The sequence below is a fragment of the Nonomuraea sp. NPDC005650 genome (genome assembly GCF_040605375.1).
In the GTDB taxonomy this organism is placed as follows: domain Bacteria; phylum Actinomycetota; class Actinomycetes; order Streptosporangiales; family Streptosporangiaceae; genus Nonomuraea.
Genome location: NZ_JBEXCR010000004.1, coordinates 56,521 through 430,899 on the forward strand (window position 1 = coordinate 56,521; position 374,379 = coordinate 430,899).

General features: G+C 72.5%; 310 protein-coding genes and 3 pseudogenes (1 of these 313 only partly in view). 148 read left to right on the top strand and 165 right to left on the bottom strand.

The window, feature by feature from the left end:
• Nucleotides 1–807 carry the 5' portion of an aldehyde dehydrogenase family protein gene (locus tag ABZS69_RS08180; protein ID WP_355368497.1) on the bottom strand. The gene continues 648 nt to the left of window position 1, outside the view, so only the first 807 of its 1,455 coding nucleotides appear in the window; its start codon is at nt 805–807; the stop codon falls past the left edge of the window.
• A gap of 171 nt (nt 808–978) precedes the next feature.
• On the opposite strand from ABZS69_RS08180, the gene ABZS69_RS08185 reads away from it, so the two are divergent.
• The 3 genes from ABZS69_RS08185 to ABZS69_RS08195 all read left to right on the top strand — a co-directional run bounded on the left by ABZS69_RS08185 (nt 979) and on the right by ABZS69_RS08195 (nt 3,773).
• Complete coding sequence (locus ABZS69_RS08185) at nt 979–1,437, top strand: MarR family transcriptional regulator (protein ID WP_355368500.1); 459 nt, start codon at nt 979–981, stop codon at nt 1,435–1,437.
• 261 nt (nt 1,438–1,698) lie between these two features.
• Complete coding sequence (locus ABZS69_RS08190; RefSeq protein ID WP_355368503.1) at nt 1,699–3,222, top strand: hypothetical protein; 1,524 nt, start codon at nt 1,699–1,701, stop codon at nt 3,220–3,222.
• Nucleotides 3,219–3,773, top strand: a complete 555-nt coding sequence (locus tag ABZS69_RS08195) for a hypothetical protein (protein ID WP_355368506.1) — start codon at nt 3,219–3,221, stop codon at nt 3,771–3,773. Before ABZS69_RS08190 ends, ABZS69_RS08195 begins: the two co-directional genes overlap by 4 nt.
• 109 nt (nt 3,774–3,882) lie before the next feature.
• On the opposite strand, the gene ABZS69_RS08200 is transcribed toward ABZS69_RS08195, so the two are convergent.
• Nucleotides 3,883–4,311, bottom strand: a complete 429-nt coding sequence (locus ABZS69_RS08200) for a S26 family signal peptidase (protein WP_355368509.1) — start codon at nt 4,309–4,311, stop codon at nt 3,883–3,885.
• Between the two features lie 4 nt (nt 4,312–4,315).
• Complete coding sequence (locus ABZS69_RS08205; protein WP_355368512.1) at nt 4,316–4,522, bottom strand: hypothetical protein; 207 nt, start codon at nt 4,520–4,522, stop codon at nt 4,316–4,318.
• A gap of 168 nt (nt 4,523–4,690) precedes the next feature.
• Between ABZS69_RS08205 and ABZS69_RS08210 the strand changes: the two genes are divergently transcribed.
• Together ABZS69_RS08210 and ABZS69_RS08215 are read left to right on the top strand one after the other, a co-directional pair.
• The gene (locus ABZS69_RS08210; RefSeq protein ID WP_355368515.1) at nt 4,691–5,236 is read left to right on the top strand and encodes a hypothetical protein; all 546 of its coding nucleotides are present in this window, start codon (nt 4,691–4,693) and stop codon (nt 5,234–5,236) included.
• Between the two features lie 137 nt (nt 5,237–5,373).
• The gene (locus tag ABZS69_RS08215; RefSeq protein ID WP_355369117.1) at nt 5,374–7,149 is read left to right on the top strand and encodes an ABC transporter ATP-binding protein; all 1,776 of its coding nucleotides are present in this window, start codon (nt 5,374–5,376) and stop codon (nt 7,147–7,149) included.
• A gap of 153 nt (nt 7,150–7,302) precedes the next feature.
• Here the strand turns inward: ABZS69_RS08215 and ABZS69_RS08220 are convergent, their stop codons facing one another.
• Complete coding sequence (locus ABZS69_RS08220; protein WP_355368518.1) at nt 7,303–8,688, bottom strand: glutamine synthetase family protein; 1,386 nt, start codon at nt 8,686–8,688, stop codon at nt 7,303–7,305.
• Nucleotides 8,689–9,082: 394 nt separating this feature from the next.
• A complete protein-coding gene (locus tag ABZS69_RS08225) occupies nt 9,083–10,573 on the bottom strand; it encodes a GMC family oxidoreductase (RefSeq protein WP_355368521.1) in 1,491 nt (496 codons plus the stop codon).
• A 54-nt stretch (nt 10,574–10,627) separates the two neighbouring features.
• Here ABZS69_RS08225 and ABZS69_RS08230 point away from each other — a divergent pair, with 54 nt between their 5' ends.
• Complete coding sequence (locus tag ABZS69_RS08230; protein ID WP_355368523.1) at nt 10,628–11,293, top strand: DJ-1/PfpI family protein; 666 nt, start codon at nt 10,628–10,630, stop codon at nt 11,291–11,293.
• Here the strand turns inward: ABZS69_RS08230 and ABZS69_RS08235 are convergent.
• The 17 genes from ABZS69_RS08235 to ABZS69_RS08315 all read right to left on the bottom strand — a co-directional run bounded on the left by ABZS69_RS08235 (nt 11,281) and on the right by ABZS69_RS08315 (nt 31,809).
• Nucleotides 11,281–12,216: an ABC transporter ATP-binding protein gene (locus ABZS69_RS08235; RefSeq protein WP_355368525.1), complete on the bottom strand. Its 936-nt coding sequence runs from the start codon at nt 12,214–12,216 to the stop codon at nt 11,281–11,283. The genes ABZS69_RS08230 and ABZS69_RS08235 overlap by 13 nt on opposite strands.
• Nucleotides 12,213–13,127: an ABC transporter ATP-binding protein gene (locus ABZS69_RS08240; protein ID WP_355368528.1), complete on the bottom strand. Its 915-nt coding sequence runs from the start codon at nt 13,125–13,127 to the stop codon at nt 12,213–12,215. Before ABZS69_RS08240 ends, ABZS69_RS08235 begins: the two co-directional genes overlap by 4 nt.
• Complete coding sequence (locus ABZS69_RS08245; RefSeq protein WP_355368531.1) at nt 13,124–13,951, bottom strand: ABC transporter permease; 828 nt, start codon at nt 13,949–13,951, stop codon at nt 13,124–13,126. The genes ABZS69_RS08240 and ABZS69_RS08245 overlap by 4 nt, the downstream gene beginning before the upstream one ends.
• The gene (locus ABZS69_RS08250) at nt 13,948–14,892 is read right to left on the bottom strand and encodes an ABC transporter permease (RefSeq protein ID WP_355368534.1); all 945 of its coding nucleotides are present in this window, start codon (nt 14,890–14,892) and stop codon (nt 13,948–13,950) included. The genes ABZS69_RS08245 and ABZS69_RS08250 overlap by 4 nt, the downstream gene beginning before the upstream one ends.
• 2 nt (nt 14,893–14,894) lie before the next feature.
• Nucleotides 14,895–16,415, bottom strand: coding sequence for an ABC transporter substrate-binding protein (locus ABZS69_RS08255; protein WP_355368537.1), 1,521 nt, complete (start codon nt 16,413–16,415; stop codon nt 14,895–14,897).
• Between the two features lie 77 nt (nt 16,416–16,492).
• Nucleotides 16,493–17,926: a gamma-aminobutyraldehyde dehydrogenase gene (locus ABZS69_RS08260; protein ID WP_355368540.1), complete on the bottom strand. Its 1,434-nt coding sequence runs from the start codon at nt 17,924–17,926 to the stop codon at nt 16,493–16,495.
• Nucleotides 17,927–17,942: 16 nt separating this feature from the next.
• Complete coding sequence (locus ABZS69_RS08265; protein ID WP_355368543.1) at nt 17,943–19,451, bottom strand: class I adenylate-forming enzyme family protein; 1,509 nt, start codon at nt 19,449–19,451, stop codon at nt 17,943–17,945.
• A complete protein-coding gene (locus ABZS69_RS08270) occupies nt 19,448–20,320 on the bottom strand; it encodes an amidohydrolase family protein (RefSeq protein ID WP_355368546.1) in 873 nt (290 codons plus the stop codon). Before ABZS69_RS08270 ends, ABZS69_RS08265 begins: the two co-directional genes overlap by 4 nt.
• 17 nt (nt 20,321–20,337) lie before the next feature.
• Nucleotides 20,338–21,771: an amidase gene (locus tag ABZS69_RS08275; RefSeq protein WP_355368549.1), complete on the bottom strand. Its 1,434-nt coding sequence runs from the start codon at nt 21,769–21,771 to the stop codon at nt 20,338–20,340.
• Complete coding sequence (locus tag ABZS69_RS08280; protein WP_355368551.1) at nt 21,768–22,577, bottom strand: ATP-binding cassette domain-containing protein; 810 nt, start codon at nt 22,575–22,577, stop codon at nt 21,768–21,770. The genes ABZS69_RS08275 and ABZS69_RS08280 overlap by 4 nt, the downstream gene beginning before the upstream one ends.
• Nucleotides 22,570–23,544 (bottom strand): ABC transporter ATP-binding protein, encoded by a 975-nt coding sequence (locus ABZS69_RS08285; RefSeq protein ID WP_355368553.1) that lies wholly within the window; start codon nt 23,542–23,544, stop codon nt 22,570–22,572. Before ABZS69_RS08285 ends, ABZS69_RS08280 begins: the two co-directional genes overlap by 8 nt.
• Nucleotides 23,541–24,413 (bottom strand): ABC transporter permease, encoded by an 873-nt coding sequence (locus ABZS69_RS08290; protein ID WP_355368555.1) that lies wholly within the window; start codon nt 24,411–24,413, stop codon nt 23,541–23,543. Before ABZS69_RS08290 ends, ABZS69_RS08285 begins: the two co-directional genes overlap by 4 nt.
• Entirely contained in the window at nt 24,410–25,354 is a 945-nt protein-coding gene (locus tag ABZS69_RS08295) for an ABC transporter permease (protein WP_355368557.1), read from the bottom strand. Before ABZS69_RS08295 ends, ABZS69_RS08290 begins: the two co-directional genes overlap by 4 nt.
• Before the next feature lie 4 nt (nt 25,355–25,358).
• A complete protein-coding gene (locus tag ABZS69_RS08300; RefSeq protein ID WP_355368562.1) occupies nt 25,359–26,993 on the bottom strand; it encodes an ABC transporter substrate-binding protein in 1,635 nt (544 codons plus the stop codon).
• A gap of 111 nt (nt 26,994–27,104) precedes the next feature.
• On the bottom strand, nt 27,105–29,873 hold the full coding sequence (locus tag ABZS69_RS08305) for an aminotransferase class III-fold pyridoxal phosphate-dependent enzyme (RefSeq protein ID WP_355368564.1): 2,769 nt from the start codon (nt 29,871–29,873) through the stop codon (nt 27,105–27,107).
• Between the two features lie 76 nt (nt 29,874–29,949).
• Nucleotides 29,950–30,702, bottom strand: a complete 753-nt coding sequence (locus tag ABZS69_RS08310; protein WP_355368566.1) for a TetR/AcrR family transcriptional regulator — start codon at nt 30,700–30,702, stop codon at nt 29,950–29,952.
• Between the two features lie 9 nt (nt 30,703–30,711).
• The gene (locus tag ABZS69_RS08315) at nt 30,712–31,809 is read right to left on the bottom strand and encodes a hypothetical protein (RefSeq protein ID WP_355369119.1); all 1,098 of its coding nucleotides are present in this window, start codon (nt 31,807–31,809) and stop codon (nt 30,712–30,714) included.
• Between the two features lie 86 nt (nt 31,810–31,895).
• On the opposite strand from ABZS69_RS08315, the gene ABZS69_RS08320 reads away from it, so the two are divergent.
• From ABZS69_RS08320 to ABZS69_RS08330, 3 genes are all read left to right on the top strand, one after another.
• Nucleotides 31,896–32,495 carry a hypothetical protein gene (locus tag ABZS69_RS08320; RefSeq protein WP_355368568.1) on the top strand — a complete coding sequence of 200 codons (600 nt, stop codon included), beginning with the start codon at nt 31,896–31,898 and terminating at the stop codon, nt 32,493–32,495.
• An 89-nt stretch (nt 32,496–32,584) separates the two neighbouring features.
• Nucleotides 32,585–33,193: a copper resistance CopC family protein gene (locus ABZS69_RS08325; protein WP_355368570.1), complete on the top strand. Its 609-nt coding sequence runs from the start codon at nt 32,585–32,587 to the stop codon at nt 33,191–33,193.
• Nucleotides 33,194–33,243: 50 nt separating this feature from the next.
• Nucleotides 33,244–34,527, top strand: coding sequence for an MFS transporter (locus tag ABZS69_RS08330; protein ID WP_355368572.1), 1,284 nt, complete (start codon nt 33,244–33,246; stop codon nt 34,525–34,527).
• Here the strand turns inward: ABZS69_RS08330 and ABZS69_RS08335 are convergent.
• Both ABZS69_RS08335 and ABZS69_RS08340 read right to left on the bottom strand, forming a co-directional pair.
• On the bottom strand, nt 34,518–35,900 hold the full coding sequence (locus tag ABZS69_RS08335; RefSeq protein WP_355368574.1) for a PepSY-associated TM helix domain-containing protein: 1,383 nt from the start codon (nt 35,898–35,900) through the stop codon (nt 34,518–34,520). The genes ABZS69_RS08330 and ABZS69_RS08335 overlap by 10 nt on opposite strands.
• Nucleotides 35,901–35,994: 94 nt before the next feature.
• Complete coding sequence (locus ABZS69_RS08340; protein ID WP_355368576.1) at nt 35,995–36,555, bottom strand: hypothetical protein; 561 nt, start codon at nt 36,553–36,555, stop codon at nt 35,995–35,997.
• 156 nt (nt 36,556–36,711) lie between these two features.
• On the opposite strand from ABZS69_RS08340, the gene ABZS69_RS08345 reads away from it, so the two are divergent.
• The 5 genes from ABZS69_RS08345 to ABZS69_RS08365 all read left to right on the top strand — a co-directional run bounded on the left by ABZS69_RS08345 (nt 36,712) and on the right by ABZS69_RS08365 (nt 40,637).
• Nucleotides 36,712–36,915 carry a heavy metal-associated domain-containing protein gene (locus ABZS69_RS08345; RefSeq protein WP_355368578.1) on the top strand — a complete coding sequence of 68 codons (204 nt, stop codon included), beginning with the start codon at nt 36,712–36,714 and terminating at the stop codon, nt 36,913–36,915.
• 65 nt (nt 36,916–36,980) lie between these two features.
• Nucleotides 36,981–37,571, top strand: coding sequence for a hypothetical protein (locus ABZS69_RS08350; RefSeq protein ID WP_355368580.1), 591 nt, complete (start codon nt 36,981–36,983; stop codon nt 37,569–37,571).
• A gap of 145 nt (nt 37,572–37,716) precedes the next feature.
• Nucleotides 37,717–38,799, top strand: coding sequence for an ABC transporter substrate-binding protein (locus ABZS69_RS08355; RefSeq protein WP_355368582.1), 1,083 nt, complete (start codon nt 37,717–37,719; stop codon nt 38,797–38,799).
• A complete protein-coding gene (locus tag ABZS69_RS08360) occupies nt 38,792–39,877 on the top strand; it encodes an iron ABC transporter permease (protein WP_355368584.1) in 1,086 nt (361 codons plus the stop codon). The genes ABZS69_RS08355 and ABZS69_RS08360 overlap by 8 nt, the downstream gene beginning before the upstream one ends.
• On the top strand, nt 39,867–40,637 hold the full coding sequence (locus ABZS69_RS08365; protein ID WP_355368586.1) for an ABC transporter ATP-binding protein: 771 nt from the start codon (nt 39,867–39,869) through the stop codon (nt 40,635–40,637). The genes ABZS69_RS08360 and ABZS69_RS08365 overlap by 11 nt, the downstream gene beginning before the upstream one ends.
• Before the next feature lie 50 nt (nt 40,638–40,687).
• Here the strand turns inward: ABZS69_RS08365 and ABZS69_RS08370 are convergent, their stop codons facing one another.
• Nucleotides 40,688–40,906, bottom strand: a complete 219-nt coding sequence (locus tag ABZS69_RS08370) for a hypothetical protein (RefSeq protein ID WP_355368588.1) — start codon at nt 40,904–40,906, stop codon at nt 40,688–40,690.
• Nucleotides 40,907–41,075: 169 nt separating this feature from the next.
• On the opposite strand from ABZS69_RS08370, the gene ABZS69_RS08375 reads away from it, so the two are divergent.
• Both ABZS69_RS08375 and ABZS69_RS08380 read left to right on the top strand, forming a co-directional pair.
• Nucleotides 41,076–42,605 (top strand): alpha-L-arabinofuranosidase C-terminal domain-containing protein, encoded by a 1,530-nt coding sequence (locus tag ABZS69_RS08375; RefSeq protein WP_355368590.1) that lies wholly within the window; start codon nt 41,076–41,078, stop codon nt 42,603–42,605.
• A gap of 101 nt (nt 42,606–42,706) precedes the next feature.
• Nucleotides 42,707–43,702: a LacI family DNA-binding transcriptional regulator gene (locus ABZS69_RS08380; protein ID WP_355368592.1), complete on the top strand. Its 996-nt coding sequence runs from the start codon at nt 42,707–42,709 to the stop codon at nt 43,700–43,702.
• Nucleotides 43,703–43,715: 13 nt separating this feature from the next.
• Here ABZS69_RS08380 and ABZS69_RS08385 read toward each other — a convergent pair whose 3' ends face one another.
• The gene (locus ABZS69_RS08385) at nt 43,716–44,666 is read right to left on the bottom strand and encodes a LysR family transcriptional regulator (protein WP_355368594.1); all 951 of its coding nucleotides are present in this window, start codon (nt 44,664–44,666) and stop codon (nt 43,716–43,718) included.
• A 189-nt stretch (nt 44,667–44,855) separates the two neighbouring features.
• Between ABZS69_RS08385 and ABZS69_RS08390 the strand changes: the two genes are divergently transcribed.
• Complete coding sequence (locus tag ABZS69_RS08390; protein WP_355368596.1) at nt 44,856–45,512, top strand: NAD(P)H-binding protein; 657 nt, start codon at nt 44,856–44,858, stop codon at nt 45,510–45,512.
• A 31-nt stretch (nt 45,513–45,543) separates the two neighbouring features.
• Here the strand turns inward: ABZS69_RS08390 and ABZS69_RS08395 are convergent, their stop codons facing one another.
• Both ABZS69_RS08395 and ABZS69_RS08400 read right to left on the bottom strand, forming a co-directional pair.
• On the bottom strand, nt 45,544–45,816 hold the full coding sequence (locus ABZS69_RS08395) for a hypothetical protein (protein ID WP_355368598.1): 273 nt from the start codon (nt 45,814–45,816) through the stop codon (nt 45,544–45,546).
• 30 nt (nt 45,817–45,846) lie between these two features.
• Nucleotides 45,847–46,515, bottom strand: coding sequence for a GntR family transcriptional regulator (locus ABZS69_RS08400; RefSeq protein WP_355368600.1), 669 nt, complete (start codon nt 46,513–46,515; stop codon nt 45,847–45,849).
• A 91-nt stretch (nt 46,516–46,606) separates the two neighbouring features.
• Here ABZS69_RS08400 and ABZS69_RS08405 point away from each other — a divergent pair, with 91 nt between their 5' ends.
• Complete coding sequence (locus tag ABZS69_RS08405) at nt 46,607–47,038, top strand: VOC family protein (RefSeq protein WP_355368602.1); 432 nt, start codon at nt 46,607–46,609, stop codon at nt 47,036–47,038.
• Between the two features lie 187 nt (nt 47,039–47,225).
• A complete protein-coding gene (locus ABZS69_RS08410) occupies nt 47,226–48,107 on the top strand; it encodes a zinc-binding dehydrogenase (RefSeq protein ID WP_355368604.1) in 882 nt (293 codons plus the stop codon).
• 144 nt (nt 48,108–48,251) lie between these two features.
• Here ABZS69_RS08410 and ABZS69_RS08415 read toward each other — a convergent pair whose 3' ends face one another.
• The gene (locus ABZS69_RS08415) at nt 48,252–48,848 is read right to left on the bottom strand and encodes a TetR/AcrR family transcriptional regulator (protein ID WP_355368606.1); all 597 of its coding nucleotides are present in this window, start codon (nt 48,846–48,848) and stop codon (nt 48,252–48,254) included.
• Nucleotides 48,849–48,934: 86 nt separating this feature from the next.
• Here ABZS69_RS08415 and ABZS69_RS08420 point away from each other — a divergent pair, with 86 nt between their 5' ends.
• Entirely contained in the window at nt 48,935–49,690 is a 756-nt protein-coding gene (locus tag ABZS69_RS08420) for a glucose 1-dehydrogenase (RefSeq protein ID WP_355368608.1), read from the top strand.
• A gap of 202 nt (nt 49,691–49,892) precedes the next feature.
• Here ABZS69_RS08420 and ABZS69_RS08425 read toward each other — a convergent pair whose 3' ends face one another.
• Entirely contained in the window at nt 49,893–50,603 is a 711-nt protein-coding gene (locus ABZS69_RS08425; protein WP_355368610.1) for a helix-turn-helix domain-containing protein, read from the bottom strand.
• A 253-nt stretch (nt 50,604–50,856) separates the two neighbouring features.
• Here ABZS69_RS08425 and ABZS69_RS08430 point away from each other — a divergent pair, with 253 nt between their 5' ends.
• The 3 genes from ABZS69_RS08430 to ABZS69_RS08440 all read left to right on the top strand — a co-directional run bounded on the left by ABZS69_RS08430 (nt 50,857) and on the right by ABZS69_RS08440 (nt 54,271).
• Complete coding sequence (locus ABZS69_RS08430) at nt 50,857–51,684, top strand: oxidoreductase (protein ID WP_355368612.1); 828 nt, start codon at nt 50,857–50,859, stop codon at nt 51,682–51,684.
• Between the two features lie 68 nt (nt 51,685–51,752).
• On the top strand, nt 51,753–52,646 hold the full coding sequence (locus ABZS69_RS08435) for an ABC transporter ATP-binding protein (protein WP_355368614.1): 894 nt from the start codon (nt 51,753–51,755) through the stop codon (nt 52,644–52,646).
• Nucleotides 52,643–54,271, top strand: coding sequence for a hypothetical protein (locus ABZS69_RS08440; RefSeq protein ID WP_355368616.1), 1,629 nt, complete (start codon nt 52,643–52,645; stop codon nt 54,269–54,271). The genes ABZS69_RS08435 and ABZS69_RS08440 overlap by 4 nt, the downstream gene beginning before the upstream one ends.
• A 70-nt stretch (nt 54,272–54,341) precedes the next feature.
• Here ABZS69_RS08440 and ABZS69_RS08445 read toward each other — a convergent pair whose 3' ends face one another.
• Together ABZS69_RS08445 and ABZS69_RS08450 are read right to left on the bottom strand one after the other, a co-directional pair.
• Nucleotides 54,342–54,794 carry a DUF1801 domain-containing protein gene (locus tag ABZS69_RS08445; RefSeq protein ID WP_355368618.1) on the bottom strand — a complete coding sequence of 151 codons (453 nt, stop codon included), beginning with the start codon at nt 54,792–54,794 and terminating at the stop codon, nt 54,342–54,344.
• A 79-nt stretch (nt 54,795–54,873) separates the two neighbouring features.
• The gene (locus ABZS69_RS08450; protein ID WP_355368619.1) at nt 54,874–55,812 is read right to left on the bottom strand and encodes a zinc-binding dehydrogenase; all 939 of its coding nucleotides are present in this window, start codon (nt 55,810–55,812) and stop codon (nt 54,874–54,876) included.
• A gap of 96 nt (nt 55,813–55,908) precedes the next feature.
• On the opposite strand from ABZS69_RS08450, the gene ABZS69_RS08455 reads away from it, so the two are divergent.
• Both ABZS69_RS08455 and ABZS69_RS08460 read left to right on the top strand, forming a co-directional pair.
• Nucleotides 55,909–56,781 carry a LysR family transcriptional regulator gene (locus tag ABZS69_RS08455; protein WP_355368621.1) on the top strand — a complete coding sequence of 291 codons (873 nt, stop codon included), beginning with the start codon at nt 55,909–55,911 and terminating at the stop codon, nt 56,779–56,781.
• Between the two features lie 66 nt (nt 56,782–56,847).
• Nucleotides 56,848–58,107: a ferritin-like protein gene (locus tag ABZS69_RS08460; protein ID WP_355368623.1), complete on the top strand. Its 1,260-nt coding sequence runs from the start codon at nt 56,848–56,850 to the stop codon at nt 58,105–58,107.
• Nucleotides 58,108–58,185: 78 nt separating this feature from the next.
• Here the strand turns inward: ABZS69_RS08460 and ABZS69_RS08465 are convergent, their stop codons facing one another.
• Genes ABZS69_RS08465 through ABZS69_RS08475 form a run of 3 tightly spaced genes read right to left on the bottom strand, consistent with a single transcriptional unit; the run spans nt 58,186 to nt 62,116 of the window.
• Nucleotides 58,186–60,036 carry a beta-L-arabinofuranosidase domain-containing protein gene (locus ABZS69_RS08465; RefSeq protein WP_355368625.1) on the bottom strand — a complete coding sequence of 617 codons (1,851 nt, stop codon included), beginning with the start codon at nt 60,034–60,036 and terminating at the stop codon, nt 58,186–58,188.
• Between the two features lie 19 nt (nt 60,037–60,055).
• On the bottom strand, nt 60,056–61,057 hold the full coding sequence (locus ABZS69_RS08470) for a LacI family DNA-binding transcriptional regulator (RefSeq protein WP_355368627.1): 1,002 nt from the start codon (nt 61,055–61,057) through the stop codon (nt 60,056–60,058).
• A 48-nt stretch (nt 61,058–61,105) separates the two neighbouring features.
• On the bottom strand, nt 61,106–62,116 hold the full coding sequence (locus ABZS69_RS08475; RefSeq protein ID WP_355368629.1) for a LacI family DNA-binding transcriptional regulator: 1,011 nt from the start codon (nt 62,114–62,116) through the stop codon (nt 61,106–61,108).
• Nucleotides 62,117–62,390: 274 nt separating this feature from the next.
• On the opposite strand from ABZS69_RS08475, the gene ABZS69_RS08480 reads away from it, so the two are divergent.
• The 6 genes and pseudogenes from ABZS69_RS08480 to ABZS69_RS08505 all read left to right on the top strand — a co-directional run bounded on the left by ABZS69_RS08480 (nt 62,391) and on the right by ABZS69_RS08505 (nt 68,201).
• Nucleotides 62,391–63,596: a sugar ABC transporter substrate-binding protein gene (locus tag ABZS69_RS08480; protein WP_355368631.1), complete on the top strand. Its 1,206-nt coding sequence runs from the start codon at nt 62,391–62,393 to the stop codon at nt 63,594–63,596.
• A gap of 174 nt (nt 63,597–63,770) precedes the next feature.
• A pseudogene (locus ABZS69_RS08485) lies at nt 63,771–64,376 on the top strand (sugar ABC transporter permease); the annotation flags it as partial.
• A 175-nt stretch (nt 64,377–64,551) separates the two neighbouring features.
• A complete protein-coding gene (locus tag ABZS69_RS08490) occupies nt 64,552–65,370 on the top strand; it encodes a carbohydrate ABC transporter permease (RefSeq protein WP_355368633.1) in 819 nt (272 codons plus the stop codon).
• Nucleotides 65,371–65,383: 13 nt separating this feature from the next.
• Complete coding sequence (locus ABZS69_RS08495) at nt 65,384–66,163, top strand: ThuA domain-containing protein (protein ID WP_355368635.1); 780 nt, start codon at nt 65,384–65,386, stop codon at nt 66,161–66,163.
• Nucleotides 66,160–67,272 carry a Gfo/Idh/MocA family oxidoreductase gene (locus ABZS69_RS08500; protein ID WP_355368637.1) on the top strand — a complete coding sequence of 371 codons (1,113 nt, stop codon included), beginning with the start codon at nt 66,160–66,162 and terminating at the stop codon, nt 67,270–67,272. Before ABZS69_RS08495 ends, ABZS69_RS08500 begins: the two co-directional genes overlap by 4 nt.
• A gap of 173 nt (nt 67,273–67,445) precedes the next feature.
• Nucleotides 67,446–68,201, top strand: coding sequence for a ZIP family zinc transporter (locus tag ABZS69_RS08505; protein WP_355368639.1), 756 nt, complete (start codon nt 67,446–67,448; stop codon nt 68,199–68,201).
• Between the two features lie 4 nt (nt 68,202–68,205).
• On the opposite strand, the gene ABZS69_RS08510 is transcribed toward ABZS69_RS08505, so the two are convergent.
• The 6 genes from ABZS69_RS08510 to ABZS69_RS08535 form a co-directional block, all read right to left on the bottom strand.
• Nucleotides 68,206–68,754, bottom strand: coding sequence for a DUF1707 domain-containing protein (locus tag ABZS69_RS08510; protein ID WP_355368641.1), 549 nt, complete (start codon nt 68,752–68,754; stop codon nt 68,206–68,208).
• Nucleotides 68,755–68,785: 31 nt separating this feature from the next.
• Entirely contained in the window at nt 68,786–69,304 is a 519-nt protein-coding gene (locus ABZS69_RS08515; RefSeq protein ID WP_355368643.1) for an EXLDI protein, read from the bottom strand.
• A 66-nt stretch (nt 69,305–69,370) separates the two neighbouring features.
• Nucleotides 69,371–70,039 carry a 3'-5' exonuclease gene (locus tag ABZS69_RS08520; RefSeq protein ID WP_355368645.1) on the bottom strand — a complete coding sequence of 223 codons (669 nt, stop codon included), beginning with the start codon at nt 70,037–70,039 and terminating at the stop codon, nt 69,371–69,373.
• A gap of 91 nt (nt 70,040–70,130) precedes the next feature.
• On the bottom strand, nt 70,131–70,607 hold the full coding sequence (locus tag ABZS69_RS08525; RefSeq protein ID WP_355368647.1) for a hypothetical protein: 477 nt from the start codon (nt 70,605–70,607) through the stop codon (nt 70,131–70,133).
• A 47-nt stretch (nt 70,608–70,654) separates the two neighbouring features.
• Nucleotides 70,655–71,602 (bottom strand): M56 family metallopeptidase, encoded by a 948-nt coding sequence (locus ABZS69_RS08530; RefSeq protein WP_355368649.1) that lies wholly within the window; start codon nt 71,600–71,602, stop codon nt 70,655–70,657.
• Nucleotides 71,599–71,973, bottom strand: a complete 375-nt coding sequence (locus tag ABZS69_RS08535; protein WP_355368651.1) for a BlaI/MecI/CopY family transcriptional regulator — start codon at nt 71,971–71,973, stop codon at nt 71,599–71,601. Before ABZS69_RS08535 ends, ABZS69_RS08530 begins: the two co-directional genes overlap by 4 nt.
• Before the next feature lie 144 nt (nt 71,974–72,117).
• Here ABZS69_RS08535 and ABZS69_RS08540 point away from each other — a divergent pair, with 144 nt between their 5' ends.
• Entirely contained in the window at nt 72,118–73,035 is a 918-nt protein-coding gene (locus tag ABZS69_RS08540; RefSeq protein WP_355368653.1) for a hypothetical protein, read from the top strand.
• A gap of 18 nt (nt 73,036–73,053) precedes the next feature.
• On the opposite strand, the gene ABZS69_RS08545 is transcribed toward ABZS69_RS08540, so the two are convergent.
• Nucleotides 73,054–73,533: a hypothetical protein gene (locus ABZS69_RS08545; RefSeq protein ID WP_355368655.1), complete on the bottom strand. Its 480-nt coding sequence runs from the start codon at nt 73,531–73,533 to the stop codon at nt 73,054–73,056.
• A gap of 208 nt (nt 73,534–73,741) precedes the next feature.
• On the opposite strand from ABZS69_RS08545, the gene ABZS69_RS08550 reads away from it, so the two are divergent.
• The 4 genes from ABZS69_RS08550 (at nt 73,742) to boxB (ending at nt 78,976) form a co-directional block, all read left to right on the top strand.
• Nucleotides 73,742–74,935 (top strand): alginate lyase family protein, encoded by a 1,194-nt coding sequence (locus tag ABZS69_RS08550; protein ID WP_355368657.1) that lies wholly within the window; start codon nt 73,742–73,744, stop codon nt 74,933–74,935.
• Between the two features lie 139 nt (nt 74,936–75,074).
• Nucleotides 75,075–75,932 carry a 3-hydroxyacyl-CoA dehydrogenase family protein gene (locus ABZS69_RS08555; RefSeq protein WP_355368659.1) on the top strand — a complete coding sequence of 286 codons (858 nt, stop codon included), beginning with the start codon at nt 75,075–75,077 and terminating at the stop codon, nt 75,930–75,932.
• Nucleotides 75,929–77,470 carry a phenylacetic acid degradation bifunctional protein PaaZ gene (paaZ, locus tag ABZS69_RS08560; protein ID WP_355368661.1) on the top strand — a complete coding sequence of 514 codons (1,542 nt, stop codon included), beginning with the start codon at nt 75,929–75,931 and terminating at the stop codon, nt 77,468–77,470. The genes ABZS69_RS08555 and paaZ overlap by 4 nt, the downstream gene beginning before the upstream one ends.
• A 27-nt stretch (nt 77,471–77,497) precedes the next feature.
• On the top strand, nt 77,498–78,976 hold the full coding sequence (gene boxB / locus ABZS69_RS08565) for a benzoyl-CoA 2,3-epoxidase subunit BoxB (RefSeq protein WP_355368663.1): 1,479 nt from the start codon (nt 77,498–77,500) through the stop codon (nt 78,974–78,976).
• A 3-nt stretch (nt 78,977–78,979) separates the two neighbouring features.
• On the opposite strand, the gene ABZS69_RS08570 is transcribed toward boxB, so the two are convergent.
• Nucleotides 78,980–79,828 (bottom strand): PaaX family transcriptional regulator C-terminal domain-containing protein, encoded by an 849-nt coding sequence (locus ABZS69_RS08570; RefSeq protein ID WP_355368664.1) that lies wholly within the window; start codon nt 79,826–79,828, stop codon nt 78,980–78,982.
• 162 nt (nt 79,829–79,990) lie between these two features.
• Here ABZS69_RS08570 and boxC point away from each other — a divergent pair, with 162 nt between their 5' ends.
• From boxC to ABZS69_RS08595, 5 genes are read left to right on the top strand one after another with little or no spacing between them, the layout of a single operon-like run.
• Complete coding sequence (gene boxC, locus ABZS69_RS08575) at nt 79,991–81,637, top strand: 2,3-epoxybenzoyl-CoA dihydrolase (RefSeq protein ID WP_355368666.1); 1,647 nt, start codon at nt 79,991–79,993, stop codon at nt 81,635–81,637.
• 2 nt (nt 81,638–81,639) lie between these two features.
• Nucleotides 81,640–83,178 (top strand): benzoate-CoA ligase family protein, encoded by a 1,539-nt coding sequence (locus ABZS69_RS08580; protein ID WP_355368668.1) that lies wholly within the window; start codon nt 81,640–81,642, stop codon nt 83,176–83,178.
• Nucleotides 83,175–84,146, top strand: a complete 972-nt coding sequence (locus ABZS69_RS08585; protein WP_355368670.1) for an NAD(P)/FAD-dependent oxidoreductase — start codon at nt 83,175–83,177, stop codon at nt 84,144–84,146. The genes ABZS69_RS08580 and ABZS69_RS08585 overlap by 4 nt, the downstream gene beginning before the upstream one ends.
• A 14-nt stretch (nt 84,147–84,160) precedes the next feature.
• Entirely contained in the window at nt 84,161–84,490 is a 330-nt protein-coding gene (fdxA, locus tag ABZS69_RS08590) for a ferredoxin (RefSeq protein ID WP_355368672.1), read from the top strand.
• Between the two features lie 5 nt (nt 84,491–84,495).
• The gene (locus ABZS69_RS08595) at nt 84,496–85,356 is read left to right on the top strand and encodes an amidohydrolase family protein (protein ID WP_355368674.1); all 861 of its coding nucleotides are present in this window, start codon (nt 84,496–84,498) and stop codon (nt 85,354–85,356) included.
• A 91-nt stretch (nt 85,357–85,447) separates the two neighbouring features.
• On the opposite strand, the gene ABZS69_RS08600 is transcribed toward ABZS69_RS08595, so the two are convergent.
• From ABZS69_RS08600 to ABZS69_RS08610, 3 genes are all read right to left on the bottom strand, one after another.
• A complete protein-coding gene (locus ABZS69_RS08600; RefSeq protein WP_355368676.1) occupies nt 85,448–86,191 on the bottom strand; it encodes an enoyl-CoA hydratase/isomerase family protein in 744 nt (247 codons plus the stop codon).
• A gap of 27 nt (nt 86,192–86,218) precedes the next feature.
• On the bottom strand, nt 86,219–87,961 hold the full coding sequence (locus tag ABZS69_RS08605) for a CocE/NonD family hydrolase (protein WP_355368678.1): 1,743 nt from the start codon (nt 87,959–87,961) through the stop codon (nt 86,219–86,221).
• Between the two features lie 113 nt (nt 87,962–88,074).
• Complete coding sequence (locus ABZS69_RS08610; protein WP_355368680.1) at nt 88,075–88,395, bottom strand: hypothetical protein; 321 nt, start codon at nt 88,393–88,395, stop codon at nt 88,075–88,077.
• Between the two features lie 152 nt (nt 88,396–88,547).
• Between ABZS69_RS08610 and ABZS69_RS08615 the strand changes: the two genes are divergently transcribed.
• Nucleotides 88,548–88,820: a DUF397 domain-containing protein gene (locus ABZS69_RS08615; protein ID WP_355368682.1), complete on the top strand. Its 273-nt coding sequence runs from the start codon at nt 88,548–88,550 to the stop codon at nt 88,818–88,820.
• Nucleotides 88,821–88,874: 54 nt separating this feature from the next.
• A complete protein-coding gene (locus tag ABZS69_RS08620) occupies nt 88,875–89,780 on the top strand; it encodes a helix-turn-helix transcriptional regulator (protein WP_355369121.1) in 906 nt (301 codons plus the stop codon).
• Between the two features lie 59 nt (nt 89,781–89,839).
• On the opposite strand, the gene ABZS69_RS08625 is transcribed toward ABZS69_RS08620, so the two are convergent.
• From ABZS69_RS08625 to ABZS69_RS08635, 3 genes are read right to left on the bottom strand one after another with little or no spacing between them, the layout of a single operon-like run.
• Nucleotides 89,840–90,637, bottom strand: a complete 798-nt coding sequence (locus ABZS69_RS08625; RefSeq protein WP_355368684.1) for an ABC transporter permease subunit — start codon at nt 90,635–90,637, stop codon at nt 89,840–89,842.
• 16 nt (nt 90,638–90,653) lie between these two features.
• Nucleotides 90,654–91,403, bottom strand: a complete 750-nt coding sequence (locus ABZS69_RS08630) for an ABC transporter ATP-binding protein (RefSeq protein ID WP_355368686.1) — start codon at nt 91,401–91,403, stop codon at nt 90,654–90,656.
• Nucleotides 91,404–91,451: 48 nt separating this feature from the next.
• Nucleotides 91,452–92,597, bottom strand: a complete 1,146-nt coding sequence (locus ABZS69_RS08635; protein ID WP_355368688.1) for a nitrate ABC transporter substrate-binding protein — start codon at nt 92,595–92,597, stop codon at nt 91,452–91,454.
• 361 nt (nt 92,598–92,958) lie between these two features.
• On the opposite strand from ABZS69_RS08635, the gene ABZS69_RS08640 reads away from it, so the two are divergent.
• Together ABZS69_RS08640 and ABZS69_RS08645 are read left to right on the top strand one after the other, a co-directional pair.
• Nucleotides 92,959–93,768 carry an SAM-dependent methyltransferase gene (locus ABZS69_RS08640; protein WP_355368690.1) on the top strand — a complete coding sequence of 270 codons (810 nt, stop codon included), beginning with the start codon at nt 92,959–92,961 and terminating at the stop codon, nt 93,766–93,768.
• Between the two features lie 312 nt (nt 93,769–94,080).
• Entirely contained in the window at nt 94,081–94,566 is a 486-nt protein-coding gene (locus ABZS69_RS08645) for a hypothetical protein (protein ID WP_355368692.1), read from the top strand.
• Here the strand turns inward: ABZS69_RS08645 and ABZS69_RS08650 are convergent.
• The 3 genes from ABZS69_RS08650 to ABZS69_RS08660 are packed head-to-tail and all read right to left on the bottom strand — an operon-like array spanning nt 94,559 to nt 98,609.
• A complete protein-coding gene (locus tag ABZS69_RS08650) occupies nt 94,559–95,671 on the bottom strand; it encodes a LacI family DNA-binding transcriptional regulator (RefSeq protein ID WP_355368694.1) in 1,113 nt (370 codons plus the stop codon). The two genes, ABZS69_RS08645 and ABZS69_RS08650, sit on opposite strands and share 8 nt — an antisense overlap.
• Nucleotides 95,656–97,611, bottom strand: coding sequence for a glycoside hydrolase family 36 protein (locus ABZS69_RS08655; RefSeq protein ID WP_355368696.1), 1,956 nt, complete (start codon nt 97,609–97,611; stop codon nt 95,656–95,658). Before ABZS69_RS08655 ends, ABZS69_RS08650 begins: the two co-directional genes overlap by 16 nt.
• An 11-nt stretch (nt 97,612–97,622) precedes the next feature.
• Nucleotides 97,623–98,609: a hydroxyacid dehydrogenase gene (locus tag ABZS69_RS08660; RefSeq protein WP_355368698.1), complete on the bottom strand. Its 987-nt coding sequence runs from the start codon at nt 98,607–98,609 to the stop codon at nt 97,623–97,625.
• 332 nt (nt 98,610–98,941) lie between these two features.
• Here ABZS69_RS08660 and ABZS69_RS08665 point away from each other — a divergent pair, with 332 nt between their 5' ends.
• The 10 genes from ABZS69_RS08665 to ABZS69_RS08710 all read left to right on the top strand — a co-directional run bounded on the left by ABZS69_RS08665 (nt 98,942) and on the right by ABZS69_RS08710 (nt 115,201).
• A complete protein-coding gene (locus tag ABZS69_RS08665) occupies nt 98,942–99,838 on the top strand; it encodes an ABC transporter permease subunit (RefSeq protein ID WP_355368700.1) in 897 nt (298 codons plus the stop codon).
• Nucleotides 99,835–100,704, top strand: a complete 870-nt coding sequence (locus ABZS69_RS08670) for a carbohydrate ABC transporter permease (RefSeq protein WP_355368702.1) — start codon at nt 99,835–99,837, stop codon at nt 100,702–100,704. The genes ABZS69_RS08665 and ABZS69_RS08670 overlap by 4 nt, the downstream gene beginning before the upstream one ends.
• Before the next feature lie 28 nt (nt 100,705–100,732).
• Nucleotides 100,733–102,304 carry a DUF3502 domain-containing protein gene (locus tag ABZS69_RS08675; RefSeq protein WP_355368704.1) on the top strand — a complete coding sequence of 524 codons (1,572 nt, stop codon included), beginning with the start codon at nt 100,733–100,735 and terminating at the stop codon, nt 102,302–102,304.
• A 2-nt stretch (nt 102,305–102,306) separates the two neighbouring features.
• Complete coding sequence (locus ABZS69_RS08680) at nt 102,307–105,189, top strand: hypothetical protein (protein WP_355368706.1); 2,883 nt, start codon at nt 102,307–102,309, stop codon at nt 105,187–105,189.
• Nucleotides 105,189–105,410 carry a hypothetical protein gene (locus ABZS69_RS08685; protein ID WP_355368708.1) on the top strand — a complete coding sequence of 74 codons (222 nt, stop codon included), beginning with the start codon at nt 105,189–105,191 and terminating at the stop codon, nt 105,408–105,410. Before ABZS69_RS08680 ends, ABZS69_RS08685 begins: the two co-directional genes overlap by 1 nt.
• Nucleotides 105,407–106,897 (top strand): glycoside hydrolase family 43 protein, encoded by a 1,491-nt coding sequence (locus tag ABZS69_RS08690; RefSeq protein WP_355368710.1) that lies wholly within the window; start codon nt 105,407–105,409, stop codon nt 106,895–106,897. Before ABZS69_RS08685 ends, ABZS69_RS08690 begins: the two co-directional genes overlap by 4 nt.
• A gap of 40 nt (nt 106,898–106,937) precedes the next feature.
• A complete protein-coding gene (locus ABZS69_RS08695; protein WP_355368712.1) occupies nt 106,938–107,651 on the top strand; it encodes an alpha/beta hydrolase in 714 nt (237 codons plus the stop codon).
• A gap of 201 nt (nt 107,652–107,852) precedes the next feature.
• Nucleotides 107,853–108,779, top strand: coding sequence for a substrate-binding domain-containing protein (locus tag ABZS69_RS08700; RefSeq protein ID WP_355368714.1), 927 nt, complete (start codon nt 107,853–107,855; stop codon nt 108,777–108,779).
• A gap of 240 nt (nt 108,780–109,019) precedes the next feature.
• Nucleotides 109,020–113,513, top strand: a complete 4,494-nt coding sequence (locus ABZS69_RS08705; RefSeq protein ID WP_355368716.1) for a hypothetical protein — start codon at nt 109,020–109,022, stop codon at nt 113,511–113,513.
• A gap of 26 nt (nt 113,514–113,539) precedes the next feature.
• A complete protein-coding gene (locus ABZS69_RS08710; RefSeq protein WP_355368718.1) occupies nt 113,540–115,201 on the top strand; it encodes an AbfB domain-containing protein in 1,662 nt (553 codons plus the stop codon).
• On the opposite strand, the gene ABZS69_RS08715 is transcribed toward ABZS69_RS08710, so the two are convergent.
• The 4 genes from ABZS69_RS08715 to ABZS69_RS08730 are packed head-to-tail and all read right to left on the bottom strand — an operon-like array spanning nt 115,185 to nt 119,406.
• Nucleotides 115,185–116,273, bottom strand: coding sequence for a LacI family DNA-binding transcriptional regulator (locus tag ABZS69_RS08715; RefSeq protein ID WP_355368720.1), 1,089 nt, complete (start codon nt 116,271–116,273; stop codon nt 115,185–115,187). The two genes, ABZS69_RS08710 and ABZS69_RS08715, sit on opposite strands and share 17 nt — an antisense overlap.
• A gap of 40 nt (nt 116,274–116,313) precedes the next feature.
• Nucleotides 116,314–117,165: a carbohydrate ABC transporter permease gene (locus tag ABZS69_RS08720; protein ID WP_355368722.1), complete on the bottom strand. Its 852-nt coding sequence runs from the start codon at nt 117,163–117,165 to the stop codon at nt 116,314–116,316.
• Entirely contained in the window at nt 117,162–118,091 is a 930-nt protein-coding gene (locus ABZS69_RS08725) for a sugar ABC transporter permease (RefSeq protein WP_355368724.1), read from the bottom strand. The genes ABZS69_RS08720 and ABZS69_RS08725 overlap by 4 nt, the downstream gene beginning before the upstream one ends.
• Nucleotides 118,078–119,406, bottom strand: coding sequence for an extracellular solute-binding protein (locus ABZS69_RS08730; protein WP_355368726.1), 1,329 nt, complete (start codon nt 119,404–119,406; stop codon nt 118,078–118,080). The genes ABZS69_RS08725 and ABZS69_RS08730 overlap by 14 nt, the downstream gene beginning before the upstream one ends.
• A 292-nt stretch (nt 119,407–119,698) precedes the next feature.
• On the opposite strand from ABZS69_RS08730, the gene ABZS69_RS08735 reads away from it, so the two are divergent.
• On the top strand, nt 119,699–120,598 hold the full coding sequence (locus ABZS69_RS08735; RefSeq protein ID WP_355368728.1) for a hypothetical protein: 900 nt from the start codon (nt 119,699–119,701) through the stop codon (nt 120,596–120,598).
• Here the strand turns inward: ABZS69_RS08735 and ABZS69_RS08740 are convergent.
• The gene (locus tag ABZS69_RS08740) at nt 120,584–122,197 is read right to left on the bottom strand and encodes an SMI1/KNR4 family protein (protein WP_355368730.1); all 1,614 of its coding nucleotides are present in this window, start codon (nt 122,195–122,197) and stop codon (nt 120,584–120,586) included. The two genes, ABZS69_RS08735 and ABZS69_RS08740, sit on opposite strands and share 15 nt — an antisense overlap.
• Before the next feature lie 480 nt (nt 122,198–122,677).
• On the opposite strand from ABZS69_RS08740, the gene ABZS69_RS08745 reads away from it, so the two are divergent.
• A complete protein-coding gene (locus ABZS69_RS08745; RefSeq protein ID WP_355368732.1) occupies nt 122,678–123,496 on the top strand; it encodes an MOSC N-terminal beta barrel domain-containing protein in 819 nt (272 codons plus the stop codon).
• A 416-nt stretch (nt 123,497–123,912) separates the two neighbouring features.
• On the opposite strand, the gene ABZS69_RS08750 is transcribed toward ABZS69_RS08745, so the two are convergent.
• Complete coding sequence (locus ABZS69_RS08750) at nt 123,913–125,136, bottom strand: serine hydrolase domain-containing protein (protein ID WP_355368734.1); 1,224 nt, start codon at nt 125,134–125,136, stop codon at nt 123,913–123,915.
• A 417-nt stretch (nt 125,137–125,553) separates the two neighbouring features.
• Between ABZS69_RS08750 and ABZS69_RS08755 the strand changes: the two genes are divergently transcribed.
• Nucleotides 125,554–125,697, top strand: coding sequence for a hypothetical protein (locus tag ABZS69_RS08755; protein ID WP_355368736.1), 144 nt, complete (start codon nt 125,554–125,556; stop codon nt 125,695–125,697).
• A gap of 85 nt (nt 125,698–125,782) precedes the next feature.
• On the opposite strand, the gene ABZS69_RS08760 is transcribed toward ABZS69_RS08755, so the two are convergent.
• Entirely contained in the window at nt 125,783–127,000 is a 1,218-nt protein-coding gene (locus ABZS69_RS08760) for a T3SS effector HopA1 family protein (RefSeq protein ID WP_355368738.1), read from the bottom strand.
• A gap of 278 nt (nt 127,001–127,278) precedes the next feature.
• Here ABZS69_RS08760 and ABZS69_RS08765 point away from each other — a divergent pair, with 278 nt between their 5' ends.
• On the top strand, nt 127,279–140,268 hold the full coding sequence (locus ABZS69_RS08765; protein WP_355368740.1) for a hemopexin repeat-containing protein: 12,990 nt from the start codon (nt 127,279–127,281) through the stop codon (nt 140,266–140,268).
• Between the two features lie 3 nt (nt 140,269–140,271).
• Here ABZS69_RS08765 and ABZS69_RS08770 read toward each other — a convergent pair whose 3' ends face one another.
• The 3 genes from ABZS69_RS08770 to ABZS69_RS08780 form a co-directional block, all read right to left on the bottom strand.
• Nucleotides 140,272–141,771, bottom strand: a complete 1,500-nt coding sequence (locus ABZS69_RS08770) for a multicopper oxidase family protein (protein WP_355368742.1) — start codon at nt 141,769–141,771, stop codon at nt 140,272–140,274.
• Between the two features lie 11 nt (nt 141,772–141,782).
• The gene (locus tag ABZS69_RS08775) at nt 141,783–142,247 is read right to left on the bottom strand and encodes a hypothetical protein (protein ID WP_355368744.1); all 465 of its coding nucleotides are present in this window, start codon (nt 142,245–142,247) and stop codon (nt 141,783–141,785) included.
• 95 nt (nt 142,248–142,342) lie between these two features.
• Nucleotides 142,343–143,176, bottom strand: a complete 834-nt coding sequence (locus tag ABZS69_RS08780; protein WP_355368746.1) for an AraC family transcriptional regulator — start codon at nt 143,174–143,176, stop codon at nt 142,343–142,345.
• 134 nt (nt 143,177–143,310) lie between these two features.
• Between ABZS69_RS08780 and ABZS69_RS08785 the strand changes: the two genes are divergently transcribed.
• Nucleotides 143,311–144,270: a DMT family transporter gene (locus tag ABZS69_RS08785; protein WP_355368748.1), complete on the top strand. Its 960-nt coding sequence runs from the start codon at nt 143,311–143,313 to the stop codon at nt 144,268–144,270.
• A gap of 61 nt (nt 144,271–144,331) precedes the next feature.
• Nucleotides 144,332–145,348 carry a class I mannose-6-phosphate isomerase gene (locus ABZS69_RS08790; protein WP_355368750.1) on the top strand — a complete coding sequence of 339 codons (1,017 nt, stop codon included), beginning with the start codon at nt 144,332–144,334 and terminating at the stop codon, nt 145,346–145,348.
• 24 nt (nt 145,349–145,372) lie between these two features.
• Here the strand turns inward: ABZS69_RS08790 and ABZS69_RS08795 are convergent, their stop codons facing one another.
• Genes ABZS69_RS08795 through ABZS69_RS08805 form a run of 3 tightly spaced genes read right to left on the bottom strand, consistent with a single transcriptional unit; the run spans nt 145,373 to nt 149,257 of the window.
• Entirely contained in the window at nt 145,373–146,368 is a 996-nt protein-coding gene (locus ABZS69_RS08795; RefSeq protein ID WP_355368752.1) for a hydroxyacid dehydrogenase, read from the bottom strand.
• Entirely contained in the window at nt 146,365–147,414 is a 1,050-nt protein-coding gene (locus ABZS69_RS08800) for a LacI family DNA-binding transcriptional regulator (protein WP_355368754.1), read from the bottom strand. Before ABZS69_RS08800 ends, ABZS69_RS08795 begins: the two co-directional genes overlap by 4 nt.
• Nucleotides 147,398–149,257: a DUF2264 domain-containing protein gene (locus ABZS69_RS08805; RefSeq protein ID WP_355368756.1), complete on the bottom strand. Its 1,860-nt coding sequence runs from the start codon at nt 149,255–149,257 to the stop codon at nt 147,398–147,400. Before ABZS69_RS08805 ends, ABZS69_RS08800 begins: the two co-directional genes overlap by 17 nt.
• Before the next feature lie 272 nt (nt 149,258–149,529).
• Here ABZS69_RS08805 and ABZS69_RS08810 point away from each other — a divergent pair, with 272 nt between their 5' ends.
• The 4 genes from ABZS69_RS08810 to ABZS69_RS08825 are packed head-to-tail and all read left to right on the top strand — an operon-like array spanning nt 149,530 to nt 155,739.
• Nucleotides 149,530–151,527, top strand: a complete 1,998-nt coding sequence (locus tag ABZS69_RS08810) for an ABC transporter substrate-binding protein (protein WP_355368759.1) — start codon at nt 149,530–149,532, stop codon at nt 151,525–151,527.
• 4 nt (nt 151,528–151,531) lie between these two features.
• Nucleotides 151,532–152,521, top strand: coding sequence for an ABC transporter permease (locus ABZS69_RS08815; RefSeq protein ID WP_355368761.1), 990 nt, complete (start codon nt 151,532–151,534; stop codon nt 152,519–152,521).
• Nucleotides 152,522–152,533: 12 nt separating this feature from the next.
• Nucleotides 152,534–153,613, top strand: coding sequence for an ABC transporter permease (locus ABZS69_RS08820; protein WP_355368763.1), 1,080 nt, complete (start codon nt 152,534–152,536; stop codon nt 153,611–153,613).
• A gap of 17 nt (nt 153,614–153,630) precedes the next feature.
• Complete coding sequence (locus ABZS69_RS08825; protein WP_355368765.1) at nt 153,631–155,739, top strand: ABC transporter ATP-binding protein; 2,109 nt, start codon at nt 153,631–153,633, stop codon at nt 155,737–155,739.
• Here ABZS69_RS08825 and ABZS69_RS08830 read toward each other — a convergent pair.
• The 4 genes from ABZS69_RS08830 to ABZS69_RS08845 form a co-directional block, all read right to left on the bottom strand.
• Nucleotides 155,686–157,212 carry a heparinase II/III family protein gene (locus ABZS69_RS08830; protein ID WP_355368767.1) on the bottom strand — a complete coding sequence of 509 codons (1,527 nt, stop codon included), beginning with the start codon at nt 157,210–157,212 and terminating at the stop codon, nt 155,686–155,688. The two genes, ABZS69_RS08825 and ABZS69_RS08830, sit on opposite strands and share 54 nt — an antisense overlap.
• A gap of 62 nt (nt 157,213–157,274) precedes the next feature.
• Nucleotides 157,275–158,630, bottom strand: coding sequence for a sugar ABC transporter substrate-binding protein (locus ABZS69_RS08835; protein ID WP_355368769.1), 1,356 nt, complete (start codon nt 158,628–158,630; stop codon nt 157,275–157,277).
• A gap of 21 nt (nt 158,631–158,651) precedes the next feature.
• On the bottom strand, nt 158,652–159,557 hold the full coding sequence (locus ABZS69_RS08840; protein WP_355368771.1) for a carbohydrate ABC transporter permease: 906 nt from the start codon (nt 159,555–159,557) through the stop codon (nt 158,652–158,654).
• The gene (locus tag ABZS69_RS08845) at nt 159,554–160,459 is read right to left on the bottom strand and encodes a sugar ABC transporter permease (RefSeq protein WP_355368773.1); all 906 of its coding nucleotides are present in this window, start codon (nt 160,457–160,459) and stop codon (nt 159,554–159,556) included. Before ABZS69_RS08845 ends, ABZS69_RS08840 begins: the two co-directional genes overlap by 4 nt.
• Before the next feature lie 327 nt (nt 160,460–160,786).
• Between ABZS69_RS08845 and ABZS69_RS08850 the strand changes: the two genes are divergently transcribed.
• Together ABZS69_RS08850 and ABZS69_RS08855 are read left to right on the top strand one after the other, a co-directional pair.
• Entirely contained in the window at nt 160,787–161,830 is a 1,044-nt protein-coding gene (locus tag ABZS69_RS08850; protein WP_355368775.1) for a LacI family DNA-binding transcriptional regulator, read from the top strand.
• A 54-nt stretch (nt 161,831–161,884) separates the two neighbouring features.
• Nucleotides 161,885–163,966 carry a beta-galactosidase gene (locus ABZS69_RS08855; protein WP_355368777.1) on the top strand — a complete coding sequence of 694 codons (2,082 nt, stop codon included), beginning with the start codon at nt 161,885–161,887 and terminating at the stop codon, nt 163,964–163,966.
• Between the two features lie 6 nt (nt 163,967–163,972).
• Here ABZS69_RS08855 and ABZS69_RS08860 read toward each other — a convergent pair whose 3' ends face one another.
• The 3 genes from ABZS69_RS08860 to ABZS69_RS08870 all read right to left on the bottom strand — a co-directional run bounded on the left by ABZS69_RS08860 (nt 163,973) and on the right by ABZS69_RS08870 (nt 166,264).
• Nucleotides 163,973–164,953 (bottom strand): arabinan endo-1,5-alpha-L-arabinosidase, encoded by a 981-nt coding sequence (locus ABZS69_RS08860; RefSeq protein ID WP_355368779.1) that lies wholly within the window; start codon nt 164,951–164,953, stop codon nt 163,973–163,975.
• 277 nt (nt 164,954–165,230) lie between these two features.
• Nucleotides 165,231–165,725, bottom strand: coding sequence for a hypothetical protein (locus tag ABZS69_RS08865; protein WP_355368781.1), 495 nt, complete (start codon nt 165,723–165,725; stop codon nt 165,231–165,233).
• Entirely contained in the window at nt 165,722–166,264 is a 543-nt protein-coding gene (locus tag ABZS69_RS08870; RefSeq protein WP_355368783.1) for a sigma-70 family RNA polymerase sigma factor, read from the bottom strand. Before ABZS69_RS08870 ends, ABZS69_RS08865 begins: the two co-directional genes overlap by 4 nt.
• Before the next feature lie 170 nt (nt 166,265–166,434).
• Between ABZS69_RS08870 and ABZS69_RS08875 the strand changes: the two genes are divergently transcribed.
• From ABZS69_RS08875 to ABZS69_RS08895, 5 genes are all read left to right on the top strand, one after another.
• On the top strand, nt 166,435–167,133 hold the full coding sequence (locus ABZS69_RS08875) for a DUF2306 domain-containing protein (protein WP_355368785.1): 699 nt from the start codon (nt 166,435–166,437) through the stop codon (nt 167,131–167,133).
• Between the two features lie 70 nt (nt 167,134–167,203).
• Nucleotides 167,204–168,907, top strand: a complete 1,704-nt coding sequence (locus ABZS69_RS08880) for an FAD-binding protein (protein ID WP_355368787.1) — start codon at nt 167,204–167,206, stop codon at nt 168,905–168,907.
• A gap of 56 nt (nt 168,908–168,963) precedes the next feature.
• A complete protein-coding gene (locus ABZS69_RS08885) occupies nt 168,964–170,295 on the top strand; it encodes a sensor histidine kinase (protein WP_355368788.1) in 1,332 nt (443 codons plus the stop codon).
• Nucleotides 170,292–170,951, top strand: a complete 660-nt coding sequence (locus ABZS69_RS08890) for a response regulator transcription factor (RefSeq protein ID WP_355368790.1) — start codon at nt 170,292–170,294, stop codon at nt 170,949–170,951. Before ABZS69_RS08885 ends, ABZS69_RS08890 begins: the two co-directional genes overlap by 4 nt.
• Nucleotides 170,952–171,004: 53 nt before the next feature.
• Complete coding sequence (locus tag ABZS69_RS08895; RefSeq protein ID WP_355368792.1) at nt 171,005–171,793, top strand: N-acetylmuramoyl-L-alanine amidase; 789 nt, start codon at nt 171,005–171,007, stop codon at nt 171,791–171,793.
• 32 nt (nt 171,794–171,825) lie between these two features.
• Here the strand turns inward: ABZS69_RS08895 and ABZS69_RS08900 are convergent, their stop codons facing one another.
• The 3 genes from ABZS69_RS08900 to ABZS69_RS08910 form a co-directional block, all read right to left on the bottom strand.
• On the bottom strand, nt 171,826–174,384 hold the full coding sequence (locus ABZS69_RS08900) for a sugar-binding domain-containing protein (protein WP_355368794.1): 2,559 nt from the start codon (nt 174,382–174,384) through the stop codon (nt 171,826–171,828).
• Nucleotides 174,385–174,400: 16 nt separating this feature from the next.
• Nucleotides 174,401–175,441: a glycosyl hydrolase 53 family protein gene (locus ABZS69_RS08905; RefSeq protein ID WP_355368796.1), complete on the bottom strand. Its 1,041-nt coding sequence runs from the start codon at nt 175,439–175,441 to the stop codon at nt 174,401–174,403.
• Between the two features lie 186 nt (nt 175,442–175,627).
• Nucleotides 175,628–176,602: a hypothetical protein gene (locus ABZS69_RS08910; RefSeq protein ID WP_355368798.1), complete on the bottom strand. Its 975-nt coding sequence runs from the start codon at nt 176,600–176,602 to the stop codon at nt 175,628–175,630.
• A gap of 179 nt (nt 176,603–176,781) precedes the next feature.
• Between ABZS69_RS08910 and ABZS69_RS08915 the strand changes: the two genes are divergently transcribed.
• Nucleotides 176,782–177,939, top strand: coding sequence for an alkaline phosphatase PhoX (locus ABZS69_RS08915; RefSeq protein ID WP_355368800.1), 1,158 nt, complete (start codon nt 176,782–176,784; stop codon nt 177,937–177,939).
• 71 nt (nt 177,940–178,010) lie between these two features.
• Here the strand turns inward: ABZS69_RS08915 and ABZS69_RS08920 are convergent, their stop codons facing one another.
• Both ABZS69_RS08920 and ABZS69_RS08925 read right to left on the bottom strand, forming a co-directional pair.
• Nucleotides 178,011–179,336 carry a phytase gene (locus tag ABZS69_RS08920; RefSeq protein WP_355368802.1) on the bottom strand — a complete coding sequence of 442 codons (1,326 nt, stop codon included), beginning with the start codon at nt 179,334–179,336 and terminating at the stop codon, nt 178,011–178,013.
• A 109-nt stretch (nt 179,337–179,445) separates the two neighbouring features.
• Nucleotides 179,446–180,096: a TetR family transcriptional regulator gene (locus ABZS69_RS08925; RefSeq protein WP_355368804.1), complete on the bottom strand. Its 651-nt coding sequence runs from the start codon at nt 180,094–180,096 to the stop codon at nt 179,446–179,448.
• Between the two features lie 160 nt (nt 180,097–180,256).
• On the opposite strand from ABZS69_RS08925, the pseudogene ABZS69_RS08930 reads away from it, so the two are divergent.
• From ABZS69_RS08930 to ABZS69_RS08940, 3 genes and pseudogenes are all read left to right on the top strand, one after another.
• A pseudogene (locus ABZS69_RS08930) lies at nt 180,257–181,672 on the top strand (MFS transporter); the annotation flags it as partial.
• Between the two features lie 297 nt (nt 181,673–181,969).
• Nucleotides 181,970–182,578, top strand: coding sequence for a carboxypeptidase-like regulatory domain-containing protein (locus tag ABZS69_RS08935; protein ID WP_355369123.1), 609 nt, complete (start codon nt 181,970–181,972; stop codon nt 182,576–182,578).
• A 43-nt stretch (nt 182,579–182,621) separates the two neighbouring features.
• Nucleotides 182,622–183,590, top strand: a complete 969-nt coding sequence (locus ABZS69_RS08940; RefSeq protein WP_355368806.1) for a YceI family protein — start codon at nt 182,622–182,624, stop codon at nt 183,588–183,590.
• On the opposite strand, the gene ABZS69_RS08945 is transcribed toward ABZS69_RS08940, so the two are convergent.
• The 7 genes from ABZS69_RS08945 to ABZS69_RS08975 form a co-directional block, all read right to left on the bottom strand.
• A complete protein-coding gene (locus ABZS69_RS08945) occupies nt 183,587–184,195 on the bottom strand; it encodes a hypothetical protein (RefSeq protein WP_355368808.1) in 609 nt (202 codons plus the stop codon). The two genes, ABZS69_RS08940 and ABZS69_RS08945, sit on opposite strands and share 4 nt — an antisense overlap.
• 12 nt (nt 184,196–184,207) lie before the next feature.
• Nucleotides 184,208–185,668 (bottom strand): multicopper oxidase family protein, encoded by a 1,461-nt coding sequence (locus tag ABZS69_RS08950; RefSeq protein ID WP_355368810.1) that lies wholly within the window; start codon nt 185,666–185,668, stop codon nt 184,208–184,210.
• Between the two features lie 5 nt (nt 185,669–185,673).
• Nucleotides 185,674–186,126 (bottom strand): hypothetical protein, encoded by a 453-nt coding sequence (locus ABZS69_RS08955; RefSeq protein ID WP_355368812.1) that lies wholly within the window; start codon nt 186,124–186,126, stop codon nt 185,674–185,676.
• Nucleotides 186,123–186,647, bottom strand: coding sequence for a hypothetical protein (locus ABZS69_RS08960; RefSeq protein ID WP_355368814.1), 525 nt, complete (start codon nt 186,645–186,647; stop codon nt 186,123–186,125). Before ABZS69_RS08960 ends, ABZS69_RS08955 begins: the two co-directional genes overlap by 4 nt.
• A gap of 156 nt (nt 186,648–186,803) precedes the next feature.
• On the bottom strand, nt 186,804–187,445 hold the full coding sequence (locus ABZS69_RS08965; protein ID WP_355368816.1) for a response regulator transcription factor: 642 nt from the start codon (nt 187,443–187,445) through the stop codon (nt 186,804–186,806).
• Nucleotides 187,420–189,741 carry a histidine kinase gene (locus tag ABZS69_RS08970; protein WP_355369125.1) on the bottom strand — a complete coding sequence of 774 codons (2,322 nt, stop codon included), beginning with the start codon at nt 189,739–189,741 and terminating at the stop codon, nt 187,420–187,422. The genes ABZS69_RS08965 and ABZS69_RS08970 overlap by 26 nt, the downstream gene beginning before the upstream one ends.
• An 88-nt stretch (nt 189,742–189,829) precedes the next feature.
• Nucleotides 189,830–190,312, bottom strand: a complete 483-nt coding sequence (locus ABZS69_RS08975; RefSeq protein WP_355369127.1) for an anthrone oxygenase family protein — start codon at nt 190,310–190,312, stop codon at nt 189,830–189,832.
• 283 nt (nt 190,313–190,595) lie between these two features.
• Here ABZS69_RS08975 and ABZS69_RS08980 point away from each other — a divergent pair, with 283 nt between their 5' ends.
• The 3 genes from ABZS69_RS08980 (at nt 190,596) to ABZS69_RS08990 (ending at nt 199,563) form a co-directional block, all read left to right on the top strand.
• Nucleotides 190,596–193,481 carry a BTAD domain-containing putative transcriptional regulator gene (locus ABZS69_RS08980; RefSeq protein WP_355368818.1) on the top strand — a complete coding sequence of 962 codons (2,886 nt, stop codon included), beginning with the start codon at nt 190,596–190,598 and terminating at the stop codon, nt 193,479–193,481.
• A 36-nt stretch (nt 193,482–193,517) separates the two neighbouring features.
• A complete protein-coding gene (locus ABZS69_RS08985; RefSeq protein WP_355368820.1) occupies nt 193,518–196,343 on the top strand; it encodes a BTAD domain-containing putative transcriptional regulator in 2,826 nt (941 codons plus the stop codon).
• 118 nt (nt 196,344–196,461) lie between these two features.
• The gene (locus ABZS69_RS08990) at nt 196,462–199,563 is read left to right on the top strand and encodes a BTAD domain-containing putative transcriptional regulator (protein ID WP_355368822.1); all 3,102 of its coding nucleotides are present in this window, start codon (nt 196,462–196,464) and stop codon (nt 199,561–199,563) included.
• Here the strand turns inward: ABZS69_RS08990 and sulP are convergent.
• Nucleotides 199,560–201,227 (bottom strand): sulfate permease, encoded by a 1,668-nt coding sequence (sulP, locus tag ABZS69_RS08995; protein WP_355368824.1) that lies wholly within the window; start codon nt 201,225–201,227, stop codon nt 199,560–199,562. The genes ABZS69_RS08990 and sulP overlap by 4 nt on opposite strands.
• A gap of 73 nt (nt 201,228–201,300) precedes the next feature.
• On the opposite strand from sulP, the gene ppk2 reads away from it, so the two are divergent.
• Complete coding sequence (ppk2, locus tag ABZS69_RS09000; RefSeq protein WP_355368826.1) at nt 201,301–202,095, top strand: polyphosphate kinase 2; 795 nt, start codon at nt 201,301–201,303, stop codon at nt 202,093–202,095.
• A gap of 87 nt (nt 202,096–202,182) precedes the next feature.
• On the opposite strand, the gene ABZS69_RS09005 is transcribed toward ppk2, so the two are convergent.
• Nucleotides 202,183–203,151, bottom strand: a complete 969-nt coding sequence (locus ABZS69_RS09005; protein ID WP_355368828.1) for a helix-turn-helix domain-containing protein — start codon at nt 203,149–203,151, stop codon at nt 202,183–202,185.
• 111 nt (nt 203,152–203,262) lie between these two features.
• Between ABZS69_RS09005 and ABZS69_RS09010 the strand changes: the two genes are divergently transcribed.
• Nucleotides 203,263–204,069 (top strand): ion transporter, encoded by an 807-nt coding sequence (locus ABZS69_RS09010; RefSeq protein ID WP_355368830.1) that lies wholly within the window; start codon nt 203,263–203,265, stop codon nt 204,067–204,069.
• A gap of 16 nt (nt 204,070–204,085) precedes the next feature.
• On the opposite strand, the gene ABZS69_RS09015 is transcribed toward ABZS69_RS09010, so the two are convergent.
• Entirely contained in the window at nt 204,086–204,370 is a 285-nt protein-coding gene (locus tag ABZS69_RS09015; protein ID WP_355368832.1) for a GlsB/YeaQ/YmgE family stress response membrane protein, read from the bottom strand.
• A gap of 276 nt (nt 204,371–204,646) precedes the next feature.
• Between ABZS69_RS09015 and ABZS69_RS09020 the strand changes: the two genes are divergently transcribed.
• Complete coding sequence (locus ABZS69_RS09020; RefSeq protein ID WP_355368834.1) at nt 204,647–205,300, top strand: DUF305 domain-containing protein; 654 nt, start codon at nt 204,647–204,649, stop codon at nt 205,298–205,300.
• Between the two features lie 131 nt (nt 205,301–205,431).
• Nucleotides 205,432–206,238 carry an isocitrate lyase/phosphoenolpyruvate mutase family protein gene (locus tag ABZS69_RS09025; RefSeq protein WP_355368836.1) on the top strand — a complete coding sequence of 269 codons (807 nt, stop codon included), beginning with the start codon at nt 205,432–205,434 and terminating at the stop codon, nt 206,236–206,238.
• Nucleotides 206,239–206,250: 12 nt separating this feature from the next.
• Here ABZS69_RS09025 and ABZS69_RS09030 read toward each other — a convergent pair whose 3' ends face one another.
• Nucleotides 206,251–207,915: a VanW family protein gene (locus tag ABZS69_RS09030; protein WP_355368838.1), complete on the bottom strand. Its 1,665-nt coding sequence runs from the start codon at nt 207,913–207,915 to the stop codon at nt 206,251–206,253.
• Between the two features lie 278 nt (nt 207,916–208,193).
• Nucleotides 208,194–209,309 (bottom strand): glycosyl hydrolase 53 family protein, encoded by a 1,116-nt coding sequence (locus tag ABZS69_RS09035; protein WP_355368840.1) that lies wholly within the window; start codon nt 209,307–209,309, stop codon nt 208,194–208,196.
• Nucleotides 209,310–209,604: 295 nt separating this feature from the next.
• Between ABZS69_RS09035 and ABZS69_RS09040 the strand changes: the two genes are divergently transcribed.
• The 4 genes from ABZS69_RS09040 to ABZS69_RS09055 are packed head-to-tail and all read left to right on the top strand — an operon-like array spanning nt 209,605 to nt 212,685.
• Nucleotides 209,605–210,657 (top strand): aromatic ring-hydroxylating dioxygenase subunit alpha, encoded by a 1,053-nt coding sequence (locus ABZS69_RS09040; protein ID WP_355368842.1) that lies wholly within the window; start codon nt 209,605–209,607, stop codon nt 210,655–210,657.
• A 5-nt stretch (nt 210,658–210,662) separates the two neighbouring features.
• Nucleotides 210,663–210,902: a hypothetical protein gene (locus ABZS69_RS09045; RefSeq protein WP_355368844.1), complete on the top strand. Its 240-nt coding sequence runs from the start codon at nt 210,663–210,665 to the stop codon at nt 210,900–210,902.
• Nucleotides 210,899–211,888, top strand: a complete 990-nt coding sequence (locus ABZS69_RS09050) for a PDR/VanB family oxidoreductase (protein ID WP_355368845.1) — start codon at nt 210,899–210,901, stop codon at nt 211,886–211,888. The genes ABZS69_RS09045 and ABZS69_RS09050 overlap by 4 nt, the downstream gene beginning before the upstream one ends.
• 14 nt (nt 211,889–211,902) lie before the next feature.
• The gene (locus ABZS69_RS09055; RefSeq protein WP_355368847.1) at nt 211,903–212,685 is read left to right on the top strand and encodes an IclR family transcriptional regulator; all 783 of its coding nucleotides are present in this window, start codon (nt 211,903–211,905) and stop codon (nt 212,683–212,685) included.
• Nucleotides 212,686–212,695: 10 nt separating this feature from the next.
• Here ABZS69_RS09055 and ABZS69_RS09060 read toward each other — a convergent pair whose 3' ends face one another.
• The 4 genes from ABZS69_RS09060 to ABZS69_RS09075 form a co-directional block, all read right to left on the bottom strand.
• The gene (locus ABZS69_RS09060) at nt 212,696–213,550 is read right to left on the bottom strand and encodes an aldo/keto reductase (RefSeq protein ID WP_355368849.1); all 855 of its coding nucleotides are present in this window, start codon (nt 213,548–213,550) and stop codon (nt 212,696–212,698) included.
• Between the two features lie 45 nt (nt 213,551–213,595).
• Nucleotides 213,596–214,192, bottom strand: coding sequence for a TetR/AcrR family transcriptional regulator (locus ABZS69_RS09065; RefSeq protein ID WP_355368851.1), 597 nt, complete (start codon nt 214,190–214,192; stop codon nt 213,596–213,598).
• A gap of 32 nt (nt 214,193–214,224) precedes the next feature.
• Nucleotides 214,225–215,475 (bottom strand): cytochrome P450, encoded by a 1,251-nt coding sequence (locus ABZS69_RS09070; protein ID WP_355368853.1) that lies wholly within the window; start codon nt 215,473–215,475, stop codon nt 214,225–214,227.
• Nucleotides 215,476–215,568: 93 nt separating this feature from the next.
• Nucleotides 215,569–216,399, bottom strand: a complete 831-nt coding sequence (locus ABZS69_RS09075) for a PP2C family protein-serine/threonine phosphatase (protein ID WP_355368855.1) — start codon at nt 216,397–216,399, stop codon at nt 215,569–215,571.
• A 138-nt stretch (nt 216,400–216,537) separates the two neighbouring features.
• Here ABZS69_RS09075 and ABZS69_RS09080 point away from each other — a divergent pair, with 138 nt between their 5' ends.
• The gene (locus ABZS69_RS09080) at nt 216,538–217,083 is read left to right on the top strand and encodes a hypothetical protein (RefSeq protein WP_355368857.1); all 546 of its coding nucleotides are present in this window, start codon (nt 216,538–216,540) and stop codon (nt 217,081–217,083) included.
• A gap of 52 nt (nt 217,084–217,135) precedes the next feature.
• Here ABZS69_RS09080 and ABZS69_RS09085 read toward each other — a convergent pair whose 3' ends face one another.
• The gene (locus ABZS69_RS09085) at nt 217,136–221,095 is read right to left on the bottom strand and encodes a S8 family serine peptidase (protein WP_355368859.1); all 3,960 of its coding nucleotides are present in this window, start codon (nt 221,093–221,095) and stop codon (nt 217,136–217,138) included.
• A 177-nt stretch (nt 221,096–221,272) separates the two neighbouring features.
• Here ABZS69_RS09085 and ABZS69_RS09090 point away from each other — a divergent pair, with 177 nt between their 5' ends.
• Complete coding sequence (locus ABZS69_RS09090) at nt 221,273–222,247, top strand: helix-turn-helix domain-containing protein (protein WP_355368861.1); 975 nt, start codon at nt 221,273–221,275, stop codon at nt 222,245–222,247.
• A 33-nt stretch (nt 222,248–222,280) separates the two neighbouring features.
• Here the strand turns inward: ABZS69_RS09090 and ABZS69_RS09095 are convergent, their stop codons facing one another.
• Nucleotides 222,281–225,769 carry a WD40 repeat domain-containing serine/threonine protein kinase gene (locus ABZS69_RS09095; protein ID WP_355368863.1) on the bottom strand — a complete coding sequence of 1,163 codons (3,489 nt, stop codon included), beginning with the start codon at nt 225,767–225,769 and terminating at the stop codon, nt 222,281–222,283.
• Nucleotides 225,770–225,843: 74 nt separating this feature from the next.
• Here ABZS69_RS09095 and ABZS69_RS09100 point away from each other — a divergent pair, with 74 nt between their 5' ends.
• Together ABZS69_RS09100 and ABZS69_RS09105 are read left to right on the top strand one after the other, a co-directional pair.
• Entirely contained in the window at nt 225,844–226,974 is a 1,131-nt protein-coding gene (locus ABZS69_RS09100; protein ID WP_355368865.1) for a histidine kinase, read from the top strand.
• Nucleotides 226,890–227,519, top strand: coding sequence for a response regulator transcription factor (locus tag ABZS69_RS09105; RefSeq protein ID WP_355368867.1), 630 nt, complete (start codon nt 226,890–226,892; stop codon nt 227,517–227,519). The genes ABZS69_RS09100 and ABZS69_RS09105 overlap by 85 nt, the downstream gene beginning before the upstream one ends.
• Nucleotides 227,520–227,534: 15 nt before the next feature.
• Here ABZS69_RS09105 and ABZS69_RS09110 read toward each other — a convergent pair whose 3' ends face one another.
• The 5 genes from ABZS69_RS09110 to ABZS69_RS09130 form a co-directional block, all read right to left on the bottom strand.
• Nucleotides 227,535–228,512 (bottom strand): FkbM family methyltransferase, encoded by a 978-nt coding sequence (locus ABZS69_RS09110; protein ID WP_355368869.1) that lies wholly within the window; start codon nt 228,510–228,512, stop codon nt 227,535–227,537.
• Between the two features lie 32 nt (nt 228,513–228,544).
• Nucleotides 228,545–229,312 (bottom strand): DUF2267 domain-containing protein, encoded by a 768-nt coding sequence (locus ABZS69_RS09115; RefSeq protein WP_355368871.1) that lies wholly within the window; start codon nt 229,310–229,312, stop codon nt 228,545–228,547.
• 68 nt (nt 229,313–229,380) lie between these two features.
• Complete coding sequence (locus tag ABZS69_RS09120) at nt 229,381–229,506, bottom strand: hypothetical protein (protein WP_355368873.1); 126 nt, start codon at nt 229,504–229,506, stop codon at nt 229,381–229,383.
• 80 nt (nt 229,507–229,586) lie between these two features.
• On the bottom strand, nt 229,587–229,817 hold the full coding sequence (locus ABZS69_RS09125; RefSeq protein WP_355368875.1) for a three-helix bundle dimerization domain-containing protein: 231 nt from the start codon (nt 229,815–229,817) through the stop codon (nt 229,587–229,589).
• A gap of 90 nt (nt 229,818–229,907) precedes the next feature.
• The gene (locus ABZS69_RS09130; protein WP_355368877.1) at nt 229,908–230,264 is read right to left on the bottom strand and encodes a luciferase family protein; all 357 of its coding nucleotides are present in this window, start codon (nt 230,262–230,264) and stop codon (nt 229,908–229,910) included.
• Nucleotides 230,265–230,488: 224 nt separating this feature from the next.
• On the opposite strand from ABZS69_RS09130, the gene ABZS69_RS09135 reads away from it, so the two are divergent.
• From ABZS69_RS09135 to ABZS69_RS09145, 3 genes are all read left to right on the top strand, one after another.
• Nucleotides 230,489–231,907 (top strand): alkaline phosphatase PhoX, encoded by a 1,419-nt coding sequence (locus ABZS69_RS09135; RefSeq protein ID WP_355368879.1) that lies wholly within the window; start codon nt 230,489–230,491, stop codon nt 231,905–231,907.
• Nucleotides 231,908–232,143: 236 nt separating this feature from the next.
• Nucleotides 232,144–233,562 carry an amidase gene (locus ABZS69_RS09140; protein ID WP_355368881.1) on the top strand — a complete coding sequence of 473 codons (1,419 nt, stop codon included), beginning with the start codon at nt 232,144–232,146 and terminating at the stop codon, nt 233,560–233,562.
• Between the two features lie 84 nt (nt 233,563–233,646).
• Nucleotides 233,647–234,606 carry a hypothetical protein gene (locus ABZS69_RS09145; RefSeq protein WP_355368883.1) on the top strand — a complete coding sequence of 320 codons (960 nt, stop codon included), beginning with the start codon at nt 233,647–233,649 and terminating at the stop codon, nt 234,604–234,606.
• Between the two features lie 19 nt (nt 234,607–234,625).
• Here the strand turns inward: ABZS69_RS09145 and ABZS69_RS09150 are convergent, their stop codons facing one another.
• On the bottom strand, nt 234,626–235,567 hold the full coding sequence (locus tag ABZS69_RS09150) for a LysR family transcriptional regulator (protein ID WP_355368885.1): 942 nt from the start codon (nt 235,565–235,567) through the stop codon (nt 234,626–234,628).
• Nucleotides 235,568–235,639: 72 nt separating this feature from the next.
• On the opposite strand from ABZS69_RS09150, the gene ABZS69_RS09155 reads away from it, so the two are divergent.
• Nucleotides 235,640–237,004: an MFS transporter gene (locus ABZS69_RS09155; RefSeq protein ID WP_355368887.1), complete on the top strand. Its 1,365-nt coding sequence runs from the start codon at nt 235,640–235,642 to the stop codon at nt 237,002–237,004.
• Entirely contained in the window at nt 237,001–239,223 is a 2,223-nt protein-coding gene (locus ABZS69_RS09160) for an arylsulfatase (RefSeq protein WP_355368889.1), read from the top strand. The genes ABZS69_RS09155 and ABZS69_RS09160 overlap by 4 nt, the downstream gene beginning before the upstream one ends.
• Nucleotides 239,224–239,426: 203 nt before the next feature.
• Here the strand turns inward: ABZS69_RS09160 and ABZS69_RS09165 are convergent, their stop codons facing one another.
• Entirely contained in the window at nt 239,427–240,287 is an 861-nt protein-coding gene (locus ABZS69_RS09165) for a trypsin-like serine protease (RefSeq protein ID WP_355368891.1), read from the bottom strand.
• A 132-nt stretch (nt 240,288–240,419) separates the two neighbouring features.
• Between ABZS69_RS09165 and ABZS69_RS09170 the strand changes: the two genes are divergently transcribed.
• Genes ABZS69_RS09170 through ABZS69_RS09180 form a run of 3 tightly spaced genes read left to right on the top strand, consistent with a single transcriptional unit; the run spans nt 240,420 to nt 243,448 of the window.
• Entirely contained in the window at nt 240,420–241,562 is a 1,143-nt protein-coding gene (locus ABZS69_RS09170) for an acyl-CoA dehydrogenase family protein (protein ID WP_355368893.1), read from the top strand.
• Nucleotides 241,563–241,602: 40 nt separating this feature from the next.
• Entirely contained in the window at nt 241,603–242,649 is a 1,047-nt protein-coding gene (locus tag ABZS69_RS09175) for an acyl-CoA dehydrogenase (RefSeq protein WP_355368895.1), read from the top strand.
• A 16-nt stretch (nt 242,650–242,665) separates the two neighbouring features.
• Entirely contained in the window at nt 242,666–243,448 is a 783-nt protein-coding gene (locus ABZS69_RS09180) for an enoyl-CoA hydratase-related protein (protein WP_355368897.1), read from the top strand.
• Between the two features lie 16 nt (nt 243,449–243,464).
• On the opposite strand, the gene ABZS69_RS09185 is transcribed toward ABZS69_RS09180, so the two are convergent.
• Nucleotides 243,465–243,968: a cupin domain-containing protein gene (locus ABZS69_RS09185; RefSeq protein ID WP_355368899.1), complete on the bottom strand. Its 504-nt coding sequence runs from the start codon at nt 243,966–243,968 to the stop codon at nt 243,465–243,467.
• 22 nt (nt 243,969–243,990) lie between these two features.
• Nucleotides 243,991–244,590, bottom strand: coding sequence for a TetR/AcrR family transcriptional regulator (locus tag ABZS69_RS09190; protein WP_355368901.1), 600 nt, complete (start codon nt 244,588–244,590; stop codon nt 243,991–243,993).
• Between the two features lie 129 nt (nt 244,591–244,719).
• Between ABZS69_RS09190 and ABZS69_RS09195 the strand changes: the two genes are divergently transcribed.
• Nucleotides 244,720–245,568, top strand: coding sequence for an alpha/beta hydrolase (locus ABZS69_RS09195; protein ID WP_355368903.1), 849 nt, complete (start codon nt 244,720–244,722; stop codon nt 245,566–245,568).
• Nucleotides 245,569–245,644: 76 nt separating this feature from the next.
• Here the strand turns inward: ABZS69_RS09195 and ABZS69_RS09200 are convergent, their stop codons facing one another.
• From ABZS69_RS09200 to ABZS69_RS09215, 4 genes are all read right to left on the bottom strand, one after another.
• Complete coding sequence (locus ABZS69_RS09200; RefSeq protein ID WP_355368905.1) at nt 245,645–247,177, bottom strand: aldehyde dehydrogenase family protein; 1,533 nt, start codon at nt 247,175–247,177, stop codon at nt 245,645–245,647.
• Nucleotides 247,178–247,190: 13 nt separating this feature from the next.
• On the bottom strand, nt 247,191–248,345 hold the full coding sequence (locus ABZS69_RS09205; protein WP_355368907.1) for an FAD-binding oxidoreductase: 1,155 nt from the start codon (nt 248,343–248,345) through the stop codon (nt 247,191–247,193).
• A gap of 66 nt (nt 248,346–248,411) precedes the next feature.
• Nucleotides 248,412–249,368 carry a LysR family transcriptional regulator gene (locus ABZS69_RS09210; RefSeq protein ID WP_355368909.1) on the bottom strand — a complete coding sequence of 319 codons (957 nt, stop codon included), beginning with the start codon at nt 249,366–249,368 and terminating at the stop codon, nt 248,412–248,414.
• Between the two features lie 9 nt (nt 249,369–249,377).
• A complete protein-coding gene (locus tag ABZS69_RS09215) occupies nt 249,378–252,197 on the bottom strand; it encodes an FAD-linked oxidase C-terminal domain-containing protein (protein ID WP_355368911.1) in 2,820 nt (939 codons plus the stop codon).
• Nucleotides 252,198–252,265: 68 nt separating this feature from the next.
• On the opposite strand from ABZS69_RS09215, the gene ABZS69_RS09220 reads away from it, so the two are divergent.
• A complete protein-coding gene (locus ABZS69_RS09220) occupies nt 252,266–253,717 on the top strand; it encodes a DUF1338 family protein (protein WP_355368913.1) in 1,452 nt (483 codons plus the stop codon).
• A 163-nt stretch (nt 253,718–253,880) separates the two neighbouring features.
• On the opposite strand, the gene ABZS69_RS09225 is transcribed toward ABZS69_RS09220, so the two are convergent.
• The gene (locus ABZS69_RS09225) at nt 253,881–254,636 is read right to left on the bottom strand and encodes a GntR family transcriptional regulator (RefSeq protein WP_355368915.1); all 756 of its coding nucleotides are present in this window, start codon (nt 254,634–254,636) and stop codon (nt 253,881–253,883) included.
• Between the two features lie 311 nt (nt 254,637–254,947).
• Between ABZS69_RS09225 and ABZS69_RS09230 the strand changes: the two genes are divergently transcribed.
• On the top strand, nt 254,948–255,868 hold the full coding sequence (locus ABZS69_RS09230; RefSeq protein ID WP_355368917.1) for a helix-turn-helix domain-containing protein: 921 nt from the start codon (nt 254,948–254,950) through the stop codon (nt 255,866–255,868).
• A gap of 113 nt (nt 255,869–255,981) precedes the next feature.
• Here ABZS69_RS09230 and ABZS69_RS09235 read toward each other — a convergent pair whose 3' ends face one another.
• Both ABZS69_RS09235 and ABZS69_RS09240 read right to left on the bottom strand, forming a co-directional pair.
• Nucleotides 255,982–256,929, bottom strand: a complete 948-nt coding sequence (locus ABZS69_RS09235; RefSeq protein ID WP_355368919.1) for a citryl-CoA lyase — start codon at nt 256,927–256,929, stop codon at nt 255,982–255,984.
• Nucleotides 256,926–258,143 (bottom strand): CaiB/BaiF CoA-transferase family protein, encoded by a 1,218-nt coding sequence (locus ABZS69_RS09240; RefSeq protein WP_355368921.1) that lies wholly within the window; start codon nt 258,141–258,143, stop codon nt 256,926–256,928. The genes ABZS69_RS09235 and ABZS69_RS09240 overlap by 4 nt, the downstream gene beginning before the upstream one ends.
• A gap of 169 nt (nt 258,144–258,312) precedes the next feature.
• On the opposite strand from ABZS69_RS09240, the gene ABZS69_RS09245 reads away from it, so the two are divergent.
• Genes ABZS69_RS09245 through ABZS69_RS09255 form a run of 3 tightly spaced genes read left to right on the top strand, consistent with a single transcriptional unit; the run spans nt 258,313 to nt 262,030 of the window.
• Complete coding sequence (locus tag ABZS69_RS09245; protein ID WP_355368923.1) at nt 258,313–259,386, top strand: NAD(P)-dependent alcohol dehydrogenase; 1,074 nt, start codon at nt 258,313–258,315, stop codon at nt 259,384–259,386.
• The gene (locus tag ABZS69_RS09250; RefSeq protein ID WP_355368925.1) at nt 259,383–260,783 is read left to right on the top strand and encodes an aldehyde dehydrogenase family protein; all 1,401 of its coding nucleotides are present in this window, start codon (nt 259,383–259,385) and stop codon (nt 260,781–260,783) included. Before ABZS69_RS09245 ends, ABZS69_RS09250 begins: the two co-directional genes overlap by 4 nt.
• Nucleotides 260,780–262,030 (top strand): cytochrome P450, encoded by a 1,251-nt coding sequence (locus tag ABZS69_RS09255; RefSeq protein WP_355368927.1) that lies wholly within the window; start codon nt 260,780–260,782, stop codon nt 262,028–262,030. Before ABZS69_RS09250 ends, ABZS69_RS09255 begins: the two co-directional genes overlap by 4 nt.
• Here the strand turns inward: ABZS69_RS09255 and ABZS69_RS09260 are convergent, their stop codons facing one another.
• The gene (locus ABZS69_RS09260) at nt 262,031–262,522 is read right to left on the bottom strand and encodes a hemerythrin domain-containing protein (RefSeq protein ID WP_355368929.1); all 492 of its coding nucleotides are present in this window, start codon (nt 262,520–262,522) and stop codon (nt 262,031–262,033) included.
• Between the two features lie 115 nt (nt 262,523–262,637).
• On the opposite strand from ABZS69_RS09260, the gene ABZS69_RS09265 reads away from it, so the two are divergent.
• Together ABZS69_RS09265 and ABZS69_RS09270 are read left to right on the top strand one after the other, a co-directional pair.
• A complete protein-coding gene (locus ABZS69_RS09265; RefSeq protein WP_355368931.1) occupies nt 262,638–264,347 on the top strand; it encodes an ABC transporter ATP-binding protein in 1,710 nt (569 codons plus the stop codon).
• 34 nt (nt 264,348–264,381) lie between these two features.
• Complete coding sequence (locus ABZS69_RS09270) at nt 264,382–266,160, top strand: ABC transporter ATP-binding protein (RefSeq protein ID WP_355368933.1); 1,779 nt, start codon at nt 264,382–264,384, stop codon at nt 266,158–266,160.
• A 4-nt stretch (nt 266,161–266,164) separates the two neighbouring features.
• Here ABZS69_RS09270 and ABZS69_RS09275 read toward each other — a convergent pair whose 3' ends face one another.
• Nucleotides 266,165–266,647: a DUF4396 domain-containing protein gene (locus ABZS69_RS09275; RefSeq protein WP_355368935.1), complete on the bottom strand. Its 483-nt coding sequence runs from the start codon at nt 266,645–266,647 to the stop codon at nt 266,165–266,167.
• 204 nt (nt 266,648–266,851) lie between these two features.
• On the opposite strand from ABZS69_RS09275, the gene ABZS69_RS09280 reads away from it, so the two are divergent.
• The gene (locus tag ABZS69_RS09280; RefSeq protein WP_355368937.1) at nt 266,852–267,499 is read left to right on the top strand and encodes a nucleoside/nucleotide kinase family protein; all 648 of its coding nucleotides are present in this window, start codon (nt 266,852–266,854) and stop codon (nt 267,497–267,499) included.
• Between the two features lie 136 nt (nt 267,500–267,635).
• On the opposite strand, the gene ABZS69_RS09285 is transcribed toward ABZS69_RS09280, so the two are convergent.
• The 4 genes from ABZS69_RS09285 to ABZS69_RS09300 all read right to left on the bottom strand — a co-directional run bounded on the left by ABZS69_RS09285 (nt 267,636) and on the right by ABZS69_RS09300 (nt 270,200).
• A complete protein-coding gene (locus ABZS69_RS09285; protein ID WP_355368939.1) occupies nt 267,636–268,058 on the bottom strand; it encodes a thioesterase family protein in 423 nt (140 codons plus the stop codon).
• Nucleotides 268,059–268,122: 64 nt separating this feature from the next.
• A complete protein-coding gene (locus ABZS69_RS09290) occupies nt 268,123–269,286 on the bottom strand; it encodes a sigma-70 family RNA polymerase sigma factor (RefSeq protein ID WP_355368941.1) in 1,164 nt (387 codons plus the stop codon).
• Nucleotides 269,287–269,289: 3 nt separating this feature from the next.
• Nucleotides 269,290–269,628 (bottom strand): YciI family protein, encoded by a 339-nt coding sequence (locus ABZS69_RS09295; RefSeq protein WP_355368943.1) that lies wholly within the window; start codon nt 269,626–269,628, stop codon nt 269,290–269,292.
• A gap of 11 nt (nt 269,629–269,639) precedes the next feature.
• Entirely contained in the window at nt 269,640–270,200 is a 561-nt protein-coding gene (locus tag ABZS69_RS09300; RefSeq protein WP_355368945.1) for a dihydrofolate reductase family protein, read from the bottom strand.
• Nucleotides 270,201–270,508: 308 nt separating this feature from the next.
• On the opposite strand from ABZS69_RS09300, the gene ABZS69_RS09305 reads away from it, so the two are divergent.
• Both ABZS69_RS09305 and ABZS69_RS09310 read left to right on the top strand, forming a co-directional pair.
• Nucleotides 270,509–271,165 carry a DivIVA domain-containing protein gene (locus ABZS69_RS09305; protein WP_355368947.1) on the top strand — a complete coding sequence of 219 codons (657 nt, stop codon included), beginning with the start codon at nt 270,509–270,511 and terminating at the stop codon, nt 271,163–271,165.
• 73 nt (nt 271,166–271,238) lie between these two features.
• On the top strand, nt 271,239–272,405 hold the full coding sequence (locus tag ABZS69_RS09310; protein WP_355368949.1) for a hypothetical protein: 1,167 nt from the start codon (nt 271,239–271,241) through the stop codon (nt 272,403–272,405).
• A gap of 78 nt (nt 272,406–272,483) precedes the next feature.
• Here ABZS69_RS09310 and ABZS69_RS09315 read toward each other — a convergent pair whose 3' ends face one another.
• Both ABZS69_RS09315 and tnpA read right to left on the bottom strand, forming a co-directional pair.
• Nucleotides 272,484–273,083 carry a TetR family transcriptional regulator gene (locus ABZS69_RS09315; protein WP_355368951.1) on the bottom strand — a complete coding sequence of 200 codons (600 nt, stop codon included), beginning with the start codon at nt 273,081–273,083 and terminating at the stop codon, nt 272,484–272,486.
• Between the two features lie 177 nt (nt 273,084–273,260).
• Complete coding sequence (gene tnpA, locus ABZS69_RS09320) at nt 273,261–273,677, bottom strand: IS200/IS605 family transposase (RefSeq protein WP_355368953.1); 417 nt, start codon at nt 273,675–273,677, stop codon at nt 273,261–273,263.
• A gap of 22 nt (nt 273,678–273,699) precedes the next feature.
• On the opposite strand from tnpA, the gene ABZS69_RS09325 reads away from it, so the two are divergent.
• From ABZS69_RS09325 to ABZS69_RS09335, 3 genes are all read left to right on the top strand, one after another.
• Nucleotides 273,700–274,899, top strand: coding sequence for a transposase (locus tag ABZS69_RS09325; RefSeq protein ID WP_355368955.1), 1,200 nt, complete (start codon nt 273,700–273,702; stop codon nt 274,897–274,899).
• An 82-nt stretch (nt 274,900–274,981) separates the two neighbouring features.
• Nucleotides 274,982–275,539 carry a GNAT family N-acetyltransferase gene (locus ABZS69_RS09330; protein ID WP_355368957.1) on the top strand — a complete coding sequence of 186 codons (558 nt, stop codon included), beginning with the start codon at nt 274,982–274,984 and terminating at the stop codon, nt 275,537–275,539.
• A 66-nt stretch (nt 275,540–275,605) separates the two neighbouring features.
• The gene (locus ABZS69_RS09335) at nt 275,606–276,124 is read left to right on the top strand and encodes a nitroreductase family deazaflavin-dependent oxidoreductase (RefSeq protein ID WP_355368959.1); all 519 of its coding nucleotides are present in this window, start codon (nt 275,606–275,608) and stop codon (nt 276,122–276,124) included.
• A gap of 12 nt (nt 276,125–276,136) precedes the next feature.
• On the opposite strand, the gene ABZS69_RS09340 is transcribed toward ABZS69_RS09335, so the two are convergent.
• Nucleotides 276,137–277,228 carry a pyridoxal-phosphate dependent enzyme gene (locus ABZS69_RS09340; RefSeq protein WP_355368961.1) on the bottom strand — a complete coding sequence of 364 codons (1,092 nt, stop codon included), beginning with the start codon at nt 277,226–277,228 and terminating at the stop codon, nt 276,137–276,139.
• 103 nt (nt 277,229–277,331) lie between these two features.
• Here ABZS69_RS09340 and ABZS69_RS09345 point away from each other — a divergent pair, with 103 nt between their 5' ends.
• On the top strand, nt 277,332–278,249 hold the full coding sequence (locus tag ABZS69_RS09345) for a LysR family transcriptional regulator (RefSeq protein WP_355368963.1): 918 nt from the start codon (nt 277,332–277,334) through the stop codon (nt 278,247–278,249).
• On the opposite strand, the gene ABZS69_RS09350 is transcribed toward ABZS69_RS09345, so the two are convergent.
• Nucleotides 278,191–280,335: an AAA family ATPase gene (locus tag ABZS69_RS09350; protein WP_355368965.1), complete on the bottom strand. Its 2,145-nt coding sequence runs from the start codon at nt 280,333–280,335 to the stop codon at nt 278,191–278,193. The two genes, ABZS69_RS09345 and ABZS69_RS09350, sit on opposite strands and share 59 nt — an antisense overlap.
• Nucleotides 280,332–282,722, bottom strand: coding sequence for a LuxR C-terminal-related transcriptional regulator (locus ABZS69_RS09355; protein ID WP_355368967.1), 2,391 nt, complete (start codon nt 282,720–282,722; stop codon nt 280,332–280,334). The genes ABZS69_RS09350 and ABZS69_RS09355 overlap by 4 nt, the downstream gene beginning before the upstream one ends.
• Nucleotides 282,723–283,011: 289 nt before the next feature.
• Here ABZS69_RS09355 and ABZS69_RS09360 point away from each other — a divergent pair, with 289 nt between their 5' ends.
• Together ABZS69_RS09360 and ABZS69_RS09365 are read left to right on the top strand one after the other, a co-directional pair.
• Nucleotides 283,012–283,431, top strand: a complete 420-nt coding sequence (locus tag ABZS69_RS09360; protein ID WP_355368969.1) for a hypothetical protein — start codon at nt 283,012–283,014, stop codon at nt 283,429–283,431.
• 149 nt (nt 283,432–283,580) lie between these two features.
• Nucleotides 283,581–283,781, top strand: coding sequence for a DUF5708 family protein (locus ABZS69_RS09365; RefSeq protein ID WP_355368971.1), 201 nt, complete (start codon nt 283,581–283,583; stop codon nt 283,779–283,781).
• A gap of 36 nt (nt 283,782–283,817) precedes the next feature.
• Here ABZS69_RS09365 and ABZS69_RS09370 read toward each other — a convergent pair whose 3' ends face one another.
• Nucleotides 283,818–285,302: an IclR family transcriptional regulator C-terminal domain-containing protein gene (locus tag ABZS69_RS09370; protein ID WP_355368973.1), complete on the bottom strand. Its 1,485-nt coding sequence runs from the start codon at nt 285,300–285,302 to the stop codon at nt 283,818–283,820.
• A 119-nt stretch (nt 285,303–285,421) separates the two neighbouring features.
• Here ABZS69_RS09370 and ABZS69_RS09375 point away from each other — a divergent pair, with 119 nt between their 5' ends.
• Genes ABZS69_RS09375 through pcaG form a run of 5 tightly spaced genes read left to right on the top strand, consistent with a single transcriptional unit; the run spans nt 285,422 to nt 289,252 of the window.
• On the top strand, nt 285,422–286,204 hold the full coding sequence (locus tag ABZS69_RS09375) for a CoA transferase subunit A (RefSeq protein WP_355368975.1): 783 nt from the start codon (nt 285,422–285,424) through the stop codon (nt 286,202–286,204).
• Complete coding sequence (locus ABZS69_RS09380; protein ID WP_355368977.1) at nt 286,201–286,830, top strand: CoA transferase subunit B; 630 nt, start codon at nt 286,201–286,203, stop codon at nt 286,828–286,830. The genes ABZS69_RS09375 and ABZS69_RS09380 overlap by 4 nt, the downstream gene beginning before the upstream one ends.
• Nucleotides 286,827–287,972, top strand: a complete 1,146-nt coding sequence (locus tag ABZS69_RS09385) for a thiolase family protein (protein ID WP_355368979.1) — start codon at nt 286,827–286,829, stop codon at nt 287,970–287,972. The genes ABZS69_RS09380 and ABZS69_RS09385 overlap by 4 nt, the downstream gene beginning before the upstream one ends.
• A 6-nt stretch (nt 287,973–287,978) precedes the next feature.
• A complete protein-coding gene (gene pcaH, locus ABZS69_RS09390) occupies nt 287,979–288,731 on the top strand; it encodes a protocatechuate 3,4-dioxygenase subunit beta (RefSeq protein WP_355368981.1) in 753 nt (250 codons plus the stop codon).
• Nucleotides 288,728–289,252 carry a protocatechuate 3,4-dioxygenase subunit alpha gene (gene pcaG / locus ABZS69_RS09395; protein WP_355368983.1) on the top strand — a complete coding sequence of 175 codons (525 nt, stop codon included), beginning with the start codon at nt 288,728–288,730 and terminating at the stop codon, nt 289,250–289,252. Before pcaH ends, pcaG begins: the two co-directional genes overlap by 4 nt.
• Before the next feature lie 5 nt (nt 289,253–289,257).
• On the opposite strand, the gene ABZS69_RS09400 is transcribed toward pcaG, so the two are convergent.
• The 4 genes from ABZS69_RS09400 to ABZS69_RS09415 form a co-directional block, all read right to left on the bottom strand.
• On the bottom strand, nt 289,258–289,917 hold the full coding sequence (locus ABZS69_RS09400) for a hypothetical protein (protein ID WP_355368985.1): 660 nt from the start codon (nt 289,915–289,917) through the stop codon (nt 289,258–289,260).
• 68 nt (nt 289,918–289,985) lie between these two features.
• Entirely contained in the window at nt 289,986–290,417 is a 432-nt protein-coding gene (locus tag ABZS69_RS09405) for a hypothetical protein (protein WP_355368987.1), read from the bottom strand.
• A 76-nt stretch (nt 290,418–290,493) separates the two neighbouring features.
• A complete protein-coding gene (locus tag ABZS69_RS09410; protein WP_355368989.1) occupies nt 290,494–292,326 on the bottom strand; it encodes a histidine kinase in 1,833 nt (610 codons plus the stop codon).
• Nucleotides 292,327–292,404: 78 nt separating this feature from the next.
• On the bottom strand, nt 292,405–294,252 hold the full coding sequence (locus ABZS69_RS09415) for a serine hydrolase (protein ID WP_355368991.1): 1,848 nt from the start codon (nt 294,250–294,252) through the stop codon (nt 292,405–292,407).
• 123 nt (nt 294,253–294,375) lie between these two features.
• Between ABZS69_RS09415 and ABZS69_RS09420 the strand changes: the two genes are divergently transcribed.
• Together ABZS69_RS09420 and ABZS69_RS09425 are read left to right on the top strand one after the other, a co-directional pair.
• Nucleotides 294,376–294,981 (top strand): response regulator transcription factor, encoded by a 606-nt coding sequence (locus ABZS69_RS09420; RefSeq protein WP_355368993.1) that lies wholly within the window; start codon nt 294,376–294,378, stop codon nt 294,979–294,981.
• A 133-nt stretch (nt 294,982–295,114) separates the two neighbouring features.
• Nucleotides 295,115–296,179 carry a ThiF family adenylyltransferase gene (locus ABZS69_RS09425; protein ID WP_355368995.1) on the top strand — a complete coding sequence of 355 codons (1,065 nt, stop codon included), beginning with the start codon at nt 295,115–295,117 and terminating at the stop codon, nt 296,177–296,179.
• A gap of 62 nt (nt 296,180–296,241) precedes the next feature.
• On the opposite strand, the gene ABZS69_RS09430 is transcribed toward ABZS69_RS09425, so the two are convergent.
• The 3 genes from ABZS69_RS09430 to ABZS69_RS09440 all read right to left on the bottom strand — a co-directional run bounded on the left by ABZS69_RS09430 (nt 296,242) and on the right by ABZS69_RS09440 (nt 299,593).
• On the bottom strand, nt 296,242–297,138 hold the full coding sequence (locus tag ABZS69_RS09430) for a discoidin domain-containing protein (RefSeq protein WP_355368997.1): 897 nt from the start codon (nt 297,136–297,138) through the stop codon (nt 296,242–296,244).
• A 20-nt stretch (nt 297,139–297,158) separates the two neighbouring features.
• Nucleotides 297,159–298,715, bottom strand: coding sequence for an alkaline phosphatase D family protein (locus tag ABZS69_RS09435; protein ID WP_355368999.1), 1,557 nt, complete (start codon nt 298,713–298,715; stop codon nt 297,159–297,161).
• A gap of 92 nt (nt 298,716–298,807) precedes the next feature.
• The gene (locus ABZS69_RS09440) at nt 298,808–299,593 is read right to left on the bottom strand and encodes a DeoR/GlpR family DNA-binding transcription regulator (RefSeq protein WP_355369000.1); all 786 of its coding nucleotides are present in this window, start codon (nt 299,591–299,593) and stop codon (nt 298,808–298,810) included.
• Nucleotides 299,594–299,765: 172 nt separating this feature from the next.
• Here ABZS69_RS09440 and ABZS69_RS09445 point away from each other — a divergent pair, with 172 nt between their 5' ends.
• Genes ABZS69_RS09445 through ABZS69_RS09460 form a run of 4 tightly spaced genes read left to right on the top strand, consistent with a single transcriptional unit; the run spans nt 299,766 to nt 306,137 of the window.
• On the top strand, nt 299,766–301,070 hold the full coding sequence (locus ABZS69_RS09445) for an extracellular solute-binding protein (protein ID WP_355369002.1): 1,305 nt from the start codon (nt 299,766–299,768) through the stop codon (nt 301,068–301,070).
• A complete protein-coding gene (locus ABZS69_RS09450) occupies nt 301,067–301,978 on the top strand; it encodes a sugar ABC transporter permease (RefSeq protein WP_355369004.1) in 912 nt (303 codons plus the stop codon). Before ABZS69_RS09445 ends, ABZS69_RS09450 begins: the two co-directional genes overlap by 4 nt.
• Nucleotides 301,975–302,787 (top strand): carbohydrate ABC transporter permease, encoded by an 813-nt coding sequence (locus ABZS69_RS09455; protein ID WP_313045676.1) that lies wholly within the window; start codon nt 301,975–301,977, stop codon nt 302,785–302,787. The genes ABZS69_RS09450 and ABZS69_RS09455 overlap by 4 nt, the downstream gene beginning before the upstream one ends.
• Nucleotides 302,784–306,137, top strand: a complete 3,354-nt coding sequence (locus ABZS69_RS09460) for a hypothetical protein (protein WP_355369006.1) — start codon at nt 302,784–302,786, stop codon at nt 306,135–306,137. The genes ABZS69_RS09455 and ABZS69_RS09460 overlap by 4 nt, the downstream gene beginning before the upstream one ends.
• A gap of 42 nt (nt 306,138–306,179) precedes the next feature.
• Here ABZS69_RS09460 and ABZS69_RS09465 read toward each other — a convergent pair whose 3' ends face one another.
• The 8 genes from ABZS69_RS09465 to ABZS69_RS09500 all read right to left on the bottom strand — a co-directional run bounded on the left by ABZS69_RS09465 (nt 306,180) and on the right by ABZS69_RS09500 (nt 313,725).
• Nucleotides 306,180–306,428, bottom strand: a complete 249-nt coding sequence (locus tag ABZS69_RS09465) for a hypothetical protein (protein WP_355369008.1) — start codon at nt 306,426–306,428, stop codon at nt 306,180–306,182.
• Between the two features lie 124 nt (nt 306,429–306,552).
• Entirely contained in the window at nt 306,553–307,590 is a 1,038-nt protein-coding gene (locus ABZS69_RS09470; RefSeq protein WP_355369010.1) for an aldo/keto reductase, read from the bottom strand.
• 66 nt (nt 307,591–307,656) lie between these two features.
• A complete protein-coding gene (locus ABZS69_RS09475; RefSeq protein WP_355369012.1) occupies nt 307,657–308,091 on the bottom strand; it encodes a hypothetical protein in 435 nt (144 codons plus the stop codon).
• An 82-nt stretch (nt 308,092–308,173) separates the two neighbouring features.
• The gene (locus tag ABZS69_RS09480; protein ID WP_355369014.1) at nt 308,174–309,163 is read right to left on the bottom strand and encodes an aldo/keto reductase; all 990 of its coding nucleotides are present in this window, start codon (nt 309,161–309,163) and stop codon (nt 308,174–308,176) included.
• Between the two features lie 3 nt (nt 309,164–309,166).
• Nucleotides 309,167–310,075, bottom strand: a complete 909-nt coding sequence (locus ABZS69_RS09485; protein WP_355369016.1) for a carbohydrate ABC transporter permease — start codon at nt 310,073–310,075, stop codon at nt 309,167–309,169.
• A gap of 8 nt (nt 310,076–310,083) precedes the next feature.
• The gene (locus ABZS69_RS09490; RefSeq protein ID WP_355369018.1) at nt 310,084–310,983 is read right to left on the bottom strand and encodes a sugar ABC transporter permease; all 900 of its coding nucleotides are present in this window, start codon (nt 310,981–310,983) and stop codon (nt 310,084–310,086) included.
• Nucleotides 310,980–312,407 (bottom strand): sugar ABC transporter substrate-binding protein, encoded by a 1,428-nt coding sequence (locus ABZS69_RS09495; RefSeq protein WP_355369020.1) that lies wholly within the window; start codon nt 312,405–312,407, stop codon nt 310,980–310,982. Before ABZS69_RS09495 ends, ABZS69_RS09490 begins: the two co-directional genes overlap by 4 nt.
• Nucleotides 312,408–312,417: 10 nt before the next feature.
• Nucleotides 312,418–313,725 carry an alpha-L-fucosidase gene (locus ABZS69_RS09500; protein ID WP_355369022.1) on the bottom strand — a complete coding sequence of 436 codons (1,308 nt, stop codon included), beginning with the start codon at nt 313,723–313,725 and terminating at the stop codon, nt 312,418–312,420.
• 180 nt (nt 313,726–313,905) lie between these two features.
• On the opposite strand from ABZS69_RS09500, the gene ABZS69_RS09505 reads away from it, so the two are divergent.
• Genes ABZS69_RS09505 through ABZS69_RS09520 form a run of 4 tightly spaced genes read left to right on the top strand, consistent with a single transcriptional unit; the run spans nt 313,906 to nt 319,616 of the window.
• The gene (locus ABZS69_RS09505) at nt 313,906–315,654 is read left to right on the top strand and encodes a glycoside hydrolase family 97 catalytic domain-containing protein (protein WP_355369024.1); all 1,749 of its coding nucleotides are present in this window, start codon (nt 313,906–313,908) and stop codon (nt 315,652–315,654) included.
• Nucleotides 315,651–316,811: a CBM35 domain-containing protein gene (locus ABZS69_RS09510; protein ID WP_355369026.1), complete on the top strand. Its 1,161-nt coding sequence runs from the start codon at nt 315,651–315,653 to the stop codon at nt 316,809–316,811. Before ABZS69_RS09505 ends, ABZS69_RS09510 begins: the two co-directional genes overlap by 4 nt.
• Entirely contained in the window at nt 316,808–318,031 is a 1,224-nt protein-coding gene (locus ABZS69_RS09515) for a hypothetical protein (protein ID WP_355369028.1), read from the top strand. Before ABZS69_RS09510 ends, ABZS69_RS09515 begins: the two co-directional genes overlap by 4 nt.
• 7 nt (nt 318,032–318,038) lie before the next feature.
• Nucleotides 318,039–319,616, top strand: a complete 1,578-nt coding sequence (locus ABZS69_RS09520) for a hypothetical protein (RefSeq protein WP_355369030.1) — start codon at nt 318,039–318,041, stop codon at nt 319,614–319,616.
• A gap of 116 nt (nt 319,617–319,732) precedes the next feature.
• Here the strand turns inward: ABZS69_RS09520 and ABZS69_RS09525 are convergent, their stop codons facing one another.
• Together ABZS69_RS09525 and ABZS69_RS09530 are read right to left on the bottom strand one after the other, a co-directional pair.
• Nucleotides 319,733–321,481, bottom strand: a complete 1,749-nt coding sequence (locus ABZS69_RS09525; protein ID WP_355369031.1) for a glycoside hydrolase family 36 protein — start codon at nt 321,479–321,481, stop codon at nt 319,733–319,735.
• Complete coding sequence (locus ABZS69_RS09530) at nt 321,482–322,648, bottom strand: ROK family protein (RefSeq protein ID WP_355369033.1); 1,167 nt, start codon at nt 322,646–322,648, stop codon at nt 321,482–321,484.
• A 72-nt stretch (nt 322,649–322,720) separates the two neighbouring features.
• Here ABZS69_RS09530 and ABZS69_RS09535 point away from each other — a divergent pair, with 72 nt between their 5' ends.
• A complete protein-coding gene (locus tag ABZS69_RS09535) occupies nt 322,721–324,799 on the top strand; it encodes an alpha-galactosidase (protein ID WP_355369035.1) in 2,079 nt (692 codons plus the stop codon).
• A gap of 7 nt (nt 324,800–324,806) precedes the next feature.
• On the opposite strand, the gene ABZS69_RS09540 is transcribed toward ABZS69_RS09535, so the two are convergent.
• The 4 genes from ABZS69_RS09540 to ABZS69_RS09555 all read right to left on the bottom strand — a co-directional run bounded on the left by ABZS69_RS09540 (nt 324,807) and on the right by ABZS69_RS09555 (nt 331,042).
• On the bottom strand, nt 324,807–326,015 hold the full coding sequence (locus ABZS69_RS09540) for a wax ester/triacylglycerol synthase domain-containing protein (RefSeq protein WP_355369037.1): 1,209 nt from the start codon (nt 326,013–326,015) through the stop codon (nt 324,807–324,809).
• 6 nt (nt 326,016–326,021) lie between these two features.
• Nucleotides 326,022–326,279 carry an acyl carrier protein gene (locus ABZS69_RS09545; RefSeq protein WP_355369039.1) on the bottom strand — a complete coding sequence of 86 codons (258 nt, stop codon included), beginning with the start codon at nt 326,277–326,279 and terminating at the stop codon, nt 326,022–326,024.
• 97 nt (nt 326,280–326,376) lie between these two features.
• Complete coding sequence (locus tag ABZS69_RS09550; protein WP_355369041.1) at nt 326,377–329,721, bottom strand: SDR family NAD(P)-dependent oxidoreductase; 3,345 nt, start codon at nt 329,719–329,721, stop codon at nt 326,377–326,379.
• The gene (locus tag ABZS69_RS09555; protein WP_355369043.1) at nt 329,714–331,042 is read right to left on the bottom strand and encodes a cytochrome P450; all 1,329 of its coding nucleotides are present in this window, start codon (nt 331,040–331,042) and stop codon (nt 329,714–329,716) included. The genes ABZS69_RS09550 and ABZS69_RS09555 overlap by 8 nt, the downstream gene beginning before the upstream one ends.
• A gap of 68 nt (nt 331,043–331,110) precedes the next feature.
• Between ABZS69_RS09555 and ABZS69_RS09560 the strand changes: the two genes are divergently transcribed.
• From ABZS69_RS09560 to ABZS69_RS09575, 4 genes are all read left to right on the top strand, one after another.
• A complete protein-coding gene (locus tag ABZS69_RS09560) occupies nt 331,111–331,641 on the top strand; it encodes a hypothetical protein (protein WP_355369045.1) in 531 nt (176 codons plus the stop codon).
• Between the two features lie 42 nt (nt 331,642–331,683).
• A complete protein-coding gene (locus ABZS69_RS09565) occupies nt 331,684–332,055 on the top strand; it encodes a hypothetical protein (protein ID WP_355369047.1) in 372 nt (123 codons plus the stop codon).
• Nucleotides 332,056–332,104: 49 nt separating this feature from the next.
• Complete coding sequence (locus tag ABZS69_RS09570) at nt 332,105–332,683, top strand: TetR/AcrR family transcriptional regulator (RefSeq protein ID WP_355369049.1); 579 nt, start codon at nt 332,105–332,107, stop codon at nt 332,681–332,683.
• Between the two features lie 85 nt (nt 332,684–332,768).
• Nucleotides 332,769–333,920 carry an MFS transporter gene (locus ABZS69_RS09575; protein WP_355369051.1) on the top strand — a complete coding sequence of 384 codons (1,152 nt, stop codon included), beginning with the start codon at nt 332,769–332,771 and terminating at the stop codon, nt 333,918–333,920.
• Here ABZS69_RS09575 and ABZS69_RS09580 read toward each other — a convergent pair.
• Nucleotides 333,880–334,356, bottom strand: coding sequence for a MarR family winged helix-turn-helix transcriptional regulator (locus ABZS69_RS09580; RefSeq protein ID WP_355369129.1), 477 nt, complete (start codon nt 334,354–334,356; stop codon nt 333,880–333,882). The two genes, ABZS69_RS09575 and ABZS69_RS09580, sit on opposite strands and share 41 nt — an antisense overlap.
• Nucleotides 334,357–334,466: 110 nt before the next feature.
• On the opposite strand from ABZS69_RS09580, the gene ABZS69_RS09585 reads away from it, so the two are divergent.
• Nucleotides 334,467–335,204: a phytanoyl-CoA dioxygenase family protein gene (locus ABZS69_RS09585; protein WP_355369053.1), complete on the top strand. Its 738-nt coding sequence runs from the start codon at nt 334,467–334,469 to the stop codon at nt 335,202–335,204.
• A gap of 49 nt (nt 335,205–335,253) precedes the next feature.
• Here ABZS69_RS09585 and ABZS69_RS09590 read toward each other — a convergent pair whose 3' ends face one another.
• Both ABZS69_RS09590 and ABZS69_RS09595 read right to left on the bottom strand, forming a co-directional pair.
• On the bottom strand, nt 335,254–335,604 hold the full coding sequence (locus ABZS69_RS09590) for an STAS domain-containing protein (RefSeq protein WP_355369055.1): 351 nt from the start codon (nt 335,602–335,604) through the stop codon (nt 335,254–335,256).
• A gap of 122 nt (nt 335,605–335,726) precedes the next feature.
• Nucleotides 335,727–336,809: an aldo/keto reductase gene (locus tag ABZS69_RS09595; RefSeq protein ID WP_355369057.1), complete on the bottom strand. Its 1,083-nt coding sequence runs from the start codon at nt 336,807–336,809 to the stop codon at nt 335,727–335,729.
• A gap of 153 nt (nt 336,810–336,962) precedes the next feature.
• Between ABZS69_RS09595 and ABZS69_RS09600 the strand changes: the two genes are divergently transcribed.
• Nucleotides 336,963–337,928, top strand: coding sequence for an AraC family transcriptional regulator (locus ABZS69_RS09600; RefSeq protein ID WP_355369059.1), 966 nt, complete (start codon nt 336,963–336,965; stop codon nt 337,926–337,928).
• Nucleotides 337,929–337,965: 37 nt separating this feature from the next.
• On the opposite strand, the gene ABZS69_RS09605 is transcribed toward ABZS69_RS09600, so the two are convergent.
• The 3 genes from ABZS69_RS09605 to ABZS69_RS09615 all read right to left on the bottom strand — a co-directional run bounded on the left by ABZS69_RS09605 (nt 337,966) and on the right by ABZS69_RS09615 (nt 340,587).
• A complete protein-coding gene (locus ABZS69_RS09605; RefSeq protein ID WP_355369061.1) occupies nt 337,966–339,381 on the bottom strand; it encodes an MFS transporter in 1,416 nt (471 codons plus the stop codon).
• A 108-nt stretch (nt 339,382–339,489) separates the two neighbouring features.
• Entirely contained in the window at nt 339,490–340,089 is a 600-nt protein-coding gene (locus tag ABZS69_RS09610; protein ID WP_355369063.1) for a TetR/AcrR family transcriptional regulator, read from the bottom strand.
• 54 nt (nt 340,090–340,143) lie between these two features.
• Complete coding sequence (locus ABZS69_RS09615; RefSeq protein WP_355369065.1) at nt 340,144–340,587, bottom strand: CBS domain-containing protein; 444 nt, start codon at nt 340,585–340,587, stop codon at nt 340,144–340,146.
• A 247-nt stretch (nt 340,588–340,834) separates the two neighbouring features.
• Here ABZS69_RS09615 and ABZS69_RS09620 point away from each other — a divergent pair, with 247 nt between their 5' ends.
• Complete coding sequence (locus ABZS69_RS09620; RefSeq protein ID WP_355369067.1) at nt 340,835–342,178, top strand: potassium transporter TrkG; 1,344 nt, start codon at nt 340,835–340,837, stop codon at nt 342,176–342,178.
• Nucleotides 342,171–342,827, top strand: a complete 657-nt coding sequence (locus ABZS69_RS09625; RefSeq protein ID WP_355369069.1) for a TrkA family potassium uptake protein — start codon at nt 342,171–342,173, stop codon at nt 342,825–342,827. Before ABZS69_RS09620 ends, ABZS69_RS09625 begins: the two co-directional genes overlap by 8 nt.
• On the opposite strand, the gene ABZS69_RS09630 is transcribed toward ABZS69_RS09625, so the two are convergent.
• Nucleotides 342,824–343,972 carry an epoxide hydrolase family protein gene (locus ABZS69_RS09630; protein ID WP_355369071.1) on the bottom strand — a complete coding sequence of 383 codons (1,149 nt, stop codon included), beginning with the start codon at nt 343,970–343,972 and terminating at the stop codon, nt 342,824–342,826. The two genes, ABZS69_RS09625 and ABZS69_RS09630, sit on opposite strands and share 4 nt — an antisense overlap.
• A gap of 63 nt (nt 343,973–344,035) precedes the next feature.
• Here ABZS69_RS09630 and ABZS69_RS09635 point away from each other — a divergent pair, with 63 nt between their 5' ends.
• Both ABZS69_RS09635 and ABZS69_RS09640 read left to right on the top strand, forming a co-directional pair.
• The gene (locus tag ABZS69_RS09635; protein WP_355369073.1) at nt 344,036–344,998 is read left to right on the top strand and encodes a WYL domain-containing protein; all 963 of its coding nucleotides are present in this window, start codon (nt 344,036–344,038) and stop codon (nt 344,996–344,998) included.
• 11 nt (nt 344,999–345,009) lie between these two features.
• Nucleotides 345,010–345,594: an NADAR family protein gene (locus ABZS69_RS09640; RefSeq protein WP_355369075.1), complete on the top strand. Its 585-nt coding sequence runs from the start codon at nt 345,010–345,012 to the stop codon at nt 345,592–345,594.
• On the opposite strand, the gene ABZS69_RS09645 is transcribed toward ABZS69_RS09640, so the two are convergent.
• Nucleotides 345,573–346,115 (bottom strand): RNA 2'-phosphotransferase, encoded by a 543-nt coding sequence (locus tag ABZS69_RS09645; protein WP_355369077.1) that lies wholly within the window; start codon nt 346,113–346,115, stop codon nt 345,573–345,575. The genes ABZS69_RS09640 and ABZS69_RS09645 overlap by 22 nt on opposite strands.
• Before the next feature lie 204 nt (nt 346,116–346,319).
• Between ABZS69_RS09645 and ABZS69_RS09650 the strand changes: the two genes are divergently transcribed.
• Nucleotides 346,320–349,262, top strand: a complete 2,943-nt coding sequence (locus tag ABZS69_RS09650; RefSeq protein ID WP_355369079.1) for an FAD-linked oxidase C-terminal domain-containing protein — start codon at nt 346,320–346,322, stop codon at nt 349,260–349,262.
• A 27-nt stretch (nt 349,263–349,289) separates the two neighbouring features.
• On the opposite strand, the gene ABZS69_RS09655 is transcribed toward ABZS69_RS09650, so the two are convergent.
• Complete coding sequence (locus ABZS69_RS09655; RefSeq protein ID WP_355369081.1) at nt 349,290–351,422, bottom strand: ATP-dependent RecD-like DNA helicase; 2,133 nt, start codon at nt 351,420–351,422, stop codon at nt 349,290–349,292.
• A gap of 51 nt (nt 351,423–351,473) precedes the next feature.
• Entirely contained in the window at nt 351,474–352,619 is a 1,146-nt protein-coding gene (locus ABZS69_RS09660) for an acetate/propionate family kinase (protein ID WP_355369083.1), read from the bottom strand.
• Nucleotides 352,620–352,727: 108 nt separating this feature from the next.
• On the opposite strand from ABZS69_RS09660, the gene ABZS69_RS09665 reads away from it, so the two are divergent.
• The 3 genes from ABZS69_RS09665 to ABZS69_RS09675 are packed head-to-tail and all read left to right on the top strand — an operon-like array spanning nt 352,728 to nt 356,208.
• A complete protein-coding gene (locus ABZS69_RS09665) occupies nt 352,728–353,216 on the top strand; it encodes a 2Fe-2S iron-sulfur cluster-binding protein (protein ID WP_355369085.1) in 489 nt (162 codons plus the stop codon).
• Nucleotides 353,213–354,181 carry a xanthine dehydrogenase family protein subunit M gene (locus tag ABZS69_RS09670; protein ID WP_355369087.1) on the top strand — a complete coding sequence of 323 codons (969 nt, stop codon included), beginning with the start codon at nt 353,213–353,215 and terminating at the stop codon, nt 354,179–354,181. The genes ABZS69_RS09665 and ABZS69_RS09670 overlap by 4 nt, the downstream gene beginning before the upstream one ends.
• Nucleotides 354,178–356,208 (top strand): xanthine dehydrogenase family protein molybdopterin-binding subunit, encoded by a 2,031-nt coding sequence (locus tag ABZS69_RS09675; protein ID WP_355369089.1) that lies wholly within the window; start codon nt 354,178–354,180, stop codon nt 356,206–356,208. The genes ABZS69_RS09670 and ABZS69_RS09675 overlap by 4 nt, the downstream gene beginning before the upstream one ends.
• A gap of 98 nt (nt 356,209–356,306) precedes the next feature.
• Here the strand turns inward: ABZS69_RS09675 and ABZS69_RS09680 are convergent, their stop codons facing one another.
• The 10 genes from ABZS69_RS09680 to ABZS69_RS09725 form a co-directional block, all read right to left on the bottom strand.
• Nucleotides 356,307–356,624, bottom strand: a complete 318-nt coding sequence (locus ABZS69_RS09680; RefSeq protein ID WP_355369091.1) for a monovalent cation/H(+) antiporter subunit G — start codon at nt 356,622–356,624, stop codon at nt 356,307–356,309.
• Nucleotides 356,621–356,881, bottom strand: a complete 261-nt coding sequence (locus ABZS69_RS09685; RefSeq protein WP_355369093.1) for a monovalent cation/H+ antiporter complex subunit F — start codon at nt 356,879–356,881, stop codon at nt 356,621–356,623. Before ABZS69_RS09685 ends, ABZS69_RS09680 begins: the two co-directional genes overlap by 4 nt.
• Nucleotides 356,878–357,381: a Na+/H+ antiporter subunit E gene (locus ABZS69_RS09690; protein WP_355369095.1), complete on the bottom strand. Its 504-nt coding sequence runs from the start codon at nt 357,379–357,381 to the stop codon at nt 356,878–356,880. Before ABZS69_RS09690 ends, ABZS69_RS09685 begins: the two co-directional genes overlap by 4 nt.
• The gene (locus tag ABZS69_RS09695; protein ID WP_355369097.1) at nt 357,378–358,928 is read right to left on the bottom strand and encodes a Na+/H+ antiporter subunit D; all 1,551 of its coding nucleotides are present in this window, start codon (nt 358,926–358,928) and stop codon (nt 357,378–357,380) included. The genes ABZS69_RS09690 and ABZS69_RS09695 overlap by 4 nt, the downstream gene beginning before the upstream one ends.
• Before the next feature lie 94 nt (nt 358,929–359,022).
• On the bottom strand, nt 359,023–359,850 hold the full coding sequence (locus ABZS69_RS09700) for a Na(+)/H(+) antiporter subunit C (protein WP_355369099.1): 828 nt from the start codon (nt 359,848–359,850) through the stop codon (nt 359,023–359,025).
• Nucleotides 359,847–362,573, bottom strand: coding sequence for a Na+/H+ antiporter subunit A (locus ABZS69_RS09705; RefSeq protein ID WP_355369101.1), 2,727 nt, complete (start codon nt 362,571–362,573; stop codon nt 359,847–359,849). Before ABZS69_RS09705 ends, ABZS69_RS09700 begins: the two co-directional genes overlap by 4 nt.
• Nucleotides 362,574–362,709: 136 nt before the next feature.
• A complete protein-coding gene (locus ABZS69_RS09710) occupies nt 362,710–364,116 on the bottom strand; it encodes an alpha/beta hydrolase (RefSeq protein WP_355369103.1) in 1,407 nt (468 codons plus the stop codon).
• Nucleotides 364,117–364,196: 80 nt separating this feature from the next.
• Nucleotides 364,197–364,715, bottom strand: a complete 519-nt coding sequence (locus ABZS69_RS09715; protein ID WP_355369105.1) for a hypothetical protein — start codon at nt 364,713–364,715, stop codon at nt 364,197–364,199.
• A 1-nt stretch (nt 364,716) separates the two neighbouring features.
• Nucleotides 364,717–369,519: a CHAT domain-containing protein gene (locus ABZS69_RS09720; RefSeq protein WP_355369107.1), complete on the bottom strand. Its 4,803-nt coding sequence runs from the start codon at nt 369,517–369,519 to the stop codon at nt 364,717–364,719.
• A complete protein-coding gene (locus ABZS69_RS09725; RefSeq protein WP_355369109.1) occupies nt 369,509–370,798 on the bottom strand; it encodes a hypothetical protein in 1,290 nt (429 codons plus the stop codon). The genes ABZS69_RS09720 and ABZS69_RS09725 overlap by 11 nt, the downstream gene beginning before the upstream one ends.
• Nucleotides 370,799–371,020: 222 nt before the next feature.
• On the opposite strand from ABZS69_RS09725, the gene ABZS69_RS09730 reads away from it, so the two are divergent.
• Both ABZS69_RS09730 and ABZS69_RS09735 read left to right on the top strand, forming a co-directional pair.
• Entirely contained in the window at nt 371,021–372,631 is a 1,611-nt protein-coding gene (locus tag ABZS69_RS09730) for a TIGR02677 family protein (RefSeq protein ID WP_355369111.1), read from the top strand.
• The gene (locus tag ABZS69_RS09735; protein ID WP_355369113.1) at nt 372,628–373,836 is read left to right on the top strand and encodes a TIGR02678 family protein; all 1,209 of its coding nucleotides are present in this window, start codon (nt 372,628–372,630) and stop codon (nt 373,834–373,836) included. Before ABZS69_RS09730 ends, ABZS69_RS09735 begins: the two co-directional genes overlap by 4 nt.
• Before the next feature lie 34 nt (nt 373,837–373,870).
• Here the strand turns inward: ABZS69_RS09735 and ABZS69_RS09740 are convergent.
• A pseudogene (locus ABZS69_RS09740) lies at nt 373,871–374,265 on the bottom strand (RNA-guided endonuclease TnpB family protein); the annotation flags it as partial.
• Between the last annotated feature and the right edge of the window lie 114 nt (nt 374,266–374,379).

Sequence of the window (374,379 nt, forward strand, 5' to 3'; positions counted from 1 at the left end):
GTCGGCGTCCTCGAACACGATGTGCGCGGCGTTGCCGCCGAGCTCCATCGTGACCGGCTTGAGCGCCTCGCCCGCCACGGCGGCGGCGTGCCGGCCGACGGCGGTCGACCCGGTGAAGGCGACCTTGTCGATGCCCGGGTGCCTGAGCAGCGCCTCGCCGGTCACCGGCCCGGTGCCGGTGACGACGTTGACCACGCCGTCCGGGACGCCCGCGGCCTGGCACAGCTTCGCCATGAACAGGGCGCTCAGCGGCGTGTCGTCGGCGGGCTTGTGCACCACCGCGTTCCCGGCGGCCAGCGCGGGGGCGAGCTTCGTGCTGGACAGGATCAGCGGGAAGTTGAACGGGGTGATCGCCGCGACCACGCCCACGGGCTCGCGGCGGGTGTAGGCGAAGGCGTTCAGGGGCGTGGCGCGGGTGGCGCCGTCGAGGGTCTGCGCCAGCCCGGCGTAGTACTCATAGTGCTCGATCGCGGTCTGCACGTCGACGGGGCGGCACAGGGCGACGGGCTTGCCGACGTCCAGGCTCTCCAGGCGGGCGAGCTCGTCGGCGTTCTCCCGCATGAGGCCGGCGATCCTGTTGAGCACGCGGGACCGTTCGCGCGCGCTCGTCGTGCCCCAGGGGCCGTGGTCGAACGCCTCGCGGGCGGCGGTGACGGCCGCGTCGACGTCGGTCTCGTCCGCCGCGGCCACGGTGCCGGCGACCTGGCCGGTGGACGGGTCGATCACGTCGGTCCGGCCGCCGCCGGCCGCCTCGCGCCACCGGCCGCCGATGAACAGCCGGCCTTCCTCGAACTCGGGATCGCTCATGGTCGCGCTTCTCTCTCACGGATTCCGCCCATGGCGGAGCCTCGGAGCGGCCTCAGCCACACGGCTCCACGATTGACAGGAAACCTGTCGATGGGGAGTCTTGTTGCCGACAGGTTTCCTGTCAATGGCCTAGCCTGGATCTTCCTCGGATGACGACTCAGGAGCACGCGGATGACCGCACCGGCGGACCAGCAGGCGGGAGCGGCCGCGGACAAGGCGCCGCCGTCGCTGCTCTACATGGTCAAACAGGTGGAGCTCGTCGTCCGGTCACGCCTCGACGAGCTGGTGAGGCCGGCCGGCATCACCGTGACGCAGTACACCGCGCTCACCGTGCTGGAGCGGCACGACGGGCTGTCGGCCGCCCAGTTGGCCCGCGACTCGTTCGTCACCGCCCAGTCGGTGGCCGACCTGGTGCGCGCCCTGGAGGAACGCGGGCTCATCCGGCGCGAGCGCAACCCGGCCAACCGTCGTGAGCTGCACATCCTCCTCACGGACGCGGGGCGCGAGCTGCTGGCCCGCCTCGCCGGGCCCGTACGTGAGCTGGAGGAGCTCATGATCGCCGACCTGTCCGCGCGACAGGTGGGCCAGCTCCGCCATGCCCTCTCCAAGGCGTGGCGGGCCCTTCTGTGAGCCTCGGCGACCAGCCGCAGGACCTGAGTCTCGCGGTTGTCGTGGGGTGAGAAGAACTCCGTCGTCTCCTCCTCGCTGAGTCTCCTGCCTGCGGCGAGCTCGGCGCGGCGCCCTCCGGCAACTCATATGTCGTCGGTGGTCGAAGCCCTCGCGCCGGGCTCGTCAACCGCAGGTCTGACGTGGATGCGCGACCTGAGGTGGACCTGAATGACAGACCCCAGGTGGACGCGGCGGGAGATGTGTTTCGTCAACAATGGCCGGGTGACGTTGCCGGAAATCGTTGTGGTGCTCGGCGCCATGCTGCTGGTGGTCGCCCGTCTGCTTCCGCGCCATGCCCGCGGTCCGGCCACGGTCGGCTCGGCGGCGGTGGTGCTGGTGTCCGCCGCGGTGCTGGTCGTGGCCGGGGTGCGCTGGCAGTTCGTGCCGGTTCTCGCGGGTGCCGCCATCATGGTGGCGCTCAGCATCCCCGCGCTGTTGCACCGCCCTGCGCTGTTGCACCACCCCATGTTGTCGAGCCGGCCTGCCCGGCGGGCTCCGTGGTGGCTGACGTTTCCTGGCTGGGCGGTGTGCGTCGGCCTCGTTGTCGCGGGTCCGGTGGCGGCGTGGGCGTTTCCGGTGCCCGTCTTCCCCGAGCCGTCGGGCCGCTTCCCGGTCGGCACCCTCGTGCAACAGTGGACCGACCCGGACCGCCCAGAGTCCGGCACTCCCGCCTCGGAGCGTTCGGGGTCCGGGGCCCCTGCCTCGGATCGGTCGGAGTCCGGCGTCCCTGCATCGGATGGCCGGCGCACGGTCGTGGTTCAGTTCTGGTACCCGGCGCAGGGGAGCGCCGCGGGTGCCGCGCGGTCGCTGTACCTGGGGCGCACCGAGCGGGAGGCGGGCATCGTCTCCGCTGCCGCGGCGGACTATCTCGGGGTGCCCGGCTTCCTGCTCGACGGCGCCTCGGTCGCCCGCACCCGTTCGGTGCCGGGCGCCGCCGTGGCCGACGTGGGAGGGCGGTTCCCCGTGGTGCTGTTCTCCCCGGGGCTCGGGGGAATCCGCACCCAGAACACGGCCTGGGCGGAAGAGCTGGCCAGCCTCGGCTACGTCGTGGTGGCCCTCGACCATCCGTACGACTCCGCCGCCGTCGTCCTCGCCGACGGCCGGACGATCCGTTCCCGGGTCGCCGCGACCGGCGACGAGCAAGAGGACGAGCGGCGGGCGGCCGGCTGGACGGAGGTGCGCGCCGGTGACCTCAGCTTCGTCCTGACCCAGTTGGGCCGTCTCGACCGAGGCGAGATCGCGGGGCCGCTGACCGGTCGCCTCGACACCACCCGGGCCGCCGTGACCGGCCACTCGCTCGGCGGGGCTGCCGCGTTGTGGGCGGCCCGCCAGGACTCCCGGTTCGCGGCGGTCATCGACCTGGACGGTGCTCCCCACGACCCCGACCCGAGGCCCTTCCACCAACCGGCGCTCGCGCTCACCCATCCGGTGGACCCTGCGGACAACCCGACCTACATCCCCCGCCTCACGCAGGTGCTCGACCTCAGCACCGCGACGAGCTACCGGCTCACCGTCCCCGGCACGGCGCATCTGACGTTCACGGACGCGCCGCTCTACCTCCCGCCCGTGCCCGCGCTGGCCGGGTCGCTCGGCCGCACCGACGGGCTGCGCATCACGGCCGCCACCAGCGTCGCGTTCCTGGATGCGACATTACGCGGCAAGCCGGGTGATCTGGCCGCGCAACTGTCACCGTACGGGGACCTCACGGTCCACCATGCGGACGGCGAGGTACGATCCGGCGGGTGAACGGGAAGCGCTGGACCGACTACCTCTACGAGCGTCACCCGCCGGCCCGGTTGCACGCGTGGGCGCGCGAGCTGGCCTACTTCCGCTTCTGCCGCGCGTACGGCGGGCACGCCAACGACGGCGACCAGCTGCTGGTCGGGCTGCGCGTCGAGACGCAGGCCGACCTCGTGCGGACGCTGTCGGCGCTCGACGTGCCCGTGAAGTGGCTCCCGCCCGGCCACCCGCGGCCGGTCCCCGGCGTCGCCTACACCGCGGCCGAGTACGCCGGCTTCCCGGCCGCCATGCCGCGCTTCCCCGAGATCGGCCAGCCGGGGCACGTGGAGATCGCCGGGCGACGCGCCCACGTTTGGTCGCACGGCGACCGGCTGGACATCAGCGTGGCCGACACCGTCGACCACTATGACGTCACCGACGCCGCGGTCGCCGCCGCCAGGTCGATCGAGGCGCTGCTGGCCCCGCTCGCAGGCCAGGTCGTGGACCCGCCACAGGACGACAGGAACTGCGTATGCCCGCGCTACTACCCCGAACTCTGGCCCGAGGTGCGGGGATGACGTGCGGTGAGATGGGTGTGCGCCGCCGGGCGGGTTGTGGTTCGAAAGGCGCGAGAAATTGGCGCGCCGCGAAATCATGCCCTGGCTGAGAATGTGGAGCAGTGGAGCCCTAATGAGGGCGGCGCGGTAATTGTCGGACTACGACGCCGACGAATCTTCCCATCGGCACGTATCCGTGGTGACGTGAATCGTAAGAACGTGCGAGATTGTCGCCCACGACCAGCAGGCTTCCGGGTGGTACGGCGGTTTCCGCAAGCTCGGGAAATTCGATGTGCGGCACCGGGTCGCCGGGCACCGCCACCGCCCGTTTGATGATGAAGTCCGGTTCTTTCAGGTGATCGCGGGCCGGTGCCCGGTCTCGCTTGATGAGCACCACCTGGCCCCGCCGGACCCGGGCGAACGGGACGCGCCGGACCAGCACCCGGTCGCCGGACTCGTACGCCGGTTCCATGCTCGGACCGCTCACGGTCACGAGCAGGTGCCGCCTGCGTACCCACAGCAGGCAGGCACCTCCGAGCAGGACAAGGACGGCGATCACGACGTCACGGGCAATCGGTCCCGAAGCTCGCGCACCCGCAGCGGTGCCCGCTGATGCAGTCGTAGCAGAGCTTGCCCCGGTAGTTACGGTTGCCGATCCAGATACAGCACGGGATGCATTCGCAGTTGCACCGGTCGATGGCGGACGCCGTCGCCTGCGGGACGAGATTCTGGAGAAGCCGATCGCTCAATTGCTCCAGCAGTGCTTTCACGGTCACCTCCGATATGGGGTCGTCTCGGATATCGTCCCCGCTTCTCCTTTCCGGAGGCTGTCGCGGTGCTGTCGGTCGGCGACAGATTCGCGACAGGCCCGGGAAAGCGCCGGAGGTCATGATTCAGCGGGAAACTTCATGCGGGCGGCACGAAGGGAATATCCGAACATGGTGTTCATCTCGGTGGCAGTCATCCTCGTCGGAGCGCTGTGCCTGCTCGACCTGCTGCTGACGTTCGGCGTCATTCGCCGGCTCCGTGCGCACACGGCCGAGTTGGAGCGGCTCGGCAGGAACGGGGCCTGGACGGGGGACCTCATGCCTTCCCCTGGCCATGAGGTCGGCGACCTCGCCGTGTCGACGGTCGACGGCGAGCCGGTTTCGTCCGAGACGTTCGCGGAGGAGACGTTGGTGGCGTTCTTCGCCCAGGGGTGCTCGGCCTGCGAGGACAAGCTCCCGGATTTCGTGAGCCACGCCGGGGCCGTGCTCGGCGGCCGGGACCGGGTGCTCGCCGTCGTCTCCGGAGAGCCCGCCCAGATGGTCGAGACGATCGACGCCCTGGCCTCGGTGGCGCGCGTGGTCGCCGGTCAGCAGGCGGCTCCTGTGATCGATGCCTTCGCGGTGCGGGCGTTCCCTGCTTTCAGCCTGGTCAAAGCCGGTACGGTGCTCGCCGTCGACAACGACTTCGCCCGCCTTTCTGCGCCGTCCAGGGCATGAGCCCAGGCACGGACCCCGAGCGGGGGATGTCGTCTGGTCGAGTTCAGGGGGACTGCGAGCGGGGGATGTCGTCTGGTCTAGTTCAGGGGGACTGCGAGCGGCGGGTGCAGTCCGGGCTCGCTCAGGTGGTGTCCTTGGTGTGGCGGTCGGCGCCCGGCCACCTGCTGGGCCATCTCGCGCTGACGGCCGTCGGCGTCGCGATCCCGATCGCGACCGTGTGGCTGACCAAGACGATCGTGGACGAGCTGGTGGCCCGGGCGACCTGGGACCGGCTGTGGCTGCCGGCGGCGGCACTGGCCGTGGTCGGCCTGGTGGGCGCGGGCATCCCGGAGTCCGGCCGCTACCTCATGGCCGAGGCGAACCGCAGGACGGCGCTCAGAGCGCAGGACGAGCTGTTCGCCGCTCTCGACCGCATGACAGGGCTGACCCGGTTCGAGGACCCGCCCTTCCTGGACCGGCTGCGGCTCGCCCAGCAGAGCGCCGCCTCCCCGGCGCGCATCGTGGAGTCCGTTCTCGGCCTGGGCCGCAACGTCCTGACGGGGCTGGGCATGCTCGGCTCGGTGACCGTGATCAGCCCACTCGTCACGGCCGTCGTCCTGGCGTCGGGCCTGCCCATGCTCCTCGTGGAGCTGCGCCTGGCCAGGCAGCGGGCCTCGATGATGCGGGACATCAGCCCGGCCCAGCGGCGGGAGATGTTCTACGGGGAACTGCTCGGGAGCGGGAACGCGGCCAAGGAGGTCCGGCTGCTCGGCCTCGGCGGGTTCCTGCGCGGGCGGATGCGCGCCGAACTGGAGCTGTCCAACACCGCCCAGCGGACCATGGACCGGCGCGAGTTCGCCATGCAAAGCGCCCTGGTGTCGCTGTCGGCGCTGGTCTCCGGGTTCGGCCTGATCTGGGTGATCGTCATGGTGACCGGCGGCCGGGGCACGGCCGGCGACGTGGCCCTGCTCATCGGCGCGCTGGCCGGCGTGCAAGGGGCCCTCGCGGGCGCGGTGGCCGCCACGGCCGACGCGCACCATCAGCTCCTGACGTTCGGCCACTACCTGGCCGTGATCCACGCCGGACCGGACATGCCCCGGCCCGCCACCCCACGGAGCCTGCCAGGGCTGCGCCGTGGCATCGAGCTGCGCGACGTGTGGTTCCGCTACAGCGACGAGCACCCGTGGATCCTGCGGGGCGTGAACCTGACGATTCCCCACGGCGCGTCCGTGGCCCTGGTCGGGCTCAACGGATCCGGCAAAAGCACCCTGGTCAAGCTGCTGTGCCGCTTCTACGACCCCGTACGGGGCACGATCTCGTGGGACGGCGCCGACATCCGCGACGTGCCGCCGGAAGAGCTCCGGGCCCGGATCGGCGCGGTGTTCCAGGACTTCATGAACTACGACTTCAGCGCCGCCGACAACATCGCCGTCGGCGACCTCACGGCACGCGGCGACCTGCCCCGCATCGAGTCCGCCGGGCGCCGGGCAGGCGTCCACGACACGCTGCGGAACCTGCCCCTCGGCTACGACACCCTGCTGACCAGGATCTATTTCGGCCTGGCCGACCGCGACGACGACAGCACCGGGGTGGTGCTGTCCGGCGGCCAGTGGCAGCGGATCGCCCTGGCTCGGGCGTTCCTGCGGGCCGATCGGGATCTGATGATCCTGGACGAGCCGAGCGCGGGGCTGGACGCCGAGGCCGAGCACGATGTGCACTCCAGGCTGCGGGAGATCCGGGCCGGCCGGACGAGCCTGCTCATCTCCCACCGGCTCGGCGCCGTACGGGACGCCGACCTCATCGCGGTCCTTTCCGACGGCGTGATCATCGAACGCGGGAAGCACCCGGACCTCATGGCGGCCGACGGCACCTACCGCCGCCTGTTCACCCTCCAGGCGTCCGGCTACGCGGCAGCACATTACAGCCGGCGGTAGGAGCGGGGTCGGGCCACGGGGCGGGTCAGTACGGCCGGGGTGGTAGGGGTGGGCCAGGTCGGTCGGGTCGTGGTCGGGCTATGTGGCAGGTCCGTACGGCCGGTGGTAGGGGTGGGCCAGGTCGGTCGGGTCGTGGTCGGGCTATGCGGCGGGTCAGTACAGCCAGCGGTAGGAGCGGACCACGTCCGCCGCGTCGCGGTCGGCCGCCCAGGCGGCGTCGGACATGCGTACGGCCCGGAAGGCGTCCGCCAGCTCCTCGCCCAGCGCGGACCGGACACGCTCGTTGGTCAGCAGCGCGCCGAGCTGCTCTTCGACGGTGGTGGGCAGCCGGTGGATGCCGCGTTCGGCCCGCCGTTCGTCGGTCCAGGTGCCGGGGTCCTCCTGCACCGGGTCGGGGGGTGTGAGGCCGTCCTCGATGCCGGCGAGGCCCGCGGCGATCACGGTGGCGAGCGCGAGGTAGGGGTTGGCCGAGGCGTCCGACGGCTTGAGCTCGACGTTGGCGTGCGCGGCGCCGAGCAGGGGAGTGGCCGGTACGAGACGCAGCGCCGCCTCCCGGTTCTCCACGCCCCAGAACGTGTACGCGCCGGACCAGTAGCCGGGCCGCAGCCGCTGCAACGAGGACAGGCTGGGCGCGGTGACGGCCACGACGGCGGGCAGGTCGCGCAGCAGGCCGGCCAGGTAGGCGCCGCCCTCGGCGGTCATGCCCGCGGGGCCGTCCCCGCCGGACAGCAGGTTCGTCCCGGCACGGTACAGCGAGGTGTGCAGATGCCAGCCGTTGCCCACCTGACCGAGCGTGACCAACGGGGCGAAGCTCGCCCGCAGGCCATGCGCGCGGGCGGCCGCGTGTACGGTCTGCCGGGCCAGCAGCTGCCGGTCGGCGGCGGTGACCGGGTCGGCAGGGGCGATGTTGAACTCGAACTGCCCCGGGCCGTACTCGCCGTGGAACTGGCCGACGGGCACGCCGTTGCGGTCGAGGTCGCGCAGCAGTTGTGCGGCGAAGGCGTCGACGGCCAGCATCTTGGCCGGTCCGTAGGAGGGCCCCTCGTAGACGGGGCGTACGTCGTCGCCGTCGCTTTCGTCCGCCCGGCTGAGGTGGAACTCCATCTCGTAGCCGGCCAGGAAGTCCAGCCCGAGATCGGCGGCCCGGGAGAGCTGGCGTTCCAGCACGCCTCGCTGGTCGTACGGCCACGCCGAACCGTCGGCCGCCACCTGCCGTCCCGGCACCCACGCGAACCCGGGCTGACCGGCGAGCCGGACCAGCCGGTCGGGGACCGGCATCAGCCGGATGTCTCCCGAGGGAGTGCCCAGAGGGGGATGCCCGAAGGTGATGCCATCCTGCGAGTCGAACACCGCGAACAGCGGCGTGACCCCCACCCCACGCTCGACCGCCGCGCCGAACTGGCCGACGGGCACCGTGCGCGACCGGGGGATGCCGTTGTTGTCGGCCCAGACGATCGTGACTCCGACGACGCCCGCCTCGGCCAGATCGAGATCGTCCGCGCCGGCCTGCGACGTGCCGGCGGTTACCTGGTCGAGCATCGACATCCCCTCACGATCAGCCCATCACCTTGCGATCGCAGGACATATCCCGTTTCGGGGCATAATGCCTGGTCGCAGCATCGAAACGCCGCGCCGTTCGATGCGCGGGTCACTTTATAGGCCGCGCGCCCGCAGCCGACGGCGCCACGCCCAAGGCGCGCTCGCGTCCGGCGGTGTCATGCCCGAGGGCGCTCTCGCATCCGATGGCGCCACGCCCGAGGGCGCGCTCGCATCGCGCGAGGTGGTCCCGGCGTCAAGGTCCTGGCGTTTAGGTCCCGGTGTCAAAGCCCCGGCGAGTTGCCGACTCCGGCCGCCGCTCGGGCGAATGCGTCGGTGGGCGGTCGTGCCGGCGTACGACGGCCTTGGCCTGGGGTCATCCGGGCTGGGCCGGTCCTCAGCCCAGAGTGCCGACGAGGTGTTCGGCGAGTGCGACGACCGGCAGGTTCGTGGTGGCTCGCGGGATCACCGGCATGATCGACGCGTCGACGACCCACAGGTTGTCGCTGCCGTGCACGCGTCCGGTGCCGTCCACCACGGCGCCCGCCGCCGGATCGGCGCCGATCGCGCAGGTGCCCACCGGGTGCCAGTAGTGGGCGGCGGACAAGCGCATCGCCGCGTCACCGGCTCGCGGGTCGGCCGTGAACTCGTCCAGCGGGGCCCCGAGCAGGGGCGCCAGCGCCGGGGAGGCGGCCAGGCTCCGGCACAGCTCGATGCCGTCGCGCAGCACCGCCAGGTCATCGCCGTCCGTCAGGTAGGCGTGCTCGATGACGGGCCTGGAGCCGGGGTCGGGAGAGGAGAGCCGGAGCGCGCCCCGGGAGCGCGGGGTGAGGCAGGCGGCGGGCAGCACGCAGGTCCAGCCCTCGGCGGTGCGGGCGGTCCACGGGAGGAGGTGCAGGTCGTACGGTTCATGGCCGCCGGTCGAGAGGGCCTTGCCGATGACCTGCTCGTCCGGCACCGGCCGCAGCCGTTCGTACGCGGTGAGCCGGCGCGCCAGCTCCTCGCTCGCCGCGAAGCGGAGCTCCAGGGTCGGGTGGTCGTGCAGGTTGCGGCCGACGCCGGGGAGGTCGAGGCGGGGGCGCACGCCGAGGGCGCGCAGCTCGCCGGCCGGGCCGACCCCGCTGCGCAGCAGCACCTCGGGGCTGCCGTACGCGCCGCCGCAGAGCACGAACCTGTCGGCCTCGACGACGAGCCGCTCCCGTCCCCGCAGGACGTGGGCGCGGCGGACGGCCGAGCCGCGGAACTCCAGCCGGTCCACCAGCGCCCGATCGACGACGCGCAGCCGGCGGTCGCCGCGCACCGGGTCGAGATACGCGAAGCCGCTGTTCCAGCGCACGCCGCCGGGGTTGTTCACGGGGGAGGGGCCGCAGCCGGCGCCGCCGGAGAGGTCGTCCAGATCGTCCGTACGCGGGATCCCGCACCCGACCATGGCGTCCATCGCCGCAGCCTGGAAGGGGGTGAGCTCCTCGTCGGCGTAGTGCCGGACGCGCAGCCTGGACGCGCCCTGCTTCATCAGCACGGCGAGCGACTCGTCCGTCCAGGAGAGCCCCCATCGCCGGTAGTCGGCCGCGTGACCGACGGTCTGGGAGCAGCCGTTGTGCGCGGAGCAGCCGCCGATGACCCGTGCCCGCTCGAAGGCCAGCTCCCGGGCCGGAACGGCACCCGGGCCGCGGTACCCCCAGTCGTGCGTGTCCGGCAGCGTCGTGCTGTCGAGGAGCTCGCGGGGCCAGCGGGCGGCGTCGAAGGCCCCGTAGTCGGGTCCGGCCTCGACGACCACCACGGACAGGGACGTGTCCTGGAGCAGGCGCCCGGCGACGACCGCGCCGGACGTGCCGCCGCCGAGAACCGCGACGTCCGCGCGCACCCGCTGGTCTGAGTCGTTTACCATGGACGAAGTTTAATCGATCGAACGATAAAAGAACTAGAGAGGCGGGTACGGAGCATGGACGTCGCGATCCTCATCTACGAAGGGTTCACCGCCCTGGACGTCACCGGGCCGTTCGAGGTGCTGAGCCGCCTGCCGGAGGCCAGGGTGCGGTTCGTGGCCGCCACACCGGGGATGTGCGCCGCCGACCAGCCGGGCTTCGGCCTCGTGGCCGAGCCGCTGGAGAGCATGGAGCGGCCGGACGTGGTCGTGGTCTCCGGCGGCAGCACCACCACGCGGTTCCTCGACGACGAATCCGTCCTGTCGTGGCTGCGCCGGGCGCACGGGACCAGCGTCTGGACGACGTCGGTGTGCACGGGCGCGCTCCTGCTCGGCGCCGCGGGGCTCCTGGAGGGGTGCCGGGCCACGACGTTCTGGTACGAGCTGGAGAGCCTGCGCTGTTTCGGCGCCGAGCCGGTGTCCGAGCGCGTGGTCGAGGACGGGAAGATCATCACGGCGGCCGGCGTCTCGTCCGGCATCGACATGGCGCTGCTGGTCTGCGACCGGCTCCAGGGCGCCGCCTACGCGCAGGCGGTGCAGCTGGGGATCGAGTACGACCCCCAGCCGCCGCACGACGCCGGCTCGGTGGCGAAGGCTCCTGCGGAGGTGGTGCGGTTCATGCGGGACAACCTGGAGCGCTCGTACGGCCCGTCGTGGGCGCGCAGGACCGCTCAGACCTCCTGAGCCTGCCAGGCGAGGTGGCAGGAGACCCGATGCCCGTCCCGCCGAGCCTCCTCGGGCTCGGCGGCGGCGCACCCGGCCACCGCGGCCGGGCAGCGCGGATGGAAACGACAGCCGGGCGGCAGACGCAGCGGGCTGGGCGGCTCGCCCACGGTCACGACGGGACGGCGCCGGCCGGCGGAGGGGACCGCGTCGAGGAGCACGCGGGTGTACGGGTGCCCGGGACGCGCGAAGACCTCCGCGGCCGGCCCTTCCTCCACGACGCGCCCCAGGTACATCACCGCGACCCGGTCGCAGAGCCCCCGCACCACGGCCAGGTCGTGGGAGATGAACAGCACGGCCAGCCCGAGCCGTTCGCGGAGCTCGCCCAGCAGGTTGAGCACGGCGCCCGCCACGGACGCGTCCAGCGCGGCCACGGCCTCGTCGGCGACCAGCACGTCGGGCTCCGCGGCCAGCGCGCGGGCGATCGCGACGCGCTGCCGCTGACCCCCCGACAGCTCGCGGGGGCGGGCACGCAGGTGCTCCGCGCCCAGCCCGACCATCTCCAGCAACTCGCGAGTACGGCGTGCGACCTGATCGGCGGGCCGCCGTCGCAGCGGCTCGGCCAGCGTCTGCGCGACCGTGCGGAGCGGGTCGAGGGAGGCGCCCGGATCCTGGTAGATCATCTGGACGCGACGGCGCATGCCCGGCGGCCGCCGCCGCGGGACGGGGGCGCCGTCCAGCAGCACGCTGCCCGCGGACGGCCGGGCGAGGCCGACGATCGCCCGCCCGAGAGTCGACTTGCCGCAACCGCTCTCGCCCACCAGGCCCAGGATCTCGCCCCGGGCGAGTTCGAGGTCGACCCCGTCCACGGCGTGCACCCGCCTGCGGAACAGCCCGTCCCGTACGGGATAGGTGACTGTCAGCCGCTCGACTCGTACGCTCATATGCCCTCCTCATGGACGCAAGCCGACCGGTGCCGGCCGCCGAGCGCGTGGATCCCGGGGACGGCCTCCTGGCAGACCGGCGCCCGGTGGGCGCAGCGCGCCAGGAAACGGCAGGCGGGGGAGTAGGCCGCAGGGTCGGGCGGCGCGCCGGGGATCGGCCTGAAGGGCCCCGGCGGCCCGTCGAGCGTGGGCACCGCGTCGATCAGTGCCCGGGTGTACGGGTGCCGCGGCCGGTCGAGCACCTCGGACGCCGGGCCGGCTTCGACGATCTGCCCGGCGTACATGACGGCAACCACGTCGGCCACCTGCCGGACCACCGCCACATCGTGGCTGACGAGGACCACGCCGAGCCCCCGCTCCTCCCGCGCCGCGTCGAGGAGTCTCAGGATCTCGGCCTGCAGCGTGACGTCCAGCGCCGTGGTCGGCTCGTCGCACAGCAGCACACCCGGATCCGTGGCCAGGGCCAGCGCGATCGCGACCCGCTGGCGCATGCCGCCGCTGAGCTCGTGCGGATAGGCGCGGGAGCGCAGGCCGGGATCCGGGACGCCGACGGCGGCCAGCAGCTCGACGGCCTGCCGCCGGGCGGCGGCCCGCGAGGCTCCCTGCCGGCGGCGTACGACGTCGGCGAGGAAGGACCCGATCCGCATCGTGGGATCGAGGGAGGCGTGGGAGTCCTGGAACACCATCGCGAGCCCACTCGCGGCCCGGACCTCACCGGCGGTGCGGACGGCGCCCGGAGGCAGCAGGCCCATCGCGGCGCGCAGGGTGAGCGACTTCCCGCAGCCCGACTCGCCGACGATGCCCAGGCACTGCCCCGCCCCGACCGAGAACGAGACGTCGTCGAGCACCGTCAGCGTCTTCCCCCGCCGGCGGACCGCCACCCGCAGCCCGTCGACTTCGAGCGGCGTCATCCCGCCTCACCCCGCTCGCTCCACCGGTCGCCGAGGGCGGCGACGCTCGATCCGAGGATCACGATGGTCAGCCCCGGGAACGCCGCCAGCCACCAATGGCTGCGCAGGAACAGCTGGGCCTCCGACACCATGGCGCCGAGCTCGGGGGTGCCCGCCGCCACGCCCAGCCCGAAGAACGACAGGACCGCGATGCCCTGCAGCGCCATGCCCATGTCGGTGGCCAGGTAGACCAGCGACTGCCGCAGCGAGTTCGGCAGCACGTGCCTGACCAGGACCGCGACGTGCGACAGGCCGAGCAGGTAGCTGGCGGAGACGAACTCGCGCTCGCGGACGCGGCGCACCTCGGTCCGGATGAGCCGCGCGTACACGACCCAGCCCAGCACGCCGAACGCGACGAGCAGGGACGGGGTGCCCGGGCCGAGCACGAACACGAACGCGATCAGCAGCACGTACACGGGCAGCGCCTGGAAGATGTCGGCCACCCACCGCACCGCCGCGTCCAGCAGGCCGCCGTAGTAGCCGGCCACGGCGCCGATCAGCGTTCCGAGCAGCATCGGCAGCCCGGCGGCGAACAGCATCAGCAGCAGGTCGGTACGCAGCGCGAACAGCAGCCGGGACAGCACGTCCCGGCCGAGCGCGTCCGTGCCGAGCGGGTGGGCGGCGCTCGGCGGCCGGAGCTGGTCGAGCGTCTGCAGATCCGGATCGGCCGGGGCCAGCAGCGGCGCGAGGACGGCGGCGAGGATCACCAGCGCCAGCAGCCCGGCGGCGGACAAGCGCGCCCAGGCGAACCCGCGCCGGGGATCCGCCGCGACCGCGGCCGTCACCAGGTCGTCCTCGGGTCGAGCAGCGCGACCACCAGGTCGGCGAGCAGGTTGATCGCGATGATGGCCGTGCCGAAGATCAGGGTGAGAGCCTGGACCACGGGGAAGTCCCGCTGGCTCGCCGCGTTCACCATCTCGGCGCCCAGGCCGGGCAGGCCGAAGGTCTGCTCGACGACGACCGCGCCGAACAGCAGCGCGGCGGTCTGGACGGCCAGCAGCGTGACGGCGGGCGGCAGGGAGTTGCGCAGCAGGTGCCGCCGGACGAGCGGCCACCCGGACAGCCCCAGGGACCGCGCGGTCGTCACGTGGTCGGCGGCCAGCACCTGGCGCAGGCTCGCGGCGCCGCTGCGGGCCAGGAGCGGCATCGCGGCCAGGCCGATGGTGAGCGACGGCAGGACCATCGAGCGGAGCCGCTCGCCGAAGCTCTCGCCGAAGCCGCCCACGGGGAGCCAGCCCGTCCGCAGCGCCAGCAACGAGGCCAGCATCAGGCCGATCCAGAACGGCGGGCAGTTGATGAGGATCGTGAGCAAGCGCGCGCACAGCCTGGCGGCCGTCGACCGCGGGCGGAGCGCCATGAGCAGCGCGGCGGGCGCCGCCAGCGCCGTGCTGACGAGAAGGCCGCCGGCCAGCAGCCAGGCCGTCGCACCGGCGCGATCGGCGACGATGGTGGCGATCGGGGTTCCCGTCCGGTTGGACCGGCCGAGATCGCCGTTGGCGAGGTTCGTCACGTATCTCCAGAACTGCACGAACATAGGCTGATCGAGGCCCGAGTCCCGGCGGACCTGCGCCACCTGCTCGGCGCTCGCCCGCGGCCCCGCGACGACCCGCGCCGGATCCCCGGGCATCAACTGCTGGAGCAGGACGACGATGAGCAGGAGCGCCGCCAGCACCGGGACCACCTGGAGCAGCCTGCCGGCCACGAAACGAAGTCGTCCGGCGGACATGCTCAGCCCACCCACAGCAGGTCGGCGGGATAGAACAGGAAAGGCGTGACCTGCAGGCCCTTGACCTTCTGCGACACGGCGAAGAGCCGGTCGGGGAAGGCCGTCGGGATGTACGGCAGGTTCTCGTGGATCCACGTTTCGGCGGTCCGCACCGCGGCCGCCCGTTCCTCGTCGGTCCGCGCGACCTCCAGGCGGTCGAAGGCGTCGGAGATGGTCTTCATCGGCAGGCCGGAATAGAGCCCGCCGGTGGCGACGATCAGGCCGAAGATGTCACCCACGGTCGGCGACACGCTCCCGACCTCGCCCAGGGAGAGGTCGTAGGCGCCCTTCGCCTGCCGGTCGACGAGCACCTGGACCTCCAGTTTCTGCAGGTCGACGGCCACGCCGACGGCGCGCAGCTGCGCGGCCGCGGTCTCTCCGGCGCGGGTGGAGGACGGCGTCGTCGCGTCGACCACCAGCTCGACCTTCGTCCCCGGCCGATAGGACGACTTCGCCAGCTCGGCCTTCGCCTTCTCGATCCCGGTCTCGTACGTGCAGCCGCAGCCGACGGACCCTTGGACGCCCGGGGGCAGCCCGCCGGTCGCCGGCGTGGCCAGGCCGCCGAAGACCGCCTGGGCGTACCGGCCGCGGTCGATCGCCAGGCTCACGGCGCGCCGGAAGTGGAGGTCGTTCCCCGGTTGCCTGGCGGCGTTGACGAAGATGCCGTGGATCGTCGCCGAGGGGTGCACGAGCACCCGTTCGCCTTCGGGGATCTGGCCGGCCAGATCGAGCGGGACGGCCTCGATGGCGTCGGCCTGGCGGCTCTGGTAGCGGAGCAGCTGCTGGTTGGGGTCGGAGACCACCTCGTAGACGAGGCGGTCCAGCCTGGGCCGCGCGGGGTCGTAGTAGTGGCGGTTGCGTTCGAGTACGAGCCGCTGTCCGGGCTGGTACGCGGCCACGACGAACGGCCCGGCGCCGACAGGCTTGGTGAAGAAGTCCTTGCGGCTCATCCCGCCGAAGTCCTTCGGCACGATGACGGCCGAGCCGTTGCTGAGCCAGGTGAGCGTGAAGGTGCTCGCCTTCTTCATCTTGATGACCAGGGTCCGGTCGTCCGGGGTGGCGGTGCCGGTGATGGCGGCGTAGAGCGAGCCCATGGACAGCTCCTTGCGCCACAGCTCGACGGAGAACGCGGCGTCCCGGGACGTCAGGGGCCGCCCGTCGCTGAAGGCGAGCCCGGGACGCAGCGTGAAGGTGATGGTCTTCGCCTTGGCGTCGAGCTTCCACTTCTCGGCCAGTCCCGGCTGGATGGAGGCGCCGTCCGCCGAGGGCCGCACCAGCCCTTCCATCACCTGCGGCAGGGTCTGGAAGGTCGCGAGCTGGATCGCCTTGTCGGGGTCCCAGCCGTCGATGTCGGCGGCGCGCAGGATGGTGAGGCTGCCACCGCTCCTCGCCGGGCCGTCGGTGCGAGAGTCGCTCGCCGTGCCGCCCCCGCAGCCCGTGACCAGCAATGCCACCGCGAGCAGGAGGCATGCCGTGGTTCTCATCCGCATCGTGTTCATCACCAGATTTCGAACGTTTGATAAACTTTCTGAACATGCCGCTCCGGGGGCGGTCACAGGGGTCAGCGCAGGCTGGCCATCACGTGCTTGACGTGCGTGTAGTCCTCGAGGGCGTACATCGACAGGTCCTTGCCGTACCCCGACTGCTTGTAGCCGCCGTGCGGCATCTCCGACGCCAGCGGCACGTGGTCGTTGATCCAGACGCAGCCGAACCGCAGCGCCTTCGACAGGCGCAGGGCGCGGCCGACGTCGCGGGTCCAGACGGAGGAGGCCAGCCCGTACGGTGTGCCGTTGGCCAGCGCGACGGCCTGCTCCTCGGTGTCGAAGGGCTGGACCGTGACGACCGGGCCGAAGATCTCCTTCTGGACCAGCTCGTCGTCCTGACGCAGGCCCGCGACGACCGTGGGCTCGTAGAAGAAGCCCGGCCGGTCGGCGGCGCGGCCCCCGGCGACGACCTCGGCGTGCGCGGGGCGGCGGTCGAGGAAGCCCGCCACCCGCTCGCGCTGGCGCAGGCTGTTGAGCGGGCCCAGGGTGGTGCCGGGGTCGCGGGTGTCGCCCAGCACCAGCTTGCCCGCCTTGTCCGCCAGCCCGGCCACGACGTCGTCGTACAGGCGGGCGGAGGCGAGCACGCGGGTCGCCGCCGTGCAGTCCTGGCCCGCGTTGTAGTAGCCGGCGCCGGCGACCACCTCCAGGGCCGTTTCCAGATCGGCGTCGTCGAAGATCACGACCGGGGCCTTGCCGCCGAGCTCCAGGTGGACGCGCTTGAGCGTGCGGGCGGCGTGCTCGGCCACCCACCTGCCCGTCTCCACGGATCCGGTGAGCGAGACCAGCTCGACGTCCGGGTGCTCGACCAGCGCGGCGCCCGGCTCGTTCCCGCCGACGACGACGTTGAGCACCCCCGGCGGCAGGAGGCCGGCGGCCAGCTCGGCGAGCCTGACCGTGGTCATCGGCGTCGTCGGCGCGGGCTTGAGCACGGTCGTGCACCCGGCGGCGAGCGCCGGGCCGATCTTCCACACCGCCATCATCATCGGGTAGTTCCACGGCGTGATCTGCCCGACCACGCCCACGGGCTCGCGGCGGATCATGGAGGTGTAGCCCGCCACGTACTCTCCCGCCGACCTGCCCTCCAGGCAGCGGGCCGCGCCGGCGAAGAAGCGCAGGTTGTCGGCCATCGTGCCGATCTCGTCGCTCCTGACCACGTGCAGCGGCTTGCCGGCGTCGGCCGACTCCAGCTCGGCCAGCTCGTCGCCGTGCTCCTCGATCGCGTCCGCCAGCCGCAGCAGCGCGTGCGCCCGCTCGCCCGGAGTCGTGGCCGACCAGCGGGGGAAGGCCGCCGTGGCGGCGGCCACCGCCAGCTCGACGTCCTCGGGGCCGGAGCGCGGCGCGGTGGCGATGGTCTCGCCGGTCGACGGGTCCAGCACGGGCGCCGAGCGCCCCTCCAGCGGGTCCGTCGACTCGCCGTTGATGAAGTTCCGCAGCACGCGGAGGTCGGGCATGTCTGTCTCCCACATGTCAGGACGCCGCCAGCAGGCGCAGTCTCACCTTGTCGACCTTGCCGACGGCCAGCTTGGGCAGCTCGCCCTCCAGCCGGAACACCTTCGGCACCTTGTAGTTGGCCAGCCGGGACCGGGCGTGCTCGCGCAGCTCGGCCTCGGTCACCGGCGCTCTCGGCACCACGAACGCGTGGCCCACCTCGCCCCAGCGCTCGTCGGGCACGCCCACCACGGCCGCGAGCGCCACCGCCGGATGCTCCTCCAGCGCGGCCTCGATCTCCCGGGGGTAGACGTTGTAGCCGCCGGACTTGAACATCTCCTTGAGCCGCCCGACGAGCCGGATGTGCCCGCCGGGCTCCTCCACCGCCAGGTCGCCGGTGTGCAGCCAGCCGTCGGCGTCGATGGCGGCGCGCGTCGCCTCCGGGTCGCGGAAGTAGCCGCGGGTGATGAAGTCGCCCCTGACGAGCAGCTCACCGGCCTTTCCCGGAGTGCCGTCCTGGGCGCGCAGCGCCACCTCGTAGTGCGGGTCCACCCGGCCCACGCTCCAGGACAGCACGTCGAGGGAGTCGCCGGGATCGGTGTAGGTCACCGAGCCGGTCGACTCGGTGAGGCTGTAGCTGGTGGCCAGCCGGGCCCCGGTCCGCGACAGCGTCTCCAGCAGGCTGCGTGGCGCGGCGGCCCCGCCCCAGAGGATGTACTCCAGCGAGCCGAGGTCGCAGTCCCGCCATTCCGGCGTGGCCACCATTGCCAGCAACTGCGTGGGGATGCAGTAGAGGTGGGTCAGGCGTTCGCGCTCCACCGTGCGCAGGGCTTCCGCCGGGTCGAAGCGCGGCATGTAGACCACCGTGCCGCCCGCGACCAGGATCGAGGTGCTGATGTCGCCGAGCCCGCCGATGTGGTTGAGCGGCAGGTCGCAGAGCTTGCGGGGCGCGTCGCCGTACCAGCGGCCCGCCTGTACGACCCCGCAGTGGGCCAGCCCCCAGTGGGGGACGAGCGCGCCCTTCGGCCTGCCCGTGCTGCCCGAGGTGTAGATCATCGCGGCCGGGTCCAGCGGCCGCACCTCTCGCCGGGCGGCCAGGAGGCGATCATCGGGCCGGGCCGCCTCGATGAACTCCTCGTAGGAGGAGGACCGGTGGATCACCACGCGCGCCCGGCCCGGTGACAGCGCGCGCTGCGTGGGGTCGTCCGGGCCGAGCATGCCGAACAGCAGCGCCGGCTCGCTGTCGGCGACCACGTGCGCCAGCTCGGCGTCGGTGTACTTCGGGTTCAGGCCGACCCAGACGGCGCCGATGCCCGCCGTCGCCAGGAAGAGCACGAAGCACTCCGGCTGCGGATGGCCGAGCACCGCGACCCGGTCGCCGCGCCCGACGCCGGCGGCCAGCAGCGCCGCCGCGCAGCGGTCGACGTCGTCACGCAGCCGTTCGTACGTCCAGCGCCCGTTCTCTCCAACGAGGGCCTCCCCGGCGGGACGGTGCGCGGCCCAATGCTCCACATAGTCGGTGATGCGCGGCAGCCGGGGCGGGCTCATACCAGCACCGCCTGCTCGCGGGCCGACAACAACCGGGCGGCGTTGCCGTGCAGCAGTGCGTCCAGGGTCTCCGCCCGCAGGCCGAGGCCGTGCCACTCCTCCAGCGCCCGCCGGTGCGGGAAGACCGGCCAGTCCGTGGCGAACAGCACCTGGTGGCGCAGCAGCCGGTCCATGAAACGCAGCATCATCTCCCAGCCCGAGCCCGGCACGCCCAGGTACTTGGGGGCCAGGCCGCCGAAGTCGATGAGCACGTTGGGGTGCCGCCGCGCGACCGCGACGATCTCCGGCACCCACGGCCAGGCCGCGTGGCAGGCGATGAGCGTGGCCTCGGGGAAGTCGCAGGCCACCTGGTCCAGGCGGACGGGGCGTTCGGCCTCGATGGGGTGGCGGCGCGAGTAGTTGACCCCCGTGTGGATGGCGACGGCCAGGCCCAGCTCGGTGGCCTTGGCGTAGATCGGGTAGAGCAGGCGGTCGTCGATCGCGTGGCCGAAGAACGACGGCTGCACGTTGATCCCCTTCAGCCCCAGCGCCGCCACCCGCTCGACCTGGCGCACCGCGCGCATGACGGACAGGGGCTCCAGCGTCACCGTCCCGAAGCCGGAGAACCGCTCGGGCCGCAGCCGGACCTGCTCGGCGACCTCCTCGTTGAGCGCGTCGGCGTAGTCGCCGTGCTCGTACTCGGCGTGCAGCACGGCGTGCCCGATGCCGGACTCGTCCATCTCGGCCAGCAGCTCGTCCATGTCCTTGTGCCAGCCGTCGCCGATGTCGAGCACCGCTTCGTACTGCGTGTAGACCTCGCCTCCCGCGGAGATCGGGGGACGGACGGCGCTGGGCACCCGTACGCGGAAGTCGATGATCGTGGAATTCATGGGGATGTTCCTCCGGGTCACAGGGGGAGAGCGGCCGGCCGGCGGTGCCGCCAGGGGTGGGCGCGTTCGAGCTGGCCGGCCAGGGCGAGGACCGTGCCGTCCCGCCATCTGCCGCCGATGAGCTGGACGCCGAGGGGCAGGTCACCGGCCTGCTCCACGAGCGGGACGGAGATCGCCGGCAGGCCGAGCAGGTTGGCCAGCACGGTGAGCGAGGCGGTCTCCTCCGCGCGCCGCAGCGGCGCCCACGGATCCGCCTCCTGCCCCTCCCACAGCGAGCCCACGCGGGGCGCGAGGACGGGGTTGGTCGGGGTGAGCAGGACGTCCACGGCGTCCCAGGCCTGGTACATCTCGGCCGAGCGTAGCTGGAACTCCAGAATGGTGGTCACATACGTCAGCGAGTCGGTGTCGCGGGCGGCCTGGCGGAGCGTCCGGTTGAGCGGCTCGACGGCGGACTCGTCGATCACCGCGCAGTCGGCCGAGCCGGTGGCGTACAGGATGTCGAACCGAGGGGTGAACCAGTTGGGGTCGAGGCCGGGGACGTCCTGCTCGACCACCTCGTGCCCGAGGTCGGCGAGCAGGTCGGCGGCGCGGCGGGCCACGGCGACGGCCGTGGGGTGCACCCGCGCGGGGAAGGCCGGCTGGAGGTTGAGCCCGATGCGCAGCCGGCCCGGGTCGCGCTCGGCCCGCTGCCGGAACGGGACGTCGGGGCGCGGAGGGGCGTACCAGGTGGGCCGGGGGGCGGCGGCGAACACGTCCAGGATCGCCGCGGTGTCGAGCACGGTGCGGGTGAGCACGCCTTCCGTCGCGAAGCCCTCCATGTAGTGGGCGTCGGAGGGGACGAGGCCGCGGCTCGGCTTCATGCCCACCAGCCCGCAGTAGCTGGCCGGCTCCCGGATGGATCCGGCCCCGTCGGAGGCGTGCCCGACGGGCAGCAGGCCCGCCGCCACGGCCGCCGCCGAGCCGCCGCTGGATCCCCCGGGGCTGTGCTTCAGGTCCCAGGGGTTGCGGGTGGCGCCGTGGCGGGCCGACTCGGTGACCGAGACCGTGCCGAACTCCGGCGAGGTCGTCGCGCCGACGAAGACGAAACCCGCCTCGCGCAGGGCCCGCACCGCCGGGGCGTCGTGCTCCATGACGTCGTGGCCGACGCCGTTGGACGCGCTGCACAGCGGCCAGCCGCGTACGGGGTGCAGGTCCTTGATCGCGATGGGGACGCCCAGGAACGGCGGCAGCGGCCCGCCCTGCCGCGCGAGCTCGTCGGCGGCGTCGGCGGCCCGGCGGGCCTCGTCCGGGGCCACGTGGCAGAAGGCGTTCAACGCGGGATCGATCGCGTCGATGCGGGCGAGGTAGCCCTCCACGATCTCCCGGGAGCTCGCCTTGCCGGTCGCGATCTGCTCGGCGAGCTCGGTGGCGGCGGGCCAGCCCTCGGGGCCGGTGCCGACGGGGTCTGTCATCGTTCCTCCAGTTCCTGTGGGGTCGCCCGGCGGGCGGGACGCCAGCCGGGGCCTGGGACGCTCGCGCGCAGCAGGCGGGTGTAGGGGTGCCGGGGCTCGTCGAGCACCTGGGCGGCGGGTCCGCGTTCGACGATCGAGCCGTGCCGCATGACGACGATCTCGTCGGCGACCTGGCGGACCACGGCGAGATCGTGGCTGATGAACAGGTACGCGACCCCCGTACGCGCGCGGACGTCGGCCAGCACGTTCAGCACCTGGGCCTGGATGGACACGTCGAGCGCGGCGACGGACTCGTCGAGGATGAGGACGCGCGGTTCGGCGGCCAGCGCCCTGGCGATGGCGACCCGCTGGCGCTGCCCGCCGGACAGTGCCGCCGGCAGCGCGCTCATCTGGCGTTCGTCGAGGCCCACCAGTCCGGCGAGCTCGGCTGCCCTGCGGCGCCGACCGGCCGTGTCGAGGGAGGTGTGCAGGCGCAGGATCTCCGCCACGGCGGCCGCCGGGCTCTGCCGGGGGTCGAGGCTGGCGTAGGGATCCTGGAAGACGATCTGGACCTCGCCGCCGCGCCTGCGCCGCTCCCGCGCCGAGCGGGCCGGCTGGGAGCGGTCGTGCCCGCAGGCGGTGATGCGGCCCGACGTCGGCCGTTCGAGACCGACGATCATGCGGGCCACGGTGGTCTTGCCCGACCCCGACTCCCCGACGACGGCCAGCGCCCCCGCCGGGGGCAGGGAGAAGCTCACGTCCGACACGGCGACGGCCGTACCGAAGGACTTGCGCAGCCCGTCCACCTCAAGGATCGCCTCAGTCATGCGACACCGCCCGCAACTCCTCGGCGCGGACGCACGCCACCTGGCCGCCCGCCACGGTTCGCAGCTCCGGCCGCTCGCGGCAGCGCTCGTGCGCGTGCGCGCAGCGCGGGCCGAACGCGCAGCCGTCCGGCGCCTCGAACGCCGACAGCGGGCGCCCGGGAACGGTGGCCAGCCGGTCGGATCGCCGTTCCAGGGAGGGCCGGGCGGCGGCGAGCGCGGCCGTGTACGGGTGGAGCGGGCGCTCGTGCAGCGACGCCGACGTCTGCACCTCCATGACCCGGCCCGCGTACATCACCGCGGTGCGGTCGCAGACGGCCGCCGCCAGCTCCAGGTCGTGGGTGATGAACAGCATGGCCAGCCCCCGCTCGCGGCGCAGCTCGTCGAGGACCGCCATCACCTCGGCCTGCGTGGTGACGTCGAGCGCGGTGGTGGGTTCGTCGGCCAGCAGCAGCCGGGGCTCGGCGAGCAGCGCGGCCGCGATCATGGCGCGTTGCAGCAGCCCGCCCGACAGCTCGTGGGGGTACTGGCGCAGCCGCCGCCGCGCGTCCGCCACGCCCACCTCGTCGAGCACGCGGACGGCGCGCCCCTCGGCCGCCCGCCGGCCCAGCCGCCGGTGCGTACGCAGCGCCTCGGTGAGGAAGTCGCCCACCGTGCGCACCGGATTGATGTGGGCACGCGGATCCTGGAAGATCACGGGCACGCTCGCGCGCAACTCGCGCAGCGCCGCCCCGCGCAGCGCCCCGGTGTCCACGCCCCGGACCCGGATGCCGCCCTCCACCCGTGCTCCGCGCGGCAGCAGCCGGACGATCGCGCGGACCGTCATCGACTTGCCCGATCCGGACTCGCCCACCAGGCCGACCGCCTCGCCCTCGGCGATGGAGAGCGACACGCCGCTGAGCACCGGTTTGGGGCGGTCCTCGCCCGGCAGCGTCACGGTCAGGCGGTCGATGTCGAGGATGCCGGTCACGCGGTGCCTCCCCGCCGGAAGAGCCGGAAGAGCCGGGACGGGCGCGGGCGGCCGTCGGACAGCCGCTCGCCGAGCACGTTGAAGGCCACGACCAGCAGCACGATGCAGCCGCCCGCCAGCAGCGACTCGGCGGGATAGCCCTGCAGCACGCCGGACTGCCCGCTCGCCACCATGACGCCCCAGTCGGCGTCGGGCGGCTGGACGCCCAGCCCGAAGAACGACACGATCGCCAGATCCACCATGGCGTAGCCGAAGAAGAGCGTCGCCTGCGCGGCGATGAGCGGCAGCAGGTTGGGCACGAGATGCCGCACGCAGATCGCCAGGGCCCCGGCCCCCTGGACCTCCAGGGCCTGGATGTAGGGTTTGCGGCGCTCGGCGAGGGCGGCGCCGCGCACCAGCCGGGCGATGTACGGGACGTAGGCCACGGCCAGCGCGAGGACCGCCGAGGTCGGCCCGGGGCCGAAGACCGCGGCGACGAGCATCGCGAGCAGCACCCCGGGGAAGGCGAAGACCACCTCGAGCACGGCCGACACCACGGAGTCCAGCCACCCGCCGAGCCACGCGGCGGCGATCGCGACGGCGGTGCCCGCCGTCACGCTCAGCGCGACGACCCAGAGCGGGCCGAGCAGCGAGGTCCGCGCACCCGTGAGCAGGCGGGCGAGCAGGTCGCGGCCCTGGCCGTCGTACCCGAGCGGGTGTCCCGGCCCGGGAGCGCCGTACGCCTGGGCGAAGTCGCCGGCGTTCGGGTCGGCGGGGGAGAGCGCCGGGCCGACCACCGCGAGGAGCACCGCCACGACGATCACGGCCCCGGCCACCGTGCCCAGCCGGCCGGTCCGCGGCGTCCGGTACGTCGCGGTGACCGCCGTCATGACCGCCTCCCCAGCTTGATCCGCGGGTCGAGAACCGACGCCCCGACGTCGACCAGGGTGTTGACCAGCACGAACGACGTGACGAGCACGAGCGAGACGCCCTGCACGACGGCGAAGTCCTTCGACAGCGCGGCGCTCACCAGGTACGCCCCCAGCCCGTTCAGGCCGAAGGCCCGCTCGACCACGGCCGCCAGCGCGATCATGGAGGCCACGGTCATGCCCGCCAGGGTGCTGATCGGGATGGCGGCGTTGCGCAGGGCGTGCCGGCGCACGACGGTCGCGTGGGGGAGGCCGCGGCTGATGGCCGTCTGCACGTGCTCGCGCTCCAGCTGCTCGCGTACCGAGGTCCGAGTGACGCGGGCGACGGCGGCGGTGGCGGACGCCGCGAGGGCGAAGGCCGGCAGCGTGAGGTGGCGGATGCCGTCCCACAGCCCCGAGCCGCCGCCGAGCGCGGGCAGCCACCGCAGGCCGACCGCGAAGACCCCGATGAGGACGATCGCGGCGACGAAGGGCGGGATGGCGACCACCACCGCCGTCGAGACCACCACCAGCGAGTCCACGACTCCCGGCCGGAGGGCCGCCAGCAGCCCGAACGCCACTCCGGCGACCAGCACGATCACGGCGGCGTAGAGGATCAGGGCGACGGTCGTCCCGGCGCGCGCGGCGATGAGGCCGGACACGTCCTGCCGCAGGACGATCGACATGCCCAGGTCGCCGCGCACCGCGTTGCCCAGCCAGCTCATGTACTGCACGAGGAACGGCTCGTCCAGGTGGTAGCGCTCCACCAGGACCCGGACGCTCTCGGGCGGCAGCGACCGGCCGCCGGCGAGCGTCGCCAGGGGGTTCCCCGGGGCGGCCGAGAGCCCGGCGAACACCACGAAACTGGACACCAGCAGCGTCGCCACCAGCATGATCGCCCGTCGGATGAGGTAGGCGGCCATGCGGTCAGCCCACCGCTCCGAGGCGGTCCGCCCAGGGGGCGAACAGGTGCTGCGAGGAGACCGTGGCCCCGGTGAGCCTGGCGTTGAGCACCAGGACGGTGTCCGGGGCGACGATGGGGATCCAGGGCAGGTCCTCGGTCACGGCCTGCTGCGCCTGGACGGTGTACTCGGCCCGCCGGCGCGCGTCCTCGGCGCCTCGGGCGCGTTCGAGCAGGGCGGCCACGTCCGGATTGCGGTAGCGGCCGTAGTCCTGCGGGCCGCCGGGCACGGAGAGCGTCGCGTACAGGGCTCCGGGGTCCGCCCAGTTGGGGTAGTTGGTGGTGAAGAAGCCGTCCACGTCGGCGCGGGCCTTCGGGTCCAGGAAGAACCCGCTGTAGGCGTCGGCGGAGACGGCTTTCAGCTCGGCCTTCAGCCCGATCCTCTCGGCCGCGGTCTTGAACAGGTTGGCCTCGGTGGCGAGCTTGTTCAGCTCGTTGCTCATGCCGAACCGCACGGTCTTCCCCGCGGCGCCGGCCTCCTGGACGAGCCGGCGCGCGGTCTCCAGGTCGACCTCGGGCGCGGGCAGGGCGTCCCACGCCGCCTTGAACGTCTCCCGCTCGTATCCCCAGGTGCCGGGGGTGCCGAGGGCGCGGGCGGGCTGGGCGCTGCCCTTGTAGAGGGTGCGGATGTAGGCCTCGCGGTCCACGGCCAGCGACAGCGCGCGCCGTACGCGGGCGTCGGAGAGCGGCCCCCGGCCCATGTCCGCGACGATCAGCGCGTCGATGAGGTACGACGGGCCGCGGTGGACCTTCACGGCGTCACTGGCGCGGACCTGGTCCATGGTGGACAGCGGCAGTTCGAGGTAGGCGCCGTCCACCTCGCCGGTGAGCAGCGCGGCGGTCAGCGTGGCCTCGTCGGGGATGCCCTTGAAGTCGATCTGCCGCACCAGCGGCGCCGCCTCGCGGTTCCAGTAGGCGTCGTTGCGGACCACCGACAGGACGTCACCGGTGCGCCATCGGCCGAGCTTGAAGGAGCCGGTGCACATCGCGCCGCCCTTGACGGTGCCGTAGTCCTTGCCCTTCGCCTCGGCGTAGCGCTTGGAGATCACCATGCCCGGCATGTACGACAGGACGTCGCGCAGCCAGTGGTCCGGCTGCCTGAGCTTCAGGGTGACCCGCAGCGGGCCGGTGGCCTCGACGGAGGCCACCCGGTTCAGCGTGGGTACCCAGTAGCCGCCGCCCTTCGGGTCGCGGTTGCGCTCGATGCTGAAGGCGACGTCGTCGGCCGTCATGGGGGATCCGTCCCAGAACGTGACGCCCGCGCGGAGCGTCAGGACCGCAGTCTTCGGATCGGGGTAGTCCAGCGCCGTCGCGAGGCCCGGTCCCGGCGATCCGTCCGGGGCCTGCCGGAACAGCGACTCGCACATGAGGCTCGTCACGGTGATCTCGGGGTAGTCGCCCGCGGTGATCGGGTCGACGGAGGTGGTGCCGCGGTAGAGCGCCCAGGTGATCCGGTCCACCTTCCCGGATCCCGGCGGGGTGGTCGTGACGAGCTCCCCCTGCGGCGCCGCCGTGCCGGCGGCGCCACCCGTGTCCCGGTAGCAGCCGGCGGTGATCAACGTCAGTGCGGCCGCTGTGGTGGCGATGGTCCTTTTTCGCACGCCTTGCATCTGTAACCGCCATGTGTGCCAGGGGTCGCGATGGCCCCTCAGATGAAGATAAGTAGTCGAACGATCGCTCAAATAAATGCCTACGTCAAGGGGAAATCCGGATTAAAAGGATGTATCCGCCGAGATCAAGGCATCATCGAGGACGTCCAGGAACAGGTCACAGTCGGCCTCCGTCAGCACGAGCGGAGGCTTGATCTTGAGGACGTTGTCGTCCGGTCCGTCCGTGGAGATCAGGACGCCGCGCGCCTTCACCGCCTCCTTGACGGCCGCGGCGCGCGCGGTGGCGGGCTCGCGGCCGTCCAGGCTCAGCTCCACGCCGATGAACAGCCCCTCCCCGCGCACGTCCCCGATCAGGGGATGGCGCTCCTGGAGGCGGCGCAGGCCGCGCAGCAGCCGGTCGCCGCGCTCGCGCGCGCGGGCCTGGAGGCGCTCGTCGCGGATGACGTCGAGCACGGCCAGCCCGGTCTCGGCGGACACCGGATTGCCGCCGAAGGTGTTGAAGTACTCCATCCCGGTCTCGAAGGAGCGCGCCACCTCCGGGGTCGTCACCACGGCGGCCAGCGGATGGCCGTTGCCCAGCGGCTTGCCCAGGGTGACGACGTCCGGCACGACGCCCTGGAGCTCGAAGCCCCAGACGTGCCGTCCCACCCGGCCCAGACCCACCTGCACCTCGTCGGCGACGCAGACCCCGCCCGCGCGGCGTACCTGCTCGAAGGCCGCGCGCAGGTAGCCGTCCGGGTAGACGATCTGGCCGCCGCAGCTCTGCAGCGACTCGGCGAAGTAGGCCGCGGGTCTTCGTCCGCGGGCCGCCAGGGCGGCGATCCGCTCCGTGACCGAGGCGGCGTACCGCCTGCCGAGGTCGTCGTCGCGCCCGGCCCTGAGCCGGCCCCGGTAGGGGTCGGGGAGCTCGCAGACGTGCGTGGTGCGCGGCCTGCCGCGCCCGCCCCGCCGGTCGAACTTGTACGGGCTCAGCGCGATCTGCGAGGTCAGATGGCCGTGATAGGCGTGGTCGAGGACCAGCACGTCCTCGGCGCCCGTGTGGGCCGCGGCCAGCCTGAGCGCGAGGTCGTTGGCCTCGGAGCCGGAGTTGACGAAGAAGCAGACCCGCAGCGGGTCGGGCAGCAGCTCGACCAGCCGGCGGGCGTACTCGACGACGGACCCGTGCAGGTACCGGGTGTTGGTGTTGAGCCGGGCCGCCTGCCGGTGCGCCGCCTCGACCACCCGGGGGTGGGCGTGGCCCACGTGGCAGACGTTGTTGACCAGGTCCAGGTAGGGGCGGCCGGAGGTGTCGTACAGGTAGGCGCCCTCGCCGCGGACGATGTGCAGGGGCTCGCGGTAGGCCAGGCCCAGCGCGCCGCTGAAGGTGGTGCGGCGGAGGGCGCGCAGGGCGGGCGCGGCTCTGCGCGGCCGGGCCGCGCCGCCGTCCGGCCGTCCGAGCAGCAGGTTGGGGTCGATGCTCACGCTGGTCCACAGGTCGGCCTCGGCGTGGGGGGCGAGGCCGACGTCCGCCCCGGCGGGATGGGTCAGCAGCCGGAGGTGCAGGCGCGAGCCGGCGACCGTTCCCAGCCGATCGCCGGGCGCCAGCTCGTCGCCCGGATCGATCGGGCCCGCCTCCACGTGCCGGTAGAGCGTCCAGAACGGCACGCCGCCGTCCGTCCGGTGCTCCAGCAGCACGTACGGCCCCCGCCCCGCGGCGCGCACGACCGCGGGCAGCGGGCAGCGCACGGTGGCCGTCTCATCGGTGTCCAGATCGCAGCCCAGGCGAACGCCCTGGTCCGACTCCTCGCCGTGGCGGGTCGCCATGACGGCGGAGTGCGGCTCCAGCACGGGCGCGGGGCGGGCGGCGCCCGACTCGAAGTACTGGCGCACGGCCCGCGCCGACGGGTTGGCCTCGAACCCGACCGCGTCGCGCAGCAGGAAGTGCGCCAGGTCGGGGCTCGTCCCCGCCAGCAGGCGCAGTGCCCGCGCCACCCCGCGCCGGCTGACGAGCAGGTAGTCGTTGCCGGGATCCCTGCGGTGCTGGTACGCCGACAGGCAGCTGCTCATCGCCAGCCGGGTCCGCATCAGGTCGAACAGCACCTCCAGCTCGGCCGGGAGCAGCGGGGCCACCTCGTCGTAGCCGCTCACCAGCGGCAGCACCGCCCGCAGGGGGTCGTCGTGCCCCTGCATCGCGTAGGCCCCGGCCACGGCCGCCCCGCACACGCGCGGGCTCCACACCACGTCGCCGAAGTCGATGAGCCCGGCGACGCCGCCGCCGTCCACCAGGATGTTGAGCTCGTTCGCGTCGTTGTGGACGACCTGGTGGGGGAGCGCGGCAAGACGCGGGGCGACGTGCTCGTCGTAGCGGTCGAACACCTCGCGCACCAGCGGCCGGAGGTCGTCGTCGACGAGAGGCGCCAGCTCCGCCACCCGCGGCGCGCTGGTCAGGTTCCACAGCAGCTCGCGCCGCATCGCGGGGTGGGTGAAGTCCCGCAGGGCCAGGTCGACGCCCGCGACCCGGCGGCCGAGGTCGCGCAGCAGCTCCCCGGTCGGCTCGACCTCCGCCCAGGGGCGGCCGTCCATCCAGGTGAGGACCCTGGCGATGCGCGGGCCGTCCGGCCAGGAGACGGTGACCGAGCGCCGCCCGTCCACGGCCGGCACCACGCGTGGGGCGGGCGGCGGATCCGGCCGTCCGGCCAGGTGCAGCAGCGCCGCGTCCTGCAGGTCCAGCTCGCCGGGGTCGGTGCCGGGCGCGTGCAGCTTGACGACGTACTCTCCGGCGGCCGTGCTCAGCCGGAAGTTGCGGTCGCTCTCCCCGGGGAGCGGCCGTACGCGGCCCTCCAGCCCGTAAAGCCGGTGGGCGATCCCGGCGGCGCGGTCCAGCTCTGTCACGGCGTCTCTCCTCCTGAATGTGATCGAACGATCGCTCAAAAAACTCGGCGTGTCAAGGCGGGGACCCGCTCGGGGCTCAGTCGGCAGAGGGCTCCTCGCGCGGCTCGATGGCCAGCTCGACCCGCTCCAGCAGGAGGGCCGGGTCGGGCAGGGCGAGGTCCTGGACCCGCAGCAGGCGGCCCTCGCGCTGGGCGCCCATCAGCGACAGCGCCATGTCGGCGAAACGCTCGCACAACTGAGGGATGCCGAGTTCGCCGTCCGGCCGGTACCAGTGCGCGATCCCGGTGGCCATCTGCAGCAGCGCCAGGCGCGCGACGGTGCCGCGGTCCTGGAAGACGCCGTCGCGCACGCCGGCCCGCAACGTGTCGGCCCACACCGCCTCGTAGGCGTCCCGCAGCCGCAGGATGTCCTCGCGGGCCTCGCCGGTCAGTGCCTGGAACTCGTGGTCGGCGACCTTGGCGGCGCGGGGGTTGCGCGCGTGGAAGGCGGCGTGCACGGCCATCAGCGCCGCCAGGCGCTCGGCCGGGTCGTCGATGTCGCGCAGCGTCTCCTCGCTGCTGGAGACCAGCACGTCCATGACGCGGCGGGTGACCGCCTCCAGCATCTCGTCCTTGGAGGAGGCGTAGTAGTACATCCCGGAGACGGCGACTCCCGCGGTCTCCGCGATGTCGCGGATGCCCGTGCCGTGGAACCCCCGCTCGGAGAAGAGCCAGCAGGCGGCGCGGAGCAGCTGGAACTCCGTGCGCACCGAGCGCGCGCGCCGGGAGGACTTCGCCTTCATCCGGCCACCGCTGGTCCGCTGGCCTCCGGGCTGGTTGGTCGTCGACATGCTGCTGAACTATTCCATAGCCAGGGCGGTGGCCGGGTTCGTCACCGTCAGCGTCGTGATCTCCGCCTCGGTCAGGCCCATGCGGCGCATCAGCGGGACGACGTTCTCCAGGATGTGCGTGTAGCCCGGGCCGCCGTAGCGGCGCAGGTACACCTTCTGGCAGATGTCCTGGGCGATCAGCAGCCGGTCCGCGAAGCCCGCCTCGATCAGCAGCTGGAGCCACTCGACACGGGTGCGGTCGTTGGGCCGGCGGGCGTCGGGGTTGAAGGCGTAGTAGCTGGACTCCTGCCCGAACAGGTCCAGCTCCAGGTAGCAGCCCGTACGGGCGAGCTCCAGCAGGTCCTCGGCGCGCCAGAGGGTGCGGTCGAGATGGGACATGATCACCCGGGTGGGGTCGCCGCCCGCGTCGACGACCGTGCGCACGGCCGCCAGGGGCGCCTCCGGGTGACGTCCGGGGTGGATCTGCAGGGGCGCGCCCGTCTCCCGTTGCGCTCGGCAGGCGGCGCGCAGCACCTTGTCCTCGGCGGGATGCACAGGCCGGCTCAGCCCGATCTCGCCGATGAGCCCCGCCCGTACGCCGGTGTCGCCGACGCCGTCCCGCACGTCCGCGACGATCTCCTCGCAGATGGCTTCGACCGGCGCGTCGGCGAGCCCGGCCGGATGGTAGTCGCGGCAGTAGTAGCCGCTGCCCATCACGATGTGCACGCCGCTGCCACGCGAGACGCGGGCGAGCCCGAGCGGGTCCCGGCCCAGCCCGACCGAGGTGGAATCCACCACCGTGCCGCCGCCCGCCATGCGGTAGAGGACCAGCTCGTCGGTGGCGTCCTGCTCGGACAGCAGCCGCAGGTTGTCGAGGTTCAGGACCGCGCGCCTGATCCAGTCGTAGTTGTCCAGGCGGACGGGCTCGGCGATCCGGGCGCGGACCGACGCGGGGAACTCCTGCCGGACGGACGCCGGCGGCGACGCGTCGCCTGCCACCGGCTCCAGGCCCCATGGCCGCACGATGGTCGACATGTCGGACAGCACGTGCTCGTGCGGCTGTGTGTGGCCGAGTTCGGACGGTTCGACGTCACCGAGGACGGTACGCACGCGGCGACCCGGGAGCATTGTCACGGAGTTATTCTATCGATCGTTTGCACAAAAAACGATCGTCATTTGGTGGGCGATGCACCGAATGTCCTGACGGTGGCGGTGTGCTCTGGCAGCATGGCGGCGTGCATGTCGGTCACCCCGCGATCCGCGCGCTGCGCGCGGCGGTGTTCACGGCCGTCTGCGTGCTGGCCTCCGCCGCCCTGCACGTGCTGGTGGGCGGCGGCGAGATGCGGCCGGGCGGGCTCGTGGCGGCGATGCCGGTCGTCTGGGCCGGCGCCTACCTGCTGGCCGGTCGCCGGCGTGCGTGGCCGGAGTTGCTGGCCCTGTGCGCGGTGTCCCAGTACGGCCTGCACCAGATCTTCTCCGGCGCCTCCACGACGGGACCCGTCTTCTCCTCCGGCCACGAGCACGGCCCCGGGCTCGCCATGCCGATGATCCATCTGGCCGTGGCGACGGGTTCGAGCTGGTGGCTGGCGCGTGGTGAGCTGGCCCTGGCGACGCTGCTGCACCTGAACGCCGTGGGCGTGGCAGGCGTGCGCGCCCTGCTCGCCGCCGCGATCACCGTCCTGGCGCCCTTCGCGGTCGTCGAGCGTCCCCGTCCCGCACCCGTGCGGCGGGAGCCGGTCCCGCGCGTCCCTGCCCTGCTCGCCGTGGTCGTGCCCCGCCGCGGACCGCCTGCCGTCCCGGCGGCCCGCGGCTGACCCGCGGGCCCGCGAACGCCCGATCCGGCGCGCCAGGCGCCACGACCTCCTCCGGCCTGCCGCCGGACCCCATGACTTCGGAGTTCCCCATGACCTTTGTTCGGCGCGCCCTCGTCCCGGCCGTCGGCGCCGTCCTCGTACTGCTCCTGACCGCGCCCGCCGCCCTGGCCCACGACCGTCTCAAGGCCAGCAACCCGGCCGACCGCGCCAAGGTGAAGAGCCTGGAGACGATCGAGCTCGAATTCACCTCGCACATGCAACTGCCCACCATCGTGCTCGACGGCCCCGGCGGCAAGCCGGTCCCGCTCGACAAGCCACGGGTTCAGGGCAGCAAGGTCTCCACCCGGCCCACCGGCACGTTGGCGGAGGGTCGCTACCGGATCGCCTGGCGGGTGGTCTCCTCCGACGGCCACCCGATCCAGGGCGAGATCGCCTTCACCGTCACCGCCCCGGACCCCTCGCCCAGCCCTTCGGAAACGCCTGCCCCGGAGAGTTCTCCCGCGCCGCAACCCGCCTCCGCTCCGGCGGCCTCGGCGGACTCGGAGGCTCCGGCGGCTCCGGTGGCTCCGGCGGCCACGCGGGCCGAGGACACGTCGGGGCTGCCCGGATGGCTGTGGGCGGTGCTGGCGGTGGTCCTGGCGGGCGGCGCCGCCGTCGTCTTCGCCACGCGCCGCAAGCCCGGCGCCGACCGCGGCTGATCGCCGGGGACGCGTGCCGTCACGGTTGGCGGCACGCGGGGCCTTCGGGGATGATGATCGCTCCGGAGTACGGCAGGGGAGGCATTCTGCAGGGCGATCCAGAGCTGACCCGGCCCGACGGAGACTCCGCCGGCGAAAGAGATTTCCGGCTCCTGTGGGCGGGCACGACCGTGAGCCAGCTGGGTTCGGCGGTGAGCATGGTCGCCCTGCCCGTGGTCGCCATCACCGTGCTGGACGCCTCGGCATTTCAGGTCGCCTTATTGTCGGTGATTCAAGCGGTCACCATCGTTCTCGTCGCATTTCCCATGGGCCGGCATGTCGAATTCCGGGCCAAACGCCCGGTCATGATCTGGGCCGATCTCGCCAGATGTATTTTGCTGCTCAGCATTCCGGTCGCGGCGTTCTCCGGCCTGCTGACATTCGCGCACCTTTGTGTCGCCGCCCTGGGCAACGCCGCCGGCCAGATCGCCGCGTCCGGGGCGGCGCAGGCGCATGTGAAGGCCCTCGTGCCCGCCGAGCGGCTCATGAGCGCCAACAGCCGGCTGGAGTCGACCCGCTGGTTGAGCGTGCTGGTCGGCCCGTCCCTGGCCGGACCGCTCATCGGCGTCCTGTCGGCGGTCGGCGCGCTGCTGGTCGACGCGGTGTCCTTCGTCGTGAGCGCCTGGTCGATCCGGTCGCTGCGCACGCCCGAGCCGCCGCCGCCCGCGCGCGAGCCCGGCCCCTCCCGGCGAGAGGAGCTGTTCGCCGGGTGGAGCTTCGTGCGGGGGCATCCGATTCTGCGGCGGATGTTCGCGAGCTGGCTGATCTTCGCCGGCGCGAGCGCGATGGCGACGCCGCTGAGCTCGCTGTTCTACCTGCGCGACCTGGGGTTCACCCCCTGGCAGTACGGCCTGCTCATGGGCCTGCCTTCGCTCGGCGGCTTCCTCGGCGCGCGGCTCGCGCCGAGACTGGGCAGGCGATTCGGCCTGGTCCGCGGCCTATGGTGGGTCAGCCTCTGGCGCGGCCCCTGGTACGCGCTCATCCCGCTGGGCTTCCCCGGCACCGCGGGCCTGCTCCTTTGCGGGTTCGGCTTCGCGGGCGTGCTGTTCTTCTCCGGCCTGGCGAACTCCACCATGACGACCTACCGCCAGCTGGGCACCCCGGACCACCTGCTGGCCAGGGTGTCGACGCTCTGGATCTTCGCCACCAACGTCACGCAGCCGTTGTTCATCGCCGTCGGCGGCCTGGTCGCGAGCACGCTCGGCACGCGGGCGGGGCTGTTCCTCGTCGCGGCCTTCATGTTCGGCTCCGCGCTGCTCCTGCCCCGGCGCGAACGTACGGAGGATCACGGCTGAGACGCCGGCCGGGCGCGGAGCCCGAGCAGGACGTCGACCACCAGGAACGCGGCCAGCGAGATGCCCATCAGCGGCAGGAAGATCCCGACGGCGATGGCGACCAGGCCGAGCGGCACCAGCAGGGCCCAGTGCACCCGCCGCCAGCCGCCCCGCGGGTACGGCTTGCCGAAGCCGCGGGTGGGCCGCCGGTGCCACCACATGCGGTAGCCGAGCACGATCAGCGTGATCAGGCCGATGGCCAGCGCCGCCAGCAGGATCTGGTTGGCCAGGCCGAACAGCAGCCCCATGTGCCCGTCGATGCCCCACCGGGCGAGCTTGGCGGCCAGCGAGTAGTCGGCGAAGCGCAGCTCGGCGGTCACCTGACCACTGGCGGCGTCGACGGCGACCTGGTCCAGACGGGTGGGCGCGGTCTTGTCGATCTCCTTCACCAGGTAGGGCTGGCCGGGCTTGGCGGGCCAGACGATCTCCAGCGGGCCGGAAAGCCTCTTGCCGGCGGCGGCCTGGGCGACGCGGTCCACCCCGACGTCGGCCCCGCCCGCTTGGTGGCCCGCGCCGGTCGCGGTGTGCGCGGCGTGGTCGCCGCCCGAGATGTCGATCGACGGCGTGGTCCAGTTCAGCGCGGCGCGCAGCTCGTCGACGTTGGCTCCGGCGTACTTCGACCAGGTCAGGCCGGTGGCGGACAGGAACAGCAGGCCGAGCACCGCCCACACGCCGACCGAGCCGTGCCAGGACAGCCTGCGGCGCGCCGCGTTGGCGGCGCGGTCGGGCACGAGCAGGTGGCGCCGGGCGCGGCGGCGCCGGGCGACCCAGAGGATCAGGCCGCCGAGCGCGACCACCCACAGCCAGCTGGCGGCCAGCTCGCTGTAGATCCGGCCGGGCTCGCCCAGGTGGAGCTGGCGGTGGAGGGTGGAGATCCAGGCGCGTACGGGCAGCGCTCCCGAGCTGCCGTAGCTCTCCAGCGCGCCGCGCACCTGGCCGGTGTGGGGATCGACGAACACGGCCAGCTGGGTGCTCTCGGGGAGTCCTGGCCGGTCGATCAGCACGCGGGTGGTCTGGCCCGGCTCGGCGCCGGGCCGTACCGCGGTGACGGTGCCTTGGGGGTGTGCCGCTCGCGCCGCCGCGACCTGCGCGCTGAGGCGCAGGCTCGTCTTACCGGCGGGAGCGGTGAGTTCGTGCTGGTAGACGACCTGCTCGATCTGGTACGAGGCGGCGTACAGCAGGCCGGTGCACGCGGCGACGAGCAGGAAGGGGGCGATGAGGACGCCCGCGTAGAAGTGCAGCCGCAGCACCAGCGGGCGCAGCGCGGCCCAGGCCGAGCGCTCGCGGGACGGCGCGGGGGCAGGGCTGGTGTGGACGTCGGCGGTAGAGGTCATCAGGCGTTTCTCCACTCAGTGCTCTCGAAAGAGGGTCCGCCGTGCCGCTTTCCGGGCGTGGCGGAACACGGGCCGGCAGCGGCCCGAAGGGGTGTCAGACGAGGGAGAAACGCGCCGGCGGGCCCCGCCGGAAGATCGCCGCCGCGAACAGGCGCTGAAGGAAGGCGTCGTGGCCGTCGCGCGCCGCGGGCCGGCTGCCGGACGGGCTCGCCTCGACCGGACCGCCCGTCAGGAGCGACAGCACGCTCCACCAGCGGCCGATGGAGGCGACGGCGAGATGGAGCAGCACGGCGAGCGCGGACTCGCCCCGCGCCAGCCACCACGCGGAAAGGACCGCCGTCACGGCGTGCACCAGGAACATGCCCACGCCCGTGACGTGCTCATGAGGCGGCGGCGGCGCGGCCGCACCCGCGCTGAACAGGTGGTGCATGCCGTACTGGGCGGCGAAGCAGGCCGCGAGCAGCACCTCCATGCCGCGCTGGCGGCCGCCGACCAGGAACGCGCCCGCCCAGGTCAGCGCGAGCGCGCCGAGCAACGTGCCCAGGTGCACCGGATCGCCGCCGACCAGCCCGTGCAGGGCAGCCGAGACCAGCACGCACACCGCCGCGAAGACCGCGGCCCGCATTGCGCGCAGGAAGGGCTGACCGATATGCACCCGGTCATAGTGCCACGTGATCGAGAATTCGTGAACGAAAAAATATGGATCCAAAAAAATCATCAGTCGCTTGAACCGGGGGGCGGGAAACCGCGTATCCCCCCCTAAAGGCGAGCCGTTAGCGCGCCTGGCGGTTTACGGGAAAGGGTCGCGCCGATGACCATGTCCGTTGCGGTTACGGGAATGAGCTGTGGCTGCAGTGCCTCGACCATCCGGGCACAGGTCCTGCCACTGCGGGGCGTCGAACGGGTGGAGGTGGACGTGCTGGGCGGCCGGGTCACCGTGAGCGGCGGCCCGCTGCTCCAGGAGTCGCAGGTGCGCGCGGCGATCGTCGAGGCGGGATACAAGCTGGCCTCCTGATCCGGCGGCGGCGAGAGACTCCTGATCTGAAGACGGCGGCAGCGGTGTGCGAAGATCTGTCCGCGATGGGTCCGTTGTCGGTGGTGCGGTGGGTGCGCGCGGCGAGTTTCGCCGCCACGTGCGCCACACTGGCCATGCTCGGGCACCTGGCCGGCGGGGGCTTCTTCGACCCGGTGTCCACACTGGGCGGCTTCGTGCTCCTGCTGCCGGCCGCGCTGGCCTTGACCGGCCGTGAGCGCACCCTGGGCGCCATCCTGCCCGCGACGGCCCTGTCGCAGGTCATCCTGCATGTGCTGCTGAGCCAGGGGGCCGCCCACCACGCGATGGCCTCCCTCGGGGCCGTTCCGGGCGCGGCGCAGCTGCATCACGGGGGCTCCACGACGTTCGGGATGCTGGTCATGCACGCGCTGGGCGTGCTGGTGACCTCCGCGTGGCTGCGGTGGGTCGAGTCGGGCCTGTGCGCCCTGGTCCGGCAGGTGGCCGGACGGGTGCTGCGCCCGCTGCTGGTCCTGGTTTTCACGGTGGCCGGGTGCACGGCCACCGGGCCGAGGGCGATCGCGTACGCGGGTGAGGACGAGACCCCGCCTATTCGCGCTTTCCTGCGACATGCCCTGGTGGGGCGGGCACCTCCTGGAGCGCGCGTAAGAACCGCCTGATCCTTGGCTGTTTCCGAACGAACGTGACACCGGGCGTGCCGTAGAGCCGCCGGGGCGGTCACGCGTTCCCGCGACGCGCCGGTCGCCGCTGCGACCCGCGCCCGTCTCGCGTGCCTTCAGACTCGACCTCGAAAGAGCATCATCGATGAACCTTTGTCATGCCCGCCGCCCCCTGGCCGCCGCGCTGTGCGCGCTGCTCACCCTGACCGCGGCCGGCTGCGGCGACCTCAGCGGCTCGGAAAGCGGCGCCGCCCCCACTGCCGCCGCTCCCACCGCGTCCGGCTATCCCCTGGCCTTCGACAACTGCGGCATGCGCGTCACCTTCCAGCGCCCGCCGCAGCGCGTGCTGATCCTCAACGGCACCAGCGTGGCCGAGGTGGAGAGCTTCATCATGCTCGGCCTGGACAAGAGCGTCCTGGCCAACGCCCAGAGCTACGGCGTCTCCGACGACCCCTCGATGATCGAGAAGATCAAGGCGCTGCCGACCGGCGGGGTGACGGCGAACAAGAACTTCGACGTCCCCGCCGAGCAGGTGCTCAAGCTCAAGCCGGACCTGGTGGTGTCCACCTGGTCCGGCGGGTTCGACGCCAAGAAGGGCTTCGCCACCCGTGAGCAGCTCGCCGCCGCCGGGATCACCTCGCTGGTCAACCCGGTCAACTGCGCGATGGGCAAGCCCGAGGCCACCGAGGCGGAGAAGGTCGCCTACCGCAACCAGTCGATCAACTCCTCGCTGGAGTTCATCGCCCTGCTGGGGCGCGTCTTCGACGTCCAGGACCGCGCCCTCGACCTGATCGGCAAGCTGCGCGCCCGCGTCGAGGCCGTACGGGCGCGGGTCGCGGGCCGGCCCGCCAGGAAGGTCCTCATCGCCTATCCCGGCATGGCCATGATGAACGCCAACGGGCTGCCCGCCGTGATGACCGGCGGCATCTACGACGACGTGATCAAGGCGGCCGGCGGCGTCAACGCCTTCTCCGGCCAGACCTCGGACATGACCCGCACCCTCAACACCGAGCAGCTCGCCACGGCCCAGGTGGACGTGCTCGTGGTCGGGCGGTTCACGCCGGACGAGAAGCCGGAGGAGGAGGCGGCCAAGCTGTTCGCCGCCTACCCGCACTGGGCCGCGTCCAAGTCCAGGACGTACGCGGTGGTCTCCGACGGGGTGTATCTCGGCCCGCTCAACGCCTGGGCCGTGGAGCAGCTCTCCAAGGTGGTCCACCCCGGTGACTGACACCCTGACCCGCGCACCGGTACGTCCCCACCGGCCGCACCTGGTCTCCGGGCCCGCCACCGGGCTGCTGCTGGCCGCCCTGGCCGTCGCGCTGGTCGCGGCCCTGGCCGCCGGCATCTCCGCCGGCTCGGTCACCCTTCCCCTCGGCCAGGTCTGGGGCGTGCTCTGGGCGCACCTGACCGGGCGCGGCGCCCAGGCGGACCCGCTGCTCAGCCAGGTCGTCTGGGACCTGCGCACCCCACGGGTGCTGCTGGCCGCGCTCGCCGGGGCCGGCCTGTCGGTGGCCGGGGTCGCGCTGCAGTCCCTGGTGCGCAACCCGCTGGCCGACCCGTACGTGCTCGGCGTCTCCTCGGCCGCCTCCCTCGGAGCCGTGCTGGTCCCCGCGCTGGGCAGCGCCGCGCTCGCCGGGACGCTCGGCGTCACCGGCGCCGCCTTCGTCGCGGCCATGGGCTCGGCGCTGCTGGTGTACGTGCTGGCCCAGCGCGCCGGGCGGCTGCTGGACTCCTGGCTGGTGCTGACCGGGGTCGCGGTCGGCTATCTCTGCACGGCGGCGACCACGTTCGTGCAGCTCCAGCTCAACCCGACCGAGCTGCAGGGCATGATGTTCTGGCTCATGGGCAGCGTCGCGGGCGCCTCCTGGGCCGACCTGGGCGTGCCCGCCCTGATCATCGCCTGCTGCCTGGCCTGGCTGTTCCTGCAGGCCCGCGCGCTCAACGCGCTGCTGGCCGGCGAGGAGGCGGCCATCGCCGTCGGCGTGCCGGTGGCCGCGCTGCGGATCGGGCTGCTCGTGGCCGGCTCGCTGCTGACGGCCACCGTGGTCAGCGTGGTCGGCGGCATCGGCTTCATCGGGCTGATGATCCCGCACATGGCCAGGTTCGTCGTCGGGGCCGACCACCGCCGGGTGCTGCCCGTGTCGCTGCTGGCCGGGGCGCTGTTCCTGGTGCTGGTGGACCTGGCGGCCCGCGTCGCCGACCGGCCCGACGAGCTGCCGGTGGGCGTCTTCACCACGGGGCTCGGCGTGCCGTTCTTCCTGTGGCTGCTGCGCCGCCGATCGAGTGGAGGCATCGATGCGACTTGACCTGGCCGGCGTGAGCGCCTGCATCGACGCCCGCCCCATCGTCAGCGACGTCCGGCTGTCCGCCGGGCCGGGCGAGTTCGTCGCCCTCATAGGCCCGAACGGCAGCGGCAAGTCCACCCTGCTGCGGACCGTCTACCGGTCGCTGCGCCCGTCCGGCGGCGTGGTCCGGCTCGACGGGCAGGACCTGTGGCGGATGCGGCCCCGCCAGGCCGCCCGCCACCGCGCCGTGCTGCCGCAGCACAGTCAGGTCGCCGACGGGCTGTCCGCCGCCGACGTCGTCGCCACCGGCCGGCACAGCCACCGGCGGCTGCTCGACCGGGAGAACGCCGCCGACCGGGCGGCGGTCGCCACCGCGCTGGAACGGGTCGGCATGGCCTGGGCGGCCGACCGGTTGATGACGACCCTGTCGGGCGGGGAGCGGCAACGCGTCCTGCTCGCCCGCGCGCTGGCCCAGGAGGCGCCGCTGCTGGTGCTCGACGAACCCACCAACCATCTGGACGTCGGCTCCCAGCTCCTGCTGCTGGACCTGATCCGCTCCCTCGGCCTGACCCTGCTGGCCGCCCTGCACGACCTCGACCAGGCCGCCGCCTACGCCGACCAGGTCGTCGTCCTGCGCGACGGCCGGGTCGCCGGGCACGGCCCGCCCCTGGAGGTGCTGACCCCGGCGTTCATCGAGGAGGTCTTCGGCGTGCGCGCGCACATCAGCCCGCATCCCATAACCGGCCGCCCGCACATCGCCGTGGCCTCACCCGCGCAGTAAACGGTTCGCCGACGGCCCCGGCAGCTCCGCCGGGGCCGGTCGGTGCCGGGTCAGTGGCCCGCGTGCTGCTGAGGTTTGGCGGCCACCCACTCCCTGGCCGCCTCGGCGCGGTCGCGCAGCGTGGCGAGGAGCGCGGCCAGGCTCTCGTGATCCATGTACGACGTCTTCCCGATGTCGTCGATGTGCGTGGTGACCTGGCCGGACAGGCCGGTCACCTCGCTGAGTGACGCGATGATCTCACGTGTCTCCGTGCCGTTCAGATCGCACATGGCCTCACCGTACGGATCGCGCGGCCGGCCGCATATGGGCGGGCGGGCGAGAATTCCCGAGCCAACAGGGCAAGAAAGGGGAACTTTCCCAGCGACCCCGAGACCTCTTGACAGGCCCTACTTTATCGATAAAGTAGCCGCCGTTGTTTATCGAGAAAAGGTGTGATCCATGAGCGACGCTGCCGTGTCCGCCGTCATCAATGTGGACGTCAAGGGCCCCGTGATCAACAAGCACGTGTACGGCCACTTCGCCGAGCACCTGGGCCGGTGCATCTACGGCGGGTTCTACGTCGGCGAGGACAGCGACCTCCCGAACGCCGGCGGGATCCGGCTGGACGTCGTCGAAGCGCTGCGTGCCTTGAACATCCCGAACCTCCGCTGGCCCGGAGGCTGCTTCGCCGACGAGTACCACTGGATGGACGGCATCGGCCCCAAAGAGCAGCGCCCGGCGATGGTGAACACCCACTGGGGCAACGTCGAGGAGAACAACCACTTCGGCACCCACGAGTTCATGGCCCTGTGCGAGCTGCTCGGCGCCGAGCCGTACATCAACGGCAACGTGGGCTCCGGCACGGTCAAGGAGATGAGCGACTGGGTCGAGTACCTCACCCGCGACGGCGACTCCCCGATGGTCCGCCTGCGCAAGGCCAACGGCCGCGACGAGCCCTGGCAGGTGCGCTTCTGGGGCCTCGGCAACGAGGCCTGGGGCTGCGGCGGCAACATGACCGCCCAGCACTACGCCGACGAGGCGCGCCGGTACGCCACGTTCTGCCGCGACCATGGCGACAACAAGCTGTACCGCATCGCCGCCGGCGCGAACTCCGACGACTACACCTGGACCGAGACGCTCATGAAGGCGCTCGGCCACCTCGGCTGTGCGCGCCGGCCCGCCGGGTTCTTCCAGGCCCTGTCGCTGCACTACTACACGGTCGCGGGCACCTGGCAGGACAAGGGGGCCGCCACGGTGTTCGACGACGACGAGTACTACCTGACCATGGTCAAGGCCGCCCACACCGACGAGCTCCTCACCGGCCACTCCAACGTGATGGACTGCTACGACCCGCACAAGACCGTCGGCCTGATCATGGACGAGTGGGGCACCTGGTGGAACGTCGAGCCGGGCACCAACCCCGGCTTCCTCTACCAGCAGAACACGCTCCGGGACGCGCTGGTCGCGAGCCTGCACTTCGACATCTTCCACCGCCACGCCGACCGGCTCGTGATGGCCAACATCGCCCAGACCGTGAACGTGCTCCAGGCCATGATCCTGACCGACCCCGACTCGGGGGCGCTCGTGCTCACGCCCACGTACCACGTGTTCGAGATGAACAAGGGACACCAGGACGCCGCGTCGCTGCGGGTCGACCTCCTGTCGGACCTGCCCTCCCGCGAGGTCGGGCCGGACACGCTGGCGACCGTCTCGCTGTCGGCGAGCCGCAAGGACGACAAGGTGCTCGTCTCCCTGTCCAACCTGGACGCGGCCGACGCGTCCGACGTCGAGCTGGACCTGCGCGGGGGCCGCGTCGGCGAGGTCCGCTCGCGGATCCTCACCGCCGGGTCGCTGCAGACCCACAACACCCCCGACGCGCCGGCCGCCGTCGCCCCCCGCTCCCACGATCAGGTCACGGTCACCGGTACGGGTCTGCGGGTGCACCTGCCCGCCCACTCCTTCGTCACCGTGGAGGTCGACGTCGCATAACCGGTGCCTTCGTGGGCCGCAGTAAGCTCGAACGAGCGGCCGCCACAAGTCGGAAGCGGCCGGATCGGATCCGGCCGAAAGGGCAGGACCTGAGGAGCGGCATGGTCACCATGGGCGACGTCGCCAAGCTGTCCGGGGTGTCGAAGATGACGGTCTCCAACGTCATCAACGACCGCGCCGGGGTCAGCGACGAGGTCCGCCGCCGCGTGCTCGAAGCGATCCGCCAGTCGGGCTACCGCGTCAACGTCTCCGCCCGGACCCTCAGGTCCGGGCGGACCGGCGTCATCGGGCTGGCCGTCCCCGAGATCGACCGGCCCTACTTCGGCCAGCTCGCCGCCCACGTGATCGACTGCGCGCGGGAGCACGGCTTCCACGTCGCGATCGAGCAGACCGGCGCGGCGGCGGCCGGGGAGATCGACGCGATCTCCCATTCGTACGCGCTGCACTTCGACGGGCTGATCCTCAGCGCGGTCGGGATCGACCCCCAGGACTCACTGCTGAGCGGCGACCACCCGATCGTGATGCTCGGCGAGCGGGACTTCGCCGCGCGGTTCGACCATGTCGCCATGCCCAACGAGGAGGGCGCGAAGGCGGCGACCACGCATCTGATCGACCGCGGATGCCGCCGGATCGCGATGGTCACCGGCGACTCCCTCGACGGCGTGAACGTGGTCACGCGCCGCCACCAGGGCTATCTCGCCGGGCTCGCGGAACGGGGACTCGACGCCGATCCGGCGCTGCTGTTCGCCGTCAGCGCGATGACGCTGGAGTCGGGCCGCGAGGCGGCCCACCGCCTGGTTGACTCCGGTCACGAGGTCGACGGCGTGGTCGCGGTGACCGACACCGTCGCCCAGGGAGTCTTCCGCGGTCTCGCCGACCGCGGCCTGCGGGTCCCTGACGACGTCCGCCTCGTCGGGTACGACGACATCCCCGAGGCGGCGTACATGGTGCCCTCGTTGTCCACCGTGGCCCCCGACCACCGGTGGATGGCCGCGAAGGCGGTCGAGCTGGTGACCGCCCGCATCCAGGACCCGTCACGACCGGCCGGCGAGTACACCGCGCCCTTCGAGCTGAGGGTCCGCGAGTCCACCCGCTGACGGTCCCCGGGCCTCAGCCGACGCCCTCACGGTGTGGCGCCGGCGCCCAGGACGGGAGCCAGACCGGCTCAGGGAGCCTGGGCAGGCTTGCGAGGTGGGTGATGAATCCACGGAGTCCTGGGTGCGGATTCGTTCTGGGGAGGATGAGCGAGAGCGGGTACGCGAGGGTCGGATTGACGACGGGGATGCGGCGCAGGTCGTAGTGCGTCGGCCAGATGTAGCGGTCGCGTGCCCCGATGAGGGTGGCCACGTTCGCGGAGTCCGCGAGGGTGTCCAGGAGCACTTCGTCTCCGAAGTGCGGGCCTGCCGCGTCGATGCGCAGGTCGAAGTCGGTGGCGAGCTGGTCGTAGAACTCCGCCCATTCGCTTCGGGGCGCGATGCCCGGCATCCAGATCCGGTGTTTACGCAGCTGCGGCGGCGTCAGTCTCCGCGCGGAGGCGAGCGGATGTCTCGGGCCGACGAGAAGCTCCAGCGGGGAGTCGAACGCGTGGATCATGTGCACGTCGGGCGGCAGCGTGGCCGGGTCGGTGACGGACCGGAACGAGGCGTCGACATCGCCCGCCCGGACGGCGGCGACCGCCACGCGCGGGTCGTTGACCCTGAGGGTCACCACGTCGAGGTCGGTCTCGGGATGCGCCCGCCAATAGTCGTGCAGGACAACGGCCTGCGCGCTTCGCAGGCCGAGAACGTCGATCCGAAGGGCCCGGAAGCCCGGCCTGACCGCGGTGACGGCGCGGTCGACACCCGTGACGATGCCCCGCGCGTGGGGGAGAAACGCCTGACCGTCGAGCGTCAGCTCAACCCCTCGGGGGGTACGGGTGAACAGGCGGACCTCCAGCTCGCGCTCCAGGGCGGCGATCCGCTTGGAGACTGCCTGCTGCGTCACCCCCAACTCGTCGGCCGCATGCTGCAACTGCCCGAGCTCGGCGGCCCGGACGAACGATCGCAATGCCTCGGTGTCCACCGGCCCCACCCTAGGTGCGCACAACCGATCGTTGTCGCTCGTGGGGGATCGGTTGTTCGATCACGCTCTGGCCTGGCTGATGTCCAACCGTTGGTTGTCCGGCTCGGGCCGTGGGTCGAGGGCCACGCCGTCCTCCTTGATGTCCTAATGTTAACATTCAGGCGAATTTCAGCATGGAGGGTGATCCGCGTGAAGGTGTTCCAGATCGGTGCCGCCGGAGGTGTCGGGCGCCGGCTTGCCCGCCTGCTCGCCGACCGCGGTGACGAGGTGACCGGCATGTACCGCGATCCCGCCCAGGCCGAGACCGTACGGGCGTCGGGCGCGACGCCGGTGGCCGGGGACCTGATCCACGACCCGGTGGAGGCGCTGGCGGAGAAGCTCGCCGGGCACGACGCCGTGGTGTTCTCGGCCGGGGCGCACGGCACCGGCCTGGACAAGACCACCCTGATCGACGGCAAGGGGCTGGAGAAGGCCGCCGACGCCGCCGCCCGCGCCGGGGTGTCACGTTTCGTGCTCGTGTCGGTGTTCCCGGACGCCCTGCGTGCCGGCGGCGCCGGTGCGGGCTTCGAGCACTACATCAAGGTCAAGAAGACCGCCGACGTGTATCTGACCCGTACCGGCCTCGACTGGCTCATCGTCCGCCCGGGGACGCTCCGCGACGAGCCCGGCACCGGTCGCGTCACCGCGGGGCCCGCCGTGGAGTATGGCGACGTCCACCGCGACGACGTCGCCGCGTTCATCGCCGCCGCCCTGCGCGAGCCGGCACTGAACCGCGTGATCGTCGAGCTCACCGCCGGCGACACGCCCGTCGGCGACGCGGTCGCCCGGCTCGTCCCGTCCCGCTAGGAGAACCGTCCTGCCCGGCGTGACTGTCCGATCAGCCGGTGAGGCCGGGGGCCGCGGTCTCCTGGGCGAAGGTGATCACGATGTACCGGCCGTTGGCGTAGCTGACCACCGGCCGCTGGAGCAGGTCACCGACCCTGCGGGCGACCCGCTGGAACAGGTCCACCATCTCCGGCGTGTCGGCGCTCACCCTGAACCTCCCGTGGGTGGCGAGGTTCTCGGCGACCAAGGAGGCGAAGTTCGCCTCGGCGCGGGCGTCCTCCTCCGGCGTCAAGGGGGTGCGGCGGTAGGCGGGCTGCTGGGTCATCGCTGATCTCCTCACGATCGGCGTACGCGGTCAGGGGGTGGGGTTCGGGCTGGTGAGCACGTCGAAGGCGTGCAGCCGGTGGGCGGCGAACAGCTCCAGGGCGCGCTCGGCGTCACGGGCGCGCAGGGCGGCGGCCAGCCCCCGGTGCTCCTCGGGGATGTGGGACAGGTAGTCCGCGGAGTCGAGGCCGATCCGGGTCAGCAGGAACAGGTGGACCTGGGAGCGGATGGCCTGCCAGGCCTCCTCCAGGCGCCGGTGCCGGGCGGCGGCGTAGACGGCGTCGTGGAAGGCGATGTCGCAGCGCACCATGTCGTGCTCGTCCTCGACCCGCTCCATGCGCGCGGCCGCCTGCTCGACGGCGGCGATGTCGTCGTCCGAGGCGTGCGCCACCACCTGGCGGACGGCGAGCTGTTCCAGCGCGGCGCGCAGGGTGTCGAGCTCGGTGACGTCGGCGGCGGAGAGCGTGGTGACGGTGGCGCCGCGGTGCCACGCGCTGCGGACCAGGCCCTCGCGCTCCAGCCGGAGTAACGCCTCGCGCACCGGGCCGCGGCTGACGTCCAGCGCGCCGGACAGCTCCACCTCCCGCAGCTGAGCTCCGGGAGCGTAGGTCCCGGCGAAGATGGCCTCGCGGATGCGGTCCGCGACCTCGTCGGCGAGGCCCCGCCGGCGGGCCGGGGCGACCCTGCCCTGTTCGCTCATGGCTCCAGCCTCTCATGGGTGCTCATGGAGCGACTCCTTGTCGTAATGTTAACATTCGTACATTGAATCGTCAGGAAGGAAGGTCCCCCTCATGACCGTTCTCGACTCCCCGATCCCGCGCTTCCACCTGGCCGTGCCGGTCGACGACCTGGCCGCCGCGCGCCGCTTCTACGGCGAGGTGCTGGGCCTTGAGCAGGGCCGCAGCTCGGACACCTGGGTGGACTGGAGCCTGCGCGGCCACCAGTTCGTGACGCATCTGGCGCCGGCCCGTGCGCGGCGGATCCACAACCCGGTCGACGGCCATGACGTCCCCGTGCCGCACTTCGGCCTGATCCTGACGATCTCCGAGTTCCACCGGCTCGCCGACCGGCTGCGCGCGGCGGACGTCGAGTTCGTCATCGAGCCCTATGTCCGTTTCGAGGGGCAGGCGGGGGAGCAGTGGACGATGTTCCTGCTCGACCCCGCGGGGAACGCGCTGGAGTTCAAGGCGTTCGCCGACGACTCCCAGGTCTTCGCCGTCTGATCGCTTCGGCGGGCCGGGCGGCTTTCGCCCGGCCCGCCGGTTGACCTCAACTTCGATTGAGGTTGCACCCTATGGAGGTCAGGTCGGTAAGAAGGCAGGAGCGAGCGGTAATGCGCGTGGTTCGGGTGATCGAGTTCGGTGCGCCTGAGGTGCTGGTGCCAGGGGAGGCGCCGGGCCCGGGCAGGTCGTGGTCGATGTGGCGGTCGCGGGGATGACGTTCGTCGAGACGCAGATCCGGCGCGGCGCCGACCGGTGGCATGCCAGGCCCGAGCTGCCGTACGTGCCGGGTGGCCTGGTGGCCGGGCGGGTGAGCTCGGTCGGAGCGGGGGTGGATCCGGCGTGGGTGGACCGGCGGGTCATCGCCGGGACGGGGGAGACCGGCGGTTTCGCCGAGCGGGCCGTGGCCGCGGTCGAGGAGCTGTTCCCGGTGCCGGGCGAGCTGGAGCTGCCGGAGGCCGTCGCCCTGCACAGCGACGGCAGCACCGCGCAGGGGCTGGCCGAGGGGGCCAAGATCCGTCCCGGCGAGTGGGTGCTGGTCGAGGCGGCGGCCGGCGGCGTCGGCAGCCTGCTGGTGCAACTGGCCCGTACGGCGGGCGCGCGGGTCGTCGGGGCCGCCCGCGGATCGCGCAAGCTCGACCTGGCCCGGGAGCTGGGTGCCGAGGCCGTGGTCGACTACTCCGAACCGGCCTGGACCGAGCGGGTGCTGGAGGCGACCGGCGGCGCGGGGCCGGACGTGGTGTTCGACGGGGTCGGCGGGGAGATCGGGCGGGCCGCGTTCGAGGCGACGGCCCGTGGCGGCCGGTTCTCGGTGCACGGCGCCTCCAGCGGCGAGGTGACGGCCATCGACCCCGAGCAGGCGCGTCACAAGGGGGTGGAAGTGATCGGCATCGAGCAGCTCTTCGGGTTCGGGCCGCACGTGGTGCGGTGGGCGGAGCAGATGATGGCGCAGGCGGCGGCGGGGCTCGTCCGGCCGGTCATCGGGCAGACCTTCCCCTTGGAGCGCGCCGCCGACGCGCACGCCGCGATCGAATACCGCACCGCCCTGGGCAAGACCCTCCTGCTGATCTGACGGAGGCTCGCGTCCTTGAGCGCCCCGCCCGACCACTGCCGATAGGCGGCCCCGTCGTGCGGCGGCCCCTTCACAGGGTGGGCCGTTTGCGCGAGGAGGCCGTCGGCGCTCCCTCGGTGGGCGGCGCGTCTCAGCCCCGTCCGGTTACGGGCGGCTGGCGCGGAGGTGGGCGATGCCCAGGTCCAGGGCGGCCTCCAGGTGGGTGACCTCGCCGGTGGACATCTGGATCAGGACCCCGCCCTGGATGCCGGCGAGCAGGGCGGCCGCCGCGCGCTCGGGGTCGAGGCCCGGGTCGACCTCGCCGGCGTCCTGCATGTGCCGTACCCCGGCGGCGATCTCGGCCTGCCAGCGGCGCACCAGCTCGGCGACCACGGCCTGGGCGGCGGGCGTGCGGTTGCCCAGCTGCGAGGTGACCGAGTTGAGCGGGCACAGACGGCCCTGGCTCCGGTAATGGTCGACGACCGTGTCGCGCCACCGCTGCCAGGCGGGCCACGAGGTCAGCTCGCCGAGCGCCGGCTGCTGGTTGTCCAGCACGCGGCCGGCCTCGAAGCGGGCCACCGCCAGCAGCAGCTCCTCGCGCCCGCCCGGGAAGTAGTGGAAGAGCTGGCTCTTGCTCGTGGCGGTCCTGGCCAGCACGTCGTCGAGGGCCGTGTCGGCCACGCCGTACTCGCGGATGTGCGCGGCGGCGCCCTCGAGAATGCGCTGCCGCGTCGCGGCCCCCTTGCGGGTCAGCGTGGGCATGGTGACCTCCCGGATTGGACTTGCTAGTCCATTTTAGCCTCGGCATCCTGGGTCGCGAATCCACACCTTCGCAAGGGAGAGTCATCGTGTCCGCACGTCTTCAGGGGCGCACCGCCCTGGTCACGGGCTCCACCGACGGCATCGGCGCGGCCATCGCCCGCGCGCTCGCCGCCGAGGGCGCCCACGTCATCGTCAGCGGCCGGGACACCGCCCGGGGCGAGAAGGTCGTCGCGTCCATCGCCGAGCAGGGCGGGCAGGCTTGGTTCGTCCGCGCCGACCTCGCCGGCGGGCTGCCCGCCGTCCGCGAGCTCGCCGACGTCGCGCACCGGCTGGCCGGCGGCCCGCTGGACATCCTGGTCAACAACGCGGCGCTGCTGATCCACCCCGCCCCGACGGCCGAGGTGGAGGAGGCTCTCATCGATCAGGCCCTGGCCGTCAACGTCAAGGCCGCCTTCCTCCTCACCGGCCTGATCGCCCCCGCCATGGCGGCCCGCGGCAGCGGCGCGATCATCAACCTCGGCTCCATCTCCGGGTTGTTCGGGACGAGCGGTTCCGCGCTCTACAGCACCACGAAGGCCGCCGTCCACTCGCTGACCAAGTCGTGGGCGGACGAGTACGGCCCCTCCGGCGTGCGGGTCAACACCGTGGCGCCGGGCCCCACGTTCACCGACAAGGTCGCCGCGATGGCGGACTTCCTGGCGCCGATGATCGCGACCATCCCCTCGCGCAGGCCCAGCACTCCGGAGGAGGTGGCCAAGGCGGTGGTGTTCCTGGCGGGGGACGACGCGGCCAACGTCCACGGAGCCACCCTCTCGGTGGACGGCGGGCGCGCGGCGGTCTGAGCCTTGCCCGCGCCTGGAGCCCCGCGGCATCGGCCCGCCCCCTTCGCGGCAACGGATCCGCCCTCGAACACCCCGAGCGTCGCGGACCCGCCGCCCTCAGACGGTCCGGGTGCCACGGACCCGCCCTTGGACGGCCCGGAAGCCGCGGGCGTTTGGACGGTCGGGGCGTTGCGGACCCGGCGCGCCTGGAGGGTCGCGGTGGTCAGCGCGGGAGTTCTCCGGTGCCGGCGAAGGTCTGGCGGTAGTGCTCGGCGGCCTGAGCCATGTCCGAGCTGATGAGCTCGAAGAACCGGCTAGCGGTCGCGAGCCGCCGCCCGGCCGGGGTGTCGGCGCCGAGGATGTCGACCCCGTCCCGGACCGTCTCGGTCCACATCGTCATCGACCGGGTGCCCACCTGCCACGCCCGGTACCAGACCTCGGCGTCGATGATGTACCGCTCGCGCCGGTTGTCGCGCTCGCGCCTGACGAGCCCCACCTGCTCCAGCCAGCCCACGCCCTTGGAGATCGACGCGGGGCTGACCCGCAGCCGCTCGGTCAGCTCGGCGACGGTCAGGTTGCCGGTGTCGCTGGTGAACAGGCAGGCCATCACCCTGGCCGCCATCGTCGGCACACCCCCGAACCTCGCGGTGAGCCTCTCCTCGAACTCCCGCACCGCCTCGGGGTCACGCCGGCCGGCGTCCCCATCGGCCGACGTGCTCGCCGGTGCGGCGGGCCGGCGGCGGGCGCGCCAGCCGGTCGCCTGCTGCGCCCGGCCCGCGTGGTAGCCGTGCGGGCCGCCGTTGCGCGCGATCTCGCGGCCGACGGTCGACCTCGGCCGCCCCAGGCGCCGGGCGATCTCCGCGTAGGAGAGCCCTCCCGCCAGCCCCTCCGAGATCCTGCGGCGCTCGTCGTACGTGAGGTGGCCTCCTGGCATGCGCCCTCCCGGCACGTCGTCGTCACGGGCAAGTATGGCTTCCGGGCACACCTGAGTGCGACAGGCCGACAGAGATTGTTGCATTTGCCGACATCGTCGTTGCGCCAACTGCTCCGCTCTGACCTGCGAAAACGACGTTCGCAACTTGCTGAATCCGCAAACGCATCCGTAACTTTCCCCCTGGGTGAACGATCGCCGGTCACGCGTCGCGTAGCCGGCCTCGATCACCGCCGAACCCGAGGGGGACCCTGGCATGGTTGCCAAAGTATGCCTCGTGACCGGTGCCTCATCCGGCATCGGCCACGCCACCGCGCTCCAGCTCCTGCACGCCGGCCACTTCGTCTACGGGGCGGCGCGGCGGGTGCACAGGATGGCGGAACTGCGCGACGCGGGGGGCCGCACGCTGCCGGTGGACGTGACCAGAGAAGAAGACCTCAAACAGGCCGTCGACACCGTCCTGGACGAGTGCGGGCGCATCGACGTCCTGGTGAACAACGCCGGAGCCGTCGTCCATGGCGCCGTCGAGGACACGCCGCTGGCCATGGCGCGAGACCTGTTCGAGGTCAACGTGTTCGCCGCGGCCCGGCTGGCCCAGCTGGTGCTGCCGGGGATGCGGCAGCGGGGATCGGGCACGATCGTCAACGTGTCGTCGATCGGCGGGGAGGTCGCCCTCCCGCTCGGCGCCTGGTACTACGCCTCCAAGCACGCCCTGGAAGCCTTCTCCGACACGCTCCGCATGGAGACCGCGCAGTTCGGCATCGACGTCGTCGTCATCCAGCCCGGCATCATCAGGACCGACTTCGAGGCCGGGACGGCGCGGCAGCTTCGGGAGATCTCCGGAGGCGGGGCCTACCGGAAGATGGCCGAGGCCATGGCAGGCGCCGCCGAGGCGCCGGCGGGCCACCGCGGCGACCAGGCCACCGACCCCGGCGTCGTCGCGGCGACGATCTGGGAGGCCGTCGAGTCGGACCGGCCGGAGACCCGCTACGTCGTCGGCTGGCAGGCCGAAGCGCTCCTGCAGCTCAACAGGTCCCTCTCGGACCGCGAATTCGACGCGCGCATCACTGGCCCCCTCACCTGACCGGGCCGCCGCCCCGCACGCAGCTGGGGCGGGCCGGTCCCACCAGCGGCACAATTCGGAGAAACCCCATGACCCCTGCCATCGCCATTTCCGGGCTCGTCAAGGCCTACGGGCCGGCGCGCGCCCTCGACGGCCTCGACCTCACCGTGAACGTAGGAGAGGTGCACGGCTTCCTCGGCCCGAACGGGGCCGGCAAGAGCACCACCATCCGCATCCTGCTGGGCCTGATCCGGGCCACCTCCGGCAGCGCCAGGTTGCTGGGCGGCGACCCCTGGGCCGACGCCGTCGCGTTGCACCGGCGGCTGGCGTACGTGCCGGGCGACGTCGAGCTGTGGCCCAACCTCACCGGAGGCGAGGCCGTCGACGTGCTCGGCCGGCTGCGCGGCGGGCTCGACGAGCAGCGCAGGAACGAGCTGATCGAGCGGTTCGAGCTCGACCCCAAGAAGAAGGCACGGACCTACTCCAAGGGCAACCGCCAGAAGGTCGCCCTCGTCGCCGCCCTGTCCGCCGACGTGGAGCTGCTGATCCTCGACGAGCCCACGAGCGGGCTGGACCCGCTGATGGAGGCGGTCTTCCAGCAGGTGGTCGCCGAGGCCGCCGCCGGCGGCCGCACCGTCCTGCTGTCCAGCCACATCCTCGCCCAGGTCGAGACGCTCGCCGACCGGATCACCATCATCCGGGACGGCAAGGCCGTGGAGTCGGGGACGCTGGCGCAGCTGCGGCACCTGACCCGGACGACGGTCGCGGCCGAGACCGCCGCCCCGGTCACCGGCCTCGACCGGCTGCCGGGCATCCACGACGCGAAGATCGACGGCCGGAGCGTGCGGTTCGGCGTCGACGCCCAGCACCTCGACGCCGCGATCCGGCACCTGACCACGTTCGGCCTGACCTCGCTGGTCAGCCACCCGCCGACGCTGGAGGAGCTCATGCTCCGGCACTACGCGCGCAAGGAGGCGGCGTGACCACCACGGTTTCCCCGGTGCGCGGCCGTACCGGATCGATATCGGCGAGCAGCCACCTGACCGGCACCGGCGCGATGGTACGGCTGGCGCTGCGCCGCGACCGGATCAAGCTCACCCTCTGGCTGGTCGCCATCACGGCCCTCGTCCCGCGCTTCTACTACGCCGCCGTGAACGCGGTCGTCCCGACGCCCGAGGCCCTGGCCGAAGCCTCGCAGATGATCCGCGTCTCCTTCATGAGGGTGCTCGGCGGCCCCCTGTTCGGCGAGGTCACCACGCAGAGCTACTTCCTCGCGGCCTACTGGGTGGAGTTCCTGCTGGCCGCCGCGATCATGAACTTGATGCTCGTGACCCGGCACACCCGGGCCGAAGAGCAGACCGGCCGGGCCGAACTCGTCCGGGCGGCCGTCGTCGGCCGGCACGCTCAGCTCACCGGGGCGCTGATCGTGGCCGTGATCGGCAACGCCGCGCTCGCGGTCCTCACCACCGCCGCGACGATCAGCATCGGGTTCCCCGCCGGCAGCGCCCTGCTGTTCGGCGCCTCACTCGCCGCGGTCGGGCTGCTGTTCGCGGGGGTCGCCGCGGTCACCGTCCAGGTCACCGAGCACCCCAGGGGCGCCAACGGGCTCGCGGGCATCGTGCTCTTCGTCGTCTGGTTGCTGCGGGGCGCGGGGGCGCTGCAGAGCCAGGAGGGCGGCCCGCTGTTCTGGCTGTCGCCGATCGGCTGGTCGCAGCAGACCCGGGTGCTGGCCGACGAGCGCTGGTGGCCGCTCGGCCTTTCCGTCCTGCTCGCCGGGCTGCTGGTCGCGGGCGCCTACTCCCTGGCGAGCCGCCGGGATCTCGGCGCCTCCTTGGTGGCCCCGCGCCCCGGCCGCGCCTCGGCGCCCTCGTGGCTGCGCTCGTCGTTCACGCTCGCGCTGAGGCTCCAGCAGGGGGTCATCCTCGGATGGGGCGCCGCGTTCCTCGCCGTCGGCCTCGTCCTGGGCGGCATGACCGGGGGGATGGAGCAGACCGATCTCCCCATCTTCTCCGCCGACGCGGACTTCGGGCGGGCCTGGGTCAGCCTCATGGTGTTCACCGGGTCCCTCTACACCGGCGTCTTCGCGGTCCTGTCGGTCATCCGGCTCAGGGCCGAGGAGGTGCGCGGCCTGATCGGCCCCGTGCTGGCCGGGCCGACCGGCAGATCCACGTGGTATTGGTCGTCCCTGCTGGTCACCGCGCTCGCCGTGGTCGTCCTGCCGGTGGTGTACGGCGCCGCGCTCGGCGTCGGCGCCGCCCTGTCGACCGGCGAACCCGGCCTCGTGGGAGAGGTCACCTGGTCGAGCCTGGTCCGCGCCCCAGAAGTGCTGGTGCTGCTCGCCGTCCCCGCCGCGCTGCTCGGGCTCGCCCCGCGGGCCATGGGCGCGGTGGCCTGGGCCGTGCTCGTGTACAGCGGGTTCATGCAGATCCTGGGGTCCTACATGAACCTGCCGGGGTGGCTGGTGAACACGTCGGTGCTGTCCCACCTCCCGTGGCACCCGCTGGGGTCCTTCGCCCCGGTGGCTACGGTGGTGCTGACCGCACTCGCCGCGGTGCTGGCGATCCTCGGCCTGTACGGCCTGCGCCGCCGCGACCTCGACGCGGGCTGAGGCGCCGGAGCCGATGAGCTGCCGGAGCACGGCCGGCAGCTCGCGGAAGGGCTCAGCCCGGAGTCATGGGCTACCGCTGCTGCCCGCGGTCGGTGGCCCGGTCGACGCCCTTGTGCACCCGCACCGTGCGGTCGATGAGCTCGCGCAGCGCGCTCTCGTCGACGTCGTCGAGCCGTTTCAGGTAGAGGCATCCCTTACCGGCCCTGTGCGGACCGAGCCGGGCCAGCACAGATGCGTGCCGCTCCTCGAACCCGCCCACCAGATAGACGACGAGTTGCTGCTTGCGTGGCGAGAAGCCCGCCAGGGGCCAGTCACCCGTGCGCCCACTCGCGTAGGTGTAGCGGTAGCTGCCGAAGCCGACGATGCTGGGGCCCCACATCACCGCGGGCTCACCGGTCACCTCGGACAGGATCGCGCGCAGGCGCTCCGCGTCGGCCCGCCGGCGTGTGTCAGAGACCGCGGCCAGGAAATCGTCCACGCTGGCGTCGGTCGGGACCGTCACCGGCTGTTTCGAGGTCACCATGGCGTCATGCTCCCACGCCGGTACGACAAATAGCGGTGGGCACGTGGGACCCCCGTCGCGCCCCCTTATCGCCTGTTACCTAATTGCGCAGGATGACCTTTCCGACGGTACGGCGGGCGGCCAGGTCCGCCAGTGCCTGGCCGGCCTGCGCGAGCTCGTACTCCCCGCCCGTCAGCGGGCGCAGCCGGCCGGCGACGGTGAGCTCGATGAGCTCGGCCAGCGGCGCGGCGGCGGTGCTGCCCGGCCGGCGCAGGTGGGCGCCGAGCCAGTAGCCGCCCACCGCGATGTTCTGCCGGCTGAGCGAGCCGGGGTCGATCGGCTTCGGCGACTCGCCGCCCGAGGTCCCGTACGTGAACAGGCGGCCGAACGGGGCCAGCGCCTGGAGGGCCGCGTCGAACACCGGCCCGCCCACGGCGTCCAGCACCACGTCCACCGGTTCGCCGCCGTTGGCCTCGATCACCCGCTCGGCGTAACCGCCGGCCGCGCCGTCGATCGCCGCGTCCGCGCCGAACCCCAGCACCAGCTCCCGCTTCTCCCCGGTGGACGCCGTTCCGATCACCCGCCCGGCCCCGAACTCCTTGGCCAGCTGCACCGCCAGATGGCCCACCCCGCCGGCCGCCGCGTTGACCACGACGCTCTCGCCGGGTGCGATCCGCGCCGCCGTACGCAGGAGGTGCCACGCGGTCAGCCCCTGCACCAGCAGCGCCAGCGCGGCGCCCGCGGGCAGCTCCTCGGGGATCTCCACCGACGCCCCCACCAGTGCCTTCGTCGCGAAGGCGCGCTCGGTGAAGGCGAGCACCCGGCGGCCGTCCGCGGTGCGGCCCACGACCTCGCTGCCCGGCACGAATGGCAGCTCGGGCGGCAGGTAAGAACCGTCGAGCCGCCTGACGTCGGCGAAATTGAGCCCGGCGGCCTCGACGTCCACCAGGGTCTCGCCCGGGCCCGGCACCGGGTCGGGCACCTCGGCCAGGGTCAGCACCTCGGGACCGCCACACCGTTCGGCACACATCACTTTCATGCGCCCGACGCTACGGGAGGCGCGAAAGCCCAGCCAGCGGGCAGGGTTTCTGCATCGCGCGGAATGTATGAAGGTCCTTCATACGTTGTCCGCCCCGTGAACGATCTGACCGCGGCCGAACTTCGCGTGCTCGTCGCCGTGGACGGCGAGGGCAGCGTGTCGGCGGCCGGGACCCGGCTGGGGCTGACCCAGTCGGCCGTCTCGCACGCCCTGCGCGCCGCCGAACGGAAGATGGGGACCGTGCTGTTCCAGCGCGGACGCGCCGGCGCCCGGGCCACCGCGGCGGGGGAGACGGCGGTCGGCCACGCGCGGCGGATCCTGCGGCTCATGGAGGTCATGAGGACCGACACGCACACCGCCGCCCGCGGCGAGGCCACCGGCACCATCCGGCTGGCCGCCTTCCGCAGCGCCGCCTTCCACCTGCTGCCGAGGGTGCTGGTGCGGTTCGGGCAGCGCCATCCGGGGGTCACCGTGGACGTGCGCATCGTGCCCGACCTGGGCAGGGGCATCGCCGGCGAGGTGGCCGACGGCCGCGCCGACGTGGGCGTCGTCTCGCTGCCGGTGTACGTGGAGGGCCTGGTCAGCAAGGAGCTGTACGCCGAGCCGTACGTGCTGGCCCATCCGGCCGGGCACCCTGATCCGCGCGCGCTGCCCATGATCGACTGGTACGAGAACTGCTCGGGGGAGACCCGGCGCTGGCTGGCCAGGCAGGAGTGGATCCCGCCCGGCGACATCACGGTCGAGGACGACGGGGTGGTCATGTCGATGGTCGGCCACGGGCTCGGCGCGGCGATCGTACCGAGGCTGTCGACCGTGGACGCGCCGCCCAAGGTGGCCACGGCCGAGCTCGGCGACGGCGCCCCGCTGCGCCGCGTGGGCTACGTGACCACCGGGGAGCTGGCCGGGTCGGCGCTGATCCGCGACCTGCTCGGCGAGCTGCGCACCCTCAGGGCGCCCGCGAGCGCGTGATCGCCGCCGCGAAGCCCGCGTGGCGTGGGCCTGCCGCCGCCTCGGCCTCTGTGTAATTCTGTAAGCATGACTGAGCCCCCCATCGTGATCGAACACCGCGAGCACGTGTGGTACCTGCTCGTCCAGGCCTCGCAGCTCGAGCACATGATCATGTGCCAGTACCTCTTCGCCGAGTTCAGCCTCAAGACCGAAGGCCTGACCGGCGAGCAGCAGGCCGCGGTCGATCGCTGGCGCCAGGAGCTCCACGGCATCGCCGTGCAGGAGATGCTCCACCTCGCCCTGGTGGCCAACCTCATGTCGGCCATCGGCGCCGCGCCCACCTTCGGCCGCCCGAACTTCCCGCAGTCCTGCGGCGCGTTCCCGCCCACGATCCAGCTGCGGCTCCTGCCCTTCGGCGAGGCGGCGCTGGCCCACTTCCTCTACCTCGAACGGCCCGAGGGCATGGAGCGGCACGACGCCGCCGAGTTCATCTCCTGCGACCCGCCGCCCGAGCCCGTCGCGTCCGGCGAGATCTTCCCCCGCGCGCAGGAGTTCGCCACGGTCGGCCATCTCTACCGGGGCATCAAGGACGGCCTGACCGCTCTGGTCGCCAAGTACGGAGAGGAGCAGGTGTTCTGCGGCTCGCCCCGGGCCCAGGCCACCCCGGAGCTGTTCCGCTGGCCCGAGATGGTCGCGGTGACCGACCTCGCGTCGGCGTGCGCCGCCATCGAGCAGATCATCGAGCAGGGCGAGGGCGCGCAGGGCGACTGGCAGGACGCCCATTACGGCCGCTTCCTGAAGATCTGGGAGGAATATCACGCGCTGCGGGCCGCCGACCCGGCCTTCGAACCCGCCCACCCCGCGCTCGGCGCGTTCACCCGCCAGCCCTTCGACGTACGGGAGCCGCAGCCGCTGATCGGCGACCCGCGGACGCTGGCGCTGGCCGAGCTCTGCAACCTCGCCTACGAGGCGATCCTGTGGCTGCTCACCCGCTTCTTCACGCACACCGACGAGAGCGAGGAGGAGCTCGACGCCCTGATCGGCGCGGCGATCACGACGATGGCGAGCGTGCTGCGGCCGCTCGGCACCGAGCTGACCCGGCGGCCCGCCGGCCCAGCCCATTCGGGCCGCACGGCCGGGCCGGCCTTCGAGATGTACTACCTGATGGACAACGTGGTGCCCTGGCGCGAGGCCGCCTGGACGGTGCTGATCGAACGGCTGCGCCAGATCGCCGAGCGAAGTGCGTCCCATGCCGTCGCCGACCCGGTGGTCGCGGCGGCGGCGGAGCAGGTCACGGGGGTGGCCGACGCGCTGGACGCCGCCCGCGCCAAGGCGGCCGCCGGGTAGACGAGGGGCGGGCGACGGGGAGGCGACGGGGAGGCGACGGGGAGGCGACGGGTAGGCGACGGGTAGGCGAGCACGCGGTCAGGAGCGGCCGGAGGCCTCCGGGATCCAGACGCGCATGGCCGACGGTCCGCGGCGGGCCCACGAGCGGTAGGGGATCAGGGGCACGGCGCGGTCCTCGCCGGATCGGTGGTGCCGGGCGGTGGCCACGACGGAGCCGTTGTCCGCGGTGACGGTGTCCGGCAGCAGCGCCGCGTCCTCCAGCGCCCACGACGGCGGCAGGTCGACCGACTCCATGGCCAGCACCTCCGGCCCGCGCTGGACGGCCACGCACCCGCGGACGGCGTCGACGCGATGGTCCGGGCGGACGACCCGGGGCCGCAGGTCGAGGGTCAGCTCCAGCCGGTCGCCCGCCTGCCACGTCCTGGTCAGCACCATGGTGGCGCCGGCGGCCGGCTCGACGGGCCCGCCGTTGAGGGTGAGCCGGGTGCCGGTGGACCACTCCGGATCGCGCAGGCTGATCGACGCCGGCCCGGCCGGCGCCTGCCGCACGGTGACCGTCACCACGCCGCTGTGCGGGTAGTCCGTCGTGACCTCCAGCTCGAACGGCCCGCCGGCCACGACGGCGTCGATGGCGGCCGACGCGTACTGGTGGATCTGGATGCCGTCGGACGTGGTCGTGGCGAGATAGCCGCCGAGGCCGGCGAGGGTGCGGGCGAGGTTGGGCGGGCAGCAGGAGACCTCGTACCAGGGCTGACGCAGGCCGGACCCGCCGCGGATGCACACGCCGTCGTCGTTGAGCGGGACCTCGCCGCCCGGGTGGCGCTGGTGCAGGGTGTTGGCGTAGAAGAACGAGCGGCCGTCGTCGCCGGGCGAGGTCGCGACGATGTTGTAGAGGGTGCGCTCGATCAGGTCGGCGTGGCGCGGGTCGCCGGTGGCCAGCAGCAGCCGCCAGCTGAACATGATGGACGCGACGCCCGCGCAGGTCTCGCAGTACGAGCGGTCCGGCGGCAGCACGTGGTCCTCGCCGAAGGCCTCGTCCATGTGGTGCGAGCCCATCCCGCCGGTGAGGTACGTCCGGCGTTCGACGGTGTTGTCCCACTGGGTCCTCAGCGCGTCCAGCAGCTCCCGGTCGCCGGTCTCGACCGCGACGTCGGTCGCCCCGGCGGCCAGGTAGAGCGCCCGTACGGCGTGCCCGCGCAGCACGTCGGCCTTGCGCACGGGGAGGTCGTCCTGTGCGAAGGCCCGCCCGAACTCGATCAGCGGCAGCGTCCCCGTGCCGCGCCGCTCGACGAACAGCGCCGCCTGGTCGAGGTAGCGGCGCTCACCGGTGGTGCGGAACAGCTCCACGAGCGCGACCTCGATCTCGGCGTGCCCGCACACCCGGTTCAGCCCGCCCGGCCCGAACATGACGCAGACGTGGTCGGCCAGCCGGACGGCCACGTCGAGCAGCGACCTGGTGCCGTACGCCCGGTGGTGCGCGACCGCCGCCTGGATCAGGTGTCCGAAACAGTACAGTTCGTGCCCCCAGGTGAAGTCGCTGTAGCGGGGGGCCTGCCAGGGGCGGCCGAAGAGCGTGTGCAGGTAGCCGTCGGGCTCCTGCGCCGCGGCGACCCGCCGGACCAGGTCGTCGGCGATCGGGTCGAGCGCGCCGGGGCCCGAGCGGGCGTGCTCCCAGGAGACGGCCTCGATGATCTTGTAGATCTCCGAGTCGGCGAACTCTCGCCCGCGGTGCTCGTACCGGGCGCCGCTCGCGGCCCGGTCGAAGTTGGCCACCCACCCGAGACGCTCCATCCACTCGACCGCGTGCGGGATGACGGCCGAGCGGCCGAGGCTCTGGAGCCGTCCCCAGAAACCCTCCGCCAGCCGGGCCCGGTCGAGGGGCAGCGGCCGCAGCAGGGTGTGTGACGGCTGGACGGGTGGCGCTGACATGGCACTCCTGGCTGGATCTTCAGTGGTGGGGGCGGGCGGCCGACTCGCGGACGACGAGCCGGGGCCTGACGACGAGGTCGGGCGGCTGCGACCGGCCGTCGCGCAGGTGCAGCAGCTGCCGGAACGCCAGCCGGCCCAGGCGCTGGAAGTCCTGCTCGACCGTGGTCAGCGCGGGGGAGAGGAACCGGCTGAAGGGCTGGTCGTCGAAGCCCGCCACCGACTTGCCGCCGGGCAGCGGCACGCCGGAGTCGCGCAAGGCCCGCAGCACGGCGGCGGCGACGACGTCGGTCGCGCAGAAGACGGCGGTGACGTCGTCGCGGTGCGCGAGCTCCAGCCCGATCTCGTATCCGCTGCGCGGGTCGAAGGCAGCCGTCCAGGTCGGCGGCGGCTCGATCCCGCGGCCCTCCAGGGCGGCCCGCCAGCCGGCCGTCCGTCCGGCCGGGCGGCCGAACGGCGGCTCGGTGACGTGGTGCACCGTGCCGTGCCCGAGGTCGAGCAGATGCTCGGTGACCAGGCGTCCGCCGGCGTGCTCGTCCATCACCGCGTACGGCACGTGCCCCGGGCGGCCGTCGAACCCGGTGACGCCGACCATCGGCACCGAGCTCGGCATGCGGCCGATGACCCGCTCGCCCTGGGCGTCGAAGTCGATCACGATGACACCGGCGACCTCCTGGCTGAGCGCGCGCCGGATCGCCCCTTCCACGTCGTCGCCGGCGGACTCGACCACGCAGACGGTGACCGCGTAGCCGTTGTCGCGCGCCGTCTGCTCGATGCCGGCCAGCACCTCCGCGTACCCGTAGCGGTTGAGGTGCGCGGCCATGACGGCGATCATCGAACGCGAGCCCGAGATCAGCGTCCTGGCCACGCCCTTGGGCCGGTAGTCCAGCTCCTTGACGGCGCGCATGACCCGGGCCACGGTCTCCGGCCGCACGCCGGAGGAGCCGTTGAGAACCCGCGACACGGTCGGGACGGAGACCTCGGCCAGCCGCGCGACATCAGCGATCTTCGGTCCTCGCGTCATGCGGCAAATATACACACAGGTCATGAAAAAATAATCAAAGCCCTGCTCTCAGGCCGGTGCGGGGCCGACCGACTGGCCCGGCACCAGCGTGCAGGGGATGAGGATGCGCGGAGGGGCCTCCTGGACGCCTTCGAGCTGGTCGATCAGCGCGTTCACGCCGAGACGGCCCAGCTCGGTGGCCGGCGCCGTCATCACGGTCAGGGACGGCTCGATCATCTCGCCGAGCTCGGCGGTGGTGGCCGCGGAGACGATCGACAGATCGTCCGGCACGGTGCGGCCGAGCGCTCGTGATCCCTTGACCAGCCCCGCCGAGGCGCCCTCGTTCACCACGACGACGGCCGTCACCTCCGGGAAGTCCTCGCTGAGCCGGCGTGCGGCCTTCCGCCCGCCGGCCGACGTGCCCTCCACGGTGATGACGGTGGCCGGCTCGCCGGCGGCCGCCATCGCGTGCAGGTACGCGGACTTCGCCCGGATGATCCAGCCGGGTTTGTACCCGGCCGAGGGCTTCATGCGCAGGGTGACGAGCGCGATGCGCCGGTGGCCGTACGAGCGGAGATGCGCGACGGCCTGGTCGATCGTGGTGGTGAAGTCGATGTCGACGAACGGCAGCTCTTCGTCCTCGGTCCGGCCGATCAGCGCGAAGGGGAGCCGGGACGCGATGAGCCGCTCGACGCGGGGGTCTCTGAGCTGGACCTCCATGAGCAGCGCGCCGTCGACGAGACCGCCGGCGAGCAGGTGGGACATCTGCTCGTCGTCGTTCACGGGCCACAGCACGAGGTCGTAGCCGCGCTCGCGGGCGCCGTGGGCGGCGCTCATGAGGAACTGGTTCGCCGTGGCGATCGGCCGGGCCTCGAGATAGGGGTGCAACAGCGCGAGGATGCGCGTGCGCGAGCTGGCCAGCGCGCGGGCCACGACGTTGCGCCGGTAGTCCAGCTCCCGGATGGCCGCCTCGATGCGGGCCCTGGTCTCCGGGGCGACCCGCTTGGTGCCGTTGATGACGAAGGAGACCGTGGCGATGGAGACGTTGGCTCGCTCGGCGACGTCGCGCATCGTGACCATGGACTGTCTGCCTCCCTCCTCGTGAGGACGCGCGAAGAGCAGCGTAACTCTATCGAGGCTTCCTCGGTAAATCGCTTAACTAGTTATTGACTTCCCTGAGCTATGGGCGCAACATACTTCACAAGCGAGCTCGGTTAAGCGCTTTACCGACTGTTGTCCATGTCTCGAGAGCGATGCGTCCCGCATCCCTGGCTCTCTCTCCGTGACTCATCCGCCAGTGGCCCTCGCGAACCCCCTCATGCCGCCCCCCCAATGCCGGCAAGGAGCAGCTCACATGAAGACAGCACGGAAGTGCCCCAAAATAACCGTCGCGGCAGCCGCCCTCGTCCCCCTCTCCCTGACCGCCTGCGGCGGATCGGCCTCCTCCGGCACCGGATCGCTGACCGTCCAGGACTACTACCAGCCCTCGCACGACGCGATCTACAAAGCCTGCGCGAAGAGCGTCGGTGTCGAGGTCAAGATCAACCACCTCCCGGGCGCCGGGCTGATCTCCAAGGTGCTCCAGCAGAGCTCCTCGCGCACCCTTCCCGACGTGCTGATGCTCGACAACCCCGACGTGCAGCAGATCGCCGCCTCCGGCGCGCTCTCGCCGCTGACCGACTACGGGCTGAACGGCGAGGGCATGGTCCCGGCCGTGGTGAAGGCGGGCACGTACGAGGGCAAGCTGTACGGGCTCGCGCCGGCCGTGAACACCATCAGCGTCTTCTACAACCAGGACATGTTCGAGGCCGCGGGCATCTCGGCGCCCCCGAAGACCTGGGACGAACTGCGCGCCGCCGCGAAGAAGCTGACCCAGGGGGACCGCTACGGCTTCGCGATGAGCAACATCAACACCTACGAGGGCTCGTGGCAGTTCCTGCCGTTCATGTGGAGCAACGGCGGCACCGAGGAGAACCTCGCCACCCCGGAGACCGCGCAGGCGCTGCAGTTCCTCGTCGACCTGCAGAACGACGGGTCGATCTCCAAGAGCTCCGTCAACTGGGGCCAGGGCGACGTGGTCAACCAGTTCGTCGCCGGCAAGGCCGCGATGGCGGTCAACGGCCCGTGGGTGATCCCCCAGTTGGAGAAGGAGAAGAGCCTGAAGTGGGCGGCGTTCACGATCCCCACGCGGCTGGCGTCGCAGACCACGGTCGCGCCGCTCGGCGGTGAGCTCTACACGGTGCCGCGGACCGGCGACAAGACCAGGATGGGCAAGGCCGGGCAGTTCGTGAAGTGCCTGACCTCGCCGGAGAAGCAGCTCGAGTCGGCGAAGATCGAGCAGACCATCCCGTCGACCCTGACCGTCGCCGCGGAGTTCGGCAAGTCCAACGAGGTGATCGCGCCGTTCGTCACGGCGGTGAAGACCGCGCGCTCGCGCACCGCGATTCTCGGGCCCGACTGGCCGAAGGCGGCCACGAAGATCTACACCGCCGTGCAGGCCGCCCTGACGGGCAAGGCCGCTCCCGCGGAAGCGCTGCAGCAGGCGCAGAACCAGCAGTAGGGGTGGCTCGTGATCTCGGCTGACCTCCGTCTCGCCGCCACGGGAAAGCCGCGCGAAAGGGACGGCCGGCGCAGGGCCCGCCTGATGCGGCGTGGCGCGCAGTGGCTGTTCTCGCTGCCCGCCGTCTTCTTCGTGGCGGTGTTCTTCGGCTATCCCGTCGTGCAGAACGTCGTCATGAGTTTCCAGGAGTACACGACCGCGACCTTCTACACGGGAGAAGCGCCCTGGGTCGGCCTGGCCAATTACGTGACGACCCTGTCGAGCGGCCTTTTCACGACCACCGTGGTGAACACGGCCCTGTTCACGGTCGGGTCGATCTCCTTCCAATTCGGGATCGGGCTCGCCCTGGCGCTGTTCTTCAGGCGCAATTTCCCGCTGAGCGGTTTCCTGCGCTCGCTGCTGCTGCTTCCGTGGCTGCTGCCGCTGATCGCCTCCAGCGCGGTCTGGAAATGGATTCTCGACCAGGAGAGCGGGGTCCTGAACCAGTTCCTCGGCCTGTTCGGCGTCGATCCGATCCCCTGGCTGGTCAGCCCCGGCCTCGCGCTCACCGGCGTCATCGGGGTGAACATCTGGCTCGGGATCCCGTTCAACGTCGCGATCCTCTACAGCGGCCTGCAGGGAGTCCCGCGGGAGCTCTACGAGGCGGGCTCGCTGGACGGCGCGGTCGGCTGGAAGGCGTTCAGGCACATCACCTGGCCGAGCATCCGGCCCGTGGTCAGCGTCGTCCTCGTGCTCGGAGTCGTCTACACGCTCAAAGTCGTCGACATCATCCTCGGCCTGACCGGCGGCGGCCCGGCCAACTCCACCCAGACGCTGGCCACGAACGCCTACAACAAGTCGTTCGTCGAGTTCGACTTCGGGCAGGGCGCGGCGCGGCGCTCAGCAACATCCTCATCGTGGTGTCGCTCGTCTTCGCCATGGTCTACCTCTACCTCTCACGCCGGGAGCCCGACGAATGAACAGCTCATCGACCGCGCGCCGGCTGCCCATGACCGTGCTGGGCGTCCTCTTCCTGGCGGTGATGATCTTCCCGGTCTACTGGATGGTCAACAGCAGCCTCCAGTCGAGCTCCGGAGCCGCCACCACGGACTTCCTCCCGATCCACCTGACGTTCTCCGGGTACGCGACGGCGATCTCCGAGCAGGGCCCGAACTTCGTCACGAGCCTGACCATCGCCCTGGGGACGGTGGTGCTGACGCTGCTCGTCGCCGCCCCCGCCGGCTACGGCCTGTCCCGCTTCCGGAGCCGCGGCGCCGACGCGTTCCTGCTGGTGCTGCTGGTCACGCAGATGATCCCCGCCATGGTCATCGCGAACGCGCTCTATCCCCTGTTCAACTCGCTGGGCCTGCTCAACAGCGTCTTCGGCCTGATCCTCGCCAACACCGCCGGCGACATCCCGTTCGCGGTGCTGCTCATCCGCGCGTTCATGGGATCGATCCCCAGGGCGCTGGTGGAGGCGGCGCTGGTGGACGGCGCGGGCAACTTCCGGGCGTTCCTCTCGATCGTCGTGCCGATCAGCAGGAACGCGATCGTGACCGCCGCGCTCTTCACCTTCCTCAGGGCGTGGAGCGACTTCCTCTTCGCGCTCACCCTGACCAGCACCCAGGACGTCCGGCCCATCACGCTCGGCATCTACGACTACATCAACGCGAACTCCGAGGACTGGGCCGCGGTGATGGCCACCGCGGTGCTCGCCTCCATCCCGGCCGGCCTGCTGCTGATCTTCGCCCAGCGCTACATCGCGGCCGGCGCCATCAGCGGCGCGATCAAATGAGAAAGGAACATGCGTGAAGACACACGTCACGGTATGGGGTGAGAACCGCCACGAGCGGCACGAACCCCGGGTCGCCGAGATCTACCCGGACGGCATGCACAACGCCATCCGCCGGGGGATCGAGGGCTGGCTGGGCGAGCGGGCGAGCGTCGCCACGGCCACGCTGGACGATCCGGAGCACGGCCTGACCGAGGAGGTGCTCGCGAACACCGACGTGCTCATCTGGTGGGGCCACGCCGCCCACGCGGAGGTGGCCGACGAGGTGGTCGAGCGGGTGCACCGGCACGTCCTGTCGGGCATGGGGCTGGTGGTGCTGCACTCGGGCCACTGGTCGAAGATCTTCACCAAGCTCATGGGCACCACGTGCACGCTGCGCTGGCGCAGCGACAACGACCGCGAGCTGGTCTGGACGGTGAACCCGACCCATCCCATCGCCCGCGGCATCCCGCACCCGATCGAGATCCCCGCCCAGGAGATGTACGGCGAGCAGTTCGACATCCCCACGCCCGACGAGCTCATCTTCATCAGCTCCTTCACCGGCGGCGAGATCTTCCGCAGCGGCTGCACCTTCCGGCGCGGCAACGGCAAGATCTTCTACTTCAGCCCCGGCGACCAGGACTACCCCGTCTACCACCACCCGGACGTGCTGCACGTCATCGCCAACGGCGCCGAGTGGGCGGCCGGCGACCGGTCGCGGCGCGAGCTGCCGACCCTGCTCCGCTACGAGACGGGCGACTTCTTCAACGGGCACGGCTACCGCGGCGCCCTCCACAACAAGGAGCACGCCGAATGACCCCTTCCGCCGAGCCGGCACGCCCGCTCCGCGTCGTCCAGGTCGGGGCGGGCGCGATGGGCGCCGTCTGGCTGCGGACCCTGGCCGCGTCCGGCGACGTCGAGCTGGTCGGGGTGGCCGACCTCGACACCGAACGGGCGGCGCGGGCCGTACGGGCCGCCGGCGTCGACGCGGAGGTCGGCGCCTCGCTCGGCGAGCTCCTGCCGACCGAGCCCGACGCCGTCGTGAACGTCACGATCCCGGCGGCCCACACCGCGGTGAACGTCGAGGCGCTGTTCGCCGGGCTGCCGGTGCTGTGCGAGAAGCCGGCCGCGCCGACCCTCGCCGAGGCGCTCGTCCAGGCCGCCGCCGCCGAGGCGGCGGGGCGATTACTGATGATCAGCCAGTCGCGCCGGTACTTCGCCGCCCTGGAGGCGTACCGGAGCCGGATCGCGGAGCTCGGCCCGATCGGGCTGCTCACGACCGGGTTCTTCCGGGCTCCGCGCTTCGACGGCTTCCGCGCGGAGATGGCGCAGCCGCTGCTGGTCGACATGGCGATCCACGCCTTCGACGCGGCCCGCCACCTGCTGGGGGCGGAGCCGGTCTCGGTCTGGTGCGAGAGCTGGAACCCGCCCTGGAGCTGGTTCCGCGGCGACGCGACGGCGGCGGCGACCTTCCTGTTCGAGGAGGGCACCCGCTACGTGTTCACCGGCAGCTGGTGCGCGGAGGGTGCGGAGACGTCCTGGAACGGCGAGTGGCTGGCCAGCGGCGCCGCGGGCACCGCCACCTGGGACGGCGAGGACCGCGTCACCTCCGGCGCGGGCGGTGCCGTGGACGTGCCGCGGGGCGGCCGGGAGGAGGTCGCGGGGGCGCTCGCGGAGTTCGTGGCGGCGCTGCGCGCGGGGGTGGAGCCGTCGGGGTCGATCGCCGGCAACGTCCGCAGCCTCGCGATGGTCGAGGCGGCGGTCCGCTCGGCGGAGTCCGGTCAGCGCGTGGAGATCGACGCGCTGCTGGACCTGGCCTACCACGACGCGCTGGCCCACCCCGTGCGAGAGGAGGTCCGTACGCGACTCGAGTCCTGGGGAACGGCGACGGCGGCGCTGCCGAGCCGTCGTGCCGTCACGAGCTAGCGCCGCCCAGCCCTCGCCGGCGCTCCCGACCGCCGCGAGCGGGGCCGCTCAGCCCTCGCCGGCGGCCCCGACTGCGCCGCATATCGGGCATTTTGCTGTCGCCCCCCGGCCCGGTGGGGAGACCATATGCCCGTGATGCAAGGATCGTACGGTTCTGTGCACGGAGGTGGGCGATGCCGGAAGGGCTGCAGGCGTTGCTGTGGGGGTTGCTGGCAGGAGGGGCGCTGGTCGTGGGGGCCGCGGTCGCCTGGCTGGTGCGGGTCCCGGCGCGGGCGATCGCCATGATCATGGCCTTCGGGGCCGGTGTCCTGATCTCGGCGCTGTCGTTCGAGCTGATGGACGAGGCCGAGCGGACCGGCGGGCTCCTGCCGACCGCCGCCGGCTTCCTCGCCGGTGCCTGCGCCTACGTGGCGGCCAACGCGCTGCTGGCCCGGTACGGCGCCCGGCACCGCAAACGCTCGGGCGATCAGCAGCCGAGCGAGGCCGACGTCCAGGGCAGCGGCGCGGCGATCGCCGTCGGCGCCCTGCTCGACGGCGTGCCCGAGTCGGTGGTGCTCGGCCTTTCCCTCGTGGGCGGGGGGAAGGTCGGGTTCGCCGTCCTGGCCGCGGTGTTCATCTCGAACGTCCCCGAAGGGCTCTCCAGCGCCGCCGGGATGAAGCGCGCGGGCCGGGGCGCCCGCTACGTGTTCGGCATCTGGGGCGGGATCGCCCTGGCCAGCGGCCTGGCGGCGTTCCTCGGCTACCTGACCATGCAGTCGGCCTCGCCGGCGGTCACCTCGATGATCATGGGGGTGGCGGCGGGCGCGATCCTCGCCATGGTGGCCGACACGATGATCCCCGAGGCCTTCGAACGCGCGCACACCCTCACGGGACTCATCGCCACGACCGGGTTCCTGGCGGCCTTCGCCGTCGAGCGCCTGGCCGGGTGAGCCGTCACCGGCCGGACCACCGGCCGGACCACTGGCGCGGCCCGCGGATGCGCAGCCGGCCGTAGGGGAGCAGGCCGGTGACCCGGAGGTGCGGGGCGCCGGGACGTGGCCGGCCGGGCACCCGGCAGGCCACGCTGCCCCATTCGACGCGCACCGCGTCGGCGTTCGCGGTCGCGCCGCGCGGCAGGACGATCGTGGCGGAGCCGCAATCGAGCCGGAGGTCGATCTCGATCTCGGGATGCCCGATGACGGTCCGGGACAGATCCAGCCAGACCGAGCCGTACTCGGAGGCGATCCGCAGCCGGCGCGGGACCTGCCAGTCGCCCACCCGCCTGATGCGGCCACCGGCGGACCTCAGCTCCACCGTCTCGTCCGGGAGCTCAGGCAGGTCGGCGGTCACCTGCAGCAGGTCGCCGTGGGAGGCGGCGGTGAGCGCCAGTTCGAGCCGCGCCTCCATCTCGGCGGAGCCGAGCCGGCCGTCGGCGAAGGCCTGCTGAAGCCGGAGAACGACCAGGTCGCGGTCGCCGTCGGAGACTCGTGTCCGGAGTTCCATGTCTCGGGTGGCCTCTCTGTGTGGTCGCCGGTCAGAGGTCGAGATCGTCGTCGACGGGGCGGTCGGCGAGACCGGCGATCCGGTCGTAGAACTCCGCGGGGATCCTGCCGCGCAGCTCCTCCAGCGTGCCGACCGCCTCCACGGTGGTGTCGCCCGGCACGAAGCCCCAGCTCGTCTCGCCCAGGCCGAGGTAGCCGAGCCAGGTGGTCGCCCAGTCGTCGGACTCCGAGCCGCTCACCCAGTCGGGCGATCGGTCGCTGTGCAGGACGAACGTCCCCCCGTGCGAGCGGTAGACCCGGAACGTGTCCACCCGCCCGCTGCGGCTCGTGCGGCCCCACTCGCCGAGCAGCACGCCGGAGAAGCGCCGCTCGTCCCCGGCGATCCGGATGACGATCTCGTCGTAGCCCTGCCGGCGGCCCTCTTCCATCTCGACGTAGCGCCGCAGCGCCTCGCTGACCGCCGCCGACGGCGTGCCGCCGGCCAGGTGCTGCGCCCGCTCCAGCAGCGGAAGGTCCTCGTCCGGGATGTCGATCACCGTGTTCTGCGCCATTGCCGCCCTCCTCTGTCTATACGTATAAGCCTACGTATAAGAGGGAAGGGTCGCAAGAGGCGTCCGTCAGAACAGGCCCGGCTGCTCGCCCGGCCGGCGTGGCGGTCGTTTGGGCGCGAGGCCGCCGATGGCGTCGAGGTCGTGCAGGGATCGCCAGCGCGTGCGGCCGCCTTCGGCCAGCAGGCGCCGCAGCAGCCGCACGGTCACCTCGGCGTCCGGCAGGGCCCGGTGGCGGCCGGCCGGGCGGGGGATGCCCAGGTGCGCGAGCAGCGTGTCCAGGCTGTGGGAGGGCAACCTCGGGTACAGGTGGCGGGCCAGCCGTACCGTGTCGAGCAGCGGGACGGCTGCCAGCCGCGGGCACGACGACCGCAGCCCGGCGATCAGGGCCGCCTCGGTGGCGGCATGATGGGCGACGAGCCGGTACGGCGGCGCCGTCAGGCGTTCGTCGAGGGCGGCGATGACCTGCTCGGGCGGTGGGGCGGTGGCGAGCATCGCGGCGGTGATGCCGGTCTGCCGCACGTCCCACGGGGTGACGGCCACGCCGGCCGGCGCGGCCATCAGCGACTCGAACCGCCACACCTCGGCCAGATCGCCGCCGACGGCCCGCACGGCGCACACGCCCACCTCGATCGGCACCAGGGGACGCCCCTGCGGGGTCAGCCCCTCGAAGTCGATGACGAGGAGAGTGTGGCGGGCGAGAACGGCGTCGCCGTAAAGGGCTCCTGGCACATCCACGCGCTGACCGTACCCCGTCGCCCTCTCGCTTACGGCGCCAACGCGGAACTCGGCTCACCTGCGGAAACTCCGCGAACGTCGCCGCCTTCCTTCAGTCCTTCCCGGCGAGGGTGACGAGGGTGATGAAGGAGAGGCCGGCCGAGCCCACGCGGCCGGTGACCTCCCAGCAGCCCGCGACGGGGAAGTCCACGCCCGTGGCCTGGAAACCCGTCTCGCCGTAGCCGTCGGGCACCTCGCTGCGCAGCGGCCCGGCCGGTCCGTCCAGCCGCCGCCCGCTGATCTCCAGCTTGCCCGCCACACCCCGCCACCAGCCGTACTTCATGGAGATCGAGCCGTCCGGCTGGACGAGCGCGGCGTCGGCCTCGATGACGCCTCCCGGCGCCAGCCCGCCCACCCACAGGCTCCCGTTGCCGTACGAGCTCTCCCTGCCGAAGAACGGCCCGGGCGTGCCGTTCGAGGAGGTCGGGGCGGCGCCGGGCAGCGTCACCGGGCAGTCGCCCGCTCGGGAGGAGCAGGCAGGGCAGGACAGGAGCGCGGCGGCGAGGGCGAGGACGGGTAGCAGTCTCATGCCCCGCATACACCGCGGACCCCCGGACGGTTCCGGGGCCGCGTGCGTCAGAAGGGGAGGAACGAATGGCAGTGGTGCGCCACGAACGAGGCCAGCCCGGGCACCAGCGCCACCGCCGCCGGCCCGCCGAGCAGCAGCGTCACGCTCGCCACTCCGGCCAGGCGCTCCACGCGCCTGAGCGGGCAGGCGGGGCTGAGCATGCGGCGCACGCGGAGGAGGGCGGTGTCGCCGCCGGCGCCGAGGGCGAACGCGGGTGCCCGGCCGGTGGCCAGGCCGACGAGCGCGGCGGCGATCTGCACCCGGGGGTGGCGCCGCGCCGCCACGTCGTCGGCCAGCAGCTCGATCAGCCGCACGACCTCCGCCTTGGCCGCCTCGAACACGGGCACCTTCGGAAACGCCTTGGCCAGCGTGTGTGCCGCGGCGAGCGCCAGGTGGTGCCTGCCGCGCAGGTGGGCGCGTTCGTGCGCGAGCACGGCGGCGACCTGTTCGGGGGTGAGGCTGCGCAGGGCGCCGGTGGTGATGACGGTCTGGGCGCGCCGGCCCGGCAGGCAGTACGCCAGCCGCTCGTCGTGGTCGAGCACGATCGCGTCGAGGTCGCGGTCGCGCCGGCCGAGCAGGCCGAGCATCGCCGCGTGCGCGCGCCGTTCCGCGCCCGCCCTGGCCAGGACGGCCGCGCCGCACGAGAGCAGGCGCGCGAGCACGGCGCCCGCGGTCACGAGCGCGCCCGCACCCGCCAGGGTCAGGCCGTGGCCGTCCGACAACATCGCCGCGCAGATCTCGAACAGCCCGGCCAGCCCGTGCCCCACGACGTCGGCGGGCACGGCGAAGGCGAACGCGGCCAGGACGGCGGAGGCGACCACGGAGGCGCCGGCCGCCAGCCACATCGTGATCGCCAGCCGGGGCGCCCGGTCGGCCCAGCGCGCGGCCCGCATCAGCCGCGGCAGCCAGATCGCGGCGACCACCGTGTAGAGCACCAGGACGGCGGCTGCGATCACGCCGACCCGGCCCTGGGCGGGAACACCTGCAGCGCCGCCTCCAGGGCGGTCGCCTCCTCCGGGGTGAGCCGTTCGAGGAAGTGCACCAGCGTGGCGGCCTGGTTGCCGCTGCCGGCCAGCGCGGCCCGCATCAGGTCGGCCGTGTAGGCCTCCTTGGAGGCGACCGGCTCGTAGATGTAGGCGCGGCGGACGGGCTCGCGCTTGAGCAGGCCCTTGGTGTGCAGCTTGTCCATCACGGTCATGACCGTGGTGTAGGCGATGGTGCGCTCCTGCCGCAGTTCTTCCAGCACGTCGCGGACGGACGCGGGCTTCCGCCGGGCCCACATCCGCTCCATGATGGTGGACTCGAGCTCTCCTAAGCCGCGCGTCATGCCAAGAATGCTATCCGCGGTCGTAGTGCCGCGGACCGCCTGGGCCGCGGCCTGCCGGCTGACGGTGAACAGCGAAGGCCCCGTGGCCGTACCCGAGATTGTGGCAGCGGTCGAGGAAGCGGGGTACAAGGTGGCGAATCAGGCATGAACGCGGCAACCAAGCTGGGCGTCTACGTTCTGGGGCTGGCCGTCGTCTTCGGCGGCGCCCTGGGTGCCGGCAACGCGGTGGGGACGGCCGGTTCCGCCCCGGGGCCGGCCCGGCAGCCGGCGCACGCGACTCCTGCCGCGGACGGTCACGGCGATCACGGGACGGCGAAGGGGGACACCCCTGGAGGACTTCAAGTGTCCGAGAACGGCTACACCCTGAGCCCGCTGACCACCGTCGAAGCGGGCGAGCCGGCCGATTTCCGGTTCACGGTGACCGGGCCCGACGGGCGGCCGGTGACCGATTATCAGGTCCAGCATGACAAGAAGCTGCACTTCATCGTGGTGTCGCGGGATCTGGCGAGTTTCCAGCACCTGCACCCGGTCCTGGGCGCGGACGGGGTGTGGTCGGTGCCGCTGACCCTGAAGGAGCCGGGCGCCTATCGGGCGTTCGCGGATTTCGTCCCGGCGGGCGGGAGCGGGCTGACGCTGGGGGCGGATCTACTGGTGGCGGGCAAGTACGCGCCGCGGGCGCCGGCGCCGGTCAGCCGCGCGGCGACGGTGGACGACTACACCGTCTACCTGCGGGGTGACCTGGTGCCGGGCCAGGCGAGCAAGCTGACGCTGAGCGTGAGCAAGGACGACAGGCCGGTCACGGATCTGCAGCGGTATCTGGGAGCCTACGGGCACCTGGTGGCGTTGCGGGGCGGTGACCTGGCCTACCTGCACGTGCATCCGGAGGACGGTGCGACGGCGGGGCCGGAGATCACCTTCCACGCGCAGGTGCCCAGCGGCGGCGAGTACCGGTTGTTCCTGGACTTCCAGCACGAGGGCAAGGTCCGTACGGCGGCGTTCACCGCGCGGGCGGTGTCGGTCAGGCAGGCCATCCAGAGCGACGGCCACGACCACACGCACTGAACCAAGGAAGCGGAGGGCTCAGCCGCAGGCCACGCCGAGGACCTGTCGCTGGCCGTTGTACTTGGGCTCCCCGGTGCCGGTGTGATCCCCATGCAGGGCGTGCATGTACATGCACAGGTTCTTTCCGTAGACCCGCACGGGGCCCGCGTAGTACTTGAAGCGCCCGCTGTCCGAGTCCTTGTTGTTCTTCACGTTGTCGTCGGTCAGGCGGGAGTTCCACAGGTGGATGGCCATCGGCGTGGGCTCTCCGTACCGTGCCTGGCCGGGCCGCTTGGCGAGGACGGCGCAGTTCCAGCCGGTGCCGGCGTCGTAGAAGAGCTTGATGTCGCTGCGGTAGTAGGTCCCACCGGTCACCAGGTCCCGCAGGGGCACGGCCCAGCTGCCCACCTGCGACCCCGAACAGCCGTACGCGCCGGCGTTCGCCGGTGTGGACGTGGCCGCCTGCGATGCCGTGACGACGACGATCGGCAGCACGATGGACATGACTCTGCGGAACATCAGGTTTCTGACCCCCTTGTGACAGCTCTGGATGAACAGGATGACAACGCCCGGGCCGGGCTGTCGTTGGCGATGCGTCCACAGCTCCTTGACGATGCGTGCTCATGAGCGGGGTGACACAAGCGGCGGCATGTCTTGTAAAGGTCTGGTGTCAGGGCTACGATCACACCGTCCTTTAGGAAAGTTTCCTAAATAAGGAGTGGGGTCCGTGGTCCGTCCCCGTCGTCGCGGGATCCTGTCGTCACTCGCGATCGCCCTGGTCATCCCCCTGATCACCATCGTCATGTCCCCGCCCGCCACCGCGGCGCCGGCCGCCTTCGCCCATCCCGGCGTGCTCGTCAGCAAGGCGCAGCTCGACTTCGTCCGCGCCAAGGTCAACGCCGGGGCCCAGCCGTGGAAGGCCGCCTACGACCAGATGATCGCGAGCCCGCTCGCGTCGTTGTCGCGTACCCCGAAGCCGCGGGCCGTCGTCGAGTGCGGCCCGTACTCCAACCCCAACAACGGCTGCACGGACGAGCGCCAGGACGCGCTGGCCGCCTACACCGACGCGTTGGCCTGGTACATCACGCGCGACAGCCGGTACGCGGACAAGGCGATCCAGATCATGGACGCCTGGTCCGGCGTGATCACCGACCACACCAACAGCAACGCGCCGCTCCAGACCGGGTGGGCGGGATCGTCCTGGCCCAGGGCCGCCGAGATCATCCGCTACACCTACACCGGCTGGTCCGCCACGGGCGTCAACCGCTTCGCGACCATGCTCCGCAACGTCTACCTTCCCGAGGTCATCAACGGCAGCACCCGCACGAACGGCAACTGGGAGCTGACGATGACGGACGCCGCGATCGGGATCGCGGTGTTCCTGGAGGACAAGGCCGCCTACGACAAGGCCGTGAGCACGTTCAGGGCCCGCGTGCCCGCGTACGTCTACCTCACCGCCGACGGCGCCTTCCCCAGGGGGCCGGCGGGCAGCGGCATCGACACGCGCGCCGAGGTCGTCGACTACTGGCAGGGCCAGGACACCTTCGTCGACGGGCTCTCCCAGGAGACGTGCCGCGACTTCACCCACACCGGGTACGGCCTGGCGTCGATCGCGCACATCGCCGAGACGGCCCGGATCCAGGGGCAGGACCTCTACCCGGAGGTCGCCGACCGGCTGCGGCACGCGCTCGGCCTGCACGCGAAATACCAGCTCGGCACCGCTGTGCCCGCGTGGCTGTGCGGCGGGAGCCTCACCCTGGGCCTGGGGCCGGTCACCGAGGTCGGCTTCAACGCCCTGCACAACCGCATGGGCATCGCGATGAGCAACACGCAGACCCTCACCGAGCGGCAGCGCCCGGCGGGCACCAACAACCTCTTCGTCGCCTGGGAGACCCTCACCCACGCCGGCAACCCCAACTAGGCGTGCCATAAATCTGCTACATAACTCTTCCGCAGCTCCATAAAACTGTGGCAAGTTGAGTATCTGTGAGCGTACGGGGCATGACCGCAGCCAGCGCGTCGGCCCCCCGCGCCCAGGAGCTCGCCACAGGAGGACTGCGATGACCCAGACGTTGCCGGAGCGGTGCGGGGTGGTGGGCGGCGGGCGCATGGGCGCCGGCATCGCCCACGCCCTGCTCCTCGCGGGCTGCCACGTCACGCTGGTGGAGCGCGACGGCGAGGCCGCCGGCGCCGCCCGGGACCGGGTGGCCCGCGCGGTCGAGGCCAGCGCGAAGCGCGGCCTGATCGAGGACGCGGGCGAGCCGGTGGCCCGCCTCACCACGGTGACGGACCCCGCGGAGCTGGCCGCGGCCGGGCTGGTGATCGAGGCGGTGCCCGAGGACGTCGACCTCAAGCTCGTCACCCTGCGCGCCGCCGAGGACGCGGTCGGGCCCGAGGCCGTGATCGCCTCCAACACCAGCAGCATCTCGCTCGACACGCTCGCCCAGGCGCTCGCCCGCCCCGAGCGCTTCCTCGGGCTGCACTTCTTCAACCCCGTCCCGGCCAGCAGGCTCGTCGAGGTGGTCATCGCGACCGCCACCGACCCGGCCCTCCCGGAGCGGGCCATGGCGTGGGTGGAGGCGATCGGCAAGACAGCCGTGGTCGTGCGCGACTCGCCCGGCTTCGCCAGCAGCAGGCTCGGCGTCGCGCTCGGGCTGGAGGCGATCCGCATGGTCGAGTCCGGCGTCGCCTCGGCCGAGGACATCGACGCCGCGATGACGCTCGGCTACGGCCACCCGACCGGGCCGCTGCGGCTCACCGACCTCGTCGGCCTGGACGTCCGGCTGGGCATCGCCCGCTATCTCGAACGCGAGCTGGGCCCCCGCTTCGCCCCGCCGGACCTGCTCGTCCGGCTCGTCGAACAGGGCCACCTGGGGCGCAAGACCGGCAAGGGCTTCTACGACTGGAGCGAGTCGTGAGCACCCTGGAGAGCTACCTCGCGGGGGCCTGGCGCGCCGGAGGCGGGGAGGGGGTCCCGGTCGCCGACGCGGTGACCGGTGAGATCGTCACCCGGGTCAGCGGCGAAGGGCTCGACCTCGCCGCCGCGGTGGCGTACGCCCGCCGTACCGGCCTGGCCGCCCTCGGCGAGCTGACCTTCCCGCGGCGGGCCGCCGCGCTCAAGGTCGCGGCCCTGGCGCTGCAGGAGCGCAGGCAGGAGCTGTACGAGCTGTCGGCGCGGGCCGGGGCCACCCGAAGGGACGCCGCGGTGGACGTGGACGGTGGCATCGGCACGGCCCTCGTCTACGCGAGCCTGGCCCGCAAGGGCCTGCCCGACCACACGCTGATCGTCGAGGACGACCTGATCCCGCTCGGCAGGGGCGGCACGTTCACGGGACGGCACGTCCTCACCACTCCGCGCGGGGTCTCGGTGCAGATCAACGCCTTCAACTTCCCCGTCTGGGGCATGCTGGAGAAGCTCGCGCCCGCGCTGCTCGCCGGGCTGCCCACGATCGTCAAGCCCGCCACCCCGACCGCGTACATCGCCGCGCACGCCGTGCGGATCATCGCCGACGCGCTGCCGCCGGGCGCCGTCCAGCTCGTGGCGGGGCGCGTGCCCGGCCTGTTCGACCTGCTCGGCGGGCAGGACCACATCGGCTTCACCGGCTCCGCCGCCACGGCCGCCCGGCTGCGGTCCGACCCGGCCGTCACCCTCCGCTCGGCCCGCTTCAACGCCGAGGCCGACTCCCTGAACTGCTCGGTGCTCGGCCCGGACGCCGTGCCGGGGGAGCCGGAGTTCGACCTGTTCGCCGACGCCCTGGTCACCGAGCTGACCGTCAAAGCGGGGCAGAGGTGCACGGCCATCCGGCGCGCGTTCGTCCCCGCGAACCTCATGGACGCCGTCTCGGAAGCGGTCGCGGCCCGCCTGGCGCGGGTCGTCGTCGGCGCGCCGGGCGCGGACGGCGTGACGATGGGCCCGCTCGTCGGCCTCGACCAGCGCGAGGATGTGCGGGCGGCGGTCGCGCGGCTGGCCCGGGCCGGGTCGGTGGTCCACGGAGACCCGCACAAGGTCGAGGTGGTGGGCGCCGACGCCGGGCGCGGGGCGTTCCTGGCGCCGCTGCTGCTGCGGGCGGACGACCCCGGCCGTCCCGAGCCCCACGAGGTGGAGGCGTTCGGGCCGGTCTGCACGCTCATGCCGTACGACGGGAGCGCGGACCTGCTGGAGCTGGTCGCCCGCGGTGAGGGTTCGCTGGTGGGATCGGTGGTGTCGTACGACGCGGACTTCGTCCGCACGGTCGTGCTCGGCGCTGCCGCCCACCACGGCCGGCTGCTGGTGCTCGACCGCGACAGCGCACAGGAGTCCACCGGGCACGGCACGCCGATGCCCCAGCTCGTCCACGGCGGCCCAGGCCGGGCGGGCGGCGGCGAGGAGGAGGGCGGGCTGCGCGCCGTCCACGCCCACCTCCGGCGCACCGCCCTCCAGGGCAGCCCGGCGACACTCGACTCGATCGTGAAGTAACGACAAACAAGCGTAGAGAGAGCAGTGATGAGCACCGACTCCCGTACCGGCGCCGCCCCCCTGCCCGGCGGCCCGCTCAGCCGCGTGGACTACAGCGAGCGCATCCCCAACAACGTCGACCTCGCGGGCGACCGCCGGCTGCAGCGGGCGCTGGAGGGCTGGCAGCCGAAGTTCCTCGACTGGTGGAAGCAGCTCGGCCCGGCCCTGCCGACCAAGGACGTCTACCTGCGCACCGCGGTGGCCGTGGGCCGCGACGGCTGGGCGCACTTCGACCACGTCCCCATGGACGAGTACCGCTGGGGGATCTTCCTGGCCGAGCGCGACCCCGACCGCAAGGTCAACTTCGGCAAGCACAAGGGCGAGCCCGCCTGGCAGGAGGTGCCCGGAGAGCACCGGGCCGACCTGATGCGGCTCATCGTCGTGCAGGGCGACACCGAGCCCGCCTCGGTCGAGCAGCAGCGCGTCCTCGGCGACACCGCGCCCAGCATCTACGATCTGCGCAACCTCTTCCAGGTCAACGTGGAGGAGGGCCGCCACCTGTGGGCCATGGTCTACCTCCTGCACGCCTACTTCGGCAGGGAGGGCAGGGAGGAGGCCGAGCAGCTGCTCAAGCGCAACTCCGGCGACCTGGACGCGCCGCGCATCCTGGGCGCCTTCAACGAGGAGACCACCGACTGGCTGCAGTTCTTCATGTTCACGTACTTCACCGACCGCGACGGCAAGTACCAGCTCGGCACGCTCAAGGAGTCGGCGTTCGACCCGCTGGCCCGCACCTGCGAGTTCATGCTCAAGGAGGAGGCCCACCACATGTTCGTGGGCACCACCGGGGTCCAGCGGATCCTGGAGCGCACGGCCGGGCTTATGAAGGAGCACGGCACGGCCGACGTCCTCCCGCACGGAGGCATCCCGCTGGACGTCATCCAGAAGTACCTGAACTTCCAGTTCGCGGTCTCGATGGACCTGTTCGGCTCGGAGCAGTCGACCAACGCCGGCAACTACTACACCTCCGGGCTCAAGGGCCGCTGGATGGAGACCCGGCGCAAGGACGACCACGTGCTGCTGGCGGCCACCCGCGAGCTGCGCCACGTCGAGGACGGTCAGATCAGGACCAGGACCGTGCCCATGCTCAGCGCACTCAACCTCGACCTGCGCGACGAGTACGTCGCCGACTGCGCCAACGGCGTACGCCGCTGGAACCAGGCCCTGGAGGACGCCGGGCTGGCGGAGCGGCTCTACCTGCCGCACGAGGGCTTCAACCGCAAGGTCGGCGTCTACGCCGGCCACCACGTCACCCCGCACGGCGAGGTCGTCGGCGAGGCCGCCTGGCAGGCCCGCGCCCACGAATGGCTGCCCACGCCCGAGGACCGCGAGCGGGTCGCATCCCTCATGGTCCCCGAGTACGAGTACGGCAAGTTCGCCGGCTGGATCGCCCCGCCGAAGACCGGCATCAACGACCAGCCGGTCGAGTTCGACTACGTGCACCTGGCCGCCGAAGGACTCGTCTGACGGTCAGCTCCTGGCGGCGGCCTCGCCGTCCATGTGGTCCCATTCGCCCTGCGCCCGCCGGTGCCACCGGTTGTGCAGATCGTGGAAGACGGCCGCCGCCCGGGGCCCCGGCCAGGCGTGGTCGAGCAGCTCGGCCGGCAGGTCGGGGTCGAGGAACGGGAAGCGGCGCCACTCCTGGATGAGCAGCACCTGGTTGACGAACGCCTCCCGGTCGGAGGAGACCGCGCGCCCCTCGAAGCGCTCGATGAAGCTCACGTAGCGCTTCTCCACGTCGTCGAGGTCCCACGCGGCGGTGATGAGCTTGGCGGTGTCGCCGATGCCCGCCGACGGCCCGGTCCAGGCGTAGGCCCGGTCGGTCAGGTCCAGCTCGCGGATGACCTCGCGTACGGCGGCCTCCTTGGAGGCGTCGGGGACGACCCAGAGCGCGGGGGAGGGGGAGCCGAGCCCGAGCCAGGTCAGCCTGGTGCGCAGCCGGTGGCGGAGCTGGCGCTGGGTCTCGGGCACGCCCGCGGTCAGGACGAGCCAGCGGCCGTCCCACTGGTGGGGGGCGCGCATGAAGCCGTAGATGCGCTCGGTGCCCTCGCGCAGCAGCCGGTCTCCGGCCTCGGTCAGCTTCCAACGCACCCTGCGGCCGTGCCGCTCCGAGGCCAGCAGGCCCTCGGCGGCGGTGCGGGCCAGGGCCTGGCGCGCGGACTTCTCCTCCACGCCGAGCGCGCCGAGCGCGGTCACCAGCGTGCCCGTCCACACCTCGCCCCCGCGCGGCAGGACGAACTCGCCCAGCACCGTCAGCAACATCGAGCGCGCGCTGGCCGACGCCTTCTCGCGCGGACGCTCAGCGGACTCGCCCGCCACGGTTGCCCTCCCTGTCCTTCGACACGCTCGTGACGCGCATTCTGCCAGGTCGGGCGTCCCTTCGGATGCGCGTGCGAGCAGAAGCACTACAAACACTTGACGTTACTCATGATAGACGTCGAATATTGGGAATTAAGGTTCCACGCCCCCACGGAGCACGCATTGACTGTCACCTTCGCGACCTCGCCGGACCGCTACCGCCACTGGGCCCTCGCGGTGAACGGGGCCGTGGCCACCGTCACGCTGCGCGTGGACGAACACGGCGGCCTGGTCCCCGGCTACGAGCTCAAGATGAACTCCTACGACCTCGGCGTCGACATCGAGCTGTACGACCTCGTCCAGCGCCTGCGCTTCGAGCACCCCGAGGTCAGGGCGGTCGTGCTCACCGGCGGCCTGGACCGGATGTTCTGCGCCGGGGCCAACATCCGGATGCTGGCCCAGTCCACGCACGCGTGGAAGGTCAACTTCTGCAAGTTCACCAACGAGACCCGCAACGGCATCGAGGACGCCACCGAGCACTCCGGCCAGACCTGGATCGCCGCGCTCAACGGCACCGCCGCCGGCGGCGGCTACGAGCTCGCGCTGGCCTGCGACCAGATCGTCCTCGTCGACGACGGCTCCTCGGCCGTCTCCCTGCCCGAGGTGCCGCTGCTCGGCGTGCTGCCGGGCACCGGCGGCCTGACCCGCGTGGTGGACAAGCGGCACGTGCGCAAGGACCGCGCCGACCTGTTCGCCACGAAGTCCGAGGGCCTGCGCGGCCGCACGGCGGCGGAGTGGGGCCTGGTGGATGCCGCCGTGCCGCGCCACTCGTTCGAGGAGGAGGTCGCCAGGCGGGCGGAGGCGGCGGTGGCCGCCTCCACGCGTCCATCGGGCGCCACGGGGGTGGCCCTGACGTCACTCGACCGCAAGGACGAGGGCGACGCCATCACGTACCCGTACGTGACCGCCCGCATCGACCGGGCCGGCCGCCGCGTCGAGATCACCGTGGACGGCCCCCACGACGCGCCGCCCGCCGACCCCGCCGGCCAGGGCGCCGGCTACTGGCCGCTCGCCGTGACCCGCGCGCTGGACGACCTGATCCTGCACCTGCGGACCAACGAGCCGGAGCTCGGCATCTGGGTGCTGCGCGCGAGCGGCGACCCCGAGCGGGTGCTGGCCTACGACGCCCAGCTCCGCGACAGGCCCGGCTGGTTCGTCGACGAGGTGCGCCACTACTACAAGCGCACGCTCAAACGCCTCGACGTCACCAGCCGCAGCCTCATCGCCGTCATCGAGCCGGGCACGGCCTTCGCGGGCCTGCTGGCCGAGCTGGCCCTGGCCGCCGACCGGCAGTACATGCTGGAGGGCGTCTACGAGGACCGCGACGAGGCCGCCGTCCCGGCCACGCTCGTCCTCACCCCGTCCAACGACGGCCTCTTCCCGATGGGCAACGGGCTGTCCCGCCTGCGCTCCCGCTTCTGGGGCAACGACCGGGACCTGGAGGCCGCCCGCGCCCGGTTCGGCGAGCCGCTCGACGCGGCCGCCGCGCTGGAGCTCGGCCTGGTCACCGTCGCCCTGGACGACATCGACTTCGAGGGCGAGCTGCGCATCGTGCTGGAGGAACGCGCCTCGCTCTCGCCCGACGCGCTGACCGGCATGGAGGCCAACCACCGCTTCACCGGCCCGGAGACGGTCGAGACGAAGATCTTCGGCCGCCTCACCGCCTGGCAGAACTGGATCTTCGTCCGCCCCAACGCCTCCGGCCCCGACGGCGCGCTGCGCCGCTACGGCACCGGCCGCAAGGGCGACTACGACCCGAAGAGGGTCTGACCATGACCCTGTTCAACGCCGGGGACTGGCTCGTCCACCGCCACGTCCGGGAGGGCCGCGGGGACCGGGTGGCGGTCCGGGGCGAGGCCACGCTCACGTACGCGGAGCTGTCGGACCTCGTCGGGGCCGCCACCGCCGCCCTGCGCGCCCTCGGACTGCGCCGCGACGACCGCGTGGTCTTCGTCACCAGCGACGGCGTCCCCATGTTCGCGGGGATCCTGGCCGCCTTCTGCGGCGGGTTCGTGGCCGTGCCGGTCTCGACCATGCTGGGCGCCAAGGAGCTCGGCGCGATGATCGCCGACTCCGGCGCGGCCGTCGTCGTGGCCGGCGCCGAGTACGCCCCCCAGGTCCAGGAGGCCCTGACCCTGGCACCCGAAGCGCGGCACCTGGTGTGGGACGGCGCCGCGCCGCCCGCGAGCACGTCCCTGACGTGGGAGGAGCTGCTGCGCGCGGGCGAGGGGGAGTCCCGCGAGCCCGCTCCCACGCTGGAGGACTCCTGGGCCCTGTGGCTCTACACCTCCGGCACCACCGGCGTCCCCAAGGGCGCCATGCACCGCCACGCCAACGTCCGGCACGTCTGCCGGACCTACGGCGACCAGGTGCTCGGCATCCGGCCCGACGACGTCTGCTTCTCCGTCGCCAAGCTGTTCTTCGCCTACGGCATCGGCAACTCGATGTTCTTCCCGCTCTCGGCCGGCGCCGCCACCGTGCTGGAGCCGCGCCGCCCCGCCCCCGCCGTGACCGCCGAGCGGATGGCCGCCGACCGTCCGACCCTGTTCTTCGCCGTGCCCACCTTCTACGCCGCGCTGCTGGCCGCCGACCTGCCCGGCGACACCTTCGCCTCCGTACGGCTCGGCGCCTCGGCGGGGGAGGCGCTGCCCGCGCCGCTCCAGGAGCGGTTCACCGGCCGCTTCGGCGTCGAGGTCATCGACGGCATCGGCTCCACCGAGGCGCTGCACATCTTCCTGTCCAACCGGCCCGGCGACGTGCGCCCCGGCACCACCGGCCGCCCCGTGCCCGGGTACGACATCGAGTTGCGCGACCCCGACGGGAGGCCCGTCCCCGACGGAGAGCCGGGCGCGCTGCACGTGCGCGGCGAGTCCATCGCCCTGGGCTACTGGCGGCGCACCGACGCCAGCCGCACGGTGTTCGCGGGCCCGTGGCTGAACACCGGCGACACCTACACCCGCTCTCCCGACGGCTACTACACCTGCCTGGGCCGCAGCAACGACCTGCTCAAGGCGGGCGGCATCTGGGTCTCGCCCGCCGAGGTCGAGAGCCGGCTGCTGGAGCACCCGGCGGTCGTGGAGGCGGCCGTGGTGGGCGTGGCCGACGAGCACGGGCTGGACAAACCGGTCGCCTGCGTCGTCGCCCAGGGGCAGGTCAGCGCCGAGGAACTGGTCCAGTGGTGCCGCGACGGCCTGGCCGCCTTCAAGCGGCCCCGCCGGGTGGTCTTCCTCGACCGGCTGCCCAAGACCGCGACCGGCAAGATCCAGCGCTTCCGGGTCCGCGAGCTCCTCGCCGAGGAGGCCCGCGCGTGAACGTCGACGTGCTGATCATCGGCGCCGGTCCCGTGGGCCTGTTCGGCGCGTACTACGCCGGGGTCCGCGGTCTGCGCACCGCGGTGGTCGACGCGCTCGGCCAGGTCGGCGGCCAGGTCAGCGCCATGTACCCGGAGAAGCAGATCTACGACATCGCCGGGTTCCCCGCCGTCTCCGGCCGCCGCCTCATCGCCGGCCTGGTCGAGCAGGCCGCCCCGTACGAGCCGGCGTACGTGCTCGGGGAGGAGGCCCAGCGGCTCGAACGCGCCCCGGACGGCCGGCTCGTGGTCAAGACCGGCGCGGGCACCGAGCTCACCGTCGGGGCCGTCATCGTGACCGGCGGCATCGGCACCTTCACGCCCCGCCCGCTGCCCGCCGGGGAGGAGTTCGTCGGCCGGGGCCTGGCGTACTTCGTCCCCGACGGCGCGGACTACGCGGGCCGGGACGTCGTGGTCGTCGGCGGTGGCGACAGCGCCGTGGACTGGGCGCTCATGCTCCACCCCATCGCGCGCAGCGTCACGCTGGTGCACCGCCGCGCCGCCTTCCGCGCCCACCACGGCTCGGTGGCACGGCTCACCGCCTCGCCCGTCGAGATCGTCGTCAACGCCCAGGTCACCGCCGCCCACGGCGGCGACCGGCTGGAACGCGTCGAGCTCAGCACCGGGCACGCCCTGCCGTGCCAGCGCCTGGTCGCCGCCCTCGGCTTCACCGCCAACCTCGGCCCGCTGCGCGAATGGGGCCTCGACCTGCGCGACAACCGCCACCTCGTCGTCGACTCCGCGATGCGCACCAACGTGCCCGGCATCTTCGCCGCCGGCGACATCGCCGACTACGACGGCAAGGTCCGGCTGATCGCGGTCGGCTTCGGCGAGGTGGCCACGGCCGTCAACAACGCCGCCGTGCACCTCGACCCCGCCGCCCGGCTCTTCCCGGGGCACTCCACCGACAATCCCGCCCCGGGCCCGTGACCAGGAGATTCACCATGCCGTACGTCATCGCCGCACCCTGCATCGACGTCATGGACAAGTCGTGCGTCGAGGAGTGCCCGGTCGACTGCATCTACGAAGGGGACCGCAAGCTCTACATCAACCCCAAGGAGTGCATCGACTGCGGCGCCTGCGAACCCGTCTGCCCCGTCGAGGCCATCAGCCAGGACCGGCGGGTCGCCGACGAGCACGCCGAGTTCGTCGAGGACAACCGCCGCTTCTTCGTCGAGGTGCTGCGGGGGCGCGAGGCACCGCTCGGCGCGCCCGGCGGTTCCGGCGGAACGGGCCGGATCGGGGTGGACACCCCCATGGTCGCGGGCAGGTAGGGAACATGATCGACGGCATCCCCCTCATCGACGCGCACGTCCACGTGCCGGTGCTCGGCACCCTCAAGCCCGCCTGGCTGCGCTGGGCCCGCGACTTCGGCGAGCACGGCGTGCTGGAGGACGTCTGGGACTCCGCGGGCAGGCCGCGCCCGGCCCGCCTGGACGAGCTCTTCGCCGCCCAGGGCGTGGACGTCGCGCTGCTGTTCTGCGAGTACAGCCCCAAGGCGACCGGCACGCAGGCGTTCGAGGACCTGCTGCCGATCGTCGAGCACAACCCCGCCCGCTTCCGGCCGGTCGCCAACGTCAACCCCCACCTGCACTTCCCCCTCGCCGCCGAGGTGTGCCGCCAGCTCGACCTCGGCGCCGCCGCGCTCAAGCTGCATCCCGTGCACGGCGGGTTCCGCTGCGACGACGCCGCCCTCTACCCGGCGTACCAGGTGCTGGAGGAGCGCGGCGTCCCGCTCGTCGTCCACTGCGGCACCAGCTCCTTCCCCGGCGCGGCCAACGAGAACGCCGACCCGGGCTTCCTCATCCCGGTCGTGCGCGACTTCCCCGGCCTCCACGTCGTGCTCGCGCACGGCGGGCGCGGCTGGTGGTACGACGCCGCCGCCTTCCTCGCGCTGTCCAACGACACCGTGTGGCTGGAGCTGTCCGGCCTGCCGCCCAAGCGGCTGCCCGAGTACTACGCCAAGTACGACCTCGCCCGCCTGGGCCGAAGATGGATCTTCGGCACCGACTGGCCCGGCGTCCCCGGGACCGCCGCCAACGCCCGAGCCGTCGCGGGGCTCCTGCCCGACGAGGTCGCCAGGGCCGTGCTCGCCGGGAACGCGACGAAGGTGTACGCCGGCCTGCGAACGGGGGAGTGACCCGTGCCCGTCTACGCCCTCGGCGACCGTGCCCGAGGGGCTGGAGGTGCCGCCCGGCCACCTGGCGCTCGGCGTGCCCGCCCGGCCCACGTCAGCGGCGGCGCTCCAGGAACGCGGTCATGCGCTCGTGCTTCTCCTCCGTCTCGAACAGCACGGCCTGCGCCACGTCGTCGAAGCGCGGGTGCGCGCCGGGCGGGGCGGCCAGGGCGAGCTTGGTCAGGCGCAGCGCGAGTGGCGCGTTCTTCGCGATCCGGGCGGCCAGCCGGTCCGCCGCGGCAGGCAGCTCGTCCTGCGGCACGAGCTCGTTCACCAGCCTGACGGCCAGCGCCTCCTCGGCCGCGAGCACCCTCCCGGCGAGCAGGATCTCCTTGGCGAGCGGCTCGCCGACCAGCTCGCGCAGCCGCCAGCAGGCCCCGGCGGCGGCCATGATGCCGAGCCCCGCCTCCGGGTTGCCGAAGCGGGCCCGAGGGGTGGCGACGCGGAAGTCGCAGGCGTACGCCAGCTCGGCGCCGCCGCCCAGGGCGGGACCGTCGACGGCGGCGATCGTGGGCATCGGCAGCCGGGCGATCCGGTCGAACAGGCCGCTGTTGATGCCCGCCAGCGCGTCCTCGCGGCGGCGCTCGCGCAGCTCGCGGATGTCCGCGCCGGCGGCGAAGATCCCGTCGGAGCCGGTGAGCACGAGGATGCGAGGCCGACGCTCCAGCTCGGCGCAGACCTCGTGCAGGTCCGCCACCATGGCCGCGTCGATCGCGTTGCGCACCTGCGGCCGGTCCAGCCGGACCAGCACCCGGTCGGGCCCGTCCTCGATCTTCACCGTGTCGTTCAGCGGAGGCACTGCGCCCTCTCCCGTCGTCGTCATTGCTCAGCGGCTGATCACGGGCAGGATAAGGCGGCTCGGGTGCCCGGGGCCGTGGAGCACGCTGTTGGTCGCGACGACGACCTCGTCGGCGGTGTCCTCGGCGATGGTGGCACCGGTGTTGGTGTTGCGGTCGTAGCGGGGGAAGTTGCTGGAGGAGACCTCAAGGCGGATCCGGTGGCCCGGCAGGAACACGTTGGAGGTCACCGACAGGTCCAGCGTGACCTCGTGGACCTGGCCGGGGGTGAGCGGTCGCGGCGTGGCCAGGGAGTCGCGGTAGCGGGCGCGCAGGATGCCGTCGGTGAGGTAGATCGCCCGCCCGTCGGGGAAGACGTCCACGAGCTTGCCGGTGAAGTCGGTGTCGCGCGCCGACGAGGTGACGTGGAGGACGAGCGAGACGTGCCCGGTGACCTCGACCGGCTCCTCCAGCGCGGGGGTGGTGAAGCACAGCACGTCGTCGCGGGTCTCGACCGGGCGCTGGTCGACCGGTCCTACCCCGTTGACGGCGGCGGGCAGCATGACCCGGCCGCCGAGGGTGGGCACCGGCCGGGCCGGGTCGTAGGTGTAGGTGTCGGCCGCCTCCGCCGCGGGCGGCTCGGTGCCGAGGACGCCGTCGCCGTCGGCGGTGTTGGCCCGGCCGGCGCCGTCGAGGTAGTAGTCGGTGTAGCGGGTGTCGGGCAGCGGCCAGTCCTGCTCGTCGCGCCACCGGTCGATGCCCATGACGAAGATCCGCACGGGCGCGGTGCCGTCCAGCGCGTCGGCACGGCCGCGCAGCCACCGGTCGAAGAACCGGATGTGCGCCCCGGTCAGGTCGGCCGCCATGCCGCCGGCGCTCATCCCGAACCGCCGGTCGTGGTACACGCCGTCCTGCGACAGGTGGTCCCAGGGGCCGATGATCAGCCGCTGGCCGTCGCGGGCCTCGGCGCTGCCGCCCTCGGCGCGCATGCGGGTGAAGGTGCGGGCGGTGCTGTCGACGAACAGGTCGAACCAGCCGCCCACGTTCAGCGCGGGCACGGTCACCCGGTCGAACCGCTCGGCGACGGAGAGGTCCTGCCAGAGCCGGTCCCGGTCGGGGTGCCGCAGCCACTCGGCCCACCAGGGCGACTGCTTGGCGAGCAGCGGCTGGTCGAGGATCGGCAGCGTGGCCAGGTGCGGCTGCGGGTCGGCCGCCATCCCGGCCGCCTCCAGGAGAACCCCCGGGTCGCCGGCCCCGGCGGCGAGCGCGGTCTGCGCCGCCGTGAGCGTCATCATCGTGGTCCAGGTCCAGGCCGCGTGCCACGAGAGCGCGCCGCCCGCCGAGTACCAGGGCGCGTGGTAGTAGTCCGTGCTGGTCACCGTCGGGGCGATCGCCTTGAGCCCGGCCGGGGTCTGCGCCGCGCCGGCCCACTGCACGAAGCCGAGGTAGGAGCCGCCGTAGGTGCCGATGTTGCCGTCGCACCAGGGCTGCTCCAGCAGCCAGGCGATGGTGTCGGCGCCGTCGTGCGGGTCGTCGACGTGGGGGGTGAACTCGCCGTTCGAGCGGAACCTGCCGCGCGTGTCCTGCCAGACGACCGCGTATCCGGCTTCGAGCAGGGCGAGCAGGTTGGGGGTGAGGGGAGAACCGGAGAGACCCGGCAGGCCGTCCTTGCCGTAGGGGAGACGCACCAGCAGCGCCGGCGCGGGCGGCCCCTCGGGGATCCAGAGGTCGGTGGCGAGGGTGACCCCGTCGCGCATCGGCACCATGACGTCCTTGTCGACCGAGAAACGCATCTGATCTCCTACATGTGACGGCATCTGCGTCAGGATTCTGTAGCATTTACCATTCCGGCCTCTTTCTAGCGCACATCCGGGCCGATCGGAAGGCCCTCAAGGCCGGACCCGCGTCAGGGCGGCTCGGCGGGCCGGGGCCGGCGGGCGTTCAGCTCGAGCTCCGCCCGTGCCATGGCGGCCTGGAGCTGGTCGGGGCTGCGGGCCTCGAGGACGGTGCAGTGGAACGGGTCGCGGCACTCGAAGGCGGTGTAGGTCTGCCGCCATGCCCCCCAGGTGATGACCCAGCCCGGCCACTGCGCGCGCAGGGCGTTCAGGTCACGATCGACCGCCGCCGACATGGCGGCGGCCGCTGATATGGGGGCCGGGGTGTCGGCGTTCTGCTGCGGGGTCTGGGCGGGTCCGCCGCGCGAGCGGCGGTGCCGAGGACGCTGCATCAAGATCTCCATGAAGGGGGTAGATCGTGGTGCTTGCGGAGGCTTATCCTTTCCAACCGGCATTCCCCGCTGCAAGTACATCTGCACATGCATTTTGAAGAAAGTGCATATGCACTTGCAGTTTCGTCACACGAGTTGAAAAGGAGAAAGGTATGGAAGGTCCCATTTACAATGGCATGTCGGCTTCTGTGGTGTCTGGGGTGAAGTGGCGTAAGAGTCAGCGGAGTAATGCGGACGGTAGTTGCGTGGAGCTCGCCGAGTTACCGGGCGGCCGGATCGCGGTGCGCAACTCCCGCTACCCTGACGGGCCGGTCCTCGTCTACACCAAGGCCGAGGTCAGGGCGCTGATACTCGGCGCCAAAGACGGCGAGTTCGATGACCTGGTCATCGGTCCGAATATGGACGCATCATCTGGAACGTCATGAAACAGTAGGTAACGTAGGGAAGAACGAGTGCCTCGCCCGGCAAAAGGATCAATGATGATCATTGCAGAGCCTGACGGAGACGCCGTCCCCTCCCAGGTCGTACGTGGTGCCCGGAGCGGGCCGACCGCGTTGCGGATCATGGTGGGGACGCAGCTGCGCCGGCTGCGCGAGGCCAAGGGCATCAGCGGCGAGCAGGCCGCGGACACCATCCGCGCCAGCCACTCCAAGATCAGCCGGATGGAGCTGGGCCGCAGCCCTTTCAAGCAGCGTGACGTGGCCGACCTGCTCACCTTGTACGGCATCACCGCCCCCGGCGAGCGGGAGAAGGTGCTGGAGCTGGCCCGCCAGGCCAGCGCTCCGGGGTGGTGGCACCAATACAGCGACGTGCTCCCCGGCTGGTTCGAGCCCTACCTCGGGCTGGAGCAGGCGGCGCGCACGATCCGCAGCTACGAGGTGCAGTTCGTGCACGGCCTGCTGCAGTGCGAGCCGTACGCGCGGGCCGTCATCGCCACGCGGCACGGCGGCGTGGACCCCGACGATCTCGGTCGCCGGGTGGCGATGCGGATGCGCCGTCAGGACCTGCTCACCGACAGCGAGGCGCCCACCCTGTGGGCGATCATGGATGAGGCGGTGCTGACCCGGCCGGTCGGCGGCCGCGACGTCCAGCGTGCCCAGCTGGAGCACCTGCTCACGGTCTGCGCGCTGCCGAACGTCACCCTGCAGGTCGTGCCGTTCGACATCGGCGGGCACGCGGCGATGGGCGGCCCGTTCACGCTCTTACGCTTCGACGCCCCGGACCTGCCCGACGTGGTCTACCTGGAGCATCTCACCAGCGCGATGTACCTGGACAAGCCCACCGACATCGACGACTACAGCAAGGTGATGAACACCCTGACCATTCAGGCCGCTCCCAAGGAGGCCACCCCGGCCCTGCTCCAGAGCATGCTCGACCGGCTCTGAGGCTTGCTCGACCGGCTCTGAGCGGGCCGGCCGGGCTGGCGGGCCACGTCCGTCCCGGGCTAGTGAGCCACGTCCCGGGCGGCCGTGTGCCAGGACGTGGCCCGGCGCGCCAGGGCGCCGAAGCCGAGGAAGACGCCGAGTCCGAGCAGCGAGGCCAGGCCGACCGCCGCGAACAGCTGCTCGGACTGCAGCCGCGCCCGGTACAGGTCGATGAGCGTTCCGATGCCCGGATCGCCCTGCCGGAAGAAGAAGTCCCCGACCACCGCGCCGATGACCGACAGGCCGGCGGAGATGCGCAGGCCCGTGAGGATGTGGGGCAGCGCCGCGGGCAGCTGGAGCTTCCACAGCCGGGCCGCCCATCCGGCCCGCGCCAGCGTGAACAGGTCGTGGTGGGCCTCGTCCACCGAACGCAGCCCGAACAGCGTGTTGGTCACGATCGGGAACAGTGCGATCAGCGCGCAGACCAGGACGCGGGTGAGGAACCCGAACCCGAACCAGAACCCGAACAGCGGCACCAGCGCCAGGATCGGAATCGTCTGCAGGATCACGAGGTACGGGTGCAGCGACCGCTCCAGCCAGCTCGCCTGGGCCATGGCGATCGCGCACACGATGCCGATCGCCGCCGCGATCGCCAGGCCGAGCAGCGCGACCTGGGCGGACAGCACCAGGCCGGCGAACAGCTCGGCGCGGTTGCCGGGGTCGAGGAGCCCCACCCGCACGACGGCGTCCGGCGGGGGAAGCAGGAAGCGCCGGTCGGGGGTCAGCAGCACGTACGTGACGGCGTACCACAGGGCGATCACGAGGGCGAGGACGGCGAGCGGCGGCACCCACCGCAGCCACCTCGGAGCGGTGCTCATGTGGTCACGGTGGTGGTCATGCGGTAGCTCCCCGCAGCCAGGCCGACACCTGGGCGGCGATGCGCGCGAAGTCGGGGTCGAAGCGCAGCTCGGGTGGGCGAGGATAGGGGAAGGGCACGTCGCAGGTGCCGACGATCCGACCCGGCCGTTCGGACAGCACGATGATCTTCGTGGCGAGGAAGACGGCCTCGCCGACGGAGTGGGTGACGAACACGGCGGCGAAGCGGCGTAAGCCGAACAGCCGCAGCAGCTCCGACTGCAGCCGCTCCCGCGTGATCTCGTCCAGGGTGCCGAACGGCTCGTCGAGCAGGAGCAGATCGGGCTGAACGGCGAGCGCGCGGGCCAGCGACGCCCTCATCCGCATCCCGCCCGACAGGGTGCGCGGCCGGTGGTGCGCGAAATCGGCCAGCCCCACCAGGTCGATCGCCTCGTCCGCGCGCCGCCGCCGCTCCGCCCTGGACAGCCCGCGCAGCTCGCCGAACAGCTCCACGTTGGCGCGGACGGTGCGCCACGGCAGCAGCGCATGATCTTGAAAGACATAGCCCACGGAGGCGGTCTCCCGGCGCACCGAGCCCTCCGTGGCCTCGGTCAGCCCCGCGGCCAGGCGCAGGAGAGTGCTCTTGCCGCACCCGGAGGGGCCGACCACCGCGACGAACTGGCCGGGGGCGACGGTCAGATCGACCTTGTCCAGCGCCCGCGTGCCGTCCTCGTAACGCTTGCCCGCGGCGGAGAACGACAGCGCGGAGGTGGCGGCCTGACCGAGCACCCGGACACTAGACCACATCGGACTGGACACGGGCAACACGCCGATCGTTCAGCCGGCGCTGTAGCCGATCTTCGGGTCGATGAAGTCGTTGGTGACCACGTCGGCGGGACTCAGACCGTCCTTCACCGGCTTGTTCTGCCCGGCGAAGATCGGCCTGGTGATGTCGATCAGCCGCTGGACGCGGGCGGTGTCGAAGTTGCCGACGGTGGTGTCGGGGCCGTTGCCGGCCAGCTTGAGAGCCTTCATCTGCTCGACCGAGAACTCCGAGCTCGGCTTGGTGTACTGCGTGGCGACCTTGTAGTCCTGGTTGAGCCGCAGGGTGAGATCGATCGTGGGGCCCGGCTGCGCCAGCACGTCGACCTGTGCCTGCTGGAGGATGGGGACGAGCTTGCGCAGGCACGGCGTGAGCTTCTGCCGGTCAGCCGGACGGATCACCAGCGGGGGGCCGTAGTTCGGGTAGCCGGCGTCGTACACGAGCTGGTACTTCACCGGTTTACGCCACTGCGGCACGTCCTTCTCGTAGATGTAGGGCTCGGCGTTGGCGTAGCCGGCCACCGCGGCCTTGCCGCCGGCGGCGACGAAATGCGACGGGGAGCCGTCGTACGAACCGTCCACCTGGCTGCGCTTGAGCAGCCCCGCCCCCACCAGGTACTCCATGTAGGTGTTGCCGCCGAAGTAGAGCACTTTCGCGTCCGTCCGGCCGATGTCCTTGATGGTGTTGAAGGCGGGGTAGGTGGCCGGGTCCCACAGGATGATCTGCGGGTGGATCTCCATCAGGGCCATGACCGCGAGGGTCGGCTGGGTGGCCGACATCTGGATGCCCTCGTCCATGCCGCCCAGGACACCGAGGGTGATGTCGGTGTCGGCGTACAGCTGCGCCGACGGCTGGGTGAAGCCGATCGCCGGCCCGCCCGCCCGCAACTCCAGCTTGACCCCCGTGTCCTTGCCCCGGACCACCAGCGGCGCGCTCACCCGCTTCTTGGCGGCGTCGACGGTGGGGTTGGCGCCCAGGAGGTGGTACATCCCGCCTTCGACGGTGATGTGCGGCGTCCATTGGGTCTGCACCACGATGGTGGCCGGGCAGACGCCGCGCAGGTCGGTCGGATCGTTCGCGTCCCCCGCCGCCGCCGGTTTCTGCTGGGGCGGCTGCTGCGTGCCGGTGCACGCCCCGAGGAGGAGGAGCAGCCCGATCATGGCTGCGGTCCCGGTCGTTTTACGTCCCGCATGCCGTGTCCGGCGCACGCGCATGGTGCCATCCTTCCGATGGGGCGGCGATTGAATATTCGCAGCAGAAACCATGTCAAGCGCTGATCCGATATTTCTGGTTCTGCACGAACGAAGAATATTTTTCCGGAACTTACCATGATTTGTCGGACGCTCGACATTTCAACGGAGCGTATCCGGGTGAAACACCCTCGGTGGGTGGTTTGTCCAGTCGTGTGAGATTTGGATTCGGGAGAAGTGCGCTAATGACGACTTCCGTGGCAAATGGGTATGATCATCCCGCGGGTACGTCGCCGCCGGCGAACCCATGCTCAAGCCTGGAGACCTCTGAATGACGACAGACAACTCGACGACGAACCGGTGGCCGCCGGAGATCGACACGACCGTGGCCCACTCGGCGCGGGTCTGGAACTACTGGCTGGGCGGCAAGGACCATTACGCGGTGGACCGAGAGGTCGGCGACCGGTTGAGCCGGATAAATCCCGACATCGCCCTGACGGCCCGCGCCGACCGCGACTTCCTCCGCCGCTCCGTGCGCCATCTGGTGGCCGAGGCGGGGGTACGGCAGTTCCTGGACATCGGCACCGGGCTGCCCACGGCCGGCAACACGCACGAGATCGCCCAAGGTCTGGCCCCGGAGACCCGCGTGGTCTACGTCGACAACGACCCCGTCGTCCTCGCGCACGCCAAGGCCCTGCTCGTGGGCACGCCGGAGGGCAGGACCAACTACATCCAGGCCGACCTCCACGACCCCGGCGCCATCCTGAGAGCGGCCGCGGACACGCTGGACTTCACCCAGCCGATCGCGATCATGCTGCTGGGGATCGTGCACTTCGTCGGCGACGACGCCGAGGCGTACGGGATCGTCAAACGCCTGCTCGACGCCGTCCCCTCCGGCAGCCACCTCGCGATCGTGCACATCACCGCGTACTTCAACCCGAAGGCGAAGCGCGAGGAGGTGCGCCACTGGAACGAGCACGGCACCCCGAAGCTGACCATCCGCACACCCGAGCAGATCGGGCACTTCTTCGACGGGCTGGAGGTTCTGCCCCCCGGCATCGTCTCCACCACGCGGTGGCGCCCCGACATCGACGACGTCCCGGAAGTGGACGGATTCTGCGGAGTCGGCAGGAAGCCCTGACGCCGCCCCGCCGCCCTCGCCGGGCCTTCCGCCCGGGCTTCCCCGGGCCTTCCGTGCGGGTTTCCCGCCCGAGCCTCCCGCCCGGGCTTTCGCCCAGGCGGCGGTGAAACTTTCACGGAGGGGAATCGGCGCGCGGTGCGCCGCGGCCGCCCCATAACCGCCGGTGAAAGGAGAGACCCGCCCCTTTATCAGCGGGGCGTCCGGCCGCCTTAACGCCTGCCCGATTCCGGCCCGACGAATCCTCTAGTGGACGGTCCGACGGCCGCCAGCGCAGGGTGAGGCCACGCCACGTCAGACAGAAGGGGGCGGGAATTGTTATCCGACATCCTGCGACGCCGCACGGGAAGGCTCCTGACCGCCGTGCTCGCACTGCTGGCCGCCGTCGCCGTGACGGTCGTGCCGGCCCACTCGGCCTCCGCCGCCACCCGGGTCCCGATTTTCCTGGAAGTACGCGGTGACAGCAGCCAGAAGCTGGCTGGCATCTACGGCTGGATCGAGTTCAACGACAGCACGACGTACACGTACCAGTTCTACCTGTGCCGCGAGTCGAGCTACAGCGCCGCCGGCGGGTACGTAAAGATCAACGACCGTGCGACCCTCCGCGCCTCGTACAGCCTGAACTGGGGCGACACGACGATCCCCGAGTGCAGATATCCGGCCCAGTTGTACGGCGCCACGGACTACGTCGGCAGCACCGTCAGGAACGTCACGGTCGAGGTGGAGGGCGTCAATTTCAACGGCCAGAACCAGGCCACCTGGAAGAAGGACTGGTTCACCTACGACAACCCCTTCAACTGACGATCCTGTCGCCCACCGAGCCGCGGACCACGATGTGCGTGCCCAGGATGACGTGCTGCGGCTGGCCGAGGTCCAGGGCCAGCCGCACGGCGGTGCGGCCCAGCTCCTCGGTGGGGATGTGCACCGTGGTGAGCCCGGGGACGAGGTCGGCGGCGAGCGGGATGTCGTCGTAGCCGGCGACCGACACGTCCTCGGGCACGCGCAGCCCCGCCTCGCGCAGCGCGGCCAGCACGCCGGCGGCGACCATGTCGGTGCCCGCGAAGATCGCGGTGAACCCGGTCCCGGCGGCCAGCAGCCGCCTGGTGGCGTCGTAACCGGAGCCGCGGGAGAAGTCGCCGGGCAGGACGAGGCCCGGATCGCAGGGGACGCCGAAGTCCTCGTGCGCGCGGCGGAAGCCGGCCACGCGGTCGATCTTGGTGGTGCTCTGGTCGTCGGCGGTGGCGGCGCCGAGATAGACGATCCGGCGGTGGCCGCGCGAGAGCAGGTGGCTGGTCATGGCGTACGCGCCGGCCTCGTTGTCGTACTCGACCACGGTGGTCGGCACGTCGTCGCCGAGCGGCGGGCGCCCGCACAGCACGAGCCGGGAGCCCGCCTTGTCCAGGGCGTGCGCGAAGTGGGACATGCGCGCGCGGTAGGCGTCGTCGGCCGAGCCGCCGCCGACCAGGATCACCGCGTCGGCGCGCTGCTCGCGCATGGCCTCGACGACCGCCAGCTCGCGCGCCGGGTCGCCGTTCGTGGCGCACACCAGGCACAGCCGGCCCTCCTCGGTGGCCTGCTGCTCGACGCCCTTGGCGACGTAGGCGAAGGAGGGGCCGGTGACGTCGTCGAGCACGAACGCGACCATCTTGGTGCCGGCCCCGGACAGGGCGCGGGCGTGCACGTTGAGGACGTAGTCGAGCTCGCGCATGGCCCGCAGCACGCGGGCGCGGGTGGACTGCGCGACCGGGTAGTCCCCCTTGAGCACCCGGGAGACGGTGGACGCCGAGACCCCGGCCCGGGCGGCGACGTCGCGGATGGTGGCCCGCTCGGGGTCGTCCACGGGAACGCCCCTCGGCACCGCCGCCTCCTCCATGGCCTTCCGCGGCGGCGTCATCTTTCGGGGCAAGGCGCACCTTTCACCAGACGGAGCAGTGCCGCGGAGTACGGCTCGGGCAACACCACGCGCAGCGTGCCCGCCTCCCAGCCGGCCTCGGCCGCGGCCGGGAAGAGCGGAGCCACGCGGTAACCGGAGGGCCAGGGCAGCTCGATCGTCGCGGACGGCCCGCCCCTGCGCCACACGGCGAGGTAGGCGACGTCCCCGCAGTCCACGGCCAGGGCGAGCCGGTCGTCCTGCCAGCCGGGCAGCCCGAGCGGCCAGCGCGGCAGGCCGTGCGCCAGCTCGCCGCGGTAGGACTTGTAGACGCCGATCGCCTCGGCGACCTCGGCCAGCCGGTCAGGGGGCAGCAGGTCGAGCCGGCCGCTGAGGTGGATGCGGCCGAGCATTGCGGTGACCATGGACCAGGCGACCCGCTCGCCGGGATAGGCCCACATCGCGCCCTGCTCCGGCGGCACCGCGGCGGGCGCGGCGGCGGCGATGGCGGGCAGCAGCAGCTCGTCCTGCTGGTCGGTGAGCGAGGCGATGGAGTGCCTGGCCAGGGTGGCGCCGTCCAGCCGCATGCCGCCGGCCGCGCAGGACTCGATCACCAGGCCGGGGTGGCGGTCCAGCACGCGCTCGACCCACTCGAGATAGGCGCGGTTGTGTTCGAGCAGCCGGTCGGCCGGGCCGATGTCGATGTTGTAGTCGAACTTGAAGTAGCCGATGCCGTGGTCGCGGACCAGCCGGTCGACGACGGCGTCGAGGTGGGCGACGGCGGCCGGGTGGCTGAGGTCGAGCTGGTGGCGGCCCCACTCGGCCAGCCTGGTCCCGGCCCGGCGCAGGAACGCCTCCTCGGGCAGGGCGACCTCGCTTCGTACGCCGATGACCTCGGGCTCCAGCCACAGCCCCGGGACCATGCCGTGGCCCTTGATCGCGTCGATGACCTCGTGGAGCCCTCCGGGGAAGCGCACGCTCGACGGCTCCCACGCGCCGACCGTGTCCCACCACCCCGGCACGCCGCCGTCGCCGGGCCCGGCCAGCGAGTCGTCGTACCAGCCGGCGTCGATGCAGAAGTACTCCGCGCCCGCCCGGGAGGCGGCCTCGACCAGCGGCAGCAGGCGCTCGGTCGAGGGGTCGCCCATCAGGCAGTTCATGAAGTCGTTGAACACCACCGGCAGCTCGGCGTTGTCGCGATGCGGCCGGCGGACGGCCCGGCGGTAGGCGGTCAGGGCGGCGACGGGGTCGTCGGCCACGGTGAACGCGGCGGTCGCGCCGGTGAAGCTCTCGCCCGGCGCCAGCCGGGCCGACCAGCCGTGCTCGCGCAGGGACGGCCCCGACAGCGCCAGGTAGACGTCGTCGAAGCGGTCGGCCAGCTCGGCGTGCCAGGGGCCGTTGTGCTCGATCTGCCAGGCGAGCGTGCCGCCCGCGCACTCCAGCCGGCCGGTCGGCAGGTGCTCGGAGGAGGGCCACGAGCCGGTGCTGGTGAACGCGACGCGGTTCTTCGTCCCGGTTTGACCGAAGCGCGTCATGCCGACGTCGTGCAGCTCCAGCGGCCGGCCCGACCAGCGGAACTCGCCGCTCCACGGGTTGCGCGCGCTCCACACCGTCAGGTCCCAGGGCAGCCCGGCGAACGCGAAGCTCGACACGTGCTCCAGGACCAGCTCCTCCGTCGCGGTCACCGTCGACCAGCAGCGGATGACCTGATCGATCGCCTGGAAGACGGTCGTCACGCGGACGCCGTCGCCGCCGGAGCGGATCGTCAGGCGGTCCTCCTCGGCGAGGTGGCTCTCGTGACGCAGCCTCAGCCCGTCCACGTGCCGCTTGCCCGCCGTGCCGCTCCGGCCCCTGCCGGTCACCTCGATCTGCGTCACCGGCAGCGCCGAACGGCCGTCGCCCTTGAACGGGCCGATCGCCAGCAGCCGCGGCGGAGCGCCGGCGACCAGCTCGAAGACGAGGTCGTGCCAGGTCACGGACGGCTCCATCACGCCACCCTGTCCAGGTCGTCGGGCGTCACCCGGTGCGCCAGCGGCAGCCCGGCGAGGAGCCGTTCCAGCTCGTCCAGGGCCACGCCGCCCATCCGGGACAGCTCGTTGCCGTGCGAACCGGCGATGTGCGGGGTGAGGAAGGCGTTGGGCAGGTCGAACAGGGGCGAGTCGGGCTGCAGCGGCTCGGGCTCGGTGACGTCGAGGATCGCCGACAGCCGTCCGGACTTCAGCTCGGCGATCAGCGCGTCGGTGTCGACCAGCGACCCGCGGGCGGTGTTGATCAGCATCGCGCCGTCCGGCATCAGCGCCAGCCGCGCCCGGTCGAGCATGTGCGCGGTCTCGGGGGTGGCGGGAGCGTGCAGGCTGACGATGTCGCTGCGGCGCAGCAGCTCCTCCAGCGACTCCTGCCGTACGCCGGGAACGCGGGTGTAGGGGTCGTACAGGCACAGGTCCAGGTCGTACGGCGCCAGCAGTTCGAGCACCTTGCGGCCGATGCGGGAGGCGCCCACGATGCCGACCGTGCGGCCGTTGTTGCCGATCCGGGGCTCGATCTTGGCCAGGGTGAAGGAGCGTTCGCGCCGGTAGCGCTCGTTGAGGGCGAAGACCCCCTTGCCGGCCAGCAGGATCGCGCCGACGGTGTACTCGGCCACCGGCACGGCGTTGGCCTCCGCGGCCGAGGAGACCAGCAGGCCGCGGTCCCACCAGGCGGGGCTGATCATGCCCTTGACCGAGCCGGCGGCGTGCAGGACGGCGCGCAGGCGCGGGGCGGCGGCCAGCAGCGCCTCGTCGATCGGCGGGCAGCCCCAGCCGGTGATGAGGATCTCGACGTCGGCCAGCGCCAGGCGTGGATCGTCGAACCGCTCGGCGACCAGGGCGACGTCGATGTCGGCCAGCGTGTCCAGCCGTCGCAGCAGGGGCGCGGGGAAGAGCAGGGCGAGATGTTCCTCGCGCATGGCGAACAACGCCTTCGGGCGTGGGGACACGGGGGAAGCCCTCCATTCGATAGAGACCGGTTTCTAAAGTAGGAGCGCGGCCTCGCATGGTCAACGGTCAATCCTTGATCGATCTCGAAAGAGCGTCCTACCTGGATTTCCCGGTTCGCCGACGTTGATGTGTAACGTCTCTGTAACGCAGCCTTGAACGTGTTGGTCGCTCGGACGTAGCGTTCGCAGCGACCGGTTTCTATCAACCGCCACCTGCTGCCGCCTGAGACGGGACTTCGGTGATGAGCACGCTACAGACGAGGCAAGAGCCTCAGACGAGACCGCCTTCCGGGCCGCCGGGCGGGCGCCGCGTCCGACGCAGGGCGGCCCGCGTGAACTGGACGATCGGGCTGCTCGCACTGCCGGCCGTCGTGTTCTTCGTGGTCTTCAGCTACCTGCCGATGTCCGGCCTGGTGGTGGCGTTCAAGCAGTTCGACGTGAACCTGGGGATCTTCGGCAGCCCGTGGAACGGGCTGGACAACTTCACCTACTTCCTGGAGTCGGGGGACGCGGCGAGGATCCTGTTCAACACCCTTTTCCTCAACATCCTGTTCCTGGTCGCGACGCTGGCCGCCGGGATGATCCTGGCGATCATGCTGAACGAGATCCGCAGCACCTTCTTCAAGCGGGTCTCCCAGTCCGTCGTCTTCTTCCCCTACTTCGTCTCCCCGGTCGTGATCAGCATCATCCTGCAGGTGCTGCTGGCCGGGGCCTCCGGCGGCGGCGGGGCGGTCAACGACGCGCTCGGTGGCCTCGGCTTCCCCGCGGTCGACTGGTACACGGAGCCGGGACCGTGGCCGTGGATCCTCACCGTGGTGAAGATCTGGCAGCTCGGCGGCTATCTGAGCGTCATCTTCCTGGCCGCGATCACCGGCATCCCCGAGGAGGTCTACGAGGCCGGGATGATCGACGGGGCCTCGCGGGCCCAGATGGCCTGGCGCATCACGCTTCCGCTGCTGAAGCCCACCGCGGCGGTCCTGCTGGTGCTGGGCGTCGGCCGGATCTTCTACGGCGACTTCGGCACCATCTACGCGATCGTCGGGGACAACGGCACCCTGTTCGACAGCACGGACGTCATCGACACCTACGTCTTCCGCGCCCTGCGCCAGCTCGGCGACTTCGGCACCACCGCCGCGATCGGCCTGTTCCAGTCGGTGGTGGGTTTCGTCCTCGTGGTGATCGCGGTGCTGATCCAGCGCAAGTACTCGAAGGAGACCAGCATCCTATGAGCGGCAAGAAGAAGCTGGAACCGTTCACGATCGTCAGCATCGTCGGCGTCTCCTTGGCCGTGGTGGCCTGCGCGATCCCGTTCTGGATGATCATCTCGGGGTCCCTCACCAGCGAGTCCCAGCTGGCCACGACGGGGTACAGCCTGTTCCCCGCCGCCTTCGACCTCACCGCGTACAAGATGATCTTCACGGGTCCGGCGGTGCTGGACGCCTACTTCGCCAGCGTCTTCATCACGGTCGTGGGCACGGCCCTGTCCCTGGCGGTGACCTCGGGGCTGAGCTGGGTGATCGCCCGCCGGCTGCCCGGCATCAGCCGGCCGCTGACGGTCTTCGCCTACCTGCCGATGTTGTTCTCCGGCGGCCTGGTGCCCCTGTATCTGCTGGTCACGCAGTATCTGAAGCTGCAGAACAGCTACTTCTCGGTGATCCTGCCGCTGCTGGTCATGCCGTTCCTGGTCTTCGTCCAGGTCAGCGCCTTCCGCCAGCTGCCGGAGTCGATCTTCGAGTCGGCCAAGATCGACGGTGCGGGCGAGCTGCGCATCTTCTTCACGATCGCGATCCCGCTGTCCAAGCCGATCCTCGCCGTCGTCGGCCTCTTCTACGCCGTGCACTACTGGAACGACTGGTTCATGGCGCTGCTGTTCATCGACGACGTGCACAAGTTCCCGCTGCCGCTCGTGCTGCAGAACCTCATCTCCAACATCTCCTTCACGCAGATGCTGCCGCAGCTGGCGGAGGCGGCCACCCCCGTCTACCAGCTCCGGCTGGCTCTCACCACCGTCGCCATCGGCCCGATCCTGCTCGCCTACCCCTTCGCCCAGCGCTACTTCGTCAAGGGCATCACCCTCGGTGCCACCAAGGGCTGAGTCCGCTCCCCCCACCTCAGGAGTTACCGTGTCCCACTCCATCATCTCGCGGCGCCGGCTGCTGGCCACCGGCGGCGGCCTGTCCCTCGCCGCCCTCCTCGCCGCCTGCTCGGACGACTCCCAGAAGCCGCAGGGCACCGGCGGCGCCCAGACCTCCGGCGCGCTCGCGCTGAGCCTGCTGCTCCCCGGAGACGTGCCGGTCGGCTGGGACGGCGTCCTGGCCGAGGTCAACAAGAAGCTCCAGGCCGACCTGGGCTTCACCATCAAGCCGCAGTTCATCCCGTGGACCAGCTACGGCCAGCAGGCGCTGCTCAAGTTCACCGCGGGGGAGAAGTTCGACACCGCGCTGCAGGCGCGCTGGCTCAACATGACCCAGCTGGCCGCCAGCGGCTCGATCGTCGAGCTGAGCAGCCTGCTGTCCAGCGGCAAGTACCCCAACCTGACCGCCACGATCGACCCGAAGATCGTCGAGCTGAACCGGTGGGGCGGCAAGCTCTACGGCCTGCCCCAGATCAACTCGGTCGCCCGCTTCCATCACTTCAGCATCCGCCAGGACCTGGCGGACAAGCTCGGCATGAGCGACATCACGGACTTCGCCGGGCTGGAGAAGTTCTGGTACGACGTCAAGCAGAAGAACAAGGACATCATCCCGATCGGCGTCAGCTCCCGGATGCCCAAGCTGCTCGTGGCGTGGAACCCGGTCGGCTGGCTCAACCCCTACATGTGGGACAACCCCGCCATGAGCATCGCCTCCTTCACCGGCGACTCGCTCAACTTCGTGCTGGCCGCCGACGGCAAGCAGACCGGCTCGTCCAACCCGATCCCGTGGTGGGAGGCCCCGGGCATGGTGGACGCGCTGCGCAAGATCCGCAAGTACTACCAGGACGGGCTGATCAACAAGAACGCCCTCACCCTGGACTCGAAGGCGCTGGACTCCCAGTTCAAGGCCGGCCGCGTCGCCACCGGCTGGGCCATGACCGACGGCCTGTCCTCCACGGCGCTGCCCGAGCTGACCAAGAACGTGCCGGGCGCGATGATCGCGAACGTGATGCCGCTCAAGGGCGGCGAGAGCGCCAAGCCGTACCAGACCTTCCAGAGCGACAACTTCGTCGTGCTCAACGCCAAGGGCCAGAGCAACGAGAAGGCCATGCAACTGCAGGACTGGGTGTCGATCAAGGAGAACCACGACCTGCTCAACTACGGCATCCCCGGCAAGGACTGGAACCCCATCGGCGAGGACAAGTACGAGCAGCTGACCACCTACACCTTCCCCGGCTTCGCGCTCGCCTGGCGGGCCAAGCTGGAGCGCCGGGTCAAGGACATGACCGAGTCCGAGGCCAAGTGGTTCGGCTGGGCGCAGGACATCGACAACTTCACCGTCGACCCGTACGCCAGCTTCGTCCCCGACCCGGAGCCGATCAAGCGGGAGAACACCCAGGTCACCGCGGCCATGACGCAGTTCGCCAACCCGCTGTTCATCGGCGCCGTCGACGTCGACCAGGGGCTGGACAAGCTGAAGAAGGCGCTGGAGCGGGCGGGCCTGGCCAAGGTCCAGGCCGAGATGGCCAAGCAGGCCGACGCCTACCTGAAGGGTCAGTGACCATGGCGTCATCCATCAGCCGGAGGACCGTGCTGGCGTCCTCCGGCGCCCTGGCCGCCGCCACGTGGTTATGGAACGGCGAGGCCGCCGCCTCCACGAGAGGCCGTGAGGCCCCCCTTGACGTGGTGGTCTTCGGCGACGAGGCCTCCGAGCGCGCCCATGCGGTGACCGCCGACCGGTCGGAGGTGGTGGCCGGGGCGCTCGGCGGCTCCGCCCGCGTGCTCCGCCCGCAGGAGCCCGCCGGGGTCTGGGGCGGCACGATCTCCTTCACCGTCAGGTGCGCGCCGCACGGCACCACGTACGTCACGATCAAGCTGTGGGGCGACGACCGGGCCGCGAGCGAGGCCGACCAGTCCCGGCTCCAGCTCTTCTGCGCGGGTGAGCAGGTCGGCCACTACCACCTGGGCGCGGTCGACCCGCTGGACATCCTCAGCCAGGACGCCCACTCGCCGGGCCGCTTCCACTACCACACGCTGCCGCTGCCCGAGGCGATGACGCGCGACCGCGAGCAGGTCACGCTGGAGATCAGGTCGATGGGCCGGATCTGGGGCTACGGGCAGAACGCGGCCGAGTTCTACCGGTCGATGGACCAGCCCAGCCGCCCCTTCTACCGGATCTACACCCACACCGAGCCGTTCTTCCCCGGCGACGGCATCCAGGGGCCCGTGCCCGACGCGCCCGTCCGGCCCGCGCCGGGCCCCGAGGTGCTGGCGGGCATCAAGGCCAGGGTGCTGCGCGAGCACCGCGGCTGGATCGACGGCAACCCCGCCTCGCTCGACTCCTGGGCCTTCCAGGGGCTGGCCGAGGGCTACTTCTGGCCCGAGAGCCCCGCCTACCGGTCTCCGGACGCGATCGACCAGGTGCTGGCCGCCATCGACGCCCGCTACACCAAGTGGCTCGCCGACCCGACCGTGCTGACCGCCTCCGACCAGCAGTGGGAGGGCTTCGCCAAGGTCGGCCTGGCGCTCCTGCTGCTCCGCGACGTCCTGGGCGACCGGCTGGAGCGCCCGGTCGGCGGGCGGCCCGTGGGTGCGCCCAACCCGGGCTTCGAGCGCGGCGGCACGGCCCCCGCCTCCTGGAACACCGCCCGCTGGGCCGGCACGGCCACCTGGCTCTGGGACGACACGGTCAAGCGCGGCGGCTCGCGCTCGGTCAAGGTCACCGCCGCCGCCGGCGCCGCCGCGGGCTGGAACACCGCCCAGAACCGCACCCTCGTCGGCCAGGGCCGGCACCGCTACGGCGTCTGGGTCAGGACCGAGGACGTGGTGGCCCCGGGCGCCTACCTCGACGTGCTCTTCTACGACGCCGCCGGGAAGATCGTCGGCACCGACAACAAGTTCTACGCGCCGGTCGGCACCCGGGACTGGACGCAGATCACCGCCGAGCTGACCACCCCGGCCACCGCGGTCGAGCTCCGGCTCGACGTCCGCGTCGAGGGCGGCGGCACCGCCTGGTTCGACGACGTCGAGGTCACGCCGCTGGACGGGGCCACCCCGCCGGTCCAGGGCGATCTCCCGGTACGGCGGGACGCGTACACCAGGATGCTGGCCGAGTCGATCTCGTACTGGCGCCAGCACCTGCCGCACTACAGCAACCAGTCGATGATCTGCGCGCTCGGCATCTACCGCTGCAACCGCGCCCTGATGCTGATAAATCCGGATAAGGCGCCGCTTGCCGAGGAGAAGGCCCGCGACTACATCCACCAGTCCGTCGGCATGAAGCCGTTCCTGGGCCGGGAGGACGCCTCCGGCACGCCCAGCAAGATCCTCGGCGAGCACTTCCACCAGGTCACCAGGAAGGGCCTGACCAGGGAGCTGGGCTACGTCGGCAACTACGGCGAGGTGACCGACTGGCTGGTCCTGCTCTACGAGGCCGTCACCCGCTTCGACGGCGTCGAGGACCCCGAGCTGAAGGCCCACCTGATCAAGATGATCAACGCGCGGGCCGTCTTCCGCTACCCCGAGGTCGACAACGACGGCTACCGCACCATGCGCATGGAGGCCGCCGTCGGCTGGCGCGACGACCACTACCCCGGCGACGTCGTCTACGCCCAGCGGCTGGCCTGGGACGGCCACCCCGCCATGGCCGCCGCCGTCCTCGCCGACCCCTCGATCGCCGGGCACGCCCAGCGCATGATCGCCGACAACCAGTTCTTCGGCCACCTCGACCTGCTGCTCACCAACACCTGGCCGCGCGTCGGGCTCAACGCCCTGCGCCTCGTCCAGCGCGACTGGCCCGCCTTCCAGGCGCTGCCCGCGAGCGGCACGCGGTTCCCCATGGACTGGGACGCCCCTGCCTTCGTCTTCTCCGACGAGGAGAACGGCGTCGTCGCGATCAAGAACGGCAAGGAGATCCTCTACGCCTCCCTCTACTGGCGCGCCCGGCAGGCCGTCAACAACCTGGCCCGCGTCCACCACATCACGCCCGACACCCACCGGGTCGCCACCATCAGGCAGCAGTGCCAGGTCACGCCCACCGGCGACACCTGGACCGAGGCCGACTGGGTCTGCTTCTCCTTCGCCATCAACGACCCCGCGGCCTCCCACATCCCGCCCGGCGGCTTCCCGCCGCCCGGTCCCCAGATCCACCAGGCCTTCGCGGGCGAGGTGCTCAAGGTCGGGCCGCACCCCTCGGACGTCCCGGACCCGGCGCTCGGGGTGGACTTCCCGGGTGTCGAGAAGCTCTTCGTCGGGAAGGCCCAGTTCTATCGCTGCTCCTACGGCCGCTACCTCATCGGCATGAACACCTCGGAAGACCGGCCCCGCAGCCTGCACACCACCGGCGCCGGCCACGCCCGTGACCTCGTGACCGGCCGCCGCGTCCGCCTAGGCAGGCCGATCGAGGTTGCGCCCCTCAGCACCGTGGTGCTCTTCCTGGAGGACTGATGCACGCGCCGGCCGAGCGGATCGCCGAGGTGGAGCCGTACGAGGATCACCGGCACGTCAGCCACCTGCGCCCGGACGGGGCGCCCGAGCTGGCGCGGGCCGCCAGGAAAGTCCTACTGTCCAGGGGGCATCGTCGAGCTGCCGTTGTCGTGGCGCACCGTGCCCCGGGCCCGCGCCGAGAAGTTGAGCTGCCTGCCGGAAAGAGTGTGGAGACCGAATGATCCGCAACCCCGTCCTGCCCGGATTCGACCCCGACCCGTCGATCCTCCGGGTGGGCGACGACTACTACCTGGCCACCTCGACCTTCGAGTGGTATCCGGGCGTCCGCGTGCACCACTCCCGCGACCTGGTGAACTGGCGCCCGCTCGGCGGCCTCCTGGCCGACCGCAGGTTGCTCGACCTGTCCGGCGTGCCCGACTCCGGGGGCATCTGGGCGCCGGATTTGACCTATCACGACGGGCTGTTCCACCTGGTTTACGGAGTGATGGATAACTATGCCCTCGGCTACAAGGACATCGCCAATTACCTGATCACCGCGCCCTCGATCGAGGGGCCGTGGTCCGACCCGGTCCGGCTGCCGGGCCGCGGCTTCGACGCCGCCCTCTACCACGAGGACGGCCGGAGCCGGCTGCTCAACATGGTCTTCGACTCCCGGCCGGGGCGCGGGTTCGCCGGGATCGAGCTGCAGGCCCTCGACGGCGGCAAACCGGAGCTGATCCTGGCCAATCGTAAGGTCACCGAGGGCCCGCACCTCTACAAGATCGACGGCTGGTACTACCTGATGGTGGCCGAGGGCGGCACCGGCTACGAGCACGGGGTCACGGTGCTGCGCTCGCGTTCGATGTCCGGGCCGTACGAGGAGGACCCGGCGGGACCCATGCTCACCTCGCGGCACGACCGGAGCCTGGAGCTGCAGAAGGCGGGGCACGGCTGCCTGGTGGAGACGCAGACGGGGGAGTGGTACCTGTCCCACCTGATGGCCCGGCCGTACCACAACGGCAGGTGCGTGCTCGGGCGCGAGACCGCGCTCCAGCGCGTGACCTGGGAGGACGGCTGGCCGCGCGTGGTGGGCGGCGTGCCCGCCGTCGAGGTGGCCGCGCCCGAGCTGCCCGCCCACCCGTGGCCGGCCGTCGAGGGCTGGACCGGCTCTCCGGCCTCCGGCGGGCTCGGGCCGCACTGGAGCACGCTGCGGCGGCCCGCCACGCCCGACTGGCTGACCGCCGACGAGGCCGGGCTCACCGTCCAGGGCGGTCAGTCCCCGTACGGCCTGCGCAGCCCCAGCCTGGTCGCCCGCCGGGTCACGGCCCAGAAGTGCTCCCTGGAAACGGTCATGCGGTTCGAGCCGGACAGCGTCCATCAGGCGGCGGGCATCGTCGCCTACTACAACTCGCGCAACTGGCACTACCTGGCCGTGACCGCCGACGGCCTGGTGCTGACCACCAGTGACCAGGGGACCCGCACCGAGCGCGTCCTCGGGCCCGCGGGAGCCGAGGTCGAGCTGCGCGTGGAGTTCGACGGGCCGGTGGTGCGCTTCAACCACGGGCCCGACCTGGACGCGACGATCCTGTCGGACGAGCACGCCGACGAGTTCGTCGACGGGCACGTGCGGGCCTTCGGCTTCACCGGCGCCTTCGTCGGGTTCTGGGTGCAGGATCTGGCGGGGGAAGGCTGCTCGGCGCGTTTCGAGCGGATCGGCTACCGCACATGAGCCACAGGAGTCTCCTCGGCACCACCTTTCCGGGCACTCCATGAGGTTGCACGTCGAGACCTGGGGCCACGACGGCCCACCGCTGCTCCTGGTGCACGGCTGGGGCGGCGACCACCGGCCGTGGCGCGCCCTGGACTTCGGGGGACGCCGGGTGATCGCCCCCGACCTGCGCGGCCACGGCCGGTCCCCGGTCCCGGCGACCGGGTACCGGCCCGTCGACCTGGCCCGTGACCTGGTGCCGCTCCTGGATGAGCCGGTGCTGGCCATCGGCCACTCCATGGGCGCCCAGGTGGTCACCGCGCTGGCGGTCGAGCATCCGGAGCTGGTCGGCGGGCTGGTCGTCGTGGCCCCCGCCTACGGCGCCGACGAGGAGGAGGAACGGCTGATCCCGGGGCGCCTGGCGGCCCTGCGCGCCGACGGCGTGGCCGCCGCGCTGCGGCAGCTCGGGCCGCTGCCCGCGCCGATCACCGGGCAGCTGCTGGCCACGCCCGGCCACGTGCTGGCCGAGTGCTACGCCGGGATGTACACCGTGCCCGGCGCGTTCGGGGTGCGCCGGGAGTCGGAGCGGTATCTGTCCAGACGGTCCTGTCCGGTGCTCGCCGTGCACAATGTGCCGGAGGCCGCGCGGTGGGAGGCGAGCCTGCCCGGGCATCCGGGCTCAGCCACCGTCGTCTGGCCGGAGGCCGGGCATTTCCTGCATGTGGAGCATCCGGCGAAATTCGTGGACCTGGTGCTGTCCGGGTGGGGCCGCTGAGACTCCTGAGGGCCGTGCCACCGCGGGGCTCACAATTCGGGTTCGGCAAACGTGAAGACCATCACATACACTCTGACCAGCGGTTTCGTGCCGTCCGGTCTCAGTGCAGCGGCCAGGCGGCCATGGGCGCGTGGATGACGCGCCCGTCGCTTGCGTCGGCGCCCTTTCGCAGCGGGGCAGAACCCCAACGAGAAGAAGATCATGCGAAGACTCGCGTTCGTCATAGCCGGTTTCGCGCTGGGAGTGGCCGCCTGCGGTGCGCCCGCCAGCGGTGACGACCTGGGGGACATCAGGATCGGCCTGTCGGTCTCGACGATGGACAACCCCTACTTCGTCCAGTTCCGCGACGGGGCGGAGGCGGCGGCGCAGCGTTTCGGGGTCAAGCTGACCGTCGCCGACGCCCAGAACGACGCCACCCGGCAGGCGACGCAGATCCACGGCTTCACCACCCAGAAGGTGAAAGCGGTCATCATCAACTCGGTCGACTCCCGCGCGCTCGACGTGGAGATCAGAGCGGCCGGTCTGGCCGGCATCCCGGTGATCGCGGCCGACCGCGTCATCAACGGCGCCGCCGTGACGCAGAACCTGGCCTCGGACAACGTGGCCGGAGGCAGGCTCGGCGCACAGGAGCTGGCCAGGCAGCTCGGCGGGAAGGGCGACGTGGTCGTGCTCCGCGGCCTCGCCGGCGCCTCCGGCTCCCGCGACCGCAGCAAGGGCTTCACCCAGGGCATCGCGGCGTACCCGAAGATCAAGGTCGTGGCCGCGCAGCGGGCCGACTACGACCGGGACAAGGGCCTGACCGCCATGACGGGCCTGCTGCGCTCACATCCCGGCCTCGCCGGGGTGTTCGCGGAGAACGACGAGATGGCGCTGGGCGCGATCCAGGCGCTGGGGCCGAAGGCGGGCACCCAGGTCAAGGTCGTCGGGTTCGACGGCACTCCCGACGGGATCAAGGCGGTGCGGGCGGGCACCATGGCCGCCACGGTAGCCCAGCAGCCGCGGCTGATGGGCTGGCAGGCGGTGCAGGACGCCATCAAGGCGGCCGAGGGCCAGACCATCGCGAAGACGGTGGCGATCCCGGTCAAGCTGGCGACCAAGGAGAACGCGCACCAGTTCTGGACGTTCTGAGCCAGCAGAGATAGTTAACGGTGCCTATCCGAGTGCGCTCAGCGTAAACGCGTACCAGCGGGTCGACAAGAGGGGAAAGCGCATTCCCTCGGGCTTGGTCATCAATCACGCCACTGAGCTGGGAAAATGCGTGGCTAGGGGCGAGTGGCCGTGTAACGCCTAGGTAACTGGTTCTTGTCGGGCCTCTCACTTCGGCCTAATCTCCGGGGAGAACGTTTTCTATCAGGAGATCGATCCGCCATGCGCATACGGCACCGGTTAGGCGGCCCGCTCGCCGCGATCCTGCTGCTGCCCTTTCTCGCCGCTTCCCCCGCGGCGGCCGCCCCCTTGCCCGCCGGATACGTGGACGTGGTCACGTTCGGCGACACCCAGTCAGAGAGCGCGCACGCGCTGCAGGCGGCCTCCACCGCGGTGGTGGAGGGGGCGCTGGGGGAGCCCGCCAGAGTGGCCAAGCCGACCGCCCCGCCCACGGTCAAGGCCGGTGAGCTGCGGTTCACGGTCGCGGTCGATCCGGTCGCGCAGAACTACTTCACGCTGAAGTTCTGGGGGAGCGACGCCTCGCCCTACAAGACGATCGCCTACATCAACGGCGAGCAGATCGGCTACCGGCGCTCGGGCGACTACGAGGCGATCAACCTCGGTTCGAGCAAGGCGCTGCCCGGCCGGTTCTACTACAACACGATCATGCTGCCGCTCGGCCACACGCGCGGCCGGAAGGTCGTGGAGATGACGGTCAGGACGTACGACGCCGGGTTCAGCCAGCCCGTGACCGCCGACTCGCGCGGCTACTACCGGGCCTACACGCACACCACCGCGTACCTGGACGTCTCCGGCGAGAAGCAGGGAGCGGTCACGCCGGACACCACGCCCGCGCCCGGACCGGGCGACGCCGAGAAGCAGGCGATGGTCGACCGCTACCGCAAGAGCCAGATCGACCTGTTCAACCAGTACAGCGCGCAGCTCGACGCCGCGCCGGGAGCCAAGTTGTCGATCGTCCGCTACCAGGACGACCTGCGCTTCTACGCCTCCGCGCTGGTGGAGCCGTGGGTGCCGGCGAACACGCCCGAGCTCAGGAAAGCGGCGCTGGGACGCCTGTTCAAGGCGATCGACAACCACGTGAAGGACTACTACGCCGACACCCGGCTGCTGCTGAGGGGCGGTCACCAGGGCGACTGGGGCGGCTACTACGGGGCTCTGGGCGAGGCGCTGTACATCGTGGAGAACCTGATCCCCGAGGCGTACGGCACGCGGGAGTTCGAGGCGTTCCTCGACGAGCCCTTCGTCACCGGCACGCAGGACGGGCCGACCTCGCTCAAGGGCGTCGACTGGGACGGCGGGGAGCTGTCCCGGCGGGAGGCGTACGAGCGGGTGCTGAAGGCCAACTTCGACTTCGCCCGGGCACGCCTGTCGTACATCTACAACCAGGTGATGTACACCTACGAGGGCGCGTGGGAGGCGCACGAGGGCCTGCGGGTGATCGGGTCGCGCTTCTACGAGGGCAAGGCCAGGAGCCACCGGATCCTGCTGGAGGCGCTCGGCGTCGAGCCCTTCCTCGGCGAGGAGGTGCTGGTGGGGCCCGACGGCAAGGACCTGGACCTCTACCACTCGCTCTTCTACCACGACACCACCGCCCGCTTCACCGACGACTTCGTCCAGATCGTCGGCAAGGGCCTGGCCAGGAGCAAGCTCGGCGCGGATGGGAGGGTGGTGCGCCGCCTGCCGTACGGCGAGCACTACACGGGCATCACCAAGGCCGGTCTGACCAGGGAGAACACCTTCGTCGCCAACTACGGTGAGGCCACCAACTACCTGCCCGAGTACTTCTTCCGCACCTGGGGGCACAAGGGCGACGAGAAGCTCAACGACGAGATCCTCAAGCTGGCGCTGAAGAACCTGCACGCCCGCGGCTTCACCCGCTACACCGGCACGGACGACGGCGGCAAGCGGGTGTCCCTGGCCGAGATGGCCGTCGACGAGCGCAACGCGGCCTACCCGGGCTGGCCCGCCTACGCCCTGCGCAACACCGAGGGCCGCACGATGGAGTACGTCACGCTGGACAAGCACATGTACGAGCACGCCGAGCGCTACGCGGGCGCGGAGTGGGAGCCGTACCGGGGCTACGCGAACGAGGCGGCCGGGTTCGTCCAGCAGCAGATCGCCGACAACCAGTACTTCAACACGTTCTCCTCCGTGGAGGCGAAGCGGAAGTACGACATGTGGCTGCCCGAGACCTACGCCTACCTGCGCGCCCGCCCGGCGGCCGGGGCCGTGCTCCCGCAGACGGACTTCACCGCGTACACGCCCCAGGAGCTGGCCGCCCTGGGCGTCGACCCGGCCCGCTACGAGCGGTTCGCGTTCGCGGACGTGGACGACATGTTCGTCTCCGTCCGCGACGGCGACACGCGGATCTTCGGCTCGCTGTTCGAACGGCAGCGCGGCGTCGCCGGCAACGGGCGGCTGCACGTCCTGGCCAAGGACCACCACAACGTGGTGCAGATCGCCACGGACACGCAGTTCACCTACCGCGACTACAACCTGCGGATGGACAACATCGACGTCGACTTCATGGAGGACCAGCAGACGGGCGACGGCGGCCTGCCGCAGGCCCTGGCCGGTGAGATCCTGCCCGCGGCCTACCAACCGGGCGTCGGTACCGTGCGGCGGGAGAACTACGAGTTCGACACCCCCTACTCCGGATACGCGGACTTCCTGACCGCCCGCTACGGGAACTACGTGTTCGCCTTCAACACCACCCGGGACGACTACGGCAACAAGCGGTCGTTCTCCCTGGACGTCCCCGGCGACGCGGTGGACCTGGTCTCGGGCCGGCGGGTGGCCAAGGGCTCGGTGAGCGTGGCGCCGGAGACCGCGATGGTGCTGAGCCTGGACGGCGCCGTGACCGAGCGGCCGGTGTCGACGGACAGGCCGCACCACGTGGACTTCGTCCAGGCGCTGCGCGACCGCGACGGCGTCACCCTCACGTGGAAGGCCGCCGCCGGGGCCGAGTCGTACACGATCAGGCGCGACGGCAAGGTGGTCGCCACCGGGGTGCGCGGCACGACGTTCGAGGCCGGCAGGCAGGGCGGCGCGTACACGGTGACCGGGGTGAACCGCCAGGGCTCCGGCTGGGCCTCGCAGGCCGTCCAGCCGCCCGCCGCTCCGGTGGACCGCGTCGGCGAGATCGCGGGCCGGGTCAGGGCGGACGAGCGGCGCGTCGAGCTCACCGGGGGCAACGGCAAGGGCCTCGGCGAAGGCGACGACTACTACGTGGACAAGCGCGACATCCAGGACACCCTGCTGTTCTCGAACGAGGTGCTCACCGGCAGCGGGTCGGTCAGCGCGCGGATCGAGCAGGCCCGGGGCCCGGCCAGCGGCGTGCTGCTCCGGGCCGACGCCCGCTACATCTACTTCGGCGCGGACGCCTCTGGCAGGCTCGTCCTGCGCAACCGCACCCGCGACTCCCGGCACGACTGGCAGGACGACCGGCGCAGCCCGATCGACGCCGGGATCCAGGGATACACCGCGGCCGAATATCCGTTCGTCAAGCTCGTACGGGACGCCGACGCCCAGATCGTGCGGGCCTGGGCGAGCAAGGACGGCCGGTCGTGGTCGTATGTGGCGGAGCTGTTCACCCCCTTCCCCGAAGGCGTGTACGCCGGCGTCGCGGCGGCCACGGCGGCCACGTTCACCCACGTCACGGTGTCGCCCGACCGCGAGGGGACGCTGTACGCCCGGGTGGAGCGGGACAGGGACCGGGTGACGCTGCGCTGGAGCAAGCCGGACACCGCCACCCGGTTCACCGTCTACCGGAAGGACGGCGCGGCCGCCGCCTGGCGCCCGGTGCTGTCGAGCGCGCTGGCCTTCGACTTCACCGACGAGCCGCTGCGGCACGGCACCCGCTTCTACCGCGTCGCGGCGATCGGCGCGGACGGCGCCGAGCGGCCGGGGCCGGGCCTGCTGATGGCGACGGCCGAACCGCTCGCCACGGTGATCGCCGAGACGGAGAAGCTGCCCGCGGCCGACTACACCAAGGGCAGCTACTACCTGCTGACCAGGGCGATCGCCGAGGCGAAGGCGGGCGGCGACGAGGACGCGCTGATCGACCGGATCTACGCCGCCGTCGAGCAGCTCGTGCCGGTCGGCACGCTGCTGCGGAAGGTGGCCGTGGAGCCGTCCATGGTGGAGGCGTCCACCGAGCTCTGGCCGGGAGGCGGCGGCACCAAGGCCGAGAACGGCTGGCGCGCCTTCGACGGCGACCTGGCCACCGCCACCGACACCACCACCGCGGCGGGCTGGATCGACGTGCGCCTGCCGGCGGCGGTGGCGCCGGACGCGATCCGCTACCACCCGCGCAGCACGCACGTCACGCGGCTCAACGGCGCCGTGTTCAGGGGATCCGCCGACGGCGGTGCGACCTGGACCGACCTGCACACGGTCAGCGGGGTCGACACGGCGCGGTGGTACTCCGTCCCGCTCCAGCGGGCGGCGGCCTACCCGTGGCTGCGCCTGGCCTTTCCGTCGGGCAACACCAACGTGGCCGAGATCGAGTTCCTGTCCAGAATCGACGACCGTACCCTGCTCGACCTGCTGATCGAGGAGGCCGAGGCCGTCGACCCGAGCCTGCGCACCCCCGAGCTGACCGCCGCGCTGGAGCACGCCCGCTCCGGCCCGACCGGCCAGGACCAGATCGACGCGGCGGCCGAGCGGCTGCGCGTCGCGCTCGCGAACCTGTGACCCCCACACCCCCCTAAGGAGAGGTCATGTCCGCACGCACCCCCGCCGTCACCCGTCGCGGCGCCCTCAAGACCGTGCTCAAGGCCGGGCTGGCCGCCGGTGCCGGCGCGGCCCTGCTGGGCCACGCCGAACCCGCCGCCGCGGCCAGCCATCCCGGCCTGCTGCACACGCAGGCCGACTTCGACCGCATGCGGTCCATGGTCAACGCCGGAGCCCAGCCGTGGAAGGCCGGCTGGGACCGGCTCGTGGCCAACTCCCACTCCCAGAGCACCTGGACGCCCAACCCGCAGGCGACGATCATCCGCGGCGGCGACGGCCAGAACTACGGCATCCTCTACAACGACATCCACGCCGCCTACCAGAACGCGCTGCGCTGGAAGGTCAGCGGCGGCACCGCGCACGGCGACAAGGCCCGCGACATCCTCAACGCCTGGTCAGGCACTCTCACCACCGTCACAGGCAACGCCGACCGGTTCCTCGCCGCGGGCATCTACGGCTACCAGTTCGCCAACGTCGCCGAGATCATGCGCGGTTACGGCGGCTTCGACCTGGCCCGCTTCCAGCGGATGATGCTCAACGTCTTCCACCCGCTCAACGAGAGCTTCCTGACCAACCACAACGACGCCTGCATCACCAACTACTGGGCCAACTGGGATCTGTGCAACATGAACTCGATCCTGGCCATCGGCGTGCTCTGCGACCGCCAGGATCTCATCGACCGGGCCGTCACGTACTTCAGGACGGGCGCGGGCAACGGCTCGATCACGCACGCCATCCCGTTCCTGCACAGCGGCGGGCTCGCGCAGTGGCAGGAGAGCGGCCGCGACCAGGGCCACACCATGATGGGCGTCGGTCAGCTGGGCGCCTTCTGCGAGATGGCCTGGAACCAGGGCATCGACCTGTACGGCTACGACGACAACCGGTTCGCCAAGGCGTGCGAGTACATCGCCAGGTACAACCTCGGCGAGGACGTCCCGTTCACCGCCTACACCTGGGGCACCGGCCAGAACTGCGCCCAGCAGACGCACACCGCGATCTCCTCGGCGAGCCGCGGCGAGCTGCGGCCCGTCTGGGAGACCGTCTACCACCACTACGCGGTCAGGCGCAGCCTGGCCATGCCGTACTCGGCGGCGTTCGTCGCCAAGGTGCGGCCGGAGGGCGGCGGCGGCGACTACGGGCCCAACAGCGGCGGCTTCGACCAGCTCGGGTTCGGCACGCTCACGCACGCCAGGGTCCCCGGCAGCGCCTCCTTACCGACGGGGACGACCAGGTCGCTGCGCTCGGCGAACTACCCCGCGCGCTTCGTCAGGCACCAGAACGACCTCGGCTACCTGCACGAGGTGAGCGCCTCCAGCGACGCCCAGACCCGCCAGGACGCCACCTTCACGATCGTGGCGGGGCTCGCCGCGCCGAACGGCTACTCCCTGCGCGCCGCCGACGGCCGGTACCTGCGCCACTCCGGATGGCGGGCCCGCCTGGGCGCGGACGACGGCACGGCGCTGTTCAAGGGCGACGTCACCTTCTACGCCGTCCCGGGCACCGCGAGCGGCTCGGTGCGGCTCGAATCGAGCAACTACCCCGGCCGCTTCCTGCGGCACCGCGGCTTCGAGCTCTGGGTGGACGCCTACGACGGGACGGCCGGGTTCCGCGACGACAGCTCCTTCACGGCGGTCACGGCCTGGGCCTGACCCCGTCGCGGGCGGGCGACATGACGGATTTGCGCACCACGACGTGGGTGCCGAACACGGCGTGCTGCTCAGAGCCGCTGCTCGCCCGCCCCTCCCGCAGCTCCAGCGCCAGGCGCACGGCACTGCGGCCCAGCTCCTCGTACGGCACGCGTACGGTCGTTAGCTGCGGCCGCAGATCCGTCGCCAGCGGTATGTCGTCGTAGCCCACGAGCGAGACGTCCTCGGGCACGCTCAGCCCCGCCTCGAAGATCGCGGCCATCGCGCCGCCCGCCACGACGTCCGTCTCGGCGAAGATCGCGGTGAACGGCGGCCCCGAGCTCAGCAGCCGGCGCGTGTGCTCGTGACCGGACGCCCGCGTGAACTCCACCTGCGTCACGATCAGCTCGGGATCGACGGGCACGCCGTTGTCCTCCAGCGCCCGCCGGTATCCCGAGAGCCGGCCCGCGGTCGTGGTGAAGGCCGGCTCCCCGCCGAGGAACAGGATCCGCCGGTGCCCCCGCGACAGCAGGTGGGCGGTGGCCGCGTAGGCGCCCGGCTCGTTGTCGTACTCGACGACCGTGGCGGGGATGCCGTCACCGAGCGGCGGCCGCCCGCACAGGACCAGCCGTGATCCGGCCGCGTCGAGCGAGTGCGCGATCTGGGCCATGCGCGCCCGGTAGGCGTCGTCGTCGATCGCCCCGCCGATCAGGATCACCGCCGACGCGCGCTGCTCGCGCATCAGGTGCACGGCGGCCAGCTCCCGCGCGGGATCGCCCTCGGTGGCGCACACCAGGCACAGCCGTCCGCGGCGCGCGGCCTCCTGCTCGGCCCCGTGCACGGCGGCGGCGAAGGCGGGCCCGCGCACGTCGTTGACGATGAACGCCACCGTCTGGGTGCTGCCCGCCACCAGCGCGCGGGCGTGGGTGTTGGCGACGTAGTTGAGCTCCTTGATCGCCCGCTGCACCCGCTGCTTGGTGGCCTGGGCCACCGGGTAGTCTCCGGCCATCACCCGGGACACCGTGGAGACCGACACGCCCGCGCGTGCCGCGACGTCCCGGATCGTGTTCTGGCGCTTCTCGCCTCTCCTGGCCATGATGCTGGAGTATAGACAACGTTTTCCAGCAGGACAGACGCTACTTCAGGCTGCCCAGGGTGACCCCTGAGCGCCAGTAACGCCGCATCGACACCATCAGGGCCACCATGGGGATCAGCGAGACGATCGAGCCGGCCACGACCAGCCCGGTCAGGTCCGCGGAGCTGTCCACCTTGACCTTCAGCCACGAGTAGAGGCCGAGCATGACCGTCCACTTGTCCTGGCTGCGCAGGTAGACCAGAGGGCCGAAGAAGGAGTTCCAGGACCCGACGAAGCCGAGCAGGAAGATCGTCGCCGCGCCCGTGGACATCAGCCGGGCGCCGATGACGAAGAAGATGCGGTACTCGCCCGCGCCGTCGATCCGGGCCGCCTCCAGCAGTTCGTACGGGATGGCGCCCTCGGCGTAGACCTTGGCCAGGTAGACGGAGAAGGCGCTGAAGAAGCTCGGCACGATGATCGCCCAGGGGGTGTCGATCATCCGCAGGTCCGAGTAGAGCAGGAAGGAGGGGATGGTGAGCAGGGCGTGCGGCACCAGGAACGAGCCGATGACGCAGCCCATCATCACGCCGCGACCGCGGAAGCGGTACATCGCCAGGCCGTAGCCGCAGGCGACGCAGACCAGCGTCATCCCGGCGGTCCCGGCGAAGCTGTAGACCAGCGTGTTCCGCATCCAGGTCAGGAAGATGCCGTCCTGGTAGGTGAACAGCTCCCTGAAGTTGTCCAGCAGCCGGAACTCGGCGAACCACAGGCCGTTGGTGGTGTACAGGTCGCCCTGCCCCTTTGTCGCGGCCACGATCAGCCACCACACGGGCGCGACCGAGTACACGGTGAAGGCGGCCAGCCCGAACAGCACCATCGCCTTGGTGCGCCTGCCGCGCGTGGTCGTCGTCATGAGGTGGGCGCCTTGTTCGTGAACCGGTAGAAGATCGCCGAGGCCAGGCCGACGACGAGGGCCAGGACGATCGACAGGGCGGCGGCGTAGTGGAAGTCGCCCTGCGCGAAGGCCCAGTCGTAGATGCCCATGATCGGCGTGAAGTCGCGGGTGACGGTCTCCGGCGCCATCGACCGGAACAGCAGCGGGTCGCTGAAGATCTGCAGCGTGCCGATGATGCTGAGCACGGTGGTCAGCACCAGCGAGCGCCGGATCAGCGGCACCTTGATCGACCAGGCGATGCGCAGCTCGGAGGCCCCGTCCACCCGGGCGCCCTCGAAGATCTCCCGGGGGACCGCCCGCAGGGCGGCGTACACGATGAGCATGTTGAACCCGATGCCGCTCCACGCCATGAGATTGCCGATCGACACCCAGATCAGCTCGCCGCCGTAGAAGTTCGCCGGCACGCCGAACAGCGCGAAGAACGGCGTCAGCGGGCCGACCTCGGGGCTGTAGAGGTAGATCCAGATGAGCGTCGCGACGATCCCGGGGATCATGTACGGGATCAGCAGCGCCAGCCGGAACCGGGCGGCCACCCGCCGCGAGGCGGCGTCGAGCAGCAGCGCCAGGGCGACACTGGCGAGCTGGATGAGCGGGATGCTGATCGCCGCGAAGAGCGCCACGCGCCCCATCCCGGCCCAGAACCGCTCGTCGCCCGCGCCCTTGAGCAGGTTGCCGAGCCCCGCGAACTCGACGGTCTTCTCGCCGAACCCGAGCCCCGACCCCTTGGCCGTGTACATGCTCTCGCGCAGCGCCAGGACCATCGGCACCGCCGTGAACAGCGCGAACCCGAGGAAGAACGGGACGGTGAAGGACGCGCCCTTGATCGCCGCGATCCGCCGCCAGGTCAGGGCCGGGGGCGCGGCCATGACGTCAGCCCTGGACATTGATGTTCTTGGCCTTCAGGTCGTCGACCGTGAACTTCTGCAGGTGCTCCAGCGCCTGGCGGACCGTGATCTTCTTGGTGACGATCCGCGCCCACTGGTCCTGGAGCTCGGCGAACACGCCGGTGTAGTTGGGGCCGACCGTCCACGGGTCCCGGCCGGCCTTGACCGCCTTGAGGATGACCTGCTCGGCCTCGCCGCGCCGCGCGCCGAACAGCTTCTCCGGCACCGCGGAGTCGATCCAGGGGCTCGGGTCGGGGACGGCGCCCGGCCAGGAGTACTGCTTGGTGTCCTGCTGGTAGGAGGCGTCGACGGCGTCCTTGCTGGTCGCCATCCAGACGCCGGCCTCGACGGCCTCCTTCACGTGCGCGCAGCCCTTGGGCACCAGGATCGCGCCGCCGTGCGCGGGCGTGACGAACTGCGCGGCGTCCGCGAACTGGGGCAGATCCACCGGCTGCCAGTCGCCGAGCGACTTCTTGTAGTTGAGCTCGTAGTTGGCCAGCTGCCAGGTGGAGGTGGGCAGGGAGACCATCTTGCCGGAGTCGAAGTAGCTGATGAGCGCGGGCCGGTCCTGGTAGGTCTGGTTCGCCGCCAGGTCGTTGTCGACCAGCTGCTGGACGACCTGCGCGGCCTTGAGCGACTCGGGCGACAGGAAGTCCACCTTCCACGTGTCGCCCTCGGCCCGGTACCAGCTGCCGCCGGCCTGCTGGACCAGGTTGACCAGCGTGGAGGGGTCCTCGCCGGCCAGGTTCATCACGTAGACGCCGTGCTTCTTCAGCTGCTTGCCCGCCGCGACCAGCTCGTCCCAGGTCCTGGGCGGTGCGATGCCGTGCTTGTCGTAGACGGCGCGGTTGATCATCATGAACGACGGGCCGAACCCGGAGGGAACGCCGTAGTAACGGCCGCCGGCCTGGGCGCCGGCGTAGGACGCCGCGTTGTAGAGGCCCTTCGCGGTGTACGGCTCGAACGCCTCCGTGACGTCGGTCAGCAGCCCTTCGCCGGCCAGGCCGGGCACCTCCCCGAAGTTCTTGACCAGGCAGGGCACGTCCTGCCCGGCGGCCACGACGTTGCGCAGGTTGGCCGCGGTGCCCGGGTTGTCGGCCTGCTTGACCACCTTGAGCTTGATGCGATCGTGGGTGGCGTTGAACTTCGCGACGACCGGGTCGAGGTACTTGAGCTCGTCCCACGACCACCAGGTGATGGTGACCGGCCCACTGCCGCGGGGCGCGGCGGCGGGTGGCCCGCCGCCGCAGCCGGCCAGGGTGACGGAGGTCGCGAGGATCGCCGCGGTCGCGGCCTTCAGCTGGGTGCGGGTCATGTGACACCTCTCCGTGGGGGTGGGAGGGGCGGATAGAAAACGTTCTCTATGGAAGCTAGAGCGCGCCGGCGGCATCGGGCAAGATGTCGGCCGGATAAATCTGGTGTTACAGCGTGGGCGCGGGCTCCGGTGGCGGGCTCGTCGCGCGCCGCTTCAGGTAACGTTTTCTAGGGCGAGCTACCGAACGTGATCACGTCACTCTGTTCCGGTTGTTTCCGGGAGATGAACGGATCTTCATCGCTACATTCGGGCTTTCTATCCGTAAACCCGAGTGAAAGAGAGACGGACCCCTATGTGGATCGCATTGGGCGTGGTCGTCGTCCTGGTCGTCGGCGTGGCTCTGTGGTGGAAGTTCCGGGATCCGCTCAGAGGAGAGGACTTCTACAAGTTCCACGTCGAACGCAAGTGGGCCTGGGAGCTCGTCCTCGACGACGAGCGGGAGCGGGCCTTCATGGCCGGGCTTGAGGCGTACGACGAGGAGAGCACGGTCTTCCTGCACCGCGAGGCCGGCGTGCTGCGCGTCTACGACCCGTCCATGGTGATCTCGCTGTTCCTGCTCACCGAGCAGTTCGCCGCGCTCGGCCCGCAGGCCCTCACCGACCCGGCCGCCGCCGTGCGCCACCTGCTCGACCGCGCCGCGCAGAGCGAGAGCGGCGGCGTCCTGCATCTCGACGACGACTGGCTGGCCGGGCGGGTCGACGGCATGGACAAGTACGACTTCACCAGCGCCATGATGAGCGCCACGCACGCCCAGGGCGTGGACGGCGGCGTCGGCGGCTACGGCGACGAGGACGGCGGCTACGGCATGCTCACCGTGCTCGTGGAGCTGCCGCGGCACGTGGCGCGCATGTACGACGACGCCCACGGCCACGCCGCCCCCGGCGAGATCCGCAACCGGCTCGACGCCTACAAGGCCGTGATCGAGGAGCCGGAGCCCGAGTTCGTGGCCGGGCTGGAGAGCGCCGACGCCGAGCGCAGCCGCTTCACGAACACGCTGATGTACGACTACGGCCGGGTGCTCGTCGAATATCGGTCGATGCGCCCGCAGATGCCGCACGCACAGCCGTCCGACGTCATGTCCATGGTCATGGCGCGCATGCTCTCGGACAACCTGGCCGGCATGACCTGGACCCGGCAGCCGTCGACCGAGCAGTACCAGCGCGCCCTGGAGCTGATCTCAACGAGAGGCTGACCCGCCGCGGGCGAAGCGGCCCGTGACGGTCCGCACGTCCGCCGACTTGCCGGCCAGGTCGGCCGCCCACTTGACCGCCGTCCCCAGCGACGGCTCCTGGGCGTGGTACGACCTGTCGACCGACCACCACCAGGCCCTCTCCCGGCGCGGCTCGTCGGCCAGCCCGGCCGCCGCCAGCCCCGCCGGGTGGCCGGACCGTTCCCAGAGCTCCTCCCACTGCGCGCGGCGCAGGCGAAGGTAGAGCAGGTTCTTCAGCTCGGACAGCAGGCCGAGGTCGGCGACCGCGGCCTGGGACAGGTCCAGCCCGTACAGGCGCGGGCACGACAGCAGCGGCCCCAGGTCCACGGGGTTCTCCGTACGCAGCGTCAGCAGGCGCAGCGCGGCGTGGCCCGCCAGCGGCCACAGGTTGATCGTGTCCATGGCCAGGTCGAGCAGTTCCACCGGCGTCTCGCGGAGCGGGGCCAGGTCCGCTCCCGGCACGTTCTCCACGGTGATCTGCCACAGCGTCGGCGTCCCGCGCAGCGGCCGGAAGTCGGCCAAGGGGGCGTTGAGCACCGACAGTTTTTCGATCCCCGGGCGCATGCCGCGCATGGTGGCCGCGTCGGGGCCGGTGACGGTCAGCGTGCGGGGCTCCTCCGCCGGCTGCTCGACGTCGATCCACAGCTCGCCGTGCTCGATCCGGTACCCGCCCGCCCGCAGCGCGGCGACGTGCCGCCGCAACAGGGCGGTCACCGAGTCGGCGACGTAGATCGGGCCGTCGTCGTGGTGGGTGCCCAGGCGGATGACCTGGCCGGGCCGCCCGCCGGGGCCCGGCGCGAGGTCCACGGCCAGGAAGTCGCCGCCGGTGCTGGTGGCGAACGGGATCCAGCCCGGATGGTCCGACGCCCGGCGCACCGCCAGCCGCGGGCCGGTGCTGGTGATCAGCGGGCTGAGCAGGTGGTGACGCCAGGCGCGCCCCGCGGCCCACCAGCGGTTCTCCGGGCGGCTCTGGTTCACCAGCAGTTCGAGGCCGAACCAGGGGTGCCGCTCCAGCAGCCCTTCGCCGCCGTCGCCGTCGATGTGCGCGTACAGGGCGGACAGGTCGTCGGGGAGCCCCACCGCGAGCTCGGCCCGGCGGGCCTCGGGGAGCGCGGGCGGCGGCGCGTAGGTGTCGCGTCCGAGGATCCGGTCCCGCTCGCGTAAGTAGGCGCCGAGCAGGGCGACCGCCTCCCGCGGGTCCCCCGCCTGCGTGGCCTCCGCCGGGCCCTGCTGGAACGTCGCCGGCTCGGCCGGCAGCGCGTGCCGGTCGAGCACGTACAGGAAGCCGCCGCCGGGGGCGCGCTCCAGCGACTCGCTGACCACTGCCTCGAACCGCCCCTTGGCCTCGACGACCAGCTCGACGGTCAGGTGATCGCCGGCCGGGGCGGCCAGCGTGTGCACGGCGCTCAGCTCGGCGTGCAGGTCGACGTCGCCGCCGCCCGCGCCGGGCTCGTACGTCAGGCCGCTGTGGCCGGACCCGCCGCCGCTGGTCGCGAACCCCCGCAATTCGGCCCTGCGCCACTTCGGCGGCGCCGCGGCCGAGATCTTCTCGGCCATGGAACGGAGTACGTCGTCAATCACGCGGCCCTTTGTAACACGACTCGATCTTGTGGACGGCCGGAACGGCACCGGCCGCTTTGTCGGTGATGATCTCTAATCTCCCGCCCATGACACAAGCGACTCGCTTACCGGTCCGGCAGGAAATGCGCAACCTCGTCACCGAGGGCAGGACCGCGGAGCCGGCGGACCGCGTGATCGCACTGGACGAGGCCGAGCGCGGCTGACCCCCGACGGACGCCGATCACGACGCCCGCCTGCCGGCTGTCCCGGATCGGGGAGGGCGCTGAACCGTCCGGGGCGGCGTAGGGAGCGCGACGCTCGCCGCGTGACCGTCACGAACGCCCCGGCCGCGCGCAGGCCCCCACCATCGGCTCCTGGGCCGCAGCCGGCATCGGAGAACGCCTGGCCGACACGGACCCCGGGCTCATGGGTACGACCGCCTCGGGATGGGAGCGAGTTTGCCCCATGACGCCGGTTACTGAACCGGATAAGCTATAGTCCGTGATCCTTGATCAAATCCTGATTTATCCGCTCAAATCGGGTAAGGGTTGCTCGTTGTCCGAGGCGATCGTTCACCCCTGGGGCCTGGACGGGGACCGGCGGTGGGCGGTCGTCGACGAGCGCGGCGACAACCTGTGGCTGGGCGAGTTCCCGCGGCTGGCGTCCGTCGCCGCGCACGCCACCGCCGAGGGCGGCCTGCGGCTCGCGGCACGCGGGATGAAGCCCCTGACCGTGCCGCCCGCCGCGGGCGCGGCCACGCCGGTCGGCTTCTCCGGCCTGGACAAGGCGGTGCTCGCCGACGACGCCGCGCACGCCTGGTTCAGCGAGTTGCTGGGACGCCCGGCCAGGCTGGTGTGGCTGGACGACCCCGGGCGGCGGTCGATCGATCCGGCGCACGGCGGGCTGCCGGGTGAGGTGGTGAGCTTCGCGTGGGACGCGCCGCTCCTGCTCATCTCGGAGTCGTCCGCGCTCGCCCTGGACGGGTGGCTGGCCGAGGAGGCGGCCGTGCGCGGCGAGGACCCGCCCGGGCGGTTGTCGCGGGTACGGTTCCGCCCCAGTGTGATCATCGACGGCGCGGAGGCGTTCGCGGAGGACCGCTGGCGGGAGGTACGGATCGGCGCCGTGCCCTTCCGGGTCTCGGAGATCTGCGACCGTTGCGCGGTGACGACCATCGATCCGGAGACCCAGGAGACGGGCAAGGAGCCGCTGCGGACACTGGCCCGGCACCGCAAGTGGGACGGCAAGACCTGGTTCGGCATCCGCCTCGTCCCCCGCGAACCGGGCCTGATCAGGGTGGGCGATCCGATCAGCGTCCACTGACCGGCGGATCATCCGAGCGGGTGCCCGGTGACCGACGGGAGGTGCGCCCCCGGTTGTCGCTGACCCCTGTGTCTTTCGCGACGACGAGCGATCCGCGTCAACGCCGTGACGTGGAGGCTTGGGGTCGGTCGGCAGCGGTGCCGCGGGTGGCGTCACCGCGGTCGGGCCGCGTGCGGGCGTAGACCTTCATGCATCAAGCGGCGTGCCGTACGCGGCGGTGCGCAGGGTGGTCTTGTCCTGGTCGGTAAGGGTGACGGACATGGTGGTGTGCTCCTTCGGATCCGCTAGTCGGTGCCCGGCCTCGGGCGGACATGGCCGAGGCCGGGCACGAGCGGGAACGTCGACGGTCCGGCCGGCGGGGGCGGACCGCTGGGTGATGTGGGTTGAGGGCGGGGCTACCGGGCGCGGGGTCGGTGTCAGTTGTCGAGTGCCTGGTAGACCGTGGTCCAGAAGTCGTGGAAAACCTGCGCCGAGTTCGGAACGGACGCCCCGACCTGGGTGAGCAGGATTCCGGTGAGCTGGTTGGCCGGGTCGGCGTAGGTCGAGGTGCCGCTTCCGCCGTCCCAGCCGAACTGGCCGATCGGCGCGTAGTCGCCGCGATAGGTGCGCACCGCCATCCCGAAGCCCCAGCCGCCGTGCTGCCCCTGGCCGAAGGAGATGTGGACGTTGTCGCGGGCCATGGCGTTGCGGGCGGCGTTCTGCTCGGGCGTGAGGCGGTTGGTGGTCATCAGCTCGACGGCGGGCCGGGACAGGATCCGCTGATCGCCGTGCCGCCCGCCGTTGAGCAGCATCCGGAAGTAGGCGTGGTAGTCGTCGACGGTGGAGACCAGCCCGCCGCCACCGCCCTGGAACGTCGGAGGCTGGCTCCACCGTCCGCCCTTGGCCTCGTCCCACACGAGGAACTCGCCGGTCTGCGGGTCTGGGGCGTACAGGGTCGGCAGCCGGTCGAGCTGGTCGGCGGGCACGTGGAAGGAGGTGTCCTTCATCCCCAGCGGCTCGAAGATGCGCTCCCGCAGGAACTCTTCGAACGACTGGCCCGTGACCCTGGCCACCAGCACGCCGAGCAGGTCGTTGCTGATGTGGTACTGCCAGCGCTCGCCGGGCTGGTACATCAGCGGCAGCGTGCCGAGGCGGCGCATCCACTCGTCCGGCTCGGGCATCGGCACCGGCAGATTGGGCGTGAGCCCCTGCTCGAAGACCGCGTTCATGATCGGGGTGCCCAGCGACGTCATGTCCATGCCGAGCCCGAACGTGGAGGTCAGCAGGTCCCGTACGGTGATCGGCCGGCGCGCCGGCACGGTGTCGTCCAGCGGGCCGTCCAGCCGCTTCAGCACCTGCCGGTCGGCGAGCTCGGGCAGCCACGGCTCCACCGGGTCATCCAGCCGCAGCCGGCACTCGTCCAGCAGGACCATCGCCGCCGAGATCGAGACCGGCTTGGACGTCGAGGCCATCCGGAAGATCGTGTCCCTGCCCATCGGCGCGCCACCGTCGTGGTGCATCGTCCCGATCGCTTCGACGTGCGTCTCGTCACCACGACCGACCAGGGCGACGAGCCCGGGGATCTTCCCGGAATCGACATGCCGGGCCAGCACCTCACGCAGCCTGCGCAGCCCCGTCTCGGAGAAGTTGCCGTGTCCCATGATGAATCTCCTCGCATACAGTGTTTGATCTTGCGAAACCCGTCCCGGCGTGTCGTTCATGGGCTTCCATGAGCGACACACGAGGGTCGGGGGTGAGTTCGGTGTGGCCCAGTTCGCAGCCCCGAGGCCGCGATCGTTGAACCGTTCATGGGGACTACTGTCGCCGCCCGCTCTGATATCGGGCCGTCGCCGTCCTGACACCGCCGCTGACACGCGGCGGGAGCCGGTCCCGCATCACGAAGAGGGGCCCCTCAGCGTCTGCCGCACCCCGGGCGAAACGGCGAAAGGGTGACTGACGCCGGCGACGTCGACGGTCCGGGGGCTGCCGCTCGCGGCCGGGGCCCCGTGGTACGGAACGCCGGGGGGATCCTCACCCCGGCCGGCACGTGGGAGGCCGTCAGCCTTTTCCCCGCCCACATGACGCGCTGTCGGAGCCGGCCCGATATCGCCTACGTGCCCGTCCGGGACATCGACGCCCTGCGGTGTGCTCTGGTGTGGCGTGCCGGGAATGAGAACGGCCGCATCCGGGGCGTCGCCGAGATCGGCGCTCTCGCCGCCTGAGCCGATGCCGTCGGCGGGAACCCGACGCCCACCCGGACCGCGCCGTGGCGGCGGGTGGGCGGCCGGGGCGGGCGGTTCGAGGTGGCTAGCGGGCGCGCGGGCCGGGTGGGGCGTTGAGCTGCTGGGTGACGTACTGGTGGGTGTTGGAGGGGTCCACGTTCTTCTGCGAGAACTTCGCGAGGACGGCGTTGTAGAACGCGGTCTCGCTGGTGAGCCGCGGGTTCTCCTCCACGACCTCCTGCATCACCTCGTCCCGCCGCGTGGTGAAGCTGGCGCCGCCCGCCTCGTCGGCCCAGGCGATGCCTTGGGTGATCACCGAGTAGAAGGGGGCCAGCCTGGCGTCCAGATGGTTCGCCGGGATGGTGCCGGTGAGCGTGTCGACGATTTGCTCTCCCACCCGGTCGGTGGTCGGGTCGGTGGCGTCGGTGGTGTAGTAGATGACGATCTTGTCGGCCTTGGTGACCGGCTCCATCGCCTTGAAGCTCATGAGCACCTTGAACTTGGAGATGAAGGGGCTGACGGAGGGGTCGTCGAACTGGGTGAGCATGGCGTCGGCGACCTGCAGGGCGGAGTCCTGGGACCAGGCGTTGACGACGATGCGCCGCCGCACGCCGTTCTGCGGGGACGGGTTTCTGCGGTTGTTGGTGAAGTGGAAGTAGTCGCCGCTGGCCAGCGCCTGGGGCCACGGCGAATCCTGAGATTCGAGCCCGATGAGCCCCTGACGTTCAAGGTCGATGTACGGGTTCATTACCGAGCGCTTGGACGGATTCATCATGTAGGGGCTGTCGAAGTAACTCATTTCGACGTAGTTCTTGCTCAGGGCGTTCGCGTAATCGTCGCGGCGCCTGCCGGAATTGTCGTAGAAGCTCGAATACTGCAGGGTGATGAATGCCTTGTCGGCTTTTAGCTTGTCGGCAAAAGGCGGTTCCGGAAGTTGCACGGCTCGTCTGAGCATGGGGGTCGGTCTGAAGGTCGGGGTGATGGCCTGCTGGGTCTGCGCCGGATGCGTCGCGACCTGGCCGGTCGTCGGCTGATCGGTGGTGGTGGTGTTCGGGGTGCCGCCGATGGGATGCGGGGTGACTCCGGTGGGGTGGGTGGTCGTGGTGTGGCCGGTGGGGTGGGCCGTCGACGGGGTGCCGTCCGTGCCGGGCGTGCCTGGCGTGTCGGGCACGTTGGGCGTCGGGGTGCCGGTGTCCGGCGTCGGGGTGCGGGTCGGTCCCGTGGCCTGGGTCCGGTGGGTGCTGACGAGGACCTTCTGGCGGGTGGGGGCGGTCGAACCGCCGCCTTTCTTTTTGCCGAACATGGCGAAACCTCCGAATTGATCCCCCGAACCGGCACCCATGGTTGCCCATGGCCCTGCCCGCTGAGAACTAACGAGGTGGACAGAGAAATGGCGCCCGGCGGCCGGGTGTCAGCGGGCCGAAACAGATGGAGAGTCGCCGCGGGCCGGTCCTGATACATGCCCGCCCTTTTTGGACAGTCGCGCTGGATCTGTATTGATTTCCTCGGGGCCGGCTCCGCAAGAGTCGGCTCAGCAAAGGCCGACGGTAACCATCGGGGACCTAGCGAGGGGAGCGCCCCGTGTTCACAGACAAGTCCCTGCCCGACTACGAAATCCTCTTCGAGGAAGAGGGTTCGCCCGTCTGGCAGGAGGACGAGGCCAGGTCGGTGTATTCGCCGGGCGCGTACCTGACCGAACTGCTCGATCTGCTGGACGGCGTGTTCGAGCGGTCGTCGCTGCTCGACCCGGACCGGCGTCCGGACCTGGCCGGGATCCCGCTCGACGGCGAGAACACCTTCACCGCCGCGCCCTACCTCGACATCGTCAACGAGGTGCTGGAGCGGCTCGTCGGCGACGACCCGTACGAGACGCTGAAGAGCGCGCGGCACCCGCTGAACCTGCCGTTCTCGCTGGACGAGACGCGGATCGCCACCTACCTGCGCCACCTCGGGGTCACCCCGGAGGAGTTCCACCGGCTCTTCACGCCGGAGCCCGACCCGGACGTCCTCGCCCGCGTGTGCCTGGGCCTGACCTCGGACGAGGCGGTGCTGATCACGACGCCGGCCGGCGACGAGGCCGAGCTGGCGGCCCGCTACGGGCTCGCCGCGGACGAGCGGTTCGGCGTGCTGGAGAACGTCGAACGCTTCCTCGCCGCCACCGGGCTCACCGGGCTGGAGCTGCACGACCTGCTGGAGCCGGGCGCCGGGAGCGGCGGGGTGGAGCTGAGCGCGGACGGGACGCGGCTGGTGCCGCGCGCGGGGTCGGCGCCGGTGCCGTTCGCCTGGTTCGAGCACGTCAACCGGCTCGTGCGGCTGGCCCGCCGGGCGGGGCTCACCCCGGCCGACCTCGACCACGTCCTGACCACGTGCTGCGCCGGCCGCCTGGACGGGGCGGCGCTGCGGATCGTCGCCGTGACCCTGCGCCTGCAGCGCGACTACGAGCTGCCCGTCGCCGACGTGTGCGTCCTCGCCGCGCCCGTCGTGACGACGGCGCCCGAGCTCTCCGGGGACCTGCTCGCCGCGCGCAACAAGGAGCGGCTGCGCCTGCTGGCCCGCGCCGTCGAGACGTCCGAGGCCGACATCACCGAGACCGTGCTGCGGTACCGCGCCCGCCACGCGGCGCTGGAGCCGAGCCCGTTCGACCGCGCCGCGCCGCCGCTGCCGGTGGCCACGCTGCTGCGGCGGGTCGGGCTCTACACGGCGGCGCTCGGCCTCACCGCCGGCGAGCTGTTCGACCTGCTGGAGGTGCTGGAGAGCGATCCCTCGCTGTGGCGGCACACCGCGTTCGCCGTCATGGTGCGGGCGCGGGTCCAGGACTGCCACCGGATCCTGGCCGGGACGGATCCCGCCGACGGCCTGTGGCTGGCCCAGACCCTGCACGCCGTGACGCGGTGGGCGCGTGACGGCGGGCTCGGCGGCAAGGACCTCCAGGAGATCCTCGGCGGCCAGGCGGCCGGGTACGGCGAGATCGCGCAGACGCTCGACGGCCTCGGCCGCGGCTTCGCCCCCGTGGCGATGGCGCCCGACCTGTTCGTCTCGCAGCGGTTCGGCCCGCGGGCCTCGCGCACCGTCCACGACGTGCTGACGGCCCGCGGCGACGGGATCGTCTCCGCCCGCGACGGCCGGATCCTCCGCCTCGACCCGGCCAAGGTCCTCCCGGCCGCCTACGACGCGGTCACCGCGCTCGGCGTGCCCGTCAAGGACGACTTCCGCGGGATCGGGCTCGGCGACCGGCTAGCCGGGAAGATCTTCGCGAACCTGGTTTTCGCCGGTCACCTGCGGTCCGACGGGACGCTCGTCACCCCGGTGCCGGCGGACCTGCGGCCGGCCACGGACTTCGGCTCCTTCAGGGAGCCGCTCTTCAAGCTGATCGGCAGCCTGCTCGACGGCGCCACCGCCTGCTACCCGTCCGACCTGGCCGCCCTCGACGGCGGCCTCACCGACGAGCTGCGGGCCGAGCTGTACGACAACCTGATCTACCTCGGGTACGTGGACGCCGACGGCGAGGTGCTCGACCCCGGCTTCTTCGCCGACGAGGCCAACGTGGAGCGTTTCACGACCGACGCCGGCCTCGGCGACCTCGCCGGACGCGTCCGGGCCGAGCTGCTGCGCCGGGACGAACGCTTCAGGGCGGCGCGGCCCGAGCTCGACCCGGGGATCTTCGTCGAGCTGCGGGTGGACGCGGCCGAGCTGATCGCGAGCCTGCGGTTCAACGGCTACCTGGACGCCGCCGGGCGCTACGCGGACATCGCGGCCCTGGCCGCGTTGCCCCTGGCGGAGTTCGGCCTGGCGCTGGAGTTCCACCCGTACCGCAAGGGCGTGCTGGAGGCGATGAAGGCGCAGATCGCGGCCTTCCGGGCGGAGCTCTACACGTTCACGCCGGCGGACTTCGCCGAGCTCGCCGACGACGCCATGGCGCGGCGGGTGATCGACGCGCTGGGGGAGGGGATCGCGGTCGGCGAGCGGTTCGCGCCGGAGGAGGCCGCGATCGTGACCGCCCGGCTGGCGGAGATCGCCGAGGACGGGCGGCCGTACCGGATCGACCTGGAGGCGATCGCCGGGCTGGGCTTCACCGAGGAGGAGCGCCCGCTGCTGATCGACCGGCTGGTCACGGCCGGGCACCTCGTGCCCGGCCTGGGCGTGCCGCGCGAGCGGCTCGGCTACTTCCGCACCGTCACCAACGCGCTGGACTTCACGCTGCCGGGGCTGGAGGACTACGAACGCGACCTGTTCTTCCTGCTCAACGCCGTCGCCGTGGAGATCCACGCGGCGATCGAGGAGATCGGGGCGGCGCTGGAGCGGCGGGCCGCCGGGCAGCGGCAGGCCCTGTACGACGCGTTCGCGGACGCCTTCGGCGTGCCCGCGGCCACCGCGGAGGCCATCTGCGTGGCGGTGATGGGTGGCGCGGAGGAGGCCCTGGACGTGCTCGTCGCCCCCGTGCTCGGCAAGGCGGACGGGCAGCACGAGGCCGCGCCGGCGGGCGGGAGCGACGGCCGGGCGTCGGAGGGCGGGAGCGACGGCCAGGCGTCGGAGGGTGGGAGCGCCGGTGACGGGGCCGCGCCCGCGCCCGTGGCCGCGGACCCCCGCCTGCGTCAGGCGTACCGGCGGATCCGCTCCTTCGCGCTGCTGGCCGGCCGGCTCGGCCTGGACGCCGCCGAGGTCACCGCCGTCTTCGACGACCAGGACCTGACCGGCAAATACCCCGAGCCGCTGGCGCTGCCTCCCGGCGTCGACCGCTTCGACGCGCTGCTGGAGAGCTCGGACGGCTCCATCTACATGTTCGGCGCGGGCGGCTACTGGGTCTATTCGGCCGCCACCCACGCGTTGTCCGGCCCGCGTCCCAAGCCGCTGGACGAGCTGTCGCCCCGCTTCACCGGGCTCACCGGCGTGGACGCCGCGTTCGCGCTGCCCGGCGGCGCCGAGTGGATCGTCGGGCGCGGCGACGACGGCGCCTCCCGGGTGTTCGTCAAGGACGCGGGCAGCAGCCGCTGGGTGGAGCGGGAGCAGACCTGGGGCAAGGTACGCAACGCCTTCGACCATCCCCGGCGGATCGACGCCGCGTTCGTGGACGAGGACGGCCGTACGTACCTGTTCTGCGGCGACCAGTACGTCCGCTACACCGCCGACGACTACGCGGCCGTCGACGAGGGATACCCGCGCGGCATCCGCGAGTGGTGGGAGCGCGAGGGCCAGGGCGCCCCGCTGCCCGCGGCCTTCCGCCGGTCGCTGGACGCGGTCTTCCAGGACACCGACGGGCGCGTGCACCTGTTCGCCGGCGACCGTTACCTGACGGCCGGCAAGGACCCGCAGCCCGTCGAGGGCACGTGGGGCAGGGTCCGCAGCGCCTTCGAGACGGCCCGCCGGATCGACGCCGCGTACGTGGACGCCGACGGCGGCCTCTGCCTGCTCTCCGGCGACCAGCTGGTCCGCTACTCCGACAGCGTCGAGAACGACGGCGTGTCCGTGGACGACGGCTACCCCCGGCTGCTGGCCACGGCCTTCCCCGCCGGGTTCACGCAGGACGTCGACGCGGCGTTCGTGGACAGGTCCGGCGTGCTGCACGTCTTCAAGGGCGGCAGGACGGTCGCCGGCGACGGGGCCGCCGTGGCCACGGCCGAGCGGTGGGGCGCCCTGCCCCCGGCGCTGCCCGGCGGCGGCGTGGAGGCGGCGTTCGTCGGGCTGGACGGCAAGACGTACCTGTTCAGCGGCGAGACCTACCTCAGGTACTCCGGCGCGGACTACTCGGTGGCCGATCTCGGCTACCCGCGGGTGATCGCCGGAGACTGGGGCGGGCTGCGGCGCGTGGACGCCTCCTTCGTCATGGACGGCAGGACGTACCTGTTCGGGACAGGCGGGCTGCTGTTCGAGCTGCCGCTGGAGCAGGCCGCCGAGCTGGACGCCGGGCGGCTGTCGCCCGCGCTGCGCCGCCGCTTCCAGGAGCACGGCCTGTCCTTCGCCGAGGACGCGGCCCCGGACGGCTCGTCGCCCCGGTGGCGGCTGGGCACCGAGCAGGGGATCACGGTCAGCCTCGAACGCGACGCGGCGAGCATCAAGGTCCACGCCGACGGCGGCGCCTTCTACGTCCGCTACTCCGGCAGGGACTACACCACGCCCGACGACGGCCACCCCCGCCCGCTGTCGGACAACTGGTGGAACCTGCCCGGCGGCCCCCTCACCGTCGACGCCGTCTTCACCGGCGGCGACGGCCGGACGTACCTGTTCTCCGGCGACCGGTTCGTCGTTTTCGACCACCGGAACCGCTGGTGGTCGGAGCCGCGCTCGACGCGCGAGCACTGGGACAGCATCCCGTTCGACCGGGTGGACGCCGCGTTCGTCGGCAAGGACGGCAGGACGTACGTCTTCGGCGGCGACCGGTACGTCAGGTACTCGACCTCCGACTACACGCGGGTCGACGACCGCTATCCGGCCGACGTGTCCGCCTTCTGGGGCAACGTCGTCAGCAACGTGGCCAGGACGGGCCGGGTGGACGCCGTGCTCGTCATGGACGCCACCGAGACCGTGAACGGCGCCGAGGTGACGCGCGCCTACACGTACCTGTTCTCCGGCGACCAGTTCCTGCGCTACGAGGGCGACGACTTCTCCCGGCCGCAGCCCGGATACCCGCGGGCCCTGGCCGAGCTGTCCAAGGAGCCGCGGCTGGCGAGCCTGCCGGTCACGCTCGACGGCGTGGACGCGGCCGTCGCCGACCGGCGCAACGTGTACCTGTTCAGGGGCTCGTCGTGCTTCGTCGTGTCCGACTCGGCGCACCGCGCGTACCAGCACCTGGACGACGTGCGCTGCGCCTTCCTCGAAGACGGCTCGCTGCTGGTCGAGCACGGGGACGGCTGGCGCCGGCACTCCTCCGTCGAGGCCACCGCGCCGCGCTCATGGAGGGCGAGCCCGCGCGTGCTGCGCGCGGTCCCCGAGCGGTTCAGGACCGGCCTCGACGCGGTGCTGGAAGGCGCGGACGAGCACACGTACCTGTTCAAGGGCCCGGTCTGCTACGACACGCGGCTCGGCCGCGAGTACCCGCTGGCGGCCGAATGGGGGATGCCGCGCAACACGATCCAGCAGGAGAACACGGTGGACGCCGCCTTCACCGGCAGGGACGGCAGGACGTACCTGTTCGCCGGCGACCAGTTCGTGGTCTACCCGCCGGACGACCCGGCGACGATCGAGGGCGACGCGCTGCCGATCGCGCCCCACTGGGGCGGGCTGACCGCCGTGGCCCTGGCGTACGTGCGGGGCGAGGAGACCTACCTGTTCGAGCCGCCCGGCCCGGACGGCTCGGTGCGCTACCTGCTCCACACCGGCGACGACTACCGCGCCCCCGGCCGTCTCCTGACCACGGACGCGGGCTTCTGGGAGGTCCCCGACGGCTACCGCCCCGCGGGCGCGGGCCTGCCGGACGCGGTGCTGGCCGAGGCCGGGACCCTGTTCCTGCTGTACGGCGAGCGGTGCGTGCGCTTTGACGAGACCACCCGCGAGTGGTCCTACCCGCGCCCGGCCGAGCGCATCTGGCCGGGCCTGACCGTTCAGACCGGCGACCGGCTCAAGGCCGCCTTCACCGCCGCCGACGGCGCCACGTACTTCTTCTTCCAGCACCGCTACACCAGGTACGCCGACCGGTCCTGCTCCCCTCCGGCCCCGATCAGGGACAGATGGGGCAGGTCGCGCAACCCGTTCGTCGCCGACGACGGCACCGCCAAGGTGGACGCGGCGTTCGTGGACGCCGATGAGCGCACGTTCCTGTTCTCCGGCGACCGGTACGTGCGCTACACCGGCTCCGAATACCGCTACATCGACCCCGGCTACCCCAAGAAGATCGTCGGCAACCTGCGGCGCGAGGAGGCGTTCGCGAACCTGCCGGAGTCGTTCGACGACGCGGTGGCCGACCGGCGGGCGATCGACGCGGTGGTGGGCAACCGGCGCACCGCGTACGTCTTCGTCGGCGGCGTCGTGCACGCCGTCTCCCGCACCAAAGCGGTCACCGACGACCTGGAGGGGTGCGGCCGGGTCCGCAACGAGCTCGCCGAGCGGCACCGGGTGGACGCGACCCTGGTCCGGGGCGAGCACACGTACCTGTTCTGCCGCGACCAGTACGTGCGCTACACCGGCACCGCCTACGAGTACGCCGACGACGGCTACCCGCGCACCATGGAGGGCTCGCTGGCCGCCGAGCTCGGCCTCCCGGCGCTGCCGGAGGAGTTCGCCGCCGGGCTCGACGCGGCCTTCCACGCCGCCGACGGCCGCACCTACCTGTTCAAGGGCGAGCGGTACCTGGTGAGGAGCACGGTCGCGCCGATCGCCGGCACCTGGGGCAAGGTGGACAACGCCTTCGCCGCCTCGCCCGCCGTCGACGCCGCCTTCGCCTCGCCGGACGGCGCCGTGTACGCCTTCAGATCCGGCCAGTACGTGCGCTACCTGCCGGGCGAGCTGGAGTTCGCGGCGGAGGGCTACCCGCGCACGGTCAAGGACGACTGGGGCGACCTGCCCGCCGCCTTCGAGGAGGGGCCCGACGCGGCGTTCGTCCTGCGCGGGCGCACCTACCTGGGCAAGGGCGAGGCGTACGTGCGCTACTCCGGCGGCCAGGACGCGGTGGACCGCACGTTCCCGCAGCTCTTCCGCCATCGCTGGTCGGAGGCGGCGGACTACCGCCTGAGCGACGTGCACACGGTCATCAGGTTCGCCGCCCTGGCGCGCTCCCACCGGGACGGGCTCGCCGCGTTCCTCAACGGCCCGGTGACCGGTGCCGTCGAGGACCCGTACGGGCGCCTGGCGGAGCTGTTCGGCTGGGACGCGGACGAGATCAGATGGGCCAGGCGCAACGCCCGCCTGCTGACGGCCGGCACGCCGGAGGAGGAGCGCTTCGAGATCGAGTTCCTGCTCCGGCTGGCCGAGGTGTTCGCCGTCGCCGCCCGGATGGGAGCCGGGCCGTCCGCGATCCACGACGAGATCTGGTCCCGCGATCCGCGGCAGGCCGCCGACGGCCTGTACGCGCTGCTCGGGCGCCGCCGTACTGACGAGGAGTGGACGGCGCTGTCGGGCCGCGTCCACGACGAGCTCAACCTGCTCAAACGCGACGCGCTGCTCGGGCCGGCGCTGCGGCGGGCGGGCGCGGCCACCTCGCGCGACCTGTACGAGCGCTTCCTCGTCGACGTGGACATGGGCGGCGAGGGCCGCACGTCCCGCGTGCGCGAGGCCATCGCGGCCACGCAGCTCTACCTGCACCGCTACCTGCTCGACCTGGAGCCGGTCGCCGTGCCCGCCGATCAGGACGCCGAGGAGATCAGGCGCCGGGTGAAGACCTGGTGGGCCTGGATGCGGAACTACCGGCTCTGGGAGGCCAACAGGAAGGTCTTCCTCTACCCGGAGAACTACCTGCGGCCCGAGCTGCGCTCCGCCAAGACCCCCGCCTTCGAGACGCTGCAGAACGACCTGCTCCAAGGCGAGATCACCGAGGAGTCGGCGCAGCGGGCCTACAAGCGCTACCTCGACGAGTACACCGAGGTGTCCCGGCTGGCGATCGCGGGCGGCTACGTCTACGCGGCCGACGGCGCCAAGCCGGGCGAGCGGCGGCTGGTGCTCTTCGGCCGCACCAGGACCGAGCCGCGACGCTACTACTGCAGGCAGGCCGAGTTCAGGGACGGCCAGCGGCTGTCGGCCACCTGGGAGCCGTGGGGCAAGGTCGACGTGCAGATCGACGCCGACAAGGTGCACCCGGTGCACGCCTTCGCCCGCGTGTTCGTGTTCTGGGCGGTCCCCGAGGCCGTCCCCCCGGAGACCCCGGCGCGGACGGGCGACGGCGAGCAGCCTCAGCCCGTCTACCAGGTCAAGATCTTCTACTCCTTCCTCAACCTCAACCAGGAATGGGTGCCCGCGCAGCAGCTCCCGCAGGGCAACCAGCACAACCAGCCGATCTCGGACATCACCCTGTACGTGCAGGCGTCCAGCACCGTGCCCGGCGGCGGCGACCACGACTCGATCGCCGTCACCTGCTCCTACCTGGCCGGCCAGGACCGCAAGGGCTACACCTTCACGCTCACCCCCGAGCTGTACGCCACCCGCGCGCCGGAGGTCACCGAACGCCCCAAGGTCGCCGACGTGCGCCGGATCTTCGACGAGCCGGTCGCCGAGTCCGGCGTGGTGCCCTTCAACATGCCGGTGAACAGCCAGGACGGCCCGTGGCTGAGCGTGGACCACAAGGGCGGCAGCTTCCTGTGCCGCCCGGTCCTCCCGGACCGGCAGCAGGGGCCCGCTCTCACGCTCAGGAACAACGCGGACCGGCTGCCCACCACCTGGAGCCGCATCGACGCCGGCGTCCAGCTCCCCGACGGCAGCCGCTACTTCTTCGACAACTCCCAGCAGCGCTACATCCTCACCCCGCCGGACGGGCAGAGCACCGGCCAGACCCGCCGGGTCACCGCCGACCGGTGGGGCCTGGTGGACAACCCGCTCTACCGCACGGGAAGGGTGGACGCCGCCCTGCAGCGCGGCAAGAAGATCTACCTGTTCTCCGGCACCGACTACTACTGCTACTCCGGCGACCCGTTCGGGCCGCCCGACGCCGGCTATCCGAAGAAGATCGCGACCAACGCCGAGGGCTTCCCCGCCTGGGACAAGGTGGACGCCGCCTTCGTCGGGCCCGACGGCAAGGAGTGGTTCGTCTCCTTCGGCAGGGGTTACGTGCAGGAGGCCACCGGCCAGCTCAAGCCCATCCGCGACCGCTGGACGCTGCCCGACAGGACCGCCATCGACGCGATCTTCGCCCTGGACGGCCACGTCTACATCGTCTTCGGCGACCGGTACACCCGCTTCACCGGCGACCACGACCCGGAGCGGCAGCCCCGCGGGCCCCAGCGCCCCGACAAGGACTACCCGCGGGCCCTGGCGAAGAACGACGACCGGCTGCCCGAGTCGGGGAACATCGTGGCGGCGCTGCCGTACGGCGACGGCGCCTACTTCTTCGACGCCTCCGCGCGGACCTACGCCTACCTCGGCAAAGCGGCCAGGCCGGGCGGGAACACCAGGGACCTGGGCAAGGTCGCCACCGCCATCACCGCGGCGGGCGCCGTGGACTGCGCCTACGTGGCCGACGGCAAGCTCTACCTCACCAGGGGCCTCGAACTGGTCCGCTACACGCTGGGGGCCGGCTCGTCGGTGCCGGACGCGATCGACGAGGGTTACCCCAAGCGGCTGCCGGTCCCGATCAAGGCCGTCTTCGTCAGGGGCGGGCGGCGCTTCGTCCTCGGCGACGGCGGCTACGCCGTGCTGGCGGCCGGCGCGGAGCCGGACGCGAACCTCGTCCTGACCCCGATGGACGGCAACTGGGGCGGCCTGCCCGACGGCTTCCCCGAGCGGTTCACGGGCGCGATGGACGAGGGGCAGCGGCTGTTCCTGTTCCTCGGCGACCGGTACGCCGTCTCGGACGAGCTGCCGTACGAGTACGCGACGCTGCCGCACGAGATCGTCCGCCTCACCTCCAGCACCGCGTACAAGCTCAACAGACAGCTCCTCACGGCCGGGGTCGCCGGCCTGCTCGCGCCCGAGACGCAGGAGACCGACGAGCTGCCCGGCTTCAGCTCCGAGAGGTCCGGCCCCACCACCATCAAGGTCACCTCCCGGGTGCCCGAGACCGGCCGGCCGGCCAGCTCGCACCTCGACTTCCAGAGCGCCAACGGCATCTACCACTGGGAGCTCTTCCTCCACGCGCCGCTGCTCATCGCCGGGGCGCTGAACGAGGCCCAGCGCTTCGACGAGGCGCGCCGGTGGTACGAGTACGTCTTCGACCCCACCCAGCCGGCCAGGTACTGGCGCTTCCTGCCGTTCCTGGCCGCCGACGTGCGCGCGCTGACCGGGAGCTGCCGCGCCGACCTGCGGGAGCTGGCGGAGCGGAACGTGGACGTGACGACGCTGGCGGCCCGGCTCGTCCCCGAGCTGGACGCGGTGGACGCCCTGGCGCCGGCCTTCCTGAACCCCCGCGAGCTCTCCGACGCGGAGGAGGCGGTCCTGACCAGGCTGGAGGGCGGCGCGCTGCGCCCGGTCGAGGACGCGCTGAACGCCCTCCCCAACCACCCCCAGGTGGGCAGCCTGCGCGAACGCGTGGCCATGCTCGCCCGGCTGCGCGCCTGGCACGACCTCATGGGCGACCGCGACGCGCTGCTCGACGCGTACCTGGAGGATCCGTTCGACCCGCACGCCATCGCCGGGCTGCGCCCCGCCGCCTACCGGCGGGCCGTCGTGATGGCGTACGTCGACAACCTGCTCGACTGGGGCGACCTGCTCTTCCGCCAGTACACGGCCGAGAGCGTGGACGAGGCGCGCATGCTCTACGTCTTCGCCCACGACCTGCTCGGCCCCCGGCCCGAGGCGCTCGGCCCCCGCGCGTTGCCCCCGGCCCGTTCCTACCGGGAGCTCGACGGCGGCGGCGGGACCGAGCTGGCGGAGCTGACCGCCGGCGGAGCGCTGCTGGAGGGGGCCGGCGCGGTGCACGCCCGGGTCGAGAGCGGCTACTTCCACGTCCCGGCCAACAGCGTGTTCCTCGACTACTGGACGCGCGTGGAGGACCGGCTGCGGAAGATCAGGCAGTCGCTGGACATCATGGGCATCAGCCGGCCGCTGCCGCTGTTCGAGCCGCCGGCCGACGTCATGGCGCTGGTCTCCAGCGTCGCCAGCGGCGCCTCGCTCGACCGGATCGCCGCCGCCCCGGCCGCCGTCATGCCGAACCACCGCTTCTCCTTCCTCTTCAGGCGCGCCGAGGAGCTGGTCGACAAGCTGCGCCAGCTCGGCAGCGACCTGCTCGGCGCGCTGGAGCGGCGCGACACCGAGGAGCTCGCGCTGCTGCAGAACCGGCAGGAAGGCGAGATCCTCGGCATGACCCGGGCCATCAAGGAGGCGGAGGTCACGGTCGCCACCGAGCAGCTGCGGGAGCTGGAGGCCGGCCGCGACGGCGCCGTCGAGCGGGCCCGCCACTTCGAGAAACTCATCGCCGACGGGCTGTCCGCGCTGCAGAAGGCCCAGATCGACATGATGGGGCAGGGCGCGACCGCGCACTTCGTGGCCGGCGGCCTCAAGATCGCCTCCGGGATCGCGATGGCGTTCCCGCAGGTCAAGCTCGGGCCGTTCATCATCGGGTCGGAGACCGGCGGCATCCAGGTCAGCGAGGCCCTCGACCGGGGCGCCGACACGGCGTCGATCATCGGCGAGGGGCTCAGCCTGAAGGGCGAGCTGTTCGGCGTGCAGGCCGAGCAGGAGCGCATGGCGCAGGACTGGCAGCTCCAGCTCGCCACCGCCCGCAGCGACCAGGCGCAGCTCGACCACCAGGTGGCCGCCGCCGAGATCCAGCTGGCCAACGCGCGGCGCGAGCTCGACGTCGCCACGCGGCAGATCACGCACCACGACGCCGTCGCGACGTTCATGAAGGAGAAGTTCACCGGGGCCGAGCTGTACGGCTGGATGTCGGGGCGGATGTCAGCCCTGTACTACCAGGGCTACAACCTGGCCTACGAGCTGGCCAGGTCCGCCCAGCGGGCCTACCACTTCGAGAAGGGCGCCGGCGAGGAGATCATCCGCCCGGCGTACTGGGAGAGCCGGCGCAACGGCCTGCTGGCCGGCGACGGCCTCTCCCTGGACCTGGAGCGGCTGGGCCAGGCCTACCTCGACCGCGACGCCCGCGGCCTGGAGATCATCAAGCGGGTGTCGCTGCGGGAGCTGGACCCGCTGGCCCTGCTGGACCTGCGGGAGTCGGGGCGGTGCGAGTTCGCGCTGACCGAGGCGCTGTTCGACCGCGACTTCCCCGGCCACTTCCGGCGGCGCGTCAAGACGCTGTCGGTGACGTTCGAGGGCGCGGACGGGCCGGTCGGGCTGAACGCCACGCTGACCCAGCTCGACAGCAAGACCGTGCTCGCGGCCGACCCCAAGGCAGTCAAGCACCTGCTCGACCCGAAGGGCGCGCCGCCGGACACGCTGCGCGCGGACTGGCGGCCCAGCCAGCAGATCGCGCTGTCGGACCTCGAACCGTACAAGGACAACAACGGGCTGTTCGAGCTGCGCTTCGACGACGACCGGTACCTGCCGTTCGAGGGCACCGGCGCCGTCTCGCGCTGGCGGCTGGAGCTGTCGGGCCGGCCGGCGGCCGAGTTCGCGGACGTGACCGTCGTGCTCAAGTACGTCGCCGAGCAGGGCGGGGAGGCGTTCGCGGGCGCGGTGAAGGGGCTGCTCAAGCCGTACGCGGCCGCCCGGTACTTCGACGTGGCCGCGGCGTTCCCGCAGGAGTGGGCGCGGTTCATGGAGGGGCCGGACGACGTGCTGGTGCTGCCGTTCACGGCGGAGATGTTCCCCGGCATGAGCGGGCGCCAGATCACCGGCGTGCACGCCGCGTACGCGGCGGCCAACGGCGGCGCCCCGGCCCGCTTCCTGCTCAACGGCGACCGGCGGCTCGCGCTCGACCAGGGCACGACGCTGCGCACGCCGGGGCTCAGCGTCGGCGGCCAGGGCTGGGAGCTGGTCCTGGACGGGGACAAGGCGGCGCTGGCCGGAGTGGGGCTGGTGCTCGCCTATCGGGCGCGATAGGGCTCACTCGGGCCGGTTGCCGGGCGGGCCGCCGACGGTGAACCGGGTGGTGACTCCCTCGTACATCAGATGGGCCGTGAGCCCTTCGGAGGCGTGGGGCAGGTTGTGGCAGTGGTCCATCCAGACGCCGGGGTTGTCGGCGACGAACGCGACCTCGTACGTCTGGCCGATCCCGACCTCGAGGGAGTCCACCCACCAGGGGCTGCCGGTGGCGGCCACGCCGTCGCGCGTGAGCACCACCGCGTGGTGGCCGTGCAGGTGCATGGGATGCGCCTCTCCGCTGTCGTTGGAGATGCGCATCCGCACCACGTCGCCCTCGGCCACGTGGAACATGGGCACGTCGGGGTACAGGCGGCCGTTGACCGTCCACCACACCCCCGGGACGCCGTCCAGGAAGCCGGGGCGGCGGCCCACGGCGTACTCGAAGCGCCGGTCGGGCTCGGCGGGGTCGAACCCGAGCGGCGCCCGGGTGCCGTACGTGAGCGGGTCGAGCGTCGCCGCCGGGCGCGGCACCGGGGGCGCGTCGTACGACGTCGAGCCGAGCACGACGCCGGCGGGCCCGCCCAGGTGGACCCGGACGGGGGAGCCGTCCGCGGGCATGGTGACCTCGAGGTCGGCGCGTCCCCCGGCGGCCACGGCGACCGCCTGGTCCCGCACCGGCGCGGGCCCGTTGACCTCGGTGCCGTCGACGGCCACGAGCCGGTACGGCGCGCCGCCCACCCAGGCCGGCAGGATGCCGTACTCGGTGTTGATCACCCGTACCCGCGCCCGCGCGCCGGGCGGCGCCTCGACGCGGACGTCGCCCTCGCGGCCGTTGACGGTGCGGACCCCGCCGTACAGGTGCACCAGGGCCACGACGTCGTCCGCCCGGCCCGGGCTTGCGCGCGGGGCGACGACCAGGGCTCCGAGCAGGCCGGCGCGGACCTGCTCATGCGACATCTGGTGCGAGTGGTACCAGAAGGTGCCCGCGCGGTCGGAGACGAACCGGTAGGTGAACTCCTCGCCCATGCCGACCGCGTCCTGCGTGACGCCCGCGACGCCGTCCGCGGCGTTGGGCACGTCGACGCCGTGCCAGTGCAGCGTGATGCCGCCCGGCACCGACTCGTTGACCAGCCGGACCTGGACCAGCTGGCCCTGGACGGCCTCGATGACGGGGCCGGGCGAGCGGCCGTTGAGCGTGTAGCCGTCGAAGGCGCGGCCGGAGGCCAGCCGGAAGCGCTCCTTGCGGGCGACCACGGTCATGTTGACGTCGGCCGGGCGGTCTGCGTCGGCGACCAGTTCCGTCACGTCGCGCCCGCCCCGGTGAGTCGATGGGTGGGCCGATGAGTGGGCCGAGGGACTGCGCGGCCCGCCGCCGTAGTCCGCGTACCCCATGTCCATGACGGAGTACGCGGCCGGCAGCAGGCTGTCCTGCCAGAGCCAGATCAGCGGCCCGAGCACGGCCGCCGTCGCGGCGCACGCGACGGCGGTGCGGAAACGGCCACCAGGGCGACTGCGGCGCATCGGGCGCGCCGTCAGCCGCGGGCCGCGTGCTGCGCCCCCGGCACGGCGGCCGGGCTCGCAGCCGCACCCCGGCGCGCCGCGTAGAGCGCCACGGTGAACAGCAGCAGCGCGTTGAGGCCGTGCACGAGGCCCACCAGCGGGATGCTGTGGCCGACGAGCCCGAAGGCGATCTGCAGGACGACCAGCAGCAGCACCAGCCCGGCCGCCTTCACGGCCCCGGGGAGCCTCGCCCAGAACGAGCTGATCAGCAGGAGCAGCGCGAGGACCGGGATGACGAAGATCCCGTTCATGCCGTGGATCATGAGCCCCAGGGCCTCGGCGAACGGCGTCTCGCCGCTCTCCATGAGCGCCTTGTCGACCACGCCGCCCCCTTCGACCCACAGGCCGAGCCCGGCGTCGGCCCAGACCACCATCGACGCCTGCACGGCCACCTCGATCGCCACCAGGTAAGCCAGGACCTTGTAGACGTGTTCCATCGAACCCTCCCGCGTTCCGGTGTTGTCGCGGGCCACGTTAGGGAGGGCGACTTGGGGCGCGATGGTCGCAGACTTGGGACGGACTGGGAACGGCGTCAGCCGGATCTGGCCAGCCGGTACTGGGTGGGCGTGACGCCGTACGAGCGGGTGAACCAGCGGGTGAGGTGGGCCTGGTCGGTGAACCCGGCCTCGACGGCCGCCCGCGCCGCCGGATGGCCCTGGGCGAGCAGGCGGCGGGCGGCGCGCAGCCGCAACTGGCGCTGATACTCGCTGGGCGCCAGCCCGTAGGCCGTGCGGAAGGCCCGGTAGACGGCGTACCGGCTGGAGCCGGCCCAGGCCGCGAGGTCGTCGGCGCTGATCGGCTCGGCGTGGCGGTCGTGGATCAGCTCGCGCGCCCTGGCGGCGAGCCGCGCGGCGGCGGGCGCGCGGAGGACGGCGGGCGGTCCGGGAGGCGTGCGCGCGGCCAGGCGGACGAGGGCGGCGACGGTGGAGGAGAGCAGCTCGTCGCGTTCGAGCGGGCCGGCCCCGTGCTGGAGGGCGGCGTGCAGCCGGCGCAGCCGCGCCGCGAGCACGGGCGAGCCGAGGACCGGCGCGGCGAACAGGGGCCGCCCGACCGGACGCCCGGCCAGGTCCTGGAGCACGTCGGTGATCAGGTCCTCGCCGATGTGCACGATCCGGTACGTGAAGCCCAGCTCGTGGGCCGCGTGCCCGTCGTGCACCTCGTCGGGGTTGAACGCCATCACCATCCCGGCCGCGCTGGTGTGCCCGGCGCCCCGGCAGGTGAAGGTCTGCGCGCCGTGCTCGGTGACGCCGAAGGAGTAGGTCTCGTGGCTGTGCCGGTGGTAGCGGTGGCGCAGGAAGCTCGCGTACATGGCCTCCAGCGGCATCCCGTCCGCGCGCCAGTAGCTGGCCCACTCGTCGCCGATCATCGCGTCACCCCCCGGTCGCCGCCGCGCACGAGCGTACAAGACCGGCATACCGCCCCGGGCGCAGGCTGATCGCTGCCGCCGCGCCCGTCTTCCCCGTCCTTCGGCGCGGAACGGCCCGTTGCGGAGGTGGCCCCATGGCAAGCACGGAAACGAGCGGTACCCGGCCCTACCTTCTGCTGGTCACGACGATGTTGCTGTGGGGCAGCGGCTTCAGCGCCTCCAAGGTGATCGTCGACCATCTGCCCCACTCCGTGGTCGCGACCCTGCGGTTCGGCGGCGGAGCCCTGGCGCTGCTGGTCGCCCTGCGGCTCTTCCGCCAGGGCGGCGGCCGGCGCACGTCGGCGCGTGACTGGGCACGGGCGGCCGGGGCGGGCGTGCTCGGCGTCTTCGTCTACAACCTGCTGTTCTTCTGGGGGCTGTCGCTGGCCCCGGCGATCGACGGGAGCACCATCGTCCCGGTCATGAGCCCCGTGCTGACCACGACCTTCCTGCTGGTCACCGGCCGGGAGCGGGCGTCCGCGGCGCGGGTCGCGGGGCTGGCGACCGGCGCGGCCGGGGCCGTGATCTTCTTCGTGGGCTCGGGCGGGGAGGCGGGCGCGGGCCAGGGCCGCCTCGCCGGGGACCTGCTCTTCCTGCTCAGCGCCGGCTGCTGGGCGGCGTTCACGCTGTCCGGCCGCCGCGTGCTCGCGGGCATCGAGCCGCTCAAGGCGACGACGTACGCGACGCTGAGCGGGTCGGTGCTCCTGGGGATCTACAGCGCGCCGTCGGCCGCCGGGGTGGTCTGGCACGACGTGCCCGCCTACGTGTGGCTGAACGTGGCCTTCGTCGCGCTCGGCCCGACCGCGGTGGCGAACCTGCTCTACTACCGGGGCATCCGCGACGTGGGACCGGCGTCGGCGTCGATCATGATGTTCCTCGTGCCCGTCGTCGGGACCACGTGCTCCGCCCTGTTCCTGGGCGAGTCGTTCGGCACCGTGCAGGCGGCGGGCGCGGCCGTGCTCCTCGTCGGAGCCGTCCTCGCCGTCACCCAGGGCAGGCTCCCGGTACGGCGGCGCAATGTCGTTCGAGAACCCGCCTCACCTCGACGGAGTTGAACACTGGGAGCCTCCCCCCGAGTGGGGCCGCTCCAAGCAGGTCTGACATGATTCGGGGAGTATGACTATCTACCGCCTGCCCGCCAACACACCCCGCTCGTTCTACCGGGGCGAGGGGCGCATCGGCAGGTTCCGTGGCATTCGTCCCGCCGATGACCCGTACTTTCCGGAAGATTGGATCGCCTCGACCACGAGCCGGCACGGCGCGGCGCCCGCGGGGCTGACCACGCTGCCCGACGGCCGGTCACTGGCCGAGGCCATCGCCGGCGATCCCCTGTGGTGGCTGGGGGAGCGGCACGTCGCGGAGCACGGTGCCGACCCGGCGATCCTGGTGAAGCTGCTCGACGCGGGCGAACGCCTGCCGCTGCACGTGCACCCCGACCGCCGGTTCGCCGCCGCCCACCTGGCCTCGCCGTACGGGAAGACCGAGGCGTGGGTGATCGTCTCGGCCGAGCCGGGGGCGGCGGTGCACCTCGGCTTCGCGAGGGACGTGGAGCCGGGCGAGCTGGCCGGCTGGGTCGCGGACCAGCGGATCGACCAGATGCTCGGCGCCACGAACCGGGTGCCGGTGCGGGCCGGCGACGCGATCGTCTGCCCCGCGGGCGTGCCGCACGCCATCGGGGCCGGGGTCCTCATGGTCGAGGTGCAGGAGCCGACCGACTTCTCCGTGCTGCTGGAGTGGAAGGGCTTCGACATCGACGGCCCGGCCGCCGGGCATCTGGGGCTCGGCTACGAGCAGGCGCTCGCCTGCGTCGACAGGAGCGGCTGGGGCGCGGAACAGCTCGGCGAGCTCAGCCGCGCCCGCGGCTCGGCGGCCGACGCCCGGCCCGGGGTCCACCGGCTCTTCCCCGAGCTCGCCGACGAGTTCTTCGCGGCCGAGCGGCTGCGCCCCGATCCCGTCAGCGTGCTGGAGCCGGCTTACTCCGTCGTCGTGATCACGGCCGGTGACGGCTCCGTCGAGTGCGAGCACGGCGAGCCGGTCCAGGTCGGCGCCGGGGACACGCTGCTCGTCCCGTACGCGGCCGGGCGGTGCACGCTGCGCGGCGACGTCACGGCGGTGCGCTGCAAACCGGCCTGACCCAGGCCGGCCCGGCCAGGGTCGTCAGGCGATGCGGGGCAGGTCGGCGAGGCGGACCTGCCCGTGGAGCGGCCGCCCCGTGACGAACCGTTCGACCTCGCCCACCGCGTACTCTCCCAGCGCGCGCAGCTCCCCGCCGCGCGCGCCGCTGACGTGCGGGGTCACCCAGACCCCGGGCGCGGACAGCAGGGGATGGCCCGCCGGCAGCGGCTCGGGGTCGGTGACGTCGAGGATGGCGTTCAGCCTGCCGGATACGCACTCGCCGGTGAGCGCCTCGGTGTCGACGAGCGTGCCGCGGGCGGTGTTGACCAGCGTGGCGCCGTCCGGCAGCAGGCCGAGGCGGCGCTCGTCCAGCAGCCGGTACGTCTCGGGCAGGGCGGGCGCGTGGACCGTCACCAGGTCGGCGCGGCGGCACAGGTCGTCGAGTCCGACCGGTTCGCAGCCGAGCTCGCGTGCCCGGCCGGCGTCCACGTAAGGGTCGCTGAGCAGCGGGGTCACGCCGTACGCCCGGAGCCGTTCGATCACCAGGCGGCCGACGCGGGAGGCGCCGATGACGCCGACGGTGGCGGCGCCGAGCCCGGCGCGTTCGCCCGGAGCCGGCACGCCGCCGGGCCGGGGGCCGTCCGGCCAGCCGCCCGCCGCGTAGCCGCGGATCCGGCGCGGCACTGACTTGGCGGCCAGGACCAGCATCGACATCGTGTAGTCGGCCACCGGCACCGCGTTCGCCGCGGCGGCCGACGACACGACGATGCCCCGTTCGAACACCTCCGCGGTGACGTGCTCCTTGACGCTGCCGGCGGCGTGCGCGATGGCCCGCAGCCTGGGCGCGCGCTCCAGCACGGCCGTGTCGATGCGGGGGCACCCCCAGCCGGTGATCAGCACGTCCACGTCGGCGAGCGGCCCCCCGAGGTGGGTGAGCACGGCGTCGGGGGCCTCGACCAGCCCGGCCAGCCGTTCGCGCACGTCATCGGGGAAGATCTCGCTGAACAGCCCGCCGTGCATCGCGAAGGCGGCCCTCACCGCACGCTCCGCAGGCGCCGCACCGAGCGCCTGACCACGATGTGGGTGCCGAGCGTGACCGGCGGCTCGGCCAGCGGGTCCTTGCCGGACAGGGCCAGGCGTACGGCGGCCCGGCCCAGCTCGGCGTGCGGCAGGTGGACGGTCGTCAGCCCGATGTCCTCGGCCGGGGGCACGTCGTCGTAGCCGACGATGGAGATGTCCTCGGGAATGCGCAGGCCGTGCTCGTGGATCGCCTGTACGGCCCCGGCGGCGATCACGTCGGTGGCGGCGAAGACCGCGGTGAAGTCGCGGCGCCCGGAGGCGAGCAGCCGCTTCATCGCCGCGTAGCCGCTGGGCCGGCCGAACTCGCAATGTATCTCGAACGCCGGGTCGTGGCCCACCCCGTGGTCGGCGAGGGCCGCGCGGTAACCCGCCACGCGGCTGTCGGACGTGGTGTGGCCGGGGCGCGCCCCCAGATAGAGGATGCGCCGATGCCCGGCCGACAGCAGGTGGGCGGTGACGGCGTGGGCTCCGCCCGTGTTGTCGAGCTCCACCGTCAGCGCCGGGACCCCCTCGCCGAGCGGCGGCCGGCCGCACAGCACCAGGCGCGAGCCCGAGGAGGCCAGCCCGTGGGCGTAGCGCGTCATGCGCTCGCGGTAGTCGTCGTCCAGGATCACGCTGCCCACCAGGATGACCGCCTCGGCGCGCTGCTCGCGCATCATCTGGACGATGCTGAGCTCGCGCTCCGTGTCGCCGCCGGTGGTGCAGATGAGCGACAGGCGCCCCTCGGCGGCGGCCTGCTCCTCCACGCCCTGGGCGATGTAGGCGTAGTACGGCATCGACACCGAGTTGACGACGATGGCCACGGCTCCGGGCGAGGCCACGGACAGCGCCCTGGCCTGGGCGTTCGGCACGTAGTCCAGCTCGCGTACCGCGCGCAGCACCTTGTTCCTGGTGCTCGGCTGCACCGGGTAGTCACCGGCCAGGGTGCGCGAGACGGTCGCCACCGAGACCCCGGCCTGCTTGGCGACGTCGCGGATGGTGACGCGTTTAGCCGGTCCAGACAACGCGCGCCCCCACGGATCCGTTGCGGGTGTAGGCGGGCTCGCGGCCGAGCGCGACCGTGACCCGCGATCCAGCGGCATCATTCCACGAGACCCGGTCGCCCTCCACGCGAATTTCCGGGATCCGCGCCGGGGAGCCGCGGCCCAGCCGCACCGCCGAGACGTAGACCGCGGCGCCGCCGGGATGGGCGCCGACCAGGTACGGCGTGGTGGAGTGCGGGCCGATCGCGTTCTCGTCCTGGCGCAGCGCCGCCTGGGCGGTCCGCCAGCCGTGCAGCCCGGCGATCTCGCTCACCAGACCCGCCCGCCCGGACGCCCTGGGCTCGTCCGGGGCGGTTCGCGCGGAGGCGGTGAGTCCGGCCAGCGTGACCGCGCAGGGCTCGGAGGAGGCCACCGCGTGGCCGCCGTCGCGGACCACGCTGCCCGCCGGGGCGGTGACGCGGTGGACGCGTACCTCCCACGGCCCGTCGAGCACGGAGGCGGTCTCCACGACGACCTCGCCGTCGGTGTAGCGGGAGGCGGCGAAGTCGCGGGCGACGCCGATGCGCTCGATGCGGCGGCGCCGGGTGGAGCGCCCGTCGGGGAGGAGCACGGCGAGGTGGTTGTCGACGTTCTCGGCCCGGCCGCCCGGGCCGGTCTCGGGCGCGGTGTGCGTGGAGTAGCCGAGCTTGGCGTAGTGCGGGTCGTCCTTGGCGGTGTCGGGGTCGTTGCCGTCGCTGCCGTGGTTGACCAGGCGGGTGACCCCGTCGGTGCGGTGCAGGAGCCAGCCGGGCGCGGGCAGGGCCAGGGTGAGGTCACCGTCGCCGGGCTCGGCGGCCGGGGCCGTCCAGACCGGGTGGTCCGGGCCGAGCAGCAGTCCCAGAAACCCCTTGCTCGCCCAGTACGGCGACGCCGGCCCCGAGTAGCCCTGGGTCACCGGCAGGTACGGCCGGTGCCACCCCAGGGTGAGCAGCCCGCCCTCGTCGGGCACGCCGTGGGCGGCGAAGTGGTCGAGCGTGCGGCCCGCCATCAGGCGCGTGGTCCCCGGCTCGACGGGGGAGGCGTCGAAGAGCGCGCCGAGCCAGAGCGGGGCCAGGCTCGCCATGCGGTACGTGAGCGACCGGCCCTGGTGCATCGGGGCGCCGTCGGGGGCGAAGAAGTGCCGGTAGCCGTCCAGGAACGTGCGCAGCCGCTCCTTGTGGACCGTGGCGTCGGCGCCCGACATCCTGGCCCACCAGAGCGTGTAGAGGTGGATGGCCCAGCCGCAGTAGTAGTCGTAGTTCTGCCCGGCGCCGTCGGTGTACCAGCCGTCGCCGGCGTACCAGCGCTCGACCTCCGCGAGGTGCCCGTCGATCTCGCCCTGGTCGTACGGCCCGCCGGCCCCGGCCAGGAACTGCTCGACGATCACCTTGAACAGCACCCAGTTGCACGGCCAGGCGCGCTTGCCCACGATCCCGCCCAGCCAGGACACCACCCGCTCCCGGACGCCCGGGTCGAGCCGGTCGAACAGCAGCGGCCGGGTCTCGTGCAGCGCGATCGCGATCGAGGCGGCCTCCACGATCGGCTGGCTCAGGTCGGTGACGGCCGGCCAGGCGTACTCGTGGCCGGGGTCCGTGCCGTGCGCGAGCCCGTCGGCGTAGCGCTCCAGCAGGCCCGCGGGCGCGTCGGCCGGGTCGCCCGCGAGGCGGAACGCGGCGAGCAGGAACGTGCGCGCGAACCCTTCGAGCCCGTCGGAGGCCGGCCCCGACCAGCTCGTCCGGCCCGGCAGCCGGTACTGCGCGAAGCCGGGAGAGGCATGCGGCGCCACGGCGTCGAGCAGCCCGTCCGCCACCTTCACCCAGTGCTCGCGAGGGCGGTCAGCGCGCACGAGTGCCTCCTGGTAATCGGTTACTAGTCAGCTCGGCGCGAACATACGCACGCTTCACAACCGCCGTCAAGACCCGCCCCGGCCGGAGGTAACGAGATGCTAACAACTCCGCCGACCCCGGTGGTGAACCCGCAGGAAGGCCCGACATTTCCGGATTCGGGGATTCGTGGATGGGTCTTGACGACCGGGTAACCGGCTCTTAGCGTTCAGCGCAACTTGTCGAGTAACCGGTTACCAAGCCATTCGCCCCCAGCCGCTCTTGGAGTCTCGACATGGCCCATCGACCCGATCTCTCCAGCCTCAGCCGCCGCGACCTGATCAGGCTCGGCGGCGGCGCTCTCCTCGTCACCACCTCGCTGTCGGCGTGCACCACCCCCGGATCACAGGGCGGATCGCAGGCGTCGAAGAGCGCGCCGCCGGCCAACCGCCCGCTGGAGGCCCCGACGCTCGCCGAGCAGGTCAAGGCGGGCAAGCTGCCCGCGCTCGCCGAACGGCTGCCCGAGGTGGCCGACCGCCTGGTCGTGGACGGGCCCGAGGGCCTGGGCGGCTACGGCGGCACGTACCGCGGAGCCTGCCTCGGCGAGGGCGACGACCCGTGGCTGGAGCGCCTGATCGCCTACGAGCCGATGCTGCGCATGGACCCGGCCGGCAAGGCGACGCTGCCCGGCACTTTCAAGGAGGTCTCCGCCGGAGCCGGCGGCACCGAGTACACCCTCCACATGCGCAAGGGCATGCGCTGGTCGGACGGCGAGCCGTTCACCGCGGACGACGTGCTGTTCGCGATCGAGGACGTCTACTACAACGAGAAGGTCACCACCACGGGAGTGCCGGCGCTGCTGCACGTGGACGGCGAGCGCGCCAAGGTGGAGAAGGTCGACGACCACACGGTGAAGCTCACCTTCGCCAAGCCCAAGGGCGACTTCCTCGACGGCTGCCGCAGCGCCACCTGGACGGGGGCCAACTTCGGCTTCTACCCCAAGCACTACCTCAAGGACTTCCACCCGACGTACAACAAGGACGTCGAGAAGGACATGGAGAAGAAGGGGTTCGGCGAGTTCGCGGCCTACTGGGAGGACCGGATCAAGTGGTGGAACAACCCTGAACGCCCGACCCTGCACGCGTGGGTGGTGACCGACCCGCTCAACACCGGCGACCGGGCGGTGGCCGAGCGCAACCCGTACTACTGGAAGGTCGACTCCGGCGGCGCGCAGCTGCCCTACATCGACAAGCTGGAGTTCGCGATCATCCAGGAGGCCGAGGTGATGCTGCTCCAGGGTGTGGACGGCAAGCTCGACTTCCACGCCCGGCACATCAACTCCGACGTGAACAAGCCGGTGCTGGCCGAGGGACGGCAGAAGGGCGGCTACCACTTCATCAAGGTCGAGCCGACCACGATGAACCGGATGATCATCTCCTTGAACCTGTGCCACAAGAACAAGGAGCTGCGCGAGGTCTTCAGGAACAAGGACTTCCGCGTCGGCCTGTCCCACGCCATCGACCGGCAGAACATCATCAACACCGCCTACCAGCGCCAGGGCGAGCCCTGGCAGGCGGCGCCGCACCGCAACTCGGAGTTCTTCGACGAGCAGATGGCCAAGCAGTACACGCAGTACGACGTGAACCTGGCCAACCAGCACCTCGACCAGGCGGGGCTGACCCGGAAGGACGGCGAGGGCTTCCGCCTGCTGCCGGGCGGCGAACGGCTGCGCTTCTCCCTCGACCTGATCACGCTGTTCCCCGAGTGGGCCAACGCGGCCGAGATGGTCCGCCAGAACTGGGCGGCGGTCGGCGTCGAGATGAAGGTGAACCCGATCGAGCGCACCCTGTTCTACGACCGCAAGGCGGCCAAGGCCAACGACCACGACGCGAACGTCTGGGCCGGGGACGGCGGCCTGCGCATCGAGATCGACGAGCCGCGCTGGTGGTTCCCCAACGGGGAGGAGTCCAACTACGCCACCCGCTGGGGCATGTACTTCCAGACCCGCGGCGAGAACGAGGACGGGGAGAAGCCGCCCGCGCAGACGCTGCGCCAGATGGAGCTCTACTGGCAGATGCGGACCGAGCCCGACCAGGCCAAGCGCAAGGAGCTGTTCCGGCAGATCCTCGCGATCGCCAAGGAGCAGTTCTACGCCATCGGGATCGTCCTGCCCACCGACGGCTACGCGATCGTCAGCAACAGGCTGAAGAACGTGCCGGCGAGCTACCCCGACGCGTTCCAGTTCCTCTCGCCCGGGCTCGTCAACGTGCCGACCTGGTACTTCGGGGCCTGAGCCGATGCTGCGCTACCTCGGCAGGCGCGTCCTCGTCCTCATCCCGACGCTGGTCGCGATCTCCGTCGTCACGTTCGTGGTCATCCAGCTCCCGCCGGGCGACTACCTGACCACGCTGACCGCGCAGCGGGCCGCCCTGGGCGACGCCGTGCCCACGGGCGAGGTGGCCCGGCTGACCGAGCGCTACGGCCTGGACCAGCCGGTCATCGTGCAGTACTGGCAGTGGATCTCCAACATCCTGTTCCACGGGGACTTCGGCGAGTCCTTCGACTACGCCCGGCCGGTCACCGCGCTGCTCGCCGAACGGCTGCCGCTGACGATCACGCTGTCGCTGGTCACGCTCGTCTTCATCTGGGCGATGTCGTTCCCCATCGGCGTCTACTCCGCGATCCGGCAGTACTCGGCGGGCGACTACACCTTCACCTTCCTCGGCTATCTCGGGCTCGCCGTGCCCAACTTCCTGATCGCGCTCGTGCTGATGTGGGCCGGGCTCAAGTTCTTCGGCCTGAACGCGGGCGGGATCCTGTCGCCGGAGTACCGCGACGCCCCGTGGAGCCTGGCCAAGGTGGGCGACCTGGTGGCCCATCTGTGGATCCCGATCGTCATCTGGGGCACGGCCGGCACCGCGGGCAACATCCGCGTGCTGCGCGCCAACCTGCTGGACGAGCTGCGCAAGCCGTACGTGGTCGCGGCCAGGGCGCGCGGCATGCCCGAGCGGAAGATGACGATCATGTATCCGGTGCGGGTGGCGATGAACCCGTTCTTCTCCACCATCGGCTGGGTCCTGCCCGGACTGATCGCCGCGGACGCGATCACCTCCAAGGTGCTGAACCTGCAGACCACCGGGCCGCTGATGCTGCGCGCGCTGCTGGCCCAGGACATGTACCTGGCCGGGGCGATCCTGCTGATCAGCGCGGTGCTGGTGGTGGTCGGCACGCTGGTCTCCGACGTCGCGCTCGGCTGGCTGGACCCGCGCGTCCGGCTCAGGTACTAGGAGGGCCCGATCATGAAGGACGAGACCCTCGCCGTCGCGTCGCAGTGGAAGCTCGTCTGGTGGGGCTTCAAGCGTCACCGGGTCGCGCTGGTCTGCGGCTTCGTCACCGTCGCCATCTACCTGGTGGCGGTCTTCGCGCCGTTCCTCGCCCCCGGCTCCGGCCAGCGGACCAACGCCGACTACACCTACGCCCCGCCGCAGGGGCTGCACTTCGACACCGGCACCGGGCTGTACGTCCACCCGTACACCTTCAAGCAGGACCCGGAGACGCTGGCGCTGTCGTTCGAGGTCGACGAGGGCAAGAAGGTGCCGGTCGGGTTCTTCGTCAAGGGCGAGCCGTACGAGCTGCTCGGGTTCATCCCCTGGGACCGGCACCTGATCGGCCCTTCGGACGGGGGGCACATGTACCTGCTGGGCACCGACTCCGTGGGCCGTGACCTGCTGTCCAGGATCATCAGGGGCACCACGGTGTCCATGTCGATCGGGCTGGTCGGCGTGCTGCTCTCGCTGGTGCTGGGCATCGTGCTCGGCGGCGTGTCCGGGTACGTGGGCGGCCGCACGGACACGGTGATCCAGCGCGTCATCGAGATCATCATGTCGATCCCGACGATCCCGCTGTGGATGGCGCTGTTCGCGGCCGTGCCGGCCTCGTGGAGCCAGCTCGAACGCTACTTCGCGCTCACCGTCGTCATCTCGCTGGTCGGCTGGACCGGCATGGCCAGGGAGGTGCGGGGCAAGTTCTTCGCGGTGCGCGGCGAGGAGTACGTCATGGCCGCGACCGCCGACGGCGCCGGGCGCTTCCGGATCATGTTCCGGCACATGCTGCCGTCGTTCACCAGCCACATCATCGCCAACCTGTCGCTGTCGATCCCGTCGGTGATCCTGGCCGAGACCGCGCTGTCGTTCATCGGGCTCGGCCTGCAGACTCCGATGATCAGCTGGGGCGTGTTGCTGCAGGAGGCGCAGAACATCAGGGCGGTGTCCACCGCGCCCTGGATGCTCATCCCCGGCCTCGCGGTCGTGGTGACCGTGCTGGCCATGAACTTCTTCGGCGACGGCCTGCGCGACGCGGCCGACCCGTACAAGCACTGATCTCTCCGGAGGGCCCCGTGGAAGGACCGCTGCTCACGATCGAGGGGCTGCGCACCCACTTCTTCACCTCGGAAGGCGTGCTCAGGGCCGTGGACGGGGTGGACCTGTCGGTCCCTGCGGGCAGGACCGTCTGCCTGGTCGGCGAGTCGGGATGCGGCAAGTCCGTCACCGCGCGCTCGATCCTGCAGCTCGTCGACCGGCCGGGCCGGATCGTCGAGGGCTCGATCCGCTGGAAGGGCGCGACCGACCTGGCCGGGCTCGACCCGGCAGGGGAGGAGCTCCGGCGGGTGCGCGGCGGCGAGATCGGCATGATCTTCCAGGAGCCGATGGCGTCCCTGTCGCCCATGTACACCGTGGGCGCCCAGCTCTCCCAGGCGCTGCGGCTGCATCGCGACCTGACCAGGCAGGAGGCCCGGCAGGAAGGCGTCGCGCTGCTGGGCAAGGTCGGCATCCCCAACGCGGAGCAGCGCTTCGACGCCTACCCGTTCCAGCTGTCGGGCGGCATGTGCCAGCGCGTGATGATCGCGATCGCGCTGTGCTGCGACCCGGCGCTGCTGATCGCCGACGAGCCGACGACCGCGCTCGACGTCACCACGCAGGCGCGCATCCTCGACCTGATGATGGACCTGCGCGCGCAGAACGACATGGCGATCCTGTTCATCACCCACGACCTCGGCGTGGTCGCGGAGATCGCCGACGAGGTTGCCGTCATGTACCTCGGCAAGATCGTCGAGCACGGCACCGTGGAGGAGATCTTCTCCGACCCCCGCCACCCGTACACCCGAGCGCTGCTCCGCTCCATCCCGGAGCTGCGGGGGAGCGGGGCCCGCCGGCGGCTGACCGCGATCCGCGGCATGGTGCCGTCACTGCGTCAGGTGCCGGACGGGTGCCCGTTCCACACCCGCTGCGACCACGCGATCGACGGCCTCTGCGACACCGCGCCGCCCCCGCTCAGGAGGTACGGCGCGGCGCACGTGGCCTCCTGCCACCTCGACGAGGTCCCGGCCGAGCCCCCGGCCCCGGCGCTCCGGGTCGCCGAGCGGGCCGCCGCCGCGGAGCCGGTCGGCCCCCTGCTCAGGATCGAGGGGCTGGCCAAGCACTACCCGATCGGCGGCGGCCTGTTCCGCAGGCCGACGGGGATCGTGCGCGCCGTGGACGGGGTCGACCTGACGATCCCGCCCGGCCGGACGCTGGGCCTGGTGGGGGAGTCGGGGTGCGGGAAGACCACCCTCGGCCGGTGCGTGGCCCGGCTGGCCGACCCGACCGCGGGGCGCATCCTCTACCGGACCGCCTCGGGGGACGAGGTCGACCTCGCCACGGTGACCGGAGCCCGGCTGAAGGAGTTCCGGCGGCAGATCCGGGTGATCTTCCAGGACCCGTTCTCCTCCCTCAACCCCCGGATGACGCTCAAGCAGATCGTCGGCGAACCCCTCAAGACCCACGGCATCGCCTCCGGCGGCGAGCTGACCGACCGGGTGGCGGACATGCTGACCCGCGTCGGGCTCCGCCCCGAGTACATGCGGCGCTACCCGCACGCGTTCTCCGGCGGCCAGCGGCAGCGCATCAACATCGCGCGGGCGCTGATCACCGGACCCCGGCTGGTGGTGGCCGACGAGCCGGTCTCCGCGCTGGACGTGTCCGTGCGCGCCCAGATCCTCAACCTGCTCACCGACCTGCAGGAGGAGCTCGGGCTGACGTACCTGTTCATCTCGCACGACCTGTCCGTGGTCGAGCACATCAGCGACCGGGTCACCGTCATGTACCTGGGCAAGGTCGTGGAGGACGCCGGCACGGCCGATCTCTACCGGCGGCCGCGCCACCCGTACACCGAGGCGCTGCTGCACGCCGTGCCGGTGCCCGACCCGGCGCGGCGGCGGGCGCGGCACGCCTTCGAGATCGCCGACGACCTGCCCGACCCGGCCGCGCCGCCGCCCGGGTGCCGCTTCCACACCCGCTGCGCGCACGTCCGCGCCGGGCTGTGCCACACCGACGTGCCCGAGCTGCGGGCGTACGGCGAGCGGCGGCGGGCGGCCTGCCACCACGCGGCCGAGCTCACCCTCGCCGGGGTGGGGTCAGCGGCAGGTGAAGCGGAGGTCGACGGCCGGATGGCCGGGCGGGACGCGTAGCCGCAGGCGGTAGACGGTGTCCGGGCGGCCGTGGTGGTCGCGGGTGTGCAGCGTCTCGACCGCGGCCGCGAATCCTGGATGGTCGAGGGTGACCAGGCCGTCCCAGCTCACCAGGCCGCCGCGCGGCTCGGGGCGGATGCGGCTGATGAACACCTCCTCGACCGGGACGTCGCCGGCGAACTCGTCACGCAGGTCGAGCCGGCCGTCCCGGTGCCAGCGGAACCGGCGGACCACGGGCCCCGGGTAGGCGGAGGTGAGGTCGAGCGCGAAGGTCAGGCCGTCGGGCGTCTCGGCGTACTCCAGCACCTCGGCGCGCCCGCCGCGCTGGGGGACGCCGCCGACGACCGGCAGCGAGTGGCCCTGCGCCGAGGGGTGCAGGAAGGTGTGACGCCGGTCGCCGAAGTAGTCCCGCGTGTACTCCCCGGCCCCCAGGTCGTCCAGCACGTTGCGACCGCCGGCCCTGAGGACGAAGTGGCCCAGGTCGTCGTGGTTGTGCGGCTCGTCGTTGTGCCCGCCCTTGGCCGCGAAGCCGTAGCCGTGCTCGCCCCGGTCCACCACCCAGGCCAGGTCGGGCAGATAGCTGACGGCCGGCACGGGACGCGACGGCAGCGGGCGGCTCCAGGAGAGCGTTCTGGACAGGTGGCCCCACCGGTAGCAGTGGTCGGCGTGGAACGAGGGCACGCCGTCCGGCCCCGGCGTGCCGAAGCGCTCGGCCAGCCTGGTCAGCAGCCCGGCCGGGAGTGACGGGTCGTCCGTCGTGTCCGAGAACGGCACGTGCCCGCCGTCGGCGAACCGCACCCGGTGCGGGAACGCGGCCATCGCGGCCACCTTGGGATCGTCGAGCAGGTCTTCCCCGGTGCGCTCGCGCAGCGCCTCGGCGAAGTAGACGAAGTAGCCGAACCCGTAGACCCAGTACGCGACGCCTTCGACGCAGCCGCCGTCGTCGCCGTACCCGTCCAGGAAACGCCGCATCGCGGCCCGGCACCGCTCCAGCACCGGCTCGGGGTCGTCCAGCACCGCCAGCGCCGCCATCCCGGCGGCGCCCCCGCACACCGCCTCCCAGTTGTTGCCGAACCCCTCCCACTCCATGGGACGCGGGTCCAGGAACCGGTCGAGGACCCGCCGTACGACCTCGGCGCGGGCCCGCTCGCCGACCACCGGGTCCACCCGTCCGGCGAGCTCGGCCAGCGTGTGCGCGGTCTCGCAGGCGAACAGGTCGACGGGCATCGACCGGTGCGCGGGCAGCACCCACGTGTACTCGTCGCAGGTCGCCCACACCACGTCGTCGAGGGCGTCCCCCGGATCCAGCAGGGCCAGGGCCGCGAGCCTGGCGCGGCGGCCGAAGTAGCGCCGCTCGTAGCCCAGCCGGTCGCCCGTGCGCCCGAATTCGCGGAAGGCGGTGTACGGCAGATCAGGCAGCGGCTCGTCGCTCGCCGCGACCTCGCGGATCTCGCGTACCAGACCGGACAGCACGGCTTCGATCATAAGGAATCGGGCGGCCCGCGGCATCGCGCCGGGCCGCCCGATCCGCCGGGTCAGCCGGCGCTGAGCGTGAAGCCCTGCTCGGTGCCGAAGGAGGTGATGCGGTCCTGCCAGGTCTTCAGCGCGCCGGCCAGATCGCCGCCGCCGTCGATGGCCTGGCCCACCGTGTCCTTGAAGATGCTGTTGGCGTACACCTGGAACGGCAGGTACTGCCACTCGGGGCGGACGGCGGCCGAGGCGTCGCCCAGGACCTGGTTGATCTTCTGCCCGCCGAAGAAGTCCTGCGGCGCGTCACGGAAGGCCGGGTCGTCGAGCAGCGCCTTCGTGGCGGGGAACAGCCCGGCCTCGGAGTTCAGCGACTTGACGGCCTCCGGGTCGGAGTTGAGCCACTCCGCGAAGGCGACGGCGGCCGGGATGTTCTTGCTCTGCGGGATGACCGCCACCGACGAGCCGCCGTTCTCGGAGTTCATCGGCTTGGCCGCGTCGAACTGGGGCATCGGGGCGACCGCCCACTTGCCCTTGGTCTTGGGGATGGAGTTGATGATGCCGTTCGGGGCCCAGGCGCCGGTCAGCCAGGCCGCGTACTTGCCGGAGCCCATGCCCTTCCACCACTCGTCCGTCCAGCCGGGCTGCGGGTCGACCAGCTTCTCGCCGAGCAAGGTGTTCCAGGTGCCGACCCACTGCTTGACGCCGGGGTCGGAGGTGAGATTGACGCTGACCGAGCTCTCGCCCGAGGTCTTGAACGGCGTGCCGCCCGCCTGCCAGATCATGCTGTCCACGCCGCCGGCGTCACCGGGGTCGATGGTGGCAATGAAGTTGTCCGGGTTGTCGGCCTTGATCTTCTTGGCCGCGTCCACGAACTCCGCCCACGTGGCCGGGGGCTTGATCTTCAGCTTGTCGAAGATGTCCTTGCGGTAGAACATCGCCATCGGGCCGGTGTCCTGCGGGATGCCGTACACGCCGCCGTTGATCGCCACCTGGCCCCACGCCGCGGGGGCGAACTTGTCCTTCAGGTCGGCGGCGCCGTAGTCGGCCAGGTTGACGACCTGCTTGGCCAGCGCGAGCTGGGGGAGCGCGAAATACTCGACCTGCGCCACGTCGGGCGCGCCGGAGCCGGCCTTGATCGCGGTCTGCAACTTGGTGTACTGGTCGGCGGATTGCCCCGCGTTGACCACGTTGACCTTGATGTTCGGATATTTCGCCTGGAAGCGGGCGACGGTCTTCTCGATCCCCGTGACCCACGTCCAGAACGTCAGCTCGGCCGGCTTGCTCAGCGCGTCCTGGACGGCCGCCGACGCGCTCGGTGCGGCGGCCGGCGCGGTGGAGCCCCCTCCGGAGCCGCCGCCGCACGCGGCCAGTGCCAGTGACAGGGCCGCGGCGACACCGGCGGTCATCGCATGTCTTCTCATGATGTTTCCTCACTCACGGGGTTACTGCTTGACGCTTCCGGTGGCCAGACCCGACTGCCAGTACCGCTGGAGCACCAGGAAGGCGACGATCAACGGCACGATGGACAGCAGGCTGCCGGTCAGGATGAGCTGGTAGCTGGCGTCTCCGGCGCCCGAGGTGCCGCTGTTGGCCTGGGCGTTCCACTGGTTGAGCCCGACGGTCAGCGGGAACCAGTCCGGCGTGTTGAGCACGATCAGCGGCAGGAAATAGTTGTTCCACGTCGCGACCAGCGCGAAGAGCAGGACCGTGACGAACCCGGGGGCCAGCAGCCGCAGGGCGATGGTGCGGAAGATCCTGAACTCGCCCGCCCCGTCGATGCGGGCCGACTCCAGGATCGAGTCGGGCACGGCGTCGGCCGCGTAGACCCGCATCAGGTAGAGGCCGAACGGGCTGCACAGCGCCGGGATGAGCACCGCCCACGGGGTGTCGACGATCCCGACCTGGCTGAAGAGCAGGTACGTCGGCACCGCCAGGGCCGTGCCAGGGATGGAGATGGCGCCGAGCACCATCGCGAACAGCAGCTTGCGGCCCGGGAAGTCGTACTTCGCCAGGGCGTACCCGCCGAGGGTGGCCAGCAGGGCGGCGCCGCCCGCGCCCACCACGGCGTAGAGCACGGTGTTGCCGAACCAGCGCAGGAAGATGCCGTTCTGGTAGCTCAGGGTGTCGCCGATGTTGGCGAACAGGTGGAAGTCCCCGCCGAACCACAGCCCGAAGGTCGAGAACAGGTCGGCGCCGCTCTTGCTGGCGTTGGCCAGCAGCCAGAACAGCGGGAGCACCGCGTACCCGAACATCACCAGCATGAGCACGGTGAGGGTGGCGCTCTTCCTGCGCCGCCTCGCGGGGGCGGATCGGTGCGCGCCGGACCGGCGCGTGGCGACCGCGGTCACAGGGTCTGCTCCCTTCTCGCCGTGAGGAGTTGCACGGCGTACGCGATCACGACGGTGACGAGGCCGAGGACCACGGCGACGGCGGCCGAGTAGTTGATCTGCTGGCCGTTGAAGGCGAGGTTGTAGGCGTACATGTTGGGGGTGTAGCCGGTCGAGATCACCGCGGGCGCGAGCTTCTGGAGGATGTTCGGCTCGTTGAAGAGCTGGAAGCTGCCGATGATCGAGAAGATCGTCGCCACGAGCAGCGCGGGGCGCAGGGCGGGCAGCTTGATGCTCCAGGCGATGCGGAAGGCGCCCGCGCCGTCCATCTCGGCGGCCTCGTAGAGCTCCTCCGGGATGGCCCGCAGCGCGGCGTACAGGATGATCATGTTGTAGCCGACGTACTCCCAGGTCACCATGTTGCCGATGGAGGTCAGCATCCAGGAGCGCGACAGCAGGTCCGGGGCCGCGACCCCGAGCGCGTCGCCGAGCTGGCCCACCAGGCCGAACTGGTCGCCGTACATGTAGCCCCACATGAGGGCCGCCACCACGGCCGGCACCGCGTACGGCATGAAGATGGCGATGCGGAAGAGCGACGGCCAGCGCAGTCGGCCGCTGTCGATGGCGAGCGCGCACGCCAGCGCGATGAGCAGCATGATGGGCACCTGCACGACCAGGAAGAGCGCCACGCGGAGCAGGCCCGCCCCGAACAGCGCGTCGCCCAGGGCGCGGGTGTAGTTGGCCAGCCCGGAGAAGACCGTGCCGCCGATGAGGCGGTCCTGGAAGAAGCTGAGGTAGATCGCGTACATCAGCGGCGCGACCACCGCGACCAGGAAGAACACGAAGAACGGCAGGAAGAAGGCGTAGCCGGCGAACCGCAGGCGAAGGAGCGGCCGCCCGGGCCGGGCGGCCCGCGCGGTCATGTCGCGCTCCTCTGCGATGTTCGCGCTGCCACGAATACTGGCACTGAGCTCTCCTTGTCGGGGCCGTCCGCGGCCGATGGGCCGCGCCGCTACCTGCGCCACCGGGGACCTACGCGCTGCGGTAGCGGCGATGATCGTGTGTTTGCGTAAACATGATGAAGGTGTCCCGTAGTCTGAAGGCGCCGCCAGATCATGTCAATAGGTAACCGTCAGTTAACGCATCCGGCGATTTGGCCCACTTTCGTGACGAGTTCACCCGGCCATTGACGGCAGGGGCGTGTTTACGTAAACATCAGGGCGAGAACATCGGACGATCAGAGGTGGCAGTTGGACGGGACGACCCAGGAATCGCCGGTGGGACGGCGCTCGCGCAGGCGGCCGTCCATGGCCGACGTCGCCGCGATGGCCGGAGTCTCCAGCCAGACGGTCTCCCGGGTGGTCAACAACCGCAGCAACGTCGAGGAGGAGACCCGCCAGCGCGTGCTGTCGGCCATGCGGGTCCTCGGATACCGGCCCAACACCGCCGCGCGCGCCCTGGTCACCGGCCAGTTCCGCACCCTGGGCCTGATCAGCTTCGGCCTGTCCAGCTTCGGCAACGCCCGCACCGTCGACGCCGTCACCAGGGCGGCGCAGCGCGCCGGCTACACCGTGAACATGATCGCCGTCGAGTCGCAGACCGAGCAGGCCGTGCACGAGGCGTTCGACCAGCTCACGCTGCAGGCGGTGGACGGCATCGTGCTCATCGAGGCGCAGATCCTCGACACCCCGTCGCTGCGCCTGCCACCCGGCGTCCCGGTCGTGATGGCCGACGGCGACGTCAGCCACCGCCACCCCATGGTCGACACCGACCAGGCGCTCGGCGCCCGGCTCATCACCCGCCACCTGCTCGACCTCGGCCACGAGACCGTCTGGCACGTCGCCGGGCCGGAGGACTCCTACGCCGCGCGGCGCCGGGCCGAGTCCTGGCATGCGGCGCTCAAGGAGGCGGGGGCCGCGACTCCCCAGCTGCTGTTCGGCGACTGGAGCGCGGCCAGCGGCTACCGGGCCGGGCTGGAGCTGGCCCGGCGGCCCGGCGTGACGGCCGTCTTCGCCGCCAACGACCAGATGGCCCTCGGCGTGATGCGCGCCATGATCGAGGCGGGCCGCCGCGTCCCCGAGGACGTCAGCATCGCCGGCTTCGACGACCTCGACGAGTCGGCCTACCTCTCCCCGCCGCTCACCACCGTCCGCCAGGACTTCGACGTGGTGGCCGAGAAGATCGTGTCGCTCATGATCGGCCAGATCGAGACCGGGTCGGCCCCGTCCTCCACCGCGTTCGTCGCCCCTGAGCTCGTCGTCAGGCAGAGCACCGGCGCGCCGCCCCGTTCGTAACCAGACAGAAAGGAGGAGCGGCGGACCTCGCCCGGCGAGTCCGCCGCACCGACGATGAACGCCGTACCTCGCGATGTCAGGCCGGTCTCCGGGACCGCCGGCGCCCCGTCCCCTGCCGACCGGCTCCGGCGCCGGCTCGGCGGCCTGGCCTTCGGCGGCGACTACAACCCCGAGCAGTGGCCGGCCGAGACCAGGGCGGAGGACCTGCGCCTCATGGCCGAGGCCCGGGTGAACCTCGTCACCGTCGGGGTGTTCGGCTGGGCCCGCGTGGAGCCGGCGCGCGGAGCGTACGACTTCTCCCTCTTCGACCAGGTCCTGGATGACCTGCACGCGCACGGGATCACCGCCGACCTCGCCACCATGACGGCCTCGCCGCCGCCCTGGCTGGTCCACGAGCACCCCGAGATCCTGCCGGTCACCGCGGACGGGACCGTGCTCGGCCCCGGCGGGCGCCAGCACTTCTGCCCCTCCAGCCCGGTCTACCGGGAACGCGCCGCGCTGCTGGCGGAGCGGCTGGCCGAGCACTATCGCGGCCACCCGGCCCTCGGCCTGTGGCACGTCGGCAACGAGTACGGCTGCCACATCCCCGCCTGCTACTGCGAGGCGTCGGCGGACGACTTCCGCCGCTGGCTGCGGGAGCGCTACGGCGACGACGTCGAGGCGCTGAACGACGCCTGGTCGACGGACTTCTGGTCGCAGCGCTACGCCTCCTTCGACCACGTCCGGCCGCCCCGCGTGGCCCCGACGTACCCCAACCCGGCCCAGCAGCTCGACTACCTGCGCTTCGGCAACGAGGCGCTGCGCGCCTGCTACGACCTGGAGGCCGCCATCCTGCGGCGGGTCACGCCCGACGTGCCGATCACCACGAACTTCCTGGCCGGGCTGAAGGCCGTCGACGTCTTCGACTGGACGCCGGGCGTGGACGTCGTGTCGGTCGACTCCTACCCCGACCCCCACGACGAGCGGCCGCACCTGGCCCCCGGCCTGGTGTACGACACGATGCGCGGCGCCGCCGGCGGGGACCCGTGGATCCTCATGGAGCAGGCGCCGAGCGCGGTGAACTGGCGGGCCAGAAACGCGATCAAGCAGCCCGGCCAGATGCGGCTGTGGAGCTGGCAGGCGGTCGCGCACGGCGCCGACGCGATCCTCTACTTCCAGTGGCGGCAGTCACGGGGCGGCGCGGAGAAGTTCCACTCCGGCATGGTGCCGCACGCGGGGGCCGACAGCAGGGTCTACCGCGAGATCGTGGCGCTCGGCAGGGAGCTGGCCTCGGTGCCCGACCTGGCCGGTACGCGGGTGCGCAACCAGGTGGCGATCCTGCTCGACTGGAACAGCTGGTGGGCGCTCGAACTCGACTCCCACCCCTCCGACGGGGTGCGCCAGCAGGACCGCCTGCTCGACCACTACGGGCCCCTGTTCGAGCTCGGCGCGGGCGTGGACGTGGTGCCGCCGTCGGCCGACCTGACCGGCTACCGGCTCGTCGTCGTGCCCAACCTGTACCTGCTGGCGGGCGAGGACGCGCGGCGGGTCTCGGCGTACGTGTCCGGCGGCGGCGCGCTGGTCGTCTCGTTCTTCAGCGGCATCGTGGACGAGCACGACCGGGTCCACCTGGGCGGCTATCCCGCGCCGCTGCGTGACGTCCTCGGGGTGCGGGTCGAGGAGTTCTGGCCGGCGGCCGAGCACGAGACGTTCGCCGTACGGGGCTGCGGGCCGCTCGCGCACCTCGAAGGGACGGCCGACCTGTGGCGCGAGGACCTGCGGCTCACCGGGGCCGAGGCCGAGCTCGTCTTCGACGGCCCCGACGGGGCCGGCCGCCCTGCTGTGACCAGGCACGCGTTCGGCGAGGGAAGCGCCCGCTACGTCTCGACCCGCCTCGACGAGCCGGCCATGCGGGCGGTCCTCGCGCGAGCGCTCGCCGAAGCGGGGGTCACCCCCGCCGTCGACGGGCTGCCTCCCGGGGTCCAGGCGAGCGTGCGCGCCGGAGCCGGCCGCCGCTTCCTGATCCTGCTGAACCACACCGGCGAGAAGCACGACGTCGCCCTCGGCGGCGAGTGGACCGACGCCCTCTCGGGTGAGGACGTCGAGGCGGTCACGCTGCCGCCGTCGGGCGTCGCCGTGCTCCGTGCCAGTCAGTAGGGCCGGTCAGTAGACGAAGGGCCAGCCCGCGCTGTCGTACCCGAGGAGGTTGATGCCCAGCAGGGGCGCGCCGTTGTCCGCGTAGTAGTGGTAGTAGAGCACCTCGGCGTCGCTGTCGGGGACCACCGCCTGGTGGCCCGGCCCGTGGACGCTCCCGTGCCCGGCCAGGACCTGGGTGCCGCCGCCCGAGGTCATGGCGACGCCGTTGCGGTCCACGTACGGGCCGGTGACGCTGGTGGAACGGCCGACCATGATCCGGTAGGTGCTGCTCGCCCCCTGGCAGCAGGCGTCGAACGACACCCACAGGTAGTAGTACGAGCCGTGCCTGAAGATGAACGGCGCCTCGATCGCGGTCGTGCCGCCCGTGCGCTGGGCCAGGCCGGTGATCGAGGTGCCCAGGCGCCTGCCGGTGGCGGGGTCGAGCTGGATGAGCTTGATCCCGGTCCAGAACGAGCCGAAGGACAGCCACCAGCGGCCCTGGGCGTCCACGACGAGGTTGGGGTCGATGGCGTTGTAGTTGCTCGACGACGTGGTGGAGATGATCAGGCCCTGGTTCGTCCAGGAGCCTGACGCGCCCGTGGCGCTGGTGGCCAGGAAGATCGCCGAATTGCGCGAGCCGAACGTCGAAGCCGAGTAGTAGAGGTAGTAGCGCCCGTTGCGGTAGGAGATGTCGGGCGCCCACAGGCTGGCGCCGCCGCCGGTGTACGACGTGGTCCACGGCGCGCCGCCGGGGAAGACCACGCCGGCGTTGCGCCAGGCGGTCCGGTCGGCCGAGGTCTTGATCGTGATGTTGTCACCGGTGTGCACCAGCAGGTACGACCCGTCGGGCCGCTTGACCACGCTCGGGTCGTGCGCGCCGGTGTCGCCCGTCACCCGCCCCGGGTTGGGGTAGGACGACGGGGGAGTGGTCGGCGTGGCCAGGGGCACGGGCTCGGGCAGCACCGTCGCGGCGCCGAGCAGGAGGGTGACGAGAGCTCGTTTCCACATGACGTGACCTCCTAGGAGACGGCGCTGACGTACCACTCCAGCCACGGGCCGGCTCACCGCTGAACCCACTTGACTGGTCAGAGTTACCGTTCACATGGGGGGTGTCAAGCACGCCTGCCACCGCCGCAGGTCGGGCGCGTGAAACTTTCACCCGCCCGGGCCGGGGCGCTGACCAGGCGGCCGGCACCCCGGCCCGGCGCTCAAGGGGAGGGCTGTTCGGCCCCGTCCCGGTGCCCAAGGCGACGGCGGGGAGGGCTGATCGGCCCCGGTCCGGTGCTCAGGGGGAGGGCGGGCCGGGCGGGTCGGTCAGTTCGCGCAGGCGGCGCAGCAGCGCGGCCTGGTGGGCGTGGGCGCGGACGGCCAGCGCCAGCGCCCCCGCGACGAACACCCCTCCGACCGCCAGCGTCAGGCCCAGCCCGGTGCCGCGCTGGACGGCGACGACGGCCAGCACGCCGGTGGTGGCGAGCGAGGCGGCCAGGCCGAGCCAGGCGGCGATCACCCGGTCGGCGGCGAACAGCGGCACCCGCCGGGTCACCAGCCAGCCGCCGTAGCCCGCCCAGGCCAGGCAGAACAGGATGAGCATCGCGAAGGCCACCTGGGTGCGCCCCGGCAGCGGCGCGGGCTCGCTCCACCACAGCGTGCCCGCGAACAGCGCCCCGGCCAGCCCGGCCAGCAGCGCCACCAGCGCCCGGATCCGTCTCTTGGGCGACAGCGCGGGTTCGAGCCGCTCGATCATCTCTCGTGCCGACAGGCGTGGTTCGTCCTCGGTCATGGCCGGGTTCCCTTCTCCTCGAGGTGGGCACGCAGCAGGCGACGGGCACGGTTGAGCCTGGACTTGACCGTGCCGGCGGGGATCCGGCAGATCTGCGCGCAGTCCTCCACCGACAGGTCCTCCAGGTAGAACAGGACGAGGATCTCCCGCTCCAGCACCGGCAGCGCCGACAGGGCGCTCACCAGCTCCGCGCGGTCCACGATGGCCTCCACCATGCTCGCCACCGTGCCCGACACCGGATCCTCGGCGGCCACGTCGCGGGCCGTGAGCTCCTCCCGGGCGTACTGGCTGCGCAGGCGGTCGGTCACCGACCGGCGGGCGATCGTGAACAGCCAGGGCGCGAACCGGGCCGGCTCCCGCAGCCTGGGCAGGCCCCGGATCACGGCCAGCCACACCTCCTGGCTCACGTCGTCGGCCCGCTCGGCGTCCAGCATGCGCCGTACGTACGTCCACACCGGCACCCGCCAGCGCTCCACCAGCTCGGCCAGTGCCGCCCGCTCACCCAACTGGGCGCGGACCACCAGCAGCTCATCGGTCATCTCGTCCTCCCGTCACCCTGCACAGTCGGACGAGACGCCGACGAGGTTCACGGTCGCCGGGTCGCGGCCCCGACGGCCGAAAGTACTACCCCGACGGCGGCCGAAAGGCGGAACGAGCACGAGCCCTTACGCCGATGAACCGGCCCCGCCCGCGTTGCCACCATCGAGCCATGACCCACACGAAGGCCGCCCGGCTCATCCCGGCCGGACTGCTCGTCCTCAGCGCCGTCCCCGTCCTCGCGGGCGCCGCCCGCGTGGCCGAGCTGACCGGCGGCGTCGCCATCATCCCGGACGGCGCCCGCGTGCTCGCCGCCCCCGTGCCCGTGATGCTGCACATCGCCGGCGTCACCGTCTACAGCGTCCTGGGCGCCTTCCAGTTCGCGCCCGGCTTCCGCCGCCGCAGGCCCGCCTGGCATCGGGCGGCCGGGCGGCTGCTGGTGCCGTGCGGCCTGCTCGCGGCGCTGACCGGCCTGTGGATGACCCTGTTCTCCGACCTTCCCGCCGGCGACACCGGACTCCTGACCGTCTTCCGCCTGGCGGCCGGCTCGGCCATGGCCGGCTCCCTCGCCCTCGGCCTCGCCGCGATCCTGCGGCGCGACGTCGCCCGGCACCGCGCCTGGATGATCCGCGCCTACGCGCTCGGCATGGGCGCGGGCACACAGGCGGTGCTCTTCGCCGTCTGGTACGCGGCCACGGGCGGCGATGCCCACACCGTCGCCAGGGCACTGCTCCACGGCCTGGCATGGGGCATCAACCTCGCCGTGGCCGAATGGGCCATCCGCCGGCGCTCCGGGCGGGTCGCCGGTCAGCCGATCGGTGGGGTGGATCAGCCGTCCGGAGGGGCGAAGAGCTCAGCCGCCGATTCATGACATAGGCGGATGTGCTGCTCACTGCCGGATTGAGACGCTGACGGCCTTCGACCGGAAGGGAGCGGGACACATGCCAGAAGTGGGCGACGGGAGCGAGCGCGCGGCGGTGAGCCGTCGCGGGCTGCTCGCCGGAGCGGGGGCCACTGTGGCGGCTACAGCGGCGGCCACTGTGGCGGCCACAGCGGCGGCTACGGTGGCGGCTACGGTGGCGGCCGGCACGTGGGATGGCGGCGTCGCGGCGGCGGCGGCGGACTCGGAATCGGACTCGGCGGTGTTCGGCCCGGTGACGGTGCGTCCGGGCGACTCGCGCTACGACAACCTGTTGCGGGGCAACAACTTCCGCTTCGCCGGCAGCCCGGACGAGATCCGCGTGGTCGGGTCGACCGGCCAGGTGGTGCGCGCGGTGCGGGAGGCGGTGCGGTCCGGCCGCCGGGTCGCGGTGCGCAGCGGCGGGCACTGCTTCGAGGGCTTCACCGCAGACCCGGCGGTGCGGGTGCTGCTGGACCTGTCGCCGATGGACGCGGTCGGCTATGACACCGGCCGGCGGGCGTTCGCGGTGCAGCCCGGAGCCACGCTCGGTCACGTGTACCGGACGCTGCTCACCGGCTGGGGCGTGACGATCCCCGGGGGCAGCTGCCCGGAGGTGGGCGCCGGCGGGCACTTCGCGGGCGGCGGGTACGGGGCGCTGTCCCGGCGCTACGGCTCGGTGGTGGATCACCTGTACGCCGTGGAGGTCGTGGTGGTCGACCGCGACGGCACCGCCCGCGCGGTGGTCGCCACCCGGGAGCCGGACGACCCGAACCGTGACCTGTGGTGGGCGCACACCGGCGGTGGCGGCGGCAACTTCGGCGTGGTCACCCGGTACTGGCTGCGCTCGCCCGGGGCCGCCGGGACCGACCCGTCCCGGCTGCTGCCCCCCGCGCCCCGGCGGATGGTGCAGCACGTGGTCATCTGGTCCTGGGAGCACATGACCGAGCAGGCGCTCACCGGGCTGATGCGTAACTTCGGCACCTGGCACGAGCGCAACAGCGCGCCCGGCTCCCCGTACGCCGGGCTGTACGGCCTCCTCCAGCCGTCGCACCGCGCCGGCGGGACCGTCATGCTGGTCGCGCAGATCGACGCGGACCTCCCCGGCGCCGACGGCCTGGTGACCGGCTTCGTGTCGGCGGTGACGGACGGCGTCGATCTCACCCCGGCGTACGACCAGCGGCGGACGATGCCGTGGCTGCACCGGATGACCTGGCCGGGCAGCGGCGAGCCGGGCGACGTGCTCACCCGGCGGTACAAGATCAAGGCCGGCTACCTGCGCCGCTCGTTCACCGAGACCCAGCTCGCGGCCGTCTACCGCAACCTGAACAACGGGACCGGCGGGCCGGGCGCCGGCATGCTGCTGGTCGGCTACGGCGGCCAGGTCCGCGCGGTGGCGCCCGGGGCCACCGCGATCGCCCAGCGGGACGTGGTCATGAAGGCGGTCTACCAGACGATCTGGGAGGAGGAGAAACATGACGCGGCCAACCTCGCCTGGGTCCGCGAGCTCTACCGCGACGTGTACGCCGGCACCGGCGGCGTGCCCGTGCCCGGCGAGGTCGACGACGGCTCCTACATCAACTACCCGGACGCCGACCTGGCCGATCCCGCGTGGAACACCTCGGGCGTCCCCGCGCACACGCTCTACTACAAGGACAACTACCCGCGCCTGCAGCGGGTGAAGGCCCGGTGGGATCCGCGCAACGTCTTCCGGCACGCCCTGGCCGTCGAACCGGCATCGGGATGAGCCGGGGCGGAGACTAGATTGTCCGCTGGGGGCGAGCACCGGGGAGGAGGACACGGATGAGTGAGCCGGTGGCCCGGTGGCCCGTGTCGCTGATCGTCGGGCCGTACGCGCTGCTGGCGCTCCTGGCCGGTGTCACCGTGGCAGAAAAGGGCTCGGCGGGCGCGTCCCTGGTCGTCGACCTGGTCCTGTGCGCGCTGGTGGCGGCGTGGATGCTGGGCGTCTTCACCCTCCGTCCCGCCTGGCGCGGGCGGCCGCCGGTGATGGCCGTGTTCTTCACCGTGCTGATCCTGCTCACGGCGATCCTGGTGATCAGGGACCCGTGGTTCGGCTTCTTCACCCCCGTGGGGTACGTCTACGCCTTCCGGGTGCTGCCCTGGCCGTGGGAGGCGGTCGGCGTGGGCGCGGTGGGGGTGGTCGCGGGCACGGCCCAGGCGTACGGCGTGGACAAGTCCACGGTCGCCGGCCTGCTCACCTACGGCGCCGTCGTGGTCGCGAACGTCGTCCCCATGTGCGCCTTCGCCTGGTTCGCCCGGCGCGCCGCCCGCCAGAACGAGGAGCGGGAGCGCGCGCTCCACGAGGCCCGCGAGGCGAACCGCAGGCTGGCGGCGTCGCTGGCGGAGAACGCCGCCCTGCACGAGCGGCTGCTGGCCCAGGCGCGCGACGCCGGCGTGCGGGACGAGCGGCAGCGCATGGCGCGGGAGATCCACGACACCCTGGCACAGGGGCTGACCGGCATCGTCAGCCAGCTGCGCGCGGCCGAGCACGCCGGCGACGATCCGGCGGCCTGGCGCCGGCACGTCGCCGCCGCGACCAAGCTGGCCAGGGAGAGCCTGTCGGAGGCGCGGCGCTCGGTGCACGCGCTGCGCCCCGAGCCGCTGAGCTCGGCCATGCTGAGCGAGGCGCTGGCGGGCGTCGCCGAGCGCTGGTCGGCGCTGCACGACATTCCGGTCCAGGTCACGACGACCGGTACGGCCCGGCCGATCCGGCCGGAGGCGGAGGCCGCGTTGCTCAGGATCGCGCAGGAAGCCCTGGCCAACGTGGCCAAGCACGCGCGGGCGACCAGGGTGGGGGTGACGCTGTCGTACCTGGAGAACGAGGCCGCCCTCGACGTCCGCGACGACGGCGGCGGCTTCGACCCGGCCCGGCTCAATGACCCGCTCGGCCCCGACCCGCTCGGCCCCGACCCGCTCGGCCCCGACGCGCTCGGCCCCGATGCGAGCGACGCCGCCGCGATCGATTCGCGGGCCGATCGCGGCGGGTTCGGCCTGATCGCGATGCGGGAGCGGATGGAGAGCCTGTCCGGCACGCTGCAGGTCGAGTCGGAGCCGGGCGCCGGCACGGGCATCTCGGCCCGCGTCCCCGCCGAGCGGGCGGAGGCGGGCGCGTGAGCCGCCCCGCCGGCCCGATCGGGCTGCTGATCGTGGACGATCATCCGGTGGTCAGGGACGGGCTGAGCAGCATGTTCGCCCGCGACCCGGAGTTCGAGGTGCTCGGGGAGGCCGCCGACGGGGCCGAGGCGGTCCGGCTGGCCCAGACCCTGCGCCCGGACGTGATCCTCATGGACCTGCGGATGCCGGGCATGGACGGGGTGAGCGCGATCAGGGAGCTCGCCGAGCTGGGGATCGGGGCCCGCGTGCTGGTGCTGACCACGTACGACACCGACAGCCACGTGCTGCCCGCGATCGAGGCCGGCGCCACCGGATACCTCCTCAAGGACGCGCCCCGCGACGAGCTGCTCCGCGCGGTCCGGGCGGCGGCCCGGGGCGAGGCGGTGCTCGCGCCGTCTGTGGCGGCCCTGCTGATGAGCCGGGTACGCCGGCCCGCCCCGGGCCCGCTCAGCCCGCGCGAGGTCGAGGTGCTTCAACTGGTGGCGGCCGGCGCCACGAACCGGGAGGCGGCGGCCCGGCTGTTCCTCACCGAGGCCACCGTCAAGTCCCACCTGCTGAACATCTACGCCAAACTCGGAGTGAACGACCGCGCCGCCGCTGTCACCGAGGCGTTCAACCGGGGGCTGCTCGTCCCGCGAACGCCTGAACCGCCCTGAACCCGCGGCGCGATTTCCGGTCTTGGCGGGTCATCGCCCGATACGGTCTGTTCATGCGCGTTCATCGACCTGGACTCGTGGCACTCACCATGCTGGCCGCGCTGTCCGGTGGGTGCGGCGGCGCCGCGCCTGGCCAGGGCCAGCCGGGCCTGACCGTGCCGTCCCCCACGAAAAGGGGACCGCTGGCGGGCAAGGTCGTGGTGCTCGATCCCGGGCACAACGGCGGGAACGCCACGCATCCCAACGAGATCAACCGCCAGGTCGACATCATCACCAAGAGCAAAGCCTGCAACGCCGTCGGTTTCGAGACCCCCGACGGCTATCAGGAGAACGCCTTCGCCTGGAGCGTCACCCAGCATCTCAGGCCGCGCCTGGAGGAGATGGGCGCCAGGGTCGTGCTGACCCGGACCAACGACGACGGCGTCGGCCCCTGCGTCACCGAGCGGGCGGCCATCGCGAACGAGGCCAGGGCGGACGCGGTGGTGTCCATCCACGGTGACAGCGGCAGGGCGAGCGGGCACGGGTTCCACGTGGTCACCCCCGGGCTGATCTCCGGGCGCAACGACGAGGTCATCGAGCCGTCCCGCAAGCTCGGGCTGGCGATCCGCGACGCGTACGAGGCCGGCACGGGCATGCCGTACGCGAACTACCGGGGCGAGGACGGCCTGCGGTCCCGCACCGACCTGGGCGGGCTCAACCTGTCGACGCGGCCGGTCGTGTTCATCGAGTGCGGCAACATGCGCAACCCGGGCGACGCGGCCAAGATGACCGACGTCGCCTTCCGCAAGCGCATCGCCGGCGCGCTCGCGGAAGGCATCAAGAACTACCTCACCGGCACCTGACCGAGCCGCGCGCGGGCACGCGCCCGAGCCGGTCAGTACGTGGCGGGCATCTGGGTGGTCAGGCCGGCGGTCACGGCGAACGCGGCGGACGTGACGCTCGCCGTGGCGGCGGTCAGGCCGGTGGCGGTGGCGCGCAAGGTGATGGTCCCGGGCGTGCGGGCGGCCCGGACGAAGACGCGGTTCACGCCCGCCTCGGTGTCCAGGTAGGGCTTGTGGACGCTGCCCGGCTTGCCCGGGTTGAAGCCGCCCAGGAAGGCGGCAGGGCCGGTGAGGGTGAAGTCGACGCGGGCCTGGTGGGTGGGCATCCGGCGGCCCTGCGCGTCCACGGCCTCGACGTCGAAGAAGGCGATGTCGCTGCCGTCCGCGCGGAGTCCGCCGGGCGCGGTGCGCGGGGTCAGCCGGAGCGCGGTGGCGGCCCCGGTGGTGGTCTTGGAGGTGCGGACGACCTCCTGACCTGCGGCGTCGTAGCCGACGGCGGTGATCGTGCCGGACTGCCAGCGGACGCCGGCGAAGGAGTACAGGAAGTCCTGGGTCGCGGCGGTGTCGTCGCCCACCTGGGCGCCGTTGACGAGCAGCAGCACGCGGCGGACGTGGGAGGAGGCCATGACGTACGCGGTCTTGGCGGTGCCGGCCGGGTAGGTCCAGTGCCCGATGATGTGGAGGTCAGGGGTGGGGCTCTGCATGACGCGGAAGGAGTGCAGCGACTCCTTGGGGATGCGGACCGCGTCGACCCGGCCGGACAGCCGGGCGCACTCCCAGTTGTACTGGCGGCCGTGCTGGTTGGAGTCGGCCCAGATGAGGGCGGCGGCGCCGGAGTAGCGGCGCTCGCCGGGGCCCTGGATCCGCTGCCCCCAGAACTCGTAGCGGGTCGCGGCGGCGTGCGGGCCGGCGAAGTCCTCCGAGGTCAGGTGGTACGTGACGTCCGGGCCTGTCACATAGCCGAAGTCCGGGGGAGAGTAGTCGTCCCAGACCCGCCGCGGCGCCTCGTCCCGCGTGTACTCGCACTCGATGATGGGCTTGCGGTCGCGGGCGTAGGCCGAATAGTGGCGGTTGAGCATGGTGCCGACGTATTCGGCGGCGTCCACCGCCGCGGTCCCGCCGTACGCGGAGTCGTCGGAGATGGCGCGGCAGCCCATCGCCCGGCCGCCGTTCGGGTCCCAGGTCTTGCGCAGGTCGGTCATCTGGCGCATGTGCGCGGCGGTGATCCAGTTGTTGCCGGCCTCCCAGAACAGGATGCTGGGGCTGTTGCGGAAGTAGATGAGCACGTCGCGCATGAGCTCGACCCGCTGGTCCCACTGCCGCCCGGTGGCGTCGGACTCCTTGTCGCCCGCGGGCTGGACGGACACGATGCCGTACCGGTCGGTCATGCGGATGTTCGCGGGCGAGGTGGCGACGTGCATCCAGCGGATCAGGTTGGCGTTGCTGTCGCGGATCATCTCGCCGTCGAAGTGCGTCATCCACTCCGGCACGGCCGCGCCGACGGCGGCCCACTCGTTGGTGGCGCGCACGGCGTAGCCGGTGAGGAAGACGTGGTTGTCGTTGAGGTAGACGCCGCCGCCGCTCGTCCCGCCCTTGAACTCCGCCTTGCGGAACCCGGTGACGATCGGGTACGCGTCCAGCACCGTACCGCCCTCCGACAGGACCACCTCCACGGTGTAGAGGTACGGCCGGCCGGGCTCCCAGAAGCGCAGCCCGCTGATCCGCTGCGACAGCTTGACGATCTGCGTCTGCCCGGCGGCCAGCGTGACCGGCGACCCGGTGATGGTGGCGCGGACCTGCCCGTCCGCCTGGACGACGTCGGCGGAGACGGTGACGGTGCGGGCGGTGCTCTGCTCGTTGCGGACCTGGGCCTCGACGTTGATCGTCGCCGTCGCGCCGGAGACGTTGACGACGCTCGGGTAGACGTACGTGCCGACGGTCCGCAGGTTGGTGTAGAGCGGCAGCGTGAAGTACGTCCTGGGCAGCACGTACATGCGCACGTTGCGGGTCAGCCCGCCGTAGGTGGGGTTGAAGTCGCGGGTGTCCCACTGGAACGCCGTGCCGGTGGCCTGCTCGGGCCGCCACTTGGTGTTGTCGGCCTTGACCGCGATCACGTTCTCGGCGCCGAAGCGCACCTGGTCGGTGATGTCGAAGCCGAACGGCGTGACGCCGTACTCGTACAGGCCCACCTGGGTGCCGTTGACATAGACGGTGGCCGCCTGCCGGACGCCCTCGAACTCCAGCAGCACCTTCTGTCCGGCGGGGGCGGCCGGGAGGGTGAACCGCTTGCGGTACCAGACCGGCTGCATCGCGACGGCGGACTCCCCGGAGCTGGTGATGTAGCCGTCGAAGGAGTCCACGTCGTTGAAGGTGTGCGGGACGCTCACGGCCGCCCACGCCGAGTCGTCGAACGAGGGCGCCTGCGCGTTCGCCACGTCCTGCTTGATGAAGCGCCAGTCCGGGTTGAGGTTGTAGACCACCCGGCTGCTCGCGGTCGCGGCGGTTGCCTCGCCGGCCCGGGTCAGGCCGGCGGCGCCGAGCGCGAGGGCGCCGGCGGCGGCCAGCACCGTTCTCCTCGGTACGCCGGCGGCCGGTTCGATCGCTTGTCCCATGGTCCTCTCCTGACGGTCAGACGTTGAGGAATCCGTCCATGGCGGCGGTGGGCCGCAGGGTGGCGGGATCCCACGCCCCGCTGCCGTAGGTCGCGAACGGCGAGTAGACCTCGGGCTCCCAGTAGAAGGTGCCGAGGCCGCCGAAGCTCTTCAGCCCGGTGACGAAGGCCCGGAGCGAGTCGCGCACCTGGGTGGGCTTGTTCAGCGGCCCGCCGTACTCGACGTGCATGACCGGTTTGCCGTACGTGGTCTGGATGGCGTGCATGTTGTCCAGCACCGGGGCCACGTTGCCGCCCTGGGCGTAGGAGGACAGCCCGGTGATGTCCCACCGGCCGCCGTTGTCCCGGTAGGCGTTGAGGAAGTTCTGGACGCCGGCGAGGTTCTGCGGCTGGGCCAGGTGGACCAGCACGGGCGTGGCCGGGAAGACCTGCTTGACCATGTCGTACGCGGCGTTGAGCAGGCCGGTCATCTGGGCGGGGCGGCTGAGGCTCCCCACCGGCTTGCAGATGCCCGAGTTGGTCTCGTTGCCGATCTGCACCCATGCGGGCGTGACCTTGTTGTACTTGATCACGTTCATGGTGTGGTAGACGTAGTCGTACATCGCGTCCAGCATCTGGCTGTAGCTCATCGAGGCCCAGGCGGCGGGCGGGTTCTGCACCCCGACCGAGTTCCAGGTGTCGCCGAAGTGATAGTCGATGAGCACCGACAGCCCGGCGTTCTTGCAGCGTACGGCCATCGCGGCGGTCTCCTCGACGGCGCAGTGGCCGTGCACCGGGTCGCTGGAGGGGTTGACCCAGGTGCGCAGGCGGATCGCGGTGACGCCGTACGCCTTGAGGATCGTGAACAGGTCCTGCTGGGCCCCGGCGCCGTTGCGCCAGATCCGGCCCTGCGCCTCCATCTGCGGCATCCAGCTGAGGTCGGCGCCCTTGACGAAGGTCGCCGCCTGAGCCTCCGGCGTTCCCGCTGCCGTGCCCGCGCCCAGCGCCAGCGCGCCGGCGCCGAGGAGGACCGCGCGCCTGCTCAGCTCGGTGGGTACGGACGTGCGTATGTCTGCCATGACCGGGTTCCCTTCGCTGTTAGCGATAACAGGGGCGGTTAAAACGGTTAAACCGTAGGAACGGGGTTCGGCACCGTCAAGGCCCGCCGCCGATGACGTGGTGAGCATCGCGTAACCGGCCTGCTGGGCCGGGGAATGCTCGCTGAAAATTTCAGGCGGCGCGAAAGCGGTTACGCGGCCGGGCGCTCAAAGGGCGCGGACGCGGACGTCCCGGAGCGCGCTCCGCACGAAGCTCTCGTCACCCGACGCGGCCAGGTAGAAGCCGTTACGGCAGGCGCTGCCCGAGATGGCGTGGCGCGGGTCGAGGGCGACGGACGCCCTGCCCAGCCGCCCGCAGTCCGGGACCGGGACCAGCACCAGCATCCGGCGGCTCAGCCCGCCGAGCCACAGCTGCGGCCCGACGAGCACGCCGTCGCGGACCTCGCCGGGGCGGGAGAGCCGCAGCGGCCCGCCGGCCGACAGGGTGAGGAAGCCGTCGGGGGTGAGCGTGCCGCGCAGGTTCTCCGCCCAGGCCAGCCGCTGTTCGAAGGTCATCCCGGCCCGCTCGTCCTGCAGCGCGAGCCGCCAGTCGCCGAACGCGAAGAGCAGGACCGAGCCGGCGCCGTCCACTCCGAGCGGCCCGGGCCACAGCGTGACGCCGCCGGTGAGACGGCGGATCATCGGGCGGCCGGCGGCGATCTCGGCCTCGCCGTACAGCGGGGCGGTCAGGACGCGGAACTCCCCGGCGCTCCCGTCGCCGGTGGGGGAGTGGGGCCCTTTCGTCGGCTCGTCGGCGGTGGGGGAGTGGGGCCCCTCCGCCGTCCCGTCGCCGGTGAGCCTGCCGGCGGCGTACGGCCGTACCCCCAGCGAGTCCAGGCTCAGGCCGGCCGGGTAGGTCAGCTTCGCCCGCGACCCGTCGGGGAACGTGACCCGCAGCGTCCTGGTCGCGCCCGCGCCGTCCGCCGCCGGATAGACGGCGTTGGATCTCACGCTGACCGCGTCGCGCACCGGCACAGGCGTCGGCTCCGGCACCGGCGTTGGTTCCGGCACAGGCTCGGGCGAGGGGCGGCTCGCGAGAATCCCGATGAGCGGCACGGCCGCGAGGGCGACCAGCACCGCGATCCCTGCCCGGCGGGGCCCGCGCGGCCCCTGCTCGACGATATCCACCCGGCCGGTGGTCATCGGCCTTCCCCTGTCGTGCGGCTGTCCCACCCAGTTCAGCCCATCGACGGCATCGACGTCACGCCCGGCACGGGAATGTGATGTACCGCACTATTGCCGTTAACTTCTCTGACGGGCGAATGTCGGTCTGATCGACATACTGTCGGCGAGGCCGCACCCCCTTCAAGGAGGTTTCGTCGATGGAACGCCGCAATTTCCTGCGTGCCACCGTGCTCGGCGCGAGCACGGTCGCCTTCTCCGGCAGTCTCTGGCAGGGCGCCGCGCTGGCCGCGCCGGCGCAGAACGCCCCCGGCCCCTACGGCTCGCTGCAGGCCGCCGACGCCAACGGCATCCAACTGCCGGCCGGCTTCACCAGCCAAGTGATCGCCCGCTCCGGTCAGTCCGTCCCTGGCACGTCCTACACCTGGCACAACGCCCCTGACGGAGGCGCGTGCTTCGCCGACGGCAGCGGCTGGATCTACGTCTCCAACTCCGAGATCAACCCCGGCGGCGGCGCCTCGGCCGTCCGGTTCGACTCCAGCGGCGCCGTCGTCTCGGCGAACCGCATCCTGTCCGGCACCCGGCAGAACTGCGCGGGTGGGAAGACGCCCTGGAACACGTGGCTGTCGTGCGAGGAGGTCAGCCTGGGCTTCGTCTACGAGACCTACCCGTTCGGCGGCACCGCCGTGCAGCGTCCCGCGATGGGCCGCTTCAAGCACGAGGCCGCCGCCGCCGACCCCGTACGGCAGGTGATCTACCTCACCGAGGACGAGACCAACGGGCGTTTCTACCGGTTCGTCCCCACCACGTGGGGCGACCTGTCCGCCGGCACCCTCCAGGTGCTGGTGGCCGGATCCGCCACGTCGGGCTCGTTCACCTGGGCGAACGTCCCGGACCCGGACGGCTCGCCGACCGCGACGCGCAGCCAGGTGTCCGGCTCCAAGTCGTTCAACGGCGGCGAGGGCTGCCACTACGCCGACGACACGGTCTGGTTCACCACAAAGGGCGACAACCGGGTCTGGCAGGTCAACCTGACCTCCAACACCTACGAGCTCGCCTACGACGACAGCCTGGTCAGCCCCGGCACCGCGCCGCTGACCGGCGTCGACAACGTCACCGGCTCCACCTTCGGCGACCTGTACGTGGCCGAGGACGGCGGAAACATGGAGATCTGCCTGATCACGCCCGACGACAAGATCTCCCCGTTCCTGCGGATCAACGGCCAGAGCTCGTCGGAGATCACCGGGCCGGCCTTCAACCCCGCCGGCAACCGGCTGTACTTCTCCTCCCAGCGCGGCACCTCGGGGTCGTCGTCCGGCGGCATCACCTACTGCGTGACCGGGCCGTTCCGGACCTGATCCGGGAAAGGCGGAAGGGGTCGCCGGAATGATCCGGCGACCCCTTCGTGTCACAGCCTGCGGCGGGCCGCTCAGCCGCGCGGGTTCCAGCCGGTGACGTCGACGTCCAGCCCGAGGCGGCGAGCGATGTCGTCCCACTTCACATACTTGAAGTTGGTGTTCTCGCGCACCTCGCCCTCCGGATCCGTCGCCTCGGGGGTGTTGGCGCCGTCGTGGGTGACGAACAGGCCCTTGGGGAACCGGCGGCCGAGCGGCACGTTGATCACCATCGTCCCGTCGCTGCCCTGCACCCCGTCGATGCCGCCGGCGTCGCCGACGCGGAAGGAGCCGAGGTAGGCGTTCTCACCTCTGCGGTCATAGACGGCGAAGGTGTCGCTGCCCTGGCTGGAGGCGATCAGGTAGCCCTTGCCGTCCTTGCCGTAATAGATGGTCAGGCCCTCGGCGTCCGCCGTCAGGTTGTCGCCGCCGTATCCGGGGTCGGCTCCGGCGGCACACTCCTCGGTGGCGGGGTCGTAGGTGGCCGGTACGCCGTACTCGCGGACCCGGTCGACCAGCTCAGGTGAGCCAGTGAGATCACCGGAGATGCGCCAGATGCCGACGTCCTCCTGGGCCGCGTAGAGCGTGCCGGTCTGGGCATCGACCACCATGCCTTCGATCTGCGGGCCCACGCCCGGCTCGTCGCATGGGCTCCAGCTCTGGCCGTTCGGGAGGGTGAAACTCGACGGGAGGTCGATGGTCCGGAGCGTCGTGTAGCCGATCTTGCCGCCGGGGGCGTCGGTGAGCTTCAGCAGCGCGAGCCGCGTGGTGTGCCGGCGGCTGACCAGGACGTAGGTGCCCGAGCCCCGCTTCCACGTGGCGAGGCCGTACACGGTCTCGGCGTCGTTCACCTCCGCCTGGGTCGCGTTGAAGATGAACGGCGCGGCGGGGTCGGTGATGTCGGTGAGCGGCTGCCGGTTCTGGCCCGCCTTCGCCGGATTGATCCGGTAGATGCGCAGCTTGTCGGAGCCACGGTCGGAGGCGACGAAGACGTCCGACCGGCCCGCCTTGGACGCGTGCCCGTAGACGACGTCCACGTTGTTCAGCCGGCCGGGCTCGTCGTCCTGACCCGGCGCGGCCGGTGCGGGCAGGTGCTGGAGTTGCCTGCCGTCCAGGTCGTAGAGGTACAGGCCGCCCTCCTTGGCGGTGGTCGCGATCAGGCTCTCCGCCGGAGAGGTGGGGTGGACCCAGATCGCCGGGTCATCGCCGTTGGCGTTGCCGCCGGCCTCGTCGTCGAACAGGGGCGGGGTCTCGACCCGCGGCTCGACGGCGGGCAGGTCTTGCGCGGTCGCCGGTGGGACCAGGGCACCGAACAGGCCGATCGTCAGCGCTGCGGACGCCAGCGAGGTGAGGGGGCGCATCGACTTCTCCTCATTGGGGAACCTTGCAGCCTTGATCCTCATGAGCGAAGCCGACCGGACCATGAACCGAACCGGAACTTCCGCCCAAATCAAGTCGCAGGGTCGTTCGTCACGGCTCGCGCGTGACGGGCGCCAGCCACATTCCGACGAGCGCGTCGATCAGCCCGGTCGCGGCGTCGTGCCAGGTGGCTCGGGGTGTGGGGGCGCCTTCGGCGAGCGCGCGCTCGCGGTCGGCGCACGTGAGCACGATCAGCTGGCGGGCCATGTCGCCGCGCTCGGCGCGCACCTCGGCGGGCAGCTCGGGCAGGCACCGGTTGAACCCCTCGACGGTCCGCCGCAGCGAGGAGGAGGAGCGGGTCTCGTCGGCCATGATCGCGCGGAGCGCGGGGTCGGTCACCACCTGGGCGACGAAACGGGCGTACCAGGTGGGGGAGCCGAGGTCCGACAGGTGCTCGGTGACCGGGCGCACCATGCAGGCGACCCAGTCGCGCACGTCGGCGGAGTCGGCGAGCTCGGCCACCATCGACTCGCGGATCCGCTCGATCGGCTCGGCGTGTTTGCGGGCGATCGCGCGTACGAGGTGGGTCTTGGTGCCGAAGTGGTAGCCGACGGCGGCGTTGTTGCCCTGCCCGGCGGCCTCGCTCACCTGACGGTTGGACACGGCGAGCACCCCGTGCTCGGCGAACAGCCGCTCCGCCGCCGCGAGAATGCGCTCGCGGGTCACTTCGGCACGCTCGGCGCGTATGGTCTTGCCGGTCATCGGCACCACCGTACCGGAACGTCACGCCTGCTCACGAGGGCCTCCTTCGAGCCTGACCTGCGTTGTGCCCAGTAAAACCACGCTGTTAGTCTTAAGTCAAGCGACTGATTTACTAATGCCTCGTCGTTTGCCTCCCCCAACCCCCTTACGGAGACCTCGCATGGCCAACATCCCCGCCCGCCGCGCCCACGCGGCCGATCCCCCGCGGTCGAGCACCTTCGTGGTGGTGCTCGCCTTCGCCGGGATCGTGGTGTCGTTGATGCAGACCCTGGTGATCCCGCTGGTTCCCGAGCTGCCCAAGCTCCTGGGAGCCCCGGCGTCCGACACCACCTGGGCGATCACCGCAACCCTGCTCGCCAGCGCGGTCGCCACGCCGGTGGTGGGACGGCTGGGCGACATGTTCGGCAAGCGGCGCATGCTGCTGTTCAGCCTGATCCTGCTGGTCGCCGGGTCGATCGTGTGCGCACTCAGCGACTCCCTGACGCCCATGATCGTCGGGCGGGCCCTGCAGGGCCTGGCCTCCGGCGTCATCCCGCTCGGCATCAGCATCATGCGCGACGAGCTGCCCGTCGAACGGCTCGGCTCCGCGACCGCGCTCATGAGCGCCTCGCTCGGCGTGGGCGGCGCCCTGGGCCTGCCCGCCGCCGCCCTCATCGCCGAGAACGCCGACTGGCACGCGCTGTTCTGGACCGCGGCCGGGCTCGGCGTCGTGGCCCTGGTCCTGGTGCTGGCCCTCGTGCCCGAGTCCGCGGTGCGCAGCGGTGGGCGCTTCGACCTGGTCGGCGCCGTCGGGCTGTCGGCCGCGCTGGTGTGCCTGCTCCTGGCGATCTCCAAGGGTGCCGGCTGGGGCTGGGGCGACCCGCTCACGATCGGCCTGTTCGCCGCGGCGGTCGTGGTGCTGCTGCTGTGGGGCTGGTGGGAGCTGAGCACCCGGGAGCCGATGGTGGACCTGCGCACCACCGCGCGGCGTCAGGTGCTGTTCACCAACCTCGCCTCCACCATGATGGGCTTCTCGATGTTCGCCATGTCCCTGGTGCTGCCGCAGCTGCTGCAGCTGCCGGAGGCCACCGGCTACGGACTGGGCCAGTCGATGCTGGCGGTGGGCCTGGTGATGGCGCCGTCCGGCCTGGTGATGATGGTGCTGGCGCCGCTGTCGGCCCGCCTGTCCGCGGCCAAGGGGCCCAAGGTCACCCTGATGATCGGTGCCGTCATCGTCGCCGCCGGTTACGCTCTCAACATCGGGCTGATGTCCGAGATCTGGCACCTCGTCCTGGTCTCCTGCATCATCGGGGCCGGCATCGGATTCGCCTACGCCTCCATGCCCGCCCTCGTCATGGGGGCCGTGCCGGTGTCCGAGACGGCCGCCGCCAACAGCCTCAACACCCTCATGCGCGCCGTCGGCACCTCCGTCTCCAGCGCCGTGGCGGGCGTCGTCCTGTCCCAGATGACCACCACGCTCGGGCCCGTCACCCTCCCCTCCGAGGACGGCTTCCGCGTCGTCATGGGCATCGGCGCCGGCGCCGCCCTCCTCGCCTTCGTCCTGGCCGCCTTCCTCCCGCGCCGGAGCGCCGCCGCCCCCACCACGGCGCACGCCGCCGCCCCGGCCGCGCACGGGTCCGCGCACGGGTCCACGCACGGGTCCACGCACGGGTCCACGCACGGGTCCACGCACGGGGACGAGCTCGCGTACGCGCCGGTGGGCACCGCCTGGACGGACGCGGCGGACGGCGGCGTCGAGATCCGCGGCATCGTCAGCGGCGACGACGGCCACGCGGTCGGCCACGCCACGCTGACGCTGATCGACTCGCGTGGCCACCAGCTCTCCCGGGCCGTGACCCTGGCCGACGGCGGGTACGCCATCTGGACGCCCGGCATGGGCACCTATGTCCTGATCGCGTCGGCCACCGAACGCGACCCCCAGGTGGCCACCCTCGTCGTGGGCGACCGGCCGGTCGACTTCAACCTGATCCTCACCGGCTCGAACAAGCTGACCGGGGTGGTGCGCGACCTGGAGGGCAAGCCGGTGCCCGGGGCGGTCGTCGTGCTGACCGACGTCCGCGGCGAGGTACTCACCACGGGCACGACCGACGCGGACGGCGCCTACAGCCTGTCCGGCGTGACCTCGGGCGGCTACACGCTCGCGGTCAGCGCGGACTCCTTCCGCCCGGCCGCCGTCCCGGTCGAGGTCGCCGGCACCGGCCAGACCAGGCAGGACGTCGAGCTGCGGCCCGGCTCCCGGATCCGCGGCACCGTACGGGTGCGCGACGGCGGCCCGCTGACCGACGCGCGGGTGACGCTGCTGGACGCGGCCGGGAACGTGGTCGGCACCACGACGACCGGCGAGGACGGCGCGTACGCCTTCGCCGACCTGACCGGCGGCCAGTACACGCTCATCGCCACCGGATACCCGCCCGTGGCCGACACCGTGAGCATCGACGGCCGCGACGACGACCTCGACCTGTGGCTGGCCCACGCCGAGTGACGACACCTGACAGCGCGACGACTGCTCCGAAGGGACGAGCACCATGTACACCAGCCAAGAGCAGGCCGGCCGGAGCGCCCCGGCGAGCCGGCACACCGAGCGGAGCGCCCCGGCGAGCCCGCAGACCGGGCGGAGCGCACCGGTGAGCGAGCAGGGCGCACCGGCGAGCCCGCAGGCCCGGCGGAGCGCGCCGGCCGGCCGCCGGGGCGTGCACGCCCTGATCCGCACCAAGGACGGGTGGGCCGTGCCGCACGCGATCGTCACGGTGACCGACCTGACCGGGCAGCAGGTCGCGCGGGCCGAGGCCGACGCCGAGGGCGCCGTGTCGACCGGCCCGCTGGCGCCCGGCGCCTACACGGCCGTCGCCACCGCGGCCGGATACACGCCCGCCGCGATGACGGCCATCGCCACCGCGTCCGGCGCCGCCGAGCTGGGCACGGTGGTGCTTGCCCGGCAGGGCGGCGCCGAGCTTCCCCCGCCCGGGATCTGGACGCTCGACCCCGCCCACTGCACGATCGCGGCCACGGCCCAGCACCTGGGGCTCAGCACCGTGCGGGGACGGTTCACCCAGTTCGCCGGGCGGATCGAGATCGGCACGGACCCGGAGACCTCGTCGGTGGCCGCCGACATCGTGGCCGCCTCGATCGAGACGGGGAACGGCACCCGCGACGACCATCTCCGTTCGGCCGACTTCCTGAACGCCGCCGCGTACCGGATGATCTCCTACCGCAGCACCGGGCTCACGCCCGCGGGCCCCGACCGGTGGATCGTGCACGGGACGCTGACGCTCGCCGGGGTGCAGCGGCCCGTCGACCTCGACCTGGCCTACCTCGGGACCGGGCCGGACCCGTGGGGCGGCCTGCGGGCGGCGTTCCGGGCCGGGACGGAGCTGCGCCGCGAGGACTTCGCGATGACGTACAACCAGATCGTGCGGGCCGGGGTCAACCTCATCGGGTCGACGCTGAAGGTGGAGCTGGACATCCAGGCCGTGCAGGGCGCGTCGCCGCCCTAGCGGAGTCCCACGAGCAGCGTCCACAGGGGGAGCATCGTCCAGACGACGGCGCCCGGGATCCCGCCGGCGGCCCAGGCCCAGGACACACCGGCCACGACCGTGACGAGGAAGCCGACGCCGAACGCGACGACGGCGACCGGCAGCCCGATCACGATGGCGCGCCCGAGGCGGGTCACGGCCGCGGGCAGGGCGCCGCTGCGCGCCCCCGCCGCGCTGATCGCGCCGGCCCAGCACATGGCGGCCACGCCGCTCAGGCTCACCGGGACGACCTGGTACGCGAACGGCAGCACCCCCGTGAGCAGCAGCGCCTGCAGCACGACGACCAGGACGGCGGCGACGAGGCCGATCCTGGTCCACCCGCGCGCGCGGGCGTCACCGGCCATGAGACGTCCCAGCCCGAGGACCACCGGCACGAGCGCGAGGTACTGGAGCAGGACGAGGACGTCGTTGGCCGGGCCGAGCCAGCTGTCGCCCGGATCGTCGCCCCAGGGCCGCGCGACGACGTAGAACAGGACCAGGAACACGTCCGCGACCAGGCCCGCGACGCCGCCGGCCACCGCCTGCAGCCGCAGGGACGGGGGCAGCCGGAGGGGATCTGTCCTCACTGATGCTCTCCTTCATTCTCGCGAGTTGTCCGCCGGGCCGCCGATGAGGAACGGGGTCGTGACGTTCTCGTACATGAGGTGGACGAGCAGCCCCTCGCGCGCGTGCGGCAGGTTGTGGCAGTGGTCGACCCAGATGCCGGGGTTGTCGGCGAGGAAGGCGATGTCGTAGGACTCGCCGTCCTCGACGTTCAGGGAGTCGACCCACCAGGGGCTCCCGGTGGCGGGCACGCCGTCGCGGGCGAGCACCACCGCGCGATGGCCGTGCAGGTGCATGGGGTGCACCTCGCCGCTGTCGTTGACGATCGTCATGCGGACGACGTCGCCGTCGGCGACCGTGAACATCGGCACGTCCGGGTACATGTGGCCGTTGACGGTCCAGTAGAGGCCGGGGACGCCGTCGAGGAAGCCCGGCCGGCGGCCCATCTCGTAGCGGAAGGCGCGGTCGGGGTGCGCCGGGTCGAAGCCGAGGGGCGCGGGGGTGCCGTAGGTCAGCAGGTCCAGGGTGGCGGCCGGCCGGGCGCTCGGCGGCACGCCGGCGGAGCCGCCGAGCACCACCGACAGCGGCCCGCCGATCTGCACCCGTACGGAGCCGCCGCCGGGCGGCACGGTCACCTCGAGGTCGGCCCGGCCGCCGGCCGTCACGAGGACGGCGGTGCGCTCGACGGCCGTGGGGCCGTGCAGATCGGTGCCGTCCACGGCGGCCAGGCGCCACGCGGCGCCGGTGACCCAGACCGGGGTGGGGCCGTTGTCGGTGTTGATCACGCGGACCCGCGCCGTCGTGCCGGGCGGCGCCGGTACGGTGACGTCGGTCTCGGACCCGTTGAGGGTGCGGACGCCGTGGTAGAGGTGTGCCAGGGCGACGACGTCGAGGGCGGCGGGCGGGCGCGCGGGCCGGACGACCAGCGCGCCGAAGAGGCCCCCGGCGACCTGCTCGTGCGACAGCTGGTGGGAGTGGTACCAGAACGTCCCGGCCCGCCGGACGACGAACCGGTAGACGAAATCCCGGCCGATCCGGACCGCGTCCTGGGTGACCCCGGCGACGCCGTCCTCGCCGCCCGGGACGTCCACGCCGTGCCAGTGCAGGGTGACGCCGTCCGGCACCGACTCGTTGACCAGCCGCACCTGTACGAGCTGGCCCGCCACGGCGGTGATCTGGGGGCCGGGGGAGCGGCCGTTGAAGGTGTACCCGTCGACCTCGCGGCCCGACGCCAGCCGGACCCGCTGCTTGCGCGCGACCAGCGTCACCGCGACGTCCGGCCGGCGCGCCGGGTCGGCGACCAGGGAGGTGATGTCGCGGGTGGCCCCACTCCGATGGTCCCCGTGGTGCTGCCGGCCGCCGTCGGCGTACCCCATGTCCATGACCGAGTACGCCGGCGGCAGCCGGCTGGCCTGCCACAGCCAGCCCAGCGGGACGACGACGGCCAGCGTCGCGGCGCAGGCCACGACGAGCCGCACCCGACGGGCGAGGACCATGACCCTCACACCGCCGCCGAGGCGGGCGCCTCGGTGGCGACGGGCCGCGCGCGCCGGGCCGCGTGCAGGGCGACCGCGAACAGCGCCATCGCGTTGAGCCCGTGCAGCCCGCCCACCCACGGCAGGTCGTGGCCCGCGTAGCCGAGCGTCGCCTGGACGGCGACGAGGAGCAGCACGAACGCGGCGAACTTCACCCCGCCGGGGATCCGGGCGAAGAACGAGACGATCAGGAGGAGGAGGGCGACGACGGGGATGACGAGCCCGCCGTTGATGCCGTGCACGATGAGGCCGACGACCTCCGGGAAGGCCAGGTCGTCGCTCTCCATGACGGCCTTGTCGAACACGTTGCCGGCCGAGACCCACTTGCCGAGCCCCGCGATGGCCAGGACGATCGCCGCCGCCTGGACGGCGACCTCGACGGCGACGGCGTATGCCAGGACCTTGTAGACGATTCTCATGGTGCCTGTCCTTTCGACGGGGAGCGGAGCGCCTTGACGAGCAGGGCGGCGCCGAGCGGGCCGGCGCCGAGGAGGTAGGGGATCGCGAGGTCGGCGGTGAGCGCGCCCAGCAGCGCGGCCACCGTCGCGATCCCGCCGATGACCGGGTGAGCCAGCCCGGCCCGGCCCGCCACGTACGACAGGCCCGCGATGCCCGAGGCCGCGGCGACGGACAGGGCGGGCGGCAGGATCGGGCCGGCGACGTGCAGCGCCGCCTCGACCGTCGCCGCCGAGGCGACCACGCCCAGCAGCGCCAGGACCACGGCGGCCGGCGCGCGGCCGGCGTGGCGGGGTCCCCACGCGGACAGGTCTCGGTACACCAGCGAGACGGCCACGACGGCGAGCCACGCACCGGTGCTCCGGACGAGCCCGAGGCCCGGCTCGCCGGCCGGGCACAGGGCCGGTTCTCCCGCCAGGCGTCCGGCCAGGCAGAGCGCCGACGACGCCATCAGGCACAGCCCGCCGGCCACCCGCGTCCTCATGACCGCCAGCGTGGGCGCCGCCGCGTCCCGGCGTCACGGGGCAGCTGTCCCTCCCGGACCGGGAGCCCGCGCCGGGAGCCGGGGCGGCACTCAGCCGGGAACCCTCACCGGGAACTGCGCCGGGCTGCCTCCGAGCCGGGCTGCCTCAGGGCCGGGTTAGCGTGGTTCGCCGCCGAGTCCCGCCTCGCGGGCCCGGACGATGGCCGCCGACCGGTCGGTGACGTGCAGCTTGGTCAGGACGTTCGAGACGTAGTTGCGCACGGTCTTGCCGCTCACGCCGAGCCGCTGGGCGATCGCCGTGTTGTCCAGGCCGCGCGCGACGAGCCCGAGCACCTCGTGCTCGCGCTCGGTGAGCTGCGGGAACGGCGACGCCGCCGCGGCGCGGGCGAAGTGGGCCAGGATGCGCGCGGCCACGCCGGCGCCGAAGACCGCCTCGCCCCGGGCGACCGCGCGCACCGCGGCCACGATCTCCTCGGGGCCGGCGCCCTTGAGGGCGTACCCGTGGGCGCCCGCGCGCAGGGCGGCCAGCACGTTCTCGTCGTCGTCGTACATGGTCAGGATCAGCGAGCGGGTGGGCAGGCCGGCGGTGCGCATCCGCGCGGTGACCGTGAGGCCGTCGCCGGCGGGCATGTTCACGTCGAGCACGGCGACGTCGGGCCGGTGCTCGACGGCCAGGCGCAGGGCGTCCGCGCCGGTGGCGGCGACGGCCAGCACGGTCATGCCGGTCTCGGCGTCGAGCAGGGCCCGCAGGCCCGACACGAAGACAGGGTGGTCATCGGCGAGGATCAGCCTGATCATGGTCCCCTCCCAGGCTCGTCGGCAGAAAGGCGCGGATGTGGGTGCCGCCGCCCGGCGGGGAGCGCATCGACCAGACCCCGCCCACCTCGGCGGCCCGTTCCCGCATGGAGCGGATCCCCACCCCGGCCGTCCGGCCGGGGTCGAGCCCGCGGCCGTCGTCCCGCACCGTCACCTCCACGCCGCCGTCCGACGGCGTGAGCGTCGCGGTGCAGCGGGTCGCGCCGCTGTGGCGGACCGCGTTCGTGATCGCCTCGACGGCGATCCGGTAGGCGGCGGTCTCGACCGCGGCCGGCAGCGTCGGCAGCGGCTCCGCGCCGATGACCTCGATGGACATGGCGCCCGACAGAGCCGCCGCCCGCGCCCTGACGGCGCCGACGACGCCGAGTTCGTCCAGCGCGGGCGGGCGCAGCGCCTCGACCAGGCGCCGCACGTCGGTCAGCGACGCCGCCGCCTCCGCGGAGATCTCGTCGAGCAGCGGGCGCGCCGCCGAGCCGGGCGGTACGTCCCGCGCGGCGAGGCCCGCCTTGAGCCGGATCGCGGCCAGGGTCGGGCCCAGCCCGTCGTGCAGGTCGCGGCGTAACCGGCGGCGCTCGTCCTCGCGCGAGGCCACGACCTCGGCGCGGGACCTGACCAGGTCGTCGTGCAGCCGCACCGCCTGCACCGCGGTGCCCACCTGCTGGGCCAGCGAGGCGATCAGGCCGAGGTCGACGGGGTCGAGCGGATCGTCGCCGCCGCGCGCCGAGACGCGCAGGTGCCCGATGAGCGTCCCGTGGTAGCGCAGCGGTTCGACGTGCACCTCGCCGACGGGCACGCCGTACTGCGCGGCCCGGTGACCGGTGCCCGAGCCGTCCACCAGGTCGATCGCCGCGTGCGGGACGCGCAGCGAGCGGGCCACGGTCTCGACGATCGCGGGTAGCACGTCGGCGGGCAGCAGCACCGCCTGTAACCGGGTGCCGAGGCGGGTCAGCGCCGCGGACGGGTCGTGGCGGTCGCCGTACATCACCCGGTTGACCGTGCTCTGCGCCAGCGCGCGCAGCGGCGCCAGCGCGAGCGCCGCCCCGGCCGCGGTGAGCGCGGCGGCCACCGGCTGCGACAGCCCCAGCCCGCTGACCAGCAGCGCCACGACGGCGGCGTACCCGGCGACCAGGATCGCGACCACGCCGGCGTACACCAGCGACCGGTTGGCCAGCCGCTCGATGTCGAACAGGCGATGGCGGCGCAGCGCGATCCCGATCCCGGCCACGAACGGCAGCCCCGACAACCCCAGAGCGCCCGGCGGCAGGGGGCGCGCCGCGGCGAGCAGTTCGGGGAGGTGCCAGCCGGCCAGGCTCAGCAGGGTCGCGCCCGCGCCCCCGGCCAGCAGCCAGCGCATCCTGCCGCGCATCAGCGGGTCGGGGTTGCGGCGGTAGCCGATGAAGCCCCACGCCGTGCTGGTGATCAGGCTGGCCGCCACGACCGCCGTCTGGCCGCCGTGCACCAGTCCGAGCCGGCCGAGCGCGTTGGGGGCCGACAGCGCGGCGATCGCGCACCAGAGCGCCATCGCGGCCGGCGGCGCGGCGTACGCGACGGCCATCGCCCGGCGGCTGCGCGCCGGCAGCGGCCGGGGGGCGGTGAACGCGACCGTGAAGGCCAGCAGGCCGCCCCAGGAGATCGAGTACGCCACGATCGCGTTGAGGTGGAACAGCCACAGCTGGGCGCCGCCGGTGGCCAGGGCGAGGGCGGGCAGCCCGGCCGTGACGGTCAGCGTGCTGCCCAGCAGTCCCGACGCGAGCACGAGCAGCGGAGCCGTCGAGGGCTCCTCGGGCCGCCGCAGATACAGCGCGACGGCCAGCCCGGCCAGCGCGAGGACGAAGACGAGATCGCCCCAGCCCGCCACGAGCAGCGGGTACGGATCGGGGCGGCCGGCCCGGATCGGCACCGTCGTCGTCGCCCGCTCGCGGACCACGTCGTAGACCAGGGTCGTGCCCGGCCGCGGGCGGGGGACGGCGCCCAGGCCGTCGGCGAGCCGGTGCCCGGACACGCCGGTCACCAGGTCACCGGTGCGCAGCCCCGGCCCGCCGGGCGGCCCCGGGACGTCCACCACCACGCCGTCGGCGCGCCAGCCCAGCGGCACGACGCCGCCGTCCGACGGGGAGTCCAGCCCGACGGCGGTCGCCACCACGCCCAGCACCACGAGGGCGATCGCCGCCCCCGCCGGGATCCGGCGCGACCACCCCGCCGGCCGCAGCGTCGACCAGAGCGCCCGCCAGAGCGCCGGCCGCAGTGCCGACGAGAGCGCCGGCCACAGTCGCCACATGGACACGCACACATCGTGACCGACACCCGGGCGGGAAAACCATCACCCGGACGCCTACGGTTTGGACGGGAAAGCGTGTCAACGGGCCTCAGCCCGACTTGCCGGACAACGTGAGCGCCCAGGCGAGCAGGCCGAACGCGGTCGTGGAGGCGACCACGCGGACGAGGTTCCAGCCGCGCCAGCGCATCTCGCCGAACGCCTCGCGGACCGCGGCGACGTCGATGCGGTCGGGGCTGCCCGCCGCCTTGATCGCGTCGTTGAGCGGCACGTTGACCGCCAGGGTGATGACTACGGTGATCGCGTACAGGACGAGCGCGGCGACGATCCACGGCAGGGCCGGGCGGCCGATGTAGGCCAGCGCGGCGAGGACCGTGAACAGGAGGGCGCCCAGGAAGCCGCCCGCCATGAACCACGGGTTGATGATCGCCCGGTCGATGGACTGGAACGCGCCGACGAAGGTGCGGTCGTCGGTCCGCGCCAGGCCCGGCATGATCGTGTGCGCGTACAGGCCGAAAACCCCCGCCACCAGGCCCATCGAGAGCGTGGCGGCCATCAGCGCCGTGATCCGCATGCCTTCCACAGAGTCCTCCAGCGGGCTCGGCGACGTCGTCCGGGCCTCACGATCGCATCAGGTCCTTTCGCGAACCTGTCGTGAGCCTGTCGCGCGTGCGGCACCCGTCCCGGCCGTCCCGCCGAAACGCGCGGTCCGCGCGACGCAAGGTTTGTGCAAGAACGGCGACATCGCCGGTGGCTACCGTAGTTCGTGCGGAGAAAGGTCCGCGTGCCGGCGTCGGAACGGCCGCGGATGTCTCGTCTGCCCCCACATGCCTCTGATGGATGCGAAGGAGGTCGATGTGATTGTTTTCAGGGTGCTCGGCGCATTAGAGGTGGAGCGCGACGGAAGGGCGCTTCCGATCAGCGCGGGAAAACAGCGGATCGCGCTGGCGACGCTGCTGCTGCACGTGAACCGGCACGTGTCGATGGACCGCCTGATCGACCGGCTGTGGCACGACGACGCTCCACTCGACCCGCGGGCCGCGGTGCACACGCATATGACCCGGCTCCGGTCCGTCCTCAACGGGGGCCAGGACAGATCGGAGCCGATCGAGACCGGTGGCGGCGGCTACCTCCTGCGCGCGGATCCGGAGTCGGTGGATCTGCTCAGGTTCCGGCGGCTGGTGGCCGGGGCGGCGGATGGGGACGAGGAGGGGAAGGGCCTCCTGCTCCGGCGGGCGCTCGGGCTGTGGCGGGGGCCGATGCTCTCCGACGTGCCGTCGGACGTGCTGCACCGCGACGACGTGCCGTCCGTGCTGGCGGAGCGGACGCACGCCCAGGAGGAGTGGTTCGAGCTCGCGTGGCGCGCCGGTCAGGGCCCGCAGGTCATCGGCGAGCTGCGGGCGGCGCTGGCCGGCTCCCCGCTGAGCGAGCGGCTGGGCACCCGGCTCATGCTCTGCCTCTACCAGGCCGGACGCCAGGCGGAGGCGCTGGAGGTCTACGAGACGGTGCGCAGGGGACTCCGGGACGCGTTCGGCCTGGAGCCGGGCCCGGAGCTGCGGCGGGTTCAGGTGCTCGTCCTGCGCCAGGAGCCGCTGGAGGCTGCTGCCCCGCCGCCACCGGCCGGGCCCGAGCCCGCCGGCCGGCTGCCCGCGCGGGCGAGGTCCGAGGTCGTCGCGGCCCCCACGCCACGGGAGAGGTCCGAGGCCGGCGCGGCGCCGGTCATCGGCCGGCTGCCGGCGGACGTGCGGGTCTTCACCGGGCGGGCGGAGCAGGTGGAGTCCCTGACGGCGACGCTGGAGCGGGCGGGGGCGGCGGCGATCGCCGGACCCGGCGGGATCGGGAAGTCCGCGCTGGCCATCCACGTCGCCCATCGGGTCGCCGGCCGCTTCCCCGACGGGCAGCTGTACGTCAACCTGCAGGGCGCCACCCCCGACGTGCCCCCGCTGGGGCCGCGCGAGGCGCTGGGGCGCGTCCTGCACGCGATGGGCGTGCCGGCCTCCGCGGTGCCCGACGACGTGGAGGCGGCGGCGAGCCTGTTCCGCTCGATGACGGGGACCAGGCGGCTGCTCATGGTGCTGGACAACGCGCGCGACGCCGGGCAGGTGCGTCCGCTGCTGCCCGGCGGCAGGGGGTGCGGCGTGCTGGTGACCAGCCGCCGGATGCTCACCTCGCTCGACGGGGTCCAGCACCTGCAGCTGGACGTGCTGCCGGAGGCCGACGCCCACGCGCTGCTCGGCCGGCTCGTCGGCGCCGGGCGGCTCGCGGCCGAGCCCGACGCGTGCGCGGAGGTCGTACGGCGCTGCGGCGGCCTGCCGCTGGCGCTGTCCATCACGGCCGCGCGGCTGGCCCGGCGGCCGGACTGGCCGGTCGCGGCCATGGCCGCCCGCATGCGGCGGGCCGAACAGCCGCCGGACGGCGCGCTGGAGGCGGACGACCGGGCCATCCGCGCCAGCTTCATGGTGAGTCACGAGGATCTGCTGTCCTTCCCGGCCGGTAAGGCGGCCGCGCGCATGTTCCGGCTGCTCGGGCTCTTCGACGGCCACGACATCGGCGTGCCGACCGCCGCCGCGCTCGCCGACGTGCCCGCCGAGCAGGCGGAACGGCTGCTGGAGCTGCTGGTGGACGCGCAGCTGGTGCAGACGTACGCGCCGGGCCGGTATCGCATGCACGACCTGCTGCGCCTGTTCGCCCGCGAACGTCCGGCGGAGGACGGCGACGCGGCCCGCGCGGTGCGGCGGATGCTGCACTTCTACCTGGCCACCGCGCGCCGGGCCGTGGGCCTGCTCAGCCCGTCGCAACTGTGGCGGGCCGAGGTGGGTCCGGCCCTTCCCGCGGGCAGCGGTCTCCTGCTGGAGACCCGCGAGGAGACGCTGGCCTGGGCCGACGACGAGGCGTACAACGCGGTGGCCGTGGTGCGGCAGGCCGCCGGGGGAGAGGACGACGGCCTGACCGTGGGGCTGGCCACGGCGCTGTCGTACGTGCTGTTCACCCGCGGCCGGTGGCGGCAGGAGCTGCAGATCTGCGAGACCGCGATCGTCGCGGCCACCCGGTCGCGCAACCCGCTCTACCGGGCGATCATCCACCAGAACCTGGGCACCGCGCTGTCGGCCCGGGAGCGGGTGGCCGACGCCGTGCCCCACCTGGAGCAGGCGCTGCGGGCCTACCAGGAGGTGGGCGTGACCCGCCACGAGGCGACCCTGCTCGACGACCTGGGCAGCGCCAACTGCCGCGAGGGCCGTTACGGCGAGAGCGTCGACTATCACCGCCAGGCGCTGAAGGTCCACCGAAGCCTGGGCAACCGGCTCGGCGAGGGGATCACGCTGTCCAACCTCGGGCTCGCCCACCAGCGGATGGAGCGTTACCAGGAGGCCTTCCACCTGCACGGCAAGGCCATCGCCATCTTCAGCTCCAGCGGCAACGGGCGGCTCCACGCCGCCGCGCTGGGCAACCTCGCCGAGGCCTGCCGCCTTTCCGGCCGGGCGGAACGTGCCATCCGCCACTTCGAGCAGGCCCTCGACATCGACCGCCGCGCCGGGTTCGGCGGCTCGTACGGGCACGCCGAACGCCTGTGGGGACTGGGCAGGGCCCTGCACGACCTGGGCAAGTCGTGCGACGCCCGCCTGTGCTGGGACGAGGCGGCCACGATCCTGCACGACCTCGACCTCATCTCCGCGGGCGAGAAGCGCCACATCCAGACGAGCACGACCCCCGAAACCCCGGAGGTCATCCAGCGACAGCTATGACCTGCCGGATGCGCCACGGACCCCGGAAAGGGCTGCATGGAACTCGACGACGCGCTGCGTTTCCGCGTGCTCGGCCAACTGGAGGTCGTCAGGCGGGGGAGCCCGGTCACCGTCGCGGCCGCCAAGCAGCGGGTCGCCCTGGCGACCCTGCTGCTCCAGGCCAATCACCTGGTCACCAGGGACGAGCTGATCGAGCGGCTCTGGGGGAGCGAACCGCCCGCCAACCCGTTCGCCTCCCTGCACACACACATGGCCCGGCTGCGGCGCACCCTGCGCGGCGGCCGGGAGCTGATCAAGACGCACGACCTGGGCTATTCCCTCCGGACCACCCCGAAGACGCTCGACATCCTGGAGTTCCGCCGCCTCACGGAGCTGGCGGCCGAGGCGCGGGCGCGCGACGACGCCGCGCGGGAGGGGCGGCTGCTGCGCGAGGCCCTGGCGATGTGGCGCGGGCCCGTGCTCGCCGACGTCGCGTCGGCGTCCCTGCACCGCGACGTCGTGCCGATCCTGGAGGAGGAGCGGCTGCGGGCGCAGGAACGCTGGTTCGAGGTGTCGATCAGCCGGGGGGAGCCCGCCGAGGTGATCCCCGACCTGCAGGCGGCCGTGGACGCGCACCCGTCGCACGAACGCTTCTGGGCCCAGCTGATGACCGCCCTGTCGCGGGCAGGCCGCCAGTCGGAGGCGCTGCAGACGTACCGGAGGGTCCGCGATCTGCTGGGCGAGCTCGGCCTGGACCCCGGCCCGAAGATCCAGCAGGCGCGCCGGGACATCACCGCGCAGGCCGGGGCCGCCGAGCCGCCGCCGCGAGACTCCCCGCTTGTATCCGCGCCCGCCGAGTTGCCCGCCGACAACGGCGCGTTCACCGGGCGGGGCGCCGAGGTGGAGTTCCTGTGCGATCACATGACGGCCGGCCGCCGGCGCCCGGCGATCGTCGCGGTCACCGGCGCGGGCGGCGTGGGGAAGTCGGCGCTGGCCGTCCACGTCGCCCACCGCGTGGCCGGGCACTTCCCTGACGGCCAGCTGTACGCGGACCTGCACGGCGCCACGACCGACGGCGAGCCGGCGCGGCCCGCCGACGTGCTGCGCCGGTTCCTGCGCTCCCTGGGCCTGGCGGAGCCGGCCGTCCCGGCCTCGGTCGAGGAGGCGACGGCCCGGTACCGATCGCTGACCAGCGGCAGGCGCATCCTGGTCGTCCTGGACAACGCCCGCGACGCGGACCAGGTACGCCCGCTCGTCCCCGGCGGGCTCGGCTGCGGCGTCGTCATCACGTCCCGGCGGCTGCTCGCGCCCATCGGCGGGGTCGTCCACCGCGACCTCGACGTCCTGCCCGACGAGGACGCGGGCCTCCTGCTGTCGCGGCTGGCCGGCCAGGAGCGCATCGAGGCGGAGCCGCAGGCGGTGGCCGACGTGGTACGGCTGTGCGGCGGCCTGCCCCTGGCCCTGGGCATCGTCGCCGCGCGCCTGGCCGCCCGGCCGGCCTGGACGGTGTCCGCGATGCGGGACCGGCTCGCGACCGAGCGGCGACGGCTGGCCGAGCTGCAGGTGGACGGCAGGGCGGTCCGGGCCGGGTTCGAGGCGGGCTACCGGGAGCTCGCGAGCGGCGGTGGCGGCGCGGCCGCGCGGCTGTTCCGGCTGCTGGGCGTGCTCGGCTGCGCGGACGTCGGCACCGAGGCCGCCGCGGCCCTGGCCGACCTGCCCGCCGGCCGCGCCGACGAGCTCCTGGAGACCCTGGTCGAGTACCGGCTGGCCGACAGCCCCGCCCCCGGCCGCTACCGCATTCACGACCTGCTCCGCCTGTACGCCAGGGAGCTCGCGGAGGCGGGTGACCCCGGCCAGGTCGTCGACGCGGCCGTGCGCCGGGCCCTGCACTGCTACCTGGCGACCGGACGCGGCGCGACGCTGCTGCTCGACCCGGCGGCCAGGTGGCGCGTCACCCTGGGGTCCGTGCCCGACGGCGACCGCAGGATGGCCCTGACCGGCCGGCGGGACGCGCACGCCTGGGTGGACGCGGAGGCGGCCAACCTGGTCACCGTCGTCCGGCAGGCGGCCGGCCGGGACGACGACCTGGCCGTGGCGCTGGTCGCCGCGCTCGCCCACCCACTCCACGTACGCGGCCACTGGCACCAGGAACTGCTGATCGCCCAGACAGGCGTGCAGAGCGCGGAACGCATGGGGAACGTGGCCTACCGGGCGTTCGCGTACACCGGCCTGGGCACCGCCAGGTCCCAGCTGGGCTTCCTGGCGGAGGCGGATCAGTGCTTCGAGCGGGCTCTCGGCGACTGCCGCCGCATCGGCGACGCCCGGCGCGCGGCGGTCGTGCTCGACCACGCCGGGACCGTGTGCCGGCGCATGGGGAGGTTCGAGCGGGCCGTCGGCCGCCACCTGGAGGCACTGCGCCTGCACCGCGCCCACGCCGACCGCCGCCACGAGGGCGTCACCCTGACGAACCTCGGCCTGGCCCATCAGCGGGCCGAGCGGTTCGGGGAGGCGTTCGACGCCCATCGGCAGGCCGTGGCCGCCCTCCGGACCGGCGACTCCCCGCTGCCCCTCGCCGGCGCCATCGGGCACCTGGCCGAGGCGCACCGGCTCGTGGGGGAACCGGGCACGGCGGTGGAGCGGTTCAGGGAGGCACTGGCGCTCGACGGCACGGGCGGGCACGGCGGCTCCTACGGCGAGGCCGAACGCCTGTGGGGGCTGGGCCGGGCCTACCACGACCTGCGCCGGGCGGACGAGGCCCGCAGGTGCTGGCACGAGTCCGCGCAGGCGCTGCGGCGCCTCGGCCTCATCTCGGCCGCGGAGCAGGCCGCCGTCCACGCGAGCACCGTCCCCCGCACGCCTGACGTCATCGAACGCCACCTTTGAGCTGCCGCGTGGGGGATCGGCCCGCATAGGATGGGTGGTGATCCAAGGCGCGACGGGGGAAACGCCGCCTCCCCACCCGCCCGTGCTGTCGTCCAACACGCGCGACGTCAGGATGAATGTGGATATAAGGTCAGATGTCGGGTTCCGGTTCGGGGTTCTGGGACCGCTCGAAATCCTGCGTGACGGCCGGCCGATCTCGCTGCCGGCGGCCAAGCAGCGGATCGTGCTCGCCACGCTGCTGCTGCGCGCCAACCACCACGTCTCACCGGACGAGCTGATCGAGCGGGTCTGGGCCGACGCCGTCCCCAACAGCGCCCGCAGCGCGCTGCACACGCATGTCGCGCGGTTACGGCGGGCGCTGGGCGAGGACCCGGGCGGTGACGGCGCCCGGCGGCTGATCCGCACGTCCAACGACGGCTACGTCATCGACCTGCCGCCCGAGGGGCTGGACCTGTCGCGGTTCCGGGAGCTGGTCGCGCGGGCCGGCGCGAGCTCGGACGCCGCCGGCGAGGCGGATCTCCTCGGCGGCGCGCTGGGGCTGTGGCGCGGCCCCATGCTGGCCGGGGTTCCGTCGGAGTCGTTGCACCGCGACGAGGTGCCGCTGGTCGTGGAGGAGCGGTTGCGGGCCGTCGACCGGTGGTTCCAGCTCGGCCTGCGGCTCGGCCGCGACGACGAGATGGTCAGAGTCCTCAAGGAGGCGACCGCGGAGCATCCGTTCCACGAGCGGCTGTGGGCCCAGCTGCTGGTGGCGCTGCACCGGTCCGGCCGCCGGGCGGAGGCGCTGGAGACCTACCGCAGCGTCGCCGTGCTGCTGCGCGAGGAGCTGGGCATCGACCCCGGCCAGGAGCTGGTCCGCGTGCACTCCGCCATTCTGGCCGGCGACCCCGAGCCCGCCCGCGGGCTCGCCGAGCCACCGGCCCGCGCCGAGCCGCCCGCCTGGCAGGGCCTCGACGAGGAGGAGGACGACCCGCCCGCGAGCCTGGTACGCCCGCAGCAACTGCCCTCCGACCTCGCCTCCTTCACCGGGCGCCGGCGCGAGCTCGCGGCCTTGGACGCGCTCCTCGTCCGCGAGCACGCTCAGGCGTCGCCGCCCATCGTCATCGCCGCCATCAGCGGGATGGGCGGCGTGGGCAAGACGGCGCTGGCCGTGCACTGGGCGCACTCGGTCGTCGACCGTTTCCCCGACGGGGTGCTCTACCTCAACCTGCGCGGCTTCGGGCCCGGCGCGCCCGTCGAACCCCATGCCGCGCTGGAGCTGCTGCTCAACGCGCTGGGCGTGGTCGGGCAGCGCGTTCCCAAGGAGAGCGACGCGCGCTCGGCGCTGCTGCGCAGCGTGCTGGCCGGGCGGCGGGTCCTGATCTTGCTCGACAACGCCCGTGACGCGGCCCAGGTGCGTCCGCTGCTGCCGGGCTCGCACTCGTTCGTGCTGGTCACCAGCCGCAACCAGCTGCGCGGGCTGGCCGTGCGCGAGGGGGCGCGGCTTCTGCTGCTCGGCCAGTTCTCGCCCGGCGAGTCGGCCGCCCTGCTGGCCGCGATCCTCGGCCAGGAACGCATCGGCGCCAGGCCGTGGGCCGCGGCCGAGCTGGCCCGGTTGTGCGTCCACCTGCCGCTGGCGCTGACGATCGCGGCCGAGCACGCGATGTCCCGCCCCGACAGCCCGCTGAACAGCCTGGCCGAGGAGGTGCGGGCCCAGCGGACCCGGCTGGACGCGCTAAACACCTCCGACGACCACGAGGCGAGCGTGCGGGCGGTGCTCTCCTGGTCGTACCGTGCGCTGGAGCCGCCGGCGGCCCGCATGTTCCGCCTGCTGAGCCTGCATCCCGGCCCCGACGTCGGCCCGGGGGCGGCGGCCGCGCTGGCCGGCGTCGCGGTCGCCGAGGCGCGGCGGCTGCTCGACGTCCTGGCCGACCGGTCGCTGCTGGAGAGACCCGGACAGGACCGGCACCGCTTCCACGACCTGCTCCACGCGTACGCCGCCGAGCAGAGCGCCCTCACGGACGGCCCGGACGAACGGACGGCCGCGCTCCGCCGCGTACTGAACTGGTACCTCCACACCGCCGGCCGCGCCGCGGACCTCGTCGAACCCACCAGGAGGCGCTTCCCCGACGCGAGCGACCGCGCCCCCGCCGAGCCGCCCGCGCTGGACGGCCCGGACGACGCGCTGGCGTGGGTGGAGGACGAACGGGCCGGCCTCGTCGCGGCCGTCGTGCTGTCGGCCGAGCGCGGATGGGACGACTTCACCTGGCGGCTGGCGCACGCGCTCTGGCGGTTCTTCCTCATCCGCGGGCACGTACGCGACTGGATCGACACGCATCTGCGGGCCCTGGACGCCGCGCGGGACACCGGTGACCCCCGCGTCCTGGCCGAGACGATGAAGAACCTCGGCTTCGCGTACTGGCGGGCCGGGCACCTCTCCGAGGCGCTGGACTACCACGGCCGGGCGCTCGTCCTGGACCAGGAGAGCGGAGACGGCTGGGGCGAGGCCAAGACCCGCAACCATCTGGGGTTCATCCACGACCGCGCGGGTCACTTTGCCGAGGCGCTGCGCCAGCATCAGCGCTCCCTCGCCCGTTACCGGGAGGCGGGCGACCTGTGCGGCCAGGGCCGCGCGCTCGTCGGCATCGGCACCGCCTACCGCCGGCTCGGGCATCACCGCGCGAGCATGGTCCACCTCAAGAGGGCGCTCAGCGTCACCTGCGCGGTCGGCGACCGCTGGAGCGAGAGCCTGGCCCTCGTCGCCGTCGGCTTCACCTGCCTGAGCGCCGGCGGCGGCGCGGAAGCCACCGGTCCCCTCCACCGGGCGCTCACCATCTCCCGCGAGATCGGCGACCGCTGGGGGGAGAGCCTGGCCCTCATCGTGATCGGCCTCGGCCGGCTGATCACCGGCGACCTCGGGGACGCGACCCATCCGCTCTGCCAGGCGCTGACCATCTCCCGCGAGATCGGCGACCGCTGGAGCGAGAGCCTCGCGCTCACCGCGATGGGATTCGCCAGCCTGGCCTCGGGACGGAACGCGGAGACGACGCGTTACCTGCGGCGCGCGCTCACCGTCAGCCACGAGATCAGATGCATCTCCGGCGCCGACGACCTGCTCCACGAGGCGTTCCGCACCGCCCTGCCGGCCGGCGGCCACCAGGCGCTCGTCTCCACGCTGTCCTTCCACACCCGCCTGCAGCTGAGGCTGGCCGCCGCGCACGCCCCTCGCGCGCTCGGCCCCTAGGGTGTCGTCTCGGCCTGCCACTCCCGGTAGGCGGCGACCGCGGTCGGGAGGGTGGGGAAGATCCGGTCCTCGCCGACCGCCGCGGTCAGGCCGTAGGCGTCCAGGTACGTGCGCAGGTCCTGCTTGACCCTGGCCATGGCGAAGACGATGCCGCGCCGGTCCAGCTCCTGGCGCAGGGAGTCGACGGCGTCCAGGGCGGTGATGTCCACCTCGACGTTGGCCTCGGTGTTCAGGACGAACCAGTGGACGGGGTCGGCCTGCTGGTCGACGGCGGCCAGGGCGCGGCGGTGGAAGTCCTGGGCGTTGGCGAAGAACAGCGGCGAGTCGTAGCGGTAGATCACCAGGCCGGGGATGGTGCGGGCGGCCGGGTAGTCGTCGACGTCGTGCATGCCCGCCAGGCCCGGCACCAGGCCCTGGACGGCGTCGTGGGGGCGGGCCACCCGGGAGAGCATCTCGGCGACGGACAACGCCACGGCGAGCAGGATGCCGTACAGGATGTCGAAGATCAGGACGCCGGCGAAGGCGCCGAGGGCGAGCAGGAGCTCGGTGCGGCGGAAGCGGGCCAGCCGCACGAAATCGGGCAGCGAGACGAGCCGGGTGGCGGCGTAGACGACGATCGCGCCGAGGGCGGCGGTGGGGAAGTCGGCCAGCAGCGGCCCCGCGAACATGAGCACGGCTGCCACGGCGACCAGGCACGTGAGCGAGTACAGCTGCGTGCGGGCGCCGGCGGCGTCGGCGAGCGCGGTGCGGCTGCCGCTGCTGCTGACCGGGAAGCCGTGCAGCACGCCCGCGCCCAGGTTGGCCACGCCGAGGGCGAGGAGCTCCTGGTTGGCGTCGATGTCCTGATGGTGGCGGGCGGCGAAGGAGCGGGCGGTGAGCATGTTGTCGCTGTAGCCGACGAGAAAGACGCCGACGGCGGGCAGCAGGAGGTTCTCCAGCGGGGGCAGCGCGGGGGAGGGCAGCCCGGCCGGGATCTCGCCGACCACCTTGATGCCCCGGGCCTCCAGGTGGAACACCGTCACGCTCAGCGTCGCCAGCAGCACCGCGAGCAGCGGCGCGGGGACCGCGGGCAGCCGCCACTGCAGCAGGAACAGGAAGGCCAGCACGGCGGCCGCCATGAGGACGGTGCCGAGATGGGCGTGGGGCGTCTGGCGGGCGAACGACGACACCTGCTCGATGAGGGACTCGCCCGACACCGGGACGCCGGTGAGCTTGCCGAGCTGGCCCACGATCATGATGACGGCCACGCCGGCGAGGTAGCCGACCAGGATCGGCCTGGACAGCAGATCCGAGACGAAGCCCAGCCGCAGCAGCCGGCAGCCCACGCAGAGCAGCCCGACCGTGACGGCCAGCGTGGCGGCCAGGGCGGCGTACCCGGCGGAGTTCCCGGCGGCCAGGGGGCCGATGGCGGTGGCGGTCATCAGCGCGGTGGTCGACTCGGGCCCGACCGACAGCTGGCGGGAGGAGCCCAGCAGGGCGTACAGGGCCAGCGGCGCCAGGATCGCCCACAGCCCGGCCACCGGCGGCAGGCCGGCCACGGTGGCGTACGCCATGACCTGGGGAACGAGGTAGGCGGCGACGGTCAGCCCGGCGAGCAGGTCACCACGCAGCCATTCGCGCCGGTAGGCCGTCAGACTGGCCAGGCCAGGCAGAAAACGGAGCACGCCCGAGGATGGCGCATGATGGCACGCGGGCGCCAGCACCGCGCGCCCTTGTCGGTGGAAGGAGTCTGATCGCGTGAGCTCTGACAGGTTGCGGCGCAAGCCTTACGAGAAGCGGCTGCTTGAGCTGCAGGCGGAGCTGGTGAAGCTGCAGGAGTGGGTGAAGGCGGAGGGGCAGCGGGTGGTCGTGGTCTTCGAGGGGAGGGACGCGGCGGGCAAAGGGGGCACGATCAAGCGGGTCGCCGAATACCTCAACCCGCGCGTGGCCAGGATCGCGGCGCTGCCCGCGCCCACCGAGCGGGAGCGGACGCAGTGGTATTTCCAGCGGTACGTGGAGCACCTGCCGGCCGCGGGGCAGATCGTGCTGTTCGACCGGAGCTGGTACAACCGGGCCGGGGTCGAGCGGGTCATGGGGTTCTGCACGCAGGAGGAGTACACCCGCTTCCTGCACCAGTGCCCGACCTTCGAGCGGTTGCTGGTGGAGGACGGGATCCTGCTGCGCAAATACTGGTTCTCGGTGAGCGACGGCGAGCAGGAGCGGCGGTTCCGGGCGCGGCTGGAGGATCCGATGCGGCGGTGGAAGCTGTCGGAGATGGACCTGGAGTCGATCACGCGGTGGGAGGAGTACTCGCGGGCCAAGGACGAGATGATGATCTACACGCACATCCCGGAGGCGCCTTGGTACGAGGTGGAGAGCGAGGACAAGCGGCGGGCCAGGATCAACATGATCTCCCATCTGCTGTCCACGATCCCGTACGAGGAGGTGCGGCGGGCGCCCCTGGAGATCCCGGACCGGCCCGCCCCGAGCGGCTACCGGCGGCTGCCGCGGGTGGAGACGCCGGTCCCGGACGTGACCGCGGAGCTCACCTGACTCCGGCCCGCCGACCGAGGCCGCGCCGGAGCGCCGTGGCTCCTCCGGACCCGCGTCCGCTCAGCGGCCCGGTGTGCGCGTGCCCGCTCAGGGGCGTGGCTCGCGTCCGGTCGCCCTGGAACGGAAGCGCGACGGCGAGACGCCGGCCCACGCCACGAACGCCTGCCGCAAGGACTCGGCGGAGGTGAACCCGCACCGGCGGGCGATGGCCGCGACCGGCTCGCGCGATCCGGCGAGCAACTGGGAGGCCGCCTCCAGCCGCGCGTCGCGGACCAGCCGCGACGGGGTCCGCCCGACGTGTTCGACGAACAGCCTGCTCAGATGCCGCTCGCTCACCCCGGCGAGCGCGGCCAGCCGGGGGACGCTGAGATCGCCGTCGAGGTTGCTGATCACGTGGTCGACGACCCGCCGGACCAGGGCCTGGTCGGAGCGCGGGATCCGGTTGAACAGGCTCACCTGCGCCTGGTTCCCGGGACGCTTGAGGTAGGCGACCATGCCCATGGCCACGCGGCGGGCGAGCTCGGCCCCGTGGTCCTCCTCGATGAAGGCCAGCGTGAGGTCCAGCGCGGCGGTGACCCCGCCCGACGTCGCCACGTCGCCGTCCCGGATGAAGATCGGCGCCGGGTCGACGTTCACCTGCGGGTAGCGCGCGGCCAACTGCCCGGCGTAGTGCCAGTGCGTGGTGGCCCGGCGGTTGTCGAGCAGCCCGGCGGCGGCCAGCACGGTCGCCCCGGTGCACACCGACGCGACCCGCCGCGACAGCCCGGCCAGCCGCGCGACCTGGCTGACGAACCGGGGGTTGGCGGCGGCGGCCGCGTGCCCCCGGCCGCCGGAGACGACCAGGGTGTCGATCGGGCCGTTCATCCGGTCGACCCGGTGCTGCGCGGACAGCTCCAGCCCGGAGTCGCACCGCACGGGCCGGCCCATCGGGGTCACGAACAGGACCTCGTACGCCGGGTCGGCACCCTGCTGGTTGGCGTGGTCGAACCCGGTCGTCACGGACGCCACGTCCACGAGCTCGATGCCGTCGTAACCGATCACGACGATCAGCCGCATGGCCACATCGTACGGGTGCGCCGCGCCCCGCCGCGATTCTGATCTTCCGCAGCGCCGCCGCCCACTACGATGATCCATAATTGTGGTCGTCACCTGGGGGCGGGGTAGAAGTTGTCCGGGCCAGAACGCGTTCGTGCCGTCCTGGAGAGCAAGCTCGCGCAGCGGGCCGTCATCGCCGTGATCGTCGTCAACGCGATCACCATCGGCTGCGAGACGAGCGCGTACCTGATGGAGCAGGCCGGCGGGCTGCTGCACGCCGTCGACCGGATCGCGCTGGCGATCTTCACGGTCGAGATCGCCGCCCGCCTGTACGCCTACCGCAAGTCGTTCTTCGCCGACCCGTGGAACTGGTTCGACACCGCCATCGTGGCCGTCGCGCTCGTCCCGGCCTCCGGGCCCACGTCGGTGCTGCGGTCCCTGCGCATCCTGCGGGCGCTGCGGCTGGTCTCGGCGGTGCCCAGCATGCGGCGCGTGGTGGGCGCGCTGCTGACCGCCCTGCCCGGGATGGCCTCCATCATCGGCCTGCTGGTGCTGATGATCTACATCGCGGCGGTGATCTCCACGAAGCTGTTCGGGGACCTCGTGCCCGAACGCTTCGAGGACCTGCCGCGCTCGCTGTTCACCCTGTTCCAGATCATGACCGGCGACGACTGGGGCAACGTCGCGCAAGAGGTGATGCAGCACAAGCCGTGGGCGTGGGTCTTCTTCATCGTCTACATCCTGATGTCGACCTTCGTCGCGCTGAATCTGTTCATCGCGGTGGTGGTCAACGCCATGCACGAGACGGAGCCGTCCCCGGCGGAGACCCGCGCGCAGACGGAGCTGGAGGAGGTCAAGCAGGAGCTTGCGGCGGTCAACGCCAAGCTCGACCAGCTGCTGACGCGCGAGCCCGCGCCCGCGACCGGCAAGGGGCCCTGACGGCCCCGGGCCGCCGCTACCCTCGGCGCTGTCCCCGCCGCTTGCCGCCGTAGAGGCCGACCGTCAGCGAGACGCCGAGGGCCGCCAGGGCGACCTGGATGGCGAGCTCGATCCAGTCGACGCCTCCGGTGTCGGCCACGCCCAGAACGGTGGCGATCGCGGTGCCGACCATCGCCGCGACGACGCCGATCACGATCGTGAGCCAGATCGGGATGCGCTGCCGCCCCGGGATGACCAGCCGCCCGAGGGCGCCGATCACGATGCCGATGATGAGTCCGGAAATGATGCCGGTGATCGCCATGCTGAACTCCCCGACGCTCGGTGGTCCGTCTGCCCCGCACAACGAACGCCTGCCAAGCACGGTTCCTGACATCCCCCAACGAACGCACCGCCCCTCCGCCCCGCGCACCGGCCCCCTGGCACCGGCCCCCGCCTTCCGCCTTCCGCCTTCCCCGCGCGGGTTGAGGGTGCCCGTTTCCGGGGCGTCGGGAACGGAGTGTGGATCTCGTACGGTAGCAACGGGTGCTCCCGGGGAACATATGGCCAGGTCAGCCTCGTGTAGACGGGGTGTGCTGACGTGCTGAAATCGGGGGGTTCAGCGGCCATGACCACAAAACCAGCGGCTGTGCACGGCGTCTCACTGGCGACGGCCTTGGCGGTGGGGGCGTTCGTCCTCACTGCCTGCGGCGGTAATTCGACGCGTCCGGCGGGGCGGGACACGACCATGATGTCCGGGCGCGTGCCGGTCGCGACGGCGAGCGCTCAGTCGAAACCGGCTTTCGACGACGCCGACGTGATGTTCGCGCAGATGATGATCGCGCACCACCAGGAAGCCATCGAACTGGCAGAGCTGGCCACGACACGGGCAGCGACCGAGGAGGTCAAGGAACTGGCGGAGAAGATCAAGGACAACCAGCAACCGCAGATCGAGACCATGCAGGGCTGGCTGAAGGAGTGGGGCAAGGCGACGCCGGTCGGCGACGCGGCGAATGACGTGCCGGCCGGCATGACCGACGCGAACATCAAGACCCTGCTGGACTCCCGGGGCACCGGCTTCGACAAGGGGTTCCTCACGATGATGATCGATCATCACCAGGAGGCGATCGCCATGGCCCGCGTCGAGCGCAAGCACGGGAAGAACTCCCAGGCGAAGCGGCTGGCCGACCGGATCATCAAGGACCAGCAGGCCCAGGTGACGCAGATGCAGAAGCTCCTCGCCCGGATTCGATGACGCGAGGGCTCGGCCGGGCGGCGGATGCTGACATGTCCGAATATGGCCAGACCTGATCCCGTAATGTGGAGCATCCTTTGACGACGCGCGGTGCGGTGAAGTCGCGTACCGCGCCCTGGAAGGAGATCGGCATGACGCCAACCACAGACACGCGGGCCGCCCGGTTCAGAGCCCTGCATCAGGGCACGGTCCTCGTGCTCCCCAACGCCTGGGACGCCGCCTCGGCGGCCTTGATCGAGGCCGCGGGCGCGCAGGCCGTCGCGACGACGAGCGCCGGCGTGTCCTGGGCGAACGGGGCGCCGGACGCCCAGGGGCTCGGCAGGGAGCGGATGGTCGCGGCCGTGGCCGTCATCGTGGCGGCCGTGACGGTGCCGGTCACCGCCGACATCGAGAGCGGGTACGGCGACGTCGCGGGCACCGTTCGCGCGGTGATCGAGGCCGGCGCGGTCGGCGTCAACCTGGAGGATTCCCCCGGCCTCGACGGCGCGCCGCTGCTGTCGCGCGGGGACCAGGCCCGGCGCATCGCCGAGGCGCGGGCGGCGGCCGACGCCGCGGGGGTCGACCTGTTCGTCAACGCCCGCACCGACGTCTACCTGGCCGGCGTGCTGGGGGACCGGCTCGCCGAGGTCGAGGAGCGGGCGCGGGTCTACGCCGAGGCCGGGGCCGACGGGCTGTTCGTGCCGGGCCTGCTGGACCTGGACGCGATCGCCCGCCTGGCCGGCGGCCCGCTGCCGCTGAACGTGATGGCCGGGCCCGGCGCTCCGCCGGTGGAGCGGCTGGCGGAGGCGGGCGTGGCGCGGGTCAGCGTCGGCTCGGCGATCGCGCAGGCCGCGTACGCGTGCGCCGCGCGGGCGGCCGGCGAGCTGCTCGGCGGCGGCACGTACGAGACGCTCGCCGGCGGCCTCGACTACGGCAGGCTCAACTCCCTCCTCGGATGACGGCCTTGAGCGTCACTTCTCGCAGGTGAGACGGGGTTCGGGGTCGTAGACGGTGTGGAAGCGCTGCTTGCGCACGACCTTGCCGTCCTTCTTGAAGGTGCGCCACACGTCGATGGCGAACCCCTCCGAGCCCTCCATCGGGATGCACTCGGACCCGGTCTCGGTCAGGGTCTCGACGGGTTTGACGTTGTAGCGCTCCGAGCTCGTCGATTCGATGTCGTAGCGCTTGGTGCTCCAGAACTGCACGGTGACCGAGGTGTTCGTGTACGAGGCCTTGATCAGGACGCCGTAGCTGGAGTCGTTGCGCCAGCGGAAGTCCGGCTGCGGGTAGGAGACCGTGGACTCGCGCCCGGCCGGGTAGCGGGAGATGTAGTACTGGTGGGCCCGGTGCTGGACGTCCTGGAAGCCGCCGAAGAACACGGCGTTGAACATGGTGGTGGCGAACTGCGAGACCCCGCCGCCGACGTCGTTGACGAACCGGTTGTTGAGGATCATCGGCGCCTCGACGAAGCCGCGGGCGGTGTCGCGCTTGCCGACCACGTCGTTGAGCGAGAACGTCTCCCCTGGACGCACCACGTAGCCGTCCACGATGTCGGCGATGGTGTGGATGTTGGTCACCCGGGGCGCGCAGCACGGGTGCTGGGTGGTGAACGAGCTGACCTGCTCCTTGACGCCGAGCTTCGCCGCCGCCGCCGTGCTCACCCGGGGCTGCCGCGCCGTGGCGGGCAGGTCGACGCGGCGGCTGCCCGCCGCCACGGCCTTGGCGATGGCCGGGCCGAGCGTCTTGATGTCGGCGCCGTGGCCGGGCCGGGACGGGACGACCTTCGGCTTGCCCTTGACGATCTTGAAGGAGGCGTCCTTGGCCGGCGTGATCAGCAGGGCCTTGGCCATGTCCGCGGCGATCTTGTCGGCGTCGTACGACGGACGCAGGCCGCCCTGGCCGTCGGAGACGAAGCGGAGACCGGCGGCCAGCTGCACCCTGGACACGGTGGCCTGCTTGCCGCCGCTGGCCAGCGTGAGCGGGGACGCGACCGCCGTGCGCGCGGTGGAGGCGGCGATCTCCTTGACCTTGGCCTCGGTGAGCGCGGGCGGCGTCACCTGGACCTTCAGCTCGACGGTAGGGCGCGCGGCCGCGAAGGCCGCCCGCACCGCCTGGGCCGCCGCGTCGCGGTCCAGCGCGCGTCCGGGCTTGGGCAGGACCGTACGCGGCTCCAGCCCCTGATACCGGACGCCGCCCTGCACCGGCTTGGTGTCCACGCGCTTGGCCAGGCCGGCGAGCCCGGCGGCGAGCCGCTGCTCGTCCACGAGGACCCGAGGCGGGAGCCGGCGGCTGCCGAAGAGCGAGCGGGCGATGCCGGTCGGGGTGGTGGCCCCGGCCATCGCGGTCTCGATCGTGGCCCGGGCGTCGAAGTCCAGGCCCAGCTCGGCGGGCGTGAGCTGGACCCGCTTGCCGCCCGCGATCAGCGTCATCGGCTGGCGTACGCGCTGGGCGAGCTGCCGGTCGAGGTGGGAACGGGCGGCCTCGGGTGCGAGACCGCCGATGTCGACGCCGTCCACGACCGTGCCCGGCGGGACCTTCCCGGCGAGCGAGATGGCGGGCACGGCGTAGCCGAGCACCGCCACCAGGATGACGACGGCGACGACGACGAGCGTGCGCCGCGAGCGGAGGGCGCTCACGACGGCACCAGCGTGAAGGTACGGGCCGGGTGAGGGCCGGCGGCGAGGTGACCGCCGGCCGGGGAGGTCCCGGACCCGGTAACTGTGATGTCCATTTGGTCTTGGATACGGCTGGCGACCCGTTCAGAGTTCTCCGCCGACCTGACCTGGAGTGATGCCCGGGGGTCGCGCATGGTGACGGATTCTACTAGCAGATGTAGTAGGCCAGTCACCAAAACGGCTGGTCACGGCTCCGCCGCCCGCGGGACGGCGGTTGTCGAGCCGGGGTCAGGGTCGCGCTACGGGGTCCATCTGATGCCGGGATTGACGCCGCCGGTCCAGTTGAAGGTGGCCATGTTGTCCCACTGGTCGCCGGTGCCGTTGATGTTGGCCGGGTCCCAGCCGTTGCCGGCGATGGCGTACCAGGTCGGCTCCCAGTAGAAGACACCGATCGCCCCGGCGCTGCGCGCGGTGTTCTGGACGGCGGTGAAGTTGCTCGCCTGCCCCGCCCAGGTGGCCGGGTAGCCGGAGCACGGCGCCGAGCCGTTGATCGCGTTCGGCTCGCTGTCGGCGTTGTTCGCGGTGAACGGGTAGGCGGTCTCCGCGACGATGACGGGCTTGCCGTAACGGGTGCGCACGTCGCTGATCACGCTGGACAGGGTGGACAGCGAGCCGTGCCACATGCAGTAGTACGACAGGGCGGTGATGTCCCAGGGCACGCCCTTGGCGCGGATCCCGTCGTAGAACCAGCGCGCGTTCGCCAGGCTGTCGGCGTCCGCGGTGTGGATGATCACCTGGGTACCGCTGTTGCACGCCTTGGTCGCGTTGTAGCCGGCTTTCAGCAGCAGGCTCAGGTTGGTGAAGTCGTTGTTGACGACCTTGCCGTCGTTCCAGAGCATGCCGACGTTGATCTCGTTGCCGATCTGCACGCTGTCCGGGGTGGTGCCCTGCGCCTTCAGACTGGTGCAGATGTCGTACGTGTAGTTGTACACATCCGTCTGGAGCTGCGCGATGCCGTGACTGGCCCACGCCGCCGGCTTGAACTGCTTGCCCGGGTCCGCCCAGGTGTCCGAATAGTGGAAGTCGATCATCAGGCCGAGGCCCTTGGCCTTGACCGTCCTGGCGTAGGCCAGCACCTTCGCCTTGTTGTTGTAGCCGCTCGCCGGGGTGTTCCAGATGCGCAGCCGGGCGTAGTTGACCCCGGCGCCGGTGAGGATGTCCAGCGGGTCGGCGGCCGTACCGGCTGCGTTGTAGTACTTGGCCCCCAGGTCCAGGCTCCGCTGGAGCGAGGAGACGTCGGCGCCGCGCATGGAGAGGGTGGCGGCCTGGGCGGGCGTCGCCGGCGCGAGGGCGATCAGCGCCGCGAGTGTCAGCAGGAGGGTGACCCGGATCCTTCGTAAGTGGTACGTGGTCATGATCGGTCCCGTTGGTAGAGCCGAAATCCGGACTGTGTGCACGTTCACGGACGCGTGGGGCGGCGAGCTACCTGAAAAATCCACATTTAGGGGGTGAAATCGGCCTTCTGCGTACTGTGAACGTTCACAGACTGCTTGAGCATGAGGATAAAGAAGAATCCGGCACTGGGGAAGAGCGGGTTTCGCCGGTGTTTCCGCACATTCGTTTTCCGGCATCCGGAAATCGTTGTTCCGCGGCCCAGGTGACCGAGGTCACCATCGTTCACACCGGCCGCCGCACCATGAAGGAGTCGCCGTGTCGAGCATCCCCCGCGATCAGTGGTACGTCGCCGCGTACGGGCGCGAGATCGGCCAGGAGCTGTTCTCCCGCACCATATGCGGCGAGTCCATCCTGTTCTGGCGCACCCGCGCCGGGACCGTCACCGCCATGTCCGACCGCTGCGTGCACCGCCGGTTCCCGCTGTCGCAGCCGCCCAGCCGGCTCGTCGACGACCAGGTGGTCTGCGGCTACCACGGCTTCACCTACGGCGCCGACGGCGGCTGCGTCGCCGTCCCCGGCCAGACCCGGGTGCCGCGGACCGCCCGGCTGAAGAGCTACCCGGTCGTCGAACGGGACTCCTTCGTCTGGGTCTGGATCGGCGACCCGGCCGGGGCCGACGAGTCCCGGATCCCGCGCGCGCCCTGGCTGGACTCGCCCGCGTACACGACGGTGTCGGGCATGGAGCCGCTCCAGGCGCGGTTCGGGCTGCTGGTGGACAACCTGCTGGACCTGTCGCACGAGACGTACCTGCACGGCGGCTACATCGGCACCCCCGAGGTGGCGGCCACCCCGATCACCACCGCCGTGGACGAGGAGGCCGGGATCGTCCACGTCAGCCGCCACATGGACGACGCCGAATGCCCGCCGTTCTACGCTAAGTCCACCGGGCTGACCGGCCGCATCATGCGCTGGCAGGACATCGAGTACACCCCGCCGTGCCTGTACAAGCTGCACTCGCGCATCGCCCCGCTCGGCGTGCTGCCGAACGCCGACGGCAGCGACCCGGACGCCTTCCACGTCGAGGTGGTGTACGCGATCACGCCCGAGACCGAGCACTCCACGCACGACTTCTGGGCGGTGGCCCGCGACTTCGCCCTGGACGACCAGGCCGTGTCCGACTTCCTGGCCGAGCAGAACCGCACGGTGGTGCTGCAGGACGTGGCCGCGCTCGACGTGCTGGAACAGGTGATCGCGACCGAGCCGGCCGGCTACCAGGAGCTGTCGATCAACATCGACACGGGCGGGCTGGCGGCCCGGCGCCTGCTGGCCGGGCTGGCCGGGCAGGGCGCCCAGGCCGGGCGGGCGTGACGGGCATGGAGCCCGTCCCCGCCGGGCGCGGGCTGCTCCGCGTGGTGTGGCTGCCGGGGAGCGACCTGCTCCAGGGCACCTGCCACTGCGGCGCCGCGCACGTCGCCGACGGGCCCGTCGAGGTCTGGGAATGGCTCCTCGGCCACCCGACCGGCCACGCCGCCCCCACGATCCCGCCCTCACCCGACACCCCCAGCGGGACGGCGCGGCCGGACGTCCCGTCAGGTGCGGGAGGCGTCCGATGAGCGGCGGGCGCGCGCCCGGCCCGGACCCCGGCGGTCCGGCGGGCATCGAGCGCAAGCTGGTCGTGCACGCTCGCGAGCCGCTCGCCGACGGGGTCGTCGCCCTCGACCTGCGCGACCCGGCGAACGCCGAGCTGCCCGCCTGGGAGCCCGGCGCGCACATCGACCTCGTGCTCGGCGGCGACCGCGTCCGCCAGTACTCGCTGTGCGGCGACCCGGCCGACCGCACGACCTGGCGCGTCGCCGTCCTGCGCGAGCCGGACGGCCGGGGCGGCTCGGCGTACGCGCACGAGGAGCTCCACCCCGGCACGGCGGTCCTCGTGCGGGGCCCGCGCAACCACTTCCCGCTCCACCCGGCGGCCCGCTACCTGTTCGTCGCCGGAGGGATCGGCATCACCCCCATACTGCCCATGGTGCGCGCCGCGGAAGCCGCCCGCGCCCAGTGGCACCTCGTCTACGGCGGCCGTACGGCGGGCTCGATGGCGTTCGCCCGCGACCTCGAAGCCGCGCACGGAGGCCGGGTGGAGCTGCGCCCGCAGGACGAGCACGGCCTGCTCGACCTGGACGCCCTCCTGGCGCGGGCCACGCCGGACACCCTCGTGTACTGCTGCGGCCCCGCCCCGCTGCTGGAGGCCGTCGAGCGCCGCTGCGCGGACCGGCCGCCGGGAACGCTGCGCATGGAGCGCTTCGCGCCCAAGCAGGCGACCGCCCCGGCGCGGACGGGGTCCTTCGAGATCGAACTGGCCGTCTCGGGCGTCACCCTCACCGTGCCCCCGGACCGGTCGATCCTCGACGTCGTGCAGGAGGCCGGCGTACAGGTCCTATCCTCGTGCCATGAGGGGACCTGCGGCACCTGTGAGACCGCGGTGCTGGCCGGCGCGGTCGATCACCGCGACTCGCTCCTCACCTCCGAGGAGCGGGCGGTGAACGACACCATGTTCATCTGCGTCTCCCGCGCCGCCTGCCCCAAGCTGGTCCTCGAACTCTGACCAGGGAGCCGCCGATGCCGATCCCCGCCCCCAGGCAGACGGCCGAGCGTACCGGCCCGGTCGTGGCCCGCGCGCTGCAGATCCTCGGCGCGTTCACGCCCGACCGGCGCTCGCTCACCCTCAGCGAGCTGTCCCGGCACGCCCGCCTGCCGGTCTCCACGGTGCACCGGCTGGTCGCGGAGCTGCTGGCCTGGGGCGCGCTCGAACGGGACCCGGCCGGGTGCTACCACATCGGCCTGCGCCTGTGGGAGCTCGGCTCGCTCGCCCCCCGCGGCCTGGGCCTGCGCGAGGCCGCCCTGCCGTACCTGGAGGACCTGTCCCAGGTCACCCGCGAGAACGTGCAGCTGGCCGTGCGGGAGGGCACCGAGGTGGTGTTCGTGGAGCGGATCGCCGGGAGCAAAGCCGTCCCCGTGCTGACGCGGGTCGGCGGCCGCTTCGCGCTCACGGCCACGGGCGTGGGGCTCGTGCTGCTCGCGTACGCCCCCGCCGAGGTGCAGGAGCGGGTCGTGTCCGGCCCCTTCACCCGCTACACCGAACGCACCATGACCACCCCGCAGCAGATCCGCGCCGCGCTCGCCGACACCCGCGCCCGCGGCTACGCCGTCAGCGACCGGCAGGTCACCATGGACGCCCTGTCGGTCGCCGCGCCGATCCACGACGCCCAGGGCGAGGTGGTGGCCGCGGTGTCCCTCGTGGTCCACCACGGCAGCTCCTCACCCCTCGCGCTCGCCCCGCTCCTGCGCACCAGCGCCCGGGCCATCTCCCGGGCGCTGCCGCCGCCCACCGCGAGAACGTGACTGGCCCCGGTCAGCCGAGCCGGGCCAGCTCCTCCGCGCTGAGCTCCAGGTCGGCCGCGGCGGCGGAGTTGATGATCGTCTCCGGCCGGCTGGCGCCGGGGATGGGGATGACGACCGGGCTGCGGGCCAGCTCCCAGGCGAGGCAGACCTGCTGGGGGGACACGCCGCGCGCCTCGGCGATCTCGATGAAGGCGTCCCGCTGGCTCAGCTCCCCGGTGCGGCCGATGCCGCCCAGCGGCGACCAGGGCAGGAACGCCAGGCCGAGCTCGGCGCAGACGTCGACCTCGGGCTCGCTGGAGCGGAAGCGCGGGGAGTACTCGTTCTGCACGCTCACCAGGCGGTCGCCGAGGATGCCGTGGGCGAGCCTGATCTGCCCGGGGTCGGCGTTCGAGATGCCGGCCATCTGGATCTTGCCGGCGTCGTGCAGGTCCTTCAGCGCGCCGATGGTCTCCTCGTACGGCACCTGCGGGTCAGGACGGTGGTGCTGGTAGAGGCCGATGCTCTCCACGCCGAGGGCCTTGAGGGAGCGGTCGCAGGCCTCCTTGAGGTAGGCCGGGCTGCCGTTCACGGACCAGCCGCCGCCGGGTACGCGGGTGTGGCCGCCCTTGGTCGCGACGAGCACGGAGTCGGCGTCGCCGCTCCAGCGGGCCAGGGCGCGGGCGACCAGGCGCTCGTTGTGGCCGACGTCGTCATGCGAAGGCGTGTAGGCGTCAGCCGTGTCGATCAGGGTGACGCCGGCGTCCAAGGCCGCGAGAATGGTACGGATCGACTGGTCCTCGTCGGGCATGTGCCCGGCCACCGACATGGGCATGGCACCGAGCCCGATGGCCCCGACGTGGCGGTTTCCGATGGTGCGCGTTCTCATGGCGTTGTGCATGGGTCCACCCTGCCTGCTGGAGCGCACTCCAGGTCAATTCGCCGGCCCGGGCGGCGCGAGCCAGTGGCGGGCGAGGTCGCGGATGGTCTCCAGCCAGCGTCGCCGGTCCTCGCCGGCGGCGATCGCGTCTCCGGCGGCGTGCACGACGGTGAACAGGATCCGGGCCGCGATGTGCGGGTCGACGGGGCGGAACGCGCCGTCGGCCATGCCGCGGCGCAGCGCCGCGGCCAGAGCGGCGATCATGTCCAGCTCCTCGTCCATGGGCGCGAGCGCGACGTTGGAGTGGAGGACGGCGTCGTGGATCCCGCCGGGCCGGGCGATGGTGTCGACGCCCGCCGCGCATTCGGCGTCGAGGGCTGCCCACCAGTCGACCGGCCCGGTGGACTCGGCGAGCTGCCGGTATCGGTCCACGTAGCCCCGCAGCACGCGGTCGCGCACCGCGACGAGCATCTCCTCCCAGGAGGAGAAGTAGACGTAGAACGTGCCCTTGGCGGAGTCGGCCTCGGCGGTGACGGCCTGCACCCAGTTGGTCACCTCCTGCCCGGACTCCAGGAGCCGGATGGCGGCGTCGATGAGCTCGTTGCGCCTGGCCTCGGGGGAGAGGCGCCGGCGGCTCCTGGAGGTGGCCATCGCATCAGGCTAGTGCTCCGGCGGGCCGATCCTCACCGGATCACCCCCGCGTGGGCGACGCGGAGCTCGCTGACGCCGCGCAGGTTGATGTGCTCCCGGTACGGCGGGTCGGCGACGAGCCTGGGCTCCCGGACCCGCCGCGCGAACGCGGTCAGCGCCAGCCGCCCTTCGAGCCTGGCCAGCGGCGCGCCGAGGCAGAAGTGCGGGCCGAAGCTGAACCCCAGGTGCCGCAGCTGCTCGCGACGCGGGTCGAACAGGTCCGGGTCCGGGTTCGCCTCCGGGTCCCGGTGAGCCGCGGCCAGCAGGAGGATGACCAGGCTGCCGGCGGGCGCCTGCGCCGCCCCGACGCGCAGGTCCTGGTCGGCGACGCGGGCGGTGAGGTGGACGGGCGGGTCGTAGCGCAGGGTCTCCTCGACGACCGCGGGCGCCAGACCGGGGTCGTCGCGCAGGGCGGCGAGGTGGCCCGGGTGCCGCAGCAGGGCGAGCACGCCGTTGGCGATCAGGTTGACCGTCGTCTCGTGCCCCGCCACCAGCAGCAGCACGATCGTGGAGACCAGCTCGTCATGGCTGAGCGCGTCGCCGCCGTCCTCCGCGGCGAGCAGCTCGGAGATCAGGTCGTCCTGGCGCGGGCTCCGGCGCCGGCCGGCGACGAGCTCGTTGACGTAGCGGTGCATCTCGACCATGCCGCCCACCCACTCCGGGGTTTCGCCGTCCCCCTCGTCGGGGTTGGAGAAGCCGTCGAGCAGCCGGGTGAGCTGGGCGGACCAGCGGTGGAACAGCCGCTCGTCGGCCGCAGGGATGCCCAGCATGCGGCAGATGACCGTCACCGGCAGGGTGTAGGCGAGGCCGGACAGCACGTCGAACGTCTCGCCCTCGGCCTCCCGGTCGAGGGACTCGTCGACCAGCCGCGCGATGGAGCCCTCCATCCGGGCGACGGTCCTGGCGGTGAACGCGCTGCTGACCAGGCGCCGCAGCCGGGTGTGGTCCGGCGGGTCCTGGGAGAGGAACCACGGCTGCCGGACCGAGGACGGCGCGTCCGGGGGATACGGGTCGGCCGTCCGGCCGGCGTTGAAGAACCGCCCGCGCTCGGCGCTGAGCCGCGGGTCGCGCAGCAGCGTCTCGCAGTCGTGGTACTTCGCCACCACTAACGAGGACATCTCCTCGATCCAGACCGGGCCGCGGGCGCGGAACTCGGCGTAGATCGGATAGGGGTCGGCCCGCGACGCGGGATCGAGCAGCCTGCCGACCAGCTGGAGACCGGACGTCTCCGTCGCCATGGACATCTTCGCACTCCTCAGACTCTAATGACCTTAGGTCATTAATATTGACCTGAGGTCACTATGTCAACCGGTCCAGGTCAGAGCGTGCGACGGGCCTCAGGGCGTCCAGCGCATGGCCAGGAGCAGGGTGTCGTCGCTGTGCAGCACCGTGCGGTGCATCACCCGGACGAGGGTGTCGGTCAGCTCGTCCACCGGCAGGTCCCGGTGCCGCCCCGCCAGCTCGGCCAGCTCGTCCAGCCCCGCGTTGAGGTCGCGCCGGGCCTCCACCAGCCCGTCGGTGTAGAAGAGCACCAGCGTGCCGGGCGCCAGCCGCCGCTCGGCCACGTGGTCGCTGCCCGGATCGGGGTAGCCCAGGCCGCGCCCCCACGCCTCCAGGTACGTCGCCGGCTCGCCGGGCGGCACGATCAGCGGCGGCAGGTGCCCGCCGGTGGCCACCCGGAGGGCTCCCGTGCCCGGGTCGAAGCGGGCCACCAGCACGGTCCCGGCCAGGTCGGGGTAGACCGGCTGCAGGATGGCCGCGGCCCGCTCCACCACGTTCTCCAGCGGCAGCCCGGCCAGGGAGAGCACGCGGACGGCGTGGATGATGTTGAGCGCGGCACGGGTGCTGGCCACGCCGTGGCCGGCCGCGTCCACCACGACGACGTGCAGCTCGCCGCTCGGCATGACCACCACGTCGTAGAGGTCGCCGCCGGTGGGCGCGTCGTCCTCGGAGGAGGAGTAGTAGACCGCGAGCCGGGCCTGCTCCACGCGCGGGATCGGCGGGCGCAGGGCGTCCTCCAGCTCGCGGAAGATCGCCCGGTGCGCCCGCCGGAGCCGCTCGTCGCGCTCCTCCAGCTCCGCGACCAGGGCCAGCACGTCCTGCTTGGCGTCGGCGAGCTGCTCTTCCAGCCTGCGGATCCGCCGCAGGGGCCCGTCGGGGATGGACATCGCGCCGCCCCCTCCCCGTCCCCGGCAGTCGCGGACCACCGTGCCGAGCTTAGTCGGAGGACCAGGTCAAAGCCGGTTTCCCAGGGTCGCGGGCGCGTACGGCGTGCCGCGCCGGCGGTACCCCGTCACACTGGGGGCATGTCATCACGTCGATTACTCGCGCTGCTGGCCCTGTCGACACTGGCCGCCATGTCGGCGGGCTGCGGCTCGGGGACCGCGCTGAGCCAGGCGGCCATGGACCAGGCCCGGCGGCAGGGCGCGGCTCCCGATCTGATGTACGTGGTCGACCTGCCCGGGTTCGAACTGGTCGAGCAGTCGGTGGGCGGGGTCAACGAGGAGGGTTTCGGGGCGTTCTACACCGCGCCCGACGGCAGGCGCGTGGAGATGCGGATCGACCGCGGGCCGTACAAGTGCGTGGGCACGTGCGAGCGTGACGGCGGCGGCTGGTACACCGTGAACGAGGGCAACCAGGAGTACATCGCCGTGCGCAAGGACCACTACATCCGGCTGATCTGCCCGGTCGGCCAGGTGGACCGGGCGGTGCTGAAGCAGGCCGCGCAGAGCGCCCGCCCCGCGGTCGCCACGGGCTCGCCCGCTCCCGCGCCGCCGGCCCCGGTGGAGCGCGGCGACCTGCCCTCGAACGGCGACGGCGCCCCCATCCAGCCGACCGGACCCGGCGGCTGAGTCCTCGGACACGACGCCGGCGGGGGCGGTGTCCTGCCCCCGCCGGCCGTGTTCACTTCACGAGGTAGGCGTCGGCGAGGGTCTGCTGGACGGAGTTGCCGTCCTTGTCCTGCGCCTCGACCTTGATCGAGATGCTGCCGGGGCCCTTGGGGTTGAGCGCCAGCACCTTGCCGCCGGGCAGCACCGTGGCCCGCGTCCAGTGCGCGCCGTTGTCGGCGGAGATCCAGACTCCCCGCAGCGACGCCGACCGGCCGCCCTCCGCCTTGACGGTGAAGGCGAACGGCCTGCCGCCCTGGACGGTGTCGTTCTCCGGCAGCCCGAGCTCGTAGCGCAGCCGGATCATCGGCACCTGGGCGCAGGGCTGCTTGTCCTCCCACAGCGCGGTGTCCAGGCAGGTGTAGGGCGTGCTGTCACCCGTCGGGCGGGCGGAGCGGAACGTCCAGGCGGTTTCGACGCCGGCGCCGGCGTGCTTGCCGGGGAACGCGTCCTTCCACGAGCTCGTCACCCGGTACGTGCCGGCCCCGGCGGGGACGGTGTAGTAGGGCACGCCCAGGTCGTCGTACTGCGGTTCGACCTCGGCGGCGCCGTTGAACAGGCGGATCTCCTCGGTCCCCGGCGCGCCCTGGTACATGTGGGCCGGGTCGGAGGCGTCGGAGTAGTAGCCGAAGCCGATCGGGCTGAGCGCGCGCAGCCGCAGCCGGTCGCCCTGGCGGCAGCCGTCGCAGTAGATGGCCTGGCTGACCCAGTCCGGCAGGCCGGAGCCGGTCGCGAACTGCACGGGCATGATGGCCTCGTTCCAGTCCTCCCGCTCCTGGCCGGCCCGGGTGAAGCCGCGCGTGGAGGAGGCGAAGCGCGCGCCGCCCGAGCCGGGGTCGAGGAAGGTGTAGTCGCGCTCCCACAGGATGTCCCGGCCGGGGGAGTTGTAGTACTCGGTCCTCGTCGCGGGCCCGGTGAAGGAGTGCGAGCCGCGGATGCTGAAGCGCTGCTCGGGCGAGTAGGTGTGGTTGACCTCGGTGAAGTCCGCGTACGGCCCCCACGTGCCCGTCTGCGGGGCGAACCGGGCGTGGTAGGTGGTGTCGATCTCGGTGAGGTCGCGGGCCTTGGGCGCGAAGTTCAGGCGGCCCGCCGTGGTCCCCTTCAGGTAGTAGGCCAGCTTGTACTCGAACGGGGTGGTCGGCGTGGTGCGCAGCGCGGCGCTCGGGTACGGCTTGCGGGACAGGGCCTTGCCGAGCCGGTCGGCCTCGCCGCTGTCGAGGTACAGCACCGGGATCTTGTTCTGGGCGGTGTACGCCGAGGCGGTGAGCAGCCAGGCGAACCGGTCGCCGGTGACCACGCCCGCGGCCCCCGCCTTGATGGCCAGGTCCAGGTCGGCCAGGAAGAGATCGAGGGAGTCCCTGGCCGGGAGGTGGACGAGCTTGCCGCGCACGTTCGCGCCGCCGCGCATGTCGTCGCCCGTGGTCAGGCTCAGGCGCTGGTCGGCGGCGAACTTCGGCACCTGCGCGTCGTGCTCGCCGACGTAGTGGGGGGTGAGCCGGAGCCCGGGCACGCTGAGCTCGACCTCGGGGGCGCGGCGGACCTGGTCGAACAGCACCGTGGAGGTGCCCACCGTGGGCGCCTTCCGCGTCGGCGTGACCCAGAACCGGCCTCTGGTGACCGGCTCGTAGCTGAGCAGCGAGGCGCCCCCGTACATCTGGCCGGAGGCCGTCGTGCGGGCGACCATCACGTTCATGAACACCGGCTCCGAGGTGCGCGGCGTGCTCACCTGGATCGGTTCGAGGTCGGTGGCGTCCAGGGTCACCGTGGTGTCGCCGTCGAGCTTGATCTCGGGGGCGAGCAGCGCGGCGTACTGGATCTGCCGGTCGGGCTTGGTGTACCACCAGGGCATGTCGCCGATGGAGTAGACGCCGCCGTGGGCGAGCTTGAGCTCCGTCTCCAGCGTGCCGGGCGTGTCGGTGGTGCGCCAGCTCTCGGTGGCCGTGGTCATCGGCTCCCCCTGGAGGAGCGGGTCGGTGTCGCTGACCCGGAGGGCGGACACGGCGCCCGGGTTCAGCGTCCATTCCGGTTTGCCGACGAGCCTGACGCGCACGGTGTCCATCTCGGCGCCCTTGTGGAAGGCGATCGGCGCCGTCAGCCGGGCCGTGCCGGCGGTGGCCGTCAGGCGGCCCTCGTACCAGCCGGGGTCGCCGAGCGTGGGCTCGACGGTGAGGTCCGCGCTCGCGGTGCCGCCCGCGGGGACGGTCAGCGACGACGGGGTGAGCGTGGCCATCCCGGCGGGCGGCTGGGCGTCATCGCGCTTCAGCGTCATCGACAGGGCCAGCGTGACGGGCTCCTTGCCGGCGTTGCGGAAGGTCACCTTCCTGGTCAGCGTCTGGCCGTCGTACGGGTCGGTGAACCCCGCGTGCACCGTCGCCAGGTCGTCGAAGACCTGCTGGGTGACGGCCCGCCCGAGGTCCAGGCGGCCCGAGCCCTGCTCGTAGACCGGTGCGTCGCCCGGCTTCGCGGTGCCCGTCAGCGCGGTCTTGAGCTGGCCGGCCGTCCAGTCGGGGTGCTGGGCGGCCAGGACGCCGGCGGAGGCGGCCACGTGCGGGGCGGCCATCGAGGTGCCGGACGCCGCGGTGTAGTTGTCGTCGATCGGCCCGCCGCCCGGGACGCTGCTGCCCGCGCCCAGCGAGGTGCCCGCCGCGCGCGCGGCGACGATGTTCACGCCGGGCGCGGTGATCTCCGGCTTGATCGCGAAGTCCGCGCCCAGGCGCGGGCCGCGGCTGGAGAACGAGGCGATCTTGTCGGCCGAGTCGACCGCGCCGACGGTGAGCGCCGAGGCCGCCGCGCCGGGGGAGGCGATGGTGTACCGGCCGGGGCCCGAGTTGCCCGCCGCGACCACGAACAGCGTGCCGTACTGGGCGGTCAGCTCGTCGGCCGCCTGGCTCAGCGGGTCGGTGCCGTCGGTCGGGTTCTGGCTGCCCAGGCTCATGTTGACCACCCGGGCGTGCTCGGTGGCCGCCTGCCACTGCATCGCCGCGATGATCTCGGAGTTGTTGCCGCCGCCCGTGTCGTCCAGGGCCTTGGCGATGGTCAGCCGGGCGCCGGGGGCGACGCCCTTGTATTTGCCGTTCGAGGCGGCGCCGCTGCCCGCGATGATGGACGCCACGTGGGTGCCGTGACCGTGCCGGTCGGTGACCTCCTCGGGGTTGCCGCCGCCAGGCCTGCCGGCGGGGACGAAGCTGCGGGCCGCGACGACCTTGCCCTGCAGGTCGGGATGGGCCAGGTCGATGCCGCTGTCGATGACGCCCACCGTGGCGCCCGTGCCGTCGTACCCGGCCGCCCAGGCGGCGGGGGCGCCGATCTGCGGGTTGCTGACGTCGTCGAGCGCCTTGACCTTGCCGTCGAGCCACACCTTGCGCAGGCCGCTCGTCAGGGCCTTGACGTCGTTCCGGCCCCCTCCCAGAGACTGCCAGAACGCGGGCGCCTGCTTCTTGTCCACCTTGATCGCGGCGCCGTCGATGCTCTCCAGCACCATCGGCTCCGTGCCGCCCTTCAGCGACCTGGCCTTGCCCGCCAGGTCGGCGGCCTTGGTCTGCGGCTGGTACTGGACGATGAGCGGGAGCTGCGCGCTCTTGGCGTCGCCGTAGCCGTTGGCCGCCAGGTAGTCGACGTTGAACAGCTCCTTGTCCAGCAGTCCCTTGTCGACGTAAGGCGCGGCGTCAGCGGGGATCACGTAGTAGCCGTGGTCGTCCTGCCGGGCCTGGTACGTGCGCGCCTCCTGGCCCTCGACGGGCTCCAGCGTGGCCGAGGCGCGGCCCGCGCCGTCCTTCGCGTACGTGACGGTGTCCCCGGTGATCAGCGTGATCCTGACCGGAGCCAGGCCGGCTGCCTGCGCGTTCGCCCCGGTGACCGGCGCCGTCCCGGTCGTCGCGGCGGCCGTCCCCGGGACCGCGGCGAGCGGGACGGCCAGTAAGGACGCGAATGACGCGAATAAGGCCACGAGGCCGCGGCGCCGGGGGGTGGACAGCATACGCATACCTTTCTCCAGACCTGAGAAAACGCCGGCCATTCGTCGCTCGCGCGCGATGGAGATCGTTTCCTCGCTGACCTAATCTGGGAATCAGTCAGGGCACAAGCCCGCCGAACGGGCCAAAACCCGCCAGATGGCGGTAACCCGCCATTCCCGTCACCGGGAGGAAGGGTGTCGATGCTCGAAGCGATTGGCCTGTCACCGGCCGAGAGCCGCCTGTACGCGACGCTCGTCGAGAACCCGCGGTCGTCCGCCGCCGAACTCGCCACGCATTGCGGCGTCTCGACGCTCCTGGCGGCCCGCACGCTGGCGGCCTTCGCGCGGCGCGGCCTGGCCAGCAGGCTGCCGGGCCGCCGCGCCCGTTACGTCGCCGTCGCCCCCGACGTCGCCTTCCGGCCGCTGCTCACCCGCCAGGAGGAGGAGCTCCACCAGGTGCGCACGGCCATCCACGAGCTCACCACGTCGTTCCACCTGGCCTCCCGCTACGCGGCGCACCCGGCCGAGCAGGTCGAGGTCGTCACGGGGACCGACAACATCATCAGCAGGGCGTACGCGCTGCAGGACAGCGCGCAGACCATGTTCCGCAACATCGACAAGCCCCCGTACGTCATGCGCGGCCACGCCGACAACGTCGAGCGGGAGCGGCGGATGCTCAAGTCGGGCATCGACTACCGCAGCGTGTACGACCTGGAGTCCGTGGCGCTGCCCGGCAAGTTACGGCTCATCCAGGACTCCGTCGCGCGGGGCGAGAAGGCCCGCGTGGTGGCCGACGCGGCGGCCAAGATGTGGATCGCCGACGACGCGCTCGCGCTGATCCCCATCCGCAACGGGGCGTACGCCATCGACGCGGCGTTCATCCTGCACCAGTCCGCCCTGCTCGACGCGCTGATCGCGCTGTTCGAGCTCGAATGGCGGCGGGGGTTCCCGCTGCGCGCGGCGCCCCGGCCCACGACGGCCGCCGACGAGCCCGACGAGCTGACCAGGGATCTGCTCGCGCTGCTCGCGGGCGGCCTGACGGACGAGGCCATCGCGCGGGCGCTGGGCCTCGGGCTGCGCACGGTGCAGCGCCGCATCCACACCGTCATGCAGGACCTGAACGCCGTCACCCGCTTCCAGGCGGGGCTGGCGGCCAGGGAACGCGGCTGGATCTAGCCGGTCACGGCACGTCCGCCCGCCGGGTGTCCGCTATCGGGCCGCGCACACGTCCTGGTACGGCACGTCCTCCAGGTAGCGGTCCCATTCGGCGGGCGTGAGCGTGCGACCGGCCCGCGCGCACACCTTCCCGACCACCAGCGCGTCCCCGACGGGCACCTCGCGCACGGCCCCGGCCGTCAGGCCGTCCTGCATGCCGACGTACAGGACGTTCCCGTCGGCGCCGAAGGCCATGGACGAGGGGTCGAACTCCCCGACCCGGTACGAGCTGCCGAGCCGGCGCCTGGAAGGGACGTCCCAGAGCTCGAGCACGCCCTGGTCGGTGGCCGTGGCGAGGGTTCTGCCGTCCGGCGAGAAGACCGCGCTGGAGCTGGTGCCGGCGGCGCGGGGCAGGGCGGGGCGCAGCGGGGTGGGCCCCTTGACGTCCCACAGCGCGATCCGGTGGGTGGCGGGTTCCTGGACGGCCAGGAGCCCGTCACGGCTGATGGCCAGCGCGCCGGAGTCGCCGAACCCGGAGCCGGTGGCCTTGCCGGTCATCACGTCGACGAGCCGGCCGTCGCCCGAGACGAACACCTGCCCTCCCGGAAGGAAGGGGCCGACGCTGAGCCGGGTCTGGTACGAGGCCACCACGCGGCCGTCGGCGGCGTCCAGCACGACCTCGCTCGCCAACGGGCTCTCCCCCAGCAGGAGGGTGATGGCGATCCTGCGCCCGTCGGGGGTGAAATGGAGGTACGCCGGCTGGTAGTCGCCCTCCCCCACCCGCTTGGACCAGAGCTTCTTCCTGGTCGCCAGGTCCCACAGGGTGACCGTGCGGTCCATGTCGGCGAGGGCCAGCCTGGTGCCGGCGTCGTCCATGCCCTGGGTGGGCCCTTCCTCCCTGAGGGGTATGCGGCCTGCCTCCTTGCGCGTCCGCAGGTCGAACACGCTCAGCTCGGTGCCGCTCGTCGCGGACACCGCCCAGCGGGCGTCGCCGCTGAGCAGCGGCGTGTCGGGCACGGCGACGGACGGGGTGCGCGGCGCGAGGTCCACGCTGATGACGGTGTCGTCGACGAGGTAGCGCAGCGTCCTGCCGTCGGGGTCGAAGCGGACGTCGCCGAAGTCGCCCTCGGCGCGGTAGCGCAGGACGGTCCGCTGGTCGGCGATGCGCATGACCTCCAGGTCGCGGCCGTAGAAGCCGGCGATGTAGCGCCCGTCGGCGCTGAACCGGAGCCGCGCGGAGTCGTGGCAGATCCCACAGTTCAGCGTCTCCTTCAGCTCGCGCTTCCGACCGGTGACGGCGTCCACGAGGACGATGTCGCCCGCGACGTCGGAGCAGGCCAGGGTCTTGCCGTCCGCGCTGTAGGCCGCCAGCACATGGTTCCGCACGCAGGCGGGGAAAGGGCGCTCGGCGGTCCAGCCGGGCAGGGCGATCTGGTCGAACCGGTGGCCGGGCAGCAGCAGATGTCTCCCCGTCGGGTCGACGAGCGGCGCGGGAGTCTGCGCCATCGTCCGGTTCGCGTAGACCAGCCGGCCGAACTGCCTGCCGGTGGTCACATCGACGAGGAAGGGGACGTCGTCGGCCATGGTGACCACGAGCGTCGTCTCGTGCTCGCCGAACACGACGCCGTAGCCGCCGTTCCCGGTCGGCGGGAGCGATTTGCGCACCAGCGTCCTGCCGGTCTTCAGGTCCCAGACGCCGAGCTCGTCCGAGGTGGTCTGGGCGAGCAGACGTCCGCTGCGGCTGAGCGCGGGGTCCTGGATGATCGTCCCGCGCAGGGTCATGCCGGGCCGGCTCGCCGTCCGCCTGCCGGTGCGCACGTCGTAGACGTTGACGCCGCCCTCGCTGAAGCTGACCAGCGTGCGCCCGTCGCGGCTCAGCGTCCGCCGGCCCATGCCCTTGACCGGCGGGTCGCGGAAGGCGGCCGTCTCCTGCTGCTGGAGCGAGCCCATCAGGCTGGAGCGGGCCTCCGGCTGCGGCGACACCCGGTACGCGGCCACGCTGAGCAGCATCGCGAGCCCCGGATCGGTCGTGCGCATGCGGTCGGCCTCGGCCGCGACCTGCTTGGCGGTCAGGATGTCGAGCCGCTCGACGGCCTGCCGGCGCTGCCACACGGCCAGCCCGCCCGCCACCAGGGCCACCGCCAGCAGCCCCGCCAGCGCCGTCGTGACCAGCGTCCTGCGCCGGGCGCGCCTCCTGGTCAGCTCCGTGCCCGCACGCAGGAAGTCGCGCTCGAACGGGGTCAGCGTCAGGTGCCTTCGGCCGGTCGCCGCCCAGCTCAGCGCCCGCTCCAGGCGGCTGCCCTGCAGCACGTCGCCGTCGCGACGGCCGTGCTCCTCCCAGTGCCGGGCCGCCGCGTTGATCTGGTCCAGCATCGCCAGCCCGGCGCGCTCGGCGTCCATCCACGTGCGCAGGCGCGGCCAGGCCCGCAGCAGGCCGGGACGCGCCAGCGCCACCGAGCCGTCCCTGGCGGTGAGCACGTACGAGAACGCCTCCAGGATCCGCCGGACGGCCGCCGCCTCGTGGTCGGGACGGCCGCCGAACAGCTCCTCGCGGGCGGCCCGGCGCAGCGTCTCCTGGCCGTCGTCGCCGACGGCGACCAGCCGCAGGAACACCTCGGCCGCCAGGTCGCGCGCCTCCGGGCCGAGCGCGCCGTAGGCGTCCTCGGCGATCGCGCCCAGCGCGGGGTCGTCCCGGTCGGACGCCCGCATCCCCCCGGCGCGGCGGCTTCCGGCCGCCAGCAGCCCGCCCACGTCGGTCCCGTCGCCGCTGACCAGCGCCAGCAGCAGGTCGCGGGCGGACGGCCGGGCCCGCGGATCCTTCTCCAGCGCGGCCTCGATCAGCGCGGCCAGCGCCGGGGGCAGCGCGCTCACGTCCGGGTGGTGCGTCAGCACGCGGTGCATGACGCCGCCCAGGTTCTCCCCGCCGAACGGGTCCTGGCCGGTGGCCGCGAACACCATGATCGCGCCCCACGCGAAGACGTCGGCCGCCGTGCCCGCCCGCTGCCCGGTCAGCACCTCGGGCGCCATGTAGCTGGGCGTGCCCGCCAGCTCGCCGGTGTTGGTCAGCGACATCTCCGCCGTCCTGGCGATGCCGAAGTCGATCACGCGTGGCCCGTCGGGGCCGAGCAGCACGTTGTCCGGCTTCAGGTCGCGGTGGACGACGCCGGCCTCGTGGATCGCGGTGAGCGCCGTGGCCACCGCCGTCGCCAGCCGGTGCAGGTCGTCGCCGGTGAAGCGCCGCCCGTCCCGCACGGCCTCGCGCAGGCTCGGACCCGGCACGTACTCCGAGACCAGGAACGGTTTGCCGCCGTCGAGATCGGCCGCCAGCAGCCGGGCGGTGCAGAACGAGGCCACCCGCTCCGCCGCGGCCGCCTCCTTGGCGAACCGCCCGCGCCCTCCCGCCGCGTGCAGCACCTTCACCGCCACCCGCCGGCCCTCGGGGTCATAGGCGTCGTACACGACGCCCTGCCCTCCCGAGCCGAGCCGCCCGGCCAGCCAGTAGTCCCCGATCCGCTGCGGATCTCCCGCGGTCAACGCCTCCACGGCGGGTTAGATGCCCACCGGTGCGCCGAAGTTGCGGCGGATCCTGACCCGAGGTTGCGCGTATCGTCGGGTCGGTGAGCTTGATGTGGGTCGCCGACGCCGTGCCGGCGCTGGCCGCGCTCTCATTGGCGGGGCTCGCGCCGTTCCGCCCGCGGCTCCGGGCGCGCCTGCCCGCGCTGACCCTCCTGGCCGCGGCCCTCTCCCTGGCCGTCACGCTGGCCCACGTCGTGGGCGCGGCGGAGGCGGTGCCGGGCGCCGACGCGCTGGGCCTGGCCGAGGGCCTGGCGCTCGCGGTGCTGGCCGGCCTGGTCGTCCGCTACGCGCCGCCCCGGCAGGCGGCTCCGGCCGCGTCGGCGGCGGGCCTGGCCGGGGCGGTCTGGCTGCTGCGGTTCTTCTTCCCGGTCTCGCCGCTGGAGGCGGTGGGCGCGTGCGCGTTCTGGGGGCTGGGCGCGCTCCTGGCCGCCGCCGTGGGCGGCTACCTGCGCTTCCTCGACGTACGGCAGGAGCGCGCGGCGGCCGACGCCCGGACCGCGCTGCGGCTGCGGCTGGCCAGGGACCTGCACGACTTCGTCGCCCACGACATCAGCGAGATGGTGGCGCACGCCCAGGCGGGCATGGTGGCGGGCGATCCGCTGCGCGCCCTCGAACGCGTCGAGGCGGCCGGCCAGCGCGCCATGTCGATGCTGGACCGGACCCTGGACACGCTGCACCACGACCGCCCGCTCGCCCCCGCGGGCGACCTCGACGGCATCCGGGCCGCCGCCGAGCGCTTCTCCGCGGCGGGCCCGGCCGAGGTCCGCCTGCGCGTGGACCCGCTGCCGGAGGTGCCCCCGGACGTCGGGGCCCTGGCCTACCGGATCGTGATCGAGGGGCTGACCAACGTGCGGCGGCACGCCCCGGGGGCGGCCCGGGTCGACCTCGCCGTGACCGGCGGGTCCGGCGCGCTCGAGATCACCATGACCAACGACGGCGTGGCGCGGGCGCGGGGCGGCCGGCGCGGCGGGTCCGGCCTGCCCGGCCTGGCCGCACTCGTCCGGGAGCAGGGCGGCGACCTGGTGGCGGAGGCCGTGGCGGACGGGTGGTCGCTGGTCGCCCGGCTGCCGCTGGCACAATCGCCGGGGTGGCCATCCGCATCCTCATCGCCGACGACCAGGAAGGCATCCGCGCCGCCTTCCGGCTCATCCTCGACGCCCAGCCCGACATGACGGTCGTGGCCGAGGCCGCCGACGGCCGGGCCGCGATCGAGACCGCCGGGGCGATCGGGCCCGACGTCGTGCTCGCCGACATCCGCATGCCGGGGGCCGACGGCATCGAGGTGGCCCGCGCCCTGGCCGGCACCGGGATCCACGTCGTGATCGTCACCACGTTCGGGCTGGACGAGTACGTTCACGCGGCGCTGCGGAACGGCGCCTCCGGGTTCGTGCTCAAGCGCTCCGGCCCCGCGCTGCTGGTCGAGGCCGTCCGGGCCGCGATGAACGGCGACATGCTCATCAGCCCCCAGCTCACCGTCCGGCTGCTCCGGCAGCGCGGCCTGCCGCCCGAAGTGCCGCACGTCGTCCTCACCGGGCGCGAGGAGGAGATCGTGGCGATGGTGGCGCAGGGCAGGACCAACGCCGAGATCGCCACCGAGCTCTTCCTCGCGCCGGGCACGGTCAAGAACCACATCGCCGCGATCCAGCGCAAGATCGAGGCCAGGAACCGCGTCGGCATCGCCGCGTGGGCCTGGGCCACCGGCCGCGCCGAGCCGTGACCTCCGGGCGCGCGCTCAGCCGAGGCCGTGCCACTGCCGCAACGCGTCGAGGTGCTCCCGCCGGCCGACGGCGGCGAGGTTGGAGCGGTAGAGGCCGATCGCGCCCGGGTCGTCGAGGTCGGTCCGCGTGCACGGCCGCAGGGAGTTGTCCAGCTCGTCGATCACGAAGACCCAGGGGTAGCGGGCGAAGACGAGGTCGAGCAGCTCGCCCGCGGCGCAGCCGCAGTTCTCCTGGAGCTCGGGGTGCACCTCGAACAGCAGCGCCGGCAGGGCGGCCAGGCTCTCGGCCGCGCCCCGCAGCACGAAGCCCTCGTAGCCCTCGACGTCGATCTTGATGAGGTCGGGCGGGCCGAGTCCGCCGTCGGCGAGGTAGGAGTCGATCGAGGTCATGGGAATGGTGAGGGCGCCCGCGGCCGTGCCGACGTTCGCCGCCGCGGCCGAGTGCTTGCCCGTCTGCTCGCCCGACAGGTGCACGGTCAGCCGGCCCGGCGCCGCCCCCACCGCCAGGGGCTCGACGGTCACGCGGCCGGCGAGGTCGTTGCGCTCCACGTTGCGCCGCAGGTAGCCGAGGTTCTCCGGCACCGGCTCGAAGGCGATCAGGCTGCCGTCCCTGGGCAGGCGCGCCGCGCCCGTGCAGGTGTAGACGCCGATGTTCGCCCCTACGTCGAGGACGGAACGGCTGATCGAGGCCAGCCGCTCGAAGACGCCGACCTCGAACTCCTCGTAGTACCCCGCCGAGACCGACGGCATGATCGTCGCGTCCCAGGCCGGGCCGGTCAGCACGACGCCCCGGTAGCGGGCCTCGGCGTCGCGGTCCCCGGTGGCCACGCCCAGCCGGAACACCGCGTGGTAGAGCCGGTTGACCAGGGCGAAGCGCCGGATGCTGCGACCGTGTAAGAGCTTGCGGGCCAGGGGGCTGCGGTTCGCCGCCCTGGCCGCCCGCATCACCCGGATGGCGAGACCTTGCCGTAGTCGCTTGATCGAGGTGGCCATGAACGCATTTTGCTCGTAGTAAATGCTGATTGTCAGGGATGTGGGAGCAGAGTGCGGTATTCGTTGGGCAACTGGACCGTCACGTCGAAATACTCCTCACCGGCGATCGCCTCGCGCAACATGGCGAAGACCGCGCCGGCGTGCTCGCGCGCCTTCTCGGGGGAGACTCCCTCGCGCTCGGCGATCCGGCGGACGAACTCCTCCAGCGGCCTGCGGGCGGCGGCCGCGCCCACCCCGCGCTTCAGCGGCGCGTGCAGCGGGGCGGGCAGCTGGCTGACCAGGTTCTCGACCTCGCCAGGGGCGACGCTCTCTGCGAGCGTCTCCAGCGCCGCCTCGGTGGCCCGGCGCGCGCCCTCGGGGTCGAGCCCGGCCCGTTCCGCGACCCCGGCCAGGAACTCCCTGGCCGGCACGATCTCGACGTAGCGGCGCTCGGCCTCCGTGATCAGCGGCTCGAAGTCGTGCGGGAGGTCGGCGGTCATGTCGGCGAACTCCTCGGGGCTCACGGCCTGCCCCATCGCCCAGAAGACCGCGCGGGCGTGCCGCCCGGCCGTCTCGGCGTCGACGCCGGCGCGCTCGGCCACCCGCCGGAGGAACTCGCCGACGCCGAAGGTCTCGGGGTCGCGTTCGGTGTAGAGCCAGGGCATCGCCTCCGGGGGCAGTTCCCTGAGCAGATCCCGGCTCTCCACCTTCGAGAGCCGCTCGGAGAGCGTGCGGAACGTGGCCTGCACGGCGCGTTCCGCGGCCCGGGGCCCCGCCCCGGCCTGCTGCTCCACGATCTTGAGGAACTGATCGTAATTCATGCCTGCTCCCAGGGCCGGACTGTCGCGTTCGGGCCGTCAGCTACCCCGGAAAGGGACGCCGTCACAGGTCAGGGGACCAGCCGGCCGAGCACCGGGGCCGACTGCAGGAACACCAGGACGCAGAGGACGAGCAGCAGCACCGAGCTCCACCCGATGACCCGGCGGAACAGGTTGCCCTCCTCGATCGTCGGCACCACGCCCACCTTCTCGGCCGGCCGCCGAGACCGCACGCGAGGTGTCCCGCACGCTGGGGGCGCCGATGGAGCCCCTCACCTCACATCGGTGACGGGACCTCCGTCAGGGCACCGCGGCGCAGTAACTCCTTGGAGTCGTGTTCCACCAGCACCGGGATGAAATCGCGGACCGGGCTGTTCGCGAAGCGGTCATACGCCTCCCGCACGGCCGCCTCGACCTGCTCGGCCGAGCGCGTGCCGGTGTATCTGGCGATCAGCCGGTTGACCACGTCCTGGATCGCCTCACGTTCGAGGCGCTCGTCGTACGCCATGAATTCGTCATAGCACGTTCCATCGCCCGCCGCATAGAGGACTTTTTCTGTATAAATCAGTCACCTAGGGCGGATGGCCCATGGCCGATATCAGGCGACCTCCGACGCGTGCGCCTTGATCGCCACGCTGGTCAGCGCCAGCAGCAGGTCGAGGTCGGGCTCGGCCTCCAGTCTCAGGGCCACCCACGCCGGGTCGGCGCACGTCTGTACCTGCTCGCAGTCTCGCAGGTACGGCTCCAGCCGGCCGATCGCGGGCTCCGTCAGGCGCAGACGCACCTCGTCCGCGCCGGTCAGGCGCAGGATCTCGATGCCGCGGACGGCGAAGGCCACTCCACGCCTGGTGTCGCTCAGCTCCAGGGCCGGCCAGGACAGCAGCTGGGTCACCGCGCGGGCCACGTACGGCCCCCGGCGCCCGGTCGATCGCCGCCTGGCGGAAATGACTGTCACGTTTCCATGCTGATGCACCGGACCGCCGACCCGCCATCGTCCGTTCTTCAACTGTTATCCGCGTCGTGAGAAAGCCGAACCCCGCCGAGCCGTTCGAGGTGACGGGTGCGGGCCGGTTGTTCAACCGGCGTTCATGATGCGGACAGCGGGCGGCGCGGCGGCCGTCTCCGTGGCATCGTTGGGTCGGCTGGTGTAAAAGCGTCAGACGCTAGAGGAGATGTCCCGTGTCCTCACCTGATTCCCCTCGTCCCATCGCGCGCCGTTCCTTCCTCGGCCGCACCGCCGCCGGAAGCCTCGGCATCGCGTTAGCCGGCAGCTACGAGGCCATCGCAGGCCCGGCCGCGATCGCCGCCACCCGGCCCCCGCAGGGCTACGGCCCGCTGGTCCCCGACCCGGCCGGGATCCTGGCCCTGCCGGCCGGGTTCACGTACCGCATCGTCGCGGAGGCGGGGGTGACCCTGCTGGAGAGCGGCGAGCCGACCCCGAGCGACGCCGACGGCACCGCGAGCTTCTCGCACGGGCGGGGCGGCACGCTGGTCAACAACCACGAGATCGGCGGCAGCGAGCCCTACCGGGTGCCGGCGCTGCCCGGCCTCACCTACGACCCGGGAGCCGGCGGCGGCACCACGAACATCGACGTCGACGCCCGCGGCGAGCGGATCCGCGAATACGTCAGCCTGGCCGGCACCCACAACAACTGCGCCGGCGGCAAGACCCCCTGGAACACCTGGCTGACCTGCGAGGAGACCGAGCAGCGCGCCGGCGGGGCCTACCAGAAGGACCACGGTTACGTGTTCGAGGTCGACCCGTTCGACCGCGAGGCCAACCATGACCCGGTGCCGCTGAAGTTCCTCGGCCGCTACGCCCACGAGGCCGTCGCCGTCGACCCGAGGACGTCGGCGATCTACCTGACCGAGGACGCCGGCGGCCCGAACGGGCTGTACTACCGGTGGACCCCGCCGAGGCGCTTCCACGGCCGCAAGGGCGCGCTGCGCGCGCTGGCGCTGTCCGAGGGCGGCGACACCGCGGGCAAGCTGGAGGCGCTGAGCTGCTACCGGGACGACACGCACATCGCCGACCTGTCGGAGGCGACCGAGCCGGGCACGCGCTTCAAGGCCCGCTGGGTCGAGGTGCCCGACCGCGACGCGAAGACCCAGTCGGTACGCCTGCAGTTCGCCAACGACCAGGTCACCCGCAGCCGCAAGCTGGAGGGCGCCTGGTGGGGCGACGGGGGCGCGTACTTCGTGGCCAGCTTCGCCCGTCACACCGACGGCAGCGTCAACGAGCACGACGGCCAGGTGTGGTTCTACGACCCGCGCACCGAGACGGTCACCCTCAAGGTCATCTTCGGCGTCAACCCCGACCCCAGCCAGGACACCGACTATGACGGGCCCGACAACATCACGGTCTCCCCGTACGGCGGGGTGATCCTCGCGGAGGACGGCGAGGGCATCCAGCACCTGATCGGCGTCAGCACGCAGGGCAAGTCGTACCCGATGGCCCGCAACGACCTCAACGACAGCGAGTTCACCGGCCCGGCCTTCAGCGCCGACGGCCGCATCCTGTTCGCCAACATCCAGTCGCCCGGCCACGTCTTCGCCATCACCGGCCCGTGGCGGAGCCACGGGCACGCCGACGACTGACGCGGATCCGCCCTCCCGGCCGCCGGACAAACCGTTCGACGGCCAGGGGCGGCATCCGTCACCATGGTCGTGATGTACCGAGCGTAGAAGCACCTCGATCACAGCAGGCGATGGTCCCGGAGCGACCGTCGCCTGTGTTCAGGCTGTCCGTCATCCGGCGGCGCGCCCCGCGCGCCGCCCACCGCCACATGTGATCGAGGTTGCGGGCGTCGAGGACGCCCAGAAAGAGGCTCTCCATGGAGCTCCATGAATACGCGCGGTACGACGCCGTCGGGATCAGGGATCTGATCAGGTCGGGCGAGGTCACCGCCGGCGAGGTCGAGGCCACCGCCAGGCGGGCCCTGGCGATCGCGGACGCCCAGGTGAACGGCCTGGCCCTGCCGGTGTTCAGCCCGGCGCTGGACCACGCCGGGGACGGGCCGTTCGCCGGGGTGCCGTTCCTGATCAAGGATCACGGGCCGGTGGCCGAGGGGGTGCCGTTCACCCTCGGCAGCCGGGCCCTGCCGGGCGTCGTCCCCACGCACGACACCGCCCTGATGGCCCGGTTCCGGGCCGCCGGCCTGGTCACGCTGGGCCTGACCACCGTCCCGGAGCTGTGCGTCAGCTTCGCCACCGAATCGCTCAGGTACGGCCCCACCCGCAACCCCTGGGACCCGGACAGGGGCGTGGGCGGGTCGAGCGGCGGCGCGGCCGCCCTGGTCGCCGCCGGCGCCGTGCCCGTCGCGCACGCCAGCGACGGGGCCGGGTCCATCCGCGTCCCGGCCTCCTGCTGCGGGCTGGTCGGGCTCAAGCCGAGCCGCGGCCGGATCACCTGCGGTCCCGACGCGGGCGAGGCCATGCTCGGCATGTCGTACGAGTTCGCGCTCACGCGGACCGTCCGCGACGCCGCGCACCTCCTGGACGCCGTCCAGGGGCCCGGCATCGGCGACAAGTACACCGCGCCGCCCCCGCGGGGCAGGTACGCCGACGAGGCGGGGGCCGACCCCGGCCGGCTGAGGGTGGCGGTGACCACCGAAGCCTGGTCGGGGACGGCGGTGGACGCCCGGGTGGCCGAGGCGGCGGTCCTGGTGGGCCAGGCGCTGGAGCGGGCCGGGCACGGGGTCACCGAGGCGAGCCCGGCCGTGGACTGGGAGGCGGTGATGCGGAGCCTGGCGGCCGAGTGCGTGGCGATCGCCTCCACGCTGCTCATGGCCCCCAGGCAGCCCGACCCGGCCCGGATGGAGGCCGTCTCCCGGCGGTTCCTGCGGGCGGCGCGGGAGTACACCGGGCTGGACCTGCTGGCCGCACTCGACGCCCAGAACCGGGTGACCCGCTCGGTGGCCGCGTTCTTCACCGAGTACGACCTGCTCGTCACCCCCACGCTGGCCCGTCCGCCCGCGCCGCACGGCACGCTGCGCTACGACGACCCCGGCCACACGATGACGAGCTGGCTGGAGTCGCTGACCGACTACGGGCCGTTCACGATGGTGTTCAACGTCACCGGGCAGCCCGCGATCAGCCTGCCGCTCGGCCACGCCGGCGGGCTGCCCGTCGGCGTGCAGATCGTCGCCCCCTACGGGCGCGAGGACCTGCTGTTCCGGATCGCCGCCCACCTGGAACAGGCGATGCCATGGAAGGGGCGCACCCCTCCGGTCTTCGCCGGAAACCGTACCTGAGGTGCCGAACGGCATGCCCGCCGGCGTCGAGAGGTGCCGAACGGCATCTGGCCCGGCGAGGGGCCCGCCGGGAGGCTTGACCGCATGGAAACCCGCACTTCTGGCCGCCGCGCCCACGCGGCGGCGCTGTGGGCGCTGGGCTACGGCCTGCTCGGGGCGGCCTGGGCGCTGGGGGCGCCCGGCTTCCCCTGGGGCGCCTCGGACCCCGACCCGGACGGGGCGCTGTCCGTCCTGGCCGGGGTGACGCCGGGCTTCGGCTGGTGGATCGCCGCCTTCGCGCTGCTCACCCTGGCGACGGCGCTGGCGCTGAGCCGCGGGGGCGGCGGCCGCGCGCCGCTCTACCTGGCCTGGCCGATCGCCGTGCTCCTCGTCCTGGTCGTCCCCGACTCCCGGCTCATGATGGGCGTGGCCTACACGCCCCTCCTGCTGGTCGCGCCGCTCTTCGGCTGGAGCCTGGGCGGCGCGACCCTCGCCGACGCCTGGCCGTGGCCGGTGCTCAACCAGCTCGTCTGCGTGCTCGGCGGGCTGCTCCTGGCCGGCGCGGCGCTGGCGTACGGGCGCGACAGGGGCGTGGCGGGCTGGTTCACCCCCGAGCGGGGGCGCCGGGCCGTGTACGTGGCCGTCGCGGTGCCGCTGGTGTACTGCCTGACCCGGTGGGCGTGGGCGCTGGGCCTCCCGCTCGGCGTGAGCCCGGAGTTCCTCGCCCAGGGGGAGGACGGCCTGTGGCTGGCCGGCGCGTACCTGGCGACCTTCGGCGCGTTCGGCGGCGTGCTCACGCTCGGGCTGACCCAGCGGTGGGGTGAGGTCTTCCCGCGCTGGATCCCCGGCCTGCGCGGCAGGCGGGTGCCGCTGCTGCTGGCGGTCATCCCCGCCGGGTTCGTCTCGATCGTCGTCACCGTGGCCGGGCTGACCTACATCAGGGCGACGATCGCCGGCCGGTTCACCCTGGACGAATGGGGCGCCTGGCTGCCGGAGTGCTTCTGGCCGATCTGGGGCGCCGCCCTGGCCACGGCCACGACCTGCTACTTCCGGCGCCGCTCCTGACAACCCTCGGCCCGCGGGGTCACGGCGGCCAGGTGGCGGTGCGGGCGGTCAGGGCCGGGGCCTCCCGGTGGAGGAGCTCCAGGAAGGCGTCCGCCGGCTTGGTGGACACGCGTCCCGCCTTCCGGTAGACGCGGATCTCCCGGTGCCACAAGGGGGCCGGCAGCGGCCGGGTCACCACGTCGTCCCCGAACACCGCGACCTGGGCGGCGAACGCGCCCAGGATCGCCACCCCGAGGCCCGCCGCCACCATCGCCGAGATCGTGGTGGCCTGCGCGATCACCATGATCTCGACGGGGTCGGCGCCCACCCGGTCGAGCCGGTCGCGGTAGTCGGCCCAGCCGCCGTACGGGTCGCCGGTGACCAGGACGGTCTCGTCGGACAGCAGCCTGAGGTCCACCGGCGAGGCCGTGGCCAGCCGGTGGCCTCTCGGGGCCACCAGCACGATCTTCTCGTGGAACAGGTGCGCCGAGGGGACGGTGTGATACACCTGCGGCACGTCGGAGGTGCGCAGCGCGATGTCGAGCTCGCCGTGGGCGACGGCCTCCTCCAGCTGCAGCGGGTCGCCCTCGCGCAGCACCACCGTGACCCCGGGGTGCAGCCGCCGGAACCGCTGGATCAGCGGCGCCAGCAGCACGGCGCTCAGCCCCGGGTAGCCGCCCACCGTGACCCGGCCCTTGAGCTCGGCGCGCAGGGCGCGTACCTGGTCGACCCCCGTCTGGACCTCCGCCAGCGCCGCACGGGCCCTGGGCAGGAACCTGGCGCCGGCGGCGGTGAGCGTGACCTCCTTGCTGGTGCGGGTGAGCACCGTGTCGCCGAGCGCCTGCTCCAGGGCGGCGATGTGCGCGCTGACCCGGGGCTGCGAGCGGCCCAGCACGCGCCCGGCGGCGGTGAAGCCCCCGTGATCCACGACCGCCACGAAGGTGGCCAGCCAGCTCAGCTGCAGGTCCAGACGTTCGATCATCCGGAAAACGTATGGTTTTGAGTCGGGCTATGGCAATAGACGAATGGTTGCGCGTGTCCTAAATTCCCCGATATGACGAGCGAGATTGTGGAGTTCGATGCGGGACGCATGACCAGGGGTCAGCGCAGAATAGCGCTGACCGCCATCGGCGGCTACTACGTGGACGGCTACGACCTGCTGGTTCTGTCCGGCGCCCTGCTCGGCATCGTGCCCGAGCTCTCCCCGAACCCCGGCGTCCTCGGCCTGGTGGGCGCCTCCGCGTTCGTCGGCATGGCCCTCGGCTCCCTCCTGACCGGCCCGCTGACCGACCGCTTCGGCCGGCGGCCGGTGTTCTTCGCCTCGATGGCCGTCTTCGTGCTGGCCTCGCTCGGCTTCCTGTTCGTGGACGACGTGTGGCAGCTCATCGCGCTGCGGTTCTGCGTCGGGTTCGCGATCGGCGCGGACATGCCCGCCTCGGCCGCCCTGATCGCGGAGTTCATCCCGTCCAGGAGGCGCGGCACGTTCACCGGCCTGGGCGGGGTGGCCTGGATGCTGGGCGCGCTGACCGCCATCGCCGTCACGCTGCTGGTCTTCACGGCCTCCGGGGTGGAGCACTGGCGCTGGGTGATGGCGACCGGGGCCGTCGCGGCGGTGCTGCTGCTCTTCCTGCGCCGCCGCACGCCGGAGTCTCCGTACTGGCTGCGCGCCCACGGCCGCCACGAGGAGGCCCTGGCCGCCTGGCGGTACGCCACCTCCGGAGAGGCCGGCCCGGCCGAGCCCGCCGCGCCCGCGCCCGCGACCGAGCCCGCCGCGACGGGCGGCGGGCAGCCGGCCCCGCTGCGGCTGCTGTTCCGCCGGCCGCTGGCGATCATGATGGTCATGCTCTGCGTGTACTGGGGCTGCAACAACCTGTACGGCTCGGCCATCCTGCTCTACCAGCCCAGCCTGATCAAACGCATCGTCACGCCGAGCACGTTCACCTCGCTGCTGTTCACCGCGTCCACGACGGCGCTCGCCGTGATCCTGGGCCTGATCGTCTGCCTGTGGGTGATCGAGTCGATCGGCCGCCGCTTCATCGCGATCACCGGCACGGCGGTCGCCGCCGTGTGCACGTTCCTCATCTGGGCCGGATTCGGCACCTCGTGGCTCGTCCTGGTGGCCTTCGCCGTCACCATCGCGGTGATCAACGGCGGCACCTCGCTGGCCTTCTACTCCTGGGCGCCCGAGCTGTTCCCGGCGTCCGTGCGGGGACGCGCCGTCGGCATCGTGAACATGGTCGGCAAGACCGGCAGCGTGGTCGGCACGCTGGCGCTGCCCAGCATGTTCGAGGCGCTCGGCGCGGTCTCCTTCCTGATCATCTCGGCCCTGGCCGTGCTGAACGCCGTGGTGACCTTCAGACTGGCCCCGGAGACCCGCGGCCTGACCCTGCGCCAGCTCGAAGAAGGGAAATACTCGTGACCACCGGACACGTGGGCCGCACCTACCAGGACTCCACGCCGTGGTGGCCGGAGCCCCCCAGGCCCCGCGAGGGAGCGCCCGACGTGATCGTGGTCGTCCTCGACGACGTCGGGTTCGGCAGCCTCGGCTGCTACGGGTCCGAGATCGCCACCCCCACGATGGACGCCCTGGCCGCCGGCGGGCTGCGCTACACCAACTTCCACGTCACGCCGCTGTGCTCGCCCACCCGCGCCTCGCTGCTCACCGGCCGCAACCACCACGCCGTCGGTATGTCCCTGCTGTCCAACGCCGACAGCGGCTTCCCCGGCAAGCGCGGCACCGTGACCCACCGCGCGGCCACGATCGCCGAGGTGCTGCGCGACACCGGCTACAACACCTACGCCCTCGGCAAGTGGCACCTGGCGCCCATGGACCAGACCAGCGCGATCGGCCCCTACGACCAGTGGCCGCTGGGCCGGGGCTTCGACCGCTACTACGGCTTCCTCGAGGGCATCAGCGATCAGTACCATCCCGAGCTGGTCCAGGACAACCACCGGGTGGAGCCGCCCAGGACGCCGGAGGAGGGCTACCACCTCACCGAGGACCTCGTCGACCGGGCCATCGCCTGCGTCTCCGACCACAAGTCCGTGGGGCCCGACAAGCCGTACCTCCTCTACCTGGCCATGGGCGCGGGCCACGCGCCGCACCAGGCGCCCGAGGAGTATCTGCGGCGCTACCGGGGCCGCTACGACGAGGGCTGGGACGTGATCAGGCGGCGCCGCCACGCCCGGCAGGCCGAGCTCGGGATCATCCCGCCCGGCACGGCGCTGGCGCCCCGCAACGACGGCGTGCGGCCCTGGTCCGAGCTCCCCGAGGAGGAACGCGCGGTCGCCGCCCGGCTGCAGGAGGCGTTCGCCGCGATGATGGAGCACACCGACGCCCACCTCGCCCGGCTCGTCGCGCACCTGGAGCACATCGGCACCCGCGAGAACACGCTGATCGTGCTCCTGTCGGACAACGGCGCCAGCCAGGAGGGCGGCGCGCTCGGCAACACCAACTCGATCGCCTACGAGAACGGCGACGCCGTCTCCCACGCCGACAACCACGCCCGCCTCGACGAGATCGGCGGCCCCCGGTGCCACGGCAACTACCCCTGGGGCTGGGCGCAGGCGGGCAACACCCCGCTCAAGCGGTACAAGCAGAACACGCACGCGGGCGGCGTCCGGGCCCCGCTCATCGTCTCCTGGCCGGGGCGGGTCCCCGAGGGCGGCGTGCGGACGCAGTTCCACCACGTCATCGACGTGACCCCGACGATCCTGGACGTCGTCGGCACCGGGATGCCGGGGACGTACCGGGGGCTCGCGCAGCTGCCCGTGCACGGCGTGTCCATGCGCTACACGTTCGCCGACGGCGCGGCGCCGACCCGCCGCACCACCCAGTACTTCGAGATGTACGGACACCGCGCGATCTGGCACGAGGGGTGGAAGGCCGTGGCCTACCACGAGCGCGGCACCTCCTACGACGACGACCGGTGGGAGCTTTACCACCTGGACGACGACTTCTCCGAGTGCCACGATCTGGCGGCCGAGCGCCCCGACGTGCTCCATGAGCTGATCGGCCGCTGGTGGTCCGAGGCCGACCGCTACGACGTCTTCCCCCTGGACGACCGCAACTTCGCCGAACGGGCCGCGAAATACCACAGCGCGGCCTCGCCCAGGCGGCGGCGGAGCTTCGTGCTCTACCCGGAGATGAGCCGCATCCCGGGCGGCGTCACCCCGCTGATCTACGACCGCTCCTACCGCATCGACGCCGAGGTGCGGCTGCGGGAGGGCGACGAGGGCGTGCTGATCTCGCAGGGCGACGTGAACGGCGGTCACGTCCTGTACATAACCGGAGGCCGGCTCCACTACGAGTACAACCACCAGGGCACCCGCTACCGCGTGCGCGGCAACCGCCTCCTGCCGCCGGGCGAGCACGTCCTGTCGATGATCTTCACCAGGACCGGCCCCCTCCAGGGCGTGGCCTCCCTGGCGGTGGACGGCCGCCCCGACGGCGGGAAGGAGCCGCTCACGACCGCCCGCTACCTGATCGGCTGGCAGGGGCTGGTGCTGGGCCGTGACGCGCTGTCACCGGTGAGCTGGGACTATCCGCGCGGTTTCCCCTTCACCGGCACGATCGAGCGGGTACGCGTGGAGCTGGACGACGATGTCCCGGACACCGTCCACGAGACCTTCGACTGACGGGAGTAACCGGGCGCGCTCGTGACCCGCTCTTGGCGTCGATCTCAGTACGCTCCCGTGCGTGATGGATGACAAGAGCCGCGGCAGGCGGCGCATCAGCATCGACGGAGCAGGCATCGAGAGGCGCAGGACGGCGATCCAGGCGCTGGTGGATCAGGCGCCGCCGCCGGCGGCCGAGCGCGTCCCGATGCCGCGGCCCATCTTCAGCGTGCGCTCGGAGAGCTCGGAGGCGTCGCTTGCGCGCTCGGAGCCGCCGATGGCGCCACTGGCTCCGATGGCTGGGCGGGTCCGGGAAGGCTGACGTACTTGCCCAGGAACTTCCGCGCCGAGGCGGAGTCCAGGCGGTAGTCGTAGTTGGTCTTCTTGCAGGCGTCGTCGGCACCGGAGATCGTCGTGGCGATGAGGAGGTGCGAGGTGACTCCGCCCAGGAAGTTCGGGCCGCCCGAGTCGCCGAAGCAGGTGCTGCCGTCGCCCTTGGTGGACAGCGACAGGTTGAGCCATCTCCGGGTCATGCTCTTGAAGGAGATGGTCGCCTGGTGGCGTGTGTCGGTGTAATGAAAGCGCTGGTCACGCGGCCTCTTCATGGTGGGCTGGAGCGAGCCGTACCCGACGGGGGTGAATCGGGCGGACTCCAGCCTGTTCTCGGCCTCGAGGAGGTCGAGCAGGCCCGCGGGCGGCAGCTGGGCGGGCGTGATGCTCAGGATGGGCTTGTCGAACACGACGACGGCCATGTCGTGGAGCTCGGACTTCGCCGAGAAACGCGGATCCGGGATGTAACGGCCGGAGTAGAGCTGGGCCCCGCGTTTGTAGTGGCCGGCGAAGGAGACCTTGGCGGTCTTCTGCTTCGGCTCACCGCAGTGGGCGGCGGTGAGGAAGACTGTCGGTGAGATGAGCGTTCCCGTGCAGTACGCCCACGTACCGTCGGGATTCTGCTCATCGGAAATGAGAGCCCCTACTTCCGGGTGTGCGTCACCGTCGGCGGAGCCGTTGGTGATGGCCGCTGCGGGAGTCGCGGTGTACGCCACCGTGGCAGCGACAACCAGGACAAAAGGGACATAACGCATCCCCGAAGCTTAGGTGTCAGCGGGCACTGAATGATACGAATGAGGAAAAAGATCTACTCATATTCGCAGGCACGGCCAGTTTGGCCGTGCCTTTCCAGGGGCGGGAGCCCTTGCGCGGATAAGATCCCATTCGTGGATGCTCAGGCCCTGTCGCTCGGCGCGGTCGGGCCGCCGGACGGGTTACGAGAGCTGCGGCTGCGGGTCAGGCGCTTCCTCGAGGACGAGATCGCGGCCGGCGGCTTCGCCCGCGAGGCCGACGCCTGGATGTCCGGCGTCGACCCGGCCTTCAGCGCCCGCCTGGCCGCGCGCGGGTGGGTGGGGATGACGATCCCGGTCGCGTACGGCGGGCACGGCCGGACCCCGCTGGAGCGCTACGTGGTCACCGAGGAACTCCTGGCCGCCGGGGCACCGGTGGCCGCCCACTGGATCGCCGACCGGCAGATCGCCCCCAGCATCCTGCGTAACGGTACAGAGCACCAGAAACACACGTATCTCCCGAAAATCGCCCGAGCCCAGAGCTTCTTCGCGATCGGGATGTCCGAGCCCGACTCGGGCTCCGACCTGGCCTCGGTCCGGACCCGGGCCGCCGAGGTCGAGGACGGCTGGCGGCTGACGGGCACCAAGGTCTGGACCAGCGTGGCGCACCTCGCCACGGCGGTGGTCGTCCTGGCGCGCACGGACGACGCCGGCGACCGGCACGCCGGGCTCTCACAGTTCATCGTGGACCTGCCCCACCCGGCGGTCTCGATCCGGCCGATCATCACCATCGACGGGGCGCACCACTTCAACGAGGTCATCTTCGACGACGCGGTGATCCCGGCGGGCGCCCTGCTGGGCCGCCGGGGGGACGGCTGGCGCCAGGTCACCGCGGAGCTGGGCAACGAACGCTCCGGCCCCGAGCGCGTGCTCAGCACGCTGCCGCTGCTGCGGGAGTGGGCCCGGCCGGAGAACCTGGGGGACGACCCGGTCGCGCACGCCGAGCTGGGCCGGCTGGTCTCCCGGCTGGTGGCGCTGCGCCGGCTGTCCCTGTCGGTCGCCGAGCGGCTGTCCAGGGGAGAGAGCCCGGCCGTGGCGGCGGCGCTGGTCAAGGACCTGGGCACGGAGTTCGAGGGCGACGTCGTGGACGCCGTGCGGCGGCACGTCGGCCCCGAGCCGGGCGGACAGGGGCTCGCGGCCATGCTGGCCAAGGCCGTCCTGCACGTCCCGGCCTTCACCCTGCGCGGGGGCACCAACGAGATCCTGCGCTCGATCGTGGCCAAGGATCTGCTCCCATGACGGTCGATCATCTTCGCGTCCTGGTCAGGGAGCTGCTCCCGTGACCGGCGATCACCTGCGCGTCCTGGCTGAGGCGGTGCGGGCCCTGCTGGCCGCGGAGCCGCACGGCCCGGCGCTCTGGGCCCGGCTGGAGGAGCTCGGCTTCACCTCGCTCACCGTCCCCGAGCGCCAGGGCGGGAGTGGTGGCACGCTCGCGGACGCCGCCGTCGTGGTCCGCGAAGCCGCCACGGGCGGGGCGGCGCTGCCCCTGGCCGAGGCCCTGTTCGTCGCGGGCCCGCTGCTGGCCGCATCGGGGGCCGCCCTGCCGCCAGGGACGCTGACCGCGTACGCAGGCGAGCTGGTGGCCGAACCGGCCCCCGGCGGCCGGTGGACGGTCACCGGCCCGCTGACCCGCGTGCCCTGGCTGCGATCCGCCGACCACCTGGTCACCCTGGCCGACACCCCGGACGGACCGGCGACCGCCGTGCTGCGCGCCCCCGACCGGCCGTCACCCGGCGAGAACCTGGCGGGGGAGGAACGCGACAGCGCCGTGCTAGACGGGGCAGAGGCGGCGGTCACGCCCTTGCCGCCCGGCCCGTGGCGCCACGAGCTGGAGCTGCACGGGGCCACCGCCCGCGCGCTGCAGCTGGCCGGCGCCGCTCGCGCCGTCCTGACGCTCACCGCAGGGTACGTCGCCGAGCGGGTGCAGTTCGGCCGGCCGCTGGCCCGCTTCCAGGCGGTCCAGCACCGGCTCGCGCGGCTGGCGGCCGACGTGGTCACCGTCGAGGTGATGGCGGACGCGGCGGTCGCGGCGCTGCGGCACGGTGACCGGGATCGCGAGCTCATCGTGGCCTCCGCCAAGGCCGAGGCGTCCGCGCTGGCCCGGTCGGTGGCCGCCGCCGGGCACCAACTGCACGGCGCGATCGGGTTCACGATGGAGCACCGGCTCGGCGCCTGCACCAGGAGGTTGTGGGCGTGGCGCGAGGAACACGGCAACGAGCTTCACTGGCAGCGCAGGTGCGCCGACCTGGCGAGGAGGTCGGGCGACGTGTGGGAGCTCGTCACCGGCGGCCCGCCGTCAGCGCCCCTTTCGACGGGGCCCCGTTGAAGACAGGAGCAGCATCATGAACGCCGAACCGCCAGCCCTCACGACCGTCCGCGACGGGATCGCCAGGCTCACCCTGAACAACCCCCGGCGCAAGAACGCCATCACGCTGGAGATGGCCGCCCTCATCGGGGAGTTCTGCGCCCTCGTCCACGGCGACGACACCATCGGCGCCGTCCTCGTCGACGGCGCGGGCGGCTACTTCTGCAGCGGCGCCGACACCCGCGACCTGGCCGCCTCCTCCGCCGATCCCGCGGCGCCCGAGTCGGTCGCGCGGACCTCCGCCGTGTACGCGGCGTTCGTCGAGGTCGGGCGGCTCCCGGTGCCCAGCGTGTCGCTGGTTACCGGCGGCGCGGTCGGCGCCGGGCTCAACCTGGCCCTGGCCACCGACCTCATGCTGGTCAGCCATGACGCGGTGATCGACAGCGGGTTCGTGGCGCGCGGCATCCACCCGGGCGGCGGTCATCTGTCCCTGCTCGGCCGCGCGGCCGGATATCAGCACGCCATCGCGCTCGGGGTCCTGGGCGCTGCGCTGTCCGGGGCCGAGGCCGTGCGCCGCGGCCTGGCCTGGGACGTGGCCGAGCCCGACGCCATGTTGGACGCCGCCACCCGGCTCGTGGCCAAGGCCGCCGCCGACCCCCAGCTGGCCCGGCGGATCAAGCAGAGCGCCACCCTCGAGCTCGGCCCGCCCGCGGTGTCCTGGCCGTCGGCGCTGGAGATCGAACGCGGGATGCAGATGTGGTCGCTGGGGCGTAAGGGCAGCCAGGGGTGGGACCGGAAGCCGCCCAAGCCGAAGCCCTGATCGCCAGCCCTGACCGTCAGCTCTGCCCGAGCGAGCGGGCGGCCTTCCACTGCGGGCTGTCGAGGAAGTGGTTGTCGTAGAGCTCCTGCGAGTCGAGCAGTTCCTCCAGCGTGGCCGCGCCGGAACGCAGGCGGGCCAGCAGGCGGAAATACTCGAAGCGCTCGACGCCGGGCGTGATCACGATCAGCAGGTCGGCCTCGGAGCCGGGGGTGGCGGCGAAGGCGTGGGCGACGTTCGGCGGCACCACGGCCAGGTCGCCCTCCTCCAGCGTGAGCACCTCGTCGCCCGCCAGCACCTGGGCGGCGCCGCCGAGGACGTAGAACAGCTCGCTGGACGCGGTGTGCAGGTGGGGCACGGCGCCGTCGGCGCCCGGGGTGAGGGTCATGCGGAGGCTGCTCAGGGCGCCTCCGGTGGCGCTGGAGTCCAGCAGGAGCCGGCCGGTGGCGGGGGCGTCGCCGCCGCCGACGATCTCGGCGTCGGCCGCGCGTACGACTGCGGTGTCAGGCGTGATGAGCGACATGGGGATGGTCCTTCCTGGGGAGTTACAGGGCGCCGTCGAGGGCGGCGGCGACCAGGCGTTCGGCGTAGGCGCGATCCACGGGGCCGCCGGTGATCAGGACGCGGTAGTAGAGGGCCCCGGCGAGCTGCTCCAGCAGTGTCATGGGGTCGACGTCGGGGCGGAGGCGGCCCTCGTCGCGGGCGCGTTCGATGAGCCGGCAGGCCAGCGCGTTGCGGCGGGCGTAGACGGCGCGCTCCAGCTCGCCGACGTCGTCGTGGCGGGCGGCGGCGGCGACCAGCTCGGCCACCGTGCCCGCCGAGCGGCTCTCCTGGCCGGGCGGCAGGCCCGCGACCCGCATCCGGTTGAGCCCGGCGGCGACCTTCTCCATGTAGTCGGTGAGGTCGCGCCGGATGTCGCCGGTGTCGGTGATCTCGTCGTGGTCCTGCAACCTGGCCACCACGGCCAGGGCGAGGTGGTCCTTGGTGGGCCAGCGGCGGTACAGCGTGGTCTTGGCGATGCCGGCCCGCTCGGCCACCTCGTCGGTGGACAGGCCGCCGTATCCGCGCCGCAGCAGCAGCTCGGTGGCCGCCAGCAGAACCCGCTCGTCGACCTCGGTGTCACGCGGTCGCCCCCGTGGCCTCATGTGAATCCCTCCATTTCGCTACTGGGGTAGCGAAATTGAAGGTACACCCGGGCCGCCCATTTACGCAACAACGGTTTCGTATATGCCTTGAGTTGGCCCGGCCGCGCGCCGGCTGACACGATCTCGGTCATGCCGACCTTCTCCGCCTATGACGGGACAGAGCTCGCCTATCACGAGCACGGCCAGGGAACGCCGCTGGTCTGCCTGCCGGGCGGGCCGATGCAGGACTCCGCCTATCTGGGCGAGCTCGGCGGCCTGTCCGCGTACCGGCGGCTGATCATGCTGGACCCGCGGGGCACCGGCGGGTCGGCGGCACCCGCGGACCCCGCCTCCTACCGTTGTGACCGCCTCGTCGACGACGTCGAGGCCCTGCGCACGCACCTCGGACTCGACCGGATCGACCTCCTCGGGCACTCCGCAGGCACGAACGTCGCCGTCCTGTACGCGGCCCGCCACCCCGGGCGCGTGCGCAGGCTCGCCCTGATCGGGCCGAGCGTCATGGCCCTCGGGATCACCATCGCGGGGGAGGACCGGCTGGAGGTCGCGCGCTCGCGGGCGGCCGAGCCCTGGCACCCGCGGGCGATCGCGGCCCTGGAGGCCATCGTGTCCGGCAAGGGCGCGGAGGGCGACGCCGAGGCCATCGCGCCGCTGTTCCACGGCCGGTGGGACGCGGCGGCACGGGCCTGCGACGCGAGCCGCGAGCTGCGCCAGAACAAGGAGGCCGCGGCCGTGTTCGCCGCCGAGGGCGCCTTCGACCCGGAGGCCACCCGCGCCGCGCTCGCGACGTTCGGGGCGCCGGTGCTGGTGCTCGCCGGAGAGGTGGACGTGAACACCGTGCCCCGTGCGGCGGCCGAGGTCGCCGGGCTCTTCCCGGACGCCGACCTCGTCGTCCAGCCGGGAGCGGGGCACTTCCCATGGCTGGACGACGCCGATCAGTTCGTGACGGCCACCGCCGGATGGCTGGACTCACGTGAGTGACTCGTCACGCCGGATGGCTGGACTCGCGCGAATGACGCGTCACACCGGGTGGCTGGGCTCGCGTGAGTAGCGCGGGTCACACGGTGAACTCGACTCCCTGGGCCAGCGGCAGCTTCCCGGAGTAGTTGATCGTGTTCGTCGCCCGGCGCATGTAGGCCCGCCAGGCGTCCGAGCCGGACTCGCGCCCGCCGCCCGTCTCCTTCTCGCCGCCGAACGCGCCCCCGATCTCCGCGCCGGAGGTGCCGATGTTGACGTTGACGATGCCGCAGTCGGAGCCCTCGGCCGAGACGAACAGCTCGGCCTCGGCCTGGTCGCGGGTGAAGATGCTGGACGACAGGCCCTGGGGGACCGCGTTGTTGAGCGCGATGGCCTCCTCCAGGGTGTCGTACGGCATGACGTAGAGGATCGGCGCGAACGTCTCCTGGGTCACGATCGGGGTCTGCTCCCCGATCCGCACCAGCGCCGGCTCGGCGTAGAAGGCGTCGGGAGCCTGGTCGGCGAACCGGCGCCCGCCGCCGGCCACCAGCGTGCCGCCCTGCTCCCCGGCGGCCTCCAGCGCGGCGAGCATGGCGGCGTGCGCGCGCCCGTTGATCAGCGGGCCGACGAGGGTGCCCGGCGCCATCGGGTTGCCGACCGGCAGCCGCGCGTAGGCGTCGGTGAGCCGCTCGACCAGCGCGTCGGCGATGTCGGCGTGGGCGATGACGCGGCGCATGGTCGTGCACCGCTGGCCCGCCGTCCCGGCGGCCGAGAACACGATGCCGCGCGTGGCCAGGCCGAGGTCCGCCGACGGGCACACCACGGCCGCGTTGTTGCCGCCGAGCTCCAGCAGCGACCGGCCGAACCTGGCGGCGACGCGCGGCCCCACGGCGCGGCCCATGCGGGTCGAGCCGGTGGCGCTGACCAGGGCGATCCCGGGGTGGTCCACGAGCGCCTCGCCGACCTCGGGGCCGCCGACGAGGACCTGGCTCAGGTGCGCGGGCGCGCCGTGTTCGGCGGCGGCCCGGTCGAGCAGGGCCGCGCAGGCCAGGGCGGTCAGCGGCGCCAGCTCCGACGGCTTCCAGACGACCGGGTCGCCGCACACCAGGGCGATGGCCGTGTTCCACGACCAGACGGCCGCCGGGAAGTTGAACGCGCTGATCACGCCGACGACGCCCAAGGGGTGCCAGGTCTCCATGAGCCGGTGGCCGGGCCGTTCGGAGCTGATCGTGCGCCCGTACAGCTGCCGGGACAGGCCCACCGCGAAGTCGCAGATGTCGATCATCTCCTGGACCTCGCCGAGCGCCTCGGAAGTGATCTTCCCGACCTCCAGGCTGATCAGCGTGGCCAGGTCCGCCTTGTGCGCGGACAGCAGCTCGCCGAACCGCTTGACCAGCGCGCCCCGGGCCGGCGCGGGCACGGTCCGCCAGGCCAGGAACGCCTGCCCGGCCCGCTCCACGGCGGTGTCGACGGCGCCGGGGTCCACCCAGTCCACGGCGGCAAGCGGCCCGCCGTTGATCGGCGAGGTCGTCGTGACGGCGCCGCCGAGCGCGTCCACGTCCACCCCGCAGCGCTTGGCGGTCTCGCGCGCCGTCGCGGCCAGCTCGTCGGGGCCGGGCAGCGTGGTCAGCATCAGGTTCTCCTTGTTAGACGATGTTGATCTCGGGCCTGGTCCCCGACAGGGCGAAGCGGCCCGCGTCGAAGCCGGTGACGTCCACGAACGGCGTCCGGCCCAGGTAGAGGTCGCGGACCACCTCGCCGACGGCCGGGCTCATCAGGAAGCCGTGCCCGGAGAAGCCGGTGGCGTAGATGAACCGGTCGACGCCATGGGCGGTCCCGATGAGCGCGTTGTGGTCCGGGGTCACCTCGTACAGGCCGGCCCAGCCGGTGGCGATGCCGGTCTCCATCAGCGCCGGGGCCCGGCGGGCCATGGCCTCGCCCAGTCCGGGCAGCCAGGCGTCGGAGCGGTCGAGCTTGAACCCCGGGGTCTCGTCGGGGTCGGACATGCCGAGAAGCAGCCCGGGACCCTCGCGGTGGAAGTAGAACGTGGTGCCGAAGTCGATGGTGAACGCCATCGGCGGCAGGTCCGCGACCGGCTCGGTCACCAGGATCTGCCTGCGCAGCGGGGTCACCGGCAGGTCGACCCCCACCCACTCGCCGACCTGCCGCGACCAGGCGCCCGCCGCGCAGATCACCGTGTCGGTCTCGATGCGTCCGCCCTCGGTCCGGACGGCGACGATGCGGCCGTCCACGGTCTCGATGCCGGTCGCGGCGCAGTTCGGCAGCAGCCGCGCGCCCAGCCGCCGGGCCGCGCCCGCGTAGCCGAGCACCACGGACTCGGGCGTGCAGTGGCCGTCGCTGGGGGAGTAGGCGGCGGCGAGCAGCCCGTCGGTGTCGATCAGCGGCGACAGCTCCTTGGCCTCCCGGACCGGGATCATCCGGCTGGGGACGCCGAGGTCATTCTGGATCGCCACGTTCTTCTCGAACTCGGCGACCGACCCGGGGGAGTCGAGCAGGAACAGGTAGCCCGGCTTGTGCAGGTCGATCTCCTGCCCGAAGCGTTCGGCGAAGGTCTCGAACGTCTCCAGGCTGCGTACGGCGAGCTCGATGTTGACCCGGTCGGAGAACTGCGCGCGCACGCCCCCGGCCGCCTTCGAGGTGGAGCCGGAGCCCAGCGGCCCCTTGTCGATCAGGACCACGTCGCTCACACCGGCCGCGGCCAGCTCGTACGCCGAGCTGACGCCCATGGCGCCGCCCCCGATGACGACCACCGAGGCCCGCTGGGGCAGGACACGTCCCATTGATCGGCTTCCTTTCCGCGCTTACCGCATTCAGGATCGGGGATCGGACAGAGCCGGAGGAAGCGGTCAAGCCTCGGCATCTGTGGGCGAGGCGTAAGAAGTTCTTATGCTCCGGGGAAGGTCGTCCCCCAGCCGGGCCGCGGCCAGCCGCAGCGCGCACACGGCGCCGGCCACCGCCGGGTTCGCCCCGGCCGTGCGGTGCACGGCGGCGATGTGCCTGCGGGCCTCGACGCCGCCGAGCCTGGTCGCGACCACGCCCTCGCCGGGCAGGTACGCCAGCGCCGGGACGAGCGCGACCCCCAGCCCCGAGCGCACGAACCCGTGGACGACGCCGTAGTCGTTGCTGCGGTAGTCGACCTGCGGCTCGTAGCCCGCCTGCGCGCACAGCCGGCGCAGGCAGGAGGCCCCCGAGGTGCCCTCCCTGGTGGACACCCACGTCTCGTGATCGAGGTCGTCGAGCCCGACCGCCTCGGCGCCGGCCCGCGGGTGCCGCTCGGGCAGCAGGAGCAGCAGCTCCTCCGCCAGCAGCGGGATCTCCCGCAGGTCGCGCGGCCAGGCCCGGGGCACCAGGTCGTAGCGGTAGACCAGGGCCAGGTCGAGCTCTCCCGCCCTGACCAGCGGGACCAGCTCGTCGGGCTCCCCCTCGTCGAGCAGGGTCTCCACCGCGGGGTGCGTGCGCGCGTACGTGGCCAGGGCGATCGGCAGCAGCCGCTGGCTCGCGGTGGGGAAGCTGCCCAGCCTGAGCCGGCCGATCGTGCCCTCGGACATGCCGCGCACGTCCTCCTCCAGCGCGTCCAGCGCGGCCAGCACCTCGTACGCCCGCAGCACCAGATACCGGGCCGCCGGCGTGGGCGTGATCGTCTGGGCGCCGCGCTCGAACAGCGGCATCCTGACCGTCCGCTCCAGCGCCGCGATCTGCTGCGAGACCGCGGACCCCGTGTAGCCGAGCCGCCTGGCCGCGGCGGCGAACGAGCCCGCGTTCAGCACGGCGGTCAGCGTCCGCAGGTGGAGCGGATTGAGCATAAGCAGACCTTACGGCAGCCGGTCGGCGAGCAGCTGGGCCAGGTGCGTGCCCTGCCGGTCCGACAGGTCGGCGATCTGGGTCCGGCAGGAGAACCCGTCGGCGAGCACGGCCGTACCCGGCTCGGCCTGCCGGATCGCCGGGAGCAGCTGGTGCTCGGCCACCGCCACGGACACGTCGTGATGCCCCTTCTCGACGCCGAAGTTGCCCGCCAGCCCGCAGCACCCGCCCAGCCGGCTCACCCGCGCGCCCGCCTCCCGCAGCAGCCGGAGATCCTGGTCCCAGCCCATGACGGCGTGGTGGTGGCAGTGCGGCTGGGCCACCACCGTCACCCCGTCGAGCGGGGGCGGCCGCCAGCCGGGCGTATCGGACAGGAGCTCGGCCAGCGTGCGGGTCATGCCCGCCACCGGCGCCGCCACCGCCTCGTCCAGCAGCTCCAGCGCGTCCGAGCGCAGCACGGCCGTGCACGACGGCTCCATCCCGACGATCGGCACGCCCTGCCCGGCGGCCTCGGCCAGTTCGGCGACCGTGCGGCCCAGGATGGCGCGGGCCGCGTCCAGCTGGCCGGTGGAGATCCACGTGAGCGCGCAGCACTGGCGGCGCGCGCTGATCCGCGGCCGGTAGCCCGCGGCCTCCAGCACCTTCACGGTCGCGCGGCCGATCTCGGGCGCGAAATGGTCGGTGAAGGTGTCGACGAACAGCATCACCGGCCTGCCCTCTGCCGGCTGCCGCCGCTCGAACCAGGCCCGGAACGTCTCCCGCGCGAACGACGGAAGACTGCGCCGCCGGTCCACCCCGGCCAGCGCCGGCAGCCCCGGCACCCGCATGAGCGCGTTCGCCGCCCGCGGCATCCTGCTCGCCAGCCGAGCCCAGCGCGGCAGCCGCCCCAGGGAGTAGTGCGTGACCGGGCGGATCCGCCCCTTGTAGGTCTGGTGGAGCACCTCGGACTTGTACGCGGCCATGTCGATCCCCGTCGGGCAGTCCGAGGCGCAGCCCTTGCAGGACAGGCAGAGGTCGAGGGCCTCGTGGACCTCGGGGGAGCGCCACCCGCCAGAGACGTCCGAGCCGTTGATCATCTCCTGCAGCACCCGCGCGCGGCCCCGGGTGGAGTCCTTCTCTTCCCTGGTGGCCAGGTAGGACGGGCACATCACCCCGCCGGCCGCGGTGTTGTCGGCGCGGCACTTGCCCACGCCCGTGCAGCGGTGCACGGCCTGGCCGAAGTCGCCGCCGTCGTGGCGGTAGGCCAGGGCCAGGCCCGCGCGCACCGGACGGGCGGCCGGGACGCGCAGGTCGGCGTCGAGGGGGCGGGGCCGTACGAGCACGCCGGGGTTGAGGACGTCGCCCGGGTCGAAGATCGCCTTGACCCCGGAGAACAGGTCGATCGCCGCCTGCGAGTACATGAGCGGCAGCAGCTCGCTGCGGGCGCGGCCGTCGCCGTGCTCGCCGGACAGCGAGCCGCCGTAGCCGGCGACCAGCGTGGCCGCGGCCACCAGGAACTCCCTGAACTCCGTGCGCCCGCCCGGCCGGTCCAGCGGCACGTCGAGCCGGATGTGCAGGCAGCCGTCGCCGAAGTGCCCGTACGGCAGGCCGGTCAGGCCGTGCGAGGCCATCAGCGACTCGAAGTCGCGCAGGTAGCGGCCGAGCATCGCGGGCGGCACGGCGGCGTCCTCCCAGCCCGCGTGCGCGGGCCGTCCGGCGGGGCTGCGCCCCGACAGGCCCGCGCCGTCCTCGCGGATGCGCCAGAGCGCCGCAGCCTTCGCCGGGTCGGTGACGACCAGCGCGTCCTCGCCGCCCGCCGCCACCCGTGCGGCCCGTTCCAGCACCTCGGCCTCGTCGTCGCCCGCGACCTCGACGAACAGCCAGGCGGCGCCGCGCGGCAGCGGTGGCACCGCGCCGGGGCCCCGCCGCAGGCGCACCACGTCGACGATGCGCGCGTCGATGCCCTCGCAGGCGGTCGGCCGGTGCTCCAGCACTCCCGGCGCGGCGTCCCCGGCGGCGGCGATGTCGGCGTAGCCGAGCACCACCAGGGCGCGGTGCGCCGGATCGGTCACCAGCCGCACCGTCGCCTCCGTGAGCACGGCGAGCGTGCCCTCGCTGCCCACCAGCAGGCGCGCCACGTCGAACCCCCGCTCCGGAAGCAGGTGCTCCAGCGCGTATCCCGACATCTGCCGCCCGAACCGGCCGAACTCGGTGCGGATCGTGGCCAGGTTCGCCATCGCGAGGTCCCGCAGCGCGGCGGGCGCGCCCCGGGCGGGCAGGTCCAGGCCGGGCAAGTCCGGCGCGGGCAGGTCCAGGCCAGGTAGGTCCAGCGCGGTCCCGTCGCCCGCCACGGCCTTGAGCCCGGTGACGTTGTCGGAGGTGCGGCCGTAGCCGAGCGTCCTGGAGCCGCAGGCGTTGTTCCCGATCATGCCACCGATCGTGCAGCGGGTGTGGGTGGACGGGTCGGGGCCGAACCTGAGCCCGTACGGCGCCGCCGCCCGCTGCAGGGCCGCCTGGACCACGCCGGGCTGCACCACCGCCGAGCGGGTCTCGGCGTCGACGCTCAGCACCTGGTTCAGGTGGCGGCTGAAGTCGAGCACGAGGCCGGGGCCGATCGCGTTCCCCGCGACCGACGTGCCGCCGCCGCGCGCGGTGAGGGGAACCCCGTGGCGCGCGCACAGCTCGACCGCCGTGGCCACGTCCTCGGCGGACCTGGGCCGGGCCACCAGCAGCGGCGGCACCCGGTAGAGGGAGGCGTCGGAGGAGTGGAGCGCCCGGGACGTGGAGTCGTCCAGCACGTCGGTGACTCCGCGGCGGCGGAGGTCGGTCGCGAGAGCGGCAGCGGGGTCCATGAGTAGCATGCTACATGCGACTCATGTAGCATGCTACTCGCTTCCGACCGGCGAGGAGAGAAGGCACGATGGTCGACGCGACCGCACTGCGGGCGGCTTTCGCCCGGCGCCTGTCAGCGATGTACGGCGCCGAGGTCCCCGCGTACAACACCATGGTCGAGGTCGCGCAGGAGGTGAACCGCGAGGTGCTGGCCCGGATGGGCGCCGGCGCCGAACGGCTCGGCTCCATCGGCCGCGTCACCGCCGAGCGGCACGGCGCGATCCGCGTCGGCACCCCGGCCGAGCTGGCGCAGGTCGCGCGGATCTTCGGCGCGATGGGCATGTACCCCGTCGGCTACTACGACCTGCGCGAGGCGGCCAGCAGCTCCGTGCCCGTCGTCTCCACGGCCTTCCGCCCCGTGGACGAGGCCGAGCTGGCCGCCAACCCCTTCCGCGTGTTCACCTCCATGCTGGTGACGGGCGACCGGCGCTTCTTCGGCGCGGACCTGGAGCGGCGGCTCGGCGAGTTCCTGGGGGCGCGACGGCTGTTCCCGCCGCGGCTGCTGGAGCTGGCCGACCGCGCCGAGGCCGAGGGCGGCCTGGACGAGGAGGCGGCCGAGGAGTTCCTGACGCTGGCCACGGGGGCGTTCGAACTGTCGGCGGAGCCCGTCTCCCGAGGCTGGTACGCCGAGCTGGAGCGTGTGTCTGCGGTGGCCGCCGACATCGGCGGCGTGACCTCCACGCACGTCAACCACCTGACCCCGCGCGTGCTCGACATCGACGCGCTCTACGCCCGCATGAGTGAGCGCGGCATCACCATGATCGACGCCATCCAGGGCCCGCCCCGCTGGGACGGCCCCGACCTCCTGCTGCGCCAGACCTCCTTCCGCGCGCTGGCCGAGCCGCGGATGTTCCGGGAGGACGACGGCCGCGTCGTCCAGGACGACCTGCGGGTGCGCTTCGGGGAGGTGGAGGCGCGGGGCATCGCGGTGACGCCCGCGGGACGCGCGCTCTACGACGCGCTGTCCGCCGAACTGTCCGACACGCTGTCCGCCGGGCTCTCCGCCGGGCTGGACGGGGTGCCCGCCGCGCAGCGGGTCACCGCGGAGGAGCGCAACGCGGCCGGCGCCAAGCTGTGGGCGGACCGGGTGCCGCGTACCGAGGCCGAGCTGGTCGCGGGCGACCTCGCCTACTTCACCTTCCACGTCCTGGACGCGCGCCCCGGCGCCGTACCGCCCGCCGACCTCGCGACCCTCCTGGCGGACGGGTGGGTCGGCGCGCGGCCCATCGTGTACGAGGACTTCCTGCCGCGCTCGGCGGCCGGCATCTTCCAGTCGAACCTGACCTCCGACGGCGCCAAGGACGTGACGGCGGCGGGCGCGGACTTCGGCGCCGACGCGCTGGCCGGGGTGCTCGGCCGTCCGCTGCACGACCCCTACGAGCTGTACGCCTCGATCCGGGCGGCGTCGCTGGCCCGCGTACGCGACGAGCTGGGCCTGCCCCAGGAGATCGCCCCGCCTGCGGCTCCTTCGCCCGGCTGAGTCCGCCTGCGGGGTTGGCCCGGCTGAGTGCCGCCTGGGGTCGTCAGTCCGGCTGCGTCCGGCTTCCGGCTCGTTGGTCCGGTTGCGTCTGGCTTCCGGCTGGTCAGCTCGGTTGCGCCTCGCCTCTGGCTCGCTGGTCCGGCTGTGTCTCGCCTCCGGCTGGTCAGCTCGGCTGCGGCTCGTCGACGATGGATGCCCACAGCGCGTCCACGTCGGCGGGCTCGCCCTGGGCCCTGGCCGCCTGGCGGGCCAGGATGAGGCCGGTGTTGGTCAGGTGGGCCCGCATCGCGCGCACCGCTCCCTCGGCGTCCGCCGCCGCGAGCGCCGCCACGATCGGCTCGTGCTCCTCGTGCACCTGCCGCAGCGTGCGGGACCGGTCGTCCGTGGACGTGCCGAGGATGCGCATGGTGTCGCGCAGCCCGCCGACGATCGCGCGGGCCCTGCCGTTGCCCGCCGCCGCCAGGACGTGGTCGTGCAGGGCCTGGTCGAGCTGGAAGAACAAGACCTCGTCGCCCGCCTCGACCGCCGCCGCCATCTCCTCCATGGTCGCCCGCAGCTCCTCGCCGAGCCCGGCCGCGCCGCCCCCGGCCGCCCGTCGTACGGCGGGCAGCTCCAGAGCCAGCCGCACCCCGAAGATCTCGACGATCTCCCGGGGGTGCGGCAGCACGACCCGGAACCCGCGGTTCCGCTCGACCTGCACCAGCCCCGCCTCGGCCAGGCGCAGCATCGCCTCGCGGACCGGGCTCCTGGAGACGTTGAGCTGCTCGGCCACCTGGTAGACGGAGTAGAGCCGGCCGGGGACCATCGCGCCCGTGTGCACCGCCCGCCGCACCTCGGAGATCACCTGCTCGGCCAGCGAACGGCCCGCGTGCGGCAACGGCTGCAGCTTCAGCTCGGCGTGTTCGCGGGTCGGCGGCATGTCGGCATGCTACCCGTACGGGACCGGCGGCGATCATGCGCTGGGTGGTCGTGCCGCACGTGACCACTGCGGGTGGCTGCCTGCGCCCACCGCTTGCGCCCACCGCTTGCGCCCACCGCCTGCGCCCACCGCCTGCGCCCGGCGCCGCGAGGGCGGCCGTTTCAGCGCCGTTTCAGTGCCGCTTCAGCCGCAGGTGCCAGGGTCGGCGTGGGAGGAAGAGCGCCCCAGGCGCCGGCCACCGTTGTGTGTGTGCGGGGGTGGTGGCCGGCGCCGGGCGTGACGACCGTTGACACGAGCAGATGTGGGGTGGCATGCCGTTCGAGCCGGCAATGGACCGCCGCGACGGGCAGGTCGCGGACGAGCGCGGGATCGACCTCGGGGTGGTGCGCCTGGACGTGAAGCGCCTACGCTCCCTGAAGATCACAAGGAGCCCTGGGCGGGCCGCGCCGCCGGACTCCGGCGTGGTCCAGCTCGTCGCACCCCTGTGCGGCACCTTCCGGGCAGTGTGGGGCGATCGGCACAGCGAGGTCGGGGTCGGCGACCTGTACGCGCACGACATCACCCGAGTCCGGGAGATCACGGTCCCCGAGAGCGCCGGGCGGGAGCCGTTCGTGATGGCCGCGGTCACCGTGCCCAGGCCGCTGCTGCCCTTCCCGGACCGGCAGATGGACGCGGTCATGGGCCAGGAACTGCCCGCCGACGGCGGCGTGGGCGCCCTGCTGACCGGGTTCATCCGGGACCTGGCCGGGGAGAAGGGCACGCTGAGCCCGTCCGACGGCCCGCGGCTCGGCCTGATCCTCCTGGACCTGGTCGCGGCCTTCTTCTCCACGACCATCGAGACCGGGGCGGGCGCCGCTCCGCAGGCGCCGCGGCAGGGGCTGACGCTGCGCATCCAGGCGTTCATCCAGCGGCACCTGCACGATCCCGACCTCACACCGCGCACGATCGCCGCCGCCCACCACATCTCGCTCAGCTACCTGCACCGGCTGTTCCAGGAGCGGGGGGAGACGGTGGCCTCCTTGATCCGGAACCGCCGGTTGCGGAGCGCCCGGCGCGACCTGGCCGACCCCGCCCTGGTGACGGCCCCGATCCACGTCATCGCCGCCCGCTGGGGGTTCAGCCACTCGGCCGCGTTCAGCCGCGCCTTCCGCAGCGCGTACGGGCTCTCGCCGCGCGACTTCCGGACCCAGGCGCTCCAGCCTGCCCTGCTCCCGGGAACCTCTTCGCCCTGACTGCCCTTCGCCCTGACGGCCGGGTCACGCGGCCCCTGGGTCCCGCTCGGCGGCGAGATCTCGGGGTTCCGGTCCCCCCGCCCGGCGGGCAGGTCGCGGGCTTCGGTCCCCGCTCAGTGGGCAGGTCGCGGGGCTTCGGCTCCCGGTAGAGGCAGGTCGCGGGGCTTCGGGCCCCGGTAGGCGGGCAGGAGTGGGGGCGGGATGGGGCCCTTGATGCGGCGGCCCTGACCGTGCTCCTCCCAGGCGTGCGCCAGGACACCGACCGCGCGTGACACGACGAACAGGCCCCGGCCCAGCTCGGGCGCGAAGCCGAGCTCGCTGTAGACGATGGCGGTGGCGCCGTCGACGTTCATCGGGACCGGCGCGAGCAGCCGCTCGATCTCCAGGCCGATCCGCAGGTACGCGCCCTCGACGACGCCGTCGCGCACCGCGTCCTCGACCGCCCGCACGAGAGGGTCGCGGCGGGGGTCGCGCGGATGGAAGCGGTGGCCGAACCCGGGGACGTATCGCCGGGCGACTCGATACTCGGCCAGCACCCGCGAGACGGCCTCCGTCAGGCCAGGCCCCGCCAGGCCGCGCCCCGTTAGGTCGGGTTCTGTCGGATCGGGACCCGTTGGGTCGGGTTCTGTCGGATCGGGACCCGTCCGATCGGCTCCTGTCGGGTTGGGGCCCGTCAGGGCGGTGGGGGCCGTTCGTTGGCGGATGTCGGCGAGCACCGCCATGCACTGCTGGCCCGCGCCCCCGTGCACATCCCCGAGCAGGCCGACGCCCGTGGCCACGGCGGTGTTGAGGCCGACGCCGCAGGTGGCGGCCATGCGGGCGGCGGCGATCGAGGGCGCCTGCGGCCCGTGGTCGACCCCGGACACCAGCGCGGCCTCGAACAGCGCGGACTGGCCGGGCGAGGGCAGGTCCCCGCGCAGCATCAGCCAGATCGTGTCCGCGAACGACAGCCGGCCGATGAGCTGCTCGACGGGATACCCGTGCAGCCGGATGACGCCGGGGGAGATGTCGGATATGGCGGTGGACCACCAATCGGTCACCTGCTCTGTGGTGGTGCTCAAACCGCTCCTTCCTCGTGCAGACGGGCGATGTCGGATTCGGAGTAACCGAGGGCGCGCAGCACCGCGTCGGTGTGCTCGCCGAGCTTCGGCGGCGGCCCGGCGGGGGCCAGGGGGCGGCCGTCCACCTGGGCGGCCCCGCCCAGCAGGACCAGCTCGCCGCCCCCGGAGGCGGGGGAGGGCAGCCGGTGCAGCAGGCCGCGGTGCTCGACCTGCGGCGAGCGCAGCGCCTGCGGGACGGTGACCACCGGCGCGGCGGGCACGCCGGCCGGCAGCAGGATCTCGTCCCACTCGGCCGCGGACCTCGTCGTCAACGTCTTCTCCAGCTCCTCGCGCAGGGCGTCGCGGTGGACCTTGCGGTCGTCCCTGGTCCGGAAGCGGGGATCGCTCATCAGCTCCGGCCGGCCCAGCACCCGGCAGAGCGCCTCGAACTGCTCCTGCTTGTTGGCGGCGATGTTGAGCCGGCCGTCGGCGGTCTCGAACGTCCCCGACGGCGCCGACGTACGGTTCTCGTTGGCCATGGCCACCGGCTCCCACCCGGCGACGAGGTAGTCCGAGACCACCCAGCCCATCCCCGTGAGCGCCGCGTCCAGCATGGACACGTCCAGGTAGGCGCCCTGCCCGGTGCGGAGCTTGCGGTGCAGGGCGGCGGCCACGGCGAAGGCGGCGGTGATGCCCCCGGCGCTGTCGCACACCGGGTAGCCCACCCGTACGGGCGCGGTGTCCGGGGTGCCGGTGACGCTCATGATGCCCGCCAGGCCCTGGATCACCTGGTCGTAGGCGGGCCGCCCGCGCATGGGCCCGGTGGCGCCGAAGCCGGACAGCGCGCAGTAGACCAGGCCGGGGTTGATCTCGCGCAGCCGGTCCCAGCCGAAGCCGAGCTTGTCCAGCACGCCGGGGCGGAAGTTCTCCAGCAGCACGTCGGCCTCGCCGAGCAGCCTGGTGAAGACCTCGCGGCCGGAGTCGTGCTTGAGGTTGACGGTGACCGAGCGCTTGCCCGCGTTCTGCGCCAGGAAGGACACGCCGAGGTTCTCGTCGTTGAGGGTGGGGTCGGCGCCGAGCTGGCGGGCCAGGTCTCCGGTGCCGGGGATCTCCAGCTTGATCACGTCGGCGCCCATGAGGGCGAGCTGGTAGCCGGCGTACGGGCCGGACAGGACGTTCGTCATGTCGAGCACGCGTACGCCGTCGAGCAGCCGCGGTGATGCGTTGTGGGTCATCGATTCCCTGTCCGTACCGCTTAGTGGTCCAAAAATACCGTACAGCGGTTCGCGCAGGCGTGTCGACGACCCCGGCCTCCGGCACGCCGACGCATGCTTGACACACCCGGGGAACCGCCTTTAGCGTCGCCATCAATTGGACGGCTCCATCCAAAAACCGGGGAGTGTGATGCGAGCTCAAGCCGCGATCCTGCGCGACCCGGGCAAGCCGTTCACCGTCGAGGACGTCTCCCTCGCCCCGCCCGGCCCGGGCGAGGCGCTCGTCCGCGTGGCGGGCGCGGGCATGTGCCACACCGACATGCTGTTCCGCGGGCTGGCGGAGCTGCCGATGCCGATGGTCTTCGGGCACGAGGGCTCGGGGGTCGTCGAGGAGGTCGGCCCCGGGGTGACCCGCGTGGCGCCCGGCGACCACGTCGTGATGAGCTACGACTCCTGCGGCTGGTGCGGGCGGTGCCTGACCGGTGCGGCCCCGTACTGCGACGAGTTCATGGCACGCAACTTCAGCGGGGTGCGCGCGGACGGCTCGACCGGGGCCACCTGCTCCGTCGGCGAGCCCGTCGCGGCCCGCTGGTTCGGCCAGTCCTCCTTCGCCACCCACGCCGTCGCCACCGAGCGCAACCTGGTCGTCGTCGACAGGTCGCTGCCGCTGGAGCTGCTCGGCCCGCTGGGCTGCGGCCTGCAGACCGGGGCCGGCTCGGTGCTGATCTCCCTGAACGTCCGCCCGGGCGCCGGCATCGCGGTGTTCGGCGCGGGCGCGGTCGGCCTCGCGGCGGTCATGGCCGCCAAAGTCGCGGGCGCGGACGAGATCGTCGCGGTCGACCTGCACGCCTCCAGGCGTGAGCTGGCCCTGGAGCTGGGCGCCACCCGGGCGCTCGACGGCGCGGACCCCGACCTGGTCGCCGCCGTCGGCCAGGTGGACCACTCCTTCGACACCACCGGCGTGCCGGCGGTGATCCGCACCGCGATCGCCGTGCTGCGCCCGGGCGGGTCTTGCGGTCTGGTCGGCACCGGCGGCGAGATCACGCTGCCGCCGACCGCGCTCACCGGGCGCACCCTCCGCTTCATCTTCGAGGGCGACGCCGTGCCCCAGGAGTTCGTGCCGCGGCTGATCCGGCTGTGGCGGCAGGGCCGGTTCCCGTTCGACCGGCTGATCCGCACGTACCCGCTTGACGCGATCAACGACGCCGAACGCGACTCCGCGAGCGGCGCCACGGTCAAGCCCGTCCTGCTGCCGGGCACATGACCGGGTTCGCGATGACCGTGGGCGGTGCCGCGGTGCCCGGCGCCGGCCTCTTCGACGTCGTCGACCCGGCCACGGGCGAGGTCTTCGCCCAGGCGCCCGACTGCGGACCCGACCGGCTCGACCAGGCCATGGCCGCCGCGGCCGCGGCCTTCCCCGCCTGGCGGCGCGACGAGGAGCGGCGCCGGGCCCTGCTCAGGGAGGCGGCAGACGCGCTGCAGGCCGCGGCCGGCCGGCTCGCGCCGATCCTCACCGCCGAGCAGGGCAAACCTCTCAAGGACGCCCACCGCGAGATCGCCAGTGCGGTGACGTGGCTGCGCTACTACGCCGACCTGGACCTGCCCCGCGAGGTGTCGCAGGACGGCTCCGCCGAGGTGATCCGGCGCCCGCTCGGCGTGGTGGCCGCCATCACGCCGTGGAACTTCCCGATCGCCCTGGCGGCGTGGAAGATCGCCCCCGCTCTCCGCGCAGGCAACACCATGGTGCTCAAACCCTCCCCGTACACCCCCTTGACCACCCTGGCGATGGGGGAGACGCTGCGGCCGATCCTCCCGCCCGGCGTGCTGAACGTCGTCAGTGGCCGCGACCCGCTCGGCGCCCTCATGACCGCCCATCCGGTGCCCCGCAAGATCAGCTTCACCGGCTCGACGGCCACCGGCAAGCGCGTCGCCGCGGCCGCCGCCGAGGACCTCAAACGGGTCACCCTGGAGCTCGGCGGCAACGACCCCGCCATCGTCCTGGACGACGCCGACCCCGGGCAGATCGCCGACAGCCTGTTCTGGAGCGCGTTCGCCAACAACGGCCAGATCTGCCTGGCGGTCAAGCGGGTCTACGCCCCCGAGCGGCTGTACGACGACCTCGTCGAGGCGCTGGCCGTACGGGCCCGGTCCGTGCGCGTGGACGCCGGCACCGTCGAGGGCGCCCAGCTCGGCCCGATCAACAACCGCGCGCAGTACGAGCGCGTCGCCGGCCTGGTCGGCGACGCCCTGGACCACGGCGCGACGGTCGCGGCCGGCGGCCGGCCGATCGACCGCCCCGGCTACTTCTACCAGCCCACCATCCTGTCCGGCGCCAGCGACGGGACGCGCATCGTCGACGAGGAGCAGTTCGGCCCGGCGCTGCCCGTCATCGCCTACCGCGACCTCGGCGAGGCCGTCGAACGGGCCAACGGCACCACCTACGGCCTGACGGCGTCGGTGTGGTCGCCCGACCCGGACCGGGCCGCGCGGGTGGCGGCCGAGCTCGACTGCGGCCAGGTCTCGATCAACGCCCACGGCCGCGGCGTCCGCCCCGACCTGCCCTTCGGCGGCCACAAGTGGAGCGGCCTCGGCGTGGAGAACGGCCTCTGGGGCCTGTACGGCTACACGGAGCTCCAAGTCCTGGTAGGGAATGAATCATGAACATGACCATCGAGCAGGCGGGGCTCATGCTGGCCGAGCCCGTCGCCTACGCCGACGAGACGCGGCTGCACCAGGCGCTCGCCCTGCTACGCCGCGAGGCCCCGGTTCATCTCGTGGAGGCGCCCGAGTACACCCCGTTCTACGCCGTCACCCGGCACGCCGACGTCATGCGGGTCGAACGCGACAACGCCCTCTGGCTCAGCGCGCCGCGCCCGGTCCTGGGCAAGAGGGCGTTCGAGGAGCATGCCAGGGAGCAGGCGGCGCAGGGCATCCAGCTGCGGACGCTGGTCCACATGGACGACCCGGACCACCGGGTGGTCCGGGCGATCGGCGCCGACTGGTTCCGCCCCAAGGCCATGCGCGACATGGAGAGCCGGATCCAGGAGCTCGCCCGCCGCTACGTGGACCGGCTGGCCGACCACGGCGGCGAATGCGACTTCGCCACCCAGATCGCGGTGCACTACCCGCTGTACGTCATCCTCTCCCTGCTCGGGCTGCCCGAATCCGACTTCCCCCGCATGCTCAAGCTCACCCAGGAGCTGTTCGGCGGCGCGGACGCGGAGACCAGGCGCGGCGACACCGCCGAGGACCAGTTCGCAGTGCTCCTCGACTTCTTCGCCTACTTCCAGGAGCTCACCGCCGCCCGCCGCGCCCACCCCACCGAGGACCTGGCCTCCGCCATCGCCAACGCCCGGGTGGACGGCAGGCCGCTCGACGACATGGAGACGGCCTCCTACTACGTCATCATCGCCTCCGCCGGCCACGACACCACCAGCTCCACCGTCGCGGGCGGCCTGCACGCCCTCATCGAACACCCCGGCCAGCTGGCCCGGCTGCGCGAGGACCCCGGCCTGCTGCCGCTCGCGGTCGACGAGATGATCCGCTGGGTCACCCCGGTCAAGGAGTTCATGCGGACGGCCTCGGCCGACACCTCACTCAACGGCGTGGACATCAAGGCGGGCGAGTCGGTCCTGCTGTCGTACCCCTCGGCCAACCGCGACGAGGAGGTGTTCACCGACCCGTTCGCCTTCGACGTCGGCCGCGACCCCAACCGCCACCTGGCCTTCGGGTTCGGCGTCCACTACTGCCTCGGCGCGGCGCTGGCCCGGATGGAGCTGAAGGCCCTGTTCGCCGAGCTGCTGCCGCGCCTGGAGAGCGTCGAGCTCGCCGGCGAGCCGGAATGGACCGCCACGACCTTCGTCGGCGGCATCAAGCACCTGCCCATCCGGTACAAACTCCGCCGCTGATCACGTGTCGCCGGAGATCAGGAAGCCGGGCCTGGACCGGCGCCACTCCGGGGCGTCCAGCGCGTTGAGCGCCGCGACGATCCGCTTCTCCTCGTAGACGAAGTGCGTCTCCATCAGCGCGGCGAGGGTGTCCAGCTCGCCGCGCACCCGGACGGGGTCGCGGTCCCGGCCGGGGTCGTCGAGGAGCGACTGCAGCCGCCGCAGCGAGTCCTCCACCAGCCGGTGGTCGCGGCGCAGCTCCTCCAGCACCGGGCGCAGCTCGGGGAAGCTCCGGGCGAGCTCGGTGAAGGCGTCGTCGTCCTCGCCGGTGTGGTGCCGCTCCAGCGCGGAGCAGAAGGTCAGGCAGTGGGCCCGCAGGTCGCGGGGGAGCGCGCTGCCCGCGAGGTGGGCGTCGAGGTCCTCGCGCAGCGCCGCGAGCTGCTCGCGGAGCCAGAGGTGCACGTCGATCAGCTGGTTGCCGAACGCCGTCAGGCGCCCGTCGGGTGTTTCCATGGTCGTCCCATGTTCCGGCGCCTCCATGCCCTCGGCGGTCTGATTGCCGGGTGCACCGCGACGCTGGCACGGACCCCATCACCGATCCGACGGCCTGTCAAATAGGGTGAAGATCGTGGACCCCGGGACTCCCGACTGCCGAAGCGCCGGCCGCTACCTGTGGTGGCTGGTCACGAGGCAGCTCGGCCGCGTCGCCTGTGGCGCCTTGCTGGGCTCCGCCTGGACGGTGAGCCTCACGCTGCCGCCGTACTTCCTGTCCCGCGCCATCGACGACGGCCTGACGCCGGGGAACAAGCCCGCGCTGGCCGGGTGGGCCGCCGCCGTGCTCGGCGTCGGAGCCCTGAACGCCTGGCTCGCCATCATGCGCCACCGCACGATGACCAGGGTCCGGATGGACGCGGCCTTCCGCTCCGTACAGGTCGTGGTCCTGCAGGCGACGCGGCTGGGCGCGGCGCTTCCGCGCAGGCTCACGGCCGGTGAGGTGGTGACGATCGGGTTCGGCGACGCCGCCATGATCGCCGACGCGCTGACCATCACCGGCCCCGGCGTCGGCGCGGTGCTCGCCTACGGCGTCGTGGCCGGGCTGCTGCTGGCCGTCTCGCCGCTGCTCGCCGCGGTGGTGCTGCTGGGCGTGCCGCTGCTGGTGGTGCTGCTCGGGCCGCTGCTGGGCCGGCTGCGCGGCGCCGAGACGGCGTACCGGCTGCGGCAGGGCGAGCTCGCGGCCCGGTTCGGGGACATCGCCGGCGGGCTGCGGGTCCTGAACGGCATCGGCGGCAAGGAGGTGTACGCCGAGCGCTACCGGCGCGGCTCCCAGGAGCTCCGGGAGAAGGGCTACCAGGTGGGCGCGGTCACCAGCTGGATCCACGCCCTGGGGGTCGGCCTGCCCACGGTGTTCCTCGGCGCCGTGACGTGGCTGGCCGCCCGGATGGCCGCGCAGGGCGACATCACCACCGGCGAGCTGGTCGCCGTGTACGGGTACGCCGGCGTGCTGGTGGTGCCGGTCACGTTCTTCGTCGAGGGCGGCTACGGCCTCAGCCGCGGCCTCGTGGCCGCCCGCAGGGTCATCCACTTCCTCACCCTGAAGCCGGACGTCACCGGCGGGGACGCGGACCCGCCTGCGTCGCCCGCGGCGCTGCGCGACCCGGCCTCGGGCGTCGAGGTCGCGCCGGGGAAGCTGACCGCGCTGGTCGGCGCCCGCCCGGCGGACTCGGCCGCGGTGCTCGACCGGCTGGCCGGGTTCACCGCGTCGGCCGCGACCTGGGGCGGGATCCGCCTCGACACCATCGACCCGGTACGCGTCCGCGAGCGGATCCTGCTGGCCGACAACGAGGCCGACCTGTTCGCCGGCACGCTGCGCGACGTCCTCGCGGGCAGGCACGACCCCGGCGAGGAGGCCGTCGGCCGGGCGGTTTACACGGCCATGGCCGAGGACGTCGTCCGCGGGCTGCCGGACGGGCTGGACTCCGCCGTCGACCCCCAGGGCCGCAACCTGTCCGGCGGGCAGCGCCAGCGCGTCCGCCTGGCGCGGGCCCTGCTGGCCGACCCCGAGATCCTGCTGGCGGCCGAGCCCACCTCCGCCGTGGACGCCCACACCGAGGCGACCATCGCGGCCCGCCTGCGCGACGCGCGAAGGGGCCGCGCCACGGTGGTCACCACGACCTCGCCGCTCCTGCTGGACCGGGCGGACACCGTGTACTACCTCGTGGACGGCGCCGTCGCGGCGGCCGGCGGCCATCGCGACCTGCTGCGCGAGCATCCTGGCTACCGGCTCCTGGTCTCACGCGCCGACGAGCCCATCACCCCACCCGAGAGGGCCGCGCGTTGACCGCGTCCGAGCTCCCGCCCGAGAGGGCCGCGCGTTGACCGGATCACCGCACCTCGCCGAGCCTTCCCGCGCGACGGCCGGGGCTCTGCCCGTCGCCGAGCCCTCCCGGGTGCGGCGGGCGGCGCTGCGCCTGATCCGCCTCGACGGGCGGGCTTTCACCGCCACGATCGCCCTCAACGCCGTGGCCGCCGCCGCGGGGCTGGCCGGGCCGTGGCTGCTCGGCCGGATCATCGACGCGGTCAAGTCCGGCGCCGGGGCCGCCACCGTGGACCGGCTGGCCCTGGCCCTGCTCGCCGCCGCCCTGGTCCAGCTCGTCCTGTCCCGTTACGCGGGCTACGTCGGCCACCGGTTCGGCGAGCGCACGCTGGCCCGCGTCCGCGAACGCTTCACCGAACGCGTCCTCGACCTGCCCGTCTCGGTGGTCGAGCGGGCCGGCCCCGGCGACCTGACCACCCGCGGGACCACCGACGTGGCCCAGGTCGGCGCCACGCTGCGCGACGCCGGTCCCGACGTTCTCATCGCCGCGGTCCAGGCGGTGTTCATCCTGGCCGCGGTATTCGTGCTCGACCCGCTGCTGGGCGCCTGCGGGGTGCTCGGCCTGCTGGGCATCTGGTTCGGCGCCCGCTGGTACCTGCGTCGCGCGGTCCCGGCGTACCTGGCCGAGGGCACGGCCAACTCCGCGCTCGCCGAGCAGTTGGCCGCCACCACCGCCGGCGCCCGCACCGTCGAGGCCCTCCGCCTCGAACACCGCCGCATCACGGCCTGCCAGGCGGCGATCGGCGACTGCCGCAGGACCCGCGTCAGGACCCTGTTCCTGCGCAGCGTCCTGTTCCCCGTCGTGGACGTCTCCTACGCCGTCCCGGTGGCCGGCGTGCTGCTGGTCGGCGGCCTGCTGGCGAACGGCTCCATGACCCTCGGAACGGTCGTCGCCGCGGCACTCTACCTGCGCCAGCTCTCCCAGCCCCTGGACACGATCCTGCTGCACCTGGAGGGCATGCAGAGCAGCGGCGCCTCGTTCGCCAGGGTCGAGGGGCTCGCCCTGGTCCCGGGGCCGGCTCCGGAGGTCCAGCCGGCCCCCGTACCGGACGGAGACCGGCTGGAGGCCGCGGGCGTGCACTATGCCTACGACGGCGGCCCCGACGTCCTGCACGGGGTGGACCTGACCGTCCGCCCAGGCGAGCGCCTGGCGATCGTCGGGCCCTCGGGCGCGGGCAAGACCACGCTGGGCAGGCTCCTGGCGGGCGTGGACGCCCCGCGCGCCGGCACCGTCACCGTGGGCGGCGTCCCCGTCGCCGCTCTCGACCCCGTCCGCCTGCGCGAACGCGTCGTCCTGGTCACCCAGGAGCACCACGTCTTCCTCGGCACGGTACGCGACAACCTGCGCATCGCCGCCCCTTCCGCCACCGACGCCGAGCTGCGCGCGGCCCTGGCCACCGTCGGCGCCGACTGGATCGACGACCTCCCGGACGGCCTCGGCACCGATCTCGGCCCCGGGGGCCACCGGCCGGACGGCGCGCAGGCCCAGCAGCTGGCCCTGGCCCGCGTCGTGCTGGCCGACCCCCACACGCTGATCCTCGACGAGGCCACCGCGCTCCTGGACCCGCGAACCGCCCGCCACACCGAGCGCGCCCTGGCCGCCGTGCTCGACGGCCGTACCGTCATCGCCATCGCCCACCGCCTCCAGACCGCCCACGACGCCGACCGGGTGGCGGTGATGCAGGACGGCCGCCTCACCGAGCTCGGCACGCACCACGAGCTCGTCGCGGCCGGCGGCGCGTACGCCATGCTCTGGCGCTCGTGGCACGGCGAGTGAACGCTCAGTGGCCGTGGTGGTACTGGTGCGTCACCGCGTGGCCCTTGCCCCGTGAGATGAGCCACTTGTTCACCGGCGTCGTCAGCACGAAGGCCACCAGCAGCGACGCGGCCAGCGCCACCCAGAACAGCCAGTTCGCCAGGCCGGCGTCCATGGCGCCGGGCACGATCAGCATCACCCCGTTGTCCAGGATCTCCATCATCGCGATGGAGATGGTGTCGGCGGCCAGCGCCACCCGCAACGCGGTGCGGAAGTCGACACCGGCCCGCAGCACGCCCCGCATGGTCAGCGCGTAGCCGAACACGAACGCCAGAGCGACCGACAACACCACGGTGGTCAGGTTGGACAGGCCGGCGGCGGTGCCGATGACCATGCCCAGCACCTCGCCGATGGCGCAACCGGTCAGGCAGTGCAGGGTCGCCTGCGCGGCCATCCCCCACGTGGCCACGGGCGGGGCCGCGTGCTCGTGGTGCTCACTGTGGTCCATACGATGCTCCTTAGTAGAGGGGAGACACATTGTACGGGTATGGGGTATAGCGTCCGCCGGGGCGTCGATAGGCTGGCAGCTCGTTGGAGACGTACGCGCTCAGTCCGTACGCCGGGACGCCCCCCTTGATCCGAGGAGAGCCGTGACCCCCACCCCGCTCCCGGGCGTCCGCGCCTGCCGCTTCCCGCCTGCCGGAGGCGTCCGGTGACCGGCGCGCACCTGGTCGAGCGCGTACGCGCGCTGGCCGCCGCCGGTGACCGCGTCGTGGTGGGCATCGCGGGCTGCCCCGGAGCGGGCAAGTCCACGCTGGCCGGCTGGCTGGCCGAGCGCCTCACCGCCGCCGGGCTGCCGGCGGTGTGGGTGCCGATGGACGGGTTCCACCTGGCCGACGTCGAGCTCGAACGCCTCGGGCGGCTGCGGCGCAAGGGCGCCATGGACACCTTCGACGCCCACGGGTACCTCGCGCTCCTGCACCGCATCCGCGCCGAGACCGGATCCGTCGTCTACGCCCCGTCCTTCGACCGCGAGATCGAGCAGCCGATCGCCGGCGCCATCCCGGTGCCGCCGGCCGCGCGGGTGGTGGTCAGCGAGGGCAACTACCTCCTCGCCGAGGAGGACGCGTGGCGGCGGGTGCGGGCGGCGATGACCGAGGTCTGGTACGTCGAGGTCGACGACCGCGTCCGCCTGGACCGCCTCACCCGGCGGCATGTCCAGTTCGGCAAGACCCCCTCCGAGGCCGTCCGGTGGGTCGCCGAGGTCGACGAGCCCAACGCCACCGCCATCCGAGCCACCCGCGCCCGCGCCGACCTCCTGATCGACCTCGACACCCTCTCCCCGACCCCTCACCCCTGACGCGCTTGCTTCCGTCGCGCCGGGTCGGGCGCCGTCCGTGTTGCGCCGGTCCCCGCCGCACCGCCTCTCGCCGACCCGGCTCCGGAAGGGTACGGCGCGCGCCCTGCCGAGCGCGTCGCCTGACGGGCGTGGGTGGTTACGAGGGGCCGGTGGTCTTGGAGTGGGCGCGGGCGGTGAAGCGGGCGGCGTCGATGACGGCGCGTTCGTGGGTGCCCCTGCTGATCACGTCGCCCCCGTCGTCGGCGCTCACCTCGAACCGCAGGCGCCGCCCCTCCACCTCCGTCAGCCGCACCCGGCAGGTCACCTCCAGGCCGGGCGGCGTCGGGGCCTCGTGGCTGAGGTCGACGTGCGTCCCGACCGTCTGCTCGCGCGGCCAGTCCAGGTACGGCACGACCGCCTGGATACACGTCCACTCGATCAACCCCACCAGGAACCCGGTGGCGAAGACGGGCGGCATGACCGCGAACTCCGGCGACTCCGGATACAGCCCCGCCACGATCTTGCTCTCCGGCACGCGGAACCGGAAGGTGTGCTCCAGGCCGGGCTTCAGCTCACGCATGCTGCGACTCCCATCGTTCGGACCATCGCCGATACTGACAGGTCAGTAAACCCGGAACAAGGGGTCAGAGCTCGCCGAGGCGGCGGGTGAGGAAGCGGCGTTCGGCCTCGGTGGTGGTCAGTTCGAGCGCCTTCCGGTACGCGGCCCGCGCCCCGGCGGCGTCGTCCAGGCGGCGCAGCAGTTCGGCCCGGGTGGAGTGGAAGTAGCGGTAGCCGTCGAGATCGAGCGCGTCCACGATCGCCAGCGCCGCCCGCGGCCCCGCCACCTCGGCCACCGCCACCGCGCGGTTGAGCTCGACCACCGCCGAGCCCGTCAGATCGCGCAGCCGGTCGTAGAGGGCGGCCACGGCCGGCCAGTCGATCCGCTCCTCGGTCTGCAGCGCCGCGATGGCCGCCTGCACCGCGTAGGCGCCGCGGGCGCCGAGCGCCAGGGCGCGGTCGAGCAGCGCCTGCCCCTCCTCGATCCGGGCCGCGTCCCACAGGCCGCGATCCTGCTCGTGCAGCAGGACGATTTCGCCGTCACGGACCCGGGCGCCGCGCCGCGAGTCGTGCAGCAGCATCAGCGCCAGCAGCCCGACGGCCTCCGGCTCGCCGGGCACGAGCTCGACGAGGACCCGGGTCAGCCGGACGGCCTCGGCGGCCAGGTCGGCGCGGCCGTCGCCGTACCCCTGGTTGAAGATGAGGTAGAGCACGGAGAGTACCGCCTCCAGGCGGGCGGGCAGCAGGTGCTCCCGGGGGATCCCGAACGGGATCCCGGCCGCGCGGATCTTGGTGCGCGCCCGGGAGAGCCGCCGCTTCATCGTCTCCTCGCTCACCAGGAACGCCCGGGCGATCTCCGGGGTGGACAGGCCGCCCAGGGCGCGCAGGGTGAGCGCGACCTGGGCCTCGTCCGCCAGTGCGGGATGGCAGCACATGAAGAACAGTTCGAGTCGTTCGTCGGGGACCGCCGACCCGTCCATCGTCACCTCCTCTTCCGGCTCCGGCCGGTCCAGCAGGCGGAGCTTCTCCGCATGGGTACGATCCCTGCGAAGGCGGTCGATCGCCCGGTGGCGCCCGGTCACCACGAGCCAGGCCCCGGGGTTGTCCGGGACCCCGTCGCGTGCCCAGCGCTCGGCCGCGACCGCGAACGCCTCCTGGGCGGCCTCCTCGGCGACGTCGACGTCGCCGGTGTAGCTCACCAGCGCGGCGAACACGCGGGCCCACTGGTCGCGGAAGATCTCTTCCAGCACCGGCTACCGCTTCACCAGCGGTCGCACCTCGACCGATCCGCCGAGGCGGGCGGCCGGGACGCGGGCGGCCAGCTCCAGCGCGTCGTCGAGGTCGGCGGCCTCGACGATGTAGAACCCGCCGAAGATCTCCTTGGTGTCGGCGAACGGCCCGTCGGTGACCAGGGTCCGGCCGCCCTGGAGCCGGACGGTGGTCGCGGTGTCCGCCGGCTGGAGCCGCTCGCCCGAGATCATGCGCTCGTCCCGCATCAGCTCGACGTACTCGGCGGTGATGGCGGCGCGCTCGTCGGGGGTCAGCCCGTCGTACGCCCCGGGACGCTCGTTGATCAGCAGTGCGTATTTCACGGTGGTCTCCTTCACGCCGCCGCGTCGCGGCCGTAGGTGAGGCGGACGGCCGGGCCCACGCGTTCGGCGGACTCGAGAGCCAGACCGAGGGGCCGGTCGAACAGGCGGCGGCCCCGGCCGAGCACGGTCGGGAACACCAGCAGCCGGTACTGGTCGACCAGGTCGTGCGCCCCCAGCGCGGCGACGACGCTGCCGCTGCCGGCGACCACGATATCCCGCTCCCGCTTGCGCTCGGCTGCCTCCTTGACCAGGTCGCCCCGCAGGAGGGCGGAGTTGCTCCACGCCTCGACTCCTTCCAGTGATCGGGAGGCGACGAGCTTGGGGATGGCGTTCATCTTCCGGGAGAACTCGTCGTCCCTGCCGGGCCAGATGCGCGAGAAGCGCTGCCAGGTGGCGCGGCCCAGCAGCATGACCCCGGCGTCCAGCACCTCGCCGAGCGCGAACTTGTCGCCGGCCACCGCCTCGGGCCCGTACCGGAAGGCCCAGCCTCCCCACGGCGTCCCGTCGGCCCCGTCCGGGTCCTCGACGACCAGGTCGAGGGTGACGAACTCGATGACGATCAGCTTGCCCATGTCCTTGAACCTTCCTCGTAGCCGGTTGCTCGGCGGGAGGACGGACGGGGACGGCGCCGGGGGACAGGCGGGCGATGTGACCCTGGTCACATCTTGCGGCCCGGGACGGCCTTTACCTGTGAGCGTCTGGGCCCATGTTTAATCGCACGGTAACGTGTCAACTACTGTGCGTATAAGTTGCCTGGTTGGACGGTCAAGGTTTCGCACCGGTTCCCCCCGATCCGGGGCACCCCTCCATGCCCCGGGACCGGTGCGGGCGCGCCCGGCCGTTCCAGCGCTGACGGTGAAAGGTTCGGTGAAACTCCGTCATGCACATCGAGCACGAAGACCACGTCTACGGCCTCCCGATCCCGCACGGCCACACCGCCGACGGCGACGGCTTCGTCGCCGTCTCGGCCCAGGCCGCCGGTCCGGGCCAGCTCACCCTGCTGACCCCCACCGCCGTGCACCACCAGGTCTTCAGCGTGGTCCGGTTGCGGGCCGGCTACGACCTGGCCGAGGTGGACGCGTTCCTGTCCACCGTGGAGACCACGATCGGCCTGCTCTGGCAGGACAACGCCCACCTGCGGCAACGTCTCGCCGCGGCCGTCCCGGCCCCGGCCGACACGCTGGCAGCCGCGGAGGAGAGCGCGCGCGAGACCGTCGAGGACGCCCGGCGGGAGGCGCGCGAGACCGTCGAGAACGCCCGGCAGGAGGCGCGCCAGATCATGGCCGAGGCCAGCGCCGAGGCCGAGCGGCTGAGGCTCGACGCCGCCGCGGCGGCCGAGGCGCTGACCCGGACCGCCCGCCTGGCCTACCAGGAGGCCATCGAGGAGCAGCTGAACCAGCTCGACACGGTTCTCACCGACCACGGCCGGCGACTGCAGGACAGCCTGCACACCCAGCTGGGCCGGCTGCGCACGGTCCTGGAGGACGTCGCGACGCCCGCCCACGTAGCGCACACCAGCCCCTTCGCGGCCCAGTGATCGATCTCCGCACTCTCGCCAGAAAGGCCGTCTCATGTTCTTGCCGCTCGGGGGGTCAGTACCGCAGTCGCCGGTGAACGACGCGGCCATGGGCGCCGTCATGCCGGTCTGGACGGTGTGGGCCGCCGTGGGCCTGGTGGCGCTGTCCACGCTGGCCGGTGCACACCTGGCGCAGCGCAAGGCCGACCGGATCAGCGTCTGGCTGGCCGTCGCCTCGGCGCTCATGCTCATCACCGCCCTGACCGACGTAATGCCCGACGCCTGGCGGGAGGCCGTCGCGACGCACGTTCCGGTGTGGCTGGTGGCGCTGGCCGGGCTGTTCGGGTACGCCGTCATCACGCACTTCACCCGCCATGGGTGCGCGCACCCGCACGAGGTGGGGCGGCGCCCCCGGCACGCGCCCGGCATGCACAGGCGGGTCGAGCAGGCCGTCAGCGCCGCCGTGTACGGGGGAGTGGGCACCGCCGTCGCACTGAGCCTGCACCGCATGATCGAGGGCGCCACCCTGGTGCTGGCCGCCTCGGTCATCGTCGTGGCCGCGCTCATGATCCACTCGGCCGGTGAAGGGCTGGCCCTGACGGCCATGCTCGACCTGGCCCGCAAACCGCTGGCGCCCTGGCTGGCGCTGGCCTGCCTCAGCCCGGCGGCCGGGGTCCTGCTGGCCAGCGTGGCGCCGCTGCCGCCGCAGAGCGTGCCGATCCTGCTGGGCGTGCTCACCGGCGTGCTGCTGCGTACCGCGCTGGTCGGGCTGCAGATGGCCCGCGCCAGCGGCCGGCTGGCGCGCCGCCAGGTCGTCGTGGTGGCCACGGGCGTGCTGGCCGTGGGCGGGCTGCTCGTCATCGCCCAGACCATGCTGGTCGACGAACTGCCCGCTCCGGCCGTACCCGTCGCGGCCGCCCGCCTGGCGGGCAGGCCGCCCGCCCCGCAGCCGCGTACGCCCTCGCCCCGGCCCAAGCCGTCGACCGGGCCGGAGCCGATGACGGCCGGCGAGTTGCGCACGGCCGTCGCGGCCGGGCGGCTCGGCCTGGAGGCCCTGCTGTCGCGCACCGACCTGGCCACCATCGGCGCCGACGTGGAGACGGTGCTGCGGGCGCTGCCGGGGCGTAGCGCCACCGAGATCACCCGCGTGCTGCGGAGGGGCAGGATCGGCAACGGCGCCAGCATCGGGGACCTCACCCTGCGCCAGCGTCACTACCTGCTCCTCGCCCTCGGCGTCACCCCGATGAGCCCGGACGGCTGAGCCGCGGGGCCACTGCGATGGGCCCGGGTGGGTGAGCCGCGGGGCCCGCCGCGATGGGCCGGGACGGCTGAGCCGCGATCACGGGGCGGGGCCGGTGAGGTAGCGCTGGAGCGTCGGTGCCACCCACGCGATGAGCTCGTCGGCCCCGGACGCGGCCAGCGCGTCCACCCGTACGGCGTAGCGGGTGATGACCAGCCCCACGAGCTGGCTGGCCGCGAGCCCCGCGCGCAGCTCGGGACGGTCCACGCCGAGCTTCCCGGTGACCTCGCCGAGCAGGCCGTTCGCGAGGAACTTCCTGATCAGGGCCGCCGCGTGCGCACTCGTGGCGGCCGAGCGCACCAGGCCCAGCACCGGGCCCGGCTGGTCGACCGCGCCCAGCAGGCCGAGGACGTATCCGGCCAGCCGCTCCCCGAGTGACCCGCGCGGCCCGTCCAGGAGCGTGACCACGGCCCGCTCGGGCTGGAACGCCGCCGTCACGACCGCGCTGAACAGCTGCTCCTTGCCGCCGAAGAACCGGCGGACGAGCGCCGGGTCCACGCCGGCGTTCGCGGCCACCTGGCGCATGCTGGTGGCCTCGTAGCCGCGGGCGCTGAAGGCCCTGGCCGCCGCCGAGACGATCTCTGTCCTGGTGGTCGAGGTCCCCGGCCGCCGCCCGGTCCTGCCTGTGCATGCCTCCACGGCCGCCAAGGTAGAACCCGTTCGGGGAGTTGCCCACCCCTATTTAATTAAGATGCTGACGGTTGCAAGGCTTTGTTAGCGTCAGCATCGTGACGGATGCCGAGTTCGCCTTCACGGCGGCGGCGCCGACGTACCTTCGGCTCGACTGAAGCCGCGGCGCGCCGGCGTCGACCCGGGTCAGAGCGGACGATTCTGCTGCTCGATGTACTGACGCAGGACACTGATCGGGGCGCCACCGACTGATCCGGCGAAGTAGGAGCCCGACCACAGCTTGCTCCCCTGGTAGTAGTGGGCCGCCAACTCCGGGAACTCCTGCCGCATCCGGCGCGAGGACACCCCCTTGAGACTGTTGACCAGCTTGGACAGGGCCACCTTGGGCGGGAAGTTCACCAGCAGGTGGACGTGGTCGTCTTCACCGTTGAACTCGGCCAGGCCGGTCTCGAAGTCTGCGCACACCGACCGCATGATCTCCTCCAGCCGGGTCAGATGCGCGTCGGTGAAGACGCGATGCCGGAACTTGGTCACGAAAACCAAATGAGCATGCAACATGAAAACACAGTGCCTGCCGGTCCTGATATCGCCGTGCTCGCCCATAAACCAACTGCAGGGTGATCGAGTGCACCTGCGGTACTCCTTCCGGATTGCCCCAACCCCCGGTCAGCGGATCGAACTGGCCAAAGCGTTCGGGTGCGCTCGCGTCGTGTTCAACGACGCGCTCGAGCTGCGGAACCAGGCTCGTGATCAGGGCCTGCCGTTCATCACTGACGGCGAACTGTCGCGCCGAGTCATCACCGAAGCCAAGCGGCGTCCGGAGCGGGCGTGGCTGGGTGAGGTCTCCGCCGTGGTGGTGCAGCAGGCCCTGGCGGACTGCACCATGGGATTCCGTAACTTCTTCGCCTCGCTCACCGGCAAGCGGAAAGGGCCGAAGATCGCCCCTCCCCGGTTCCGGTCCCGCAGGGACAACCGGCAGGCGATCCGGTTCACCAAGAACGCCCGCTTCGCCATCACCTCAGGTGGGAAGCTGCGGCTGCCGAAGATCGGGGATATCTCGGTCCGCTGGTCGCGAGATCTGCCGTCGCAGCCGTCGAGCGTGACGGTCATCAAGGACACCGCCGGGCGATACTTCGCCTCGTTCGTGGTCAGCATGGACGAGGCCGTCCTGCCTGAGGCAGACGCAGAGACCGGGATCGACCTGGGCCTGGGCCACTTCGCGGTCCTGTCGGACGGCCGGAAGATTGATTCGCCGAAGTTTCTGCGCCGCGCGGAGAAGAAACTCAAGAAGCTCCAGCGGGCGTTGTCGCGCAAGCAGAAGGGATCACAGAATCGGGCCAAGGCCCGGCTGCGGGTGGCACGGCAGCACACGAAGGCCGCCGATGCACGGCGCGAGTTCCACCACCAGTTGTCCACCACGCTGATCCGCGAGAACCAAGCGGTGTATGTGGAGGACCTGGCGGTCAAGGGGCTCGCCCGCACGAGGCTGGCCAAGAGCGTGCATGATGCCGGATGGTCGGCGTTCGTGACCATGCTGGAGTACAAGGCGAAGCTGTACGGGCGAATCTTCGCGAAGGTGGGCCGGTTCTTCCCGAGCTCGAAACTGTGCTCGGGCTGCGGAGCTGTGGCCGAGTCCATGCCGCTGCACGTGCGTGCATGGACCTGCGCCTGCGGCGCGCAGCACGACCGGGATGTCAACGCCGCGATCAACATCCTCGCCGCCGGACGGGCGGAGAGGCTAAACGCCTGTGGAGGTCAGGTAAGACCACCGTTCGCGGTGGCGCAGGCCGACGAAGCAGGAAGCCGTGGAAGCGCCGCTGCGTGAACAGCGGCACAGGCCAGAATTCTCAGGCTTCAGCCCGAGGAGCGCGTCAATACCGCCGGCAGCACACCCCCGGAGCGTTCTGATGATCACATGGCGTCGGCTCGGCCAGGAGGACTTCCCCCTGCTGCGTACGTGGCTGGAGCAGCCGCACGTGGCGCTGTGGTGGAATCACGAGACCTCGATGGAGGCGGTGACTCGCGACTTCGGCCCCGCCGCCCGCGGGGAGGAGCCATCGGAGGATCTGCTGGTGTTCCTCGACGGCCGGCCGTTCGGCCTGGTCCAGCGGTCGCGGTACGCGGACTACCCCGCCTACGTGGCAGAGCTGGAGGGGGTCACCCCGGTGCCCGGCGGCGCGGTGAGCATCGACTACCTGATCGGCGATCCCGCCCAGGTCGGCCGGGGGCTGGGGCCGGCGATGATCCGCGCGGTGATCGAGCGGACCTGGGCGGAGATCCCCGGCGCGTCCTGCGTGCTGGTCCCCGTCTCGGCGGCCAACCGCGCGTCGTGGCGGGCGCTGGAGAAGGCCGGGCTGCGCCGGGTGGCCGAAGGCGAGCTCGAGCCCGACAACCCGATCCACGGGCCCGCCCACTACGTCTACCGGATCGACCGGCCGGCCCGCACCGACGGCGGGGCCGAGTAGACCAATCGCTTGGTTGGGAAGTATTCTTGGCCCCCGTCGGCGGCGCAACGAGGACGCGAGGTCACCGTGGTCGAGCAGCAGCAGTCCAGTGGCGGGTTCATGGCACGCGTCAGCAGCGCGCTGCGCCCGTTCTTCCAGTGGCTCGCCGGCACGAGGGGCTTCGCCCGGGTCGCGCCCAAGATCGTGCCGCCTCTTGATCGTTTCGTCAACCGGGTGACCGGCGGCCGCGTGCTCATGGGGGACCAGATGATCCCCCACCTGCTGCTCACCACGACCGGCAGCAAGTCCGGGCAGCCCCGCGAGAGCCCGCTGGCCTGCCTGCCCGAGGACGGCGGCACGTTCCTCGTGGTCGGCAGCAACTTCGGCAGGGAGCACCACCCCGCCTGGAGCGGCAACCTGCTCAAGACCCCGCAGGCCACCGTGACCTTCCGCGGGCGCGTCATCCCCGTCACGGCCGCCCTGCTGGCCGGGGCCGACCGCGAGCAGGCCTGGCAGGCGCTCACCCGCTTCTGGCCGCTGTACCAGGGCTATACCGAGCGCTCCGGCCGAGAGCTGCGCGTCTTCCGCCTGTCGCCGCGCTCCTGACCCCCACGGGACTCACAGGGACCGGGCACCGGCCACGTCGCCGACGACCTGCGGGATCTCGAACAGGTTGGCGGTGTCCCCGGTGTGCAGGAAGGCCACGTTCCGGCCCGGTTCGACCCGCCCCGAGCGCACGTGGTCGAGGAGCCCCGCGAAGCCCTTGCCCGTGTAGACGGGGCCGATGAACACCCCGTCCGACCTGGCGAGCTCCTTGATGGCGGCCACCCCCTCCGGGGAGGGCACCGCGTAGTCCTCGCCGATGAACCGCTCGTCGACGTCGATCTCGGCGCGGATGACCTCGTCGGCGGGGACCGGGACTTCGAGCAGCTTGAGGATGTGCTTCACGCGGTCGACGATCACCTCGACGTTGATCCAGTTCCCGGGCCGGTAGTCGCAGATCGCGATGGAGCGGATGACGACCGGGCTCCCCGTCATCAGCTTCGCCGCGATCAGCCCCGGCAGCGCCGTGCCCGTGCCCGCGGTGTGGTAGAGGTAGTCGAGCCGGACCCCGGACGCCCCGGCCTGCTGGATCATCTCCGTGAAGGTCAGCGTGTGCGCCACGAAGCCGTAGGGGTGGGCCCCGCCGGTGGGCACGATCAGCGCCCTGTGCCCCTGCGCCGCGAGCTCGGCCTGGCGGGCGTTCATCGCGTCGACGATGCGCCGCTGCTCGTCGGGCGTGTCCCAGTAGGCGCCGCCCCGGGTGGGCAGGTAGTGCGTCTCCACATCCATGATCTTGCTCAGCAGCAGGTTCCCGCGATACTCCGCGAGCTCCCCGTGGCGTCCCTCGTCCCGGGTGAGGAAGAGGATCGGCGTGAGCCCGGCGGCCCGGCAGGCCGCGGCGAACTGCATCCCGGAGTTCGTCAGGTAGACGCCCTGCGTGATGATGTGCGTGACGCCTTCCGCCAGGGCCTGGCCGATGACGAACTCGGCCAGGCGGGTCTTGCTCCCGCTGATGGTGCCGGGCCCCGCCAGGTCCTCCCGCTTGAGGAAGAAGCCGGCCCCGTAGGCGGCCGACAGATTGTCCAGGCGGTGGAAGGGCGTCGGGTAGAAGCCGATCCGCTTGCGCGGCAGCCGATCGACCAGCGCGTCGAGGGCGGCGAGATCCATGGTGGGAAACCCTTCTTCCGGCGGCGTGTCTCCCATGCTCCACCAGCCTGCGGATAAGTACCAGCAAAGTCTGCTAAGGCCAACATTAGGTACGCTAATGTTCGTGCCCGGACAACTGGAGCCCCGCCTCCTCGCCACGCTGGAGGCGGTCGTCAGGCTCGGCTCGTTCGCGGCGGCCGCCGAGGAGCTCGGCTACACGCAGGGGGCCGTCTCCCAGCAGATCGCCGACCTCGAACGGCGGGCGGGCCTGCGCCTCCTCGACCGCCGTCCCGTGCGCGCCACCGCCGCCGGCGCCGTCCTCCTGCGGGCCGAAGGGGCGGTCCGGGCGGCGATGACCCGGGCCCGCACGGAGCTGGAGGCCCTGGACGCCGGGCTGTCGGGCGAGGTACGGCTGGGCGCCTTCGTCTCCGCGGCGGCCGGCATCGTCCCTCCGGCCCTGGCCGCGTTCCGCCGCGCCTACCCGGGCGTGCGCGTCACGCTGAATCAGTACGAGACCGAGGACGGCTACCAGCGGCTGCTCCGCGGCGACATCGACCTCGCGGTCACCTTCGACTACGACTGGTTCCCCCTGCCGCCGCCACCGGGCCTGCGGCGCTCGCTGATCGGCCGCGACCCGGTCATGGTCGTGCTCCCCGTCGGCCACGCCCTGGCGGGGCGGGCGTCGCTGAGCCTGGCAGACCTGGCCGACGAGCCGTGGATCGGCACCCCCGTCACCGGCACCCAGCTCGGCCCGCTCGCGGAGCCGGCCCGCTCCGCCGGCCTGCGGGCGCGGCTCGCCTTCGTCGGCGACGACTTCAGGACGGTGCTGCAGCTTGTCGCCCACGAGCTCGGCATCGCCGTGCTGCCCGCGCTGGCGCTCACGGACCCGGTGGCCGGCGTCGTGGCCCGCCCCATCGCCGGGGAGCCCCTCGTACGCTTCCTCTACTGCTGCCGGATCGACACGGCCGGGGCGCCCGCCATCGTCACCCGGCTGGAGACGTGCCTGTCAGCGGTGGCCGCCGGCCTCCTGCGCCCGTCGTGACGGGTGCCCCAGAGCCCCCGCCCTTCCGCCGCGATCGCGAGCCGCTCACCGCGTAGCTCACGGCGCGCCGCTGCCCGAGCCGCGACCCCTGGCGGAACGCCGTCGCGAACGCCGAGCGGCCCAGTGCCGCGCGGGCCTGCTCGGTGCAGAGCTGGTGCCAGCTCGCGTGGTAGCTCATCCACTCCGGCGAGGTGCCCACCGCCTGCCACATCACGTGCGCCGCCCCCAGCAGCTCGGCGGCCCGTTCGTGCTCGCCCCGCGCGCCCGCGAGCCACGCCAGCACCTCCAGGCACTGGGTGAGGCACCACCGGTCGTTGATCCCCCCGGTGAACTCGGTGGCCGCCGTCAGCAACGCCTCGGCACGCGGGCGGTCGCCCAGATTCCAGTACGCGACGCCCAGCGCGAGCTGCGCGTACGCGCGGAAGACCAGGGCGTGCCGCTCCTCGCACAGGGCCAGGAGCCGCTCGCCGAACTCGGCGGCCTGGCGGGGGATCTCGTTCGAGCCGTACGCGGCCCCGACGTAGAGGTTGAACATGACGCCGTCGATGTCGTCCCGGCCCTCGTGGAGGGCGAGGGACTCCCGCATCAGCGCCAGGCCGCGCTGCGCGTCGCCGGTGAGGAACGCCGCGACGCCCGAGCTGCGGAGGCCGCGCGCGATGAGCAGCTCGTCGCCCATCCGGCGGGCGAAGGCGACGAATTCCTCCAGCCGCCGCCTGGTGATCTCGGCCTGGCCCTGGCGCAGGGAGAGCAGGCAGTCGGCCCAGATCGCCATCCCACGGCACCGGTCGCTCTCCGGCACCAGCTCCAGGCCGCGTCCCAGCCAGTAGCGGCCTTCGGCGAACGACCCGGCCAGGAGCCAGAAGCACCACATCGCCGTCGCGGCGGCCAGCTCCACCGGAGCCAGGGCCGGCTCGCTCAGGCACATCTCCAGGGCGACGCGGATGTTGGGCAGCTCCCGCTGCAGGAGCAGATACCGGTCCAGCTGCTCGGGCGCCATCCGGTCGATCCGGTGCTCCTCCACCAGGTCCCGGTAGTGCTCGACGTAGCGGCGGCGCAGCCGCCGCGCCTCGGCGGACGGCAGCTGCTCGCAGCCGTACGCGCGCAGGGGCTCCGGCATGCGGTACCGGGACCCGTCCCTGATCAGGACCGACTTGTCCACCAGCCCGGACAGGTGATCGAGCACGTCGAAGCGGTCGATGCCGTCGCCGGAGCACACCGCCTCGGCGGTCTCCAGGTCGGCCCCGGACGGGAACATCCCCAGCCGCGCCCACAGCCGCCGCTCCCCGGCCGAGCAGAGGCGAAAACTCCACTCCATGGTCGCGCGCATCGTCTGGTGGCGGGGCAGGGCGGCGGGAGTCTTCGCGGCCAGCACGTCGAACCGCTCCTCCAGCTCCCGCGCCAGGTGTTCGAGCGGCATGGAGCGCAGCCGGACCGCGGCCAGCTCGATCGCCAGCGGGATGCCCTCCAGACGCCGGACCAGCCGCGCCACGGGCGCCACGTTGCGCGCGTTCAGCCGGAAGCCGGGCACGGCGCCCGCCGCGCGCTCCACGAACAGCCGCACGGAGTCGTGCCGGCCGACCTCCCGGACCGTGTGCTCGCAGTCGGGGGTGGGCAGGGGAGCGACCATCAGCACCTGCTCGCCGGAGACCCGCAGCGTCTGCCTGCTGGTCGCCAGGACCTGCACCCGGGGCGCGGATTGCAGCAGCCGCTCCACGAACCGGGCGCAGACCGCGCTCAGGTGCTCGCAGTTGTCCAGGACCAGCAGCATCCGCTTGCCGGACAGGTAGTCGACCAGCACGCCCATGGGGTCGCGGCGCACGTCGCGCAGCCCCAGCGCCGTGGCGACCTCCGACTCCAGCAGGTCGCCCGTCTCCAGGGTGGCCAGCTCGACCACCTCCACCCCGTCCTGGTACACCTCTCGCAGCAGCTCCGCCGCCCTGAGCGCCAGCCGGGTCTTGCCGACCCCGCCCGCGCCCGTCAGGGTGAGCAGGCGGGACCTGCCCAGCAGCTTCCGCACCGCGGACAGCTCCCGCGTCCGCCCGACAAAGGTGGACTGGTCGGTCAGAACACCGGCGCCGGACGTCATGGGGCGCTCCCGGGAAGGTCATGGCCCTGCTCGCCGACCCAGGCCGCGATCTGGGCCCGCGAGTTGAACCCGAGCTTGGTCAGGATGTGCTCGACGTGGCCCTCCGCCGTACGCTGGGCGATCACCAGCGCGGAGGCGATGGCCTTGTTGGTCATGCCCTGGGCGACGAGCCGGGCGATCTCCATCTCCCGCCGGGTGAGCGGCGAGGACTGGGCCGCCGCCGCGGGCTTGGCCGGCTTCACGTTCTGGCACATCGCGTACGCGAGTGCGTCGGCCGGGGTGAGCTCGGTGCCCCGGCGGAAGGCGGCCTCGAACTCCTCCTCGCCCAGGCGCTCGCGCGCCAGCGCCTCGGAGGCTTCGTGCAGGCCGGACAGATAGCCGAACGGGGGCGCGCCGAACGACCGCCAGCGCTCCTGCGAGGCCCCGAACAGCACGGCGGACCGCTCGGGCGTGCCGTCGGCGGCCATGCACGCCAGCGCCTCTATGCACAGGGCGGTGCCCAGCCGGTCGTCGAAGGGCTCCTTGAGCCGGATGGCCTGGCGCTCCATCTCGACCGCCCGCGCCACGTCGCCCTGCCGCCAGATCTCGAGCGCGTACACCCACAGCGTGTACGACGTGAACCAGTTGTCCTCGCGGCCCTCGCAGATCTCCAGGCCCTCCTTGAAGCGCGGGACGGCCTCGTCGGAACGGCCGAGGAGCGAGTACGCGGTGGCCAGGTACAGCAGCGTGTTCACCACCCCCATCCGCGCGTCCACCTCGCGGTAGCCGGCCACCGCCTCCTCCAGCAGGGCCGCCGCGCCGGTGAGATCGCGCTGGATCAGGGTCGCGAGGCCGGAGACGTAGGAGATCTCGGCGAGGATCGCCGCGTCGTCGAGCTTCTTCGCCAGCTCGCGGACCTCGGTGAGCGTGTCCGCCGCCAGCGCGAAGTCGCTCTGCAGGACCGCCAGCCGCGCGTTGACGCACAGGGCGTTGGCACGGACGATCGACGGCTCGCCTCCCGCCGCCGAGCCCGGCCCTGAGCCGTCCGCGGGCCCTGCCGCGGACCCTGCCGCCGGGTCCGCGGCGAGCAGGCGGTCGAGCCAGTCGCGCGGCTCCCGCAGCGAGCCGCTCCCGATCCAGTAGAACCGCAGCGACGTGGCGATGGCCAGGCCGCGCTCCGCCTCGCCCGGCGTCGTGAGGCAGTAGTCGAGCGCGGTGCGGATGTTGCCGTGCTCGGCACGCAGGCGCCTGAACCAGGCCACCTGGTCGGGGCCGAACCACTCCCGCTGCCCGCGGCTCGCGAGGTCCTGGAACCAGTCGCGGTGCCTGGCCCTCAGCTCCGCCTCTTCGCCCGACTCGCGCAGCCGGTCACGGCCGTACTGGCGGATCGTCTCCAGCAGCCGGTAGCGCACCGTGGTCTGGTCGCCCTCGCGGGCCAGCACCGACTTGCCCACCAGGCCGACCACCAGGTCGACGATCTCGTCGGGGTCGATGCCGTCGCCGGAGCACACGTGCTCGGCCGCCTCCAGGTCCAGACCGCCGGAGAACACCGAAAGCCGGGTCCAGAGCAGCCGCTCCTGCTCGGTGCAGAGGGCGTAGCTCCAGTCGATCAGCGCCCGCAGCGTCTGCTGGCGGGGCAGCGCGGTGCGCGCCCCCATCGTGAGCAGCCGGAACCGGTCGTCCAGCCGGGCCAGCAGCTGCTCCACGGAGATCGCCCGCAGCCGGACGGCCGCCAGCTCGATGGCCAGCGGGATGCCGTCCAGCCGCCGCACGATCCGCGCCACGCTGTCCTGGTTGTCGTCGGTGATCTCGAAGCCCGGCAGCACGGACTGGGACCGGTCGGCGAACAGCCGGATCGCGTCGAACTGTTTCAGCGAATCCGTGGACGACCGCGAAATGTCGAAATCCGGCATGGGCAGCGGCGGGACGGCCATCATCTGCTCGCCCACGACGCCGAGCGGCTGCCTGCTGGTGGCCAGGATCCGCAGACCGGGCGCGGCGCGCATGAGCGTCTCGGCCACCGAGGCGCATTCGTCCAGCAGGTGCTCGCAGTTGTCGAGGATGAGGAGCATTTTCTTGTCACGCAGATGATCCGTGAGCACCTCGATGGGCGGGCGTACGGAACGGTCCTGGATTTCCAGGAATTCCATCACCGACTGCACCAGCAATTCCGGGCTCTCCAGCGCCGCGAGCTCGACCAGCCACACGCCGTCGGGATAGCTGCGCCGCAGGTCGAACCCGACGCGCATGGCCAGGCGGGTCTTGCCGACACCGCCGACGCCGATCAGCGTCACCAGCCGGGCATCGGACAGCAGCCGCTTGACCTCGGCGATTTCGTGCCGCCGGCCGATGAAGCTGTTGAGCTCGGCCGGAAGGTGGCATGAAACGTTCGGTGCGGTTGTGGTCATCAATGCTCCAACGGCTCCGGCGCTCGGATCACCACGCCGCCGGTGACCGAGCCTCCCCTCACACATTATTCGGTGAGGGTATCCCTCGCACTTTGTCGCTTCTTGCGCGGTGGCGTCTGCCAAGCAAATCCCCATTTTCCGGAAATATTGGGGAAAGTGCGGGGGTGAATGGTGCTGCTCTTTGCGGATATGCGGGCATAGCTTTGCCCGGCGGGATTTTGTCTTTAGACATTACGGGCATGGGTGCAGACGAGGTCCGGGGCCTCAACGCGCCGGGAAGGAGACGATCATGACGACCTCGACGTCACCGTTCGCATTCCATGGTGGTGGCTATTCGGGCTGGCTCGGGTTCGCCGGCACGCTCTCGCTGGTGCTGGGGATCTTCAACATCATCGAAGGCGTCATAGCCCTGTTCAAGACGTACTTCTTCGTCACGCCCGGCGGCCACCTGCTGGTGTGGAACTACACCGCATGGGGCTGGGTCTGGCTGGTGATCGGTGTCCTGCAGTTCGCGGTGGGGCTCGGCGTGCTGGCCGGGATGATGTGGGCCCGCTGGGCCGGGGTCGCCCTGGCCGGGCTCGCGATGATCGGCCACTTCGCCTTCATGGTGGCCTTCCCTCTCTGGTCGGTGATCGCGATCGCGCTCTGCGCCCTGGTGATGTACGGCCTGATCTCGCCGGCCCGAGGGGCGACGGGCGTTCGCGGGTGACGATCGCGCGGTGCGCGGCGGAGGGAGGAACGGGCCGCCGCGCCGCGTCACCCGAAAGATGTACGCCGATCTCCTCAGCGGGCAGGAAGACCCGCGGTCAGGGCCGTCGCTAGCGTTGCGGGAAACGGCTCTGATCGAAAGAGGTCCCCATGACTGCCGCCCGCAGGACGTTCCTCACCGGACTGGTGGTCTTCGTCATCGGGCTGGCGCTGTGGCTGTTCGGGCTCGACATCGAGATCGTCGTGTTCACCCCGTCGAAGGTCGGCGTGGTCATGATGGTGCTCGGCGCGATCGAGGCCGCGTACGGGCTCTACCGGATGGCCCGCGGCGAGCGCGCCGAGCGCGGCTGAGGCCGCGCACGTCGCGTTCGTCGCTGGAGCCGCCGATCACGGCGTCGCGGGGACGTGCAGGAGGTCGGCCGACATCCTGGCGGCCGTCTCGGTCAGGGCCGGCAGCACGTCGCGGAGCAGGTCGGCGCGGGTGGCCCGGCTGGCGTGGGTGGCGACGTTGACGGCCGCGACCACCCGCCCGTCCCGTCCCAGGACCGGCACGGCGATCGACCGGACCCCCTCCTCCAGCTCCTGGTCCACCAGCGCGTAGCCGTCCTTGGCGGCCTGCCGGACGGCCGCCCTCAGCCGGTCCGGCGCCGTGATGGTGTGGCGGGTCAGCGGCTCGGGCGCGACGGCGGCCAGCCGTTCCCCGGGCTGGTCGGCCAGGAGCACCCGCCCCATCGAGGTGGCGTACGCGGGGAAGCGGGTGCCGACCGTGATGTTGACGGTCATGATGCTCACGGTGGGCACGCGGGCCACGTACAGGACGTCGTCGCCCGACAGCACCCCGACCGAGGCCGACTCGTGGACGCGGGCCACCAGGTCGGCCAGGTGCGGCTGGACGACCTCGCCGAAGGTGCGCTCCGACAGGGCGGCGTAGCCCAGCTCCATCACCTTGGGCAGCACGGCGAAGCGGGAGTCGTGGCAGGCCACGTAGCCCAGCCGGGTCAGCACCTGCAGCGATCGCCGCACGGTGGCGCGCGGGAGCCCCGTGGTCTTGGCGGCGTCGGCCAGGCTCAGCCCGCCGCGGGCCGAGCCGAGTGACACCAGCACGGCCAGGCCACGGGCCAGCGACTGCAGATATCCGCTGCCCAGCTCATCCTTCGCGGCACGTGACAGGTCCGTGCTGGCGGCCAGCGGGGGCCGGGTCGCCGGCTCGGTCAGGGCCGCCTCCATGGCCGCGACCGTCTCGCGCAGCCGGGGGAGCGCGTTGTCGCGCAGGCTGGCGGCGGTGTGCCGGCTGGTGTGGCTGACGACGCTGACCGCGCAGACCGCCTGCCGCCCCGGGTCGCGTACGGGCACCGCGACCGCGACCAGGCCCGGCTCGATGAGCTGGTCGTCCTCGGCCCACGGCGCGGCGGGGTCGAGCAGGGCCAGGCCCGCCGCGCAGCGGTCGGCGGGCAGCAGGTCGCCCACCCGGAAGGCGACCGACATGGTGCGCCTGCGGGTGAACTGGCCGATGAAGCGCACCCCGTCACCGTCGCCGACGGCCAGCGACACGGACTCGTCCAGCTCCTCCGCGAGCCGCCGGGCCAGCGGCGCGAGGGGGTCGCGCAGGCCGCCGCAGGCGAGATACGCCTCGCCCAGCTCCATCAGGCGCGGCGCGGGCAGCAGGTCGCGCCCCTCGGCGCGGACGTGGCCGAGGTGGACCAGGGTGGCCAGCACACGGTCGACCGTGGACCTGGCCAGCCCGGTGGCGCGCACGAGGTCGGTGGCGCGCATCCGCGCGGAGCGCGCGCGACCGTCCCGCCCTCCGACAGGGTCCGCCGTCAGCGCCCGCAGCACGGCCAGGCCGCGTTCCAGGGTCCCCGCTGGCTCCATCCGGCCCTCCTCCGCTCCGCCAAGGCACTTTGACACGAGCACGGTCACGTACGCATACTCGACATCACAATAGTGAACTAATGTTCACTATGCGAACACTCCCCAACGGATGGAGCGTCGTGCGGAGAGACAAGGTGGTCGCGACCGCGGAGGAGGCGCTGGCCGGCGTGTCGGACGGCGCGACGTTCGCGGTCGGCGGCTTCGGGCTCAGCGGCATCCCCAACGTCCTGATCCAGGCCCTCTACAACACCGGTGTGCGGGGGATCGGCGTGGTGTCGAACAACTGCGGGGTGGACGGCGGCGGCCTCGGCGTCCTGCTGGCGGCCGGCCGCATCGCCCGCGTGACCGCCTCCTACATCGGCGACAACAAGGAGTTCGCCCGCCAGTACCTCGCCGGGGAGCTGGAGGTGGAGCTGACCCCGCAGGGCAGCCTGGCCGAGCGGCTGCGCGCGGGCGGCGCCGGCATCCCCGCCTTCTACACCCCGGCCGGGGTCGGCACGCCGGTCGCCGACGGCGGCCTGCCGCTGCGCCACAACCCGGACGGCTCGATCGCGGTGGCCTCGCCGCCGAAGGAGGTCCGCGAGTTCGACGGCCGCGCGTACGTGCTGGAGCACAGCATCACCACGGACTTCGCGCTCGTGCGGGCCGCCAAGGGGGACCGGCACGGCAACCTGGTCTTCAACAAGGCCGCCCGCAACTTCAACCCCCTCGCCGCGATGGCCGGCCGGGTCACGGTCGCCGAGGTCGAGGAGTTGACCGAGCTGGAGCCGGACGAGGTGCACCTGCCCGGCGTGTTCGTCCAGCGGGTCCTCGTCCTGACCCCCGAGCAGGCCGCCGACAAGGGAATCGAACGGCGCACCATCTCCGCGCCTCCGGCACGGGAAGGGAGCACCACCTCATGAGCTGGACCAGGGACGAGATGGTCGCGCGGGCGGCGGGCGAGCTGCGCGACGGCGACTACGTCAACCTCGGCATCGGGCTGCCCACCCGCATCCCGTCGTTCCTGCCGCCCGACGTGGACGTGATCCTGCACTCGGAGAACGGCATCCTCGGCGTCGGCCCCTACCCCGCCCCCGACGCGCTGGACCCCGACCTGATCAACGCCGGCAAGGAGACCGTGACCGTGCTCCCGGGCGCGGCGTTCTTCGACTCGTCGCTGTCGTTCGGGATGATCAGGGGCGGGCACATCGACGTGGCGGTGCTGGGCGCGATGCAGGTCTCGGCGAAGGGCGACCTGGCGAACTGGATGGTGCCCGGCAGGCTGGTCAAGGGCATGGGCGGGGCGATGGACCTGGTCCACGGCGCGGGCCGGGTCATCGTGATCATGGATCACACCGCCAAGGACGGCACGCCGAAGATCGTCAAGGAGTGCTCGCTGCCCCTCACGGGGAAGGAGTGCGTGCACCGGATCATCACCGACCTCGGCGTCCTCGACGTCACCGGGGCGGGGCTGAGGCTGGTCGAGACCGCGCCCGGAGTGAGCGTGGCCGAACTGCGCGACCGCACGGAAGCGGAGGTAGCCGTATGAACACCGTCTACATCGTGGACGCCGTCCGCACGCCCTTCGGCCGATACGGCGGGGCGCTGTCCGGCATCCGCCCCGACGACCTGGCCGCCCACGTCGTCAAGGCCGTCGCCGAGCGCAACGACGTGGAGGCCCCCGACGAGGTGATCTTGGGCAACGCCAACGGCGCGGGCGAGGAGAACCGCAACGTCGCCCGCATGGCCGCGCTGCTCGCCGGCCTGCCCGTGACCACTCCGGGCGTGACCGTGAACCGGCTGTGCGGCTCAGGCATGGAGGCCGTCATCCAGGCGTACCGCATGATCGCCCTCGGCGACGCCTCCACGGTGATCGCCGGCGGCGTGGAGTCGATGACGCGCGCCCCGTGGGTGCTGCCCAAACCGGACAAGGCGTTCCCGGCCGGCGGCCAGGAGCTGGTCTCCACGACGCTCGGCTGGCGGCTGGTCAACCCGAGGATGCCCGCCGAGCACACCGTGCCCCTGGGCGAGGGCGCCGAGCTGATCGCCGACCTGCACGGCGTCGCCAGGGCCGAGCAGGACGCGTACGCGCTGGCCAGCCACCAGAAGGCGGCCAAGGCATCGTTCGAACGCGAGATCGTCCCCATCGGCGGCCTGACCAGGGACGAGGGCATCCGCGAGGACACCGGCCCGGACAAGCTGGCCCGGCTCAAGCCCGTCTTCCGCCAGGGCGGCACGGTCACCGCGGGCAACTCCTCGCCGCTCAACGACGGCGCGGCGGCCCTGCTGCTGACCGACGAGGCGGGGCTGCGCGGCCGCGAGCCCCTGGCCAGGATCGTCGCCGGCGCGGCCAGTGCCCTCGAACCCCGCCACTTCGGGCTCGGCCCGGTCGAAGCCTCGCGCAAGGCCCTGGCCAGGGCGGGCAGGGGGTTCGGCGACCTGGCGAGCGCCGAGCTGAACGAGGCGTTCGCCGCGCAGGTGCTCGGCTGCCTGGCCGAGCTGCCCGACCTCGACCCCGCCATCGTCAACCCCGACGGCGGCGCCATCGCCCTGGGACACCCGCTCGGTGCCTCCGGCGCCCGCATCACCGGCACCCTGGCCCACCGGCTCGCCGCGGCCGGGTCCGGCACCGGGCTCGCGTCCCTCTGCATCGGTGTCGGCCAGGGCCTGGCCCTCGTCCTGGAAAGGTAGCCGCAGATGACCCCACCCCTCACCCAAGCCGACATCGACCGCGAGATCGCCGACCTCCACCAAGCCCGCTCGGGCGAGGAGGCGAACCATCCCGATCGCGACTTCGCCCCCTACCGCAGCAGCCTGCTGCGCCACCCGAAGCAGCCGCTCGTCGCGCTGAAGGACCCGGAGGCCGCGGAGCTGGCCGGACCGGTCTTCGGCGTCGCCGACGTCGCCCCGTTCGACGCGGACCTGACCAGGCAGCACGCCGGCGAGCCGCTCGGCGAGCGGATCACCGTCCAGGGGCGGGTGCTGGACCGCGACGGCCGCCCGGTACGCGGCCAGCTCGTGGAGGTCTGGCAGGCCAACGCCTCGGGCCGCTACCTCCACCAGCGCGACGACCATCCCGCGCCGCTCGACCCCAACTTCTCCGGCGTGGGCCGCTGCCTGACCGACGACGAGGGCCGCTACGCCTTCACCACGATCAAGCCCGGCGCGTACCCGTGGCGCAACCACGTCAACGCCTGGCGGCCCGCGCACATCCACTTCTCGGTGTTCGGCACGGCGTTCACGCAGCGGCTGGTCACGCAGATGTACTTCCCGAACGACCCGCTGTTCCCGTACGACCCCGTGCTCGGCTCCGTCACCGACGAGCGGGCCAGGCAGCGGCTGGTCTCCGCCTACGACCACGACCTGTCCGTGCCGGAGTGGTCGCTGGGCTACCGGTGGGACATCGTGCTGGACGGCCCCGCCGCGACCTGGATGGAGGAGGGCCGATGAACCCCACCCCCTCGCAGACCGTGGGCCCGTTCTACGGCTTCGCGCTGCCGATCCCCCGCGGCGGCGACGTCGCCGAAGGCGGGATCACCGTCCACGGGTACGTCTACGACGGCGCGGGCGAGCCGGTGCCCGACGCGCTGCTGGAGTTCTGGCAGGCCGACCCGTCCGGCAACCTCGAAGGCGCGCCGGGCACCCTGCGGCGCGACCAGGTCAGCGGCGCGCTGCTCGGCAGGAGCGGCGTCGGCTTCACCGGCTTCGGCCGGGTGGCCACCGACGCCGACGGCGGCTGGGCCCTGCGCACGCTCCCGCCCGGCAACGGCTACCTCAGCGTCTGCGTGTTCGCCCGCGGCCTGCTCCACCACCTCTACACCCGCATCTACTTCACCCCGGACGCCTTCCTCGGCTCGCTGCCCCCCGAACGCGGGCGGACGCTGGTGCCCGTGGAGGAGCGGGCGGGCCTCTACCGGTTCGACATCCATCTGCAGGGCGACAAGGAGACCGTCTTCCTGGACTTCGGCTGATCTCCTCAGACCAGGCCGACCATGAAGCCCTCGTCGCGGATCCCCAGGTAGATCGCCGGACGGTACTGCCGCATCGCGTGCTCGATGACCGGGATGTACTTGGGGTTCGAGCCCAGCGGGAGCCGGTAGCCGTTCTTGACCGTGTGGAACTCCCACAGGTGCTCCATGTCCGGATGGCGCGAGCGGAAGCCCGGGTCGGCGGGGAAGAGGTCGAGGCGGACCATCGTCTTGCGCATGATGTAGTCGGCCGGTTTGACGCGGGGCTGCCGCGTACGCGAGATGCCCACCCCGGACAACTCGGCCCACGGGGCCGCCCACGGGCGGCCCTGGGGGTCGTCCCAGCGCACGCCGTAGCCGTCGAAGACGAGCTTGCGCGGCCGGCTGAGCTTGCGCCAGGTGATGATCGGCAGCAGCCCGATGAACAGGAAGACCAGCCCGATGACCAGGACGGCGACGGCGGAGCCCGAGCCGCCCGTCGTCTGCCCGGTGAGCGCCGAGAAGATCGCCATGAGCCCGATGACGCCCGCGACGGAGCCGCCGATCAGCGCCTTCACCTTGGCGTCGCCGCCGACGTCGATCACCACGGGGGGCGGCGCGAAGGCGGGGTGCTGCTGCGGGGGATAGGGGGCGTTGAACGGTGGCTGCTGCTGGGGGCCGTACGTCATGAAACGGCAGGTTAGTCGGGATCGCGCGGCGTGCCGTGACGCTTCGTACATTTACGAAGCGTCCAGAGTCACCTGGACCGGAGCACGGTGGGGCGGATCTCGCTGAACAGCCGCAGCGTCACCGGCCGCACCCGCCACCCCGGCCAGCGCAGCCGCAGCGGCGAGAACGTCGCCGTCAGGACGATCTTCAGGTACGAGCTCCCGGTCAGCCCCACGGGCACCCGTGCGCAGAAGCCCGACACGTCGGCCCGTGCCGTCCGGCGGCCCAGGTGCAGCAGGCTGCTCCCGCGGACCTCGGTCCCGCCCTCCAGACTCGCCGACTCCCACAGGAGCTCGGGCGCCCCGGGCAGCGAGAGCCGCAGCGTGAAGCCCGCCAGCGACTCGTCCGGGCTCAGATAGAAGGAGCCGTCGAAGTCACGGGTCTCGTGGCCGCTCGAAAGCGTCGCCTCGCTGGCGTCCATGACGATCCGCCAGGCGCTGGGATCGGTGTTGGGGATCAAGGGGCTCACCTCGCTGTTCGGTACGCCGCGTCTACACAGACAAGACGTCGTAGCCCCCGCGAATGTGACATCCGGGTCAATGCTCTCTCTCCGCGACGACCACGGGTGGCCCCATGGGCAGGGTCACGTCGAGCCGGAAGCGGCGATCCCGGGAGGCGGTCGTGAGGCGGCCGCCCCGGGCGGCGAGCCGGGTCGTGAGGTTGGCGACGCCCTGCCCGTGCTCGGCGGGGCCACCGGTGACGTCCTGCCCGGGTCCGGCGGGGCCACCGGAGACGGCCTGCCCGGGTTCGGTGGGGTCGCCGGTGACGCCGTGGCCTGGCTCGGCGGGGTCGCCGGTGACGCCGTCGTTGTCCACGCGCAGCCGTACGAGGTCGTCGCGGGCGGACAGGGCGATCGTCACGTGGCGGGCCCGGCTGTGCCGCAGGACGTTGGTGACCGCCTCGCGGACCACGACGGCGAGCAGGGCGTCGGCCTCGGGGAGCAGCGGCGGCCGATCGGCGTCGATCTCCACGGCCGCGCCGGCGGCCTCGAGGACCTCGCGGGCAGAGGCCAGCTCGGCGCGCAGCCCGAGCCCGGGTTCGCCGTCCCCGGGAATGGCCCGCAGGTCGGCGAGCGCGGCGCGGGCCACGGTGACGACGCCGGCCAGCTCGGTCCCGGAGCGGGCGGGGTCGCGGGTGGCCAGCTCGGCCTTGACGGTGATCGCGGACAGGCTGTATCCGATGAGGTCGTGGACGTCCTGGGCGATCCTGCGCCGTTCCCGGGCCGCGGCCAGCCCGGCGAGCGCCAGCCGCGACTCGCGCACCTGGTGGACCAGCCGCCCCACCGCGTGTAGCCCGTAGAACATGGCCGACATGCCGACCACCTCCACCAGGGCCGCAGGAACGCCCGAAGCCGAGCCGGACCGGGCAAACAGCACCGCGGGCACGCTCGCCACCACCACCGCGTACAGTGCCCACGCCGGCCGCGGCGCGGGGATCACGATCAGCAGCGCGGCGGCGGCCCAGCCGACGAGCTGGTAGTACGGGCGGTCCGGTTCGAGCAGCGGTAGCCACGCGAGCAGCAGCTGCGCGGGCAGCGTCCAGGCGGCCTGCCTGGGCCGGGCGCCGGGCGGGCGAGGCAGCGCGTGGTACGCCTGCAGCACCACGACCGCGACGACCGCGCCCCAGTACGCCACCCGCAGCCCGACCGGCACCGGCGCGCGGGCGATGACGATGATCGCGGCGACGGGGAACCACAGGTAGACGACCGTCAGGATGGGCAGCGCGAGCCGCGGGGTCAGGTCGCCGGGCGGCGGGCCGGCCGGATGGGTCGCCGGCGGCCCGGGACGCTGCCTGACCCGCTGTGCCGCCCGCCGGGTCAGCGGCGGGATCTCCCCGGCCCGCCCGGCGGCGGCCAGCCCGATGACGCGCGAGAGCGTGGACCCGAGCATCGCGTCCAGGTCGTGGCCGGCCCGCTCGCGCTCCTCGGCCACCGACCGCGCGGCCAGCTCGGCCCTGGTGGCGTGGAGCTCGTCGCGCAGGTCGCTGAGCCGGGTCAGGGCGAACACGACCAGCCCCTGCGTGGCCGTGTTGCCGACCGCGTTGACCCAGAGGTAGGCGTCGGAGCCGAGGTTCACGACGCCCGCGGCGGCCGTCACGCCGCCGAAGAGCACCCACCGGAGCGGCCCGCGGGCGACCAGCAGGACGGAGGCGGCGAAGAACGCCGACGGCCCCCCGAACGGGACCGGCCCCATCCAGGCGAACAGCGCGGCCTGGCCCGCCACCAGCCACCAGCCCCGCAGCCGCCGGGTGCGGGGCAGCGAGCACAGCAGTTGCAGGCCGAGGGAGAGCAGCGCCGGCACGCCCGGCAGCCCTGCGGCCGGGGGGATCACCAGGAGGAGGAGCACGACCAGGATGATGAGCGTGGACACCCGATCCCCACCGCGAGACGACCGTCACCGTTTCGCGGCCCAGCATCCCACAGCGCGTGCCCGGGTCCCGGACGAGGATCAACCGAAGACGCCCCCGACCAGGTGGTACGCGTACGCGACGGCCATGAAGCCCGCCGAGACGAGCGCGAAGGCCGTGTAGGAGACCCGCCCGGCCAGGCCCCACCAGCCCTTCCACCAGGCGCCCGCCGAGCAGGCCACGACCCCGCCGGTGAGGACGAACGCCGTGGACGAGGCGACCAGGGCGGCCGTGAGCAGCGGGGACCCGAGGAAGATGGCGTCGGTGGGCGCGACGGCGATCGTGGCGGCGAAGCCGTAGGCGAAGACCAGGACGAGCACGCCGGTCAGCCAGGCGAGCCACCACGCGGTCCGGTGCCGGGCGGGCCGCCCCCGGAGCCGGCGGACCAGCGCCGCGACCGGCATCCCGAGCGCGGCCAGGACGAACGCGGCCAGGCCCGCGTAGACCAGCCACCCGTGCAGGCCGGCGGCCGAGCGCTCGAACGTGGCCGCCTCCTCCTGATGGCCGCCCGCCAGCAGGACGCGTCCGTCTCCCCCGGGCCCGTCGAAGGCGATGCGCTCCTGGCCGCCCCGCTCGGCGAACAGCCCCGGCCCGACGAGCTGCCACGTCTGCACGGGCTCGGCGGGATCGCGCGACAGGCCCGTGGTGGTGATCGTCCCGTCGCCCGCCGGCTCCACGGTCACGTTGGCGAACAGCGCGCCGGCCCTCAGCAGGTCGCCGCGGATCCGGGTCGAGGTGTACGTGCCCGCGTACGCCGAGGTGTCCCCGCGCACCGGCCGCGGGACGTCCGGCCTGCCGGGGAAGTAGCGGTCGACGATCCGGTCGACCAGGTCGTTCGCGGCGGCCGTGGAGTCCTCGCCGTTGAAGACGACGTAGATGCCGGTCCGCTGGTCGGGCAGCAGGGCCAGGAGGTGGTGGAAGCCGTTGATGTCGCCGCCCTTGAAGAAGATCCGGCGCCCGTTCCTGGCCGTCTCCTCCAGGCCGTACCCCATGCCCGGGAGGCGGTCGTCCTGCGTGTAGTGGCGGCTCATCATGGTCGTGCCGATGCGCCTGCCCAGGCGGGCGTCGTCGCCGAGCAGCGCGATCATCAGCCGCCCCATGTCGGCGGCGGTGGTGACGGGCCCGGCCCCGGAGGCGGGCGAGCCGTAGTAGCGCTTGTACGGGACGTCCCCGTCGTACCCCCGGGCCAGGCTGCCCACCAGGGCGGCGGGCAGCGGCGCCCCGAACGACGTGCCCTCCATGCCCAGCGGCGCCAGGACGCGCGAGCGCACGTACTCGGCGAACGGCTTGCCCGAGGCCAGCTCCACCAGGTGGCCCGCGAGGTTGTAGGCGCAGTTGTCGTAGGCGAGGACGGTCCCCGGCGGGCGCACCCGCTCCGGGCGGCCGTTCCTGACCACCTCCGCCAGTGGTTCGGCGGCACTCGGGTCCTCCCAGGACGAGCCGAGCACGTTGTCCGCGAACCCGGCCGTGTGGGTCAGCAGGTGCTCCAGAGTGACCGGGCGGCCCGGGAAGGTGTCCTCGATCTTGAAGGTCTTCAGGTAGGTGTTGACGTCGGCGTGCAGGTCGAGCCTGCCCTCCTCGACGAGCTGGAGCGCGGCGACGGCGGTGAACGTCTTGGCCGTCGAGGCCGTGAAGAACCCCGTGCGGGCCGCGTCCACCGGCATGAGCCGGGCCAGGTCGGCGTAGCCGTACCCGCGGGAGAAGACCTGCCGCCCGTCCGACACCACCGTCACCGCCGCGCCGGGGATCCCGTGCGCGGCGAGCTGTCCGGGCACCACCTGGTCGACGAGCGTTCCGACGTCCTCCAGGTCCGTCGCGGCGGCGGCCCGACCGGACAGGCCGCACACCAGCAGCGCGGTCGTCAGGCCGAGGAACAGGGCTTTCTTCATGCCTTCCAAGGTCGCGAACCCGGCCGGTCCACGACCAGTGCCGGACACCTCGATCCGGCATGTGAAACGCACGAACCGGACATCGGAAATATCATGGTCCCCACGGTTCGGGGGGAGTCGACAGTGATCCGGGTGCTGCTGGCCGAGGACATGCATCTGATCCGCGGGGCGCTCGCCTCGCTCCTGCGCCTGGAGCCCGACATCGAGGTCGTCGCCGAGGCGCCGGACGGGGACGCGGTGCTGCCCGTGGCGCTCGAGCACCGGCCCGACGTCGCCGTGCTGGACGTGCAGATGCCCGGCATCGACGGGATCGAGGCCGCCGCCGTGCTCCGCGAACGGGTCCCCGGCTGCCGCGTGCTCGTCCTCACCCAACTGGGCCGCCCGGAGGTGCTGCGCAGGGCGCTGGCGGCCGGCGTCCAGGGGTTCATGCTGAAGGACGCGCCGCCCGCCGACCTCGCCGCCGCCGTGCGCCGCGTCCACGCGGGCGCGGCGGTGCTCGACCCCGCCCTGGCCGCGGCCACCATCGCCGCCAGGGCGAACCCGCTGTCGCCGCGCGAGGTCGAGGTGCTGCGCCGGGCCGCCGGCGGCGACGACCTGCCCGAGATCGCCGCCGCGCTCCACCTGACCAGGGGCACCGTACGCAACTACCTGGGGGCGATCGTCACCAAGCTCGACGCCCGCAACCGGCTGGACGCGGTCCGCATCGCCACCGAGGCCGGCTGGCTCTGACACACCCGGTGTGGTGGCTCTGTAGCAGTTGTATGGCGCGCCGCGGCAGATTGGCTCCAGCGAAGGTGTGGGGGCGGCCCGCCATCCCCGTGCTCCGGGCCGCCCCCACGCCTTCACGGATCGGGGAGTGACGATGCGGATCGTGCTGAAGGAATGCGCATGGGAGTCCTCGGGCGAGGAGCTGCTCGTCCTCACCGACCCGCGTGAGGTGCTCACGCTCGGGGACGAGGACGGCCAGGTGGCGGCGCTCTTCGCGGCGCTCGGGGATGGACCGTGCACGGTGTCCGAGCTCCAGGGCCGATTGGCGGCGGCGGGAGTACACCGCGGCGAGGGGGACGTGCGCGCCGCCGTGGAGGCACTCGACGCGCTCGGCCTCGTCGAGTGCGAGTCCGACCGCACGCTCGGAGATCCCGGCCTGGACGACAGGCACCACTCCAACCTCGCCTTCTTCGGGGCGTTCGCTCGGTTCGACCGCCCCCGGTCGGACTTCGTCGGCAGCCTCAGACGCTCGCACGTGCTCGTGCTCGGCGTCGGCGGCGCGGGCTCCTCGCTGGTGCAGTGCCTGGCCGGGCTCGGCGTGGGCCGGTTGACGCTGGTCGACAGGGACGACGTGGAGTCGCGCGACTTCGCCGGGCAGTTCCTCTACCACCACGCCGACCTCGGCAGGCCCAAGGTGGAGTGCGCCGCCGAGTGGGTGCGGGCCTACGACCCGCGCATCGAGGTACGCGCCGTGGACCGCTGGATCACCTGCCCCGACGACCTGAAGGACCTTGTGGACGGCGCGGACCTGGTCGCGGGCGGCCTCGACGGGCCCCCCGAGGCCCACCTGTGGGCGAACGAGGCGGCGGTGCGGGCGGGAGTGCCGCTCGTGGTGGGCGGGATGACCGGCTCGCAGATCACGTACTACTCGGTGGACCCGGGGCGCAGCCCGTGCGTCCAGTGCGACTGGAACGGCCGCCCGACGCCCGGAGGCTTCGTCGAGCGCAACCGGGCCAAGCTGATGATCCAGAACGCGCCGATCGGCCCGCTGGCCATGCAGGTCGGCTCGCTGATCGCGTACGAGGCCATGCGTTACCTCACCGGGTTCGAGGCACCCCGGGCCGCGGGCACGTTCGTCAAGCTCGACCTGCGCGACGGCCTGGTCCCCGACCGCCGGCCCTTCACCGCCGACCCCGACTGCCCGGTCTGCCCGCGCTGACCACGGGCCCGGCGGTGGGGCCCTGGCGGTGAAGTCCCGCCGCCAGGGCTGACCGGGAAGTCCTAGCGGACCTCGACTTCCGTGATGCGGGTGTAGTCGTTGGCGCCGTTCGAGGCCAGGGCGACGATGCGGACCGCGTCCGCGGTGACCGCGGCGAAGTCCGAGCGGACGCTGCCCGCGGTGTTGCCCCGGACCTGCGCGACCGTCTGCCACTGGCCGTTCAGCCCCGCCTGGACGTCCCAGTCGCGCAGCCCGACGCTCGATGACGGGTAGCGCTCGGTGTTCAGGGTGTAGAGGTCGACCCGGGAGATCTGCTTGGGGCCGCCCAGCGCGATCGACACCGTGTCCGGCCAGGCCCTGGATGTGGCGTCGTTCCAGCCGTTGCCCCCGGCCCAGCCGTTCGAGCCCGCGTCGCCGTCGGCGATGCTGCACGCCGGGTAGTTGGCGTTGGTGTGCTGGGAGGAGGCGGTGACGGGGCGGCGCAGGGCGAGGTTGCCGCCGTTGTCGAGCCGGTCCAGCGTGACGACCTGGACGGGGACCGACAGGGTGCGGTCCGACGTCTTCAGGCGCAGCGCGTACTCGCCCTCCGGCGTCGTGGGCGGCACGGCGATCAGCAGCTTCGCGCCGAGCTCGTAGCCGGGCGGCAGGTAGCTGGTCAGCATCGAGCGGGATGCGGACAGCGGCTGGGTCACCTCGACGGACATGGTCGCGTACGTCGACTTCTTGGCGTCGCTGCGCATGCCGATCTCGATCTTGGCCGGGCAGGCCGGATCCACGCCGAGCGGGGCCACGACCCGCTCGGCGCCCGCGATGGGGGTCAGCTTGCCGGTGCCCTTGGAGTCGCCCGACCTGACGGTGAGCGAGGGGTTCGACGGGGGCTCGGAGGGGTCCTGCGCCCAGGCGGCCGGGGCGGTCACGACGACGGCGGTGGCGGCCAGCGCGGCGGTGAGGAGTCGCATGATCGGTCCTTCCTTCCTTGTCAGAGCGCGTGGAGGCCGGGCGCGCCGTCGAGGGTCACGAGGCTGGCCCTGGTGGAGACCGGCGCGCCGGGCCGGTCCACGTACGGCACCACCTTGAAGTCCGCCCGCCACTGGCTCCTGGTGACCTCGCAGGAGACGTAGCCGCGCTGGTAGCTGGAGAAGCGCAGATGCGGGTTGGTCGGGTCGACGCCGCCGGGCGGCAGGCCGGTGGCCGGGTTGCCGTTGCCGCCGCTGCTGACGGAGGTGCCGACGAACTCCACGCCGACCGTGCGCGAGGAGGGGTCGTCGAAGTTCGTCTTGAGCTCTCCGGCCAGGTTGTAGTGGATGTCGCCGGTCAGCACCACGGGGTTGCTGACCTGCCGGTCCACCATGCCGTTCAGCACGCGGTCCTTGGCCGCCTTGTAGCCGTCCCAGAGGTCCATGCTGAGCCGCTGCGCGGGCCCGGCGTCGTAGTCGAGCTGGATCATGGCGATCTGCTGGGCCAGCACGTTCCACTTGGCGCGGGACGCGCCCAGGCCGTCGAGCAGCCACTTCTCCTGCTCGGCCCCGAGCATCTGCCGGGCCGGGTCGAGCCGGTCGGCGCAGTCGACCTGCTGCCCGTCGCCGCACACCTGGTCGTCGCGGTACTGCCGGGTGTCCAGCACGTTGAACTCGGCCAGGTCGCCGAAGGAGAAGCGGCGGTAGATCCGGGCGTCGGGCCCCTGCACGGCCGGCACCCTGAGGGGCATGTTCTCCCAGTACGCGCGGAAGGCGTTGGCGCGGATCACCATGTAGTCCTGTTCGGACACCTCCCCGCCGGGGCCGAACCGGCCCGCCCAGTTGTCGAGCACCTCGTGGTCGTCCCACGTGACGATCCACGGCGCCGCCTGGTGCGCGGCCTGCAGGTCGGGGTCGCTCTTGTAGAGGCCGTACTGGACGCGGTAGCGGTCGAGCGTGTCGCACTGCACCCGGAACTGCTCGGGCACCGGCGTGTTGCGGTTACCGCCCGTGGGGACGATGCCGTACTCGTAGATGTAGTCCCCGAGGTGGAAGACGACGTCGGGCCGCTCCTCCGCGAGGTGGCGGTAGGCCGAGTAGTAGCCGTCCTGCCAGGACGCGCACGAGGCGAAGGCCAGGTGCAGCGAGTCGGGGCTGCTGCGCGGTGCGGGCGCCGTCCTGGTCCTGCCGACCGGGCTGATCTCGCCGCCGGTGCGGAAACGGTAGTAGTAGTCGCGGCCGGGACGCAGCCCCTTGGCGTCCACGTGGACCGAGTGGCCGTACTCGGGGGTGGCCCACGTGGCGCCGTCGCCCACGCGGCGGGTGAACGCCTCGTCCTCGGCGATCTCCCACTCGACCTTGATCTTGTTGTACGGCAGCCCGCCGAGCGGTTCGAGCGGCCGGGTCGCCAGCCGGGTCCAGAGGATGACCCGGTCGGACAGCGGATCGCCGGACGCGACGCCGAGCTGGAAGGGGTAGTCGCCTCTCACCGTGGCCCCGGCCGTCCACGGGTGGGCGAGGTCGGTGCTGAACGCCAGGGCTAAAGCGCTGAGACCGAGGAACGAACGACGCGAGTGCATGCAACTTCCTCAGATGGGTAGCAAAGCCCTCACTTTGTAGCAAGCAGGCAAGCTTGTAACAAGAGTCAAGTTACAAATCACAGATCAGAGTGTTACAACTGCGCGACCTCGACCCGCCGATGCCGGTCGCGCAGGCGCTGCAGCATCTCGGCGGGCGCGTTGGAGTCGACCACGATGACGTCGAACTCCTCCAGCGGCGCGACCCGGTGCAGCGCCACCCTGGCCAGTTTCGAGCCGTCCACGGCCAGGATCCGGCGGGTGCCCGAGCGCAGCATCGCCCGCTTGACCAGCACGATCTCCTGCTCCTGGTGGAAGGCGTACCGGTCGGAGACCGCCGAGGTGGAGACCACGACCACGTCCGTGCTGACCGCGCCGACCGCGTCCACGCAGCCGAGGCCGAGGAACGAATCATGGGTGGCGTGATATTCGCCGCCGAGCGCGATGAGCCGGATGTCGGGGGTGGCCGAGAGCAGCCTGATCGCCTCGAGGAAGTTCGTCAGCACGGTCAGTGGCGCCAGCTCGCCCAGGTGGCGGGCCACGGCCAGGGCCGTGGTCGAATCGTCGAGCATCACCGAGCTGCCCGGCTCGATCAGCCCGGCCACCACCCTGGCGATCGCGTCCTTCTCGGGGGTGTGCGCCGTGAGCCGGTAGGCGATGTTGCTCTCCCAGACGTTGGAGGCCTGGGCGGTGGCGCCGCCGCGCACCTTGCGCACCATGCCCTGGCGCTCGAGCTCGTCGAGGTCGCGGTGCACGGTCATCACGCTCACGTCGAAGCTCTCCGCGAGCTCGGTCACCGTGGCCGAGCCCCGCCGCACGATGTGCTCGGCCATGCCCAGCCATCGGGCGGACTTGCCGGAGGTGTGCTGCCGCGAATTCAACCTGAGCCCTCACCCTCGCTAGGACGGTTGCGGATCCTACTCTTGACACGCTTCTCGGGCGACTCGTACCCTCCCGACATCCCTCATTTTTAACAGAAACCCCTGTTAACTTAACAGGCCCGTCATTAAAACGTTCGTATCGGCCCCCCCAGCGCCGTCGAGGAGACATGACATGACCGATCTGCGTGATGCCCGACTGAGCCGGGTCCAGTTCTTCCGCATGATGGGTGGCCTCGCGGTGGCGGCCGCGGCCACGGCGTGCTCGACCAAGCCCGAGACCACCGCCACCACGGGCGGCGGGTCCGCCGCCGGGGTCGACCTGAAGTTCCTCGGCGTGGCCGACCAGAAGGCGCCGATGGACGAGCTGCTGGCCGCCTACCAGAAGGTGAAGCCGGAGGTGCGGCTCACCGCCTCCTTCGCCCCCACCGACCAGGTGCAGACCTCGGTCCGCACCCAGCTCGGCGCGGGCAACGCGCCCGACCTGCACGTGGTCTACCCGGGCAACGGCAGCGCCATGTCCATGACCCAGATCGCCAAGGCCGGGCTGCTGGCCGACCTGTCCGCCCAGCCGTGGACGCAGACGATCCCCGCCGGCTTCAAGCCCGCCTTCCAGCTCGAGGGCAAGACCTACATCTACTCCGCGGGCTCGTCGGTCATCGGCGCCGTCTACAACAAGAAGGCGTTCGAGAAGGCCGGCGTGGACGCGCCGCCGACCACGTGGACGGAGTTCCTCGCGGTCTGCGACAAGCTGAAGAAGGCCGGCATCACGCCGATCGCGCTGGGCGCGCAGACGCCGTGGGTCACCCAGCTCATCACGTACGCGCTGGTGCCCTCGACCGTCTACGCCAAGGACCCGACGTTCGACGACAAGCAGCTCGCCGGGCAGACCTCCTTCGCCCAGTCGGGCTGGCGCCAGGCCATGGAGATGTACCTGGAGCTGCAGAAGCGCGGCTTCTTCAACGACAAGCCGAACGGCACCACGTTCGAGCAGCAGATCTCGATGGTGGCCACCGGCAAGGCGGGCATGGCGATCCAGGTGTCGGCCGTGCTGCCCGACTTCCGCAAGGCGGCCTCCTCGCCCGACGACCTGTCGATGTTCCCCGTGCCGGGCGCGGACGACGCCAACCAGGTGTGGATCCCCGCCGGCGTGGTCGTCGGCCTCGGCGCCAGCGCCAAGGGCCAGCACGTCGAGGAGGCCAAGGCGTTCATCGACTTCCTCGGCAAGCAGGAGAGCATCAACGCCTGGGCCAAGGCCATCGCCGCCATCCCGCTCACCCAGGACTCCTCCTCGACGATCGACCCGGCCGTCCAGTCGTTCCTGCCGTTCACCAAGGACCGGGCGGTGCCGTTCATGGACCAGCGCTGGCCCAACGCCGAGGTGCAGCCGGTGCACTTCGCGGTGATCCAGGAGCTGCTGGCCGGCAAGTCGACCATCGACGAGGCACTGAAGAAGATGGACGAGGCGTACAAGAAGTGACTTCCCTGACGGTCCAGCGGCGTTCGGCCGGGTCGCGGCGCAGGCGGCGCTTCAGCGCCAACTCGCCGTCCTGGCTGTTCGCCGCGCCCGCCCTCGTCGTCTACGCGCTGGTCGTGCTCTACCCGGCCGCGGCCGGCGTGGTGTACGCCTTCACGGACTGGAGCGGCATCGGCCAGGACATGTCCTTCGTCGGCCTGGCGAACTTCGGCACGCTCCTGGGCGACGAGCAGGCCATGGGCTCGATCGGCAACACGCTGCTGCTCACCGTGGCCATCGTGGCCGTCCAGAACGGGGTCGGCCTGCTGCTGGCCCTGGGCGTCAACGCCAAGCTGAAGAGCCGGGCGCTGCTGCGGGTGATCTTCTTCGCGCCCGTGGTCGTCAGCCCGGTCATGGTGGCCTTCCTGTGGAAGTACGTCTACAACCCCGACCCGTCGGCGGGCCTGAACGGGCTGCTCGGCCTGAGCGTGGACTGGCTGGGCGACCCGTCGGTGGCGCTGTGGTCGATCGCCGGCATGGTCGTGTGGCAGTACGCCGGATACTCCATGGTCATCTTCCTGGCCGGGCTCGAGGGCGTGCCCAAGGAGCTGCACGAGGCGGCGATGATCGACGGCGCGGGCACCTTCCAGCGCTTCCGCTACGTCACCTGGCCGCTGCTGGCCCCCGCGGTGACGATCAACCTCATGCTCTCCACTATCGGCGGGCTCAAGCTCTTCGACCAGATCTTCGCCGCCACCAACGGCGGCCCCGGCTACGCCACGGAGACCCTGTCCACGGTGCTCTACAAGCAGGCGTTCGTGTTCGGCAAGTTCGGCTACAGCACCGCGATCGCGCTGGTGCTCGCCCTGTTCGTGGCGGCCGTCTCCCTCGTCCAGGTCTACTACCTGCGCAACCGGGAGGTGTCGGCATGAGAAGGACGTTCCTGCTGGAGATCGTGATGATCGCGGCGGCGGTGGCGTTCCTGTTCCCCGTCTACACGCTGATCTCGCTGTCGCTGAAGGACCCGGCGCAGATCTCCCAGACGCCGCTGGCGCTGCCCGACCCGCCCACGCTGGACAACTTCGGCAAGGCGTGGTCGGCCGCCGCGCTCGGCCCGTCGCTGGTGAACAGCACGGTGATCACCGTCGTGAGCCTGGTCCTGCTGATCGCGCTCGGCTCGTTCGCCTCCTACTTCCTGGCCCGCGTGCACAGCAGGCTCGGCTACGGCCTGTACGTCCTGTTCCTGCTGGGCATCGTGCTGCCGTTCCAGCTCGGCATGATCCCGCTCTACGAGCTGGTGACCGACCTCGGGCTGATCGGCACGCACGCCGGGATGATCCTCTTCTACACCGGCATCCAGCTGCCCTTCACGGTCTTCCTCTACACCGGCTTCATCCGCGCGCTGCCCCGCGAGTACGCCAGCGCCGCCCAGATCGACGGCGCCTCCCACCTGACGGCGTTCACCCGGGTGGTCTTCCCGCTGCTGCGGCCCATCACCGGCACCGTGCTGATCCTCAACGCCGTCTTCATCTGGAACGACTTCTTCACCCCGCTGCTCTACCTGGGCGGCTCCGGGTTCGAGACGGTCCCGGTCAGCGTCTTCGCCTTCGTCGGCCAGTACGTCTCCGACCACGGCCTCGTCTTCGCCGGGCTCGTCCTGGGGGCGCTGCCGATCGTGCTGGTCTTCCTGGTGCTTCAGCGCTACGTCATCAAGGGCTTCTCGAGCGGGCTCAAGGGATGACCGTTCTCGACGTGCTCCGCGAGCCGCCACGCGAGTTCTCCCCGGCGGCCATCTGGTGGTGGAGCGGCGAGCCGCTGCGCCGCGACCGGCTGCGCTGGCAGATGGAGCGGCTGGTCGCCGGGGGCGTGCGCAACCTCGTCATCCTCAACCTGGCCCCGTCGGGGCCGCTGTTCGGCTCCGACGCCGATGACCCGCCGTTCCTGTCCGAGGCGTGGTGGGAGCTGCTGGACGGCGTCTGCGCCGACGCCTATGAGCTGGGCGCGTACCTGTGGTTCTACGACCAGCTCGGCTTCTCCGGCGCGGACCTGCAGGCCCGCCTCGTCCAGGAACGTCCGGAGTTCGCCGGGCAGTGGCTGGCCCCCGACGGGACGGTCTCGGCGCGCGGCTTCGACTACCTGTCGCGCGAGGCGTGCGCGGTGCTGATCGACCGGGTGCACGGCGAGTTCGAGCGGCGGGTCGGCCACTGGTTCGGCAAGGTGATCGCCGGGTCGTTCCAGGACGAGCTGCCCACCGTGCCCACCTGGTCGGCGACGTTCGCCGCGGAGTACGCGGCCCGGCGCGGCCGGCCGTTCACCCTCGACGCGCCCGACTGGCACGCGTACCAGCAGACCCGGGCCGAGCTGGCCGAGGAGGCGTTCTTCCGGCCGCTGGCCGCCTGGCACGAGCGCCACGGCCTGCTCAACGGCTGCGACCAGCAGGACCCGGCCCGCGCCGGGCATCCCGTGGACGGCGTCCGGCTCTACGCCGACTACGCGCGCACGCATCGCTGGTTCAGCGCGCCCGGCTCCGACCACCACGGCGACGCGCGCCTGCACTCCTCGCTCGCCCACCTGTACGGCAGGCCGCGCACCTGGATCGAGGCGTTCCACTCCAGCGGCTGGGGCGGCACCCTGGAGGAGACCTTCGACTGGTTGCTGCCCTGGCTGCGCGCCGGTGCCAACCTCTACAACCCCCACGCCGTCTACTACACGACCCGGCGCGGCTGGTGGGAATGGGCGCCGCCGTCCACCGACTGGCGCCAGCCCTACTGGCGGCACCACCGGGTCTTCGCCGACGCAGTGACCCGCCTGTGCGCGGCCCTGTCCATGGGCCGCCACGCCTGCGACGTCGCGGTGCTCCTGCCCACCGCGACGTCGCAGGCCGGTACCGGGCTGGACGGCGTCGGCGCGCAGGCCGCGCGGGCGCAGGAGGTCTACCGGGAGCTCGTGGGCGACATGGCGTGGTTCGCGACCGTGCCCGGAGCGCTCGACCGGCTCGGCCTCGACGCCGACGTGATCGACGAGGACTCGGTGCGGCGCGCGGACGTGCGCGACGGGCGGCTGGCCGTCTCCACCGAGGCGTACCGGGCCGTGGTGCTGCCCGCCGTGACCGTGCTCGACGAGGACGTGGCCGCGCGGCTGAAGGAGTTCGCCGCCGGCGGCGGACTGCTGGTCGCGGTGGGGGAGGCGCCCGACGGGCTCCCGGCGGTGTTCGCCGAGAGCGCCGACGGGCTCGGGGCGGCGCTGGCCGGGCTCGAACGGCGGGTCGAGGCGCCGGTGCCGCCGCTGGTGCGCGAGGTCGGGGAGACCACGCTGGTGTTCCTGACCGCCGCGTTCCCCATGGCCAGCAGGATCGGCGTGGGGCGGCCCGAGGAACGCGGCGTCGAGCTGGGCTGGCTGGACGCCGACATCGACTTCGACCCCGCCCGGTACGCCCGCGAGATGCGGGTGAAGGTGCGGGGCGTCTCCGGGACGCCGCTGCTGGCCGGGCTGTTCGGCGGGGAGCCCCGGGCGCTGCCGTACACCGTGGACGGGGACGCCGTAGAGGTCGTCGTGCCCTTCGATGACGGGCCCGCCGCGCTGCTGATCTTCGACGGGACCTCCCGCGATCCGGCGCCGCGCCCGAGCTTCCGCCAGGAGGCGGACCTGGGCGAGGAGTGGGACGTCGAGCTCGTGCCGACGCTGGACGACACCTGGTCGGACTTCGGCAGCCGCGCCGTCGTCGAGCGCTGGACGCTGCGCACGCCGGACGGGGAGCCGGTGCACGTGACGTTCGAACCCCGGGGCGAGCAGCGCGTGGGGGCCGGGCCGTGGACGCCGTCGGTGTGGTCGCCCTCGCGCGGGCTGCGAAAGGACCCGATCCACCGGGAGACGCTCGGCCCCAAGGGGCACGTGCCCGTGGAGTTCCTGGCGTTCGGGAAGGTCGGGGCGGGGGAGGAGGCCCGCTTCCGCAGCCTGCTCACCGTGTCCGAGGGCGGCCGGCTGGCAATCGGGGCGGGCGCGGCCAAGACCGCCTGGCTGGACGGCGAGGAGGTGCCGCTGGACGACGCGGGATACGCGGCGGTCTCGCGCGAGCCGCTCGCGCCCGGCGAACACCTCCTGGAGCTGCGGCTCGTCCCCGACGAGGAGCTCGACCTGCGGGCCTACGCCTGCCTGGTCGCCGACCCCCGCGACGCGGTCCTGCCCGAGTGGATCGGCGGGGCCATGGAGACCACCGTGCACGTCGGCGCGCCTCCGTACGAGCTGCTGCAGGTGGCCTCGACCACGTACTGCCGGGTGCTGGTGAACGGGGAGGAAGCGGGCAGGCAGGGCGGGTTCGACCCGTACGAGGAGGCGGACATCCCGCGGGTGCGCCGCTACGACGTGTCCGGCCTGCTCAAGCCGGGCGCCAACACGATCACCGTGGAGTCGGACGGCTGGGTGCTGGTGGACGGCCTCGCGGTCTCCGGCCCCGGCTGGCCGTCGCGGCCCCGCGTACGGCGGCGCCAGCAGGGCGACCCCGCCGCGCTCCACCTGCGGCCCCGGCCGCACCCGCTGCCCGGGGCGGGCTGGCTCGACGGGCGCGCGACCGCGCCGCCCGCCGGGTTCGCGGTCCCGGGCGGGCACCCCCGCCCCACGCGCCTCCTGCTGGACCCGCCGCCCGGCGTGACCGGGATCGAGGTGGACGCGACCGGCCCCGTGCGGATCCGCGGGACGGAGCTGACGGTCACCGGGTCGCTGACCGGCCCGGTCCGCTTCACCTGCGGCCCCGGCCGGATGCGGCTCGGCGACTGGGAGGAGCGCGGCCTGTCCGGCTACAGCGGCGGCGTCCGCTACCGCACCACGGTCACCGCCGCCGCCGGGCCCGGCGTGGTCGACCTCGGCGGCGTCCGCGGCACGGCCGAGGTCACCGTGAACGGGCGGCCCTGCGGGGTCAGGGTGTGCTCGCCTTACACCTTCGACGTACGGCTCGACGAGGGCGAGAACACGATCGAGATCCTGGTCCTCGGCACCCTCGGCCCCTACCTGGACGAGGTCAGCCCCACGCACTTCGTCTTCCCCGGCCAGCGGCGCACCGGCCTGTTCGGCCCCGTCCGCCTGCGCACGGACTGACAGCTTTTTAGCCCGGAACGGTATGGTGCCGGACGCCCGGCCTCAGTACACGTACGCCCACAGGTCGTAGGTGGGATATTGCGGGTTCTGGGGCTGGGTCGTGCTGCACCACCAGGTGCCCCACCGGCCGTTCTGCTGGCCGGACTGGCCGAACGAGATGCAGATGTCGTAGGGCAGGCTGGAGTAGACCTTCTGCAGGGTCAGGTCGGCGTGCGCGGGGGTGGCCGCGGCCACCCCCGGAACGAGGGCGGTGGCCGCGAGCAGCGACAGGGCGGCGAGTCGGTGACGCACGAGGTCTCCCATCTCGAAGGGGGCGAATCACCGTAGATTGCACGACGCGGCGCTCCGCCGCCGCAACGGCGCCGTCCCCGCCCTCCCGGCGACCAGCGCGAACGCCCGTCGCCGCGTGAAATTTTCAGGAGGTGACCGGCGGGTTGAGCCGGGCGAAACCCTCCTGACGCCGGTACGGGAAGTACGGGTACGGGGCCGTGGTCGTGGAGGCCGCGTCCAGCCGGGCCACCTGGTCAGGCGTCAGCTCCCAGCCGATCGCCCCCAGGTTGTCCTGGAGCTGCGTCTCGTCGCGGGCGCCGACGATGACCGAGGAGACCGTCGGGCGCCGCAGCAGCCAGTTGAGCGCGACCTGGGGGACCGACCTGCCGGTCTCCTCGGCGATCTCGTCGAGGGCGTCCACTACCGCGTACAGCAGCTCGTCGGCCACCGGCGGCCCGAAGGAGGCGGTCTTGTGCAGGCGGCTGCCCTCGGGGATCGGCCGGCCGCGCCGGATGCGGCCGGTGAGGCGGCCCCAGCCGAGCGGGCTCCACACCACCGCGCCGACGCCCTGGTCGAGGCCGAGCGGCATCAGCTCCCACTCGTAGTCGCGCCCGACCAGGGAGTAGTAGACCTGGTGGGCCACGTAGCGGGGGTAGCCGTACCGCTCGGCGGTCGCCAGCGACTTCATGAGCTGCCAGCCGGAGAAGTTCGAGACGCCCACGTACCGCAGCTTGCCCGCCCTGACCAGGTCGTCGAGCGTGGACAGCACCTCCTCCACCGGGGTCGCCGCGTCGAAGGCGTGCAACTGGAACAGGTCGATGCGGTCGGTGCCGAGGCGGCGCAGCGCGTCGTCGACCGACGTGATCAGCCGGTGCCGGGAGGTGCCAGCGTCGCCGGGCCCGTCACCCATGGGCAGCCCCGCCTTGGTGGAGATGAGCGCCCGCTCGCGCCGCCCCTTGAGCGCCTGGCCCAGGACCTCCTCGGACGCGCCGTCGGAGTAGACGTCGGCGGTGTCGAACATCGTGACCCCCGCGTCCAGGCAGATGTCCACCAGCCGCCGGGCCTGGGCCACGTCGGTGTCGCCCCACGCGCTGAACAGCTCGCCCTTCCCGGCGAACGTCCCGGCGCCGAAGCTCAGCGCGGGGACCTTGAGCCCGGACGCCCCCAACTGCCGATATTCCATGAAAAATCACTCCTTAATAGGTCTGTCGTCCCCTTAAGGTAGCACGCTAACGGGAAAGATGTTTCATTATGGGTCGCGGCGCCGGTGGAAGGAGAGGGAGGCGAGGCAGAGCAGCACGGCCCACACCGCGCAGTAACCACCGAAGAGAGCGCCGCCGCGCTCGGCGAACAGGGCGCCGGCGGTCATGCCGATCGCGCCCGCCGCGGCCATCGCCGCGCACGACCACAGCAGTGCCGCCATCGTCCGGCGCGGCAGCGGCCGCCGGAAAGGAATGAGGGAGGCCAGCACGACGGCGGCCATGAGCAGGCCGGCGGCGGCGTTGGCCCACTGGGCCCGCGCGACCTCGCCGGGCCCGTACTCCAGATAGGTCTCCGGGGCCACGCGCGGGCCGCCGGTGACGCCGATGCGCTCGGCGAGGGCGAAGTGAATCTTGGACGCGACGTAGAGCAGCGTCCAGGAGGCCGCTGCCCAGGCGGTCCATCGTCCGGTCCAGGTGATCATGTCATGATCGTGCCGGTCGCCGGGGCAGCGGCGGATCCCCGTGACGAGCGAGTGCCCTCGCTCTCACGGGGGAGACGACTCCTTACGCCTCGATACCGGCCTCCTTGGCGGCGCGGTCGATGGCGGCCAGCTCGTCGTCGGAGAAGTCGAGCCGGTCCACGGCGGCCACGTTCGCCTCAAGCTGCTCGGGGCTGGAGGCGCCGACCAGCACCGACGTGACGCGCGGGTCCCTGAGCGCCCAGGCCAGGGAGAGCTGCGCCACCGTCTGCCCGCGGGAGGCGGCCAGCTCCGACAGCGCCCGTACGAACGCCAGCACCTCCGGCGTCACCCGGTCGGGGGTGAGGAAGCGCCCCTCGGCCGCCCGCGAGTCGGCGGGGATGCCGTCGAGGTAGCGGTCGGTGAGCAGGCCCTGGGCCAGCGGCGAGTAGACCACGCAGCCGACGCCCTCCTGCTCCAGCACGCCCAGCAGGCCGTGCTCGATCTTCCGGTTGAGCAGCGAGTACGACGGCTGGTGGATCAGCAGCGGCGTGCCCAGCTCGCGCAGCAGCCGGGCGGCCTCCGCCGTGCGCTCGGGCGAGAAGTTCGACACGCCCACGTACAGGGTGCGCCCCGTGCGGACCAGGTGGTCCAGCGTGGCCACCTGCTCCTCCAGCGGCGTCTCCGCGTCGTCGCGGTGCAGGTAGAAGATGTCGACGAAGTCGAGGCCGAGCCGGGTCAGCGACCGGTCGAGCGTGGCGAGCAGGTGCTTGCGCGAGTTGCCCTTGCCGTACGGGCCGTCCCACATGGGATTGCTGCCCTTGGTGGTGACGACCACCTCGTCACGCATCGACCGCGGCAGGAGCCGGCCGAACGTGGCCTCGGCGGCGCCGAACGGCGGGCCGTAGCGGTCGGCGATGTCGAAGTGGGTGATGCCGAGGTCGAGCGCCTTGTGGAAGATGGCGCGCTGGCCGTCGAGAGATTTGCCCTCGCCGAAGTTGTGCCACAGGCCGAGCGACACGGCGGGGAGGAGGAGACCGCTACGGCCGCACCTTCTGTACGGCTGGCGTTCGTACTTGTCCTTAACGTCGTCCAAGGATTACCTTCCTGCGATTCCGGTGAGCGTGACGCCCCGGATGAACGTCTTCTGCGCCAGGAAAAAGATGATGAGGATGGGCAACATCGACACTAGCGCGACGGCCATCATCTGGTTGTACTGGGTGACGTACTGACCGTTGAACATGCCCAGCCCCTGCGCGAGGGTGATCTTCTCCATCGAGCGCAGGTAGATGGAGTTCTCCAGATACTGGTTCCAGTTGCCCACGAAGGAGAACAGGCAGATCGCCGCGATGGCGGGTTTGGCCAGCGGCAGCATGACGCTCCACAGGATGCGCAGCTCCGAGGCCCCGTCGATGCGGGCCGCGTCGATGAGCTCCTGCGGAATCGTGGTGAAGAACTGGCGCAGCAGGAAGATGTAGAGCGCGACGCCGAAGAACTCCGGCACGATGAGCGGCAGATACGTGTCGACCCAGCCGAGCTTGGAGAACATGACGAACTTCGGCACCAGCGTGATCTCGCGCGGGATCATCATGGTCGCCAGCAGCGCCGTGAACATGACGCCCGCCGCCCGCGCCCGCAGCCGGGCGAACGCGTACGCCGGCAGGATGCACGAGATGAGGTTGCCCGCCATGGACAGCGCGGTGATCACGATCGTGTTCAGCAGGAACCTGTTGAACGGCAGCGACCCGCTCCAGCCCTTGGCGTAGTTGTCGAAGTTGAAGGAGTCGGGCAGCCACTGCGGCGGGAAGGCCAGGTTCTCGGCGTCCGACTTGAGCGAGGTCGTCACCATCCACAGGAACGGCAGCAGGAACACCGCCGAGCTGATGGCCAGCAGGATGTACGCGCCGGAGCGCCGGATCCTCCTGACGCGCTCGGCCTGCTCCGAGCTCAGGGGCTTGCCGCCCGGCCTGGGGGAGCGCGCGGGCTTGACCGCGGTCTCGACGAGCATCGGCGACCTCATTTGAACTCGTAGTGCACCCAGCGCCTGGCCAGGCTGAACTGGATCGCGGTCACGGCGATGACCAGCACGAACATCGCCCACGACAGCGTGGCCGCGTACCCCATGTCGAAGTAGACGAACGCGTTGCGGTAGATGTAGAGCCCCAGCACCATCGTCGCGTTGCCGGGGCCGCCCTCGGTCATGACCAGGATGAGCACGTAGCTCTGCAGCGCCGCGATGAACCCGGTCACCACGTTGAAGAAGATGACCGGCGACATCATCGGCACGGTCACGCTCCAGAACCGGCGCCACCACCCCGCCCCGTCGATCTCGGCGGCCTCGTAGAGCGTCTTCGGGATGCCCTGCAGCCCGGCCAGGTAGATGACGATCGTGTTGCCCGCGCCCCACACGCTCATCAGCACGAGCCCGGGAATGGCCCACTCCTGCGAGGCCAGCCAGCCGGGACCCTGGATGCCGAACGACGCCAGCACCTTGTTGATCAGCCCGTAGTCGGGGTGCAGGATGTTCAGCCACAGCAGCGCCGTGGCCAGGCCCGACACCACCGACGGCAGGTACATCACGGTGCGGAACAGGCCCTGGAAGCGCAGCGGCTGGTTGAGCAGCAGCGCCAGCAGGAACGTGAACGACACGCCGAGCGCCACCGCGCCGACGCCGTACTGCACGGTGTTCTCGATCGACTCCCAGAAGTCGGGGTCGTTGAACATGCGCACGTAGTTGGCGAACCCCACCCACTTCGGCGGCTTCAGGAGGTTCCACTCCATGAAGCTCAGCACGACGGCGGCGAGGATCGGGCCCGCGCTGAAGAGCACGAACCCGATCAGCCACGGCGAGACGAACAGGTGGAACCGCCGCGCCTCGCGGCGCGCCAGCGTGCTGGGGGCGCTGACGGCGGTCATGCGATCTTGTTCTCGGCCAGCACGGGCGTGACCTTGTCGGCGATCTCCTTCAGCGCGTCCTCCACGCTGATCTTGCCGAGCATCGCGCGCTCCCAGATGGGCTTGGCCGTGTCGACGACCTTCTTGTTGGCCGGCAGCCGCAGTACGCCGTCGTCGGAGGCGTAGTCGGCCAGGATCTCCTTGACCAGCTTCGCCGTCTCGTCCGGGATGCCGACCGCCTTGGCGTTGTCCTCCCAGGCGGACTGCCGGGCGGGCGCGGAGATCTGGCGGAACTTGTAGCCGGAGGTCGACAGGAACTCGTGCATGTAGATCCAGGCGGCGTCCTTGTTCTGCGAGGAGGCAGTCAGCACCAGAGCGCTGCCCACGGCCGGGGTGAAGCGGCCCGCGGGTCCCTTGGGCATGTGCGTGGCGCCCCACTTGAACGCCGTCTGCTTGGACAGCTCCAGCATCAGCCAGGCGCCGTTGATCAGCATGGCCGCGTGGCCGGTCTTGAACGGGTCCACCTTCTCCAGCAGCTGCAGCTCGGCCAGGCTCGGCACCGCCTTGTCCTTGAGCAGCAGGTCCATCCAGCGCCCCATGGCCTCCTTGGCCTTGGGCTCGTTGATCAGCACCTTCGACTCGGCGGCGTCCAGGAACCGGGCGCCGAACGGCAGCAGGAAGACGGCGCTGAGGTCGGGGGACGGCGTCGGCATGGGGGAGAAGCCGTAGATCTTCTCCGCGCCCGACCCGCTGGTCATCTTCTTCGCCGTCTCGAAGAGCTTGTCGAACGTCCAGCTCTCGTCCGGGTAGTCGATCCCGGCCTTGTCGAACAGGTCCTTGTTGAAGAAGAGCAGCTTGGGCGCCATGTCGGTGGGCAGGCCGTACAGCTTGCCGTCGCGCTTGAAGTAGCCGAGCCCGCTCTGCGGGATGTCGTCCATGTCGAACTCGGGCGTCTTGGCGATGTACTCGTCCACCGGATGCAGCACCTGGTTGGCGATGAGGTTCTGCGTCCAGGAGTAGTGGTTGTAGAGCACGTCGGGCAGCGTGCCGCCGGCGGCCTGCGTCATGTACTTCGTCAGGAACTGGTCGAAGGGCGCCGACTCCCGCTTGATCTCGATGTTCGGGTGGCGCTTCTTGAAGAAGAAGTCGAACTGGGCGTTGCGTACCTCGGTGACCGCGTCCGTGGTCATCGCGACCGTGATCGTCACCTTGGACGCCGGGTCGGCCACGTTCGTCTTCGGCCACGTCAGCGAGTTGTTGAGCTGCTCGGCCGCCTCGAACGGCCAGGCGTCGCTGCCCGGCCGGTTGGGGTCGATCAGCTGCGCACCGGACTTGACCGGAGCCGCGGCCTGCTTCTGCTGCCTGGTGTCCGCGCAGGCGGACAGCACGGGCGCGGTCGCGGCCGCCACCGCCAGGGCCAGCATCTGGCGACGGTTCATCTCCATGGGGGGCCTCTCAAAGGAAGAGCTCGATCACCGGCACCGCCACGTCCGGGCGCTGGACCGGGAGCTGCAGGGTCAGGGTTCCGGGCGGCAGCGCGCCCAGTCGGCTGTGGCCGCTGTCCACGGCCGGGTCGGGGATCAGGGTGCGGATCTCCGAGGCGTCGTTGAGCAACTGCGCGTAGCGCACCTTTCCCGCCAGTCCGGGCAGGTGCAGGTGCCGGTACGGCCAGGCGAACAGGTGCACGTAGAGCCGGTCGCCGCGCTGGGTGTAGCGGCAGTCCGGCGGGGCCTCGTACGTGCTCGGGCCCGTGCCGTAGATGGAGCGGCCGTGCAGCCGCATCCACTCCCCGAGGCCGCGCAGCGTCTCCAGCGCCCGCGGGTCGAACGCGCCGCGCCCGTTCGGGCCGACGTTGAGCAGCAGGTTGCCGTCCTTGGAGACGGTGTCGACCAGCATGCGCAGCAGCAGGTCCACCGACTTGTAGTCGAGGTTGTCGCGGTCGTAGCCCCAGCTGCCGTTGAGCGTCTGGCACGCCTCCCACACCCGCCCGGGCGGCGTCACCGGCTGGTACTGCTCGGGCGTGGTGAAGTCGCCGGGGATCTCCAGGCGATCGTTGATCAGGATCTCCGGCTGCAGCCTCCTGACCAGCGCGGCCAGCTCCTCCGAACGCCAGTCCGCCGCGCCCTTGCCGCCGGGCGTGAGCCGGCCGTCGCGGACCCGCTTGGAGTAGGAGAAGTCAAACCACATCGTGTCGATTCGGCCATACCGGGTAAGGAGCTCTTCGACCTGGTTGTGCAAATAGGACTGATAAATCTCGATATTTCGGCCATCATGGATCTTGTCCTCGATGTATGCCGGGTGCAGTCCGTCGATCGGGAAGTGCGGGTGGTGCCAGTCGATCAGCGAGTGGTAGAAGCCCACCCCGAGCCCGCGTCCCCGGAACGCCTCGACGATCGGGCCGACGAGGTCCTTGCCGTGCGGCGTGTTCGCGACCGAGTAGTCGGTCTGCGCCGAGTCCCACAGGCAGAAGCCGTCGTGGTGCTTGGTGGTCAGCACCATGTAGCGCATTCCCGCGCCGGCCGCCGCCTCCGCCCATGCGTCCGGGTCGAACAGGTCGGGGTCGAAGTGGTCGAAATAGGGCTGGTACTGCTCGTCCGTGAGGCGCTCCCGCTGCTTGACCCACTCGTGGCGGGCGGCGAGCGCGTAGAGCCCCCAGTGAACGAACAATCCGAAGCGCTGTTCACGGAACTCGGCCAGCCGAGCGGCAGAGGTCGGATGTATCGACGAGCTGATGGGCTGGTCTTCGGGCAGTCCGTGAGGCATGGCCGTACCGTAGACCGGGTAATTAACTTCGTCAAGAATTGAATTGAAAGCGCTTGCAACCTAGGCTCTAGCGCACTGTGAGGAGATCCGGATGCCTTGACCGGCGGGCCGCGCCACACATCTGGACGGCCGGTGAGCCGCGATCGACTCCTCCTATCTCTTCATCTTTCTGGAGGGCACGTGCCAAGCTGGACGTTCAGTGACGAGGACCTGGAAGCGGGGCTGACCCTCTCCACCGAGGGCGTGCTCACGTTGGAGGTGCGCCACCGCGGGCGGACGGTGCTGGAGCCGTCCAGGCTGGGCATCAGGACCGCCCACGCCGACCTGAGCAGGGGCCTCACGCTGTCCGGGATGTCCGAGCGGCGGGTCGAGGAGACCTATCGCACGGCCACCGGCAAGCGGCGCGAGCACGGCTACGAGGCCGGGGAGTGGACGCTGTCCTTCACCAAGGACGGGCACCGGCTCGACGTGCAGGTCCGCGTCGGCGGCCACGGCGTCGCCTACCGGTACGTGGTGCCGTGGACCGGCCCGGTCACCGTCGTGGAGGAGACCTCCGAGTACGTCCTGCCCGCCGAGGCCCGCGCCGTGCTGCTCCCGTACGAGAACGGCCGCTGCGACTACGAGGAGATCCACCGCCACAGCAGCGTCGCCGACGCCGAGCCCATCCTGTACGGCTACCCCTCGCTCTTCGAGACCGGCGGCTCCTGGATGTTCGTCACCGAGTCGAACCTGGACAGCGGCTACGCCGGCTCCCGCCTGCGCTTCGACGGCCACACGTTCCGGCTCGACCTGCCCGACCCGTACGTGACCGCCGCCAGCCCGCTCACCACCCCCTGGCGCACGATGGTCGTCGGCGACCTGGCCACGATCGTGGAGAGCGACCTGGTCACCAGCCTCGCGGAGCCGTCCAGGGTCGAGGACACCTCCTGGATCAGGCCCGGGGCCGCCGCCTGGTCGTGGTGGTCCGACGGGCCCTCGACCCGCGACCTCGACGCCCAGAAGCGCTGGGTCGACTTCGCCGCCGCGAACGGCTGGCCGTACGTGCTGGCCGACGCGGGCTGGAACAAGGAGTGGATGCCCGAGCTGATCGCCTACGCCAAGGAGAAGGGCGTCGGCATCTGGCTCTGGTCGCACTGGCAGCACGTGGACACCGAGCTGGAGCACCGCGAGAAGCTCGGGCTCTGGAAGGAGTGGGGCGCGGTCGGCGTGAAGATCGACTTCACCGAGTCCGACGGCCAGGACCGGATGCGCTGGTTCGACGCCATCCTGGCCGCCACCGCCCGCCTCGAACTCATGGTGGTCTTCCACGGCGGCACCATCCCGCGCGGCACCGAGCGGACCTGGCCGCAGTTCATGACCGCGGAAGCCGTCAAGGGCGCCGAGTGGATCAAGCCGAAGCCCGGCAAGCAGCCGCTCTACCAGCCTGCCCACTACCTGTCGCTGGCCTTCACCCGCAACGTGCAGGGCCCGATGGACTTCACGCCGTGCACGTTCACCGGGGTGCGCACGATCTCGGCCGGGTTCGAGCTCGCGCTGTCGGTGATCTTCGAGTCCGGCGTCCAGCACTTCGCCGACGGCATCGAGGCCTACGAGGCCCGGCCGGAGGCGCTGCGGCTGCTGTCGGCCGTCCCCACCGCCTGGGACGAGACGCGGCTGCTGTCCGGCGACCCCGCCGACCACATCCTCCTGGCCAGGAGGAACGGCGGCGAATGGTACGTCGGCGCGGGCGTGTCGGGCGAGGCCCGCACGCTCACCGTGCCGCTCGACTTCCTCGACCAGGGGGAGTGGGCGGCCGAGATCTACCGGGACGCCCCAGGCGACCGGATCCTCGCCGAGACGGCCACCGTCTCCGCCGGGGGCAAGCTCGACCTCGCCGTCCCCCCCAACGGCGGGTTCACGCTTCACCTCAGGAGAAATGAGGACCAATGAACAAGCGCATCGGCGGCGTCTTAGCCGCCCTGGCGGTCACCGCCGCCGCCGCACTGCCCGCCGCCGCCCCCGCCGCGGCGGCTGCCTGGACGCTGCGCTGGAGCCCGGACCCGGCGAACGACACCGTCGCCGAGGCGTTCGAGGGCATCGAGGACGACCGCGCCGACTCGCACTCCGGCGTCACGCACATCTACGTCTCCGGCGGCGCGTACCGCTTCGACATGCACACCCAGGACCGCGACGGCGACGACCGCCAGCGCAACGAGGTCAAGGGCATGCGGACCGGCGGCAGCTCGTACCTCAAGATCCTCGAGAACGAGACCTGGCGCATCAGCTACCAGATGTACATCCCGACCTCGCTGGACGCCACCAGCAGCTTCACCCACATCGCGCAGATGAAGGTGCCCGGCTCCGGCGCGCCCCTCTACACGATGTCGCTGCCGATCTCGGGCGGCACCCCCAAGATCAACGTCCGCTACTGGGACGAGGCCGAGCAGACCCACGAGGTCGGCAACACCAACCTGGAGCCGATCCAGGGCAAGTGGGTGGACACGACGTTCGAGTTCAAGGCGTCCGACAGCGGCTACCTGCGCTGGACGCTCAAGGACGGCTCCACCACGCTCGTCGACAAGCGCCTGGACAACACCGACCTGTGGCGGGGCGACGACGAGTACCTGCGGCCCAAGTGGGGCATCTACCGCAGCATCAACAGCTCCGGCCTGCAGAACACCTACCTCCAGATCCGCAATCTGCAGGCTTACCAGCTCACCGACGGCGGCAGCACCGACCCGTCCGCGTACGAGGCCGAGCAGGGCTCCTTCAGCGGCACCGCCCGCACCGCGTCCTGCTCCGGCTGCTCGGGCGGCACCAAGGTCGGCTGGATCGGCGGCGGCTCAGGCAACGCGGTCACGCTCAACGTCCAGTCCGCCGCCGCCGGGGCCCGGCAGCTGACGGTGCACGGGCTGGTGAGCGGCACGCGCGGCTTCCAGGTCAGCGTGAACGGCGGCGCCGCCCAGACCGTCTCGCTGACCGGCACGGACTGGAACACGCCCGTCTCCAAGGCCGTCTCGGTGCAGCTCAACGCGGGCGCCAACAGCGTCCGCTTCTTCAACGACGGCGCCAGCGCGCCCGATCTCGACAGGGTGACGATTCAGTGAGAAGGCACCTGGTGGGAGCCCTGGCGGCGATGGCGCTGCTGCTGCAGACGGCGCCGGCCCAGGCGGCCGGGACCGCCGCCGGGTCTCCCAGCGGGGCTCCCCGTTGGGAGACCCGGTGGAACCCCAGCCCGTGGCGCGACGGCGTCAACGCGTTCGAGGCCCTGGAGGACGACCGGCGCGGCTCGCATCCCGAGGGCCTGCCGCACGTGCGCGCCGAGAAGGGCGTGTGGCGGTTCGACGCCCACCTGGAGGACCGCGACGGCTCCGATCGCATGCGCAACGAGGTACGCGGCATGCGGGCGGCGGACGGCAGCCCGCTGGAGATTCGCAAGGACGAGACCTGGCGGATCACGTACCAGATGTACATCCCGGACACGCTCGACGCGACCACGAACTTCACCCACATCTGGCAGCTGAAGAACTCCGACGTCGGCACGCCGATCGCGCAGATCTCGCTGCCGGTCGTGAACGGCGTGCAGAAGATCGCGGCCCGGTACTGGACGCTCGAGGACAACAAGTCCCACGACTTCGCCACGGCCGACCTGGAGCCGATCCAGAACAAGTGGGTCACGACCACCATCGAGTTCAAGTCCGGCGACGCCGGATACATGCGATGGGTGCTGCGTGACGGCCCGAAGAACGGCTCGCGGACGATCGTGGACCAGAAGGTCGACAACATCGACCTGTGGTGGACGCAGGAGCAGTACAACCGGCCCAAGTGGGGCATCTACCGCAGCATCAAGAGCGCCGGGCTGCAGGAGACGTACCTGCTGGTCAAGGATCTGAAGGCGGAGCAGCTCGGGCCCGCGACGCCGCCGGTGCGGCTGCCGCCGCCGGACCGGAGCCCGGGGACGTACGAGGCCGAGCGGGTCGGCAACATCTTCGAGGGCGCCGCCGAACCGGCCTACTGCGCCGTCTGCTCGGGCGGGCGGAAGGTCATCCTCATCGGCGGCAACATCTACGACTACGCCGTGCTGAAGGGCGTGCTGTCGGAGACCACCGGGACGCGGCAGCTGACCGTGCACGCGCTGGTGGACGGCTCCCAGTCGTTCTCGATCAGCGTCAACGGCGGCGACGCGATCCAGGTGCCGATGACCGGAACCAAGGACACGGTGACCACCGCGACGGTGCCGGTGGACCTGGTGGCCGGGGTCAACACGATCCGGTTCTTCGGCCTCACCGCTCGGGGTCCCGAGCTCGACAAGATCGTCATCGGGTAGGTGGAACATGGCACATGACCTCAGCAGGCGGGCCGTGCTCGCGGCGGGCGGGGCGCTGGCGCTCTCCGCCGCCGCCGGCGCGCTGCCCGCGAGCGCCTCGACGGCCTGGCAGTCTCGCCTGGTGCGCTACGACCGGTGGGGGCGGCTGGCCTACGAGCAGGACGCGGAGGGCAACCGCGTCCCCGACTTCAGCCACGCCGGCTATCGCAACGGCGAGCGGCCGATCCCGTACGTGCCGGTCGTCAAGGCGATCCGCCCGATCGAGGGCGACAACACCGCCCACGTCCAGGCGGCGCTCGACGAGGTGGCCGCGCTGCCCCGCGCGCGGCGCGGCGCCCTGCTCCTGCTGCCCGGCGTCTACCCGGTGGCGGGCACCCTGTACGTACGGGCGAGCGGCCTGGTCCTGCGCGGCACCGGTGACGGCGAGGACCCGGCGAGCAACACGATCATCAAGGCCACCGGCAACAACCCGAAGGACCGCGACGTGATCGTGGCCGGCGGCGCGGCGGGCGGCGGCTGGACGGGCGAGGTCGCGGGCACCCGTACCGACATCACCACCGACTTCGTGCAGGTGGGCGCGCGCGAGTTCGCGGTGGCCGACCCGGGCGCGCTGCGGCCGGGCGACAACATCGTGATCACCCATCCCTGCACCGAGGAGTGGCTGAAGGCCATCGACTACGGCGGCCACGACGTGGGGCCGGCGTGGAAGGTGGGCGAGCATCCGATCATCTACAACCGGTACGTACGCGAAGTTTCCGGAAATGTCGTGAAAATCGATGTCCCGGTCTTCAACCACCTCAACCGCGCCCTGTCCCCGTCCTTCCTCTACAAGTGGGACCGGGCCGGGCTGGTCACCCAGGTGGGCGTGGAGCGGCTGCGCGTCGACATCGAGTACCAGGGGGACCCGGAGCAGGACGAGGACCACGCCTACAACGCGATAGTCCTGCTGCGCACCGAGGACTCGTGGGTGCGCGACTGCACGATGCTCCACTTCATCCAGGCCGGGGTCGCCACCCAGGAGACCACCCGCGCCACGGTCGAGAACTGCCGGGCCATCGACCCGGTCAGCATCGTGACGGGCAGCAGGCGCTACAACTTCAACACCTACGTCTACTCGCAGCAGGTGCTCTTTCGCGACTGCCACGCGTACAAGGCCAGGCACGCGTTCGTCTCCAACGGCCACAGCACGGTGTCGGGCGTGGTGTTCCTGCGCGGCACCTCGGAGTACGCGCTCAACTCCAGCGAGGGCCACCGCCGGTGGTCGCAGGCGCTGCTGTTCGACGGCCACAAGGACGTCGACCCGCACTACGACTACACGCTCGGGCTGTACAACCGCGGCCGGTACGGCACCTCGCACGGGTGGTCGGCGGCCCACTCGGTGGCCTGGAACTGCGACGTGTCGACCAGCAGGCTCATCGTGCAGAAGCCGCCGACCGCCCAGAACTACGCGATCGGCTGCCACGGCACGATCACCGGCGACGGGCCGTTCACGCAGCCTGCCGGGTACATCGAGGGCGCCAACCAGGGGGGCCTGCTGCCGCCCTCGCTCTACCAGGCCCAACTGCTGGACCGCCAGCGCCGGTAACACGACCCGGGCGCAGCCGCCGACTCACCGGGCGCACAAGCGGCTGCGCCCGCCCATGCGCCCGGCCCGCGCGGCGCGCCCCGCGCCGCCACCCCGAGGCCCCGGAAGCGGGCGGCCTAGCGTTCCAGGCGCAGCAGGCCGCCCTCCGGGACGGTGACCTGGGCGATGCCGGGTCGCAGGGGCAGGTTGCCCGAGGTGACGGTGCGGCCGCGGCAGTCGAGGATCGTGGCGTGGGCCGTGCCGGCGTCGGGCACCCGCAGCAGCACGTCCGTCGAGCGGTCGCCGTTGGCCAGCCAGAGCGTGCCGGTGGCGGGCGCGGTGACCGGCATCGGCGCGTACCGGGCCGTGATGACCGTGTCGCCCGAGCGGGCCGTGACCTGCGGGTAGCCCAGGTCGGGCCGGGCGGGCTCGAAGGCGCCGCGCTGCAGCACCTCCGCGTGCTCCCGGAAGAAGCCCAGCCAGAACCGCAGCACCTCGCTCTGCTCGGGCGTCTGCGCGGTCAGGTCCACCGAGATCTGCGGCACCGAGAAGAGCACGTTCACGAGCTGCGTGGCGACGTGCTCGGGCCGCTCGTCCGCGTGCCACATCAGCATGTCCGCGTGCACCGCCAGCGGTCCCGCGATCAGCCGCAGGTCCACCGTGCGCTGCCGGTTGTGCGCCGGGCTGAGCGGGCAGTCGGAGGCGCGCACCATCGTGGCGTACGGCCACAGGCCCGGGCTCACGTACGGCTGCCGCAGCTCGACCAGGCAGTCGCGCGGCAGTTGCGCCAGGAGCCGGCGCACGCCCTCGTTCACGGTCGGGCAGTCGGCCTCGGGGCCGGGCTCGGGCGGGTCCTCCACGGCGAACTGGTCGATGAAGTCGATCTTGAGCCCGTCCATGCCCCACTCCGTGACCGCCCGGGTGAGGTGGCCGGCGATCAGGTCGCGGACGTGCGGGTAGCGGGGGTCGACGATGGCGGCGTTCATGTGCTTCTTGTACGCCAGCGTGTACCCCTGCACGCGCTCCCACAGCGCCGTGTGGCGGCCGACGAACGGCAGGGCGTACCAGAGCAGGTACGCCAGCCCCTCGCCCCGCACCTTGCCCACATGTCCCGAAATATCGGGGAACGTGGTGGGGGACGGCTCCCACTCGCCGACATAGCCGTACCCGCGCCCCCGGTCGTCGCTGTGCCAGCCGTCGTCCACGATGATCGCCTCGCAGCCCAGCTCGGCCGCCGGCCCCGCCTGCCGCTCCACGCTCTCGGCGCTGACGTGCTGCTGCATGGCGTACCAGGTCGAGTACGCGGGCACCCGCGCCACCCGCGGCACGTCGGGGATCGGGCCGTGCAGCGCGCGCCACCAGTCCGCCACCTCGGCCAGCGTCCTGGCGAAGTGCCGCCGGGTGAGGTCGAGCCGCAGCACGAGCCCCTCCTCCGGCCCGGCCTCGTGCTCCACCCAGAACCCGAACTCGCCGGTCTCCTCCACCACCCCGGTGCGCGTTCGCACGGGCCGGACCACCTCGCCCGCGGCGTAGGTGCACAGCGCCACGTCACCGGCGCCCACCAGGCAGCCCACGGGCGCGTTCTTCTCCAGCGCCGCCGTGCGGGGACGGCGCCAGAACGGCGGCAGCCCACGGTGCTCGCCGCCGTCGGCGGCCCAGAACGCGGTCGCGTCCACGCACGGAATCCGCCAGGCCACCCGCACGTCGGCGGCCCGATCGGGGACGACCCGCAGATCGAGCAGGCCCGGGGACGCCTCGGACGCGGTCCAGGTGAGCGCGGCCGCCGCCGAGCACACGAACTCCAGCCCCGCCGCCTCGACCCGCACCTCCTCCGGCTGCTCGAACTCTCGATCGTGTGGCTGCCAGACGCCGGGGGCCGCGGTCACTCAATCTCCCTGGAGGGTGAAGTGGTGCTGGATGGCGACCGCGGCGGCGCCGCGGGCCCACTGCTCGAACGCGCGCGGGCGCAGCAGCAGCCGGCAGTCGGCGGCCGCGCCGAACGCCTGGGCCGCGAACGCCCGGTTGAGCTGCTCCTCCAACAGGTCGTACGAGGCCAGCCCGGGCATGTCGCCGGTCACGATGATGCGCTCCGGCCCGAAGAGGTTGGCCATCGCGGCCATGGCCAGCCCTATGGCGTGGCCCGCGCGGGCGAACACCTCGCGCACCGCCGGATCGCCCGCGTGGGCGGCGGTGACGGCCCCGTCCACGGTCAGCGACTCGTCGCCGGCCGCCGCGCGCGCCGCCGCCAGCAGCGGCGCCGTGCCGGCGATGGCCTCGACGCAGCCGCGCCCGCCGCAGTGGCACTCGGGCTCGTCACCCCCGACGGGGATGTGGCCGATCTCCCCGGCCACCCCGTGCGCGCCGGCCACCACCCGGTCGTTCACCACCAGCCCGCACCCGATCCCCACCCCCACGGTGACCAGGGCGAACGACGACGCGCCCACCCCGTCGCCGAACCACTGCTCGGCCACGGTGAGCGACTTGACGTCGTTCTCGATCGTGACGGTCAGGCCCGTGGCCTCGGCGGCCAGCCGCGCCAGCGGCACCTGGTGCCACTGCAGAAAAGGGGAGTAACGCACCACCCCGTGGGCCTTGTCGACGTCGCCGGACACGGCCAGGCCCAGCGCGTGGCAGCGCTCGCCGTAGGCGGGGTCGGCGGCCAGCAGCTCGGCGACCAGCTCGGCCAGCGCCGAGACCACGCCCTCGGCCGACGTCGTGGCCAGCGGGCGGTGCGCCGAGACCAGCGGCTGCGCGCGCAGGTCGGTGACCACGCCGATGAGCTCCTCATGGGTGATCTTCACCCCGCAGAAGAACTCCCGCTCGGGCCGGATGGACAGCGGGCTGGCCGGTCGGCCCGCGCCCGGTGCCGTACGCTCGGTGGCCTCCAGCTCCTCCAGGTAGCCTGCCTCGATGAACGGCCGGGCGGCCTTGGTGACGGCTGCGGACGACAGCCCGCTCCGCTTGGCGATCTCCACCCGGGAGACCGGCCCCTGGGTCAGCACCATGGTGAACACGGTGGCCGCCGCGGGAGTCGAGGTGAGCCGAGGGTGCATGAGTGCGATAGTAGCAGTAATTAACTTCGTCAAGAATTGAATTCGAGCGGGGTCGTGCCTAGGCTCCGAGGCATGCGATCGGTGACCTTCGACGCCTCCAGCCGCAGGTGGCTGCTGCGTACCCCGGGCACGAGCTACGTCGTGGCCCTCGCGGACGACGACGCTCCCCGCTGCCTGCACTGGGGCCCGGCGCTGAGCGCCGAGCAGGCCGCCAGCCTCCCGGGCCCCGCCGCGTCCGGGGCCAGCAGCTTCGACAGCACGGCGGGCGAGGAGGAGCTGGTCTCCGAGGTGGGGGCCCGGTTCGAGACGCCGTCGCTGCAGGTCGTCCTCCCCGGCGGCGACCGGGGGATCGAGTGGCGGCACGACGGCCACGACATCGGCGACGGCATCGACCGCGGCCACCTGACGCTGCGCTTCTCCGACCGCCGCCGGCCGCTCCTGGTCGAGCTGCACTACCGGGTGTACGAGGACAGCGACGTGATCGAGCGCTGGACCGTGCTGCGCCCGCAGGTGCCGGTGACCGTGCTGCGGTGCGACTCGGCGGCCTGGAGCGTTCCGGCGCTGGACGGCTACCGGCTCAGCCACGTCACAGGCGGCTGGAGCTCGGAGCACGCGCTGAGCCGTACCGAACCGGTCGTGGGGGAGACGACGCTGACCAGCAGGCGCGGGGTGAGCAGCCACCACGCGAACCCCTGGCTCATGATCGACGGCGGCGACGCGGGCGAGCGGCACGGCGAGGTCTGGAGCTGTGCCCTGGCCTGGAGCGGGAGCTGGCGCGTCACGCTCACCCGCACGCCCGGCGGGCGGGTGAGCTGGACCGGCGGGTTCGGCCACGAGGGCCTCACCTGGCGGCTGGAGCCGGGCGAGGAGTGGGTGACGCCGGTGTTCGCCGGCGTGTACGCGCCCGACGGGTACGGCGAGGCCAGCCGGCGCTGGCACGACCACATCGCCAGGCACGTGCTGCCCCGGCCGGACGAGCCGCGCCCGGTCGTCTACAACGCCTGGGAGGCCGTCGGCTTCGACGTGAACGAGACCAACCAGCGCCACCTCGCGGGGCTGGCCGCCCGGACGGGCGCGGAGCTGTTCGTGATGGACGACGCCTGGTTCGGCGGGCGCACCGGCGACAGCGCGGGGCTCGGCGACTGGTGGGTGAACGAGGAGCGCTTCCCCGACGGGCTGAGCCCGCTCATCGACGAGGTGCACCGGCTGGGCATGCGGTTCGGCCTGTGGGTCGAGCCCGAGATGGTCAACCCCGACAGCGACCTCTACCGCGCCAACCCCGACTGGGTCCTGCACATGCCGGGCCGCTCCCGCACGCTGCTGCGCAACCAGCTCGTGCTGAACTTCGCCCGCCCCGACGTCGCCGACTGGGCGCACAAATGGCTGCACAAGCTGGTCTCCGAGCACGCCGTCGACTTCCTGAAGTGGGACTTCAACCGCGCCTTCACCGAGGCGGGCCGGCCCGGCGACCCCGACCAGGACCGGCTCTGGATCGACCACGTCAGAGCCGTCTACTCGATCATGGACCGGCTCCGCGCCGACCACCCGCACCTGCGCATCGAGGCGTGCGCGGGCGGCGGCGGCCGTACCGACCTGGGCATCCTGGCCCGCACCGACCAGGTGTGGACCTCCGACAACACCGACGCCCACGACCGCGTCGCGATCCAGCGCGGGTTCAGCCAGGTGTACCCGGCCCGGGCCATGGCCGCCTGGGTCACCGACAGCCCGAACCCGCTGACCGGGCGCTCCGTCCCGCTCCGCTTCCGCTTCCACGTGGCCATGGCGGGGGCGCTCGGGCTCGGCGGCGACCTCTCCCGCTGGAGCGAGGCCGAGCTGTCGGAGGCGGCCGAGCTGGTGGCCCTCTACAAGGACATCCGGCCCGTGGTGCAGTTCGGGCGGTTGTGGCGGCTTCCGTACGGGGTGCAGTACGTGCACGAGGAACGCGTGGTCGTGCTCGCCTGGCACGGGCCCGTCGCGTTCGGCACGCCGATCGCGCCGCTCCGCCTGGCCGGGCTCGACCCGGACGGCCGCTACCGGGACGAGGACACCGGCGTGGTGCACCATGGCGCGGTGCTGATGTCCCGCGGCCTGCCGCCGCTGCTGCCGAAGGGCGGCTACGCCAGCAGCCTCCTCCGCCTGCGCGCCTGCTGATGCCGGGTCATCGGGCGACCTCGCGCCGCAGCTCGTCGAGGGCCTGCTCCATGAGGCCCGGGAGGCGGTCGGCGTGCGCGATCGCGGCCGAGAAGACGCAGGAGGCGACGACGGTCGTGCCACTGTGCACGATCGACACGACCCCTCCGCCGGTGTCGTACGTGGGCGGGACGGCGAAGCAGCCGTCCAGCGGCAGGCTCACCCCGATGACGCTCACCGTCAGCCGGCCCAGGAACGCTCTGGACACGAGCCACCTGAGCAGCCGGAACACCGCCGCCGGGGCCTTGACGGGATAGCGGTCGCGCCGGTAGGCGGCCATCCGCCCGACGCTCGTCTGCTCCATGACCCGGCGCAGCCGCTCGCGCGGCGCGGGCTCGGCGCAGGGCAGGACGACCGGCATGGTGGTCGTCCCGTTGCCCAGGCCGCCGTCGCGCAGGCGGCCGTTCAGGTTGAGCGGGAAGGAGACCGTCGTGCCCCGGCGGCCCGCCTTCCGCCAGCGGGACGGGTTCCAGGCCCGCAGCGCGCCGGCCAGCACGGCCAGGCCCACCTGCGGGACGCTCGCGCCGGTCGCGGCGGCGATCCCGTGGACGGCGGCGACGTCGAGCCGCAGGAAGAACGTCCTCGCGCCCGGCTGCGCCTCGCCCGCCGTGCCCGGGGGCGGCCTGAGCCGCGCCGACGGGGCCGCCAGCCGGGCCCCTGTGGAGAGCAGCCGCATCCGTGCCCTGACCGGCGTGCGCACCGCCACCGTCGGGTCGGGCGCGGGGACGCTTCTGCCCAGCAGCACGGCCCGCACCGCGATCCGGGCTGCCCCCACGCCGTCCTGGAAGGCGTGGTGCACGCGGTAGCACAGCACGTGCTCGTCCTCGGCGTAGCCGTGCACGGCCATCAGGCTCCACAGCGGGCGCTCGGGCCGCAGCCGGTTGTCCCTGACGGCGTCCACCACGGCCGCGCACACGTCCCGGCCCGGCGCCACCCGGTACTCCACGACGTGGTGCGCCGGGTCGAACGCGGGATCCGGCGCCCACCGCCCGCGGGCCAGCCGGTAGGTCAGGACCGGGGCCCGCGCGGCCGAATCGGCGGCCAGCCGCCGCAGCTCACCGCTGGTGGGCGCGGGGCCGGGCAGCCGCGCCGCGAGGGCGATGTGCAGCCGGTGGTCGCCGGCCGTGCCGAGCGCGCCGAGGAAAAGCCGGTCCGACCCCGTCAGCGGTACGGCCATGCCCCGCTAACCGGCCGTTTGCCGCGCGAGGTACGAGCGGTGCGCCAGCCGGGCGACGTCGCCGACCGTCATCTCCATCGTGAAGTCGGACGGGTCGATGTCCAGCCCGTGGCCGCCCAGCGCCGCCCGCAGTTCGAGCACGCTCATGCTGTCGGACTCCAGGTCGTCCACGAACGTGGTCAGCGGGGTGATGACCGCCGGGTCGACGACGTAGATCTCGGCGCAGTACCGGCGCACGAGCCGCAGGATGTCTTCCTCGGACAAGAGTTCTCGCCTTTCCTTCGCGGGGTCCCAGCATGTCGCCGCGCGGGCGGCCGGGGCGGCGCCGGAGCCCTCGTGTCGGGTCAAGAACGGCTCTTGACTAGTCGACCAGTGGGCTGAGCCGGGTCGCGACGTCGGCGTCGGCCTTCAGGGCGGCCCGGCATCGGGCCCGGTCGTAGCGGGACACGGCGGCGGCTTCGATGCCGGCCGCGATGAGGCCCTCGGCCGCCGTCAGCGCCTCCCCGGACGCCATGGGCAGGAAGCCGTTCCCGGCGAACACCGCCGCGATGCCGTGGCGGGCGACGAACCCGGCGTCGCCGATGGTGCCCCACGCGGTGGCGTGCCCGGGCAGGCCACGGGAGCGCCGCCGCCGGGCCAGGGCGTCCAGGAAGACGTTGGCGGCGGCGTACGCGGACTGCCGGGCGCCGCCGTACGTGCCGCTGACCGAGGAGAACAGCCAGAACAGGTCCAGCTCCCGCCCCTCGGTGAGCCGTTCCAGCACCAGGGCGCCGGCCATCTTGCAGCCCAGCACGCGGGCCAGCCGCGCGGGGTCCAGCCGCAGCAGGTCGCCCGAGTCCGGCTCCATCGCGGCGTGCACCACGCCGCGCAGGGGATGCTCCCCGGCGTCGATCTCCTTGAGCACCGACGCCATGGCGGCCAGGTCGGTGACGTCGGCGGCGTGGACGGAGGCCCGCGCACCCCGCGACCGGAGCCCGGCCACCGTCGCCGCCGCCTCCGGCGCGTCGCCGCCCCGGCGCGAGACCAGCGCGAGGTGCCGGGCGCCCCGCTCGGCCAGCCGGTACGCGGCGGCGGCCCCGAACCCGCCCACCCCGCCCACCACGAGGTACGTGCCGCCGGGATCCGGCCGGAGCCGCCCCGGTCGCGTCCTGACCGGCACCGGGCCGTCCAGCGGGTCGAAGGAGACCACGACCGCGCCGAGGTGCCGGTCGTGCCGCATGGACGCGAACGCCTCCCGCACCCGGGCGGCGGGGTGGACGGTGTGCGGGAGAGGGCGATGCACGCCCGTGCGCACTCGCTCCATGACCTCGCCGAACACCTCGGACCCGTCGCCGCCCGGCCCGCCCGCGTCCTCGGGCACCTCCCGCGCCTGGAGATCGTGTGACGGGTCGTCGAGCACCTCCGGCACGCCGAGGCCGTACAGGAGCTCGCGTTGCGCCGCCGTCCGCGCGGTGGCAGCGATCGGCACGCCGCGCTGCCACGCGTCCTGCAACGCCGCCAGCCCCAGCCCCGTGGCACCACCGTGCGGGCCACCATGTGTCTGGTCACGGGCGAGGGCGATGAACGGGATCGGCAGGGTGGCGGCCTCGGTGAAGCTCATGCCGTCCGGGATCTCACCGACGAGCCGGGCATCGGCGACCACATGGGACGCCGGCACGTCCGGCGCCACCCCGACCACCCGGCAGCCGACCCCGGAGTGCCGCACGCCCGCCCCGGCCGCGGTGACCAGCCCGGCGAACGCCCACCCGGCGGACGGGAGCGGCCGATCGGCCAGCCCGGCGGCCCGCACCTCGACGGCCACCATGCCGGGGCCGGGCGGTGGCGGAGGGCCGGCCTCCACCCAGGCGGGCTCCCCGTCCCGCCCCGCACCGCCAAGGTCCAGGACGTAGTGCCGCCCCCGGTCGCCGACGCTCTCGTACGGCATCTCCCGCGCGGCGAAACGGCCACCCGGGGTCAGCGCGACCTCGCTCTCGCCAGGGTTGGTCGGCAGGTCGGCCAGCAGCTCGCGGGCCAGCCGGTCGGCGTCCACGGCGACCGTGCCCTCGCGGTGCAGGCTGATCCTGGGCAGGCGCAGGCCGGGCCGATCGTTGGCGAGGGCCCGGGCGGCTCCCCAGATCGCCGCGTCGGCGGGCACGAGGGGCAGCTCAGGGGCGGGCAACGCGCCGCTGGGCCGCGTCACCACGTACAGGGAGCGCTCGACGGCCGGTGGCAGCTCGTCGCACGCGGCCACGACGGCCCGCAGCACCCCCATCCGCTCGACGGCCTGCTCCACCCGCAGCCGCGGCTCGTCGTCGGTGCCGGCGCCCTCACCGCGCTCGGCCAGCACGAACACCACGCGCACCGGCCCGTTCCCCGCACCGCCGCCGCACACCGGCTCACGCCAGCGACCCGCGTCGCCGTCGGCGAGCACCGCCACGGCCTCCGCGCTCGTCGCCTCGGCGGCGGCGGTCAGCAGCCCGGCGACCGCTTCGGCGAGCGGCAGCTCGGCCGCCGTCTCCGCGGCGACGACCCAGCGGGTGCCGTCGGGAGGCGCGGGCAGCGGCCGCCGCCGAACCCCGGCGGCCGGAGGACGCGAGGCCAGCATGACGGAGAAGCCGTCCCTGGCGGGCGGCCGGTCGTCGCCGGTCTGCACGACCTGGTCGAAGCCGCACTCGCGCAGCAGCGCGGGCCACCGGTCGCGGGACAGCGGCAGGCCGTGCGGGCGCAGGTGCGGGTCGTCGACCTGCCAGAAGCTCTCCAGCAGGCCGAACGTGCCGATCAGCAGGCGCGGGTCGTGGATCTCGACGGCCAGGAGGTGGCCGCCTGGGGCGAGCAGGGCGCCGACCCGCCGCAGGGCCGCGGTCAGATCCCGGGCGGTGTGCAGGGCGTTGGCCGCGATCACCACGTCGAAGCCGCCCGCCGCGAAGCCCTGGCCCGCGGGGTCGGCGTTCAGGTCGAGGTGCCGGTAGTCGACGAAGTCGTGGGCGGCGAAGCGGCGGCGGGCGGCGACGCAGAAGAACGGCCAGACGTCGGTGAAGGTGTAGCGGGTGCGGCCGGGCGGCAGGCGCGGCAGGAGCGCCGCCGTCGTGCCGCCCGTGCCCGCGCCGACCTCCAGCACGCGCAGCGGGCGGTCCTGCGGCCAGGCGGCGACGAGCTCGTCGAGCAGCGCGCCGGCCACCTGGTTGGTGAAGCGGCAGACCGGGGCGAGGCCGTAGAGGCCTCGGGTCAGCTCGCCGCCACCGTCGCGGCTCAGCAGCTCCAGCGGGTCGCGCTCGCCGCGCAGGACCGCCGGCAGGTGGTGGTACATGCGGCTGTTCAGCGCGACCTCCGTGAGGAAGGCCGGGTGTCTCAGCAGCAGGCTCCGCGTCAGCTCGTACGGCCGGGCCGGGCTGGTCAGCTCCCACCGGCCGTCCGGCCCGGGTTCGGCGAGCCCGTGCTCGCGCAGCAGGCCGAGCACGGCGGTGACCAGGCCGCCGGGGCGTCCCGCGGGGCCGGTCAGCTCGTCGAGGGCGGTGGCGAACCGGTGGAGCTGGGCCTGCCAGGCCTCCGGGAGGAATCGTTCGTAGCGGAGCTCGCGCCACGCCTCGCGCAGCCGCCCGATCCGCTCGCCCGCGCGGGCCGCGATCACCTCAGGGCCGGGCGTCCCGGGCGGCGGGAGGTCCGGCCCCTGAGGGGCGGCGCGCAGCCGGGCGTGATGCAGGGTGATCGGCGGGCGGTCGTCAGGCATCGGGCCTGCCGCCGAACGGCTTCGGGGCGATCGGGCCACGCGGCACCGCGACCACCGTGCAGCCCCGGCCGGGGTGGTGGGTGATGGCGACGCGGTTCATCCCCTCGTCGCGCGGATCGGCGGCGGAAAGGATCATCCGGCGGGTGACCACGTGCAGGAACGTCGAGATCTGCAGCAGCGCGAACTGCCTGCCCACGCACACGTGCGGCCCCGTCCCGAACGGCAGCCAGCTGTACGGGGCGGGACGCCCCTCCAGGAACCGCTCGGGCCGGAAGACCATGGGGTCGGCGAAGTGCCGGGGATGGCGGTGCAGCGCCCGCAGCGCCACCAGCAGGTTCGTGCCGGGTTCGACCCGGTAGCCGCCGAACGTGAGCCGTTCGCGCGCCACGCCCAGCGGCACGGTCGACGTCGAAGGACGCAGGCGCAGCGTCTCGCAGGCGACCGCGGTGGCGAACCGGTCGTCGTCGCCGCGCAGGGCCTCCGCGGTCAGCCGGTGGAGCGCGGACGGGTGCCGTACGAGCCGCTCGACCGCCCAGGCCACGCCGAGCGCGGTCGTGGTGTGCCCCGCCAGCAGCATGGTCATGACCTGGTCGACCAGCGCGTCGTCGTTGAGCCGCCACCCTTCGGCGGTGCGCGAGGCCATCAGCTGGCTCAGGACGTCGTCGCCGGTCTCGCCGTCGTGGCGGCGGGCGATCTCGCCCCTGACCAGCCGGACGCAGCGGGCGCGCAGCCGCTGCGCGGACGGCCAGAGCCGGATGGCGCCCAGCCCGCGCAGGGCGAAGCGGACCATGAGCTCCTCCGTCAGCGCCACGTGCAGGAGCTCGCGCACCGCCGGCCGCCACACCTCCAGGCGCCGCCGGTCCAGCCCGAGCAGCGAGCGCAGCGCGATCTCCAGGAGCGACTCCCACAGCAGCGGCAGCAGCGCGAACGGCATCCCGGCAGGGAACTCGTCCACCGTGCGCCCGGCCACGTCGGCCACGATGGCGCGGTGGCGCTGCACCGCCCTGCCGCCCAGGAGCGGCAGCACCAGCTTGCGCATCCGGTGGTGGTCGGCCCCGTGCTGCGCGAAGATCGAGCGCGGCCCCCACGCCGCGGCCGTGGGCCGTCCCTCGAACGGGTCCAGCCGGGCCGTCATGACCTCGCCGATCAGCGCGGGGTCGCGCATGAGCGCCACCCGCCCGACGCCCGGCGCCCAGAACCCGAACACGTCGCCGTAACGTTCGAAGGCCCGGTCAAGGAGGTGCTCGCCCCGCACGAGGTAGGCGGGCAGCGCCAGCGGGGTCAGCCAGCCGGGGCCTGGGACGGGACGCGCCTTGCTCACCCGCCGATGGTAGGAGCGGGTGCCCGCCCGATGCCTCGTGCAACGCCGGGAGCAGGTAAAACGGGGGTGTGAGATTCGGCGTGCGGCAGTTCGAACTGTCCTTGATGCACCGGATGCGCGATCTCAACCCCACGCGGGTGGAGCAGGCGCTCCTGGTCATGGACGCGTCCAGGGCGGAGCTGCGGGCCGCGCACGCCCAGTGGACGCGGATGCTCCACTCGCCGAGGGCGCCGAAGACGCTCCGGCCGCTGCTCGGCCGCCCCGCGTACGAGGGCACGACCGCCGTGGGCAGCCTGACCTGCGGCGTGTCCCGCTGGGCCCTGCCGTCCTGGCCCGGCCTGGAGTTCGAGGTCCTGTCGGGGCCCGGCGGCGAGACGTGGAACCAGTGGTTCGTCCGCCCCGGGGGCCCCAAGGCGCTGTCCTTCACCGAGCTCGCGCCCTGGAGCTGCGTGGTGGCCGACGTGGGCGCGAGCTTCCCCGGCGCCGTCCACCAGGAGGGCCAGGCCCCGCACCATTGGGCGGTCGACTTCGAGCACGGCGGCGCGACGTACCGCGCCCGATTCGTCTACGGCCTCTGCCAGCGGGTCGACGCCCGGTAGCCCGCCGGCCCCTCTTCATAGATCATCGGCTGGAAGGCTTCGATGATCTCTGAAGAAAAGGTGACGAACATGCTCCGCGCCCTCGCCGTATCGGTGGCCGCCGGGATCCTCTCGCTCGGGGGATCGCCTCCGGCTCAGGCGGCGATCACCTGCCTGCCGGAAACGCCTGTCTGCCAGGAGGTCCGCGGGGTGCCCGGCGACCGCTTCTACTGGTTCGAGATCCAGCCCGCGCCGGTTACGGCCGTCTTCACCTTCACCGTGAACGACGTCCTGACCCCCGGCTCTCTCACGACGTCCACCGCCGGCACGGCGCTCGAAGGGGACTTCCGGCCCGCCGTGGTGCTGGTCGGCGGGGACGAGGTGTGCATGCGCGTCAGCACCCTGAGCGGCGAGTACTGCGCCACCACGCCCTAGCCCCAACCGTTCTTTACTGATCTGTACAGAATCCGGTAGCCTCCCTCCCATGGGCAGGCCACGGGAGTTCAGCGATCAGGCAGTCGTCGACGCCGCGATGGAGGTCTTCTGGGAGAAGGGGTACGAGGCGACCTCCACCCAGGACCTGTGCGAGCGCACCGGGCTCGGCCGCGGCAGCCTCTACAACGCCTTCGGCAGCAAGCACCGCCTGTACGAGGAGGCGATCCGCCGGTACGCCGAGACCAGGGCCGAGGCGCAGCTGGCGATGCTGGCCGAGCCCGGGTCGGTGCGCGAGCGGCTCAGGGACCTCATGCTCGGGGTGATCGACGCCGACCTGGCGGACCCGGGCCGGCGCGGCTGCCTGGCGCTCAACGCCGCGACCGAGTCCAGCGGGCGCACCGAGGCGGTCGCGGGGCTGGTGCGGCGGCAGTTCGCCGACCTGGAGCAGGCGCTCCTGCGGCTGGTCGAGATCGGCCAGAGCACGGGCGAGCTGTCGCCGGACCGGCCGCCGCGGCAGGTGGCGCGGGCGTTCCAGAGCGCCTATTACGGCCTGCGCGCGCTCGCCAAGGTCACCGACGACCGCGACGCCCTCCTCGACGTCGTCGAGGGGGCCGTCGCGGCCTTGTAGCAGACCCCGGCCGCGCGCTGTCGAGCCGCGGCCTTTTTGCTGCCCTAGTTCTGTACTGATCTGTAAAGAAAGAGTGTGAAGATCGATGAGAGCCAGCCTGCCGTCGCTGATGTTGTGCGTGTTCGGGATCACGACCGGTGAGTTCGTCATCGCCGGCATCCTTCCCGGCATCGCCGCCGACCTGGCCGTCTCGGTCCCGGCCGCCGGGCTGCTGGTGACGGCGTACGCCATCGGGATGATCGTCGGCGGCCCCGTGCTGACCGCCCTCACCGCCCGCTTCCCGCGCAAGCCGCTCATCCTCGTGCTGCTCGGGATCACGATCGCCGGGAACCTGGCCTCCGCGTTCGCCCCCGCGTACGGCATGCTCTTCGCGGCCCGGATCGTCACGTCGCTGGTGACGTCCACGTTCTTCGCCAACGCGATCGTCATCGCGGTGTCGGCCGCCGCGCCGGGCAAACAGGCGTCCACCGTCTCCAAGCTCGTCTTCGGCATGAACCTGTCGATGATCCTGGGCGCGCCCATCGGCACGTTCATCGGGAACGCCTACGACTGGCGGGCCACGTTCCTGGCGGTCGCGGCCTGCTGTGCGGCCGGGCTCGCGCTGGTCGCGCGGCTGGTGCCGGACGTGCGCGAGCCGTCGGGCGGGGCCTCGGCCGTGAGCGAGCTGCGCGTGCTCCGCGACCGGGACGTGCGGCTCGCCATCGCGGTCACGGCCGTGGGCAACGCGGGGCTGCTCATGGTGTTCACCTTCTTCGCGCCCCTGGTCACGGACGTCACCGGCTTCGCCGGCGGCGCGGTGGCGGTCCTCCTGCTGGTGTACGGGGTGGGCGCGGCCGTGGGCAACCTCGTCGGCGGCCGGCTGTCGGACCGGGCGCCGATGCGCTCGCAACTCGGGCTGCTGGGCGTCCTCGCGGCGGTGCTCGTCCTCATGTGGGCGGGCAGCGGCAACATGGCGGTGACGGCGGCGATGGTGTTCGTGCTGGGCGCGGCGGGGTTCGCGGTCATCCCCGGCATGCAGGCGCGCGTCCTGGCCACCGCCTCGGCGGCGCCGACCCTGGCCATGGCGGTGAACGCCTCCGCCTATCAGCTGTCCGCCGCCTTCGCCGCCTGGCTCGGCGGGCGCGTCATCGACGGCGGGCTCGGGCTGAGCTCCCTCTACGTCGTGGGCGCCGCCATCACGCTGGCGGGCATCGCGGTCAGCTCGTACGCCTGGCGTCGCTCCCGCGTACCGGCATGATCCCGGCGAACGCGGCGCGGACGGCGTCGGCGATCTGGCGCTGGATCGGGTCCGCCTCCGGGCCGAACAGCAGGTCGTCCACCCCGGACACCACGCCCTTGGCCGCCTCCAGCAGCCGCGCGCCCTCGGGCGTCAGCTCGATCGTCGACGCCGATCCGGCGCGGGCCGTGCTGTCGCGCACCAGCCCCGCCGCGACCAGCGCCTTCACCGCGGTGTGCGTGCTCTGGACCGTCGTGCCCGACATCCGCGCCAGCTCGCTGAACGACGCCCCGGGCACGCCGGCGATGTGACCGAGCAGCCCCAGGCGGCTGACCGTGAGGTCGAGCGGGGCCAGGGCGGCGGCCAGCTCGGTCTCGATCCGGCGCGCCAGCGTGAGCAGGACGATCGAGGGGCTGGTCACGGGCGGACCGGGGCGATCGGCGTTCTCGGTGGTCACCCCGCCAGTCTCCCGCACCCGGCCGCCCGCCTCGCACCGCCCCGCCTGCCTGAACCGCAGGATGGGAATCACTGACAGGACGGCACGGGGCGGACGCGCGGGAGGGTGCGATGACCGATTCGGCGATGGTGCGGTTCTACCGGGACCACGGCTACCTGCTGGTCAAGGGGCTGCTGAGCAGGGCGGAGGCGCGGGCGTACCGGGAGGAGTGTCACGGGGTGCTCGGGCGGCTGCGCCCGTCGGACCCCACGTGGGGGAGCGCGCGGGAGATCGGCGGGGCGGAGACCGAGCTGCGGCACTGCCACGACGTGCAGTTCCACTCGGCCGCCTTCGCCCGGCTCATGGTGGACCCGCGCTTCACCGACGTGGCGGCGGCCGTGATGGGCTCGGAGAACGTGCAGCTCCACCACACCAAGATCTTCGTCAAGCCCGCAGGGAAGGGCTCGCCGTTCCCCATGCACCAGGACGCCGCGCACTTCCCGCACACCCGCCACACGGTGGGCGCGGCGATCTTCCACTTCGACGACGCGCCCGAGGAGAAGGGCTGCGTGCGCGTGGTGCCGGGCAGCCACCGGTACGGGCCGCTGCCGCACGTCGAGGTGGGCGGGTGGCACCTGCCGCTCGCGGAGTGGCCGCTGGAGTCCGCCGTCCCGGTCGAGGCCGAGGCCGGGGACGTGCTGTTCCTCAGCTATCTCACCGTGCACGGGTCCGGGGTCAACCGGGCGGACGAGGCGCGGACGACCCTGCTCATCCAGTACCGCGACCCCGAGGACCAGCCCGCCGACGACGTCCACCTCTCCCGGGGGCAGGGGATGATGCTCCGCGGGATCGACCCGACGGCGGCCTGACCGCCATGCGCGACGCCTCGAGCCCGGAACCCGCCCGGGTGGAGCGTTCCTAGGAGGCCAGGGCGGCGGTGATGGCCCCTTCGACCGTGTCGTGCACGGGCATGTGGGCCAGGACGCCGGTCAGCTCGAAGAGCCGGGTGGGCATGGGCTGAACGGCGGCGAGATGGACGGCGCCGCCGTTCTTGAGGCAGTTGGTGGCACAGGTCAGCAGCACGTGCAGACCCGAACTGTCCATGAACGGCACTTCCGACAGGTCGAACACCAGCTGCCCCATGGGCGACGGCTGGACCTGCGCGATGTACGCCTCGAGCTGGGCGCGGTTGGCGGCGTCCATCTCGCCGATCACGGCGATCACGGTCACCCCGGGCAATTGCTGGTGCGCCAGCCTCAGTCGCGTCATCTACGCCTGCACCGCTTTCGCGCGGCTTAAGGTGACCATCAATGAAGGATAATGCGCCGGAGCCATCGGCGATATCCCGGTTTTTCCTCGGACGACAGCCCCGGATGACGGGGGCGGCGCGCTCAGTAGCGGACGGGGCTCTGCGCCAGCGGCGGATAGACGGCCGACGGTTCACCGTCCACCGTGGCCCCGGCGAACTGCAGCATCGCGCGCAGCGCTCCGTGCATCGGCGCGGGGTAGTCCAGGGTGGGGGCCGACACCTCGTCCAGCACGCGCAGGTGCTCGGGGCCGAGGGGCAGGTCCAGGGCGGTGAGGTTGTCCTCGAGATGGCGGACCCGCCTGGCCCCGAGGATGGGCACGACGGTGCCCGGCCGAGAGCGCAGCCAGGCCAGCGCCACCGCGGCGGACGTGGTGCCGAGCTCGCCGGCGATCGCGGCGACGGCGTCGATGACCGCGAACTCCTCCTCGCCGGGGCCGCCGACGAAGGCCGTGCGGGCCGAATCGGCGACCTGCGCGCCGCGCCGGTACTTGCCCGACAGGAAGCCGTTCTTCAGCGGGCTCCAAGGGACCAGCGCCAAGCCCTGGTCGAGCGCGAGCGGCGCGAGCTCGCCCTCGACGGTGCGGGCCAGCAGCGAGTACTCCACCTGCAGCGCGATCAACGGCGTCCAGCCCTTCAGCAGCGCCGTCGTCTGGGCCTGCGCGGTGACCCAGCCCGGGGTGTTGGAGAACCCGATGTAGCGGATCTTCCCGGCGCGGACCAGGTCGTCGAGGGTGCGCAACGTCTCCTCGATCGGCGTGTGCCGGTCCCAGTTGTGCAGCCAGTACAGGTCCAGGTAATCGGTGCGCAGGCGGCGCAGGGTCTCGTCGAGCTGGGCCCGGATCGAGGTGCGGCCCGCGCCGCCGCCGTTGGGGTCGCCGGGGAAGAGGTTGCCGAAGAACTTCGACGCCAGCACCACCCGCTCGCGCCGCCCTGGGCGGGCGGCGAAGAAGTCCCCGAGGATCTTCTCGGAGTGGCCGTTGGTGTAGAAGTTGGCGGTGTCGATGAAGTTCCCGCCCAGATCGAGGTAGGTCGCCAGGATCTTCTCCGACTCCTCGACGCTGCACCCGGCGCCTCCCGGATCCTCCCCGAACGTCATGGCGCCGAGCGCGAACGGGCTGACCCGCAGCCCCGACCTGCCCAGGGTGACGTAATGATCAAGCGGCATGAGTGCCCCTCCTGTGTGTCGGATCTCGTCCCCACCATGCAAACGCGACCCACCCGGCCGGCGGTAGACCGATCCGCGCGGAGGCTTGCACGATCCTCTCGACTTCGCCTGGATCGTCTTGCCTCAGTGAGGTCGCGGATGCTTCCGTGAAGTGTGCGCACCACCTCCCAGTACCTCGACGAACTGCGCGGCCTGATCGCGGCCCACGCGCGGGCGGACCTGCGGACGTCGATCGACGGGCTGCTGCTGTCGCGGGTGGGGACGTCGGCCCCGGACTATTCGCTGACCGAGCCGCTGCTGGTCGTCATGGCCCAGGGCGGCAAGCGGCTCCTGCTCGGCGACCGGGTGTACGAGTACCGGGCGGGGCAGTGCCTCGTGGTCACCGCCGACCTGCCCGTCACCGGTCACTTCATCGGCGCCACCCCGCGGACCCCTTCCCTGGGCATGGGACTGGTGCTGCGCCCGGCGGCCATCGCACCGCTCCTGCTGGAGGCCCCGCTCGCGCGGTGGTCCCGCACCACGGGCGGGCTGCCCGCGATCGCGACCGGCGAGGCGGGCCTGGAGCTGCTCGACGCGGCGGCCCGGCTCGTGCGCCTGCTCGACCACCCCGCCGACGCGTCCGTGCTCGCCCCGCTGATCGAGCGGGAGATCCTCTGGCGCCTGCTCACCGGTCCGCACGGCGGCATGCTCCGCCAGATCGGCCTGGCCGACAGCGGCCTGGCCCACGTCAACCGGGCGATCGGCTGGATCCGCGGCAACTACGCCGAACCCATGCGGATCGAGGAGCTGGCCCGGCTGGCCGGCATGAGCCCGTCCGCGTTCCACCGGCACTTCCGCGCCGTCACCGCGATGAGCCCCTTGCAGTTCCAGAAGCGCATCCGGCTCCAGGAGGCCCGCGCGCTGCTGATCGCCCGTCCCGACGACGTCGCCGGCGTCGGACATCTCGTCGGGTACGACAGCCCCTCGCAGTTCAGCCGCGAATACCGGCGGCTCTTCGGCGCACCGCCCGGCCAGGACGCGGCCCGCCTGCGCGCCACCGCCGACTCCACCGCCGACTCCACCGCCGACTCCACCGCCGACCCGGCTGCCGGCCCGTACGGCGTCCGTCGGCTGCCGTGAGTGAGGCGCGTCGAACACGGGCCGTTCCGCACCGGTCTCAGTGGCCGTGGCCGACGAACGCCGTGGCCGGCCGGCCCGGCGGCACCAGCCCGAGCGAGACGGCCGCCGCGACACCCGCGACGACGGCGCACAGCGTGAGCCCCGCGACGAAACCCCCGACGCCGCCCGGCGAGCCCGGCGCGAGGCTCGCCGCGGCGACCGTCGAGACGGCGGCCACGCCGATCGAGCCGCCGAGCTCGTGGAAGGTGTTGATGACGCCGGAGGCCACGCCGTTCTCGCCGGGCGGGATGTTCGCCATGGTCGTCGTGGTGGCCGTCACGAACGCCGGCCCGATGCCCAGCGCCGCCAGGACGAACCCGGGCAGCAGCGTGGTGTACGCGCTCGCCTCCGGCGAGATGCGGGTCATCAGCGCCGCCCCCGCCGCCGTCAGCACGAAGGACGCCACCGCCACCGGCCGCCCGCCGAGCCTGCCGATGAGATGCGCGCCGACCTGCGCCCCGATCGTGATCGCGACCGCCACGGGCAGGAACAGCAGCCCCGTCTCCAGCGGGCTGAACCTCAGCACGTGCTGGAGGTAGAGCGAGCTGAGGAAGAACAGCCCCAGCATCAGCCCCGTCGCCACCAGCATGACGAACGTCCCCGAGAGCACCGGCCGCCTGGCCAGGGTCTCGGCGCGCATGAGCGGGGACCGTACCGACCGCTCGACCACCACGAACAGCACGTACAGCAGCGCCGAACCGGCCAGCGGCAGCACCGTGCCCGCCGCGCCCCAGCCGGCGTCGCCGGCCGTCACCAGCCCGTAGATCAGCAGCGCGGTCGCCAGCGTGACCAGCAGGGCGCCGGGCACGTCGACCCGCTCGCGCCTCCCGGGCGCGGGCGGCACCACGGCGGGCACGGCCGCCAGCACCACCAGCCCGATCGGGACGTTGACGAAGAACACCCACTCCCACCCCGGCCCGGCGGTCAGCACGCCGCCGACCAGCACGCCGATGGCCGCCCCCGTGCCGCCGATGGCGGCCCAGACGCCGAGCGCCCGGCCGCGCCGCTCGCCCGTGAAGACGGTGGTGATGACGGCCAGCGCCGCGGGGGAGAGCAGCGCCGCGCCGACCCCCTGCAGCGCCCGCCCGGCGATGAGCGCGGCGCCGCTGCCGGCCAGCCCGCACACCAGCGACGCCGCCGTGAACAGCCCCAGGCCCGCCAGGAGCGTGCGCCGGGCGCCCAGCGCGTCGGCGAGCCGCCCGCCGAGCACCATGAGCCCGCCGAAGCAGAGCGTGTACGTGGTCACGACCCACGTGAGGGACTCGCGGTCGAGCGTGAGGTCCGTGCCGATGGTCGGCAATGCCACCTGCACGACCGTGATGTCCACGATCAGCATGAACTGGGCCAGGCACAACAGCGCCAGTACGCCCCACCCGCCGGTGCGCTTCCCGGCGGGAGCCGTGTGAAGACTCATCCGAAATCTCCTAAACTCGAACAGTGGTGTTCAAGTTAGCATGCATGAACCATACCGGGGTAGGGCTTCCTGGAGGCATGGAGGGCCGCTCGACGCGGGCCGGCGGGACTACGGCCGGGCGGGCGTGAGCAGCGAGAGCATCGTCTTGACCAGCACCGGCTCGACCTCGTCGGGCGCGAGCCGCCCCGCCTCACGCTCCTGCGCGGCACTGTGGATGATCGAGAAGAACGTCGTCACCAGCCACGCCGGCGGCAGGTCCGTGCGGAAGCCGCCCTCGCGCTGCCCGCGCACGATGAGCCGCTCCACCCGCCGCAGCGGCTTCTCGTGGTGCTCCCTGATCCGCTCCGTGGCCAGCACCCGGTCGGCGGCCAGGAACAGCCGCCGGTGCCGGTCGAGCACCTCCCACGACGAGCGCAGCAGCCGCGCCATGGCCTCGGGCGCGGGGGCGGTCTCGATCGAGTCGTCCGCCAGCACCGCCTCCGCCGTGTCGACCGCGTGGTCGAGCACCGCGTCCACGAGCGCCTCCCGCGACGCGAAGTGGCCGTAGAGCGTCACCCTGCCCACCCCGGCGGCCTTGGCGATGTCGGCCACGCTGGCCGTGGGATCGGCGCTGAGCAGCCTGGTGCCGGCTTCGAGGATCGCGGCGATGTTGCGCTCGGCGTCCGCGCGCCGGGCGGGTACGGGCTGTCGTGCCGCGGTCCTGGCCATGCGACCACCCTACGACGCCGCCGGGCACTCCCGGCCGGGTCGTGGGCGCGCGGGTCACACCTCCAGGACGTGGTCCAGCAGCGACTGCAGCGTGACCGCCCCCACCAGCCGGCCCCCGTCGGTCACGGCCACCAGCGGGCTGCGCGTACGCGCCATCAGCGCCGCCAGCTCCAGCACGGTCGCCTTCATGTCGGTCACCGGCAGCTCCTTCGGCTGCTCGGGCAGGCATTCCCGGACGGTCCGGCCCCCGAGCCGCCGCAGGAACAGGTCGGCGTGGGCCTCGTCCACCACCCGGGCCAGCGCCGGGTCGTCCTGGCAGTACGCCGGGACCGCCAGCCGCAGCACCTGGGTGCCGGGCAGGATGCTGAGGGGACGCCCGTCGGGGTCGACCAGGATGAGCCCCGGCAGGTCCTGCTCGGCCAGGAGCCTGGCGGCTTCCAGGGCGGGGGTGTCGAGAGTGACCGTCGGGTAGTCGACGGCGAGATCGCGTGCGCGCATCAGTGCCTCCGGCGCCCAGCCTACGTCGCCCCCGCCGTACTTCGGCGAAGGTCTTTCCGAAGAGGACTGGAGGCGTCAAGAACGCGAGGTTTTCGCGTCAAGGAGGCGTAAGTGCGCCGGCGTCACCCGGGCCTGTTACGGTAGTTCGCGGTGCGCCGGGAAGTCTGGTCGGCAGGGGTGTCGGCTGGGGTTCGACGGGGGAGGCGTTCTCGATGCGTGACCTGTGTGGCGGGGCCAGATGATGAGCATGAGGCCGTCGTTCTTAACCCGGTTCCGGCACCCCGCCCAGGTCGTGGCCGCCGGGTTCGGGCTGGCCGTCGCGATCGGCACGGTGCTGCTGGCCCTCCCGATCGCCACCACCGAGCGCGCGCCCGCCGACTGGATCGTGGCCCTGTTCACCGCCACCTCGGCCGTCTCCGTCACCGGGCTGGTGATCGTGGACACCGAGTCGCACTGGTCGGTGTTCGGGGAGGTGGTGATCGCGGGACTCGTGCAGGTGGGCGGGCTGGGGATCATGACGATGGCCACCCTGTTCACCGTGCTCGTCTCCGGCCGCCTCGGGTTGCGGGCCAAGATCGCGGCGCAGGCGGAGACCAAGACGCTGAGCATGAGCGACGTGCGCCGCGTCGTGCGCAAGGTCGTCCTGTTCAGCCTCGTGTGCGAGGCCGTCGCCGCCGTCGCGCTCACCGCCCGCTTCGCCATCGGCTACGGCGAGCCGCTGGGCCGGGCCGCCTACCTGGGCGCGTTCCACGCGGTCACGGCCTTCAACAACGCCGGCTTCGCGCTCTGGCCGGACAGCCTCATGCGGTTCGTCGCCGACCCGTGGATCTGCCTGACCGTCGCGCTCGCGGTCATCGTCGGCGGGCTCGGCTTCCCCGTGGTGTTCGAGCTGGTCCGATCCTGGCGGCACCCGCGCAAGTGGAGCGTGCTGACCAGGGTCACCGTGGGCGTGAGCGTCACCCTGCTGGTGCTGGGCACCCTGCTCTTCCTGATGACCGAGTGGCGCAACCCCCGCACGCTGGGCGCGCTCGACGACCCTGGCAAGCTGCTGGCCGCGTTCTTCGCCGCGGTCATGCCGCGCTCGGCCGGGTTCAACACCCTGGACATCTCCCAGATGTACCCGTCGAGCTGGCTGGCCACCGACGTGCTGATGTTCATCGGCGGCGGCAGCGCGGGCACGGCGGGCGGGCTCAAGGTGACCACGTTCGGGCTGCTGGCGTTCGTCGTCTGGGCCGAGGTGCGCGGCGAGAGCCGGGTCAACATCGGCCACCGCAGGCTCCCCGAGGCCACGCAGCGCCAGGCCGTCACGATCACGGTGCTGGGCGTCACGCTGGTCGCCGTGTCCACGTACGTGCTGCTCGCCCTCACCCCGCACGGCCTGGACCAGGTGCTGTTCGAGGTGGTCGCGGCGTTCGGGACGGCGGGGCTGAGCACCGGCATCACCCCGAGCCTGGGCGTGGCCGGCCACCTGCTGCTGACGATGCTGATGTTCGTCGGCAGGATCGGCCCGCTCACCATGGGCTCCGCGCTGGCGCTCAACCAGCGCTCCCGACATTACGAGCTACCCGAGGAGCGAGTCATCGTTGGCTGACAACAACCCCGTCGTGGTCATCGGCCTCGGCCGGTTCGGCACGTCGCTGGCGCTGGAGCTGATCCGGCGCGGCACCGAGGTCCTGGCCATCGACAACCGGCCGAAGGTCACGCAGAGCCTGGCCGGGCAGATCACGCAGATCGCGACCGCGGACGCCACCGACATGGAGGCGCTGCGCCAGCTCGGCGTGTCCGACTTCTACCAGGCGGTGGTGGGCGTCGGCAGCGACATCGAGGCCAGCATCCTCACCACGTCGCTGCTGGTCGAGCTGGAGATCAACGACATCTGGGCCAAGGCGATCAGCACCCAGCACGGCCGGATCCTGAGCCGCATCGGCGCCCACCACGTCGTCTTCCCCGAGCACGACATGGGTGAGCGGGTGGCCCACCTGGTGAGCGGGCGCATGCTCGACTACATGCAGGTGGACGAGAACTTCGCGCTGGTCAAGACCACCCCGCCCAAGGAGTACGTCGGGGTCCCCCTCGGCAGCTCCAACCTGCGCAGGAAATACGGCGTGACCATCGTGGCGGTCAAGGCGCCGGGCGAGGAGTTCACGTACGCGACCGCCGAGACCGAGCTGTCCTACGGCGACGTCGTCCTCGTCTCCGGCCGCACCGAACAGGTCGAGCGCTTCGCCGAGCTGCCCTAGCGGAGCCGGCTGAAGAACTCGCGCAGGTCCGTCACCAGCAGGTCCGGGGTCTCCAGCGCCGCGAAGTGGCCCCCGCGGCCGAACTCCGTCCAGCGCGCCACGTTGTGCACGCGCTCGGCCAGCGGGCGCACCGAGAAGTCCGTGGGGAAGACCGCCACCGCGGTGGGCACCGTGCCCCGCTCCTTGGGCGCCCACGCGGCGAAGTCGTTGAAGCGCTCGTAGTACGTGTGCGCCGTCGACCCCGCCGTCTGCGTGAACCAGTAGACGCTGACGTCGGTGAGGATCCGGTCCCGGTCGACGGCGTCCTCGGGCAGCTTCGCCGCGGGATCCGTCCAGTCCTTGAACTTCTCCACGATCCAGGCGAGCTGCCCGGCCGGCGAGTCGTGCAGCGAGGCGGCGATGGTCTGCGGCCGGGTGCCGTGCAACTGCATGTACGCGCCCAGCTTGTCCTGCCACTCCCGCATCCCGGCCATCCGGCCCTGCTCGGCCTCGGTCAGCGAGCCCATCACGGCCGGGTCGGGGAAGGTGAGCAGCCCGTTGACGTGCACGCCGATGACGTGGTCCGGCGCGGCCCGGCCCATCAGGGGAGCGATGAAGGCGCCCACGTCCCCGCCCTGGACGCCGTACCGGTCGTACCCGATCCGGGACATCAGCTCCACGAGCGCGGCCGCCGTGCGGCCGTCCGTCCAGCCGGTGCCGGGCAGCGGGCCCGAGAATCCGTAGCCGGGCAGCGACGGGACGACCAGGTGGAAGGCGTCCTCGGCGGCGCCGCCGTGCGCGACCGGGTCGGTGAGCGGGCCGATGACGTCCAGGAACTCGACGACCGAGCCGGGCCAGCCGTGCAGGAGCAGCAGCGGGGTGGCGTCCGGCTCGGCGGAGCGGACGTGCAGGAAGTGCACGTCCGCGCCGTCGATCGTGGTCGTGAACTGCGGGTACGCGTTCAGCGCCGCCTCCTGGGCGCGCCAGTCGAAGCCGTCGGCCCAGTACTCGGCCAGGCCGCGCAGGTAGCCGGTGGGCACGCCGCGCTCCCAGCCGGTGCCGGGCAGCTCGGGGGCCCAGCGCGTACGCCGGAGACGGTCGCGCAGGTCGTCGAGGTCGGCCTGCGGGATGTCGATGCGATAGGGGGTGATGCCGCTGTTCGTCATGTCTGCGACAGTAGAAGGGATTGGTGACAGGTTCTGGCACCGATGTCCGGCAGAATCACTCTCATGTTGGAGACCTCGGCGCGGCTGCTCCGCCTGCTGTCCCTGCTCCAGTCGCGCATGGACTGGAGCGGCGCCGAGCTGGCCGAACGCCTTGAGGTCGGCCTGCGTACCGTGCGGCGCGACATCGAGCGGCTGCGCGAGCTCGGCTATCCCGTGGACGCCACTCCCGGCGTGGCCGGCGGCTACCGGCTCGGCGTGGGCGCCGCGCTGCCGCCGCTGCTGCTGGACGACGAAGAGGCGGTGGCCGTGGCGATCAGCCTGCGCACGGCCGCGACCGGCAGCGTCGCCGGGCTGGAGGAGGCGGCGCTGCGGGCGCTGGCCAAGCTGCACCAGGTGCTGCCGTCGCGGCTGCGCCACCGGGTGAGCGCGTTCCAGGCGGCCACGGTGCCGCTGGCCGGCGCGGCCGCCCCCGAGGTGAACGCCGACGTGCTGGCCGGGCTCGCCGCCGCCTGCCGCGACAGCCGGCGCCTGCGGCTGCGCTATCGGGGGCGGGAGGGCGTCGCGGCGCGTGAGGTGGAGCCGCACCGGCTGGTGCACACGCCGCGCCGCTGGTACCTGCTGGCGTGGGACGTGGCCAAGGAGGACTGGCGGACGTTCCGGGTGGACCGGATCGAGGGGCCCCTGGGGGAGCCGGGGGCCCGCTTCGTGCCGCGTACGCCGCCCCAGGAGGACGCGGCCGCGTACGTCTCGCGCGCCATCACCTCCGCCCCCTACCGCTACCAGGCGCGTGTCCTCTTCCACGCGCCCATGGAGGCGGTCGCGCCCCGCACCTCGCCGGGGGCCGGGCGGCTGGAGGCGGTGGACGCGCGCACGTGCCTGTTCCTGGCCGGCTCCAACTCGCTGGACGAGCTGGCGATCCACGTCGCGGCCAAGGGCTTCGACTTCGAGGTGCTCGACCCGCCGGAGCTGGTGCCGGTGCTGCGCGAGCTCGCCGACCGCCTCGGGAGGGCGAGCTCGCGAGCGTAAGGTATGGGGACATGTCCGACGAACTTCCCATGACCGTGGACGAGGCCGTCGCCGCCGAGCAGTCCGGCCGGCGCGTCAAGTACCTGTACTTCTGGGGCCACCAGCCCGCCCGCGACGGCGGCGTCGGGCCGGGCTGCCTCAGCCAGTGGTGGCCGGTCACCTTCACGGAGGACGGCCACACGTACGGTTCGGCCGAGCACTACATGATGGCGCACAAGGCGTGGCTGTTCGGCGACGGGGAGAGCGCGGACAAGATCCTCGCGGCCCGGCACCCGGGCGAGGCCAAGGCGCTGGGCCGGACCGTGCGCGGTTTCGACGAGCCCACGTGGGACGCGCACTGCTTCGGCATCGTGGTGCGCGGCAACGTCGCCAAGTTCGGGGCGCACGAGGACCTGGCGGACTTCCTGCTCGGCACGGCGGGCCGGGTCCTGGTGGAGGCGAGCCCGGTGGACCGGGTGTGGGGCATCGGGCTGGCGGCCTCGGACGAGCGGGCCGCGTCCCCGGCGGCGTGGCAGGGCGCCAACCTGCTCGGGTTCGCGCTGATGGCCGCCCGCGACACCCTGCGCGCCCGGCGTCAGGAGGGGAACCGCAGGTAGCCGGGCGGCACGCGGTCGGCCAGCCACACCCCGTTGGCGCTGACCCGGAACTCGTGCCCGTCGGCGTGCATCGCCCCGGCCGCCACCACCAGCACCACGGGAACGCCCCGCCGCGCCCCGACCCGCGTGGCCGTCTCCCGGTCGGGCGACAGGTGCACGTGGTGCCGGTTCATGGGCCGCAGCCCCTCCGCCCTGATCGCCGCGAGGACCCGGCCCACAGTGCCGTGATAGAGCACCTCGGGCGGCTCCACGGCGGGCAGGTCGAGATCCACCGGCACCGAGTGGCCCTGGTTCGCCCGGATCCGGCCGTCCTCGATCGCGTAGCGCCGCTTGTCGTTGGACTCGACGACCTTCCACAGCTCCGCGGCCGTGATCGGGAACCCGTGCTCGGCCGCCGCCCGCAGCAGCGTGTCCACCGGCACCCAGCCGTTGGGGTCCAGCGTGAGGCCGATGCGCCCCGGGTCGTGCCGCAGATGCCTGGCCAGGTATTTGGAAACGCGTATCACACGCCGTTCGTCCATCACCGCAATGATCCCGCGCCCGTCAAGCGGGTTTCGACGTGATGGCTCCCCGGGTGTCGCAGCCTGCCTGCGACGCCCCGCAAAGTTACCTTTGACCAGGGGGAACTCCTTGCCGGGGGAAGGACAGGACAGACATGACGCACACCGACGGCCTGACCGATCTGCTCGGCGTCTAGGGACGGGCGGCGGAAGATGGCGGGAAACATGGACAGCCTGGTAGGTACGCCCCTCGCGCGCCCGCGCCGGCCGCGCGAGATCGACGTCGAGCCGCTGCTGCGGCGGCTGGAGGAGACGGTCGACGGCGAGATCCGCTTCGACACCGGCAGCCGCGCCGCCTACGCGCGGGACGCGTCCAACTACCGGCAGGTGCCCATCGGCGTCGTGGTGCCCAACACGCTCGACGCCGGGGTGGCCGCGGTGGCCGCGTGCCGGGCCCGCGACGTGCCGGTCCTGTCGCGGGGCGGCGGCACCAGCCTGGCGGGGCAGTGCTGCAACGCGGCCGTGGTGATCGACTGGTCCAAGTACTGCGGGGCGGTCGAGTCCGTGGACGTCACGGGCAGGCGGATCACGGTGCAGGCCGGGGCGGTGCTGGACGCGGTGAACCACGTGCTGGAGCCGGAGGGCCTGATGGTCGGGCCCCGGCCGTCCAGCCATCCGACCTGCACGATCGGCGGCATGATCGGCAACAACTCGTGCGGGGCGTCCGCGCAGGCGTACGGGAAGATGTCGGAGTCGGTGCTGCGGCTGGAGATCCTCACCTACGACGGCGTGCGCGCGTGGGTCGGGCCGACCGACGACGCCGAGTACGCCAGGATCCAGGCCGAGGGCGGCCGGGCGGCCCAGATCTACCGGCAGTTGCGCGACCTGCGCGACGACACCATGGAGCTGGTTCGCACCCGCTTCCCCAGGCTGGAGCGGCGCGTCTCCGGCTACAACCTGGACCAGCTCCTGCCCGAGAACGGCTTCAACGTGGCCCGCGCCCTCGTCGGCAGCGAGGGCACGCTGGTGACCGTGCTGCGCGCCGAGTTGGCCGTGGTGCCCAGGCCGGCCGCGCGGTCGCTGGCGGTGCTCGGGTTCGAGGACATCTTCGCGGCGGCGGACGCCGTCCCCGCCGTGGCCGCGCACCTGCCGCTCGCGCTGGAGGCCATGGACGACCGGATGTGCCGGCTCGCCCGCCAGGAGCGCCCCGACGATCCCGCGCTCCGCCACCTGCCCGAGGGGGCGGGGTGGCTGCTGGTGCAGTTCGGCGGCGACTCGGCCGAGGAGGCGCTCGAACGGGCGCACGGGCTGATGCGCGACGTGGGGCAGCACGCGACCCACACCTTCCTCGGCGACCCGGCCCAGGAGGACGAGCTGTGGCGCTGGCGGGAGTCCAGCCTGGGCGTGGAGGCGTACCCGCCGTCGGGGCGGCAGACGTACGAGGGCTGGTCGGACGCGGCCGTGCCACCCGAGCGGCTGGGCGCGTACCTGCGCGACTACGAGGGGCTGCTGCGCCGCCACGGCTACGCGGACTCGGCCCTGTACGGACACTTCGGGCAGGGATGCGTGCACGGGAGGCTCCCGCTCGACCTGCACACCGACGACGGGATCGCCGGCTACCGGGCGTTCGCGGAGGAGGCGGCCGACCTGGTGGCCGCCTACGGCGGCTCGCTGTCTGGGGAGCACGGCGACGGGCAGGCGCTGGCCGAGCTGCTGCCCCGCATGTTCGGCGACGAGGTGGTGGAGGCGTTCGGCCGGTTCAAGGCCGTCCTCGACCCGCGCAACCGGATGAACCCCGGCAAGGTCGTCCACCCCAACCGCCTCGACCAGGACCTCGCCCAGCGGCACTTCTACCCGCTGGAGCCCCGGCAGAAGTCCTTCGACTACCCGCGCGACCACGGCCGGTTCGGGCACGCGGCCACCCGGTGCGTCGGGGTCGGGAAGTGCCGCCAGCAGGCCTTCGAGGGCGGGGTCATGTGCCCCAGCTACCGGGTGACGCGCGAGGAGGAGCACTCCACGCGGGGGCGGGCCCGGCTGCTGGGGGAGATGGTGCGGGGCGAGCTGATCGAGGACGGCTGGCGGTCAGCCGCCGTGCGCGACGCGCTCGACCTGTGCCTGGCCTGCAAGGGCTGCCGGTCCGAGTGCCCGGTGAACGTGGACATGGCCACGTACAAGGCCGAGTTCCTGTCCCACCACTACCGGCGCCGGATCCGGCCCCGCGCCCACTACTCCATGGGCTGGCTGCCGCTGTGGGCGGCGCTCGCCTCCTCCGCGCCCGGCCCGCTCAACGCCCTGGCGGGCGCGCCGGGCCTGTCGCGGCTGCTCAAGGCCGTCGCGGGGGTCGCGGCCGAGCGGGAGCTGCCCCGCTTCGCCAAGGAGCGCTTCACCGACTGGTTCAAGCGGCGGGGCCCGGCGCGGCCCGGCACGCGGGGCAAGGTCGTGCTGTGGGCGGACACGTTCACGAACAACTTCGACCCGCACGTCGGGCAGGCGGCGGTGAGCGTGCTGGAGGCGGCCGGGTTCGAGGTGCACGTGCCGCCGGTGGCGCTGTGCTGCGGGCTGACCTGGATCTCCACGGGACAGCTCGGGATCGCGCGGCGGGTGCTGGCCCGCAGCGTGCGCGCCCTGCGGCCGTGGGCGGAGTCCGGGGTGCCGGTGGTGGGCCTGGAGCCGAGCTGCACCGCCGTCTTCCGCGCCGACGGGCCGGAGCTGCTGAACACGCCGGACACGCGGCTGCTGTCGGAGCGCACGCTGACGCTCGCCGAGCTGCTGGAGTCGCGGGCGCCCGACTGGCGCCCGGCCTCGTCGGGCGGGGAGGCGGTGGCCCAGGTGCACTGCCACCAGAGCGCCGTCATGGGCTACGACGCCGACCGCGCCGTCCTGGACCGCTTCGGGATCCGCACGGAGGTCCTGGACGCGGGCTGCTGCGGCCTGGCCGGGAACTTCGGGTTCGAACGCGGGCACTATGACGTCTCGGCGGCCTGCGCGGAGGAGTCGGTCTGGCCCGCGGTCCGGGCGGCGGGTGAGCAGCAGGCGATCCTCGCCGACGGCTTCTCCTGCCGCACCCAGATCGCCGCCGGCCGCACCGGCCGCCAGGCCCGCCACCTGGCCGAGCTCCTGGCCACCTCGCTGTCCCGCCCGAGCCCCGGGGGACCGCCGATGGGCTAGCCGTCCAGGGCGAGGGCGGTCGCCGGGTCAGCTTTCCAGGGCGAGGGCCAGGCGGCGGGCCAGGCCGGTGTTGCGCCGGTGGCCGATCCGGTGGACCGCCAGCTCCAGCGCCTCCCGCTGGCCCACCAGCACCACCCACGCCTTCGCCCTGGTCACCAGCGTGTAGAGGAGCTTGCGGCGGAGCATGACCCCGCCCGACTCGGCCACGATGGGCGCCACCACGAACGGGTATTCGCTGCCCTGCGAGCGGTGCACGCTGATCGCGTAGGCGTGGGTCAGGTCGTCGAGCTCGTCGAAGCCGTAGCGCACGCTCTCGCCGTCGTCGGTGCGGATCTCGATCGTGCGCTCCTCCGGCACGACCGCCGTCACCGTGCCGGTCTCCCCGTTGAAGACGCCCTTGTCGTAGTTGTTGCGGATCGGCATGACCCGGTCGCCCACGCGGAACACCGACGGGCCCGACCAGTGCTCGGGCTTGTCGTCGGCGGCCGGGTTGAGCTGGTCCTGGATCAGCCGCCCGAGCGCCGTGGCGCCCGTCTCGCCCTTGCGCATCGGGCACAGCACCTGGACCTGGCCGGGCTCGACGTTCTGCTTGCGCGGGATCGCCACCATCGCCAGGTGGGCCACCCGCCGCGCCACCTGGGCCGGATCGTCGAGCTCCTCGAACCAGAACCCGCCCCCGGCCGTCCTGACCGGGAGCCGGCCGGCGCGGATGCGGTGGGCGGCGTCGATGATGCCGCTGCCGCCCGCCTGCCGGAAGACGTGGGTGAGCTGCACCCGCGGGACCGCCTCGACCCGCAGCAGGTCGGCGAGCACGTCGCCGGGCCCGATGCTGGGCAGCTGGTCGCTGTCGCCGATGAGCAGCAGGTGGCTCCCGGACGGCACGGCGGCGGTCAGCCGGGTGGCCAGGTGGAGGTCGAGCATGGACGCCTCGTCGACCACGATCAGGTCGGCCTGCGACGGCGTCTCGTCGAACAGCGTCTCAGGGTCGGGATCGGGCTGCCGGGCGAGCATCCGGTGCACGGTCATCGCGGGCAGCCCGGTCAGCTCCGACAGGCGCTTGGCCGCCTTTCCCGTGGGCGCGGTGAGCGTCACCGTGCCGCCGGCCGCCCGGACCGTGGTCGCGATGGCCTTGACCGTATGGCTCTTGCCGCACCCGGGGCCGCCGGTGATGATGGAGACGGTGCTGGTCAGGGCCATGTTGACGGCCGCCTGCTGGTCCTCGTGCAGCCCGGGGTCGTCGGGGAAGGAGCGCAGGGGGAGCGTCGAGCGGGCCCGCATGAGCCGGGTGACCTGCTCGGTCAGCGCCGCCTCCCTGCTGTGCACGTGCTTGGCGTACGCCACCGCCGCGCCCGGCCGGTCGGGGGCGGCCTCCACGACCACCCGGCGGTCGGCCACGAGCGCGTCGATCATCGGGTGCACCAGCTCCTGGTCCTGCTCGATCAGCTCCGCCGTCTCCCGCACCAGCGCGGGCACCGGCACGAAGCAGTGGCCGTCGCGGCTGCCCGCCGCCTCCAGCCGGTCGAGCAGCGCCGCCTTGACCCGCTGCGGGCTGCGCTCGGGCACCCCCGACTGCAGCGCGATCTTGTCGGCGATGCGGAACGCGATCCCCCGCACCCGCCCGATCAGCCGGTAGGGGTCCGTGGCCAGGACCTCGTCGGCGTCCTGCCCGAACACCTGGTAGATCTTGGCCGCCAGCAGCGGGCTGACCCCGAGCCCCTGCAGCGTCACCATCAGCGCGGCGATCGCCTTCTGCTCCTGCCACGCCTGGACGATCTGCCCCTGCCGCAGCGGCCCGATGTTGACGACCTCGGTGAGCCGCTCGGGCTCGCCGTCGATCACCTTGAGCGTGGCCTCGCCGAAGTGGTCGACGATCGCGTACGCCAGCCGCGGCCCGATGCCCCTGATCAGCCCCGACCCCAGGTAGATCCGGATGGCCCGGACCGAGGAGGGCACGATCCGCTCGCACCCGCTGACCGCGAAGCGCCGCCCGTGGCGGGGATGCCGGCCCCACTCGCCGAAGAGCCGCAGCGTCTCGCCCGGCTGAGCCCCCGCCAGCGCCCGCCCGGTGGCGACGAAATCGGGCTCGCCGTCGGCGCTCATGCGCGCGACGGTGTATTCGTCCTCCCGGACGTAGACGAGCTGCTCGACCGACGCCTCCACACCAGAGATCCAACCACCCGTCACCGACAAAGCGTCACATGCGCGGGACCGTCATTCGTCTTCCTCCGCGAGCACGCGCAGGCATTCGCGGGCCAGCTGCAACTCCTCGCGCACCTGCACCACCATGACCGGCACCGCCGCGTCGTACGCGCTGACCGGCCCGTCGTCGTGGCGGTTGCCGAGGGCGGGGGGCTCGACGCCGAGCAGCCCGAGGCGGGCGCAGACGGCCTCGCGCACCTCAGGCTGGCCCCAGCCGATCTCCCCGGTGAACACCAGCGCGTCGATCCGCCCCAGCGAGGTGGCCGCGGCGGCGATCTCCCTGCTCACCCGGTGGCTGAACACGTCCAGCGCCAGCTCCGCGGCCGAGTCGCCCTCCCGGGCGGCGGCCACCAGCTCGCGCGTGTCCCCCGAGAAGCCGCCCGACAGCCCGAGCAGGCCGGAACGGCGCTCCAGCCCCTCGCTCAGCTCCGCCACCGTGAGCCGCCCCGAGTCCAGCAGCCACATCAGCATCCCCGGATCCACGCTGCCCGAACGCCTGCTCATGGGCACCCCCTCCAGCGGGGTGAAGCCCATCGAGGTGTCCAGGCTGCGCCCGCCCGACACCGCGCACACCGAGCATCCGCCGCCCAGGTGCGTCAGCACGAGGTCCAGCTCCGCCGGCGGGCGGCCGAGCAGCTCGGCCACCCGGTCGGCCGCCCACGCGTACGACAGGCCGTGGAAGCCGTAGCGGCGCAGCCCGTACCGCTGCCGCCAGGACAGCGGCAGCGGGTAGACCGCCGCCTCCTCGGGCAGGCCGGCGTGGAAAGCGGTGTCCGGGCAGAGCACGTGCGGCAGGGCAGGCAGCTCAGCGCGGGCCGCGTCCAGCAGGGCCAGCGCGGGCGGCAGGTGCAGCGGCGCCAGGCTCGTCAGGGCGCGCAGCGCCTCGGCCGTCTCGTCGTCGGCCACCGAGGGGACCCGGACGAGATCGCCGCCGTGCACGAGGCGGTGCGCCACGGCGCGGATGTCGCGCCCGAAGTGCCCGCCCAGGAACGCCGACAGCTCCTCCCTGGCCGAGCCGGGGTCTATGGCGCGCTCGGTGCGCACGCTGTCCAGCACGCAGCCGCCCTCCACCATGTCCAGGCGGAAGCTCGACGAACCGGCGTTGACGGTGAGTATCGCCGCCGACTCCGTCACCTGCTCGTCGATCGACACCCCCATGCCCGCTCGGCTACCCCCCATCACAGCGACAAAACGGACACCGCGGGGCGGGCTGTGCTTTACCCACCGCAGAGATTGGCTCGTCGGGAGGTCGGGTAGTCGTGCGCCATGGACATCACCCTGATGGTGAACGGCGTGTCACGCTCTGTGCACGTGGACCCTCGGATGTCGCTGCTCGACCTGCTGCGCGAACGGCTGGGCCTGATCGGCGCCAAGAAGGGCTGCGACCATGGGCAGTGCGGGGCCTGCACGGTCCTGATCGACGGGCGGCGGGCCAACTCCTGCCTGGCGCTGGCGGTGGCGATGGACGGTTCGGAGATCGTCACCGTCGAGGGGCTGGCCGAGGGCGACGATCTGCACCCGCTGCAGGCCGCGTTCATCGAGCACGACGCCTTCCAGTGCGGCTACTGCACGCCGGGGCAGCTCTGCTCGGCGGTGGGGATGCTGCGGGAGACGGGCCCGAGCGCGATCACCGGCGATCTCCGCGACGATCCCGGCCTGACGCCGGAGGAGATCAGGGAGCGTATGAGCGGCAACCTGTGCCGGTGCGGCGCCTACGTCAACATCGTCAGCGCCATCGCCGAGGTCGCGCCGTGAAGCTCTTCGAGTACGCCCGGGCGGGCAGCGCGGCGGACGCGGTGCGCAGGTTCGGGCCGGGCGCCATGTACCTGGGCGGCGGCACCAACCTGGTGGACCTCATGCGGCTGGGCGTGGCCGAGCCGGACCGCTTGGTGGACGTCGGCAGGCTGCCGCTCGACACCATCGAGCAGGCCGGGGACCGGGTGCGCGTCGGCGCCGCCGTCCGCAACAGCGACCTGGCGGGCGACCCCCTGGTGCGCTCCCGCTACCCGATGCTGGCGCGGGCGGTGCTGTCCGGCGCCTCCGGCCAGGTGCGCAACATGGCCACGGTAGCCGGCAACCTGCTGCAGCGCACCCGCTGCACCTACTTCCAGGACGTCACCCGGCCGTGCAACAAGCGGCAGCCCGGCTCCGGCTGCCCGGCCATCGAGGGCGACCACGCTGGCCTGGCGATCCTCGGCACCACGCACGCCTGCGTGGCCACCCACCCGTCGGACATGGCGGTCGCACTGGCCGCGCTGGAGGCCGAGGTGCACGTCACCGGTCAGGGGGGTGACAAGGTCATCCCGATGCCGGGGCTGCACCGGCTGCCGGGCGATGCGCCCGAGCGGGACACCGTGCTGGAGCCGGGCGACCTGATCACGGCCGTGGAGCTGCCCGCGCCGCCGCCGGGCGCCTCGCTCTACCGCAAGGTACGCGAGCGGGCGTCGTTCGCCTTCGCCCTCGTGTCCATCGCCGCCGTGCTCGACGTCCGCGACGGCTCCGTGACCGGCTGCCGCATCGCGCTCGGCGGCGTGGCCCACGCGCCCTGGCGGGCCGAGCGCGCCGAGCAGGTCCTGGTCGGCGGCCCCGCGACCGCGGAGGCGTTCCGCACCGCCGCCGAGGCCGAGCTGGAGCAGGCCCGCCCGCTCCCGCGCAACGGCTTCAAGGTGCCGCTGGCCCGCAACCTGATCGTCCGCACCCTTGAGGAGCTGGCGCCGTGAACCGCGTCGAGGGCCGCGTCAAAGTCGCCGGGCTGGCCACGTACGCCGCCGAATACCCGGTCGAGGGCCTCACGTACGCCTACCCCGTGCAGTCGCGGATCGCCAAGGGCCGCATCAAGCGCGTCGACGCCCGCGACGCGCTCGCCATGCCAGGGGTGCTGGCCGTGCTGTCCTGCCAGGACCCGCCCCGGCTGGGCCCGGCCGCCGAGGGCGAGCTGGCGCTCTTCCAGAGCCGGGACGTCGCCTACCGGGGCCAGCTCGTGGCCGCCGCCGTGGCCGACACCTACGAGAACGCCCGCGCCGCCGCCGACGCGATCGTCATCGAGTACGAGCAGGACCTCCACGACGTGGCCCTGCGCTCCGACCACCCCAATCTGTACCAGCCGGAGACCGTCAACCCCTCCTTCCCGTCCGACACGGTGAAGGGCGACGTGGAGGCCGGGCTCGACGCGGCCGAGACCACGATCGACGTGACCTACACGACCCCCGTCCTGCACAACAACCCGATGGAGCCGCACGCCGCCCTGGCGCTGTGGGACGGCGAGGGCAGGCTGCTGGTGTACGACACCACGCAGGGCACATCCGCCAGCCGCGACCTCATCGCCAAGACCCTGGGTCTGCCGAGCGAGCAGGTGCGGGTGGTGGCCCGGCACGTCGGCGGCGGCTTCGGCTCCAAGGGCACGTCGAGGCCGCAGGCCGTGCTGGCCGCCCTGGCCGCCAGGGCCGTCGGCCGGCCGGTCAAGATCGTGCTGACCAGGCAGCAGATGTTCGACGTCACCGGCTATCGCACGCCCACGATCCAGCGGCTGCGGCTCGGCGCGGACGCGGACGGCCGGCTCACGGCGGTGGAGCACGTGGCCTACGAGCAGAGCTCGACGCTGGTGGAGTTCGCCGAGCAGACCACGACGCCCACGCGCGTCATGTACGCCACGCCCGCGCTGCGCACCGCCCACCGGCTCGTCCGGCTGGACGTGGCCACCCCGTCGTGGATGCGCGCCCCGGGCGAGTGCCCCGGCATGTACGCGCTGGAGTCCGCCATGGACGAGCTGGCCTGCGCCGCCGGCATCGACCCGATCGAGCTGCGCGTCGTCAACGAGCCGGAGGCCGAGCCGGACAGCGGCCTGCCGTTCAGCTCCCGCAACCTGGTCGCCTGCCTGCGCGAGGGCGCCCGCCGCTTCGACTGGGACCGGCGCGACCCAGAACCGGGACGCCGCCGGGAGGGCGAGTGGCTGGTCGGCACCGGTGTGGCCGCCTCCACCTACCCGGCCAAGCGCTGGCCGTCGAAGGCCGTCGTCTCCATGCGGGAGGGCGACTTCCTGGTCCAGCTGGCCGCCGCCGACATCGGCACGGGCTCGCGTACCGCGCTGGGCAGGATCGCGGCCGAGGCGCTGGGCGTCGCGCCCGACCGGGTGCACGTCGAGCTGGGCGACAGCGACCTGCCGGACGCCCCGCTCGCGGGCGGCTCCATGGGCACGGCCTCGTGGGGCTCGGCGATCGTGCGCGCCTGCGAGCACCTCAAGGTGAACGGCACCGTGGGCCGCGCCGACACCACAGAGGAGGTCGCGCGGGACGCGGAGCTGGCCAGGCACGCCTTCGGTGCCCAGTTCGCCGAGGTGCGGGTCAACTCGGTGACGGGTGAGGTACGGGTGTCGCGCCTGCTCGGCGTGTTCGCCGCGGGGCACATCGTGGACGCGAAGCTGGCCAGGTCGCAGTTCATCGGGGGCATGACGATGGGCATGGGGATGGCGCTGATGGAGGAGACGTACACCGACGAGGAGTTCGGCGGTTTCCTCCGGCGCGACCTGGCCCAGTACCACGTGCCCGCCTGCGCGGACGTGGAGCGGATCGAGGCGGTCTGGCTGGAGGAGGAGGACGGCGACCTCAATCCCATGGGCAGCAAGGGCATCGGCGAGATCGGCATCGTCGGCACCGCCGCCGCGGTCGGCAACGCCGTGCACCACGCCATCGGCCACCGCGTGCGCGACCTCCCCATCGGCCCGGCCAAGATCCTGCGGGCGATGTTTTAGCGCGCCCCGCCGAGGAAGGGGAAGTCTCTCTGCGGCGGGAGGCGGCGGGAGGCCCTGTGGACCTGGTTCGGCCAGGCCGCGATCAGCCGCTCGGACGATCAGTCCTCCGGCGGCAGCTCGGTGTCGTCGTCCGCGCGCTCGCGCGAGTAGGCGCCCCGAGCCACCGTGTACGCGGCGACCGACACGGTGATCACCTGGGAGACGCCCGCCAGCAGCAGCGGCCCGGCGCTCGCCCAGGTGGGCCGGTGCAGCCACATGGCCAGCAGCACCAGCAGCACGCCGAGCACCTGCGGCTTGGTGCCCGCGTGCATGCGGTCCAGCGTGGTGCGGAACCGGACGAGCCCGGCCCCGGCCGTCAGCGCCAGCGCCGCGCCCAGCAGCAGGCAGGCCGCCGCCGCCACGTCGAGCAGGCTCATCGCGATCTCCCCGCGAAGAAGCGGGCCAGCGACACGGACCCGACGAAGCCCAGGAGCGAGAGCACCAGCAGGATCGGCAGGTCCGAATAGTCGTCCCGGGCCACGGCGAACGCTCCGACGGCGCACATGGCCAGCGACGTCATCACGTCGACCGCGACCGCCCGGTCCAGCATCGTGGGGCCGCGCGCCACCCGGTAGAGCGTGGCCGCCGCCGCGCAGCCGAGCAGCACGAGCGTCACGAGATAGACCACGGTCACGGCAGCTCCTCCTGGTCCCGCCGGGTGCCGAACGCCGCCACGATGCGCGACTCCAGCCCGGCCACGTCCGCCCGTACGGCCTCGGTGACGTCGCCCGGACGCCCCAGCACGTGCAGGACCAGCTCGCGCTCCTCGGGGTAGGCCTCCACGACGAGGCTGCCGGGCACGGTCGACAGCGCGATCATGATCATCACGGTCATGGACTCCGACGACGTACGCAGCCGTACCCGGACGATCTGGGTCGGCGGCACGCCGGGCCGCACCACCCAGACCACCACCCGCACGGTCGAGACCACCAGGTCGCGGCCGAACCAGAGCAGGAAGCCCACCAGCGCCACCGGGTGGATCCTGATGCCCGGGTCGAGGACGGGCAGCGGGAGCAGCCACGTCACCACGAGCCCGGCCGCCAGGCCGCCCAGCACGTTGCCGGGCGACAGGTCGCCCCACAACATCACCCACACCACCGCCAGCCAGGCGATCAGCGCCAGCCGCGGCGTCACGGCCGCCCCCCGAGGACGGCCGTGACGTACGGCTCGCGGGCCATCAGCTCGGCGGCGGCCCGGTGCGTGAACGCCGACAGCGGGCCGGCCAGCACCGTGAACGACAGCCCGATCGCGACCAGCGCCGCCACCGCCGCCGTCAGCGCCCCCGGGACGGCCGTCGTCGTGACGGTGGGGTCCTCGCCGGTGTACTCCTCGCTCTCCACGACCGTGCCCACCCGCACGGCCCGCGGACCGCGCCAGAACGCCTTCCCCCACGTCTTGGCCACCGCGTACAGGGTGAGCAGGCTCGTCACCAGGCCGGCGGCCACGAGGGCGACGGGCAGCGGGCGGCCGTCGGCCAGGCCCGCCTGCACCAGCATCAGCTTGCCGAGGAAGCCGGACATGGGCGGGATGCCCGACAGGTTCATGGCGGGCACGAAGAACAGCACGGCGAGCAGCGGCGCGGTCGTCATCAGGCCGCCGAGCCCGTTGACCGAGGTGGTGCCGGTGCGCCGCTCCACCAGCCCGGTCACCAGGAACAGGGTCGTCTGCACGGTGATGTGGTGCACCACGTAGAAGATCGCCCCGGCCAGCCCGGCCACCGTGGACAGGCCGACGCCGAACACCATGTAGCCGATGTGGCTGACCAGCGTGAACGAGAGCATGCGCTTGAGGTCGGTCTGTGCGACCGCGCCCAGCACGCCCGTCAGCATCGTGGCCAGCGCCACCCACATGAGCAGCGTCGAGACCGGCCCGCCCGGGAACAGCAGCGCCTCCAGACGCACGATCGAGTAGACGCCGACCTTGGTCAGCAGGCCGGCGAACACGGCCGTGGCCGGGGCGGGCGCCGTGGGGTAGGAGTCCGGCAGCCAGGCCGACATGGGGAAGATCGCCGCCTTGATGCCGAACGCCAGCAGCAGCGTCAGCTCCACCAGCAGCGCCACCTGCGTGGGCAGCCGGGCGAACCGCTCGGCGAGCTGGGCCATCGACAGCGTCCCCGTGGCCGCGTAGGTGACTCCCAGCGCGATCAGGAACAACATCGACGAGGCCAGGGCCATCAGCGTGTACGTGGCGCCCGCCCGGATCCTGGACTCGGTGCCGCCGAAGGTGAGCAGCACGTACGAGCCGCTCAGCAGCAGCTCGAACGCCACGTACAGGTTGAACAGGTCACCCGACAGGAACGCGTCCGCCACGCCCGCCACCATGACCAGGAACGCCGGATGGAAGATCGCCATGGGGGCGTCGTGCTCCTGCGAGGCGTGGGCGCTGACGACCGAGTACACCATGACGCAGAACGTGACCGCCGACGACACCAGCAGCACCAGCGTGGACAGGCGGTCGGCCACCAGGCAGATGCCGATCGGCGGCGGCCAGCCGCCCAGCTCGGTGACCAGCGGGCCGCGGGCGTCGGCGGCGACCAGCAGCAGCGCCGAGACGACGACCGAGACGGCAAGGGTGACCAGGCTGATGAGCGACTGCAGCCGGCGCAGCCGCCCGCCGATCGCCAGCTTCACGCCGGCGGCCAGCAGCGGCAGCAGCACGGGCACGCAGATCAGCCTCTCCACCCAAGCCGTCCCCACCCAGGCCGTCTCCACCGGGGTCAGCCCTCGCCTTCCGGTGCGGACCCGCGGCTCCGTGCTCGGACCCTGCTCTTCACGGTCAGTCCTCGCCTTCCAGCTCGGGGTCCTGCGCGAGGGCCTGGCGCTCGCGCTCCTCCCTGATGGCCGCCCGCATCTGCCTGCGCGCCTCCCGCTGCCGCGCCTTGAGCTTCCTGCGCAGCACCCGCTCCCTGGCCACCTGCTCCTCCCGCCCCCGCGCGTGCTGCTCGCGCAGCTCCTCGATGCGCTCGGCGTTGTCCAGGGCGGCCGCGTCCTCCCGCAGGCCCGCCTCCTCGCGTAGCCCCGCCTCCTCGAAGCGCCGGTGCACCTCCTCCTCCGTCAGCCCCTCCAGCAGCCGCTCGTGCATCCACCGCCCCAGCTCGTCGTGCACCCGCGAGATGCGCTGCTCCAGGTCGGCCTCCTGCAGCCGCTCGCGCTCGGCCTGCTCGGCCGCGAGCTTGGCCAGCTCGGCGCGCTGCTCGATGACCAGCCGCCGGTAGGCGTCCCGCCGGGCGCGTACGGCGTCGCTCAGCTCGCCGCGCCGGGCGCGCAGCCGGATCCGGCGGTCCTCGGTGTCGTCCTGTACCTCGTCGCTCCCGGACAGCTGCCACGACCGGTGCACCAGGGCGAGCAGGAACGCCGTCACCCCCAAAGTGATCACGATCGCCGTGAGCACCATGGCCTGCGGCAGCGGATCGGCCCGCCCGCTGACGTCCACGAAGGGCGGGCCGCCCGGGTCGCCGCCCGCGGTGACGATCAGCAGGTTGACGCCGTTGCCCAGGAGGATGACGCCGGCCAGCACCCGTACCAGGCTCCGCTCCAGCAGCAGCGTGACCCCGGTGGCGACCAGCGCGAAGCAGGCCAGGAACGGCAGCAGGGCGACGGTCACGCGCCCTCCTGCCGGTCCAGCTCGGCGCCGAGGCCGCGCAGGACGTCCTGGACCATGCCGACGACGGACACGTACACCCCGAGGTCGAACAGCAGCCCCGTGGACAGGTGCAGGTGCCCTGCCAGTGGCACGCTCACGTCCACGGACAGCAGGTCCAGGGCCGCCCGCCCGAACAGCAGCCCCGCCAGCGCCGTGCCCGTCGAGAGCGTGAGCCCGACGCCCATGAGCACGCCCGCGTGCATCGGCACGGCGGCGGCCAGCTCGTTCCGCCCGCCCGCGAGATAGCGCACGGTGATCGCCATTCCGGCCACGATGCCGCCGGCGAACCCGCCGCCGACCGCGCTGTGCCCGATGAACAGCAGGAACACCGAGAGCACCAGCAGCGTGTGGAACGTCAGCCGGGCCACCACCTCGAACGCCAGCGCCCGCTGCCCGCGCGGCAGCGTGGCCGACAGCCAGCGGGTGCGCTCGGCGGCCGGCACCGGGCCCGGCTCGATGTGGTACGACCTGCGCCGCAGGAACACCAGGCTCGTCACGCCCAGGGCCAGCACGACCAGCACCGTGCTCTCGCCCATGGTGTCCCAGGCGCGGACGTCGACGATGAGGGCGCTGACGATGTTGCGGGCGCCGGCCTGCTCGGCGGCCGGGCCCAGGAGCGCGCCGACCGGCTCGGCGGTCCGCGCGCCCATCGCCAGCATGCCCGCCCCGGTGACCACCACGCCCACGGCCAGCCCGAGCCCCAGCCGGAACGGGAACGGCAGCCGTCCCCTGACCGGGCCGAGCGGCAGCCGCCGCAGCACCAGCGCGAACACGACCAGGCTCAAGGTCTCGGCCAGGAACTGGGTCAGCGCCAGGTCGGGCGAGCCGTGCGCGAGGAACAGCAGCGCCGTGCCGTACCCGGTGAGGCCGATGACCAGGGCCAGCAGGATGAACGCGCGGGCGAACAGCGCCAGCACGGCCGCCGCCACCGTCAGGACGGCGACGCCGGGCTGCTCGGGGCTCTGCCAGAGGACGACGGGCACCCCGAGGTGGGGCGGGCCGCCGGAGACGAGGGAGAACACGCCGACGCCGACCGCGGCCAGCAGGGTGAGCGTCAGGTAGTCGGGCACGGACCCGCGCTGGATGAGGCCGGTGAGCTGGATGGCGAAGCGGTCGAGTCGCTGCACGAGCGCCCAGAAGAGCTGCGCGGAGTCGACCACGTGCAGCGCCGCCCCGGCCCTGGCCACGGGCTCTCTGGCCAGGAACAGCGCCACCCCGGCCGTCAGCGACACCGCCGACAGCAGGAGCGGCAGGGTGAAGCCGCCCCACAGCACCAGATGAACGTCAGGCCCCTTGACGCGATAAGTCCCGATATATCCGGACAAGGCGTTGGCGTACCATCCGGCGAACGGCGCCAGGACCAGCCCGAGCGCCGACAGCAGCGCGGCAGGCCCGGTCATGGCCGGGGGCGCGCGATGCACCTGCCTCGGCTCCAGGCCCGGCTTGTCCAAGAACGCACCCCACAGGAACCGCAGCGTGTACGCCGCCGTCAACGCCGACCCGGCCACCACGCCGGCCAGCACGACCGGCGCGCCCATGACCGCCTCCAGCGCGGCCTCCTTGCCGACGAACCCCGCCAGCGGCGGCAGCCCCGCCATCGACGCGCCCGCCAGCACCGCGACCGCGCACACCCACGGCATCGCCCGGCCGACCCCGCTCAGCTCGCGCAGGTCGCGGGTGCCCGCCGCGTGATCGACGATGCCCACCACCAGGAACAACGCGGCCTTGAACAGCGCGTGCGCCGGCAGCAGGCCCGCGCCGGCCAGCGCCGCGCCCCCGTTCCCCGAGCCGAACAGCACCGTGAGGAGCCCGAGCTGGCTGACCGTGCCGTAGGCCAGCAGCCGCTTGAGGTCCGTCTCGCGCAGCGCCCGCCAGCCGCCCAGCACCATCGTGACCAGGCCGAGCGGCACCGCCACCGTCCGCCAGGCCGTCAGGTCCCCGAGCGCGGGGCCGAGCCGGGCCAGCAGGTACACCCCGGCCTTCACCATGGCGGCCGCGTGCAGGTAGGCGGAGACGGGGGTGGGGGCGGCCATGGCGGCCGGCAGCCAGGTGCTGAACGGGAAGACCGCCGACTTCGACAGCGCGCCGGCCAGGATGAGGACGACGGCGACGGCGTTCACGCGAGGCGGGTGCGCGACGACCTCCGAGATCCGGTACGTGCCCGCCGCCTCCCCGAGCAGCACGAACCCCGCCAGCATGGCCAGGCCGCCGAACGTGGTGACCATCAGCGCCTTCATGGCGGCCTGCCTGCTCTGCCTGCTCGCGGGGTCGTACCCGATGAGCAGGTAGGAGAAGACGGTGGTCAGCTCCCAGAAGACGTACAGCAGGAGCAGGTTGTCGGCCGCCACCAGCCCCAGCATCGACCCGGCGAAGCCCGTCATGAAGCAGCCGTAGCGGCCGAGCCCCTCGTCGTCGCGGGCGAAGTAGCGGGAGCTGTAGATCATGACCAGCGCGCCCACGCCGGTGACCAGCGACATCATCAGCACGGCCAGCGCGTCGGCGCGGAAGGAGAGTTCCAGCCCCAGCACGGGCGCCCAGGTCGTGTGCTCGCGCGGCGGCAGCCACAGCAGCGCGGCGAGGAAGGCGATGCCCGGGGGAAGGGCGAGCACGGCCAGGGACATGCGCCTGACCAGCCAGGGAGCGCACACCGCCGCCACCGCGTGCAGGACCAGCAGCGACTCCATGGGCTCCTCGGGAGGGACTTTTCCGGCTACGTCCGCCAATCTCTCCCGGCGCGGCCCACCCGCCCTGCAGGCGCGGCCGTGGTTGACCCGAACGACACCAGTCCCACACCGTGGTGTGGGACTGGTGCCGGCGGATTCAGGCTTTGGCGGTACAGGCGCCGGGGCGCGGCGGGACGACCGTGATCAGGTACCGGTCGACCTGCTTCTCCACGCAGCTCGAACCGCCGTGGTACGCGGTGTGCCCGTCGGCGTCGTTCGTCAGCAGCACGCCCTTCGACAGCTGGGAGGCCAGCGCCCGCGCCAGGCCGTACGGCGTGGCCGGGTCGCGGGTCGTGCCCACCACCAGGATCGGCGGCGAGCCCTGGGCCCGCACCTTCTTGGCGAACCTGGTGCCCTTGACCGGCCAGTACGGGCAGCCCGACTCGGGGTGGTCGAGGCAGTTGATCGCCATGAGCGCCTCGTACCGGTTGTCGTAGCTGCCGTCGGCCCGCCGGCCGTTGTAGTCGTCGGCGAGCAGCAGCAGCTTCGTGCCGTCGCCCTTGAACGCCTCCGTCAGAGCCACCCGGAGCGTCGGCCAGTAGGCCACCGAGTAGAGGGCGTTCATGACGCCGGTCCGCGCGACGGCCTCGCTGACCTGGCGGCCGTCGTAGACGTTGCGCAGCGGCGCCCGGTCGGCCCGCTTGTACAGCGCGTCCAGCTTCTTCCACGCCGCGCTGATGGAGTGCTTCCCGAACGGGCAGTCCTTGGCCTTGAAGCAGTCGCGCAGGAACGACTCGGTCGCCACCTGGAAGCCCTTGGCCTGCGAGCGGGCGAACTCGGCGCCGGTCTGGACCGGGTTCTCGGCGCCGTCGAGCACCATGGCGCGGATCCTCGTGGGGAACAGGTCGGCGTACCTGGCGCCGAGGTAGGTGCCGTACGACCAGCCGAGGTACGTCAGCCGCCGCTCGCCCATCGCGGCCCGCATCACGTCCATGTCCCTGGCGGCCTCGCCGGTGCCGACGTGCGCGAGGAGCTGCTTGCCCGCGTTCTTCGCGCAGGCCCCGGCGAACGCCTTGGCCCACTGCTTGGCCTGTTTGACCTCGGTGCGGTTGTCGGGCGTCGGGTCGGTGGCGAAGAGCGCGTCGAGGCCGAGCGTGCCGAGGCAGCGTACGGGCGCCGACGCGCCCACGCCGCGCGGATCGAAGCTGACCACGTCGAAGCGCTGCCGGAGGGCAGGGGAGACCATGGCCTTGCTCGCCTTCAACGAATCGACGCCGGACATTCCCGGGCCGCCGAAGTTGAGCACGATCGACCCGATCTTCTTTCCGGTCGCGCGCAGCCGGATCATACTGATCTTGATCTGCCTGCCGCCGGGCTTCGAATAGTCGAGCGGGACCCGCAATTTCCCGCATTCATATCCGTTGCCGCAGGAGGACCAGGCCACCCGCTGACCGTAATAAGCGTCGAGCCCGCCGGGCCCGGCCGCCCGCGCCGGTCCGGACAGACCGGCCGCGGCGATCAAGCCTGCGATGGCGGGCGAAATGATGGTGATTAGATGTCGCATGAATAAAACGTGAATGTGAAAGCTTGCGGCGGCCTTTAAACGCGCTGGCATAGATCGTCTGCAAGCGCCCGTCCAGCCGGTCAGGGATTGCCGCCCTGTCCCGGGCGGAGGAACTGCATCACCCATTCCAGCAGGGCGTTCACCCCCTTGCCGCCACCCCCGACGCTCACCTTGAGGTCGAGCTCGTGGTTCTGCCCCTTCTTGACCTTGCGCAGCGTGATCTGCGGTCGCAGCACCGCGGCCGACGCGGCGATCACCAGGATGTCCGTCGCGACGTCCGACAGCGGCAGGGTCTGCGACCGGCGGACCCGCGCCACGGCGTCGTCGACCGCCGCACGCGTCTCCGGCACGGCCTCCATGATCAGTTCGAGCAGGTCGGAGAGCCGCGCCTCCCGCACCCCTGAGGCCGCGTCCACCCCGGCCTCCTCGGCCGTGCCCACTCCGGCCTCCTCGGCCGTGTCCACCAGGAAGGCCCGGTCGCGCGCCACCCGGTCCGCGACCTCCTCCTCGGTGATCGCCGGCTCCTCGGTGTCGAACCGGCTGACCAGCTGCTGCAGCACCTGGGCGAGCTGAGCCTCGCTGAGTCCCTCGAATGTCATCTCATACTCCCGTCAGTTTGAACGCCGCCCAGTGATACAGATGCCTCCAGGCCTCAGGCCCGTCTGCACGCCACATGTCACGCTGCGCCGCGGCGAAGGCGAGCGACTTGTCCTGCCCGTCGACGAGCCAGCGGGTGTAGAAGGTCTCCAGCAGCCGGGTCGACGACTCCAGGTCCACGTCCCACATCGGGGCCAGGACGCTGTCGGCCCCGCTCAGCAGGGCCGCCCTGGTCGGGCCCCAGATGTCGTCGCTCATGGAGGTGACGACCCGGCCCACCGAGCAGGCCTGGAAGGTGAGGTGCGCGGCGGAGAGATGCCCGGACAGCAGCGCGGAGCCGGACAGCACGCCGCCGGACAGCGCCAGCCCCGAGTCCATCACCTCGGCGCCCTCCCGGTGGGAGCCGTGGGCCAGGGTGTGGAGCAGGTCGACGCGCGTGGCCGTGGACAGCGCCTCCTCCGGGGTGGCGTCGCGCCCGAACACCCCCTCCGCGTGGGTGGCCGCCCGGTCCAGCACCGCGGTGATCCGCCGGTGGCAGGCCAGGAACGTCTCGTGCTCCTCCTCGCCGCGCGGCGCCGTGAGCATCGCGGCCGGCCCGGTGCCCGCCGGTCGCCGGGCCGCGCGCCGGAACAGGTCCTCGGCCACGCCGAGGCTGGGCACGTACGACCAGGCGGGGCAGCGCCCCGTCTCCCACACCAGGGGCAGGACCAGCGCGTGGATGGGGATGTTGTGCCAGGCGCGGTGGGGCGCGACCAGGACGAGCGGGGCGTCGCGCAGCAGCGGAGCGAGCGGGTGCAGGTGCCAGCCCAGCGACCGCACGGGCTCGATCAGCCGTTCGTCCAGGTCGTAGGGGTGGGCGGGGTCGATGCGGCCGTACAGGCCCGTGCCCGAGAAGCCCGCCTGGAGCGCCAGCACGGCCCGGTTGAGCGCGCGGGCCGAGATGGGCAGCCGCATGGTGAGGCTGCGCTCGGGCGTGAGGCAGGTCAGGTAGGTGTGCTCGGCGGTGAGGTAGAACGACAGCAGCGCGGCGCCCTCGGGCAGGCGGCGGCGCAGGTCGCCGGTGTGACCCTCGGGGAAGGCCTCGGTGATGACGGAAGGCCCGGTGTCCCGGCTGAAGCGGGCCCGCCTGCCGCGCTTGACCGTCCACCGGCGCTCGCGCGCGGGTGGCGCGGGCGGGCGCCGGACCAGCCGCGAGGTCCGCAGCAGCAGCTCGTCGAACTCCTCGGCCGGATACGCGAGCGGCTGGTAGACCACGCTGCCGTCGGGATAGGTCTGCAGCCCGCTGAGCAGTTCGCGGCGGAACCACCTGCTCTTGGCGCTCTCCACCGCCGAGAAGCAGAGCCGGTGGAACGTCCTGGTCTCCTCGGTGTCCCCGGAGGCGGTCACCATCCGGTGGCAGAGCTCGTTCAGCCGGGCGGGCACGTCGATCGCCATCCAGCCGGCGTGCGACTCGCCGGGAGCGGGGACGGCGACCCGGCGCTTCTCGGCCGTGAGCTGGAGGCCGAGCGCGCGGATCGCCTGGCTCATCGCCCCGCTGAAGGCGCCCAGCTCGGTCAGCCTGTCGGCTCTGAGCACCTCCGCGACGCAGGCGCGGTCCTGCGGCCACTGCGCCTGGCCGCGGGCCGCGTCGGCCAGGCAGGCGTCGTAACGCGCGACCCAGGTCTCGTCACGGTCCGCCAGCTTCCGCAGCGCGGCCAGCCGGAACAGCTGCGCGGTGGCCAGCAGCCGCGCCTGGGTCGCCAGGTCCGGGCCGGCTATCAGGCGGTCGAGCCGCTCGACCGCGTCGGCGTGCTCTCCCAGCAGGTCGTGGACGCGCGGGCGATACACCTGGACCGCGAGCCGGGCCCACCGGCTGGTCTCCTCCGGCTCGTCCCGCACGAGCCGCTCCGCCGCCTCCAGGTGGAGCCGCGCGGCGGCCACGAGGCGGGCGGCCCGCTCGTCGAGCCCGTCGTGGTAGAGCCCCTCCGGCTCGTGGTCGGCGAGGAGGCTCATGCTGGTGGTGACGTAGTCGAGGTGCAGGTTGCGCTCGGTGACGGACAGCTGGCGGATCTCGCGCTCGACGGGGTGGGCCGGCGCGTCGGCGGGGATGTCGAGCGCCCGGTCGTAGCGCCGCAGGGCCTCGTCGAGCAGGCCCTGCCCCTCGTACGCGATCGCGGCGTTACGCAGCATCTCCCGCTGGACGGTCGGCAGCTCGAAGCGGCCGGCCAGCGCCGCGCAGCGGTCGGCCACCCACGCGCACAGATCGGGGTGGCCGTTGTCCAGGAGGGCGTTCAGCACGGTGTCCCCGCAGTGCACGCTCGCCAGGACCTGTTCGACGGAGGCGGGCGTGACCAGCCTGATGTGCAGGGAGAAGGCGTGGAAGGCGTCGATGAGCCGGCCCTCCTCGACCGCTGTGAGCGCGTCCCTGCCGTAGTTGCCCGCGTACCACTGCTGGGTCCACTCCCGGGCCTCGTCCTTCGTGGTGGTCAGGTCGTCGTCGGGCGGCCAGTCGCGGAACTCGCCGACGCTCCACGGCTCGCTGTCGTCCGCGCGGTACTGGACGCTGTGCGCGAGCCCGTTGCCCGGCGAGACCCACTGGTAGGTGAGCCCTCCGTGCCGGTACGTGGTGGCCATGGTGAGCACCAGCCGCCCGAACTCCGACGGCGTGAGCGCGGCCGGTCCCTCGGCAGGCAGCGAGTCCGGGACCGTGATCCGGTCGTGCAGCGGCAGCGGGCTGTCGTTGATCCAGCTCGTCGCGTCCGCGCCGTTCTCGTACAGCATGGTGTGGAACAGCTCGAACAGCGCCTCCGGGTCCTGGGCGGTCCGCAGCCAGTGGCCGGGACGCGACGTGACCACGCCGAGCCGGCGCAGGCCCCCCGCGAAGTGGCCGGAGATGACGAAGGCCGCCAGGTCCGCCCACTCGACCTGGTACGGCCCGCGCAGCTCCGGCGGATGCCGCGTGTACGTCAGCACCTCGGCGGCCAGCGCGTCGAGATCGGGCGGATCGCCGTCCGGCAGCGGGTAACCGGTGGCGAGGTAGCCGCCGTCCCCGTCGGCCTTCGACAGGATCAGCAGATCGCCGTCCGCCTCCACCTGGTCCCACGTGTCCAGGAAGAACCCGGCCTCGGGCCGCTCACCGGCCGCCGGGAGCACCAGGGGAGCGCCGGGCGCGGAGACGACCACGAGATACCTGGTCCGGCCCGCGTGCCGGCCGCTGATCACGACGGCCGTCCGGTCGTCGCCGGGAACGGCGGCGGGCACGTGCATGCGTACGCCCGTCTCGTGCAGCCGGATCCGCGCGGCCAGCCGGGTCAGCTCGGGCACGGTGGTGCCGGTCGCGGTGCCGGTCGCGGTGCCGGTCGCGGTGCCGGTCGCGGTGCCGGTCGCGGTGCCGGTCGCGGTGCCGGTCGCGGTGCCGGTCGGGGCGGCGCCGGTCGCGCGTACCGCCTCGGCGGCCCCGGCCAGGTCGCCCTCCGCGCCGAACGCCTCGTAACGCGCGAAAAGGGTCCAGGCGAGCCAGGCCCGCGCGTTGTCGCGGTCGGGCCCGGTGGCGGTGAGGGCGGCCACCCGCTCATGGACCTCGACCGCGTGGTCGTGGTCCGCTCGATCCGCGCCCGAGTCCACGAGCAGGCGCAGGTCGGTCGCGAGGTTGGCGAGGAAGAGCGGATGGTCGCGGTGCTCCTGCGGGGTCTCGGCGAGCGCCTGTTCGTGCAGGTCGACGGCTCTGAGCAGGGCAGCGCGGTCGTCCTCGTGCATATGGCGCAGCCGTAACGTGAGGGCGAAGTTGTTGAGCATGCGGGGCGTGCCGCCGTCGGGCCTGACGGCGAGCGCCCGCTCCTGCGCCTCGACGGAGCGGGCCAGGTCGGCGGGATCGCGCCCGGCCATGTAGCGCAGCCGCAGGGCGTTGCCGAGGTTGGCCAGGAAGAGGGGATCGTCCGCGCGGGCCGCCAGCGCCTCCTCGTGCAGCTCGATCGCCTGGTCGAGGTCGGCGCGATCGTGGGCGAGGCCGTATCTGTCCTGGTGGGCGGTGCCGAGATTGCTCACGTAGTCGGCTCGGTGGCGGTGGCCGGGGCCCGCGGCCTCCAGCGCCCGGCCCAGGACCCGCAGCGAACGCTCGGCGTCGGCGGGATCGCCGGTGCTCTCGTAACGCCGGCGCAGGGCCTGCCCCACGCCGGTGAGGTAGTGCGGGCGGTTGACGTGGCCGCGGCCACCGGCGTCGGCCGCGCGCTGCCAGGCGGCGATCGCCTCGTCCAGCGCCCGCGGATCCCGCGTGCGGGCGTGCCTGCGTTCGAGGAGCCGCGCCAGGTCGCGCAGGAGGTCGGGCCGCCACTCGTGGGAGCGCGGCAGCAGGCTCGCCGCCTCGGCCAGCAGGGACTCGGCCCGGTCCAGGTCCGCCGGACCCCTCGGGACATCCATGAGGATCGTGGCGAGGACGGCGCGGGCCTCGGCGTCGTCCAGGGCCGCTTCCGCGGTGTCCCGCGCCCGGTCCAGGTCGGCGTCCGCGCCCTCGGCCTGATAGCGCAGGTAAAGGGTGGAGGCCAGCTCCCGCCGCGCGCGTACGTCGCCGTCCTGGGCCCGCTCCAGCGCCGCCACCGCCCGGTCGAGGTCGCCGGGGTCGTGGGTGACCCGCGCGGCGCGCTCGCGCCAGGCGACGCCCACGTTGCGTAACCTCTTGGCGTCGCGGGCCAGGTCGAGGAGCCTGCCGGCCACGAACGCCGCCGGTTCGGGTTCGCCCTCCGCCAGCCGGACGGCGTCGTCGAGCGCGTCGGGGTCGCCCTTCCTGACCACGCGGGACATCAGGCGATCGAGCCTCGGGTCATCCGGCACGCGTCCACCTCCACCTGCGCCGCCCGCGCCGCTCCCGGGGCGCCTCCGGTCGTCGAGGGGCTTCGGGCGGGCGGGGATCGCCGCTGAGGGCGGCGACGGCCTCCGCCACGTCGGCGTGCAACGGCTCGCCTTCCGGCACCGCGTCGAGGACCTTCCGGTACCAGCCCAGCGCGGCCTCCCGGTCGGCCTCGTCCCCGTCGCGGTCGAAGCGGCCGTGCGGCAGGTCGCCCAGGCGGGCCCACACCATCGGCCGGTACGGGTTGTCCGCGGCGGCGCCCGCCAGCGCGGCCGTCAGCGCCCGCTCGGCCTCGGCCGTCGCCGCCGGGTCCCCGGTGCGGTCGAAGTCCAGCCTGAGCGCGGCGGACAGCGAGAGGGCGTGCAGCGGCGCAACCTGGTGAGCGGGATCGGTGGTGCGGGCCGCCTCCCGGCCGGTCTCGACGGCCTCCGCCAGGACGGCGGGCTCGTGCCCGAGCTCGTAGCGGCTCAGCAGGGCGAGCACGAGGTTGTGCAGGCAGCCGGGCCGGGCGGGGCCGGCCTCGCCGCAGGCCCGCACCGCGTCGCGGTTGGCCGTCTCGGAGGCCGTCAGGTCGGCCTCGTCGCCGTCGCGGTTGTAACGTTCCCAGAGGAACATGCCGAGCCTCGACAGCAGGACGGCGCGGCCCGGCCAGTCGTCCGGCCCGGCCGCGGCGGCCCGGTCGGCCGCCTCGATCGCGGCGTCCAGCGCGCCGTCGTCGCCGGAGCCGTGGAGCGCGTGGTGGACGATCGCCAGGGCCGACAGCACCGGCGCGCTTCCCGGATGGCGGCCGGGCAGCATGGCGTCGGCCACGCGTAACGGCAGGACCAGGGCCGGCGCCAGGCCGCGGCCGGCGGCCGACTCGGCCACCCGCGCGATCTCCTCGGCCGGCAGCTCGACGAGGCTGAGCCGGTCCGCGTCGTCCGTCTGCCCGGCGAGGTGGCTCCAGACCACCTCGGGGACGAGGGACCTGTCCGACCGGAACGGCCGGATGAACAGGACGAGGGCGGCCTCGTCGTGGACCGTGTCCGAGGGCGGGACGGTCAGGTGCCGCTTCCAGTGCAGCCGGCCGGCCGTGGCGAGCGCGGCGTCGTCCCACGCGTCGTCCAGGCCCGCCGAGGTGCGCTCGCGCACCGCGTCGATCAGAAGGGCGGCCTCTTCGGTGGCGGCGTCGGAGAAGAGGCCGGAGGGGTCGCCGGTGTCCTCGAAGGCGGTCAGCCGTGACCGGAGGGAGTCGAGGACATGATCGAGCCTGGGTTCGCCCATGCGCCGCCCTTCACAAGGTAATCGCATGGTAGCGCTCGGGCGCCGAATCGCGCCGATTCCGCGTCAGGCGCGGGGACGTGTCGTACCGAACTCCGCCATCCCGACTCCCGTCCCCATGCCAGCGCCGTACCCTCGTGATCTGCGCGCAAACCGCGGCCGCGCCGTGGTGGCTTCCCGCTACGGTTGCGCGCGTGGGAATCGTGCGGCGAGGGGAGCGGGCCGATGGCTGAGCCGCCACGGGTGCCGCCGGAGATGTTCCGGTTCACCGCCACCGACCGGTCAGACCTGAACACCGCGGTCCTCTACGCCTTCGGCGAGGCCAACGAGCGGCTGGAGACGGCGCTCACCGTGGACGCGGTGCGGGAGCGGTTGCGGGCGGTGGGCTGGTACGCGCCGGTCGGCGAGCAGGAGCTGACCACGACGCTCAAGCAGCTCGCGCTGTGGGGGCTGCTCGACGTCATCTTCAACCACGCCGGCAGCTTCGCCACCGCCGAGGAGTACGAGCGCAAGAACCTGCGGTATTCGCTGACCAGGCGGGGCGAGGCGGCCTTCGCCGGCGTGCAGCACGCGATGGCGATGCTGGCCTCGGCCGGCGCGCTGCAGACCGCGGTGCTCGACGCGATCGCCGACCGGCTGGGGGAGCTGGAGTCGCTGCTGCGCGATCCGGATCCCGGGCGCAACCGGCGGATCTTCGCGAGCCTGCGGGAGCTCGAAGGCCACCTCGACGGGCTGCGCGACAACACCAGGCAGTTCAACGGCGAGCTGCAGCGGCTGCTGCGCGTCGAGGGGACCGACCTCACCACGTTCCACGAGGTCAAGGGGGCCACAGTGGCCTACCTGCAGGAGTTCGTGACCCAGCTGGAGCAGCGCGGCGACGCCGTCGCCGCCGCCTTGCACGAGGTGGCCGGGCACGGGGTCGGCGTGCTGCACGCCCGGGCGCTCGACGGGGCCGACCTGCCGAAGGTGCCGGGCGCGGATCACGCCACGCCGTGGCTGGCGGCCAGGGCGGCCAAGTGGGAGAGCCTGTGCCTCTGGTTCGCGCCCGGCGAGGAAAACCCGGAGAGCGGTGGGGCGCCGCGGGTCCGCCGGCTCCACGACGTGGCGCGGCGGGCCATCGTGTCGCTGCTGCAGGTGCTCGACCGGATCACCGACTCCCGCCGCCGCTCCTCCAGCGCCGCCGCCGACTTCCGTACGCTGGCCCGCTGGTTCGCGGGCGCGCCGAGCGAGGACGACGCGCACCGGCTGTGGGACGCGGCGTTCGGGCTGGGGCCCGCCCGGCACGCGCACCTGGGGCACGCGGACGCGGAGCTGATCCCGGCCGGGGTGCCCTGGCAGGAGGCCGAGCCCGTGGAGGTGTCGGCGCTGCTGCGCTCGCGGGGGCGCACCGAGCGGATGGGACGCACGGGCAAGGTGCGCGACGTCGTCGCCCTGCGGGCCGAGCGCAGGGAGCTGGCCGGGAAGGAACGGGCCGAGCTGGAGGACGCCTGGTCGGCGCTGGCCACCACCGGGGCGACGCGGCTGTCGCAGCTGGGGGAGCTCGAGCACGACACGTTCGGGCGCCTGCTCGACCTGCTCGGCAGGGCCCTGGCCGAGCCGCCCGACTCGACCGGGTTCCGGCGGGCCGTGACCTCCGACGGGCGGGTGGAGATCGTGCTGCGAGCGCCGGACGACGGGGCGGTGGCGGTGCTGCGTACCTCGGAGGGCTGGTTCCGGGGCCCCGACTACCTCGTCGACGTGCGCGCGCTGGGGCTCGGCCGGGAACGGGAGGGCGCCCGCGGGAGGGCGCCCGACGAGCGCGGACTCGGCTACCGCGAGCAGGCGGCGGGCGCATGAGCAGCCTGGCCAACCAGCTCGTCAGGGCCGAGAAGGAGGAGATCGCGCGGGCGATCAGGACCCTGCTCGGCAGGCCGCTGGTGTCCCTGCACGACGACGCCGCCGCCTTCGACCTGATCAGGAAGCGGCGGCAGCCGCTGATCCAGTGGTTCGACTACTTCTGCGGTTGGCGGCTGGTCGTGGAGCCGCGCCAGGGGTACGCCCGCCTGGTCAAGGTCAGATCCGAGGCGAGCGCCACCCGGCCCGCCCGGCGCCGCCGCACCACGAGGGCCCCGTTCGACCGCCGCCGCTACACGCTGCTCTGCCTCTGCGCGGCCGAGCTGCTCACCTCGCCGGTCACCACGATCGGCATGCTCGCCCAGCGCGTCGTCCAGGCCGCCGCCGTGGAGGCGGGGGTGCCCGCGTTCGACCCGGTCAGAGGGGAGGAACGGGCCGCGTTCGTGGACGCGCTGAAACAGCTGGAGCACTACGGCGCGATCACGGCCATGGACGGCGCGACCGACTCCTACCTCGGCGACGAGCACGCCAAGGTGCTCTACCGCGTCGACACCACCCGCGTGATCAGGCTCCTCGCCGCCCCGGCGCCCCCCTCCCGCATCGCCGCCGAGGGCGACGGCCCGATGGAGCAGGTGCTCGGCACGCTCACCACCGAGGCCCGGTACGGCGGCGACGAGCCGACCGAGACCCAGCGCAACCTGTGGGCCAGGCACTCCCTCCTCCGCCGCCTCCTCGACGAGCCCGTCGTCTACCGCGACGAGCTGACCCCCGAGCAGTCGGCCTACGCCGCCTCGCTCACCGGCCGCCAGATCATCCGCCGCGCGGCGGAGGAGGCCGGGTTCGTGCTGGAGGAACGGGCCGAGGGCTTCCTGCTCATCGACACCGACGCCACCGCCACGGACGCCAAGTTCCCCGACGACGGCAGCCACGCCAAGGTGGCCGCCCTGCTCATGCTCGACCTGCTCGTCTCCTCCGGCCCCGTCAGGGCCGCCCGGCTCGACGCCGAGGCCGCCGAGCTGCTGCGCCGCTTCCCGCAGTGGGCCAAGGCGTACCAGTCCGACGGCGGCGGGCCGCGGCTGGCCGCCGACGCGCTGGAGGTGCTCGATCTGTTCGGGCTGGCCCGCCGCACGGGTGACCGGGTCGCCGCCCTGCCTGCCGCGGCCCGCTACCGGGTCGACCGCGGCATGGCCGTCCAGGAGGATTCTTGACATCCTCCCCCTCGTAAAAGAGGGGGATTCCAACCGTCGCCGGTCGGCCTTCCTGCTTCACTGCCGGTCGCCCGCCCGAGAGGACTCTCGTTGAGGTCTTACACCAGCTCCACAGGCGTTTCAGCTCTCCGCCAGCCCGGCGGCGAGCATGTTGTTGGCCGCGTTCACGTCTCGGTCGTGGACCGTCCCGCAGACGCAGGTCCACTCCCGGACGTTGAGCGGCAGCGCCTCTTGCAGGGCACCGCACGCAGAACACAGCTTGCTGGACGGGAACCAGCGGTCCACCGCCACCAGCGTGCGCCCGTACCAGACTGCTTTGTACTCCAACATCGACCGCCACTCCCGCCAGGACGCATCCGAGATGGCGCGGGCCAGCGCGCGGTTCTTGACCATGTTGCGGACGGTGAGATCCTCGATCACGACCGTTTGGATGCCCCTATGTTCGTCAAGTGGTCAGGCTGGGTCGGGAGCGTGGTCGGCTGTTGCTGCTTTGATCAAGGAGTAGACCTCGCGGGCGACGTAGCGTTTGAGGCAGCGGATGAC

What these genes read in the sequence shown, in the direction of transcription:
- ABZS69_RS08920 (WP_355368802.1), bottom strand. Translation starts at nt 179,336, where the DNA reads ATGCGCCCCCTCACCTCGCTGGCGTCCGCAGCGCTGACGATCGGCCTG.
- ABZS69_RS08870 (WP_355368783.1), bottom strand. Translation starts at nt 166,264, where the DNA reads ATGACCGATGAGCTGCTGGTGGTCCGCGCCCAGTTGGGTGAGCGGGCG.
- ABZS69_RS08895 (WP_355368792.1), top strand. Translation starts at nt 171,005, where the DNA reads ATGCGCGTTCATCGACCTGGACTCGTGGCACTCACCATGCTGGCCGCG.
- ABZS69_RS08950 (WP_355368810.1), bottom strand. Translation starts at nt 185,668, where the DNA reads ATGGTCCTCGCCCGTCGGGTGCGGCTCGTCGTGGCCTGCGCCGCGACG.
- ABZS69_RS09510 (WP_355369026.1), top strand. Translation starts at nt 315,651, where the DNA reads ATGAACAAGCGCATCGGCGGCGTCTTAGCCGCCCTGGCGGTCACCGCC.
- ABZS69_RS08510 (WP_355368641.1), bottom strand. Translation starts at nt 68,754, where the DNA reads ATGGAACTCCGGACACGAGTCTCCGACGGCGACCGCGACCTGGTCGTT.
- ABZS69_RS08810 (WP_355368759.1), top strand. Translation starts at nt 149,530, where the DNA reads ATGGCCCATCGACCCGATCTCTCCAGCCTCAGCCGCCGCGACCTGATC.
- ABZS69_RS09090 (WP_355368861.1), top strand. Translation starts at nt 221,273, where the DNA reads ATGCTCGAAGCGATTGGCCTGTCACCGGCCGAGAGCCGCCTGTACGCG.
- pcaH (WP_355368981.1), top strand. Translation starts at nt 287,979, where the DNA reads ATGACCCCACCCCTCACCCAAGCCGACATCGACCGCGAGATCGCCGAC.
- ABZS69_RS08555 (WP_355368659.1), top strand. Translation starts at nt 75,075, where the DNA reads ATGACCCAGACGTTGCCGGAGCGGTGCGGGGTGGTGGGCGGCGGGCGC.
- ABZS69_RS09425 (WP_355368995.1), top strand. Translation starts at nt 295,115, where the DNA reads ATGCGGATCGTGCTGAAGGAATGCGCATGGGAGTCCTCGGGCGAGGAG.
- ABZS69_RS08835 (WP_355368769.1), bottom strand. Translation starts at nt 158,630, where the DNA reads ATGAGAAGACATGCGATGACCGCCGGTGTCGCCGCGGCCCTGTCACTG.
- ABZS69_RS09070 (WP_355368853.1), bottom strand. Translation starts at nt 215,475, where the DNA reads ATGTCCATGGCGACGGAGACGTCCGGTCTCCAGCTGGTCGGCAGGCTG.
- ABZS69_RS08620 (WP_355369121.1), top strand. Translation starts at nt 88,875, where the DNA reads ATGATCATTGCAGAGCCTGACGGAGACGCCGTCCCCTCCCAGGTCGTA.
- ABZS69_RS09200 (WP_355368905.1), bottom strand. Translation starts at nt 247,177, where the DNA reads ATGCTGACCACGCTGCCCGGCCCCGACGAGCTGGCCGCGACGGCGCGC.
- ABZS69_RS09445 (WP_355369002.1), top strand. Translation starts at nt 299,766, where the DNA reads ATGACCGATCTGCGTGATGCCCGACTGAGCCGGGTCCAGTTCTTCCGC.
- ABZS69_RS08210 (WP_355368515.1), top strand. Translation starts at nt 4,691, where the DNA reads ATGGTGTTCATCTCGGTGGCAGTCATCCTCGTCGGAGCGCTGTGCCTG.
- ABZS69_RS08710 (WP_355368718.1), top strand. Translation starts at nt 113,540, where the DNA reads ATGTCCGCACGCACCCCCGCCGTCACCCGTCGCGGCGCCCTCAAGACC.
- ABZS69_RS08345 (WP_355368578.1), top strand. Translation starts at nt 36,712, where the DNA reads ATGACCATGTCCGTTGCGGTTACGGGAATGAGCTGTGGCTGCAGTGCC.
- ABZS69_RS08695 (WP_355368712.1), top strand. Translation starts at nt 106,938, where the DNA reads ATGAGGTTGCACGTCGAGACCTGGGGCCACGACGGCCCACCGCTGCTC.
- ABZS69_RS08545 (WP_355368655.1), bottom strand. Translation starts at nt 73,533, where the DNA reads ATGTTCCGCAGAGTCATGTCCATCGTGCTGCCGATCGTCGTCGTCACG.
- ABZS69_RS09570 (WP_355369049.1), top strand. Translation starts at nt 332,105, where the DNA reads ATGGGCAGGCCACGGGAGTTCAGCGATCAGGCAGTCGTCGACGCCGCG.
- ABZS69_RS08690 (WP_355368710.1), top strand. Translation starts at nt 105,407, where the DNA reads ATGATCCGCAACCCCGTCCTGCCCGGATTCGACCCCGACCCGTCGATC.
- ABZS69_RS08405 (WP_355368602.1), top strand. Translation starts at nt 46,607, where the DNA reads ATGACCGTTCTCGACTCCCCGATCCCGCGCTTCCACCTGGCCGTGCCG.
- ABZS69_RS08770 (WP_355368742.1), bottom strand. Translation starts at nt 141,771, where the DNA reads ATGCGCCGCAGTCGCCCTGGTGGCCGTTTCCGCACCGCCGTCGCGTGC.
- ABZS69_RS09005 (WP_355368828.1), bottom strand. Translation starts at nt 203,151, where the DNA reads ATGCGGCTGATCGTCGTGATCGGTTACGACGGCATCGAGCTCGTGGAC.
- ABZS69_RS09350 (WP_355368965.1), bottom strand. Translation starts at nt 280,335, where the DNA reads ATGACGTCCGGCGCCGGTGTTCTGACCGACCAGTCCACCTTTGTCGGG.
- ABZS69_RS09085 (WP_355368859.1), bottom strand. Translation starts at nt 221,095, where the DNA reads ATGCTGTCCACCCCCCGGCGCCGCGGCCTCGTGGCCTTATTCGCGTCA.
- ABZS69_RS08720 (WP_355368722.1), bottom strand. Translation starts at nt 117,165, where the DNA reads ATGACGACGACCACGCGCGGCAGGCGCACCAAGGCGATGGTGCTGTTC.
- ABZS69_RS08985 (WP_355368820.1), top strand. Translation starts at nt 193,518, where the DNA reads ATGGAACTCGACGACGCGCTGCGTTTCCGCGTGCTCGGCCAACTGGAG.
- ABZS69_RS09455 (WP_313045676.1), top strand. Translation starts at nt 301,975, where the DNA reads ATGAGAAGGACGTTCCTGCTGGAGATCGTGATGATCGCGGCGGCGGTG.
- ABZS69_RS09595 (WP_355369057.1), bottom strand. Translation starts at nt 336,809, where the DNA reads ATGCCGCTTGATCATTACGTCACCCTGGGCAGGTCGGGGCTGCGGGTC.
- ABZS69_RS08475 (WP_355368629.1), bottom strand. Translation starts at nt 62,116, where the DNA reads ATGGTCACGATGCGCGACGTCGCCGAGCGAGCCAACGTCTCCATCGCC.
- ABZS69_RS08605 (WP_355368678.1), bottom strand. Translation starts at nt 87,961, where the DNA reads ATGCGTTTCTCGGTCGACAAGGACGTCATGGTGCCGATGCGCGACGGG.
- ABZS69_RS08225 (WP_355368521.1), bottom strand. Translation starts at nt 10,573, where the DNA reads ATGGTAAACGACTCAGACCAGCGGGTGCGCGCGGACGTCGCGGTTCTC.
- ABZS69_RS08415 (WP_355368606.1), bottom strand. Translation starts at nt 48,848, where the DNA reads ATGCCCACGCTGACCCGCAAGGGGGCCGCGACGCGGCAGCGCATTCTC.
- ABZS69_RS08730 (WP_355368726.1), bottom strand. Translation starts at nt 119,406, where the DNA reads ATGACCCGCACCCAGCTGAAGGCCGCGACCGCGGCGATCCTCGCGACC.
- ABZS69_RS08185 (WP_355368500.1), top strand. Translation starts at nt 979, where the DNA reads ATGACCGCACCGGCGGACCAGCAGGCGGGAGCGGCCGCGGACAAGGCG.
- ABZS69_RS09365 (WP_355368971.1), top strand. Translation starts at nt 283,581, where the DNA reads ATGACTGCCGCCCGCAGGACGTTCCTCACCGGACTGGTGGTCTTCGTC.
- ABZS69_RS09045 (WP_355368844.1), top strand. Translation starts at nt 210,663, where the DNA reads ATGGAGCCCGTCCCCGCCGGGCGCGGGCTGCTCCGCGTGGTGTGGCTG.
- ABZS69_RS09210 (WP_355368909.1), bottom strand. Translation starts at nt 249,368, where the DNA reads ATGCTCAATCCGCTCCACCTGCGGACGCTGACCGCCGTGCTGAACGCG.
- ABZS69_RS08880 (WP_355368787.1), top strand. Translation starts at nt 167,204, where the DNA reads ATGCCAGAAGTGGGCGACGGGAGCGAGCGCGCGGCGGTGAGCCGTCGC.
- ABZS69_RS09535 (WP_355369035.1), top strand. Translation starts at nt 322,721, where the DNA reads ATGCGATCGGTGACCTTCGACGCCTCCAGCCGCAGGTGGCTGCTGCGT.
- ABZS69_RS08855 (WP_355368777.1), top strand. Translation starts at nt 161,885, where the DNA reads ATGAACGCCGTACCTCGCGATGTCAGGCCGGTCTCCGGGACCGCCGGC.
- ABZS69_RS08700 (WP_355368714.1), top strand. Translation starts at nt 107,853, where the DNA reads ATGCGAAGACTCGCGTTCGTCATAGCCGGTTTCGCGCTGGGAGTGGCC.
- ABZS69_RS09225 (WP_355368915.1), bottom strand. Translation starts at nt 254,636, where the DNA reads ATGCCGCCGACCCGCGAACACGCCGAGCTGAAGCTGCAGCCGTTGCCG.
- ABZS69_RS08380 (WP_355368592.1), top strand. Translation starts at nt 42,707, where the DNA reads ATGGTCACCATGGGCGACGTCGCCAAGCTGTCCGGGGTGTCGAAGATG.
- ABZS69_RS08925 (WP_355368804.1), bottom strand. Translation starts at nt 180,096, where the DNA reads ATGACCGGCAAGACCATACGCGCCGAGCGTGCCGAAGTGACCCGCGAG.
- ABZS69_RS08935 (WP_355369123.1), top strand. Translation starts at nt 181,970, where the DNA reads ATGGGCACCTATGTCCTGATCGCGTCGGCCACCGAACGCGACCCCCAG.
- ABZS69_RS08525 (WP_355368647.1), bottom strand. Translation starts at nt 70,607, where the DNA reads ATGAGACTGCTACCCGTCCTCGCCCTCGCCGCCGCGCTCCTGTCCTGC.
- ABZS69_RS08470 (WP_355368627.1), bottom strand. Translation starts at nt 61,057, where the DNA reads ATGACGCGAGGACCGAAGATCGCTGATGTCGCGCGGCTGGCCGAGGTC.
- ABZS69_RS09340 (WP_355368961.1), bottom strand. Translation starts at nt 277,228, where the DNA reads ATGGATCTCGCCGCCCTCGACGCGCTGGTCGATCGGCTGCCGCGCAAG.
- ABZS69_RS08445 (WP_355368618.1), bottom strand. Translation starts at nt 54,794, where the DNA reads ATGGTGACCTCGAAACAGCCGGTGACGGTCCCGACCGACGCCAGCGTG.
- ABZS69_RS08670 (WP_355368702.1), top strand. Translation starts at nt 99,835, where the DNA reads ATGAGCGGCAAGAAGAAGCTGGAACCGTTCACGATCGTCAGCATCGTC.
- ABZS69_RS08790 (WP_355368750.1), top strand. Translation starts at nt 144,332, where the DNA reads ATGACTATCTACCGCCTGCCCGCCAACACACCCCGCTCGTTCTACCGG.
- ABZS69_RS08965 (WP_355368816.1), bottom strand. Translation starts at nt 187,445, where the DNA reads ATGATCAGGCTGATCCTCGCCGATGACCACCCTGTCTTCGTGTCGGGC.
- ABZS69_RS08760 (WP_355368738.1), bottom strand. Translation starts at nt 127,000, where the DNA reads ATGTTCGGCAAAAAGAAAGGCGGCGGTTCGACCGCCCCCACCCGCCAG.
- ABZS69_RS09110 (WP_355368869.1), bottom strand. Translation starts at nt 228,512, where the DNA reads ATGGCCACCTCGATCAAGCGACTACGGCAAGGTCTCGCCATCCGGGTG.
- ABZS69_RS09275 (WP_355368935.1), bottom strand. Translation starts at nt 266,647, where the DNA reads ATGGACCACAGTGAGCACCACGAGCACGCGGCCCCGCCCGTGGCCACG.
- ABZS69_RS08940 (WP_355368806.1), top strand. Translation starts at nt 182,622, where the DNA reads ATGTACACCAGCCAAGAGCAGGCCGGCCGGAGCGCCCCGGCGAGCCGG.
- ABZS69_RS09435 (WP_355368999.1), bottom strand. Translation starts at nt 298,715, where the DNA reads ATGCACTCGCGTCGTTCGTTCCTCGGTCTCAGCGCTTTAGCCCTGGCG.
- ABZS69_RS09185 (WP_355368899.1), bottom strand. Translation starts at nt 243,968, where the DNA reads ATGTCGCTCATCACGCCTGACACCGCAGTCGTACGCGCGGCCGACGCC.
- ABZS69_RS09115 (WP_355368871.1), bottom strand. Translation starts at nt 229,312, where the DNA reads ATGAATTACGATCAGTTCCTCAAGATCGTGGAGCAGCAGGCCGGGGCG.
- ABZS69_RS08680 (WP_355368706.1), top strand. Translation starts at nt 102,307, where the DNA reads ATGGCGTCATCCATCAGCCGGAGGACCGTGCTGGCGTCCTCCGGCGCC.
- ABZS69_RS08435 (WP_355368614.1), top strand. Translation starts at nt 51,753, where the DNA reads ATGACCCCTGCCATCGCCATTTCCGGGCTCGTCAAGGCCTACGGGCCG.
- ABZS69_RS08355 (WP_355368582.1), top strand. Translation starts at nt 37,717, where the DNA reads ATGAACCTTTGTCATGCCCGCCGCCCCCTGGCCGCCGCGCTGTGCGCG.
- ABZS69_RS09710 (WP_355369103.1), bottom strand. Translation starts at nt 364,116, where the DNA reads ATGCGACATCTAATCACCATCATTTCGCCCGCCATCGCAGGCTTGATC.
- ABZS69_RS09300 (WP_355368945.1), bottom strand. Translation starts at nt 270,200, where the DNA reads ATGGGCAAGCTGATCGTCATCGAGTTCGTCACCCTCGACCTGGTCGTC.
- ABZS69_RS08325 (WP_355368570.1), top strand. Translation starts at nt 32,585, where the DNA reads ATGACCTTTGTTCGGCGCGCCCTCGTCCCGGCCGTCGGCGCCGTCCTC.
- ABZS69_RS08845 (WP_355368773.1), bottom strand. Translation starts at nt 160,459, where the DNA reads ATGACCGCGCGGGCCGCCCGGCCCGGGCGGCCGCTCCTTCGCCTGCGG.
- ABZS69_RS09645 (WP_355369077.1), bottom strand. Translation starts at nt 346,115, where the DNA reads ATGGACGAACGGCGTGTGATACGCGTTTCCAAATACCTGGCCAGGCAT.
- ABZS69_RS09730 (WP_355369111.1), top strand. Translation starts at nt 371,021, where the DNA reads ATGGCTGAGCCGCCACGGGTGCCGCCGGAGATGTTCCGGTTCACCGCC.
- ABZS69_RS08330 (WP_355368572.1), top strand. Translation starts at nt 33,244, where the DNA reads ATGATGATCGCTCCGGAGTACGGCAGGGGAGGCATTCTGCAGGGCGAT.
- ABZS69_RS08860 (WP_355368779.1), bottom strand. Translation starts at nt 164,953, where the DNA reads ATGTGGAAACGAGCTCTCGTCACCCTCCTGCTCGGCGCCGCGACGGTG.
- ABZS69_RS08775 (WP_355368744.1), bottom strand. Translation starts at nt 142,247, where the DNA reads ATGGAACACGTCTACAAGGTCCTGGCTTACCTGGTGGCGATCGAGGTG.
- ABZS69_RS08515 (WP_355368643.1), bottom strand. Translation starts at nt 69,304, where the DNA reads ATGGCGCAGAACACGGTGATCGACATCCCGGACGAGGACCTTCCGCTG.
- ABZS69_RS09665 (WP_355369085.1), top strand. Translation starts at nt 352,728, where the DNA reads ATGGACATCACCCTGATGGTGAACGGCGTGTCACGCTCTGTGCACGTG.
- ABZS69_RS08900 (WP_355368794.1), bottom strand. Translation starts at nt 174,384, where the DNA reads ATGGGACAAGCGATCGAACCGGCCGCCGGCGTACCGAGGAGAACGGTG.
- ABZS69_RS09155 (WP_355368887.1), top strand. Translation starts at nt 235,640, where the DNA reads ATGACGAGCGAGATTGTGGAGTTCGATGCGGGACGCATGACCAGGGGT.
- ABZS69_RS09590 (WP_355369055.1), bottom strand. Translation starts at nt 335,604, where the DNA reads ATGACGCGACTGAGGCTGGCGCACCAGCAATTGCCCGGGGTGACCGTG.
- ABZS69_RS08780 (WP_355368746.1), bottom strand. Translation starts at nt 143,176, where the DNA reads ATGATCGGCGACGAGTGGGCCAGCTACTGGCGCGCGGACGGGATGCCG.
- ABZS69_RS09240 (WP_355368921.1), bottom strand. Translation starts at nt 258,143, where the DNA reads ATGACCCACAACGCATCACCGCGGCTGCTCGACGGCGTACGCGTGCTC.
- ABZS69_RS08865 (WP_355368781.1), bottom strand. Translation starts at nt 165,725, where the DNA reads ATGACCGAGGACGAACCACGCCTGTCGGCACGAGAGATGATCGAGCGG.
- ABZS69_RS09035 (WP_355368840.1), bottom strand. Translation starts at nt 209,309, where the DNA reads ATGACCACGTACCACTTACGAAGGATCCGGGTCACCCTCCTGCTGACA.
- ABZS69_RS08955 (WP_355368812.1), bottom strand. Translation starts at nt 186,126, where the DNA reads ATGAGAATCGTCTACAAGGTCCTGGCATACGCCGTCGCCGTCGAGGTC.
- ABZS69_RS09055 (WP_355368847.1), top strand. Translation starts at nt 211,903, where the DNA reads ATGCCGATCCCCGCCCCCAGGCAGACGGCCGAGCGTACCGGCCCGGTC.
- ABZS69_RS09145 (WP_355368883.1), top strand. Translation starts at nt 233,647, where the DNA reads ATGGAAACCCGCACTTCTGGCCGCCGCGCCCACGCGGCGGCGCTGTGG.
- ABZS69_RS09680 (WP_355369091.1), bottom strand. Translation starts at nt 356,624, where the DNA reads ATGAGCCTGCTCGACGTGGCGGCGGCGGCCTGCCTGCTGCTGGGCGCG.
- ABZS69_RS08500 (WP_355368637.1), top strand. Translation starts at nt 66,160, where the DNA reads ATGACCCCTTCCGCCGAGCCGGCACGCCCGCTCCGCGTCGTCCAGGTC.
- ABZS69_RS08875 (WP_355368785.1), top strand. Translation starts at nt 166,435, where the DNA reads ATGACCCACACGAAGGCCGCCCGGCTCATCCCGGCCGGACTGCTCGTC.
- ABZS69_RS09650 (WP_355369079.1), top strand. Translation starts at nt 346,320, where the DNA reads ATGGACAGCCTGGTAGGTACGCCCCTCGCGCGCCCGCGCCGGCCGCGC.
- ABZS69_RS08220 (WP_355368518.1), bottom strand. Translation starts at nt 8,688, where the DNA reads ATGCTCGACCAGGTAACCGCCGGCACGTCGCAGGCCGGCGCGGACGAT.
- ABZS69_RS08230 (WP_355368523.1), top strand. Translation starts at nt 10,628, where the DNA reads ATGGACGTCGCGATCCTCATCTACGAAGGGTTCACCGCCCTGGACGTC.
- ABZS69_RS09025 (WP_355368836.1), top strand. Translation starts at nt 205,432, where the DNA reads ATGACGCCAACCACAGACACGCGGGCCGCCCGGTTCAGAGCCCTGCAT.
- ABZS69_RS08975 (WP_355369127.1), bottom strand. Translation starts at nt 190,312, where the DNA reads ATGCGGATCACGGCGCTGATGGCCGCCACGCTCTCGATGGGCCTGGTG.
- ABZS69_RS09585 (WP_355369053.1), top strand. Translation starts at nt 334,467, where the DNA reads ATGACCGATTCGGCGATGGTGCGGTTCTACCGGGACCACGGCTACCTG.
- ABZS69_RS09520 (WP_355369030.1), top strand. Translation starts at nt 318,039, where the DNA reads ATGGCACATGACCTCAGCAGGCGGGCCGTGCTCGCGGCGGGCGGGGCG.
- ABZS69_RS08280 (WP_355368551.1), bottom strand. Translation starts at nt 22,577, where the DNA reads ATGACTGAGGCGATCCTTGAGGTGGACGGGCTGCGCAAGTCCTTCGGT.
- ABZS69_RS09550 (WP_355369041.1), bottom strand. Translation starts at nt 329,721, where the DNA reads ATGCCTGACGACCGCCCGCCGATCACCCTGCATCACGCCCGGCTGCGC.
- ABZS69_RS08400 (WP_355368600.1), bottom strand. Translation starts at nt 46,515, where the DNA reads ATGAGCGAACAGGGCAGGGTCGCCCCGGCCCGCCGGCGGGGCCTCGCC.
- ABZS69_RS09735 (WP_355369113.1), top strand. Translation starts at nt 372,628, where the DNA reads ATGAGCAGCCTGGCCAACCAGCTCGTCAGGGCCGAGAAGGAGGAGATC.
- ABZS69_RS08235 (WP_355368525.1), bottom strand. Translation starts at nt 12,216, where the DNA reads ATGAGCGTACGAGTCGAGCGGCTGACAGTCACCTATCCCGTACGGGAC.
- ABZS69_RS09610 (WP_355369063.1), bottom strand. Translation starts at nt 340,089, where the DNA reads ATGGCCAGGACCGCGGCACGACAGCCCGTACCCGCCCGGCGCGCGGAC.
- ABZS69_RS09715 (WP_355369105.1), bottom strand. Translation starts at nt 364,715, where the DNA reads ATGACATTCGAGGGACTCAGCGAGGCTCAGCTCGCCCAGGTGCTGCAG.
- ABZS69_RS08540 (WP_355368653.1), top strand. Translation starts at nt 72,118, where the DNA reads ATGAACGCGGCAACCAAGCTGGGCGTCTACGTTCTGGGGCTGGCCGTC.
- ABZS69_RS09140 (WP_355368881.1), top strand. Translation starts at nt 232,144, where the DNA reads ATGGAGCTCCATGAATACGCGCGGTACGACGCCGTCGGGATCAGGGAT.
- ABZS69_RS08735 (WP_355368728.1), top strand. Translation starts at nt 119,699, where the DNA reads ATGTGGATCGCATTGGGCGTGGTCGTCGTCCTGGTCGTCGGCGTGGCT.
- ABZS69_RS08290 (WP_355368555.1), bottom strand. Translation starts at nt 24,413, where the DNA reads ATGACGGCGGTCACCGCGACGTACCGGACGCCGCGGACCGGCCGGCTG.
- ABZS69_RS09640 (WP_355369075.1), top strand. Translation starts at nt 345,010, where the DNA reads ATGTCCGACGAACTTCCCATGACCGTGGACGAGGCCGTCGCCGCCGAG.
- ABZS69_RS09050 (WP_355368845.1), top strand. Translation starts at nt 210,899, where the DNA reads ATGAGCGGCGGGCGCGCGCCCGGCCCGGACCCCGGCGGTCCGGCGGGC.
- ABZS69_RS08425 (WP_355368610.1), bottom strand. Translation starts at nt 50,603, where the DNA reads ATGCCAGGAGGCCACCTCACGTACGACGAGCGCCGCAGGATCTCGGAG.
- ABZS69_RS08725 (WP_355368724.1), bottom strand. Translation starts at nt 118,091, where the DNA reads ATGTCCAGGGCTGACGTCATGGCCGCGCCCCCGGCCCTGACCTGGCGG.
- ABZS69_RS08755 (WP_355368736.1), top strand. Translation starts at nt 125,554, where the DNA reads ATGACGCGCTGTCGGAGCCGGCCCGATATCGCCTACGTGCCCGTCCGG.
- ABZS69_RS09500 (WP_355369022.1), bottom strand. Translation starts at nt 313,725, where the DNA reads ATGCCTCACGGACTGCCCGAAGACCAGCCCATCAGCTCGTCGATACAT.
- ABZS69_RS09245 (WP_355368923.1), top strand. Translation starts at nt 258,313, where the DNA reads ATGCGAGCTCAAGCCGCGATCCTGCGCGACCCGGGCAAGCCGTTCACC.
- ABZS69_RS08480 (WP_355368631.1), top strand. Translation starts at nt 62,391, where the DNA reads ATGAAGACAGCACGGAAGTGCCCCAAAATAACCGTCGCGGCAGCCGCC.
- ABZS69_RS08705 (WP_355368716.1), top strand. Translation starts at nt 109,020, where the DNA reads ATGCGCATACGGCACCGGTTAGGCGGCCCGCTCGCCGCGATCCTGCTG.
- ABZS69_RS08350 (WP_355368580.1), top strand. Translation starts at nt 36,981, where the DNA reads ATGGGTCCGTTGTCGGTGGTGCGGTGGGTGCGCGCGGCGAGTTTCGCC.
- ABZS69_RS09255 (WP_355368927.1), top strand. Translation starts at nt 260,780, where the DNA reads ATGAACATGACCATCGAGCAGGCGGGGCTCATGCTGGCCGAGCCCGTC.
- ABZS69_RS08265 (WP_355368543.1), bottom strand. Translation starts at nt 19,451, where the DNA reads ATGAGCCCGCCCCGGCTGCCGCGCATCACCGACTATGTGGAGCATTGG.
- ABZS69_RS08370 (WP_355368588.1), bottom strand. Translation starts at nt 40,906, where the DNA reads ATGTGCGATCTGAACGGCACGGAGACACGTGAGATCATCGCGTCACTC.
- ABZS69_RS08785 (WP_355368748.1), top strand. Translation starts at nt 143,311, where the DNA reads ATGGCAAGCACGGAAACGAGCGGTACCCGGCCCTACCTTCTGCTGGTC.
- ABZS69_RS08460 (WP_355368623.1), top strand. Translation starts at nt 56,848, where the DNA reads ATGACTGAGCCCCCCATCGTGATCGAACACCGCGAGCACGTGTGGTAC.
- fdxA (WP_355368672.1), top strand. Translation starts at nt 84,161, where the DNA reads ATGCCGTACGTCATCGCCGCACCCTGCATCGACGTCATGGACAAGTCG.
- ABZS69_RS09125 (WP_355368875.1), bottom strand. Translation starts at nt 229,817, where the DNA reads ATGGCGTACGACGAGCGCCTCGAACGTGAGGCGATCCAGGACGTGGTC.
- ABZS69_RS09725 (WP_355369109.1), bottom strand. Translation starts at nt 370,798, where the DNA reads ATGGGCGAACCCAGGCTCGATCATGTCCTCGACTCCCTCCGGTCACGG.
- ABZS69_RS09400 (WP_355368985.1), bottom strand. Translation starts at nt 289,917, where the DNA reads ATGACGTACGGCCCCCAGCAGCAGCCACCGTTCAACGCCCCCTATCCC.
- ABZS69_RS08240 (WP_355368528.1), bottom strand. Translation starts at nt 13,127, where the DNA reads ATGACGCCGCTCGAAGTCGACGGGCTGCGGGTGGCGGTCCGCCGGCGG.
- ABZS69_RS09370 (WP_355368973.1), bottom strand. Translation starts at nt 285,302, where the DNA reads ATGGAGCCAGCGGGGACCCTGGAACGCGGCCTGGCCGTGCTGCGGGCG.
- ABZS69_RS09330 (WP_355368957.1), top strand. Translation starts at nt 274,982, where the DNA reads ATGATCACATGGCGTCGGCTCGGCCAGGAGGACTTCCCCCTGCTGCGT.
- ABZS69_RS08625 (WP_355368684.1), bottom strand. Translation starts at nt 90,637, where the DNA reads ATGAGCACCGCTCCGAGGTGGCTGCGGTGGGTGCCGCCGCTCGCCGTC.
- ABZS69_RS08505 (WP_355368639.1), top strand. Translation starts at nt 67,446, where the DNA reads ATGCCGGAAGGGCTGCAGGCGTTGCTGTGGGGGTTGCTGGCAGGAGGG.
- ABZS69_RS09705 (WP_355369101.1), bottom strand. Translation starts at nt 362,573, where the DNA reads ATGGAGTCGCTGCTGGTCCTGCACGCGGTGGCGGCGGTGTGCGCTCCC.
- ABZS69_RS08255 (WP_355368537.1), bottom strand. Translation starts at nt 16,415, where the DNA reads ATGAGAACCACGGCATGCCTCCTGCTCGCGGTGGCATTGCTGGTCACG.
- ABZS69_RS09060 (WP_355368849.1), bottom strand. Translation starts at nt 213,550, where the DNA reads ATGAGAACGCGCACCATCGGAAACCGCCACGTCGGGGCCATCGGGCTC.
- boxB (WP_355368663.1), top strand. Translation starts at nt 77,498, where the DNA reads ATGAGCACCGACTCCCGTACCGGCGCCGCCCCCCTGCCCGGCGGCCCG.
- ABZS69_RS09470 (WP_355369010.1), bottom strand. Translation starts at nt 307,590, where the DNA reads ATGGAATATCGGCAGTTGGGGGCGTCCGGGCTCAAGGTCCCCGCGCTG.
- ABZS69_RS09205 (WP_355368907.1), bottom strand. Translation starts at nt 248,345, where the DNA reads ATGGGACGTGTCCTGCCCCAGCGGGCCTCGGTGGTCGTCATCGGGGGC.
- ABZS69_RS08715 (WP_355368720.1), bottom strand. Translation starts at nt 116,273, where the DNA reads ATGGCCAGGAGAGGCGAGAAGCGCCAGAACACGATCCGGGACGTCGCG.
- ABZS69_RS09630 (WP_355369071.1), bottom strand. Translation starts at nt 343,972, where the DNA reads ATGACGAACAGCGGCATCACCCCCTATCGCATCGACATCCCGCAGGCC.
- ABZS69_RS09150 (WP_355368885.1), bottom strand. Translation starts at nt 235,567, where the DNA reads ATGATCGAACGTCTGGACCTGCAGCTGAGCTGGCTGGCCACCTTCGTG.
- ABZS69_RS08970 (WP_355369125.1), bottom strand. Translation starts at nt 189,741, where the DNA reads ATGTGGCGACTGTGGCCGGCGCTCTCGTCGGCACTGCGGCCGGCGCTC.
- tnpA (WP_355368953.1), bottom strand. Translation starts at nt 273,677, where the DNA reads ATGGGCGAGCACGGCGATATCAGGACCGGCAGGCACTGTGTTTTCATG.
- ABZS69_RS09195 (WP_355368903.1), top strand. Translation starts at nt 244,720, where the DNA reads ATGCCGACCTTCTCCGCCTATGACGGGACAGAGCTCGCCTATCACGAG.
- ABZS69_RS09430 (WP_355368997.1), bottom strand. Translation starts at nt 297,138, where the DNA reads ATGCGACTCCTCACCGCCGCGCTGGCCGCCACCGCCGTCGTCGTGACC.
- ABZS69_RS08915 (WP_355368800.1), top strand. Translation starts at nt 176,782, where the DNA reads ATGGAACGCCGCAATTTCCTGCGTGCCACCGTGCTCGGCGCGAGCACG.
- ABZS69_RS09490 (WP_355369018.1), bottom strand. Translation starts at nt 310,983, where the DNA reads ATGACCGCCGTCAGCGCCCCCAGCACGCTGGCGCGCCGCGAGGCGCGG.
- ABZS69_RS08905 (WP_355368796.1), bottom strand. Translation starts at nt 175,441, where the DNA reads ATGGCAGACATACGCACGTCCGTACCCACCGAGCTGAGCAGGCGCGCG.
- ABZS69_RS09165 (WP_355368891.1), bottom strand. Translation starts at nt 240,287, where the DNA reads ATGCGTTATGTCCCTTTTGTCCTGGTTGTCGCTGCCACGGTGGCGTAC.
- ABZS69_RS08315 (WP_355369119.1), bottom strand. Translation starts at nt 31,809, where the DNA reads ATGCTCCCGGGTCGCCGCGTGCGTACCGTCCTCGGTGACGTCGAACCG.
- ABZS69_RS09075 (WP_355368855.1), bottom strand. Translation starts at nt 216,399, where the DNA reads ATGTCCATCCCCGACGGGCCCCTGCGGCGGATCCGCAGGCTGGAAGAG.
- ABZS69_RS08595 (WP_355368674.1), top strand. Translation starts at nt 84,496, where the DNA reads ATGATCGACGGCATCCCCCTCATCGACGCGCACGTCCACGTGCCGGTG.
- ABZS69_RS09285 (WP_355368939.1), bottom strand. Translation starts at nt 268,058, where the DNA reads ATGCGTGAGCTGAAGCCCGGCCTGGAGCACACCTTCCGGTTCCGCGTG.
- ABZS69_RS08335 (WP_355368574.1), bottom strand. Translation starts at nt 35,900, where the DNA reads ATGACCTCTACCGCCGACGTCCACACCAGCCCTGCCCCCGCGCCGTCC.
- ABZS69_RS09250 (WP_355368925.1), top strand. Translation starts at nt 259,383, where the DNA reads ATGACCGGGTTCGCGATGACCGTGGGCGGTGCCGCGGTGCCCGGCGCC.
- ABZS69_RS09190 (WP_355368901.1), bottom strand. Translation starts at nt 244,590, where the DNA reads ATGAGGCCACGGGGGCGACCGCGTGACACCGAGGTCGACGAGCGGGTT.
- ABZS69_RS08490 (WP_355368633.1), top strand. Translation starts at nt 64,552, where the DNA reads ATGAACAGCTCATCGACCGCGCGCCGGCTGCCCATGACCGTGCTGGGC.
- ABZS69_RS09215 (WP_355368911.1), bottom strand. Translation starts at nt 252,197, where the DNA reads ATGGACCCCGCTGCCGCTCTCGCGACCGACCTCCGCCGCCGCGGAGTC.
- ABZS69_RS08615 (WP_355368682.1), top strand. Translation starts at nt 88,548, where the DNA reads ATGGAAGGTCCCATTTACAATGGCATGTCGGCTTCTGTGGTGTCTGGG.
- ABZS69_RS09015 (WP_355368832.1), bottom strand. Translation starts at nt 204,370, where the DNA reads ATGGCGATCACCGGCATCATTTCCGGACTCATCATCGGCATCGTGATC.
- ABZS69_RS08535 (WP_355368651.1), bottom strand. Translation starts at nt 71,973, where the DNA reads ATGACGCGCGGCTTAGGAGAGCTCGAGTCCACCATCATGGAGCGGATG.
- ABZS69_RS09495 (WP_355369020.1), bottom strand. Translation starts at nt 312,407, where the DNA reads ATGGAGATGAACCGTCGCCAGATGCTGGCCCTGGCGGTGGCGGCCGCG.
- ABZS69_RS09615 (WP_355369065.1), bottom strand. Translation starts at nt 340,587, where the DNA reads ATGCGCGCACGCGATCTCGCCGTCGACTACCCGACGGTCACTCTCGAC.
- ABZS69_RS08640 (WP_355368690.1), top strand. Translation starts at nt 92,959, where the DNA reads ATGACGACAGACAACTCGACGACGAACCGGTGGCCGCCGGAGATCGAC.
- ABZS69_RS08295 (WP_355368557.1), bottom strand. Translation starts at nt 25,354, where the DNA reads ATGGCCGCCTACCTCATCCGACGGGCGATCATGCTGGTGGCGACGCTG.
- ABZS69_RS09180 (WP_355368897.1), top strand. Translation starts at nt 242,666, where the DNA reads ATGAACGCCGAACCGCCAGCCCTCACGACCGTCCGCGACGGGATCGCC.
- ABZS69_RS09540 (WP_355369037.1), bottom strand. Translation starts at nt 326,015, where the DNA reads ATGGCCGTACCGCTGACGGGGTCGGACCGGCTTTTCCTCGGCGCGCTC.
- ABZS69_RS08910 (WP_355368798.1), bottom strand. Translation starts at nt 176,602, where the DNA reads ATGACCACCGGCCGGGTGGATATCGTCGAGCAGGGGCCGCGCGGGCCC.
- ABZS69_RS08450 (WP_355368619.1), bottom strand. Translation starts at nt 55,812, where the DNA reads ATGAAAGTGATGTGTGCCGAACGGTGTGGCGGTCCCGAGGTGCTGACC.
- ABZS69_RS08635 (WP_355368688.1), bottom strand. Translation starts at nt 92,597, where the DNA reads ATGATCGGGCTGCTCCTCCTCCTCGGGGCGTGCACCGGCACGCAGCAG.
- ABZS69_RS09385 (WP_355368979.1), top strand. Translation starts at nt 286,827, where the DNA reads ATGAACACCGTCTACATCGTGGACGCCGTCCGCACGCCCTTCGGCCGA.
- ABZS69_RS09380 (WP_355368977.1), top strand. Translation starts at nt 286,201, where the DNA reads ATGAGCTGGACCAGGGACGAGATGGTCGCGCGGGCGGCGGGCGAGCTG.
- ABZS69_RS08430 (WP_355368612.1), top strand. Translation starts at nt 50,857, where the DNA reads ATGGTTGCCAAAGTATGCCTCGTGACCGGTGCCTCATCCGGCATCGGC.
- ABZS69_RS08365 (WP_355368586.1), top strand. Translation starts at nt 39,867, where the DNA reads ATGCGACTTGACCTGGCCGGCGTGAGCGCCTGCATCGACGCCCGCCCC.
- ABZS69_RS09530 (WP_355369033.1), bottom strand. Translation starts at nt 322,648, where the DNA reads ATGCACCCTCGGCTCACCTCGACTCCCGCGGCGGCCACCGTGTTCACC.
- ABZS69_RS08270 (WP_355368546.1), bottom strand. Translation starts at nt 20,320, where the DNA reads ATGAATTCCACGATCATCGACTTCCGCGTACGGGTGCCCAGCGCCGTC.
- ABZS69_RS08250 (WP_355368534.1), bottom strand. Translation starts at nt 14,892, where the DNA reads ATGTCCGCCGGACGACTTCGTTTCGTGGCCGGCAGGCTGCTCCAGGTG.
- ABZS69_RS08750 (WP_355368734.1), bottom strand. Translation starts at nt 125,136, where the DNA reads ATGGGACACGGCAACTTCTCCGAGACGGGGCTGCGCAGGCTGCGTGAG.
- ABZS69_RS09415 (WP_355368991.1), bottom strand. Translation starts at nt 294,252, where the DNA reads ATGAAGAAAGCCCTGTTCCTCGGCCTGACGACCGCGCTGCTGGTGTGC.
- ABZS69_RS09360 (WP_355368969.1), top strand. Translation starts at nt 283,012, where the DNA reads ATGACGACCTCGACGTCACCGTTCGCATTCCATGGTGGTGGCTATTCG.
- ABZS69_RS09605 (WP_355369061.1), bottom strand. Translation starts at nt 339,381, where the DNA reads ATGAGTCTTCACACGGCTCCCGCCGGGAAGCGCACCGGCGGGTGGGGC.
- ABZS69_RS09305 (WP_355368947.1), top strand. Translation starts at nt 270,509, where the DNA reads ATGCACATCGAGCACGAAGACCACGTCTACGGCCTCCCGATCCCGCAC.
- pcaG (WP_355368983.1), top strand. Translation starts at nt 288,728, where the DNA reads ATGAACCCCACCCCCTCGCAGACCGTGGGCCCGTTCTACGGCTTCGCG.
- ABZS69_RS08685 (WP_355368708.1), top strand. Translation starts at nt 105,189, where the DNA reads ATGCACGCGCCGGCCGAGCGGATCGCCGAGGTGGAGCCGTACGAGGAT.
- ABZS69_RS08820 (WP_355368763.1), top strand. Translation starts at nt 152,534, where the DNA reads ATGAAGGACGAGACCCTCGCCGTCGCGTCGCAGTGGAAGCTCGTCTGG.
- ABZS69_RS09660 (WP_355369083.1), bottom strand. Translation starts at nt 352,619, where the DNA reads ATGGGGGTGTCGATCGACGAGCAGGTGACGGAGTCGGCGGCGATACTC.
- ABZS69_RS09065 (WP_355368851.1), bottom strand. Translation starts at nt 214,192, where the DNA reads ATGGCCACCTCCAGGAGCCGCCGGCGCCTCTCCCCCGAGGCCAGGCGC.
- ABZS69_RS08260 (WP_355368540.1), bottom strand. Translation starts at nt 17,926, where the DNA reads ATGCCCGACCTCCGCGTGCTGCGGAACTTCATCAACGGCGAGTCGACG.
- ABZS69_RS08375 (WP_355368590.1), top strand. Translation starts at nt 41,076, where the DNA reads ATGAGCGACGCTGCCGTGTCCGCCGTCATCAATGTGGACGTCAAGGGC.
- ABZS69_RS09565 (WP_355369047.1), top strand. Translation starts at nt 331,684, where the DNA reads ATGATCTCTGAAGAAAAGGTGACGAACATGCTCCGCGCCCTCGCCGTA.
- ABZS69_RS09635 (WP_355369073.1), top strand. Translation starts at nt 344,036, where the DNA reads ATGTTGGAGACCTCGGCGCGGCTGCTCCGCCTGCTGTCCCTGCTCCAG.
- ABZS69_RS09260 (WP_355368929.1), bottom strand. Translation starts at nt 262,522, where the DNA reads ATGGAAACACCCGACGGGCGCCTGACGGCGTTCGGCAACCAGCTGATC.
- ABZS69_RS08960 (WP_355368814.1), bottom strand. Translation starts at nt 186,647, where the DNA reads ATGAGGACGCGGGTGGCCGGCGGGCTGTGCCTGATGGCGTCGTCGGCG.
- ABZS69_RS08610 (WP_355368680.1), bottom strand. Translation starts at nt 88,395, where the DNA reads ATGCAGCGTCCTCGGCACCGCCGCTCGCGCGGCGGACCCGCCCAGACC.
- ABZS69_RS09460 (WP_355369006.1), top strand. Translation starts at nt 302,784, where the DNA reads ATGACCGTTCTCGACGTGCTCCGCGAGCCGCCACGCGAGTTCTCCCCG.
- ABZS69_RS08395 (WP_355368598.1), bottom strand. Translation starts at nt 45,816, where the DNA reads ATGACCCAGCAGCCCGCCTACCGCCGCACCCCCTTGACGCCGGAGGAG.
- ABZS69_RS08310 (WP_355368566.1), bottom strand. Translation starts at nt 30,702, where the DNA reads ATGTCGACGACCAACCAGCCCGGAGGCCAGCGGACCAGCGGTGGCCGG.
- ABZS69_RS09485 (WP_355369016.1), bottom strand. Translation starts at nt 310,075, where the DNA reads ATGCTCGTCGAGACCGCGGTCAAGCCCGCGCGCTCCCCCAGGCCGGGC.
- ABZS69_RS08580 (WP_355368668.1), top strand. Translation starts at nt 81,640, where the DNA reads ATGACCCTGTTCAACGCCGGGGACTGGCTCGTCCACCGCCACGTCCGG.
- ABZS69_RS08465 (WP_355368625.1), bottom strand. Translation starts at nt 60,036, where the DNA reads ATGTCAGCGCCACCCGTCCAGCCGTCACACACCCTGCTGCGGCCGCTG.
- ABZS69_RS08275 (WP_355368549.1), bottom strand. Translation starts at nt 21,771, where the DNA reads ATGACAGACCCCGTCGGCACCGGCCCCGAGGGCTGGCCCGCCGCCACC.
- ABZS69_RS09355 (WP_355368967.1), bottom strand. Translation starts at nt 282,722, where the DNA reads ATGACCACAACCGCACCGAACGTTTCATGCCACCTTCCGGCCGAGCTC.
- ABZS69_RS08815 (WP_355368761.1), top strand. Translation starts at nt 151,532, where the DNA reads ATGCTGCGCTACCTCGGCAGGCGCGTCCTCGTCCTCATCCCGACGCTG.
- ABZS69_RS09575 (WP_355369051.1), top strand. Translation starts at nt 332,769, where the DNA reads ATGAGAGCCAGCCTGCCGTCGCTGATGTTGTGCGTGTTCGGGATCACG.
- ABZS69_RS09230 (WP_355368917.1), top strand. Translation starts at nt 254,948, where the DNA reads ATGCCGTTCGAGCCGGCAATGGACCGCCGCGACGGGCAGGTCGCGGAC.
- ABZS69_RS08885 (WP_355368788.1), top strand. Translation starts at nt 168,964, where the DNA reads ATGAGTGAGCCGGTGGCCCGGTGGCCCGTGTCGCTGATCGTCGGGCCG.
- ABZS69_RS09080 (WP_355368857.1), top strand. Translation starts at nt 216,538, where the DNA reads ATGTCATCACGTCGATTACTCGCGCTGCTGGCCCTGTCGACACTGGCC.
- ABZS69_RS09220 (WP_355368913.1), top strand. Translation starts at nt 252,266, where the DNA reads ATGGTCGACGCGACCGCACTGCGGGCGGCTTTCGCCCGGCGCCTGTCA.
- ABZS69_RS09620 (WP_355369067.1), top strand. Translation starts at nt 340,835, where the DNA reads ATGAGGCCGTCGTTCTTAACCCGGTTCCGGCACCCCGCCCAGGTCGTG.
- ABZS69_RS09475 (WP_355369012.1), bottom strand. Translation starts at nt 308,091, where the DNA reads ATGATCACCTGGACCGGACGATGGACCGCCTGGGCAGCGGCCTCCTGG.